The following is a 461,373-nucleotide window of genomic DNA, read 5'->3' as shown; positions in this document are numbered from 1 at the left end:
TCCAGAGCGCCGCGACCAGACCGGCGGAAACGACGAGCAACCACGCGACGCTCGACCGGACGCCCCCGCTCAGCGCCAGCGGTCGAATCGCGGCCGCGAGCCCCATGATGCCGAGGAAGTTGAAGATGTTCGAGCCGACGATGTTACCGATGCTGACGCCGAGTCGACCGCTCCGAATCGCCACCAGCGAGACGGCGAACTCGGGCGTCGAAGTGCCGGCCGCGACGATGGTGCCGCCGATGACCCACTCGGAGATGCCGGCGCCGCGAGCGAGCGACGAGGCGGCGCCCACCATCAGGTCGCCGCTGACGAGGACGACGGCCAACCCGCCGACGAGGGCGGCGACGTCCCGCGCGCGAAAGTGCGTCTCCTCCTCGGCGTGCGCGTCGACGGCGGCGGAATCGGGGTCGGGGTCGGGGTCGGTGCCGTCCTCGCTCTCGTTTTCGTTCTCGAATTCGGCACCCGCGCCGCTCCGGAGCAGAAACCCGGTGTACGCCGCGAAGAGTCCGAGGAGGACGACTCCTTCGAGTCGGGTCACCGTCAGGTCGAAGACGGCGTAGGCGCCGACGACGCTGCTGGCGAGGAGCGCGACCCCGTCGCGGCGGACCAGCGAGCGTTCGATGGGCACGACGCGGAGCATCGAGACCACGCCGAGGACGAACGCCAAGTTGTAGATGTTCGAGCCGACGATGTTGCCGACGGCGATGTCGCCGAGTCCTTTGAGCGCCGCGTCGGACGTGACCACCAGCTCCGGCGCGGACGTCCCCGCAGCGACGACGGTCAGCCCGATAGTCAGCTCCGAGAGGCCGATTCGGCGGGCCAACCGAACGACCGAGTCCACGAGCAGGCGGGCGCCAATCCACAGACCGACGACTGTCGCGACGACGATTCCGACCTGTACCGCCGATTCGCTTCCGATCATCTGTCTGAGGGTGAACCGCGTCTCGCCCCGCGGAACGCTCGGCCGCGCCGTGGCGCATCTCGTCTGGTTCGCTCGTCGGTTCTGCCCGGACGCCAATCAATCGGACGGTCGAATCACGTCCGTTCGTCGAGCGCGAGCGGCGCCGAACAACAGGACGAGGCGTACGTCTCGTGCCCGCGGACCAGTTTGCAGTCGCGGTAGCGGCGGGCGACCACCTGCCCGCAGTCGGTGCACGAGAGAACGTACGCCGCGTCGGCGAACCGCCGGACGCGGACCGGGGCGTCGACGGCCGACGCGCGGCGCTCGAACCGGTCGCCGTGGTCCGTCGTTCCGAACCGCTGGAACTGCTCGACGTGCACTAACTCGTGTCTGAGCGTCGCCGTCCACTCGGTCCGGGAGAACGACTCGAAGGCGGCCCACGTGAGCGAGACGGTGCACGTCGGTACCCTGCCGTTCCACGACCGGGGGGTGCCGACGGTCGCATCCTCCACCGCCGGTCGCTTGACCGCCGCGGCGCGGCGCTTCGCCCGCGTCGACACCTCCCACTCGACGCGCGAGAGGTCGACCTCGAAGCCGAACGCCTCGGCGGCGCGTCCGCAGTAGGCGGCCGACCACGCGACGAGTTCGCGGTGCGTCGTCACCGACTCGAACGAGTCCGGTCGGTCGGACGCGCCCCATCCGTCCCTCGCGGCCTCGCTCGCGTGACGCTCGGAGTTCGAATCCACCGTCCGCTCGTTCGAGCGAGGCGCCAAATCCGTTTGGGTCGGGCCGGCGTTCGCTCGGTCGTCGTCCGTTCCTCCTCCTGCCGGTCCCCGCACGCGTCGCCGGAGACCGTCCATTGATAACCACCGGCACTACATCGCACCCATGAACGTCTCACAGGAGCGACTGCGCGAGGACATCGAAGCGACCGCCGAGTTCGGACGCATCGAGAGCGAAGAAGGCCGCGGCCGGACCGTCCTGACGGGAACGGAGGCGAACCGAGAGGCGCGCGACCTGTTCGTATCGCGCCTCGAAGACGCTGATTTGGAGGTTCGAGTGGACCGCGTGGGCAACATCGTCGGGCGGTGGACGCCCGAATCGGCCGACGCCGACGCGGCGCCGGTCGCCGCGGGCAGCCACCTCGACTCGGTGCCCGAGGGCGGCATCTTCGACGGTCCGCTGGGAACGTACGCCGCACTCGAATCCGTGCGCGCGATGCAGGAGGCGGGCACCGAACTCGCTCGCCCCGTCGAGGTGGTCTGTTTCACCGAGGAGGAGGGCCAGCGCTTCGCGGGTGGGATGCTCGGGTCGTCCGTCTCGGCGGGCGCACTCCCTGTCGAGGACGCCCTCGCCCTCACCGACGACGAGGGCACCACACTCGAATCGGCGCTCGCGTCGATAGGCTACGACGGCGAGGGCGTCGTGGACGCGAGCGCGTGGGACTCGTGGCTCGAACTCCACATCGAGCAGGGTACTCGCCTCGAAGACGCCGGGATTCCGGTCGGCGTCGTCACGGACGTGACGGGCATCTTCCACTGCGACGTCGAGGTGATCGGCGAGGCGAACCACGCCGGCACGACGCCGATGCCGGAGCGAACGGACGCGATGGCGGCCGCGAGCGAACTCGTTCTCGACGTGGAGTCGGAGGCCCGAGAAATCGTCGAGACGGAGAGCGAGTCGGCGGTCGGGACGGTCGGAAAGCTGAACGTCTCCCCGAACGCGCCGAACGTCATCGCCGGGAAAGTGGACCTGACCGTCGACATCCGCGACGTGGAGGCGGCCTCGATAGACCGAATCACCGACCGGGTGAAGGAGACGCTGGAGCGACTCGAAGCCGAACGCGGCGTCGAGACGACGTTCGAGGTCGACCTCGACGTGGCGCCGACCCCCCTCGCCGAACGGTGCCAGGAAGCGATCCACGCGGGCGCCGGCGACTTCGACCTCGAATCGACCGACCTCATCTCCGGCGCGGCGCACGACACGATGCACGTCGCGGACGCCACCGACGCCGCGATGCTGTTCTCACCCTCCGAGGACGGCATCTCGCACAACCCCCGCGAGTGGACCGACTGGGACGACTGCGCCGACGCGACGCGGGCGCTCGCCGGCGGGATTCGTCGGTTGGCGAACGAGTGAGCGGGGCCGCGAATCGCGCGCTTCGAACCGCCGCCCGCTCACGGGCCGGGGTAGGCGCGAGCAGCGACGAGTGGAGGCGAGAGAGCGCGACGACCGGACGGCGGGGGCGGTAGCGGCGGCGGCGACGGAGGGTGAGCGGGGGGATGGGGGGTGCGGGGGGAAGGAGGGAGAGAGGGAGTTTTACCCTCGCGAGACCACGAGAACGTATGCACGCGCGAACCAAACTCCTCCTCGGCGGCGTCGGCGCGGCGCTCTCGGCGTGGGTCGGATGGGGCGTCTACAGCGCCCGGTCGGCCGAGCGCGTCCCGTACGAGACGCTCGGCTCCCTCAACGGTGGACGCGTCGAACTGCGGCGCTACCCGCGGACGCTCCTCGCGGAGACGACGGCGCGGGACGAGGAGACGGCGTTCCGCCGACTGTTCGACTACATCTCGGGCGCCAACGAGGGGTCAGAGAGCGTCGAGATGACCGCGCCGGTTCGCACCGACGAGGACCCCAAGCGCGGGGAGGGGAGGCGAAACGGCGAGTCGGCGTCGACGGCGGCCGCCCGCGTCGAGGGCAATGCGGACGAGTCGAACGGATCGAACGTGTCGATGACCGCCCCCGTCCGCACCGACGAGGCCGACGACGGCGTCAGGATGGCGTTCTTCCTCCCCGCAGAGTACACGCAGGAGACGGCGCCGACGCCGACGGACCCCGACGTCCGACTCGTCGTCGAAGGGCCGCGGACGGTAGCCGTGACGTCGTTCTCGTGGCGAGCGACGGACCGGCGTGTGGCGAGCGCCGAGGATTCGCTTCGCGCGACGCTCGAACGCGAGGGTATCGAACCGCGCGGCGAACCGACGCTCCTGCGGTACAACGACCCGTACACGCCGCCGTTCATGCGGCGCAACGAGGTGGCCGCCGCAGTAGACGTCGACGGAAACCCCGACGGGTCGTAGAACCCGAACAGTTATTTTAGGCCGTCCTAAATCAAGAGGCGACGCCCCCGGCGACCCCCGCGAATCGCCCTCCGCACGGCGAATCGGCCCCAGTGGCGACGCTCGGCGTCGAGTCGTACATCGCTCCGTCGTTCCACGAGGGACCGCACCGCCTTAGTTTTTAGGTCCACCTAAAACTCGGTGCTTTTACGTATGTTTAGGTCAGCCTAAAACTGCATGCAGTCACAGAGCACCCTCGTTTGGACGCGCCGTGCGACCGGTTCGAACGCCTCCGGAAGTGATGCGCCGTGACGTACGAGAACGCCGGCAACGGCGCCATCCTCTCCCAGCAGACGGACCGCGAGTCGAACGCCCGAACGTACCCCCGCCACCTCCCCTTCGCCATCCGCGAGGCGCGCGGATTCACCGTCGTCGACATGGACGGCGACGAGTACTACGACTGCCTCGCGGGCGCCGGAACGCTCGCCCTCGGGCACAACCACCCTCGCGTGGTCGACGCGATGGAACGCGTCCTGGATGCGGGCCGACCGCTCCACACGCTCGACATCTCCACTCCCGCGAAGGAGCGGTTCGTGGACTCGCTGTTCGAGAGTCTTCCCGACGAGTTCGCCTCGCGGGCGAAGGTGCAGTTCTGTAGCCCCGCCGGCACCGACGCCGTCGAGGCGGCGCTGAAACTCGTCCGGACGGCAACCGGAAACAGGAGCATCCTCGGTTTCGGCGGCGCCTACCACGGAATGACCAGCGGCGCGCTCTCGCTGATGGGCGACACGGAGGCCAAGGAGCCGATAGGCGGCCTGCCGGGGCACGTCCACCACCTTCCCTACCCGTACGACTACCGCCCCCCGTTCGGCGTCGGCGGCGAGGAGGGGCACCGACTCGCCGGCGAGTACGCGGAGAACCTCCTCGCCGACCCCGGGAGCGGCGTCACGGAACCCGCGGGGATGATTCTCGAACCCGTGCAGGGCGAGGGCGGGGCGATTCCGGCTCCGAACGAGTGGCTCCGCGAGATGCGGGAAATCACGCGCGAGCACGACGTGCCGCTGATTCTGGACGAGATACAGACCGGTCTGGGTCGGACGGGCGAGACGTACGCCTTCGAGCACGCGGGAATCACGCCCGACGTGGTGACGCTCTCGAAGGCGGTCGGCGGCGGCCTCCCCCTCGCCGTCGTCGTCTACGACGAGTCGCTGGACGCGTGGGAACCGGGCGCCCACGCGGGCACGTTCCGCGGCAACCAACTGGCGATGGCGGCCGGCGAGGCGACCATCGACTACGTGTTGGAGCACGACTTGGCCGACAGGGCCGCCGAGGCGGGCGAACGCCTGCGCGAGAGCCTCGACGCGACGGCCGAGAAGTTCGACGCCGTCGGCGACGTGCGCGGCCGCGGCCTGATGCTCGGCGTGGAGTTCGTGGACCCGGACGGCGACTGGCGCGGCCCCGGACCCCACCCCCCGGACGGCGACCTCGCGTCGGCCGTCCGCGCGGCGTGTTTCGACCGCGGACTCGTCGTCGAACTCGGCGGGCGCGAGAGTGCGACGGCGCGGTTCCTCCCGCCGCTGACCGTCTCGGACGACGAGTTGGACGACGTGGCGTCGATATTCGACGAGGCCGTCGCGGCCGCCGTCGAGGAGGAGGCGAAGACGGGGGTGACGGCATGAACGGAGAGGACCTCTTCCTCGGCTCCGAGTCGGGCGACGCGGCCTACCGGGAGTCGATGCGGCGGGCGACCGACGCCGTCCTCGACAGTCTCGCGGACGGCGAACAGCCCTACAGCGGCGAGTCTCCCGCTGCGCTCCGCGACCTGTTCGAGGAACCGGTACTTCCCGAGGAGGGCGCCGGCCTCGACGCGGCGATAGACGAAGCGGCCGAGCGAGTGCTCCCCCACTCGGTGGCCACCTCGGACCCGCGCTGTGCGGCGCACCTGCAGTGCCCGCCGATGGTTCCGGGGCTGGCCGCCGAGGCGATGCTGACGGCGGCGAACCAGTCGCTGGACTCGTTCGACCAGGCGCCCGCCGCGACGGTGCTCGAAGGGCGACTGGTCGACGCCCTCTGCGACCTGTTCGACCTGCCCGACGGCGCCGACGGCGTGTTCACCAGCGGCGGGACGCAGTCGAACTTCCAAGCCCTGCTGCTCGCGCGCGACCGATACTGCGGGCGCCGGTTCGACCGGGACGTGCAGGCCGAAGGCCTCCCGCCGGAGGCGGAGTCGCTGCGCATCCTCTGCTCGGCGGAGGCGCACTTCACCGCCGCGCAGGCCGCCCACCACCTCGGACTCGGCGAGGACGCCGTCGTCTCGGTGCCGACCGACGAGGCGTACCGGATGGACGTCGACGCCCTCGACGCGACGCTCGAACGACTCGACGCGCGCGAGGAGCGCCCGTTCGCGCTCGTCGGGACGGCGGGGACGACGGACTTCGGGAGCGTCGACCCGCTCTCCGAACTCGCCGAGAGGGCCGACGCCCGCGACCTGTGGTTCCACGTCGACGCCGCCTACGGCGGCGCGGTGGCGCTGAGCGACGAGCACGCCCACCTGCTCGACGGCGTCGGCCGGGCCGACTCCGTCGCCGTCGACTTCCACAAACTGTTCTACCAGCCCGTCAGCTGCGGCGCGCTGCTGCTCGGCGACGGCGACGACTTCGGGTGGATGGCGCGCAACGCCGCTTACCTCAACCCCGAGGACCACGACGAGGCGGGCGTCCCGAACCTCGTCGCCAAGTCGGTCCAGACCACCCGGCGGTTCGACGCGCTGAAGCCGTACGTCGCCTTCCGCGCCCTCGGGCGCGAAGGGATGGCGGCCCTCGTGGACGAGACGCTCGAACTCGCCGACGACGCCGCGTCACTCGTCGAGTCGGCCGACGACTTCGAACTCGTTCGCGAACCGACGCTGAACGCCGTCGTCTTCCGCTACCGTCCCCGAGCGGAGATGAGCGAGGAGGGAGTGAGCCGACTGAACGCCGCGGTTCGTCGGCGACTACTGGACGACGGCCGGGCCGTCGTCGCCCGGACCGAAGTGGACGACGTGACGAGCCTGAAGTTCACGCTGTTGAATCCGACGGCGACGCCGGACGACGTGGGCGCGATGCTCGACGTAATCCGCGACTGCGGCGACGAACTCGCCGCCGAACGCGGGGTGGTCGCGTGAGCCTCGGCGTCGAACGCGAGACGGGCGCCGTCGACGCCGCCGAACGCGCCGACGACGCGACGGTTCACGCGTTCCTGAACTGCTACCTGCGAGAGACGGGCGCGTACGAGGTGCTCGACGGAGAAGACGCCGCCGTCGCCGGGGTCGAACCCGGTCCCGGCGGCCTCCTCCGAGCGACGCTCCCCGCGCAGGGAATCGACCTGTTGGCGCCGCTCTCGTACCGCTCGCCGACCGAGCGGCACCTATTCGAGACGCCGGTTCGCTACCGTCTGCCGGGGGGAGACGCGCACCCCGCCGACGCCGCGACGCTCGCCTCGCTGGTGGTCAAAGACCTCTCGCTGTCGCGCGAGGGCGACGCCGTGCCGGACGAACTGCTGGCGCGGGTCCTCGGAAGCAAACGGGCGGTCGAGTCGTTCGTCGCGGCACGCGCGGGCGACGAGGAGCGACTCTACGGCGAGAGCGTGACGTTCCGGGACGCGGAGCAGGCCCTCGTCTTCGGTCACCACCGGCACCCGACGCCGAAGAGCCGCGAGGGAATCTCGGAGCGAAATCGGGGGACGTACGCGCCGGAACTGCGCGGGTCGTTCCCGCTGGAGTACGTCCGCGCCGACCCCGACCTCGTTACTTCGGACTCGGCGCTGGACCGGGACGCGGCGTCGTGGGTGAAGGAGGTGCTCCGGGCGGACCCCGAAGTTTCCGAGTCGTTCGTCGCGAAGCACGTCGAGAGCGACGACGTACTCCTGCCGGTCCACCCCTGGCAGGCCGACTATCTGCTCGACCGCCCGCACGTTCGAGCACACCTCGGCGACGGACTCGAACACCTCGGTGCGGTCGGCCGGACGTTTTACCCGAGCACCTCCGTGCGGACGCTGTACAGCCCCGACGCGCCGTTCATGGTCAAATCCTCCATGAACGTCGCCATCACGAACTCCGTGCGGACGAACAAGCGCGCCGAACTCGAACGCGGCGTCGCCGTCGCGGAACTCCTGGCGACCGAGTTCGGCGACGAACTGGCGTCCGAGTTCCCCGACTTCGACGTCGTCCGCGACCCGGCGTACCTCGCCTTAGACGTCGGGGAGGGACCCGAATCCGGGCTGGAGACCATCCTGCGCGCGAACCCCTTCCGCGGCGAGACGGGCGAGCGCTCGACGCCCGTCGTCTCGCTGTGTCAGGACGCCATCCGGGGGAAATCACGACTGGGTCGCCTCGTCTCGTCCATCGCGGAGCGAGAGGGTCGGCGCGAGGCGGCCGTGAGCGAGGAGTGGTTCCGGCGCTACCTCGAAGTCGGCATTCGGCCCATCCTGTGGCTCTACCTCGAAGGCGGCGTCGGCGTCGAGGCGCACCAGCAGAACTCGGTGCTCACCCTCGACGACGAGGGCTACCCGAGCGAGTTCCGCTACCGCGACAATCAGGGCTTTTACTTCCCCGAGTCGCGGTACGACGCCGTCGACGCCTACCTCCCCGGCGTCGGGGAGCGGGCGGACACGGTCTGCCCGGACGCCGTCGCCGACGAGCGACTCCGCTACTACGTCGTGCTGAACAACGCCTTCGACGTGGTGAACGCGTTCGGAACCGCCGGACTCGTCGACGAGCGCCGCCTCCTGGGACTCCTGTACGACGAACTCGAACGCGCCCGCGAGCGCTACGACCACCCCGACTCCGACTTTCTCGACCCCCTTCTGGAGTCGCCGACGGTGCCCTGCAAGGGGAACCTCCTCACCCGCTTCCGCGGGCTGGACGAACTGGAGAACGAACTCGAAGAACAGTCCGTCTACGCGGACGTGACCAACCCGCTCGTCACCGAACTCGACCGATGAACGGAACGAACGAGACGCCCGAGACCGAAGAGTACCGGCCCGGCTACGACAGCGACGACGGCTATCGGCGATACGACCCGGAGATAGACAGGACGATTTCGCTTCGTCCGGCGACGCTCGAACGCGACGCGGCGCGACTGCACGCGTGGCTCGGGTCCGACCACGTGAAGCCGTACTGGCAGTTGGACCTTCCTCCCACCGAGTTCCGCGAGCGACTGGCCGAGAAGCTCTCGGACGACCATCTGACGCCCTACGTCGGCTGTCTGGACCACGTCCCGATGAGCTACTGGGAGTGCTATCGGGCGGCCGACGACGACGTCGCAAACCACTACGACGCCGACCCCGCTGACAGGGGAGTGCACCTGCTCGTCGGCCCCGAGGAGTACCTCGGGCACGGCTACGCGCGCCCGTTGCTGCGCGCCGTCGTCGCCATGCAGTTCGAGCGCTCGAACGCCGAACGCGTGATAGCCGAACCGGACGCGCGGAACGACCGCGCGATTCGCGTCTTCGAGCGCTGCGGGTTCGAGTCGGAGGGGGAGTTCCGCTTCGAGGAGGCCGGGAAGGACGCCGTGCTGTTGGTCTGCGAGCGGGAGCGATTCGAGGCGGAGGTGCTCGAGGGCGATGGGGCCGACGGGCCGGCGCGCCCGACGGAGGTGCGTCGATGACGGCCGAAGACGACGGAGCGGGGAGCGAGCGAACGGAGACGCGCGACGTGGTCGGAGTCGGCGTCGGCCCGTTCAACCTCGGACTCGCGGCCCTCCTAGAGGGTTCCGACGCGGACGTCGACGCCGTCTTCCTCGAACGCGACGCCGAGTTCCACTGGCACGAGGGGATGCTCCTCGACGGCACGACGCTGGAGGTGCCCTTTCTCGCGGACCTCGTGACGCTGGCGGACCCGACGAACCCCTACAGCTACCTCAACTACCTGCGGGAGACCGGGCGAATTTACGAGTTCTACTTCTACGAGACGTTCCAGATTCCCCGCCGCGAGTACGACGACTACCTGCGCTGGGTCGTCGACGAATTCGACGCGTGCCGGTTCAGCCGGGAGGTGACGGACGTACGCTGGGACGGCGAGAGGGAGGAGTACGTCGTCGTCGCTCGACACGCCGAGACGGGCGAACGGTTCGAGTACCGCGGCGAGAACGTGGCGCTCGGCGTCGGGTCGCGGCCGCAGATTCCCGAGCAACTGCGGGGGCACTCGGGGGAGGACGTGTTCCACACGGCGAGGTACCGCCACAACCGCGAGCGCGCGCTGTCCGCCGAGTCGATAACCGTCGTCGGGTCGGGACAGAGCGCCGCGGAGGTGTTCTACGACCTGCTGAAGCGGCAATCCGAGCACGGCTACCGGCTCGACTGGCTCACCCGCTCGGACGGGTTCTTCCCGATGGAGTACTCGAAACTCGGCCTCCAGCACTTCACTCCGGAGTACGAGCGGTACGTCTACGACCTCCCCCAAGCGGTCAAAGACGACCTGATTCCGAACCAGGACCTGCTGTATAAGGGGGTCGACCCGGAGACGAGCGCCGACATCTACGACCTGCTGTACCGGCGGTCCATCGGCGACAGAGAGCCCGACGTCGGCCTGTTCGCGATGACCGAAGCTCGGGATATCGAGCCCGTCGGCGACGCCTACGCGTTGGACTGCCGGCAGTGGCAGACCGACGAGTCGTTCGTCCACGAGAGCGAGGTAGTCGTCTGCGGCACCGGCTACGAGCGGCCGACGCCGGGCTTTCTCGAACCGTTGGAGGAGGAGATATCGTGGGACGAGCGAGGGCGGTTCGAGGTGACCGAAGACCACCGGCTCGAAATCGACCTGCCGGGCGAGGTGTTCCTGCAGAACGCCGAACTCCACACGCACGGCGTCGGCGTCCCGGACCTCGGTCTGGGCTGCTACCGGAACACGAAGTTCGTCAACCGACTGGCGGGTCGAGAGGTGTACCCCGAAGACGTCGACACCGTGTATCAGGACTTCTCGCTCGACCGGTTCGTCGAGCACGCACCGGGCGCTTCCCGAACGGAGAGCGAACCGACCGCGGCGACGAGAGACGACTGACGACCGAAGACTATCATCATGAATCCGAACGACACTATCCGAGACGACGCACTGGACGCGGACGTGTGGGAGACGGTCGAGCGCCGACTCCTCGCGAAGATGCTCGAAGAGTTCGCCTACGAGGAAATCGTCGACCCCGAACGGGTCGAAACGGGTGCGGGAAGCGACCGAGAGGCCGGTTCCGCGTCCGACGGCGGCACCTACCGCTTCGAACTCGGCGACGCGGCCTACCGCTTCCGCGCCGAGGAGCGACTGATGGAGAGCCTGTCCGTCGACGGCGACAGCGTGGAGCGACGCGCGACCGACGGGACGACCGCCGGAAGCGGCGGGGACGAGGGGTGGAACGACCTCGGCGACCCGCTCACCCTGCTCCGCGACGTCGGCGAATCGACCGAACTCGAGGGCCTGACGGAGGGGAACCTCGTGCGGGAGTACAAGCGGACGCTCCTCGCGGACGCGCACGTCGAAGCGAGAGCGCGGCGACGGACGGACGACGGCGGGGAGTTTGACCCGCTCGACCTCGGCTACGCCGAACTGGAGGGAGAGATGGACGGCCATCCGTGGCTCACGTACAACAAGGGCCGCCTCGGGTGGGGATACGACGACTACCGCGAGTACGCCCCCGAGACCAAAAACCCGGTCACGCTGTCGTGGGTCGCCATCAGCAGGGAGAAGGCGACGTTCGTCTCGACGGACGAACTCGACCACGACTCGCTCGTGAAGGGGGAACTCGGCGACCGCTACGGGACGTTCCGCGAGCGGTTGGAATCGGAGGGTCTGGACCCCGACGACTACTACTTCCTCCCGGTGCACGACTGGCAGTGGGAGCACAGCGTCGTCCCCCTGTTTCCGGACGACATCGCCCGCGACGACATCGTTCCACTGGGCGAGGGACCGGACGAGTACCTCCCCCAGCAGTCGGTGCGGACGTTCGTCAACGTCGATTCGGAGGCGAAACACCACGTGAAAGTGCCGATGCGAATCCTGAACACGCTCGTCTGGCGCGGGTTGCCCGGCGAGCGAACGGAACTCGCGCCGACGGTGACGGAGTACGTCAAGGGAATCCGCGAGAACGACGAGTTCCTGCGGGAGGAAGGACTGATTCTCCCCGGCGAGGTTGCCGGTCTGAACTACGACCATGACGACTTCACCGACATCGACGGGTCGCCGTATCAGTACCACGAACTGCTCGGCACGGTGTGGCGGGAGCCGATATACGAGTTCTTAGAGGACGAAGAGCGGGCGGTGACGCTGTCGTCGCTGATGCACGTCGACGGCGAGGGCGTCCCCTACGTTTCGCGGCTGATCGAGGCGTCGGGGCTCACCGCCGACGAGTGGCTCTCTGAGTTCTTCGAGACCGTACTCCCGCCGCTCCTGCACTACCTCTACCGCTACGGGACGGTGTTCTCGCCGCACGGGCAGAACACCATCCTCGTCGTCGAGGACGGCGTTCCATCCAGACTCGCGGTCAAGGACTTCGTCGACGACGTGAACGTGAGCGACAGACCGCTCCCCGAGTTGGAGGCGCTCCCCGACGAGGTGCACGAGGTGCTCCGGAAGGAACCGCCGGAGGGGTTGTGTCAGTTCGTCTTCTCGGGGCTGTTCGTCTGCGTCCTCCGGTACGTCGCGGACGTACTCGAACGGCACGAAGACTACGCCGAAGAGCGGTTCTGGACCCACGCCAGGGAGGCGGTTTTGGCCTACCAAGCCGAGTTCCCGGAACTGGAGGACAGATTCGAACTGTTCGACCTGCTCCGACCGGAGTTCACGAAACTCGCGCTGAATCGAAACCGCATCTTCGAGTACGGCTACGACGACGCGCCGGGGCGCCCGCACGCCGCCGAGCACGGAACGGTGCGGAACCCGCTGCACGCCGTCGCCGAGGACGATGCCGATGACGCGGCACGACCGCACGCGGCCGACGATTAGGTCGAAAGTGGGGGCCGCACTGCGACGCGCGGTTCAGTCTCCATCCCGCCACTCGCCTTCGAGGAGGCCGTAGTCGACGCAGTCGCGCCACGTCCCCTCGACGTACGCCTCCTCGCGAGCGACGCCCTCCCGCTCGAAGCCGACTTTCTCCAAAACTCGCTGCGAAGCCTCGTTGTCGGCGAACGTGGCGGCTTTTACCCGGTGGAGACCCAGTTCGTCGAACCCGTACTCGACCATCGCCGCGACGGCGGCCGTCGCGTAGCCCTCGTTCCAGTGTTCGTGTGCGACCCAGTAGGCCACCTCGGCGAACTGGAATTCGACGGCGTTCGACTCCTCGCGGACGAGGTAGACGAACCCGACTCGCTCGCCTCCGGCGCGGACTAACAGACCGACGCTCTCCTCGTTCTGTCCCATCGTCCCGCCGAGGCGGGCCGTAACCTGGTCGGCGCTGGTCGGCGTGATGACCGCTCGCGACGACCGAACTCGCGGGTCGTTCTCGTGTTCGCAGAGAAATCCGAGGTCCGACTGGTCGGCGGGGCAGAGCGTAACGCCGTCGCCGTGGAGAAACGCCGGTCCGGACATACACGAACCCTCATCACCTCGCCAGTAAAGTGCGATGGCCGCCGGAACGACAGGTTCGGCGCAGCGAACGGCGAGAAACCGACGCGAGGACACCTGACCTCAGTTCGGGACGACGGTTGAGATCGGGGGTGAGAAGGGTAGATAAATCACTCAGTGGTTTATCGAACGCCGGCGGGGGAGGAGGGAAGCCCGTGTGGACGAGCCTTCGAGTCCGGGGCGGACCGTCGGGCGACCGAAACCGGAAGAAACGGGGGCGGTAACCCCCGATTCGAAGCGTAGAGGAACACGACGACGGCGGACCGTGCGACGGTCGATGATAGTTCGCGTTCCACTCGGGATGTCTCTATCGAACCCGACCCGGAGCCGGTATCTTCGATTTCGCCTCGTTCTTCGCGACGTCGTCGAATCGGTCCTAAACTGGTTTCGCCGGCCCCTCATTCGCCGTCGGTCACCTCACAGCGACAGATCGGTCGGAGAGATATCCATCCGGTTCGGCTCTCATCAGCCTGCTTTCCGAGCACCGTTTCTGGGTCGCGGTGAACCCGTCGGCCGTCGGAACGGCCGAAGGAGTCGACACCGAGGGTTGCATTTGTAAACTTCCCTAGAAAACATTTTAGAATTTGTGGAAATTGTGAGAATTGTAAAGTGTGTAAAGAGTGTAGAGTGCGGGCGGCGACGAACGGGAGGGCGAGGGAGCGACAGGAGGCAGACCAAGCAGCGGTCGGCACCCATCGAGGGGTGACAGGGCCGGGGGGTTCGTCGAGTCGAACGGAGGAGGGGGGGGGTCGTCGAATCGAGGACGGGATGTGGGACACCGACGAGGTCTCGGAGAGCGTAAAAATTGTAGACTGTGCGAAGCCGGTGGGAACCGTAGAATTTCGGCCAGTGAGGAGAAGATTGCGGGAGAGTTGCAGATTTTAGAATTTGTGCGAATTCCAAGAATCGTGAGGTTGGGAAACTTTTGCTGGTTGATTGCGACCAACGGAGAGCGCGAGAGCCGTCTAGAAATTCTACAAATTTTGAATATTCTCAAATGTGTAAAACTCCCACAGCGTCTGACGCAGAGTTATATACGATGCCGTGGAAACAGCCGACAGCGTGTAGACTGCTGAAACAGTCTACAAATTCCAAAAACTTCACAAAATCCACCATGCGCAGAACTCGAACGCGGTTCGGACGGGGGACAGAGTAGATGGCGCGCGCAGTGAGCGTGTCGTTGCAGAAGGGCGGGGTCGGGAAGACGACCATCGCGATCAACCTCGCGGACGCACTGGCCGCGCGGGGGAACGAGGTGCTCCTCGTCGACCTCGACCAGCAGGGCAACGCGACCGAGGGCGTCGGAAAGAAAGAACTGTACGAGACAGACGGTCCACACATCGGCGACGTGTTGACCGAGGACGACCCGGTCGACGTGCGCGAGATTATCCACGACCGCGAGGAGTTCGACCTCCTCCCCGCACACGTCGACTTGGACGATATCGAAGACCGGATTCGGAACTCGACGTTCGGTATCCTGTGGGTCCGGCGGCGCATCGTCGAACCCCTCCTCGGGGAGGAGTACGACTACATCGTCATCGACTCGCCGCCGAGTCTCGGACCGCTCTCGGACGCGTCGCTCATCGGGGCGGGCAATCTCATCGTTCCCCTACTCATGAGCGAACCCAGCGTCTCCGGGTTCGAGCGGATGGTCGAACAGCAAGTCCGGCCCATCCGCAACGAGGTAGACCTCGACATCCTCGCCATCGTTCCGAACGACCTCAGCGGTAACAACGAGGAGCGACGCATCATCGACGACCTCGAAGCGTCACCGTTCGCGCAGTATCTCCCCGCGTTCGCGCGTTCGGAAGGGTTCGGGGAGTCGCCGGGGCCCGGAATCAGACACCGCATCGCGTTCAGTCGCGCCTGGCGCGACGGGAAAACACTCCGCGAGTACGACGCCGGCAGCGACATGCTCGACAGACTCGACCAACTGGCGCAGGTCGTCGAGAACGGAGGCACCGATGCCTGACGAGAACCGCTTTTCGGGGCTCGGCGACGTGGTCGAAGAACCCGAGGCGGACGCCGTCGAAGGGGCGGAAACGAGCGCGAGCGACGCCGACACATCGGCGTCCGGACCGGAACCGGAGTCAGAACCCGAGACGGAGACGAAAGAGGCCGAATCCGAGTCGTCGTTCGGTCCGGCGTTCGAGTTCGAGGACACGACGGCCAAGAGCGTCTACGTCCGGTCGGAAACGCTGTCGGTGATGGACGACGCCGAGTTCGAGGTCGAGTCGCTGCTTCGGCGGGACCACGACGTCCGCGACGTGACGGGGCGCGAGTTCCACGACGCCCTCGTCCGCGTCGCCGCCGACCACCCCGAAGAGGTGGCCGAGGTCATCGTCGGAACGCGGGACGGTGAGTAGGAGGAAGAGAGAACCGGGAGACGTTCGGTCGGTCCGGGATGCCACTACGTTCACGGGCGCGACGTCGGCCGCCCCGTGAGATAGTCGGCGGCCGTCAGGACGGACTCGGCGGTCTCCCATCGCGGGCCGCGGCCGACCGTGTCGTTCTCCCTGTCCCACCAGATGAACCCGTTACGTTCGAGTTTCGGCAGGTGGGCGTGGTAGAGCGTGGTCCGCGTCGTCTCCGGACTGGCGTCGGGGTCGGTTCGTCGCGAGAGCGAGTCGACGCTTACGTCGGCGCTGTCGGTCAGTTCTGCGAGCACGCGACGGCGCGTCGCGTGCGCGAGCGAGTCGAACATCGCGTTCCAAGACGCGGTCGTCGTATCACCACGAATCATAGTAGAGGTTCGGAACTCGCGCGAACGTGTGCGGTGCGCCGCGCGTCCGGCGCGCGGTCACGCGAGTGCAGTGAGCGTTCACCACCCCCGCGCGGCGTACACACCGCGGAACTCCCGCGTCCCGTATTCATTCACACCGTCTGTAGATGTATAAATCCCTCAATCGCCGGAACGCGATTCGGCCGTGAATCTGTTCCGGAGACAGGAGATACCGCACCGTCACGAGCATAGGTGACGGATATCGGTAGACCGACGCGGCCGCGAAGCACGGTTCGAGCGCCGTAACCCCCGGGGTGCGACGCCGAAAGTGCCGTTCGCCGATGCTCGAAGCTGTTCGTTCGTTGTCACGGCTGCGAGTGAACCGGAGATTCGGTCGAGCAGCAGTTCTCACGGATGCAGCGCAAAAAATCGGAACCCGAATTCGGAGCGGGTCCGAGCGAATCGAGAGTACACCGGAGAACCGGCGTCGGCCGGTTCCGGCGGTCGTCGGTCGCTAGTCGCGGCGGGTCGCCAGCAGGGCCGCGGCCAGCAGTGCCGTCACGGCGACGACCACGCCGAACCCGGGCGTGCTACCCCCGGTCGTGGTGGGGGTGCTCGTCTCGGTTTCGGTCGGCGTATCCGTCGGCGTGTCCGTTGGCGTATCCGTCGGCGTATCCGTCGGCGTGTCCGTGGTCATCGGCGTGTCCATCGGCGTGTCGGAGGGCGTCGGCGTCGTCTGGTTGATGATGACGCCGTCCTCGTTCGCAAGGTCGCTTCCGCCGCTACGGACGGAGATATCGAACTCGGTTCCGGCTTCGATGTCGGAGGTGTCGAACGTCGTGGAGACGGAACCGTTGGCGGTCGTCTCGACCGTGTTCGAGAGCAGGAACGCGGAGTTCGACTCCGAACTGCGAAGGCGGACGGTGACTTCCGAACCGCCCGCGAGGTTCGTATCGAACTGGACGGTCGCCTCTTCGGAGCGAACGACCTCGTACTGGTCGTCGTCGTTCAGATCGAGGTTCGCGTCGGGTTCTTCGGCGGTGAACGTCGTCGAGACGCGTTCTTCCTCGTCTTCGTCGACGTAGTCGATCACGTCCTCACCCTCCTCGCCGACGCGGAAGTACGCCTGGTACTCCGCGTCCTCGTCGAGGTCGAGTTGGTCGGTCTCGAAGACGACGAAGAACTGATTCTCGGCGACGGACTCGTCGCGGTAGATAGCCGCGTTACCGCCGTCGAACGGAATGGACTCTTCGTCGGCGTTCGCGCCCGCGTCGGTCTCCTCGATGCCGAGGTAGACGCCGTTCTCTTGGAGCGAGTCGATGTCGTCCTCGTTGATGATGCCGCTGACACCGCTGGCGTCGACGCGCACGACGAGGCGGTCGCCGATGGCGACCGTATCGCTCTGATTGGCGCTCTCGATGAGTTCCTCGGTGTCGTCGAAGCCGTCGGCGCTCCCGCCAGGAGCGGTCAGCGTGCTGATGCCGTTCGTGCTGCGGCCGACGAGGTCGAGGACGGCGATGTCCTGTTCGTCCTCGACTTCGTCTTCGTCGGCGTTGTACTGCAGCGACGTGCTCGCCCGGAGGTCGTAGTCGCCGGGTTCGAGACGGCTGTCGACTTCACCGTCGAGGTTGTCGCCGATCTCACCCTCGGTCACGTCGATGTCGCCGGTGACCGTCTCGATCTCGTCGTCCTCGCTCACGAGCTCGAACGGGTCGGTGCCGTCCTCGCTCCCGGTGAAGGTGTTGAACGAGAACGTCACCTCGCCGTCGTCGTCGTCGTCGTTCAGCCTGACGGCTTCGAGGTAGTTGACGTCGTCGCCGCCGAGGAAGACGTACGCCTGGTCGGTGTCCTCCATCTGGACGGTGATCTCGGCGAGGTCACCGACTTCCTCGGTGTAGGTCGACTGCGAGAAGTCGATGTTGCGGTTCTCCTCGCCGATTTCGAGTTCGTCGGAGTCGGACGCGGTCGTGTCCGTCACCTGGAACTCGAAGTCGTACTCGCCGGCGTCGATGTCGTCCGTCACCTCGGCGGTGATGGTGGTATCAGTGTCGCCTTCGAGGTAGACGCTGTCATCTTCCTCGTTCGTGGCGACGTACTGGCTCGCGTCGCCGAACATGATCTCCAGTTCGTCGGCGTCCAGACCGTCGGCGCTGACCTCGACGAGGTAGTCACCGCGGCCGGAGTCGAACACGAGGTCGACCTCGTCGTTCTGCGTAACCGAATCCTCGTCCCACTCCGCGGAGAGGTCCTGTTCGGCTATCTCGAAGAAGACGCCGTTGTCGAATCCGTCCTCACCCATGACGACGTAGTCGCCCTCAAGGTCGTCGGTGTCGATTTCGACGTAGCCGTTCTCGGGGGTGAGCTGGGAGATGAAGCTGGTCTCCTCGTCGCCGCGGTCCTCGACCTCGCGGAGGACGAGGTCACCGCTCAGGGAACTGACGTCGACATGGACAGTCTCGCCCTGGAAGTTGACGTCGCCGTCTCCGACGGCGTTCGCCGTGAGGTTGAACGAGGCGGTTTCCCCGTCGGTCCCGTCGCCGTCGACGGTGAGGTCGTACTCGCCGAGGTCGTCGAGTTCGGCTTCGCTCGTGTCGTACACGAGCGTCGCCGTCACCTCGACCGTCTCCGTGTCGTCGCCGTCGTTCTGGACGGTGAACTCGGCGACGCCGTCGTCGACGGATTTATCCGAGACGGAGAAGTTTCCGCTCCCGTCGAACGTCACACCGACGGCCAAGAGGTCGGTGTTCGGGATGTCGTTCGTGTCGATGCTGATGTCTTCGCTCTCATCCTCGTCGAGGGTCGTCTCGAAGACGACTTCCTGTCTCGCCGTATCCTGTCCGACGGCGACGTTTTGAGCGCTGTCGTCGTCGACGGTGCTCGTATCGATGGCGCTGACCGTACCGACGCCAGCGAAGACGGACAGAACCACGAGCGCCGCCATCAGGAGGGCACGCATGTCGTTTGCTTTTGTCATAGTTTGCTGTTATCTTGTCAGTGTGATCGACTTACCACTGTGCTACGAAGCCAAAGAGCCGTATTCCCATCATCACACTATCAGATACCAACTCTAAATCGTGGATTCGTTGATAAATATTTTCTGTATCGTGGACCCCGTCGTTCGGTCAGCGGCGCCGAGAGACGTTAGAAAGAAGAGAATTCCCGAGTATTTTTTCTGGTAATCACCGGTAGGTGCTCGGATCTACTATTATCTATATTTCTCTCTATTTTTGATTCTATCTTCAGTGTATCGACATTTCGTCTGCTAAATTTTTGCATATTTTAGAATTTTTAGAAATTTCCGCATCCAGAATCGTATATGATACTGGAAGGCTATCGGGGGAGGACAAAGAGGGGACGACTGACTCGTGCACTCCTTTTCGATATCGGGAGGGGAGAGAACGCGGGAGTAGAAAAGAAGTAATTGGACAAGAGAAGACGGGTCGAAGGGCCGAAGGGAAAACTGAGAAAAGAAAAAAACGAGTGTCCGACTCGGAGATTCTCGCCGCAGAGTTCGCGTCGACGCCGCGGATTTCTATCGAAAGAGGCCGAGCCGAAAGAGAGAGTAGCTTCAGTCGGCTATGACAAGATTACATTCGTAACGTATCTACGGCGACGAGTTCGCACGAAGCGTTGACGGAAAGAGTAGCGCTGTGCAACGGAATATGTTTCCCGAGGGTGTGCTCGGTGCGGACGGCCGCTTTCCCCGACACGCCGGCGCGCGGAAGAGACGAAAAGAGGGACCGCTAGATCTCTTGGATGCGTTCGTAGTCGTCGTCCAACGCCGCCGCGTCCTCGGGGAGGAGTGCGGCGACGGTGTAGTCGGCGTACTCGCTGATGTAGTCGACGAGTTGGGCGATGCGCCCGGAGTCGATGGCTTCCAGGGAGTCGAGGAGGATGAACGGCACCGTCTCGTGCACGTCGTGGACCAGATACCCCGCGAGGGCGAAGACGAGTCCGGTGACCTCGCGTTCGCTCTCGGAGAGGTGGTCGATGGTGTCCTCGTAGGTGGTGCCGTTATCGGCGCTCCGGATGATGTGCATGTCGAACATCGACTTCTGCACCTTCCGGCGACCCTCGCGGACGGTCTGTTCGGTGCGCTCGATCCAGATGCGGTCGAGGTTGCCGTAGTCGAGGATGTCGAGGACGGTATCCATGTGACTGTTGAACTCCTCGATGGCCTCGGACTCGATGCGCTCGATCTTCGTCCGGAGGTCGGCGAGTTCGTCTGCGATCTCTTCGCGGCGCTGCTCTAATCCCTCGCGGTCGTCGAGTCGGGACTCGACCGACTCGACCTCCGACTCCGTCGAGTCGAGGTCGTTTTCGAGCCGACCGATCTCGAACTCGAGTTGGTTCGCCTCGCGGTGCAGTTCGAGGACGTCGCCGTAGTCGCGGGATTCGAGCGTCTCGACTTCCGACTCCAGCGTCTCCACGCGACTGGTGAGTTCTTCGCGCTCCTCCTTCAGCGACTCGCGTCGGTCGCGGCGGCGGTCGAGTTCCTGGTCGATGCTCTGAACCCGGTCGTCGAGTTGACCGCGGCGCCGGTGGAGCTGTTCGAGTTCGTTCCGCTCGTCTTCGAGGTCGTCAATCTCGTCGCGCAAGTCGTTGCGCTGGTCGAGCTTCTCGCGGCGGAGCGAACGGAGTCGGTCGACCGTCTCTTCGATCTGGCTCGTCTCGACCTCGGTTCCGCACGTCCAGCAGACGACGGTGTCGGAGTCGACGAGGGCGTCGGTGACCGAGCCGTCCTGGTCCTCGTCGCGGAGGGCGGCGGCGACGTCGGCGCTGGTCCCCTCCAGCATGTCCTCGTTGAACTGGATGACCGTCTGAAGCTGATTGACGCTGGAGTCGACCCGCTGCATCCGGTCGCGGAGGTCCGCGATCTGCGACTCTATCTCGTCGCCCCCGTCGAGTTCGTCGGGTATCTCCGCGCGCTCGGTCGTCAGTTCCTCGCGCTCGGATTCGAGCGCCTCGATGCTCTCGCCCTCGGCGTCGATATCGTACCGAACGTCCTCGAGATCCGACCGCGCCTCCTTGAGGTCGTCCAGTCGGGACTCCAACTCGTCGCGGTCGTCGCGGGACTGCTCGATGTTGGCGTCCGCCTCCTCTATCTCCTGTTCTTTCTCCTCCAACTCGGTGCGTTTCTCCTCGATCTGTTCTTTCAGCGACTGCCGCTCCTCCTCGAGTTCGGGGAGTCGCCCGTCCAGCGAGTCGAGGTCGGATATCTCGTTGTCGACCTCGCGTTTCTCCTCTTCGAGTTCGCGAATCTGCGTCTGGATGGCGTCGGTGTCGATGGGCCGCATGATGAGTTCGCGGAGGTCGTCGCCGCGAGCGACGGCCTGCCGGGACTCGTTCGACTCCAGAAGGAACGCGAATAGGTCGGCGAGCGTCGCGTCTTCGAGATACGGGTCGCCTTCGGTGACGATGGTGCTTCCGCGCCGCTTCAGCGTCCGAGTGTAGGTTCGGTCTCCGACGGTGAGGCTCACGGATCCCTCGTCGGCGTCGCCTTTCAGCGACGCGCTGTCGCTGCCGAGAGCCGCCATGATGGACTGCAAGAGGGACGTTCGGTTCGTCGCGTTCCGGCCCGCGAGCGCCGTGACGCCGGGACCGAACTCGACCGTCGTCTCCGCGATACCGCCGATATTCTCGACGTGGAGCGTGACGGCCTCTGCCGCAGACTGTGCCTGACTCATAGCTCATGACTCTGGGCGAGAGCATATAATACTTCAGTACACGGCAGAAGGGCGTTACAGAAATACCGCTGTAAGGTTACCGGACGCCGACGCCGCTGAGCGGGTGTCGCGGGCGCCTCGTGGCTCTGCAAAAGAGAGTTACTCCGTCGCGTTCGTCTCGCCCGCGGCGGCGGCGAGTTCGCCGCCACACTCACAGCGACCCTCTTCTAGGAGGTCTTGGACGTCGTACTGCGTTCCGCAGTCTCGGCAGAACACGCGGACGTCGACGAGCACCTCGAACTCGCCGATCTGAATCCGGTCGGTGTTCGCCAAATTTTCGACGATGTTCTCGGAGACGGCGGCCGTCCTGCTCCGGAGCCGCTGAATAGTGTCGAGACCCTTCTGTACGCGGTCTTCGTCCGTCTGCTCGTCACGCTTGACACCGCGGTACTTCGTCAGGTAGGTGTGTATCGCCTGGTGAGAGACGAAATCTTTCTGGAGACTCTCGGTATCGATTCCCTCGCGTTCGAGCGTCTGTTTCGCCTGCGTCTGCATCCCGCTCGAGACGTCGTCGGCGGTCAACAGGCGGTAGGTGTTTTCGACTTCGCCGTCGAGGGGGTTCATTCCCGCCTCGACCATCACCGCGCGAAGCAGCCGTCGGTTGAAGTCGTCGGCGAGTTCGCGGAGGCTTAGACGGTCGTCACGGGCCGCCGTCCACAGGTTTTCCAGTCGCTCGCCCTCCCCGTCGAGACCGTACTCGTCGATGAGCCGGCGGACTTTACTTCGGCGTCCGCGTTTCGCCGTCTCGTTCTCCTCGCTACTCATTGAACGGTAGAAGTGAGAGGGCGCGCCAGTAAATACGTTCCGCCTCGTTTCCCGGCTGGTCACGAGGCACATCATGAACTCGCGCGAACCCGCGTCGGTCCGGTCGAAATCGCCCGGACTCGTGTTCGGGGTCGTTCCGACTCGTGTTAGATCCAGTCGACCCGCCGAGCGTACCCTGCCGGACCCGGTCGCATCTGGTCGGACATGACGGGGGTCGGCGCCCGCCGAGGAGACGAAACGAATTAGAGATCGACGAGTCAGGACGTCCGCAGTTCTCGAAGCAGTCGGCGGACGTGTCCGACGGAGTAGGAGACCCCGAACGTCCGTTCGACGTGGTCCCTGACGAGTTCGGGAGTCCACTGGTCGCCCTCGTACCCGTGTTCGGTCGGGGCCGCGTCGAGGTGGTCCTGCAGTCGCCGTCGGTCCCCGTCGTCGAGCTTTCGCGGGCGACCCGGGCGGTCCTCGTCGGTTATGGCCTCGGCTACCGGTTCGGCCTCGAATCTGTCGAGCCAGTAGTAGAGGGTCGAGCGGGGGATACCGTAGCGCTCCGCGAGGACGGACACCGCGACACCGTCGAGGTAATCCAAGGCGACGACGAGACGTTTCGCCTCCTTCGCCGACCCCGCATCCGCGAGTGCGCGACGAAGTTCGTCCGGGTCCACGTCGTCGAGCTTGACCATGTTCGCCGCACTCGGGGACCGGACTTAACTCTAAGCACTTTCGTCGGCGCCGAAGAGAGACGGGCGGCAGAGAGCGTACACGGAACAGCGGACGGGGTGGTGTTCAGGAGGCGGTCGTTCTCGGTCTGTGGGGTGGGACGGCTCGCAGTTCGGCGTGATTCGGTTGCGCTCGTGCTCGTGTGAAACCGGCGGCCCCAGTCGGTCGGTCGCTCCGGCGGCGCTATCGAGGGACACACCACCGTGTCCGCCGTTCCGGTGGGCGGACCCGCTCGGGCCTCCCGACGGTCGGTCGCATCGCTCTCGGTTACACTGCACCGGTCCCACGACGACCCGTCGGTCGGACCGAGCAGTCGGGTCGGCTTCGGTCGTCGACACCACCTCGTCCGGAGTAACTCACGGACGGCGGCCGATAACACGGGATTCGGAACGGCCGTCACTCGCGCGTTGCGCATCTGCTCCGCGGTGGCCGGAACAGTTGGTCCCCGCCTCGGATAGGCTCTCAAACCGTCCGACCCACACCACCGTGTCCGCTGTTCTTCGGCGACGAGAGGAGATACGATACTGGGACGGACCCAAGAGGTTCCACGTCCGCCAGTCCGGAGGTCGTCGAACGGGAGTCCGAACACGGGACTTTCCGGCTGTGTTACTTTCTCGAGCGTATTCCTGCGTGTTCGGTGTCGAGATGGCCGCTGACAGATGAAGAGGCCGGTCACCGGTCCCACGTTCTGTGGCGTCGTCCGTCGTTCGGTCCACACACCCCCTCCACCGTGTCCGCTGTTCTGCCCGTCGAAGGGGGGTGGGGGGGTAGCCGGAGAACCGCTTCCGTCTGGGGCGACGCGGCGGCCACCGCGCGAGAGCATCCGGCGATATCCCGGTTCGAACCGCTTGAACGCGGGGAACTCGTTCGATATCTCTCTCGTTCTCCGCTCTAAGAGGACTACGGAGTAACTTGCGGTGTGATATAATAAATCTGTCGGCCCAAAAGGACCATCGTTCCGACCGCCACTCCCCCCCACCCCCGCTCGCGCCGGAACTGCGGACAAAGTGGAGGGGGTGTGTTCTCGCCGTTCTTTATATACGGACAGAACAGCGGACACTCCGGACGCGGTGGTTTTATCAATAGTGCCCGTGAGGACGTGTCCATGGCGCTGTTCGAGCGGGACAACGACATCTACCGGGACCGGGACGCCCTGCGGGAGGATTATCAGCCCGAGCAGTTGGTCGGCCGCGACGAGGAACTCCGAACGTACCAAGCGGCGCTCCAACCCGTCATCAACGGCGAGCAACCGAACAACATCTTCCTCTACGGAAAGACGGGCGTGGGGAAGACGGCGGCGACGAAGTATCTCCTCGCGCACCTCCGGGAGGACGCCGCGCAGTACGACGACATCGACCTCTCGGTCACCTTTCTCAACTGCGACGGCCTCACCAGCTCCTACCAGATAGCCACCCGCCTCGTCAACAGCCTCCGCTCGGAGTCGAATCAGATATCCACGACGGGCTACCCGCTCGCCTCGGTTTACGAGATGCTCTGGGACGAACTCGACGACCGGGCGGGCAGCGTCCTCGTCGTCCTCGACGAGATAGACCACGTCAACGACGACAGCATCCTCTATCAACTCCCCCGCGCCCGCGCGAACGGTAACCTCGAAGTCGCCAAAATCGGTCTCATCGGCATCTCGAACGACTTCTCTTTCCGCGACGACCTCTCGCCGAAAGTCAAGAGTTCGCTGTGCGAACAGGAGATTCACTTCCCCGCCTACAACGCCGAAAACCTCCGCGCCATCCTCCAACAGCGCGCCGAAGTTGCCTTCCACGAGGGCGTCCTCTCAGAGGAGGTCATCCCGCTGTGCGCCGCCTACGGGGCGAAAGACGCCGGCGACGCTCGCCAGTCCATCGACCTCCTGATGAAGGCGGGCGACCTGGCGCGCGACGAGGAGACCGACTCCATCGAGGAGAGTCACGTCCGACGCGGACGTCGAGCGCTCGAACGCGGCCGTATCAAAGAGGGAATCAACGGACTCACCGAGCACGGCCACCTCGTTCTCTACGCGCTCCTCACCCTGGATCTGGAGGGAGAGACGCCCATCCGCTCGCGTGACGTCCGCCCTCGCTACACCCGCTTCGCCGAACTCGCCAACCGCGACCCTCTCGTCCCCCGTCGGATGCGAGACCACCTGAGCGAACTCGCCATGCTGGGCATCGTCTCCGTCACCGAACGAAACGAGGGGCGACGCGGCGGAACCTACCGGGAGTACGCGCTCGACATGGACGTCGAACTCATCCTCTCGGCGATGGCCGACACCGTCGAACTCGTCGGCGTCCACGACAGCATCAACCCCTACGTCGATGGCGACGACGAACCGACGACGCTCGAAGACTTCCACGGAGCGTAGGCGCCCGCACCGGTGCGCTCGACGCGGTCCCGAACACCGCCGTGTCCGCTGTTTTGAGACCGGAGCCTTCCGACTCTGTGCCGACTGCCGTTCGCTTTCGACACCACCGCGTCCGCTGTTCGAGCGGCGTCCGTATCACGTACGATTTCAAAAGTCGAAGTCCGAAGCTCGACCGCGAGCGCGTCTACTCGCTCACGTTCGTCGCCGGCGCGCGAACGCGGCGGCACCGAGGAACACCGAGAGCAGCGCCACGACCGGACCGAATCCGGGCGTTCCTGAGTTCGTCTCGCCGGTGGCGGTCGGGTCGGCGCCGGTCTCGGTCGCGGTGACCGTCGCTTCGTCGGTCACCGCGGCCGTCTCCGCGTCTCCGTCGCCGCCCTCGCTGTCGGCGGTCCCGTTTTCGTCGCCGCCGGCCGTCTGCGCCGTCGAGACGGACGACGACCCGTCGCCCTCGTCGGACGCGTTCGCCCCCGTCGCGTCCGTGACGGTCACGTTCCCGACGGAGCGCCCGCCGAGCGACAGTTCGTACGTCCCGGACTCCTCGAAGGAGTGCGACAGCGTCACCGTCTCGCTGGCTCCCGCTTCGAGCGAGAGTTCGCGGGCGTCGACCGTCTCGTCGCCGACGGTGAGGTCCACGGTGGTCGCGCCGTCGGCGTCGCCGACGTTGGCGACGACGGCGGAGGCGTTCACCGCGTCACCGACCGAGACGTTCGTCGCGGAGAGCGTCGCGTTCGATAGCTCGAAGGAGGCCGTCTCGCCGGCGTCTCCGGAGTACCCGCCGCCGGACCCGCCGGACGACCCGCCGTCGTCGCTGTCGTCTTCGCCGTCAGCGTCGTCGGACCCGCCCTCGTCGTTCTCGTCGTCGAGGCTCCCGCCGCTCGGAGCCTCGTCTTCGTCGTCCGGTTCGACGTCCCCGTCGCCGCCGCTCGGGTCAGCGTCCTCCCCGTCCTCGGCGCCTCCGCCGCTCTCGGTCTCAGTTTCAGTTTCGGTTTCCGTCGTGGTGTCGCCGTCATCCCCGTCTTCGACGTCGATGGTCACGTCGACTGTCGCCGGAGCGGACTGCCCTCCTCGGGTGTCGTTGACGGTGACGGCGAACGAGTCGGTCCCCGACGTGGCCTCGGTGTCGTACGTGACGGTCCCGTCGCCGTTCGACGTCGCGGACCCCTCCTCGGCGCCCTCGACTATCGCGACGCTCGACGGGTCCACCTCGTCACCGTCGGGGTCGGTCGCGTACTCGGTCACGTCGACGGTCACCTCTTCGCCGGTGTACTCTATCGCGGGGATATCCCCGATTTCGGGCGGAGCGTTCTCCTCCGCGACGCCGCCGCACGTCCCCACTTCGGCGTACTGCGCGGTCAGGGTCGCGTCGGCGGTCGGGACGGTGTACGTCCGATCCGAGTCGGTCGCTCCGTCGCTCCAGCCGTCGAACTCGTAGCTCGTTCCCTCCCGGCAGACCGACTCGGGCGCCGACAGACTGTGCCGGTACCCGATCATCGTGTCGAACGTGTAGCCGCCGTCGGCGGTCGACTCCGGCACGCCGCCGACGCTGACGTTGACGCCCTCGGGTTGGCTCGCCAGCGTGACGTCGACCTCCTCGGGTTCGATGGTCACCGACTTCGTCGTCTGCAGTCCGTCGGAGTCGGTGGCCGTCACGTTGACTTCGTAGGCGACGACACCCGTCGTCGCGTGACCCGTCGCCGGCACCGTGTACGTTATCGACTCGCCCGTCTCGGACGTCTGCGGGTGTCGGTGCGTGTTGTGGGCGAGGCTGACCTCCCACTCGATATCCTCCCCTGAGAGCCGTCCGTCCTCGACGTCGGTCACGTCGGCCGACAGCGTGACGTCCTCGCCCCCGCGCGCGCTCACGTCGCCGGAGGGATTCAGCGTCATCTCGGGTGCGCCGCCGACGCTGACCGGGACGGGTTCGGAGTCCACCGCCGTCGTCCCGTCGCTCACCTCGACGTAGGGTTCGTAGGACCCCTGCTCGTCGTACGTGTGAGAAATGCTCGCACCGCTCGCCGTCTCGCCGTCGCCGAAGTGCCACGTGTAACTCAGGTCGTCGCCCTCGGGGTCCGACGCGCTCGCGTCGAACGTCACGTCGAGGGGTGCGGCGCCGCTCTCGGGCGTCGCGCTCGCGGAGTCGACCTGCGGCGCCTTGTTCCCGGATTCGTAGACGTAGCGAACGATCTGTCCCCGCCCCAATTGCGTCCCGTAGAGGGCGCCGTCGGGTCCGACCTTGGTCGAGACGAGGGCGCCCGTCCCTTTGTCGAAGTTGTAGGGACCGGCGACGACCTCCGTCCCGTCGTCGCTCAGCACGAGGTACTTGATGAGTCGGTCGTTGTAGTCGCTGTAGAACAGGACGTTGTCGTACTCCTCGGGGAACATGTCGGCGCCGTAGACGGGGCCGACGGTGACCGCGGCGCCGTAGCCGTCGCCGGACGGGTCGTCGTTCGCGCCGCCGGGCGTCTCGCCGTGTAAGTACGAGAAGATGGGGTCGTTGTAGTCGGGATTCTCGCAGACGCCCTCGCAGTCGGGCCAACCGTAGTTGGCGCCCTTCTCGCCGAGGTGGATGTCTTCGGCGGCGTCGTAGCGGTTGTTCCCGCCGACCTCGCCGATGTAGAGTTCGCCGTTCTGCGCGAAGTTGATTCGATACGGGTTTCGGAGGCCGTACGCCCATATCTCTCCGAGAGTGTCGGGGTCGCCGTCGCCGGCGAACGGGTTGTCTTCGGGAATGGAGCCGTCGGGGTTCAGGCGGATGATCTTTCCGTCGGGTCGGGAGAGGTCCTGCGCCCACTGGGCGTTGTCGTACTCGTCGCCGGTCCCGATGTACACCTTTCCGTCGGGGCCGACGTCGAGGCCGCCGCCGAGGTGACAGCAGGCGATGTCCGAACCGGTGTGTATCTCGTTTCGCCAGAGCACCTCCCGACTCGCGGGGTCGGCGCGACTGGTCGTTCCCCCGTCGTTCTCAACGTGGGTGAACCGCGCGAGGACGTTCTCCGGTTCGCTATTCGCGGGGTCGGCCGCGTCCGGGTCGTCGAGGCGCGAGTAGTAGACGTAGAACTCGCCGCTCTCATCGAAGTCGTTCGCCAGTGCGATACCGAGGAGCCCTCGCTCGCGATTGGACTCGACGCTGTCGATCTCTCGGAGGTCGAGGTACGTTTCGGACTCCTCGGTCCCCGGGTCGTAGATGACTATCTCCCCGCCCTTCTGGATGACGAGCATCCGTCCGTCGGGCAGGAACACCGTCTCCATCGGTTGGTTCAGCCCCGAGATGACCGTCTCCTTGCGGAAGGAGTCGGAGTCGGCCGCCCACTCGTCCGAACCGTCGCTACCGCCGCCGTCTGTGTGGTCGCCGTGCGCCGCCGCCGGTCCGGCGGCGAAGACGACGCCTGCGGTAATCGAGGACGTGAGCGTGACGAACGCCAACAGCACCGCCACCGCCCGTCGCCTCGCACCTGAACGAGTTGTAAATTGCACTGCTCTGCCTTTTGAGACGGAATATTCCCCCAAAGTTACTCACGACAATCTCGTTCGTCTCGTTTTTGTCTCATTTTTCAGAGATAATTTATTGGAGAAAGGACGAACTAACAGTGACAGGTGACGAATATGACAGAAGTGGGGTTTTTACTCGATTAATCACACTCAGATGAGCGTGCTAACACAGCGCTCGTGGTCGCGCCAACCGCGCCGGGAGAAGGGTTCCTGACTCGGCGCTTTCAGCGACTCACGAAACCGTTCCGTCGAGGAGGTGCGTCAACGCCATCACGTACGACCCCACCTCGTAGGTGCCCTTGTACTGCTGGTCGCGCCATCCGTTCGTGAACTGACGATTGTCCATCCGGTCGTCGGTCGTCACCTGCCGCATCGGAACGCCGATTTCGGAGATATCGACGAGGTCATGCCCGGTTCCGTTTGTCTCGAATATCCACGCCATCGCGCGGCGCACCTCGTGTGTGTACTCCTTCTCGCCGCCCGCGGCGTCGTAGTGGGCGACGGCGTTGACGAAGAACGTCTGGTGGCACTCGTAGAGGTAGTGCCAGTACGGCGTTCCGGTCGTGAGTTTGCCGCGCAGTTCCCCGTACAGGCGGGCGTGCAGGGGCCAGTCCTCCCAGACGAACGCGCCGTCCTCGCGCATTCGGTTCTCGACGGTGTAGTCGAGAACGTCCTCCAGGTCGCCGAGGTAGCCGGTCTTTCCGGTCACCTCGATCGCGCGCGCGACGGCCCAGCAGGTGTACATCTGGTTCTGGTGGCGGCGGGTCGTGTGGTTGTCGAAGCCGTACAACCCCTCCGGAGTCCGGCGATCGGATATCTCCCAGAGGCCGCGGTCGACGAACGCCTCCACGCGTTCGTCGTCGGGAACCGCCTCGTGGAGGTACGTCGCGCCGTAGAGGGCGAGACTGTCCTCGGCGTGGTCGAACTCGACCGCCTCGTCGGCGTGTTCGAAGAGGGTGCGCGCAGACGCGAGGTAGTCGTCCCGTTCCTCCTCGAACACCTCCGCGGCCATCGCGTACGCGGCGAGGAGGGGACCGACCCCGTAACTCGGCATCGCCTTGGGGAGTTCCCCCGATTCGATGCGTTCGTCGAAGAACTCGAACTCGCGCCGGAGTTTCGCGTCGTACTCGTCGGTGCCGAGCGGCGACGTTCGCCAGTTCATCGCGCCCATCAGCGCCATCGGAGCGTAGCGCCACTCCTGGCTCTCGTCGCGGGACCACACGAGCGAGCCGTCGTCGTCGAACTCGTACGTCAGCGCGCGGATGATGCAGTCGTCCACCTCGTCCCAGAAGCCGTTCTCGGCGGTCGGCCGGAACAGCGCCTCCAACCCCCGTTCGAGGTAGGAGTCGTACTTCATCGGGCGCACGGCGAGGACGATGTACGACGCCCGCCGCCACAGTTCGCGTTCGGTCAACTCCTCGGAGAGACGTTCGGCCGCGTCGACGAACCGCTCTTGGTACCGGTCGGGGAGGGCGTTGACGCCGAGATGGAGTAGACGGGGATACTGGAACAGCAGGTCGAAGTCGGCGAGGTGCCAGTTCGGCGAAACGACGTCGAGCGCCTCGTCGGGTTCGTAAAAGCGGTTGTCCCCGTTGGCGGCGTAGGGAGAGCGGGGGGTGGGAACGGAGAAGACGTAGAGGCCGTCGGACTTCGTGACCCGGTGAACCTCCGCCGTGAGACCCGGCACGTCGAGGAACTTCCAGTCGTACGGGCCGATAGAGACCGCCCCGTCGAAGTGGTCGTCGGGGAACGGCAGCGTCGGGGTTTCGGGTTCGGTCACTTCGTAGGCGTCCACCGCGTCCCCGAGTACGTCGCGCGCGGTGTCGCTTGCGGCGGCCGAGAAGTCGAGTCGGACGACGTCGTCCGCGTCGAGGGTCGCCGTCACCGTCGACTCGGAGGCGACGTCGAGCACTCGGTCGCGGTGACCGAGACGCTCGACGGCGGCCAGACGCTCCGCGTCCCGGAGGTACTGCATGTTGGGGCCGACGGGGGGCTGTTTCACCCACCGCTTGAGCCGGCGTTCTCGGGCGTCGTGCGACTTCGTCGTCTCGGAGGAGTGAGCAGGTCCTGACATGAATGTCCGACCGCGTGACGGCGGCGTATACTGGTGACACAGACGAGTCGAACTTAAGTATACGGCGACGAACGCCGACCGGTCCGCTCCGTCGGGGACGCTGCGCAACGTTTTATTCCTCGCCTCCCCAGACCCGAAGTAGCGATGCGCATCTGTATGCTCCTGAACGCGGTCTACCCGACAGACATCCGTCTCGACAAGGAGGTGAAGTCGCTGACCGCCGACGGACACACCGTGTTCATCCTGTCGGAGGCCGACAAGGGGCTTCCCGACCGGGAAGAGGTCGGGTCGGCGACCGTCATCCGTCGTCCCTTCCAGGCCGCCTACGCGGGTCTCGACGGCATCTTCGCCGGCGCGCGCACTCTCACCACCGGCGTCGTCGAGTCATGGATGCAGGCGCTGGCCGAAATCGTACCGGCGGAGGGAATCGAGGCGCTTCACGCACACGACCTCCCGATGGTCCACACCGCCCTCGCCGCGGGCGAGCGACACGACCTCCCCGTCGTCGCGGACCTCCACGAGAACTGGCCGGAGGCCGTCAAGCAGTACCGCCGGGGCAATTCGTTCCGGTCGCTCACCAACCTCCGATACCTGGCCGACCGGATGACTCGACCGGTGTTCCGCTGGAAGCGAATCGAACGCGACGCCGTCCGGAGGGCCGACAGGGTCGTCACGGTGACCGAGGAGGCGGCGGACCACTACGTCGAGAACTGCGGCGCCGACCGCTCGAAGGTTGACGTCGTCTCGAACTACGTCTCGATGGAGGCGTTCGGGAACCCGAACCTCCGGGACGTAGGGTTCGAAGACGAGTTCGTCGTCTCCTACGTCGGAACTCTCGGCGGTCCGCACCGCGGCCTCGACGCGGTGGTTCGTGCGATGCCGGCCGTCCTCGACCGCGTCCCGAACGCGCGTCTCCTCGTCGTAGGCAACGGCGAGGAGTACCGGCGTCGCCTCGAATCGCTCGTCTCCGAACTCGGCGTCGCCGACCACGTCACCTTCACGGGTCGCGTCCCGTTCGAAGACGTCCCGTCCTACATCGCCGCCAGCGACGTCTGTCTGGTCCCGCACCAGTCGACCGGGCACACCGAGACGACGGTCCCGCACAAACTCTTTCAGTACATGGCGATGTCTCGACCCGTCGTCGTCACCGACGTGGCTCCCCTCCGCCGCATCGTCCGCGAGACCGACGCCGGGATGGTCGTCCGGCCCGACGACCCCGCGGGGTTCGCGCTCGCGTTCGTGGAGTTGGCCGAGGACGAAGCGCGCGCGAGAACGCTCGGGAAGAACGGTCGCCGCGCCGTCGAAGAGACGTACAACTGGGAGCGGACGGGACGGACGCTCTGTGAGTGTTATCGAAAGCTACAGGACGGGGCCGATGCGTGCGAGCGGAACACCGAACTCTCGACGGTCTGACCTGCGTCCGAGCGCCGACGCTCCATAACTAAGTCGTACGAAAAAACGGCGAGACGGTGGACCGCCACGGTCCGTCGGCGTCTGGGCTGGCGAACCGAGACGGAGTGGCGTTTAGTGGCAGCGGACCGCGAGGTCCGACCGTCCGGCGCGTGGTAGGCTGTCAGCGGTGGCCCGACCCGGCCGAGTGGCAGTCGGCCGAGCGAGCGGAGCGGTGATGACGGTTGAGGCTTGTTCTGCTAGCGATGCGGTGGCGGCTCCCGTCGAGGTGGCGGACTCGACGGGCGCCGGCCGGACGGCGCGGCGACCCGCCGCACGGGGCAGACGTCCGCTCCCAGTTGGCGGGCCGACGATCCGAGTCCGCGCACGTGGACGAACTCGGACGGTCGACCCGCCGACTCCATCCCCCAAGCGTTCTCGGATTCGATTTGTTGCGCCATCCACCCGGTTAGTAGAGTGTTAATTACAAATAGTTTTTGGCGAAAAACTAGTAAAAATACGGGAATGTAAGGGGACAGATACAGTTAGCTCTTGTTCAGAATACAGGTGTCTTGAATCCCCAACGGTAGTTTATAACCGTATTAACTCCGAGTTTTGGTCTCCATAGGCGACCGCGTGGAGGCCGACCGCCGACGCCGATTTTCGACGAAGTAATCGAGCGCGTGCGACAGCGCTCGGTGCACGGGAAGATTCTCGCCGGAGCGGTCCCGCCGTTCGGCGGCGTCGTCGCTGTGGTCGAATAGGGTCTCCCGTCCGCTATCTAGTCTCCGAGACAGTTTCCACCGACCGTTGCAGACCATCGCGGCCGCAGGCGCGGTTCCCGCGGCGGCGAACACCTGTCGTTCGGTCACTCGTCGCCCGGCGAACGAACGGAGGTCCGAACCGCCGCGCTGTGCGGCGCGTTCGACGCCGGCGGCGGCGGCGAGCGTCGGTAGCACGTCGACCGACGACGCGGCGAACTCCACCTGCTCGGCGTCGAATCCGGGGCCGTGGACGAACAGCGGAACGCGAACGGACTCCTCGTAGAAGTCCCCGCTGGTGTCGTACCACCGGCCGTGTTCGCCCAGCGGGCATCCGCTCGTCCCCGCGAACGCGGTCACGGTGTCCGCGACGTTGAGGCGCGATTGAATCCCGTCGAATAGGCGGCCGACGTGGCGGTCGAGGTGTTCGAGTTCTCCCCGGTAGAGTGTTTCCAGCGTCGCGCGCTCCTCCTCGGTCAGCGCGTCGGGCGCGTTGGCGGTGGCGTAGCCGAGTTTGGTCGCGGTCCGGACGTCGATTCCGTCGCTCGCGGTCCCCTCCCGCGGGACGTGCGGCGCGCGCGCGGTATCGTAATGCACCCATAGGAACCGCGGACCGGACGTTTCGTCCAGCCACGAGAGCGCGCGTTCGGTCACGTCCGCGGCGGGATGGGACGGGGGTGCCGCGACCCGCGTCCCGAACGACGACCCGATCAGCCGGTCGGCGGACGCCAGCGGCCCACCGAGCACCGTGTTGTCGGCGATCCGCCGATGCGCACTCGCGCGGAGTCGCCCCGAGACCGTCTCGTCCGAGGACTCGTCGGGCGTCTCGAACCCCCAAGACGAACGCGTTTCGTCGGGACGCCCGTGGAAGAGACCCGCCTCCCAGCCGGCGTCGGCGAGAGCGTCGACGAGTGTCGGGTCCTTTCCGCTATCCTCGGTGGGATGGGTACTGGTCAGTATCGCTCGGAGCGTCGATTCGTGGTCGGGAGAGCTGGTGTACGCTCGCGAAAACACCGTCGAATCACCCGCGAGACGACCGAGAGCGGGGAGCGCGGCGTCGACCTGTCCGTCTTCGGTGCGGACGTGGTCGCGGCGCACTGCGGCAGCAGTGACGAGGACGACGTGCATGTCGACTTCTTATAGAATTCCATCAATATTATATCTAGCGGAAATTCAAATTTTTATGAATGGCTGAATTCCGTTCAGCTCGCCGGTCGGACGAGTCGGCGGCGTACGGCGTTCCAGGCGGCCGCCAGTCCGGGCGCGCCGTCGAGCAGCCACCAGACGACGACGAGGGCGGCGAAGAGCAACTCGAAGACCAGTTGACCGTCGATCTGCGCGCTCAGCAGATACTGAATGATTCCGACGGACGGCTCCGATCCTCGAACGGGAAAGAGGGGCCACAGGAGGAACGTCAGACCCTCGACTCGGCCGGAAAGGAGGCTTTGGTAGCTATCTCCCATCAGATGCGAGTAGTAACCGATGGCGAAGGCGGCCCCGCCCGGCAGGTCGTACCGTCGGAGGAGACCGGCGACGAGGAGGACGACGGCCGTCCCGAAGAACAGCGAGTGGGCGAGCGTCCGCCCACCCGGCAGTACGTGTAATGACCACCCGAGCGGTTTGTCGATCAGGTCGGGTGCCTGCGAACCGAGTACCGCGAGCAGGACGCCCGGCCACTCGGGGGCGAGTCGATAGCGGAGGCGCACGTACGAGGAGTAGAGGACGTACGCGAAGGCGAGGTGTCCCCAGGGCCACATCGTGCCACTCTGCGGGCCCGGCGGGTAACTACCTGTCGGTCCATTCGATTCCCGTACCGCTCTCCGACGGTGCGAACCGGTGCCGGCCGGACTGATTAATCCGATTCATACACGAGCTACGTGCTGTCGTTCGACGTTCCGGGGTTTTCACGGGCTGCGCCGCGTCCACGTTAGTAAGACACTTAATCAAAAAATCGAATAATAACACTTATCTGAACCCGACCGAACCGAAGAGCGTTCGCAGAGATGAGAGCGCAGATCGAACAGTGGTGGGAGCAGCGTATCGACCGCGAGGACGGAGCCAAGTCGTATCACATCGCGTACGAGCACTCCGAACTCGTCAGCACGAACGTCGTTTTGAGTATCGCGGCAATCGAGGGCGTTGAACCCACGGGACTCCCGCCGCTGGGGGCGGCGGTGGACCCCGACGCGCTGGACGACCTCATCGGCGAAGGCGAGATGTGCGGGTCCATCTCGTTTCGCTACGCCGGCTACGAGGTGACGATTCACAGCGACGGCCGCCTGGAAGTCGTCTCGGTCAGGGACCTGCCGAGCCGAGGGTGCGGAAGCTGACGCTGGGCCGTTTTCGGCGGCGTTTCGGCGGTCGCTCGTCCTCCGCTCTGCAGGCGCGTGCCACGCTAACAGCTCTCGCTTTAGGTGACACATACCAATGCGGTCACCCCGGCTGACTGTCTCGTATGTTTGGAACGAGCGGTATCCGCGGACCCGTCGGTGAGACGGTGACGGCGGACCTCGCACTCCGCATCGGACAGGCGCTCGCCGTCGACGCCGAGCGGGTCGTTCTGGGTCGGGACGCGCGCGTTACGGGGGACGTCCTCGCGGACGCCCTCAGCGCCGGACTCCGCGAGTGCGGGGCCGACGTGGTTCGCGTCGGCGTCGCCGCGACGCCGACCATCGCGCGGAGCGTCGAGTGGTTCGGCGCGGACGCAGGCGTCGCGGTCACCGCCTCGCACAACCCGGCGCCCGACAACGGTATCAAACTCTGGACGCAGTCCGGACAGGCGTTCTCCCCCGAGCGGAACAACCGCATCGAAGAGCGGGTGGAGTCGGGCGGTCTCGCGCCCGCGGATTGGGACGGGTTCGGCCGCGAGCACGCGGAGACGGACGCCGTCGAACGGCACACCGACGCGGTGGTCGACGCGTTCGAGACGATGGCGGGCGTCGATGCCGTCGTGGACCTCGGCAACGGGACCGGTCGCGTCACCGTCGACGCCCTCTACGAGTTGGACGCAACCGTGAACACGCTCAACGCGCAGCAAGACGGAACGTTTCCCGCGCGCAAGAGCGAACCCAACGCCGAGACGCTCACGACGCTCCGTCAGACCGTCCCCGCGACTGACGCGGACTTCGGTATCGCCCACGACGGCGACTCCGACCGCATGGTCGCCGTCTCCGACACCGGGGCGTACGTCCCCGGTGACGCCCTCCTCGCCCTCTTCGCGCGCGACGTGGTGTCGGAGGGCGACTCCGTGGCCGTCCCCGTCGACACCAGCCTCCTCGTCGCCGACGTGGTGGCCGAGGCGGGCGGCGAGGTGACGTACACCCCCGTCGGCGACGTGTTCGTCGCGGAGGCCGTCTCCCGACCCGGATTCGTCTTCGGGGGCGAGCCGAGCGGCGCGTGGATCTGGCCCGACCAGACGCTCGCTCCCGATGGAAACTACGCGGCGCTTCGCCTCGCGGATCTCGTCCGTCGGAAGGGACCGCTCTCCGAACAGGTCGCGGACCTCGACGTCTCCCGCTACACCACCCGTCGGCTGAACCTCTCCGTCGACGACAAGGCGGGGGCGATGCGGACGCTCGCCGAAGCGCTCACCGACGCGTACGAGAACGTCGATACGACCGACGGAGTGCGTGTCGAGACAGACTCGGGTTGGTTCCTCGTTCGCGCCAGCGGTACCGAACCGCTGATTCGCGTCACCGCCGAAGCGCGCGCCGAATCCGACGCCGACGAACTGGTCTCCGAAGTGAAAAGTATAATTCAGGCCGAAGGAATCGAGTCCTGAGCGGCCACAATTCTCCTCCTAACCCTTTCAGGAGTCACGTATTTCTCTCTTTGGCATAATACTATTTATAACGTTATAGCCCATCGGTCTCAGTGTTCAGGCTACGCAGTCGCATTTCGGATGCTCCCGACTCGCTGCCGCGACGCGTTGCCCGAACGACAAGCTATCTGCCTGTAACCCGTTGGCACGGGTTCGACACCGCACATTGGCGGGACGGCGCGGGGGGCCGCGCCGCTATCCGCCCTATAACAATTTACGTTCTAGTCCTGACTGTAATCGATGAAAGCAGTCGTGCTCGCCGCCGGTAAGGGGACGCGCCTCAGGCCGCTGACGGACGACAAACCGAAGGCACTGGTAGAAGTCGACGGCAGACCCATTCTCCAGCACTGCCTCGACTCGCTGTGTGAACTCGACGCCGAGGAGTTCGTCTTGGTCGTCGGCCATCAGAAAGAACAGATCATCGCCCGGTTCGGCGACGAATACCGCGGCATTCCGATCACGTACGCGCACCAGCGCGAAGCGCTGGGCCTCGCTCACGCGGTCCTCACCGCGGAGGAGCATATCGACGACGACTTCATGCTGATGCTCGGAGACAACGTCTTCGATGCGAACCTCGAAGAGGTCGTCGCCCGACAACACGACGACCACGCCGACGCGGCGTTCCTCGTCGAAGAAGTGCCGTGGGAGGAGGCCTCCCGCTACGGGGTCTGCGTGACGAACGACCGCGGCGACATCACCGAAGTCGTCGAGAAGCCCGACGAACCCGAGTCGAACCTTGTGATGACCGGCTTCTACACGTTCTCACCTGCCATCTTCCACGCCTGCCACCTCGTCCAACCGTCGGACCGAGGAGAGTACGAACTCCCCGATGCGATAGACCTACTCATCCGTTCGGGGCGAACTATCTCCGCCGTCCTCTCAGAGGGCTGGCGCGTCGACGTCGGCTACCCCGAAGACCGGGACCGAGCCGAGCAACTCGTCCGCGGCGAACGCGGCGAGACCGATACCGAACCAAACCGCGAGGAATCCGCGTCGGAACCCGGCGCCGAAGACAACTGAGTCGTCACTCTCCGCTCTCCCGCACCGGTCCGATATCGATGTCGTGACTCGGCCGGGACGCGTCCGCGCGCGCCGTCGAGCAGTCCGCGGGTGCGGACACACCACCGTGTCCGCGGTTATCGGCTCGGCGCGTCAGGCGACGCGCTCGCCGTCGAGGAACGCCGCCGCGGGTCCCTTGATTCGGACGTCCATCAGACTACCGACGATTCGGTACTCGCGGGAACCTTCCGACACCGCGTCCTCTACGCTCTTGCCGAGTCCCGGAAGGTCACCGTCGCCGGTCGGCTCGATGACGCCGTCGACCGTCGCCTCGAAGGTGGCGACCCTGTCGTCGGTCGGTCGAATCGTGAGGTACTGCTCTTTCTCCGCCTCCGAGACGCGTTCCGTCCCCACCGTCCCCGGCGATGGGGTCCCCACGGAACTCGTCTCGTAGAGGTTCTGCCGCATCAGTTCGTATTCGACCTCGGATCCGGCATCCGGGCCGTTCTCGTTGTCACATCCCATATCGGTTTCTCTGCTATTAACGAAATAAGTCTTGTGGTAATATGGGTATGGATGCCGCTGAAAGTGGCGTATTTGGGTCTTTCAGAGTTTCTTGAATAGCGGCAATCGTAGAATATCAGTTGCCGTATAGACTGTTTTTAAGCGGGCATTATTCGGGGTTTGGGCGGGAAACGCCGGCGGCGTCAGATCTCGATGTACTCGAAACCGGCATCGCGCCACGCGTCGCCGTCGAGTAGCGAGAATCCATCCAGCAGGACGCGGCCGTCCATCAACTCGGCCGCCTCCGCCGGGTCGATATCGCGGAAAACGTCGTGGCCGGCGGACACGATGGCGGCGTCGGCGCCCGTCAGCGCCGTCTTGAGGTCGACGAGGTTTATCGCGCCGTTCTCCACGTGGGGGTCGTGGACGCGGACGTCCACGTCGTCCTGCGTTGCGCGGCCGCCGTCTGCGGCGGTCGTGTACGTCTCCTCGGTGGTCGGAGCGGTGAGTCGCTCAACCAGTCGCAGACCGGGGCTGTGGCGCGCGTCGTCGACGTTTCCTTTGTAGGCGATGCCGAGGACGGCGACGCTGGCACCGTCGAGCGTCCCGAGTTCGTCTTCGAGCAGTTCGACCACGAAGTCGACCATTCCGTCGTTGACGCGACGAGCGCTGGCGATGAGGTCCAAGGAATCGGAGAACTGTCCGAGGAACCAGGGATCGATCGGGAGGCAGTGGCCGCCGACGCCGGGACCGGGATTGAGAATGTCGACCCGGGGATGAACGTTCGCCAGTTCGATCGCGTCGCGCGAGCGGATGCCGTAGTCACCGGCCACGCGCGCGAGTTCGTTCGCGAACGCGATGTTCACGTCGCGGTAGGCGTTCTGCGAAAGCTTCACGAACTCGGCCGTCGTCGCGTCGGGCGCGCGGTGGATTGTTCCCTCGACGAGAGGTTCGTACAGCGCGATAGTCTCGTCGGCCGACCGCTCGTCGATGCCGCCGATGATACGGTCGTTGTGGATCAGTTCGTAGGTGATGTTCCCGGGGAGCACCGTCTCCGGGCAGTGTGAGAGCGAGAAGTCCTCGCCGGGCGTCAGTTCGGACGCCCCGAGGATGGGCGCGAGCACCTCTTCGGTCGTCCCCGGCGGGACGGTGGATTCGAGGATGACCATGTCGCCCTCGCGGAGATGCTCCGCGACGGTCCGACCGGCCATCTCTACGTACGCGAGGTCGGCGCGCTTGGACTCCTCCTCGTAGGGTGTCGGTACACAGATGATGTGACAGTCGGCTTCGACTACCTCGTTCGACGGTTCGAAGCCGGCGTCGAGAGCGTCGAGGACGTACTCGCGGAGGTCCTCTTCCGTGGTCCGCGGTTCACCCGCGCGCAGGTCTTCGACGAGTTCCTCGTCGGGGTCGTAGCCGACCACGTCGTGGCCGTTGTTCGCGAACAGTGCTGCCGTCGCCAGTCCGATGTAGCCGATTCCGTGTACACAGATCTTCATGAGGGGACCTCCGCCGCGTCGGGTTCCGCTCCGGCGGCGAGCGTGTCGAGTATCCGTTCCGCCGCTCGGCCGTCCCCGAACGGGACGTCCCAGTCGGCGGGTTTGCCGAGCATCGTCGACCCCGCCTCGACGACGTCGTCGGGGTCGAGTCCGGCCAGGCAGTTCGCGCCCACGTAGGCCGTCTCGGGGCGTTCCGTGCTGTAGCGCAGCGTCACGCACGGCGTTCCGAGGATGCACGTCTCCTCTTGGACGCCGCCGGAGTCGGTGAACGCCAGTGCGGCGGCCGACTCCGCGCGCAGGAAGTCGAGGAAGTCGAGCGGTTCGACCGTCCGAATCTCTTCGGGGACCGAGAGGTCGAACTCGTCGAGCCGCGACTGCGCGCGCGGGTGGATGGGGTAGACGACCTCGCGGTCGGTCTCCCGGGCGAACCGGGAAACGCCCTCTAACAGTCGCGCGAAGTTCTCGCGGTCGTCGACGTTCTCCGCGCGGTGGGCGGTGAGGAGGTAGAACTCGCCCTCCTCGACGCCGAGTTCGGCGAGGATGTCGCTCTTCTCGGCGGCGAGTTCGCGGTACTCGTACAACGAGTCCACGATGGTGTTCCCGGTGACGACGATTTGGCCGCCGACCGACTCGCGTTCGAGGTACCCCCTCGTCTCCTCGGTCGGAGCGAAGAGGTACTCGGAGACGTGGTCGGTCACGACCCGGTTGATCTCTTCGGGCATGTCGCGGTCGAAACTCCGGAGGCCCGCCTCGACGTGACCGACGGGGATGTTCGACTTCGCGGCCGCGAGGGCACCCGCGAGAACGGAGTTCGTGTCTCCCTGCACGAGAACGACGTCCGGGGCGTGTTCGTCGAGAACGTCCTCGACGCCCTCGAGCATCCGGCCGGTCTGTTCGCCGTGCGAACGCGAGCCTATCTCGAGGTTGTAGTCCGGTGCGGGAAGCTCCAACTGATCGAAGAACACCTGGTCGAGGTCGTCCGAGTAGTGCTGTCCGGTGTGAACGAGCAGACAGTCCACGCCGCGGCGGTCGCACGCCTTGATGAGGGGCGCGCACTTGATGATCTCCGGCCGCGTTCCTAGGACGATAGCCACCTGCGACGGCCCGTCCTCGGCCGTCATCGACGACCCCGAGCCGGACGCTCGACGCGCGCGGCGCCGCCGTCGGTTCGTTCGACCGCGTTCCTGTGAGTGTTCATGTATCGTTCTCTACCCTATCGGGGGTCCCGTACACGCTTTGTTATAGGGAACCTGTACGCGCAGAGAACACTCGGAATCGAAAGACTGCGGCGCCGAGACGACGTTCTTCGGTCTCTCGCTTCTCGCGTCCGCCGTCGGCCGATATCGACCCGCGTCGGCTCCGACGACGAGGCGGAGACGACGGTTCGGCCCGAATCGAGTGGGGTGGTGTGTCTGAGCCTCCGCTCGCACCGTCCAGCGGGAAGGCGGCGAAAAAACCGCAGAAGGCGCTCGTCGTTCGAGCGTGAGGGCTACGAGCCTGCATTCGGTCACCGATACAAGAGGGTCGCCGCGCCGGTTCGTTCGCGCCGGCGCTATTCGTTCAACGAGACGTACTGGTTCTCCCATCGTCGCCGCTCTCTGATGGCTTCCTCGCCCGTCTCGGAAATCGTGTAGTAGTTGGTGCGTCTGTCCTGTTGACCTTTGTCGACGAGACCGTCCTCGACGAGCGCGTCGAGGTTCGGATACAACCGACCGTGGTTGACTTCGCCGACGTCCTTGCCGATTCGCTCTTTAATCTCCTGACCGGACGGACGGTCGGAGCCTGCGATTACGTACAGGAGGTCCCGCTGAAAGCCTGTTAACTCGAACATCTCGGATTCGAGCCATCATTTGTCCCCATGTGGTATTGTTAGCCACCGGTATACGTTCGGTGTCCGTGTATTAACATCGCTCCTAGGCTTCGCTTTCCCCCCTTCGTTTCCATCTGTCGTCATCTCTCCGACTAATGGCAGGATTTATTCCGAGCTATCAGAACAGAATATATGCGCCAGCCGGCGGGCGCGCGGCGTTGGTTCCCCGGGGCAACGTGACCGGTAGGCGCCGCCGTAACGGTATAAGCGAGTCGATAACAAAGATACTGAGTCGAATACGTTCATCCGACGATTCGCACCGACAGTCGCGGGCGCGCGGGATGCGATACGCCTGACACGAAATGAGATGATCAACCTATCCAAAGACGAACTGTTCCGTATACTCAGTAACTCTCGTCGTCGCTACATCATCTACTATCTCCACGAGGCCGGAGACGAGATGAGCCTAAAGCAGTTGGCCGCCCGGATCGCGGCCGTCGAGAACGGCACATCTGTAGAAGATGTAACGGACGAGGAGCGACAGCGAGTGTACATCTCGCTGTATCAGACACATCTCCCTAAGCTAGAGGAGGCGGGAATCGTCTCGTACGACGACGAGGAGCGCATCGTCGCACTCACCGACGAGATTGCGAACGAGGGGTTCTTTTGGATGCAGACCGATGAGGAGTCTCGGTCGTGGGCGACCTACTACGCCGCGCTGGGCGTCGTCGGGTGGCTCGCTATCCTCGCGCGCGCCGTCGCGCTTCCCGTATTCGCGACGCTTCCCTGGTTCGCCATCGCAGCGCTGATTTCGACTGCGTTGCTTGCGCTCGTCGGGGCCCAGTACCTCACGGAATCTGGCGACGACGATACCAGCAACTCCTTCGAGACGCTCATCGAGTGAGCGCCGGATCGGTCGGACACCGTCCGACGGCCATCCCTCTCCGATAATTTTCTCATTATGTGTCATTACTTTCGCACTGTGCAGCCGCTGCGACCCACCTTCGACCCGCCGACGCCACGTTCCCGGGTTAGAACGAATTCCGGCTCTCTAGTCCCGTTAGTCGCCCGATTCGGCTCGGTTAGTAGTTCGATTTCCTGGTTGTAGTTGATTAATCTCCGGAGAGTCAGTTTTAAAAAATACTCTCGTAGTGCGGGTGGAAGCAGATACTGCAACTGAAAGGCAGGTATATCAGGGACGCTGTAGAAAGGGTAGTTGACCTCTCGTGCGGGTCGAACCAGCGACGTTAGGATGCCACCCACCGCGGACCAATCGAGAAATATCAAATTAACCTGGTGGTTGGCGCCGAAGACCGCCGCAACGGTACTCTCAACGAGAGGGAGGTAGGCAGATGGCACTCGAAACACTCACCCAATCCGACGCGAAAGACGCCTCGACCCCCGAGGCGGACGCAGAAATCGAGCAGCAGAAACAACAGGAGGAAGAGGTTCAAGAACTCCTCTCGAAGGACACCATCTTCGAGCTTCTGAAGAACCAGCGTCGCCGCGACGCGATCCAGTACCTCAAGCAGAACGACGGCGAGGCCAAACTCGGCGACATGGCAGAGTTCATCGCCGCGAAGGAGAACGACATCGACATCGCGCAGCTGTCATCGAGTCAGCGCAAGCGCGTGTACATCGGGCTCTACCAGTGTCACCTTCCGAAGATGGCCACCTCGGGCGTCATCGACTTCGAGAAGAACCGCGGTGACATCACGCTGAAGCCGACGGCCGAGCAGCTCGAACCGTACCTCGGTGATTCGACGCCGGAAACCGAAGATTCGACGGCCCCCACGTCGAAGCGAAACGCCGCCGTCGCGGGCACGGTCGGTGTCGGCGTCGCGGCCGGTCTCCTCGGGGTTCCCGGCTTCGCTCTCGTCCCCGACGCGGCGTGGGCAGTCGTAAGCACCACGGCACTCGTGGTGCTCACCGCCATGGAGACGTACCGCCAGCACGAACTCGACGACTGAAACCGAACGGTCGGCGGTAGCTTTCTTCGATTTTTTCGGACCTTCCAGCCGAGGTGCTCGTCCGCACCGCGCGTTCGTCTTTTCGCATGCAGTAGACTCTCTCACAACACCCCCGTTCTCGGGGGCTCTCCCCTAGGGGTCACGACGGTGCTTCCGCCATCATCGGGACTGGATAGCACTCCTCATCGGCCCGCGTCGTCTCACCCGCTCGTTTCTTCTTTCGATCCTGTCGTTCTCTCTTCTGTTATTGTGTCTGACGACAGACAGGGCACGTTAGGTAAGATTAGTGACTAATTGTTCGCTACACCGGCGCCTCAGTCCCTTAAACACCCGAATCAGGGAGCGTATTCTCGGACAGGGGCGGCGACAGCGGTCCATTGCGGGTAAAAAACGCTGCCTATAACAATGCCCGTTCGGGGCATTACTGTGGGTATGCCACTACGATCCGCCCCGCCGAGCGGCACGACGCGGGTTCGCCCGTGCCGGGAGGTACACGGATGAGCGAGATCCGAGAGGCGGTCGTCCTCGCTGCGGGCGAGGGCAAGCGGCTCCGTCCGCTCACGAAGTACCTTCCGAAGCCGATGATGCCCGTCGCGAACCGGCCGGTCGTGGATTACGTCCTCGACGCGCTGGTGGAGAGTGGCATCGAACGCGTCGTCGTCGTCGTTGGCTATCGCGGGGACCGCATCCAAACGCACCTCACAGCGACGCACGACGATGCGGACATCGAGTTCGTCCAACAGCCGTCGCGTCTCGGAAGCGGCCACGCGCTCATGCAGGCGGCTGGCGTCGTCAACGGCGACTTCCTCGTCGTCAACGGCGACAGCATCATCGACGCCAACATCGTGTCGTCGACGCGGGAGCGGTACGAGTCGACGGACTGCGCCGCCACCGTGGCGGTCGCACACTCGGACACGCCCGAGGAGTACGGCGTGGTCATCACCGACCGCGGCCTCATCGCGGATATCGACGAACACCCCGTCGAACGCGAGGGATACCTCGTCAACGCGGGCGTGTACGCGTTCGATAGCTCGGTGTTCGACGCCCTCGACCAAACCGACCCGTGGCAGGGCGAGATTCGGCTGACGGACGCCATCGAACATCTAGATGGTCCGGTCACGTCCATCCTCGTCAACGGCGGCTGGCTCGACCCCTCGACGCCGTGGCAGTTGCTCTCGGTCTCCGAGACGCTGCTCGGGCGACAGTACGGATCCGACGTGTACGTCGCCGACTCGGCGCGCGTCCACGAATCCGCCGTCATCGAGGGGCCGGTCGTCATCGGCAAAGACTGCGATGTCGGTCCCGGTGCGGTTATCCGTCCGGGCACGTGTCTACAAGATAACGTCCACATCGGGGCTAACGCCGTCGTCGAGCGCTCCATCCTCTCGACGGACGCGCACGTGGGAGCGAACGTCCTCCTGCGCGACTCCGTCGTCGGATCGGGCGCCCGCATCGGCGACTGCGTCGCCTCCCCGGGCGGACGGGCGGACGTCGTCGTCGACGGCCGCATGTACACGAACCGCAGAATCGGAAGTATAGTCGCCGACCGCGCCACGGTCGGTGCGAACGCGACGTTAACGGCAGGTAGCAGCGTCGGCGCCGAAGCCACCGTCGGTGCCGGCGTAGTCGTGGACGGAACCGTCCGCGAGAAGTCTGAGGTGGCAGCTTAACAATGTGTGGAATTACCGCGTGCATCGGGCAAGACGATTCGGTCGAACCGCTGTTGAACGGTCTGCAGAAACTCGAATACCGGGGGTACGACTCCGCCGGTGTCGCAGTCAAAAACGGGAGCAAGATACAACTAGACAAGAAAGTCGGTGAGGTGTCCGAACTGGTCGCCTCCATCGAGTCCGATCCCATCTCGGGTAACCTCGGCATCGGCCACACCCGCTGGGCCACCCACGGCGGCGTGACCGACGACAACGCGCACCCGCACACCGACGAGGCGGGTCGCGTCGCCGTCGTTCACAACGGCATCATCGGGAACTACCAGTCGCTCCGGAAGGAACTGGAATCCCGGGGTCACGTCTTCGTCAGCGACACGGACACCGAAGTCGTCCCCCACCTCATCGAGGAGGAACTGAACAACGGCGCGACCGCGGAGGAGGCGTTCCGTTCGGCCGTGGCCCGCCTCTCCGGTACGTATGCCATCGCCGCCATCGTCGACAACGACGAGGCCATCTACGCGACCCGCTCGGGGTCGCCGCTCTGTCTCGGTATCGGACCGGGCCAGTACTTCCTCGCCAGCGACGTGCCGGCGTTCGTCCAGCACACCGACCAGGTCGTCTACCTCCACGACGGCGACTTCGTCGCCCTCGAACCCGACGGCTACGAGATCACCGACGGGGCGGGTCGCTCCGTTTCCCGAGAGGTCCAGCGCGTCGAGTGGAGCGCGGAGACGGCGAGTAAGGGCGGCTACGAGCACTTCATGCTCAAGGAGATTCACGAGCAACCCGGATCGCTCCGCAACACCATCCACGGTCGGCTCAACGCACTGACCGGGACCGTCGAACTCGACGAGTTCCCGCCGGAGACGTTCGCGGACGTCGACCAGGTACAGTTCGTCGGTATGGGCACCTCGTACCACGCCGCGATGTACGCCTCGTCGATGCTCTCCTCGCGGGGCGTCCCGGCGTACGCGTTCCAGGCCGGCGAGTACGGTCTGGTTCGACCCCCCGTTACCGACGGGACGCTCGTCATCGCCGTCACGCAGAGCGGCGAGACGGCAGACACGCTCGACGCCGTCCGCCGCGCGCAGAGCGCCGGCGCGGACACCGTCGCGGTCACCAACACCGTCGGTTCCTCCGTCACGCGCGAGTGCGACGACACGCTCCTCATCCGCGCTGGCCCCGAAATCGGCGTCGCCGCGACCAAGACGTTCTGTTCGCAGGTGACGGCGCTGTCGCTCCTCGGCGAACGGCTCGTCGAGGACATCACCGGCACCCGAACCTCCGACGGCCGCGACCTGGTCGAGGCGCTCTCGCGGCTTCCGGGTCACGTCCAAGAGATTCTCGACACCTCCGTCGCGCCGGCGCTGGCGAAGGAACTCGAGGACAGCGACTCGTACTTCTTCATTGGCCGGGGCATCGCGCACTCGGCCGCGTTGGAGGGGGCGCTGAAGTTCAAGGAGATCACCTACGAACACGCGGAGGGCTTCGCCGCCTCAGAGCTCAAACACGGACCGCTGGCGCTGGTCACGCCGGACACCCCGGTGTTCGCGCTGTTCACCGGTTTCGAGGACGAGGCGACGCTCAGCAGCATGAAGGAGGTGCAGGCCCGCGGCGCGCCCGTCATCGCGGTCACCAGCAAAACGGACAGCGAGATAGCGGAGTTCGCCGACTACGTCCTCTCCATCCCGGAGACTCACCCCGACGTCGCCGGCATCCCGGCCAGTGTCCAACTCCAACTGGTCGCCTACCACGCCGCCGACCTGCTCGACCGACCCATCGACAAGCCGCGCAACCTGGCGAAGTCGGTGACGGTCCACTGACCTGAGCGGAGAGACGCGCACGGCCGTCGCCGGTACCGTCTTCGGAGACGGTACGAACCGAAGAGCCGCGCGACGGCTCTAGTAAAACATCTGTCTATTCCGCGTCGGAACATCCGAATAACGTGACCTTTAACCGCGAGAACCGGTCTGTAGCGGACACTCGCAGTTTCTGCAGCTAGTTCTCAACTTCGCGTAAGGGGAGCTTACGCCCACCGGTACGATCGGACTACTCGCTCGGAGCACCCGGTATGCAGTGATTACATAAGGGGGGCTCTCCCGATAGGTGCTCCTATGGCAGCGAGCACACACTGGGTCGCATCATCATCCCTCCTTCTCGAGGAGGTCGACAGCGACGACCTTCTCGACGCACTCGGCGACGAGGTCGCACGCGAGATTCTCGTCGCGGGCAAGGAAGGGCCGGTCACGGCAGAGGAGTTGGCAGACTCCTGTGACGTCTCCGAGTCCACGATCTACCGTCGCCTCGACCGTCTGAACGAACTCGGTCTCGTCGAGCGCTGCAACCCGCTTCTCAGCGCCTCGAAGGGCTCCTACCAGACCCGCATCGACGGACTCTCGCTCTCGGTCGACGAGAACGGGATCGGCGTCCAGCAGGGCCCCAGCGACTCCAAACTCGACGCGATGGAGACGGTCCTCGACGTCGTCGACGTCCAACACGTGAACTACGACGCCGAGGAGGACCTCGTCGACGTGCAGTTCAAACTCGACCCCGAACTGTTCGAGACGTTCATGCGCGTCTACAACAGAAAGCGCGACCGCTAGCTTCGGTCGAATCTCCCTTCTCCCCCTGCCAAGGGGAACGCGCGGCGTGGCCCCCCGCGTCCGCGCACCGCTCGTTCGATAGCGAAGCCGAAAAGAAAGTCCGTCGCCCGCGCCTCAGCGGTCCCGGGTGACCGATTCGCCCGGCATCACGGTCGCTTCGGGCGATAGTACGACGCCGGCGTTGAGACTACTGTTGATACCCGTCTTCACGCCGTCGCCGACGATGACGCCGAGTTTCCGACGGCCCGTGTCCACGCGGCGTTCCTTCACTGTCAGCGTCACCGTCTCGCCGTCGTGGCGGAGGTTGGCGACTTTCGTCCCCGCGCCGAAGTTCACCTCGCGGCCGAGGACGCTGTCGCCCACGTACGAGAGATGTCCGACAGTCGCTCCATTCATCAGGATGCTGTTTTTTACTTCGACGGCGTGACCCACCTTCGCGTTCGGCCCGACGACCGTCGCGCCGCGGACGTAGGCGTTCGGTCCGACCGACGCGCCGGATTGAACGAGCGCCGGACCGTCGATGACGACGCCGGAGCGCACCACCGCGCCCTCCTCGACGACGACGGGACCGTTCAGTTCGGCGTCCTCGCTCACCTCGCCGTCGACTCGCTCTTCGATCTCTTCGAGTTTCCACTCGTTGGCCTCCAGAAGCTCCCACGGGCGACCGACGTCGAGCCACCGGTCGAACGCGACGGGTTGCACCTCGTAGGACTCACACGCCCGCGAGAGCACGTCGGTCAGTTCGAGTTCGCCGCGCTCGGACGCCTCCACGTCGAACAGCCACTCGTGAGCCTCCTCCGGGAAGACGTACGCCCCGGCGTTGATGAGGTTCGACGGCGGGTCGCTCGGCTTCTCGACGACGCCGGTGACGTTGCCCGACTCGTCGGTCTCCAAGACGCCGTAGGAGGTGGGGTCGTTCACCTCGAACGACCCTACCGCGGGACCGCCCTCGTAGAGATCCGAGAGCGACGGCACGTCGTAGAGCGCGTCGCCGTTCAGCACGGCGAACGGACCGCCTTCGAGTACTTCCAGCGCCGACCGAACGGCGTCGGCAGTGCCGAGTTGCTCTTCTTGTACCGCGTACTCGACGGAGACGCCCGCGTACTCGTCGCCGAAGAACGAGCGCACGTCATCGGCTTCGTACCCGACGACGAGAACCAACTCGGTCGCGCCGGCCTCTACGGCGGCATCGACGGTGTGCGCGACGAGCGGTTTCCCGGCCACGGGAAGCATCGGTTTCGGCCGCGCGTCGGTGAGCGGCCACATTCGGGTGCCAACGCCGGCGGCTAGAACTACAGTCTGCATACGGCCTCCTACGAGGGGGCACGGAAAATCTATTTGTTTGCTACGCGAGTCGCCGTGGCATTAGGTGGTATCTACCGCGTCCATGACGAGTTCGAGCGCCGCACGCGAGCGTCCCTCCGCGATGAGGGCCCACGCGCTGTCGGCTATCTGACCGCTGATCCGCCTCGACTGTTCGAGGCCGGTCACGATGCTAGGGACTTCGCTCTCGTACCACCCGCTGGATGCGCCGTCCGCCGCGTCGAGACTACCGGCATAAAAACGCCGGACGTTCGCACCGCGGTCATCGCCCCCACACTCGTCGTCCCGACCGACCGAACGGGAGCGGAGTCTCCTGGTTCGACCGCCGGTACGGGTGCGCCGCGGGATGAGGACTCGCGTCGGGCGGATCTGTCACCCGCTTCGGTCGCAGTCCGGGCACAGCGTCGTCACGGAGAGAGCCATCGTTCCGGTCACTTGCCGTGAGATCGGCGCGCCACACTGCGTACAGCGCGGTTGGCTCGTATCGCTTTGTGTCATCGTGTCCCATTCTACGCTCGCACGCCGTATGGTTATGGGGTCGCTGCAATATCCCCCTTTCCCGTCCCTTTCGGCCGTTTCTCCGGCCGAGAGCGCCTCTCGAACCCGTCGGACTCGCGTTCCGGTCGCTGCGCGCGACGGCCCCGGTTCGCGACCGCCCGGTGCGAACCGGGTTTCGGTCGTTCGATAGGGGGGTCTAAACGGGCCATTGAGCGCGGCTAAACCGAAGGTTGAACCGGCGTATCGTCCGGTTCGTCGCCGTCCCCGGCCGAACCGGGAAGGGCCACTCGGTCGCGGCCTTCAGCAGTCGACGGTCGCTTTCGCCCGCTGATTCGAGAGTCACCGTCCTGCCGCTCGTCGTTCGAACGAAAAACCAAACATTCACTCACAGCTGTATGTCTGTAACACCTTTTCGTTCTCGACTCGGTCGGCCCGCGGCGTCCGAACGGGGTCGGTGCCGCGTGCGTCGGCGTCGTTCGATCTCTCGGGAATTTCCTCAATATACGACCTCTGCGTCGACATAAACAGGTTACTCTATCAACCAGTAATGCCATGTAACGCATCGAAGAGTACCATATATGCGACATAAAATGTTCGCGAGGGGGACGATGGCGCGCCGAGGAGATGCTTCCTCCGAAGAGCCGAGTTCAGTCCGGTACGGCCGACTCCACACCCTTCACGGCGAGGACCGGAGGGGGACGAACAGCGTCCGGGGCCGGTTCGACTCGACTCGCACAGCGGCCCCGATGGGGTGGTTCGATGTCGAGTGACGACCGACAGACGACCTTCGCCCGCGTCGAGTGCGCGAAGTGCGGAACCATCGCCGGGGGCCGTCTGCTCTTCGACGTCGCCCTCCCCTCGGCGGACGGTCCGGACGGTCGGTTCCGCTGCCCGGCCTGCGGACACGTGAATTCCGTTCCGCGACCGTAGGAGTCCGTCCGAGAACGCGCGCAACCGACCTAAAGAGTTATTGTATCTCGTGCCACACGGTAACACGATGCTTCGACTCGCGTCTCGTCCGTTCGCTCGCTTCCTCGGCCGCACCGACTCCGGACCCGACCCGTGTCCGTCGTGCGGACTACTCCTCGGAAGGGGCGGAGATGCCTCGTACCACTGCGACGTGTACGGCGCCGCGCGCGTCGAACGCTGTCCCGAGTGCGAGGAGACGCTCTCGGTGCGTTCTATCGTTCCCACGGACATCTGACGCGAATAGACGCGAATACGGCCGGAGAGACGGACGGACCGCCGTCTCCGCTCCGCTACTCCTCGCCGACGCCGTGCTGCACGAACACAGTCTTTCTGTTCACGAACTCGTGGATACCTTCGACGCCGAGTTCGCGACCGTAGCCCGACTGCTTCACGCCGCCGAACGGCAGGCGGGGGTCGGACTTCGTGAGTTCGTTGACGAACACCGCGCCGGATTCGACGTCCGCGGCCACCTCCTTTCCGCGTTCGAGGTCCTCGGTCCAGACGCTCCCGCCGAGGCCGTACTGCGAGTCGTTCGCCAGCGCCACCGCCTCCTCCTCGCTCTCGACGCGGAAGACGGAGGCGACGGGGCCGAACATCTCCTCGCACCCGCCGGGGGAGTCGCGCGGCACGTCGGTCAGCACCGTCGGGGGATAGAAGTACCCCTCCCGGTCCATCGGTTCGCCGCCTGTCTCCACCGTCGCGCCCATCTCGACCGTCTCTTCGACCTGTTCTTGGAGGTCAGACATCAGGTCCTCGCGCGCCTGCGGACCGACGTTCGTCTCCTCGTTCTTCGGGTCGCCCACGTCGAGCGCTTCCATCTCGTCGACGAACTTCTCGACGAACTCGTCGTACACGTCGTCGTGGACGATGAACCGCTTGGCGGCGATGCAGGACTGCCCGGAGTTGATGGTCCGCGCCTGCGCTCCCGTCTCCGCCGCTTCGTCCAACGGTGCGTCGTCGAGGACGATGTACGGGTCGCTCCCGCCGAGTTCGAGGACGCTCTTCTTCAGGCTCTCGCCGGCCTGTTCTGCGACGGCGCGGCCGGCGGGTCCGCTGCCCGTCAGCGTGACGGCGCGCACCCGGTCGTCGGCGATGACGTCCTCTATCTGGTCGGAACCGACGAGCAGCGACTGGAAGACGTCCTCGGGATAACCGGCGTCGCGGAGCACCTCCTCGATGGCCAGCGCGCACCCCGGGACGTTCGAGGCGTGCTTCAAGAGGCCCACGTTCCCCGACGTGAGGTGCGGGGCCAAGAACCGGAACACCTGCCACAGGGGGAAGTTCCACGGCATGACCGCCAGAATCGGGCCCAGCGGGTCGTATCGGACGTACGTCTCCGCGTCCTCCGGCCCCTTCACGGTCTTCTCTTGGAGGTGTTCGCCCGCGTGTTCGGCGTAGTAGTCGCACACCCACGCGCACTTTTCGACCTCCGAGCGCGCCTGCGAGATGGGTTTGCCCATCTCTTCGGTCATCAACTCGGCGTACTTCTCCTCGTTCTCGCGGAGCACCTCACCCGCGTCCGCGAGCAGACGCCGGCGGTCGGTGAGCGACCACTCCCGCCACTCCTCGAAGGCGTCGTCCGCGCGAGACAGCGCCTCCTCGACGTCCGTCTCGTCGTGTTCGTCGTACTCCTCTCGAACCGACTCGGTGTATGGATTGACGCTCTGCACGGTGAAACCCTCTACCGAACGTCTCGGGCGGCGTGCGGATAACTCTCGGGGCCGCCGGAGCGACACCGCCGCAGTCCGCCGATTCGGCCTCCCGAACTCCGTTCGCTCGGCCGTCATGTTTACCACCGAACTCCGCGTTGCGTACTCCGTGTCGTATCAGACCACCGTCGGTTGGTCGCTCATCACATCCGGCATCGTGACGCTTCTGCTGGCATACCTCCCCTACCCATCGGTCTACTGGGGAATCGGGTTACTCGCACTCGGTGTCGTCGTCTTCGTCCTGCGACGCCTCTCCTGAGGAGTGAGCCTCGTCGTTCGGATACCACGTCCAGCGGAGCGCTGTCGGTTACTAACCGCATAACTCGGGGCGAAAGCCGGAGTAACGGAGACGATTGCCGGATGATATTCGAGATACAGGTCCCGATTCCAGCACGCGGATTCGTCTGCGCTTCTGAAAATCTGCGTGGAGGACCAATAGGCGGCAGAACGAGCGGGTTCGAAGTCGACGTTCGTCCGACGACCGCCCGAGGGGAGGCCGACTCCCGCCACTCCGGCGGCGTTCCGAACGACGTAACGGGATCGTATCGACAAAAACTAGGGCATAACAAAGTCTCTCTCGCCCCGATTTGTAACCGAAGGCCGAAGCGGCGGCGTCGACCCTCCACCCGTGCGGCGTTCGGAGTTCGGTCGGAGCGCCACCACGGGGACGGCCACCGAGAACTATGTACAAAGGAAAACAGATCGCAGTCGTCGTACCAGCCTACAACGAGGAGGGGTTCGTGGGGCGGACCATCGAGAGCGTTCCCTCCTACGTCGACCGAATCTACGCCGTCGACGACGGGTCCACCGACGGCACGTGGGACGAGATTCAGGCGACCGCGGGGCGCCTGAACGAGTCGTCGTGCGATCCCATCGCCGCCGACGGCGGCTACCGGGAGGGGTCGCGCGTCGTCCCCATCCGGCACGGGCGCAACAGCGGCGTCGGCGCGGGTATCAAGACCGGCTACTACCGCGCGATGGAGGACGACGCCGACATCGTCGCCGTCATGAACGGCGACGCGCAGATGGACCCCGCGGTGCTCCCGCACTTCCTCGACCCGTTGGCCGAGGGGCGCGCGGACTACGCCAAAGGGGACCGAATCAGCCGTCGGGAGAACGTCGGCGAGATGAGCACGTGGCGGTTGTTCGGCAACAAACTGCTCACGCACCTCACCAACCTCTCCAGCGGCTACTGGAAGACCATCGACTCGCAGAACGGCTACACCGCCGTCACCGCCGAGATGCTCGAACGCATCCCCTTAGAGGAGGTGTACGACCAGTACGGCTTCCTCAACGACATGCTCACGACGCTGAACCTCAACGACGCGCGCGTCGTGAACGTCCCGCACCGGGCGGTGTACGGCGACGAGCAGAGCGGCATCGTCTACCGACGGTTCGTCCCGAGTCTGTCGGGGCTGCTGTTCCAGAACTTCCTCCGCCGCCTCTATCACCGGTCGGACGAGCAGTCCTACCAACCCGCGGTGGTCGCGTACGTGGCGGGGATGCTTGGAATGTTCCTCGGCGTCGCGGCGACCCTCCGAGGTGTCTCCCGCGCGCTGCGCCGACGGGACGACGGGTCCGTTCTCCGGTCGCTGGGCGGGTTCCTCCTCAGCGCTCTCGCGTTCGCGGTGGGGATGTTCTTCGACCGGCGGGCCAACGCGCCGCTGGAGTTGGGTTTCGAGAGGGACGTCTCCGAGTACGACGACTGACCGACCTGAACCGTTCGATTCGAACCGTTTCGATCCCCTTTCGTTCGGCGAGACTCTTTTGCCCGTTCTGTCCCCGCTGTTTCTCCTTTCGACGTTCCGATGTCAGTCCAACAGCGCGAGTAAGAGCGTCGCCAGCGCCGTCGTGTTCTCGGCGGCGACCGTCGCGTCCGGCCGGGTTTCGGACCCGACGTACACCGTCTCGAACCCGTGCTCGCGGGCGGGAACGATATCCTCTTCGTAATCGTCGCCGACCAGGACGAACGTATCGGCGGGTAGCCGCTCTCTCGCCGTCACGAACATCTCCGCCTGCGGTTTCCGCGCTCCCACCTCGCTCGAGACAACGAGTTCGTCGACCCACTTGTCGAGACCGAGCACCTGTAGCTTGCGCCGCTGCACCGTCTCGTTCCCGTTCGTGAGCACGCCGATGTCGTGGCGCCGCGACAGGATGTCGAGGAGGTTCCGCACCTCCGGGGCGACGCGGGCGGAGGTCACCTCGGTGCGTACGAACGCCGCCGCCAGCACCTCCGGACGACCGATCAAGTCGTACTCTTCGCAGACGGCCTCGAAGGCGCGTTCGTACGGGTCGGAAGCGTACGCGTCGAGGGCGGCGTCGAGGGCGTCGGAGAACGCGTCCGTCATCTCCGTCGTCGTCTCCGTCGGGACGGACTGGTCGAACCACGCCGCGAAGGGGAGCGCGTAGCTCACGAGAGTGCCGTCCAGGTCGAAGTAGACGCTCGTCGTCATCGTTCCACCGATGGTCCGTACCGGAAAAACAGTTTCCGCCGCTGTCGTCGGTTCCTATCCATCGTCGGTTCAGAGGTACCCGAGGTCTTCGAGGTGGGCGGTCATCGACTCGTCGAACTCGGCGCGCTCTTCCCGTTCGGACCGCGGGCGACCGTAGGCGCTCGTCCACGCCTCGTACTGTTCGGCCAGTTCCGCCCGCGCATCGGGGCGTTCGGCGGCGACGTCGGTCACCTCGTCGGGAAGCGCGAACAGTTCCTCGCCGTCGTCGCTGCGCTGGTAGCGGTAGCGCTCGGTTCGGAGGCTGGTCAGGTCGCCGGCGTGGTAGCGCGAGGGGTCGAAGGAGTCGTCGCGCGCTCCGATGATGTCCATCTTGTGCGCGTGGCGCTCGCCGCCCCGTTGCGTGACGGCGAACTCGCGGCTCTCCTCCCGCAGGTCGATACCGACCGGCACCTCGGCGTCCACGCCCGCCTCGGCGAGCACTGTTTTCATCGCGTCGGCGTGCTGGACGAGTCCGTCGTGGCGCCCCGACAGACCGTCGACGCCGGCGACAACGAGGGGAACGTGCGAGACGGCGTCGTCGGCGACGACCATGTGCGCGAGCATCCCCTTCTCGCCGAACAGTTCGCCGTGATCGGAGGTGACGACGACGATGGGGTCGTCCAACTCCGCCTCGGCGCACTCGACGATACGCCGGAGCGTCTCGTCGACGTAGCGGATGCTCGCGTCGTACATCGCGTGCAGGGCGTCCCACTCGTCCTCGGAGAACGGCGCGCCGCGGGCGATGTAGCCGTGCAGGTCGTCGGACATCTCCATGGCGAACGCCAGCGCCTCCTCGACGGACATCTCGAACCCGTCGGCGTACAGGTCCTGGTACGGCTTCGGCGGATAGTAGGGGTGGTGGCTGTCCCCGAGGTGGACGTAGAGAAACAGATCCTCGTCGTCGCGGGCCGCCTCGCGGATGCGCCGCCGTGCGATGGCGTCGCTCAGGTAGCCGATGGAGTGTTTCGCGGTGTCGGTGGTGTACCCCGCCGAGTGGGCGTTCAGCTTCGTGAGATACCGCAGCACGGTCGGGACGCCCGCCTCCTCGATTAGCGTCGACTTGCCGAGGTACTGGAACCGGTCGAACCCGCGTGCGAGGCCCGTCGCCTCGCTCACCTGCGGGTTCGGCGAGACGCAGACCGTCCGGTAGCCCGCCCGCTGGAGCGCCTCGGGGATGGTGGGTACGTCGCGGGACAGGCGCGCCTCCTGCGACCAGGTCCGGTGCGCCGAGGAGGCCAATCCGGTGAGAATCGACGCGGTGGACGCCCGCGTCCAGACGTCGTGAGAGAAGCAGTTCGAGAACGCCGCGCCGTCGGCGCGGTCCGCGAGCGACCGCAGGAAGGGCGCCGTATCGCGGTGGTACCCGCCGAGAGGGGTGTGGTCCTGACGGACGCTCTCGAGGGTGACCCAGACGATGTCGCGTGACATTTGACGTGTACGTGCGACTCCAGCGTATTAATTCGTCAGCGGCTAACGCCGATTTCGGTCCGGAGGCTCGCCGTCGTCCGTTCTCGAAACGCCGCGTCTCAGCGGCGGGCGCTCGCGACGATGCCCCGGATGTTGCTGCTGATCCCCCAGTGGGACCACCGCTCGATGAGGGCGACCATCGCCACGTAGACCAACGCGCCGACGACGATGTTGATGACGAGTTCGGCTATCGAGGGGAGTTGCAGGGCCGCGTCGACGTACCAGACGACGCCGGCCATGACGGTGCTCGCGACGACCGGATAGCCCATCTCGCGCACCGTCTCGAACGGGCTGATGTCCAGCATCGACGAGGCGAGGTAGATGTCGATGGGCATCATCGGGAAGATGTAGATGACGGTGACGACGGCGGCGGTGCCGGCGATGCCGTAGCCCCACATCACCGTCACCGGGTAGATGGTGATAGCGATGAGGAGGACGCGGAGGCCGCCGAGTTTCGCTAAGATGTCCGGCCGACCCGTCGCCTTCCAGATGGGACCGAACGTCTGACCGAGCGCGCGCAGGAAGCCGTAGCCGGCGAGAATCTGCATCGGGAGGATCATCTCCGTCCACTCCTCGCCGAGGAACACCAACACGAAGTCGGGAGCGACGACGGCGATGCCGAAGGCCACGGGCGCGGAGATGAAGGCGTTCACCCGGAGCGTCTTCTTGAACGCGTCCCGCAGTTGCGCGGTGTCGTTCTGGAGCTTCGAGAACGCGGGGAACATGACGCTGGAGATGACGCTCGTCAGTTCGGTCGCCGGCGCGTTCGAGAAGCGGTACGCGTACTGGTAGAACGCCAGCGGCGCGGTGCCGAGAAAGGCGCTGACGAAGGCGTCGTCGCCCTCGCTGTAGAGGAAATACAGGATGGAGGAGCCGGTTATCCACTTACCGTAGTTGATGAGTTTGCCCGCGGACTCGCGGCTGAAGCTGAGGTTCGGCCGGTACTCGTGCAGGAGGTACGAGCCGCCGAGTCGGATCACGTCCGCGGCCACGTACCCGGCGGCGAGCGACATCGCCGTTGGTTCGACCAAGGCCCACCCGATGGCGACGACCACCGTCGCGATATCGCCGCCGACCCGGTAGACGAACTGTTTATGGAAATCGAGGTTCTTCTGGAAGTACACCATCCCGGGGTTGCGGAACCCGAGCAACAGCGGCGAGAGCCCGATGACGCGGATGAGCGTCGTCGTCTCCCCGATCAGGTCGTCGCTGAGGATATTGGCGATGAACGGCGCGGCCGCGTACAGCACCGAGAAGATGAGCAGACCGCGCGCCATCTCCAGTATCCACACTGTATTCAGGTGCTCGTCGACGTTCTCGTTTTCGTCCTGAACCAGCGCGGCGTTCAGCCCCACGTCAGTGAACTTCTGGACGCCGCTCAGCGCGAGGAGCGCGACACCGACCAGTCCGATCTGTTTCGGTCCGATGAGACGCGCCAGAACGACGAGCATCGCCAACTGCAGGGCCCGACCGAAGGCGTTCTGTCCCATCGCCCAGATGGCGCCCTTGACCACGCGTTCGGTGGTTCCGCCGGACGGGATAAGACGGCTGAGAAGTTCGCGGAGTCGGCTCACCGCCGACCCTCCGCGCGCATACGAGATTGCATTCTCTTTGTAGAAGCGAGGCATCCGGGCCTATCGTTATGGCGCTGGTAATGCTGGCCATTGTCTACCGTTCGCAAACCCGTTCGTCGGCGGTCGTCGCCCGATTTCGAGCGATTAGTGAGCGTCGAACAAAGACCGTCCCGGTCGAACTGCGGTTCGATGAGTCCCCGTTCGGACCAGCCGCTGGTCTCCGTGGTCCTCCCCGCCTACGGCCGCCCCGAGTACCTCGACGCCGCGGTCGAGAGCGTCGCCGACCAGACGTACGCTCCGGTCGAACTCCTCGTCGTCGACGACTGCTCGCCCGACCCCATCCGGCCCGTCGTCGACGCGGCCGAGACGGGTGCCCTCCACGACGTCCGCGTCCTCCGGCACGACGTCAATCGTGGCGCGTGCGCGGCCCGGAACACCGGTATCGAGGCCGCCAGCGGGGAGTTCGTCGCCTTCCTCGACGACGACGACTACTGGCGGGCCGAAGCGGTCGAACGGCGGGTCGACGCGTTCGAGTCGGCCGGCGACGACGTCGGGTTCGTCTACGCCGGACAGGAGTACGTCACGACCGACGGCGAGACGACGAACTACCGCGTTCCCGAGACGCGCGGGTGGGTCACCCGCGACCTCTTCCGCGGCGCTCCGCTCTGTCCGTTCTCCTCGGTGATGGTCCGTCGGTCGGCCGTCGAGGAGGCCGGTCCTCTCGACACTCGTTTCCCGAGTTGGCAGGACCGTGAGTGGTACCTCCGCCTCTCGGAGGTGTGCGCCTTCGAGGCCGTCGAAGAACCGCTCGTCGTCCGCCGCGTCGACTCCCACGGGAAGATCAGCGACGATTACGAGCGGAAGCGCGACGTGTCGTACCCGCTGTTCTTGGAGAAGCACCGCCCGCTCGCACGAAGATACGGGAAGCGACACGAGAACGCTCTCGTCGCGGCGCAGTCCCGGTCGCTCGCGCACTCGGCGCTGGAGAACGGCTACCACAACGACGCCGTCCGCCTCCTGCTTCGGAGCGTCCGATACGACCCGACGCAGACGTCGTCGTACCCGCTTCTCGCGGTCTCCCTCGGCGGCGAACGCACGGCTGAGGCGGCTCGGCGGCTGAAACGGCTCGGGGAACGGCTTCGCGGCCGACGCGAGTTCCGGTCGCTCGGCTCGGAGACGAACGTCTGAGTCGCCGCGCAAAACAGCGTCATCGGGCGGCGACGCGCCGGCCCCTCCGCTTATCGACCGAAGTTCACGACCGCGTCGCCGTTTATCTCCATCCGGGTGACGCTGCCGGAGAAGCGGTAGCCGTCCTTGCCGGACCCGACGACGCCGACGATGGCGCCGTCCATCACCTTATCTTCGAGCGAGTCGAACGAGTCCTCCCCGCTCGCGACGCTCAGGTCGGGGGCGGCCTCGATTGCTCCCGTGACGTAGACCTTGTACGTCCCGGGCGCGGCCGTGCGCTCCCCGTCGATGACGAGCGTGTTCGGGAGGTCGTCGTTGTCGCCAAGGTCGGCGGGGTCGGTTTCCGTGCCGTTGACCAGCACCGTCGCGTCGCCGGCCAACTGGAAGTCGGTTATCTCGCCGGCGTAGACGTACCGGTCTTCCTGGGCGGTGACGGCGCCCTCCGCGCTCTTCGTGGCGACGGAGAGGTCGTCGGTCTCCTCGGGGGAGACGGCTATCTCTTCCGAGACCGTGACCGCGTACGTCGCGCTGCTTCCGACGCCCTTCACGGTGAGCGTGTTCGGGAGGTCCGTCGCGGGGTCCGTCGGCGCCTCCTCGTCCGTACCGTACTCGTACTTCGCGGCGTCGATTTCCGTGCCGTTGACCTTCACCGTCGCGTACTCGCCGCCTTCTACCGAAAGGTTGGTGATACTGCCGGTGTAGTAGAACACGTCCATCCCGTCGGTCGGTCCGACGACGCCAGCGGCCGTCTGGGTCCCGGTGGTGTCTTCGAGGCCGGCGCCGCCGCGGACGATTTCGCCGTCGACGCCGACGACGTACCGCGTCTTGCCGCCGCCGGTGCTCTTGACGACGAGCGTGTTCGCCGAGAGCAGGTCCGGCGTCACCCGCGTTGAGCGCGAGCCGTCAGCCGTCTCGATGTAGTAGTTCGCGTACTCGGCACCAGACGCGGAAAAGTCCGTGACGTAGCCTTCGTAGAGATAGCTGTCGACGCCCGACTCGGGGCCGACGCTGTCGGCGACGGTGTTGTTCTCGACGACGCCCTCCGCGTCCGCGGCGGGCAGCATCCGACCGCTGGTCGTCAGCGTGAACTCCGTCTTGCCACCGCCGGTGCTCTCGACGCGGAAGCGGTACGGGAGGTCGAAATCCGAGGCTCCGTCCGAACCCTCTGCACCGTCGCCGTCGGACCCTTCGGACCCGCTCGGCGTCGAATCGGGGAGCGACGGCAGCGGGCAGCTTTCGCCCGAGGTGATGCCCGAGGTGGTGACGCTGCCGTTCTTGAACGTCGTCGAGCGGCCGCCGACGCTGACGTTCGTGTTCTCCACGACGGAACCGTCGCAGTCGTTGAGGAGGATGCCGTCGTTGTTGTTCGGCGAGGAGATACAGCAGTTGCGGATGACCGAGTTCGGTCGCCCCTCGAAGTACATCGCGGCTTTGTCCCACGACTCGCCGGTGACGCTCACGTTCTCCAGTTCCATCGCCAGCGGTTCGCCCGCCTCGTCGGTGGGGTTCTTCGCGTAGATGGGGATGGCCCGGCCGTCGTCCACGCGGACGCGCGTGTTCTTGATGACCGCGCCGCCCGTATCGGAGTTGATGTAGATGCCGGCGAGCGCCTGCTCGGTGTTCCGGATGATGACGTCGCAGTCCTCGATGACCGGCCCGGAGAAGCGCCGGTCGGCCGTCTGCGCCCAGATGGCGCGGTTGAGTTGGACGTTCTCTCCGTCGTTGTACGTCGATTCGACCTTCTCGTTCCGGGGGTCCCAGTCGTCGGTGTCCATCACGACGGTGCAGCGGCGGATGGCCGAGTCGCGCCCGGCGGTCCGAATCGCCGTGTGGACGACGTTCTTGAAGTAGCCGTCCTCGATGATGTAGTTCCCGTCACCCTTCCCGGTGTAGATGCCCGACTCCGACCCGTTGTGTATCTCGACGTTTCGGAGGTAGAGCGTCCCCTGATGGCCCCGACCCGACCAGATGTCGAGCGAACTCTTGGGGTAGCGCTGGAACTGCGTGGGGCCTTTTCTGTACAGGCCGTCGACGACGGCGACGCCCTCGGGGTCGGTGACGTTCGCGGCGAACATCTGTGGACCCGAGGGCGTCCAGCCGTCGTACTCGACGTTGCTGAGGTGGAAGTCGCGTTTGATGTTACCGCCCATCCCGACCGACGTGTCGTACTCCTCCAGTCGGTCGATGGTGAAGTCCTTCAGGACGACGCCTGCGGCGTTGTTGAAGTTGACCCACTGGAAGCTTTTTCCGCTCGACGGGACGAACCGAACCTTCGAGCGGTCGGCGGCGGTGCCGACGATGCCCGTTCGGTTCTCCAGACGGACCCGTTGGGTTATCTTGTACTCACCCGCGGGGAACTCGACGAGCGTCCCCGAGTCGCCGAGGGCGGCGCCGAGTTTCTCGTCGATTCGTTCGCCGCCGCTCGAGTCCATCCCGAGATCGTCGACGGCGTTCACCACGCGGTCGAACGTGACGCCCTCGCGTTCGATGCCCGCCGCGGCGGACGTTGACGCCGCACCGGCGCCGGCCACGACGGCGGCGGTGGCCGCGCCGAGTCGCAGTGCGTCGCGTCGCCCGAGTAGTCTCCCTCCATCCGTTCGGTCGGTCGCAGTACCTGTCTTGTTTCGAGATTCAGCCGGTCGTTCTGCCATGGACACTCTCTTAGAGTCAGATTAAGAAGATAAATGCATCGATTATTTCGGTCTCTACGCGGTGGAAAAATATTACTAGAGAAGTGACATTCAAGAAGTCTTCTATTTACTACAGTAGGCTGTTATACGTGGTCTGTCCCCGGCTAAAACGGATTCAAACCGCCTCTGGCGTCCACTTGCAGTGACCGCAGACTACGCGAAATGAGGAGTTAATAAGGTATTAACACCTCCAACCCCGGCGTTTCACGGCGACGTCCGTCTCCGGATTTGGACTCACTCGCCTTCGAGTACGTTTCCGTAGAGATGACCGTCCGCGGCCCGGACGACGCCGAACGCGTTCGCCGTTTCGCCGTCGATGCACGTCGCACCTGATAGGATGCTCGCGAGGCGTCGCGCGTCGACGTCGTCGAGCAACGACGACTCGAGGCGTTCGAGGTCCTCCAGCGTCGCGAGGCAGTTCCCCTTTCCGCCGGCGGCGCCCGAAACGCGGAGCGGGTAGCCGCCGGTGAGCACGTTCGCGCCGGTGATGAGCGTTCCCGCGCAGTCTTCGAGGACGATACCGTCGACGTTCTCGCCCGGAAGATCGATGCGCACGTTCGAGAGCCGCGACCCCGATCGACCGGCCATCACGAACGCGGCGGTGTTCCGCGCGCTGCCGGATATCTCGATGTTCTCGAACGTCATGTCCCAGGGCTTCGCCGGCCGCGTGTGGTTCGTCGCCGGTCTGTCGACCAGGATGGTTCGGTAGGGGGTGTCGTTGTAGAATCGGCAGTTTCGGACCGTCGCAGCGCCCTGACTGTGTTCCATCATCAACAGCGCCTCCGTTCCGGGTGAGGTGCGGGCGATGACGGTGCAGTCCTCGACCAACCCGCCCGTGTAGCCGTACTCGCCGGACTGGAAGTGGATGCCGCGCGCGCCGTACCACGTGCCGCGATTGCCCGGCGTGCGGTCGTTCTCGTCGATGACGACCGTCGCGCCCTTCACGTAGGAACCTTCGCCGGCGATTCGGACCCCGTCGCCGTAGTTGTTCTTGAACAGTCCCCCTTCGACGCGGACGTTTCCGGGACACTTCGAGGCGTACATCCCGTGTTCGCCGCCGTTCTCGATGTGGAGGTTGCGGTAGTACACCGTCCCGAGATGGGGCCGTCCCGTGAACACGGTTATCGCGTTCCCCGGGTAGTGCGCGAAGTCCTGCGGACCCTTTCGGACGAACGTGTCGACCACGGCGACGCCGTCGGGGTCCGTCACGTCGACGATGAGACCGTTCGCCGCGCCGGACTTCGAGTCCTGTCGCGGGTTCGACCCCGCCTTCTCCACGTTGTACACCTGGAGGTTGCGGTCGATGACGAACGCCATCCCGATGGAGCGGTCGAACTTCCGTCCCTGCTGCATCGTGAAGTTCTCGATGAGGATGTCGTGTCCGCCGTGGGCCATGAGCCACCGGAACGACCGCCCGGCCGGGAGCGTGAACTGTACACCTCTCCGACTCGCGCCGGTACCGACGATACCCCACCGGGAGAGCGACTCGACGTCGTGGCGCCGCCGAACGAGGTAGTTGCCGGGCGGCACCTCGATGAGCGTTCCGCTCTGCAGGTCTTCGTCCAACGACTCGTCTATCGCCGCCTCGCCGTTCGGGTCCCACCCGAGGTCGTCGACGGCGTTCACCACCCGGTCGAACGTGATTCCCCGTCGCGTCCGCCCCGACCCGCCCCCGGCGGGCGGCGTGCCGGTGGTCGGGTCGGGTTCGTCGACCGTCTCGGGCGTCGAAGACGATATCTCGGTCCCGCCGCATCCGGCGAGCGAGGCGACGCTGACGCTACCGAGGGCGCCGAGGAGGCGCCGGCGAGAGTACGATCGACGGCCGTCTCGTTCGTCGTGTGTCATTTTTGCGTCTCCGTTCGGTTCTCACTCCATGTAGCCGAGGCCGCGCAACCGGTCTTCGACGGTCTCGGTGTCCGTCTCGCTCGCCGCCGCCCCGTCGCGTTCTGCGTACCGCGCGGTTTCGACGGCGGTCGTCGCCGGGTCCGACCCCGGAGCGAAGACGTCCGAGAGGACGCTGCCGTCCGCGGCGGCGGGCACCTCTCGGCCCAGCGAGTGAAGCACCGTCGGCGCGACGTCGACGACGGCGGCGTCCTCGACGCGCGTTCCGGCGCGCACGTCGTCACCCCATGCGAAGAAGATACCCTCCGGCCGATGGTAGGCGGCGATTCCCTCTGCGGGTTCGACTGACTTTGCTCCCAGTTTGGGCTTGACGTGGTATCCGTCCTTCGCCTCCACGACGATGTCCGGTGCGTCCGGGTCGTTCGGGAACAGGTCGTCGCCGTCGTTGACTGTCAGGAGGGAATCGCCCGTCTCCGGGTCGGTCGCGGCCTCGAGGACGCGGACGACTTCCTCCTTCGTTCGCTCCACGGCGCCCGGCGGGACAGTCCCCTGTTCGAAGCGCCGCGTATCGTTGATGTAGACGCTGCCGAGACCGTGCAGGAACGCGTCTGTCTGCTCGAAGTCCACGTCGTACAGTCCGTGGCTCCCGGGGATGCGTTCGCCGAAGAAGTCGACGATAGACTTCGGGAGCGTCTGGACGAGTTTGTCGTCCGTGATACCCATCCGTTTGAGCGACCCCATCACGCGGTCTTTGTCCAGACCGATCTGCGAGAGGGCCCCGCGCGTCCCGTCGGCGTCCTTGGCGGTCAGCAGTCCGGCGTCCGCGAGGATTCGATTGACGCTGATGATCTTCTCGATGGGTGCGAACCCGTGGTCGGAGACGACGTAGAGGGTGGCGTCGCGTTCCTCGCAGTACGCCATCACGTCTCCGAGGATGTCGTCGAGTTTCTCGTAGTGCTCGCGGAGCGTGTCGTCGTCCCAGACGAGGTGTTGGAGTCGGTCGGGGGCGACGTAGACGAAGAAGAACAGCCGCCACGCTTCGTTTTCCATCAGCAGTTCCATCAGTTCCTGCCGCGTCCGCATCACCTCGTCGAGGTCCGCGAGGAACTCCTCCTCGCGACCCGCGTAGTCGGCCCACGTGATGTCTATCTCGTAGTCCGGCACGCGCGCCTCGAACCGGTCGCGGAGCGAGTCGGGACTGACGGCGTCATCGTCGAGTTCCGGGGTCATCATCCCGCTGACGATGCCGCCGTCCGGGCCGGGGTCGCTCGTCGGATACGTCATCGGAACGTTCCCGGCGATGGAGGGGGAGACCAGTTCCCACAGCGGCGGTTGGCGCACGTCCGCGCTCGAGTAGGGGACCTGTTTGTACGAGGAGTCGAGCTTCATGAACTCGTACAGCCCGTGCTTGTCGGGCCACGTGCCGGTCGCGATGGAGGGCCACGCGACGGGCGTGTTCGCGGGGGTCGTACTCCGGAGCGGACCGGACGCGCCTTCCGCTCGCAACCGCTCGAAGTTCGGCAACGCGCCGTCGTCCACCAACCCGTCGAGGAGTCCCCACGGGACGCCGTCGAGGCCGAGGACGAACGCCCGGCGCGATTCGTCGTGCGTATCGTTCACTGTGAGTATCTCGACACGAATCCCGCTTAGTTATGGGGGGTATTCCCCGCGAGGCGGCGACGTAGGGCACTTTCGGCGCTCGCCGCCCCCGAGTGCATCCCGCGGCGACGGCTCTCCGAGATGCGTTTTTCTCCTTCGGCTTCCCGGTAGGTCCTGAATATACAGCCACGGATAGCTTACGGGCTGCGCCGCTACCTCAGATTGCCCTGTCCGGCGTCGCCTCTGACGCGACAGGGCAGTTGGTCCCCGTCGTTTGCGTTTGCGTTTCTGCTTCCGTTCTCCCGCATCTCACGACGACGCTGAGCGGCGCCGCCGCCCCGACCGTCGAACTGTCAGACCGTCTCCTCGGTCGTCTCGGTGGGTTCGAGACTGTACCCGCGCTGATTGACGTAGTAGGTCGCGAACTCGCCGTTCGTCTGTACGAGGGAGAGCCGCGGGTTCGCCCCCTGCTCGATGCGCTCGAAGTCCTCGCTGGTGTACCGGAGTTCCTTGAACCCGAGCACCTCCCTGTCTCTCGCCACTTCCGACACGACGAGATAGTAGAACGGTCGTTCCGAACTCGACCCCCGATAGTGAGTAACGTTCTCGACGCTGCTGGCGACCGGTCCGCTCAGACTCCACTGCAGGTCGAGGTCGTAGGGGTCGTTCAGCGCGTCGGTGAACCGCCCCGGCCCGTGACGGATACCGGCTATCGCGGCCCCCTCGGCGCGGTGTTCGAGCGTCGCGTCGTAACCGACGAACTGCTGTTCTGTGCTGTGCGACGTCGGGTGGTACATGTACGGCGACGGGAAGAACGTCACCAGCGAGAGACACATCGTCACCACGACGACGACGACGAGAACGGGTTTCGCCTTCTCGCCGAGGGTGCCGTCGAGGCGCTCCGAGAGGTGATACAGCGCGATAGAGCCGACGACGGCGACGAGTATCATCGCGAAGCCGAGGTGACGGAAGAAGTACTCCGAGACGTCGCCGACGAACGTCGCGGCGAAGAGGGGGCCGAGTGTCAGCGCCGACGCGCCGATGTACGTCACGGCGGCGTTGCTGTCGGCGTAGCGCTCGCGTATCACCCCGTACGCTATCGCGGCCACGAGACCCCCCGCGAGGACGATGTAGGCGGTGTTGACGAGAAACAGCTTCGCGAACAGTTCGGTCAGACTGACGCCGATGGACTGGGCCGACCCGCCGCTGCGGCCGACGGCCTGTCCGGCGCCGCTCCCGGTCTGGAGGAACTCCATGGCCGACGCCAGGATGTTGCGCGCGTAGATGTAGGTGTGTCTGTACTGGGCGGCCCACGCGACGAGGAGGGCGAAGAGGAACAGCACCTGTCCCGCAAGAAGCCGATGGTGTTGGCCGCCGCCGTCCGTCGCCGCCGGGTGGGAGACGCGGACGTGACGGCGCCACATGAGGCCGACGGCGAGAACGGTTCCCATGAAGACGAGCACGTTCACCGCCACCTGCGGGTGGAAGAACACGTTCGCCGTCACCGCGACGGGCAGGACGAGGCTGGCCGCCGAGAGCCACTCCGGCAGCGACGCGTCCTCGGCCGACCGGGTGAGGTGTTTGAACAGCAAGTAGAGAACGAACGGGAAGTACAGCGTCGTCAGCGTGTAGGCGTGAAAGTGCGGGTGCGTGCTGATATTGTTGATGGGCATCATCAGCATCGCGGAGAACGCCGCGATGACGACGGCCCTCGGTTCCGGGAGGACGACCCAGACGGCGAGCGGGACGAACACCAGCGTCACCAGCGACACCGTCAGCATCGCGTACATCATCCCCCAGCGGACGGGGACGCCCATCGTCTGCGAGAGAAACAGCGCGAGGGAGTGTCCCCCGGGGTAGATGATATCGAAGAAGCCGAAGTCGGGACCGAGCATCTGCTTGGCCCACCCGAGGTGCGTCAACGCGTCGCCCGTTCCGTAGTAGTAGTAGCCGCGGAAGAAGGGGAGCGCCGCGAACGACATCGTGGCGAACCCGGCGAGGCCGACGCCGGTGATCCGACCCCAGCGCCCGGCGTAGAGGGCGACGACGACGCCGATGGTCGCCGCCGCGAGCACGCCGACCCAGAACGCGACCGGCGTCGCTCGGTATATCGACACCTCGTAGCCGGTGGCCGGGTTCGACCGCGCCGCGAGGACGGCGCCGGCGACAGCGAGAAATCCGACGAGAAGGAGGACTCTCGCCCACTTGGGGAAGGACGAGGTGGAGCGTTGACGCAGCGGGGGCGACACGACTGGTCAGCCCTCCGCCGTCGGCCGACGCGCCGCGCAGTCATCGAACCCTCCGAGGACCGTACTACGGCTGAGCATCACACTCGCCGGGATGGCCGACGCGACTTTGGTTATTAGCAGTGTAACGCGCCGGCACGGCCGAGACGGTCGAGATGGCTCCCGACGCCGCCTCGAACGTTCGGCTTCGACGCCCTCCGAGAGCGCCGGAGGCCCGACTCGCGCCGACGGTGTCCGTGGCTGACTCACTGTCCGCCGGTTGACCCGGTGCACGCAAGAACGTTGTGTCGTTTCGTTGTATATAATCATACTGCTCCCGCCCGTCGCGCACAGTATGTGCGAACGCGGGGACCCGGAGTACGACCACGCGGCGCGGGGTCTCGCGACGAGCGGACCCGGTCGCCGTCTTCCGGACGTTGAAATGTCGGACGGGCGAAGTGGCGTCCATGGACGGACGCGACCGCGGCCGACCGCCGCAGAAGGGAGAGGAGTACAGCCACCCCGACGGGACGACGGAAGTGGTGTTCATGACCGAAGAGGGCCGCGTGCTCACGTTTCGGGAGTACCCGGACGTGGAGTCGTTCGACCGCTCGGTCTCCGGTGCGGAGTACCGCGGCGTGAACACCGACGTGGCAACCCTCCCGGCGGCCTCGGAGTTCGCCGACTCGGGGGAGCCGACGGACGAGTAGCCAACGTGCGACCCGAGCGAGCCGAACCCCCCGTCGATACCGACGACGGAAGGGCCGACGGCGGACGCACGGCGGGCGGCACGCCGACGGCCGACCGCTTCGCCGACCTCGACGACCCGTATCGCACCGCCGTCCGGACGGGATTCGACGGATCCCGAGCCGTCGATCCGTCCGTCTCGCTGGTTGTCGTCACCTACCGAACCGACCGCGACGCGTTCGAGTCGGTGCTCTCGGCCCTCCGCTCGCAGACGGACGACGACTTCGAACTCGTCGTCGTCGACAACGGGGTCGAGTGGGACCTCGGCGCCCGACTTCGAGAGGTCCGCGGCGGCGCAGCGTACGCGAAACTCCGCCGCAACTACGGGGTGACGTTCGCCCGGAACCTCGGGGCCCGCCTCGGCGACGCCGACCTCCTCCTGTTTCTCGACGACGACGCCGTACCCGCCCCGGATTTCGTCGCGGCGCACCGGCGGGCGTATACCGACGCAGACGTCGTCGCCGTCCGCGGGCGCATCGTCCCCAAGTCGCGGACGTTCTACAACAGCCTCCAGCGCTGGTACGACCTCGGCGACCGCCCGCGCCCCTTCCTGTTGAACATCGAGGGTAACACCTCCGTCGACCGCGACGCCTACCGGTCGGTGTCGGGCTTCGACGAGGAACTCGGCGGACGGGCGGGCCACGAGGGTATCGACCTGACCTACCGTCTCGTCCGCGCCGGCTACGACCGCGAGCGCATCGTCTACCGGCCGGAGCCGGTCGTCTCCCACGACTACGCGACGAGTCTCCTCGGGTACCTCGAAAAGCGCGTCGTCAGTCGCCGTCATCGCAAGCGGCTCGCGGCGCGTCGGCCGGAGTTGTTCGAGTTCGCGGGCGCGTACTCGCCGCCCGACGACGGGGCGTTCGAGCAGTCGCCCGCGGAGCGATTCACCCATCTCGCGCTGGACGCCGTCACCCGCCTCGGCAGCGCGGCGCTCGGACTGAACAGGGCGCTCCGGACCCTCCGCTCTCGACTCTGAGTCGGGCCGCTCTCACCCGAGGTACTCGGTGAGCCGCCAGCGGAGTCCGGAGAGGTCCCATCGCACCCGCCGTTCATCCTCATGTGCGCGGACGCGCGGGAGGCGATACCGGTCCACCTCCGTCTCCGTTCTCGTTCTTCCCGTACCGCCGACGACGCCCGGACGGGAGGTGACGGCCATCGCGTGGGACCCACGAACGACCTCGACCGCCTCCTCGGTGTACCGCCCGAACGGGTAGCAGAAGCGGTCGACGTCGACGCCGAGTCGGGCTTCGAGTTCGTCGCGCGCGCCGACTATCTCCCGGTCCAGCGTCTCCGCGTCGCGGACCCGGCCGAGGTCCACGTGCGTTCGAGTGTGTGTCCCGACGGTGACAAGAGGGTCGGCAGCGACCTCGCGCAGGCGGTCCCACGACATCACGGCCGGGTCGGGGAACGACTCGTCGGCGAACGCCGCCGGGTCGTTGAACGACGCGCGTTCGGCGGGCGACTCGGAGAACCGATAGGCGTAGCCGTCGGGACCGCCGCCGACGAAGTCAACCGGGACGAACAGCGTCGCCGGAACGCGGTACTCGCGGAGGACAGGGAGGGCGTGCTCGTAGAAGTCGTCGAGGGCGTCGTCGAACGTGAACGCCACGCGCTTGCCGCCGCTCGATTCGAGCACGGCCGGCAGGTCGACGGCCTCGAAGTGCTTCGTCACGTGCGCCACGTCGCGGCGGAACCGCTCGACGGAGACGTTGCCGTAGCCCGCCGGTCGGCCGACGGCGTGGTAGGCGAGAATAGCGTTCGACTCGTCGGGGTAGAGCCGCGAGAACCCGGTCGCGGCGTCGAGGCGTTCGAGGGCGTCGAACCCCGCGCGGGCGGCGCGCCGCGCGAGCGTCCGCTCGACCACTTACGGCTCCCTGACGGCGGCGAGGAAGTGCCCGCCGTCCCACTCGACGAGTCGCTCGACGGTCAGACCCGCCGATTCGAGCACGTCGCGTATCTCCTCGCCCTCGTCGCCGCGGCTGAAGTGCTTTTCGTAGACGTTGACGTAGACGGTGCGGCAGCCGAGCAGCGCGTGTCGAAGGCCGCGGAGCACGTCGAGTTCGGCGCCCTGTACGTCGACTTTCAGCACCGTCGGCGCAGGAACGCCGTCGGCGACGAGCGAGTCCCCGCGGTCGGTCTGCACCGCCACGCTCCGCTGCGCGGAGGTCCGGTTGAGGACGCCGAACGCACCCGTTCCGTCGGGGCTGCTCACGCCGAGTTCGGCCCGGCCGCACTCGTCGTCGAGGGCGAGGCGGCGGACGGTCGCGTCCCGGCCGTTCCGTTCGAGGTTCTCCCGGAGTCGCTCGACGTTCTCAGGGTGCGGTTCGATGGCGACGACGCGCTCCGGTGGGAGGCGTTCCGCCGCGAGAACGCTGTAGACGCCGACGTGCGCGCCGACGTCCCAGAACACGTCCTCCTCGTTGTCCCCGCCGTTTCCTTCGAGCGTCCGCACGAACCGCTTTAGCACGGTCCGGTCGGGGTCCGTGCGGTACTTGGCGAACCCCTCGTACTCGAACCGCGTGGAGACTTTGAACCGCGTCTCCCTCTCGCCGACGCGAAACACGACTTCGTCCGGGAGGACGACGGCGGCCGCGCGGTTCGTCGCGTCGGTGAGCGCGTCGGTGAGACCGCTGCGCCGGGCGGCGTCAGCCAGCGACGTCCCCGCGACTCGGTCGACGGCGACGCGACGAGCAGCGTCGACGCCGCCGCGGACGCGCGCCCGGACCTCGTTTCTGAGCGACATCTCAGCTCACGTTGAACCAGGCGTCGACGTGCTCTTCGGTGTAGGACTTCCCGACGATGTCGAGGTTTCCGTCGCCGTCCAAGTCGACGAGTTTCGCCTCGTGCGTCGCGACGTCCTCGACGACGACTTCCTCCTCGAACGTGCCGTCGCCCTGATTCCAGAAGACGAACTGCCGGGGGGTGTGCCCCTCCTCCAAGCGCATCTCGGCCACGTAGATATCCTTGTGTCCGTCGCCGTTCAGGTCGGCGACCTGCAGGCTGTGGGGGTTCGAGAGGTCGTCGTGGACGACGGTGAGGTCCCAGTTCGGCGGGTCGAACACGCCGAGGCGGGCCGGTCTGTCCTCCTGATAGGGGAGGTCACCCTCCGTGATGATTATCTCGTCGTCGCCGTCGCCGTCGATGTCGTCGACGACGAGTCGGGTCCAGTCCCAGCCCTCGGCTATCTGCTCGCGGGTCCACGTCCCGTCGTCCTCCCGGTGGAACACGTTCGCGCCGGCGACGATTTCGGGCGCGCCGTCGCCGTCGACGTCGCCCACGTGCAGGCCCTCGACGTTGAGGCCCTCGTAGACGATGTGGCGGTTCTCCACCGGCCACGGTTCGCGCCGCGGGTCCTCGGGGACGTCGTAGTAGAATACGAGTTCGCTCCGCTGTGAGGTGCAGACGACCTCGTTTTCGCCGTCGCCGTCGACGTCCGCGACGACGATGTCGTGGAACTTCTCGAAGTCGTCGGTGATGAGTCGGCGCGTCCACTCGTCTCTTGGGTCGTCGGGCTGTTCGAACCAGTAGAGGTCGTGCTTCCGGATGTTCTGTCCGGAGACGAGGTCCATCGACCCGTTGCCGGTGATGTCGCCGAGTGCACCGCCGACGGAGAGGTCCGGGGCGCGGGCCACGTCGTGCCGCTCCCATCCGGGGTTCTCGTACCAGAAGACGTTCCACTCGCGGCGGTGGATGGCCTCGCGGGACCCCGGCAGGAGACGCATCTCTATCTCCTTGTCGAGTATCGGAATCGTGACGGGGTACTCGCCGCCGAACGCCCCGATGAGCACGTCCGGGCGACCGTTGCCCGTCAGGTCCGTCGTGAGACAGAAACTCATCTGTCCGGACGGAGGAGCGTCGTCGAGGCGGCGATGCTGAAGCTTCATACGTCCCGTGAGCCCCGAGAACCCGATTGTAATACCCCGATTAACCGCGCGAAGGGGGTGTCTTCCTCAGTCGGCCGACCCGACGGCCGCGGCGTCGTCGGTCGATTCGCCCTTCGAACTACCGCCGTCCGATCCGTCGCCGAGGAGGTCAGCGAGTAGCTCTGCGCCGTCGCGCATCGCTTCGTACGCGTCGGTCGGGTCGTCGTGCTCGTAGACGAGCCACTCGGTCCCGCTCTCGCGCGCCGCGCGGGCGACGGACGCGAAGTCGACGACGCCTCGGCCGGGGTCGGCGCTCTCGAAGGAGCCGAACCGACCCGTCGGCGCCACGTCGCGGACGTGGACGAGGGGCACCCGACCCGACGCGAGTTCGATGGCGGCGGCCGGGTCGAACCCGGCGGCGGCCACCTCTCCGACGTCCACCTCGAAGAACAGGTCGTCCGGCGTCGTCCGGGCGATGAGGTTCCAGTAGCCGGAGTCGCTCGGAATCTCGCTCGCGTCGAATCGCGGGTCCGCGCCGCGGAGGCGGGCGAGTCCCCGCGTACCCAGGTCGGCGACGGCGTGCGGGAGCGGCGTCTTCTCGAACAACGTACCGATCGCCCGCGGAACCATCGGGTGGAGGTCGTGCCGAATCGTGTGGTAGCCGAGGTCGACGTCGCGGGCGTCGAGTTCGTGGGCCACGTCGGCGATGCGGTACGAGAACGACCGGACCGCCCACCGCGTCCGGAAGTGACGCGCGGGGACGTGCGGAACGACGACCCGGTCGCAGCCCACGTCGTCTAAACGCTCGAACAGGTCGCCATTGCCGTCGAGCGCCGCCTCGACGGTCGAGAGGTCGACGTGCGCGGCGACGGGGACCACGCCCGTCTCCGAGAGCGCCTCGGCGACGGCCTCGACGTCCGCTTCGAGGAATCGGTCGGCGAACTCGACGCCCTCGAACCCGGCCTCGGCGACGCGGCGAATCACCTCGGGGAGGGAGCCCGAGGCGTCTCGGACGCTGTACAACTGTATCGCCGGACGTGGCGTACGCTCCATACGCCGCGGTGTCGCGTTCGCCGCATTGTAATGCAGCTACTAAGCCCCCGAACCGACACGAATCCCCGGAAGGTGGGCGGAGACTCCGCTTATCGAGAATACCGTTCACACGCCACACGTCCCGTTCGAGCGGCGGCGCGTTCGTCCCACGCCCGTCGACTGACCGCACCGGTTATGTCGCGTATACTCAACGGCCCCTGCCCCGTAGCCCCCGGCGTGACATTCCGAATCGGATTCGTCGGGACCGGCGACCCCGACGGCGACGGCTTCGCCATGGCGTATCGCCACGCCGCGGGTTACGAGCGACTGGACGACTGCGAACTCGTCGCCTGTGCCGACGTGGTCCCGGAGAACGCCGAGGCCTTCGCCGACGCGCACGACATCGACGCGTCACACACCTACGAGGACTACGAGGAGATGCTCGCCACGGCCGAACCCGACGTCGTGAGCGTCTGCGTTCCGCCCGCACTCCACGCGGACATCGTCGTCGGCATCGCCCAGAGCGGCGTCGTCGACGCCATCCACTGCGAGAAACCGACGGCCGATACGTGGGCGGACGCGACGCGGATGGTCGAGGAGTGCGAGGCGGAGGGCGTCGCCCTGACGGTCAATCACCAACAGCGCTTCGGGAAGCCCTACCGGAAGGCGAAGGACCTGCTCGATAGCGGGAAGATAGGGGACCTGCGCCGAATCGAGTTCCGCGAGGAGCACCTGTACGACACCGGCACGCACGCGTTCGACCTCGCGAACTTCTACACCGACATGGAACCGGTCGACTGGGTGCTCGCGCAGATAGACTACACCGACGAGAACGTGCTGTTCGGCGCGCACAACGAGAACCAAGCGATTGCGCAGTGGCGCTACGAGAACGGCGTCTACGGCCTCGCCTCCACCGGCCGCGGCGAGGAGTTCGCGGGCGACGCCCTGTTCCGCCTCCTCGGGACGAAGGGCGAAATCGAGGTGCGGGCGGACGGGACGCTCGCCTACCGGCGCGACGGCAAGTCTTGGAAGACGGTCGACACCGGCATCGACGGTCGGTACCGCCCGCAACCCGGCAAAGTCCGCGCCGGCACCCGACTCGTCGCCGGTCGCGTCTCCTCGCGCCTCGCGGAGCGACTCGGCTCCACTACGTACACCGAGCGCGCCATCGCGGAACTGATCGGAGCGCTCCGCGACGGCGAGGAGTCCGAACTGAACGGGCGGAACGCGCTGGCGGCCGACGAACTCATCTTCGCGTCGTGGGAGTCATCGCGCCGCCGCGGTCGGGTGGACCTCCCACTCGAAACCGAGGACAACGCCTTGGAGTCGATGGTCGAGGAGGGGAACGTCGGTCCCGACGCGACCGACCGCGGGTACGAGGGCGAGGGCGACGAGGCGGGCGGCGCCGAGAGTCGCGGCCGACTCGGTTCCCTCCGCGCCCGACTCGTCGGGTCGTTCGGACGGTAACGCAGCCAACCGGGGTCAAAACTCCGACTCATTCGTCCGCTCGATAGCCGTCGAAACCCACTCGGGACGGTCGACGGTCCGTTTTTCCCTCGGTTTCAGCCGGTACTCCTCGGTGACGGTCACCGATTCCCCGTTCAACGTCCCCTCGTAGCGGAACGAGTACGACCTGACGACGCCCTCGGGCGTCACGGCGGCGGAGAACGACTCGACGGCGACGTTTTGGACGCCTGTGGTGCGCATCTCTCCCGTCGGGTCGTCGGTACCGAGCAGGTGGACGAGCGGTTCTCCCTCCCGCGTCGTCCCCGTGGTCGTCGTCTCTACCCTCGCGAACAGGTCGAGGAGCCGCTCGCGAGACAACTGCTGTATCCTCCGTTCCTCGGCGAGCCTGAAGAACTCCCGCTCGCCCTCGTTCGGAACAGAGGCGACGGAAACCGTCTCGTTCGTCCATATCTCGAACGCCGCGTTCGACCGCAGTCTCGACGCGTTCCCGGTCGTCCGTTGTCGCATGTAGTACACGCCGTCTCCAACGCCGTGCCGTATCGTGCGGACCTGCCTGATTCGCGTTCCGTTCGGATACCGGACGGTCAGCGTCCGATTGGCGACGTAGGAGGCGTTTGCCGTCGCGCGCTGGTGCGCTCTGACGAGTACGACGGCGTCCGACACGCCGTCGTCGGTGACGCCGGGCGGGTACGGGACGGGTTCGGGCACCGCCGTCGGCGCCGCGGTTTCGGACGTCCGCGGGTCGAGGCCGCCGAACGTGCTACTACACCCGGCGGTGAGGACGACGAAGAGAACGGCGAGACGGAGGGCGGGTCGCGCCATGCGCCAGCATCTCAATAGAGCGACATAACTGGTCGGATTCGACGCGGGCGCTCGACCACTTCGCGTTCGTGCGCCGCGGTTCAGTCCACCATGTCGTTCACCAGGTCGGCGGTCAGCCCGGCGACTTCGCGGCGGACGCACTTGGCCCGGGAGAGGTCCGGTTTCGCGTCGCGGTCGCTGACGGACTCGACGTAGTCGAGGACGTCCCCGGCGTCCCGCGAGTGGAATATCTCCCCCTCGTCGATGAGAGCGCGGTCGACGGAGATGCGGGTGTTCGGGAAGAAGGAGACGGCGGGCGTCTCCATTCGGGCCGCCTCGCGGGCCATCGTTCCCGACCCCGTGAGGACGCAGCGTGCGTGCCACGCCAGTTCGAGTCCCGAGAGCGGTTCGTTCGGGACGAACACGCGGTTCTCGGGCAGGCCGGCGGCGAACTCGCGGTCGCCGGCTTCCCGGGGCAGGTAGACGACGTTGATTCCGCGTTCGACGGCGCCGGCGAGGATGGGCGGAACGAGCGACCCGTCGGCGTCGACGTACGTCGCGGAGAGCGCCTCCGGACGCACGACGATGAACTCCCTGTTGTCGAACGGGAGTTCGTCAACGAACGTCGGATCAGGGTCGAAGGAGGCGACGTAGACGTCCTCCTTGTAGCCGTCGTACGTGTGCACCCGCTCGGGGTTCGCGCCGCGTTCGGTGAGTACCTCGGTCCGGAACGCCGCGGGGACGACGTTGTGGGTCGCCTGCGCCTCCAGTCTGTGGTACAGTTCTTCGGCTTTCAGCCCGTCGACGTACGCGCAGATGTCGTTGTCCGTGAAGTGGACGGAGGGGATCCCGCGCGCCTTCGACGCGAGGATGCACATGGCGTTCCGGGAGGAAAGAGCCACATCGGCTTTCGGCGCCTCGAACGCTAGTTGGGCGGTCCGGATCGGGATTCCGAGCTTTCGGAGGTGCGGGTTCTCGTAATCCCGGCCGAGCGTCCGGAACGCGTACCCGACCTGCCGCGTCAGCGGGACCGTCTCCGTCTTCTCCCGGACGGTCACTGTGGCTCGGATGTTCGACAGCGAGTCCGTCAGCGACTTGAAAAAGAACGGGTGGGAGGGACTGGCCAGGTCAACCCAGACGTCGATTGCTTCTGCGGGATTCCTCGCGGCGGCCGCGGGGTCTTTACCAGGGTCGCTGGTGGTGAGCGTTGCCCGACTCACGGTCGTTCACCGTCTGCGTGAGCGCGAATGCGGTTCGACCCCGGGCCGCCGGTCGCTCGTTCGCCGCCTGGTGCTCCCGTCATCGACCGGAACAGGAGGGAGAACACACTTGGTTATGCATCGGTGAACGGGCGACAGCATCTATTCTGCTCGACATATCGCTCCGGTTCCCCCGTAGCGTCAAGATAGTTACGGGACACTCCTCGGGAGTCGACCCGTTGGTCACGACGCGGCTAGTTTGCCCGTTTCGGCCGCGCTGGGGTCGCTCACGTTCATCCAGAGGGTGACGTGACGGTACGAAGAGTCGACGTCGGGGTCTTCCGGCGCCGGACCGCGGTAGATGAGATAGGTGAGTCTGAGGTCGTCACCGGTCATCTCGGGAGCGACGCCGTGGGTTAACTCCCAGGCGCTCCCGGGGCCGACGGTCTGCGAGAAACGGTCCAGTTCGCTCGCCTCGACCACCGTCCCGTCGGGTCTCACGCGCTGTAGTTGAGCCACGACGGCGTAGTTCACCGTCTCGCGTTCGTAGTTCTCGATGCGGAGAACGAGTTCGCCGCTCTCGCCGACGGTGAGGTTCCGCGGGTAGTCGGCGGCGACGAGCGTCCCGTTGTCCGTCTCCGTGAGCAGCGACGCCTGGGTGTACCTCGCGCCGTCGGCGGGCGACACCAGCGCGAACGTGACGACGCCGGCCGAGAGGATGATGGCGGCCGCGAGGGCGACGTTGAGCACGCCGTCCAATTCGGACCGCCCGCGGACCGCCCGCCGGTACTCGGTGACCGCGCTGACGGGAACGACGTAGCGACTATCTGATGGCGTGGCGAGGCGTCGGGCGCCGCCGGCGAGGAGGCCGAGCACGGTCGCCCCGCCGCAGACGGCGGCGATGTTCGGCGCGAGGAACTCCGCGCCGACCACCTGCAACGCCCACGCAAACAGGGGAACGAGCGCGACGCTCAGACCGAACGACATGGCGAGACGCTCTAGGAACGGCAGTCCGGCGTGCTCGGTTCGACCCGCGAACGCCGACGGGAGGTCTCTCCCCTCGGGGCGCGTCTTTTTCGCGGCGGGGAACACGAGTGTCGTCAGCGCGTATCCGGGGAAGAAGAGGACGAGCCCCCCGGCCAGGGCGGCTCTGGCGGTTATCGGTTCGAGACTCAGGACGGCGACGACCGCCACCGCGACCACTGCGACACTGGCCGCGACGTCCGCGTAGACCGCGCGGTCGCTCACGGCGCGCCACCCCGCGCCCGTCGCGGCGCGTCACTCGGACGTACTGCGGTGTGCATGGAGGTGTTTCGTCCGTCGTCTCTGCGGTACGAGCTTTGTTATGGTCGGTTTAATCGCTCTACCGGACTGTCCGGTGCGCGAGACAGACACGCTCGCCTCGTCCGCTCGCGGCCGACTCGCCGCCGCTGGCGGCGGACTCGTACGACACGCCCGTTCGTTCTCCCGGAACGGTCGCTTCCGGCCGACCGGACTCGTGCCCGTCGTCGCGCCGCCGGCCCCCGTCGTCGTCGTCGGACGCTCGGACCGATTGTACGACGAGTAACCAATACCCTGCGCGAGGTAGGCATCCGCAGCACGAACATGACGCACGCCTCTCCACGCGAGACTGCCGACCGGGCGCTCCGGTGGGCGCGGGACCGCGAGTACGCCGGTTACGACCCGTACGACGGTCTCAACAGTCCCGTCCTCGCGCCGTTCGCGACGAACTGGTTCACTCGCCTCGCCGCCATGCACGGTGTTAACAAATCTCCGGTGAACCTTCGTCCGCTCCTCGGCGTCGAACCCGAACGGAACCCGAAGGGCATCGCGCTGTTCGCCTCGGCGTGTCTCCGCCTGTACGAGGCCACGGGGGAGGGGCGATACCTCACCGAAGCGGAGGACCTGCTCCGGTGGCTGGAAGAGTACACCTCGCCCGTCACCCGACACCACGCGTGGGGGTACAACTTCGACTGGCAGAACGCGCGGAAGTTCTTCCTCCCCGCCTACCACCCGTCCGTCGTAGTGACGGTGTTCTGTGCGCGCGCGTTCCTCGAACACCACGAACTGACCGGGGCGACGTGGTCGCTCGACGTGGCCACGGACGCGGCCACGTACATCCGCGAGGGCATCAACGTCGTCGAAGTCGACGGGTTCGAGGCGTACGCGTACACGCCGTACGACGAATTCGTCGTCATCAACGCCAACGCCCTCGCCGCCGCCTTTTTCCTGCGACTCTCGGAGCACACCAGCGGCGAGGGACTTGCCGACCGCGCCGAGGAACTGTTCGAGTTCGTCCTCCACGCGCAGGACGACGGCGGCGCGTGGTACTACTCGATGCCCGCCTCCGAGTCCCACCTCAGCCACGATAATTTCCACACCGGGTTCGTTTTGGAGAGTCTCTACGAGTACGCCGAATCCGACCGGGGGGACGAACGCGTCCGCGAGGCGTACGAGGACGGACTGGACTTCTTCGTCCGCGAACTGTTCGAGGCGGACGGCGCGCCGAAGTTCGAGTCCGACCAGTCGTACCCCTACGACGCACACGCCTCCGCGCAGGCGCTCGTCACCCTCGTCCGTTCGGATGACGACGACGCGCACGACGTCGCCGCCGACGTGTACGAGTGGACGATGGAGCACCTGTACGACGAGGAGGGCTACTTCTACCGCCGAATCGGCCGGGTCTTCGACGACGAGACGCCGTACATCCGCTGGAGTCAGGGCTGGATGACGCTGGCCCTCGCGACGTTGGCGCGCGAATCGGCCGACAGCGACGAGCGCGGCCCGGTGTCAGGTCGGGTCGGCATCCGTGAGACCGACTGACTCCGCCCTGTTTCGACCGCATATCCACGCTTCGGACGGCCTCCCGACGCTCCGTCCACGAGCGCCGGATGCCAACGCCGAGTGACGGTTCGCTGTTCCCCCGCACCTCGATGCTCTGTCCGTGGGAATATCGAGGACTAAGGGTGCTTTCGAGGGAGGAAACTCCGGACGAGGTGGTGTCGGTTCGGGGGTGCCGCCGGTGGCGTTCTCCCCGAGGCCGGCGCCGGAAGAGGAGTCCGCAACGGCGAGAAGATTGATTGCGCGGACCCGAGTACGAGCACTCGAGGTCTCGCTACTCGATTCCGATGAGCATCACGCAGACCCTCCTCGAACTTCTCGTTCGGTACGGCTACATCGGCATCTTCGTCTTCACGTTTCTCGAGACATCGATGGTGTTCCCGTTTCTCCCCAGCGAGGTCGCCGTCCCCGCGATAGCCGCCGTCGCCGTCGCGTCGACGCAGGGGGCCCTCGTGTTCGCTCTCGCCGGTGCGGCCGGCGGGACGATAGGGGGACTGTTCGCGTACCGCGCCTTCGGGACGAAAGGGGCGTCGGCCGCCGAGGCGTACGGCGGACGTATCAACGTCTCGCAGACGGAGATAGACCGCGGGCAACGTCTGTTCAACCGGTGGGGGCAACACTCCGTCCTCTGGGGACGATTCCTGCCGTTCGTCCGGTCGGTCGTCTCCATCCCCGCCGGCTTCGCGGGGATGAACGTCGTTCGCTTCACCGTCTACACCGCGGTCGGAACGTTCCTGTTCAACCTCGCGGTGGCCGCCCTGCTGTTGTACGGAAAGCGGCAGTTCGACCGACTCGGCTTCCGTCACGTCGCCGGCGAACTGCTCCGTATCGGAGGGGCGCACGCCGCCTCGAACCCCGTCGTCGCGGCTCTCGTCGCCGCGGTTCTCGTCGTCGCGGTCGGATGGGGCGTCCGCCGGATGGTTTCGGCGGACGGGTAGCGGGCGTCACGGCCGTCGCGGGCAAACGATGGACTACGACGGGCGCGGCGGGGCCGCGTCGCTCGCGGTATCGATTCCCGAGAGAAGAGTCGTCGGACCCGGTCCCCCCGAACCGGGTCCGTCCGCGTCGAGTCGGTAGGCAGCGACTCGTTCGTCGTCCGGCCGCCCGTTCAGTCGGCGGCGACGTTGGGTGACGGGGCGGCCGTGACGTCGACGTTCCACGCTTGGTCGACGACGACTTCGCACCCGGCGAGCGTGAACGTCACGTGTCCCTCGACTAACGCCGCGCGGTTCGGCATCCCCACGAACAGTTCCTTGACCGCGTCGAGGTCGACAACGTCGTACAGTCGCTCGTCGAGTTCCAGCGGTTCGACGCCTTTCTCCTCGGCCACCGCGCTCACGATCTTCCAGTCGAGTTCCTCGTCCACCATCGCACCGTCGTTCTTCCCCATCTGATTCATACTTCTGCCACTGTCCTATCGGCATAAGTCGATTGCAACTATGCTGTTAGTGGTGCGGCCAAACGAAGGCTATATAGATAGCTAGAGCCGAGTTACCAAACCTCTTTCCGTGGGACTCCCGGAATGTAGAAAAACGACATCGCTTTCGAGAGAGATTCACCGACGCCTTCGCTGTTCGTCCGACAGCAGGTTGTCGAGGAGTTTCCGTTCGGCGACACGGAGGTGCCGCGCAAATGTGGGTTGTGCGACACCCAGCGACTCCGCGAGGTCGCTCGCCGTCCGTTCGCGGGGCCAGTCGAAGTACCCCGAGAAGTAGGCGGTACGCAGCGCCTCGAACTGCCGGTCGGTCAACGCCTCCCTCAATCCGGCGCGGAAAGACTGTTGGGTCTCTATCGACCGCTCGCGGGTCCGCTTGGCGCTCAGTTCGGTTCCGGGGTACTGCTCCTGCAGAAGTTCGACGAACTCGCGCACGTCCGACCCCGGAGCGAGTTCGACGACGACGTCGAGGGCGTCGGGCGTCGAACTGAGCGTGCGGACGACGGCACCGAGGTCCGCGAGCCGAGACGGGAGCGCCTCGGCGGCCAACTGCACTTCCACCAGCGTCTCGTCGTCCCGTTCGACGACCTTCCGCACCCGTTCGACCACCGTCAGCGACGACAGGGATTCGATGTCGGCGTCGGACCCTTTCACCGTCAGGTACAGCAGCGACGACCCCGATGGCTGCGGCACCGTCCCCTCCAGTTCGATCTGCCCCCCGAAGGCCTGCGAGATGCGGAGCAGCGGGGCGTTAGGACTAGTGATTCGGATGTCGAGTTCGATGAGCGACTCGGTGTGCAGCGACTCCTTCGCCTCCGCGCCGTTGATGGCGTTCGCCGTCGTGACGCCGAGTTCCTCGAACATGAGCCTCGTCCGTTCGTCGAACGCGTTCGGTTCGGTCGCGTAGACGGTCAGGGCGCCGTAGCCGAACTCGCCGTACGTCAGCGGAAAGCTGGCGACGGAGACGAACCCCCTGTCCAAGGCGTCGCGCCGCCACCGGTACTCCTGAATTCGCTGGCCGGCGTTGTCGACGACGGTCGTCTCGCCGTTCTGGATGGTCCGCACGCTCGGTTCGACCTCGAACGACTCGGGGTCGTCCGTCAGGCAGTCGAGGTAGCCGCGTTCGGCGCCCGCCCACGCGCGCGGGACGATAGACTCGGAGACGCGGTCGTACGTGCCGACCCACGCGAACGCGATGGAGGGTCCGTCCACCAACTGCTCGCACACCGCCTTCTCGATGGCCTCGCGGGAGTCCGCCTCGACGAGAACGCGGTTCACCTCCCGAAGGAGTTCGTTGAAGCGGTTGAGGCTGGTCAGTTCCTCGTTCCGCTGAGAGAGCTCTCCCCTCCGACGTTCGAGTTCGACCGACCGAGCCACGCGGTCGAGCGCCGCTTCGGCGTTCGCGGCCAGGAGGTGCGTCAGGGTCGACTGCCCGCGCGGGGAGTCTTCCCCCGAGGATACCGTCGCCAACACGCCGTGTTCGCCGAGCGGAATCACGACGCTCTCGCCGTTCGATAACTCCGGGACGTCCGCGGGGGCGAGTTCGTCCCACTCGTCGAGCGTCGTCTCGACCGTTCCGAGCGCTATCGACTCGTGTTCCGCGAAACACGTCCACAGCGCGCCGTCGCCCGGTCCGATGCGCGTGGGCGTCCCTTCGCCCTCCCACGCTACCGGTCGGAGCGCCCCCGCTTCCTCGTCGTACAGGTAGACGACGACCGACTCCAGTTCGAGAATCTCCGTCGCCGTGTTCAGCACCGTCTCGCCCACGTCGGGTTTGGTCTGCGACTCGAACAGTTCGTGCGCCGACCGGTTCAGCGACGTCAGCGTCTTCTCGTACCGCTTTCTGTCCGTGATGTCGCGGATAACCCCCACCATTCCGTGGGAGCCGTCGTTGAACGAGAGCGCGGAGAAGCGCGTCTCGACGGGTAGCGTGCTCCCGTCCGCCGTCTGCAACTCGACGTCGAGACGGCCGTCCGACCGCTCGCCCATCAGTATCTCCTGGATGAGGGCGCTGGCCTCCACGATGACCGACTCGTCCGCGAGCATCGTCGAGTGCGAGCCGACCAGTTCCTCGCGGTCGTACCCCGTCATCTGCGTGACGGCGTCGTTGACTTCCGTGATGAGGAAGTTCTCGTCGAGGATGTAGATGCCGTCGTCGATGGTCTCCAGGATGCGTTCGTAGCGGTCCAGCGACTCCCGCGTCTCCGTCTCCTCGGTGACGTCGCGGAATCGGAGCGCGACGCCGTCGGGCAGAGGGACGGCCTGCCCCGACACGCGCCGCCCGTCGGGAAGCGTCTCCTCGAACACCGTCGTCTCCCCGGACAGCACCGCCTCCCAACACGACGCTCCCACCGCGCGCAGGGACGGATAGTCGGACCACAAGTGCGTCTCGGTGTCCGCGTTGGCGCCGGGGTCCTCGGACGGATGGTCGGACTCAGATTCCCCGTCGGCGCTCGCATCCGCCGGGTGCTCCCCCACGAGTTCGGCGAACGCGTCGGTCGCCGCTCCGACTCGCCAGCGCCGGTCGAGAACGCACGCGGCGTCGTCGAATGCGTTCGCGCTCTCGACGAGCGTCGCCGCCGACTTTCCGCCCTCGCCATCGAGTTCGTCGGCACCCGAGAGCCACGCGACCTGCGCCGGGAGCGACTCGGTGGGGGCGAGCACGTCTGTCGCGCCCGCGCGGTAGGCGGTGCTTACCGACTCGTCGTCCGGGTTCGGAAGGACGACGACGACCGGAGCGGGACCGAATCCCCTGGTCGGGATGGCGTCGACGGTCGTACAGACGAGACAGTCCGCGTCAGCGTCTTCGTTCGTACTCGCGCCTGCCCGTGTCTCGCCCTCTCCGGACGTGGGTAGCAGCGAGACGCGTTCGTCGTCGCGAAGGAGACTCCGGACGTCCGACGCGGAGGCGCCGTCGCCGAGGAGACGGACTCGCACCGCGGACTGGGTCGCAGTCGACTCGGCGGTCATGGGACGCAGGTAGCGCGCGGCCGACAATAAGTGGTCGTGTCGACGAGGGCAAAAAATTCACAAATATATGAATGTACGGGCAGTATGCGGCAATTTGTGCAGCTATAATGTTCATATTATCTTGAATGTATACAAAATAGTAAGATTAAGGAGGAAGATTAATACGTTAGTACTCTGTTAATCGGAGTATGTCGGGGAGAGCAGCATACCAGCACTCGGATGGGATCCTTGGGGGGACTCCCGCAGACTGTATCGAAGCCGTTAGACAGACCGAACTACCGCCGCGCGTCCGCGAACTCTCGGACGAGTACGACCGAACTGTGGGGGGCCGCGACGTATTCCTCTGGCAGTGGATCCACCGCCTGTTCGACGCGTTCACGCTTCCGTGCGTCCCGTCGGACGTGATGGAGGAGGTCAAGACGACGAAGACGATGCTGACGATGTACATCACCGTCCTCGACGACTTGGCGGACCACTTCGGCGACCGCGAGACGTTCGAACAGGCGCGCCGCCTTCCGTACGCGCCCGAGTCGGTTCGCTACGACGCCCCCGGTGTCGACACGGAGATTCTGGAGTTCGCCGAGACGCTCTGGAACGAGGTTAATAGCCGATTAACCCAGGCTCCGTGCTACGAGGAGCAGCTGGACGTCTTCCAGTTCGACCTGCGACAGGCGCTCAACGCCATGGAGTACGCGCGCGTCCTCAACGACAACCGCGAGATAGCCAACTTGGAGGAGTCCCAGCACTACGGCCCGTTCAACATGGTGATGTTCCCGTACGCGGGCATCGACATCATGTGGACGCCGTCGTTCGACCGCACGGAGTTGGGGGAACTCCGCGAACTGCTCCTCGAACTGCAGGGGATGGCTCGTATCGGCAACTGGGTGACGACCTGGGAGCGCGAACTGTACGAGGACGACTACACGGCCGGTGTCGTCGTCGACGCCCTCGACAAGGGCATCATCACGGCCGACGACGAACCCGACCGGGCCATCGCGGCAATCCAGGACAACGGCGTGGCCGAGCGGTTCGAAGACGAGTGGTACGAGCGGTACGAAGCCGTCTCCGAACGCGAGTTCGACATCGAGAGCTTCGACGTGGACTGTCTGATTCGGGGGATGAAGACGGTGATGGAGTTCCACGTTTCGAGCTACGGACAGAAGTAACGCGAACGCGCGGCGCGGTCTCTTTTCGGCGGTCGAACATCAAACATCTGACCGAGCAGTTATACCGCCGCCGGCGCATCTCCGAACTGATGCATCTGGGGGACGTTCGCGACGGAACACTGTACTGCACGTCCGGTCTGGAGTCCGTCGTGCTAAATCCCGCCGACGGGACGGCGGTTCGGAGTCGGTTTCCGGACCCGCCCGGCGTTCCGAAGCGCATCCGGTTCCGAGCGTTGCACTCCACCGTCGGAAAATCGTTTCTCGCTCCCGTCACGGGGCGTTACCAGTCGTCGAACGTCTGGGCGCTCTCCGCGGAGTCGCTCCTCGCCAACGTCGGTTCGCGCGTCTACCGCTCGGGAGACGGGGGTCGCTCGTGGATGCACGTTCTCGACCTTCCTCCATCGTCCCCGCCGAAAGGACTCCTGCCCAGTTCCGTCTGCCGCTACGAGGGCGACGTGTATCTCGCGGAGTACGCCCTCCGCGACGAACCGGGCCGTATCCGCGTCAGCGACGACGACGGGCGCACGTGGTCGGTGTTCCTCGAACGCGACGACGTGCGGCACTTTCACGGCGTCTACGCCGACCCCCATGGAGGGATGCTCTGGGCGAATACCGGCGACGGGGACGAGGAGAGTTCTATCGGCGTCGTCGCCGACGGGCGGTACGAACCCCTCGGCTCCGGGAGTCAGGCGTGGCGGGGCGTCCAACTCGGATTCACGCCCGAGGCCGTCTTCTGGGGTAAGGACGCGTCGTTCGCCGCGAACAAACCCATCTACAAGCTTCCGCGCGAACGCCTCTCGGACCCGAGTCCCGAACCGGACGTCGTCGGAGCCACGGACGGCGTCCTGTTCTACGTCGAGACGGTCGAACACGGCGGCGAACACTACGTCGTCGGGTCGGCGAGTTCGCAGACGGGCGTCGACAGCACGGCCCCCGCGGACCAGCAGCGAAACACCTGTCCGCGGGAGGTGCGCGTCCTCGCCGCGTCCAGCGCGGACGGCTACGAGTCGTGGCACGAACTCTGCTCCTTCGAACGCCGACGCACCCTCGGCGACGTGCTTCCGCGGGTCCCGACGACGGACGCACACGCCTTCGTTCGCGCCGACTCGAAACTCGGTCTCCTGGTAAATCCGTCCAACACCGCCGCGCGCGATGGTCAGGTGCTCCGGATACCGCTGTCGGACCTCGCCGACACCGTCGACGCGGGTTCGACGCGCGCGTCCTCCCGACGACCCCCGTCGATTCGGAGCGTTGCAAAGCGTTTCCTCCGTTGAACGCCTGCTCGCTGTACTCCCCGATTTCGAGCTTTAGGACGCCATTAATACCACGAACCGCTCAGAGAGTGACGAGATAGTAGGGGTCGTCGCGGAGTTCGGCACCCAGCACGCGTTCCACCTTGTCGAGTCGAGAGACGTAGACGTTGAGGCCGTTCAGGTCGTACGTGTTCAGCGCGCCGGCGCGTCGAAGGCGACGCATTATCTTCGGCTTGTTCCACGAGTACAGCGGCGACCGCAGCGTCTCGTACGTCTGCTCGATCCGTTCGTGCTCCGTGGGCGTCCGATAGATGACGCCCTCGTGAGTCCGCGTCTCCACGTACGGCACATCGTGCTTCGCTTCGAGGTAGTGGAGATGCGAGCAGGTGAACCACGGCGTTCCGACGTTCATTAGAAGCGCCTCGTCGCGTACCAGTCGGGCGAAACATCCCTCTTCGTGGTAGGTGTCGCGGTGGACGCAGTCGTCGAAGCGGTACGGTCCCTTCACCAGAAACGACTTTATCGCGTCGTCCGTCCGGTAGTCGGCGTCCTCGTGGAACTGCCGGACGAACGCGCCGTGCTTCGGCCGCGAGAACTGCTTGTGGTACACCCCCGAGACGGTGAAGTAGTCGGTGAACCCCGGCGCCACGACGCTCTCGAATCGCTCCGCCAGTCGACCGAGCAGAAAGCGGTAGGGGTCGACGTCGAACGCGTCTCTCACGTCGCCGAGGCCGGCGTGAACGAACACTTGGTCGTGTCCGACGGCGTGTCGGTCCAACAGGTCGTCGAACGCCGATTTCGACGCCCGTGAGGCGCCGCGTCGAAGCCGCACCTGTTTGAGCGCCTGGTGTTTCACCAGGTTGCCGACGCGACGCGCCTGCGTCGGTGCGTTCGCGTACGTCGTCACGCCGTCCGACCCTCCTCGGCGTCCACTCCGTTCGAACTCCCCGCGCCTGTTCGACTCACGAATACGAGAACTCCCCGCGCGCCCGTATACGTTCCTTCTCGTCTCGCCGTCGTCTCGGAATACCTCGGAGACTCGTTCGGTCGATTACCCGTAGAGTTACTTTGCACCCGGTACGGCTATCCCGTACGCAATGGACGACATCGACCTGCTGGTCGTGGGGCCGACGGGCGGGAAGGACGGCGGCATCGGTCGGTATATCTCCGAACAACTGCGCCACCTCGACGATAGGCTCTCGGTCCGACTGTTCAACTCCAAGACGCCGTCGGCTGACGGACCGCTGAGTCTCGCCCGCGGCGGCCTCCACGCCGTCGCCGACTGGGTTCGGTTCGCCCGCGAATCTCCACCCGACGTCGTCCACGTCCACACCTCCCACTATCTCTCCTTTTATCTCTCCTCGGCGTACGTTCTCTTCGCCTCGCGTCGCTGGGACGTGCCCGTCGTGCTTCACGTCCACGGCTCTTCGTTCGACGAGTTCGTCGCAGAGGCGTCCGGCCCCGTCGCCGCTCTCCAGTCGCTCGTCTTCGACGCTTGCGACGCCGTCGTCGTCCTCTCGGAGTACTGGCGCGAGACGCTCTCCGTTCGCGTCGACGACTCGAAACTGGTCGTTCTGCCGAACGCGGTGGTCCCCGACGAGTATGACCCCGGCACCGCCGCGGACCCACAGCACGTCGTCTTCGTTTCGAGTCACGTCGAGCGGAAGGGTATCGCCGAGTTCGCGGCGGCGGTCTCGGAGTTGTACGATCGTGGCTTCGACTTCCGCACCACGGTCGCCGGCTCCGGTCCGCTCTCGTCTCACGCCGAGACCCTCGCGGCCGAGTACGACGACGCCGAGTACGTCGGCTACGTGACCGAAGCCGAGAAGCGGGACCTCCTGAGCGACGCGTCGGTGTACGTCCTCCCGACCTACGCGGAGGGTCTTCCGATCGCTATCTTAGAGGCGATGGCGGGTGGTAACGCGGTCGTCTCGACGGACGTCGGCAGCATCGCCTCGGTCGTCGACGAAGCCAACGGTGCCGTCGTCCGACCGGGTGACGTGGAGGACCTCGTCTCCGCGATGGCGGATATCCTTCGGGACTCGGAGACGGCGGCCCGGATGGGCACCGAGAGCCGTCGCCGCGTCGAGGCGGATTACGCGTGGAGCGGCGTCGCCGACGAACTCGTCTCGCTGTACGCCCGACTGCTCGGCCGGCCGGCCGACCGAGCGAACGTCGCCCAACGCTGAACGCGGAACGGTACTACGAGTTCTAAAGAAGTGAGCCGTAGCCCCGTCCCGGTTCTCTCATCTCGGTAAACACCTCGCTCGAAGTTGTTCGGCCGCCACCAGGGCGCTTGACGAAGGAAGTGCTGTGACTGTGGTCGACAATCATGTTTCGTCACCGGCGGCCGAACCGTCGCATCCTCGATTATCTGTCCATCCGTTTCTCGGTACCGCTCGATTTCAAAGTTCGTTGGGTGACTGTGGTAAGAATCACATCTCGCTCGTCACGTCGAACGGTGTGAGGCTGCCTCCGGTACGAGGTCAGATGCGCTACTCGGAGCGACTACCGTCGCCGTCGCTCTCGGGTCGAAGCGTCGCGAAAAAGTGAAAGAAAGTCGAGAGCCGGCGTGAGCCGGTAGTTAGCGTAGGTCGTTAGTCGCGGCGGACTGCCAGCAGAGCCGCAGCCAGCAGTGCCGTCACGGCGACGACCACACCGAAGCCGGGCGTGCCACCGTCAGTGGAACCGGTCGTGGTTCCCTCACTGGGGGTCGCCGAGCCTTCGGACGTGGTCTCGCCGGGCGTTTCGGTGGGCGTCTCGGACATCTCGGTGCCGGTCATCTCGGTACCCGTACCGGGGGTTTCCGACATCGTACCTTCGCCCGTGCCCGTACCCGTCATGTTCTGGCCTTCGACGATGATGCCGTCCTCGCTAGCGATTTCGTCGCTACCGCTGCGGACCACCATGTCGAATTCCGTACCGACTTCGACGTCCGAGGTGTCGAACGTCGTCATGACGGTACCGTTGCCGTCAGTTTCGACCGTGTTCGAGAGCAGGAAGGCGGAGTTCGAGGCCGAACTGCGGAGGCGGACAACGACTTCGGAGCCGCCCGCGAGGTTCGTGTCGAACTCGACCTGTGCGTTCTGCGACTGCGCGACCTCGAACTGGTCGTCGTCGTTCAGGTCGAGGGTCGCGTCAGGTTCCTCGGCCGTGAACGTCGTGGAGACGCTCTCCTCTTCCTCGTCGTCGACGTAGTCGATCGGACTCGTGTCCGCGTCCTCGTCGCCGACGGTGAAGGTCGCGTCGTACTCCGTGTCGTCGTCGACGTCGACGTTACGCGTGTCGACGACCACGAAGAACTGATCGGAGCTCTCGTTCTGGTAGATTGCCGTGTTGCTGCTGTCGAGGTCGAGTTCACTCGAGTCGGCGTTCGCACCGGCGTCAGCCTCCTCGACGGTGAACTGCATACCCTCGTCGCCGTTCAGCAGCGAGTCAACGTTATCCTCGTCGATGACACCAGAGGTACCGCTGGCGTTCACCTGAACAACGAGACGGTCGCCGATGGCGACCACGTTGCTCTCGTTGACGTTCTCGAGGAGTTCCTGCGCGTCGTCGAACTCGTCTGCGTTACCGCTCGCTGCGGTCCACGTGGCGATGCCGCTCGTGTTACGCTCGCCGAGGTCGAGCGTCGCGACGTCCTGCTCGTCCTCGACTTCATCGTCCTCGACGTTGTAGTCGAGCGACGTGCTCGTGCGGAGGTCGTAGTCACCGGTCTCGAGGCGCTCGCTGAGAGTGCCGTCGACTGCTCCGGGGAGACCGTTGTCCTCCGTCTCGACGTCGCCCGTGGCGAGTTCGAGTTCGTCGTCAGAGTCTTCGACGAGCTCGAACGGGTTCACGTTGCTCTCGTTCGCGGTGTAGGTGTTGAACGTGAAGTTCACCATACCGTCGTCGTCGTCGTCCGTGAGCTTGACGACTTCGAGGTAGTTCACGTCGTCACCGCCGACGTAGACGTACGCTTCGTCGCGGTCTTCCATGTTGACCGACATCTCGACGACGTCACCGACCTGCTCGGTGTAGACCGAGTCAGCGAAGTTGACGTCAGCGTCCGACTCTTCGACCGCGATGGAAGCCGAGTCGGAGGCCGTCGTGTCCGTCACTTCGACGTCGAACTCGTAGTCACCGGCGTCGATATCGTCGCCGAAGTCAGCAGGAATCTCGTCCTGCTCGCCCGCGTCGAGGTAGACACTGTCGTCCTCGTCGTTCGTGCCGACGAAGGCGTCAGAGTCACCGAAGATCGTTTCGAGGTCGTCAGCGTCGAGACCGTCGGCGCTGACTTCCACGATGTAGTCGCTGCGACCCGATTCGAGCTCGAGGTCCTCGCTGTCACCCTGCGTGACGGAGTCCTCGCTCCAGTTGGCCGTGAGGCTCTGGACCGCGACCTCGAACTCGACCGCGTTCGCACCGTTGACACCGGTGCCGTCGGAGACAACGTAGTCTCCTTCGAGGTCGTCGGTGTCAATTTCGACGTAGCCGTTCTCAGCGCTGAGCTGCTCGACGAAGCTGCTCTGGCTGATTTCGCCGCCGTCGCGCTCGTCGACTTCGCGGAGCGTGAGGCTGTCGTTCAGACCACTGACGTCAACCTGGACGGTCTGGCCCTGGAAGATGACGTCGTTGTCGCCTGCGGCGTTAGCCTCAAGAGCGACGGGGACGGTGGTGTTCTCGCCTGCCTCGTTCGAGACCGTGAAGTTCACGCTGTCACCGATCAGGTCGAGACCGAGGTCAGACGTGTCGTGGACGAGCGCCAGCGTGACGTTGCCGGTCTCGGTCGCGTTACCCTCGTTGGTAATGTCGACCGTGACTTCGCCGTTGTCGATGTTGGTGTCCGTGACGGCGAAGCTGCCGTTCTCGTTCTCGAAGGAAGCACCGACACCGAGAACGTCAACAGCGCTCGGGATGCCGCTAATCGTAATCGTTTCTGTCTCGTCAGCATCCAGCGTGGTGCTGAATGTTACGTCTTGGGTAGCCGTGTCCTGGCCGACGGCAACCGGGTCAGCGCTGGCGGAGCCGGTATCGAGGGCGCTGACCGTTCCAACGCCTGCAAAGACCGACATGACCACCAGTGCCGCCATCAGCAGGGCACGGAGATTGTTTGTTTCGCTCATGTATGTTTAGTTGAGTCGACAACACCTGCTTTCGCCCCGAACGCCGGAAGCGCCCGAGGACTACTCGCCTGTGCCGTCATGGGTAGGGGTACGATTTTCTCGGCCCGCCGCCGGTAAATACTTTCTGTATTCTAATCCGTCTGAGACTTCCTCTCGCTTTATATCGTCCGCGCGACCCGAAAACCCGCTAATCGACCGCCCACGGGCGAATCGAGCACGCTCGTTCCGTTTGTACTCGTTTGCAACACTTTATATACGAGGCGGTGAAACGTGTGTTGTAGGTAATTACAACACGCCCAATGAACCGAAACCAACTCATCGCCATCGCGTTCGTCGGTCTGCTCGTCGCGCCCGGAACGGCGGCCGCGGTGGTGCGAGGGTCTCCCGACCTCGCCGTCTTTACACCCGACAACTCCGTCTCGCCCGGCGAACAGACCACGCTGAACGTCCAGATACAGAACACCGGCGACGTCGACGTCGGTTCGGCGAACACCGCCCTGGTGTCGCAGGTCACCACCGCACGCGGCGTGACCGCCAGCCTCGACGCCGACGGCACGCCCATCGAAGTCGAGACCGGTCAGACGGCCGTCGGAACCATCCAGGACGGCCAGATTCGGACGGCCGGCTTCACCATCACCGTTCCCGAGGGCGTCGAGGAGGGGACCTACGAGTTAGAGATGGAGGTCGACTACTCCTACACCTCCCAGGTCGCAGAGACCACCAGTTCCTACACGAACCGCGAGACGTCCGAGACGTACACGGTCGAAGTGCGCGTCGAGGACCAAGCGCGCTTCCGCGTCGTCGACACTTCCTCGAACGTCCTCGTGGGCGACGAGGGGACCGTCTCCCTCGACGTGCGTAATATCGGCTCCCAACCCGCCCGCGACGCCACGGTCAACCTTCGCTCCTCGACCGCGGACATCCGCTTCGGCGAGTCCGCGTCGGCCTCCCGCTTCGTCGGCAACTGGAGCGCCGGCGAGACCAAGACCGTCGAGTTCGAGGCCACCGCCACCAACAGCGCCGCCACGAGCAGTTACTCGCTGACGAGCGACGTCCAGTTCGAGGACACCGACGGCGTCCCCGCACGCTCGAACAACCTCTCCGTGGGCATCACCCCCCGCGGCGAACAGTCCTTCTCGCTGTCGAACGTCAGTAGCGACCTCCGCGTCGGCGAGGAGGGGACCGTTTCGGGCACCATCACGAATCAGGGGCCGCAGGTCGCACAGAACGCGGTCGTCACCGTCCAGACGAACTCCGGTACCCTATCGAGTCAGGAGTCAGAGTACGCCATCGGCACCCTGCGCCCGAACCAGTCCGCGCAGTTCGAGTTCACTGTCGACGTGAGCGAGAGCGCCGACCCCGGCGCGCGCCAACTCACGCACGCGGTGGAGTATCAGAACGGCGACGGCGACGACCGGACGAGCAAGTCGCTGAACAGTCGCGTGCAGATCAACGAGAGCCGCGACCGCTTTTCGGTCTCGGTCGACGAGAGCCTCGAAGTGCCCATCGGCAACAGCGAAGTCGTCGCGGTGAACGTCACCAACAACGGCGAGGAGCCGCTGACGGACGTGAGCGCGAAGGCGTACGTCAACGACCCGCTCTCCTTGGACGACGACGAGGCGTTCTTGGGTCGACTCGCCCCCGGTGAAACGAAGACCGTGCGCGTGAGCGCGAGCGTCGCAGGGTCGGCCATCAACAAGACGTACCCGATGTCGATGGACTTCCAGTACGCGCGACCGAACGGCGACACCGAAATCTCCGAGACGTACAAAGTTCCCGTCTCCGCGACCGAACCCGAGGAGAGCGGCCTCCCGCTCACGGGCATCGCGCTCGGCGTCGTCGCGCTTCTGGTCATCGGCGGCGTCGTCCTCTACCGCAGGCGGCAATAACAGCCCGAGTACAGCATGGACTATCAACCGTACATCGACGCGGTCGACGATTGGATCGTCAACCGCTCGCGGACGGTCCTTCTCGCGTTCTTAGTCGCGACGCTCGTCTTCTCGGCGGGGCTGCCCGCCATCTCGACGGAGTCGGGCACCTCGCAGTTCACGAACGACGTGCCCGCACAGACCGCCTTGGAGAACGTCAACGACGAGTTCCTCACCCAGTCGTTCGAGGAGGGGTCGGGGACGACACAGCTCATCCAACGGGCGACCAACGTTCTCTCGAAGGACGAACAGCTCAGGATGCTCCGAGCGCAACATCGGCTGCAGGAGCACGAAGACCTCAGGGTCGAGAGCACGACGAGCGTCGCCGGCGCCGTCGCGCAGACAGTCAACCCCGACGCGACCGACCTCGAAGCGCAGATTCGCACGCTCGAACGGGCGACGGACTCCGAAGTCGAGTCGGCGACGCGGACGACGCTCGAACGGAATCCGGGTCTCACCTCGACGGTGAGCGACGACTACAACTCGGAGACGGTGGAGGCGTCGGCGACCATCGGCGTCGTCACGCATCGACTGCCGGGCGGCGACACCGGGGGCGGCGCGGGCACCTCGGGGTCCAGTCCGCTCACGTCGATTCAGGAGCGGGCGCAGACCATCGTCGCCTCCGTCGGCGGCACCATCACCGTCTTCGGCAGCGGTATCATCTCCGCCGAGTTGACCAACGTCATCACCGACTCCCTGCTGTTGGTCGTCCCTGCGGCGGTGCTTCTCATCCTCGGGTTCCTCGTGTACTCCTATCGGGACCCCTTCGACCTCCTGTTGGGGGTCGTCTGCCTGGCGATGGCCATCCTGTGGACGTTCGGGTTCATGGGACTGGCGGGCATCGCGTTCACGCAGATGCTCATCGCGGTGCCGCCGCTACTCTTAGCCGTGGGCATCGACTTCGGTATCCACGCGGTCAACCGGTATCGCGAGGAACGCGTGCAGGGCTACTCGGTCGCGGATTCGATGCGGACGGCGACCGACCAACTGCTCGTCGCGTTCACCATCGTCACCGGGACGACGGTCATCGGCTTCCTGGCGAACGTCACGAGCAGCCTGCAGCCCATCCGCGACTTCGGACTGGTCGCGGGCATCGGTATCGTGTTCACCTTCCTCATCTTCGGTATCTTCCTCCCCGCCGCGAAAGTTCACTCCGACCAGTTTCGGGAGCGACACGACATCCCCTTCTGGGGACAGTCGCCCCTCGGCGACGAGAAGTCCGTCCTCGGACGGATACTGCCCGCGGGGATCAAGGTCGGCCAGACCGCACCGGCGATATTCGTCGTCGGGATGCTACTTCTCACCGCCGGGGTCGGAGCCTACGGGATGGGGGTGGAGTCGAAGTTCACGCAGGACGACTTCCTCCCGCCGGAGGACAACCCCGCGTTCATCGAGAGCCTCCCCGAACCCTTCGCGCCGGGCGATTACACGGTGACCGAGACGACGAACTACCTCGAGGACAACTTCCAGACGGGACAGGGCGATACGGTCACCCTCTACGTCGAGGGACCGATGTACCAGGACAGCGCCCTCGAACAGTTGGCGAAGGCCGACCACGACCCGCCGGACTCGTTCGTCTCGGAGGGCGGCGAGGCGTCCTCGACGAGCATCGTCACGGTCATCCGCGACTACGCCGACCAGTCCGAGGAGTTCCGGCAACTCGTCGCGCGCAACGACGAGGACGGCGACGGCATCCCGGACGAAAATCTGAAAGCGGTGTACGCGGCGCTTCTGGACTCGCCGTACGGGTCGCAGGCCAGCCAGTACATCTCCGAGGACTACCGGAGCGCCAGAATCGTCTACGACGTACAGGCCGACGCCGAACAGACCGAGATAACGACGGACGCGAAGGCGGTCGCCGACCGACTCCGCTTCGAGGCGACGGCCACGGGGCAGACGATCGTGCTGAAGGCGGTCTCCGACACTATCGCGAACTCCGCGCTGCAGAGCATGGCTATCGCCATGTTGCTGACGGCGCTGTTCTTGGTCTTCAGCTACTACGTGACCGAGGGCTACCCCTCGCTCGGCATCGTCAACCTCTTTCCCATCGCCATCGCCATCGCGTTCATCGCGGGGACGATGCGCTACGCGGGCATCCCGTTCAACGCCCTGACGGGGACCATCCTCTCCATCGCCATCGGACTGGGCGTCGACTACTCGGCGCACACGGTCCACCGGTTCGCCGAGGAGTACGAGGGACCCGGCACCGCGACCGAGTCGCTGTACGCGACGGTCCGCGGGACCGGCGGCGCGCTGACGGCGAGCATGCTGACGACGGTCACCGGAATCGGCGTCCTCGTCATCGCCGTGACGCCCATCCTGGGACAGTTCGGGCTGCTCATCGGAATCAGCATCCTGTACTCGTATCTCGCCTCGGTGTTCGTCCTCCCCTCGGCGCTCGTCCTCTGGGACCGCTACGTTAGCTACAGAACCAACACACACGGGAGCAACACAGATGCCAACTCAGTCTGAAACAGCAGAGCTGCTCGAGTGGTTCGGACTCTCGAGCTACGAGGCGAGCGTGTTCGTCGCGCTTCAGCGCCTCGGCCGCGGCACCGCAAAGGAGATAGCCAACCTCTCGGGCGTTCCGCGCTCGCAGATATACGGCGCCGCGGACTCCCTGCAGGAGCAGGGGCTGGTCGAGGTCCAGCAGTCGAACCCGCGGACGTACCGCCCAATCGCGGTCGATGAGGCCATCGACCAACTGAAACAGCGGTACGAACGGCGCACCGCCGACGCCGAACAGCAACTGAAGCAGATCCGAAACGAGCGACGGAGCCGCGAAGAAGAGCAGAAAGAGGACGTCTGGACCGTCAGCGGCGCCGCGGCGGTCACCTCGCGCATCGCCAAAATCGTCTCCGACACCGAGGAGCAACTCGTCGTCGGTATCGACGAGGACTCCCCGCTCTTCGAGCAGTTGGAGACGCAACTCGCGGAGAAGAGCGAGCAGGGCGTCGAAATCATCGTCGTCACCGAGAGCGAGACGGTGGCCGAGCGGTTCGAACCGTTCGCGAGCGTCGTCAGACACCGCAAGGGGGTGGGCGCCGACGTCCCGAGGCCCCAGCACGTCCTCATCGCGGACGACGAGACGATTCTGCTCGGCGTGCAGGCGAACGAGGAGGAGACGGCCATCTGGAGTTCGGGCACCAACTTCGCCAAGGTGCTCATCCAACTCGCCCGGAGCGGGATGGACCAACCCTCGTAGCCGGACTCGAATCGTTCCCGCCGCGGCTTTCGTCCCCGTTCGCCGTTCTGACAGGCGTTTGCCACCGATATGCACGATTTCGGCGCCTCTTCTGTGCATAATCTGCGACGTCCCCGGTTGGCCTCGACGGCCGGCGGACCTCCGGAGTTGGAACACGACTGTAATCCGCCGCGGGCGGGACGTAGACGGCTCCTGACGCGCTCTCACGGCAACAACTATCATATTTGAGCTGAATGTAGTGTACGTTTGAACAACACCTCCGGTTAAGACACGGTTATAATTCGATATTCCGTTAAAAACAATGCCGACGGGCGCATTGGTCCCAACTGAGATGTGGTGCTCGAATTCGTATCGTCCGTCGTGCGCGCGCCGGCGATTCGACTCGGTTTCGGCGGGTGCGTACAGATGAGCGATACGAACGACGATACAGGTTCGATTTCCCCGGACGCCGACGTGGGCCACGGAGAGGGTGCCGACCCCGTGTTGGGGGACGAAGCGGTCGTCCGCGCGGGTACGGTCATCTACCACGACGTGGTCGTCGGCGACCGGTTCCAGACGGGCCACGACGCCCTCATCCGCGAGGAGACCGAAATCGGCGACGACGTCCTCGTCGGAACGCACACCGTCATCGACGGCCGCTCGACTATCGGGTCCGGCGTCAGCCTCCAGACGCGCGTCTACGTTCCCTCCAACACGACCATCGGCGACGACGTGTTCATCGGCCCGGGCGCGGTGTTGACGAACGACCCGCACCCGATACGGCGCGACGACGAGTTGGTCGGACCGACCATCGAAGACCACGCGTCCATCGGCGCGAACGCGACTGTCCTGCCCGGCGTCACCGTCGGCCGAGGTGCGTTCGTCGCCGCCGGAGCCGTTGTTACCAAGGACGTGCCGCCCGAAACGTTGGCCGTGGGGTGTCCGGCGCAACACGAGGAACTCCCGGAGAAACTGCGCGGCGAGAACAAGATCCGGTAACGTTATGATACACATCGCAAACCCGACGCTCGGTACGGAAGAGAAAGATCGCGTAACGGAAGTCATCGACTCGGGAATGGTGGCGGAAGGCGACGTCGTCCACGAGTTCGAGTCCGAGTTCGCGTCGTACTGCGGCGCCGACACCGGCCTCGCGACGACGAACGGAACGACGGCGCTGCACGCGGCGCTCGTCGGTCTCGGAATCGGCGAGGGCGACACGGTGCTCACGACGCCGTTCTCGTTCATCGCGACGGCGAACACCCCCCGACTCGCGGGGGCCGACGTCGACTTCGTCGACATCGACCCCGAAACGTACAACATCGACCCCGACACCCTCGAATCCCGCCTCCGCGCGGGCGAGGACGTCGACGCCGTCATCGCCGTCCACCTCTACGGTCTGCCGGCGGACGTCGGCCGACTCCGCGAACTGGCCGACGAATACGACTTCAAACTCCTCGAGGACGCCGCGCAGGCGCACGGCGCAAAGTACGAGGGGACGCGCGTCGGCACGTTCGGCGACGCGGCGTGTTTCTCGTTTTACCCGACGAAGAACATGACCACCGGCGAGGGCGGTATGATCCTCACCGACGACGAGGACGTGGCCGAACGAACCCGACGGTTCATCGACCACGGCCGCACCGAGGGCTACGAACACGCCTCCGTCGGCCACAACTTCCGAATGACGAACATCGCGGCCGCCATCGGCCTCGCGCAGATGGAACGCCTCCCCGGATTCACCGAGGCCCGGCGGCGGAATGCGGCACGCCTGACCGACGAACTCGCGGACGTCCCCGGCGTGACCCCGCCGACCGAACCCGAGGGCTACGAACACGTCTACCACCAGTACACGGTTCGCGTCGACGACCGCGACGGCCTGCAGGAACATCTCTCCGACGCCGGCGTCGGAACGGGCGTCTACTACCCCGTCCCCATCCACAAGCAACCGGCGTACGACGACGTCGGCGGTTCCTACCCCGAGGCCGAAGCGGCCGCCGAGGAAGTACTGTCGCTGCCGGTGCATCCCGCCCTGGAGGACGACGACATCGACGACATCGTCGCGGCGATGACAAGGTCGGTGGTCCGATGACCGGCATCGACGTCGGCGTCATCGGCGTCGGGTCGATGGGACAGAACCACGCGCGCATCTACGCGCAGATGTGGGAGGCGAACCTCATCGGCGTCGCCGACGCGGACGTCGAACGGGCGAGCGAGATCGCTTCCGACCTCGGAACGGAGGCGTTCACGACCGAGGAACTGCTCGCGCAGGTCGACGCCGTCTCCATCGTCGTCCCCACGCAGTTCCACGCGTCCGTCGCCAAGCAGTGCATCGACGCCGGCGTCAACATCCTCGTCGAAAAGCCGTTCGTCACCGACCACGAGGAGGGCCGCGCGATCATCGAACGGGCGAACGAGGCCGGCGTCAAGGTGCAGGTCGGACACGTCGAGCAGTTCAACCCCGCCGTGACCGAGTTGGCTCGTATCACCGAGGACTTCGACCCCATCGCCATCCACGCGCGCCGCCTCGGTCCGCCGAGCGACGACGCGCGTTCGCTCGACGGCGTGGTCCACGACCTGATGATACACGACATCGACGTGGTCCGGTCGCTGGTTCCCGGGCGGGCGGTGCGCGTCAACGCGATGGGCACCCCCGACCGCCAGTACACCAACGCCCAGATGTCGTTCGACAACGGCACCATCGTGAACCTCACCGCCAGCCGCGTCACCCAGCAGAAGACGCGTGACCTGACTATCACGGCGGAAGACTGCTACATCAAACTGGACTACATCGACCAGTCGGTCGAGATTCACCGACAGTCCCGGCCGGAGTACATGAACGACGACGGCAACCTCCGCTACCGCCACGAGGGCATCATCGAGAAACCGTTCGTCAACACGGGCGAACCGCTTCGACTCGAACTGGAGTCGTTCGTCGACAGCATCATCGAGGACCGGACGCCGCGCGTCACGGCCGAGGACGGCCTCCGGGCGGTCGAACTCGCCGACCGCATCAAGGAGTGCGCCGAGAACTCGGAGTACGGCACCGACGTCAGCGACCGGCCGATGCCGCACGGGATGAACTGACCTCGCGGCGAAGCCGACGGAGCCGCTTTTTCTTCTTCTCCTCTTCAGACGCCGATACGTCGCCGAACGCGTCTGACGCGTTCGAGCGTCGATGGCCCGGCCAGCGCCAGTGCGAGAAACGCGTACGTCTTCCAGTCGAACGGGTAGTAGAACAGCGACCGCAGGAGGAACGGGTACGCCGACCGAAAGTGACCCGTCCGAATCGCCGCCGCGGCCACCGCGCGGGACCGCTCGGCGACGAATCTGCGCTCCATCCCGTACTCCGCGGCCGTCGAGCGGTGCTTGTGGACGAACAGCGGGAACGACACGTCGCGCTTGCGTTCGAAGTCGTCGCTGATCTGTCCGTGAGAGGCCATCCGGCGAACCGTCAACTGCTCGTCGACGTACTCGAACTCGCAGTGCGTCGACAGGCGGAGATACCACTCGCGGTCCTGCCAACTCGGAAAGCGCGTGTCGGTGCGGCCCGCAGCCTCGACGGCCGACCGGCGGACGACGGGGTTCGAGAACCCGCCGACGACGTTCTCCCCTCGGAGCAGCGCCCGGGTCACGTCGCCGCGGCGCGAGGGGCGGACCGAGCGCACCGTCTCGCCGTCGCCGTCCACCACGTCGACGCCGCCGTAGACGACGCCGACGTCCGGGCCGGCCCGTTCGAAGGCGTCGACGAACCGTTCGAGTTTCTCGGGGCGCCAGTAGTCGTCGTCATCGAGGAAGGCGACGAACTCGCCGCCGGACTCCTCGATTCCCGTGTTCCGGGCGGCGTTGGCCCCCCGGTTCACGGGGTGGCGGACGACCGTGAGGTCCACTGCGGGGTCCTCGACGAACTCGGTCAGCGTCGGTTCGATGGGGTCGGGCGAGCAGTCGTCGACGACCAGAATCTCGACGGCGTCGTACGTCTGTTCGACGACGCTCCGGACGGCCGCGGGCAGGTACTCCGGACGGCCGTACGCCGGAACCACGACGCTGACGAGGGGCGTATCGTCCCCGCTCATCGGTTGCTCTCCGCCCCCGCGTCGCCGGTGCCGTCCGCCACCTCGGGTGGGCGCCGACGCGTCGCTCCGTCTGCCGTCGTCTGACTCATCGTGACGCACGATGCGTTCCACTCTCTTTGTTACCGAACTGCTACGCGCCGGTAGTCACCTCCAAACCGACGACAGTCTGTGACGACCACACTCACGGCTACATCACGAAGTCGACCACGCGGCGGACGCCGCTCAGCGCGAGGAACTTCACCTTGTCCCGCGTGCAGAGTTCGGGGGAGGTGACCGGCGGGTCGTAGGAGGCGGCGAACTCGAATATCTCCGGGCGGTGCTCGAAGAGGTACTCCAAGTTCGGGTTGCGGCCGGTCCGCTTGCGGATGTACTCGACGAAGGAGTTCGCGTAGTCGTGATAGATGACGGCGTCCGGGTAGTAGATAATCTGGTCGCGCCGAATCCCGTCCTGTATCAGCCGGTGGGTCAGTTCGATTCCCTCGTGACCCGCGCGGTCGGCGAGGTTCTCGTCGTAGCCGCCGGCGTCGAGGTACGTCTCCCGGTCGAACGACGTGTTCCCCTCGACGTTGATGAAGTAGGGAAACGGGTCGTCGCCGAGGTCGTAGTGGCTCTGGATTCGCGTGTACACTGTGTCGTGCTTCGGGAGGACGCGGCCGCGCGCCGCGACGATGTCGCGTTCCCGGTGGGCGCGCCGGTGGGCCGCCACGAAGTCCCGTTCGGGGACGCCGTCGTCGTCGAGAAACACGAGGAGGTCGCCGCGAGCGAGTTTCGCGCCGAGGTTCCGGCCGACCGTCACGCCGTAGTTGCGGTCGAGTTCGACGAACAGATGGACGTGCTCGGACTCCCTGACGGCCGATTCGACGTTCGCGTCGGTGCCGTTGGAGACGACGACGATTTCGTACTCCGAGGTCGTCTGGTCGTCGAGCGCCTCCAACACCGGTTCGAACACCTCCGCGGCCGTCCGGTAGGTGACGACGACGACGGAGGTGTCGGCGGCGACGTCGTCGTTGACGACCACGCACCGGGAGACGCGCTCGCGCATCTCGGGTCCGAGCCGCGATGAGACGTCCATCGTGCTACGCGTCATCCGCCTCGGGGGGACCGCGTCGGTCGGAGCGCACGCGCACGGTACGGGTTCGGCGGCCTCGTGCGTGCGCGCGAATGAAAGAATCTGTGCCGCCTCTCACGGCGGCGTTCGGAAGGCAGAACATCTGCTTTCACTCGTGTTATCCGTCGGTCGGGTGGACCGTGCTGTGCTGCGGTCTCGTGGGGAGCGAGTCGTCGCCGAGACGGGAGGGAGACGGCGCAGACGCGCCTGAGACGGGTGTCGCACTGCCTTCGTCGCTCGCAGGTCGGCCCTCGACGGCCCGTCGCCTCGACCCGACCCGATGTGTCGCAGGCATGCTATCGTGTACGTACCGATTCCCCCCTCATTAGTAAGTTGTACCTATCTCGACTGACCGGGGGATACGCTTTTGCGTCCGGGTCGGATTGATACTTACTCGGCGAGTAGTGCGTTCCGCGGCCCGACGCGACGCCGCGCCGCACGGCTCGACGGAAGCAGACCCTATCATTAGACGATGAACACAGCAGATATCGAAGATAAGACGGTCGTCATCACCGGCGGCGCGGGATTCATCGGCAGCCACATCGCCGACGCGCTCGTCTCGGAGAACGACGTCCGCGTGTTGGACGACTGTTCGACCGGGTACCAAGAGAACGTTCCCGAGGGCGCGGAACTCGTCTCCGGGGACGTCCGCGACGAGGACGTCGTCTCGGCCGCTATCGAGGACGCCGACCTGGTGTTCCACGAGGCCGCGGAGGTCAGCGTCCAACGGAGCGTCGAACAGCCGAAGCGGAGCAACGAGGTCAACGTCGGCGGGACGCTGAACGTCCTCGAAGCCGCCAGAGACGCCGACGCGCGGGTCGTCCTCGCGTCGAGTTGCGCCATCTACGGCGTCCCGGACTCTGTGCCGCTCTCGGAGACCGAACGGCTCGGTCCGCGGTCGCCGTACGGCGTCGACAAGGCGGCCATCGATTCCTACGCGGAGGTCTATCACGAACAGTACGGGTTAGAGACGGTCGCCCTCCGCTACTTCAACGCCTACGGCCCGCGGCAGACGGCCGGCGAGTACAGCGGCGTCATCAGCATCTTCCTCGACCAGGCGCGCCGCGGCGAACCCATCACCGTCGAGGGCGAGGGCGACCAGACGCGCGACTTCATCCACGTCAGCGACGTGGTGCGCGCGAACCTCGCGGCGGCCACCACCGACGCCGTCGGCGAGTCGTACAACGTCGGCACCGGCGAGGAGACGAGCGTTCTCACGCTCGCGGAGACGGTCAAGCGCGCCGCAGACAGCGACAGCGACATCGTCCACGTCGAGGGGCGCGAGGGTGACATCCCGCGGAGCGTCGCCGACCTCTCGAAGTCCCGCGAGTCGCTCGGGTACGAACCCACCGTCTCGCTCGAAGAAGGGCTTCGGACGCTCGTCGACGAGTAGCCCCCGCGTTCGCCTCGCGAACGGATGTCGTATTCGGCTCGACTACTTGCTCGTCGCTCGCGTATCGGACGGCCGCGTCCGAACCGCGTCCGAAGGCCGACGTCGACAGTGTCACACGGCTGAACACGTTCTCCCCGTATACGAGGGCTATAACAATACCGCGCTTGTCCGAACGCGTGCACACATGCGGGTTCTCAATCTCGTGGTCAACGAGTCTGCACCTTTCTTCCAACAGCAAGAGGCCATCCTCGAGCGGCGCGGTATCGAGTGCGAGACGATCGAAGTGCCGGGTCGTCACGACACCGAGCACACCCGTAGCGCGGCCGACTACCTCCGGCTTCACGCGCCGGTTCTGAAGCACTCGCGGAAGTTCGACATCGTCCACGCGAACTACGGACTCACCGCCCCCGCGGCGCTGTTACAACCGACTCGACCCGTCGTGCTATCGCTGTGGGGGAGCGACCTCCTCGGCTGGACGGGGCCGCTGAGCAAGGCCTGCGCCCGCCGCTCCGACGCCGTCATCGTGATGAGCGACGAGATGGCCGAGGCGTACGGCGGTGACTGCGAGGTCATCCCCCACGGCATCGATATGCGGCTGTTCGAACCCCGGTCGATGCGCGAGGCGCGCGAGGAGGTGGGGTGGACCCACGACGCCCGGCACGTGCTCTTCCCGTACTCGCCCGACCGCGAACTGAAAGACCACCCGCGTGCGGAGCGGGTGGTCGACCGCGCGAACGACGCCTTCGACGAACCGGTCGAACTCCACGCGGTCCACGGCGTCGCACACGACGCGATTCCGACGTACATGAACGCCGCCGACGCGCTGTTGATGACCTCGAAGCGGGAAGGGTCGCCGAACACGGTCAAAGAGGCGCTCGCGTGCAACCTCCCGGTCGTCTCCACCGACGTGGGCGACGTGTGCGACCTCCTCTCGGGGGTCGACCCGTCGTTCGCCTGCGAGACCGACGAGGAACTCGTCGACGCCCTCGTCGAAACGCTCCGGCGCGGCGAGCGCTCCAACGGGCGCGAAACGGTTGAGCACCTGCGCTTGGAGACGATGGGCGAGCGAATCGAAGACGTGTACAGGAGCGCCTTGGCGTCGCGGTGACGCCGGCGCGGCGTCGGGAAATCGAGAAGTAGAGAACCGGAAAACCGGCTCGCCGTTCGCTCTCAGTCGCTCACTTTGTACATCTTGTAGTCGCCCGTCGTCTGGACGAGGCTCACCTCTGCGGTGGAGTTCAGACTCCGGAACCCGGACTCGTTATACATGAGCCCGCGGTACAGTTCGAGTTCGCGCCGCTCGTCGGAGCGCTTCACCACGACGTAGACGTCGCCCTCGCCGTTGTAGTGCGTCGTGAGATTGCGGTTGAACACCTCCGGCGGCACGCTTCCGCCCGTGGCGAGGTTCGACATCGACGACTTCGCCTCGCGGCCGTAGACGGCGTCGGAGTACCGGCCCGGGCCGAGGCGGACGCCGAGGAGTCTCGCGTCGCCGCCGACGCTCTCGAAACTCGCCCGGTAGCCGGCCATCTCCGTTTCGGGGACCTGCGAGGAGGGGAGATAGATGAGCGGCGACATGAAGAAGGTCATCGTACTCAAGACGATGAGCAGCGCGAACACCACCGCCAGCGCGCTATCGATGCTCACGTCGGTGAGCCGACCGGTCGCCAGTTCGCGACCGCGGACGAGCGCGACGCAGCCGAGGATGGTCAACAGGAGGACGACGGCGCCGACGTACCGCCCCCACACCGCCGTCGACGACGCGAGGTAGAACACCCCGAACATCGCCGTGAGCGCAGTGGTGGCGACGCCGAGGGCGACGACGATGGCCGACCGGCGGGAGGCGTCGCCGCGCGCCTCCGCGAGGAGCGCCCGGACCACCAGTCCGGCCGCGAGGAGGCCGAACACCACCGTCGGGAGGAACAGTTTCACCGCGACTTCGACGGTGCTCCCGCCGAGCGCGCTCAGCGACGTCGCCTGCGTCGCCACGTCGTTCGCGCCGGTCCCCGTCTGGAGGATGCTCTTGAAGAAGCTCTGCACGACGCCGATGGAGGACTGCTGGGCGCGTTCGAGCCGACTCGTCCACAGGAGGAACACGGCCATGAGGAAGGCGCCGTGTCCCAGCACCGACCGCTGGGCCGCTATCGGGTGGTCGTTCCACCGACGCACGATGACCGCCCGCGTCGCGCCGATGAGGAGAAAGACCATCGCGACGTTCAGCGCCTGCTGCGGGTGCAGGAGCACGAGTGCGACCGACGCGAACGCGAGGGCGCCGTCCGTCGCGGTGACGGGGAGCAACCCCTCCTCGCCGGGCGCGTCGAGGATGTGCCGAAGCGCGAGGTAGAGTAACACCGGGGTGAAGTACAGCGCCTGCGTGAACGGGTGCGCCATCATGAACACGCCGAGGTCGTTGCTCGGAAGGAGCAACAGCGCCGAGAAGGCGGCGATGACCGACACGCCGCGTCCGTCGACCAACACCCCGACGCAGAGGGGGACCGTGACGAAGTAGACGAGGACGAACAGCAGGACGACGAGCAGCAGTGTCCGGTTCAGCGTCATCCCCGTCAGCTCCCGAATCAGGAGCGTCGTCGTGTGGACCCCGGGGTAGAGGAACTGCGTCGGTTGCATCACGCCCGACGCGAGGTCCTTCGCCCACCCGAGGTGGGTGAGCGAGTCGCCCATCCCGTAGAAGAAGTAGCCGCGGATCAGCGGCAGGGCGGCCACCGAGAGTATCGAGAGCCCGCCGACGAGCATCGTCGCCCAGCGGAGCGGTCCGCCGGGGCGGAGCACGAGACCCACGACCAGCGCGCAGGCCACCGCGATGCCGATGCCGACCCAGTAGAGCGCCGGGGTCGACCCGTAAATCGAGAGTTCGTACCCCGTTGCGGGGGCGAAGTACGCCCGGACGAGTCCGCCGAAGAAGGCGAGTCCACCCACGAGGAGCAGGACCTTCGAGAGCCGAGCGGACGTCCCGCTCTCGGTTCCGGTTCCGCTCGCGCTCCGCCGTCTGCGCCGCGTGTTCGCTCGCTGCACGTTACGCCACCCTCGCCGGAGTCATGGTGTGGTTCACAGCTCTCATAGCTATCACGCCGGGTTCCGTTCGGTCGGTCGACGGACCGGGTCGGCGTCGCGGACGCGCCGAACGTCGGCGGGCGTCGCGTCGGGGCTTCCGGCGATTTCGACGGCGTCCGTGACGAACCGCGCGACGTCTATCGTCTCCGCCAGCAGCCGTCGTCGTCGCTGTTCGATATCGCGCTCGCTCTCCGGTCGTTCGAGCCACGACCGGGCCTTTTCGACCGCCTCCTCGCCGTCCGGCGTGGAGTACATTAGTCCGTATCGTTCCTGGAACTCGACGAAGTTACTCATGTCGCCCTCGCCGGCGAACGAGTTCGTCCGGATGACGGGCGTCCCGAGGATGGCGGACTCGGTGGCCATCGTGTGCGTGTCAGTGACGAACATGTCCGCGGCGTCGAGCAGCGAGTGGGAGAGATGGACCGGTATCTGTAAGGCGTACTGCGACAGCGAGTCGGGAAGCTTCTTGGCGACGCTCATGATGTACACCTCCCCGTGCTCGGACAGCAGTTCGACGAGTCGCTCTTTCACCGCGAGCGACATGCCCTTCTGGCCGATGTCGTGGTGGGCTTTCATCGTCCCGAACCGGAGCAGGAAGTACGGTTCGTCGGGGTCGACCCCGTGTTCGCGCAGGGCCTCGTAGTCCGGTTCGAAGTACCCCGGACGGAGGTAGGCGAGTTCGTGGAATCCGTCGTAGCGGACGTGCTTCTCTCCGAAGTCGTCGCGGAACTTCCGGGGCGTGCAGACGAAGTCGGCGAACGGGACGGTGATGCGGTTCGACCCGACGGGACTGTCGGTCCAGACGACGCTGCGGGCGCCGACGATAGCGGAGACGTGCGCCGCCGCGATGCCGCCGATAGCCGTTATGACGTCCGGCTTCCACTTCCGGGCGATATCGAGGATACGAGCCTCGTACTGGAGTTGGACTTTGACCATATCGAACGTCGTATCGACGCGCCCGGCGAGCACCTCGTGGTCGATGCCGTACTCCTCGAGAAGTTCGATGGCGACGTCGTACTCGCGCGCGACGACGCGAACCTCGTGACCGCGGGCTTCGAGTTCCCGAATCGAGTGTTTGAAGAAGTGAACGTGTGCGGGGTGTTGGATCGTGACGAGTGCCTTCATCGCTTGTGGGACGGGGAGAGACGGCGCTCGTCCGAAACAGACGCGTCCGCCGACGAACACTCTTGTCGGATTGTCAACAACGGGGCCGTCATTTGACGAGTACACTCGTCATATCCACTTAGTTAGTAAGCGTCAAAGCCAATCCCGTGACACGTAAAAACCGCCTACTCGGGTGCTGACGCGGTGTGTTAGCGAACGTCAGTGGCCGAGTACGTGTCGTCTGCCCTACCGGTTCTCGAAGTCGATGACCGCGAATCCGGTAATGTCGAACTGGGTGATAGTTCCCGAGAAGCGGTAGGCGTCCACGCCCTCCGCGACGGTGCCTTCGACGTGGCCGTCGAGTACCTCGTCCGCCTTCAGGTCGGCCGCCGATGCATCGGCGGGCACGGTGCTCAGTTCCGCGCTGCGTTCGACGTCGCCCGTGACCGTGAACGAGTAGTGGCTGGTGTTGCGGGTGGCGGAGCCGTCGACGTAGATGACGTGCTCCAGCGTCGACCCGTCGCCCGCGCCGTCGTCGGTCGAGCCATCGTCCGCAGAGCCGTCGCCGGAACCGTCTCCGACGTCGCCGCCCGCGTCTGCGGGGGCGTAGTCGGCGGGGTTGAGTTCCTCGCCGTTGACGAAGAACTTCGCGTCGCCGCTCAGTTCGACGGAGACGACCTCTCCGGCGAACCAGAACCAGTTCTCGTCGCCCGCCGCCAGCGACCCTTCGGCAACCGTGCTGACCTCGTTTTCGACGATGTGCGAGCCCTGGTTGATACCCTGCGTCGTCACGATGCGGTATTCGAGGGGTGCGCCGGTGCTTCGGACGGTCGTCGTGTCCGTGAGTTTCCGGGTTCCGTCGAACCGGATGACCTCCGGGACGTCGACGGCCCCGTCGTCCGAACCGTCGCTCGTCTCGCCGTCGGTGTCCGACTCGTCGACGCTATCGCCCGCGTCGCCGTCGCCCCCGTCCGGGGGAGCGTAGTCGGCGGGGTCGGCCGGTTCGCCCTCGATGAACAGTTTCGCCTCGTCGCTGAGGCTCACTTCGGTGACCTCCCCGGCGAACCAGAACCAGTCCTCCTGGTCGTCCTCGTCGAGTGACCCCTCGACGACGGTGGGCACGTCCTCGTCGACGATGTGCGAGCCCTGATTGATGCCGTCGGTCGTCACGACGCGGTAGTCGAGAGGAGCACCGGTGCCCCGGACGGTGAGGGTGTACGGCAGTTCCTTCGACCCGCCGTAGTTGGTCTCCGACCCCGAGAGGTTCGGGACGGGGCAGGCGTCGGCCGTGGAGACGTTCGAGGTGCTGATGGTGGAGTTCTGGAACAGCGTCGACCGGCCGTCGACGCCGACGTTCGTGTCGGCGACAACGCCGCTGGACGTGTCGATGAACTTGATACCGTTCTGGTCGGCTCCGTCGAGCGAGATGCAGCAGTCGCGGAACGAGGTGCCCGGCCGGTCGGTGACCTCGGCGGCTATCTTCCGACCGCCGCCGACGCCCGTGACGGAGACGTTCTCGAACGTGTACGCCGTGTCCGGCCAGTCGATAGAGGGTTCCGCGACGATGATGGGGTTGAGCACGTCGGTCGTGTTCACCTGGACGCGCGTGTTCCGAATCGTGCAGTTGCCCGTCGCGCCCTTGGCGATGATGGCCCCGGAGGAGATGCCGGTATCCATCCGGATGTCGCAGTCCTCGACGAGCAGGTTCGTCCGGCCGGCAAGCCAGATTCCCCGAGAGTTGACGACGGGTTCGGGTTCGGTGCCCGACCGCGGCATGATGTCGTACTCGCGGGAGTCCCAGGAGTCCGCGGAGATATTCTTCTCGTTGTGGATGACCGCGCCCTTCACCGAACTGTTCGTCGACCCGATGCGGACGTTCGAGATGTTGTTGTTCTTGAACACCCCGCCCTCGATGTGGACTTCACCGTCGCCGCGGTCGGAGTCGGTCGTTCCGCGGTAGCTTCCGATGTAGCCGGGGCTGGAGGCGTAGACGCCGTTGTCCGTCCAGTTCCACACCTCGCAGTCGCGGATGTAGAGCGTTCCGGCGTGCTTGAGACCGACGAACAGGCCGTGAGAGGCGCTGTCGTAGGTGCTGCCGTCGCGGGCGTAGAACCGCTCGATGACGCCCGTCCCGTTCGGGTCCTCGACGGCGGTCGAGAGGCCCTCGCAACTGTGCCCGACGACGCCCTTGACGTGCACGTCGCCGATGTAGTAGTCGCCGTGCTCGGCGATGACGATGAGCGTCCCGCCGTAGCCCTCGCGCGTGTAGTCGAACTCGAACCCGGCGAAGACGTGGTCGCCGCCGGTCTTCATCAGGATGGTCCACGATTCGCTCTCGCTTTGCGGCTTGGCGGGGACGAACACGGGGTCGGCGCCGTCGGCGGCGACGAGGCCGACGTTGCTGGACCGAATCCAACAGGAGTCGATGCGGTACCGACCCGTGGGGAACTCGACGAGGGTCCCGCTCGGAACGGCTCCGAGCGCGTCGTCGACTAGCGTTCCCTCGTTCGGGTCGAGACCGAGGTCTTCGACCGCGTTCACCTTGCGGTCGAACGAGATGCCTTCGTAAGTGTACCCTCCCGCGGCGCTGGCGGACCCGACGCCCGTCGCAGCGACGGCGGCGGTGGCCGCGCCGAGTTGCAGCACGCCCCGTCGGCCGATGAGTTTCGGTCCGGAGTGTGCGCTGGCGGGTTCGGTGGGTGATTCGGTCGGAGACTCGATGGGGTTCTCTGCCATGGACAATTGATTAAGAGATAATTAACGATATAAGTCTATCGGATAGCAAAAAATAAGTTTTTCAGAACAATCAATATTTTATGAATTTCAATTTTTATATTCTATTTATCCGTCCCGGAGGGCACGAAGAGGTAATTATCCCTCACTCAGAAGCGATTGTCGAAGCGGTTCAAGACGTCCGGTACAAGCGATTAATGAGGTATTAACGGGGCTCGAAAAGTCTTCTGACCGCGGATGCCGGTCAGTTATCGCCCCTTCGACAGGTGCCGTTCGCCCGAAGATTCGTCCGTCGGACTGCGGCGTTGCTCGTCGTGATCATCCGGCCGGGCACGTCGATGGTGCTGTTCGACACCGCGCAGTTGCGGGCGTTCTCGAAGGCGATGCCGTCCTGACTCCCTCCGTCCACGGAGATACAGCAGTTCTCGAGCGTGGTGCCGTCTCTGCCCTGCACGCGCACCGCCGCGTTGCGCGCGACCGCGGTCCCCGTTACCGTGACGCCTTCAATCGTGAATCCGTACCGTTGCCAGTCGATGGACGGACCCTTCAGATTGATCGGATAGAGCACCTCGTCGGTGTCGACGCGTATCCGCGTGTTTCGAATCGTATTCGTTCCCGTCGCGCCGTTGGCGACGATGGCACCGTCGGACCGACCGGCGTTCATCACGATGTCGCAGTCGGCGACGAGTTGGTGGTGGCGGTTCGTCAACCGGATGCCGCGGGCGTTGACGACGGGTTCGGCTTCGGTGCCCGACCGCGGCATGATCGGGTATCGTCGCGCGTCCCAGGTGTCACCCGAGGGGTTCCGCTCGTTGCGAATGAGCGCCCCCCGCACGGAACTGTACGTCGACCCGATGCGGATGTTGGCGATGTTGTTGTTCTTGTAGACGCCGCCGCGGACGTGGACGACGCCGTTGCCCCGGTCCGCCGTCGTCTGCCCCTTGAACCCGCCGACGTAGCCGGGGCTGGAAGCGTAGACGCCGTTATCGGCCCAGTTCCACACCTCACAGTCGCGTATCTCGAGCCTTCCGGCGTGTCCCTGCGCGACGAAGATTCCCGCCCCGGGACTGTCGTAGGTGCTGCCGTCGCGCGCGTAGAACCGCTCGACGACGCCCTCCCCGTCCGGGTTGACCACGCTCACGCCGACGCCGTACGTGTCGTAGGGATAGACGCCGAACGCGTGGACGTCGTGCAGGTAGAGGTTGCCCACCGTGGCGATGAGCGTGAGACTCGCGCCCACGTCCTCGCCGCGGAAGTCGAGATCGAAGCGTCCGAACTCGAAGTCGCCCCCGTTTTCGAACGTGAACAGCCACCCCTGCTCGCTGGCGGCGCTCGTCGGGACGAGCGTCGTTCGAGCGTTCGGAGCGCCGACGACGCCGACGTTTCGGTAGCCGTTGATCCGTATCGGGTCGACGAAGTGGCGTCCCGCCGGGACGACGAACAGCGTGTTGTCGGCCAGTTCCGAGGCGATGACCGACCCGACGCGTCCTTTGCTCCCGTTTTCGACGCCGCGGTTGCCGAGTCGCACGACGCGGTCGTACGACTGGTACTGCCTCTCCGGCCCCTGCGACGTCTCCACGCCGGTCCGCGGCAGCGTCCCCGTCGGCGTCGACGGTTCCGAGTCGTCGAACACCGAACAGCCCGCGAGCGGGAGGAGACCGGCCGCCGCGGCCGACGCCAAGAACGTTCGGCGCTTCATCAGACCCCGCTGACGGCCGTGCGCACACGCGTCGACGCGTCACCCGTTCGGTGGGTCCGGCTCACACCCCACACTCCCCGACGCCGGTCCCGCCGACGCTCGCACCGGTATCGCGACTCCCCTCGCGGCGCGCTCCCTCGGCGGCCGCGGTGTCGACGACTCTCGACTGGTCGGTCATTCCTGTCGGATAGTTCGGACACACTCTGATGAATATGTGTCGCATAAACAGACCGATTCCGACGGTTCGGTGGGCGACGGTCTCGATTGTCGGTCGCGCCGCCGACCAGTTGCGTCGCCGGTCGGTTCCCTACGACCCGCTGACGTTGATGTCCAGCGTCAGGTGGCGGTACGCCGAGTCGACGCTCGGGTCGTCCGGCGCCTCGCCGCGGTAGACGAGGTAGGTGTACCGGAGGTTCTCACCGGCGAAGGTCGGACGGAGTTCGTGCCGTAACCGCCACGTTACGTTCTCGCCGATGTTGCGCTGGTACCGGTCTATCTCGGCGGACCTGACGACGTTGCCGCCCTCACCCACTTCCTGCTGTTCGACGACGACGGTGTACGTCTCCGGTCCGTTCTCGTGGTTCGCGACCTCCAGTACGTACTCGGCTGACTCGCCCACCGTGAGGTCCGTCTGGTAGCCGTTGGCGACCAGGTTCCCCTGCTCGTTCTCGGTGAGCAGCGACACCCGCGTGTAACTCGTCTGGTCCTGCGGGAGCGCCACCGCCCCGAGGAACCCGGCGCTGGCGACGACGAGAACGAGAACCAGCAGCACGTTCAGTCCGGTGTCGAGGGCCGACCCCTGGAACCCGGCGCCGATGGTCCGGCGGAACGCGGCCAGCGGAAGCACGTACCGGCTCTCTTCGCGTTTCCGCACCCGACGTACGAGGCCGAGGGCGAACACGAGCACGGTGAACCCGACCACCGCCGCGAGCACCACCGGGACCGAGAGCGCGAGCGGACTGGCCACGATGACGACGCCGAACACCGGGAGCACGGCGACGCTGAGGCCGAGCGAGAGTCCGGCGCGCTGCGCGCCCGTCAGCGTCCCGCGGCGCGACCCGGTGTCGGTTCGTCCCAACCGACGGCTTCGCGCCGGTCGCTCGACGACGCGCTTCGGGAACACCAGCGTCGTGATAGCGTAGCCCGGAAGCCACAGCAGTCCGAGAAGGACGACGGCGATACGGGTCGGACCCGGCGGGAGCGTCAGCGCCGCCGCCCCGAACACTGCGAGGGCGACGACGACGAGGACCGCTTCGACGGTCAGTCCGACCGCGCCGGACGTGCGTTCAGCCGAGTTCCGCACGGCTGCGTTCACCTCCGCGGCGGCCGGCAGTGGACCGACGGGCGTCCGTCACCGTTCGCTCCCCCCGGAAGACCGGTCGACGTCCTCGGAACCGCCGTCCGCGGCACTTTCGTTCCCGCTCGCGTCCTCGCTCTCGGAGTCGGGACCGCGGTCGGTGTCGCTCGCTCGCTCCGGGGCGCCGCTCGTCGCTTCGCCGGCGTGCGCGTACGCCGCGTCCGGGATGTCGGCCTCCGCGCGTCGCTCGCCGTACTCGCCGGACGCCATCAGGTCGGCGTTCCGGTCGATGTCGAGGACGACGGCGACGACCAAGAAGAGCCATCCCAGAAGCGAGACGACGCCGGACAGCAGCAGGTCCGTGAAGCGGCTCTCGGAGTCGCGGTCCGCCAGCGCCTTCAGCGCCGCGACCGCACCGGCGCCGGTTCCGGCGGCGCCGAGTGCGTAACACAGCCCCGTCGGGTGGAAGTCGTAGACGAAGTACTTCATCTTCAGCCGCCAGAGGAAATCGCGCAGGAGGAGCTTCGACAGTCGCGGGACGAACGTCGAGTACTTGATACCGCTCTGCTCCTCGCCGTACACCGCCTCGTGCGGCACGTCGGCGATTCGGAGCCCCTGCACGTTGAGATGCACCAGCAGGTCGTTGAGGAAGCCGTACTCCTCGTAGAGGTCGTCGATCGGCAGTTCCTCGAGGGCCCGCAGCGAGATGGCCGCGTAGCCGTTCTGCGGGTCGACCATTCCCCAGTAGCCGCTGGCTATCTTCGTCAGGACGGTGAGCAGTCGGTTGCCGAACAGCCGCCACCGCGACATCTCACGCCAGGTGTCCTCGCGCCAGAGGCGGTTACCCTTCGTGTAGTCGGCCTCGCCGTCGACGATGGGGTCGAGAAACTGCGTCAGTTTGCTCGGGTCCATCTGCCCGTCGCCGGCGATGACGGCGGTCACGTCGATTTCGTCGCGCAGCGCCCGTTTGTAACCGGTCTTGATGGCGCCGCCGACGCCGCGGTTCCGCTCGTGGCGGATGGGGACGACGCGTTCGCCGTCGCCCTCGCCTTCGGCGTTCATCCGCTCCGCGCACTCCTGCAGTTCGTCCCACGTGCCGTCCGTCGACCGGTCGTCGACGACGTATATCTTGTCGACGTAGGCCGGGATACCGCGCACCACGCTGCCGACGAACCCCTCCTCGTTGTAGGCGGGGACGACGACGGCGACGCTACTGTCCCGATACACGCTCTCCCCCTCCGATGGTCAGGATGCGGTAGTCGCCGTCGCCGCACCACTCTTCGAGGACGCCGCGTCCGTCGACGAGGAGGGCGTCTTCGAGACGCCCCCAGTCGATATCGGCGAACTCCTCGTGAGCGGTGACGAGGACGACGGCGTCGACGTCTGCATCGGGAATATCTCGGGCCTCGATGGGCGTCGCACCGAACGACTCGATGTCGTCGATGAGGGGGTCGGCGGCGAGCACCTTCGCGCCGCGCGCGTTCAGGCCGTCGATGACGCCGGCGGCGGGCGTCTTCCGCGTCTCCTCGACGCCGGCCCGGTAGGTGATTCCGAGCACCGCGACGGTCGACCCGTCCACGTCGCGCCCCATCGCCTCCAGACCGTCGGCGAGCAGGTGCACGGTGTGTGCGGGCATCGAGTCGTTCACCTCGCGGGCCGTCCGCAGGAGCGGGGTGTCGGTCTCGGTGTACTTCATGATGAAGTACGGGTAGAAGGGGATGCAGTGGCCCCCGACACCCGGACCGGGCGTGTGGATGTCGCAGAACGGTTGGGTGTTCGCCGCGTCGATGGCCTCGTTGACGTCGATGCCGAGGTCGCGGTCGAGTTTTGCGAGTTCGTTTGCCAGGGCGATGTTCACGTCGCGGTAGACGCCCTCGAACAGTTTCACCGCCTCCGCCGACGTCGCGTCCTCCATCGGGACGATGTCGTTCGAGGTGAGTTCGCCGTAGACGAGTTCGGCCGCGCGGCCGCTCTCTTCGTCCGCGCCGCCGACGACCTTGGGATACGCGCCGCGGATGTCCTTCAGCGCCCGTCCGCTGGACGTCCGTTCGGGACAGAAGGCGACGCCGAACTCGTCCTCGTCGAGGCCGCTGACCGACGAGAGGAGCGGGCGAACGCGGCCCTCGCACGTTCCCGGCGGAACGGTGCACTCGACGACGACGAGGTCGCCCTTCGAGAGGCCCTCGCCGATACCCTCGACGGCGGCGGTCAGCGCCGAGAGGTCCGGTTCGTGGTCGTTCGTCAGCGGCGTCGGGACGATGACGACGTGCACCGCCGCGGCTTCGGCGGCTTCGGCGGCCGAGGTGGTGGCGCGGAGTCGCCCGGCCTCCACCTGTTCGGCGACGAGGTCCGAGAGGCCCGGTTCGCCCTTGATGTGCGAGCGGCCCTCGTTGATGCCGTCGACGACGTCCTGGTCGACGTCGACGCCGACCACGTCGCCGGCCGTCTCGGCGTACACCGCGGCGAGGGGGAGTCCCATCTTCCCGAGACCGACGACTGAGACGGGAACCTCGCCGGACGTGAACGCCCGCCGCTGTTCGTCCGGGTCCTGTCGGCTCTCGTACAGACCCGTCACCGCCACGTCGACCTCCGGCCGTGCGATGTCGCTGTCTGCGCGTCGACTGTCGTTCCCTCGATTCCGTGGAGAGCGCGGGTCGAAGGGGCCGCCTGTGTAACTTCGAGCATGTGTGTTCGACCGCCGAGTAGAGAGGCGGGTCTACCGACCGAACCGGGAGGTACGTACTTTGTTATACGGTACTTGGCCCTGTCAACCGGATACTAATTCGCCGTACACGGGGGGTTAGCGCCCGTTTCGACCGCGTGTGAATATCTAGCAGCACCGCATCGAAACGCGGTCGGTGTGCTGTACGGACACACAGCACACGGAAGGTCCGATTCGGCGGTACCGACGACCGGAGGTGACCGGCGGCCGGCGACCGGGCGGTCCGACCGCGCCTACGCGCTCCCAACTTCCTCGCGGACGTACTTTCCGGCGAGGCCGACCGTCGCGACGGCGACGACGACGGCGAACGCGAGGACGCCCCCCGAGAGCGGACCGACGCCGCCGGCGACCTCCCCGCGGACGAAGTTCGTCGCCAGCGCACCCGAGACGAGGAAGACTGCGACGCCGCCGACGTTGGCGAGCGCCGAGGTCGGTTCGGGCGCCGCCGGGGAGTTCAGGAGGTAGAGCACGAGGGCGAGGGCGAACGGCGTTCCCACGGTGCCGAGGGCGAGGACGAGGACGAGTTGGCCGAGCACCTCGCCGCCGATGAACGCGCCCGGCGCCGACAGCAGCGCGAATCCGGCCAGAAAGGCGCGGTAGCGTCCGTCCTCGACCGTCGTCCCCCAGCCGAGTTTGTCCGCGAGGAGGAACGGCGGCGCGACGGTGTTGCCCCCGAGCGTCGAGACGGCCGCGCCGCCGAGTCCGAGGAGGAACAGCCATTCCGCGCTCGGGCCGACGAGCGGACCCAGCGCCTCCGCGGCGCCCACCGTCGTGAGGTTCGGGTCCGACAGCACGCTCGCCGCGACGAGGAAGATGGCGACGCTGTAGACGCCGAAGGCGACGAACATCGAGGCGACCACGTCGAAGACGGCGAGACCCGCGTCCGACGCCGACCACCCGCGTGCCCGCATCGTGTACGAGTGCATCGTCACCAGCGTGACGTGCACTGCGCCGCCGAGGATGCCGGCGGCCAGCACCGCACTGCCCGCAGGGAGCGTCGGGACGAGTCCCCGCGCCGCGGCACCCGGGTCGACGGGCACGACGAGAAGCGAGGAGACGAACGCGACGACGACGCCGGCCACGAGTAGTTTCGCCGCCAGTTCGAGGAAGTCGTAGCCCCGTCCCGCCAGTCCGCCCGCGAGCACCAGCGCCCACGCGACGCCGCAGGCTCCCGCGCTCACGCCCGTCACCGTCGCCGTGACGGTCGCGAGCGTGTTCAGTATCACCAACTGTGCGGCGCCGGCGGCGACCACCACGTCGGCGACGAGCAGCCACGCCCACCGCTCGCCGAGGTGCGCCTCCACGACGGCGACGATTCCGCGCTCGGTCAGCAGCCCCAACCGCATCGCGAGATACTGCGCGAGCGTCCCCGCCGCGGCCGACAGCACGACGACCCACAGCAGCGCGTAGTCGAAGGCCGCTCCGGCGGTGACGAGACTCGCCATCGTCGCCGGTCCGGCCGCGACGGCGCCTGCGACCCACGCGGGGCCCATCCCGGACAGTCGCTCGCGCACCCCCGCCAGTCGATTCCCAGAGAGCGTCGGCGTCGCGTCGCTCATCGGTCGTCACCGCCGTCGAACGCTGTTCGACGTGCTGCCGACTCATCGTCGGCACCACCGGTGACGAGCGCGAGGTCGTCGCGCGCGGCGCGTGCGACGGAACTCATCGGTCCTCCGCCCCCTCGGAGGGTCGACCGCCCGGACCGTCAGGCCCGTTCGGACCGTCCAGGTCGCGCGGCGTTCCGCCGTCGGCGACGGGTCGGTCGAGGCGGCGAATCTCCCGCGAGAGGCGGTCGAGGTCGAACTCGCGGCTCGACAAGCGCGCCGCGACGGCCGCCGCGGCCGAAGAGACGAGAAACGCGCCGGCGAACGGCACGAGGTAGGTCGGGTCGGGCGCGGGGAGGAGGCCGCCGAGGAGCGAGTCGACCGCGCCGTGCAGTCCGAACGGGAAGGGGAAGAACGCGCTCCCGACGGCGAGGCCGAGGAGGGCGCTCGCCAGCGCGCCCCGTCCCGACAGCCGACCGCTGAACAGCCCGTAGACGAGGGGGACGCCGACGGCGGCGCCGAGGAGGTCCGCGACGAAGAACAGGCTGAGGACGCTGCGCGCGCGGAGGCTGACGGCGACGGCGGCGACGGCGACGACGACGGTGACGGCGCGCGCGCCGAGTCGGAGCGTCCGGTCGTCGGGGTCGTCCAGCACCCGCGGCAGGTCGGCGGTGACGAGACTCGAGAGGGCGTTGAACAGCGAGTCGGCCGTGCTCGTCACGAGCAGCAGGGCGAGAAGGAGGACGCCGACCACCAGTGGTTCGGAGAACGCGCCGTCCAGGAGAACGAAGAAGGCGACGCCGGCGTTGTACTCCGCGCCCGTCGTGACGACGCCGGAGTTTCCGACGGCGACGACGCCGAGCAGCGTGGCCACGAGGAGGATAAGCCCGTTCGCGACGGTCGCGACGCGAAAGCTCCGCTTGACGGTCTCGGAGCCGTCGGCGGCGTAGATTCGCTGCCACCACGTCTGGTTGAGTAGTTCCGCGCCGAGCACCGCGAACACGAGGGCGACGCCGAACCGCAGGCCGGGGACGTAGCCGGGGTCCAAGAGCGCCGGGTTCGCGTCCGCGACGCCGTCGACGACGGCGCCGGGTCCGCCGAGCGCGAACAGCAGGGCCGCGACGCTTCCGGCGAGGAGGGGGAGGACGACGACCAGCTGCACCGCGTCGGTGGCGATGCTCGCCCGGAGGCCGCCGTAGGCGGTATAGACGAGGACGAACCCGGTGACGAGCGTGGCCGTCTGCCACTGGGGGACGCCGGCGACGTAGTGGAACGCCAGCGAGATGCCCGTCAACTCGGCGGCGAGGAAGACGAACATGTAGAGGGCGCTGACCGCGAGGACGAACGCGTACATCGCGCCGCCGTACCGCGCGTAGGCGTACTCGGTCAGCGAGTGCCCCTCCGGAATCAGCTCTCGAATCTGCGGCCCTAATCGGGAGTACGCGAGCATCGGCGCCGCCTCGCCGAGTCCGTAGCCGACGGCCGCGGCGATACCGTACAGCGCGCCCGCCTCGGGGGCCGACAGCAGTATCCACACGCCCATCACCGAGGCGACGAGCGTGGCGCTCAACCGCCCCTCGTCCGCGGCGCCGCGGGCGGTGATGAAGTCCTCGACGGAGTCGACGCGCCCCCGCGAGACCCACAGTCCCAACCCCGCGAAGACGGAGAGGGTGACGACGGTGAGGCCGAGGGCGACGGTCGAACTCACCACTCCCGCTCACCCCCGCTCGACGCGTGGTCCCCGTAGGCGTCGTCGAAGAACGCGACTTCCAGCGAGACGGTCCGCGCGAAGAGCCGTTCGAGGCGGCGCCGACGCCGCGGGGAGGCCGCGGCGCCCTCGCGGTCGAGTTCCGCGCGGAGCCATCCCACGAACGCCCGAAACTCCTCGTTCGCGTGGAGGTGCACCCACTCGTCGAGGTAGAATCGGTCGGGGGATTGGGACCCCTCGTCGACGGCCGTCGCCCACTCCTCGTACACCCACTCGGCGGGCAGGAGCACGGCCAGTCGTTCGGCGTAGCCGCCCTCCCGCGCGGCGCGGCCGATGAGGTCCTCGAACGCCAGCGTCGTTGGCGTTCGCGTCGGGTTCTCGTACCGTTTCGGTGAGACGCCCAGCGCCTCGAAGGAGCGCTCGAAGTAGTCGTCCTCCTCGGATGTGAGCGTTCCGAGGAACGTCGACAGCCGACGCTTCGACGCCATCGTCGGCGCGTCGCCGACGGCGTGTCCCACGAGGCCGACGAGCGACCCGAGGAAGGCGTAGTCCTGCACCAGATACCGCCGGAACGCCGCGTCGTCCACCTCGCCGGCGCCCAGTTCGCGGGTGAACCGGTGGGTCGTCGCCGCCATCCACTCGGGTTCGGCGCGCTCCCGGAGCCAGTCGGTGACGCGGGCGTTGGCGACCGTCTCGGCGTACGCGTCGAACGACTCGGGGACGGACTCGCGCTCGGGTCCGCGTTCGTCCCCGTCTCTCTCGCTCATAGCTCCCACCCCTCCTGTCGCCACGCGGCGTCCCAGAAGCGGTACTCGTACCGCCCTGACTCGTAGAACAGGTCGCGGTAGCGCTCGCGTTCCGCGTCGCTCGCGCCGCGGGCCACGTCGTCCATCAGCTCCTTGCACCACGTCGTGAGTTCGGTGAACTCCGCGCCCGCGTAGGTGTCTATCCACTCGGCGTAGCGCTCGTCGTCGGGTTTGCCCGTCGCCCGCAGTCGCTCGGCCGTCTCGTTGAACCCCCACATGCACGGGAGGAGAACGGCCACCAGGTCGCCGAACGACCCCGTCGCGGCGGTGCGGACGAGAAAGTCCGTGTACGCTCGCGTCGTCGGCGACGCCTCCGTCGCTTCCAACTCCGCTTCGCCGATTCCGAACTCCATGGCGTACGCGCGGTGGAGGTCCATCTCGGTGTTGATGGTCGAGTCTAAGAGTTCGGCGAACGTGCCCATTCGTTCCAAATCCGGCGCCGTCGCCGCGCCGTAGGCGAACACCCGCGCGTAGTCGACGAGGTAGACGTAGTCCTGCCGCACCCAGTACTCGAAGGGGTCCGTCGACAGCGTGCCCGCGCCCAACCGCCGGACCATCGGGTGGTCCTCGATGGCGTCCCAGATGGGGTCCGCAACCGTCGATAGGTCGTCGGTGAAGCTCATGCTCGCCCGTACCGGCTCGGTGATGAAATACGTTGGTAATATCACTGGATAATCTTCACGGGGTGGGGGGCCGACTACTCCCGCGTCGCGAACGCGCGGTCGAGGAGCCGACGGGGCCCGCAGTTCTCGCCCGCCGGGAACCACGGTGGCCAGTCATGCGCCCGGTGGTCGTAGTTGCCGTGGAGAGCGAATTCGCTCCCGAGGTCACAACGATGGACGACAACGCCACGCACAACGCCGAGAACCGCCCGCCGAGAGAGACGGGGCCGACGGACCGACCGCCGCGACTGACGGCTGAGATAGTCCTCCCGCGAGGCGGGCCGGCCGAGTGTACGCTGTTCCCGCCCGACCTCGTCGGCTTCGAGCGCACGACGACGTGGATAACCGCCGAAGAAGGGTCGTTCGTGAGTCTCGCGAAGATGGCGTGAGCGACGAAGCCTTTCCATCGACGGGTCGGTCGAACTCGGAGCAGACGAAGTCCGAGGAGGGCCGAGACGCCGAGCACGACGCCCCAGAACCCGGCCGGACCGACCTCGAAGTCGGACGGCGACCCCCTCGCTAGCCTCGTCCCGCCACCGCGACCAGCAGGGCGCCGGCGACGGCCTGTACGGCGGACGGGACGTTCCACCCCCGCGTCGCTCCGGTCAGGAGCGCGTCTGTCCCGTCCGTCCAGCCCCAGAGCGCGAGGAAGCCGTAGTAAACGTACGCCCGTTCCATTCTGCCCACATCTGATCGCACCAGTGACAAAAAACGCCTCCCGAGCGGTTCGACCGCGCGCTCGCTCGTCGTTCGGCGTCAAAAAAGTCAGACGGCGTCGGGGTTCGTCAGTCCGACGAGGAACCGAAGACGTTCGGAACGTCCGCGTCGCGGCGTTCCGAGAGGTAGTACGCGGTGACGAACAGCGCCAGCACGCCCACGGGCAGGAGCAGGATTGGGCCGCTGAATCCGTATCCGGTGGCGAGGAACAGCAGCGTCGCCACCGCCCCGCAGAGCACCGCGTAGGGAATCTGCGTGTTCACGTGGTCGACGTGGTCGGCGCCGGCGAACATCGACGACAGCACCGTCGTGTCGCTGATGGGCGAGCAGTGGTCGCCGAACAGCGACCCGGTGAGGATGGCGCCGATAGCGCCCGGAAGCGGTGCGCCGAGTTGGAACGCCAACGGCACCGCGACGGGGAACATGATGCCCATCGTCCCCCACGAGGTGCCGATGGAGAAGGAGACGATGGCCGCGGCGACGAACACGATAGCCGGCAGGAGCGGCGCGGTGATGATGCCCTCCGCGATGCTGACGACGAACGGTCCGACGCCGAGCGTCTCGCTGACGCCGCCGATGGTCCACGCCAGCGTGAGGACGGCCACCGGGAACATCACCATCTTGAACCCCTCGAACATGGAGTCGCTCACCGCTTCGAGTTCGATGCGGGCGTGTCCGACGAGGATGGCGAGCAGCAGGGCGCAGGCCGAGAAGACGCCCCACAGGATGGCGTCGGCGGTGGCGGCGTCCTTCAGGGCCTCGACGGGCGCCGTCGACGGCCACCCGCCGGAGTACAGCAGACCGAACCCGGTGACGGCGACCAAGGCGACGATGGGTGCGGCGAAGTACCACCAGCGCGAGTCGACGTGGTCGGGCGTGACGATGTCCTCCTCGCGCGTCTCGATGAGGGGGTCGGCGTCGTCCCCGAGCACCTTCCCCTCCTCCTTCGCGCGCTTCTCGGCGCGCTTCATCGGGCCGAAGTTCCAACCCATGCCGACGAGGATGAACACGAGCGCGATTGCGAGGAGGCTGTAGAAGCGGTACGGGATGCTCTGGAGGAACACCACGAACGCGCTCTGGTCGATGCCGAGCGAGGAGAACTGGTCGCGGATGAGTCCCACCTCGAACCCGACCCACGTCGAGACGACGGCGATACTCACGACCGGTGAGGTGGTCGAGTCGAGCAGGTACGCGAGTTTCTCGCGGCTGATGTCGAACTGGTCGGTAATGGGTCGCATCACCGACCCAGTGATCATCGTGCTCGCGTAGGAGTCGACGAAGATGAGCATCCCGAGGATGCTCGTGCCGACCTCGGCCTGTCTTCGGGTCTTGATGCGGGCGATGATGCGCTCAGCCAGCGCCTTCATCCCGCCCGAGAGGAATATCATCCCGAGCATCGCCCCCGAGAGGAACGTGAACAACAGTAGTTTGCTGTTGAACGGCGTGATGAGGCTGTTGATGACCAACTGGAGGGAGTGGGCCATCCCCCCGATGGGGTTCCACCCGACCAGTATGGTCGCGCCGATCCAGATTCCGGTGAACAACGAGAGGAGCACCTGCCGGCTCACCAGCGTCAGCACGATGGCGAACAGCGCCGGGAGCAGGCTGATGGCTCCGTACGACTCTGCGGGCATGACAGCCAGTCTCTCTTCTCCCGTGTGTTAAGTTTTATCGCCGAGATTCGTGATATTGTAAAATTAGGTTCGCACCCTCGGACAGAAAAATATGTTCGGCCGCGAGACACTACATCGAGGTGTGCTGCGGTCTCACACCGTCGAGACGCCTGTTCGGAGGTTCGGCGGCGCCGCGGGAGTCAGATTCCCGACGGCGCCACGTCCCGAACGTCGCGGAAGGCACCCTGCACGACTTCCGACAGCGCCGGATGGACGTGGATGGTCTCGGCTATCGTCTCGGCGTCCGCGCCGGCGGCGACGGCGGTGCTCACCTCGTGGACGAGCATCGACGCGTGCGGGCCGACGACGTGGAACCCGAGCACCTCGCCGTCGTCGGCGACGAGGGCCTTCGCGAACCCGCCGTCGTCCGCCAGTACCGACCCGAGCGCGGTATCGTCGTACGCGTGCGTACCCACTTCGTAGCCGCCGTCTAGCTCTTCCTCGGTCTTTCCGAGGCTTCCGACCTGCGGCGACCCGAACACGGCGTGCGCCATTCCCGGATAGGACACCGCCGACCGCGACTCGCCGGTCAGCGTCTCGACGACGTGTTCGGCCTCTTTGTCGCCGGAGTGTTTGAACATGTAGTTGCCCGCGATGTCGCCGATGGCGTAGACGCCGTCGACGGAGGTTTCGAGGTACTCGTCCGTCTCGACGAATCCGTCGTCGGTGTCGAGTCCGGCCGCCGAGGCGTTCCAACGGTCGGAGTTGGGTCGCCGACCCGTCGCCAACAGCACCTCGTCGCCGGCGAGTTCGATGCGGTCGCCGCTTCCGTCGCCGTCATCCGCGGATTCGGCGACGACTACCGTCTCCTCGCCGTCCTCGCGGAGTGCGGTTACCTCGCGGCCGAGGTGGAGTTCGTGCTTTTCGCCGTACGCCTCGGTCAGTCGCTCGGCCACCTCGCGGTCCTCCCTGTCGAGGAGGACGTCCCCTCGGCCGACGACGGCCACGTCCGTCCCGAGGGCGCCGAACAGGTGCGCCATCTCGACGGCGATGTAGCCGCCGCCGGCGACGACGAGGCGGTCCGGCAACTCCCCCAACCGAAGCGCCTCGTCGCTGGTGAGGTAGTCCACCTCGTCGGTGCCGTCGATGGAGTCGGGAATCATCGGCCGCGACCCGCCCGCGAGCACGATACGCTCGGCGGTCAGTTCCTCCGTACCGTCCTCTGAATCCACTTCGACCGTCCGCTCGTCGACGAACCGCCCTTCCGCTTGGTAGAAATCGATGCGTTCGTGCTCGCGGGCGCGTTCGGCCTTCGCCTCGGCCGCCTCGGTCACTTCCTCGGTGACCTCGTCGACGATATCCCCGAACGCGACGCCGTCTAGCGACGCGTCGAGACCGAGCGAATCGGCGTTCGCGATCGACTCGGCGGCGTCGGCCCGGTGGATGAGCTTCTTCGAGGGGTTACAGCCGCGGTTGAGGCAGGTGCCGCCGAGCCTGTCGCGTTCGACGAGCGCGACGTCCAGTCCGTCATCCGCGGCCGCCGCCGCGACGATGTTTCCGGTTCCGCCGCCGAGAACGATGAGGTCGTACTCGCGCATCATCGGCGGTACGGACACGAGCGTGAAAAGGCGTCTTGCCGGGCCGCCCTCTGTCCGAGTCGCCGTCGCGTACCCGACGCCCGGCGTTTGAACCACCTGCATATACAGCCCCGCCGCCTTCCGGTGTGTGCGTTCGAGAGCTACCAATGAGCGGTCAGACCTCCTCTTCGACCCGTTCGCTGGAGGCGGCCGACGGCGTCACCCGTCGGTCGCTCCTCTCGGCGGGCGTGTTCGGCTTCGGCTTCAGCGGCCTCATCGACGTGCTGGTCTTACATCACGTCCTCCAGTGGCACCACCTCCTCTCGGGAATCTACCCGCAGACGACGATGACCGGCCTCCGGACGAACATCCTCGCGGACGGTCTGTTCTCCCTCGCGATGCTCGTCATCATGTGCGTCGGCGCCGGTCTCCTCTGGCAGTCCGAACGCCGGACCGACGTTCCCCTCGCGCTCCGACCGGTGGCCGGCGCGGCGGTCATCGGCCTTGGCGCCTTCGACCTGTACGACGTGCTCGTCGACCACGTCCTCCTCGGTCTGCACCAACCGCTCTCGCAGGGCGGACAGTACAACCCACACTGGGCCGCCGTGAGCCTCCTCATCCTCGGCGCCGGCTACTACGTCTACCGCACCGGCGTGAAGCGGCGGGCCGAGAGCGCGACGGAGGCGGCGTGACGCCGGTGCTCCCCCTCGCCGCGCTCTCGACGTCCGTCGCGCACGCCGCACTCGTCGCCCCCGTGCCGCTTCACGGCGGCGCAGGCGCCCCGGCGTCGACGCCGATTCCGCACTGGTCGGCGCTCCTCGTCGCCGTCCTCGGTCTCTGGGTCGTTATCGCGGCTGGCGTGCTGGTCTGCGACAGACTGCTCGCGCGGGTCGGGGCGACGGCGTAGGCGGCTACCGCTCGACGGTGACGGAGGAACCGAGCGGTCGGTAGGCGTTGTTCCCGTACCCCTTCTGGTTCCACGGGTAGCGGTCGCCCTCGATACCGCGCAGGCCCTCCTCGGGGTCCGACACCGTCGCCGGTTGCGTCCGCCCGCGGTCGTCCGTCGCGCGCGCGACGACGGTGTGTTCGCCGGGGTCGGCGTCCCAGACGTACCGGAACTTCCGCACAGCGTAGCGGCCGAGGTCCGGACCGACGAACTCGGCCTCACCCCACGTCTCGCCGCCGTCGGTGGACACCTCGACGCGTTCGACCGCGTCGTCGCCGGACCACGCCACGCCCGTCACCTCGACGCGCCCGTCGGCGCCCGGCGAGAGAACGGCGCCGTCCGCCGGCGACGTGACGAGCGATTTGACGAGTTGGTCGAACAAGTAGGCGTTCCGTATCTCCTCGGTCTCCCGCATCTGGTCGTGGGTGTCGACGCTGTCCACCGAGGCGTACCGTTCGGCTTCGTCGTCCTGCGCGGGGACGATTCGGTAGGAGGACTGCTGGTACTCGGTGTAGTCGCGGCCGTCCCGCGACTCCCACTCCTCGCCGGCGACCATCGAGTCCATCACGCGCACCTCCTCGACCCACTTCACGCTGTTGTTGCCGAACCACCCCGGCACGAGGAGTCTGACGGGGTAGCCGTGCTCGGCGGTCATCGGGTCGCCGTTCATCTCGTAGGCGAGGATGCAGTCGTCGAGCGCCTTCGCCATCGGAATCGACCGGCAGAACACGTCTTCGTCCGCCTTCGCCTCGCCGCCCATCACCGTCAGCCACTTCTCTTCATCTCTTTCGGCGCCGTGGTCCTCCAGCACCGCTCGCAGGGGCGTCCCGGTCCAGACGGCGTTGCCGACGGCGCCGAACGTCCACTGGTCGCCCTCGGCGTCCGGCGAGAAGTAGGCCCGACCGTTGCCCGAACACTCCATCATGTGGACGACCGATTCGGTGGGGTAGTCGTTCCGTATCGCCGCCATCGACAGGTCCGCCTCCGAATTCACGAGGCCCGTCAGCGAGACGGTCCACTCCTCGGCGTCTATCTCGGGCGTCCGGTGGTGGTTTCGGACGTAGTGTTCCTCCCGCGGCGTGAGGTAGCTCTCTAAGTTCTCCCGCGAGTCGGTCTGCGCGTTGTCGGGGTCGGTCGAGAGCGCCTCCAGTCCGGAGTACGTCTCGGCGACCGGTTCGTCACGCGGCCGGGACGCCTCGCTCTCGTCGGTATCTCTCGGAGACATCGGGGGACCGTCGGTTCAGGGGGGACGCACTCGGCTGTGCTGCCTGCGCGTGAAAGGGGCTGGTCGTCGGCGACCGTCGTCCTTCAGGCGCCCGCTCGAATCCCGCCCGCCGTCGTGTTCGTCTCCGCGGACCCCGCCGACGCCGTCGAGGCGTTTCCGGTCTCGGTCCCGTTCGCGGGCTGTCGGATGCGAACGGTCTCGTCGCCGTACACCTCCATCGTCTCCAGCACCGTGCCGTTCTCCGCGACGCGTTGGACGACGACGGTCGGCGCGCCGTTCCCCAACCCGGACCCGCCGCCCGCCCCGGCCGCGTCGCCCGCACCGCCGGTCGCGTTCGTCGGCGTCGCCCCGGCGAGGAACCGCCGAATCGCGTCGGTGTCCTCGAACTCCCGCACGTCGCCGCTCTGCGCGTCGACGAACGCGACGTAGGCGATACCGCTGTTGTCCTCGGGGACGATGCGCACCTGCCAGTACTCGCGGTCGTCTATCACCGTCAGTATCGGCTCGGCGGGCGAAAACCGGTTCCAGTCGGTCTGCCGGGCGGCCTGTCTGACCAGGTCCGCGGCCTTCTGCGGACCGAACAGCGACTGGGTCGGTCGGTACACCTCGAAGGCGCCCGTCTGGCCGTCTATCGTCCACACCTCGCGGAGGCCCTGCGCCTCCCCGTACGGTTCGACGGCGACGACGTACTGGGGGCCCTCCTCGGTGAGCACGAAGAACGGCTGGTCGTTGTCGTCTCCGGGGAGGGGGGCGACCTCTATCTCGTCCTCGTGGCTCGTGAACGTGTTCACGATGCCGTTGCGGTACTTCGTCGCGGCGACCCGCCGCCGCGCGAGGTCCTCGGGGTACAACTGCTGACCCGCGAGCACGGAACTCTCGGCGGCCTGCTCCGGCGAGAGCGTTCGGACGGTGCCGTCCGGGTCGACGACGGCGACGCCGCCCCACGACGGCGTCGAGTGGGGAATCGGCGTCAGGTGGAACGTCGGCTTCGAGTACGGGACAACGATGTGCTGGGTGCCGTTCTCGACGACCATCTTCGGGTCGCCGTAGTCGACGAGGTACTCTCCGCTCTTCAGAAGGTGCCAGCGGTAGCTCTCGAAGAAGACGGTGCCGATGCCCTTCTCCATCGTCCCCTCGACGACCCGGACGTTCGCCCCTTGGGTCGTCGTGTCGACGAGCACCGTCCCCGCCTGCTTTTTCGTCAGCACGTTGAACAGGCCGTCAGGCGACAGCGGCGCCGCCCAGTACGGCGTCCCGTTCGCGACGGTGATGGCCGTCTCGCCCACCCGGTACTGCGGCCGATTGAGCGTGTTCGAGGCGTACTGCTCGGCCACCGCGCGGGTGACGATGCGCGGGTTGTCGGCGTCGACGTCGTCGAGTCGCTCCACCGTCGTCGCGCCCGCCATCGTCCGGTCGCTCAGCGTGGCGCCGGCGACGACGTTGACGACGGGCGAGAGCACGAGGATACCGACGACGAACACGACGCCCGCCACCCGGAGCGGACTCACCTGCCGGTCGTCGCCGCCGATACCGTACTCCGAGGGCGTTTCGCGCCGCGCGTACCCGGCGGAGAACCACCCGGCGACGACGGCGGCGACCAGCGGAACGACCAACAGCGGCGTCGTGTACAGCGCGTACACCACCGCGTGCAGCGTCGGCCGGAAGAACCACGCGACGAGGAGGGGGAGGAGGGCGACTCCGAGTAGCGCGACCAACGGGGGACGGCCGCCGTCGCGGCCGCCGCCGGGGGACCACTCGCTCGTCTCCTCGTCGCTCGCTCGGTCGCCGGACTCCTCGGAGGTGTTCGGCGAGGACATCAGGCGCTCAGTCCGCGGGCGGACGAGCGTCGGTCGGGTCGTATCTCGGTCGTCCGGAGGGCGTTCGGGAGGGTCATACCGAAACGTGTCATCTGCCGATATTAAACCCGGCGTCTCTCCGGTCGGTCGCCCTCGACGCTCGCGCGTCGGCGGCGCCCGGTTCGGGTTCTCGGACGTGACGTTCGCCGAGTAGGTCGCGGTCAGTCGACGCCGGGTGGGTCCGGACGGGGCGGCCGGCCCGCCCGCCCCGCGTCCGGCCGTTCCCAGCCCAGTCGCGACAGACGGTCCTCGACGGGCGGGTGGGTGGCGAACAGCGCGAACCGGAGCGAGCGGTCGGCGGTCCACGGCACCGGCCCCGCCACGTCCTCGTCGTTGTCGCCGGCGGCGACGGCGGCGGCGCGGTACAGCGCCTCGGCCAGCACCGCGGGACCGACGACGTCGGCCGCGTAGGCGTCCGCGGCGTGTTCTTCGAGTCGGTTCGCGTACCGACTCACCACGAGGACGAGCGGTTCCGCGCCGAGTCCCAGCGCGTACCGTGGCCCGCTCAGCCGGCGGTCGCCGGAGAGCGTCAGCGCCGCGAACGCGAGCGTTCCGGCGGTGGCGACGGCCGGACCGCGCCCGGCGAGGAACGCGAGCCAGAAGGCACCGAACCCGACGACCGGTGGCGCGTGCGCGCGCAGGGCGTCGGTGTGGAGGTCGGTGCCGAGGTGGCCGAGTTCGTGCGCGAACAGCGCGCGGACGCCCTCGACGCCGACGACGTCGGGGAGACGCGGATCGAACGCGACGACCGGCCGGCCGTCGTCGTAGCCCACGACGGCACCCGGCGCGTCCATATCCATCACGAGCAGCCGCGGCGCGGCGCGGCCGGTTCGCTCGCGGAGGACGACGAGCGCCGCCCGCGCGTCCGGGAACTCACCGGCCTCGAGCGGTCGCGCGCGCCCGGCCTCGAACGTGAAGCGGCCGCCCGAGCGGTACGTCTCGAAGACGAGCACGCAGAGCGCGGAGACGGCGACGGCGGCGGCGAGCGGCGATCCGCCCGTCGAGAGCACCGCGGCGACGGAGAGGGCGGCGAGCGCCGACACGCCGAGCGTCAGCGCCCACGTTTGAACGAGGAGCGAATTTGGCACAGTCGTTCGTCTCCCGCGTCGGACGCCCGCGGCAAGAACCTCGCGGGTCCGACGCCCGCACTGTGAATAAACGTTCATTCATAATACCTTTCACTGCTCGCGCCGTCCCTCGGCCCGTGAGCGCAATCGACGCCCGGCACCTCGCCCTGACGTACGCCGACGGGACGGAGGCCGTCGAGGACGTCTCGCTCGATATCCCCGAAGGGGAGTTCTTCGGCTTCCTCGGGGCGAACGGCGCGGGGAAGACGACGACCATCAAGATGCTCGTGACGCTGTTGCGGCCGACGTCGGGGAGCGTTGCCGTCAACGGGTACGACGTGGAAGACAGCCCACGACGCGTCCGCGAATCCATCGGATACATGGCGCAGGAGACGAGCATCGACCCCGAACTCACCGCTCGCGAGAACGTTCGCTACGCCTGCGAGGCGTACGGCGTCTCCCGCGACCGACGGGGTGAGCGCATCGACGAACTGCTGGAGTTGGTGGACTTCGTCGACGTGGCGGACAAGCGGGCCAAGGAGTTCTCAGGCGGGATGAAAAAGCGACTCGACGTGGCCACTGCCCTCGCCCACGAACCGCCCGTCGTCTTCCTCGACGAACCGACGACGGGGCTGGACCCGAAGGCGCGCAACCGCCTGTGGGACTACTTCGAGCGCATCAACGACCGGGGGACGACCGTCTTCCTGACGACGCAGTACTTGGAGGAGGCCGACCACCTCTGCGAGCGAATCGGCGTCATCAGGGACGGCGAAATCGCCGTCAGCGGGTCGCCCGAGGAGCTGAAATCGCGGGTCGGCGGCGACGTGCTCGAACTCGACGACCCGACGCCGACGAACGTCGAACGCGCCCGCGAGGTGGCCGTCGACTCCCGCCTCGCCGCCGACGCAGACGACGTGGAGGCGACCGAGGAGGGACTCCTCGTTCGCTCGGCCGAGGCGCGTCGGTACGGCACCGACCTCCTCGTCTCGCTCCGGGACGCCGGCCTCTCGGTCGTCGGGTTCAACGTCCGGAGTCCGACGCTCGACGACGTGTTCCTCGCGGTGACCGGCGAGGAGTACGACGCGGAGGGGGGCGAGAGCGGCGGCGATACCGACGACCCCGGCGGTGACGGCGGGGGCGCGGACGCCGAAACGACCGCTCGGCAGGCGCCCCGATGAGCACCGAATGCGGGCGGAAGGCCGACGGCAACGGCTTTCTCACCGACACGTGGATAAACCTCAAGCGGTGGGCGCTGAAGACGCTGCGGAACCCGTTCGTGATGACGTTCTCGCTTCTGAACCCGGTGATGTTCCTCGTGCTGTTCACCGAGGTGTTCGGCGGGATAACTGGCGGGGCCATTCGCGGGAGCGTCGGCGGCGACGCCAACTACGTCACCTACCTCGTCCCCGCCATCGCGATACAGGTGTCGCTCATCGCGGCGACCACCTCGGGCATCGGCCTCGTCGAGGACATCGAGAACGGGATGTTCGAAAAGGCGCTCGTCTCGCCGATGCACCGCGGCGCCGTCTTCCTCGGGAAGTCGCTGTCGGAGGTGCTCCGCATCGTCGTTCAGGTCTGCATCATCCTCACGTTCGGCTACGTCCTGCTGTGGTTCGAGACAGGCGGGAACACCGGCGACTACGTCGCCACCGGCCTCCTCGGCGCCGTCGGCATCGTCCTCGTCGGCATCCTCTTTTCGATCTGGTTCACGGCGTTCTCGAACGTGATGGCGCTCGTCACCCGCGACCAAGAGTCGACGATGATCGGCGTGAACATCCTGCAGTTTCCCCTCCTCTTTCTCTCCAGCGCCTTCCTCCCGCTGGAGACCTTGCCGGGGTGGGTGCGGACCGTCGCCGCGGTGAACCCCATCACCTACGGCGTCGACGCCGCGCGCGCTGATGTTCGGCCGCGACGTGATGACCGTCGCCGAGGTGACGGCGTTCGGTGGCGTCTGGAATACGCTCGTCCCGGCGTTCGTCGTGCTCGGCGTCTTGGACCTCGCGCTCGGCGCCGTCGCCGTCTACTACATGGCACGAGCGACCAGCGCGGAGGCGCGCTGACGGCGGCGTGCGGTGCATCACAACCCTTTTTCGCCGCGGTGAACGCCTCTTCACCAATGGACGGCGAGCCCTCGTTCTTGGAGAACCCCGACGGCACGCGCGAAGAGATCATGCGGGCGACCTACCGTGCGCTGTGCGAGCACGGCTACGCCGACCTGACTATCCAGCGCATCGGCGACCACTTCGAGAAGAGCGTCTCCTTGCTCTACCAGCACCACGACGGCAAGGACGAACTGCTCGTGGCGTTCCTCTCCTTTATGCTCGAAGCGTTCGAGCGGTCCATCCCCGACGTCTCGGAGGGCGACCCGACCGACCACCTCGACGCCGTCCTGACCCGCGCACTCGACGCCGCGCCGTCCGCCGAGCACGCCGAGTTCGAGTCGGCGATGGTCGAACTCCGCGCGCAGGCCGCCCACGACGAGCGGTACCGCGAGCAGTTCACCCGCCACGACCGCTTCTTCCGCGACCGGCTCGAAGCGGTGATTCGCGCGGGCGTCGACGACGGCACGTTCCGCGACGTCGACCCCGAACGCGTCGTCGCGTTCGTGTTCGCACTCGTCGAGGGCGTTCGGACGCTCCGGGCCACCTCGGACGCGAGCGACCCCGAGGCCGTCCGCGCCGAGGTCGACGCCTACCTCGAAACTGCGCTGTACGACTAAGCGCCCGAACCCTCGCCCATCTCCTTCGGGTTCATCATCCCCTCCTTCACGCCGAAGGAGATGAGGCCCGCGTTGATGGGGTAGGCGGCGATGAACCCGACGGACAACGAGAACGCCATCGCCATCCAGAACAGGACGCTCCCGATGCCGGCGGTGCCGGCCAACAGCAGGTCCGTCCCGATGGCCGCTATCTCCATGACGGTGATGCTCGGCGTCTCGCTGAGGAGCGCGTCCTGCGTCGCCTCGCGGAAACTCGACCCTTCCTGCATCAACGGTCCGATGTTGAGTCCGTAGCCGAACAAGTACGCGAACCCGAACGTGACGAGCACGACCCAGAGGGTGTGGAGCCCGAGGATGCCCTGCGCGAGCGTGATGCCGACGATTTCGCCCAGTCCGCACCCCGAGTAGCAGTGGCTCGTCGAGCGCGCGCCGCGCCGCCAGAGCGAGTCGTGGGCTATCTGCGTCCGTCCGGCCCACCAGTAGACGGCGAGACCGATGGGACCCGAGTAGACGACGGTCAGCGTCCAGACGAACTTCATCATCGACGGGAGCGCCTCGTTTCGCTTCCGGATGTCCCACCAGAGGACGCCGACCGCGGAGACGACCAACAGCACCCAGATTCCGGCGGCGATGGGGCTGGATAGCACGGGTTCCAGAACCTGTCGTATCGGCGCGAATGCGTGTTCGAGCTGTTTTCCGAACTGTGCGAGCCACTGCGGAACCAACGACCCTTGAAGCGGCGTCGCGAGTTGTTCTCGAAGCATCGTTTGATCGAATCGTGTCGGAGCCGAGGGGCCGCGCCTCCTCGAAACGAGGCGAGCGCGCGGCCGCCGTCCTCCGACGACTCTGATAGGGATACACGTCAGAGCTTTTCAGTGATTTCGGCTAACGAACTAGAGATTCGTCCCGCTCACGGCTTCGAATACGAAGCGCCCCGGCTCTCGACGACGGCGCTCCGACGACGGACTCCCGCCCGCCCGCGGCGTCAAAAGAGAATGCTGTCGTCCGACGCGGACGCCACGGCGCCGACGACCCGGTCGCAGTGCGGACAGACGACCAGTCCGGACGACCCGTTCGAACGCTCGCTCGTCTACGGGAATCCCACGTCGTCGCTCGCGATTCGCTCCTCGCACTCGGGACACCGCGCCGCGTCGACCGGTTCCAGCGACATACCGAGTCGGGCGACCGAGACGCGGTTCGTCCTTTCTCTCATCCCCACTTCGACCCGCCCCTCCGAAACCTACTTGTGAGTTCGATGAACTGTTCCGATGTTCAGCCGGCGTCGCCGGCGGACGCCCTCTCATGGTCTCGATCACCTCTGACACGCTGTTCAACGCCGCCGCGGCCGTCGTCGGGACGGCCGCCGCGTTGCTGTTCGTCCTCGGCTTTCGGTACCCCTACTCGCCGGTCTCGAAGTACGCTCTCGCCCTCGTCTTCCTCGTCGGCGTCCTCGCCCTCTGTCAGCGGACGACGGACTCGCAGGTGACCCTGTTCGGCTACGGCGTCGTCCTCGCCGTCCTCGTGGCCGTCTTTTTCGACGTCGCCGAGACGTTCGACGCGGGCACGCCCGTCGTCATCGCGGGCCTGCTTCTCCTCTCTGCGCTTCTCTACGCCGTCCCGCGGTTCGACGCCGCGGACCGCCTCCTGGCCCCGTCGCACGCCAGAACGCTGTTCGCGGGCGTCGCCGCCCTCGCCGCCCTCCTCCTCGTCGTCGACGTGGCCACCGGCGGCCTCGTCTACGAACTTCGCCCGGCGAGTCAGGTCGAGTTCGACGGGGGCTACCACGGCGGGAACGACGTCGACGTCGCCACCCTGCGCGTCTCGAATCCGACGCCGTTCCCCGAACGCGTCGAGGCGCCGCGGTACGGCGTCTGCGCGGTCGGGAACTGGACGCCGTACCGACCGCCGGGCGAACCGAAGCGCTCCGACGGCGAGGTGTATCTCAACGCCTACGTCGACGACGGCTACAACGACCACGTCTTCGGGGGGAGCGAACGGACGTACCGGGTCGCGTTGAACACGAACGCGGCGAACCTCACCGGCGAGACGATTCCGGTCGAACGGACCGCGTCGTGCCCGAACACGGACGCGGGCCCGCCCTCCGTCGCCCTCTTTCCCGACCCGTCCGACCGGTGACGGACCGGCGGGTGCTCCGCGGGCGATTCAGCGCGCGGCCGTCCGGGCCGCTTCCAGTTCGGGGAACTCGTAGCAGTCGTGTTCCTCGTGCAGGCGGCGCCGAATCGCGTCCGCGTCGCCGGGGTCGATGCCGTCGAAGAACCGCCGCGTCTGCGCCAGTTTCCGCCGACACACCGGGGCGTCGGCGTCGACGTCCGTCTCCACGGTGTGCGTCGCTTCGACGGGGACGCTCGGTCCGAAGCAGTGCTCGAAGGCGTACACCGTTCGCTCGGCGTGGAAGTCGTCGGTCGTTATCCGTATCTCCTCGGCGTCGAGTCCCGCGTCGTCCGCGAGGACGCGGGTGAAGTAGGCGTTCCCGATGGTGTCGTAGGCGAAGGGGTCGAGCACGATTCGGTCGGGGTCGACTCCCTCCCGAACCGCGTAGTCGCCCATGACGCCGCACTCCGTCCGGTCGACGCTCGGATTCGCCTGCCCGCCCGAGAAGACGAGGTAGGAGGCGTCGAGGTCCTCGAACGCCCGCATCCCCGCGTCGACCCGCGCCCGTAGTTGGTCGTGTATCCGCGCGGATTCGAGGCGGTGGCCGGGGACGACGACTATCATATCGTCCTCTACATATCGAAGAATTATAGTTTTTGCGTACAGTATCTAAAAGATGAATGTAGGCGTAGGGCGTCAGTCCGTGTTGTCCGCCTGCACCCCTCTCTCGTCCGCGCCGACGACGGTGTTCTCCTGCAGGTCGGATTCGATTTCCTCGAGCGAGCGACCCATCGTTTCGGGGACGCGGAAGTAGATGAACACCACCGCGACGAACGAGAAGACGCCGAGCGTCCAGAACCCGAGCGCTTCGCCGAACCGCTGGATGAGCGAGAGGAACGTCAGGGAGACGAGGAGGTTCGCCGTCCAGTTGAAGAAACTGGAGACGCCCTCCCCGGACCCGCGCAGTCGGAGCGGGAATATCTCCGAGATGAGCAGCCAGAACACCGGGCCGAGGCCGATGGCGAAGAAGGCGACGTACAGTATCATGCTCGCCAGCGTCACGTAGCCGATGACGCCCGAGAGACCCGGCAGGTAGAAGCCGAGACCAAGGACGCCCAGCATGAGGGTCATCCCGCCGGTGCCGACGAGCAGCAGGGGCCGCCGGCCGACCCGGTCGACGAGGTAGATGGCGACGCAGGTCATCACGACGTTGACGACGCCGATGCCGACGGTGCCGAACAGCGAGGCGATGTCGCCGAGGCCGATGTTGGTGAGGATGGTCGGCGCGTAGTAGAGGATGGTGTTGATGCCGCTGACCTGCTGGAGGACGGCGAGGCCGATACCGACCGTCAGCGCCGGGCGAATCCACGGCTGGAGCAGGTCGGTGGCGCTACCCTCGGACTCCTTCTCGCTGACCTCCTCTATCTGTTCTATCTCCTGGTCGACGTCGTCGCGAGCGCGCATCCGGGAGAGCACGTCGCGGGCCTCGTCGATGCGGCCGTTCTCGACCAACCAGCGGGGGCTCTCGGGGAGGAAGTACATCCCGACGCCGAGCGCGACGGCCGGGATGGCGCCGAACCCGAGCATCCAGCGCCACCCGATGACGCCGAGGAAGTTCGGGGCGAAGACGTAGTTTATCCCGTACGCCAGAAGGATGCCCAGCGTGACCATCAACTGCTGGAGGAAGCCGAGCGATCCGCGGACGTCCGGCGGGGCCATCTCGGAGATGTACAGCGGTCCGATGATGGAGGCGACGCCGACGCCGAGGCCGGTGATGCCCCGCAGGGCGATGAGCGACCAGAGACTCGGCGCCAGGCCCATCCCCAGCGACCCGACGAAGAACAGCACCGACGACGCGAGCGTCAGGCGGCGGCGGCCGAAGCGGTCGGCCAGTCGCCCGCCGGTCATCGCGCCCACCATCGCGCCGACGAGCACGCTGCTCGCGACGACCTGTTCCATGAACGTCGAGAGGCCGAACGACTGCTCGATGTAGATGAGGGCGCCGGAGACGACGCCGGTGTCGAATCCGAACAGCAGGCCGTTGAACGCCGCGATGACGGCGGCGATGTAGACGAAGGTGTCGTGGCTCCGTTCCGCGTTCGCCAGTCGGTCGATGCGGCTCAAACTCATGGGCGTCTCTCGGTTTCCGCGGGTACACCGCCGGTCGGGTCCGAGACGACGCGGTCGACGGGTCGAACCGTGTCGACGCCACCACCTCCGCGTCGGAGGGCAGTCTGTTCGGATGCGTTCTTCGGGGCAGCCGAGTTTCCTCGAACCATCTCCCGTCAGGTGTCGCGGGCGACTTTGATAACAAATTTGGCAGAGATAATTTATTTTAAAACATATTAAATATAATATAAATTGTGCGAATACCGCTCCGGCGGCCTCGGCCGTCGCGGTGAGACTTTTCCGCGATGCGGCCGAACGTGATTCTATGTCCACAATCGACGTCGACAGCCTACTTCCGAACGACCGCGTGAAGCAGTCCGTGGCGGACGGCGACGTCACGCAACTCACCCGCGGCGCGAGCAACCGCTACGCGCAGGAGGGAGACACCTTCGACGTCGACGGGGAGACGTTCCGCGTCGCGTCCGTCGAGGAGCGAACGCTCGGCGAGTTCACCGACGAGGACGCCCGCCGCGAGGGTTCGGAGTCGCTGGCGGCGTACAAAGAGCGGATGAACCGGGTCCACGGCGGCAACTTCGAGTGGGACGACGAGGACGAAGTCGTGACGTACCGCTTCGAACGAGCGGACTGACTCCCCTCAGAACAGGAGGAGCACCGGCAGCACGACCAGTATCGCGAGACCCGTCGCGAGGAACGCCCACCCCGCGTCCCGCCACCACCGCTCGCCGCGGAGGGCGAGGACGACGCCGACCAACGCGAGTAGGACGGCGACGGTGATGGCGTCGAACGCGAACAGGAACCGTTCGAACAGTGCGGCGACGACGCCCAACACGCCTCCGAGTCGCAGCGAGTCGGAGTCGGGCGTCGGATCTGTCGTGGAGAACGCGGATCGGATGTCCGTCACGTCGCCGGCTTCGGACGGGGGGACGAACCCTCTATCGGTTCGTCGCTCCCGCGGTGCTCACTCTTCGGAGACCTTCACGACCTGCTTTCCGATGTTGTCGCCGGAGAACAGACCGAGGAAGGCGTCCGGCGCGTTCTCCAACCCCTCGACGACCGTTTCGCGGTGTTCGAGTTCGCCGGCGTCGACCCACGACCCGAGTCGCTCGGCCGCCTCCTCGAAGCGCGTCGCGTAGTCGCCGACGAGCAGTCCCTGCACCTTCGCGCGCGGCGCGATGAGCATCGGGAGCTTTCGCGGCCCGGTCGGGGCGCCCTCGTCGTTGTAGTGGGCAATCTGCCCGCAGACGGCGACGCGGGCGTCCAGGTTCAGTTTCGTGAACACCGCGTCGGTGATGGGGCCGCCGACGTTGTCGAAGTAAACGTCGACGCCGCCGGGCGCGGCGTCGTCGAGGGCGGCCGCGTAGTCGTCGGTCGATTTGTAGTTTATCGCCGCGTCGAATCCCAACTCGTCGGTGAGCCAGTCGGTCTTCTCGTCGGACCCGGCGAAGCCGACGACGCGACAGCCGTTCCGCTTCGCTATCTGGCCGACGACGGAGCCGACGGCGCCCGCCGCGCCCGAGACGACCACCGTGTCGCCGGGCTTCGGTTCGCCCACCTCCAGCAGCCCGAAGTACGCCGTCCGGCCGGGCATCCCGAGGACGCCGAGGTACGCCGGCAGTCCCGCGACGGACGTATCGACGGGCGCGGCCTCGTCGGCGTCGAGGACGGCGTAGTCGGCCCACGCACCGTTGCCGGTGACGTAGTCGCCCGCCTCGTATCGGTCGCTCTCGCTCTCGACGACTTCGCCGACGACGCCGCCCTTCAGGGTGTCGCCCACGTCCCACGGTTCGGCGTAGGACTCGGCGTCGCGCATTCGGCCGCGCATGTACGGGTCCACCGAGAGATATCGGACGCGGACGAGCAGTTCGCCGTGTCTGGGTTCTGGGACGTCGCTCTCGCGGAACTCGAAGCTGTCGAGCGTCGGTTCGCCTTCGGGCCGTTCGACGAAGTACCACTCGCGGTTGGTCTCTCTCACGGGCGTGATTCGGTCCCGCCTCGGAGGTGGCTTCCGCCCTCGGCACCATCCGCCGCGACCCGCTCCGTCCCCTCGCCGGATTGAAGTGTCCCGGGCGACTATGTCGAATGTGGACGTATCACACGTCAGTGCGGACGAATCGGTGTTCGACCGCATCCGAGACGCGATTCTCAACCGCGGGGACGGCGACGAGGACCGCGACCCGTCCGGTCCCGGCCAACCCGCGTAGCGGTCGCCGCGCTCGATTACTTTGGCCTCGCTGAGGCGCTCGCTCGACCGTTCCCAGCGGCTGCACCGAGAGAACCGCTGTTCCGGCGCTCGTCTCTCCGCCGTCTCACTGACGCATCGAACCCGACTGGAGCGACCGAATCGGCGCTAAGCGCGCCGACTCCGCGTTCGGAGTACGGCCTTCCGGGCGCTCCGGGACAGCTCTGGCCACTTGACGACGAGGAACCCGCAGAATATCACCGCGAACCCGGCCAGCGTGACCGCGGGCAGGCGCTCGCCGAGCCAGGCCCACCCGACGACGGTGGCGACGACGGGGACGACGTAGACCACGAGATTCGCCTGGTGAGGGCCGACCCGGTCGAGCAGCGAGAAGTACGCCACGAAGGCCATCGTGGTGGCGACCACCGCGAGGTAGAGGTAGGAGCCAACGAACGTCGGAGTGAGTCTGACGGCCTGGGGTTCGCCCGACAGGAGACTCCCGGCGTGGAGCACCACACCACCCAGGGCCAACGAGAGGCCCGTCGTCGTCGCTGCGGGCATGTGCGACCCGCTCTTTCGAATCGCGATAGACCCGAGCGTGACGCCCGTAATGGCCGCCAGCACCAGCAGTTTCCCCCGGAAGCCGTCGCTGAACAGCGCCTCGGGAGTGGGGCGAACGACGAGGGCGACGCCCGCCAGACCGACGAGAACGCCGACCAGCGCCCGTCGAGAGAGGCGCTCGGCGGGTAACAGCACCCACGCGAAGACGACCGTCAGGATGGGGCCGAGACTGTAGATGATCGCCGAGACGCCGGCAGTCGTGTACTGCTGACCGAGGTAGAGGAAACCCGAGGACCCGAAGAACAGCACGCCTCCGGCGAGGACGGCCAGCCAGTCGGCGCGCCGGCGGGGTCGCCAGTCTCCCAAAACGAACGCGGCGTAGGCGAGCAACAGCAGCGCCGCCAAGTCGTACCGCAGCGCTGCGAACAAAAGCGGCGGCGCGTCGGCTAGTCCGGCCTTGATCGCGGGGAAGGCGGCGCCGAACGCGACCCCCATGAACAGAAAGAGCCCCGCTGCTCTCCGGGTAGACACGGGTGTAGTACGCTCTCTGAGGTCATATACCCGCCGACGCGTCGACAGAACCACGGAGCGACCTCGTCGGAAGCGAACGCGCGCCCCCTCCGCACGCGGGCCGTCGGTCGGTCGGGGTTCTCGTGTCGGAGGGGGGCGGCGTCCGGGCGAGTGGTGCCGGGTATATCGTCGCTGGCGTCGTAGGATATGTCGAGTATCGCCATGGCCAACTCACACGCGAGAGGTAACGTCGAGACCGCAGCGAACCTGTACGAGTCGTTCGCCGAGGGTGACCTTGACGCCGCCACCGCCGGATGGGACGCCGACATCGAACTCCGCGAACCCGAGGGAATCGTCGGCGGCGGAACGTTTCGGGGACGGGACGAGATAATCGAGAACCTCTTCGCCGGCCTGGCGAACGACTGGACGGACGTCTCGGTTGTTCCGGAGCGGTTCGTCGACGGCGGCGACACGGTCGTCGCGCTCATCACGTGGAGCGGCACGTCCAGCGAAACCGGGAGGTCCGTCGAGTTCCGAGGCGCGCACGTCTTCGACTTCGAGGACGGGAAGATCGTTCGCTGGACGTCTTACGCCGACACGGCCCTGTTCAACGCGGCCGCGGGACAGTGACCGAGACCGATGCTCCGGCCGCCGTCCAGACGGGGCGTGCGTTTCCTCGACCGCGCTCGGTCATCCCGGGTCTCGATCCCCGACGAGTCCGGCCAGTAACGCGTCTACGTACTCGAACTCGTCGTCGGTTACCTCGTGGCCGACGCCGTCGTAGCGGCGTTCCGTCACGTCGGCGCCCAGCGACCGGAAGACGTCGGCCGTGTCTCGCACGCGCCCCGCGTCGACGCGCGCGTCGTCCGCACCGCACCCGACGAAGACGGGGGTACCGTCGAATCGCTCGTCGCCGGCGTACCGGTCGGCGTCGGCGTCGACGGTCGGTCCGAGAAGTGTCCCGCTGAGGACGACGACGGGCGACGGTCCGGGGTTTCGGGCGGCGTACTCCGCGGCGACGCAGGCGCCCTGCGAGAACCCGAGCAGGACGGTCCGCTCGCGCGGGACGCCGACCGTCGACGCGACCCGGTCGAGAACGGACTCTACGACGCCGAGCGCCGAGGAGAGATGTGGTTCGTTCCGTTTGAGGGGGTCGTCGGCCGCACCCGGATACCACCGACTCCGGTCGGCCCGCGGCGCGACGAACGCGACGCCGTGGCGGGCCACCGGGTCGAGGAGGTTCACGATTCCCTGCGCCGTCGCGCCGCGGCCGTGAAGGGCGACCACCGCCGCCCGCGCCGCCCCGCGCGGCGCGCCCGCGGCGACGAACGAGTCGGGGTCGTGCGGTCCCGTTTGACTCTCCGTTCCCCCGCCAGCGGGCGGGTTCACTCCGCCGCACCCGGCACGTCCACCGGCGGCAGTTGCCCCTCTATCATCTCGCGGTCCTCCTCGGCCCACGGCGGCAGGACCAGCGACGACCCGAACGCCTCCTCGCCCTCGTCGATGTCGAAGCCCGGCTCCTCGGTGGACAACTCGAAGAGGACGCCGCCGGGTTCGCGGACGTATATCGCCCGGTAGTAGTGCCGGTCGCGGATGCGCGACACCTCGATATCCCGCTCCCGGAACAGGTCGTGCCACTCGCGGAGTTCCTCCTCGTCGGGGACGCGGAGGGCGACGTGGTGGATGCTGCCGATGCCCTCGCGGGCGAACGGGGGCTCCCGATTCAGCAGGTCGACGACGGTGCCGCGGTCGCCGGGAGCCTCGTAGCGGATTCGGTCGCCCTCCTCGGCGACGTACTCGAACCCCAGCGTCTCCAGGACGCCGGCGGTCTGATAGGGGTTCACGGGGAGCGTCGTGACGCCGTGGATGCCTCGAATCGCGGTCTCGGCGGGGACGGACCCGTCCGTCCACGGGTCGACGGGCGACTCTGCGCCGACGAGTTCGAGACGGGTGCCGGAGGGGTCCTCGAACCGGAGCGCCGTCTCCCCGAACCGCTCGCGTCGCTCGGTGTCGACGCCGCGGTCGCTCAGCCGACGCTCCCAGCCGCCGAGCGACCCCGGCGGGACGGCGAACGCCGCGGCGGGTATCCCCGGCCGCCCCCGCCTGCTCGGCGGTTCGTTCGGGTACGGAAAGCAGGTGTAGACGGTCCCCACGTCGCCGGACCCGTTGCCGTAGTAGAAGTGGTATCGGAGGACGTCCTCGTGGTTAACCGTGCGCTTCACGAGGCGCAGGCCCAGCGTCTCGACGTAGAAGTCGAGGTTCTCCTGCGGGTCGCCGACCATCGACGTGACGTGGTGGATTCCCGGCGTGTCGGTGAGCATCGCGTAGTCGAAAATTCGCGGCGTCGACAGGTCAATCCGGCGGTACGGGGAGTCCCGCGCCGGTATCGGGAGAGAGTGCCGGCAGCGTGAGCGCGAATCTCCAAAATTCTGAAAATTCTACAATTTGTAGAAACTGCGAACGGCTCAAACCCCTCCCGAACTCCGGACTCCGTCGAAGTCCGAGAGTGCGAACGGAGGGTCGAAACCACCATCGCCGGGGTACGGCGAACGCGGCCGGGGGTACCGTACCCGGTCCGAATTCGGCCCGGCGTCCGACTCGTGTCGACCCCGTGCGACCGCCGAAGACGACTATCGTCGATACGCCGTGCAACGGCTGTCGATATTTTTCGAGGCGATAGAGCACGAGTTAAAGGGTCGAAGCACGACTGTCGAGGTAGGACCAACTATGGCTGGAACGTACGACCTCGTCATCGTCGGCGGCGGCATCAGCGGCGCCTCGCTGCTCTACACGACGGCGAAGTTCACCGACATCGAATCGATCGCGCTCGTCGAGAAAGAAGAAGAGATAGCCGCCATCAACTCGAAGCACACGAACAACTCCCAGACGCTGCACTTCGGCGACATCGAGACGAACTACAAACTCGAGAAGGCCGAGTCCGTCAAGCGGGGTGCAGAGACGCTCGCGGGCTATCTGGAGAACCACGACCCCGACCGCGAGATGCACGCGAAGCGGAGCAAAATGGTCCTCGCCGTGGGCGACGAGGAGGTCGAGAGCCTCGAAGAGCGCTACCACGAGGAGGGCTTCGGCGACCTGTACCCGAAGCTCCGACCCATCGACCGCGAGGAAATCGCCGAGATAGAACCGAAGGTCGTCGAGGGTCGTGACCCCGACGAGGAACTGCTCGCCCTCCAGACGCCCGACGGCTACGTCGTCGACTACGGCGCCACCTCGCAGTCGTTCGTCGAGGAGGCCCGCGAGGAGGCGAACGTCGACGTCTACACCTCCACGGAGGTCGAAGAGATAACCGAGGGATACGAGGGCTTCACGCTCGATACGACCGCCGGGAAGTTCGACGCCGACGTGACTGTCGTCGCCGCGGGATCGCACAGCCTCCAGATGGCGAAGTCGCTCGGCTACGGACAGGACTCGGTGTTGCTCCCCATCGCGGGCAGTTTCTTCCTCGCCGACGACTTCCTGAACGGGAAGGTGTACACCCTGCAGATGAAGAAGCTCCCGTTCGCCGCGATTCACGGCGACGCCGACGTCCACGACCCCTCCATCACGCGGTTCGGGCCGACGGCCAAACTCGTTCCAACGCTCGAACGCGGCCGCGTCTCGACGGTCAAGGACTTCCTCGACGTGTTCGGACTGAACGCCGCGGCGTTCCTCAGTTACGCCAACATCCTCGCCGACCGCATCCTCCTCCCCTACGTCCTCCGGAACCTCGTCTACGACCTCCCGAAGGTGGGTCCCGAGAAATTCCTGCCGCACGTCCAGAAGGTCGTCCCCAGCGCCACTATCGACGACATCGAACGCGCGAAGGGCTACGGCGGCGTCCGTCCGCAGATCGTCAACCTCGAGGAGAAGGCCCTCGACATGGGCGAGGCAAAGATCGTCGGCGACGAGATAATCTTCAATATCACGCCGTCGCCGGGCGCCTCGACCAGTCTGAAGAACGCGATGCGCGACACCCGGACACTGATGGACTTCTTCGACGGGGAGTACGAGTTCGACGAAGAGGCGTTCCGCGCCGACACCATCGACAACTTCCCACGTCCCGAGCAGACGGATACGGACGCGGAGACGGACGCGGAGGCGCCGCACGCGAACGACTGAAAGCGACTCGACCCGATTCGACTCTACCACTTCGCGGTCGTACGCGCACCGACTCGGCGACTATCCGCACCCGCTCGCCGGATGGTACCTACGCTTCTCATCCGACGCTCGTCTGCCGAACGCTCGGCTCGTAGTGGCGTATATAAACGTATGGTTCTATAATTTGTATTTGCGGTTCCAAAATCCTCAATTATACGTGCGAATTTGCGAAGTATCCACTCATCTGGAAGCGCCGCTCGGCTCGGGGTCGTCGAGAGCCGTCCGCTCGGCCGTCACCGGGTCGCGAGCAGTCCCGCCGAGGCGGCGACGGCGACGACCAGCGAGACGGCCAGGAGGGCGAACGCCGCCTCGAACGACGCCCGTTCGGAGACGACGCCAACGACGGCGGGGGCGACGGCGCCGGCCCCCATCAGCACCGTCCGGACCGCGCCGAGGCCGCCGCCGGCGAGCGAGTCGGGCACCAACTCGACTAGAAAGGAGCCCCTGACGGGGCGGAAGCCGTGCGACCCCAGTCCGAAGGCGACCACCGACGCGCCGAGGGCGAGCGTCGTCGACCCGACGAGGAGGCCGACGAGACCGACGAGCGCCAGCGTCAGCGTTCCGACGATGACGCGCAGCGAGCCGACGCGGTCGCTCAGGTCGCCCGTGAGCAGTTGGACGAAGCTCACGGCGAAGAGGACGCTGTAGAGCCCGTTCGCGACGGTCGAACTCACCGTCGCCGAAGCGGTCAGATACAGCGGGAGGAAGGCGACGACGCCGTTGTAGGTGAAGGAGAACGCGACGGTGACGAGCACGAACACGGTGAAGCGCCGGTCGGCGCACAGCGCGAGATAATCGTCGAGCGACGCGCCGCCGCGGTCATTCGTCTCGCTCCCGTCGCTACGCGTTCCGCCCTCTTCTCCCCCGCCGGACGCTTCCGCGGGCGACGTCCGAACGAGGAACGCGCCGGCGAGGAGGAGGCCGGCGACGCCGCTTCCGAAGAACAGCGTCCCCCACCCGTACCTGCCGGCGACGGCGACGACGGCCGCGGGCGCGACGACGCCCCCGAGCGCGCCGAACGTGTCGAGGACGCCCAGCGCGCGCCCTTTCCGCTCGGGGTACACCGACGAGAGAAAGCGGACGGCGACAGTCTTGTGGACGCCCGTACCGAGGCCGACGAGCACCATCCCCCCGACGAGAAGGGGGAACGAGACGGGACGCGAGAGCGCGAAGACGCCGAGGGCGGCGGTGACCACGCCGCCGGCGATGACCCGGGGCGACCCGACCCTGTCCGCGAGGACGCCCGACGGGAACTGCATGACGGCGTAGACGAGCATCATCGCGGTGTACGCCAGCCCGATGGTGCCGTTGGAGACGCCGTAGGTCGCCTGGAACTCGGGGAACAGCGGGGGGAACGCGTAGCGGACGAACTTCGCCAGAAACCAGATGGCCGCGGTCAGAAGCAGCGTGTCCAACGCGCCGAGGCGGCGTCTCATCGTCCTCCGGTCCGAGCGGGGCCTAGTAAAACTAATCGAAGGCGGTGAGGCGGGAGCGGTCGGCGCTCCCGGTTCGGAACAGTTCAGCTAGAGGGCGTCTCGGTCGAATCCCCGACCGCGGTCGCGCTCGCGCCCGAGCCCGCGGTCCCGGTTCCGCTTCCCTGCTGGGCCTGCGACTTCGCCTGCTGGAACGTCTCCTGCGGGAGCAGCGCGTTCACCGTCTCGAACGACAGCGAGTCGATGAGGGCGGCCGGTGCCCCGGCGATGAGGATGATTCCGAACTGCTCGACCGCGCCGACGACGCTGAGGTTCGAGGTCGAGTCGGCGCGCTGGCGGAAGGAGTCGACGGCCTGGGTGAGCAGTTCCTGCTGCGCCGTCTGGTACTGCTGTTGCGCCTCCGACCGGGAGACGTTCCCGGAGGAGAGTTCGGACTGGATCTCCTGGCGTCGCTGCTGGAGTTTCTGTTGGTCGGGTTGTACGGTGACGGCCACTCGTCGGGAGCCGTCGCCGCTTTCGCCCGCTCCGGTGGTCGTCGTCTGCTGGGCGGCGTCGTCTTGGAGCGCGCTACAACCGGCGAGCGAGAGGGCGGTTCCGGTCCCGGCGAGTTCCAGGAATTGGCGGCGGTCTGTCTCGAAGTCCATCGGGTACACCTTCGGGCAGCGTCGGAAAACGGCGTCGAAACGCGTCCATGGCAGATTTCCTCTCCGACCTATGTGTGTCTGAAATTCGCAAATATCAGTCCGAAATTCGATATACGAAACTATATTTCGGATATGAGAACCATACGACGCCGAGACGAAGTCAGGTCGCTCGAAAGACTCACGGGTGGTTCGCACGACGGGTCGTCGCCGTGTTCCGCGGCGACGCCGAACGAGCGTTCTCCCTCGTAGCGTTCGACCTCACCGAACCGCCGAGTGACCGTTTGGAATCTGAGGATGGATATTACAAAACTAGTTATGTAATAGAATGCCAAAAATCCGTCTCCCTACGGTCGTCGATCACCCGCCGAATCGCTCGACACCGTTCCGGCGTCTTCTCTCTACCCTGATTCCGGGAATCTCGGTTTCATTTCATCTCCGGCCCGCGGTCTCCGCTCCCTTTTGTTCGGTGTAATCGAACATTTCTTCTCCGCGACGCGGCGATTTCGGAACCGAGAGCCGGTACCACGCCTCTGGCGCCGTACGCTCGCCTCTCGGGTGCGTTCTTCCCTCCGATTCGCTCCTCGACCGTGCAGTTCGTTCGATGTCGGCGAACGCGTCGTCGCTCCGCCAGGAGAGGCGAGAGAAACACTCTTTTGAGTGCCGGGAAAAGGGACTTCCGTGACTCGAACGACAACCACCGGGTCGCCGTCGAGAGCGACCCGCGCGACGCGACCGGAGGTCCGAGCGTGACGTACGAACGCGTCTGGACCGTCCGGTTCTCGGACGCCGACTCCTTCGGTATCGCCCACTATCCGCGCATCGTCGACGCGATGCACGAGACGTCCGACATGTTCATGCAGGACATCGGATTCCCGTACTGGGAGATCGTTGAGGAGCACGGCTACGGACTGCCGCTCGTCGAGATGAACTTCGAGTTCGAGCGGCCGGTGGAGGCGGGCGACGAGGTGACCGTCGAACTGACACCGGACCTCGGGAACCGAAGCGTTCGGTTCGAGTACGTCGCGCGCTCGAACGGCGAGGTGGCGTTCACCGGCTACGAACAGCGCGTCTGCGCCCCCGCCGACGGGCAGGGTTCGATGGAACTCCCTGACGACCTCCGGGCGGCGCTGTCGGAGTACGCGGCCGAAGAGGGAGACGAGGACGGAGACGACTGACCGACCCGCGGCCGCGTATGATTACTCCTGGCCGCCCTTCTGGACGTTCGCGTCCTCGTAGCTGACGTCCCGGCCCGTCACGTCGACGGTCATACTGCCGACGTCCTCTATCTCGGCCTCGATGGTGTCGCCGTCGGAGAGTTCGCTGACGCCCTCCGGCGTCCCCGTCGTGATGATATCGCCCGCTTCGAGCGTCGCGCCGAGGGAGGCGTACTGGACGACGTCGGCGCAGGTGTACACCATATCGCCCGTGTTCTCGTACTGGCGTCGTTCGCCGTTGAGTTGCAGTTCCATCTGGAGGTCCTGGGGGTCGTCTATCTCGTCGGCGGTGACGACGCACGGTCCGACGACGGTGAAGGTGTCGTAGGATTTGCGGTTCGAGCGGTCTTGGTCGCCGCGCAGCGAGATGTCGAGCAGGATGGTGTAGCCGAAGATGTGGTCCCACGCGTCCTCGGCGTCGACGTCCTTGGCCTCCTCGCCCATCACGAACGCGAGTTCTATCTCGTGGTCCGTCCGGCGGTCCGAGAACGGCAGTTCGACGCCGTGGTCCGGGCCGACGACGCTGGAGGGCGCCTTCAGGAAGTAGCCTTTGTCCTTGATGGAGAACCACTCGTCGGTGGTGATGTCGCGGTCCGAAAGCGCCTCCTCGATGTGGTTCTCGTAGTTCAGCGGCGCGGCGATGACCTTGCCGGGCCGGCCGACGGGCGACAGCAGATCGACGTCCTCAACGTCGTGGTCGGGGTCCTCGTCGGCGTACTGTTCGGCGTCGTAGTCGCCCTCCACGTAGTCGAGGAGCGGTTCGCGGCCGTCGAGGTCGAGTCGGTCGCCGAGGTCGATGACGCCGGTGCCGTCGTCGGTGAGCAGACCTAACTGTCCGTCGTCGTATCTGACGAAGCGCATGGACAGACGTGCGGTCGAGACGCTAATAAAGGGTGGTGGTCTCCGTAGGCGGAGCGGTCCGTAGTCGTCGAGCGTTCGGCGCGCCGAAGGAGATTTTATTACGGTCGGCGCACTGCATCCGGTATGGCACTCGATACCGACCTAGAGTCGACGGTGGCGTCTGCCGACGACGTGCCCGAGGCGTCGGACGTCCACGACATCGGTTCGGAGATACCCATCGAAGACGTGTTCGACGAGGCGTTCATGGCCGAGTACACCGAGTTCGACGACTTCGAGGAGATGGTCGCGGCCAGTCCGTCGGACGTCTCCTCGGCCGCGGAACTCGAACAGGTGCCGACCGGCGCGTGGGATGAGTTCATCGCCGAGACGACGGCGTTCGCGGACGACGAGGAGATGGTGCTCGCCGCTCGCGACCACTGGGTGGCGAAGAAACTCGACTTGTAACCGACGCGGCGACTGCGGACGCGACGCTCTTCTTGCGCGACGGGCGAGAAAAACGAGCGAGTCGGAGCGACCGCCCGGTCGTCGGTTCTCAGTAGTTCCCGGTGGTGACGATGGGTGGTGCGCCGTGCGGGCCGTAGGGCGCGTCGTCGAGATACTCGCCGGCGGGTTCGAAGTAGTCGGCTATCGCCGCGGCGGCCTCCTTGCGGAGGACCGTCTCGGGGTCGTCGCCCTGAAGATATTCGAGCGCCTGCCCCGCGGCCTCCATGTTGTACTTCGCCGCCTTCTCTCGGCGGGCGGCGTACAGTTCGACCTCGTCGCGCGCGACGCCGTCGGTCCGCGACCGCAGGGCGACGGCGACGGCCGAAGCGGCCTCGTCGGCGTCCGCGATGCCCGAGTTCATCCCCCGCGCGCCGAACGGCGCGAGGAGGTGGGCGGCCTCGCCGGCCAAGAGGACCCGGCGGTGCTCGTCGACGAACGTGTCGGCCATCACCTGCAGGAACTTGTAGGTGGACACCCAGGTGATGTTGTCGACGTAGCGTTCGCCCATCACCGTGCGGACGAACTCGCGCATCTGTCCGTCGCCGCTCAGTTCCTCTGCGTCGTCGTCGCCGAGACACTGGATGTCGAGGCGCCACCCGCCCGTGAAGGGGACGAGGAGGACGTTCCGCCCGCCGACCGAGGGGTCGTCGTAGTGGAACAGTCGCTCCAAGGGGCGGGGGTCCTCTTCGACCTCCTCGACGTCGGCGACGATGAAGGAGTTCTCCGACTGGTCGCCCTCGAAGTTCGCACCGATCTCCGAACGGACGGTCGACCCGCCGCCGTCGGCGCCGACGAGGTAGGGCGCCTCCCACTCGCGGCCGTCGGCCGTCTCGACGCGGACGCCCTCGGGGGACGACTCGACCGTCTCGACCCCGGCGTCCCAGTGGATGTCGATACCGGCCTCGTCGAGGGCCTCGTGCATGTACTCCTCCGTGCGCACCTGCGGGACGCTGGTGAAGTGCGGGATGTCGCCGTGGCCGCCGGGCGTGTCGTACGTCCGCGAGAACACTTCTTTGCCCCGCCAGCAGGTGCGCCGCGTCGGCCACACCAGTCCCTCCTCGACGAGGTCCGTTCCGAGTCCGGGGCTCACCCGTTCGAGCGTCCGGAGCGTCGAGCCGTGGACGTAGATGGCGCGACTCCCCGACCGGTCGCGGTCCGCCGATTCGGCTTCGAGGATGGTGGCGTCGACTCCTCGCGCGTGCAGCGCGAGCGCGGTCGTCATCCCGACCGGTCCGGCACCGGCTATCAGTACGGAATCGTCTGTCGTTTCGCCGCTCATGACGGGAACTGAGGCACAAACTACCATAATCGTTGTGGTCACAATATCGTCCCGCTCTCGAACTCCCGTCGGAAAACCTTCGGCGGCGACGCCGCGATGTTACAGCCGTATGGGTGTGACGTTTAGATATCTGCTCGTTCGCCGGGTTTGACTGCCGCTCTGGAACGAACCACGGTATATATTACAAAGAACTCAAAATGGGTGGGTGAGAGGTACAATGTTCTGTATCACGCTCTTACTTCGATAGATGTAATCTCCGAAGGCGGCCGCTCCAAGCCGACGGATTTATTGTTAACGGTCGTTACTGGTGGACCATGTTCGGCAGCACTGCGTGGGAGAATGACGAGCACACGCCGGGCGAGAACGCCGAGCCCGCCCAGAAGTCCATCGACGACGTCGGGTTGATAACCGAAAAGCGGGGTCCGCTGTTGAAGTTCCTCCTCGCGTTCGTCACCGGCTCGTTCTTCTTTCTGTTTCCGGTCCAGTGGAACGGGCAGACGACGATTCCGCTCGACGTTCTCGTCGGGCTCATACAGGGGGCGTTCCCGACGCTCTTGGAGTACTTCACCTTCGCGCTCATCGCCGCGGGCGCCGTGTTGACGACGCTTTCGATGGCGACTCACCACGGCTATCTGGACCGAGAGGGCGGACTCGTCGCTCGCACCGACCTCGACTATTGGCGCACGTCGAACCTGTTTTGGTTCTTCCGCGTCGCGGGCGTCTGCTTCGCGGTTCCCATCCTGCTCGGCGTCGGCCCGGAGTGGCTGTTCAACGGCGACACCTCCGGTATCGTCTGGGGTGGCCTCCTCCTGACCGTCGCGCTCGTCATCCCCATCGGCGCCGTCTTCGTCAACCTCCTCGCGGAACTCGGCGGCCTCCAGTTCGTCGGGACGCTGGCCCAACCGGTGATGAACCCGCTGTTCGACCTTCCGGGCCGGTCGGCCCTCGACGGCGCCGCCTCGTGGCTCGGGTCGTTCAGTATCGGCTACTACCTCACGCGGAACGTGTTCGACCGCGGCGGCTACGACAAGCGCGAGGTGTTCGTCATCTGCACTTGCTTCGCCACCGGCAACCTCGGCACCGTCGGCGCCATCGCCGCCGTGCTCGAAATCCTGCACGTCTTCCCCGTCGTCGTCCTCCTGTATCTCATCGCCGTCGTCGCCGTCGCCGTCGTCCTCGTCCGGGTGCCCCCGCTGTCGTCGGTGCCGGCCGAGTACGTCGCCGAACCGGACCCGGAACCGGAGTTCAGCGGGACGCCCACGGAGTACGTCCGCTTCGCGTTCAACGAGGCCGTCCGGACCGCCGATGAAGGCGCCTCGATTCCGCGCGCCTCCTTCGAGGGGCTGGTCGACGGGCTGAAGCTGAACGGGATGATACTCGGTACGGTCCTCGCCATCGCGATGGTGGCGATGGTGCTCAACATCTACACGCCGGTGTTCGAGATTCTGGGGACGCCCTTGGTCCCCGTCCTCTCGGCGCTCGGCATCCCCGACGCGCAGATGGCGGCCACCTCGGTCATCCTCGGCGGCGCGGAGATGTTCATCGGCGCGACGTTCGCCGTCGGCGCCGACTTCATCACGCGCGTGTTCGTCGTCATCGTGGTGAGTTCGCAGGCCATCTTCTTCGCCGCCTCGGCGCCGATGATGGTCGACATGTTCGACGACATCCCTATCCGCTTTCGCGACCTGTTCGCGCTGTTCGTGATGCGGACGCTGCTTCTCATCCCCATCACGGCGGCGCTCATCCACGGTGCGGTGTTCCTCGGCCTGCTGTAGGCGGTTCGCGGCGCCGCGTCGACGACCGTCTCCGAACGGCTTCCCGCCCGTTCCCCCGTTCAGTCGGACGCGGCCGAACAGAACAGCACCGGGCGGTCCGACCGCAGCGCCACCCGCTGTGCGACGCTCCCGAACAGCGCCTTCCCCGTCGGGGACTTCCGCCGCCCGGCGAGGCTGAGCAGGTCCGCGCCGAACGCCTCGGCCGCGTCGAGAATCTCTTCGATTGCGTCGCCGCTCGACTGTTCGACCGCCACCTCGAACCCCGCCGCCTCCAGCGCCTCGGTCGCTCGGCCGACCGATTTGAGCTTCCTCGCGTCCGCCGCGTCCCCGTCCGCGCGGAAGACGTGGTAGACGACGACGCGGACGCGGTCGGGGTCGAGCGGCAGCGTCGTGAGCGATTCGACCTGGTCCGTGACCCGTTCGACGTCGGTGTCGGCGCAGAGCAGTATCGTCGTCATGGCTCGGAGTATCGGCGACGACGGCTCCGACGGGCATAGTCGTTCGCCCCGACTCTCACCTGCCGGCACCGCGTGAGGCAATACTTATGCCCGGCGCACCGGAAGCGGCACACGACATGGTCGTGGTTCGCACGCGCGGCGGTGGAGTCGAGCCCGAAACGACGGCGGCGGACGGTCGAGCCCGGAACGACGGCGGTGCCGGTCGAGAGGTGCGCCGCCGCCGATGACGACGAATCCGAACGCGGCGCCGGACGAGGCGCCCGACGCGAGGGCCGACACCGTCGACGGGCGGGAGGACCCGCGGGCGACGTACGAGTTCACGTCCGGGGAGGTGGCCCGGCCGGACCTCGTCGAGGACATCGAGGGACGCGTCGACGGCGACGTACGTTTCGACACGTACACGCGACAGATGTACGCGACGGACGCCAGCGCCTACGAGGTGACGCCCGTCGGCGTCGTCTTCCCAGCCTCGACCGACGACGTGGCCGCCGTAACGGCCTACTGCGCCGAGCGGGAGATTCCGCTCCTGCCGCGCGGCGGGGGTACCAGCCTCGCCGGTCAGGCGGTCAACGAGGCCGTCGTCCTCGACTTCACGCGCTACATGGACGGCGTCGTGTCGATAGACGCCGACGACCGCCGCGCCCGCGTCGAGGCCGGGGCGGTGCTCGGCGACCTGAACGCCGAACTGGCGCCGCACGGACTGAAGTTCGCGCCCGACCCGGCCGCCGGCGACCGAAGCGCCATCGGCGGCGCCATCGGCAACAACTCCACCGGCGCGCACTCGTTAAAGTACGGCAAGACCGACGCCTACGTCGAGGAGTGCGAGGTCGTCTTGGCCGACGGCTCCGTCGAGACGTTCGGCGAGGTGTCCGTCGAGGACCTCCGCGCGTCGGCCGACCCCGAAGGGTCGCTTCTCGACCGCGTTTATCACGAGGTCGTCCGGATTCTGGACGAGGAAGCCGAAGAAGTCTCCGAGCGATTCCCCGACCTGAAGCGGAACGTCTCGGGCTACAACCTCGACGTGTTGGTCGAGGAGGCCGAGTCGGGGACGGTCAACCTCGCCCGCCTGCTCGCGGGCAGCGAGGGAACGCTCGCGACGGTCACCGAGGCCGAGGTATCGCTCGAACCCGTCCCGGAGACGAAGGCCGTCTCGCTGCTGTTCTACGAGAGCGTGCTCGACGCCGTCACCGACGTCCAACACGTCCTCGAACACGACCCCGCGGCGGTCGAACTCGTCGACGACGTGCTCCTCGGACTCGCCCGCGACCGCGCGGAGTTCGCGGAGGCGGCGTCGCTCGTCCCCGACGGCGCGGAGGCCGGCCTGCTCGTGGAGTTCTACGCCGACGACGCCGAGGAGGGGAGAGAACTGACCGCGGGACTCCTCGCCGACCGGGCGCCAGGGGCCGAGACGGAGGTTCCGGCACCCACTGCGGGCGAGCGACCGTCGACGGACGAGACGCTCGCGTTCGCGGGGCTGGAGGCCCACGACGAGGAGAAGCGAGGGATGTTCTGGACGCTCCGGAAGGCGGGGCTTCCGATTCTGCTCTCGCGAACCTCCGACGAGAAGCACATCAGCTTCATCGAGGACTGCGCCATCCCGCCCGAACATCTCCCTGAGTTCGTCGAGCGCTTCCAGTCGCTGCTCTCCGAACTGGGCCGCGACGTGGACGCGGCGTTCTACGCGCACGCCGGGCCGGGCGTCCTCCACGTCCGCCCCCTCGTGAACACGAAGGGTTCGAAGGACAGAGAGGACATGGAGGTCATCGCCGACGCGGTGACTGACATGGTCGTCGAGTTCGGCGGGTCGGTGTCGGGCGAACACGGCGACGGGCGGGCGCGGACGCAGTGGAACCGGAAGCTGTACGGCGAAAATATCTGGAACACTTTCCGCGACCTCAAGACCGCGTTCGACCCCGACTGGCTCCTGAATCCGGGGAACGTCTGCGGCGACCACGACATGCTGGAGAACCTCCGGTACGACGACGAGTACGACTACGACCTCGGGTTCGACCCGTCGCTGAACTGGGAGAACGAGAACGGGATGCAAGGGATGGTCGAACTCTGTCACGGCTGCGGCGGCTGCCGTGGCTCCCAGGAGACGACGGGCGGCGTGATGTGCCCCACCTACCGCGCTGCCGACGAGGAGATAACGTCCACGCGCGGGCGCGCGAACCTGCTCCGACAGGCCGTCAGCGGCGACCTGCCCGACGACCCGACCGACGACGAGTTCGCCGAGGAGGTGCTCGACCTCTGTATCGGCTGTAAGGGCTGCAAGAACGACTGCCCCAGCGGCGTCGACGTGGCGAAACTGAAGACCGAGGTGATGCACGAGCGACATCAGAAACACGGTGCGAGCCTCCGAGACAGGCTGTTCGCCGAGTTCGACACGCTGGCGTCGGTCGGGAGCGCACTCGCTCCCGTCTCGAACCTCGCGCAGTCGCTGCCCGGCGCGGACCGCCTCGGGGAGGAACTGGTCGGCATCGCCCGCGAACGGGACCTCCCCGCGTTCCGACGGGAGACCCTCGCAGACTGGTTCGAGGCGCGGGGCGGTCCGTTCGACTCCCGGGAGCGCGCGGCCGACGCGCGGACGGCGCGCGGCGCGGGCGGCGTCGGCTCAGACGACGAGCGTAAGGCCGTCCTCTTCGCGGACACGTACACCAACTACGCGCACCCCGAGGTGGGGAAGGCGGCGGTCCGCGTCCTCGAAGCCGCGGGCGTCGCCGTCGACGTCGCCGACAGGACGGACAGCGGCCGGCCGGCGCTGTCGAAGGGGTTCGTCGACCGCGCCCGCGACCGGGTCGAGGCGAACGCGGCGGCGCTTTCGCCCTACGTCCGCGAGGGCTGGGACGTCGTCCTCGCCGAACCCTCCGACGCGGTGATGTTCCAGTCGGACGCGCTGGACCTCTCCTCGGAGCAAGCGGTCGAGACGGTGGCCGCGAACGCCTACGGTCTCTGTGAGTACCTCGATACGTTCCGTCTCGTCGACGACGTCAAGTGGGCGACGCCCGAGGAATCGGTCGCCTACCACGGCCACTGCCACCAGAAGGCCGAGAAGAAGGACCACCACGCCGTCGGCGCCCTCCGACGGGCAGGATACGAGGTGGACCCCCTCGACTCGGGTTGTTGCGGGATGGCGGGCACGTTCGGCTACGAGGCCGAGCACTACTCGCTGAGTCGCTCCATCGCGGACATCCTCGTCGAGCAAATCGAGGAGAGCGACGCTCGCGTCGTCACGGCGCCGGGGACGTCCTGTCGGACGCAGTTGGGCGACAGCCGAGTCGACCCCGTCCCCGCCGACAGTTCGCTCGCCGGTACCGACGCGGACCGCGAGGGACCGCCGACGCCGGTGGAACTGCTGGCGCAGGCGCTCCCCGACCGGTCCGACTGACGGCGGACAGACGCCGTCGTCGCCGCCACCGCTGCCGAGGCTTTTTGTGAGGACTCGGCGAAGGAGGGAGCATGACCGACGACGACTCGTTCGACGTCTCCCCGCGCGACATCGCGATTCTCAAGGCGCGGGTGGACTACCCGACGGCGTCGACGCGCGAACTCAGCCGGATACTCGAAATCGAGTACGGCATCTCGCTGTCGCACAACCGCGTCAACGAGATTCTCCGCGCGATGGCCGACGAGGAGGTGTTCCGCGAAATCGTCCTCCCGAACCGGGAACTGTTCCGCCACTACCTGTTCCGCATCGCGTTCAACTTCCCCAACTTCGAGGAGCACTGGCGCGACTGCTACGAAGCGTTGGTCGAGGACCCGCACGTCCTCATGTTCTTCACCGCCGACAGCAACTACCACTGGCACGTCGTCATCCAGTTCCGAAGCGACGACCGGATGGAGCGGTGGGTCCACGAGTTCTTCAAGTCTCACGGCGACCTGATAAGCGAGTTCCACAACACGATGCTCCACAGCGTCCACAAGTTCCGGACCGAAGCGGCCATCTTCGACGACATCCTCGCCGAAACCGAGGAGGGGCGGCGGTATCTCGAACACGGCGAGTAACGACCTAATCGGGAGCGCGACGAAAGACAAGAGCGTTTATTGTGAACGACCGGATACGTCTTCGCATGAGTCTATCCGACTTCTTCGAACCGGAGGGTATCGCCGTCGTCGGCGCGTCGTCGACGCCCGGCAAACTCGGGAACGACGCGATGTCGAACGTCGAAGCCGCCGACACCGACGTCTACCCCGTAAACCCGTCGGGGTCGGGGACCGTCTACGGCTACGAGTTCGTCGACTCCGTCGCCGAGGCGGACGCGGACGTCGCCCTCCTCTGCGTCCCTCGACACCTGCAACCGGACGTGCTCGAAGAGTGCGGCGAGGCGGGCATCGGCGCCGCCGTCATCTTCGCCGGCGGGTTCGCGGAGATGGGGGGCGAGGGGGCGGAACTGCAAGACGCCGTCGCGGACGTCGCCACCGAGTACGACATCTCCGTCCTCGGACCGAACACGGCGGGGTACGCGCTTCCCCATCAGAACCTGTACGGGTCGTTCGTCCCGCGCATCCGCGACGTGGACGCCGGCAACGTCGCCATCGCAGCGCAGAGCGCCGGCGTCGCCATCACGGCGTCGTTCCACCTCACCCGCGAGGAGTACGGCATCTCGGCGATGTTCGGTCTCGGCAACCGCGTGAACACCGAATTCGCGGACCTCATTCCGGAACTCGACGCCGACCCGAAGACCGACGCGATACTCCTGCACGTCGAGGGCACCGAAGACACCGAGAGATTGTTCGAGGCCTGCCAGGCGGCCGACACCCCCATCGCCGCGCTGAAAGTCGGCGAGAACGACGTCTCGGAGTTCGTGCGGGCGCACACGGCGGCCCCCGCACAGGAGAACGGCGTCTACGAGGAGGCGTTCGACCGCGCCGGCGTGGTGTCCGTCGACTCGACGACGGAACTCATCGACGCCGGTCGGGTGCTCGCGGACTCGCCGACGCCGGACGGTCCGAACGTCGGACTCGTGACGGCGCAGGCGGGACCGGGCATCATCGTCGCCGACCACCTCGACGGCGTCGGCGCGAACTTCCCCGAGTTGACCCCGGAGACGCGAGAGCAACTGGACGACGTGCTCCTCGGCATCACCTACGAGGAGAATCCTGTCGACACCGGCCGCCCGATGCCCGAGTTCGGCGAGGTGGTCGACATCGTCGCCCGCGACGACAACGTCGACATCGTCTCGGTCTACGAAATATACGAGGATTCCTTGGGCTACCCCGTCGAGGAACTGGCGACGCTCGCAGACGAGGTGGACAAGCCGGTTCTGTTCACCGTCGCCGGCCCCGCCCACGCCTTCGCGGAGGAACGGCGGCAGATGGAGGCGGCGGGTATCCCGACGTTCGATACGCCCGAACGCGGCGCGCAGGCCGTCGCCGCCCTCATCGAGTCGATTCCGAACGAGGAGTAGGCTTTAGTCCGCGGCGCGAGAGGCGTCACCATGCGACACGAGTTCGCGGGCGCCGCGCCCGTAGTCGAAGACGGCGCGTTCGTCTCGGAGATGGCGTACCTCGTCGGCGACGTGGCTATCGAAGAGGAGGCGAGCGTCTGGCCGTTCGTCTGCATGCGGGGCGACGAGGGGCCCGTCGACGTCGGCCGGGAGACGAACGTTCAGGAGTTCACGATGCTTCACGGCGCGACGCTGGGCGACGAGGTGACCGTCGGCCACGGCGCCGTCGTCGACTTCGCCGAGGTAGCCGACCACTCGCTCGTCGGGATGGGGAGTTCGGTGATGGGCGGCGCCGTCGTAGAGTCGAACTGCATCGTCGCCGCCAACGCCGTCGTCCGGCAGGACCAGCGGATTCCGGAGGGCCACATGGCCTACGGCGTCCCCGCCGAGACGCGCCCGCTGACCGACGACCAACTCAAACAGATCGGCGAGACGCACCGCCATTACGTCGAACTCGGTCAACGGTTCCGAGCGGACGACGTCGAGGGGACCGGTTCGACGGAGTAACGACCGTTCAAGAGCGAGTTCGAAACGAAAGTTCTACCCGCGAATGTTCTACGGTGAAACGTTCTTCGACTAATCAACTCCAGAGACCACGATACAGCCGTCGTTTGAACTGAGACCGAAACACGACTGATTACGTTCGTTTCGCTCCGCAATCACAATTCACACGCCGAAACAGACGATATTTGTATTCAAACTGCACCCTTCGACTTTTGTTTGTGATAGTCGGTTCAGAGCAGCCTGTATTGACTCCTCGAACCTATATCCGAAAACAGAGTGCGATGTCTACCGATTCAAGATTCGAAACTCCAGAAAAATCCAATCCCCGAAGAAGCGCGTTCGCTACGACGCCTCGACGTCTCGCGCATCCGGGCGTGTCACTCGTTTCCGGCGGCCGACGTCTGACTCGGTTGGGCGGGACCGGCGTCGTCGGCCGGTCCCGCCTCGTCGTCGTACACCCGGTCGTGGACGAAACTGGCCAACACGGGGGCGAGCAGCGCCGTCACGATAGTCGAGGCAGCGACCTGTGGCGTCGCCACGGCGGCCGCCTGCCGCAGCGCCGGGTCGGCGACGGCGACGGCTTCGGGCGTCGCCACCGCGTTCCCGGCCGTACTCGACGCGGAGGCGCCGGCCACGCCCGTCCCGCCCGAAACGCGGTCGGCGAGGATGTTGAACGCGCCGCCGACGAGGACCGTGACGACGCCCAGCAGGATGCCCGCCGCGCCGGCGGTGACGAGCATGGTGAAGTCGATGCCCGCCCCGAGCGGGAAGGCGAAGAAGGGGATGAGCACCGGGCCCGCGCTGGTGAGATACTCCTGCATGTCGTCGTCGAGGTTGCCCAGTATCATGCCGATGAGGATGGGAACGACGACCGCAAGCAGGTCGAGCAGCGGAATCGAGGCGATGCCGGCCGTCCCCAACGCGACCATCGTGAGGAACGGGCCGTCGTTGACCGAGATGATGGATATCGCGCCGACGTCCGTCTCGTCGCCCATCTCTCCCACGAGCGCGGCGTACAGACCGCCGTTCGTGTTGGTCATCGCCGCGATGATGGCCAGAGAGGAGAGTCCCAGCAGACTGTTTCCGAGGAAGGTAGCCACGAGGAGACCGATGCCCATCCCGACGACGAACTTCGAGGCCGTGATAGCCGCCCCCTGCTTCAGCGCCTGCGGCGCCTCGTCGACCGTGATGCCCGCGCCCATACACACGAGGAACGCGGCGATGAGGGGAAGCGCCCCGTCTTTCAGGAGCGCCGTGGTGAAGCCGCCTATCTCCAGCGCCTGCGGGAAGAACGTGTTCGTGAGCGCGCCCAGTATCAGAGGGACGACCATCATCCCGCCCGGAATCCGCTCTATCGTCTGCTTTATCTTCATGGCCGTCCACCGCCGTCGAGTCCGCCGATTCGCGTCTGTGCGGCCGTCGCGACGGAGTCACGGCAGCCTCTCCGACCGTGGGCTGTCTTGGCAAGCATTCTGATTGCTCGTACTGAATGTTGATTAAAGTATGTTACGGAAGGGAACGAAAGCGTATCGCCGGACGTCAGAGAGACGACGCTCCCGGAACCTCGTAAAGTGATCTCGGGTGATTTGGTATCATGGACGGGCGGAGAGCCTCCCAACCGGCGTTCGTCCGTCCGCCCTTCACTCGTCGGCGACCATCTCGACGGCGACTTCGACGGCGTCGATAAGGCTGCGTTCGGAAGCGATTCCGTCCCCGGCGATATCGAAGGCGGTGCCGTGGTCGACGCTCGTCCTCACGATGGGGAGTCCGATGGTGACGTTGACCCCGGAGACGGCGTCGCCGCCGGCGAATCCGAGCATCTTGATGGGGATATGTCCCTGGTCGTGATACATCGAAACGACGCAGTCGAACTCGCTGCGGGCGGCGCGGACGTAGACGGTGTCCGGTGACTCGGGGCCCGTCGCGTCGATACCTTCCTCGCGGGCGCGTTCGACCGCCGGCCTGATCTCCGCGTCGTCCTCGTCGCCGAGCAGTCCGCCGTCGCTGGCGTGCGGGTTCAACCCCGCGACGCCGACCGACGGCGAGTCGACGCCGAGGTCCCGAAGCGCCTCGTCCGTGAGTCGAATCGTCTCCAAGACGCGCTCCGTCGTCACCAGGTCGCAGGCCTCCTGGAGCGGAACGTGCGTACTCACGTGCGTCACCCGGAGGTCGTCCTCGACGAGCATCATCGAGTAGTTCTCCGTGTCGGTGTAGTCGGCGAGCATTCCCGTGTGGCCGGCGTACTCGCTGCCGGCGAGTTCCGTCGACTGCTTGTTGATTGGCGCGGTCGTGATGGCGTCTATCTCCCCCGCCACGGCGAGTTCGATGGCGCGCTCGACGTATCGGAGGCTCGCGGCCCCGTACGCCTCGCGGACCTCGCCGCGAACGAGTTCGTCGACCAAATCCAAGTCCAACACCGGTATTCGGTCGCGGTCGAAGCTCGCGTCCGCGACGGATTCGACGGCTTCGACCGCGAGGTCGGCGCCGCACACGTCGATTGCGGCCTCGACAACGTCCGCATCGCCGATGACGAGGGGTCGAGCGACCTCGCGTAGCTTCGGGTACGCTTTGACGATTACCTCGGGACCGATTCCGCCGGGGTCACCCATCGTGATACCGATTAAGGGCTCGTGACTACGCATCGTCCTCGGAGAACACGGCCAGACAATTAACGATTGTCTCTTCAGAGCCGAATCCGCCGGCCTTCGTGACCAACGGCACCTCGGCGGCCCTCCCGTCGGCGAACGTCCCGAGGGGAATGCCCGCTTCGACCTCCTCGCCGGTCAATCGGATGGTCGTCGCGCCGAGTTCCCGAATCACCGCCACCGCGATGTCGCCGCCGGTCAGGAGCAGTCCCGAGGGGGGTTCCTCGTCGAGGACGTCCGCCGCGGCCGACGCCAGTCCGCTCGCCACTCGCTCGCGGACCGCCGCGGACGCGAGACCGGCCTCCCGACCGGCGGCGTGCGTACGCTCGATGGTACTCTCGTCGGTCGCCGCGGTCAAGACCGCCGGACGGCCCTCGCGCAACCGCCGGACGGCTCGCTCGACGGCGGCGTCCGGTTCCTCCCCGACGACGAGGTCCGTACCGTCGACGGGGACGACCGCCTCCTCGGGCACCCGTTCGAGTTGTGCGAGCGTCGTCGCGCTGACGCTCCCGACCACGCCGAGCGCTCCTCCCTCCGAGAACCGCCGGGAGGACTCGAAATCCGGCTCCGAACCCCGCACCGGCACGTGCGCGGCCAAACCGCCGCTCCCGACGTACAGCGCGTCGAGACCGTCGGCCGCCGCCGCGATGTCGGCCAGGTGGTCGTCCTCGACGGCGTCGCAGACGACGACCGGGGGCCGGTCGTATCGCTCGACGGCGGCCGCGATTCCGTCGTCTCCCGACACGACCGCCGCGTGCGATACCGTCTCGACCGGCCGGTCGACCGACGCGAACAACTCGGGAATCGACGACGAGGCGGGCCCCTTTTCGTCGTCCCCGTACTCGGTCTCGGAGACCGGTGTCCCGTCGACGTAGTGGACGCCGTCCTCCGTCGTTCGGCCGATGGAGGGGAAGGCGGGCGCGACGAGTGCCAGTTCCGACCCCGCCGCGTCAAGCGCGGCGTCCACCTCCGCGGCGAAGTTCCCGCGCAGCGTCGAGTCGATCTTTTTGTAGACGGTCCGCGCCGGCGTCGCTTCGACCGCTTCGGAGACGCTCCTCGCGGCGTCGCCCTCGTCGTCGTAGCGGGTGTCGGTGTTGATTCCGAGTACGGCCCCCTCCTCCTCTACGGCCCCTTTGTCGGCTTCGGGGTCGGCGACGACGGCCGCCTCGTAACCGCGGGCCGCGAACCCCTGCGACGTGTCCATCGCGCCGGTGAGGTCGTCGGCGACGACTATGACGGAGTACATGGTCGTTCACTCGCCGCTCTCGGTGATAAACGTTGGTGAGGACCCCGACCGGGGCGGACGACTGCCGGGTCGCTCGATACGTTTAGCTATACTAAACAACCGCTGACGGATAGTCGGCTTGGAATTACATTGATAGACTTGTAATGCTAGTTCGCCCCTCGCTCGCTCTTTCGATTGTCGCGTTGGGCGGGAGAAGGAGTCGTTACCTACACCGGCGCAAAACTGCCGAATCGTCCGTGATATACCTGGCTCTCATTGTTGGTCCGCCCGTTTGCTGATGCTAAACGAGACGGCTCACTCGACGCCCGACCGGCCGATGCTCTCGGTCAGGTTGATGTTCGCCTCTATCACGCTGGTCGTGTTCGTCACCTTCTCCGGGAGCACCTCCCGGAACCGTTCTTCTCGCAGACGGCTGACCGGTCCGGAGACGCTCACAGCCCCGAGGACGCGCCCGGTTTGGTCCCGCACCGGCGCGCCGACGGCGCGGATGCCTTCGACTTCCTCTTGGTCGTTGAGCGAGTATCCGCGCCCGCGCGTCGCTTCGAGTTCGTCGAACAGAGCGTCGCGGTCGGTGATGGTGTTGCCGGTCAGTTCGGCGAGACCGTACTCGTCGACGATGCGCTCTACTCTGGATTGAGGGAGGAAGGCGAGAATGGCCTTGCCCGTGGCCGTGTAGTGGAGGTAATCGGGGCGCTGTAGCTTGACGGCGTGAAATCGCTCGCCGACGGCGTCCTCGCCGAGGAGTTTGCAGAGCTTCATGCTCAGACCGTGCTGTTCGGTCGAGAGGTGGACGATTTCGCCCGTCTCCTCGACCAGTTCTTTGATCTCGGGTTCGCCGATCTGATAGAGGATATCGTCGTTTCGCACGTACTCCCCGAAGATGAGAAACCGGAGACTCAGTTCGTACCGCCCGTCTTCCTTGACGACGAACCGGTGCTGTTCGAGCGTGCTCACGTGGTTGTGGACGGTACCCTTCGTCAGATCGAGGTGCGCGGCGAGTTCCGTTACCGTCGCGCCGTTCAGTTCTTTGAGCGCCTCTAACACTCGAACGGTCGTCTCCACCGCTTTGACCGGGTTGCTCGCTTTCTCCATCACGTTCGCACTATCGGTTCGGGAATATAAGCCTGTTTACCAGGGCTAAACGACGGTCCCGAACCGACCGTACACCTCGATGACGACGGTGCCTTATCGTCGAATCACCGCCGAAGGTGTGAGATTGGTTGCCAAACGTGGCTCGGCGGTTTCCGCTCTTACGGACTCAACTTGCTCGTCGGTCGCTCGGCGGAGCGCTCGGGAGCCGACCCTCGAAAACGGCGCGGAGGCGACGGCGTCCGCCGCCGGGACGGCTACGCCAGGGGGACGACCGACGAGAGGAGGAGAATCAGCAGGAGCCCCGCAATCGACATGATCGTCGCGCTCGCGGAGTAGGTTTTGAACGTCTCGGTCTGCGTCAGTCCGCCGACCTCGGAGACGATCCAGAAGCCGCTGTCGTTGAACCACGGGGCGATCATGCCGCCGGCGCCGATGGCCAACATCAGGTAGACGGCGCCGACGGAGAGGTCGCCGGTGAGCGGCGCCATGATTTCGGCTCCGGTCAGCAGCGCGACGGTAGCCGAGCCCTGCGCGACGCGCATCAGGGCGGCGATGAGCCACCCTGCCACGAGCAGCGAGAAGCCGAGGCCGGTGACGATGCCGGCGACGTACTCGCCGACGCCGGTCGTGTTGAGCATCGCACCGAACGCGCCGCCGGCGGCGGTGATGGCGATGATGTTCCCGCCGCTCTTGATCGCGCCCGTCAACTCCTCGTTGAGCACGTCGAGGTCGCGGACTTCCAGACGATAGTAGGTGTACGTCGAGAACATCGCAGCGGCCGTCAGCGCGAGCGTCGCGTCGCCCACGAACGCCGTGGCGGTACGAATCGTCGTCCCCTCCGCGTACAGCGCGGCGGCGATGGTGTTCGACCCGATGAGGATAAGCGGGAGGACGATGGGCGTCAGCGACTCGACGAGCCCCGGACCCGTCCCCGAGTCGGCCATCTCCTCGTCGATCTCCTCGGAGGAGACCCCCATCGACTCGCGGAGCGGGAACTCCTCGCGGTTGTGCAGCGCCTTTCCGTAGACGATTCCGCCGAGCAGCGACGTCGGGAGCGCGACCGCTCCGCCGACGAGGATGGCGAGCCCCAGGTTCACGTTCAGGGAGTTCGCAACGGCGAGCGGACCGGGGGTCGGCGGCACCAGCGTGTGCGTCGCGAGGGCGCCCGCACAGAGGGCCGTCATGTAGAGGGAGAACTTCACGCCGGTCCGTTTCTTCATCGCCCGACCGAGCGGGGCGAGCAGGTAGAACACGTTGTCGAAGAACACCGGGACCGACAGCAGATAGCTGCTGGTGAGAATGGCGTACTCGGAGCGCTCTTGCCCGGTGACCGACAACGCGGCGCGGACGATGCGAGCCGCCGCCCCGCTCTCCATGAGCGTTTTGCCGATGATGGCGGCCATCAGGATGGGGATGCCGACGCCGATGAGCGTCTCGCCGAACGCCTGCGCCACCTGGGCCGGAACCTCGTTTATCGGAACGCCGGACGAGATGACCGCGACGCCCAACGCGGCGATGATCAACCCCACGAACGGTGGGAGGTTCAGATACACGAGCAGGAACACGACCAGCAGTACCCCTATCGCCAGCGGGATGAGCGGATTCGCCAATACCATGTCTCCAGTCGGTCGATGAGCTAAAACATTATAATATTTGTTGTGTCTGTTCTCAGTCCTCGTCGGACCGCACCAACAGCACCTGCGTGCGCGCGTGCCGCGCGACCTTCCCGGCGACGTCGCCGAGCAGGAACTTCCCGACGGCGCTCCGCCCCTTCGCGCCGAGGACGATGAGGTCGACGTCCTCCTCGTCCGCGTAGTCGGTTATCACCTCCGCCGGGTCGCCGACGAGGACGACCTGTTCGACCGGTACCCCGCGTTCGTCGCCCTGCGCCGCGACGCGTTCCGTGAGTTCGCTGCCCGCCTCCTGTCGCCGTTCGTCTATCTCCCGCCGTTCGTCGGCGTCCCGAGCGAGTTCGTTCACCGACTTCGAGGCGTGACTCGCCCCCCGGTCGTCCACGACGTGCATCGCGCGCACCGTGCTGTCGAACCGCTCGGCGATCTCGAGGGCCTGTTCGACGACCCGCTCGGACAGTTCGCTTTCGTCCACCGGCACGAGTATGGTCTCGTACATACCTTCCCTAGGCACGGTACGGGGTATAAACACTCGGTACGCTTCGACCACTGTTCGACCCGACGGAGCGAGTAGTAACTATAATCCGGGGCGGCGTGGTACGCCCGGTATGCCGCGCAACACAACCGCCGCGCTGGACGAGTGCTACGAACGGGCCAGGAAGGGGAGCTACGGCTTCTTCGCGAGCAACGTGACCCACTTCGACGTCCTCGTCGGACTCCTGCGGGGGAGCGCGAGCGTCGACTCGGACCTGGTCGTGCAACTCGGCAGGGAGGAGGCGGCCTTCTTCGGCGACGGCGACCCCGCGGTCGGTCTCGACGTCTTCGGCGCCGCTCTCGATTCGCTCGCCCAACGCCACGGCGTCGAGGCGTTCTGCAATGTCGACCACGTCCACCTCCCCGAGGGCTTCGGTTTCTTGGAGGCCGCGGTCGACTCCGGCGTCCCCGACTCGGTGATGGTCGACGCGTCGGCGGAGCCGTTCGAGCGGAACGTCGAACTGACGGCCGAGGCCGTCGACCGCGTCGGCGACGACGTCCTCGTCGAGGCGGAACTCGGGCGCATCGCGGGCGTCGAGGGGACCACCGAGACCCCCGACGACGAGGCGTTCTACACCGACCCGGCGGACGCCGTCGAGTTCGTCGACCGGACCGGCTGCGACCTGCTCGCCGTCTCCATCGGCACGCAGCACGGGGTCGCGTCCGGCCGCGACCTCGACGTCCGCCCCGACCTCGCGGCCGACATCGACGACGCGCTCCGGGCGGCCGGTCATGAGACGCCGCTGGTCGTCCACGGCGCCTCGGGACTTCCGGACGAGCGAATCGCGGAACTGCTCGACGCCGGCGTCTGCAAGTTCAACAAGAACACCCGGTACCAGTACGAATTCGCCCGCACGACCGCGGACTTCTATCGCGACCACGCGGACGCGGTCCGTCCGCCCGCCGACGTCGAGGACGACCGGGCCGGGTTCTTCGCCGACAGCGACTGGGAACCGGACAAGACGTTCTTCCACCCGCACGTCGTGTCGGGGACGGTCCGCGACCGCATCGCCTCGGTGATGAGCGACCTCTGCGAACTGACCGGGAGCGCCGGCGAGACGATGCGCTCGGACCGATGACCGACCCCGACGACGTCCTCGTCGGCGTCGACGCCGGACTCACGAACGTCACGGTGACGGCGTTCGACGGCGCCGGCGACGAACTCGCCAGCGCGTCGCGGTCGACGCCGACCGTCGAGACGGCGTCCGGACGCGACGAACAGGACCACGACCGACTGTGGGAGGTCGTCTGCGAGGCGGTCGCCGCGGTCACGGAGCGCGTTCCGACCGACGCGGTCGCCGGGGTCGGCGTCGCCGGCCACGGCCACGGACTCTACGGGCTTGACGCCGAGGGCGCGCCGGTCTGCGGCATCAAGTCCACCGACAGTCGCGCGCTCGACACGCTCTCGACGTCCCGCTCGGACGTTCTGGAGACGGTCGTCGACCGCCTCGGCTGGGAGCCGTTCGGCGCCGACCCGCTGAGCCTCCTCGTGTGGCTCCGCGAGCACGACCCGGATACGTACGACCGATTGGAGACGCTGTTGTTCTCGAAGGACGTGCTCACCCACCGACTCACCGGCGAGCGCTCCACGGACCCCTCGGAGGCGAGCGTGTTCTACGGGCCGACGCCCGAGTACGACGAGGCGGTGTTCTCGGCACTCGATATCGAAGATGCGTTCGACGCGCTTCCGCCCGTCGTCCCGAGCACCGAACCCTGCGGAACGGTGACCGCCGCGGCCGCGGCGCGAACCGGACTCCCGGAGGGGACCCCGGTCGCCGCGGGACTGCACGACGTCGCCGCCTGCACCCTCGGCGCGGGCGTCGTCGAACCCGGCGACGGACTGCTCATCCTCGGCACCTGGGGGCAGAGCGTCGCCGTCCTCGACGCGCCCGAAGACGGGGAGTCGGGGCTGCCGCGGCGGTACCTGAACCGGTGGCTCCGGTACGAGGGTCTCCGGTCCGGCGCGGCCTGCGTCGAGTGGTTCGTTGAGAACTGCGGGGCCGACTGGCGGCGCGAGGCCGAGGAGCGCGGCGTCTCGCCCTACGTCGTCTACGAGGAGGCGGTGTCGAGCGTTTCCCCCGGCGCCGACGGACTGGTGTTCCACCCGTTCCTCAAGGGGTCGACGGACGACCCGAACAGTTCGGGCGGGTTCTACGGCCTCCGCCTCGAACACACGAACGCGCACATGCTCCGTGCGGTCTACGAGGGCATCGCCATCAGCCAGACGAGCGCGCTGGAGTCCATCGCGGCGGACGTGGACGCGATTCGGCTGACCGGCGGCGGGGCGCAGAGCGAGGCGTGGGCGCAGATGTTCGCCGACGTCTCGACGCTGCCGGTGACGGTGCCGACCGAGCGCGAGACGGGGGCGCTCGGCGCAGCACTCTGCGGCGGCGTGGCCGCCGGCGTCTATCCGACCGTCGAGGCGGCGGTGGACCGCGCGGTCGGCACCGCCGTTCGTTACCAACCGGACCCCGAGACCGAGGCACGCTACCGGACGGTCGCCGACGCGTTCGCGGAGGTGGCCGACGCGATGGAATCGCCGTGGGAAACGCTCAAGTCGCTGGCTCAGGAACGCTGATTCGATGAAGGTGTTACTCTGCGGGGACCCGCAGCAGCCGAGCGAGTACATGCACGAAGCCCTCGGGGGGTTGGAGAGTCGCGGGGTGCGCTTCGAGCGCATGGACTGGATGGGCGACTCCTCGCCGGCCGAGTTCCGCAACGTCACGATGGAGATGGAGTCGCGCGGCCCGGGAAGCTACGATACGGACGCCATCGCCGCGAACCTCGACGGCGCCGACGTACTCGTCGTCCACAAGGCCCCGGTGTCCCGCGAACTCATCGAGGGCGCCGACCTTTCGGTGGTCGCCGCGGCCCGCGGCGGCACGGAGAACGTCGACCTCGAGGCGGCCGCGGACAACGACGTGACCGTCCTCCACGCGCCGGGGCGGAACCGCGATGCGGTCGCGGACTACGCGGTTTCGATGCTGCTCTCGCGACTCCGGGAGATTCCGTTCAATCACGCCGAACTCTCGAACGGCGAGTGGAACCAGGTGTTCGACCCCGACCTGCTGCCGCCGGACGTGCGGACGACGACCGTCGGCATCGTCGGGTTCGGCCACATCGGCCGCGGGGTGGCCCGTCGCCTCGCCGGCTTCGACCCCGAACTCCTCGTCTACGACCCGTTCGTCGACGACGAGGAGATACGCGAGGTCGGTCCCGAACCGGCGGACCTCGAAACCCTGCTCGGCGAGTCCGACGCCGTCACCCTCCACGTCCGCCTTTCGGAGGACACCGAGGGGATGATCGGACGCGAGGAGTTCGAGCAGATGAACGAGGACGGCTACCTCGTCAACACCGCGCGCGGCGGCCTCGTCGACACCGACGCCCTCGTGGACGCCGTCTCCGAGGGGGAAATCGCCGGCGCGGCGCTGGACGTCTTCGAGGAGGAACCGATTCCGGAGGGCCACCCGCTGTTCGACCTCGACGGCGTCGTCCTGACCCCGCACGTCGCCGGGTCGACCCGCGACGCGGTCCTCGGCGGCCCCCGCATCATCGCCTCGCAACTCGACGCGTACCTCGACGACGAGACGCCGGCGCACGTCGTCCGATAGCGGACGCTCGCAGTTCCGAGCGGGAGCCGTCGGAGACGCGTTCCGGGCGACGAAGCTGACGTCCGCCCTCGGACGCGAGAGGAACTCGACGTTCGAAAAGACATATATGCCGCCGTTTCGATAGCCGACTCATGTCGCTCGAAATAACGCGGATAGAGTCGACAGAGTTCAGCTATCCGCTCGAAGACGTGGGCACGGACGGCCACGGGTTCAACCCGGTGTACGACCCCGGCAGCGTCCTCGACCGAAAGCTGTTCGCGATAAAAGTGCACACGAACGAAGGAGTGACGGGCACGTACGTCGGCGGGAGTTCGCCGGGTGCGGCGCAGATCAACCTATTCGGCGACTACCTCGTCGGCAAGAATCCGCTCGACCGCGAACGACACTGGAGCGAGATCAAACGCGCCCTCCGGAAGTACGACCGTATGGGCATCGGTCCCATCGACATCGCCCTCTGGGACCTCGCCGGGAAGTACTACGACGCCCCCATCCACGAACTGCTCGGCACCTATCGGACCGAGTTGCCGGCGTACGCGTCGACGTACTTCGGCGACACGAACGGCGGCCTCGATTCCCCGGAGGCGTTCGCCGACTTCGCCGAGACGTGTCGGGACATCGGCTACCCGGCGTACAAGATACACAGTTGGGGCGGCTCGGACGCCGACCGCGACATCGACCGAGAGATAGCGATGGTGCACGCCGTCGGCGAACGGGTCGGCGACGAGATGGACCTCATGCTCGACCCGGCCTGCGAGTACGAGACGTACCTCGACGCGCTGAAAGTCGGACGAGCCCTCGACAAGGAGGACTATCTCTGGTACGAAGACCCCTATCGAGACGGCGGCATCTCGATGCACGCCCACGAGCGTCTCTGCGAGGAACTCGACACGCCGGTGTTGCAGACCGAACACGTCCGCGGACTCGAACTCCACAGCGACTTCATCGCCAACGGCGCGACCGACCTCGTCCGCGCGGACCCCGAGTACGACGGCGGCATCACGGGCGCGATGAAAATCGCGAAGGTCGCCGAGGGGTTCGGCCTCGACGTCGAGTTCCACGCCCCCGGACCGGCGTCCAGACACTGCATGGCCGCGACGCGGAACACGAACTACTACGAGGTCTCCTTGGTCCATCCGGACTGCGGGAACACCGTCCCGCCGGTGTACCTCGGAGACTACTCGGACGAACTGGAGACCGTCTCCTCGGACGGAACCGTTCCCGTTCCGGACGGCCCCGGCCTCGGCGTCGAGTACGACTGGGACTACATCGAAGAGAACGCGACGGGGAGCGTCCACGTCTACGAGTAACGACTACCGACGGTTCGCGCGCGGCGGTGCCGTCTCGACGGCGGTCGAACGGGTGCCCGATGCGGCCGGCCGCGGCGACTGCGTGCACAACGCGTTCGCTGTGCGTGGTCGCCGAGGGGGGCGACCGGCGGACGCGTTCTCGACTGCGGCGTTCGCCGACCCGCGGGCGGGGCGGAGTCTTATGTAGCTCGAACAGAGCAGCAACGTATGGACATCCAAAGTGCGACGTGGACCGAAGTTCGCGACGCGGAGACGAATCTGGCGATGGTACCGATCGGAAGCACGGAGCAGCACGGACCGCACGCCGCGCTCGGCACCGACACGCTCAACGCCGAGACGGTCGCCGAAACCGCCGCCGACCGACTCGACGACCCGGTCGCCGTGTCCCCGGCCGTCTCCGTCGGCGTCGCCGAGGAACACCGACAGTTCTCGGGGACGCTCTGGACGTCCGAGTCGACGTTCCGGTCGTACGTCCGCGACATCGTCGAGAGTCTGGCGTTCCACGGCTTCGACCGCGTGGTGCTCGTGAACGGCCACGGCGGAAACGTGGCTGCCCTTCGGGAGGTCGCCGGAACGATCACCCGCCACGACGACGCGTACGCGGTCCCGTTCACGTGGTTCGAGGCGGTCGGCGAGGACGCTCCGCCCATGGGGCACGGCGGTGCGCTGGAGACGTCGCTGCTCCAACACGCGAACCCCGACGCGGTGCGCGAGGACCGCCTCGACGACGCGGCGGCGGAGGGGACCCGGCGCTGGGGGAACTGGAAGGGGAAAGTCAACCTCGCGTTCGACTCGGCCGAGTTCACCGAGAACGGCGTCGTCGGCGACCCGCGCGAGGCGAGCGCCGACCTGGGCGAGGACCTCCTCGACGCCGCGAGCGAGGCGTTGGTGGACCTGCTCGAAACGGTCGCCGAACACGACACCGAACGGCCGCCTCGGAAGTAGTCCGGAGTCGCTCGCTCCGGGCGCCCGTCGTCGTCCTCGCCGCGCGTCGCTCGCCGGCGGGGACGCGGCATCCCGTCACAATGCGCCGCCGATGTCCACTTTACGAGTTTCGTCGAAGCTTCGAACCTCGACGTAACAGCAAGCGGATACGTTGTGGATGGCGCCGCAGTGAGACAACTCGTGTCACGAATCACACCGTTCGAGCAGCGTCGCGTGCGGGGAGAAGTTCGCCGCCGCCGTCCGCGACCGGGTCGCATCGACGCTCGAACGTCTCTGCGGCGAGTTCCCCGTCTGCGAGTGACGACTGTCGGTGTCACAATATTCCCGCCCCACGAATTTCGGCGCGTCCCGTCGGCCACTCGTTCGGGACGCGAACCCGCGTCGGAGGCCCCGCGTCGCGGACGAACGAAACGACGACTCGACCGACGAACCTAAACAATAAAGAGCGAGACTACCGAACGACACTACTGTGAACACGAGTCACGATCGGTACGACGCTATCGTGGTCGGCGTGGGTGGAATGGGGAGCGCGACCACCTACCACCTCGCCGAGCGCGGTCTGGACGTCCTTGGATTAGAACGGTACGACATTCCTCACACGAAGGGGTCTTCGCACGGTGTCACGCGCATCATCCGGCGCGCGTACTACGAACACCCCTCGTACGTGCCGCTTATCGAGCGGGCCTACGACCTCTGGGACGACCTTGCAGAGAAGACGGGGCGCGACCTGATCCAGCGGACCGGGTCCATCGACGCGGGACCCGCGGACAATCCCGTGTTCGCCGGGTCGAAGCGCTCCTGTGAAGAGCACGACATCCCCTACGAGGAACTCACGGGCGCCGAGGTGAACGAGCGGTTCCCCGGCTACGAACTGCCCGAGGAGTACCGCGCCGTCTACCAGGAGGACGGCGGATTCGTCATCCCCGAACAGGCCATCATCGGCCACACGGTGCTCGCGCAGGCCAACGGCGCCGAAGTGCGCGCCCGCGAGCAGGTCCACGACTGGAACGAGACGAACGACGGCGGCGTCCGGGTCCGAACCGACCAGGGGGTGTACGTCGCCGACCGCCTCGTGCTCGCCGCGGGCGCATGGAACCACAAACTCGCCGACGCGTTGGAGGGGCTGGCGGTCCCCGAGCGACAGGCGCTGGCGTGGTTCCAGCCCGAGGCGCCGTCGAACTTCCAGCCCGGTAACCACCCGGTCTGGAACCTTAGCGTTCCCGAAGGGCGCTTCTACGGTTTCCCGGTCCACGACGTGCCCGGGTTCAAACTCGGGAAGTACCACCACCGCGACGAGCAGGTTGACCCGGACGACTTCCAGCGGGAACCGGACCGGGCCGACGAGGCGCTGCTCCGCGACGTCACCGAGAAGTACTTCCCGCAGGCCGCGGGCCCGACGATGCGGCTCTCGACCTGCCTGTTCACGAACTCGCCGGACGAACACTTCATCCTCGATACGCTCCCCGAGCACCCCCAAGTCGCCGTCGGAGCGGGGTTCTCGGGTCACGGGTTCAAGTTCGCGAGCGCCATCGGCGAAACCCTGGCCGACCTCGCGATGGACGGGGAGAGCGACCATCAGATCGATATGTTCGGTCTCGACCGCTTCGAGTGACGGCCGGACGGCCGGCTTACTCCCCTCCTACCTCACCCGCTGTTGCGCGATAGTCGACGCAGTCTTCCACAACGCGTCCGATTCGGCGACTTACCGTTTCGAGTACCGGATTTTTACTGTCCGCATCCGACTACCGGTACTCGGGGCATACCGAACGTCTCCAAATTACAGGTATATAGTTGTAAGGAGCGAGCAGCTATCGAGAGCGATTGCTGTTCTCCCGAATGGCGTCTTCGAAACCCGCCCTATAGAATCCAATCTCAACTGTACCGGTGGGATACGACCGCCTCCGCAAAGAAATTGAACCGGACGGGTGCCTTCGAGAAACGACGGCCTCCCCGCCGCCGTCTCCGGGCGTCCGTCCGGAACGTCGAACGATATGCACCCGTTTCGGCGTACTCGAGATCGACGACTACCATCGGATTTTTCACTTCAAATACGACGCGGACGTCAAGGACGAGATGCGCATCCGCGACGAGCACAGGGCGAAGTTCTACTACTTCCGACCGAATTCCACGTTCGACCTGCACGCTGTGAGAACCTGGCCTCGCACAACGCCCAGACGCGAATCGACGTTCGTCTCGGTACCTTCTGTTTCTGCTTTCCATCGTGAACCGCTCGAAGCAGCTCTTGAAGTCGAATCGGTGAGTCTTCTACGGAGAAATACTTCTGAAATATCTCCACACGGAGCTGCAGAGTCCCGCGATAGATTCAACGGCGTACGCGAGACAAACACCATCAATATGATGCTCCTACATCTCGAATCGCTGGCGTGTCTGCGAGTCTCGGGAATTCTCCGACGCGGACGCGCTACTCGTCCGAATCGATTTCGCCGGCTTCGGTCAGGGCTTCGACCGCCTCGCGGACCGCTTCGAGCGAGGTGTACCGCGGTTCGTATCCGAGTCGCTCGCGGGCCTTCTCGATGCTCGCGTTCGGGCTGTAGCGGATGTGTTCCTCGGTCGCCTCGACGTCCGTCTCGTCGTATTCGGGCCGGTCGGCCCACTCGCCGAACGGGAGGTACGTGAGGTTGGCGTCCCGCCCGAACCACCCGGCGACGGCCTCGGCGTAGCCGCGGAGGGTGAGCGCCCGCGGTGAGACGACGTGGAAGCTCTCGCCGACGGACGCCGACCAGCGTTCGAGCGCACGCTGGAAGCCCTGCGCCACGTCGTCAGCGTGGACGTGGTGGACGGTTTCGAGCCCGAAGTTGGGGAGTGCGACCTCCTCGCCCCGCGCGAGTCGCGAGAACACCTCGGTGTCGAAGTTGCCGGCCGGATTGAGGGGCTCCCAGCCGGGACCCACGATGTGGCCGGGATGGAGGACGGTCGCCGGGAAGCCGTTCCGTCGCGCCTCGTCGAGTAGGTACGCCTCGATTTCGGCCTTCTTCTGCCCGTACTCGCCGAGCGGCCGGCGCGTGCGAGGGGCGTCCTCGGTCGTGGGGACGACGTCGCTCGGACCGTGAACCCAGACAGTCCCGCAGTGCAGCAGGTGTTGGACCTCCCCGCGTAGCGACGCGACGAGCGATTCGGCGCTCTCCGGTTCGAAGCAGATCAGGTCGACGACGGCGTCCGGGTCGGTGGCCGCGATCGCCTTGCCGAACTCGCCGCGTTCCTCGGCGGCTTCGCGGTCGAGTTCGACCGACTCGACGTCGGTCCATGCACCATCGTCCTGATAGGGGTCCCGCTCTCCTCGACTGACCGCGACGACTTCGTGGCCGGCTCGCACCAGTCGCGGTACCAGGTAGGTGCCGATGTGTCCGGTCGCTCCGATGACGGTGACTCGCATAGGTAGTGCTATCACCGGTCTTCGCGAAAAGAATTCGGGTACCGGACGGATGGAGACGGAGTCCCACCCGTACTACTCCTCTCCCGCCAAGAGTGGGAACCCAATCCCGGAAGAGAGTTTCCAGATATACTGGAAACGGGGGCGCCTCTCCCTCTCAGCGTCACGTGTGTTTTCTCGGTGTACGGGTCGTTCTACGTCGATTCGCGGAACCCATTACAATAATAGTAGTGTGAGCAATGATGGCCGAGCACTGCTGGCGAGCACGATAGTATTAGTGGACTCGCCCGGCCGTTCGCCTCCCGAGACGCGTCGTCTCGTCGCCGTTCGATTCGGCCGAGGGTCGGCAGTCGCGTCCGCGCGTGCACTTCTCCCGAGATGGTAGCCGTATCCGCACAGAAACACCACGGCCGTCGGCGTCACCGGCGAGGAGGGGACGGGTCGACCCGTAGCAGCGTCCGCCCATCTCCTGCGGTGATGACGTGTCCGTCCTCAATCCGATCGTATTCGGGACCGGCGACGTCGGTAGCCACCGCGAGGTCGCGGTCGTTCGACGCCGACGCGGGAGGCGCGGCCCACTGGCGCGTGAGTGCGGCCGTGTCGTCGCCACTCTCCCTGCGCTGATTCGCGGTGAAGTCCGCGGGAGCGGACGGATTAGTAACGGAGTCAGGATACTCGGCAACGATTCCCATCGGGCCGCCGAGGACGCCCGTCGCGAGCCACGTCGTCCCGGGTTCGTGCTCGCCGCATAGGGTCGGCACCACTGTTCGAGGACAAAGCAGGTTCGTGTTCGGTGGCAGGGATTCGACTGCGCCCTCTCGGGTCCCGTCGAGCGTCCGAAGGAGGCTGTCGCCAGCGGCGGCCGCGGCGGCCGCAGTTCCATCGGTTGCGGCGCTCGCGTGCCCGTCCGCCGGAACCGGAAATCCCCCCTCGACGCTCGTCAGCGTGCGGTCCGTCTTGATACGGTGGAGACGGACGTGCCACGGCGGCGCCGGAGCGAGCCAGCTATCGACGGTGACGTCGTCCCACGGTTCCCAGCGGGAGTAGACGACGTTATCGCGGACGTCTCGGTCGACAATCTGCTGCCGCCGCCGGAATCGCTCGTCGTCGTCGCTCAGGAGGAGCGTCCCGTCGGGAGCGGCACCGGTCCGGCCGTTTCCGTCGGCTACGTTCATCCCGAAGCGGGTGGAGTAGGCGAACTTGTTGTACTTCTCCGCGTCGCCCGAGGCCGTCCCGGCGCAGAGCGCGCACACCTGCCCGTCGTCGGGTTGGAGTACCATCCCCGGTGGTTCTTGGCTGACGACGTCGCTCGGCCGGTCGGGCGTCCGTTCCTCGGCCTGCCAGAACGGGTGGTCGGCGGACAGCGCCAGCGGGAGGAAGAACTTCATCGCCCAGTAGGGCGAAGAGGGGGAGTTGTACGACTCGGTCATCTTCAGCGTCGGGTACGCGTAGCCGAGCGAGAGCACGCCGTCGGCGGTGAAGACGGGCCGCCCGGCCCACCAACGGAGGTGCCGGAGCCACCGTGCTTTCAGCTCTCCCCATGGAAACGCCTCCACGCCCGCGAAGGCCAGTGCACCCCAGAACGCGCCCTGTGCGAACCGGTAGGTGAGGCTTCGACCGTACGGGAGCGCGCCGCCGTCGGCGGCGAACCACCGGTCGAACTCGCCAGCGAACGCTCGGGCGCGGTCGCGGATTCGGTCGGCCCGTTCCGGGTCGCGGTCGTCGGCCAACGTCGCGTACAACAGCCCGTCGGTGTGCAGTTCCCACGCGGTGTAGTAGTCGCAGTGTCCGTCGGGACCGTCGCCGTACCAGCCGTCCGACAGGGCGAACGATTCGAGACGGTCGAGGTCCTGACGCACCCGCTCCTCGTCCGGCTCCGAACCGACCGCTCGGAGCCCCTCGTTCGCGAGCACGCGGAAGAACAGCCAGTTTGAGTCCGGCACGTCCACGTCGTTGATTCTCCGAAGCCAGTCGGCGACGGCCGCCTGCGTGTCGTCCGTGAGCGGTCGCCAGAGGTCGTCAGTCGCCAATGCGAGAGCGACGCCGATGGGTGCCATCTCCACGGCCGTCTGCGAGTAGTCGGTCACCGCGCCCCAGTACTCCTCGTGTTCGGGGTTGGTCCCGTTGGCCAGTCCCGTCCGGTAGCGTTCCCAGTAATCGAAGTCGCCGCCGCCCGCCGCGAGCGGGGCCGCGCCCCACAACGGCCTCGCGAACCCCTCTAGTTCCGCCGCGAGGGTCGGAAAATGCGCCCCCGTGACGCCCGGTCTGACTCTGGCGCCGCCCGGGCTAGCGTGTTGTTCCAGCGGTACGAGCAACGACCGGGCCGCGTTCTGCAGGTCTCTACGGGTTGCTAGCGGGTTACCATCGAGTGGGTTCATCGTCCCGTGGTTCGTCCGACGGGCTCAAAAAGCCGTGGGGGACTCCCCCGAACACCGATTTCCCGGAGACGACGCGGTCGTGGTGAGGAGGCGGGCGACCCGGCTTGAAGGCCGGTGCGACAGCACGATTCTCCCTTTGACGGATCGGAAACGCCGAAATTCACCGTCGCTCGCGGCGCGACGCCGGTGTCTTTTTGCGACTGCGTGACACGACACCCGATAGCATGACCGACCACCATCGGATAGCAATCGCCGGAATCGGTACCGTGGCCGAGGTGCACGCGCTGTCGATTCGTGACCTCAACCGGGCCACGCTCGTCGCGGGGTCGTGCCGAACCGAGTCTCGGGGCCGCGAGTTCGCCGCGGAGTTCGACTGCGAGTGGTACGGCGATACCGGCCGAATGCTCGACGAAGCCGACCCGGGCGTCCTGATCGTCTGTACGCCCAGCGGGGCACACTCGGAGCCGACACTCGCGGCCGCGGCGCGGAACGTGGATGTCCTCTGCGAGAAGCCCCTCGAAATCACGGCCGACCGAATCGACCGCATGGTCGCCGCCGCAGAGGACGCCGGAATCACGCTCGGCGGCGTGTTCCAGCAGCGATTCGACCCCCTCTTTCGGCGGGTCCGCGAGGCGGCCGACGCGGGCCGATTCGGACAGCTCTCGGCCGCTAACGCGTACGTACCCTGGTGGCGCGACGACGACTACTACGACGGCGGCTGGCAGGGTACCCGGGACCTCGACGGCGGCGAACTGCTGAACCAGGCGATCCACGGAATCGACCTCGTGCAGTGGCTCGCCGGCGCGACGATGGACCTCGACCGCGACGAGAACCCCATCGCGGAAGTGTTCGCCTACACCGACCGCTTGGCTCACGCCGAGGACAGCATCGCAATCGAGGACACCGCCGTCGCCTCCGTTCGCTATCGAGACGGCTCGGTCGGACAGATTCTGGGGGCGACGTCGATGTATCCCGGGTCCTCACAGCGCATCCAACTCGGCGGCCGCGAGGGGACCGCGGAGATGCTGGCGGACGAACTGGTCACCTGGGAGTTCCGCGAGGAACGCGAGGACGACGAGCGGATTCGCCGGGAGTTCGGCTCCGACCGCGACACCGGCGACGGGGAGGCGGACGTGGCCATGAACTACGCGAACCACCGCCGGAATATCAAGCGATTCATAGACGGACTCGACGACGAGGAGCCGTACCCGCTGGACGCCGTAGAGGCGCGCAAGGCCGTCGATATCATCGAAGCAATCTACGAGTCCGCGGAGAGAAGCGAGCCCGTGCGCCTGCTCTGACGGCGGTCCGTTCGGCGCGGCGGGCAGAACCGCTGTTGGCTCATCCCCAGCCGATTCGACGCGTCGAACCGGTCGAACCTCCGTCAGTACGCCCCGGCGCGCCGTCCTCTCGTTCGCGGTGCTACCAATACCGCCGCCATCCCTCCGCCGCGCGGACCAGTCCCTCGACGTAGAAGTAATCGCCCCAGAGACAGCACTCATCGTAGTCGCCTTCGCCGCGGTTGTACGCGGCGTCGGTGAGCAGACCGTTCGACCGCTCGGGGTCGGACGCGTAGTGCTCGCCTAGCGAGTCCAGCGTCGTCAGGGCGGCGTTTCGGTACCGGTCCGCTCTGTCGTCCGCGACCGGGAGCACGGCGGCGAGTTGAACGAGACCACAGGCCGCGATAGCGGCGGCCGACGTGTCGCGCACCTCGTCGTCGGCCGGCGCATCGAAATCCCACCGGGGGACGTGGTCGGGTTCCACGCGGTGCAGGTAGTAGTTCGCGAGTTTCGCAGCGAGGTCGGCGTACGCCATCTCGTCCGCGTACTCGGCCGCGAGCGCGTAGCCGTAGATGGCCCAGGCCTGACCGCGCGCCCAGCACGAGTCGTCGTCGTACCCCTGGGCGGTCTCCCCACCCAGCGGTTCCCCCGAGGTTGCATCGCACTTGAACGTGTGGAACGTCGAGCCGTCCGGTCTGACGATATGCTCCGCGTTCGTCCGGGCGTGCGTCTCGGCGATGGCGGCGTAGGCGTCCTCGCCCGTCGCCTCGCTGGCCCAAAACAGCAGCGGGAGGTTCATCATCGTGTCGACGATCATCCGACCGTGAACCCACTCGTCCGCCTCAGGGCTGTCGGGGTCGCCCCACGCTTGGAGCAGTCCGGGAGCGTCCCAGAACCGGTCGGTCAGATGGTCCGCGGCGGTGACGGCCATCTCCCGGTACCGCTCTGTCCCCGTGACCTCGTATCCGGCGACGGCCGAGAGGGTGTAGAGGAATCCGAGGTCGTGCGTCAGCACGTCGCCCTCCGCGAGGCGTCGGTCGAACGTCCGGAGTTGGGTCTCGGCCGCGTCGCGGAACCGCTCTCGACCCGTGACTTCGTGGGCGAGCCAACACTGGCCGGTCCAGAACGAGGTGGTCCACCCACCCATGTTGTCCGTGGGTTGGTAGACGAGGTCCTCGCTGGACGGCCCCGGAAACCGGTCGTAGAACTGGGCGACGTTGTCGTCGATTCGGTCGACAGCGTCGGATAGTCTCGTCTGCAGGTCGTATCGACCGACCCCCGAGGGCGTCGCGTACCGCTCGGGGACGCCCTCGTCGGTCACTGTCGCTGCGAGTCTCGATGGCGCTCGTGGCATTGTCTCACTGATGTATCCCCCCAATCATAAACCCGTCGAGAGGCCGGACTGGCCGCCTATGCGACCCGAGACGACGGTCGACGTGCTTCACGACGGACGCGCTTCCGCGTCGAAGTGCCCCTCTCTGGCGGTGTGCACCGCCCTGTCTGTGGCCCATGTCCCCAACACTTATGCGTTACTACTTCCCACGCATTCACTATGTCGAAGCAGACTGACGGCCAGACTCGCGTAACCAGGCGTAGCCTCCTCGCAGCGACCGCTGCGGGTGCGGCACTCACCGCCGGATGTTCCAGTGACAGTGGCGGGGGCGGCGGGAGTAACAGTAGCGGCGGCAGCAGCGGCGGGGGCGACGGCGTCGTCGACAAGACCTGGAAGGACGTGACGAACATCGAACCCGAACAGTGGAACCTGAACTACTGGAATCCCACGAATAACGCCGCGACCGACTGGGGTGGGAATCCGATGTACGACCGGTTCATGCGGAAGGCGATTCACGAGACCGACGAACCGTACTACGAGTGGCGAATCGTCTCCAGCATGGAATGGCAGGACGACAACGGGTCGCTCGTGCTGAAGGTCGACAACGGTCACGTGTGGCACGACGGCGACCCGGTGACCGCACAGGACGTCGCGACGCAGTTGCGCATCGAGAAGTACAACCGCCACGTGATCTGGGACTTCATCAACGGGCTCACGGTCGAGGACGACGCGACGCTTGTGCTCGACGTCGGTGAGGTCTCGCCGCCGATCCTGGAGGACGTCATCGCCGAGCAACGCCTGTACGCCAAACACTCCGTATTCAAGTCGTGGCTCGAAGACCTCCAGAACGCCGGAGGCACCGAGGAGGAAGACGAGATCGTCGCGGAGCTACTCGACTACAGCATCTCACCCACCAGCGACGAGGCCGTCGGGAACGGTCCGTTCATGATCGGTGACGTGACCCCCGAGCGGGTCCGGTACGACCGCTGGGACCAGTACCCGTGGGCCGAGAACGTCAACTTCGCCCACCAGACGTACCGGACGATCCTCGAAAAGAGTGGGGTCGTCCAGTCGCTCAACTCGGGCGACCTGTCCGGTCATCACTTCACGTACTTCACGGACGAGACCCGGCAGACGCTCCCCGATGAGGTCAAGTACGTGAAGGTGCCGGACAACGGCGGATACGCGATGGACTACAACCAAGAGTCGGAGCACCTCGGTGATGCACGGGTGCGCCGAGCGATCGCCCACCTGATCGACCGGCAAGCCATCGTCGATAACATCACGGCCAATTTCGTGACGCCGTATCCCTCCGGCCTCGCCAGCGACCTGGGGATGGTCGAGGAGGTCGCCGGCGACTACAAGGACTCGTTCAACCAGTACGGTCCGAAGTCCAAGAACGAGGAGGCCGCCGCGGAGGAGCTCCGGGCCGCGGGCTACGAGAAGGACGGCGACAAGTGGGTCGACGAGGACGGCAACCAGCTCCGCGCCGATGTCCTCTCCGCGTCCTGGGGGACCATATCGACGATAGCGGAGACGGTCAATACACAACTCACGCGGGCGGGCATCGCCTCGGAGCTGCAGATCATCGAGCCAGGGACGTTCTTCGAGCGGTTCGAGAACCAGGAGTACGACATGCGTATCGCCTGGTGGGGCGGCGGCGCCGAGCAGACCTCCCCCTGGTTCTCCCTGCGCATCCCGTTTACCCAGACCCACCAGCGCGAAGAGTTGGCGTTCCCCAAGACGACCGAGATCGCGTGGCCACCGGACTCCCAGGACGAGACCGTGGAGTACAACGTGGAGGACGCGGTCGCCGAACTCGGATCGACTACCGACGCCGATCGGTCGGACGAACTGGCGCTGCAACTGGCGTGGACCTGGAACCAGCAGCTCCCGAAGCTTCCGCTGACCGAGCGCTGGACGACACCCTACGTGAACACGGGTGAATGGGAAACGCCGGAGGATCAGGACCCCGAGACCCGTCCCCTCGAGTCCGACAACCCCCTCGCGTACATCATGACCATCGGCGAATGGTGGCCCCGCGCCGGCCTGCTCCAGGCCCCCGAGTAACGAATCGACCCGACCCGCTACTTGGACCGACCACAAGATATCCTTTTCTGCCGATAGTTAGAGACGACGACGTTGAATCGCGCTCCGTCCGCTGAACCGGTGCCAACGGCCAGCGGTGGCTCCGCTACCGCAAACTCGCAGGCGAGACGGCGGGCACGGTCCCGTGGACGACGAGGAGTGAGTCGGGGCCGGAGCGAATCGGCGGCGAGTCGTATTCAGTCCCGGCACCGGTACAGAACGTACCCCGTCGAGAGTAGCAAAACCGTCGCCAGAACGAGGTTGACCTGCGTGATGATAGTGGCCGCCGGCGAGAGTCGGTTGAGGTTCGCCAGCGTGAGCAGCGTCAGCAGAAGAATCAGGAGCGCAACGGCGAACAGCGCCATCACCGCGTTCTCGAACGCACACAGGAGGTCCCAGAAGCGCTGGCGGTTCGTACGAGCCATGCGCTCCGTAACAACCGCGGGTGAAAAAAGAATTGGGTAACGGTGCGTGGTGACCGCTCGACGGGCGAGCGGGAGACCGCGGCGCTACTGGCCGACCGTCACGTTGCGACTGCTGGAGTCGTCGCCCTCATCGACGGCGGCTTCGCTAGCGCTCTCGGCGTGCTTCGCCCGAATCTGCGGGTTGAAAATCCGGTCGAAGCCCTGCGAGAGGAGGATCAGGCCGAACGAGATGAGCACGATCGCGACGAGGGGGGCGATGATGTAGTACACCAGGTCCAGCCGGTACAGAGCCGCGGAGTTGTACGCGCTGTTGAGGGTGACGCCCCAGTTGAGGTTCGTGTACGGGAGCACGCCCAGGAAGTACAGCCCCACGGAACTGAAGATCACGTTCCGCGCAGAGTTGACGAAGTTGATCAGGATGTACGGCATCAGGTTCGGAATGATCTCCTTGGCGAGGATGGCGGGCGTCGAGATGCCCATGATCCGCGATGCCTCTACGTAGGAGTCGTCTCGGAGCGTCAACACCTGTGAGCGCAGCGACCGCGCCAGGCCGGCCCAGACGTGGCTCGAGAGGATGATCCCGACGACAGCCGGATTACGCGGCTCGATAACCGCCGCGATCACGATGATCAGCGCGAGGCCCGGAATGGCGATCATGGTGTCGGCCGCAATCATGAGGGTCCTGTCGAGGGTCCCGCCCTTGTAACCGGCGGCGGTCCCGACAATCGTGGCGATGACCGTCGAGAAGACGGAGCCGGCACCGATCATGATCAACATTGCGGGCGTAGAGTGGACGATGAGGCCGAGCAGGTCCTGCCCGGTGTCGGTCGTTCCCAGTGGGTACTGCATGTTCTGGAACGGCAGGATCCACCGCTCCGCCTGGTTCGTGTACGGGACCTCGATAAGCAGTACTCCGACAGTGCCCATCAGGAGATACAGAAGCAGGATGAGCATCCCGACCCGTGAACGCCAGTCGTTCCACAGGATCAGAAACGGCGCTCGAACGAACTCGTCGTAGTGTCGACGGTACCGGTCCCAGCGCGTCTCGTTGCTCTCAGCCGCCTCGGTTAGGTCGAGGTCCTCGAGCCGTGCGTTCCCATCGGCTTGTAGTTGCTCAGTAGGTCTCACGTGAATCACCCGTTTCTGCGCGCGGATCGATGTAGCTGTACGTCACGTCAGCGACGAAGATAGTCGTAACGACCGCGACCGTGATCAGAATGAACCCGCCCATCATGAGCGGGTAGTCCCGCGCGTTGATCGACTCGTAGATGTAGTAGCCCAGTCCGGGGTAGTTGAAGATCTGTTCGAGAATGATCGACCCGCCGAAGATGCCCCCGATGGCGATCATCAGGTTCGTGTACAGCGGGAGGATGGCGTTGGGCGTCACGTACTTGACGACGATATCGCGCTCGGGGATCCCTGCCAGCCGCGCGACCCGCAGGTAATCCTTCCCGAGGACGCTGATACTATTACCGCGCATCCCGAGCGCCCAGCCGCCGAACGCGGTCAGCGTGATCGACATGATCGGTAACGCGCCGTGACGGAGCACGCTCAAGAGGAACTCGGCGTTCCATCCCACGGAGAGGTTAGACTGGAACCGCCCGCCGGTGGGGAACCACCCGAGCTGGTACGCGAAGGCCATCAACAGCACGATGGCCACGAGGTAGTACGGGATTGAGGTCAGGAACGTCGAGACGAGCGTCCCGCCGCTGTCGAGTCGAGTGCTCTCGCGATACGCCATGACTGCACCTGTGAGGATCCCCATGGTAAACGACAGGATCAGCGAGACACTCATGACAAACAGGGTCCAGGGGAGCGCGGCGATGAGGATGTCGGCGACCGGCTTGTCGTACCACATCGAGGTCCCCAAGCTACCGGTGAGGATCTCACCCAGGTATTCGACGTACGCGATATGGACCGGTTGGTCGGGGTTGACCTGGGTGTACGTCGCCGCAAGTTCCCTAGCACGGGCGGTCGAGAGGCCCTGTTGTTGAAGGTTGGCTATCATGTAATCCATCGGCCCACCCGGCATGTACCGGATGAGGAAAAACGAGAACGTGATCACGGCGAACACCGTGAACACGGACATCCCGAGTCGTCTGGCGTAGTAGTTCTGAATCATGCGCTGAGGTTGTGTGTGGTGTGGTTTGACATCGTCTACGCTGGTTTCGATTCGTTGCTGGGACCGACGCTCGCGGCCAGTTCCCGGAGTTCGTCAGACGGATCGTTCTCGCGGGCGGTACGAAGCCCCTCTCTGGCCTCGGGGTGATCGAGGGCCGCCAGGGTCCAGATCACGTTGCCGCGGACGACCGGTTTCTCGTCGTCGAGCAACTCGATCAGTCGCGGGATCGCGGGCTCGAACGCCGTGGGGTCCCGCTCGGCGACGTGGGAGGCAACGCCAGTGGCGGCGGCCCGGACACGCGGGTGCTGGTCCTCGAAGAGTGCGATCAGCAGCTCGCTGGCGCCCGAATCGAGGACGACGTCGGTAACGGCCTCGGGGTGAGATTCGGTGGCCGCCGCGACCGTCCGGCCGACGATCAGTCGGCTGCTCTCGTGTTCGATCCGGCTGTGGCGTTCGAGTGTCATCAGGTCCCCGCCCTGTACCTCGAGCGGCTTGTTGGTGGCCGACTCGAAGTCCTCGGTCAGCGCCGCGAGCAGGTCCGGAACCGCGTCCACGAGCCGTTCGGGGGCCTCCGTCCCGACCGCGAGGAGTATCCCCGCGGCGTGCCGCGCGACCCCGTCTCTGGAGTGGTCGAGCCGTTCCATCGCGACCGCGTCGTGCTCGGCGACGGCATCGGGTGCGACGGTCGAGAGGTACTCGATGGTCTCCATCGTCCGCCGTTCCGTGACCGTCTCCTCGAGCATCGGCAGCAGCCGAGCCAGGAGCCGGTCTATGGTCTCGGGGCCGGCGTCCGCCAGGACGACCCCCGAAATAGCGGCGATCCGGTGGACCGACATCCGCTCGTGACGGAGCAACTCCGGGATCGCGTCGAGGGTTGCCTCGACTGTCTCCTGGTCGAACTTCCCCTGCTTGGCCTGGGTCGCGAGGTCTCGGACTGTCGAGAGGGACGGGACTGAGTCGGCGACCGACGGGTCGAGGTCGTCGATCGCCTCTCGGAGCGTCGACACGTCGATCGGGTCCTTGTCGGCGATGGCGATCATTGGTCTTCCTGCACGCCGGGGAGCGGGTCGCTCTCCCAGTAGGGGTGGTCGTCGTCACAGACGCGGAAACACGCCGTGCTGTGTCCCTCCGCGGAGTCGAACTGCTCCGGCTCCCGCTCCGTGCAGACCTCTCGGGCCTCGGGACACCGCGTGTGGAACCGGCAGCCAGAGGGCGGGTTCTTGGCGTCGGGGATGTCGATACCCCGGATCGGCGGCTCCTCGTTCTCGCCGCCGGAATCGAGGTCCGCAGTCGCCCACATGAGCACCTTCGTATACGGGTGCTGGGGGTTCCGGAGGATCTCCTCGACGGTCCCGATCTCGATGATCTGCCCGAGGTACATGACGCCGATCCGCCCGCCAGCGTTACCGGCGAGGTACCGGGCGTTCGCGAGGTCGTGGCTGATGAACAGGTACGAGGTGTCGAACAGATTCTGGAGTTCGAGCATCAAATCCATCATCTCGACCCTGAGCGAGACGTCCAGCGCGGAGACGGCCTCGTCGGCGAGAATCAGGTCCGGGTTCATCAACAGCGCGCGGATGAGCGCGACCCGCTGTTTCTCCCCGCCCGAGAGCTGGTGAGGATACCGCTGGGCGTAGTCCTCGGGCGGGGTCATCCCGACGATATCGAGCAGCGCGTGGATTCGCTGGTGGCGTTCGTCCGTCCCCATCTTCTGATTCCACCGTTTGAGTGGGGATTCGAGGGTGGTGAGGACCTTCCGATTGGGGTTGAGCGAACTCCCGGGGTCTTGGTGGACGATCTGGAGTGACCGCCGAATCTCCTCGAATGGGATCTCGACCTGTCCGGTCCCGTCCCGGGCGTCCCACACGTTCTGGTCGCGGTACTCGACGGATCCGCCCGTGGGACGCTGGACGCCGATGGAGGTCTTTCCCAGCGTCGTCTTGCCACACCCGGACTCCCCAACCAGCGCCACGACGTCGTTCTCGTAGATATCGAGGTCGATTCCGTCGACCGCGTAGACGGTATCGGACTCGCTGAAGATGTTGAGGATGCCGCCGCCGTCCTCGAAGTGAACCTCGACGTCGTTCATGGAGACGACCGGCTCTTCGGATTGGGACCCCTCGGTTAACTCCTGTCGGCCGTACTCGTCCGCGTTCGCGAACGGAATCGCCTCCTCCGCCTCCTCCCAGTGGAAACAGGCGGTCCCGTGTTCGTCGCCGACCTCGTGGAAGTCCGGATCCTCTCGGACGCACTGTTCGTCGGCCAGCGGACACCGGGGGTGGTACGTGCAGCCGTCGGGAATGTTCACCGGGTCCGGTGCGCTCCCCTCGATCGGCGACATCTCACCCAGCGGCGCATCGAGATTGGGCACCGACCGCAACAGCGCCCGTGTATACGGGTGGGTGGGGTTTTCGAGGACCTCATCGGCGGGCCCGAACTCGATGAACTCGAAGGCGTACATCACCGCCAGGCGGTCGGCCAGTCCCGCGACCAGCGGTAGGTCGTGGGTGATGAAGATAACCGTCAGGTCGTAGGTCTCCTGTAGGTCCTCGAGGAGGCTGAGGATCGACTGCTGCATCAGCAGGTCCAGTGCCGCCGTCGGCTCGTCCATTACGAGTACGTTCGGCTTGAGAATGAGGCTGTACGCGATCAGCGCGCGCTGTTGCATCCCGCCCGAGAGTTCATGCGGATACGAATCGAGTACTCGGTCGGGGTCCATGTACAGGTCGGAGATGAGGTCCCGGGCGTGGCTGATCCCCTCGTCGACGGGCTTATCGTGTGCCTCAAGCACGAGTTCGAAGTGCTCTCGGATCCGCATCGTCGGGTTGAACGAGCTCTGGGCGCCCTGGAACACCATCGAAATCTCCTCCCAGCGAAGCCGGCGCAGTTCCTCCTTGCTCAGGTTGAGTAAGTTGACTTGGTCGCCGGTGTCGCTTCGGTAGCGAACCTCGCCGCTGAGCGTTCCGGGCTCGACGACGGCGTCGAGCAGCGAGGAGGCGAACATCGACTTCCCGGAGCCGCTCTCGCCGACGACGCCCAGGATCTCCTCGCGCCGAACGTCGAACGTGACATCGTTGAGCACCCGCGAGGTGCCCCGGTTCATCGAGAACGTCACGTTCGTGTCGCGTAACTCGAAAATCGGGTCGTTGACCGAGGCCGGGCGCTCAGACATCGACGATCACCTTCCAGTGGCGCGTACACGCGCTCGGTGTGTGTCTCTTAATAGCACACCCGAGGGTCGCGCAGCGACCGAATAAACTACTCTGAACGGGCATCACAGCCGTGTTGAAGATACTCATACTTATAGATTGCTGGGGTACACCGGCTGTCCGTCGGCTCTACCCGGGTCGCGTCGCTGATGGCCGCCTTTGAACCGGCCGGAGACTGCGGGCGTTCCCGCGGCGAGAACAGCGCCCGGAACCGCGAATAACCGGCGAACGAATCACTCGAAAGAGCGAACGAACGTCGGAGTGATACGGGATTACGTCCCCGTCACATGTACGTAATGTTCAGTTCGATGACGTTGGCAGCGCTCTTCAGTTCCTCGGGGAGTTCCCGAGTGAAGTATTCGTTTTGGAGCCGGCTCGTAGGGCCGGAGACGCTGATTGCGCCCTCGACTCTGTCGTTGTTATTGATGATCGGAACCGCGACGCATCGGAGCCCTTGGACACGGGCTTCGTCATCGAACGAGACGCCCGCTTCGCGAACCGTCTCGAGTTCTTCGAGCAACGCATCGCGCGTCGTTATGGTGTTCGGCGTCGTGCGCGGAAGCCCGTGGTGCTCGATGATTTCATCGACACGTTCTTCGGGTAAATGCGCGAGAATTGTCTTCCCCAGCGCCGTGTTATGGAGGTGGACCCGCTGTCCGACGTACGAGTCGGTCCGCACGGCCTTGTTACCGTGGGCGCGGTGAAGATACACTCCCTTTCCCTTCTCCTCGACGACGAGATTCGCCATCTCGCCGGTGGACTCCGCCAGCGCCGTCACTTCCGATTTCGCGATGTCGTAGATGTGCCGGTTCCGACGAGCGAACCCACCGAGGTCGAGAAGTCGAAGCCCGACCTTGTACTCCGTGCCGTTCTTGATGACGTATCCGTCCTCTTCGAGCGTGCTCAGGTAGTTGTGGATACTGCTGTTCGAGAGGTCGAACTCCTCGGTGAGTTCCGTCACTGTCGCCCCGTTCTTCCGCTTCAGTTCTTCGAGTATTTGGAACGTTGTTCGGGCCGTTTTCACGGTGCCGTTGTTTCGTGTGGTGCTCATACGTACGGTACATATCTTCACACATGATAAATTATTCTCCACAATAGCGATAACTCGGCAGTATCCCTCCTCACGCGGCGGCAGCGGTAACCCTCTGTTGCGTCTCTCCTAAAGCATCACATCGCGTATGACGCCGACGTCCGAAAATCTAATACACCCCGTCGTCGTCCTATGGGATGATGCAGCCACCAGAAAGCAATTTTCCGGCGATAGGCCTCGGTACGTGGCAGAACACCGACCCGGACGAGTGCGCGAACAGCGTCCAGACGGCACTCGAACTGGGGTATCGGCACATCGACACCGCCCACTACTACGGAAACGAAGAAAGCGTGGGTCGCGGTCTCCACCGGGCGGACGTCGAACGCGACGATGTCGTCGTCGCTTCGAAAGTCCACGCGGAGAAGTTCGGGTTGGACTACGACGGCGTGATCGAGGGGGCGAAAAAGAGCTGTGAACGAATGGATGTCGAGCGTCTCGACTTACTCTACGTCCACTGGCCGGTTCTCCACTACGACGCGGAAGAGACGCTTTCTGCCTTCGAGCAACTCAAACAGGACGGGGTTATCGACCACGTCGGACTCAGCAACTACTCGATAAATCTGCTCGACGAAGCCTTAGAGGTGCTCGACGAGACGCCGCTGGCGCTTCAGATGGAGATGCACCCCTTCCTCCATCAGGACGACATCCTCGAGTACGCGCAGGAACACGATATCTGGCTGATCGCGTACTCACCTCTGGCACGCGGCAACGTGTTCGAGAACGACGTGCTCGAATCGATTGCGGAGAAACACGAGGTGAGCGAAGCACAGGTCTCGATCGCTTGGCTGCTCTCGAAGGACAACGTCCGCGTAATTCCGAAAGCCAGCAGCGAAGCGCACCTCCGTGACAACCTGCACGCGGTCGACCTCGCCCTTGACGAGGAGGACATCGAGCGCATCGACGACATCGACCGTCAGGAGCGCTACGTGGAGCGCGACGATTCGCCGTGGCTCGAAGCGAAGTAGGTCCGCCGCATCACGCTCCATTACTGCTCGACGGTCCTCTCTTTTTCTCCGAGTGACGAACTGATTGCGGCCCGAGACACGTTGTCGTTTTCGGGGACTCGACACCTCTCGAGGGTCCTGACTTCCGCGATCCGTCCCGCTGACAGCCTCCACCTCGGTCAACGCGGCTCGTAGGGGCGTCCTGTCTCTCCCGAAGAGAGCTGACCGACGCGCTTGAGAACTCATAGGATCAACCTGATGCGGCTCCTTCGCGCGGCCGACCAGTCACCACGAACTAATCGTGATTTCGCGCAACGGCCGTTCGAGCGGGATGTCCACCCGCGACCCAGTGTAGTGCGAGAGGTAGAACCCGACGATGATTTCCAGCGACCGGGCGGCCTCCGCACCCGGCGAGTAGTTCTCGCACTCCCCGTTCAGGAGGTCCTGGATGTGGTGTGCCGCGTTCATGAACGACCCCTTGTAGTCGTCCTCCCACGTCCAGGCGCCGTCGATTCCCGGAAGTTCCTGCCTGACGTGCTCCCCGTCTTCGAGCGACCAGTAGCGCCACTCTCCGTCGTCGTTGTTGAGGTAGAGTTTCCCTTCGCTTCCGATAAAGTTCAGCGTCATCGAGGACATCTCTCTCGGTATCGTACAGTCTACCGATACGAACGTGTCGTCGTCCATCACGATGTGGCCGCCTCCACCTGCGTCGTCGACCGGTTCGCTGGCGTCCAACGTGTCCACCGCCTCATTGTCGCCCGTGATGTACCCACTCACCGTCTCCGCGCGCGCGTCGAGGAGGTACACGAGCGTGTCCAACACGTGCGTCGAGTTTCGCATCAGCTCCATCCGATACTGCGTGCTGACGGATTTGATCTCGCCCAGCAGGTTCTCGTTCTGTATCAGATACTGCAACCGCTGTAGTTTGTTCGTGAACCGGAACGAGTGGTTGACTACGAGTTCCGTGTCGGTCTCCTCGCAGACGTCCACCATCTCCTCGGCCGCCGATACCCGCGAAGCGATCGGTTTTTCGCACCAGATCACATCCGGGTCGGCCGCAGAACGGGCCACATCGATTGTGTGTCGGTCGTGGAGAAACGAGGGAGAACAGATAGAGACGACGTCGAGGTCCTCGCTGGCGAGCAACGCTTCGTGGCCGACGTACTGTCTGCTGGGGGGAATTTCCCACGCTTCACCGAACGTGGCGAGACTTTCTTCGTCGACATCCGCCACCGCGACCAACTCGATACCGGACGTGCTGTCGTACCCCCCCGCGTGACTCGCGTCGATTTTCTCTGTCCCGATGGCCTCCTCGTCGTGCATCCCGAGGATTCCCATTCCGGCGATTCCGCCTGTTCCGATTATACCTGCTTTGTATGACATGGTTATCAGAGTCTTGTGTCGACTAAACTGGGGTATTCCCTTCAGGAGCGGAGCTCTCGTATCCCAAGAGAATCTTCTGGAATCTCATCCGAAGTCGAACCCATCAACGAGGCTGACCACATCTGCCAACATAAGTCTATGGGTGTCGGTGGCAAGGGCTGGTTGGTATAATCGCTCTGATGCGTAGTCGCTATCTTCACAGGTCGTTCATCCATCCACGGCTCGTTTCCAGTGATACTGGAACTGCTCCTTTTTGAGTGGAAGTAGTTCCTGGAATAGATTTGGTTTTATACTTATACTGGGAATCCTGCTCTCCAACTTCTCGTTGCGACGCGGAGAACTTCGCCGAACCATCCCTCAGTGGCCCCGTCCACTTTCCATTACAAAAATATAGTTGTAAGGGAAATTGGTCCACTATTACTGGAGCATCTTACACTATCGATGACGGACGATGACGTCCACCTGAATTGATTAGCGTACACCACCACCCAGTCCCTTTAGAAGCGTATAGACTCTGCGTCACGTGGTTTGATTAGAATGTCTTGGGCCTGTTCGTCTTCCATCTATATCTAAGATATCTCTTTCCAACTCCTTCCTGAACTGGGCAACACGCTGAGGCGGGTAGTTGCAACTGTAACCCTCAGCGTAGATGGTCTGCGCCGTTGCGGTACTGGTCGAGATGAATCTCCCCGGGTCGGAGAACGAGGGCGCGGCTTCCCACGTAGAAATGTGAATCGGGTTAGAGTACTGGATAGCATAGCGGACTGTTCCGCAAATCGGGGTTTCGGCTGCCTAATTCGATTGAAACCGCGTATCACAGCCGTTCTATAGCCTCCGTAGTCTCAATTCTCCCGACGAACAATAGCTAAGACTGGGTATCTCGATGCATACGGTCGCCCTGTAGCAACGGCGCGTTCAACAAAGCAGTGCAGGAGTTCTCACCTCCAAATTGCACATCGTCGAACCATCGGGAAAACTGCTTGTTCGACGAACTGGAGCACCCACGACTTCGGGAGAGCCTGCATTCGATCACACGACGGCCGAACCTGTAACTCTCAAAGGGTTTCAACAGAGTCGATTCTCCGGCACACAGGCTATCCCTCACCGAAAGATGGGGTCATCAACCCGAACCAGTCGAGTGGCACGGTATGCCCAAACTCCGTCTACAACCGCTCATTGGCCCAACACTGATCGTTTGAACGAGCTATAACTGACGGTTACGCTCATAGACGACTGGATACTCATACTCTAGAGTAGACAAAGTAGATTAGATAGAATGTGTTCGTCATCGACTGATGGCTGGTGCGATGCTCCTGCGTGGATAGGTGATTTCTCGATTAACCCCTTGAAGGCCGTCACGACGTGCCCCTACCCTCTAAAGCGGTTACCAGTCGATGAAAGAAGGGACCGAGCCGATATTGACAATGACAGATTGTCGCAGACTCAGATTCGGAAAGACAAGAGACCAGATGAGTAAAGACGTGAGATATGAGACGTTTCTCTCATCACGTATTCAAAAGTCGTGGTTGGTCTACACATAGTGCCACAAATATATTCGTCGAATACGCGAAACACTTCGTTTTCCTCGCTCAACGAAAATTTCCAAGAGGATCTGAGTGTTGTACTGGACAGCGCACCGGGATTTTACCATCGACCAGTATGAAATTGTGCTCTCTGGCAATCTTGTATCCATTCGGGTTCCCATCAATACTTCAGAGTATATTCTTCGGATAGTGTCAACTCCAGCTGGCGGTGCTGTCGGTGACCGCTCTCGGTCCCAGCGATGAGCATCCGTTTATATCGATCACCCAGAGACAGGTGTTGTCTAATCTAATATGTTTGATAAAGTCTGGATTGAGAGCTGACGCGCCGTGAGTTGGTCGTTGACCGGCAAGAGACAGATAATACAGATCAGTACAGTCGTTGAAGTCGCCCCAGAGACTTGACCGTCCGTAAGTGGATTGAAACTTACAATACTAAAATCGTAACACCAGCAAAGACGGATGTATAACTCGGACGCGATACTCATTACAATATTAGTGTTGTAATGATAGTATTAGATGCGTAATGTCGATATCAGGACATCGAGTTCTCGAGTTCGAACTCGTTGGCGACGCCGAGGAGGATCTTCGGAATCTCCTCTTCAAACCGATCTTCGGTCATTCGATTCGCGGGACTGGCGACGCTGAAGGCCCCGGCGACACGACCATCAGAGCCATCCACGGGGACGCCAACAGCCTTCACGCCCTCTAGTTGTTCCTCGTTATTGAATGAGACTCCCCGGTCTTTGACGACTTCCAGTTCCTCGAGCAGGTCCGACCGGTCGGTAACGGTGTTCTCCGTGCTCGCCGGGAGTCCCCACTCCTCGATGATGGCGACGACTCGTTCCTCGGGGAGACGGGAGAGGATGGCCTTTCCGGCGGCGGTCTGATGAAGATAAAACCGCTTGCCAACGGTGGAGTACTTCCAGACGGCGTGTTTTCCGGAGTAGGTGTACATATAGACACCCCGTCCGTTCTCTTCGACGGCGAAGACAGCCCGACACTCCGTTTTCTGTGCGAGCTGGTCGGTGTACGATTCGGCGGTCCTGTAGGCGTTTCTCCTGTTGCGAACGTAGTCTGCCAGTCCGAGGAACTGGAGGCTGAGGTGGTAGATGTCCCCCGACTTGACGACGTAATCTGCGCCGACGAGGGTCGAGAGGTGTGCGTGAACAGTGCTCGGTGAGAGATCGAGTACCTCCGCGAGCTCCGTCACTCGAGCGCCGTCCAACTCGCGTAACTTCTCTATGACCTCGAGTGAGGTCGTCGTGGTCTGCAACCGCCGACCGCCATTATCGGTGTTCATACGTTACACATACCGTAGCTACTATATAAAATTCGTGTGTCGCGAATTGCCAGATAATCCCCAAGTACAGTCCGTGAAATGAAGACCGTGCGGGTGTGATACATACTCACAGAGTATATAAAATTCGCCTCTGCACAAACGATTTCGGGCGACGAGCGAGTGTTAGAGTTCCGACGGTTGCCAGAAACCACCGAACTGGACCGCCTGAGGTTGGGATTCCTCTCAATTTAGAGGATAAGTCAGCTGAACTGGGCAGAGAACAGAGAGGGTTCGGTACGAGTTGGCGGTTGAGATACGATTCGTGCCTCCCGAATATCGTGGAAAATCGACCGCTTCTCCGGGGTTTCGCGGAGCTCCCAGGATTCAGAGCCCGAGCATCTCTCGGGTCTCCGCAGGGGACGCGACAGGCCGTTCGAGTTCGTCCGCGATGCGAGCGGTTCGGCGGACGAGTTGTGCGTTGCTCTCGGCGAGTTCACCTTTCCGGTAGTAGACGTTGTCTTCCATCCCGACGCGGACGTGACCCCCCATCGTGATGGCCGCGGTCGTCATCGGGAGTTGGTGTTTGCCGACCGCGAGGCACTGCCACTCGACGGGGTCGGGCAAGTTGTCGACGAACGCCTCCAAGTTCCGGGGGCCGGGCGGCATCCCGTTTTGCATCCCGAAGATGACCGTCGCCCAGTAGGGTTCCTCCAGTAGGCCCTCGTCGATGAGGTGTTCCGCTTCCGGGATGTGGCCCGGGTTGAACAGTTCGAGTTCGGGTTTGACGCCGGCCTCACGCATCCGCTCGGCGTACTCCTCGTTCTGTTCGCGCGTGTTCTCGGCTGTCCGCGTCTGGCCGAAGTTGATGGGACCCAAGTCGACGGTTGCCACCTCCGGGCGTGGATCCGTCTCGAGCACCGGAGCGATGCGCTCTTCCCGCGGGTAGATACCACCACCGCCTGTGGTGAAGTTGACGATGATGTCATCGCAGTACTCGTCGATCGCGTCCGTGAGCTCTTGGTACCTAGCAACCGACTTCGTCTTCTCACCGTGTTCGTCACGGGCGTGGAGGTGGACGATAGACGCCCCTGCCTCCTCGCAGGCGGCAACGTCCTGTGCCACTTCGACGGGTTGGGTCGGGAGGTTCGGGTTTGCCTCCTTTCCGTGGTGTCCACCGGTCGTCGCGACGGAGATGATGAGCTTTCGGTCGAAGTAATCTTCGTAGCCACTGTACGGCATACCCCAAACCACCCATTTCATCGTGTTAATTCTTCCGGGAGCGCGTCTGGGACGGCCGTTCCGTGGTGCGACTCGATTCTACTCTGCTTCTGATCAGTAGTACGTTGATGCGTGTGTGAGGGGCTGAGCCCCGGTATGGAACCCTAATGTTTATCAATCATCGTTCGGGATGTGAGGGTATGCAGAAAGACAGCACAGCCCTAGTCACCGGTGGCGGCCGTGGTATCGGCCAAGCCATCTGCGTCGAACTGGCACGACGGGGGGCCGACATCGTCGTCGCCGACCTTGACCCCGACGAGATGCAGGAGACCGTCGACCTCGTTGACGCCCAGAATCAGCGTGCTTGCGCGATAGAGACCAACGTTACCGACCTCGAATCCGTCGAATCGGCTGTCGACACCGCACTCGAAGAGTTCGGCAGCGTGGAGTGCCTCGTCAACAACGCCGGCATCGCGGGACCGACCGCGCCGTGCGAGTCCATCGACTCGAAAGAGTGGGACGATACCCTCGACGTGAACCTTCGGGGGGCGTTCTACACCTGCCGGACGCTGCTTCCATCGATGAAAACCCAGTCATACGGTCGCATTGTCAACATCGCCTCGGTGACAGGGAAGCGGCCGCTCACACAGCGGACACCGTACGCGGCCTCGAAGATGGGGCTCATCGGATTCACGAGGACGCTCGCGGCCGAGGTCGGCGACCACGACATCAACGTCAATGCGATCTGTCCGGGGTCGGTCGACGGTCCCCGCATCCAGCGAGTCTTCGAGGAGAAGGCACAGGCGGCGGGCCGGTCCTACGAGGCGGTCCGATCGGACGCCGAGAGTCAGAGCCCTCGGAACGAACTAGTCAACAGAGAGAACGTCGCGAACACGGTCGCGTTCCTCTGCTCCTCCGACGCCGACCAGATGACTGGGCAAGACCTCAACGTCTCGGCGGGCAAAGTGATGTACTGACAAAACCCGACGTGCGAGCCGCCTGAATGAAACCGCTCGGCGAGAGTGACGACTGAGGAAGTGTATCGCATTATCAATCATAAACTATATATCGGAGGACTCACGAAATCACAGTGACGCAAACATGCCACGAGATAGCAGTAACCAGTCAAGGCGCCGGTTCATCGAGAAAACCGCCGTTGGTGGGGCCACGATCGCACTGGGTGGTCTAGCGGGATGTGTAGGTGGCTCGGGCGACGGTGGCTCGAGTGGTGATGGGTCATCGACGTCCTCGGGCAGTTCAGGCGGGTCTGGCGGCTCGTTGACTTCGATGGGATCCATCGCCAACCGACAGAACTCCTACTGGCTCAGTTGGGAGAAGGGGTACCTCGAGGCTTGCGAGGCCTTCGGCTACGAGACGAACGTCCAGACCAACAACGGCGAAGTCCAGACACAGCAACAGCAGTTCGACACGGCGGTGTCGAACAACGCGGACTTCATCGCCGGGCAGACCTACACTAACGCCGCCGCAATCACGCTCGCGGAGACGCTGGTGGAATCGGGCACTCCGGGCGTGCTTGCGGTCACCATCGCCGACTGGTACGTCCCGCAGGACGCCGGCAAGGAGTACGTGACGTTCTTTACACCCCACTTCGTCAACCACGCGTACAGCGCCGCGAAGATGCTGTTCGAGTCGATGGGCGGCAGCGGGACGTTCGTCCACATCGAGGGAAACCGAGGGACGGCCCCGAACATCGGCCGGAACAAGGGTGTCGACTTGGCGATGGAGGAGTATCCCGATATCGAGATGGCGGGGCCACGCCAACCGGGCAACTGGATCCGCTCGGACGCCCGCTCGGTCATGAACGACAAGGTCTCCCAGTTCGGCGACGAGATCGGCGGCTACTTCGGCCAGAACGACGCCGTCGCGCTGGGTGGACTCACTATCCTTGAGGAGAACGACATCGACGTGCCCGTCGTCGGCATCGACGCCAGCGAGCCCGGACTTGCGGCCATCGCCGAGGACCGGATGACCGGCACCGTCTCGGGCATGGGGCCGTGGCAGGCCGGCTGGTCGGTCGCGAAGTGCCACGACTACATCAACGGGCACACGCTCAGCCCCACAGAGAAGATGATGTCGTTCAACGCGCCGGTCTGTGTCAAAAATCCCGACGAGTGGATCGACACGATCGACCGACTCCCGGTCGTCGACGCGGCCGACTACAACGACGCGATCTTCTCGGGTGAGACACCCTACGACTGGACGAAGATGTCCGTCGTCGAGGCCGGTGAGGACGCCTGGGACCCCCAGATCGATATGCAGCCGATGAATCTCGCGGACATGAAGGAGGTCCTCGACTGGAAGGAGGCGGACAAGCCAAACGATTACAGCCTGCCGGGCGTCTACACCGACGAGGCCACCCAAGAGGAAACGACCCAACTGTACAGCGATCAATTCCAATCGAACCCGCTCAAGTAACTTTCATCACACACCCCCATGGCATCAGAGACATACACAGAGGAGATAAACGCGGACCGAGCCAGCCCGACTGGCGGGAACGACCACAGCTTCCGTGTCGAGGGTATCTCGAAGTCGTTTCGCCACGTGCAGGCTCTCAAAGACGTGTCGCTGGCAGTCGACCACGGCGAGGTCATCGGTCTAGTCGGAGAGAACGGTGCGGGCAAGAGCACGCTGCTGAACATCCTAACCGGCGTGTTGGAGGCCGACGAGGGCCAGCTGTACGTCGACGGGGAAGCGGTCACGTTCACGAATCCGCGTGAAGCGGCGAACTACGGCGTCTCGCTCGTCCACCAAGAACAGGACGTTATCACGACCATGCGGGGGTACGAGAACCTCTACCTCGGGCGGGAGATGGAGCAGTTTGGGGTCCTCAAGAAAGAACAGATGCGCGAGGAGGCCCAGGCCTTCGTCGACGACCTGGGCATCAACATCGACGTGGACGAGCGCGTGCGCAACTACACGTTCAACGAGCGCCAGATGCTCGAGATCGCGAAGGCGTTCCACGTCTCCCAGAAGTCCGAGAATCCCGTCATCCTACTGGACGAGCCGACAGCCGGGCTGGAGGAAAGCGGCCGGAAGATCCTCTTCGACCTCGTGAACGACCTGCGAGACCGGGCAACGTTCGTCTTCGTCTCCCACGAACTCGACGAGGTGTTGCAGATATCCGACCGCATCTACGTCCTCAAGGACGGGGAGCGCGTCGACGACACCACCGCGGCCGACGCAACCACGGATTCGCTGCAGCAGGCGATGGTCGGCCGGGAGACCGCCGACGAGTACTACCGAGTCCCCGACCAACAGCGCGAGGCCGACCTCGGCGAGACGACGATGACCGTCAAGGAAGTGGTCCACGAAGACACAGTCGGTCCGGTATCCTTCTCAGTCCGCGAGGGGGAGATATTCGGCATCGTCGGTGTCGAGGGCTCGGGCAAGCAGCGGTTGGGCCGCCTACTTGCCGGAGACCTCGACACGGTCCACGGTTCGATATCCGTCGACGGCACCACATTGCAGAGTCCGACGGTCTCCGACATGGTCGACGCGGGCGTCGGCTACATTCCGAAAGACCGGAAGTCCGAGGGCTTGCTGCTCTACCAGTCGGTGTTGGTCAACACCTCCCTGGCGATGGTTCGGGACATGAACGGCAACATGCCGCTGCTCGATCTAGACGCCGAGGAGGAGGCGACCCGCAACGCCATCGAGGAGTTGTCGATCAAGACGCCGGGACCCAACGCGCTGGTGCACGGCCTGAGCGGCGGGAACCAGCAGAAGGTCGTCATCGCCCGCTGGCTGGCTCAAGAGACCCCGGTGCTCGTGATGGACAACGTGACTCGGGGCATCGACGTCGGTGCCAAAGAGGAGGTGTACCGTCTCTGCCGTGAACTGACCGACCAAGGCGTCTCGATCGTCTTCATCGGCGACGAACTGCCCGAGGTCATCGGTATGTCCAACCGTATCGCTGTGATGGCGAAAGGCGAGTTCGTCGGCGAGCCCTTTGACGCCTCGCCGGGCAACAAACCGACCGAAGAAGACCTGATACAGGAGATGATCTGACAATGAGTACAAGTAATTTGAGCGAATGGATAACCGCCCAACGAGAGCAACGCACCCTCCACGACTGGATACAGGATCTCGGCCCGTTCGTCATGCTGTTCGGGCTGATGATCACATTCACGTTTACGACGGAGCGCTTCTTCACCGAGGGTAACCTGCTCGACAACGTGGCGAAGAACGCGGTTACGCTGCTGCTAGTGGCGCTGGCGGGGACCTTTCCCATCCTCCAACAGAGTATCGACCTCTCGGTCGAATCGGTCGTGCTGCTGACGGGCGTCGTAACCGTCGTCCTGATCTCACAGTTCGGTCTGGGCCTGCTGGCCATCCCGCTCGCCATCGGCGTCGGGATGCTCGCCGGCCTGTTCAACGGCATCGTCTTCACGAAGCTCAAAGTGCCCTCGTTCCTGGTCACACTCGGAACGCTCTCGGTGATGGCCGGAGTCGGGAAAATCATCACCGGTGGTTCGACCATCACCTTCCGGAACCCCGCCATTCGCACCATCTCGACCGGGGACGTCTTGGGCATCCCCAACCTCGTGCTCTGGGGGCTGCTCATCTACCTGGTCACCATCGTCTTGGCCTTCCGAACGAAGTTCGGCCGGTACTGCTTCGCGCTGGGTGAGAACGAGCGCGTCGTCGAGTTGGCTGGCGCGAAGGTCGACCGCTACAAGATCTACCCCTTCGTGCTGTCGGGACTGCTCTGTGGTACTGCTGGCGTCCTGCTGACACTGCGCATCTCGTCGGCCTCTCCGAACATCGGGAGCGGGCTCTTGCTGCCCAGCATCGCCGCCATCGTCATGGGCGGGACGGCGCTGACCGGCGGCGTCGGTGGGCCTCACCGAACGATTTTGGGCGTGCTCGTCATCGCAGTCCTCAACAACGGCATGAACCTGCTCGGCATCGACTCGTTCGTCCAAGAGATAATCCTGGGGCTCGTGGTCGTCGCGGCGGTCGCCCTGTCGATCGACCGCGAGAAGATCGACGTGGTGAAGTAGAGCGACTCTTTCCGGGTTTCTTTTCTTCTGCTTCTACACCCACCTGTTGGATTTGCGACGTCATGCTCCCCGGTAGCGTACCGTTCGGTATGAGACGCACGCTAGTCGCGCTAAACGATTCACTACAGGGACTGCGCGCGTTCGAGTACGCCCTTTCGACCTACAACGACGACGCGTTCGTGCTCGTCCACGTCATCGATTACAGCGAATCCATCACCGACCCCAACCGTGGCGGCCGAGGGCGACTGGAAGGCTGGTACCAGAAGGCAACCGAGGACGCTGAGGAACTATTGTCAGAGGGCACGGGAGCGCTGGACGAACACGGCGTCTCGTGACGACAGTCGCCGCGGGCACGGAGTACTAAGAGGTGCTCACCCCGCCCGGTTCAGGCAGTGAAGCCGCCGTCCATGACGAGATTGTGCCCCGTGACGAAAGACGACTCGTCGCTCGCGAGAAACAGCGCCGCGTCCGCAACCTCCTCGGGTTGGCCTGCGCGCCCCAGCGGCGTCTGATCGAGGATGCCGCCGGCCGTGTCGCCGTCCTCCATCGTCATCGCCGTCTCGATGAACCCCGGGTTGAGGGCGTTGACGCGGACGTCGTACTCGCCGTGTTCGACGGCCAACTCTCGGGTCAGGTTCGTCACCCCGCCTTTCGAGGTACAGTAGAGGGAGGAGTTCTCCAAGCCGCGGATGCCGCCAATCGAGGACATGTTGATGATGCTGCCACCGTCGTCTTGGTCGCGCATCACTCCGATGGCCGCCTGACTCCCGAAGAACACGCCCTTGAGGTTGATATCCATGAGCCACTCGTAGTCCTCCTCCGTGACGTCTCCCAGCGGCTTTTGACGCTCGACCCCGGCGTTGTTGACCATTACGTCCAGCGAACCGAACGCCTCGACGGTGGCGTCGACCGCCGCGTGGAGGTCCTCGACCGAACTGACGTCGCAGTGAACGAACTGTGCCTCTCCACCCTCGCTCTCGATGAGTTCGTGTGTCGGTTCACCGCCCATCCGCGGGTCTTCGCGGACGTCGGCGACGGTGATGCGCGCACCCTCCTCGGCGAACCGCCGAGCGATGGCCCGTCCGTTGCCGGAGGAACCACCGGTGACCAGTGCTGTCTTCCCTTGCAGTCGCTCGGACATGACAGGCTAGGGTGCTACTGCCGCTCAATTAAGTGTTTCTCGCGCTCAGGCCCAGGTTTCCACTCTCCGGCTCAACTCCGCGCGCTGGCGCAGGTGTCGTGTACTGACTGACTCCGGGTGATGACTCTGTGCGGGTCAAACGATCACTGTCGACACACGAACTGCCGCCGCTTACCCAAATGTTTAATAATGGCTCACTTGACGTACACCACGAGATGTTAGACAGTGGCTCACTCGTAGTGGACTCCGTGTCACACTGCTTCAACCACACGCCAGAGAATCACAAACACCCACACGCACAGATCTGGGACGACGAGACGTACGAGCTCGGTGCGAAGCTCCTCCCCGACGGCTACGTACCGTCCGAAGAGGTGTTCTACCGCGACCACCAGCCCGAAGAGCTCGCTCGGCTCCTCTTCTTAGAGAGTCAGATCGACTACTCGGTCTACCACTCCCTGCCGCTCGACGACTACTTCCACGACGGCTACGTCTCCCGCGAGAAGGGTTTCGAGTTCATGGAGCAGAACCCCGAGCGCGTGTCGATGTACGTCGACATCAACCCGCTCGAAGACGACGCGGGCGACCAGATAGAGGAGTTCGCCGCGAAAGACGGAGTCGAGGGCATCAAGTTCTATCCCGCGCGCTACCAGAACGGCAACGACCTCTCGCTCCAGTTGACCGAAGAGGCCGTCTGGCCCCTTCTCCAGCGAGTCGCCGACTCCGAGGTCGACACGCTGGCTATCCACAAGTTCATCCCGTTCGCGACGGCGCCCGTTCGCTACTTCAAGCCCGACGACGTCGAGGACGCGGCCAACTCGTTCCCCGACGTCAACTTCGAGATCATCCACGCGGGCTTCTCGTTCGTAGAGGAGACGGTGCTCGCGATGGCGAGCCACGACAACGTCTACGCCAACCTCGAGAACACCGCCTGTCTCGTCAACACCCGACCGCGGAAGTTCGCGAAAGCGCTCGGTGAACTGCTCTACTGGGCCGGCCCGGACCGCATCGTCTACGCCGGGGGTGCGACGGCGCTGCACCCTCAGCCACCCATCGACGGCATCCGGAACTTCGAGATGCCCGAAGACCTGATCGAAGACTACGACTACCCCGAAGTCACACAGGAGATGAAAGAAAAGATCCTCGGCAAGAACGCGCTTCGGCTCCTCGACAAGGACCCCGAGCAGATCAAGAAGGACATCCAGGGGGACAAGTGGGACCAGCTCCGCACGGAACGCGAAGAGAGCGGCGACTTCCCCGCCGAGCCGTGGTCGACGTACGAAGCCGACTCGGCTCTCGCGTCCGACGACTAACCATGTCCGCACACACCGACCCCTACGCGCGGACGGAAGAGGCCACGCACGTCACGCCGAGCACGGAGTTCGACGACGAGCGCAAGACGAAGGTCAAGGCGCAACTGGACGAGGTGCTCGACCCCTGTAGCTGTATGAGCGATCACCCGATCAGCATCCTCGACCTCGGTCTCGTCGAGTCCATCGCGGTCGACGGCCGCGACGTGGAGGTGACGCTCCTCCTGACCTCACAGCGATGTACGTACTTCCTCGACATCAACGACGAGGTGCGCGAGCGCGTCGAGTCGCTCGACGAGGTCGACGGCTGCGAGGTCCACCAGGACACCAGCGGTCAGATCTGGACCAACGACCGGATGTCGACCGAGGAACGGGAGGCTCGACGGCAGCGGTTCCACGACCAGATGGACGCCGCTGGCGTTACCCCCTACGCCGAACGCTCGGACTGACCGCCGGAACGAAGTCGACTGATTCGATTCGTTCGACTCGTCGACATTGCGTTCTTTACGATTTCACACCCAGTTGGATAGGGTCGAACCGCCCCGCGAAAACACAAAAACACCAACGCACGCGGTTCACACTGCCCGCTACGACGCCGCTTCGATCTCGTCGAGTGACTCGGGGTTCTCGATGCTCGACATATCGCCCAGCTCCTCGCCTTGATAGATCGACGAGATGGCCCGTCGAATCACCTTGCCGGACTGGGTCTTCGGGAACTCGGGGACGAAAAGGATCTCACGCGGGCGGAACGGTTTGCCGTACTCCTCGCCGACGAGCGTCGACAGTTCGGCCCGGAGCTCATCGCTTCCTTCGAAGCCGTCTTCGAGCACGACGTACGTCACGACTGCCGTGCCGGTCGTCTCGTCGGGGACGCCGACGGCCGCAGCCTGATTTACCCTCTCGTGTTCGGTGAGGACGCCCTCTATCTCCGCGGGGCCGACCTTCCGCCCGGCGACGTTGAGCGCGTCGTCCGCGCGGCCGTGGAGGAACCAGAAGCCGTCCTCGTCCTTCTGCGCCCAGTCGCCGTGGTTCCACAACGGCGGGTCGGTGAACGTCGACCAGTACTCCTCCAGGTAGCGCTCGTCGCCGCTCCAGAGGCTCTTGGTCATCGACGGGCAGGAGTCGCGCGCGACGAGGAAGCCGCGTTCGTGTGTGTCGGCGATGGAGTTCCCGGAGTCGTCGACGATGTCGATGTCCATCCCGAGCCCCGGCCCGCCGAGCGAACACGGCTTCAGTGGCTGGGTCGGCATCGGCATGAGGAAACAGCCGCATATCTCGGTGCCGCCGGAGATGTTGATGATCGGTGCCTCGCTCCCCCCGACGTGCTCGTAAAACCACTGCCACGATTCGGGGTCCCACGGTTCGCCGGTCGACCCGAGCAGGCGTAGCGAGGAGAGGTCGTGTTCCTCGACCCACTCGTCGCCGTGTTTGCGCAGTGCTCTGATGGCCGTGGGGGAGATACCGAACGTCGAGAGCGAGTGCCGGTCGATCATCTCCCAGAACCGATCCGGCTGGGGATGGTCGGGCGCCCCCTCGTACATGAACACGGTCCCACCGAAGGTGTGATTGCCGATAATCGTCCACGGACCCATCATCCAGCCGATGTCCGAGACCCAGAAGAAGCGGTCCGAGGGTTTGTGGTCGAATCCGAAGTAGATCTCCTTGGCGCACTGTAGCTGTACGCCGGCGTGGGTGTGGACGATGCCTTTCGGTTTGCCGGTGGTCCCCGAGGAGTACAGCAGCATCGACTCCTGTGAGGAGGGCAGCGATTTGGTGTCGTACTCGTCGTCGTGGCCCTTGATCGCGTCGTCCCACCACTCGTCGCGTTCTCCCATCGGAACCTCGGCGTCGTCGCCGAGGCGGTCGTAGACGACCGTGTGCTCGACGTGGCCCGCTTCGTCGATGGCGTCGTCGGCCGCTTCTTTGAGCGTGAGTGACTTGCCGCGCCGGTAGAAACCGTCACCCGTGAAGAGCACCGAGCACTCCGAGTCTTCGATCCGCGTGGCCGTCGCCTCGACACCGAATCCGGAGAATATCGGAACCGCGATGGCGCCGACTTTGAAACAGCCGTACAGAATCGCGATGACCTCGGGGACCATCGGCATGTACATCCCCACGGTGTCACCGGTCTCGACGCCGACCGATTCGAGATAGTTCGCAACCTTGTTCGACTGTCGAGAGAGTTCGTGATACGTCACCTCTCTGATGTCGCCGGGTTCGCCCTCGAAGAGACACGCGACGGAGTTTCTCGTCTCAGCGTCGGCGGCAGCGTGGCGGTCCACCACGTTGTGTGCGAGGTTGAGTTCACCACCCGGATACCACTCGGTGAACTGGGGGCCGTCGGTGTCGTCACGGATCGTCTCGTACGGCTCGTAGAAATCGATGCCGAGGTACTCCGGCATGGTGTCCCAGAACCACTCGACGCCCGACGCCTCGACGCCGTCGACCTCCTCGGTGGTTCGGCGGATGAGTTCGTCGTAGTCGTCGATGTCGTACGTCTGCATGAACTCGTAGACGTTCGTCGACTCGACGAACTCCCGGGTCGGTTCGTGGACGATGGATGGCTCTTCGTGGGTGCCGTCTGTCATGGTTGCGCGTCTCTAGGTTGCCACAGCAATAGATATAAAATATCGGGGTTAACGTGGCGGATTCGTCGAGACGTCCCGGTCGAACGCCGCAGTCGATCAACCGGACTCTCCAGTCACTCGAACTGACCGGCCGCTCCGTACTGACGTCCGAGGTCGACGTAGTGCTGGTGGACGCGGTCAATCTCCTCACGCTGGTCGTCCGTGATCGGTTTCGTCTCGGCCGGCGCGCCGTAGGCGAGGTGCCCTTCGGGAATCGTCTGACCCTGTAGAACCACCGCACCGGCGGCGACGATGCAGTCGGATTCGACCGTCGCATCCCGGAGAATACGGCTCCCCATACCGACGAGGGAGTGGTCCTCGACGGTCGCGTAATCGACGACGGCGTTGTGACCGACGGTGACCTCGTCGCCGAGGATCGCGCCGTGGAGCATGGTGAACTCCTGGACGTTCGTCTCCCTGCCGACGACCGTGGAGCCACCGTCTCCCCGAAGACACGTGAACGGCCAGAGGCTCGCACGGTCACCCACTACGACGTCGCCGATCAGGTACGACTGCTCCGAGACGAAGGCCGACTCCGCGACGGTCGGTGTCGCCTCGTCGAAAGTGCGCTGCATACCCGCAATGCGAGGATAGGACACTATAGTGCTACCGGGACCGTTCAAGAACTGAGACGGGACGGCACGGAGCGTAACGGGACAGTGAACGACGCCGAGGTCAGCCTTCGGACGCGAGCCGAAAGCCGACGTGACGGTTACCGCCCGACGACGACACGACGGTCGGTATTACTTCACTCCCTACTTCGAGTACGTCCGAGCAGTCCTGGAGTTCTCCGGTGAGTCGGACGGGTCCGAAGTCGGCGATGAGTACGACGGGTGTCTGGCCAGCGAACGCCGGGGCCGGTACAGCTACCTCGGTGAACGTGACGACCGTTCCCCTTGCAGGCAGTGTCTCTTCCGATAGCTCGTCGTCGCCACAGCGCGGACACACCCGTCGAGGGGGAAGCGACCCGTGGCCCGCCGGACAGGAGAGGTAGTAGCCGGTGTCGGATTCAAGCGCGTCGAGCAGGTCGTCGTAGCCTTCTTCTCTCGGTTCTCGCATCAGGAACGCACCTCGAGGACGTGGACAGTCGCACTCGCGACGGTTCCACCGGCGTTGTGGGCGACGGCGACGGAGGCGTCGGGGACCGCGCTACTGTTGACGTGGTCGCCGCGGAGGAGCTTCGTCAGCTCGACGACCTGGCTCACGCCGGTCGCCCCGACCGGGTGACCTTTCGCCTTCAGCCCACCCGAGAGATTGACCGGGAGGTCGCCGTCTCGTGTCGTCTCACCGCACGTCGCGGCGTCGATAGCACCACCGGGGTCGTACAGCCCCAACCCTTCGAGCGCCAATACCTCGGCGATAGTGAAGCAGTCGTGGACTTCGAGCAGGTCGACGTCCGCTGGGGCAACCCCGGCGTCGTCGTAGGCGACCATCGCCGCTCGCTCCGTCGCAGGGGTCCGCGTGAGCGACTCTCGGTTCTGCAAGGCGAGCGAGTCGGTGCCCTGTCCGGACCCCGTAATCGAGACTGAAGCGTTCAGGTCGTGATTCTCCGCGTACTCCTCGCTGACCAGGACGCACGCACTTGCCCCGTCGGTGATCGGACAGGCGTCGTACAGTCCGAGCGGGTCGGCGACGGTGGGCGCTTCGAGAACGTCGGTCGTGGATATCTCCCGCTGGAACTGGGCGTTCTCGTTTCCGAGTGCGTTGCGGTGGTTCTTCACCGCGACCGCGGCGAGGTCCGCTCGCGTCCCGCCGAACTCCTCGAAGTACGCGCGTGCCATGAGCGCGTACGCACCGGGGAACGTCACGCCGGCGCGACTCTCGTAGAGGTCGTCCGCCGCCATCGCCAGTCCCTCGGTCGCTCGCTCCGTCGTAACGTTGTGCATCCGCTCCATCCCGCCGACAAGGACGACGTCGACCGCTCCCGACCGGACCGCCTCGACCCCACTCCTGAGTGCGACGCCGCCCGACGCACACGCACTCTCGTACCGTGTCGCTGGTGCGGTCACGCCCGCGGCCTCTGCCATCAGCGGTCCTTGGTGTCCCTGCCGTTCGGTGACCGTTCCGGCGAAGTTCCCGTAACAGAGGCGGTCGATATCCGCCCTCGGGACGCCCGAGTCTTCGATGGCGATACGGGCCGCCTCTCCGAAGAGGTCGCGCCCGGTCCGTTCGGGAGACGCACCGAACGCTGTTGAGCCAGCACCGGCTATGCGAACTGCATGCATACGTTACGATTATTCCCGTCCCGATTGTAGGTGTTGCGGTCTCTGGACACCGAATTATGGGTTCTTTCGGTGTCGTTTCCGGTGCTCCTTCGGTATCCACTCACTACGACCGGCTACCCCACACGACGTGGAGAACCTCCCGCTGGCTGCGGTGGGTCGACATTTCTGACCGCAGTCCGGGGGAACGTATTTATCGACACGAGGTATCGTATTCCATGCTATGTATCAGATACTCCTCCCGGTAGACGACGAAATCGATCGGGCGGCTGCTCAAGCTCAGTACGTCTTAGGGCTCCCCGGTGAGACAGATGAGGTCACCGTGACAGTTGCTCACGCCTATCGCGATGAGCCAAGCGATGCCGGTGGTGACAGCTTCGACGAGGAAAGTCCGGGCGTCATTGAAGCAGTGGATGTCCTCTCTGCTGCTGGCATCACGATCGAACAGACCGAACTGTATGTTCCAGTCGCGGAGTCGATCGTGAATCTGGCGAACGAGATAGGCGCGGACGAGATCGTGGTGTGCGGACGAAACCGCTCACCCACCGGCAAAGCGCTCTTCGGGAGCGTCACCCAGTCGGTGGCGCTTGATTCACCAGTTCCGGTGACTATCGTCGGAGCGAAGTGAACCCACCGATAAATCGGTGACTTGGCACACCCGGCGTCGGTTCTCTCTGTAGCGAGCGATCTCAACAGTCTGCCGTCGGAGCTCATCGTGACGGTTACGAGCTGACAACAGGGGCCGAACGAACACTTTGAGTCGACTCGGTGCTTGCCACAGGGCAGGTCAGTTCGTCGACGATCCGGGCCGTGCGTTCGACGAACTGCGCGTTGCCCCCAACGAGTTCGTCTCCCGGTAGTGGATGTTGTCCTCCATTCCGATATTGACAAGAACTATTATGAGCGTCTGCGTGCATTGTTGATGTACGATGCAGACAGATCTACCAGCAATTGCTGATGAGTACGGGGTGTTGATCGACGGCACCGAGCGTGCGGCGTCGTCCGGCGAGGTGCTCACCGTCCACGACCCGGCGACAGGTAAACCGTTGACGACGGTCGCCTCTGGGACCGAGGCCGACGTTAACGAGGCCGTCGACGTCGCCCAAGACGGCTTCGAGACCTGGCACGGGTACACTCCCGCCCGCCGGTGTGAGATACTGAACGACGTTGCCCGAGCCATCCGGGACGAGAAGGACCGACTCGCCCGCATCGAAACCCTCGAGAACGGAAAACCGCTCTCCGAGGCCGTCGGGCAGGTGGAGCGCTGCGCGCGCCACTTCGAGTACTACGGTGGCCTGGCCGACAAAATCGAGGGTGAGAGCATCCCGCTGGACGACGGTCACGTCGACTACACGGTTCGGGAACCCCTCGGTGTCACCGGCCACATCGTCCCGTGGAACGTCCCGGCCTACCTCTTCGCAAGGAGCGTCGCTCCGGCGCTCGCAGCCGGGAACGCGGCGGTGGTCAAGCCGGCCGAGGAGACGCCGATCGGAGCGCTCGAACTCACGAAACTTCTCCACGAGAACGGCGTTCCACCGGCCGCGGTCAACGTCGTTCCCGGCGAGGGCGTTTCCGCGGGGGCGGCGCTCTCGGGGCACCCCGACATTGGGAGTGTGACGTTCACCGGGTCGAGCGCGACCGGCCGCGAGGTTGGGAAGGCCGCCATCGAGAACCTCACCGAACCCCACCTCGAACTCGGTGGCAAGAGTCCGCTGGTCGTCTACGACGACGCCGACCTCGACGTCGCCGTCGACGAGACGATCAAAGGCATCTTCGCGACGAATTCCGGCCAAGTCTGCTCGGCGTCCTCCCGCGTCATCGTTCAAAACGAGATACGTGACGCCTATCTCGACAAACTCGTCAGCGCTGTCGAGGGTCTCTCCATCGGTCCGGGCATCGACGACCACGATGTCGGCCCGCTCGTCTCGGCGACCCACCTCGATACGGTTGCGGAATACCTCGAGGTCGGTCGTGAGGAGGTGGGCGAACCGCTCACCGGTGGGGCAGTGCTCGACCGCGAGGGGTATTACGTCGAACCGACGGTGTTTGCGGACGTCCCGCAGGACGCACGGCTCCTCCAGGAAGAGGTCTTCGGGCCGGTGCTGACCGTGAGCACCTTCGATGACGAAGCCGAGGCCATCCGGCGGTCCAACGACGTGGACTACGGGCTCGTCGCCGGCGTCATCACAACCGACATGGGCAGAGCCCACCGCTTCGCGCGCGACGTCGACGCCGGCCAGATCTACGTCAACGAGTGGTTCGCTGGTGGCAACGAGACTCCCTTCGGCGGCTTCAAAGACAGCGGCATCGGTCGAGAGAACGGAACGCAAGCCGTCCACAACTACACCCAACTAAAGAACGTCTGTCTCAACATCTCGAAGTGAGCCTACTCGGGGGACGTCTACTACCGCTTGCCTGCTCGGGGCCTCGGGCCAGCGGGAGCGATTCGAGAGTACAACTATCGGTGGAAAATCGAGAGTGGGTACAAGTTCATCAAGCGGTTCATGACGGCCACCACGTCGAAGAATTTCGTGCTGCGGTTCTTCCACTTCGCGTTCGCATCTCTGCTGTATTCGATTGGAGAGTGGTCGACCTCCTTGTACAAGCCGATCTAACGGGTGAGTACGAGCGGTCACCGGTCGTGACCGCGAATACGGTTCTCACGCTGTTGAAGAAGCTGACTGGAGTCGAGTAGGTTGACTTCGAGATGAGTGTCCGTCGGTTCACGAACGACGGTGCAGTCTAGCTGGCGGCTTTTCGCCATGACTAGTTGGGATTGTTATATTATCCCTGACTGGAACGAGAACGAAGTCGCTCTCCATCTCAGATTCAGCCAAATCTACGCATTACCACCGTTCTATAGCCTCCGTAGTCTCACCCCACCGACGAGATTTGATATAGCGATATAAGATACATAAGTGCGTCTAACGACTGTGTACAGGCTGCTACCCACCGAAAACGAACGTTTCGCAGGTCCGCCAATTTACTTTGTTTTAGGTCACTAAAGACAAGTGAATCTACCGGGGTCGGCGCTGTCCCCTCGTCGGTATCCGTACTTGGCCGGAGACCGAGGTTGTGAGGCTGAAATCGGCGGAATGACGGAGAGAACACGCTAGCCGCGGCACAAGAGCCAGTAGCGCGCGGAGCGAACGCGCGGGCATGGACGAGACCGGCGATTCACTCATCGGTGGCGTCGTACTCGCGGCCGGTCGGAGCACGCGGTTCGGCGAGTCGAACAAGCTTCTCGAAGCGATAGACGGGACGCCGCTCGTCACCCGTGCGGCGCGGACCGCAGTCCAGTCCTCGCTGGACGAGGTCGCGGTCGTTCTCGGGTACGACTCGGACGCAGTCGCCGACGCGCTCTCGGCGTTCGACCTCCCGGCGCGGTACAACGACGACTACGCCGACGGACAGAGCACCTCCGTGCGCGCGGGTGTGGAGTTCGCCCGCGAGGCGGACTGGGACGCCGCCGTCTTCCTTCTCGGCGACATGCCGTTCGTCGAAACGAGGACGCTCGACCGCCTCCTCGACGCCTATCGCGCCGGCGAGGGAGATATCGTCGCACCGCGGTACGAGGGTAAACGGGGGAATCCGGTACTGTTCGACGCGCGGCACTTCGATGCGCTGGGCAACGTAGACGGCGACAGAGGAGGGCGCGAACTCGTGATGGAACACGACGGAACGCGGTTTGTGGACGTCGACGACGCGGGCGTGCTCCGGGATATCGATTCGGAGGCGGACCTCCGAACGTACGTTGCTGAGGAGTGAACGGGTACGCGCTTCGCCGCGCGAGACGCCTCGGCTCTCAGGACTCGGTTTCCGAGTCTCGGTTTCAGACTACCACTCGCTCCGGTTTCGACCCGCGGAACCGTCGGAGTCCGCGAGAACCGCAGGGGTCGGCGCGCCACGCTGCGGTGAGAAAAGTGCGAGACCATCCGGCCCAGTAGGTCGCGAGAACACCGACGCCGCGAACGGGACCGCTCAGAAGGTGGCGTCGGTTGTACGGCAATTGCGACTCGTCGGGGTGGACGTTCTACAGAAGTGACAAGACGAGTGCCTCGGAGCTTGACCCCGAGGCGGTTCACTTTGTTTTAGATTTAAGAACGTCGACGCCGAAACACCGAGCAACCCGATGTCCGAGCCGGAACCCCAGGGGTCGAACCCCGACGAAGCGGTGTCCACGGAGGGTGACGAGCGCGCCGCCGACACGTCCGAGATCGACGCCGCGATCGGCCGCTACCTCCGCGCCAGCGGCGAGAGTGCGCAGTACTCTTCGACCGCCGAGTCCGTGCTCTCGCAGTTCGAGACGTGGCTCCGTCGGCGCGGCAAAGACTCCTTCGCGGCGTTCGAGGACGAGGGCGAGCAACTGCTCCGACGGTACGCGGACCGACTCGCCCAGCGAGTCGAGGCTGGCGGTATCTCCGCCTCCTCGGCGGGGACGTACTTCAACGTCATCTCGGGATTTCTCAGCTTCTGCGTTCGCGACGGCGACCTCCTGCGGAATCCCGCGCTCTCGAATCGCGCCCGCGAACCGCTTCCCCGCGACGACCGAGAGCCCGACCGACAGTTCTGGTCGCCCGACGTCCGCCGACGGCTCGTTCAGTACACGAACGACCGCGCGTACAAGGCCATCGAGGCCGACGGGATGGACGCGCACGGGGAAGTCCGAGATCGCGCCCTCGTTCACGTCATCGCGTACACGGGCGTGCGCGGCGCGGAGGTGTTTCGCGTGAGCGGCGACGACCGCGAGGGAAGGCAGGGGCTCACGTGGGACCGCGTCGATACCGACGCGTGGACGTTCCGCGTCTGGGGCAAGGCCCAAGAGTGGGAGGACGTCTCCGTACCGAAGCAGGCCCGCGAGGCACTACAGCGGTGGCGAACGGTCCAGAACCCTCCCTCTGGGACGTGGCCCGTCTTCCCGACGAGTCACGCGCCGTCGAAGTACGCCGCCGCGCGTGAGACGTTGGGTGAGGAGCGAGCGAACGCTCTCCTCGAAGACGCCGACGTCGACGACGTTCTCCGAGACCGCGGTATCGCCCCGCCCGCCGTCACCACCGAGGGCGTGCGCCGCATCCTCGAACGCGTCGCGCAGGCGACCGGCGTGGATGTGGACGGAAAACCGCCGCTTCCGCACGGCGCCCGTCGCGGACTCGGCGACGAACTCTATCGGACGGACCGCGGGTTGGCGCAGGACGTACTTCGGCACAAGTCGCTGAGCACTACTCGGGAAGCGTACTCGTACATCGAGGCCGAGGAGTTAGGTGAGCGAGTGGGAGACGTACTGAGCGAGGATCCATAGACCGGCCGGTATCTCGGTCCATCGTCTGTTGTTCTTCCTCTCCGTCACGGGTCGCGTCGACGTTACGGGAACCTTCGTCGTCTGCGGCGACGATACTCCCACGTAACCGATATCCTCGATATGATCTGTGTACCGAACCCCCGCTGAGCGAACCAAAGTTCGACGGTTGTTGTTCACTCGACCCGCTCAGTTCGCGGACGTACGACGCGGTCGATTCAACCTGGAATGTTATTGACTACTTTGGCAGCAGAATCTGTTCGATAAAATCTTGCTAACCCGTTAAACATCCAGTCTGCCATCACCGAACGGTAAGTGTGGCACAACTACCCGAGTGGGCTCCATGCATACGCGCACCTCGGCGAAGACAACTCTTGAATTGGCGTATTCGCCGAAGAATCGATGGAGTACCGATTGCCGAGGAAGCGCGGGTTGCGTTTTCGCCTCGGGCCTCTCTGCAGGATGCAGGGGATATCGATACACGCCCCATATCTGATACTTCCAAATCGATCATCGATTCAATCGAATCGGCACTCCGTTTCCCCCGCCGTGTTTCCGCTGTGAGGCCCTGATTTCGCACGGAAACCTCACCGGCTGAGAGTATCGACACGTCTGTGAGAACCGTAACAGCAATCTTTACTCGATGGTACCGAAATTACGTGTCGAGAAACGCGTGACACGGGGGCATTCCGACCGAGCCGACCGAATCCCAGCGCCTCCCTCTCAGAATACCAAATGAGCTCACCATACCTCCAGCGAGACAACGAAACATGAGAAGGCAACTCGCCAAATGATCGGAATTCAGCATCGTCAATCCGCGACCAGCGGTGGTTCGGATACCGACCGACGAGACCGAAGCGAGGACGAGACGACATCTCGCAGGACGACGAGCCGACCCGCGGACGGTCGGGCCGGAGAACGCTCGAATCCGAAGGACGGGACGTGGACGGGGTCGAAGCGGCGATTCCTCTCGGGTCTGGCCGGTCTCGCGGCGACCGGCTTACTCGCCGGGTGCGCAGGTACCGGCGACGGCGAGGACGAGAGTCCGGGTGGAAGCGACACCACCAGTGAGAGCGGCGACGGCGGTGAAACCGCCCAGTTCGACGGATTCTTCGAGAACGTCAGCAACTACGACGGAGTCGTCGACGAAACCGGACAGGATTCGGTAACGGTCACGGTCGGTTCCGAGATCAACAGCGGACCGTACGGATTCAGTCCGGCGGCGGTGCGAGTTTCGCCCGGGACGACCGTGACCTTCGAGTGGGTCTCAGACACCCACAACGTCGTTCCGACGGCGCAACCCGAGGGTGCGAACTGGGAGGGCCATCCCGAAATCGTCAACGAGGGAGCGACGTACACCTACACGTTCGACACCAGCGGAACGTACACCTACGTCTGCGAACCCCATCGGTCGATGGGTATGAAAGGCGCTATCGTCGTCGCGGACGGGTAGACGTGAGCGACTTCTCGCGTCAGACCAGACGACTGTCCCGGTTCGAATTGCGTGTCAAACGGACGGTACCTTCTAATGACGTCACGCCGTGTGACCTATCATGGCCGTCGAGCGTCGATGTTCTTCGAACCACCGCGTCGCCCGCCGGCTTTCAGCGGCTATCTTCGGCCGGAAGCGTTTCGAATCGCGGTGTGCCGACGGGAGTTCCGCCGCGTCGGACTTGCCGAACGGTTACTCCCTGGTACCTCCCGCGTCTCGGGCGGTGTGGCGCACAGAAACGGCTCCGCTCGACTCCGGAGCGTGGCGAGTGCGGACGGTCCCGCGTGCACGAGGTGGCTGAATGGTTCGAATTCCAGACGTAGACCTCCCGCGTCTGCTGCTCGTCGGACTGGCGCTGTCGATGCTGGTCTCGGTCGGTGCGGTCGCGAGCACGTCTTCGAGCGCGTTCAGCGTCTCTAACTCCGCGTGGGAGGGAACGTCGTCGCTTCAACAGCAGGCGTCGGCGGTGGATGCCGACTCGACAATCGTCACGAACACGACCGAATACGCGCGGGTGGACCCGACGTCGAGCGTGGCCGTCATCCTCTCTCCCACCCGCCCGTACACGCCGGCCGAGACCGAACGCGTGCGCGAGTTCGTGCGGTCGGGCGGAACGCTCGTCGTCGCGGAGGACTTCGGTCCGCACACGAACCCGCTCCTTGACGCGGTGGGCGCTCGAACCCGAATCGACGGGCGCCCGCTCCGCGACGAGCGTCAGTACTACCGGTCTCCCGACATCGTCGTCGCGACGGAGGTTTCGGAACACCCGTTGACCGGCGAGGTGTCGCAACTCACGTTGAACCACGGGACTGCACTCCGGCCGAACGGCTCGCGGGTTCTGGTGAACAGTTCCCCGTTCGCCTACCTCGACACGAACCGGAACGGCTCCCTCGACAGTGCGGAGTCGATCGACACGTACCCGGTCGTCACGCTGGAGGCAGTTGGTGACGGGCGCGTCGTCGTCGTCTCGGATCCGAGCGTCTTCATCAACGCGATGCTCGACCGACCGGGGAACGAGCAGTTCGCCCGCCTCATCTTCTCGGGGCACGAAACGGTCCTCCTCGATTACTCACACCGAAGCGGGCTCCCGCCGCTCACCGCCGCCGCGGCCGCCGTCCGTCAGTCGAACGCGCTCCGCGCCGTCGTCGGGTTCGCGAGTATCGGTCTCGTCGCGTTCGTTTACAATCGGAGCCGCGATGAATAGCCGACAGCTACCCGATCCGCGCCGGCACTGGTTTGCGGCGTGCGCCTCGATAGACCAGAAGTGGTAAATAAGAACAATGTTTGATATAGAACAACGAAACTCCCCGGAACAATGACCGATCCACAGTCGCTGTACACGACGGTTCGAACCGAAGCCGCGACGGTCCTCGTGGGGAACGAACAGGTGCTCGAAGAACTTACCGTCTCGCTTCTCACCGGCGGTCACATTCTGCTCGAAGGCGTCCCCGGCGTCGCGAAGACGACAATCGCCGACGTGTTCGCTAACACGCTCGGACTCGACTTCCAGCGGATCCAGATGACTCCCGACCTCATGCCCGTGGACATCACGGGAACGAAGATATACCGGGAGACGACCGGCGAGTTCGAGACGAAGCGCGGACCCGTCTTCGCGAATCTGGTCCTGGTGGACGAAATCAACCGTGCGACCCCGAAGACGCAGAGCGCGCTCTTGGAGGCCATGCAGGAAGAGCAGGTGACTATCGAGGGCGAAACGTATCCGCTCCCGGACCCGTTCATGGTCGTCGCCACCATGAACCCCATCGACATGGAAGGGACGTTCGCGCTACCGGAAGCCCAACGCGACAGGTTCCAACTCAAACTCACCGTAGACCTTCCGGAGCGCGACTTAGAGGAGACGCTGTTGGAGCGGTTCGACGAGACGCCCGGTCTGCGGCCCGACCAGGTTCAACAGGCCGTGTCCCTCGACGATATCGCAGAGGCGAGAACTGTCGTCGAAAACGTTTACGTCGACGAGTCGATTCGGAACTACATCCTCGATATCGTTCAAGCGACCAGGGACAGCGCCGACACCGCCCACGGTGCCTCTCCCCGTGCCTCGATTCATCTCCTCTTCGCCTCGAAGGCGCGGGCCGCCATCAAGGGACGGGAGTACGTCATTCCGGACGACCCGAAGGCGCTGGCCGAGTCGGTCCTCGCCCACCGCCTCGTACTCAGCACGGACGCCGAACTCGGAAGCGTAGACCCCGAGTCGGTCGTGGAGGGCGCCGTTCGAGCCGTGACGCCGCCGACCTACGATACGGTGCGGTCGTCCGCGACGGTCAGCGACGGTGGGGAGCTTTCGAACGACGCCGACGATGTCGAACGAACGGACGAGTGAGTGCCGCCACGAACGCAGTTGTCACATTCTCCTTCGCGGGAGTGATCGACGCTACCACCGGCAGGTGACGACGAGGTCCGAATCGCCGTTCGCAACCGACTCCGTCTCCACCGTGACCGCTGTGTCCAGTCCGTGCGCTAGTCCGCTGCCGAGAAAGGAGGCCACCGGATGGTCGAATCCGGTTTCGTCCTGGTAGGCGACTCCGGAGACGCCGACCGCGATCTGCTGTGCCCCTTCGTCGTACTCCGCCTCCGCGACGCGAACCACCTCGAACTGCTCGACGAGTGCGTCGTAGAGTTGGGCCGTCAGTTCCTCGGGCCGCGAACTCAGTTCGTCCGAAGCCATTCGTTCGAACTCGGCGACCATCCGTCCGGCCGTCGGCACGAGAGCGACGCCGCGTCGACGGTCGCTGTCCGGGGCGACGAACGTCGAGCGGAGCGCTTCGTCCGACGGAAGCTCGTAGTCGGGCGACTGCGGGACGAACAGGCGAACGGGTGCTCTCGTCTCCTCGGTGGGAAATTCCACGGGAGCGTACACCGCGACGTTCGCGAGACCCAGTTCGTCCCGAATCGCGGTCCCGGTCTCGTTGACGGCGTCGTACGCCGACCGACCGACGGTCGCCGGCATCACTCGCTCCGGTGAGAGGAAGTACGTCAGGACGCCGCCGAAGACGCCCGTCGCGCCCAGCGCCAGGAGGACGGACCGTGCGGAGGAGAACACGATTCCCGCTGCGATGCCGGCCAATCCGATGCCGAGGAGCGCGAGCGCGGTCTGCCGGTTCTTCGCGTGCTTCCCGCGGGCGTAGTCGTTACGGAGGCGTCGGTTTTCGGCGCGTAGCTCCTCGATTCGGCGCTCGCGTTCGTCGCCGTCGTTCGGGTCTTCCCCGCTCGCCGTGGCCTCACCCGAGCGAGGTCGTCCGTTGGTGCGCGGTTCGGTCGTTCGTTCGTCCGTGTTGCTCATCTGTGGTGGTCTCCTTCTGTCAGCCCCAAGCTAACGAGTTCGTATCTGTGAAGTGCGTATCCGCCGACCGCGACGACGGCCCAGAGGAGGACGGCGACGTGCCAGACCTGCCACGGTCCGCCGACAACGTACCAGATGCCGCCGGCGACGCCGACGTAGGCGAGTAGCCACGCGGCGCTCGCTGTCAGCGATGCGGCGGCGGTCACCAACGCGCCGGCGAGAAGCAACGTAAGTCCCGCCTCGACGCCGACCAGTACCGTCAGCGGAAGCGGTGCGGCGGCGACGGAAACGATACCGACCTGCCCCGCCGCGATGGCGTACTCGACGGGGAAGACGACCCAAATGATGACCAGAGTCGCCGCGGCGAGCAGTCCGACTAGTTCGCCGAACAGGACGAACACCGCCGCTGCGATTCCGACGCCGGCGAGTTCCAACGCGACCGAGGCCCACGTCGGAGAACCCCGGCCGCTCCCGGACCCGAGCAGCGAGCGAACGCTGCTGGTATCGGACATCTATCGGACACCTCCCGGATGCGGTCTCTCGTCGGACGTCCGTTCCCGCGCGTCTCGACCGGCACTGAGAATCGCCTCCAACTTATCACCCGGCCCGACCTCGAACGCGGAGACCCCGTCCATGTTCGCGAGTTGTCGACGGAACTCCTCGAAATCGCGGTATCGGCGATACCGTGACGCCGGGTCGAAACGCTCGGTTTCCTCGAACAGAGCCGTCGGCGTCAGCAACACGACGACGTGCCCCTCTCCCCGTCGCGCCAACTTCACCGCGTCGCGCAGTTCCGCCCGGGCCGAGTCGTCGGTGACGAGTACCGTCAGCGTCGACCGTCGAAGCACCGCGCGGTTCGCGCGGACCGCCGAGAACAACGGTCGCGCGTCGAGTCGCCGGACGTAAGCGCGCCGCTCGGCGACGAACGGCCGCAACGTGCGCTCGAACGGCGTCGCCTCGTCGGCGAGGCGGTCGGCGAGACGCCGCGCTCGCGCGGTGTCCGTCTCGAATGTCCGGCCCGACGAGTCGGTTGCACCGGGGTCAACTGTTGGAGTCAGATCGAGCAGCCGTTGCTTCAACGCGGCGTACTGACCGGCACCGACGCCGAACTCGCGCTCGACGGTCACCCCGTCGTCACCAACCGCGTACAGGCTCACGGGGTCCTCGTACGTCCTGGCGTTCTCCAAGAACAGGAGCGCGGCGTCACGGGCGTAATCCAGTTTCCGCTCGCCCGGCGGCCCTTCGTTCATCGACGCGCCGTGGTCCAACACGAGCACCGTTCGCCGCGTCGTCTTCCGTTCGTAGTTTCGGACGTGCGGCTGGTTGAGTCGGGCCGTGGCCTTCCAATCGATATGCCGCATCTCGTCTCCGGGCGCGTACTCGCGGATCTCGACGGGTTCCTGGCTGTCCCCCAGCTGTCGGGTGTCTCGGTCGCCGTAGCCGACAGCTAACGCCTCGCCACCCGCGCCGACGTGCAACCGTCGCGGAGCGCGGGCCTCGACGGAGATTTCGGTCGAGTCGCCGACGTCGAGCGACTCGGAGAAGAGACCGAACGGGTCGGTCAGCCGGAGTTCGGGCGGTCCGAACCGCACGCGACCGGCGACGACCCCCGACCCCGTCATCGTCGTCGTCGCCCGTCGCTCGCCGCGCGACAGCCGACAGCGCCGTTCGTCGTCGCCGACGTCGGAGACTCTCACGGACGGGTCGCCCACGAGTTCGACATCGAGGGGGGAGGGCGCAGCGACCGTCGCCTCTATCGTCACCGAGAACGGTTCGCCCTTCACGACGCGGTCGCGAGGGCACGCTTGGACGACCGAGAGGCCATCTACGACGTGCTGCGACTGTCCGACGAACCGTGCCTGATGCGCGAGCAGCAACACTCCGAGCGCGGCGGTACCCACCAACGGCGCCGGTCGGTCCAAGAGACCCGCGAAGGCGGTTAGCACTCCCGCGAGGGCGACGATGGCCCAGTACCGATTCGTGACGCGCATCCTGTCCGTAGTACTTTACAACGTACCGTAAATATGGGTGCTATTACAGCGCAATCGACCGACCGACGCAGCGACTATCTATCGAGAATGTACCGATAGTTGAAAGAATGAGTTAAATTTGTCAGTGGGCATAATGAAGTTGTGTTCCGAAAGCGAGTGATAAGACGAGGGATCTTGATGCTCGTCTGTCTCTCGATAGTGCTCTCGCTCGGCTACGCTGCGGTACCCGTAGCGGGGGCGGCCGTGCCCGACGGAGAGTCCGTCGTCTTCCCCCAGCAGACGCCCACCGAGAACAACTCGACCGTCGTCCACGAGAACCCGGAGAACGCGAGTAGTTCGGAGGACCTCGAAGACGTCAGAGAGTGGCTCTCGAACCGGATGGCGAACGCGGTCATCGACTGTACCCGGCAGGTGCAGGCCGGCAGTTCCTACGCGTGCCGACAACTCGACCGAGACTACCCCGACTGGGCGGGTCGATACGTCGAGGTCAGGCGGAACGACGCTGGCACCGCCGAATCGACCGACCGAACGCTCAACCGGACGCGAACGGACGCGCAGACGTTCGCCGAAGACGTGGAGACGTTCCGGGAACTGCGCACCGAGTACGAGGCGGCGAGAGCGGCAGGAAACGAGGAGCGGTCCAGGGAACTCGCCCACCGACTCGTCCGTCAGAGCCGCGAGATAAACCGAACGGCCAGCCGAGTCACGAGCAACTACGACGCGTTCTCGAACACTACCTCGGAGAACCTGAGCGTCGCCAGCGACGCCGTCGTCGAGATAGAGCAGAACACGACGACGGCGGCCGAGGAGATACGCGAGGCGGAACTCGTCTCGACGACGCTCTCCGCGGAAGCGACCCGAGCGAGGGGTTCGTTCGCGTCACCCATCGTCGTCGCGGGACGACTAGTAAGTGAGAACGGGACGGCCGTCTCCGACCGCCAAATTCGGCTGCAAATCGGGAACGGCACCGCGACGACCGCGACGGACGCCGAGGGAGCGTTCTCGGTCCGATACCGTCCCACCACCGAGCGTCGCGGCGCGTCGGACCTGACGGTCAGATATCTACCGACCAACACGTCGCTGTACGGGCCGTCGGACGACGAGGTTCGCGTCACGGTGATTCAAGAGCAGGCCACCGTGACGGTGAATCCCCGGCCGTCGACCGTCGCGTTCGGCGACGCCCTGACGGTCGCGGGACGCGTCGAAGCGGCGGGCCGAGGCGTCGGCGACGTTCCGGTCGTCGTCAGTCTCGGCGGGGGCCGCCTCGGAACCGCCCGAACGGACGAAACCGGAGACTACTCGCTCAACGTTTCCGTCCCCGCGGCCGTGTCGGAGGGGACCGCCCAGGTCGTCGCGGGACTGCCGTTCGAGGGACGCGCTCTGGCGGCGGCCGACGCGTCTACGACGGTCAGCATCGAATCGACGGCGACGACGCTGTCCCTCCGCGGCAATCGGACCGGTGCCGGCGCCGTCCGTCTCGACGGCCGTCTGGAGACCGATTCGGGACCGCTCGCCGGCCGGGAGGTGGAACTCGCGGTCAACGGGTCGACGATCGGAGTCGCGCGCACGGGGCCGGACGGGCGTTTCTCGACCGAGACCGACCTTCCCTCCGCCGTCGCCGCGTCCGACTCCGTCGTCGTCACCGCGACGTACTCACCGGCGGGGGAGAGCCTCGACCCCGCCAGCGCCCGAGTGACGCTCGGTTCGACCGCGTCGGACTCGTCCACGAGCCTCGGGGCGTTCATCTCCAACGAGATTCGCGACATAATCGCTCGGCTGACCGGCTCACCGAGCGACGCCTCGGGCGGTATCTCCCGTCAGTTCACCGGCGCCTTCCAACTCGGGGCCGCCGCGTTCGCCGTGGCTAGCCTCTCGGTGCTCGGACTCCTGTTCGTGCGGCGACGCGAACCGCTGGCGTTGGCCCGAGGGTTACTGGGTGGCGGCGAAAAACCGGAGCAGGAGCACGAGGGCCCGCGCGACGTGGCCGTCGAAGAGTTGAACGAAGCGACCGTACTCGCTCGCTCGCCCCCGAGCGAGACGTCGCTCCTGACGACAGCCCGCGAGCGGTTGTCGCGCGGCGATACCGACGCGGCCGTCCTCGCGGGCTACGAGGCCGTACGGCGTCGGCTCGCCGACCGTCTGGAGCGGGATTCGCCGATGACGCACTGGGAACTGCTCAGGTCGTACGAGTCGAACTCGACCCGCGAGGACGCCGGGAGCCTTCGACAACTGACCGAAGCGTATCAACGCGCCGCGTTCTCGCTGCAGGCGAGTTCCGAGGAGACGGCGCGGATGGCGCTCGACAACGCCGAGAGATTACTCGACACGTTCGACGGAGACGGCGAATCGGCCGATTCCGGTCGGAACTGACTCGATCTTCGGGTACCGGACGACCGGAGGCTCACAGCGAGACGACGAGTTCGAACGCGAGGTTCCCCGTTCCCGCCGGCGGCGGCGAAGCGTACGTCACCTCGACGCTCTCCTCGGTTTTTCGACTCACCCAGAACTCGCCGGCGGCATCCTCGGACGCCGGGGTCACCGTCGCGACATTCGGAGCGGTATCGAGCGGGTTCGTCAGCAGGAACGTCTTCTTCGTTCCGTCGCCGCTCGCTCTCGTGGACGCGGCGGGGAGGTTCGGCGCGTGTTTCGCCTCACCGTCCCAGATTGCCGTCGAGCGGCCGTCCGTCGCGGTCACGTCGCCGGCTATCCGGGTCATTCCGTTGTCGAATAGCATTGCCGGCTCGCCCGCTGTCGTAACGCCGAGGACGCCGGGAGCCTCGCGCCAGAGACCGGTGTTGTTCTGCTTCGAGAACGTGTAGGACGGGTCGGAGGCGGACCCGTCGGAGACTTCGGCCTCGTTTTTCACGATGATAGTGTCGTCGATGTACACGTCGCCCTTGTCGCCGTTCTCGTCCGCCTCGATTCGGATGTTCTTCCGCGAGTTCGCACCGAGCGGGTTGTATACGAGTTCGAACTCGTTCGTGGTCCCGTTGTAGCGCATTCCCCAGTCGTCCGCTGCGCCGAACGTGACCCATTCGTCCCCGTTGCGTCTGAACGCGTCGCCGTCGCCCTCTGCGTTCGGCCTCCTCTCGCTCGTGGCCTGTTCCGCTTCGGCGTTGCACCCCGCGAGTAACCCCACTAACCCGACCGTCCCGGAAGCGCTAAGGAACGTTCGCCTGCTCGTCACGGACTCTGATCCCTCGTCGAGAGCCATTACGATTCCATATAATATTACGGGTAAGTAAAATTTTCGTGAGGTCCCATTTCGGTCGACTTCCGTCTCAGCGAGAGAGAACGAGGGACCGTGTTCGTCACCGCTTCTCCCGCACGCTTCGTACGACGTCGCGCGCCAGCGCCCACCCCGGACGCCCGTCGTAGACCCAGACACCGGCGGCCAGCAGCGTCACGCCCACCTCGAACGAGCGGACCCACAGTCCAAGCTCCGGGTACGACGGGATGTTGGCCGCCGTCCACGCGGCTTTGTGGGTTATCGTGTGCCCGATGCCGGGCGCTTGCGCCAGGGCGTCCGCGATTCTCTCGGCGGGGAACTCGAACGGCCAGACCCAAAACGACACCTCGCGGAGGTCCGTCTCGAACGTCCCCTGGAGGAACTGCGGCGCTCCGTCGCCGAGGGGCGCCGACGCGTAGCCCATGCCGAACGCGACGGTCGGGCCGAATTCACCGCGCATCCGGTAGACTGCGCCGCCGACTAGGAGGATGACCGGAAGCACAACGAGGTACGAGTGACCCAGCGACCGTCCGCTCTCCAAGACGCCGAGGAGCGCGAGCGGTTTGTCGATGAAGTCCGCTAACTGCGTCCCGAAGACGACGAGGACGGCCGCGGTCTGGTCCGGCGGCCGTCGAAACCGTGCGTGCGAGTACGCCGAATACAGGAGGTATCCGACAGCCAAGTGTGCGAATGGCCACATGCGGGGTACGGAAGGGTCGTCGCGGCGTTTGATAAGTCCAGCGTCGGCGGACCCGTTCCTCTACGACAACTCTTCGTGGATGTGGCCCGCCGCCTTCAGTGCGAGCGCTGCGATGGTGAGTGTCGGGTTCATCGCGCCGGCGGTGACGAAGGCGCTACCCGAGGCGATGTAGAGGTTCCGCAGGTCGTGCGTCCGGAGCGTGGGGTCGACGACGCTCTCGGATGGGTCTGTTCCCATACGGGTCGTTCCCGTCTTGTGGGAGGCGATCTTCGGACTCGCGAGGTCGCTCTCGGCGACGACCGTCGCGTCCATCTCCTCGAGGATGCGGTATTGGATCTCCCGCGCCCGCTCCATCGTCTCTATCGCGTGCGGTCCGAGGTTGAAGGAGACGTCCGGAACCGGATTGCCGTGGTCGTCGGTCGTGGACGTATCGAGGGTGACGGCGTTCTCCTCTCGGGGGAGCAGTTCGGGGTTGGCGAACATGCTGACCCGACGGTTCGGCGTGCGGTCCCGCATCTTCTCGAGCGTTTCGTCCCCCCACGAGTCCCCGGTCAACACGTCCGTGAGATCCCCACGGGTCCCGTTGTCTCCGCCGCGCAGTGCGGTCTTCGAGAGGTGAACCGGATTCTCGTTGTCGAAGACGAATTTGATACTTCCCGGTCGGGAGTCCTCGTGGTCGTAGAACTGGTGAGTCTCGCTCGTATGGTACCCGATCGGTTCCTGCGCCGTCGGCCGTTCGAGTTCGCCGACGATGGAGACGATGGGCTGGTCCATGAAGTACTTCCCGACGACGCCGCTGGAGTTCGCCAGTCCGTCGGGGTACTGGTCGGACTTCGAGAGTAACAGGAGTCGGGGTATCTCGACGGCGCCGCAGGCGAGTACGAACCGACTCGCCGTCTGACGGTGGCGCTCCCCGTCCGGGGTCGCGTAGACGGCCGCTTCGACGCGTTCGCCCTTCGAGTCGTGTTCGAGCCGTTGCACGGGCGCGCGGTCGATGACGCGGGCGCCCTCCCCTTCCGCCTTCACGACGTGGACGTCGGCGCTGTACTTCGCCCCGGACGGACAGACCGGGATACAGGTGCTGAATCCGACGCAGGGACTGCGTCCGTCGTACAGCTCCGAGTTCCGCGCCTGCGGGACCGAGTGCATCGTGATGTCGAGAGCGTCGCACGCCTCGGCGAACAGCGTATCGGAGTAACTCGGGGGGAACGCGGGCATCGGATAGTCCGCTTCCCGCGGCGGCGCGAACGGGTTATCGTCCCCGCCGGCGACCCCCAGTTCCCGTTCGGCCCGCGCGTAGAAGGGTCGGAGGTCATCGTACGATATCGGCCAATCGGAGGCGAGTCCGTACCGCGACTGCATCTCGAAGTCCTTCTCGTGGAGGCGCGGGGTGATCCCGAGCCAGTGGAGTGTCGTCCCCCCGACGGCCTTCACCCGCGTGTTGTTCAGCCCGTAGTACACGTCGCCGGAGGAGGTGTATCGGTCGCGCTCGCCGCCCATCTCCCAGACGTCCCGGAACGACCCCTCGGGGCGGATCGCCTCCTCCATCTGTGCCGTTCGATTCGACGGGTCGAACCGGCGACCCGCTTCGAGTATGACTACCTCGTGGCCGCGCTTCGCGAGCGAGTGTGCCGTCAGCGCACCGGCGACGCCGGATCCGACGACGCAGACGTCCGGGTCCGGAGACGGGGCGCGGCCACCCTGACCCTTCGATTTCCCGCTCATCAGTCGGTCACCTCGGAGCTTCGCGCTGTAGTCGGCGGCTTCTGGTACGATTCGTAGCCGCCGGGGTATCCGACGGGGTTCTCCATACCGATCAACTGCCCCCCTTTTGGCGAGGTGTACAGCCCGTACAGCACCTGGTCGACCAGGTAGTACCGAACCCGCTCCGGAAGGCTCCCGTCCGGCGAGGCGCCCGTTCGGTCGACGCCCATCCCTCGAAGTACCGAGTCGCGTTGGTCGACCGAGAGGTCGGCGAACGCCGAACCGCGCGTTCGCCGCGCGTACGAGTCGAGTTCGTCGGCGGCCGCCGCGACGGAGGCGCTCCGTCGGTCCGTCAGCCCGGACGCGTACTGGGTTACGAACTCGTCGGTCCCCGAGACCTCCGACGGATACACTACCTCGGCGACGGCGACCAGCGTGCGGGCCGCGGCGTCTCCGTCGGCGTCCGAATCGCTCGTCCGGTCGGTGCGGGACGCCCCCGACCCGTACGCACCGACCGCTCCGGCGCTTCCGCCCGCGACGAGGGACAGCATGGCGTCTCGCCGAGTCAATCGCATGCTCGTGGGATGCAGTTCGATACCATTAGTTGTTCTGTTGACGTTGGTGACGATCGACGTCTCGGTCTCGGTCCTGATCGCGACCGTACGGGAGGAGGCCCCATCGGAGCGACGAGAGGATCCACAACGTGGCGAGGGTCGTACCGACCGCGATCTGCAAAATCACACCTCCTCGCCCGAAGGGTCCCGCCTCGGTGAAAACCAGCAGCGGGTCGAGGCCGCGAAGGCGGAGGTGGAACGGCGGCACCAGCTCTACGACCTGAAACCAGCCGGAGATGGCGCTACCGAGCAGGAACCAGGCGAACAGTATCGCGGCCGTTACGACGACCCACGTCCGACTCTCACCCGTACGACCGTCCTCCGTCGGCCGAATCGCATCGACCATCGCTCGCCAGCGTTCCTCGCTGACGAAGCGGGGGACCGCCACGAGGACGAGACCGCCCCAGACGACCGCGGAGGCGGCGTACTCGGTCGCGACGAATAGGGCCGTCGGGAAGAACGGGAGCGTCCCCGCGATTTCGTACCCCCACGAGGAGACGACTGCGGCGCCGAGCGAGGCGATACCGACCGCGACGGCGAACTCGCGTGCCTGAACGAGCGGCGGTGCGCGGAGGGGGTGCTGGTGACGAACCGAGCCGAACCGATTCCAGAGAAGGTACGTCAGTAGTCCGAGCACGAGAAGCCCGACGCTCTCCCAGACGGCCGGAACCCCCGTTACGATTCGGTAAGCGAGGTACCCGAGTGTGCTTCCGACGACGGCCGCAGGGCCGCCCACCAGTCCGGCTACCGCGACGAGTCCCGGCACCGGTCGGAACACCAGCGGCCCGATGTTCACCGCGGTCACCGCCTGGACGCTCGATACCGCCACGCAGAGGACCGCTCCGACCACCCCGAGGAGCGCGCGTTCGAGTCGCGAAGCCCACACTGAACGCTGAGTTGGCGTGCTATCCCCGACTTCTGTCATCTAAAGAACTTTTTCCTAGCGCAGTTATATAATGGTTTCGGCGAAACCGCTGAGACGATTCGTTTGATAAGTGTCTGTTCGTCGAACCTTCGATGGATCTCTCTCCGTTCGTTCTCCGTCGCTTTCGGCAGCGGTCCCGGCGGCGCCGACCCGCGACGATTGGTCCGTCACCGAATCACGAAACACTTCTCGTCGGCCGCCCGAAAGCTGTACTCCCGTGAACATCGACGGATCCGAACTCTCGGTAGTCGGCTGAACACTCACTAACACGCCTCCGGGAAACAGACATACTCCAATGACACGTTCGGTCGTCGCGCCCATTACTAGTATCTGATACTTATCTGGAAGATGCCGAGGATTAGTGTCATCTTCACCGACATACTATGAATCTAGCTAGAATCGATATTTGTCTTCTCGGCGGCCCTGATGTATGGATCCGAAAGCGAACGACGGACGGAGTATCGTCTCCGATGCGCGCCGCCGAGAGTCGTCGGTCAGCGCGGTGCGAGGAGTAGTCGACGTTTCGGATACCCATCTAGCGTGGTCACATCGTTCGGAACGAGTGTCCTCGCGCGACTCGGGGAGAACTATCGACTCGGGGATAACGATCGGTTCGGGACCGCTGAACCGATTCGAAGGAGCACACCTATGACTTCAAATCACGGTTACAACACTCCGGCAGAGGGTACCGTCGACTGGCACGTCCCGCTCAACGAAAACTTCCACAAGATAGACACGGGCGTGGAAATTCGGGACACGGAGGAGAGTCTCGATCAATACACACCAAAAGGGGGGGCGAAGTTCCTCGCGACGGACACCGGTGTTCGTTATCTCGGCGATGGGTCGGAGTGGAAGGAGGCTCCAGTTCATCTACCGGCACTTCTCGAAGCTCCTACATACTCAAGCACTAACCCGTCTGAGACGTCGGTCGGAGAACTGTGGTACCGGTCCGATCTCGACGCTTTAGTGGTGCAGTCGAAGTTGGGGGTCGTGAACGTTCTGACGGGCGCGATAATCGAGGATGCGAATACCGAGAGCGAATCTAACAGTTCGACCGATGAAACCCACACTCTAAGCGTCGAAGCAGTAGACGGAGCAAGTTGGGATCGATACCGCGCTGTTATTGACGGAGAAATCATCGACACTCAGAATATAAACACTGGAGATTCAATTACCCCGCAGCCAGACGGTACCGTTCTTATTGAAGGCGGAATTAGGGGGGGAGCGACTCCCGAAGTGTTCACGTTCCGGGGAACGCTTACCAGTCTCTCACTTACCGTTGAGGGGACTGCGTATCTAGACGGACAGCCGATCGACCCAACGGATTACTGAGTGAGAGCATGACTACGAACCACGGCTACAACACGCCTTCGGAAGGTACGGTTGACTGGCACCATCCACTGAACGAAAACTTCTGGAAGATCGACTTGGGTGTCGAGAACCGAGGCCTTGAGGAAAATCTGGGCGAATACACCCCGACAAAGGGAGCGAAGTTCCTTGCAGCCGACACAGGCAAGCGATATCTGGGTGATGGATCCCAGTGGGTCGAAGCGCCCGTTCATCAGGGGCGACTCGTCGCTCCCCGGAGAACGAGCGATCCGAGCGACGCGACCGAGGGCCAGATCTGGTTCCGTACCGACACGGACGAACTGCGCGCGTTCATCGGTGGTACGTCCGAGACGCTAACGGCCAGTCACAGCGACGGCGACGAGACAGGCACCATTGACCTATCGATGGACACGATGGACGAGGTTCTGTCTCGGTGGTCGCTACCCATCAATCGCCGGAAGCTCAGCATCAACACGAGCCGCCAACGAGAGGGTACGGGCTGTCTCGAAATTAATCAGCCGGAAGGGTCCTACTATGGGACAGCCATGCAACTTCGGTTTGAGGACCAACCCGAGTTCGGCTCCGGGCTGGACGAATGTCACATGCGCTGTTGGGTCATGCTGGACGAGGACTACGCCTTCGAGAACGGCTTCGACGGCCGAGTGGCCGGCAAGGGCTTCCCCGGATTCTCCGGTAAATGGGACTCGGGTGCGGGTTCCGGTGGCACTCGGTCCGACGGCACGAATGGGTGGTCGGCGCGAGGTCAACTCTATCGCGGTGACTTCCACGGCGGGACTAAGGATCAGTTCTCGCTGGCCTACTACGTCTATTCGGCCGACGAGTACCAGACCTCCATCCACCCGGACAAACTGATGAACAAAGGGCAATGGTACCAACTCGACCGCTACTGTAAGATGAACTCCGGGAAGAACACCAACGATGGGGTGCTCAAGCAGTGGCACGATGGCGAGTTAGTGATCGACGAGCGAGGGTTCAACTTCGCGTGGACGTCGCCGTACGACTCCATCGAGGGCATCTGGAACAACTTCTACTATGGCGGTGGGTGGGGTGCCCAGCCCGGCACTGGGAACAATTACGCCTACATTGACCACATGAAGGTGTGGGACCGAGAGAATCCTCCCTGAATTAGGCACCTCCACGCCGCGTCGGCCCTCACGAGATACCCAACTTCGGAAGAAACGATAGCTGACGATCTGTCCGAATCGTGCTATTATTTTCGATAGCTCACGTATTCTTGCACTTTCCCTTAGTGTGATAATAGTAAGATAAATGAGTACAACACGTGAGTAGTAGCGTATGGTGGAACTTTCCGTCGTCATTCCTACGATCATTGAGAACGAGGAGGACATCGAAGCCGTTCAGTACCTCTGCCGAGGGAGCTACGACGACTACGAAGTCATTGTTCGCCGCGACACGGGCGCCTCCAAAGCGCGCAACGAAGGAATCAAACGAGCTAATGCGGACAAGATAGTTTTCCTCGATGACGATTCGATGCCTCGGGAGGGGTATCTCGAGGCGGCCAGTAAAGCCCTTGACGAACACGATGCCGTCGCCGGACGGGTTTTTCAGCCGGACGATTCCCCCTTCAAGTACAAAGACCTTCCGTGGCCGGACGAGTTTCCGTTCAAGTACAAGGATATGCCCTGGTACGACCAGGGAGACGAACCGAAGGAGACAGAGTGGTTACCGGGGTGTAACATGGCGATGACCAAGGAACTGCTAGAGGACGTGGGCGGCTTCGACGAGCGGATTCACCACGGTCACGAAGAGACAGAACTCGCAGAGCGCATCTGCCGCGATCACTCGATTCATTATCATCCGGAGATGGTCGTTGACCACTCCTTCGCCGACTCGGTCTTCGAGTACTGGAAGAAGAGCCACCGACACGGGAAAGCGGACGTACGGCGGTGGGAGATTAAGGACACGCCACGGAGCAAGCGGGTGGTGCAGGCGCTCCTTCTCGACACGGTCAACCGAAGCGTCCCCAAGCTGGCGTTCTGGATCGCCGTCGAAGCCATCCACCACGTCGTGAGGTTCATCGGCCAAATCGATGGGCTACTCGATAACCGGAGTGACTCGTAGTTAGTAGCGCAGACATCGCGCGAGTCCTCGCGTCGTGCCGCACCGGACGTTGAATAGACGAACCGTGTCGTACGCCGGACGGGCAGTTCGACGGGCCGCCGGTACCACTAGGCGCTGTCGCCGACGAAAGGGGAATTCGGCGGTCAAAATGCAGCGAAACGCCGATTCGGAGACTGGAACATAACGACAGCGAAAGTCCTTCGTAATCTACTGGTACTGAATCACGACGGGACCGTTGGTGTACACGACGCTCGTGTTCGTCCGATTCCAGCGGTAGTTGCTCGCGTAGACCGGCGCGTCGATTTCGTACCCGCCGTACCGTGACGAGTTCAGATCGACGAGCACCGTCCGGATGCCGTTATTCCGGAATGCAGCCACGGAAACGACGGTAAGGCCCGGTTTTGTGATCAACTGACGGTCGGCTTGACTCGCCCTCATCTTCACGAACTGATCCGGCGCGGCTGGACTCTGTTGCTCCCAAGCGTACTGACGCTGGTAGACCATCAGGTCAGAGCGACTGTACACCGATTGCTGGTCGTTCGCGTGCGCGAATACGAAATCGGTCGCCGCCAGTTCCTCGTTCGTGATGTGCTCCTGTGGGCCTTTCTGGATTCCAAGGAGATCAGTGAGACCAGGATGGGTGAGGCCGCTAGTTATGGTCGTTAAGACGAGGGCCGCGGTGAACAAGACGACGATACCGCGTCGAAGCGTTGACCCGTCGGTGGGGCGCGCACCGTATCTGAACCCCGCGGCCGGAACGAGCACCAGAAACGGGAGTACCATGAGCCGGAGCCTGTTGTACGGGATCAGTCCCTCTAGCGGGATCCAGACAGGACTCGGGAAATACAGGGCAGCTGCGGGGAGAAACGCCAATAGGATGAGACGCCACCTCAACGTCTTGAACAGGTCCGTAGTGAGAATCACCAAGACGCCGATGCCGGCGAGCGCTAACAAGAACGAGTAGTGGACACTGTCGACGAAAAATGGAATCGACTCGGCGATGAGTTGTTCGACCGAGCTGACCGTGTCGATGAGGTAGATACGAGACGGGATTCCTTCGGCGGTTGCGCTACTGAAAAACACCCAGATCAGAATCTCTCGGAATTTCGTGGTGATCAGGGCCCAGTAGGAACCGAACATCAGACAGAAGACCAAGAACATGAACACCGTGTGGTTGGCGGTGGTATCCTTCGTGCGCCGCCGCAACGCGTTGATCGCAAGGTATCCAGTTGGAACTGCAGTTATGAAGATCGCTATTAGGATACTCACGTGGTGGGTGGCAATCCACGCCGCTAAGATCGGCACTGTGACCGCGATATCTCGGCCGGTCCAACTGCCCCTGTATAGGAGATAGAGAAAGACGCAGAACAGAACGAAGCTCATCGATTGGTAGTGGGCGATTGAGCCGTAGTGGAGGAACGCGATGTTGATGCTCACGAACCCCGTGGCGATCAACGCCAGAGAGCGAGAGTGGCTCCACTCATTGAAGAAGAGGTATCCGGCGAGGAGCGCAATCTGGAAGAGAAGCGCCATGAGAACGCCCATGAACGGTCGCGGACTGATTTTGGTGAACTGCATTCCCGTACTGGCGAGAACGTGAAACGCGGCGAAGAAGTAGTATCGAGTCGACGAGATGGCAGAGAGCCATTGAGAGTCGCGGAGCACCATCGCGGTGGTGGTGTGGTTGATGGTGTCCGCCACGTTCGTGTAATACGCGACGGTGAACACCTGTGAGGAGATGAGCAAAATCGACGTTCCACAGAGTAGCGTCAGGTCGATACAGGCCGACGTATCGGCATTTTCGAGGGCGAACGCTCGGAGAAAGATGGCGACCAGTACCGTCGTCACGCAGGCGTAGAATACGAGGCCGGGACCAATCAGCGCCAGCACGGCGGCGCTCGCCACCAAGACGATAGCCACCGCCCGGGCATCCAGAATATCGGCCGCGACCGTCTCGGAGGACGGTCTGCCCACCAGCAGGAGGACGTCAACGAACAGCGTCGCCGCGATGAGATAGAATGCCAGCCCGACGAACCGGGCGCGGCCGATCCGCACGGCTAACCAGAGTCCGACTGGTAGTGCGAGATGACCGAGAAGAAGCCCGATACGGAGATGAGAAACTCCGCTGAGGCGGCGTAGAGACATGTGTCATCCATCCGAATACGAAATAGATATAGCTTTCGTCGTCTCCGCCGGGTGTCCGACCAAGACCGGTGATTTCAGTGATAGTGTGTTGGCAGACCTTATCAGACGTGTAGTTCCCGACGATTCGGCGTTTTCTGCGTCAGTCTCTCCGTGATGGACCCACTGCGCCCCCTTCGATGAAATGATACAACCAGACGTAGCCGTCGTTTCCGGATGAGTCTGTCAGATCTTTCCTAATGCCGCGGTCATGCCGTTAACCTTCCCGACAGTAGCGAGAGTGAGTGTCTACGGTAGCAAAATAGATTTATGATGCCTCTTTAACAACACACCACACATGACGAGAAACGTCGCGCTCATCATCCTTGATTCGGTCAGGAAGGACCACTTCGATGAGTATGCGCCACGAATTCAGTCGATAGCCGATGTGAGCTTCGAACAGTGTCGGGCGGCGAGTTCTTGTAGCGTCCCGAGTCACGGAAGTATACTCACGGGAGACCTTCCGCACGAGAGCGGAGTCACGTATACCAAGGTGAGATACGACGGAATCTCTCGTTCGGACACGTTTCTTGACTCTCTTCCCGACCACAGGACGTTCGGCGTCAGTGCGAACGTCTGGGCGAGTACTGAGTTCGGATTCGGCGACTACTTCGACGATTTCGTAAATATATCGCCGTACCGTCGGTTCCAAGACGGAATGGATGTTAAACGGTTTGCACTGTCGGAGTGCGACGCCACCGGGGTTGATCTCTATCTCGAGTACCTCAAAACGGCACTGCGTCGAGACAACTCGCTACAGAGCTTCGCTAACGGTCTGTTCGCGCAGGTCGATCAGTGGCTGTCGAAGTCTTCACTCCCGAAACCGTTGGACGACGGCGCATCGACTATCTGCCGGGAGATCAGCAAGCGAACGGACGACTCCTCTCAACCGTTCTTCTTCTTCACGAACTTCATGGACGCGCACGGACCGATGCACCACGTGATCGGCTACGATAAATCGATTCACGACGTCCCCAACTCTTGGTCTTCTCTTTCGTTCGACCACCTTGACGAGGTGACGTACAATATCGATGGCGCGGTAGATACGTACGACGAATTCGTCTCCAACTATCGGCAACTCTACGCGGCGTCTATCGACTACCTTGACCGGAAGGTGGCAAATCTCATTGCCGACGTTCAAGCGGCGACCGAACACGAGACAACGTTCATAATCACCGCGGATCACGGCGAGAACCTCGGATACGCCCCTGAGGATCATCTCTTCGGTCACACCAGTAGCCTCTCCGAAGCGCTTCTTCACGTCCCACTCTACATCGTTAACGCGCCAGAGGGGAGTTACGACGAGGAGGAACACGAACTCTTTAGCCATCTCGAACTAGGGGAGCTAATCGCCTCGCTCGCAGACGGTGAAGCGGCCGATGTCTTCCGTGAAACTGTACCTGCAGAGTTGATCGGGCGCGACAGAGACGAAGTGAAGGAACTCGCATCGGAGGACCTTTTTGAGTTCCACTCTCGTTCTCAACGCTGTGCGATCGCGGACGAGGAGAAGTTGGTGTGGGACTCCCTCGGCGAGACCGCCAAGTACCGATTGGACAGGACACGGCCGAACTGGCAGGAACACGTGGCTGACGACATTCAAATCCCCGAGTGGGCGACTGAACACTTCTCCGTCGACTTAAACGAGTATCGCGCGGCTATCGAACTAGAAGAGCGGAAAGCTGAGAGAGACGACGTCGACGAACACACGAAAGATAGGTTAGAAGAACTCGGATACCTCTAACTGTTACGAAACCCGTTGTCGAGGCGGTCCGGAGACGCTCCTGCGTTATAGGCGACTGCGGCGAACGACTCACACCGATTCTTGTTTCGAGGACGTGTTCGCAGAGCCGAGTCACCGTCTCTGACCTCGGTTACCCACGCACCGTTGACGCGGTACGGAACGAATCGAGAGTAGCCACTCTCGCTCATGCTGTTGCTTGTCCGGCGATACGACTACGGTTCGAGGCGGTCAGATGTAGCCGAGGTCCGTCAGCCGTTCTTCCGTCTTCGAGTCCAACCCGGCCGCTGTCCCGACGTGTTTCTCGTCGGCGAGGTCTGCTTTTAGTTTCGACGCGAGTTCTGGGTCGTCTACCAGTTTGTCGGTGGCGATGTCGAGCACCACGGTCTCGTTTTCGTGGGGCGAGTGGATCAGGAGATGGCCGTCTCGAACGACCGCCTGTTGGTCGTATCCGTAAGCGATCTCCTCGGCGAGCACCCCTCGGTCGGGTACGGGGTCTTGTAGGGGCACGCCGTCGAGCGACGATAGCAGTTTGTTCGACGCGGACAGTTCGGCCAGAGTCGTCGGTACGATGTCCGTGGTGGATGTCCACTCGGTTGTCTGACGGTCGCTCCCGCCGACGATGATCAGGGGGACGAAGAGTACTTCGGGAATGAGGGCGTGTCCGTGTCCGGTCCCATAGATGCCCCGCGGGTCTTTGAAGTGATTCCGCTCTAGTTCGACCCGTTCCCAGAACTCCTCACCGTGGTCACCCACGACGACGATCAGTGTGTCGTCCAGTTCGTCACGAACGGAGAGTGCCCCGAACAGCCGTCGAATCTGGTCGTCGACGTAGCGGAGGTTGCTGTCATAGAGTTTCAGTTTCGCCTGCCGATAAGCCTTGAACTTGTCTTCGGGTTCCGTTGTGTGAGTGAAGTCCCAGTGTTCAACATCTGGGATGTTGGGGATCTCTCCGAATGGTTTCATCTCGGGGCGCCGAAGGTGCGTGTGAAGGTCGCCGAGGTGGACGTATCCGAACCGGGGACCATCGGCCGAGTCCCACCACTCGAGTAGGTGATCCACCATATCCTCCGCTGGTTCGTTATAGTGGCTGTCGTGATAGATGTTGGCATTCTTGAACCGACCACGGACGGGGAGTTCCGCGGTAGCGATAGCAGTCGAGAGGTAGGTATCATATCCCTCCTTCGCGAGTACCTCAGGGAGCGTGTACACGTCCTCACGCACGCGTGTAGGCGGTGTATCCATCCCTTCGTTTCGAAATTTCGATTCGAAGACTGCGCCGTGATTATGTGGGTACATCCCCGTCAGGATGGATGGAACCGAAGAGTACGTCCACGAGGCGGCCGAAGCGCAGTTTGGGTAGTAGTTCCCGACCGAGTCGAGGAACGGCGTCGTCTCTCGATCATACCCCGCGCGCGAGAGGTGGTCATTACGGAGACAATCGACGGCAACGAACAGTACGTTGCGATCGTCAAGATCGTACTGGGGTACATCAGATAGTCGTCGCCGAAACCGAACCCTGTTCTGGACCGGTTGCACGAGATTGTATAGTGTGGCCCGATAGATCGGACCGATGGCGCCCCTCGCTCTGCGGATCCGCTCGTTTCCGACCACCGATCTCGCGAGTTCAGAAATGTGGTTCGTTCTCATAGACGTAAGGCGTTTGAACTCTTCGCCGTCCAAGCTAAGAAAGTTACCGGAGAAACGGGTGTTAACCGCTTCCAAGTTAATTCCTCAGTCCCTGAGAGGACCCCTTGAATCGACTCGAGTTGCATTTTGTTCATAATTATTTTATATTCTTTCAATAGACATGGAATCTATCGGGCACAAGAGTGGTTAATCCACCGACCCGGTCGAAACTTTCTGTCTACAGCTGGTATCCACCTCTATTTCGCCGCCCCAGTCGGATGACCAATCTGACCGGTGGTCGACATTCCGCGGAAACGCAGGTTGGCGTCAGTTCGCGCGGTTATTTTCCGACGTAACAGGAAGAACGCAAGCGTCGGTCCCAGCGACAAGAGTGTAGTCAGCCAAGGCCAGCGATGTCGCCGAGGCGACCAAGGGAATGAGTACTTGATTTTGCCGAGACCAGGGGCAACTATTTTGTCAGTATGCGTTAACGAAGCAACTGTATGAGTCAAAACCAGTATGTCCTAGCTATCAATCCGTGCGTGGCCAACGCCGGATCACACGATCCGAGCGCGGTGCTGTTCAAGGACGGCGAGATAGTCTTCGGCGTGGAGGAAGAGCGGTTCACTCGCCAGAAGCACGCGATGAACACGTTTCCGAAGCAGGCCATCGACGCGTGTCTCGACGCCGAGGGGCTTTCGCTGCGCGAAGTGGACAAGATCGCCGTCTCATGGGATCCGTCTCTCTTCCGTCGGGCCCTCCCGCCGGTCAGGCGTCAGGCGACCGAGACCGATTCCGTGCTCGAACGGGCGAAGTTCCTCGGATGGCGGGTGCGGACCGAGACCGCCTCGTGGCTGTCCGGGCGGCGCGCGGTCAAACAGCACCTCCGGGAGATGGAGACGTCGCTCCCGCCGGTCGAGTTTCACGAGCACCACGCCTGCCACGCCGCCAGCGCGTTCTACCCGACGCCGTTCGAGGAGGCGTTGGTCGTGTCGCTGGACGGTCGCGGCGAGCACGACGCGACGAGCGTCTGGTGGGGGACCGAGGACGGTCTGCGCCGCCTTCGAACGTACGAGTACGCGAACAGCCTCGGGTTCTTCTACGGGGCGGTGACGCAGTTCCTCGGCTTCCGCGCCAACAACGGCGAGGGGAAGGTGATGGGACTCGCCCCCTACGGCTCACCGAACGAGGACATCGAATCGGCCCTCCGAAGCGTGATTACGACGGGCGCGGACTACGACGTCACCGCGCTCTCTCAGGGCTTCGGATACGCGACGAACCGACTCGAAGACCTCTTCGACCGCCCGCGCAAGGAGTCTCCGACGGACTTCACGCAGTGGGAGAAAGACCTCGCGTTCGCCACGCAGTCGCTCGTTGAGGAGATCGTCACCGACATCGTGCGCACCTACTGCGAACGGCTCGGAACGGGCAACGTCGGACTCGCGGGCGGGGTCGCGCTCAACTGTAAGATGAACAAGCGAGTCATGGAACTGGACTGCGTCGACGACCTCTTCATCCAACCGGTCTCGAACGACGCCGGGAGCGCGCTCGGTGCCGGTATGCGGGAGTACCGCCCGGACCAGGTGCCCCCGATGACCACGGCGTACTGGGGCCCGGAGTACTCCGTCGATCAGATCGAAGACCAACTGCAGACGAACAAGATATCGTACTCGCGACCCGACGACGTCGAACGCGTCGTCGCGGAGCGCATCGCCGACGGAGCGCTCGTCGGGTGGTTCCAGGGGCGGTTGGAGATGGGCCCGCGGGCCCTCGGCAACCGGAGCATCCTCGCCGACCCCCGGACGCGGGACTCGCTCGACCGGGTCAACAAGTTCGTCAAGCACCGCGAGGAGTGGCGGCCGTTCGCGCCGTCGATGCTCGAAGAGGCCATCGACGAGTATCTGCACCACGCGGAGCCGTCCCCGTACATGATAAAGACGTTCGACCCGAAAGCGGAGAAGAAAGACGACATCAGAGCGGTCCTCCACCCCGCCGACGACACGACGAGACCCCAGACCGTTCGGGAGGACCAGAACCCGCGCTACCACAGGCTCTTGACGGAGTTCGAGGACGTCACGGGCGTGCCGGTGCTCCTGAACACGTCGTTCAACGACCACGGCGAACCGATCGTCAACACGCCCTCCGAGGCCATCAAGGACTTCTTCGGGATGGGTCTCGACCTGCTCGTCCTCGGGGACGTCCTCGTCGAGAAGCGCGACGCCTCGCAAGCGGACCGCGAGCGACTCGAAGCGGACGTCACACAACAGGCGACCGACTGAACGCGACCGCCAGTCTGCGTTCGGTCGCTCCTGTTCGGAGCGCGTCATTCGAACGATTCGTACGGTCTGAACGGTTTCTCCGCGAAGTGGTCCGTTACGCCGACGTACGTCGATCGGAGGAGGTCGGTTTGCCCGCGGACTATCCAAAACAACGAAAATTGAACGATAGTCAACACGAACATCGAATAGAATATCGTTCGTTGAGAGACTGACAGTCGTTGCGACGCAAACTGTAGTCGATTTCGCATCCAGTGGTATACCATGAACGGACTCCGCTCCTGGGTCAGCCCCTCTTTGTGTTTTATCATTGAATCGGGATTAATCACGACCCGCTTTCCACGCTGCCGAGCCTGCACCGCCAAGTCGACGTCCTCCATCCCTAAGAAGTAGCCGTCGTGAAGGATATCATTTTCCTCAATAAAGGTACGATCGAGCAGAATGAGGGACGTCGGTGAGTAACTGACTTCATACGGGTCCTCGTTCCGGACGGTCCGGTATGTTGTGACTCGCCCGCCGAGATAGGGGAAGAAGCGCGCACCCGCGTTGAGAATCTCGTCGGTGTCGTACCGGTACTGGACGCCGCCGACGGCGGCGACGTCGTCGGACTCTTCGGCGGTTTCGACGAGCGGTGCGAGGAAGTCGGGACGCACCACGGTGTCGTTGTTCAGCAGGAGGACGTAGTCGGCGCCCGTCGAGAGCGCTCGTTCGATACCCGGATTGTTCCCCCCGGCGAAGCCACGGTTCTCGTCGTTGAACACGAACGTGCACCAGTCGAACTCCGCCGCGAGTCGCTCCCCGGAGCCGTCGGTAGAGCCGTTGTCTACGACGATGACGTCGTAGTTCGGATACTCGACGGAGCGGAGCGACCGCAGACACTCGGCCGTGTCCTCGTAGTTCTCCCAGGTGAGCACCACGATTCCGACCGCCGGTCGGTCGGTGTGGGTGTCGGTGTCGTCGTCAGATTCCGCTGCGGGAGTCGCGTCTGTCGCGGTCATCGGTCGAGAGGAGAAGACGCAGCCGCGGAGTTAACGTTTTCCCGCCGATCAGTCGTCCCCTCGCACCGGTTCGCCGGCGGCGCCGTCCGATTTTACCATCCGGATGCTCTGTGCGATCTTCAGGCGGAGCGAGGGCGACAAGAGCACGAACCCAGCGTAGACGACCGCGCCGAAGCCGATGACCCCGAAAAGACTGAAGATCGAGTCGACCGGAGCGACCGACTCGGTACCGAGCAGTACGAGCGTCATGCCGACCGACGAGACGACGACCCAGGCGAGCTCTCTCCACGGAATGCGGACCGTGAGATACCGCGACAGGTAGTTGACGCACATCGCCGTGTTGATGCCGAACGAGACGACCGTCGCGATGGCCGCCCCGATGAGCCCGTACTGCTGGATCAACACGACGTTGAGGATCAGGTTGGTCGTGATCGCGACGACGGCCGCGCGCGCCGCGAGTTCCGGGTGGTTCGTGGCTTTCAGCGACCGTCCCGTGATGACGTGGACGGCTTGGAGTATCTTCTCGGCCATCAGCACGACGAGGACGAGCGAAGCCGTCGCGTACTCCGCGTCGAAGACGAACGTGAGTATCTCCCGCGAAAACAGCAGCGTACCGAAGAACGCGGGAATCGCGATGATGAGCGACGGCGTGACCGCCTGGGGGATAATCCGTTCGATGCGCTCGATCGCTTCCTCGGCGTCCCACCGGCTGACCTGGGGGAATATCGTCTGCGCGATCGCGCTGCTTCCGATGATGACGACGCCGGTGACCCGCCAGGCTACCTCGTACGCGCCGACGTGCGCGGAGGTCAGGAACCAGCCGATGATGAGGACGTCCATCCAACTGTAGAAGTAGCCGCTGACCGCCGAGACGAAGTTGTAGCGGGAGTAGGCGGTGAGCGAGTGGACGTGCTCCATGGAGGGTCGACCGAACGCCGTTGAGCGTTTGATCATCGCCCAGACGAACGGAATCGCGTATCCGACGAGCAGTCCGTATATCAGCCCGGTGACGCCGAAGCCGGACGCGAGAAAGAAGTAGCCGACGACGAACCAGATGAGCTTGTGCGCCAGCCTGAGAATCGCCGTTTCGCCGACGCGGAGTTCCGCGCTTACGATCTGCAGGCCGAACTGGTAGAGTTCCTGACCGACAATTGCGACGGCGAGCAACACGGCGACGCTCTCGCCCGCGTAGTCGTTGATGTAGCTCCCGAACAGCAGCACGCCGCTCACGATGACGAACAGCGGAAGCGCCTTCAGGAGAACCGCGGTCGTCAGCATCTCGCTCGGACTGTCGCCTTCGCTGATCCGCTTTTCCGCGGCGCCGCGGAGACCGAGGTCCGCCGGGATCATGAGGACTCCAACGAGCGCCTCGAACAGGAAGAAGACGCCGAGTTCGCCCGGTGAGAGTTGGTTCGCGAAGAAAGCGATGCCGCCGAAGGTGATAATCGCCTTTCCGCCGTGTGCGACAGAGAGCTTGACGCTGGAACGAGCGATGTTCATTTGTGACCACCTCCAGTTCCCCCCTCCGTTCTGGCCGGCGGCTGTCTCATCTCTCTGAGCGACACGTGCACCAAACAACGATCCAAATTAGACTTAACTCTGTTGATGCATTTTGACAAATTTTCTCGTGAAACAGTTATGCCTTGACCGTCGGATGAAGTGGAGCGTACTACACGCTTCCGAAACACTCCATCGTATCTTTAGGCGCTACCCGGCGCTTTCGAGTTGGAACTCGGGCTCTCTACGGCTCCGTTAGTAGCTACGGACTTCCGTTGAGCAAGTACGGTCGTCGTTCCGAACGGTCGCTACAGCACAAGCTACGAGACACCGCCTATCGAACGCAGGCGGCTGATTTCTACTCATTTAGCGAACGGAAGTCGGCAACCAGCGGGTGAATTTGACCAAAGCAAGGTTTCTCTCACGATGCACAGTATCTATGACAAGGTCAGATCCGCAATAGACCACTGCTCCCGTCAGAAAGGAGGTCGGTAGCCGTTTCGCTGGCGAAGTCGCTATAGGTGGAGGCCCTACTCCGATTATTGTGTTACCGTCGCCGTTATCTCGTCGACCGTTTCGTACGCCTGTTGGACGATGTCCTTGATCCAGATGTATTCGTACGTGCTCACCCGACCGAGGTTGAACATGTTTTCGTACTCGCTGAGCCGACCGTTGATGAGCTCGAACTTCTGTATCTCCTCTTCGACGGGGAGCGGATACGCGCGCGGGGCGCGACGCGTCTGCGAGTCGAGAATCTCCGCTTCGACCCCCTGCTCGTCAAGGAAGGAGCGCACGTAGTCGTCGAACCACTCGTCCGACCGCGTCCACAGGTCCTCGTCGATGAAGCAGGGGAACTCGACGGTCAGGATGTACTCGCCCTCGGGAATCGACTGCGGCGTGAAGTCGTAGTCGGTCACGCGGGTGAACTCGTAGTCGTTCGGGAAGTACCCCCAGTTCACGTGTGAAGGGAACAGGCGCTCGGACGCTTCGATGTGCGCCCCGTAGATGACCATACTGCGGTAGTCGAACGTCGCGTCCACGTCGTCGACGAGGATGCTCGGGTCGATGGTGCTGACGAAGCGGTCGTCTTCGAGTCGTTGGCCGTTCTCGGTCACGAGCGATTGGATCCGGTCGCCGTCGGTGTCGAGGCCAGTCACCCCGTCGAAGACGACGTCGCAGTCTGAGATCATCTCCTTCAGAATCGTCGTGTACTTCTTCTGTGGGTAGTACGCGCCGCCGCTGAAGAACGAATCCTCCTCCTCGGGGAAGCTGATCTTGAAGTCGAACCAATCGCCCGTGATCCGCTCGGGTTCGACCCCCCAGTGCTTCCGCGTGTAGCCCTCGTTGTACCGCTCGTAGAGCGTCGGTCCGACCTGTTTGAGCATGTACTGGTCGAAGTAGTCGGCGTCGGTCTTCCCTTCGGCGTTCGCCAATTCGTCCCAGATCTGCTCGCTGTCGTCCCACAGGTCGATGTTCGCCTTCGTCACCGGGTAGTCGTGCGGTTCGTCGAGCGTTCCCGTCGGATAGGTCTTCGCGTAGAAGTCGTGCGCGTCCAACTCGGAGAACTCGGAGAACAACTCTCCGACGATCGCCTCCTCCGTTTCGTCGTAGAAGAGGAGATGCGGGGCGGAGTCGCAGTGGTACCCGGTGTCGAATTCGATCTCTCGAAGCAATCCGCCGATGCCACCCTTCTCGACGATGGTGACATCGTATCCGCGTTGACTCAACAGGTAGCCGGTGGTACAGCCGGCGACTCCGGCGCCGATGATTGTGACACCCATAGAACAAGACTCACAGAAGAGGGCTTTAAGTTTTTGTACGGACGATATTCGACGTAGAGAACGGTCGGCGGGAGCGACCCATCGCATCCCCTCAGCCGCGGCGACGACAGATTTATTATCGAATCTTGTCATCGATCGGACGTGAGCGAGGATAGACGAGGCCACGAGAGACGGTCGTTTCTGAAGCTGTCAGCGCTGGCCGCGACCGCCGGGTTGGCGGGGTGCGGTTCGCAATCGCGTTCGGGAACCGACACTGAGGCCGGAACCACCGAAACGGAGGGGCGTCAGACCACCGAGCAGACCTCTGACACAGCCACCGCCACCGAAACCTCGACCGAGGAGGCCGGCGAGTATCCGGGCTACGGCTCCCTCCCGGATCCGCTCGCCGTCGACTCCTCGAACCCGTTCGTCCAATTGAACGACCAGAGCACGGACAACTACATGGGCGAGTTGGCTCTGGCGATGGCGGACTCGAACACCGTCGATTTACGGGGCTTTCTTCTGGGTTATCCCCGTGAGGTCTGGAAGAACAAGAAGAAGTACGGACGACACCGCGAAGAGTGCGTCACGAACCACGAGCGAATGCATCAGAAGGCGGTCGAGAGCGGGATGGAACACCTTCCGCCGCCGCAGTTCGGCGTCTTCGACCATCACCAGAAGCCGTCCTCGGGCCGCATCGAGGACACGGAGCCGATCGGTTCCGAGGGAACCGACCTGATCGTCGCGGAGGCGAAGCGGGCCTCGCGCGAGAACCCCCTCGTTGTGGCAGTCGGTGGGGACATCTGCACCGTAGCCGACGCCTATCTCACGGATCCCTCGATCGCGGACTCGCTCGTCGTCTACTGGCACGAGCAGGTCGACGACATCAACGAGCAGAGCGGCTACAACATCCGGAATTCGGGCTGGAGCGCATACGTGGTGCTCCGACGACTCGCGACGGTTCTCGACCACAATCGGGGCGGATACACGATCACCGAGGCGGAGGTCAAAAACAGGGTTCCCAGCCCGCTCAACGAGTACATGATGACGAAAGAACACTGGGGCTGGGGAAATCCGCTCCAGTCGACCGACTGGTCCAACAAGGGAGAGTTTGGAATCGACGACGAGCGGGCCCTTCTTCTGGCCGCCTACCCCTTCACCAGACTCGGTTCCAACCCGATGTCCGTCTCCGGACTCCAGCGCGCGGACTGGGAGTACGAACCGAGGGAGGTGCTTCCGACGCTCTCCTCGGGCGGCGAGGACTCCCGCCTGATTGAGATACCCGATATCGAACGCTCCAAGACCGCCTTCTGGCGGTCGTGGGACTAAATCAATCGAATCCAGTCCATTTTCCAACAGGAATAATCGAATCGATTGCTACAGCGTCGAAGGCGAGCGGGTTTCGCATCCGTACGTTTAATCCGAAGCGTCGAGAGCTACCCGGCGAGGATTGCTGACCGTGACGGACACTCACATCACGCTTGCAGGCAAGGCGCCCGCGGAGCCTCTCGAACTCGAACGGGCGAACGACCGCGGGTTCGAGACGGTCGAACTCTACCTCGAACGCTCCCACCTCGCGAACGTGGCCCGGACGCTCGAGGTTGTCGACGGAGCCCCCGTCGACGTCGCATCCGTCCACACGCCGCACGTTCCGATCGACGACCTCGAGTGGATGAGGCGCGCCGACCGCGTAGCGGACGCTCTCGACGCGTACCTCGTTGTCCACTCGAATCGGGTCGTGCTCGCGCACGTCTCCAAACTCGAAGAACTGGCATTCGAGTCGAGATACGGCTACGAGAACAACCCTGGAGCCAGCGTACGACACGTCGAGAGCGTCATCCTCGAACGAGGGCACGAGTTCGTTCTCGACACGGCGCACCTCTACATGGCGGAGGGTGACTACGTCTCGGCGCTCGATCACCTTCTCACGGAGTACGCGGACCGGATCGAAGTCGTCCACCTCTGCGATTCGACCCTCCAGCAGGACGGACTCGCGTTCGGGGAGGGATCGATGGACATGGCGCGCGTCATCCGACTCCTCAAACGAGAGTTCGACGGAATCGTCGTCTTAGAGGTCATGCCGGAATACCAGCGGGACGCGAACGAGTACTACGAGAGCATCTGACCGAGTTCGGTCGGGTACGAGGCGGCGGTGTCGATACCTCGGTCGCCACGCGTTTACTCCGGATCGGGTATCCGACGTTTTAAGCCTCGGAACGGAAATGAACCGATATGGCGACGACACGCCGACAGCGATTCGTCAACGGACAGATCGCGGTGATGCTGGCTTCGATTGTCGGCCTCTCGCTGATTGGCGCGTTCTCACTGGGGCTCTTCGTGCTCGTATCGCTGATCGGGTTCCTGCTCCTGACGGTCGCCACGGCACCGGTGAACGTGACCCCCCGATGGCGCTCGCGCCTCAAGTGGCCGATTGTGCTCGGGCTCGCCATCTTCGCATATCTTCTCGTGAGACAGGTCGCATCGATTCTCTCGACCGTCTTCTGAGACTCGAAGACGACCGGCGGGGCGCCGGTTCACCGAGCTATTTTTATCGGTGGCGTAGAAGTGATGGAGTATGTCGTTTCGGGAACGGGTTCGGCCGTATCTTCCGTCGCCGGTTCGGAACCTCGCGTTCGACCTCGCCGCGCTCCTCGCCCTCCTCCTCGTCACCGCAATCGCCGTCTCGATTCCCGGAATCCGTGAGACGCCTCTCCGAGCGGTCGTCTCGGTTCCGTTTCTCCTGTTCGCTCCGGGTTACGCGTTCGTCGCTGCGCTGTTTCCCGAGGCGCCCGACGCGGGAGGCGTCTCCTCGGGACGGAGTCTTTCTCACCTCGAGCGCCTCGTCCTCTCGTTCGGGAGCAGCGTGGCTCTCGTCCCGCTGATCGGGTTCGCGGCGAACTTCACCCCCTGGGGGCTCGGACTCGGTCCGATGCTGGCGGCGCTCGGGTCGTTCGTGTTCGTCTGCGTCGTCGTCGCGTCGAGGCGGCGAGCTCGGCTTTCGCCCGAGCGACGGTTCCGACCCCCGATAGAGAGCTGGTATCGGTCGCTCAGAGCGGACGTGTTCCCGCACGAGACGCGAACCGACGTCGTGTTGAACGTCGCGCTCGCCGTCGCGCTCGTCTTCGCAATGACCGGCGTGGGGTACGCGCTCGTCGACCAGCGGAACGGCGAGCAGTACACCGAACTGTACCTCCTGACGCAGGGAGAGGACAAACTCGTCGCCGACGACTACCCGACCGAGTTCACGGCGACAGAGAGCCGGTCTCTCGTCGTCGGCGTCCGGAACCACGAACACGAGCGGACGAGTTACACCGTCGTCACGAAACTACAGCGGGTCCGGTCGGGAGACCAAGCGCAGGGAGTGACCGTCGTCGAGGAAGAAGAGATAGACCGGTTCGGAGTCACGCTGGCGTCGAACGAATCGGTGCGTCAACGGCGGGTGCTGACCCCGACGCTCACCGGCGACCGACTGCGACTCCACTTTCTCCTGTATCGAGGAGACGCCCCGGCCGACCCGCAGGCGAACAACGCGTACCGGAGCGCTCACCTCTGGGTGAACGTCTCGGCGCCCGAGTGACGGTAAGCGAAGGCCGCGGAGACGAGCCTCAGTCCGACTCGGACCGAGTCTCCGTCTCCCACGTGACGATGTTGCGGTTGCGGACGACGTTCCAGAGCGCGACGACGAGACTGTAGTTCAGCACGAGGAAGTAGAACGGCACGTAGGCTATCTGCGGCGTCCAGCGGTCGAGTCGCCTCGAGACGGCTCCGACGGCCGCGAGCAGATAGAAACCCACCTGTCCGACGAGGAGGAGCGCGTAGAGCAGATTGTCCGTGAAGAGGACGAGCGCGAGATTCGTGACGGAGACGACCGCGAGCAGCACCGGCGACAGCCATCGAATCACGTGGTGGGAGGCGAGTTGGAAGCTGAACAGCGGATGTCGGAACGGGTTCAAAAGCGAGACGTAGTTCAAGAGCGTGTTCCACGACCGCGTCGAGATTCGGACCCGGCGGGACATCTCCGACTCGACGGTCTCGCCCGTGTTCTCCCACGCTCTCGCCTCGGTCGTGTACTCCGCGCGCTCGCCCCCCTGCACGATCGCCAACGGTTCGGCAAAGTCGCTTATCTCGTCGGGCGGGAGCGGGACGTACGAACGTCGGCGAACGGCGTAGATGGCGCCGTTCCCGCCGGCGATGGAGCTCACTTTCGGTTCCAAGCGCTTGATCAACTTCTCGAACGTTCGGTAGGCGGACTCGGCTTCGACGCCGTACTTCTGATATCGAAGCTCGCCGACGACGCAGCCGACGTCCGAGTCGAACTTCTCTACGAGCCGTCGGATGGCGTCGGTCTCGTACATGCTGTCGGCGTCCGAGAAGACGATGATGTCGCCGCTGACCCGTTCGGCGACGCGGTTTTGACACTCCGTCTTTCCGACTCGCCCCTCGATTCGCTCCAGTCGCACCCCCGAATCCTCGTACGAGCGGACGATCCGGTCCGTGGCGTCGGACGACGCGTCCGAGAAGACGACGATATCGAGTTTGTCGTCGGGGTAGTCTAGCTCCAGTGAGTTCCGTATCTTCTCTTCGATGACCTCCTCCTCGTTGTAGGCCGCGACGACGAGCGACACCGACGGCAGTTCGTCGAACGAGCGCTCGGCCGTCGATCGATTGATAATCGACCCGAGGACGAACAGGGTAATCGGGTACAGACAGTACACGTGAAGCAGAAGCAAGAGCGCCGACCAGAACGCGACCGCGAGCAGCGTGCGTATCATTCTATCAGTTGAGGGGACCGCTCGGCGCGTCGAGAGACTGTCCAGCGAACGACGGTGCCGTGCGGAGAATACAGTGGAGCATCTGACACATCTCACCCCGTACTGAGTCTGATTCCGTCTTATAGATGTCGGACAACGCGCCGAGATTTCCGGTTTCGCCTGTCGAGCTTTACCCAAATCTGTTAATACGATAACCACACTGGATGGGGTATGGAGAGGACCGTCGTCATCGGACTCGATGGCGGAAACTGGCCGTTGATCCGAGAGTGGATGTCCGAAGGACGCCTTCCGAACCTTCGGCGGCTCCACGAAGAAGGTGCCGCCGGCGTGTCTCGAAGCCACCTGCCGCCCGTCACGTGCCCGAACTGGAAGTGTTACGCCTCCGGGAAGAATCCCGGGCAACTGGGCGTCTACTGGTGGGAGCGCATCGATACGGAGAACCGCTCGATGCATCTTCCGGACGCGACCGACTTTCGCACGCCCGAGATCTGGGACTACGTCAACGACGCCGGCGAGCAAGCGGGTGTGGTCAACCTCCCGATGTCGTACCCGCCCCGGGAGATAGACGGCGCGATGGTCGCCGGGGGTCCGCGGTCGCGAGAGCGGGACTACACGAAACCGGACGAACTCCAAGGCGAACTCGAAGAGCGCTTCGGGTACCGCGTCCACCCCGAGAACGTACTCACGAGCAACGAGGGCTCCGACCGGGAGGTCGAGATGGTCCACGACCTCCTCCGGACGCGGCTTCGGACCGCCCACGCACTGCTCGAAGAGCGCGACCTCTCGTTTCTCCACGTCACGCTGTTTCACCTGAACGTCCTCCAGCACTACTTCTGGAACGGTCCCGAGACGCGACGGGCCTGGGAGATCATCGACGAGGAGCTAGAACCGTTCGTCGAAGGGGACTACAACCTCGTCCTCATGTCGGATCACGGCTGTACCGAGATTCACACGGTCTTTTACGTGAACCGGTGGTTGGAGCAGCAGGGCTACCTGCAGACGAAGTCGAGTCTCTCCTCGCGCCTGTTCGATGTCGGCATCACGCAGGAACGAGTCGCCTCTCTCGTGCGTTCCGTGGGCCTCGAATCCTACATTCGACCGCTCATCCCGAGGGCGATTATCGAGCGATTCCCCAACGACGAGGGGGTCGTTCGGGAGGAGAAACTGGAGATGGTGGACTGGGAAGGGACTACCGCGATCGGAAGCGGGCAGGGACTCGTCTACATCGTCGCCGACGACGAAGACGAGCACGCGCGAATATTCGAGTCGCTGAAACGGGACCTGGAAGCTGAGACGGCGCTCGATGGCGGCCCCCTCGTTCGATCCGTCAATCACCCCGAAGACGTCTACAGCGGCGAATATCTCGATCAGGCGCCCGATCTGATATTCGATCAGCAACCCGGGGTCCACACCGGCGAAGCGATGGGAGACGGAGCGGTCATGACGGAGCCGTCGAACTGGCGCGGTGAGAACATCGTGGACGGCATGGTGCTCTTCCACGGCCCGGACGTGAACGCGACCGACATCGACCCGATTCGAATCACGGATATCGCACCCACCGTTCTCCACTGGATGGGGTTGGACGTCCCGTCGGACATGGACGGGTCCGTCGTCTCCGAGATATTCGAGGCCGGAAGCGACCCCGCGACGCGTGAGGTTCGAACGCGACGTCCGCTCGACGCCGCCGAGGAGGGGCGAGATTCGTCCGAACAGTTGAGCGAGGAGGCGCAGAACCGGCTCGAAGATATCGGCTATCTTGAATAGCTCGACCCGATAAAAAATCTCCCCGTTCGAGCGTTATACGCCGCCGAATCCGCGTTCGCCGTATCCCTGCTGACCGTAGTCGTCTTCCACCGGCGTTGGGGTGGGGGTGGGAGTCGGTGTCGGCGTTGCCGTCGGGGTGGGGGTGGGCGTGGGCGTTGCCGTCGGGGTGGGCGTAGGAGTCGGCGTTGCCGTCGGGGTGGGCGTAGGAGTCGGCGTCGACGTCGGGGTGGGCGTAGGAGTCGGCGTCGACGTCGGCACCTCGCCGTTCGTGACCGTGACCGTGTACGAACCGCTCCCGTCGTTGATATCGACGATTTCGGCGTAGTGGGTGCCCGACCCGTTCGCGGTTTCGGTGACGACGCTGCGCGTGCTTCCCGAGTACACCATATCGAGAAAGCTCCCTTCGGTGTCGTAGAGGACCGCCGCGGCGACTCCGTCCCCCGTCTCCCGCGCGAGCGTGAGGTGTAGTTCGTCACCGGCGTCGGCGTCGAAGGCGAACCAGTCGACGTCACCGGCCGTCAGTTCGGCCGTCGTTTCCGCGCCGACGGAGATGCGCGTCGCGTTAGCCCGGGAATCGTTGGGTTCGGCCTCACTCTGCGTGTCGAGTGCACTCACCGTGACCGCGTCGCGGGCGATAATCGCGGCGCCTCCGTACCCGAACACCTCCAGCGGTTCCATCGTCGCCGAATCCGAAGATGACTGCTGTCCGGTACAGCCCGCGAGTCCCCCCACAGAGGCCCCCACGAGTGCCAGATAGGATCGGCGACCGAGCGCGATCCCGTTCTGCGCGTCGTCCGTGTCGTCTTGTTCGTTCACGACGCGATAACTCCTCTCTCCTCCTGTGCTCCTTTCCGCTATCGGTATAGTATGTCAGACATACAGTCACGATATACATAATTTATTTATGGCAAGTATCTCGTCATCCGTTTGGGTGCGGGACGGGAACTCGACTAGCAGCGTACGAAGTTTGTCCAGTCGCTCTCCGAGCGGATCGATCGGATTCGCAGACTGTGCTGTCATTTAAATAGTATTTTAGAACCAACATAATCTTGCTTGTTCGGAGCGAAATGCCGAGGCGGAACCCCGTGATTTGACTCCGCTCCGTCACTCCCAGTTGGCACGTGTTCACGTCTTGTTCTCGGGAAAGCGCCGTCGAGTCGCCGCGGAAGTGCTCGGCCCTCCCAAGTGGTCGATCGCAGTAGTACGAGGGGTACGAACTCCCGACGGACGACTGCTCGCTTTGGCACCTCCGATGATGTTACAGTCTTACTTTTGTAATGCATTTCTCACGTCGATTCACGCGGTACGTTAGCTATCCATAATGTTAATACAAATTTATAATTGTCGTCCAGACTGGTAGCAGGTCAATAAGAACTAAGTGTCAACATATTAGGTTATTTCACGGACTCGAATACACTGCTTCTTCTCAGATTCGACATCTTTCTCCCGTTCTGCCAGGTCGTCTCCGTCGAATTCTTGGCCGACGGTGGTCCGATGCGTGCTCGCGAAACCTACTAGATTTGGAGACAGTATCTATAAGAATAATCAGTGCAATGATTTAATAGCCGTCACATTGCTGATAGCCTCATGGAAGAGCGAGTGTTCATTACGGGGATCGCGGGATTCCTGGGGAGCCATCTAGCCGACGCGTTCATCGAAGAGGGATACGAAGTAGCCGGTAACGACAATCTGATCGGCGGGTACGAGAGCAACGTGCCCTCCGAAGCCGAGTTCCACCGGATCGAGTGCCAAGACGTGGACGCCATGAAGGAGGCGATGGGCGACGCAGACATCGTCTATCACACCGCCGCCCTCGCGCACGAGGGACTGAGCGTCTTCTCACCGGCGCTGATCAACGACCACCTCTACCAAGCGACGTCGGGCACGCTCGCCGCGGCAGCCGACTGCGGCATCAACCGGTTCGTCTACTGCTCGAGCATGTCCCGGTACGGAGAGAACGAAACGCCGTTCACCGAAGACATGGAACCCCGGCCGCAGGACCCCTACGCCGTGAGCAAAGTCGCGGCTGAGGACCTGACCGAACTGCTGGCCGATGTCCACGGCTTCGATTACGTCGTCGCGGTTCCGCACAACATCATCGGGCCGAGACAGAAGTACGACGACCCGTTCCGAAACGTGGCGGCTATCTTCATCAACCGGATGCTCCGGGGGCAACAGCCGATCATCTACGGTGACGGCGAGCAGAAGCGTTGTTTCACGTTCATCCAGGACGACGTCCGTCCGCTGAAGCGACTCGCTCACGAGGACAACGTCGTCGGCGAGACTATCAACATCGGCCCGGACGACGAGTTCATCACGATAAACACGCTGGCCGAGGTTATCGCCGACATCATCGACTTCGACTTGGATCCGATCTACGTGCCGGAACGCCCCCAAGAGGTCGAGTTGGCGAACTGCTCGGCGGACAAGGCTCGCGACCTGCTCGGATACGAATCGCGCTATACGCTTCGCGACGGCCTCGAAGAGATGATCGAGTGGATTCGAGCGGAGGGTCCGAAAGAGTTCGAGTACCACCTCGACTTGGAAATCGTCACCGAAGACACGCCGGACACGTGGAAGGAGCAGATGATCTGAGATGCCGTCCGAACCCGCGATAACTCGGTACGGGCGTCCCGTCCCGACCCGAGCCGCGACGGATCAATGGGAGAACCTAACGAGAGAGACACCGGGGGAGGCGGAACATGGAATCGAATGCGCGCGTAGAAGCTGAAGTTGAGGTCCTGAACCGGGAGAACCCCGCTATCGGCGTGGTCGCGACAGCAGACAACGAGGACGCCATCGCGCGCATCCTGCTCCGCGCGAATCGGCGGGGCTACTCGGTGCTCGTCAGCTACCGGAAGGGAACCGAATCCCGGGCGGTCGAGCTCGCCAGAGAGGCGTCTGCGGTCGTCGTGCCCGCTCCCAACACCGAGTTCACGGAGGGTCTCGACGAGTATCACCTCACCGAGGCGGCCCGCGAACTCGGCTTTCCCGGGATCGTGCTGCACGAGGACTGCGAGGAGTACGTCGATTACGACGCCATTCAGCAGTCCGAGCGAACGAACGGAGAGGAGTTCTACGCGATCGAGTCGCAGAGCCACTCGCTCGAACGCCAGCAGTGTGAGGTCCTCGCGAGCATCCCGGCGTACAACGAAGGAAGTCGGATAGGTGACGTCGTCACGGAAGCGGGACGATACGCCGATATGACGCTCGTCGTCGACGACGGGAGCACGGACGATACGGCGGCGATCGCTCGGCGTGCGGGGGCAGTCGTCGTCGAACACGAGCAAAACCGAGGGTACGGCGGGGCGCTGCAGACGATTTTCAAGGAAGCCGAGCGGCGGGGTGCAGACCATCTCATCATCTTGGACGGCGACGGCCAGCACGACGCGGCCGATATCCCGAAACTCGTCGAACGCCAACGGCAGACCGGGGCTGAACTCGTGGTCGGAGATCGGTTCGGCGAGGGGGCGGAAAGCGAGGTACCGCTGTATCGGCGGTTCGGTCTCACTATCGTCAACGTCCTCACCAACCTCAGCATGGGGGTCGTTCGTTCGCGCGCTTGGGTCCGCGATACGCAAAACGGGTTTCGAGCGTACGACGAGACGGCGATCAAGTCGCTCGCGAACGACGACGGTCTGGGCGAGCACATGAGCGCCAGCACGGATATCCTTCACCACGCCCACCACCGCGATTACGATATCGAGGAGGTCGGAACGACGGTTCGATACGATATCGAAAACGCGAGCACGCACAACCCGATAAAACACGGCGCCGTCCTCGTGAGCAACATCATCCGTACCGTCGAACGGGAGCGACCCCTCTCGGTGCTCGGCATCCCCGGCTTCGGCATCGCGTTCTTGGGAATCAGTCTCGGATACTGGACGGTCTCGAAGTACTTACAGACGAGCGATTTCCCCCTCGAGTTAGCCACCGTCGCGTCGTTCAGCACGCTCGCCGGGTTGTTCATATGTTTCACCGCGATCATCCTCCACTCGCTGAAGACACACTACCCATGACTGCTACGAGCATCCTCCGACAGCGAACGGCGAATCACTTCACCGACTCCGAGTCGCGAGCGCACGATGAGTGATCGGAGACGGCGCGCCGCGGAGGCCACACGCGGCCCTCGTGTTGACCGACCGATCGAGTGGCCGCACGCAGAGCAGGTGTATCTCACGCTCGACTTCGAGTGTGATTTCGGGACCGCACTCGAGACGAACAGCTACCAAGCGGTCTCCAAGATCGACCGACTCGTCTCGTTGCTTGAGTCGACGTCGACGCCGCTCACCTGCTTCGTCCAAACCGAACTGACCGAGGTCCGCCCGGAAGCGGTCGAGGCCCTGCGCGAGTCCGATGTGCCCGTCACGTTTCATCCGCACTCACATACGCATCGCCCGCGCGACCAGACGTCGATCCGCGAGGAGATCGAGACGAGTACGGACCGCTACACCGAGTTCTTCGGCCGACGGCCGACGGGATACCGCTTCCCGAACGGAAACGTTCGGGACGAGGACTACGAACTACTGGCATCGGCCGGCTACCAGTTCGACTCCAGCGTCTTCCCGACCTGGCGACCCGGCCACTTCAACAACACCGACGCGTCGACGTCGCCGACGTACCTCGAACGGTTCGACCTCTTCGAACTCCCGTTCTCGGTTCTCTCTCCCTACGCGCCTCTTCCGATCGGTCTCTCCTATGCGCGTATCTTCGGCCGGCCGTACGTCAACCGATTACTCGAGTCGCCCCCCCGGTCGGTCGTCTTCAACATCCACATGCACGACCTGTACACGCCGCCGTCGTCCGCTCGCCTCCCGAGTGTGTACCGACTGCTCTACAGTCGGAACGACCACGGATTCAGTCTCCTTCGGCGGTTCATCGAGAAATTCGATCAGGCGGGCTACTCGTTCGGTACGCTCGACGGCGTACACGAGCAGTTGCGAGACGGACACGTATCCACGCCCGAGAACCAGACGCCCGCGCGCGACTGAGAGCGGACTGTGGCTTTCAGGCCGACAGGCGTCTCTCTCGCCGACGATTCGGGTTGACTGCAGGCCATTCGGAGTGCGCGAGTTACGGGTGTTCCCCTCGCTGTCGGTCAGAACTGCTTCGTGGTGGCTTACGGTGAGGTAAGTGTAAAGAGAGGACTCGATAGAGTCGTACACGGTACCCGACGGACATCGATAATCAGGATAGGAACGGAAGCGAGAGATAGTACGAACACGGCTATTCTCTGTCAGTAACTAACGCTGTGAGGTTTCTGCGTACCGAGACTGACATTACAGTTTTATGTTCGTAATCATTTTCGTGATTTTGTCGGGTGGGCGTTCTGCCGAAATTGCGGTGCTGGTCCACGCGGACCCGCATGGAAGTCGGGGAGGAAAACCACCCCGAGAGGAAGGCCCGAACTATTCGATGAGACCGCCGTACTGGCTTGGGCTACGTTGACTGTCGCTCTTCACGCCGCACCGTAGCCTCTCTACGAGATCTTCCGTAGATTTAACTATCTATTTTGATATTCGGGGTGTCCTTAGCAGCAGCACTCTCTCGCACGCTGCGATGATATGCCAATCAAAAATCCAGGAGAGTCCACAAGTTATTTTCTTACAGCGATTTTACTTTCCTTCTAATTGGATATGGGCTATAAGAGATTAAAATGTTTACAAATTTTAGGATGCTTGAGAAGTGTACAGCGGCACAGATTGCATCTTTTCATGGGGAACTGTGGTTATCAGATAGAATATTCGGAAGGCTAGTTCAACTGTCGAAGCCGTCCCCGAAAGCTACGTATAGCCGGCCGCGTAGGTACAGGTAGATGGTCTCGACTCGGCGAGAACGGTTTGTGCACGCCCACCTCGCGTGGATGTTGGCGGCGTTCCTCCTGTTGACGGTGCTCGGCGCCTTCTCTCTCGAACTGCTGTTCGTCGTCTCGCTCATCGGCTTTCTGGTCGTCGTCGAACTCACCGCACCCTTCGGCGTGAGTCCGCGGTGGCGTCGTCGGCTCAAGTGGCTGATCCTCATCGGCTTGATCGGGTTCGCGTACATCGTCGTACAGCGCATCCTCGAAATTCTGCCGCCGGGGGTGTTCTGACGTGCGACTCGACGACCTCCTCTCGCCGCGAGCGCTGTTGGTCGCCCTCGTCGCCGTCTGCATGCTGACGCTGGTCGTCGCCGGCGCGACGTCCTCCGCGGCGTTCGGAGCGTTCAACGCACAGTGGGACGGCTCCTCGTCGATCCGGTCGGCGGCCGAGACGACCGATGCGGAACCCACGATTATCCTCGAGACGACGGCGTACTCCGAGTACGACCCGAACGGGACGGTGGCGTTCGTCATCGCGCCGAGCGAATCCTATACGAGCGCCGAACTCGCTCGCATGCGGCAGTTCGTCCAGGCGGGTGGGACGCTCGTCGTCGCGGAAGACTTCGAACCGCAGGGCGACGAACTGCTCTCCGCCCTCGGCGCCGACGCGCGCTTCGACGGGCGGCTAGTGCGTGATATGCGCTATCACGGTCCGACGACGGCGATGCCGACGGCGACGAACGTCTCCGAGCGCTTCTCGACGACGGGCGTCGGGTCGGTGATGCTCAATCACGGCACCGTCGTCGAGGTACCGAACGAGTCGAACGCGACGACGCTCGTCGCCACCTCGGAGTACTCCTATCTCGACGTCAACGACAACGGCCAACCGGACGACGACGAACCCTTCCGGTCCTATCCCGTCGTCGTTTCGGAGGATATCGGTGAGGGACGTGTGCTCGCCGTCAGCGACCCGAGTATCTTCATCAACGCGATGCAGGAGCGCGCGGACAACCGCGCGTTCACCGAGCAGGTGGTGAGCGGGTACGACACCGTCGTCTTGGACTACTCGCACGCGGACTCCCAGCCGCCGATTCGGTCGGCGCTCATCCTCCTGCGCGGGTCGCCGCTCGTGCAGGTCGGCGTCGGACTGGTCGGATTCCTCCTCGCCGGCGTGTTGGCGCGGGAGGGCAGACCGAGCTGGTTCCGCCGGTCGGACGAGTAAGAGAGAGGTCCTCAGACGGTACTGTTGAACTCCTCGTTTGGCGGCCGGTATCGACGGACGCTCAACGAGCACATATTCCGGCACTGTCAATCCGATACGTTACAAAAATTCGAGGAGAAAGCCCACGGCTTTAGCCGTGGGATGAATCCAACAACAGATCAACAGTCCCTCCGTCCCACCACGGCTTAGGGTTGATGAAAGCGTAACATCAATAGTTGGGTGGATTCTATCTAAGACCATGCCACGGGGGTACAGCCGAGAAAGAACGTCGGTACACAATCTCCACTACCACTTCATTTGGTGCCCGAAGTACCGGAAGTCGGTGCTGGAAGGCGAGGTTGCCGACCGTCTCGAAGAACTCGTCTCCGAGAAGGCGGACGAACTCGGCCTTGAAATCCTCCGGCTGGCAATCCAGCCTGACCACGTACATTTGTTCATCACGGGCGACCCGACGCTCGCCCCGAACAAGATAATGCAACAGGTTAAGGGCTACTCCTCTCGCCACCTGCGCGACGAGTTCGACTTTGGACTCCCATCGATGTGGACGCGCTCGTACTTCGTCTCCTCCGCGGGAGAGGTGTCGAGCAAGACCATCAAAGAATACATCGAAGCGCAGGCGGGTGAGTAGCGTGCAGCGCGAAGTCGCCACCACGGTACGGGTCAAACTCCACTCTCTGACCGAGAGAAAAGCGGGACTTCTCGCTCGGGAGTACGACGCTTTTCAGACCGCCGTACAAGGCGACGTTCACGAGAACGATAGTTCTCGTGCAGCCGATCAGAACGCGAAGCGTTCTGAGGACGACGTCGACCTCTACTCCGCGACGAAACAACAGGCGTCGAAGGTGCGGAAACAGAAGAACTCGCGCCGAGACACCGAACAGCCCGTCGTCCTTCGCAACGACGTACTCGGCGTCGAGTATGACGAGGACACGGTACTGTCGTCGTGGTGGGTCAAGATACCCGTCTACGACCCCGAACGCGGTCGTGGGAACTCGATTTGGTGTCCTGCGACCGTCCCTGAGAAAGACGAACCGCTCGTCCGAGGGGGAAAGATTCGGGACTCCGAACTCGTCCGACGTGACGGCGAGTGGTACGTCCACCTCGTCGTGAAGAAGCGATACGAAGTGCGAGAGACGTACGACGATGTTCTCGCCATCGACCTTGGAGCGAGGTGGATAGCAACGTCTGTGGCGTTGTCCACCCGCGAGACGACCTTTTACGGCGAGAACGTGCGCCGAATCCGCGAACACTACAAGCAACTCCGAAAGTCCATCGGCAAGGCGAAGGTACGACAGGGGAAACAGGTACTCCACCGGCTCGGAAACGCCGAGTCTCGAAAGGTGGACGACCGTCTCCACAAGATTTCTCGGTCCATCGTGGACGACGCCGTGGCCCGGAACGCGGTCATCGCCGTGGGCGACCTCGGGGGTATCCGAGAAGGTAACGACAAGGGACGGCACTTCAACGACAAACTCCACAAGATGCCGTTCGCCAAACTCCTGTCGTACACCGAATACAAGGCCCACTGCGAAGGTATCGAGGTGGTGCTGGTGGACGAAGCGTACACGTCTCAGGCGTGCAATCGGTGCGCCGAGATGGGTGTGCGGAACACGCAGGGTAGGTTCCGGTGTCCGCACTGTGGCTTGGACGACAACGCGGACAAAAACGGCGCGACGAACATCGGCAAGCGAGTGTTGGGCAAGTTCTCGAAACCGCTGTCCGACACGGGGGCCGTACTGGCTCGGCCCGAAACTCAGGTCGTCGTTGAACCTGAGAACTCCCAAGATTCCGTGGGCCTAACCCTCAGTGAGGGAACCCCACGACTTTAGTCGTGGGAGAAGTCAGCACGGATTTATGACCGTGATCGTGGTGACCACAGCTATGAGTAACGAGAGGACACCGTCCCGCGATCCGATCACCGTCTCCGAAGAGAATCCATGGTATTTCGAGTACCGAGGAGAGCCGATACTCCTCGTTGGGGGGTTCGAGGAAGATAACCCGTTTCAATGGACCGAGGCTGAACTGACCGATGCACTCGATCGACTGGAAGCGTCCGGTGGCAACTTTCTCCGGAACGTCCTCTCCTACCGTGACGAAGGAAACGTGCCTCCTTTTGCAACGGTCGAGGATGGAACGTACGACCTCGAGGAACTCAACGAGGAGTTCGAGGATCGACTTTTCACCTTCCTGGAAGAATCTCGGAAACGCGATTTGATCGTCCAGATTACGTTCTGGGACCAGTTCGACCACTACGGTCGATGGTCAGACGTACCGTGGAATCCCGAGAACAACGTGAACTATTCACCGGAGGAATCCGGTCTCCCCGAGGAGTACGATGCCGAAGAAGGAGAGGTCTCTGTCTTCTACGATTCCGTCGCGGAAGGCAACGACCTCCTGTTGAGCTATCAAGAGCAATTCATCGAAGCGATCCTCGATCTCACGCGTCCGTACGGCCACGTAATATATAACATCAACAACGAGTCTCGGACTGCCTCATCGTGGGAACGTCACTGGCTGGAGTTCGTCCGGTCATACGCCGGCGAGCAGGAATCCACCGGCGACCACGCGACCGGAGTGCGCGATGCGCCCGTCACCGTCACCGCGATGCGAATAAATCCCGGTGAGTCGGTGTCACGGGCGCTCGGGAATCCCGACCGCTATTCACACGTCGAGATATCACAGAACAATCAGAACGCCGAAGGAGCGGTTGGGCAACAGCACTGGGACAATATCCAATCTTGGCGGGCTGAACTCTACTCGCACGACGCGGTTCGCCCACTGAGTAACGAGAAGATTTACGGCGGGCTCGAAGCGGAACAAGGAGATCATCAGAAGTGGGCCGCAGGGACGACAGACGAAGCGATTGCTCGGTTTTGGCGGAATATAATCGGCGGGTGTGCTACCGCCAGATTCCACCGGAGTGAGGACGGATGGGGGCTCGGACTCCGAGCAATCGTCCAGCGACAGCTCGAGGCTGTACGAATGCTACTCAGCGAGACCGATCTGATGGAAGCGACCCCGTCCAACAGCCTCCTTCGAGAGCGAGAGACGGAGCACCTTGAATGTGCCCGAGAGGACGATGAAGCGTACTGTGCCGCCAACAGAAACGCTGGGGAGTACATCGTGTACTTCCTGTCCGGCGGTCGCGTGCCGTTTGATGCGGCCGACACGTCCGGGTCGGTTACGATACGGTGGCTCGACATCGAGCACTCCGAATGGGCCAAAGCGTCGAACCCAACTGTCGAACACGATCAGATCGAACTGGAAACTCCGTCCGAAGACGGGTGGATCGCCGTAATCCGCGAGGAGTAGTGACTATCGTCCGCAACGGTCCGTTCGAGACACAGCAACCCATTCGATACGGAGGGCGCTGTCTATCGTTTTCGACTTCCCGCACGGGATTCCTCAACAGACCACCTGTCCGTGGCGAGCCTCACAACCGTTCATACTGATCCACGCTCTGAGCGACTCGCGCGGTGTATTCAACACGCCTATCGAAAGCAATCGCCGTTTGAGGGTTCAGCAAGGTTAGCAAGAAATGTCCAGCCGCCAGTGACGACTGCAGCTACCGCTCAGTCTCGCGACTCGGAGCGGGGTACTGCTCCCGACTGTAGGAGGCGTGTTTTAAGTGTCACGGGAGACACTCAAACACACAATGAGCGATCCAGCCGCCCTCTACGACGCCATCCAGTCCGAAATCGGGGACGTCCTGATCGGCAACCGCGACGTCGTAGAAGGTCTCACCATCTCGCTTCTCACGAAGGGGCACCTCCTCATCGAAGGGGTGCCGGGGACGGCGAAGACGACGACGGCGAACCTGTTCGCGCGCGTGTCGGGTCTGGACTTTCGCCGCATCCAGATGACGCCCGACATCCTCCCCGCCGACATCACCGGGACGGAGGTGTACCGCGAGCAACGCGGCGAGTTCGAGATCCACCGCGGTCCCGTGTTCGCCAACCTCGTGGTCGCGGACGAGATCAACCGCGGGACGCCGAAAGCACAGAGTGCACTCCTCGAGGCGATGCAGGAACGACACGTCACCATCGGAGGACAGACGCTCACGCTCTCGGACCCGTTCATGGTCGTCGCAACGCAGAACCCCATCGAGATGGAGGGGACCTACGAACTCCCGGAGGCCCAGCGCGACCGCTTCCAACTGAAGTACCGGATGGACCTCCTCGACCGCGAGGACGAACGCGAGTTCCTGAACCGCTTCCACGATAACCCCGAGCTCGGCCCCGAGACGACCGAACAGGTCGTCGATCCCGACGACCTCGTCGAGGCCCGCGAGGTCGTCACGGAGGTGTTCGTCTCCGACGCCGTCCGCGAGTTCCTCCTCGATATCGTCGCGGCGACGCGGGACTCGCCGGACATCGAACACGGCGCGTCGACGCGTGCGTCGCTGTCACTGCTCACCGCATCGAAGGCGCGCGCCGCCATCCACGGGCGCAACTACGTCCTCCCCGACGACGTCCTGACGCTCGTCAAGCCGGCGTTGACGCACCGGCTCGTTCTGAGCTCCGACGCGCAACTGAGCGACCGGAGCGTCGACGAAATCATCGAGGAGATTCTCGATGCGGTCGAAACTCCCGAAGCGAAGTCGCCCACCTCGTCCCTAGAATAACACAAGCTCAGGGTCACGCTGCCGATTCGCTCCTCGAAAACCCCGGTCTTCGAAACTGTGTAGATGAACGATCCGCACACTACCAGCGGTAGGTGACCGACCACAGTCCCGACTCCAGTTCCGACACCTCGGCGCGCACCGGTTCGTCCAGGTAGGCGGCCAGCGCGACGCCGAACGTGGAGACGACCGGATGGTCGAACGCGTCGAGGCCGCCGTACGAGGGGGTTCCGACGTCGATGGTGACGCGGCCGTCTTCCGCGTCCACCTCGGCGTCGACCGACCGGAGCAACTCGAAGTTCTCCCGGAGGGACTCGCCCACCTGCGCGACCACGTCCGTGACCGACTCGGGTACCCCCGACCGCGTCGCGTCGTGCTCGCGGTACAGAACGGCGCCGCTGGGTTCGAACGCGACGCCCGACTCCGCGACGTCCTCCGAGACGACCAGCGGGTGCTCGAACGTCGACTCCCGGGGCGGTCGGCTCCCCGGGGTCTGCGGGACGAACAGGCGGAACGACCCGTCCTCGGTTTCGAGGTAGAGTCGCTCCTCGGAGAGACCGAGTTGGTCGACCAGCGCCGCCTCGTTCCGCGAGAGGGGCTCGAACGTCGACTGTCCGACGTCCGCGGGGATGAACTGCTCTGGTGTGAGATACCAGGTTACGATGCCCGCGAACACCCCGATGGCCGCGATGCCGATGAGCGGTTCCCGAACCGCGGGCGCGACGACGGCGAACCCGCCCGCGAACAGGCCGACGACCGCCAACCCGAGCGCGGTTCGTTCCTGCCCGCTGCGGCGCGAGTCGTCGTAACGCGCGCGGAGCCGTTCGTTCTCCTCGCGCAGGCGTTCCCGCTCGGCTCGGGCCGTTCGGTCGGCCTCCGTCGAGGGTGCAGTCCCGCCGTCGGCCGCCCCGTCGCTGCGTTCGCGTTCAGCGTCGTCCGACTCGGGAACCTGGCCGTTTCCGGCCTCGTTTCGACTCACGCCGGGTCCTCCGAGAGCACGCCCAGTTTCCACAGTCCGTAGCGGTAGAGCGCGTATCCGACGAGCGCCGTCGCGAGGACGAGCGCGGCCGCCGCGGTGACGGCGTCGTACACCGTCGCGAGCGCCGTCACGGCCGCGACAGCGAGTCCCGAGAGCGCCGCGAGCGCCACCGCATCGCGGAGTCTCGACTCCGGCGCCAGCTCCGCCGAGAGGTAGGTGATAGCACCCAGTTCGAGCAGGACGACGCCCGCGAGGCCGGGCGAGGACGTCGTGAGGAGGGCGGCGAGGTGCGCGAGGCCGACGCCGTAGTAACTCTCGCTGGCGGCGGCGGCGAAGCCGACGGCGGCGCCGACGACGAGACCGGTGAGGCCGCCGCCGAACAGCCACAGCGATGCGGCGACGAGAACCGTCCCTGCGGCGAGGGTAACGGATTCGTACCGGGAGTCTGAAGGCGCCGGTGTGGAGCGCTGGGCGGTTGCCATTCGTCTGTCGTGTGTCGTCGTGGATGAAGCCATTAGTTGTTGTTGTTGTTCGGGTCCTGTCTGTCTCAGCGTCGCGTCCGTCCCGCATCCAGCACCGATTGCAGCCGGTCGTTCGGCGCCACCTCGTAGGCTCGGACGTTCGGGATCACGTCGATCGACTTCCGGAACGACTCGAAGTCCACTAAGCGGTCGTACGCGCGGTTCGACCCGTCGGCCGAGTCGGACTCGAACAGCGCGCTCGGCGCGAGAAACACCGTCACGCGCCCGCCGTTGTCGACCAACTGCTTCACCGCTTCGCGCGTCTCCTGGGGGTGCGTATCGTCCGTGCAGAGCACCGACCACCCGCGGAGCTTCTCGACGACCGCCTTCCGACGGAGCGCCTCGAACACCGGCTTGGAGTCGAGCCGCAGCACGTAGCTCTCCGGCGACTCGAAGTACGGCCGCAGCGTCCGGGCGAACGTATCCTCGCGGGCGGCGAGCAGCCCCGCGGTCCGCTGTGCCATCTCGGGACCGGCGGTGGTCAACGACTCGGCGGCGACGCCGCTCATAGGTTTCGAGAGCTGCGTAAGCGTGCGCCGGCAGTCGCGGTAGTGGACCGTCGAGTCGCCGTAGTCGAGGTCCGTCCGCAGGCCGTCGTCGTCGAGTACGGTGAGGCCGACGGGGTCGTTCGCCTCTTCGACCTGCGTCAGCACGCCGAGGAGGACTTCGCGGAGGTAATCCGCTTTCGTCCGTCCCTGCGGACCCTCCCACATGCAGGCGCGGTTGTCGACGAACAGCCGAGTCTGCTGGACCGTCTCGTTCTCGAACTCGCGGACGTAGGCTTCGCTGAACCGCGCCGTCGCGTTCCAGTCGATGCGGCTCACCGAGTCGCCGGGCACGTAGCGTCGGATGTCGATGAAGTTCGTCCCCGTCCCCCGCTGACCGCTCGTATGATCACCGTACGTCCCGACGAGGGGGTCTCCACCCGCGCCGACGTGGATGTCGTCGGGCGAGGGGGCGGTCACGTCGATTTCGAGCGACTCCTCGCGCGAGACGTCCTGGGAGAACAGCCCGTCTGCGCTGCGGTACGTGCAGGACAGCCGCGGAAGCTCGTACGTTCCGGCGACGGGGATCGAACAGGTCGCCGTTTCCTCGGTCACCGATCGCCGGGGGTCGACGAAGACGGTCCGCGCGTCGCCGTCGACGCCGACGGGCCACTCGATGCCGACTGTGATCGGGTGGGTCGCCTCCGAGCTATCGATCGAGAGGCGGAACTCCGTCTCGCTGTTCGGACGGATGCGCCGTCGGTCGGCGGTGAGGGCGAGCGCGATCGAGCCGTCGGTCGCAGCGAACCGTTGGCCCGCGCGGAAGAGGGCGACGAGCAGCCACGCGCACACCGCCCCCGCGCCGACGAGCGCGAGCGGTCGTTCCGCGGCCGCGCCGACGACGAGGAGCGTCGCGGCGACGCCGACGACGCCGTAGCCCCGTCGCGTCAGTCTCATTAGGCGATAATCGTCGGACCGATGTTTGAATATTCTGGTCGCGTGGACGGAAGGACATATGCGTCTCCGGCGGGAGGTACTGCACGTGAACGTCCCCGTGGCGCGGTCCGTTCGGACCACTCTCATCGTTCTCGCCCTCGTGCTTGCGGTCGCGGCCGCCCCGCCGGTCGTCGCTGCGAGCGACGCCGGGAGCGCCGGCATCGAACGCGGCGGCACCGACATCCGAGCACAGCAGACGACGCCGACCACGGCGACAAACAACACGAGCGTCCGGCACGCCAATCCCGACGAGGCGGACGCCGAGAACACCGAAGACGCGCTCAGAGCGCAACTCACCGCCCGGCTGGCCGACCGACTGGAGGGCAGCAGCGTGCAGCTCAGCGAGGAACAGTACGACCGCGCCAAGCAGCTGCTCGGCGACGAGTACGTCGACACCCTCGGGAAGTACGCCGACGTCGCCGACGAGAGCGGCGAGGAGGAGACCGCCCAGAACTTCGAGCAGGCCGGCGAGACCCAGCGCAACCTCTCGGATTCGCTCGCCGAGTACCGCGAGACCGAAGAGGCCTACCAAGCGGCCAAATCGAACGGGAACGAAGAGGAAGCGCGGCGACTCGCCAGAGAACTCGTCCGAATCGGCGAGGACGTCGACCGCCAGTCGACCGAACTCGACGAGACGTACGCGGAGTTAGGTAACCAGACCGACGTCGACTTTAGCGACGCCCAAGAGCGGATCCGAACCGTCCAGCAGGACATGGCGAACTCGACCGCGCAGGTCCGCGCGGCCGAACTGCGCGCGACGACGCTCACGGTCGAGGCCGACGACGAGACGGCCTCGTTCGTCGACCCGCTACAGATCGAGGGTCGTCTCGTTACGGCGGACGAATCGCCGGTCGCCGACCGCACGATCACGCTTCGCGTCGGCGAGCGATCGTACGCCGTCGAAACCGACGACGAGGGTGCGTTCGAACTCGACTATCGCCCGGCCGGAATTCCCGTCAACACCTCGCAGGTGACCGTTCGGTACCTCCCGCAGACGACCTCAGTCTATATCGGGTCGAACGCGAGCGTCCCCATCGCAGTCGAGCAGGTGAACGGAACGGTCGAGTTCCAGTCGGTGCCTGAGGAAGTCAGCTTCGGGGATTCGGTCGCGGTCGCCGGACGGGTCGCCGTCGACGGTCGGCCCGTCTCGAACCTCTCGGTCGACGCGACGCTCGGAGAGCGCTCGGTCGGCGGTAATGTGACCGGCGCCGACGGCCGATTCGCGACGAACGGAACGGTCTCGGCCGGCGTTCCCAGCGGCGACCAACGCGTCCGCGTCACCTCCGGAACCGACAGCGCCGTCGTCGTCGACGCGGCACAACCGGTCACCGTCACCGCAACGCCGACGAATCTGACGCTCACGCTGACGCCCGACGACGGGACCGTCGTGGCGAGCGGACGACTCACCGCCGACGGTACGGGCGTCGCCGACCGACAGGTCGCCCTCTCCGTCGACGGGGACGTGGTGACCGGAACCAGGACCGGCGACGACGGCCGGTATCAGATACGATTCGACCGCAGGCTGTTGAACGAGGACACGACGGTCAGCGTCCAGTTCGACGGGTCGGGAACGAATCTCGAATCGGCCACGGCAGTCGCAACCCGCGGTAGCGACGCCGCGGGCGGCGCCGGTAACCCCGTGTTCGGGGTCGGCGGAGTCGAAGGTAGTCTTCCCGGAATCGTCGGAGTCGGTGGTTCGGGCTCCGGTGACGGTTCGGGCGGGTCTCTCGTCGCCCCGGTGGCCGGTCAAGACGGTCCGTCGCCGGAGGGCATCGCGTTCGGCGCCGCCGCGACCGTGCTCATCCTCGCCGCCGGGTGGTACGCCGTCCGGCGGTGGCTGGTGTCCGACGGCTCGGGGTCGGTCGACGAAATCGAGACGGGCGATACCGGCGAGGACGAGAGTGTCGAACCTATCCCGTCGCCCGTTCAGCTGCTCGCCCAAGGGAAGATGCAGGGAGCGCTGCTCGCCGCCTATCAAACCGTTCAGCGGGCTCTCGCACCGTCGCTTGATGAGTCTCCCAAGACCCACCGGCAGTTCTACCAGGCGTGTCAACGGACCGGTGCCGTCCCGATGGACGCGCTGCGCCAACTCAACGATGCGTACGAACGCGCCGTGTACAGCGACCGGGAGCTCTCGCTCGACGAGGCTCGCGACGCGATTATGGCCGCCGAGCGAATCGTCTCGAATCGGGGGCGGGGCGGCGACCAAAACGACTGACTGTCGACCGTCTCGAGGAAAGTACTAACCCGCCACTGCCCGAAGCCCTTCAGTATGTCGACTCCCACTTCGATCGAGGGTCGTCTGCTGCGCAACGCGACACTCCTCCTCACGGTGGACGAGACGACGTTCCTCGTCGACCCGATGCTCGCGTCTCCCGGCGAGAACCCGCCCGTTCCGAACTCGCCGAACGACCGCAGAAATCCTCTTGTTCCGCTCCCCGAGGACGAACTGTCCTACGATGCCGTTCTCGTCACTCACCGCCACCAAGACCACTTCGACGAGGCGGCGAAAGAGGAACTGGACGCGGACGTTCCCCTCTTCTGCCAGCCCGAAGACGCCGACGCCTTCCGCGAGGAGGGCTTCACCGACGTGCGTCCGGTCGACGACGAAGTATCCTTCCGCGGGATCACCATCCATCGCACGCCCGGCCGCCACGGTCACGGACAGTTGGCCGAGGAGATGGGACCCGTCTCCGGGTTCGTCTTCGAGGGCGAGGAGACGCTGTATCTCGCCGGCGATACGGTCTGGTACGACGCCGTCGAACGAACGCTGGCGCAGTTCGACCCGGACGTCGTCGTGCTCAACGGCGGCGAAGCGCAGTTCACGGAGGGCCGGCCCATCACGATGGGCGTCGAAGACGTCGCGGCCGTCCGCGAGGCCACCGACGCTGCCGTCGCCGTCGCCGTCGTCCACATGGAAGCGATCAACCACTGTCTCCTCTCGCGCGAGGACCTGCGGTCGAACACGGAGAACGTTCACGTCCCTGAGGATGGGGAACGGCTCGCGTTCTAGTAGCTCAACGAGCCGGTACTGCGACTGTCGGTAGATACGACGCACGGCGGACCGAAAACAGCACGCTTGCTCTCGGGTGACGAGAGAACCCGAAACGAGAGAGAAAGAAACCCGAAGCGACAGACCGCTCAGCGGTGGTTAGACTGCTTCACGGCGTCAACGAGGAACAGTCCGAACACCATCTGCACGCCGACGACCATCAACGCGAAGGCGACGACGTTCTCGGGAGTCAACGGGAGGTTGCTGAAGCCGCCTGCGGCCCACTGGAACGTCTGCACGCCCATGTAGGCGCCGCCGAGGACGAACAGGCTGGCGCCGGCGAAGGCGCCGCGTTCGAGACTGACCGTGTGGCTGAGGAACGTCGTCACCGGGTCGTCCGGCTTCTGAATCGGGTTGCTCGCCACGGAGGCGAACACGCCGAGATAGGTGAGATAGACGCCGAGGACCAACAGGAGCGTGCCGGCGAGAAGCGAGTGCGACCCGAACGCCATCGGTCCGACCGAGGAGTTCGTGAACGCGAGCGTCATCACGAGGCCGCCGAACCCGCCCATGGCGAGTCCCGGCGCCGAGAACAGATACCCCGGCGCGTTCTGGAGCATGAACTTCACGTGCCGCCAGCCGTCCTGGAAGCTCTCCAAGGTCGCCTCACCCTCCCGCGGGTGGTACGTGATGGGCACTTCGGCGATGGTGAGGTCCCGCGCACCGGCCTCCATGATCATCTCCGAGGCGAACTCCATCCCGGTGGTCTTGAGATCGAGCGACTCCAAGGCATCGCGGGACATCACGCGCATCCCGCTGTGCGCGTCGGAGACGCCGGCGCCGTAGAAGACGTTGAGGAACTTCGTCAGAAGAGGGTTCCCGACGTACTGGTGCAGCGGCGGCATCGATCCGGGCAGGATCTCGCCTTCAAGACGCGAGCCCATGGCCATGTCCGCATCGCCGTCACGGACGAGGTCGAAGAGCTTCGGGAGCTCCTCGAAGTCGTACGTGCAGTCGGCGTCACCGATCGCGATGTACTCACCGCGCGTGCGCTCGAAGGCGTACTGATACGCGTAGCCGTACCCGCCTTTGTCGGGAACGACGACGCGTGCGCCCATCGCTTCTGCAATCTCGGGCGTCCGATCGGTCGAACTGTCGCTGACGACGATCTCGCCCGTGATATCCATCGTCTCAAGCGCATTGAGAATCATCTCGATACACTTTGCGATGCCCTCTTCCTCGTTGAGTGTCGGCATGACGACCGACAGCGTCGGCGTCTGTTCGCTGTCTGCCGGGACGAGGAGGCTGTCTCGCGGCACCGATCTCTCTTCATCGAGGACCTGGATGTCGAGATCACCCCCCACTCTTTCTTCCGCGTGTGCTAAATTTTCCGTTGACATGCTGCCTACCCGTACAGCGGTCTTACCCCACTCAGGAAATCCGCTGTCAGTAATCAGAACATATACTGAGGACCACAAATAGGTTTTGGTGAGAATACGTGCTCAATAATTGTTGCATATATTTGCCGGCTTCTACTTAATACCAAAGTTAGGTACAGTAGCTGACTATTCAAACGCGTACTCAGTAACTCGATTCGTGCCGAATTAATCATCACTACGACACTTAGCCGCTGTGTTTCGTCAGTGAACCCATCGAACGGGCTGGCTCTCGAACGCGAGAGGTCTCGAACCTAGTTCTGATACCGTACACATTGCTGAGGGGGTACCAAAGGCGGCGGAGTCGAGAACGACATAGCCGGTACCGCCCGCACCCGGGCAGTGTCACGCACTGACATTGCAATCCAGCGGGTATGAACATCCGGAACGAATATCTGTGAGAATATAGACGATACTCCAATGAGCGGAAGATCACGATTCGCCGTCCTGCTGCTCGCGTTCATGCTCGTCGTTGGGACGGGCGCCACGTTCGTGAGCGCGCAGACTGACGGCGAGTACTCGGTTGAAGCACAGAACACGATCGACATCCCCGACCGGACGGTCACCGTCGAGGGAACGGACTACACCGTAAGCTCCGTCGGCAAGGTGACCGCCGGCGAGACGTTGGAGGCGAGCGTAAGTGGTTCTGAGAGCGCGGACGTCAGTGTCGATCTCTACTCGGGTGACCGAACGATCGTCAACAGCGACGTGGTAACCGACGGCTCAGTATCCTTCTCGACCGAGAACCTCCGGCCCGGCACCTACATTCTCGCCGTCTACACCGACGGCTCTATCGTCTCGATCCAACCGGTCGTCGTGGCCGGCTACGAGACGACGCTGAACGGACCGGGCGAGATACCGGCCGGCGAATCGGGTGACGTGACCGTCCAACTGGACGACGTCGCGGACTTGGGAAGCCCCGAGAACGTCGAACTCGTCGTCACGCAGGACGACGAAGTCGTCGAGACGGTGCAGATGGACAGTGAGTCGACGTACGAGTACAGCGCCGAGGTCGGCTCCTCGCTCGAGTCGGGCGAGTACCGCATGTACGCGGTGGTTCACAACGAGACGACCGTCAGCAGTGACGATGTCTTCAGCGGCGACAACGACGTCGTCGGCGTGACAGACGCGCAGACGCTGACCGTCTCCGGCGGTGAATCCCAATCGCAGGACGACGGCGAGAGCAACAGTGGTGACTCCGGAAGCTCCGGGTCCGCGGGCGACGGCAGCGACGAGACCGAGACGCCGAGCGAGACGGAGATGGAGGTGACGCCCACCGCGACCGAGCTGTCCGAGACGAGCGAGGAACCCGCGACCACGACGACCGAGATGGCGGCGACGGAGACGGCGAGCGAATCCGAGACCGAAGCGCCGAGCGGAACGAGTACCGACTCGACGATGCCGAACTTCGCGCTGTACATCGTCGCGCTGGCACTCGTCGCGGCCGCGCTCATCGCCCGACGCTGAACAGCCGAGAGCTGCGTTCTACTCTCTTTTTTGCGGCAGCCGAGTCCGAACCTGAATCCACGCGCACACTACTCAAACGTGTGTCGTCAGTCTTGTCCAGCGACTTCGAAGACGGACGGTCGAACCACGCTGTCCCGTGCATCACTGCGTTCCCGGGTGGACATCTTCAACAGTACTCGCTGACCGATACCTTTTTTATGTAGAGTTGGGTAGATATAATCAGTATTCTCAATAGACTACCATTACATTTGTAGGGATATAATGTGTATGTATAGTGTCGAGTAGGCGAGACTAAGCGGACCGGCTGAATCAGTTCTTGGCGTGTGCGAGGTTGTAGTCAATCCGGCGGAACGATTCGGGACGTCGAACGGGACCCCGACGTATTTTTACCTCTCGCCACATCTGCTTGCGCATGACCTCCACGGAGGACTGGCGCGTACTCCTCCCCCGTCCGCTTCGGGTTCTGCCAGCCGACCTCGTCGCGATACTCACGCTCACACTCCTGACGCTCATCGCAGTGTCGCTCCCGGTTATCCGTGAAACCCCGCTGCGGGTCGTCGTCGGACTGCCGTTTTTGCTCTTCGTCCCCGGCTACGCTATCATCGCTGCGCTCTTTCCGGAGCGAGCGACGATCCTCGATGAGGACACCGAGAGTACCGAAACGAGGGCGGATCACGTTGAGGGCATCGACGGTATCGAGCGCGTCGCGCTGTCGTTCGGGACGAGCATCGCCGTCGTTCCGTTAGTCGGGTTGGTGCTCAATTTCACGCCGTTCGGGATTCGACTCGCCCCCATCATGGTGTCGCTCACGGTTCTCGTCGTCGCCATGTGCGCTATCGCGGCGAGTCGGCGCTGGGACCTTCCCGAAGACGAGCGGTTTCGCGTTCCGTATCGAACGTGGTACGCGAACACGAAATCCGAACTGTTCTCGCCGGCGACGCGCACCGACGCCGCGCTGAACGTCGTTTTGATTGCTAGTCTGCTTCTTGCCGTCGGCGCCGTCGGCTACGCCGTCGCCGTTCCCTCCCAGGGCGAGCAGTTCAGCGAATTCTATCTGCTGACCGAAAACGAATCCGGCGAGTACGTCGCCGACGACTACCCGACGAACTTCACCGCGGGCGAACCGCAGTCGCTGGTCGTGGGCATCGGAAACCAGGAGAACGAACCCGTCCAGTACACCGTGGTCTCGGAGATTCAGCGCGTCGAGATATCGAACAACAGCACGACCGTCCTCGAACGAGCGCGGTTGCAGACGTTCTCTCCCCGGCTCCAGCATAACGAGACGTGGCAGCAACAACATCAGGTGGCGCCCTCGATGACTGGCGAGAACCTACGGTTGATCTACTACCTGTACAAGGGTGACGCACCCGCGACGCCAAGCGAAGAGAGCGCCTATCGCGAGGTGCATCTGTGGGTGAATGTGAGCTCGAACTAACCCCGAGTGCTGGGTCGGTTGTCACCGTAATTCGTCGTGCGTCCCAAACTAATTTGTCCTCCAATTTGCCGTGCGTCCGGGCGTTCCACGTGTCGATACTGCGACCGGAGCGATTGAGACCGCTGCCGCTCAGGAGGCACGCTGCAGAAACAGCTCGGTATTGCCCCAGGCGACGAGAGGTCCGTTCGACGAGTATCCGACGAACGGATTATCGCTCCGACTCCGTCGTCGTAGCCGACGTCTCGTCACCGGTGCCTCGAAGGACGAGGAACGCCCCGAACGCCAGCGGCGAGAGCGCCGCGCCGAGCACGCCGACTCCTGTGAGCGCGGCGGTCATCGGCACGTCGACGACGCCCCGCATCGGGTCGCCGACGACGACGGCCCCGCGCATCGCCTGTGAGGCGTGCGACGGGCAGGTGTACTTGCTGACGCCGACGCCGTCGAACCGGAGCGCGTAGGTCGCTCCCGCGGTCTCCACTAACTCGGCGTCGAAGCTTCCATCCACCGCCGCGAGACTGTGGGCGTCTCCCTCACCGGTCCACTCCCAAACGACCGTCGTTCCGGGGTCGACGCGCACCGCCGCGGGCTCGAACGCGAAATTCCCGCCGTTCCCCGGCGCACCGACCGCGATGCGGACGAGCGATTCGCCCCGCCTGTCGACCGTCCCGGAGAAGTTCTCGACGCCGTCGAACCAGTTCCCGTAGTCGACGTCTCGGAGCGTCTCGCCCGTCGGAACGCCGCCGACGACTACCGCCCCTTTCATCCCCATCGCCTCGTGCGGCACACACGAGTAGAGACTGATTCCTCCCTCGAACGTCCGTTCGAACGTGACCCCCGCCTCGGAGAGCAGTTCGCTCGCGTACGACTCGTCGGCGGCAGCGACGTTGTGGACGCCCCCGCCGCCGGTCCATTCCCAGACGACCGTCGCTCCGGGGTCGACGCGCACCGCCGCGGGCTCGAACGCGAAGTCACCGCCGTTCCCCGGCGCGCCGACGGCGACCCTGACGGTCGACGCGCCGCGTCTGTCGACGACCTCGTCGTAGTTCGAGACGTTCTCGAACCACGCCGTGAACTCGCTCGCCTCGTCGGCCGCGGCGACCGGACGGGCGACCGCACCCGCGGCCGCGGCGCCCACCACTGCCCCGGTACCGGCTCGGAGAACGTCTCGTCGGCTGCACGCGAAGGGTGAGTTCGCGGTTCTGGCAGTCATAGTTAAATAAACTTACTAGTATTAGTTAGTTTAGTGATGTGATTCTCCCCAGCCGGGAATCGTCTCGCCCTACTATCGTCTCCATCGTCCAAGGTCGAACCATCGAAGGAAGATGACCTACACTACTACTCGCCGTCGCGTGTTAGAGGGGATGGCCGTCGGAACCGCCGGGACGCTCGCGGGCTGTACCGTCGGAGCGCCGTTGAACGAGGTCCAAGTCGCCGGACCACTCGACGTCGGTCTCGACCGACCGTCACTCGCCGCCGCCGAACTGACCGACGTTGACCGCGTCGCCGCCGACCCACGCGCCGTTCCGGGACCCATCACCCGCTCGGAACCCGCGACCGTCCCCGTCGAACTGGAGACGCGGGAGGTCGTCGCCGAGATCGAACCCGGCGTCACCTTCCAGTATATGACCTTCAACGGGCAGGTACCAGGACCGTTCATTCGGACGCGCGTCGGTGATACGGTCGACGTGACGATTCGAAACCACGAGAGCAGCGCGATGGCCCACAACGTCGACTTCCACGCCTGCCGCGGGCCGGGCGGCGGTGCGGAGGCAACGACGGTGAACCCCGGTGAGGAGAGACACCTCCGGTTCAAGGTGACCTACCCCGGCGCCTTCGTCTACCACTGTGCCGTCGCGAACGTCGACTATCACATCTCCTCGGGGATGTTCGGTCTCATCCTCGTCGAACCCGAGGCGGGACTTCCGGCCGTCGACCGGGAGTTCTACCTCGGACAGATGGAGGTGTACACGAACGGCGCCGCCGGCGACGAGGGGCACCACGAGTTCGACTTCGGGCGGATGGCTGCCGAGGACCCAACTTACGTCCTCATCAACGGCGAGAAGTACGCCATCGGGCCGCAGGGCTACGACGAACTGCGCGTACGAACTGACGAGACGGTGCGCATCTACTATGCGGTGGGCGGCCCGAACCAGTTCAGCAGCTTCCACGCCATCGGTGGCGTCTGGGACGAGGTGTACCCGCAGGGGTCGCTCGCCTCTGATCCGCAGCGCTACGTGCAGACGACGCCCGTCCTCCCCGGCAGCGCGACGGTCGTGACGGCGCAGTTCCCGGTTCCAGGCGACTACAAACTGGTCGACCACGCGCTCTCGCGGGTCGCACGGAAGGGCGCGCTGGCGGTGCTCAGTGCGGAGGGGCCGGCGAACGACGAGCTGTTCGACCCGGAGGACTGAGATGGGAGACCACACGCTCGACGGCGTCGAACCCGTTACCGACCGAATCCACCACAACTCGTGGTCGGCAAACTTAGAGAAGCCGATTCACGGCGACCGACGAGACGCGGTCGTCGCCGGCGCTCTCGAGGCGGTCGAACACACCGCACCGGGCTATCACGTGAACCTCGTCACTCACGGCGCGCACGGCCGACCGGAGGAGTATCTCGGACCTGCTCTTCGGGAGGCGTTCGGCGGCGGGGTCGAGTGGTCCTATGTCGAACAGTGCGGCTGCGGCGGGCACGTGCTTCGCGTTCGTGTCTTCGAGCGGGAGCCAGTTACCCACGACTGAAGTCGGGGATTTCTGCCTCGACTCTGTGTGAGCGCTCCTCCCACACCATCCGGTCGAGATACTGCTGGACGTACGGATGGAGGCCCTCGAACAGCGGTTCGAATACCCGGAGTTCACTGTGTTGGTCGTCGGCGAGATCGACGGGTTGTCGCGGTTCGACGACGAAGCCGTTCGCGACGTAGTGTTTGCTGTCGACGCCCTCGACGGATTCTAGCTACATCTGATACCACAGGAGGTTCCAGTACGAGAGTACGAGCGCGAAGACGACGCCGGCGGCGCCGACGGCGATGTACTGTGCATCTCTCCAACGGCGCCGGTGACCCCGGTACCAGGTCATCCCGGCGAGGATGAGGGTCGCGACACTCGCAAGTACACCGACAAGCGGAAACAGGAGGACGATCTGTACGGGCAGCGGGTCCCCAAGCAGGACCGCTCGCGGGTCACGCACGACGACGGCGATCATGCCGACCACGAACACCAAATAACTCGTCGCCGTGAGGCCAGCGGCGTGACGAGCGTACCGCAGTGGTGAATCCGAGTTGTCTCCTCTCCCGCCCCGAGACCAGCGCCAGAGTCCCGTCGCCGTCCACCCGAAAACCGCTCCGAGAAAGACGAGGATGCTCAGTCCGGCGATCACGGCGTGCGTTGAGGGTTGCTCGACGGCCGTGAGCCGTTCGTAGGCTGACGGTGGCCTGCTATCGAAGAACAGGTGGGTTATCTCGCCGTCGGTCTCCCCGAAGACGAGCGCGTCCGACCCATCGACCGCCTCGAAGTAGCGCTCTTCGACCTCGACCCACTGTGTTTCTCCCCCGGGTCCGCTCGTGACGAGTCGGTCCTGGTCATCGAGGGAGACGGCGACGTTCGACTGCACGCTCAGCAGCTTCTCGGAGGTCGTGTAGGGCGAGCGAAGCGCGCGATACGTGCCGGTCACCTCGCTCGCTCGGGCCGGCTCGTCATCAGGCGTGGGTGTCGTCTCCTCGCTCGGGTAGTACTCCTCCAGTAGTGCGTCGAGCAGTTCGTCTCTGGCCTCGATACCGCCCGGGCTGTTGTAGGAGACGAAGAGACCGACACCGTGGTCCGGAAGCAGGGCCACCAGGGTGTGAAACTGGTCGGTATCGCCGCCGTGTCCCACGATACGCACGTCGTTCCGACTCAACTCGTAGAACCCGAAACACATCCCGTTCAGCCGGTCAGCGTTGCCGAATCGCCGCCGGTGCATCGCCGCTGTCGAGTCGGATTCGAGAATGCGTCCGTCACTGGTTGCACCACCCTGTAGATGCGCATGGAGGAACTGAGCCATGTCGGTCGCCGTCGTGGTCATCGACCCAGCCGGCGGCATCCCAACGTATTCGAACTCACCCTCGCGGTATCGGCCGTTCGGGGTCGTATATCCCTTCGAGAGCGTGCCGTCTATCGAATCGGGAACCGGCTGGTCGAAGGTACTCTGCTCCATCTCCAGTGGTCCGAAGATGCGTTCTTCGACGTACTCACCGAACGACGACCCCGCAGTCGTGGCGGCGATGTGACCCGCGAGGGCGGCCCCGTAGTTCGAGTAGGCCGTGAACTTCCCCGGCGGCCGAACTCTCGCCGGTTGTTCGTTCCGGAGCATCGTCGGGAGCGGGCGCAGATCGGACTCGTTCAGGACGAACGTTCCGCGAGCGCGGTCCTCGAATCCCGCAGTGTGCGTCGCGAGGTGATCGAGCGTAATGGGCTGATCGTATGTGTTGGGTATCACCACCTCGCCGAGATACTCGTTGACGTCAGTCTGTAGATCGAGTCGGCCTGCCTCGACGCCCTGCATGACCGCCGTCCACGTGAGGAGTTTCGACGTTGAGCCGATTCGAAAGAGCGTGTTGTCAGCTTCGACCGGGGCGTCAGTCCGAACGTCCCGGACGCCGTAGCCCTTCGTAAACGTCGAGTCGCCGTCGACGACTGCGACCGTCGCACCGGAGATGTCGTGGGCTTCGAGTTGGGCGTTCACGACGCCATCGAGGAACGTCTCGAAGGACTCCGGATCGGAGAGCGGTCCGGTGGCTTGGTCCTGCTGGCTGGATATTGTGGCGCTCACGTTGCTGGATTCATTTCCGAAAACGAGCGCCGCAGATCCGGTCGCTGCGAGGCCGCGAAGCACGGTACGTCGAGAATGCGTGTTGTGCCGGTCGTCATCAGCGACGGTCTCGGTTGCGGTTTGGGAGTCAGACATCGGTCGGTTTCGTTTCAGCCGCGTATGGTTTGTACCGCGCACAACTCAGTCAACCGATTGACGGGAATGGGGATAAAGATTCAGCACGAGGCCTCGTCAATTCGTGGTTCGGTGGTCTCGACGTCCCGAAGCATCGTGTATACGCGTATATACTACGTGCCGCTGCGCGTCGGTAGATCCCAATCTCAGTAGCTCCCCCTCCCGGCTTGAAGTTCGCCGGATGCGCTCACCCAGCCATCGTGAGCACCGTTGAATTCCACCTGTTCGACGCGCTGTGTGTATTCGTTGAAGCTGTTGGCGAAGAACCAACCCCACTCGTTGATGCCCCAGAGTTCGACGGCACCGACGCGGACGATTGCCGAGGACTTCGTGTCGTAGCTCGCGTACATATCGGCTCGGAACGCCGTGCAGGTCTGCTCCTCGCCGCCCCAGACCGGGTCGCACTCGCCCGGGCTGTAGTCGTAGGTAGCCGAGAGGAGACTTGCGTTCCCCTGTGGATACCGCGTCTCGATGGTACCGTTCTTGATGCCATTCCCGAACGATTCGACGGTGACCTGTGCCATCACCTCGTATCGGGTCAACGCGGGTTCGAGTCGGAGGCCGGTCATATCGTCCGGCGCGTCCTCGCGTCTGATCGGCTCGGGGTCGGCCAATGAGCCGTTCTCGTTCACGAGATAGTAGCGTTCCTCGCCGACGATCTCCTCGGCTTCGATCGCCAGCATCGGTCCGCGCTCCGTCTTGACGACGCTGGTCGTCCAGTTCGCGTCGGGGCCGCCGTAACTCGTCACCTGAACGTCTTCGACGATCGGCGTTCCAGCGGGATCGACTGGGAGGGGGAGATAGAGCGTCGCGTCGGTGAGCGTCGCGTTTGTGCTCACTTCGGCGCTGTAGTAGTAGGTCGCCGTCGTGTTGTTGTTCTTCTGTCCCTCGAAGAGGATCGGGACACCGACGGCCGCGGTGGCAACCATGAGGACGAAAACGAGTGCACCTCCAACGACGAGACGACGGTTCATACGCGACTGTTCGTGTTCTTCAGCTAAGAAATTAGGGCGGAGGTGGGCTGGGTTTAGAGTTAGAGCCTATGAGTGCTCTCTGGTGTGTGCCTAACCAAATGAGAGAGTACGTTTCGTCTGTCTTCCTGCCCCTATTGCGCACCCTGTAGGAGTATCGAATGTCTAGGATATCCCGAGGTAGCCGCGGGGATCCCTTATGTTCGCATAATTTATCTGAATAGAACAGCGGAAGTACCGGTCCGATGAGACTGAAAGGGCGGTTCATGCTTTGCTATCAAGTCGGTTTGAGCAGGAAAGAGTACATTTCGTCTGTCTTTGAATAGGGTACATCCAGCTCAGTAACACTGAGAGAGTACATTTCGTCTGTCTTTGAATAGGGTACATCCAGCTCAGTAACACTGAGAGAGTACATTTCGTCTGTCTCAGACGAACCAATTTCGATTCGGCACATTCTGAATCAACCGTTATTCAGCGTGTCTCCATGTTCGATCCGCTCTCTGACATCCAGAATCAACTCAGGATCCAATTCAGATTGATACTCGAAGTATCGACCACCACTTTCGCCTTTGTTCTGCTCACTCCGGCGGAGGAAGCCAAGCATGTGAAGGTCAGAGAGATGGTCCTGAACGCTCTTCAGCGTCGTAAGGGGATCCGTTCCCCACGAATCTGCGACTGTTTGATATCGGTGCTGGATATCACGAGTCCGTGCAGGAGTGCGGCCGGCTGCTTCCAGTCGAGCGACACTCTCTAGAATATACTGCGCATGTTGTGTTTGATCCCGTATCCGAGTCGTAAGCTGCCCACGCTTAACGATGTCTCGGGCCTCCTTGATGTGTTGCTCTTGAACGCAATCATCACCCGATTTGAGTGCAGCCTCGGCACCCGTTCTAAGCAAATCGATCGCCTGTCTGGCGTTTCCCATATCTCTCGCAGCGATTGCTGCTGCGAGATTGATTGCTGACTCATCGCATGCACCTTCGACGAATGCACGTGCTGCTCTTGTCGAAAGGATGGTTTGGAGTTCGGTTGCATCGTAAGGACTGAACGAAATTTCAGTCTCCATCAACGTGTCTTTGACTTTCGGAGAGAGGCTTCGTCTGAACGTGTAGTTGTTGCTGATGCCGATCACACCGATTTTGGATCGAGCGATGTGCCCGTTCGATTTTGCTCGAGGAATTTCATAGAGGAGAGTGTTTGCGTCGTCCAGATGGTCGATCTCGTCGAATACCATGAGATGTGTCCCACCGACACGATCTAATCGCTTGTACAGTTCTTCAAAAGCGTCTCCAGTTCCGAGGCCACGTTTCGGGAACGGACTCGCGTGATCAGGAAGGAGATCGTTTACCAGCGTGCGAACGACCATGAACAGCGTCTTGCCGTTACAGTTCAGTTCGTGGACGGTCAGTTCATCGGCACTATCTCGGTTGGTTACTTCGTCTCTGAGCGCGGTCATCATGTACTTCGTGACGGCTGTTTTGCCGAGTCCCGCCTTCCCGTAGAGCATGATGTTCTCCGGGTCGCGACCGAACAGTACATCCTGCAGTGCAAACCGGTACTCTTCGATTTCCTCGTCGCGCTCCAGTATCTCCTCCGGTTGGTAATTCTCCGTGAGCACCTGCTTCTCATCGAAAATCGTGTCTGTGACGTTGCTGAACGGCCCCGACATCTCTTGAGCGATGCTTCGATCCGGGACTATATAATAGCACGGTTCGTTTGTTTCGTATGTCCGGTCTGAGTCTGTAGAGACGGTTCTCGCTACTCACATAGCCCTTCTGAGTCAGAAGACAGACGAACTGTACTCTCTCACTCTGGCCCTAGTGAGACGAACCCTCCCAGTTGATAGAGTTACGAGCGCATACCCCCGTCTTTAGGCAGGAGTCAAGCGGACAATAAAACTACCAACGATTTACTCACACATATTGATATAATCGGCCCCGAAACACACTGTCATGAATATCTCGTATCAACACGCCAATCCACAGGCCGGCAACGAGTCCGTTCTCATCCGCATCGAGGAGGACCACACCGACCAAACCGCGTGCATCCTCGTCGATGCGGGTGACGGTATCGACTTGGACGCCACGCTGCGTGACGACGACTATCTCGCAGCGGTGCTTCTCACGCATGCCCACCTCGATCACTATCAGGCGCTTGACCAGGCACACCGTGATGGAGCGCCGATTTACACCAGTCCGGATACGGCGGCCATTTTGGGAGACGTGTTCACCGAAGGCGCGCGGCGATACAACCTCTCGAACACGGACGAACTCTTAGACCGTGTCGAGCCGATTTCGGAGTGGCACGAGGTCCTCGGTGAGACCGTCGCCGTTCGGCCCGTCCCCGCAGGCCACACGCCTGGCGCCTGTGGATTCCTCATCGACGTCAGCGATGGCGACGACCGCGTTCGGATACTCGCGACAGGAGACTTCACGGAGCGCGATGCGGCCGCCTATCCCGGGCTCGATCCAGAGGCGTACTCCAGCGTGGACGTCCTGTTTCTCACTGCAGCGACGAACGATAGCTTCGAGACGGAGCTCACGGACGCGCTCGGAACCATCGTCGAACGCGCGAACGCCGGGTCGAAAACCCTCTGTACGGCGAGTGGGCTCACGGGGGTTCAGCTTGCAACGCTGCTTGACGCCGTCGCCGACGAACTCGAGATTCATCTCCCTATCGTCCTCGCCGGACAGGTGGCCAAACTCTACGATGCACTCGAGTATCAGTACGAGGCTATTACGACAGTACCCACGTTCGAGTCGACGGCCGAGTGTCTCGACCACGGGGCCGTCACCATCGCCGGGCCCGAAGTCCCGATTGATGGGAGCAGCGGTCGTCTCTTCGAGGCTATCAGTGACGACGCAAGCGCGTCGCTCGTTCAAATTCAGGGCGGTAATACGGAGGCGAAGACGAACGGCGATTTCGCGGGGACCGCTTGTTCGTATCCGTTCTCGAACCATCCGAGCGAGGCAGTGCTCGACGAACTGGTTGAGGCCGTCTCGCCGACGCATGTCGTTGTCGGCCATCAGCGCGGGCGTGCGCTCGAGCAGTACAAAGACAAGTGGGACTCCTTTTCCTGGGCGACCGGGTCGTCGATGACAGAGATGCTCTACGAGGACGGTTACTACCCCGCACCGCCCTGGGTCGGAGAGTACACCGAACGGCGTGTGCGGAACCGGGCAGGGCAAGTGGATACGGACCGCGCCGACGATGGGGTCTTAGCCGCTATCGAATCCATTCCGGAGATCGGCCGACGTGAGACGTGTACGCTCGTGCGGGAAGGCGTTGACGTCGCCGCGATCAAACGGCGACTCCATATCGGCGTTGCGTCCAGTGGGACGGCACAGACCGCAGACACCTCCAACCAACAGGCGGTCAACGGAGCATCGAACGGGACGCTGTACCGGACGACCGGTCCTGAGCTATCGGACCCACCGACGGCTGCGAAGCTGTCCGAGGAGACACCCGACAGCGAATCACAGCTCGTCGAAACGGTCGGTCTGTCTGGTGAGCGCCCGGCCCCCAGTACTGATTCGACTGATTCGACCGCCGAGAGCGAACCAGCAGCGTCGAACGAGACTGTAGAACCCGACCCGGAGTCGGAACCGGATGTCTCCGACTCCGATGACCAGGCAGACGAGACTGCCGAGGACTCGTCTGCAGATCCCGACCCAGAACCCGATACGGATGCGACTCCAGAGCCGCCGGACGAGGATGCGACGAGCAGTGACACCGATGAGACGGACGTCGCACTGACTGTCGAGGTCGACCCCGCGGTTCGAACGCTCGCCGTCCAGCGAGCCGAGCGGGAGGGGGTGTCGCTGCCGACGTTTGCTCGGGAGACACTTGATTCGTATCTCATAGGGGTGCTTCGTGGTGACTCCCCGTGGGAGGATGTTGAGCCTGTCGAGCGGTCGTTCACGTATGAGGCCGACCCGGCGTTTACGGCGTTGCTCTCCACGGCCGCCACCGAGAACGGCTACGAGAGTACCGGCGCGTACGCGCTAGCTCAACTTCGGGAGAGTGTCGGCTTGGAGGATGAGCAAACGGTCGCGGTTGCAGGAGCAGCGGTGTTCGTTGAGCAAGTCGGGGCCGTCGTCGAGAATCCGCGTTCGCCGCACGAGAGCGCTGCCGATGTCGTTCAGGCTGCGCTTGGACGAATTGTTCTTCCGTAGACGAGACGTGACGGGGTCAGGAAACCGGGTGTCGGGACACTCAGTATTCTTCGACATCGACGCCGAGTTCTTCGAAGTCGCTCACATTATCGGTAAGCACCGGTTCGCCGAGGTCGGTAGCGATGCCGGCGATGTGCGCGTCGTTCACGTCGACCGGGCTAGCCTTCCGGCGGTGGTTTCCCTTCTCGTCGATTCGCGCCATCATCTCCCCTGCGAGACGCGCCGCCGTCTCGTCTTCGGTCCTCGAACGCCTCTCGCGCTCTATCGAGGCCCTTGCTCCGCCCCGCTGAGGTCTTCGATAGCTGTCTCCATTCGGTCCGCGCTCTCCTCAGAGAGTACGCCGGCGATTTCATTCGGGTCCGGCCCCCGAGTGAGGCGGCGAAGCGTCTCTCCCATCGTTTCGCCGTCCCGGTTGTGAGACTCCACGTAGGCGTGGAATTCCTCGTCGACGCGGATGTTCTTCGCCATATCGTGAAATCGGATTCACAGGAATATATGCCTAACGTCGTTCGAGCGCGATTCCTGGGGATCGGACGTGCGTATCAACTGATGGGTGTAGCGGACTATTCGTTGGTCATCTACCCACGAGTGAACGTCGTCCGTCCCACGCTACGTGTCCCACGGTGGGCGGCCTTCGCTTCCGATTTCGTCCTCGTCGAGACCGAGTTCTGCGGCCACTTCGCCGTCATCAACAGACTCGCCCTTCCCGTGGTGAGCATCGAGTGCGTCGGCGAGCATCCGCAGTGCCTCTGCACGGTCGTCGCCGAAGGAGGCGACACCCGTTTCGATATCCGTGGCAGTAACTCGTCCATCATCCTCGTCAGCGAACTCGACACCGCCATTGCCGTTGTCACGAGTCGTGCTGGCCATGCCTGTCAGAACTGAATCAGTGACTCCGAATAAGCGTTCGGACGGTCTGTTGTCAATCGATGTCAAACGTTGCTGAGCGACACCAAGATAGCGGACGTCGCACTGACCGTCGAGGTCGGCCTAGCGGTTCGACAGCTCGCCGTTCAGCACGCTGAAAGAGAGAACGTTTCGTTGGCGACGTTCGCGCGGCAGGCAGTCGATGCGTACCTCATCGAGGTTCTTCGTGGTGAGGCCCCGTGGGAAGACGTTGCGTCCGTTGAGCGGTCGTTCTCCTACGAGGCTGATCCAGCGTTCGCGAAGCGACTCTCGACGGCGGCGACCGAGAGCGGTCACGAGAGCACGGAGTCGTACGTGTTTGACCGGCTTCGGGCGAGTATCGGGTTGGGGAGACGAGACAGAGGTTGCGATTGCTGGCTCGGATGTGCTCCTTGAGCAGGTGAACGCGGTCGTCGAGAACTCGCGGTCCCCCCACGAGTGCGCTGCCGACGTCGTGCAGACCGCGCTTGGCCGCGTCGTTCTCCCGTAGCCGTAACATGCGCTGAGGCGAGTCTGTCATTGTGTGTTCCGGGGGGTTGCACGTAGTGGTTCTGGTTCGTTCGAAATCGTGGCTCAGGTAAAATTCGTCGCGGTGACCGTCCCATTCTGACTACACGCTGTCGTGAGCCGACGTCCGTCCAAGCGTTCCACACGTCGTGAAGTCACGCGTTTGTTGCGATGCAAATCGTCTTTTACAGTTATGTCGTTTAAATATACAGCTGCATCGTGTGGTAGATAGTCCGGTGCGGGCGTACGGTGCGCTGCTCGTCGTCGCAGCGGCAATCAGCGGCGTCCTTTCGGGGTTGTCTCATGCCCCATTGACGACCGCTACGAAGAGATCACCTCATCGAATTTGTTGTTTTTAATGGTGGCCGCGGCTCCATCTGCGATTGTCGCAGAGAGGTTGTTTTGCGAAGTGATTCGACGACCGCCGAATGTGCTATGGGGAGCGACAACGACAGCAGAGAGAACAAGTGCGAGAAGCATACTGATGGTGGTAGACACACCGCCCTCATACAGTTCTGTATCGTAATTCTCATGTTACTCCTCCAACAGCACACGACGGTGGACGGGCATGTGTAAAGAAGCCCGATTCACCGTTCGCATAAACTTGGTTCTGCTGCTGCTCGAACGTTTGCAAACAGCGCAGGAGCCGGTCACTTGACTCTCTCGCCACGATTTCGGCGTGGGCTGTTTCGGGGCCGTCGACAGCAACGAGACCCTCAACTGTCGACCGGTAGGACTCAACCCCTCGCGCACGGGTTGCCCACATTCCGTTCCCATCTATTCGAGACCTCGCAGAGCTCGCTTCGCGTCCGTAGAGACCGACAATCACCCAGTGGGTCATTCGTGAGCCAACGATGGTCTGGTCGCTTGTATGGCCCACGGCCCACTCAATACTCTCAACTTGTGACTCTGTCGCGGAGTACTCCACGCCCCCCGTCATGGGTGAATCGAACGCGGTCGCACCGCCCGCGCCGACGATAAGAAATGCGGCACCCACTGAAGCGATCTGCCGCCACGTGGGACGCCCGACGTGCGAGAGTGCATACGGGATGATTGGAACGAAAAACACCGGCGCGAGGGAAAATATGCGGGTGATTCCGATTCCTTTCGGGATGAATGCAATCACCAGAAACCCGACGAAAACAGCACTTCCAGAGACGACAGCGACTGCGACATCGGAGGTGATATTTCGGTTGCTGTACTGTCGATAAATCGCGACACCGGAGGTAAGTGCCAACGCGAGTAAGAACGATGACCGAAGAAGGAACTCACCAATCCGCTCAAACAGCGCGGCTTGGATGAGTCCGGCGCCTGCCGGGCCACCGTCTGCAGAAGGTGCCTGTACGTTCGCTCCGGCAGCTTGTGCCGCAGCGAGTATCAACCCATTTGCAAATGATGACTGAACGAGTAATACAAATCCGATTGCGACACCAACGGCAAGAAACCCTGGACGGACGGTACGAGCGTATTTGCTTGACTGTCGGAAGGGTCGCACGTAAGAGACAACCCCCGCAGTGAGAACGATACCGGTTGCGATAGCGGCGAGGAATGGGTGGAAGACGGTCATTACCAGACCAAACCCGAGAGTTAGGATCCGGGCTCGTCTACTATGAAGCCATAACGCCCAAATGATGACGAACAAAAACGGATACGTAAGCGAAAACGGACGCGGAGTGAATCCTAAAAACACGGCAGGTGTGACAGCAATAGCGGCGATCTGCGACGCTCGCCGATCCGCGCCGGACCGTCTCGCGATAATAACAATGCCCAAGCACCCGAGAAACGCAACAAGCAGCGGGACACCTGAGACAAACTCACGAGCAGAGACTCCAGTCACAGCGGTGAGCCCTCGCCCTAACGCATGAAAGGCGGGATACACGTTCTGCGCCGTCGAGAGCGATCCTCTCATAATCTCATCCACGTGTCGCCACGAGTCGTGGTACCCCCACGGTCGAGCCCAGAGTAGTGAATGGGTGACGACAGCCGCAGTCAGCGAGACCATGTACAGTGCAACGGTGCCCCATGAGTGCTCCGATCGATGGACGGAGGCTAAAATTAGTGCTACCGAGAGTACAAGACCTCCCCAAAACATTGGGAAGGAAGTGTAGATTCCCTCCCATGGCTTTGCAGCACCCATTAACAGTTGCTGTGAGACGACGGCTATTCCAAGGAGAAGGAAGGCGGCAGAAAGCGCAATTCGCTGATCACCGAGACCCATAGATAGACATAGAGGCCATCCATGAAGAATGTATCCTCATCAACTACAACTGGTGCAGCTAGAGGCCACGGTCGCTTTGAAATTGCCACACCTTGTCGGTAGCTGCGAGCGTCTCAAGTGACTACCGGTACATTGACTCAGCAATCCTTGCGTTGGCTGTAATTGTGGTCTTGTTTGCTCCGTCGATCTTGGTAAGCGCTACGAGAGCAACTGAAACGCTGCATTTCTGCCAATTAGAAATCAATTTCGAGTTCTTCGATGGAGGCATTTTCAGATGACAACAATAATCACGAATAAATCGAAAGAGTGGTGGAAGGTACGTACTGTGTGTATAGCATGAACACAGTGACTCCACCGGACGATTTCAGCGAATGTATCCGACTAAAGAGGATATATCTATCAGACCTCGCTCTTTGATTTACGCTGACCGGTCGAACAAATCGATTAGAGGATTGTTACTACTTGTAGCCCAAGTCAGCGAGTTGTTGCATCGTGTCGGTATGAATCGCGTCTTCGGATTGATATAGAGAGCCCGGCTCAACGAGAGACGCCTCCGCCACATCAATGAGCTCTTCCGGCCGAGTCTCTGTGGCTGTCCGGTCACCTGCGTCAGACCGCGAGAGATAGTGCCAATTGTCTGTTGCTACTTCGTTGGGAGACGTCGCGTCGGTGATGATTTTAGTGTCGGCATTGAGTACGGCGATGGTATGCCCGTCTTCGAGCAATGAGTCCGAGAGTGCAACGCTTTCTGTGTCAAAAATACGCTCAGCGTAGTCGGCATGCTGGGGGAATTCACCATCCGTGACGCCCATTATCTCGGCGAGAAGTTGGTGCAGCCACAACAGCGAGAACGGAGCGTCGATACGGTCTCCGTCTTCACCTGGGATGTCAACAAGCAACGGCACGTCGAGCAACTCACGGTATAGATAATCTCGGTCGGATTCAAATAGCCGTTGCTCGTTCCCCGATGCATGTCCGTATATCCCGCGGTCGTATAGCGCTTCACCGTGGTCTGCGGTGATGATAATAGCCGTTTCCTCACGAAGGCCCACCTTCTCCAGATGGTCTAAAATCCGGCCAACCTGTTTATCGACGTAACGAATCGCTCCGTCATACAGTGCTTCGTACCCTGGGCTGTATTCATGCCGAGCGCGCTTGGCGTCGGCGAGGAACTGATAGGTGTCTGTTAGCGAATGCAGTCCGCCTTCACGGACACGGCCGGGATGGATTGGTGCGTGGATGTCGTTGAGGTGCGTCCACGCAAAGAACGGCCCTTCGTCGGGAAGCGAGCTAAGGAATCGGTCAACGACACGTTGGCCTGAAACTGATGCCCAATCGCCTTTCAATTGTTTGTGTCGATATGCGACGAATGCGAGACTCGCTGGGTTGAGTGGGAGCTTTTCTCCGTGCTCAAGGAGTTGCCGTCCGAGTCGGTTGACGAGTGGTGTGCCAATTTCATCCTCGTCGTCGTCGGCCTCATTTTTTGTGTCGAATTTATCGCTTCCTGCTTCGATACGCAGATTCTCGAACGAGTCGAATCCGTTAGCGAACCCACGAATGGGTGAGAGTTGAGGGTTGGCGATAGCTGCGAGTGTCTGGTAGCCATGACTGGATGCGAAACTCGCGAGCGTCTCCGCGTCGTCTGGAATCGTTTTGAACGCTAACTCTTCGATAAACTCACATTCCGCCGAGAGCCGCCCAGACAAAATCCCAGGGAACGACTCGGAAGTACGCGGTCCGGGAGAAATCGCAGATGTGAACTGATAGGCGTTGGGCACTACTGAGTCAATATTCGGAGTCGTGTTCTTCGAATATCCCGCAAATCCACAGTGGTCTCGCCGCAGGCAATCTATTGTTATAAGAACGACGTTTGGCATGCCAATTCATCTCTTGCAGGGAATTATAAATATATGGTCTGTTCGGGAATTTCAGTACAAAGGACAGTATAACTGAGAATCCCCGCTATAGCCCGCACGAAGATACTGCTGGGATTATACAGATTGCGCTCAATTGAGCCGTACTTCCGTATACTGGTGTGATTGGCGCCCTTTCGGTCTGTGGTGTCGAACTCAGATTTTTGACGGTGTTAGCGCTTTTCTGTGGGCCTCGTACGAGATTTCTCCCATAGTCTGCCCTCGAGGACGTCTTTCACGCCGGGCATCCCGTCGTAAATCCACAACCCGAGTGTGAACAGCGCCAAGACGAACCCGAAGAGAATCGTCGGAGAGAACTGCAGGTTCAAGAAGAACTCGAGGAAGCTTCGCTTCCCCTCACTCGGGACGTCCGTCAGCGGCCACAACAGATAGCCGGGAATGCTGAATTCTCCGTTGAGGAATCCCCCAATATTGTCGCCGACGAGGTGTGAGGCGTACCCGATGCCGAACGCCGTGGTGAGCGTGCGCTGTTTCGGCGTGTCGAAGGCCATCCAGAGGATAGCGAGAAGCGGGACGAGTGTGAACAACGAGTGAGCGAAGCTTCGCCCATAGGGGAGAACGGCGAACGTCCACGTGAGTGGTTTGTCGATGAGATCCGGGAACTGCGTGCCGACCGCGAGTGCGAGTACAGCGAGCCCTTGTGGTGGGTGATTGAGGCGGAGGCGGGCGTACAGCGAGTAGAGTACGTAGCCGAACGCGGCGTGACCCCAGGGGAGCATCTATCGGTGGCATTGACTCGAACCCGAATAGATGCTTCGCTAACGAAAAGTAAGAGAGTGAAGCTACGATTGTCACTTAGACACAGTTAGCAGACTCAGATTGAAGCACAAGCGAGGATAGTGGTGAATATAAAATAATGGAGTTTTTGAAGCGGTGGATATAATATCTCTAGACACGACCGTATCCTCAACCAGCATGAGCCGTCCAAACATACTCTTCGTTGTCATGGATACGGCACGAGCACGTAATGCCCTCCCATCCACGAATGCCGAGACTGTGCCTCGAATCACCGAATTCATGAGTGATGGAGTTGAATTTTCCTCTGCAATCTCTACGGCACCTTGGACCTTACCGTCGCATGCCTCTCTGTTCACTGGTCAGTATACTTCAGACCACAACACCGATGCGGGGAACAAACAGTTCGACCCCGACTATGACTCTCTTCCAGCGATCTTGAATAAATCCGGGTACGATACAGTCGCATTCTCAAACAATAGCTGGGTAAGTCCAGACTTTGGGTTCGACCAAGGGTTTGACCAGTTCTATCCCGGTTGGACACTACTTGAGAAGGGTGCCGACTTGGCACCAGCTATGCGTGAGCATGACCACCCGCTTGAGCAAATTCGCGAACTAATCAAGACGGCCAGTGCTTCTGAGATTCCGTCGATGATGGCGAATGCAGCATATGCCAAGTTCTTCAGAAAGCGCTACGACTACGGTGCAGCGGTCACAAATTGGAAAGTTAAGAGCTGGTTCGACAGGCAATACTCTGGCGAAGACCCGTTTTTTATATTTATTAACTATCTTGAGCCCCACCTGGAATACGATCCACCAAAAAAACATTGCAATCACCTTCCGGATGGGGTGTCAATCGCAGAAGCGAAAGAGATTGAGCAAGATGCTTGGGGATACGTCGCTGGCGAGATAGGAATGACCCAGCGCGACTTTGAGATTCTGGAGGGACTCTACGACTCCGAGCTTAGCTACCTTGATCACCGAATTGGGAATCTACTCGACAGTATGTCCGAGAATGGTATTTTGGACGATACGATGGTCGTTATTGTCGGAGACCACGGTGAGAACATTGGGGACCACGGATTAATGGATCACCAATACTGCCTCTATGATACTCTGGTCCACGTCCCACTACTAATCCGTGGTACGAACAAGTTCAGAGGCGGCCACGAGGTCGAACAAGTGGTTGAGACCCGTTCTCTCTTCCCGACAATACTTGAGGCGGCAGACGCGAATGTGCCAGAAAATCCGACTATTGCATCAAGCAGCCTGTCAGAGATAGTCGAAGATTCGTCAAGTGCAGAGGAGGTTGCTATCTCAGAGTATCTTGTTCCCCAGCCCGATATTGAAACACTCAAGGAGAGGTCAAAGGCGAACAGTGAGAGCGGATATGAACAGTATGATCGCGCGCTGAGGTCACTACGAACTGCGGAATGGAAGTTGATTGAATCAAGTGATGGGGCGCGAGAACTGTATGATATCACCAGTGACCCCAAGGAGTTGACTGACGTGAGTTCAGAGCACTCGGACATCGCTGATGAACTTCAGCAGCGTCTCCAAGAGGACCGCGGTCCTCTAAAAAAACAGGACCAAGACGCCAGTTCGCTTGACTCAGGTGCCCAGCAGCGTCTGGAAGACTTGGGATATATCTGATTCAGAGGCACACTCCTTCTATGAAGATATTGATTCGGTCCCATACGTCAATGCGAAGATCAGAAGTGTCCGGTGGGGCCAGCCGCTTAATGCGAAATATCGGGACAGCACTCTTAGAGTCCGGCTGGGAAGTGGATGTCCTTTCACCAAGGTCACATGAGAACGACCGGTCTGGCACTCAGGGTATACTTTATCATGAGTTTCCATATGATGACCCATCTTCATCGATAGAAACCATTCTTAACACTGTACGTGGTGTCAAAGCCTATCAAAACATAATGGAATATGGGGATTTTGACGTATTTCTGGACGATATTTCTCACTATCCCTATTATCCAGGTCACTTCTTCTGCCCTGAAGAGGTCACCAACGCGATATTTATGCATACTGCATTTTTCGGTACGGCCAGAAAACAACTGGGACCACTTCGCGGGACAGTTATTGATGGAATTGACAGGACCCTTCCGCTACTAAAGCGCCCAGAAATTGTTTGCGCAGGAGAAAGTACCGAAAAGCGGATTCAACAGAAGACGGGATATCAGAAAACACATATACTCCACCCGACGGTTCGAGCCAGCGAATATGAGTTCAAGTTTAATCCAAATTCTAAGACTATAACCTACCTCGGCCGTCTTGGTACCCGGAAGAATGTCTCTTGTCTACTTCGAGCGTGGCAAAAGGTAGAGTACCACTCCAGTCGCAATCTAGAACTCGTCATTGCTGGATCCGGGCCCCAAGAGGCCAACCTTCAGGAACTCGCTGAGAGTCTTCGTCTAGAGGATATCACTTTTGCTGGGTATGTAGATGAATCGGAGAAACGGCAGCTGCTCTCTGAGTCGCTGTTATATGTACTACCGTCAACCATGGAAGGATATGCGACAAGTGGACTTGAAGCTCTAGCAAGTGGAACGCCAGTTGTTGGATCGGATACATTCGGAATTAATGACTATATAGAACACGGGAGAAATGGCTATTTGTTCCCTGTCGATGATGATACTCAACTCGCAGAGCTACTAATTGACCTAACTTCAAATACTGAACAGCTACAGCAAGTTGCAAGAGATGGGCGTAAGCTAGCTGAAAAGCATGATTATAAGGAGTTCAGACAGGTGGCAGATACTATTTTTTCCAAATTAGGTCAGAGCCACTGAATATGAACAACAATAACGGATCTGTTGAAATCCTTCAGTGTTGACATTGTGAAGAGCTACTCTTTCCACTGGATTTCGCCGATCCGGTCAGAAACTAGCCTCTCGGCAAATCGCCAGACATAAAGAGGGTTGCAACAGAGACACAATAACGTACTTGTCGAGAACAGCTCAGGCTGTTATACTTGTAATTCGCCTTGCGACATCCACTGTTTCTTCTGCAGTTTCCCCCCACGAACAGTTTTGAGCTGCGGTTACACAGTCGTCAGAACTTAGCCGTTGAGCATCTCTAACCCCGGATGCAATGTCAGAAGTCACAACACAGGCAGTTTCTGGGAGTACTTCGACCGCTCCGCAATTCGGGGTGGCAACAACCGGAGTCCCACAGGCAACAGATTCCAAGATGACATTCCCGAATGCTTCCCAACCGGCTGGATGAATTGTTACCTCTGCATCGGAGTATACCCGTCGCAGCTTACTTTGTGATAGTTTCCCGAGTGCCGTGACATTACTTGACGAAATCTCCTCAGGACCTGCAATAGCAACTGATTCTCCTGTATTCTCAGCAAACTCAATAACTTTCGAGAGACCCTTGCGCTCGGAACCTCCGACAAAAAGGATATACCCCCCACCGCCAGTAGAGGGGTCCGGATAGAATGTGTCCAGATCAATACCATTGTGCGAGATTGTAGAAGGGGTGTTGATATCATATGCCGTCTCCCATCCAGCGCGACAAACAGCACTGTTATAGATTATACAATCGGCTGCTGTGATGGATCGCCGATCAATAACCCTTCGGAATGGGTCGATAATCCGGTCACCGATTGCTTTCATTCCTGATAGCCCATCGCGAATCCATTCTTTTGTTGCCCTGTAACAGTCATGCCGCTTGGAGATAGTCGGTATCGGTAGCTCGAATGGTACTTCGGTATGCGTGATGCAGATATCATACGGCGCGAAGTCAAAACTCCGCTTGAAATGTCCGAATGCCACCGGGAACAACAGATAATATCCTTGCCGAAAGCCAAACTGCACAGGATGGATTGACTTTACTTCCGGAGCCTCATGTCTCAACTTGTCAGCTGCTTGCGGACATGTTCCCGTGATAACAGTTATCTCATGACCTCTTCTTGAGAGGTTACTATATAGGTTACTTAGGTGGTACGAGATACCTCCTAGAACATGACCTGGCCATTCACGAGAAATCACTAAGATGTTCACTTTCGTTCTGGTATCCTATGTTATTTCACATTCAATTGCGTAGCGGAACTGGCTTTACCTCGGATTGTGTATATATTATCATCGGTGCGGAGGTACTCAAACGGTGTATGGCCTACTATCCATTCGAACCTCTATTAAATCTCTTGCTTGGCCTGTTTTATCCACAATGGTGCACAATCTGAGATAAACTACCCGTACCTGAATAATTTTATTTGTAAATGATTTGTCAATTAAATGACTAGACTGATTGTTAAACACTATAGATTTACAAATACCCCAAATCTTTTAATCGTTCCTGAGTCCCAGCATCTACCTCCGAGTTTAAGTCCTGAGTAGACTGGGAAGTGATGTCCGACTTGTATTGGGATATCTCTGTTGTAAACGCAGTTTTCGCTGTATCCGGGATAGTGACGCCGTTTTCACGGCGCTGGATTTTACAGGGTTTCGACAAGTCAAGTTCGTAGAGAGTAGAGGATCCAAGTGAATCCCACTCGTATTTTTGTGAGTCAACGTATGAACAGCGGATCATTCTATTCCAGTATTCGTCTTCACTAACTATTTTCGCACCTCCTCCAATAAGCTCGGCACTGACAGGGTGATGCTTAGCCTCAAATGTCTGCTCTTTTGCTAATGACTCAACTATTTTGGGCAGCTCAAGATGGGATATAAATTCATGAACTGACTCAGTTGAGTACCAATCGGATGGAGGGTTTACAACACAGAGAGGAACATGCAACAACGCCTCCGAAAGAGAACTTCTGTGTGCTACAAGATTATCCTCATCATCATATCCAAGATTCTCACCGTGATCTGAAGTGATTACAAATGTCGTCTCCAAAGCGGTTTGTGAATCAATATCGTCAATCATCTCTACCACTTGCCTATCTAAATAATCAATATTACTAGTATATAGATCTCTGAAATTGTTAATATCTTCAGAATGGTCCTTAAGATATTCTTCTCCTTGACGGTTTGCTTCGAAATGATCGAATTTGGTCGAAGTCCAAGACCAGGGAACAGAATGGAGGTCCGAGTTTAGTTGCAGTTGAGGTTGGTGTGGTAAATGTCCCTCCATAAAGTTCGTGAATAAAAAAGCTGGTTCAGACGAACTTGACAACCTTTTCAAACTGTGTTTTCGGATTAGCTTTGCACCTTGGTCGAAAGGACTGGGAATCGGAAGAAGATCAACCAACCAATACAATTTACTGTACGCGCCATTCAATAGCGAAACCAAAGGATGATCTGCAGAGGGTATATCACGTAGAATCTCTCTAACGGATTTACCGCCTGCGTCTTCTCCATTTGTGAAGCGCCGTCCTGGATGGACCGAAACCAGTTCGTCAAATAACGAGTCAAATCCGAATTCCTTGGTCGTGAATCCGTTGGCAGACACACAAATGCTATTATGCTCCGAAAGTGCTTTAGTAAAAGACTCCTCAGAAATACCTTCAAACCTCATGTTATGTGTGTGTACGCCGTGGTCAGAAGGCAGAGCCCCGGTAAACATGCTGGCATGAGACGGGACTGACCAACTACTTGCGGCACGGCACTGAGAAAAGTTAATGTCTGCACGCTGAGCAAGGCGCGGAGCGTACTTATCAAAATAATCTTTTCTTATAGAGTCTAAGCAAATTAAGACTACGTTACGCATTTGTGTTCTATCAGCTTATCTAGGTCTGCCATTACATGAATCTTTGTAAACACTCATTTACCCCGGCCCACCATTGGATAGTGTGAGTGGAATTCAGGATTCGCTGTCCAAGCTATTCAGAAGTGCAGGAATAGTCTTCTTGAGTACCATATCCACACAGATACTAGCACTTTCCGCAGAGATTTTCATAGTTCGGTCGCTCAGCCCGGAAGAGTATGGTACAATTGCGGTAGCCTATACGACTGCATTAATTGCCGGACGTCTCTCACTGTTTGGCATTCCAGAAGGGATAACCCGATTTATATCTGATACCTCTGCGTATAGAGAAAAAACCAGTATTACGAAGCAAGGGTTTGTGATGATTACTCCAATCGCAATCATTACTAGCTCTCTCTTCCTTATTTTTCCATCTCAAATAGGAAATCTACTAAACAATAACGAAGTGAACGATTATCTGGTATTTTTCAGCGTATATGCCTTTCTATTCCCGATTAGTAGGATTATTATTTCAGTTTTGCGTGCAAGGGGCGAAACATTTCATGCAGTTCTCTCAAAAGACCTATTTCCGAGAGTCGGTGGCCTAATTTTCTTTTTTACAATCCTGTTTCTTGGAGTAGCAGAGATCGGTGCGGTAGCATACTGGGTATCTCTTCCGCTAATTTCCTTTGTAATCGGATTGTACTTCCTCAGTGCCGCACTGAACTTAGGAGAGGTTGCTAAAGCCTCAGTTGAATGGTCTACTATTCGGAGCATTTGGTCCTTCTCCTGGCCATTGGCCCTCAGCTCGTCATTGATTGTTGTTTTCTCAAATATCGATGTAATGATGATTGAGTACTTCTTGACATCAGAATCAACAGGGCACTATCGGTCTGTTCAGCCTCTTCGCCAAGTCACAGAGTTTGTACTGAGCTCCTTTATATTCCTCTATCTGCCACTGGCCACCGAATACTTTTCTCAGGGAGAAAATGAAAAACTGATACAACTTTACAAATCGACGACGAAATGGGCCACAGAACTAACACTACCACTGATTCTAGTCTTCTCAGTTTTTTCTGCAGATCTCGTTAGAATATTTTTTGGTCCGGAATATTTGCCCGCGTCGGATGCGTTGAGCGTATTGGTAGCGGGACTATTCTTCAATGTGTTGGTTGGTCCAAACGGTGCAACTGCGAAAGCAATAAATAGACCACGTGTTGACATGGTTTCGGCTGCTGTGGGGTTTGTAGTCAATATCTTGTTGAATCTATTATTGATTCCCCGAAGTGGTATTTTAGGTGCTGCTATTGCCACAGTCATTGGATATGTAACGTACAACATGATGGAGGTCTTCCTCATATACGTACAAATAGGGAAGCTGCCATTCTCGATTAACCAAATAAAACCAATTCCCCTAACAGTTGGATGTGCAGTCTTAGTCGAAAGGTCAGTAGGAGAGATTGGGATAATTTCGATATTTCTGATAGGGGTCCTGATTTCGGCTATTCACGTGGTCTCTATTATTTTGACGAAGAGCGTGGATAAAAACGACACTATCGTAATAAATAGCGTTGAGGAGAGAATTGGTCGAGAGTTACCGATAGTCCACGACCTGATCAACGACTAATGTAGAAATACCCAGAAGTCGCGGCCAAGAGCCCTCCGTCCGAGAGTGTCAAACTCGCCTCTCGACAACAGAGCGATAATTGTTAAATAGATTTCCTTTTCCCAATTATCGGCCGTCCAAACAAAGTATGAGCAACACCTCATTCAAGCGCTTAAATATTGTTTAGTCGCTTAGAGCTCAATATCTCTAACAGCAGGCCATGCAAATGCAGTCCCAAGCCTAACAAGAGTAACATGGTTCCGAGTCCGATAGAAATCATTGGCTCCCTCAAGCCGGAGGCACTGTCTAGTTAACCTCCTCACCGGTGTTCGTCGGTTAAGCGCTTGATGCCCACGAATTATGGAAGCGGTCAACTCGCATTGTGAGAGTGTGAAACCACTTTGCGATGAGATTTCGATCCGCAGAGTCAACCCGGCCGCTCAGTCCTAATTGAGAGGTGGTAGTCCGATAGCCGAACTGATCGACCAAAAACACGGTATCTTCACAATCGTGTTTCTCGATGACTCCGTGAAGGAACGTAGCCGCCGGATCGGTACCATGTCTTTTGAATAGTCGTACGCCAAAGAGTAACTTGGTGTCGATGTCTATTGCAGCGTACAACCAAGACCATCCACTGTTGATTTTGATAGCGGTTTCGTCGACAGCGACCCGTGACGGCTGCGCCGTCGGCGGGTCCGAAACGCTGTCAGCCAGCCGACACACCCACTAGAAAATCGCCTGGTAAGAGCGTTTAACGCCTAAATCAGCGAGAATTGAGGCTGTTTCTCTGAGTGAACAACCAGTCGCGTGAAGGTGGACGGCGAACGCTCCCAACATTCCTCTAAATCCACTGCAAAACATTCACCGAGCAGGTCTGCGAGCATTCTAACCAAACCACTCAACGACCTATTCACTTCTCAAACTGGCTTAACTAGACAGTGCCCTTCGAAAAATCACATCGAATGTCTAATATTTGGGTGCCAGTTGAGGAGGCGATCTACACGGTGCTATCAGGTCAATGGCGTCTTTTCTCTATAGCGACTGATGCAGATCTGTCGGGTTTTAGATGAATAAGATTGTATTTCCCGCCCTCGTACAATATCTGATAGTCGTGGCTTAGCTCCGACTGTGTTTGTGGACCAACAATTATGTATGTCTCTTGAGAGAGAGAGACGATCTCTTCACTTGTGACGCTGCTAATGGGTCTCTGGGCATAAAATGAAAAAGCAAATTCTTTTTTCGGAGCATTCGGCCCTAGTATTATAGGCTCTCCATTTGGAACATGCTGGTCTGTTGCCTTCCCAAGACGCTCGAAACCATCAAATGAATTGCCGGATCCAACTGGAATACCACCTACAAGTGCTACAACAAGTGCAAAAGCAAAGAGGACAGGTACGACATGAGAGAGAACATTCGTGGCTTTTGTTGAATAGCTGTGTTGTATCTTTTGACTAATACCATTTCTTTCTGAGCATATAATGAGCCCAATCCCGAGGAGAACCGCCCAAAGAGTAGAATTTGTTCGGAGAACTAATATTGCAACTGCGAACCCAGAGATGACCATTAGCTTCGGATGTTCCTCAGTGATTGCATCTGCGCCAATTCCAATGAGTAGAGCACAGGGGACCGCAATGGGCATTATGTACCATCCGTGGTTCCCAGTGACTACGTAGAATCCGAACGTTGAGAGCGCCCACCAAGCCAGAAATATTGGAGCTTTCAGTCTCCTTTTTCGCCAGCCTGTATAAACTGCAATCGCGGCAGCGGGGAAAAGTAAAACGAACCAAGGGTCCATCATACTCGGGATCTCTCTGAAGTAAGGATATCGCATGAACTCAAAGATAGCACCAGACTTGGAGTACAACCCAGACCCAGTTGCCCGTGTAAGGACTTGCTGGAAGAATATCTGGTACAAGAACTCTTGCCTATAGTGAAACCATGCGTAGATGGGCCAAGGAAGAACGAGCACTAGAGTTACGCCAATTGACAGGAACATTTCCTTAGACAAGAACGTTCGATAGTAGAGGAGCACAAGTGGCGCAACTGCAATTACAAATGTGCCAGCACTGAAACCCTTCGTGAGAACCGCGAGAGCCGCTGCGATACCGACATATGGGAGCAGCTCGCGCCTGTCTTGTGTGAAAACAACCCATGTCAAGAACACAAAGATCGTACCGAAGAACACTAATGGGAGATCCGTATTCGCGGTACGTGCCCCATGCCCATTGGCGAATATAATCGGCGTTGTGACGAAGACAACTGAGGCGACGAACCCAGCAAAGCGGGATATCATCTGCCGTCCCATATAGTAGACGAGAATTGCCGATAGAATGGCCAGAATCGCTATTGGAAGCCGAGCTGCAAATCGAGAGACACCAAATATGGACATCGAGACCGCTTCCAACCACATCACAAGAGGTGGTTTCTCGAGAAATGCTTGGAACGCAATTACATCCTTCTGCGGGTGCAGATAGAGATGTGGTATAAGCCATTCGCCACGCTGAACCATGTGCCGGGCGGTGTTTGCGTAAATTGCCTCGTCCCACTGCCGTAGTGGGTTCTGTCCCAGCGATTGAAGAAACACATAGACGCCGATAGCAACTATCGCCAGTAGCCGCGTATAGTCTATTCGCGAATGTGACCGTGCCTCTTGGTTTCGTTCAGGAGTCGGAAAGTGTCGAAATATCGACTTAAAACGCAGTGACAAGTGACTCCGAGAAGATCGTTCCAGGCTTCTATTTCGATCGTCAGACATTCGTATCTCCCACGACTTCCCAAGTGAACAGACTCTCCGCAACGTAGTTGATACTCATTCCGATGCCAATGCCGATGCAGTTCGCTATGGTCGGCCATAACTCAAAACCAGCGAGCTGAACGGAGTATGACACGACACTCGTCAGCACGTAGAGCACTGAGAACGCGACCGACAATCCAACGATACGGACAGCATGCGATTTCAGCCAGCGACGAACGCACGCGATAAGTCCGGCAGCACCTTCATCGGCGAACGTCCAACGATCGTTCACGACGAACATCGTCGAAATTGATGCCTCAGCGCCGACAGCCTTCGCAGCGAGCGGTCCAACACCCATCAATCCCGTGAGAACCGCAACGAGCACCGTTTCGATACCGGCGCCGACGACTCCCACAGAGACGAATTGCCCGATACGGGCCCGTTCAAGCAGTACCTCCGAGGTGGGCTTAGTCGCCATCCTCTCCACCTAACTTCATCAGTTTTGAATGCGCCGTCGGCGTTGCGTTTCGATGTCGCGGACTCGTCGCGATTGCATCGGTTCGACGTTTTACGTCAACAAGTGCAGTTGCTAACTCCAACGATGTACTGAGTGGATTCACGGTCGAGTCAGGGTGGTCCTCCCATACCACAGGGACCTCTGCGATTTCGTATCCCAAGGAACCGGCGACAGAGACGAACTCCAAGTCCCATGCGAATCCCGGCTCGTAGCAGTGATGACCGATCGCTTCCCACGCGTCGGCTCGAACCGCCTTCGCCCCACACTGGTAGTCTCGACACTGCGTCGGGAGCATCTTACGCGCCGCGAACGCGAAGCCATCTCCAAGCAATCGTCGGATGACAGTCTGGTGAGCAACGATATGCGAAGAGGGGTGTCGGCGCGAGGCAAGGCTTACATCTGCAGTCCCCTCGCTGATCTGCCGAACTACGTCATGCAGTGAGTCTGCTGGGACCGATCCATCAGCGTCGGCAAACGCAAGGATATCGGTTTTGAGAGCGTCAAAGCCAGCCATGATCGCTCCACCCTTCCCACGCCGCGTGGTCGCAACGTTCACAACATCAGCAGTTTCCTCAAGTCGCTCAACATGTGCCTGGCGCGGCGTATCAAGCTCAACGCGGAGGATTTCTGGTGCGAATTCCGATCGAACGTCTCGGATGTATTGTTCAAGCGTAAGAATATCGGGGTCGTACGCTGGGATGATGATTCCAAGTGAGTTATCTCCCATCATTCATTGCCCCCATATTTCTAACCCACATAATACTGTCAGCTCATCGGTCACTCATAAAAAGCCATCTATAGCAGCATATTCAGAATAATATTTTTTGAGCTGCATATTACCAAGTAGTTGTGCTGAATTCGTTCAACTCGTATGCTACTCCATCCGACACTCATGCATTCAAATCCGCTCTAGAGTCCAACAACCCCACGGAGAGGACACGCAACCAGAGACATCGGTGCCTGTGCGTCCGCGTCCGTTAGTCCGTGTGAGCGCCTGTCAAGATACATTCGCCATTCTCCTCATCAAGTAGACTCTGTGCGCTCTGCACTGATTCTGAGACTGAGAGCAGCAAGTGGGCTAGGGGAGAAGCCTATTTAGATCAACGAACTCGTATCATCCCTATAGCGAGCAATAGGCGAGCGACTGGTAGTGATTAGTTTGCGACCGTTGTAGATAGTGATGACGTCAGATGGTCGATAGTAATTACTATAGCCATCTACGTACGCTGCAGATAGACAGACGGGCTACTGCGTCGGCGAGATAGCCTGTAAATGAGCTGGTTCATTCTTGTGAAGTTACTCTCGCAGTCAGCATAGAAGTAGCACAAGACCCGACTAAGACCCAATCCACAGAGCAACACACCGTCATGGATACATATTAATGTGAGCTAATCTGAAGACAAAACAATAGTATGACAATGCCAGGGAGTCCGGCTGGAAAAATCTTATTCTACATCGTACAGTCAGCCGGAGGATCTGACAATGCAGACAAGCACATTCACAAGATAGCATGCGAAGATCCAGATTGGGAGCGGATACTCCCACTGGCAGCTAGTCACGGACTGACTTCACATCTCCGTGAATCAATCAAGCCCGTTCAATCAAAAATCCCGGAGAAAGTCTACCAGAGCCTTGAATCCCAATATCGAATGAATGGGGTGAAAAATCTACAGCATACCGAAGAACTACACAGCGTCTTAGAGGCTTTCAAAGAGAGCGGTATTCAAGCTATTCCGTACAAAGGACCAGTCCTCTCCGAGTTCGCCTACGGGGATCTGAACGCTCGATGGTTCAAGGACCTCGATGTCCTCGTCAGACAACAAGATCTCGCACGCGCCCGAGAAATTCTACGAGAAGCAGGCTATGAACAAACGAATGCTCGCGAGATTCCCTTACAGAAACTAGTTGACGAGTCATTTTTCAGATGGGAACGGGAGCTTAGGTTTGAGAATGAGAACGAGAATATTCAAATCGAGCTCCGACCACAGTTCACGGGCGGCAATGCCTCAAATGCACGGGTCGTGACGGATCTCTGGAAACGACGAACACCACTCACAGTTGGTGGACGAACATTACAAGCGTTGTCACCAGAGGACAGAGCGCTGTTACTCCTCACCCATGGCTCGAAACACGGTTGGGCGCGGCTCTCATGGGTCTGTGATATCGCAGCGCTCTTTCACCGCGACATTGAATGGGAAACGGTCCTCACGCGGGCAGAGGGATACGGTTGGAAAACTGCGGTCCTATTCGGACTCAGTGTAACCGCTGAGCTCGCTAAGGTGGAAATTCCAGAGAAGGTCAAGGAAGAGGTACAGAACTGCAGACGAGCGACAATTGGTACAAGCATTGCGTCAAGACTGTTCCAATACGATCCAACTGGAGAGAGCTTAGATCTTGAACCATGGACTGTTGTCTTCTTCCTCAATGATACGCTCAGGGGGTCGTTCAAAGAGCTCATCGATGTTCTTTTCGCCCCCCGGAAAGTGGATGTCAAGTTCTTCCCGCTTCCTCCCAAACTGTATCCTCTGTACTATCTGATTCGGCCGTTCAAGCTCATCCCGAAACTACTTAAGAAGCTCAAGAGATAGTCGTTCCAATCTTAGAGTTTATATTGTACAACCGTAATATCAGTATTGCCAGTGGGGTCACGAATGCAAGACGAACTGAAATCCGGGACGGTGGTGGCTACAGACGACAGTCTCTCTACGGAAATCGACGGAGAGACTGTGATACTACAGGCGGAAGAGGGCAAATACTTCGGTCTGAACGATGTGGGGACATTCATCTGGGAGGCAGTTCAGCAGCCTCGAACGGTAGAAGAAGTATACGAGGCGGTGACGGCAGAGTACGACGTCGAATACGAACGCTGTCAGAGTGACGTTGACGCGCTCCTCTCGGACTTACTGGAGAAAGACCTCGTTCAGATTAAACCCGACAGCTCAACCTAGTACGCGGATGTCGAAGTTATCGACCTTTCTTTCATACCGTACCGGAGATCAGATCCGACTACTGAGCGCAGTAGGTCTACTTCTCTCTTTACCGACCGTAGTGTCTACCGCCCAGTTTGCTCGAACACGAACGCGATTGCTGTGGATGTCCGAGAGGGTGGGACGACTCGTCCCTGGAAATCCTACGCCAGAGCGGATCGTACAGACTATCGAAGTCGTCGACCGGGCACTCCCGGGAGAGCGAACCTGTCTCGTCCGCTCTCTTACGGCTGAAACGCTACTTCGACTATACGACTACCGACCAATACATCGGATTGGTGTGGAGAAAGAGAGCGATCAAGTGAAAGCCCACAGTTGGCTCGAACATCAAGGAGAGATACTCATTGGAGACTTAGACGATCTTTCTCGCTATGAAGCACTACCACCGCTTAATGATGGAGGAACCTTGTGAGCGGACTCGTCGTGTTATTTGATCGTGAGGACAGGATATCGAACGATCGGATAGAGGCGATGCTAGATAGTATCGACCATCGCGGACCCGACGGTCGAATCTCGTGGCGCGACGAACAGGTCGCCCTCGGACACCAACAACTACAGTCAACACCCGAATCTCGGTACGATCAGCAACCCTATCGCGATGGCGAACATCTCATCGTAGCTGATGCCCGAGTCGATAATCGAGACGAACTTGCTGATCGATTATCGATCGAAGCGCCGCTCACACGGATGCCTGATAGTCATCTCCTCCTTTCAGCGTATCGAAAATGGGGGGCGCAGTGCGTCAACCACATTGTTGGGTCGTTCGCGTTCGTGATCTGGGACACGGATGCCAAAACGTTGTTCTGTGCCAGAGATCGGTTTGGCGTCAAACCCATCTACTACTACGAAGAAGACGGTCTCCTTGCAGTCGCATCCGAGATAAAAGCGCTTCTCACACTCCCGTTCGTCTCAATCGAAGTCAATGACATAGCGATCGGGGACTTTCTCGTCGGCTTGTTTGAGGATAAGGAGCGGACGTTCTATCAAGAGATCAGACGACTGCCGCCAGCGCACGTGAAAGTGATCAACGACGAACGGGCAACAGAACGGCAGTATTGGGATCTCAACCCCCACAGAACTCTTACGCTAGAATCCGACGCAGCATACGAACGTCGGTTTCGTGACCTGTTCGAGCAGGCAGTGAGCTGTCGACTCCGAACCGAGGGAAGGCCAGGCACATCACTCAGCGGTGGCCTCGATTCGTCGTCGATTACGGTCACCGCGCGGAACGATCTTCCGGACGATCAACTCCTACACACCTTCTCAAACGTGTATGACCAAGCACCGACGAGTGACGAACGGGAGTTTATCGAAGCGGTCTCTTGTCGCGATGGAGTTGAATCGCACTACGTGTTTCTCGACGATGTCGGATCGTTTGGAGATAGAGAGTGCATGGAACAGCAATATGACAGACCACCACACGACCCCATGCACCATGCCATCTGGGAGCGGTCGAAACGCGCCAACGAAGTTGATGTGGACGTCTTGCTTGAGGGGGCCTTGGGCGACAGTGCAGCAGGATACGGATTAGGGTTGCTTCCGGAGTTACTCCGGACAGGCCGGTGGCGTCGCCTACTTCGGGAGACGAGAGCGATGGGAGAAGTCACTGGTGCACCAGCCAAGCATCTATTGATTCGACACGCCGCAAAACCGCTAATTCCAAGCTGGACAAAGCGAATGAACGCACGACTACGAGGAAATCCAGTGCTTGAAGCGGCCGAGAATCCCGCACTCAACACAAGATATGCCCGACGGATAGGGGTTCGAAAGCGATTGAAACAGCGGGATTCAGTCTCGGTACTCCGAGAAACAGCCCGGCGGCGACAGTATCGATCGCTCCTTGACGGACGGATGACCGCGAGCCTAGAGACAGCAGACTTAGCAGCCGCTCAGTTTGGTATCGAACCTCGCTACCCGTTCACAGACGTACGTTTAGTAGAGTTTTCGCTGGCGATTCCGGCGACTCAACAGCTCTCAGATGGATGGACCCGCTCGATACTTCGTCGAGCGCTTGCGGACCTGCTGCCAGAGAAAATCCGAGCCCGACCTTGGAAGACGGATATGAGCGAAGCATTCTGGAATTCGCTTGCATTAGAGGACGATCTGATTCAGCGGCTGCTCCTTGAGACTGAGCAATCGACGGACTACTTTGATGATGCCGAGCTACGAGCAGCTTACGAGCGGTTTAGCACAGATCCAAATACGCAAGATGCGCAAGTGCTATGGCGAGCGCTTTCGCTGTTCACCTGGTTTAGATCACACAAAAACCGGACGGGTGAAGAGAGCGCAGCGTCTGAAAGCCTGTGAATGAACAAACTGTGAAAGTCCCGTAATGATAGGTAACAAATGACGCTTCAGATGGGCAACATTTTTATATAGCTATGACAATGTTCGTGTGAGCTAATGGCAGGGAACTCATCGAAGAAGTCGTACACTGCGCCTGAAGTGACTGAATACGGGAATATCGAGACGATTACGAAACAAAAAAACAAGACAGGAATGGGTAACGATCAGTACAGCAAAAATACCCCGCTCGTCGGCTCTGTCGTTTCGGTCGAGAACTAAGTCAGAGCATCCTCCAATTTTGTAGGCGGGTCATCCCGTAAACTAGAACGCTACACGAGGAGGAGGGTCTTACTGACATTTATCCCGTGTCGCCCTCAAGACGATTATTCGATTCTACGTCGTCGACGACCTGTTCAACGAGCGAAGGGAGAAGCTCATGGTTCTGTGGACGTTTCAACACACGGAAAGGAACCTGCTCGGCAATCTGTGAACACTGTTCAAGATGAGTAGAGGATTGTTCAGTGTCGACCAACAATCCACGAAGATAGGTATGTGGAATCAGTTCTAGCAATCGTTCAGTGCCAGACAACTCCTCAAGACTAATCTCGTCGCCTGACTGTAGGATGTAGCAGCCCGCCAGGGGAATGGGATCGGGAGTCACATCGGTCGGATAGTACCGCTTTTCATACCACGATTCGACCGTTTCCGCGGTCAGCCCGAGCGCGATTGCCGCATCGGGTTTCAATCGGAGTTGGGGAACGCCCGGGACAACCATTGGAGTCTCATCCTCTAGTCTGATACCGACCACGTCGTCTTCGAGCAACGAGTGACCAGCCACCTCAAACGCTGCTGCCGTCGTTGATTTTCCGGCGCCTCTGGGTCCGAGAAAGATTACCGCTTTTCCATTTACTGCGACAGCACTCGCGTGGAGGACTAGATGTCTCCGCTGGTGCAAGATCAACCCGAGCATCTCGTTTTCGAGTAAACCACGGAAGAAGTCCTGCTCTGGGACCGCATCTGATTCGAGATCACAGACGATCTCTTGGCCGTTTTCGATTCGAAACGAACCAATATTTTCGTAGGTCAGTCGGCAGACATCTGCCGTGGCAACGATGCGGTGCTCTCCGAACTCATCTAATGACTCCGGAACAGACTCAACATCGCCACGTTTGATTTCGACGTCGGGTTTCTCAGAATCTGCCGTGGCAGGCAGTTCCGGGAGTTCAAATTCCGAACGAATCACTAAATCGTACGCTGCGTAAGAGTACATGAGATTCCTGAGTGACCGGAGATTCGTCTAATGCATATTAGTTATAGTTTCCGATAATAACACTAATGAGACACTAAGTAGAGTAACCCAAGAATACTGCGTCTCACTGTGGCGTAATGACTGATTTAGGATTGTATCGCGTACAGTTCGGCATAGGTCGAATCGTTTGCTAACAGCTGTTCGTGTGTCCCAACCTCGGCGACAGAGCCGTCAACGAGCGTATAGATGCGGTCAGCGTCGTTAATAGTCGAGAGTCGGTGAGCGATACTAATTGTCGCGTAGTCTGCTTCGACCGAGGCGATGCCGTCGTATACATCCCGTTCAATATTCGAATCGAGTTCGCTGGTCGCTTCGTCTAAAACCAATACATCCGCATCCTTTAGGAGTGCACGAGCGATCGCAACGCGTTGTTGCTGCCCACCCGAGAGTCGTACGCCATCTTCGCCGAGGTTCGTTTGGTAGCCATTCGGAAGGTCCGGCAGAAACTCAGTTACTCGAGCGATAGCACAGGCACGTTCAACCTCGTCTTGGGTGGCATCACGGTTTCCGACAGTCACGTTCTCCCAGAGTGTATCGCTGAAAAGGAAGGGATCCTGGCGTACGACTGCAAGGCGTTCGCGCCACTGCTCGGGAGCAAGTTCACTGATTGGAGTGCTGTCGGCAAGAATACGACCACTATCCGGCAAGTGAAGTTGACCGAGGAGCGAGACGATGGTCGATTTTCCTGCGCCAGAGGGTCCAACAAGCGCAATAGATTGTCCCCGCTCAACAGAAAACGAAACATCATCGATCGCCCGCTCACCCTCCTCGTACGAGAACGACACAGTGTCGAATGTAAGAGAGTCGACCGATTCAATAGCTTGAGATGCGCCGTCTGATTCAGGCGTCCGTTCGGAGAGTTCCTGAATTCGTGAGCGGACCCGGAGGAAGTGAGGTAGCTGTCCGTCCAAGTGGTAGAGCGTATTGTTGACTTGATTTACGACCGGAGACAGTCTAAAGACGGCGAAGAGAAAAACACCCAGTTCAGCCACTGAGAGACCGGTGAAACTGAATCCAACGTAGACGAGGCCGAAGACGACGAATGCGTTCAGCAGTTGATTGAGACTGTTGAGTGCCGCCTGATTCCGTTGGAGTCTGACACCAGCGGAGACGTATCCGTCAAGTAAGTCAGTCATCCGGTCGACCACTTCGGTTCGCATGTTGAACAGACGAACATCGCGCATTCCCTGTAGCGTAGACTGCGAGACAGACTGAATGCGGCTGTTCACGTCCGCGGCTTCGTCGCCAACGGCATATGCGGGTTCAAGCACATACCGTACGGAAAGCGTGGTCACTCCGAGGCCGATAACTGCTGCGAGTGTCAACGCTGGCGAGAGAACGGCGGCGATGACGAGATAGATCAACCCACGGAGAACGACTTCAGTGAGGTTGAACACAGCCATGACGATTCCCGCGGACCGATTCGTTTCAGTAATAAGACTGTTGAGAAGCTCGTCTGACCCGGCTTCATCAATATACTCGATTGGACCGTAGACGAACGAATTGAACAGTTTCTGTCGGAGCTCACGCTGGTAGCTCAAACTGAGGACAGAACGAAGCCACGCGGTGAGGAAACTGAGTGTGAACCGGACAGCCATAACGCCCGCAACGCCGAGAACAAGGTATTCTAAGGTGAACGGAATCCCGACGAAATCGTATAGCTGTACGAAGACACCTAAGACACCATTAGCGTCACTAGTGGGAGCGGTAGATTGCGCAAGCTCAAGAATCGGAAGAAGAAATCCGAGTCCAACACCCTCCAGCAGTGCAGTACCAAAACTCAGTGCAACGATAGCGAGGCCGAGTTTAGGACGAAACAGCGCTGCCTCATAGAACGCTGTGATTTTCTCTCGGAGTTCTGGGTTCATATCGACGGTAATGTACGAGGTTTTGGCAACAGACAAAATACTGTCTGTAACCATGGTCGATGAATCGGTTGAATCGGATCGACGCTAGACTATCGATTTGCCGGCTATGTAGAGGGTTCAAACCATCAAATTGAATACATCTAGTCGAATTTCCTCAAGATATTTTCCCTATGCAGGTCAAAAGGCAGATGTACTGAAATTTCTATGGCTTGTTTACTTCTAAGGTGAACGGGATCAAGAAACAGGTCTACCGAAACAATGTTGCTGTTGCTCATTCACGAACGAGGTAATGCGAATCGGGTTCATTTCGAATGTTGTCCATCCCTTCGTCACTGGAGGCGCACAAAAGCGTATCCACGAAATCGGAACGCGCCTCGCAGACAACGGACACGACGTGACAATTTACGGTCGACACTATTGGGACGGCCCTAAGCAAGCCAAGTACGGGAACCTACGCCTACAAGCAGTCGCCCCCAGCGCTGACCTTTATACTGATGACAGGCGTTCAATTACTGAGGCGCTTGACTTCTCGGCACGATCCCTAAGGCCACTCTCGGAACGACTTCGAGCCAACGAACACGATCTCGTTGTCACCTCCGTCTTCCCCTTCTTCCCCGTCCTCTCCTCAAAGCTTGCCGCACTCGGAACGAACACACCAGTCGTGACGACGTGGCACGAAGTGTGGCGCGACTACTGGGAGGGGTACCTTGGTCCTCTCGCCCCGTTCGGAAAGACGATAGAACAGCTCACGGCCCGCGTTCCACAGTATCCGATTGCTGTTTCGGGAATCACGGCTGACCGACTCGCTGAAATCGGCCCGAGTAGAGACCGTATCGAGGTCGTGCCAAACGGCATTGATGTCGAAAAAATCCGAAATGCACCACTTCCGGAGAAGAGCTACGATGTCTTGTTTGCTGGCCGCCTCATCGAAGACAAGAACGTCGCTCTTCTCTTAGAGGCCTTCGACACTATCGCCGAACGTCACGATGCTACGCTCGGTATCATCGGTGACGGACCGGAGATGGACCGTCTTCAGAAGCAGGCTGCCACCCTCGCCGATCAGATCGAGTTCCTCGGGTTCCTCGACGACTACGAGGACGTCCTCGGACACATGCGCGCCGCTCGAGTGTTCGCCTCACCGTCGACGCGCGAGGGATTCGGAATCACGTTCGCCGAGGCGATGGCGGCCGACTGTACTGTAATCGCTGCACAGCATCCCGAGTCCGCAGCGAGCGAGGTAATCGGTGATGCGGGCTATCTCGTCGAGCCGACAGTGGACGCAATCGCAGACCAACTAGACGCCGCGCTAGACGGCGATCGACCGCCACAGGACCCACTCGAACGTGCCGGGAAATACGACTGGGATGCTGTCGCCGAGCAGGCAGAAACGGTGTATCAGCGTGCAATCGACGGTCGGTGGTGAGAACAGAGACCCTCTGGTTGTCGTAAGAATGGTGACTAATTCGAAACGCGACTGCGAGCGAGAGAGTACATTTCCGCTGTTCTTACTGAGAAGCGGGGCAGCCAAACCGCGCTATAGAACGCCCAATACCCAGTAAAAACAGTATTACTCATCACCTGTCCGGACTACATCGAAGACGAGCTGTGGCTTCATCGATAACTCGTACGTGTGGTACTTCCCACCACCGCGTCCGTTGTTGTGCTCGATCTGCGTGAGAAAGCCGCGCATCTCAAGTTTCTTGAGATGCTCGCGGACGCTTCGGATAGTCGACAGAGGCTCGTCACCACGTCGTTCACAGACCGCAGAATACAGAGAGTAAATTTCCTTTGTTCGTACCGGTGAACGCTCTTGTACCTCTGCATTTGCGATGGCGACGATGATGTTCCGCTGGTGATCGGTGAGATCATCAACCCGCTCTGCGACTTTGCCGCGTTCGACACGTCGCTTGGCTTCGTCCACGTGCTCGACAGCCACCTGTTCTCGGTTGTGTTCATTCGCGACGATGCCGCTCATCTTCAACAGATCGAGCGCCTGGCGTGCATCGCCTTTGTCTCTCGCTGCCAGTGCTGCACACTTTGGGATAACCGCTTCATCGAGTGTTCCATCTCTAAATGCATCCACGGCGCGTTCTTCGAGGATATGACGCAGATCTTCAGCGTCGTACGGTCCGAAATTCAACTCGTGTTCTGCGAATGACCCACTCGTTTTTGCAGAGAGCGTACGGCGAAAGCTGTAGTCGTTTGAGATTCCGACGATACCGAGTTTCACTTCGTCGAGGTCACCCGTCGATTCCGCACGAGACATCTCATAGAGGAAGCTGTCGACACCATCCATGTGGTCGATCTCGTCTGCAACCAGAATGACTGTACCTTCGAGCTTGTTTAGCTCCTCGTAGAGTGCATCCATCGCATCGGCGGTAGACAGCCCGCGTTTGGGGAAGTCCTTCTCGTCATCATCACGGAGGCGATTCACGATTTCCCGCGTGTAGGAGAACGCACTGTCGTTGTTGCAGTCCTCAATGATTACAGAGAGTACGTTTCCGTTGTTCTCCGCTTCATCGACCGTCAGCTCCATAATATGTTTCGTGACGACAGTTTTTCCCAAGCCGGTATCACCGTAGACCATGATATTGTCCGGCGTGTTCCCGTTCGTGGCAGGACGGAGGAAATGAGCGTACTGTCTGATTTCCTCAGCTCGTCGTGGGACTATCTCTGGTTGGTGTGACTCGGTGAGTACGTCTCGGTCATCAAATACCGATGCCACCATCGTCTCATACGGATTCTCTTCAACCATTGGTACCAATTGAGTACCATCTTACCTAATTGTACTTCCTTTGTTTCTTCTGTTACGCTCATTTAATGCATACGAGAGAGTGGCTTTCCGCTGTTAGTGCGCTGTAGAGATGGACCTAGGCGCGATAACTTGTATATCCGATATCAAAATACACCCATCTCAACCCTCTATTCTCTTGGAGGGTGTTGCTGACGAGCGAGAACAGCGGAAATGTACTCTCTGTCTGGCTACTCTCTCCGACACTCGTGTACTCGAATCCGCTCTGGAAGTCCAACCACCCCACAGAGAGAACACGTAACCAAGCTCACCTGGGGCAACTCGTCCACCACTTCGATGGCCGCCTGCAGATGCGCCTGCACGTCCGCATCTGTCGTCCGTGTAAGCGCCTGTGCGAGATGCATCCGGAGTTCCGCCCGCACACTCATCGAATCGACTCTATGTGCTCTGCGTTCATCCTCAGGCCGAGCGCAGCAAGCGGTCCCATTGAAACCCACCCGCGCTTCAGCTCGACGAACTCGCGCCATTCATCTAACGAGCGACCAGCAAGCGGCTGGTAGTGGTCGAGCTCGCGACCGTCGTAGACGACGACCGCGTCGGCGGGTCGGTAGTAGTGGTGACTATAGCCGTCTGCGTCCATTCCGAGCGTGAACGAACGAGCCATCGCGTCGGCAAGGTAGCCAGCAATCGAGACAGTAGGTTCTTGTGCGTCTGCTTTCGTAGTTGCCATTGGTCTTCTGGTCCTGTAAGGAGACCTGACCCGCGTGCTGCAACACGCGGGCACGCTAATGCCCTGAGGGTCCGATCTACCTTACCATAAGACACGTGTCTTATGGACATAAAGCTACTGTTTTCGAGTGAATTTCAAAAGTCATACGACAGGTGTCGCAAGGGCTACGTACACTGATTGCCTGGTGCAAATATGAGCCGAGACCGCGACAATGAGGGAAAGTTCACTGAACTCACGACTTCAGAAGCGGTGCTAAAGATACTGGACGAGTCAAGCGACCCAGTGATGACAGCGAAGGAGATAGCTGACGAACTAGAGGTTTCTCGTGATACGGTCGGACGGAAGTTAGCCCAGCTTGCAGAAAAGGGGGAAGTTGAGCAAAAGAAAGTCGGAGCAAGAGCCGTCGTGTGGTGGACGAAAACCTAAGAGAACTCCTCAACGTCGAGTTCGGTCGCATCGATTGTGCCGGACAGGTAGGCTTTCCCGTGCTCCGAAATCTCGTACAACCCTCGCTCTTCGTCATGGTACTCCACTAGACCGGCCGTTTTGAGCTTCTTGAGCCGCTGATTCACAGTTGAGAGGGTGTACCCGATGTTCGCTTCAATCACACCTGGAGTTGCGACTAACCGTCGGTTGCCTTCATTCTGCAAAAACTCCAGAATCGCATCGTCCGCACGAGTCATCCAGTCAACGTGCGGCCGTCTCATACGTTTGGCGTCTGCTTTGACCCAATAAACGGGAGTGATTTGCTCAAAGATTATATTGTAGAATATCTCAGAGTGCATTGTATGATGCACTACATCTAAGTGGCTATAAGCCAGATGTGGTGTTGAGACTATTCACTGGGTCATCTGGTCCTCTGAGAAGGACCCGTGCTGGAACACGGATCCAAACCGGTCTCGTCCAACCGCATGTCACAGAACACCCCATACACGCAAAAAGGTCTCGTCGCACAGCCACCCCGCACCACGGAGGCCACTGCATGACCGAGCAGCCCTCTCTCAAGGCACTCCAAGAACGCCTAAACGAACTCGAAGCGCGCGTCACAACCCTCGAAGAAGAAAACGAGGAACTCAGAGAGACAGTCGAATCCCAACGAGAAGAACTCACCGAGTACCGCGAGAAGCTCGACACCCAGACCAACGAACGCGACGCGGCAGCCGACCACAGAAAGCATCTCCAGCAGCGACTGCACGCACTCGAGAGCGAAAACAAAGACACCGACACCACCGACCAAACTACAGAAACCCGCTCACCGCTTCAACAGCTCGTCGGACTCCCCGCCAAATTCACGAAGAAACTCACGGCCAACCAAGAGCGCGCGCGCTTCATCGCCCAGGACATCCAAGAGTACGCCACCAAAGTCCCCGCAGGCTTCGCCGTCGACTCGGCTCGCATCCGCCGTATCCTCAACGCAAAGGAGGGTCGCACGCCGCACACCCAAACCGTTACGAGAGTGATGGAGTTTCTCGACCGACTCGGCAAGGATGAGGTCCGGGTGATCAAACGCCGGGGGACGAAACGCGTCATCTTCACCGAGGGTGCGGTCTCGGCTCTCGCTGGAATCGAGCCAGCTGATTCTGCGCGTGGCATCACGGATGTTGTGATGAGGTGGACATAGAGCGGGTGTGATAGAGCGCCTCTGAACGCAATGAACAACAGCGGACACGGTGCTGTCCGTCCTTCGTCTAGCAGCAGCACTCGGGAAGCACTCCTTCGGACGGTGAGAAATAGACCCAAGAGACACGAGTTTCGGCTGCGTTCGCTTCGCAACCGTATCACAACGAGTGTGATTTCGCCCGCCGGTCGAATGGGGCCACCTCAGTTGCCGCTTCGTCGACGTACGTCCAGTGGTCGTCCACGAAAAAGATGGTCACGGTTGTCAAAATCTCCCGTGTTTCGAGGCTCGTCGTGAAGATTCGCGTGGACGTCCCCGTGAGACGCGAGCCGACCACCGAGTCTCGTGCGGTCGAGCCAGTTTCGCGCATGGCCATACGTCCGGGCGACGAACCGCACGTAATCGCCCGCCTCGTACTCAACGCGAACGTCGAAGTCAGGGTGCTCACCAGTGCCCAGTAGCGGCTCAACAGTAGCCCTATCGAACTCAACGTGCCCATCTTTTGAGCTCCAGTTCCAGAACCCGTCTTGTCGGAGGGGTATTGTCAGGCGTTCGAGCTTCTCCGAGGAGAAGAATTTGTAGCCCCGTCGGAACAGTTGTGGCCCGAAGAAAACGGCAACAACGAGTGCGTTGGCCTATATGAGGCGAGCCACCGGAAAGTCAGACAACACAAGCCTCCGAAAGCGGATGTATTCTAAGCAGTTCAGTATTTTTCGACTTCAACGCCGTACCGTTCGAAGTCGTCCACGTTTCGAGTAACAACGGGTTCGCCCTTAACGGCGGCCGTCGCCGCGATGACTGCGTCCCCCTTCTTACGCTTGTACGTCGACGGGTCCAGTGCTCCGATCATGCGGCCGGTTCTCTCGGCGATTCGAGAATTCATGTCGACGCGGGGGACTCCACTCAGAATCCGACGAATCTTTTTCTCCTCCTTCGGACCAGTGTGGGCCTCGATTCCGATATACAACTCCAGTAGGACCATCGTCGGGAGTTTCAAAACGGCCCCGTCGCTCTCCAACTCGTCCAGTTTTTCGTGTGCTTCGGGAAGGTTATCAATTAGGTCCAGAATGAACGCTGTATCGAGAATCATTTGAACCGCTCCGCAAGCTCTTCAACCTCCGCTGCGTCCTCCTCGTCGGCGTCTTCGATTGTCTTCCGCATCTCGTCGACCCGATCGTCGTCAAGAATCCCACCGAGTTCGTGAAGCGACGGCGTGCCGATGAGCCGGTCGATAGCCTCTGAAATCGTTTCGTCCTCTCGCTTGTGTGCTTTCACCCGCTCGTAGACGTCGTCGTCAAGTCGAACCGATTTCGTCCCCATGTGTATACGGACGTATACTCCAAGTATCAGTCTTATCCATCTCGGAAAGATCGAGAGTGGCTCAAACAGGCTCAACTCACGAGGTTGTCAGTAACCCACGACTGAAGTCGTGGGCTTGTCAGTGGACTCCCCTTCTGACTCCGTAACGGAGTAGGCGTGGAAATCGCCGTTCAGGTTCAGCGTCCCTGACGTTAGCGCACACTGACGGGGTGCGCCTCCACTCGGAGACATCTGCCCCGAGTGGAGTTTCTTGAGCAGTTTACGAGCGATGTTCTTGCTCGCGTTGTAGTCTGCGTTCAGTTCGTACTCGCACTTCTGACACACGAACTGGTGTTTCGACCGTCTGTTGTTCTCGTGTGTAAACCCGCACGATGAACACCGCTGAGACGTGTACGCAGGACTCACCTGCTCAACCTCGACGCCGAACATCTCGGCTTCGTATTCGACGTACTGGTAGAGGCGTCGGAACGCCCACGCATGGAATCGCTTTGCACCGGCCATCTGCTTACGAATGTCGGTCAGATTCTCGAAGGCGATGTGCGTACAGTCATGGACGCGGGCGTCTTCGAGAATCTGGTTCGAGGCACGGTGGAGTTCGTCCTGCATCCAGCGGTGTTCGCGGTCGTTCATCGACTGAATCGACAGGTGTGCCGACCGCGTTCCTGCCTGTTGCATCGACCCACGAGTCTTCTCGAACTCTCGGCGTCGATGGTTCATCTCGTCTGCGTTCCCGATGAACGCGCCAGTGGAAGTCACGGCGAGCGAGCCGTCCACGTTCAGGTCAACGCCAAGGACTGTTCTGTGCTTGGCGTCCTCAGAACGATTCGCGTTCTGATGGGCTGCATCAGACTCCGTCTGATGAACGTCGGAAGAATCAGTTGTGGACTGCTCTTGCTCGTCCGTGGTTCGGCGCATCCGTGCGTGGAGGTAGAACGACTCTGCGGGTCGGTCGTACTGCAACGTAGACATACGAAACTCGTAGTCCTCGTTCAGTAGATACTCACCAATCGGTGTTCCCTCTGAGTTGTCGGGAAGCACGTAGTCACACTCGACGCGACCGTTTACCGTTGAGAGGGAAACGTGGTCGCGGTGGAACGTTGCGGAACGCTTGTCGTAGACGACGCTCCACGCATCGAAATGTGGTTGGCTGGTGTTGTCGCCTTTCTTGAGTCGGGCGACACCACTTTTGGTGGCCTCGATAGCACGCCGAATCCCCTTCTGGACGAGATTTGCAGTCAACTCCGTCTCGTTGCGAAGTCGCTCGTAGAGGGCTTTCTCGGCTTTCTGTTTCGAGGTCACACAGTAGTCGTTCGGGTATCTCCACGCCCACTCTGCGGTGGTGTTCGCACAGTGGAGAAACTGATTCTTGGTCTGATGGAGGTCGTCGCACCGCTCTGTGGGTACGTCGAGTTTGACTTTGACGGTGCGAATCACCTCCATCGTTACTTCACACATCGAAGTATTTCTTTATAATAATTCGGATTAGGGTGGGGGAGTCGGACTGCTATCGCTCGTGGCTGGTGGAGGGGGTTATCGGATTCTTCCCACGGCTAAAGCCGTGGGCTTCCTCCTCGTAATCATGTGATATATCCAACTGATACATTTCGACAGCACCACGCGATCCTATTCTTCAGTGGGCTCTAACGGAGTTCGGTCAAGACCGACCAGATCGTAGTCCTGTTCGCTGGAGAGCACGCCGTCATCAGTCGTGGCAATCACGCCAGCGTGGAGTGCGTCGAAGGGGTCAAGCGGTATTCTTCGAGAAATGCCGCTGCCGCAAGAACCGCATCCTCGTGTTCTGTTGGTGACTCGGCAGTTCGACGATTCGATAGCGCTCGCCGAACCGCGAGCGGACATCTTTCGGAAGGTAGATCCGTCCGCGCTCGTCCGTTGATTCCGACCTGGTAAACCGTCGTACGGGAAGAATCAAAAATCTGCCCGCATAACGTCCGTCTCCGTCATTATCCGTCTATATGGACAGGAAGATATCGCTCCGCTACGTTTCCTCTTGAAAGATCGCGGATAGTTGACACCCTCCGCCCTGAAGAGAGAATTCTCGACCGCGTCAAGATAGTACCACCCGTACGTCAATCGGCCGTAACCAGATCCGATAGATCGAACAGTCGGACGTCACTGCGCGTCTCGGCGACGCGTTCGAGATCGTCAGTATACCCAGAGCGGCTGAACAAGACGTACAGCGTCTCTCCGTCCGCCGGCGCCGCTGACCAACGGACGTCCGTCGTCGTTCGCTCGAGATCGGCGAGGACGCCTTCGCTGACGGGGTGAGACGTGAATTTACATTCACCGGCGACGAGGCCGTCATCGGTGAGGCCGAGAACGTCCATCTCTTGTTCTTTGAACCACCACTGCCCGACGTTACGGAATTGCCGGTCGATGAGATGTGGGAGTGCTCGCTGGCAGAGTCGTTCGAACAGCGGACTCACGTAATCCGCCAGTTCCGGTTCGACGAGTTCGTCGTACGCGTCCCCGCCGAGTATGCGAAGCTGGTCTTGATTGCCGTAGACGAACCGGAACCAGAACCGGAACAACGGCGCGGCGATTCGATACCGGCCGCGCTTCGAGGCCGTCGGTGATTCCGTCACGGGAATGTGGCGCTCGACGAGACGGAGTCGGCGAAGCTTCTGCAGGTACGTGCTCAGCGATCCTGACTCGACGCCAGCCATGCCCGCGATTTCGTTCGGCGTCCGCCGTCCGTGGGCGAGTGCGCGGAGGATGCTGAAGTACGTATTCGGCTGTCTGAGTTCGGTGCGGAGCAGGAACTCAGGTTCGGAATACAGGAGACCGCGCTCCGAGAGGATCGTCTGCTGGACGTTCGGTCCTAACTGTTGATCGGAGTCGATCGTCTGGAGATAGTATGGAGTACCGCCGTAGATGGACCATGCGGAGATGGCGGTCGCGGGGTCATAGTCTGGAAAAAACTGGTGTGCGTCGGTTACAGTGAGCGGCCCGAGGTCGATCGTCGCCGTCCGTCGACCGTACAGTGGTGCGCTTCCGGAGAGTACGTTGTCCTCCATGACGCTGATCGAGGAGCCAACGAGCACGAGCGTCATGCCGGTCTCTTGGAGTTTCAGGTCCCAGACGCGTTGAATCCGGGACGGAAGCGATCCGTCCTCTTCGATGAGAAAGGGAAACTCGTCGATAACGACGACCGCATCTTCTTCGCCGAGTGTTTCGAGGAATACCTCCCAGTCACGCCGAACGTTCCGCAATGAGGGGAACTGTGCGGAGGCAGTGTCGACAAAGTGCTCAAGTTGGTTCGGCGCAGTCGATTCGACCGCCTGGTAGTACACCGCATCGTCCCGATGAGCGATGGATTGGCGCACGAGTTCACTTTTGCCGAGACGACGTCGACCGTAGATCACGACGAAGTCTGCCGTGTCGGACTCATAGCAGTCCGTGAGTTGATCAAGCTCAGTCTCCCGATTCACGAATTTCGTCATAGTATTGGTACCGGCCACCGGCAGTTGGAACTTCCGATTTCGGAAATCGTGATTTCTGAAACCGTGATTTCTTATCTGTACTGAAGATGGATGGATAGTGAATCAGATACGGGCTCCCGTCCTCGAGAACGCGCTACATGTTCGGGCCCGTGGAAATTTCTGCTCTCCGTAGCCGTCGGACGAGTCGAATCGTGCTCCCTCGCGGGCCGACGCACACGCCGTCGTTGGCAGGGGGAAGGCCCCAGTGATAGGGCGATACGCGCTGAAACACACACCGGTGGTCAGACGGTTCTGTAAACACCAACCAACTCTGTTTCCTCGACACGCAACGTCACCTCGTCGCCCTCTTCGTAGGGGTCTTCAGTGACGATAGTCACGGCCTCAAGAGGCTGGCGACGGATGAACGCCCAGAGAAGTTGCAGCAGCGAGGGATGACCGCCTTTGCGGAGCACGACGACGTAGCGCGACTCGGCCAACTGCTGCAGACTGGGCGTCAGATCGTGCTCGTCCAACTCGGTTGGCGGGACGACGTGCAGGACCTCGCCCTGGATTGCCTCGGTCACACTATGACAAGGAGTGCGAACAGGAAGAAGGGGTGGTCTGTACGAACGCAATTCCTTTCCGCCATGAACGGCGGGGTTTCCTCGCTACCGCAAGAACAAACTGGTGCTTCGACCGCCGATTGTACTTCCTCACACTCGTGGAGGAAATCAAGTAAGAGACATTGGGAGACATTGCTGCGATAGCGAACTCACCGCACAGAGGAACCGATGACTGACATTTCGAGGTACATTCTCACTCACGTCCGAACAAGTCTGCAACGAATCCGTCTCGACCGACTCGAAGCAGTGGGTGCACTCAGTCTAGAGCGAGATGCGAGTAGTCAACGACCATTCGATGACAAGAACCCAGAAACTGTACTCTCTGTCCGGAATCAGCTCTGCAAAGAAAACGAGGCGAGTACCTTGGGACTTAGTTCGACCACGAGACGCTAGTGTGCGTGCACACTACGTTTATCCGGGGCGGTCTCATCAGTTTGGAATATGAGCAGTGACCGCGTTGACTCCGAAAGTAAGGTCTCTGGGAATCAAGCGAATATCCCTGCTCGAATTCGTCGAGAGCTGGATATCGACGATGGTGATACGCTCCGCTGGCACATCGAGAGCGACGGCACACTCCGCGTCGAAGTCGTTCCGCAGCGAAGCGGGACGTTCGGCGACTTTACCGGCTACGACGGCAGTCAAGAAACCGACGTGACGACCGATCACGACGCGTGGGGCGTCGACGCCAACTGAATGCCGCGAGCACTCGTCGATACATCTGTTCTCTTCGCCGCAGCATATCGCCGCGACGGCGCACACGAAGACGCACTTCCCATCCTCCAAGGCATTGATGCTGCCGAACTTCCAGAAGCGGTCGTTCTTGACTACGTTCTCGCCGAGACATTGAACGGACTGACGACACACGCTGGTCATGAAGCCGCTATCGACTTTCTGGATCGTGTCGAGGAGAACACTCACTTTCACATCGATTCGTTGACTGGTGACGCCTTCGCTACTGGGAAGGCGCTCTTCCGGCAGTACGAGCGGTTTTCATTTGTCGACGCCTGTATCGTCGCGTACATGCAGACTGAAGGCCTCGGCTACCTCTACGCATTCGACGACGACTTCGACGCTGCTACGGAGGTCTACCGTCTCGATACGGCGACGGATCCCTACCAGCCGAAGTAAGACAGGAGCGACTACGTAGTCCGTTCAATACGAATCAAGTCAAGTATACAGAACATTTTTATCAGATAGACATACATATAGATATATCAGTATGAGTTCTGAAGAGGAAATTTCACTCGATAGTCAGACAGCACAGGACCAACTTGAGATTCTGCGGTTGGTGAGCAAAGGAGACGACGTTCTGGTCCGACTCGAAGACGGACGGAGGAGTTCGGGTTCGGTCATCGACATCGTAGAGAACGGTTCCCCCGATGGCCCTACTGAAATCCACGTCCAGTATCTCGACTACGGAAGCGGGCCGACCACGAATGAGAGGCCAAGTCACACCGTTTCGATTGCTCGCGGAGAAAACGGGGAGTATTCCGAGGCTCAGCTTTCGTGTTTCTGGACGGATACGGGCCGAGTTCGAAGAGAAGACCTCGGGAGCGTCGAATCGGTGTGGCCGGACTACACGATGCTCTCAAAGCGGTTGCATCTCTCCGAGCGTGAAGCGGCATTTGTCGTACTGAGTGAGATGGGGATGAGCGAATCCCGAATTGCAGATCAGTGGAACTGCGATGAGAAGGACGTAGATTTCCTCAAGATAACGCTCAGACGCAAATACGAGACGGCGAAAGAAACCGCCGACCGGCTCGAAGCACTCGTCGCGGGAGTCGATCCGATTAGTTTCGGCCCGTCTCGTCGGCTTCCGACACGGACGTCGACCAGTCGCAGCGACTGATTCGGCTGTCAACACCTCGAACGGATCCTCGGCCGCGAGTCGGCGTCTGTGTCACAGTGAGCAGGATTTGTGCATCCTTCGAGGTTTTGGAGTGACGATAGAAACGCTGACGTGGAGTACAGTTGCCCGGACCAACGGAGCAGGTGGGATCGCACTCGGCGATTCGTACGCTGCGGCGCTGGCAATCGAAGCGGAGGTTTTGTCGTTGGAGCGGACTCGGAGTTCGGTGACCCCTCGGAGGCATCGACGGACAGCAAATCCGTGACGAACCCGCACGGACTCGACACGCACGTCCAGGACCGTATCGTCTCGGAGTTCGACGAAACTGTCGACTCAGAGTGGCGAGAGCCCGACGACTCCGTTGAATCGCTAATGGGCGGCCCGTTCTCGAAACTCCGCACCGGTAGTGTCGTCTCCTTTGCATCGTCGCCGACGACGAGTCAGTACTCGAAGTTCATCGAATCGAATACCGAAGTGGCGCAGACACCGCTGACGACTGAGACTCGCACATATGACGGAGTAGGGCAGGTGTGACAAAGACCCCACCAACGCGGCCGTAAACTGCGGACACGGTGCTGTCCGTATGCCGTTTCGTAGAGCCTCATCGTAGAGAGCAAGAGAGACAAGAGACACGCGTTTCGGCTGCATACGAGTCCGAATCAAACTAGTTGCTCAACCACCGGTACCGAGTCCCCCGATAAGTAGTCACAGTCCACACCACATGCCGCGCAGTATTTGACATCCGCCCACGACTGAAGTCGTGGGATTCCTCTCGTGGGAGTCTCAGTCGTTCTGAGCTTCCCCGAGAGCGACATTCCCACTCGCTGTGGTACTCTGGTTTGTGCATTCCTCGTTGGCCGTTGTCTCCACCGCGATGGAGGGCGGGCTATGATGTTCCCGCCATTCGTGTTTGTTCCACTTGAGGTACACAGGGCGTGCCATCGCCCTGACCGCGCTGTTCTGCTGTCTCAGGAACGATTCGGACGCCACCAAGTCAGCGTGTCCTTCAAACCCGCACGGGCACGTCAACGAATCCTCGTGGCGAATCGTGTTCTCTCGCTCGCCACATTCAGGGCACTCCTGACTCGTCCACGCCTCGGATTCTTCCTCGACCGTGATACCGTATTCTTCGCACACGTCTTCGAGGCGGTTGATAAACCGTCGAAACGCCCAGAAGTTGTGTGTCTTCTCATTCACACGCGGCGACCAGTGCGTGTCGAGGACGCCGGTGATGTCGCCAACGTACAGCGTTGAAACGCCTTCGTCGTGCAAGCATTCAACGAGGTCTCGCACAAGACTGTCTTGGGCGTGGTTGCGCTGGTTCGTGCGTTTGCGGTACAAGCGGTCGATGCGCTTGCTGGACTTGCGCTGGTCTTCGAGACGTGACTGGTAGTGCGCGATTTGTTCCGTGGTTTCACGGAACTGCTCGAACAGGTTACGTCCTTCGTACAGAAGTTGATGACCGGTTGAAACAGTGCAGGCGACGAGGGTGTTCGCGCCAACATCCAGAGCGGCTTCTTCTGAAGCCAGTGGTGAGTCCAGTCGAGAATCGTTGATGGTGACTGGTTGGAAAGCCCTGAACGATTCAGCGGTTTCGTCGTACACGATTTCAAGTCGGTTCTGCTCGCCGCTCCATTTCGGGTCGCCAGCAATCTCAATGCGAAGACGCTGGTTCCGATTCAATCCAAGTTCATCTTTGAGTTCGGAACCAATCGGAACTTCGAGCCGAGACCGTTTCCCGTATTCGATGGTGTACTGGTCGTTGCGAACGTAGGTTCGGAGAACTCGTCCATCTTCCTCGTTGCCCCAGTACCCCGGTGGCGACGGTCGCTTATCGAGTTTTTCGGCGTGGTACTTCTCGTTGAGGTCGAAGAACGACCGCCACGCCTCCGAGTTCTTACGGATGATTTGCTGGGCGACACTGCTGCTGAGGACGCCTTTGTATTTGCCTTCGAGACTGCCGGTGTCGGCATCCCAGACGCTTTCATCGTCTTCGAGGAATGCTTGACGGCGAGCGTAGTTTGTCTCATTCCAGAGACTCGCAGAAGCATCCAACCAACGAACGAATACCTCACGCTCTTTCACAGAGCGAGGGAGAACATCGAACTGGTTGGCTCGCTTCATCACCCCATATTACGAAATGTTCGTTTGTAATGGTATGGATTAACGTGGGAGACTCGGACTGGCTATCGCTCGTGGTTCGTGTCGTGTGTTGTCGGATTCATCCCACGACTAAAGTCGTGGGTTTTCTCCTCGAATCTCTGTAATGTCCACCACCAATAAGACACGACCATGGTCACGATTCCGGCCGCTATCCGCCGGCGTCTCGCCGTCGAACCCGGAGACACGGTGCGGTGGGAAGTCGCCGAGGACGGTGCACTGAGCGTCAATGTCGTCGTTCAGTCTGTGGTCCCTGTTCTCACGCTGATTGAGAGAACACTTATTATATCTTGTTGCATGGAATCGGATAGTGTCCCACGAGACGAAACGAGATATAAATGTTTGCTTCAAAATAGCTCCTGGCGACGATACGAGAGTATTTAGACTCCGTGCAGCCGACACCGTGTTGCGACACCTCATCGACGCCCACAAGTCCGAGTTCACGCTGAAAGAGCTCACCGACGTCACCGGCCACAGCCGGTCGACGGTCTGGCGGGCAGTCGAATTCCTCGAAGACCTCGGCGTGCTACAGGTACGCGAGACCACACAACGGAAGTACGTCGCTATCGACCCCGCGCAGTTGCAGAAAGACGACCCGATACTCGGCATCGAACAAACCGAGTATCACGCTCCGATGCGATCTTTCATCGAGAGGGTAGAAGACGCAATCGAGGACGCCGATGATGTCGACCAGCTGCTCGGCGTCCTCGTATTCGGAAGCGTCGCTCGTGGTGAGGCCGACAGAAAGAGCGACATCGACGTGTTTGTCCTCGTCGACGGTGACCGAACCGTCGCGCGCCGTACCATCACCGACGTAGCGAACGAACTAGGCGAAGAACGATTCGACGGCGATCGATACACGTTCGAACCGTTCGTAGAGTCCGACGAGAGTGCTCACCGTGCGGGGGAAAAACTACGCGACATATTTAGAGACGGAATCACCGTATATGGGGGCGACGAGTTCCAGCGAGTCCGGACGGAGGTGTTGAACAGTGAGTAGCAACCGAATCGAGACACTAGTAAACGAAGCACAGGCCACCTTCGACCGACGACCCGACGAGATAGAAGACGGGTTAGAGACGAACGAAGCAGACGTACTGCAACTCCGAAAATCGTGTCACCTACTCGCTGGTGCAGCGACACTGCTGGAGCAAGGGTTCCACACGTTGGTCATCAAGGCGTCGTTCGTCGCCGTAGAGCGCGTCATCGAGTTCAAACTGCTCGAAGGGGTGTCGAACCCCGAGACCTTCCCGGAACGCATCCGGGTGTGTACACCGAGGCCGCAAGACGTGGTATCCTCTCGGAACACGTCGCGGAGAACCTGCAGGATCTGTGGAGAAACCACCGAGCCAAGACGTACTACCAAGATGGACTTGCCTCCGGAGAACGCGCAGCGAAGCTGTACGAACTCGCGTCGGAGGCCCACGAGTTCGTCGTGAACCAATCCGCGAAGAAGCACGAGTGCATCTGTGAATGATCCGTTGAAATCCTCGCTGAGAGACTCAGCAACTCACCGACAGTCGGTGTATCGGCGTCGGCGACATGCCGGCGTCCACGACAGTCTGAATCGCGGCACCCGGAGAATCCATTACCGAGCAACAACACTGTGCGATGGACAGATGGAGAACGACCCTCTATTTCAGGAAGTACAGCAGTTCCGCCAGCCGTGGGCCTGGGCGCTTCTCGGCGGTGTCGCGCTATTCATGCTCGTGCTGGGCCCCCTCGCGTGGGGTGGGCTCGTCGTCCTCGGCGCCGTCGCTGTCCTGCTCTACAGTCTGCGGCTCCAAACGGAAGTGAGAGCCGACGGCATCTACGTCAAAATGTGGCCGCTGCACCGGTCGTTCCGTCGAATCGCGTGGGCGGACATCGAGCGATACGAATCCACGGAGTACAGTCCACTTCGGGAGTTCGGAGGGTGGGGAATTCGCTGGGCGCCCGGAAAGCTGGCGTACAACGTCAGTGGCAAGCAGGGAGTGTGGATCGAACGGACGAACGGACGTGCAGTACTCGTCGGGTCCCAACGTCCAGATGAGTTCCTCGGAGCCATCGAAGACGCGACTCGGTAACCGAACGCTGCCCGTCTGCGTTGTCAGCGCCACTCACGACTCTGGCGGACTCACCCGCCGGCACGCCGCGAGTGCATCCACACGAGCCGGCCCAGTGCGAGCCAGCCGATCCCGAGCGGAAGCAGCGCCGCGTTCGTGTTGACGACGAGGCGGCCGACCGGGAGCGGCAACACCGTCAGGAAACGAAGCACGACGAGGACGAGCGGCACCGCCGGGGCCGAAAGTAAGAGCAGCGCTCCCGTCATGGTGGCGTTCCCAGCCCGTCGCAACGCGACACCGATCACGCCAGCCCCGACGACGGTACAGCCGAGCCCCAGAACGAACCCGAGAGTCACCACCAGCCCTGCCGGGTCGTCGCCGGTAGCTGGCACGGCCCGGAACCCAGCACCGACGAACGCGGCCACCGACCGGAGTTCGAGGAGCGCGACGAGCACCATCCCGATCCCGGTTAGCCCGACTCCGATTCGGCCCACCCGTCCGTGCTCGTCTCGGAACGCGCTGTGGTATCCGACCAGCCCGACGAGCATCAGTGCCCAGCCTCCGAACGAAGTGACGTCGAAGACGCTCGCCACGTACGGTCGGTCGCCGAGCACGGCCGTCTGGACCCACGGCGTCGCCATCCAGACGAGACTTCCGACTATCGCTACAACGCCGGCGAGCGAACGCCAGCGGTCGCCGCCGCCGCGCTCCGCACGGGTTCGTTCCATCTTAGTTCAAGCAGGGAATCCCGCCCTTTAGGGCGGGAGGGAATGCGACACGGTGCTGACCGACCGCTACCCGGTGGCCGAGCCGGAATCCAACTCCCGTTGCGCGTGGAGTAGCATCCCTTTCCACGTCAGTCCGTGACGCTTCTTCGTCGCTTTTAGCGACTCGTACCGTTCTTCGTCTACCTCGAAGTTGATGCGTGGCATATCTCATTCTTGCGCTCCGTTTAGGTCGCCGACGCGGTCGCGGCGGAACCCGGGGCGGTCGACCCGCTTCGTGACGACCTGCTCGCGGGCACGGTCGAGGTGTTCTGGGAACCGGTGGTTTACTACCGGATGGTCGCGACAGGACAGTATGTCAATCGAGGCTGCGCTCGACCGCATTAGAGAGGCCGAAGCCACGGCGAAGGTCCCCGACGACGACCGCGCTCAGCAGCATGAGGTGTACGAGAAGACGTTCGATGCCTTGGAGGACGTCACCCCGGACGACGACGACGAAGGGGTTGCCGTCGTAACCGAGTGGATTATCGAGCAGATTCAGACGAATCAAAAGCGACCGGGGTCGCGAGCGGTCCGGCAGCGGGCGCGGAAGTATTGCCAGGAAAACGACTACGAGATCAGCGACAACAACTGGCTCGGCGCCTGAGGGACTACAGACCGGTTCGTTCTCGGCGACTCGCTGCGTGGTGTGGTACTGACGGGCGAGCAGCGCCTGCCACAGCGAGCCGAGACGGAGGCTCGAATTCGATGGTCACGGCCGGGCGACGAGCACTGCACCGAGGACGATCATCAGCGCCGCACCGGCCGGCCGGCGGGTGACGCCCTCGAGGAACCCTTCGACTGCGAGAGCCTTTGGGCCCCTCAGAGTCTCCACGACCAACCGAACGTCAACAAGAGAAACGCACCGATCTCTCAGCGACCTCTCTGTGCGGCGTCCATTGGTTGCGTAGCGTCGTGGAGACGTTAGTGACGGGTCAGTCTCCACCCTCGCTGTCGCCGTCGCCGTGGGACTGCCAGCGTAACCGCACTTCGTGCGTTCTCGCTTCCGCGTCTTCTCGAACGGCTTCGGTAACGGAGACCGTCTCGCGAGGGGGGTCGCGTTTCGGAGCGGAGTCGGTTCTCGTGGACCGCAACCCTTCGAACCGACCGGTGAGGTCCTCTCGGAGCTGGCGGAGATACGCCGCGGTCTCGTCGCGGTCCATCTCGGTATCCATCGTCGAGGACCCGCTCTCGGTCCCGATAATCTCGTCGGCGCGGCCGATAGCGACCGCGTTGACGACCGCACCCAACAACAGGACGACGCCGCTGAAGTACAGCCACGTGACCAACAGCAGAATGCTCGCGATGAGGTTTCCACCGCCGCCGCTCACGGAGACGTACAACTGAAACAGCACCTGCAGAACGGCCCATCCCACCGCTCCGACGATCGTTCCCGGAAGGACCGCTCGCGGTTCGACGTCGATATCGGGGAACAAGTAGTACATCGGAAAGAACGCCGCGATGAGACCGACGACGAGCAGCAGCGGTACCGCGAGTTCGATGAACGGGACGAACGAGAAGAACGCGACGACGCTGGTGGCGCCGACCATCGCGACGACGCCCAGCGTCAGGGTGAGAAGCACGAGGACGCTCTTTTTGATCTGGCCCACGAACGATTCCCGAGTCGTCGTCTCGTAGATCTCCGAGAAGGCGGTGTCGAGTCCGCGGAACACCTTGATCGCCCCCCAAACGAGCGTGAGCACTCCGATGATCGACGCACCGACCGCCGACCCGGTCCCGGCGCTGCTCTGTTGGCTGATCATCACCTCGATGACGCCGCCGACCGACGGAGAGACGTTGTCCGTGGCGAGCGTGATAATTCGCTCCTGTAGGTCGGGAACCCCGAAGAGAGAAACCGCCAGCAGGAAGAACATCACCAGCGGAACAAGCGAGACGAACGCGCTGTAGGCGATGCTCCCCGCGAGGAAGGTGACGTTCTTCTCGCTGAAGATCTCCTTCGTCGCTTTCGCACCGGAACCCAGCGATTGAAGCTGCATGTTTGCAATTCTCCACCGAGGAACGTAACTCAGGGGGCCGATAGTGCCACGACCGAGTAGGAGTCGATAGAACCGTCTCGCGGGGCAGAAGAGGCCGCGACTCAACTCACGGCCAGAGCCCGCGCGCCTCGTGCGCCTCGGCGATGCGGGACAGCGCCACGATGTAGGCCGCGTCACGCCAGGTGACGTCGCGCCGCTCGAACTCCGATCGAACCGCGTCCCAGGCGGCCTGCATCTCCGCTTCGAGTTCGTCGTTCACCCGGTCGAGCGACCACGCCCGTCGATTGATGTCCTGCAGCCACTCGAAGTAACTCACCGTGACGCCGCCGGCGTTCGCGAGGATATCGGGAATCACGGCGATATCCCTCTCCGCGAGAATCGAATCGGCGGTCGAGGTCGTCGGGCCGTTCGCGCCTTCGACGACGAAATCCGCGGCGATCGCCGCCGCGTTCTCGGCGGTGATCACGTTCCCGAGTGCCGCGGGGATGAGGACGTCGACGTCGAGTGTGAGCAGTTCGTCGTTCGAGATGACCTCGTCCGCGTACGTCGTGACCGCCTCCGGTTCTTCGTCGTGCGACGGGACCGCAGCCGTGTCGATGCCCGCCGGGTCGTACATGGCGCCGTTCACGTCGCTGACGGCGACGACGGTCGCGCCCCACTCGTCGAGGAGACGGGCCGCGTTCGCGCCGACGCTTCCGTAGCCTTGGATTGCGACCGTCGTGTCCGCGAGCGGGCGGTCGTAGTGTTCACACACCAACTGCGTGATAATCGCGACGCTCCGCCCGGGCGCTTCTTCGCGGCCTTCGCTGCCGCCGATCACCGGGGGCTTGCCGGTGACGACGCCCGGTATCGTCTCGCCCTCCTGCATCGAGTAGGCGTCCATCAACCACGCCATCGTCTGGGGATCCGTCCCCATGTCGGGCGCCGGAATGTCCTGATTGGGGCCGATGACGTCGCGAATCTCCTGTGCGAACCGCCGGGTGAGCCGCTCTTTTTCCGCCGGGCTCAGATCCTTCGGGTCGATGGCGATGCCACCCTTCGCACCCCCGAACGGGATGTTCATGACGGCGCACTTCCACGTCATCCACATGCCGAGTCCGACGCACTCGTCTCTGGTCACGTCGGGGTGGTACCGAAGCCCGCCCTTGAACGGACCTCTGACGCTGTCGTGTTGGGCCCGGTAACCGCTGAACACCTCGACCGTTCCGTCGTCTCGTTTGATCGGGACCGTCACCTCGTGGACCTTCTTCGGATGCTTGAGCCGTTCGACGATGCTCGGGTCGATATCGAGGTGGTCGGCGGCGTGATACAGCTGTCGACGAGCCGTCTCGAGCGCCGACTCCGGTTCGGCCGACACCGTCGCCGTCTCGTCCGACTCACCGCGGGTGGTATCTGGTTGGGAGGCCATGATTACTCGAGCGGTATTCGGCGATTCCGCATCTGCCCCCCGCAGTCGGGGCACTGGCCGGGGCTGTGCTCTTCGATAACGATGTTACCGCACTCGAAGCACTCGTACGGGGTTTCCGCACCGGGTTCGGATTCGACATCTTTCATAGTGAGTTCACGAGCGCCAGCGGAACGACCCGGGCACTCGAAAAGAACGTAATAGGTGTATTAGGGAATATTCGGCGGTTGACTATCAAACCACTTCCAAGAGTAGGGGTTAACTATCAAACCATCCGGCCGATTCTCAGCCGGAGAGCTTGTGCTCCTCGAAGAGCGTCTCGAACAGTTTTCGCTGCACGGTCCGGACGTGTTTGTAGAAGGCGGGCGGGGAGATTCCGAGCGTCGTCGCGATGTCCTCGCCGGTGTTCTCGCGCGGCGACTCGAAGAACCCGCTGTAGTAGGCCGTCTGGATCACTTCGAGCTGCCGGTCGGTCAGCTTCTCGAGGAACGTCGAGTACAGGTCGTGTTCGACCGATTGATCGAGCGTCCGCTTCGATCGGAGCTCGACGCCGGAGAACGTCTCGCGGACGAGTTGGGTGATCGTTCTGACGTCGCTGCTGTTCGGAATATCGATGACGAGCGTCGTGGTGGTGGGATCGGCGGTCGCCTCGCGGAACACGGCGCCGTGGTCGGCCAACTCCAAGGCGAGAAACGGCTGCGTGAGGCGCACTCGGAGGACCCCGCCGTCGCGGTCGGTGCTGATCCGCTGGACGTCGTCGATCGCGACCAGTTGCGATGCGGCGTCGGCGACGTCTTCCAACGACGCGTCTTCGACCGTGACGAACACGTAGCTGCCCTCGGTGGACTGCTGCACGCCGCCTTGATACGAGAGCGTGCACGCCGCGTCCTTCGCGAGTCGCGAGAGGACGAACGCCGAGTCGTCGACCGCGAACTCGACGCGAGTCATCGACGTGGTGAGCAGTGCGTTCTTCCGTTCGATCGCGCTGAGCGCCGACGCGATGGTCTCGCCGAGTTCGGCTAAGACGGCCTTCGCCGTGTCGTCGAAGGCGTCCCGGGTCGGCGCGTAGACCGTGAGCAGTCCGTGCGTGAGGTCGTTGTACACGAGGGGGATGCTCAGCACGGAGAGGTAATCGCGGGCCAGCGCGTCCTTTCGCCACGCTTCCTCGCGAAGGCCCGCGGCGACGTTCGAGACCATCGTCACCTCGCCGGTCGCCGCGGTCCGTCCGGCCGGGTCGGTCCCCGAGGCGGCGATGGTGAACGAACGGCTGTCCAGATATCCCTGATCGGCGCCCGCCCAGGCCCGCGGCTCGACGGTCCCCGTCGTCGAGTCGATCGTTCCGATCCAGGCGAATCGGAACCGGTCGTCGGCCGTCAACAGTTCACAGACCGTGTGGTCGATCTCCTCGCGCGTCTCCGCTTGGACGATGGCTTGGTCGATCTCCCGAATCGTCTCGTTGGTTCGGTTCAGGGCGGTCAGTTGCTCGTTTTGAGCGTGCAGCGTGCGGTCTTGCTCTCGGAGTCGCGATTCGCGAGAGACGCGGTCGAGCGCCGCCTCGGCGGTCGCCGCGAGCAGGTCGGCTAACTCTCGGGTCACGTCGTCGAAGACGCCGACTTCGCTCGATCCCGCGACGAACACGCCGTGGTTGCCGAGCGGAATGTACGTCACGCTCCGGAGGTCGGTCGCCGGGTTCTCGAGTCGCTCCGCGTCGTGAACGTCGTCGAAAAAGAGGGCTTCGTCCTCGACGAAGCTGTAGCTCGGAAGGGTCGCGCCGTCGGCGTGGACGGTCGGAAGCGGACCGTTCAGCTCCCGCATCGTCTCGGAGTACGCGACCGGTTCGAGGTCGTTGGCGTCGGCGTCGAAGAGATACACCGCGCTGGCATCGAGGTTGAGAACGCCGGAGGCGTCGTCGACGATGTGGTGAGCGATCTCGCGGTGGGTTTCGGCGTACAGGAAATCCCGAGCGGTCTCTTGGAGCGTCGCCAGCGCCTCCTCGCGCTGCTTGCGTTTCGTGATCTCCCGACAGCTGAAGAGGAGCGTTCCGTCCTGAATCGAGACTTCGCGGACGTTGACCAACAGCGTGTGCTCGCGCCCGGCTTTGTCGGTCGCGGTCGTCTCGATGTTCTTGAGGACGCCCTCCGCTGCGAGGTCTTCCCGGTCGAAGAGGTCCTCACCGAGGAGTTCGTCGATCGTTCCCAGTTCGCGGATCTCCGCGGCCGTGTAGCCGAAGATGAAGTGGACGTTGGGGCAGACGTACGTGTACTCCCCGGTCTCGTCCGTGATGAGGACGGTGTCCGTCATGTTGTTGAGCGTCACGCGGTGGAGTTCCTCGGATCGACGGAGATCCTGTTCGAGAGTGACGCGTTCGGTGATATCCACACCCTCGACGACGATAGAAACGAGGTCGCCGCGTTCGTTCTCGACCGGACGCACGGAGAGATCGATGACGCGCGGGTCGTCGAGACGCGACGACTGCGAGACGACGACGTTACCGAACGCCCCGTCGAATGCGTCGTCGATAATCCGGTGGACCTCCGCCTCGGTCGTGTCGGTCTGCGACCACCAGGGGAGCGTCCAGAACGGTTCGCCGACGACGGCTTCGACGTCCTCGTCGATCATCTCTCGCGCCGTCTGGTTCACCCGGGCGAGCGAGCCGTCCGGGTCGAGGACCCAGGTCGCCGTCTGCGAGTCGTTGAAAATCGCGTCGAACTGCCTGGCGCGGTCGCTTCGCGTGATCGAGCGCTGTGTGGTGCGGATCGCGCGCTCCGTCCGGTCAAGAAGCTCCGCCGCCATCCGCTCGGACGAGTCCGTCAGCGCGACGTAGTCGGTCACCCCGGCACCGATCGCCTCGCTGGCGATGGCTTCGCTCCCGGACGCGGCGCCGACGATCACCGGGAACACGGTGGTCTCGGTGCGAATCTCTCTGAGCAGTTCGAGCCCGGTCGTTTCGCCGAGCGCGTACTCGGTGACGAGACAGTCCGTCGTTCGATTCCGGAAGGCAGCCAGCGCGTCGGCCTTGGTTTCGACTCGCTGAACGGTCGCCGTCGTCCGCGTTTCGAGCAGCGTCGCGAACTGGCCGAGCCAGTCGCTCGTTCCGACAAGCACCACGGACGACGTATCGAGGATGGAAGCCGAAGACGACGTCATTCGAGTCTCGAGAACCGGCGGGGACTCGCCGTCGTGTGCGTTCGGATCCCACTCGAGTGCGGCGCCGAATCGAGAGCCACGCGTATCACTGGTATCAACACGACCCCCGCATCTCAAAGCTGTTTGCAACCTGACCTTCGCCAGCAGCGGTCAGATATCCACGAATGAAGTTGCTCGCTTCTCTATTCCAGTTCGAACGCGGGCATCTCCAAGAACGCCGTTTCGTATCCCTCGTGGCGGGCGACTTGCGGCGGAACGTCGACGGTGACCTCCACCGAGCTCTCGGCCGAGAGGCCGTCGACGGGTGCGCCGTAGTGGAAGTCGAGTTCGGGGTCGAGCGCTGGGGCGAGTTCGACGGGGTCGGAGCCGTCGACGGACGCCGACAGCGCCATGCCGGGGATGACGAGTTCGTTGTGCGGCGTCCGGGCACTGAGAGCGAGATACGAACTGGAACCGAACCGCTCGGCTTCGACGAGGCTGCCGAGGAACACGGCGTCCCCGCTGGTTCCTCGCCCGAGCGACGTGCCCGGCAGCGAGTCGGGGGCGCCTCCCGTCGGCAGCATCTCCATCGCCATCGGTCTCACCGCGCCGCGCCGTCCCTGTCTGTCGCGCAGCAGTCGGTACGAGATATCGTTCAAGTCGCGCTCGGAGAACTCGAACCCGATGTCGGCCTCGGCGGCCGACCCGAACTTTCCCTCGAACGAACCGTATCGCGAAATCCCGACCCCGCCGACGCCGACCCCGACGTCGTACGTTCCGTCGCCGTCGAGCGAAAAGTTCGCGCCGTAGTGGAACCCCATCCGCTGGGAGAGCATCGGATAGATGACCTCTTCGCTCACCAACTCGCCGTCGCGCGTGATCTCGACGGAGAGTCCGGCGTTCGGAAGCACCGTTCCGGTCTCCTCGTCCCACGGAACCGCCATCAGATGCACCGAATCCTCCGGTCGAATCTCGACCTGCGTTGCGACGTATCCGCCCTCTCCCCGTTCGACCGTCCAGAACCGGTGCGGGTACGAGTACATCACTCCGACCTTCACGCCGCCGAGCGTTCCCACTCCGACCATGTTCATCCCCTCGGCGTGGGTCGGAACGTACACCGCGTTCGGGCGGTCCTCGACGAGCGGTGGCGTATTGCCCGGCGACGTCTCGAACAGGTTTGAGACACCCCCCACGCATCCGGCCACCGACCCGAGCGCGACCGTGCCACCCCCGAGAAGCAACTGCCGTCGTCTCATGCCCGCGTTCGGTTCCGCGTCCTCAAACCGGTTCTGGTGCGCTCGCCGGAACGACGGCGGAGTCGAACCTCGCTCACGAGCCGCCTTCGTACTCCCATCTCACGACGCGCCCGTCGGCGTAGATGACGAACGCCTCCTGTGCGCCGTCGTCGTCGACGTCCGCGAGCGTCGCGTGCGTGAATATCGGAACGTCGCGGCCGTCCGTCGACAGCACGTCGCCGTTCGCGGGGTCCAGTACGGTCACGCTGCCGTCATTCCCGGTCGCGAGGAGTTCCGGGGCGCCGTCGCCGTCGAGGTCACCGAGCGTCGGCGGGGGCATCATCTGGACCTGGTCGACGACGATTTCGGTCGACCACTCCTCGGCGCCGGTCGCGGCGTCGAGCGCGCGGACCGTCCCGTCCTTTGTGGTGACGTACGTTTCGATGTCGCCGTCTCCGTCGCCGTCGCCGAGTTCGTGCACGGCGGCGAACTCGCCGACGTTCGTTCGCCACTCGACCTCGCCGGACGCGCCGTCGACGGCGACCGCGTCGCCCCCGACGGTCGTGAACACCGCTTCGAGGGCCGGGTCGTCGTCGGCCTGTCCGTGCGCGCCCCACGTCACCGACCCGTTCGTCGTCACCGTCTCGTTCCACTCGACGGAGCCGTCGCCGGCGAAGAGAACCGCCTCGCCCGTCCGCTCGCCGACGAGTAGTTCGGGGTCGCCGTCGCCGTCGAAGTCGGCCACCGCCGGCTGCGCCCAGACGTAGCCGTCGAGGTCCGCGCGCCACAGTTCCGTGCCGTCCGCCGCGAAGACGAACGCGGTGCCGCTCACGTCGACGGCGACGATTTCGCGACCGGGCGAGGGGGCGAGGTCGGCGACGAGCGGCTTCGTGTAGCCGTAGTTCGAGAGCCCCAGTCGCGTCCGGAGGTCGCCCGACTCCGCGTCGAAGACGGCCACCTCCCGCTCGGTCGTGACCGCCAGCACTTCGAGGCGACCGTCGCCGTCGAGGTCCGCGACCGTCGGGTCGGCGACGGAGTGGATGGTGCAGTTCGCCGCGGGGAGCGTGTACGCCCACGCGGTCGACCCGTCTGTCGCGTTCATCGCGACGAGCGCGCAGTTCCCGGTCCGGTCCGCGCCGCTGACGGGTGCGTACACCCGCTCCCCGCCGACCGCGACGGCGTGGTGGTTCGAGGAGATGTCCCGACCGGTGTCGCTCGTCCACGTCGCCTCCAGACCGCCGCTCCCGAGTCCGCCGGCGAATCCGAGGGCGACGACGGTCCCGAGAACGAGGACGATAGCGGACACCGCCAGGAGCGTCGGCGCTCTCATTCGAACGAGAGTCGTATCCCGGCGGACGTGAGTGCTCTGGTGTCGCGCTCGGAAGCGGGCGGGTCAGCCCGCGACGGGGAGCGAGACGACCCACAGCGAGAGGACGGTGTAGCCGACCATCAGGGCGACCAGCGGCGCGTGCGCGAGTAGCGCCCACCGCTCCGTCGGCGCGAGGCGTCGGGTGACGGCATCGGCGGCGACGACGGCGACGACGTGACCGCCGACGATGAGACACACCTGCAGCCCCCAAAACAGCGGCAGCGAGAGCCACCACAGCGGGTCGACCGCTTCGAGACCGACGACGCGCGGAAGCCGCCCCGCGTACGTCAGGACGTAGCTGACGTTGTGCGCGAACTCGTACCCCGCCGCGATGGGGAGAAGCGTCGGGGCGAGCACGAGCGACGTCGCGCGGACGGTCCCGCCGTCGGACCCGGTCCGGGACGACCGCGTTTCCGCGCGCGTAACGCCGGCTCGGAGCAGTCGACCGACGACCGCCGCGACGCCCGCGAAACAGCCCACGAACCCGAGCAGTCCGAAACCGTACAGGAGGATGCTCACCGTCCCGCCGACGCCCAGCGCCTCCTGCGCGCCGAAGTAGAGGTCGCGGTACGTCGGCGACTCGGCGAACCCGTCGAAGGTCACCGTGTAGACCATCGCGACGACGAACGCCGCGGCCGTCCGCGATTCGAGCGGGTCGGTACAGCCCCGCCACGGATACCGGACGACGAGTTCGGCCGCTCCGGCGTCTGTCTCGCGAAGCCGGAGGGGAGCGACCCGCCCCAAGAGCCGATAGAACACGTCCAGCGGGTCGGCGCGCTCGAACCACTCGGCGCCGAACACGAGGGCACCGAGGAGCATCACGAGCCCGTAGGATGCGACGACGACGGCGGTCACGTCGGGGAGTTGCGGGACCCGGGTGAGGTTCTCGATGACGCCGACGAGGAGCACGAACCCGAGCAGCGCGGGCCAGTCTCCGAGTCGAGCGGGGTACCGCCGGACGCGTATCGCCTCGCCCTCCAGTCGGCAGAGGGCGTCGTACGCCGTCCGCCACGGCGAGAGGGTCCGCCACGGACTGCCGACGAGTATCGCCACGAGGGCGACGCCCTTCAGCCAGACCGCCCACGTGAGAAGCGTCGCGACGTTCTCGCCGGGAGCGCGCGGCCCGAACACGCCGTGTCCCAGCACGGCGAGGAAGACGAGGAGGAAGCCGACGCGGCCGAGCGTCCGGAGCGCATAGCGGGCACGGGCGGGGAGGACGCCGAGGGTCGCGGTCCGGTCCGGCGTCAAGTCGAGTCGCGCGACGAGAACGGCGGTCGCGGCGACGGTGACTCCCGCACCCGCGTAGAGGAGCGTCAGCGGAACGGGAGCGTCGAACCGCGTCGCGAACTGGTGGGCCGCAACCGGGCGGGCGGCGACCGCGAGTGCGGCGGCGGCGACGAGGAGGCGTGCCGCGTCCCGACGGAACGTTCGGTCGCGCATCGTTCGTGCTATCGGTTCGGCGCACAAAACAGACGCGGAACGAACGCGTCGTTCGACGGCTCTATCCGCCGTACACGGTCGCACGCGCGAACTCCGCCGGGTACCCGTTCCCGTCGTTCGCTCCGAGAACGGGAGTTTGTCTCCGCTTGCTGCCCCTGTTGGCAGTCAGTTCACTCGCTTCGGAGTCGCTCCCGCACGCTCTGCAGCGCCGACGTGACGAGCAACCACAGCGTGTAGCCGACCGAGACGACGACCCCGCGCACCGAAATCGTTCCACCGTACTGCTCGGCGTTCGCTTTCGTGACCATGTACAATCATTATACTCCACGCATAACACTATGTGCTCCTTGACACCGCTTAACGCCGGATTTAGGACTTTTAACCACCGAACAGCGCACGCCTCGAATGGGGATACGGTCGGCGTGTCGCCAGTTCCATCGCTTCGACGGACGGTGCAGACGCCGTCCGCCGTCGTGTCGAGCGGTTCTCTATGGGGCCTCGGACCCTTCTTCGTGGGCGGCCGTCGTCGCCAAGAGGAGGAACGCGATAACGCCTAGCAGCCACACGATGACCCCGACGACGGCCGAATCCCGCAACCCGACGGACTCGCCGAGCGCGAGGGGGCTCACACTCAACCCGAACAGTCCGACCGCGTAGCCGGCCTTGTCCGAGCGGTCGGTGAACTCGATCTGCGCGCCGAGCAACGACACGTCGAAGGCGAGATAGAAGTACGCCGCGCCGGCGTAAATTGCCGCGATGCCGAGCGCCGGATACCAGTCCGGGAGGAAGAACCGATACACGAGGCCGCCGACGAGGAGTCCGAACACGACGGCGAGGGGGAGGGACCTGCCACTGGACATGCGTTCGCGCCTCGCTCGGCCCGCTCAGAAATCTTTCCGTTCGGTCCGGTTCCCGGTACACTCATCTCTCCGTGAGTCGAACACGGGGATATGTCCGGGAAAATCCTCGTCGCGACCGACGGGTCACCGCTCGCCGAGCGCGCCGTACGGTACGCCGTCGAAACCTTTCCGGACGCGTCGGTCACGACGATTCACGTGATCGACCCGGTCGATGCGGTCATCGCTGCGGAGGCCGGCGGCCTCCCCGAAGCGGAAGTGTGGTTCGACGACGCACGGGAACGGGCGGCCGCGATACACGAGGCCGCCGAAGCCATCGCGGCGGAGTACGGTGTCGAACTCGACAGCGCCACGGTCGTCGGACGACCCGGACGGGAGATTCTCGACTACGCGGAGGAACACGACATCGACCAGATCGTCGTCGGGAGTCACGGACGGCGCGGACTCGACCGCGCGATATTTGGGAGCGTCGCGGAGACGGTGATGCGACGCGGTCGACGACCGGTGACGGTCATCCGATGATGCTGTCGTCGACGGTACGGACGCCGTCGCGGATGATACTCCGCGGATAAGACGTACCGACAGGTACTCTTAGAGCGATTCCGTTGGAGGTGTACGTTCTCCATCGCACGGATACAGCGTTCCCCACTCCATGCCACAATCCACAGCCCCTCCGAAATCGACGTGCACGTTCTCGGTCGAACGACGAGGCGGGCGAAGCGAAGCGGGAGCGCTGTCGCTCGAACGGGCGCTGAAAGAGACGCCGGGCGTTCACGAGGCGGACGTCTCGTTCCGGACGGGCGATGTCCGAATCACGTACGACTCCCGCAGCGTCACGAGTGACGAACTCGAAGCACTGATTCGCGGGCACCGCGTCTCGATTCGAGACGAGTCCGAAGCGGAGGACGGCGTCAGTACGCGTGCGGAACTGCGGAGGGAATCTGCGTTCGTCGGACTAGCGCTTCTCGGGATGGTGACCGGCGTCGCGACGGGATGGCTGGACGGACCCCAACTTCTCGCGTGGGGCGGGTACGCCGTCGCGTACGTCTTCGGCGGATGGTACGGACTCAAGGGCGCGATGGAGACCCTGCGTCACCGGCGGGTCGACATCGACCTCCTGATGATTGTCGCCGCGCTCGGCGCACTCTCCATCGGCGCACCGTTCGAGGGGGCGATGCTTCTCTTCTTATTCTCGCTCTCGAACGCGCTACAGCACTACGCGATCGGTCGCTCCCGCCGCGCCATCAAGTCGCTCGTCGAGATGCGCCCCGACGAGGCGCAGGTCCTTCGCGACGGAGAAGAAGTGACGACGCCCATCGACGAGGTGGCCGTCGGAGACGTGTTCGTCGTCCGGCCGGGCGACAGAATCCCGCTCGACGGTGTCGTGGAAGCCGGAGAGAGCACGGTCGACCAGTCCTCTCTGACGGGCGAATCGGCCCCCGTCTCGAAAGCGCCCGGAGACGAGGTGTTCGGGGGCACCATCAACGAGAGCGGCAGTCTGGAAATCGAAGTCACCCGGCAGGCCCACGAATCGGCGATCACCCGCCTCATCACCATGGTCGAAGAGGCCCAGAGCGAGAAGGCGCCGACGCAGCGTCTCATCGACCGTCTCGAACAGCCGTACGTCCTCGGCGTGTTCGGGCTCACGGTCGCGGCGATTGCGATTCCGCTCGCACTCGGCGGCGAGTTCTCGAGCACGTTCTACCGGGCGATGACGCTCATGGTCGCCGCCTCTCCGTGCGCGGTCATTATCTCGACACCGGCGGCCGTGTTATCCGCGATCGCGTCCGGCGGGCGCCAAGGCGTCCTGTTCAAGGGCGGCGAGCACGTCGAAGCGGCGGCGAACATCGACGCCGTCGCCTTCGACAAGACGGGAACGCTCACGCAGGGAGATACGCAACTGACCGACGTGGAAGTCCGCGACCCCGAGACGGCGTCACTAAGCGAGAACGACCTGCTCGCACTCGCCGCTGCCGTCCAAGCCCGTTCGGAGCACCACTTGGCCCGCGCGACGGTCTCCGCGGCAGCGGAGCGAACGCTCGACGTCGCAGACGCCCGCGGATTCCAGGCGGTCGCCGGGAAAGGCGTTCGAGCGACGGTCGGCGACGCGACGGTCCACATCGGTAATCGGAGCTACTTCGGGACCGTCCTCGAGAACGCGTCGATAGAGGGGTACGAACGCGGACGAAAGCGGTTGGAGTCGCTGGAGGCGGAGGGGAAGACGAGCGTTCTCGTCGCACGGGAGGCCGCCGACGGGGTTCGCGTTCTGGGCTGGCTCGGGTTCACCGACACGCTTCGCCCCGGCGCGGCCGAGATGGTGGCCGATCTGCGCGCACTCGGTGTGGAACAGATCGTCATGCTGACCGGCGACAACGAACGCGTGGCAAAGCGAATCGCCGACGAAGTCGGTATCGACGACTACCGCGCCGAACTGCTGCCGGAGGAGAAAGTCGCGACCATCGAAGACCTGGTTGAGCAGCACGAGACCGTGACGATGGTCGGTGACGGCGTGAACGACGCGCCGGCGCTCGCCACAGCGACTCTCGGTATCGCCATGGGCGGCGCTGGAACCGACGTGGCGCTCGAAACCGCCGACGTCGTCCTCATGGGCGACGACCTGAGTAAGATTCCGTACGTGCTCCGTCTCGGCCGACGGACTCGCCGGACGCTCTCTGTCAACCTCGCCATCGCATTCGGTGCGATTGCGCTCATGGTCGGCGCGATTCTCCTCAGAGGCATCCCGCTGCCGCTCGCGGTGGTCGGACACGAAGGGTCAACTGTCGTCGTGTCTCTGAACGGCCTTCGACTGCTCGGCTTCCGGGAGTAAGGACTCGCGCGGCGAAGCGTTCGTTGCTGCACGAGAGACTCCGCTGAAATTTTCAGAGATTGAGAGAAGCCGCGTGCTGAATAGAGAGGGTGTGTGCAGCCGGAGGCTAGTTGTTTTGAGAACTATTCGATACGTTGAGCGAGGAAGAAGGGTTTCGTTTCATCGGTTGTCGTCGGGTCCGGAACATCCCATTCCCCCAGCAGTTCGAACCCGCAGCTCTGCAGTTGCTCACGAGTTCGGTCCGAACCCGCCATCGGCCACCGGATTTCCGTCCCGCTGTCGAGCCAATCTGGATTCGATCCGGTCCACTCTATACCCTCCTCGGAGGCCACTGCAGAAACCTCACCGAACACTGCCAAGAGCGGCGTGCAACACTCAGAGGATGAGTTCAGCACGCCACTGCGATTCGTTTCACGCCATTGATTTCGAAATAGCCGTTCAATAGCGCGTGCAAACTGAGCGATGTACTGTAAAAGAGTCACGTCTGACACACGGACGATATTCACCCCTTAGATTGTCGTTAGTAACTGAGGGGCACGTTATTATCAGCCATCGACGACAATCGTGTTCCGAATTAAGTTGCCGGTTCCTCTTTTCAAACGGGAGCCGAACGCTTGTTGGCTGATGTTTAATCCGTTACTCAATTTCCCTAATTGTACCGGCTTGTTCACGTCATAGTACCCGGATTTGTACGCGTGCAGGAGTGCTTCTCGCTGTTTGGCGGTCACTCCGTATATGGGATTGTTGTCGGCGGCGCTGTTCGAGAGCCGATTTACGGTCAGACGAATACCTTTCTCTTGACAGGCGGACTGGAACTCGCTGAACGTCGCCCTATTCTCGGCAACAAGTCTGAACTTCCAGCATCCCTCGGAACCCACCCCTCGAAGCACTGCGAGGTCGTGGGCTTGGAGCGTATCGAACAACTCGTCGACGTGCGTCTTCCATCGCACGTGGAAGAGACTCCGTCCGGTCGCCCCGTCCAGTTTGCTCACTGTCTCGACGTGCGGTGACGCGAGGACCTCCGAGGCGACCGCATCGTCGTCGTCCGTATCGGCCCAGAAATACGGAGCGAGGGATTCCCCGACAGGGACGAGCTGCGTTAGTTCGACCTGTGTTGCCGCCTCTACGTCCAAGATTTCCCCGAGGGTGAATTCGTTACTTTGGATGGTAAAGTCCAGAAACGCCGTCATTCGCTCTCACCCTCGGTATCTATTGAGCGGGCGTTCGCTTGAGGAGTGAGGGAGACGAGCGGTCGTCGACGGCGAAGGCAGTCGTGGAGCCGCGGTTGAGCGAGAATCATGGGTACTAGCCTCGTGGGCGCGTACAAGCCGATTATGCGTCCACTCGTCTACGCGACGAACGGACTGCCAGCAACCCACATCTGGGTCCCGTGAGAGGCGCACACAAAGGGGCGTTCAGCCGACCAACTTCTACTTCTCCGCCGACGCATTTAGTCTATGTTGCACCTGATATGGAGTCTCGAAGAACGCAAACAGTCGGCTTATTTTGCCGTTATTGACTTGAAGGGTGCTTAGGAACAACCCGGAGCCTCAGTGTGATACACCTTCAGGTTGAACTGTCCATCGGCGGAACGCCGGGTCAACTGTCCACCTGTCCACCAAGAATCACTCACCTTGGAGACACCCGCCGATGGACGCGACATCCGTCTATGCCTCCAATTCCCCCCTTGGTCTGACATTGGCCACCCAAAGTCGCCTCCCCGCTGCGACTTTCACATGTCCGTAGTTCAGTTGGTTTGCTGATTGCCGGGTTCGAGGGAATGAAATCGGGCTGGAAACGTCTACTCGTCCTCAAGACACTTATGCTGACTGACGAACACCGAGACCGAGCGACTCGTAGCTCGCCTGTTCTGAGCGATGCAATTCTCTCACAGCAGGTGCCGAGTCCGTGACCGATTCGCGCCCTCTATTCAGCACGCTCGCAGCAACCTCGCCGAACGCTGTCAGGAGCGGCGTGCTGAGTACAGAGGATGTATTTACTACCGAAGGCTCGTTATTTTCGTCCCGACCGCTGAACTAACCACTGAGTAGCGCCTGTGAATGTATCATCTCGATATGCGAGACAGGTGCGGGCCGGTTCAGTGACGAACTTATTTGTACGATACTTCCGTTCACTGCGATAGTTCTCATGAGCGCCGCGCTGTAGCTGGGTCCGACACACGCGGGCCCATCGCCGGTCGCCTCACTCGGGAGCGACGCCGTTCCAGTGAGTAATCCTCGTGCCGCTTTCTCAGCGGCGCTCGGCTTACGGCCCGTACTCTTCTCGTACAGTAGTGCCTCGCTCGACAGCCACGAATCTCGATAAGATACGAATATCGCCAAATGACTGAATCGCCACACGTGCCATCTACCGGATCGCCACTCCTCGACCGAGTGCGAACATCATCCAATCGAGCTGCTCGATGTGCCCCAGTCGTCGAGGGCAGCGAATGACCGACCCGTCGACCACCCAATCGGGGCGGTTCACCGAAGGGTCGGTTGTCTGGCCACTGCTTGTACTCGCAGGCCCCCTTACTGCAACCCAGTTGCTTCAGGTAGCGTACAACCTCACCGATGCGTTCTGGGTCGGTCGGCTGGGTGCTGACGCAGTGAGTGCACTCTCTTTCTCGTGGCCGCTGCTCTTCCTGCTGATAAGCGTCGGTGGGGGGATGACGAACGCTGGAACGATTCTCGTCTCTCAGCACGTCGGTGCAGGGAACGATGGTCGGCTCAACCATATCGCCGGTCAGACAATTGCGTTCGTTGGGTTGCTCTCCGTCGGCGTGGCGACACTCGGCGTGCTGTTCGCACCACAACTCCTCCGGCTGATAGGCGTTCCTCCGGGAACGGCAGTATACGGTCTCGCCGTCACGTACACCCGGATTATCGTTTCCGGAATGCCGTTCACCTTCGGATTTTTCGTCTTCATGGCGCTCCTACGCGGGTGGGGAGACACGAAGACGCCGATGTACTTGATGGCGCTCAGCGTCGGCCTCAATATCGTCCTCGACCCGTTCTTCGTCCTCGGATTCGCCGACAACCCCCTCTTCGGCTGGGTGGGACTCAACGACCTTCAGGCGTCGCTGCTCGCCGCTACCGGGTTCACCGGACTCGGTGTCAAAGGTGCTGCACTGGCGACCGTCCTCTCGCGTGCTGTTGCTGCTATCGTTGGTCTGTGGTTGCTGTTCAGTGCGCGAGTCGGCCTGCAACTCAGCCGTGATGACCTCCTGTTAGAGGCGGACACGGTTGCACAAATCGTCCGAATCGGGGGCCCCGGAGCCATCGACCAGAGCACCCAGTCCATTGCAGCTATCGTCATGACGGCACTGATTGCCACGGTGGGTACTGACGCTGTGGCTGCGTACGGTATCGGCAACCGATTCATCTCGCTGGTCTGGCTGCCGACGGTAGCGATGGGGATGTCCGTCGAGACGGTCGTCGGTCAGAACCTCGGCGGTGGTCAGCCCGACCGGGCCCGTCGAACGGTGTATAGCGCTATCACAATCCTCGCCACAGCCTTCCTGATTGTCGGTTTCATCACCGTCTGGTTCGCTCAACCAATCATCGGGGTGTTCATCAGCGGTCCAGACGCACCCTCGATAATCAGCCACGGCGCAACCTTCCTCCGAATCGTCGCACCCACGTGGGCCATCATGGTGTCGTATCACATGATGAACGGAGCGTTCTACGGAGCCGGGTCGACTCGGCTGGCGATGAGCATCGGCGTCACGACGCTCTGGGGTGTTCGTGCGGTGACGGCACTCGTACTGGTGTTCGTCCTCAGGTTCGGCGCCACTGGTGCGTGGTACGCCATCGCGCTCTCCAACGCCACTGCGGCCATCACAGGAGCGGTTGTCTTCTTCCGTGGTCGGTGGATGGGAAACGTCCTTGCAGACAATTCCACAGAGTGCTCAGCCACTGATACGGACGAAGAGGTCTCGACGTGAGCACATTTGTCTCAAACACGCCGAGGCGTTGACGCCATAGAACCGTTCCCGACAGTAGAAATGAGACACTCGCACGTCTGTTCTGAGCGATTCGATTCTCTCATACTGAGACTGAGGCCGTGACCGATTCGGCTCTGTATTCAGCACGACCGCAGAAATCTACCACCTTGCTAGTAGAAAGTAGAGGTGCTGAAGAACGAGAGTCGAGTCTCTGGGGTGAGATACAGAACTCGGACCGAATCAGACGGACGCGGCAAAGAAACCCATCCGTTCAGGAGTGGTACACATTCGACACGTGCTTCACTCGGTTTCGAGGGCCGCATAGATATCCGCATGACGGCGTCTGTCGAGTAGCGCCATCTCAAGTGCAGCCTCGCGGCGTTCGTCGTCGGTCTCTGCCGCGTGATACCGCTCGTAGAGTTTGCGGACTTCGCCGTTGGCAGAACGTGAGGAATCAGTGCTCGAACCTCATCGCCATAATCGAACATGTACCCGGTAGAACGTCGCGACTGTGTCGAGTGCAGTTCGTTTGTTGCCGTCGACGAATGGGTGGTCGGCGACCAAGAGGCGCATGAGGTGCACAGCTTTGTGATGAAGCGTTTCTGAAGACTCAGTTCAGTCTCATAACGAGAAGGATGAAGATATATTAGACCCATTCGAAAACGTACCTATCGTATCTGTTCTCACTATCGAGAGTCTATACTCAGGAACGCAATATCCCATCATATCTAAACGGGATCTGGTCACATCCTGGCGGAAGTTCGCTCACCTGTGTCTCTGGGTCGTTCGTCCGATAAGACTAACACGCCAATCTTCTGAGTAGGAGGTATGAACGAGAACGCGCGGTACCCCGATTGGGATCTCAAAGACCGGGATCGATACATCCTCGGCGAACTGGCGGACGACCCGACGCTCTCGGCACAGGAACTCCGCGACCTCTTGGAGGAGAAGTACGGCATCGACGTCTCGCGAGTCACCGTGAGCGAGTCGATCCGGCAGATGCGCGAGGAGGGCGTCTTCCGCGAGACGGTCATCCCGAACGAGGAGTATCTCTTTTTCAGCCTCTTCGAGTACCAGTTCTTCCCGCCGAACTTCGCGGCCGAGTGGCGCGCCGCCATGGAGTTCATCCGGTCGGATGAGCACACCCTGTTTTTCTTCCTCGCCGACGGGCAGTACCAGTGGAAGTCGGTGATGATCTTCCGCGACATCGAACAGCAGTCGCGGTGGATTCACGAGTTCTACAAGGCGTACGGCGACCTCATCTTGGACCTCAAGAACACCGTCGTCACGAACGTCCTCAAGTTCAGCGCGGACCCGGAGGTGTTCCGGACGCTCCTGAAGGACTGAGCGGGCGACTACAGCTTTATGGGGGTGCGCCGGGAATTTCGATCCGAGAGATGATCACGTTCGATGATTCGGATGCCGCCGAGGAGCTTGCCGACCGCGCCCGCGACCTGATGGAGGGAGTCGTCATCCCCGCCGAACGCGAACTCGGCGGCGGGGAGAGCGTCTCCGCGGAGACGGTGCGCGAACTCAGGCGCGCGGCGCGGGACGCCGGCATCTACGCGCCGCAGATCAGCGAGAAGTACGGCGGGATGGGCTACGACTTCCGGGACGTGTTGCCGACGTTCGAGCAGGCGGGCCGGAGTCTGCTCGGACCGATGGCAATGCGCATGGCCGCGCCCGACCAGGGGAACATGCACCTCCTCGAGATGCAGGGCACCGAGTCCCAGAAAGAGGAGTACCTCCGTCCGCTGGTCGCGGGAGAGATTAGCTCGGGCTTTTCGATGACCGAACCGATGCAGGGCGCCGGGTCGGACCCGAAGATGATTCGGACGACCGCCGAGAAGGACGGCGACGAGTGGGTCATCGACGGTCACAAGTGGTGGACGACGCAGGGGTCGGCGGCGGACGTGCTGCTCGTCTTCGCCCGTACAGACATGGACGCCCACCCCTACGCCGGGTGTTCCGTGTTCATCGTTCCGAAGGAGATGGACGGGGTGAACGTCGTCCGCGACATCCCGCACGTCGAGAGCGACATCGAGGGGAAGGGTCACGCCGAAATCAAATACGACGGCGTTCGCGTTCCCGAGGAGAACCTGCTCGGCGAGGAGGGGAAGGGATTTCAGCACGTCCAAGAGCGACTCGGACCCGCACGCCTGACGCACTGTCTCCGCTTTTCGGGCATGGCGCAGCGCTCGCTGTCGGTCGCGAAAGCGTATCTCTCGGAGCGAGAGGCGTTCGGAGAGACACTAAGCGAGAAACAGCACGCGCGGTTCGACATCGCAGAGCAGGAGATGCGGTTGCAGGCCGCGCGGTCGCTGAACCGAACGGCGGCGAGGCGCATCGCGGCCGGCGAGGAGGCCCGCATCGAGGTGGCGATGTGTAAGGTGTTCACCGCGAACGTCGTGCAGGAGACCATCGACACGGCGCTGCAGTACTGCGGAGCGAACGGCATCGGTCGGGACCTGCCGCTGGCGGACTTCTACGAGAGCGTCCGGCAGTTCCGCATCGTCGACGGCGCCGACGAGGTGCACAAACGCTCCATCGCACGCGCCGCGTTCGAGGACGTCGACGAGTCGGAGTTAGAAAACGTCGTCCGTTACGGTGTGTGAAGGCTCGGCGAGACGAGTCGAACCGGGTCGAGTCAGGTCGAATCGGACCGCGCTCTCGACGGCACGTGGCCGGAAAGAGCGACTCGCAACGGAGTTTCGAGGCTACAGCGGTTCGTTACCGTCGATTATTCGACGTGCTCGGTCGGCGAGTTCGGGGACGCCGTCTTCCATCTTCGGGTACAGCGGGTCGTTCGCGTTCTCCTCGAGGTAGCGCCGGTAGAACATCTCGCCGAGGCCCGCAAGCTTGTAGACCGCGAGGACGCGGTAAAATCGCTGGTGCTCGAACTCGATGCCGGCGGCGCGTTCGTATCTATCGACCAGTTCTCGCCGCGTCGGGTAGTCGGGGTGGCGCATGAACGTCGGGTAGAGGTCGCCCGTCGACCCCGGCGGGTCGGGGTCCGTCTCGTCCCACCAAAACGAGAGCATCCAACCGACGTCCGTCCGCGGGTCACCGAGCGTGCTCAGTTCCCAGTCGAAGACGCTGACGATTTCGGGCGGCGTTCCGGGGCCGAACATCACGTTGTCGAGTTTGTAATCGCCGTGGACGAGCGTGTGCGGGTGCGTCTCCGGGACGTTCTCCGCCAACCACTCGCCCACGTCTTCGATTCCGGGGACGCGTCTGTCCTCGAACGTGACCTCCGCGGCCCACTCGAACTGCTTCCGCCACCGCTCGACCTGTCGCTCGGTGAACCCCGCCGGGCGGCCGAACTCGCCGAGGCCGACCGACTCGTAGTCGACATCGTGAATCTCGACGAGCGTGTCGACGAGTTCGGTGCCGAGTCGCCGCCTGTGCTCCGACGTTTCGAACCTGTCGGGGACGGCGGTTCTGATCACGTCGCCGTCGACGGCCTCCATTACGTAGAAGTCGCTCCCGAGAATCGAGTGGTCCTCGCAGGCGGCGACAGTCGGCGGGACACAGACGTCCGTGTCCTGAAGCGCGTCGACGACGGAGTACTCGCGAAGGACGTCGTGGGCGCTGGAGGCGACTTCGCCCGGCGGCGGCCGCCGAATCACGAGTTCGGTGTCACCCCACGTGACGAACAGCGTCTCGTTGGAGTGGCCCTCCCCGTGGTGGGAGATATCGTACGGTTCGGCCGGTCCGAGCTGTGCTTTCAGGTAGTCAGCGAGCGCACCGCTGTCGACGATTCGTTCGAAGTAGGTGTCGGGCTGTGGATCCTCTGACATGGTTTGATGGTGTCTCCGTCGCTCCGCCGTCTCGGTCGCGCGTTACTGTGCCGCCATGCCGCCGTCCGCGAGGTGGACCTCCCCCGTGACGTAGGAGGCGGCGTCGCTCGCGAGGTAGACGGCGCTCGCGGCGACCTCCTCGGGGTCGGCAAAGCGGTCCTGCGGGATGTTCGCCAGGATGTCCTCCCGGATGCTCTCGTTCTCCCGGACGCCCGCGGTGAACTCGGTCTTCACGTACCCCGGCGCCAGCGCGTTGACCCGGATGTCGGGCGCCCACTCGACGGCTAACGATTTCGTCAGCCCGACGATGGCGTGTTTCGAGGCCGTGTACGGCGTCTGGTACGGAAGCGCGACGACGCCGCCGACGCTGGAGACGTTGACGAGCGACCCGGTCCCCTCCCGTTCCGCGATGCGCCGCCCGAACTGCTGGGCGCAGGTGAACGCCCCCTGCACGTTGACGGCGAAGATGTGCTCCCACGTCTCGGGGTCGAGTTCGTTCGTACTGCCGAAGTAGGGGTTCACGCCGGCGTTGTTCACGAGGACGTCGACGGGACCGATTCGCTCTTCGACCTCCTCGAACAGCCGCTCGATGCCCTCGCGGTCGGTCACGTCCTGTGGGAACAACAGCGTCTCGCTCCCGGTCGCTTCGATTCGTTCCGTCGTCTCTCGGAGGGCGTCCTCCGAGCGGGCGACGGGGACGACGTCCGCGCCGGCCTCCGCCATGGCCACGGCCGTCTCCTCGCCGATACCTCGACTGCCGCCGGTGACGACCGCGACGCTCCCCTCCAAGGAGAACCGATCCAGTGCCATAGGGGCGTTACACGGCCGCCCGAGATAAGGTTTTACCCGCCCCCAGATTGCCTCGCGCACCATCCCCGCTTTTGACTTCCTCCCCGCCGTGAACGGCGAGGATTCCTCGGTCGCGATGCAGCCAGCTATCGCGCCGAGTGAACTCTCGGGTTCGACGATTCCTCGTTGGTCAAGCGACCATCGCGTTCCCGTCCGCTCTCGCGTCGGCTCGGTATCCACGAATGGTCGGCTTACCCCGCCGTAAACGGCGAGGCTTGCGCCTTGAATCTCTCCGTCAGACCGAGGAGACGAGATGCTTGCTCCGCACGTCGTTATCTTCCGTGTCAGCGGAACCGCGGGGAATCCGACCGCTTGAGCCGAGCGTAGGGCCAAACTGAGCCCGAGAGACTCTATCGGCGGCCTCATACGGATACAAACTAACTGTCGGATATATCCCTCTGCGCCGGTATCTAGTTTGTATATCACGTTCTGTATTTACGACCCGTAAATTTATGCCATCTCCACGTGAGTTGGTAACAATGAGCTGCGAGCATACCTTACATAGTTAGTACTGTAACGTTCCCGTGATGCGATTCGCCGAAACGAACGGGCATCGGAAACCGTAGGTTCGCAGACGTACGACCGGCGACTATGAGAAATCGAACCGTTACTGGGCGGTCACACGGCGTCCAGCACCACTCCGGGGTGCTCGACGTACTCGGCGAGTTGGTCGAGGAACGCGCCCGAGTCCGCGCCGTCGAGAGCGCGGTGGTCGATAGTCAGACTAAACGTGATGACCTTCTCGAAGTCCACCTCGCCGTTTCGTTCGACCGGCGCGTGCTTCCGGCGCCCGATGGCGAGGATGGCAACCTCGGGCGGATTGATGATGGAGTACGAGACGTCCATCTCGAAGACGCCCACGTTCGTGACGGTGAACGTTCCGCCCTGGAGGTCCGCCGGTTCGAACTCGTCGTCGATGACCCGCTGAACTAACGACCGCCGCATCTCCGACAACTCGGACAGCGACCGTTCGAGCACGTCGGGAATCACCGGCACGACCAGTCCGCGGGACCCGTCGACCGCGTATCCGACGTTTATCTCGTCGATGAACTTGTGGGTCCCGTCCTCGAAGTGGGCGTTGAACTCGGGCAGGTCGTCGAGAACCCTCCCGACGAGGTGTAACAGGAGGTCGTTCAGGGAGACGTCGACGTCGTGGTTCGTTCGGAGACGGTCGCGGACGCGTTCGAGTTGCTCGATGCTCACCTCTCTGGTGCCCATCACGTGCGGCTTCTCGCGCGCGCTCTGACTCAGGCGGTCGGCGATGGTCTTCCGGATGCCCGAAAGTTCGTGCGACTCGGTGACCGTCAGATCGCCGGAAGATGCCGATGCCGGTTCCGCTTCCGACTCCCCTTCCGCGGCCGATTCGAGATACGCTTCGACGTCGTCTTCCGTCACGGCTCCTTCCGGTCCGCTCCCCTTGACGTTCGCGAGTTCCACGCCGTCCTCGGTCGCCCGACGCTTCGCACGGGGCGTGGCCTTGACCTCCTCGTCGCTTCTCTCGGTCGTCGACCCGCTATCCTGACCGTTCTCGGAGCGGTGCCGTTCGATATCGTCTTCGGTGATGGCGCCCTGTGGCCCGGTTCCGTCGACGGCGGCGAGGTCAACCTCCACCTCGCGCGCGCGCCGCTTCGCTCGCGGGGTCGCTTTGACGTCCGACGCCGACGCGCCGCTTTGCCCGTCGTCGGACTGCGTCGCGGCCGTTTCCGTCTCCGATTCCGGTTTCGACTGCGCGTCGTCCTCCTCCGCCGTCTCGTCGAGTTCGTCCAGCGACGGGACGGATTCCCCTTCTTCGCCGACGACGGCGAGCGGTTTTCCCACCTCGATCGCGACCTCCTCGCCCGTCTCGACGTACGTCTCGAGCAGCACGCCGTCCGACGTCGATTCGATGTCGGCGCTGGCCTTCTCTGATTCGAGGACGGCGACGACCTGTTCTTTCGACACTGTGTCGCCGATGTCGACCTCCCACGAGACGAGTTCGCCGTAGTCGCTCAGCCCCAGCTTAGGAATCCTGATAACGTCTACCATCGTCTACTAAGGGAAGTGCGGCCTATTTAAAACTACGTCCGCTCGGATTCGCTACCGATTCGCCGTGTGAATCGCCCGTCCCAGCGCGTGTTCGGCAGCTTCCATCGTCGCCTCCGAGAGGGTGGGATGCGTGTGTATCGTCTCGGCTACCGCTTCGAGGGTGACGCCCTCCTGTACCGCAAGTCCGATCTCCGCGATAAGTTCGGACGCCTCCGGGCCGACGATCTGTCCGCCCACGACCCGCCCGTCCCCGGCGGCGACGAGACGGACGAACCCGGTCGCCTCCCGCGTCGTCATCGCTCGTCCGCTCGCCGAAAACGGGAACTCGCCGACGAGCGGGTCGATACCCTCCGCCCTCGCCTCGTCTGGATTCAGCCCGACGGTCGCGATTTCGGGGGCGGTGAAGACCACGGCGGGGACCGCACGCGCCTCCGGGGGGTCTTCGCCGGCGACGGTCTCCGCGGCGACGATTCCCTCGTGCATCCCGGCGTGAGCGAGCATCGGTTCGCCGGCGACGTCGCCGACGGCGAAGACGTTCTCCGCGGTCGTGCGTCCGTGCTCGTCGGTTTCGACGAAGCCCCGGTCGTCCGTCTCCACGGCGGCCGCCCCGAGATTCAATCCCGCCGTCACCGGCTCTCGTCCGACGGCGACGAGAACCTCGTCGACGGAGTACGTCGACTCTTCTCCGTCCTCCGTCTCCGTCGTCACAACGACGTCGCGACCGTCCTCGTGCCAGTTCGTGGCCGCCTCCCCGAAGTTGATGTCTACCCCGAGTTCGGCCACCGATTCGAGCACCGGGTCGGTGAGGTCCGACTCATACTGGGGAAGCGGTTCCTCGAGCATCTCGACGACCGTCACGTCCGAACCCAGTCTCGCGAATATCGTCGAGAGCTCCATGCCGATGTAGCCCGCACCCACGACGAGCAGTCGCGGCGGCGCCCGTTCGGCGGCGAGCGCTCGCCGGGAGTCCCAAATGGGGTCGGCGTCGAATCCGAACCCCGGAAGCGTGATCGGTCGGCTCCCGGTCGCGAGAACCGCGTTCTCGAACTCGATCTCCCGCCCGTCGTCGACGGCGACCGTGCGCTCGTCGACGAAGCGAGCGAACCCGTCGACGAGTTCGACGCCGTTCTGCCGGCACAGCGCGGCGACGCCGTCCGTGAGTCGGTCGACGACCCCGTCCTTCCACGCCACCATCTCGCCGAGGTCGACGTAGGGCTCGACGTAGATGCCCATCTCCGAGGCCGTCTCCATCTCGTGGACGGTCCCGGTCCCCGAGAGAAGCGCCTTCGACGGGATGCAGCCGTGATTGAGGCAGGTCCCGCCGATCAGTCCGTCCTCGACGAGGGCGACGTCGAGCCCGCGCTGTGCCCCGCGTATGGCGGCGGTGTACCCCGCGGGACCGCCACCGACGACTAACAGCTCTGTCTCCATGCGACTGTGAGTCACTCGCACTTCAGAAAAGCCTTGCGTGCGTGGGGCCGCGTTCCGACCTCACTCCTCGAAGAGACCCATCTCTTCCAGCGTATCCCAGTAGCTGTGAAGCCCCCGGATGTGCTGGCCGCCGTCGACGCAGATCGTCTCGCCGGTGACCCACTGCGCCTGGTCCGACGCGAGGAACGTGACCACCTTCGCCACGTCCTCGGGTTCGCCGATGCGACCCAGCGGGGTCCGTTCCACGAACTCCTCGCCCATCCGCCCCTCCAGCAGTCCGTTCCCCTCGGTCATCGGCGTCCGCGTGGATCCGGGGGCGACGGCGTTGACGCGGATTCCGTGCCGGCCGGCCTCGGCGGCGACCACCTTGGTGAACTGGCTGAGGCCCGCCTTCGCCGCGGAGTAGTGAGGGAGTCCGTCGGTCGCGGCGAGGTAGTTGAGGGAACTGACGTTGACGATTGCGCCCCTGCCGTCTCCGTGGTCATCTCCTTCCAGCATGTGGCCGAGCGCCGCCTTCGTACAGAGGAACGGGCCGTTGAGACAGACGTCTATCGTCCGCCGCCACTCGGATTCGGACATCTCCCAGGTGCGCGCGAGTTCCGCCGCACCCGCGTTGTTCACCAAGATTCCGACGTCCCCGAATCGTTCGACGGTCGCGTCGACCGTCGCCTCGACGCTGTCGGCGTCCGTCACGTCGCACTGGACGGCGACCGCTTCGCCCTCGAACGACTCGGTTATCTCCGCCGCGGTCTCTTCGGCCGCCTCCTCGTCGATATCGGCGAGGACGACCGACGCGCCGTGCTCCGCGAACGCCTCGGCGACGCCGCGGCCGATACCTCGCGCACCCCCCGTCACGATGGCACTATTGCTAACGAGATCCATACCACCATGTGACAATCTATCGTGATAAACGTTCTCCTCTTTTCGGTGTCAAGCGCAGACGCTTGCTTCACCGAAGGGTACAACCCGGTTATGGAGTCGTTCGCTGGGATAGTTTTATAGTTAGTCACGGTGGAGATTCGTGCGTGGTAGATAATGACAGTTGACGAAGATACCTCGAAGGAACTCCTCTGGGAGATGCTCCGGATTCAGGAGTTCGAAGACGAGATCAAATCGCGCTTCCAAGCGGGCGACCTTCCGGGATTCGTCCACTTGGACCGCGGACACGAGGGGAACCACGCCGGCATGGGGTTGGCGATGGGGGACGACGACTGGTTGGCCGTCGGCGGCGCCAGACTCGTCGGTCAGTACGTCGCGAAGGGCGTCCCCCTCGGTGAAATCATGGCCGAACTGTACGGGAAATCGACCGGGTCGAACAAGGGATACGGCGGGCAGATGCACGTCTCCAACGTCGAACGGAAGCTGTACGGCCACGCGGCCACCATCGGTTCCGGCCAGAACCCGGCGGTCGGACTCGCCCTTGCCGAGGACGTGAAAGGAACGGACAACGTCGCCGTGACGACCATCGGCGACGGCGGGACGAGTCGGGGTTCGTTCCACACGGCGTTGGTGTTCGCAGCGTACTGGAACCTACCGGTCGTGTTCGTCATCGAGAACAACCAGTGGGCCATCTCCACGCCCTCTTCGGACCTCGCACCGGATCACCTCTCCGACTACGGCATCCCGCACAAGATGCACAACGAGAGCATCGACGGCAGCGACGTGGAGGCGGTCTACGAGTCGGTCTCCGGGGCGATAGAGCGGGCGCGAAACGGGGACGGACCGTCGGTCATCGAGTGCAACGTGGTGCGACTCGGCCCGCACTTCGAGGGTGACAAAGAGTCGTACAGGGACCCGGAGGAACTCGAAGTCGCGAAAGAGGAGAAGGACCCGGTGAAGAACCACCGAGAACGGCTGCTCGAGAGCGGCGTCGTCACCGAACAGGAGATCGAAGACAGACTCGAAACGATCCGCGAAGAGGTCGAAGAATCCGTCGACTTCGCCAAGAACAGCGACGACCCGAAACCCGAGGACGCCTACAAGAACGTGTACCGGCTGCCGCTGTACGGACAGGAGGAGTAACCGATGACGAGAGAGATAACATACATCGAGGCGATCGCGGAGGCGATCAGCGAGGAGATGGAACGGGACGAAGACGTCATCCTCTTCGGCGAGGACGTCCAGGAGTTCGGCGGCAACTTCGGCGAGACGGCCGGTCTGTGGGAGACCCACGGGCGGGACCGCGTCAGGAACACCCCGCTGTCGGAGATCGGAATCGCCGGGATGGCGCTCGGAGCCGCCGTCGGCGGGATTCGACCGGTCGCAGAACTGCAGTTCGCCGACTTCGCCGCCACGGCCGGCGACGAGATGTTCAATCAAATCCCGAAACAGCCGTACGTGAGCGGCGGGGACCTCAAAGCGCCGCTGACGATATTCGCCCCCTCGGGGGCCGGCGTCGGCGCCGGCGCGCAACACTCCCAATCGGTCCACTCGTGGATCGGCAACGTCCCCGGGTGGGTCGTCGTCACCGCGACGACGCCGTACGACGCGAAAGGGCTGTTCAAGAGCGCCATCCGCGACGACAACCCCGTGTTCTTCCTCCCCCACAAGATGCTCACCGAGGCGAAGGGCGAAGTTCCCGAAGAGGAGTACACGCTACCGCTCGGTGAGGCGGCGGTCGAACAGGAGGGAGACGACGTCACCGTCGTGGCGACGCAGTTGATGTTCCACCGGGCCAGGGAGGCGGCGGCCGACCTCGACGTGAGCGTGGAACTCGTCAGTCCGCGGACGTTCGCACCGCTCGACACCGACACCATCGCCGAGAGCGTCGAGAAGACGGGACGACTCGTCGTCGTCGACGAGACGGTCGAACGCTACGGAACGCAGGGGCACATCGCCAACGAAATCGTCGAGAACAACTTCTTCAGCCTCGACGCGCCGCCGAAGACCATCGGCGTGAAGGACGTTCCGATCCCGGTGAGTCCGGTGTTAGAGCAGGAGGTGCTCCCGAGCGCCGACCGTATCAAAGCCGGCATCGAGTCGGTGTTCTGATCCGGACTCACCTCTCCCGAGCGCGGTTCCCGCGCGGTGGACGAGGGCTCGTGTGGCCCGTTGTGCCTCCGTTCTCCGTCCGTGCTCCGAACGCCCACGCCGCGAGCGTCGACCCCGTTACGGTTCCACGAGTATCTTGACGTGTTCGCTGTCGGGATCGACGAGTTGCCGGAAGGCGCTGTCGACGTCCTCGAGTTCGACCGTCCCGGTGACGAACGCCTCCGGGTTCAGTCGTCCGTCAGCCATCATCCGGAGCGTGATCGGGAACTCGTCGGTGTAGCCGAACGATCCGACGACGGTTCGCTCCGCCTGCATGATGTCGTTCGGGTGGAACTGCGCGTCGTCCTCGAAGACGCTCACGACGACCGCGGTACCGTCGTACTTCGTCGAGCGAAGCGTCTGCGTGAGCGTCTCGCTGATACCCGCCGCCTCGAATCCGACGTCGACGCCGCCCTCCGTCTCAGCCTTGAACCGCGCCGTCGGGTCTTCCTCCCGGGGGTCGACGACGACGTCCGCACCGAGTTCGCTCGCGATATCCCGGCGCGCGTCGCGCGGTTCGCTCACGAGTATCCGGTCGGCGCCCGCGCTCTGTGCCGCGTCGACGATACCGAGTCCGATGGGTCCCGCTCCGAAGACGGCGACGGTGTCGCCGACCCGCATTCGAGAGCGTCTCACAGCGTGCACCGACACGCTCAGCGGTTCGGCAAGCGCGGCGTGACGAATCGAGACGCCGTCCGGAACCGGAACCGTCGCCGCCGCGGGGACGACCATGTTGTCGGCGAACCCCGGACTTCCGACGGCGGTTCCGTCGAACGCCGTACAGAGTTGCGGTTTCCCGACTTCGCAGTATCGGCACTCCCCGCAGGAGAGGAGGACGTTCAGTGCCACTTCGTCTCCGACGGAGACGCCGTCCACCCCCTCGCCAACTTCCGAGACGACCCCGGCTATCTCGTGGCCCATCGGTTTCGGGAGATACTCGTCCCACTCGGACTCGGGAATCTCGTGGTTCGAATCCTCCGCGCGAATCGGCACCGGTCCGATCTTGTACTCGTGGACGTCCGAGCCACAGACGCCCGTGTACGAGATATCCACTCGAACGGTCCCGGGTTCGAGCCTCGGTTCGTCCTCTCGGATCACCCTGATGTCTTCCGTGCCGTATAGCTTCGCTACTTGCATTGGTACACACGCGGTTCGGACGGGATCCTATATAATTTTTACCTACAGATAGGGACGCAAACCGTTACAATACTAGTAGTGAAGTGTCTAACCGGCCGCTTCACGGCTCGTGTTTGGTAGCAAGCCACATAGATATCACGGTACGTAAATAAAAATCTATTGTATGAACGAAAAGGTAGTTATAGAAATTATTGGTTACTACCTGTAACGAGCAGTAGATGTCGAAAGCACCCAGACAGACCTGAGCGTGATCCATCATATTCTATAGCATAGGTTTTTATCCCAGTCTAACGACACGAACACTGTATGCGCGGATTGGACGGCAAGTCAGCGGTCGTAACCGGAGGAGCATCGGGTATCGGTCGAGCGTCGTCGCACCGACTCGCCGAGGAAGGGACGGACGTGTACGTCACCGACGTCGACGTCGACGGCGGCGAGGAGACGGTTCGACAGATCAACGAGGAAAACGAGGACGCGAGCGGAAACGCGTACTTCCGAGAACTCGACGTGCGGGACGTAGACGAGTTCGACGCCGCGTTGGCGGAAGCCGACGACGAACTGGGAAGCGTCGACGTGTTGTTCAACAACGCGGGCATCGGAGAGATGCAGGGATTCACCGAGACGGAACCGGATCACGTCGACCAACTGATCGACGTGAACGTCAAAGGCGTCTGGAACGGCTGTCACGCCGTGTTTCCCATCATGGAACAACAGGGGAGCGGGTCCATCGTCAACACCTCTTCGATGGCGGGATGGCTTCCCTCGAACATCACGACGTACGGGATGACGAAGGCGGCCGTTCTTCACTTCACCGAGTCGGTCGCTCCGGAACTCGGCGAGTACGGGATCCGGATCAACGCGATCTGTCCGGGACTCATCGACACGCAGATGACCCGGACGTGGTTCAGCGACGAGATGCGAGAGCAAGCCCCGATGCGGACGGCGTTCAACCGATGGGGCGAACCCGAAGAGGTCGCCGCGTGCGTCGCGTTCCTCGCCAGCGACGACGCGTCGTACGTGACCGGGCGTCCGATAAAAGTCGACGCCGGCTACGTCTGAGGTGGCTACCGAGTGCTGCGGCGACGGTCAGCAGGCGACGACCAGGTTCGCCCGTCAGGCGACACTGCGTAACTTCTGCGCGGAGCGCCGAGAAAGCCTGTGCGAGTACCCTCCCACCCGAACGCAGTCGACCGCGAATCCTGTCTGAGGAGGAATCCGACGTGGTATCGAAGCCGTGAGGAGCGGCGTCGCCGGCTCCTACCCATCGGTTCGTCTCCCGACAGCCGAATTTTTCGCGATGATTCTTGATAGTTGATTGTGTGTTTATACTCCTCTCTGAACTGCCTCTCCGTCCCAATTCGCTTGTATATACGCCACTAACACACCTACTTGATTCCACCGGGCGATACGTGGCACGAATACAAGTACACCTACGGGACAGGGTTACTGTATGTAGCTGCATCGAGGTGCTAAGCCCCCTTTCTCAGAAGACGGAAGAGAACGGCCCAACGGCTCGTTCGAGAGACCTCGCGCCGACGTCTCCGAGCATCGACGCTCAGTGAAGTCGGCCTCCCGACTCGTCGAATATCCAGAACTTGTCCTGTTCGATCGTCAGGGAGAGCGCTTCTTGCTCCGGCGTAACCGTGTTCTGCGGCACGACCGCTCGAATCTCGCGCCCCTCCACGTCGAGATAGATCGTATCCCGGTCGCCCTGCGGCTCGACGAGTTTGACGGTTCCGGAGAACAGTTCTTCGCCGGGCTGTGCGACGTGGATATACTGCGGTCGAATGGCGAACGTCACCGGCTCGCCGTCGGTGAGAGCGGCGGGGAGTTCGGCGTCGAGCGGGAGCGAGAACAGGTCGTTTTCGAGGACGAACCCGTCGGGCGACCGCGAGAGGCGACTCTCGATGGCGTTGACCGAGGGAGAGCCGATGAACTCCGCGACGAACTGGTTCACCGGTTCGTTGAACACCTCGTACGGGGAGCCGATCTGTTGGATGATTCCGCCGTCCATGATGACGATCCTGTCGCCGATCGCCATCGCCTCCTCCTGGTCGTGCGTGACGAACACCATCGGCGTTTCGAGACGCCCTTGGAGCTCTTTGATCTCCGTCTGCATCCGCTTTCGGAGCTTCGCGTCGAGCGCCGAGAACGGTTCGTCGAGCAGGAACGCCGCCGGCTCCATGACCATCGCCCGTCCAAGGCTCACGCGCTGCTGTTGGCCGCCCGAGAGCGAACTCGGCTTCTGGTCGAGTTTGTCCTCGATGCCCAGCATCTTCGCGATATCCTCGACGCGCTCTTTCTTCTCGGCTTTCGAGAGCTTCGTGGACATGTCGAGACCGAACTGGAGGTTCCCCCGGACGCTCTTGTGGGGAAACAGCGCGACGCTCTGGAAGACGAACGCGAGGTTCCGGTCTTTCGGCTTGACGCCGGTCATGTCGATCCCGTCGATGATGACTTCGCCGCTGTCGGGGAGTTCGAGCCCGGAGATACACCGCAGCGTCGTCGTCTTCCCACAGCCCGAGGGGCCGAGGAGCACGACGAAGTCCTCGTTATTGATCGAGAGGTTCACGTCTTCGCACGCGACGATCGAACCGTTGTCGAACGTCTTGCGGAGGTCGGTGATTCGGATAACCGGCTCGCTGGCTCGACCGGTGTCGTCCCGTACCTTCCGCTCGGATTCGTCGCTGACGACCTCGTTCATACGTATCTCTCCATGCTAATCGGTCTCGAAGCACACGAATAAGCGTTTCGTCCGTGGCGTTCGCTCCGATCGGCCGTGCGTTCGGAATCGCTCGCCTCGTGATGCCTCGGGAGACGGCCGAACAAGGTGGCGTTCACGGGCCGAACGCCCCCCTGAGTCCCTTCTGCGCGACGAAGTAGAGGATCGCGGGCGGCGTCCCGATGATGAGCGCCTGCGCCATCAGCATCGACCACGGAATGCTCTCGCCCTGCCCGGAATGCAGGGTCGCATACAGTTGTACGATCGCGGGTTGGACCCCGCTGCTCGTGGTGAGCAGGTTGGCGAACAGGAACTCGTTCCAGCCGTTGAGGAACGCGAGGAACCCGACGGCGATGAGCGCAGGTTTCGCGATGGGGAGGATGACTCGGACGAACGCACCGAACTCGGTACAGCCGTACACCTGCGCCGCCTCCTCTAAGTTCTCGGGGAGCTTGCTGAAGTAATCGCGAAGAATCCATATCGCGAAGGGGGTGATGAAGATCTGGAACGCGATCCAGAGACCGATATAGGAGTCGTAGAGACCCCACTGGAGCCACCGCGCCGTAATCGGAACGACGAGCACGATAGAGGGGAACAGCAGCGAGAGAATGATCGCGTAGAACACGAACTGCTTGCCGACGAACTCCTTGCGACCGAACACGTACGCGCCCGGAATCGTGATGACCAGCGCGATGAGCGCGGTTCCGACGGAGATGACGAGGCTGTGGAGGAGTCCCTCCTGCAGTTCGGCGAATCCGATCGACCACCACTCCAGCGTGGGGTTCTCCGGGAACCACGCGGACGGATTCGAGAACAGTTCGCTGGTCGGCGTGAACGCGACCGACACGACGACCAACAGCGGTATCACGATCAGCAGCACCAGCGCGAGGATGACGCCGTACACCGCGGCCTTGAAGACGACGTCTTCGAGTTGCAGCCCCGACCGCGAGCCGCTGATGGCGTCGATGCTCAGTCTCATGTCATACCTCCGGTATCGGCGTTGCGCTCGAACGATCTAATGTAGGGGACGACGAAGAGCATCGTCAGGAGCACCAGAACCACGCCGACGCTCATCGCGAGTCCGAAGCGCTGTGAGCCCTCGGTGAATCGGTAGACGAGAATCCCGAGCACGGACGTATCGAAGCCGGGTCCGCCGCCCGTGATCTGGAGCGGTTGGCTGACTTTGGTGAGGTTGTAGATAGTTCGCAGGCTGACGGCGACGAGAATCGCACCCTTCAGTTGCGGGAGCGTGATGTGGAAGAACGCCTGGACCTTGCTCGCGCCGTAGACGCGTGCGGTCTCGTACTGCTCTTCGGGAATTCCGTCCAGCGACGCCGTGAGGATGATGAACACGAGCGGCCAGTACGCCCAGGTCGCCGCGAACATGATTACGGCCATCGCGGTGTTGCCTTGCGTGCCCCAGTAAATCGTCTGGTCGAGGATCCCGAGATCCACGAGCAGCGGCAGGATCGGACCGAGGTCAGGGTGCAGGATGAACACCCAGAGCGTCCCGGACACCAAGCCCGGAATCGTGTACGGGATGACGAACAGCGCGCTGATGTAGTCGCGGAAGCGAGCGTGTTTCACCGCGACGGCGGCGACCAGCGCAATCGCCAACTGGAAGAACGTGACCAGTCCGAAGATGAGCGTCGCTCTGACCGAGGTCCAGAACGTGTCCCAGCCGAGGATGTACTGATAGTTCTCGAGGCCGACCCACTCCCGCCGACCGAGGAAGTCGAACGAGTGAAAGCTCATCCAGATGCCGTCGAGCAGCGAACCCCAGACGAGCACTCCCATGATGAGGAGGACGGGCGCCAGCATACTGTACGTCAACCAATCGCGACTGAAGGCCGCTCGCGTGTGATCGAGACGCTCTCTGGCGACGTCCAGTTTCACTCTTACAGTCGACATGAGGTTGGGTGTGTCATGGGTTGTGTATCGCTGATTCCGCGCGGGCCGCGGCGATCAGATCAGAAGAACTGATCGCGCGCCTCCTGTGCGGCTCGGTCGAGCGCCTCGCTCGCGGTGATCTGCCCCTGGAGCGCCTGCTGGATGTACCCCGGCATGATCTCTCCTTGGATCTGTCCGAAGAAGGGAGCCGCCTCCTGGATGTAGTAGCCCTCCTGGTCGGTGATGCAGGTGTTCGTCGCCTCGATGATCTGCGTTTGGTCGTAGCCCGCCGGGTCGTCGACGGCCGCCCTGATGTCCTCGGGGGTGACGTCGTCGCGGATGTTTGCGCCGCCGATGGTGCTGAACATCGTTCGCTGGAACTCCATCGAATGATAGAGGTAGTTCTCGAGCAGGTCGGCGGCCGCTTCGTGCGCTCGGTCCCACTGGGCTTCGTCCGCGCCGTCCGGCGGATTGATGAAGACGACGCCGTCGCCGCCCGTGATCCCTCGCGACCCGGATTCACCCTTCCACGCCGGCCCGAAGACGAAGTCGCCGTTCATGACCTGGTCTTCGGCGTTGGCGAGCAGGTCCGCGTAGGTCGCGGCGGGCACCTGCGTCATGCTCGCTTCGCCCCTGATGAGGAGTTGGGTCCCGTCCTCGTCGGACATCGAGACCGTCCCCGGACTAGAGAGTTCGTGCTCGACGTGAAGCGAGACGAAGTTCTCGTAGGTCGTCTTGATCGGCTCGCCGTCGATCTGCGTGTCCGTCCAGTCCTGATTCAGGATTTTCCCCTCCTGTCCCGCCTGTGCGACCGGCCAGTCTTCGGTACAGGTGTCTGTGACGTCGCCCGAGGAGCCGTATATCTGCCAGCCGTACTTCCCCGGCCCGTCCGCTTGAAGCGCCTCGGCGATGCGAACGCTGTCCTCGAAGTCGGTGGGCGGGAAGTCGCTTTCCGGGTCGAGCCCCGCCGCTTCCAAGTGGTCTCTCCGGGCGAGGAAGAGTCGCGGCGGCTCGCTGCTGAACTTGAACTCGTGAGCGATGCCGTCGTAGCCACCGTACGCCTGCTCGCCGAGGGGGTCCATCAGCCACGACGTGCGGTCGAGGAGTTCGTCGCTGAAGAGGTCTCGATACTCCGGGAACGGCTTGGCGATACCCAGTTCGACGAACGGTCCGACGAATCCGGACACCTGGTCCATGATGTGGGGGCGCTCTCCCTCCCGCGCGAGGGTGAGCCAACGTTGCCCCGGATCGCCCGCCGAGTAGTTCACTTCGACCGTCGCGCCGGTTTCGTCCTCGAACCTGCTGATCGCGTTCTTGATCGATTCGGACGCCCTGCCCGAGTTGTTGTGGAACCGGTTCCAGTACCGAATCGTGAGACCCTCGTACTTCGGTCCGGTCGAACCGGTGGTCGTCCCGCCGCTTCCGCCGCCGTCAGTTTCGGTGTCGCCGCCGTCGGTGTTCCCGTTACCGGTGTCTCCGCCGTCACCGCTGCCCGCACAGCCGGCGATTAGAGCGACGCTCGACGCGCCCGCTCCCTGTAGGAATCGTCGCCGACGCACGTTTCCGCCGCTCCCGTTTGAGGTGCTATCTTGTGTCATGACTCACGTTCATAACGGTTGCTCCTGGTGCATATATACCTATCTATTAATCATTGGGTACGGACAGTCATGTCGCTTCTCAGCACAGAGAGCCGCGCCGACTCCGACCGGATGTGGACGCAGAGCCGTCCTAGTGGGTCTCTTCGTCCACCAGCACGACGCGAGCGACTCGTCGTGGACCCGTACGATACCAACACTTAATATGAGGATACTGCTTAGGAGAGCTGAATGTAATGACACGAGCAGACACGCTTCGATTCGAACCGGAAGTACTCGAACAGTTCGCCGAAAACCTCCTCGGGGCAGCGGGTCTCACCGCGCCGCACTGTGAGACCGTCGCGAAGGCGCTCGTCCGTGCGGACCTCCGCGGGGTCGACTCGCACGGCGTCGCCCGACTCGAACCGTACGTCGAGCACCTCGAGGCGGGCGGATACAATCCGGATCCGGAGATCACCCTCGATCAACGCGGTCCGAGCGCGTTAGTCGTCGATGCGGACCACGGCCCGGGACAGAGCGCGGGAACGGAGACGATGCGACGGCTCATCGAGATGGCGGCGGAGACGGGCGTCGCGGTCGGCGTCGTCAGACACAGCAACCACTTCGGGACCGCGGCCTACTACACCGAGATGGCGGCCGAACACGGCTGTATCGGCTTCGCGATGACGAACGTCCCCGCCCAAGTGATTCCGTTCGGGGGGAAACAGCCGTACCTCGGAACGAACCCGATATCGGTCTCCGTTCCGTCTCCGCTCGAGTACCCCATCACCCTCGACATGGCCACGAGCGTCGTCGCGATGGGAAAGATCGACCACGTCGCGGCCGAGAAAGGAGAATCGGTGCCGGAGGAGTGGGGCGTCGACGCCGAGGGGAACCCGACCACCGACCCGAACCAGATTACGGCGCTCAGACCCCTGGGCGGACCGAAGGGGTACTGTCTCGGAGTTATCGTCGACCTCCTGAGCGGCGTGCTGTCGGGTGCGAACATCAGCGCCGACGTGGGGTCGCTGTACGACGAGTACGACCAGTCGATGGATCTCGGTCACTTCTACCTCGCGATTGACGTCGCTCGCTTCAGGGAACTCGACGCGTTCCTCAAGCACGTCGGCCGGTTCATCGAGGGGCTGAAAGCCGTCGAAACGGAGGACGGGGTCGAAGAGGTGATGTTACCCGGCGAAATCGAATCGAAAGCGCTCATCGCCAACCGCGAGCGCGGCGTGCCGGTCAACGGGAGCGTCTTCGAGAAACTGACGGCGATCGGAGCGGAGTACGGAATCGAGGCGCCGTCGACGCTCGGGTGATCAGAGGGCGTTTCTGGTGAACCCGCCGTCGACGAACAACACTTCTCCCGTGGTGTAACTCGCCGCGTCGCTGGCGAGATACACCGCGGACCCGACGATCTCTTCGCGGCGGGCGACGCGGCCGGTCAACGCGCGCTCGTCGATGCCGGCGCGGAGTGCCGTTCCCTCGCCGTACGCTTCTTCGGTGAGCGGCGTCATCACGAACCCCGGTGCGATGGCGTTCACCCGCACGTCCGGTGCGAGCTCTCGGGCCGCACACCGCGTCAGCGCGTTGATCCCGGATTTGGCCGTACAGTACGGCATCAACCGGGCGCGTGCGAGGTCCGCGGACATCGACGAGATGTTGATGATGCTGCCTTCGGTCATCTCTCTCGCGAACACCTGACACGAGCGGAAGACGCCCGTGAGAAGCACGTCGAGGACGTGGTCCCACTCCGCGTCTTCGAGGTCGAGAAACGGCTTGCGCGCGGCGGCCGCACCGGAGTTGACCAGCACGTCGACGTCCCCGAACTCCGCGAGGACCGCCTCGCAGAGCGCCTCGATGGAGTCGCGGTCGGTGAGGTCACACGACTGTTCGAGCGTTCGAGCCCCGTAGGATTCGATCTTCCTCGCCGTCTCCGCGACGGCCGAGTCGGTTCGGCTGGTCGCAACGACGTTCGCTCCGTCCTCGGCGAACGCGAGTGCGATGGCCTCTCCGATGCCGCTAGTGCCGCCGATGACGACTGCGGTCTTTCCGCGTACGGTAACAGGTGGATAATCAGGCATAGTGTGGGTCGGTTTCGAGTACCTCGGCATAGACGGTCGAGACGGGCGTTCGTCTCCGGCGGCTACCGCCGCTGGAGCGTGCTCACGTTCTTTTCGTTCGGTTTTCGGGTCAGTTCGAGCCCGTCGATCTTCCGGATGACGAGTTCGCTCAGGATGTGCACCTCACAGCCGTCCTCAATGTGACCGGCCACGGTCTCCTCGCCGTTGTAGGCGACGAGGTGAAGATGCGGCTTCCCGTCCGCGATGGCGCCGTCGATGGTCCCGATCTCCCACGCGCCGTCCAAGTTCAAGAACGTATTTCGCTTTGCCTTCTCCGCCGGGAAGTCGGTCGTGGGGACGTAGTGGAAGTTGAGGTTCCGGAACGTCCCGATACCCGAGACCACGACGCCGGAGTCGACGTCGTGTTTCTCACACGCCTCGGTGATCGATTCGAGGGCTAAATCGCCCGGCTGGAGTAGTACGAACACGTGTCCGTCGTCTGATTCAAAAGTTTCCATTGGTAGTCTCCTACGGCCTCACTGTTGCCGGGAGAGTATATAATGATTGTGGGGTCCGTTAACAGTCCTACGTACAGACGCCCGGTAGATGGACTCTACTAGCCACTGACGGAGGGCGAGAGTCTTGCGAACGGTCCTCCCCTCTCGCGAACTCCGCGAAACAGGTCACCGACCCGATAAGAGTCAGCAAAATTACCAGTAACGTTTTATGTAAATCCAGCGATGAGGTGGTATGCGGTACTATCAGCTAGCGGAGCAGGGACACGTCCAGCGATTCGTGGTCGAGACCGACGAGGGAGTGTTCGATTTGACGTCCGCACACCCCGGTATCACGGAGTTCAGTGAACTCGCGCAGGCCGCGTCCGTATCCGGTGCGTCGATGGCCGAACTCACTCGTCGCCAGATCGACTCGGCCGACACTGTCCCGAGCAGAGCGCTCGTGGAGGACCGACTGCTCCCCCTCGTCCCGGACGAGATCTGGGCTGCGGGGGTGACGTACGAGATCAGCGAAGAGGCGCGGAAATCGGAGAGTTCGATGGCGGAGGTCTACATCGACGTCTACGACGCCGACCGCCCCGAGATCTTCTTCAAGGCGACCCCCAGTCGGACCGTCGGTCCCGACGAGGCCGTCGGAATCAGGGGCGACTCGGATTGGAACGTCCCCGAACCGGAACTCGCCGTGGTTCTGTATCGAGGAGAAATCGTCGGCTACACCGTCGGCAACGACGTTTCGAGCAGGTCGATCGAGGGACGCAATCCCTTGTATCTTCCACAGGCGAAAATCTACGATCGCTGTTGCTCGATCGGCCCGTGCGTGGTGGCCGCCGAATCGATCGAGAACCCGCACGACCTTCGGATGTCGATGGAGATCGCGCGAAGCGGCGAGACGGTCTTCTCGGAGTCGACCTCGACGGCCGAGATGGTCCGGACGGACGAAGAACTCGTCCACTACTTCACCGCCCACAACGCGGTACCGGAACTCGCGGTACTGATGACCGGTACGTCGCTGGTTCCCCCGCAGGAGTTCACGCTGGCCGAAGGCGACGTCGTCTCTATCGACATCGAGGACATCGGCACGCTCGTGAACCCGGTCGTGGATGTTTAGTCGAAGTCCCCCTCTCCTCCGGGTTTTTGCGCCGATCCGCCAGTACACTCGCCGAGAACCGGACTGTGCGGCGGCAGCCGAGAGATAGTTTTCGGAGGATTGCGCGTCTTCCGACGCGAAATCGAACCACTGCGGCCGTCTCCCCCTTGTACTGGATGCCAACGGCCATAGCCGCTTCGAGACGATCGTGTCGTTCCCGCAACAAACCCGTCCCACAATGCTGAACAGGCGCACGACAATGTGAAATCCGCCACCGGCCGGTTGTTTCGATACACGGTACGCCCGTCACGAAGTGGGCATTACAAACATAATACTGTAATTCGCTTGCGGCTCGAATCCTGAACAGCGTGCTACAATGCCGAACATCGCAGAGAACGACGGCGCACGCGCCGATACTGAACCGATATCCGGCAATAGTGGACGGACGGCGTGATGAGCGCACGATTCTCCCGATTAGCGTAGACCGTTCAGCAGTATAGCACAGAGCTATATCTATCGCAATCGTTAGTGATTGTATGACACAGAAAGCCAAGAACGGGGTGAAGTCGGTGGAGATCGCGTTCAGTATCCTCGATGCGCTGATGGAACTGGACGGAGCCGGAAGCACCGAGCTCGCGGCGCACTTCGGCATGCCGAAGAGCACGATTCACAACTACCTCAGCACGCTGCTGCAAGAAGAACTCGTCGTGAAAGAGGAGTCGAAGTACCACGTCGGGATTCGGTTTTTAGAGTACGGAGCCTACGCTCGCCAGCGGTCGAACATCTTCGAGATCGCGACCCCCGAGGTGGACAAGCTGGCCGATTCGACCGGTGAACTCGCGAACCTCATGGTCGAAGAGTACGGCCGCGGGTCGTATCTCCACCGGGCCCGGGGGGCGAACGCGGTCCGCGTCGAGTCGCACGTCGGAACGCGCGTGCCGCTTCACAGCACCGCCCTCGGAAAGACGATTTTGGCGAACTTAGACGAGTCGAGAGTCGAAGAGATTCTCGATACTCACGGGCTCGAACCCGTGACCGCGAACACCATCACCGACCGGGAGACGCTGTACGAAGAACTCGAAACGATCAGGGAACGGGGGCTGGCGTTCGACGACGGCGAGCGCATCCGCGGACTCCGATGCGTCGCAGCGCCGATTCTCAGCAACAACGACCGCATCCTCGGTGCGGTGAGCGTCTCCGGTCCGTCGAACCGCGTTCAGGGCGAGTACCTGGAGGAAGAACTCGCCCAGAAGCTTCTCGAGACGGTCAACGTCATCGAATTGAACGTCACCTACGCGTGAGAACGTCGGCCGGCGGACGCGTATTTCGAGGAACGCACTCGCCCCACTAGGTGTCAGCGTGGGCGCGGTGCATGGCGAGTAGTCCCTGCAGGTAGCCGACGGCGTGCGCGCGACCCCGGTGGTCCCAGTTGGAGTCGCCTTCCACGTGCGGGACGTGGTCGGGGATGACCATGCCGCGGAACCCGACGTCGTCGAGCAGTTCGAGAATCCGAGCGGAGTCGTAGTTCCCCTGATCCACGAACGTCTCGTTGAATCGGGGAACGGTCCCCTCAACGTCTCGGAAGTGGACGTAGTACAACTTCCCTCGGGACCCGAAGTAACGAATCGCGGATTCGAGGTCCTCGCCCATCTCCGACCAACAGCCGAGACAGAACTCCAGTCCGTGGGTGTCGCTCGGCACGAGGTCCATCGCGCGCCGGAAGTTTTCGAAGTTTCGGAAGAGTTGCGGGACGCCGCCGAGCGAGTCCACGGGCGGGTCGTTCGGGTGCAGACACAGTTTCACTCCGACTTCCTCGGCGACCGGCAGGACCGCACGCAGGAACCGCTCGTAGTTCTCCCAGAGTTCCGCTTCGGCGTACTCCCGTCCGTGAGTGAGGTCGTCGTCGACCGCGTCGAGGTCGAACCCCGACGCCCGGGCGCCGCCTCTGACCGCCACCTCGGCGTTTCGCCACACCCCGCTCGGCATCCAGTGGTAGCCGAACATCGGAATCCCCGCCTCGCCGATGTTCCGCACGATCCGTCGGAGGTCGTCGAGTTGTTCGTCGCGCCGGTCGCCGCCCAGCATGACGTGGTCGTAGAACGCGATAGGGACGTTCTCGATGGCGTTCAGTCGGAGCCCCGCTCGCTCGATCCGCTCTCGGAGTTCGACGAGCGCCTCCACGGTCCACTCCTCGGGGGTGGCGAGGAGCGGCCGGTCCTCGTTGGGAAGGTGCGGGTAGTCGGGCGAGTACCGATACATGTTGAGTAATACGTCGTCGACGCCGAGTTGTTTGATGAACCGGAGGCGGTCGTCGGTCGGCTCTCTGAACTGCCCGAGTCCGATCCGAAGGGGTAGTTCGTCGAACGGCGAATCGGCTGTCTGACTCATGACGGTCCACTCGCGCAGCGACGGAATAAGCGTATCTTCGACGAGAGGATCAGCGCTCGCCGTCGCGCGCGGCTTCGAGCAGCCCCCGCATGTAGCCGATGGCGAACAGTCGTCCCTTCGTGTGATACCCCGGATTCGAGTTGTCTTCGCCGACCATCGTCGGGACGTGGTCCGGTCGCATCGGAACGTCCTCGTCGACGTGCTCGACGTAGGCGCGCATCGCAGCGAGCATGTCCGTCGGTCCGGCGTCGTGCCACGTCTCGACGAACTGGTCCGCGTCCCCCTCGACGTCGCGGAAGTGCACGAAGTGGATGCGGTCGGCGAACCGTTCGATCGCCGCCGGGATGTCCGCGCCCATCGCCGCAAAGTTGCCCTGACAGAACGTGATTCCGTTCAACGGGCTGTCGTAGCTTTCGAGGACGCGGTCGTAGGCGTCGACGGAGGTGACGATGCGCGGAATCCCTCTGAGTTCCGAACGCGGCGGGTCGTCCGGATGGAGCCCGAGTTTGACGCCGGCCTCCTCGGCGACCGGAACGACTTCCGCGAGGAAGTGTTCGAGCGCCTCCCAGAGTTGCGCTCGGTCGACCCCCTCGTACCCTGATGTCGGGGGGTGCTCCGCCGTGTCGTCGGCGTCGTACGCCGTCACGTACGACCCGCCTCTCGCCGGCACGTGCGCGCGCGTTCGCGCCCATCGGACGCCGACCATCCAGTCGTAACACACCACGGGGATACCGACGGACCCACACGCCCGCAGGAACCGTTTGAACGTCTCGATGTCTTCGTCGCGTCCCGGTTGACCGAGGCGCACGCGGTCCGAGATGGGGACGGACCCTTCGAGAACTGCGAACTCCAATCCGACCTCCGCGAGCCAGTTGTCCAAGCCCAAGAGGTCGTCGTACGTCCACTGAGTCCGTCCGTCGCCGATTTCGAGCGGGTGGATGACGGCTTTCTCGACGCCCAGTTGAGTCGCGAGATGCCATCGGTCGTCCGGGGTCGGCGGCAGGATAAGTGCTGGTTCGACCATAGGTGGCTTCTGCGGGCAGCTATCAAATAACCCACCGTCGAATGGGGCCGGCTACGTGCGGTGATGGGTCAAAAATATCCCTCCGCTGAGCGTACACGACCGACTGTGGATGCTCAGCACTACACTCTACACGCGGTCTCGCCCCCGTCGCGATCACGCGGTAGGTCACTAATCGCTGTCTCTCCGCTAGCACAACTATCGTGCCGGTTCTATTTTTATCTGTGGGGGTTGTCTGCCCATATTAGTAGATATATTCCTGTGTTTCCTTATTTGACTGTGAGATAGGCATGCACTACGGTAAGAAGAGGCAGTACATGGGTCGAGTTCCGAATACAGGAATGGATTCGGGTACGTCTGGGTTAGCTCACCGCACCGATAGCGACGCGGTAGTCACAGCGACTTTGTCGATACGGGCTGAGGAAGGGTGCATGGGCGTGACGAAACACGATATCCGAAACGGAATCCGGGGGGGCGTCGGGCGGTTCAAACGAGACGTCACCGCGCCGTTTACGAAAGAGGAACTCGGGGCGCTGTGTGCGCATCTGGACATCGCCGCGACAGACACGCCGGTCGAGTCGACGCAGACGATGCGTCGACAGATCCGCGTCGCCGCGGGCGTCGCCGACAACGTCGAAACGGCGGACGAGGGCAACTTCTCGAAGGCGGAACTCGAAGCGATCGCCGAGGCGATCGGCGTCGAACCCGTGGCCGGTGACGAGCCCGACCCGTTGTACTGAGCGAGCGGAGACGACGGGCGTCCGCGCCGGCCACGACGCGTTCGTTCCCGTCGAGGAGTCCCAAATCGGGCGGAACAGCCGCGTGAGTGAACGTAGGAACAGCTATTATTGACGGCCGCTGAGACTGATTCGCACTAACTCCCACCGCACAGAGGCACCCCAACTGCGAGACCGTGTGGGAGTTAGTTCCGTTTCCGTCGAGGTAGACGCGCCGTTCGTCGCACGTCTTCACGGACAGCCACCGCGTACGGCGGGAGACCGACCCGTTCCTTCGAGGACCGGAAGTCGTTCTGCCACGAGACCTATCTGAACCCCGATGCCAAGTCACGTCCGTGACCGAGAACCTCCTGCTCTACGGTGCGTACGGCTACGCCGGGTCGCTGATCGTGGAGACCGCCGTCGAACGGGGCTTCGAGCCGATACTGGCCGGTCGCCGAGCGGAACCGCTCGAAACGCAGGCGACCGAGTTGGGACTCGACCACCGAACGTTCAGTCTCACGCATCCGAACGTCGTCGAGAACCAGGTCGCCGACGCCGACGCAGTCCTGAACTGCGCCGGTCCGTTCTCCTCGACCGCCCGACCGCTCCTCAACGCCTGCTTGGAAACGGGGACGGACTACCTCGATATCGCTGGTCGGTACGACGTTCTCGAGGAGACCGCTCAGCGTGACGAGGAGGCGGCCGACGCCGGCATCACGCTTCTGCCGGCCGTCGGCTTCGACGTCGTGCCGACGAACTGTCTGACGAGCTATCTCGCCGAACGGGTCGAGGACCCGACCCACCTCCGCGTGGCGATCGACGGCCTCGGCACCTTCTCGCCCGGAACGGTGAAAGCCATCCTCGAACAGGCCGGTGAACCCGGAACGGTCCGCGAGGACGGGCGGCTTCGGAGCGTCCCGCTCGCGTGGAAAAGCCGCGAGTTCACGTTCGAGGGCGAAACCAAGTCGGCCGTGACCGTCCCCTGGGGGGAAGTCTCGACGGCCTACCACGCGACGGGTATCCCGAACGTCGAGACGTACGCGACGGTCCCCGAGTACGCGCAGACGGCGATGAAGCGGGCTCGCGGATTCGCGCCGGTTTTCGGCTGGGACCCGCTCCAGTCGGCCCTGCAAGCGGCGGTCGACGCCGTGGTCGAGGGCCCGACCGCGGCCGAACGCGCACAGAGCATCAATCGCATCGCCGCCGAAGTCGAGGGGGCGGACGGCGACACCGCGTCGGCCGGCCTCCGGACGCCCGACACGTACGACCTCACCGCACAGACCGCCGTCGACGCCGCGGGACGCGTGCTCGACGGTGACGTCGACGCCGGATTCCACACGCCGAGTGCGGCGTTCGGCGCGGACTACGTGCTCGAGTTCTCCGGCGTCGAGCGAGACGACACCGAAGAACTCGCGTAAGCGGGGGGCGTTCACGTCACACCGCAGAGTCCGAGGAGGACCTCAGGCGCTCTTTACCAGCACGCGGTGGACGGAGACGTGCAGGTACTCGAGTTCCGAGAGCGTCGAATCGTCCGTCAGCGTGTTGTCGAGGCCGCGGTCGTAGTGGACTGCGCCGTTCTGTCCGGCGGTCAGGTTCCCCGTCATGACGAGGCCGTAGACGTCGCCCTGCTTGACGTAGAGGTACCCCGACCCGGTCTCGCCGGCCGGCGCGAAGATGACGCCGTCGAACGACGCCGGATTTCCGTTCGACCCCGCGACGGTCGCGCTGAAGTGACTCGGGCCGAAGACGACGAGTCGGTCCGCTTTCTCGCCGGGGACGTGGACGCTCGAGGACTTTCCGACGTGGAAGTGCACGTCTTTCGACCCCTCGCCCGTCACTTGCGCTCTCGTCGTGGCCTCGCTCGCGACGACGATGTGGGCGGTACCGTCGCCCACGACGTGCACGTTCCCCGCGTCGAGATTCACCCAGTCGCGGACCGCGACTCTGACGTTTCCGTCGGTCGTGTTCAGGACGAGCGTTTCGCCGCCTTCGAGGTTGAGATTCTCGAGGTAGTAGTCTCCCGGTCCGAGTTCGCCGGTCGCTCCCGGGATCGAGAGTTCATTGTCGGTGATGTACGGGGTCTCGTCGTTGTCGGCGTCGGCTCGGATGCGGTCCGTGTACGCCTGCACGAAGCTGTCGACCGGAGCGACGCTCTCGATGCCGTCTATCCTCGTCACCGTCCCGCTGATCTTCGACCGCGCCGCCGCGTCGGGTTCGGGTTCGTCGGTCCACTGGACGTCGCCGCGTATCTCCGAACTCCCGTCGACGTCGACGATGCCGCCAGAGGTGACGTCTCCCTCGATACGGGAGTCACCGGTGGTATACACGTCACCGGAGATTCGCATCGACCCGTTGGCGGACTGCGTGGCGGCGTAGTCTCCTTGCGTCGAGTCGTAACTGTCGACGTAAGCTCCGTTCCCCTCGACTCGGAGTTCACCCGTCCCGGAGGTGGCGACGATCCCCACGTCGTACTTCCGAACGTCGGGTAGCGCGAAGAAGACCACCGTCACCGTGTCGGCGTCGTGGTCGTACGTCACCACGCCGTCCGTGCTGTCCTCGAAGTACCGCCCCCAGGCCTCGTAGTAGTCGCTCTGGACGGTGACCACGACCCGTCCGCTCTCGAGTTTGTTGTGCAGGTCGCGGCTCCGGTCCGGGAACGCCCGCGTCGGCGCGCCGTTCTTCTGTACGTACGCGCGGTCGGTCAACCCCGCGTCGCCGTCGACGGAGACGACGGGTATCGTCAGCGTCCCCTCGGTGTAGTGGAACTCCGGACGCGAGAGCATGGCCGTCCCCTCGCCGTCGGCGCGCCAGATACCCCCGCCCTGGTACGCGACGGTCGTCTCGCCGCGCCGGTAGAAGACGCTCCCGAGCGATTCGTTCACGACCTCCGTCGGCGCGCCAGACTCGGGACGGAGAGTGACGCTGAGCCAGCCGTCGTCGGCGGCGTGGGCGTGCCCGAGGCTGTCGAGGTTCGCGAAGTCGACCTCTTGGACCGACGACCCGCCGAGGGCGACCTGACTCGCGCGCGCGTCGAACTGGTCGAGGCCGCGTTCAGCGTGGGAGACGGCGGCGACGTCTTCCTGTCCGCTGATGGCCATGCTCCCGTAGACGACGAGCGTGCTCGACGCGAAGACGACGACGGCCGTCAGAAGGATGAATCCGAGAACCTCGGACTGCCCCCGGTCGTCGCGCGTTCGTCGGCGCTCGGTCCCGCTCACGGACGGTCGGACGCGACGAGTGAATCGGCGTCGGATCCCGCCCCTGTCTGTATCAAACTGTCGCTGCGTGGGTACGTTGGGTAGCATCGTAATATGAGTGGGACCGAATGTCGTTCGCGTCACGCGAACAGGCGGTCGGAAGGCTGTGCGTCGAAGGGTCGTTCGGGGTTTACTCCACCACGTACTCGGCGAGGAGCACTTCGCGGTCGCTATCGGGGTCCTGCCAGACGATGGTGATGACGTCGTTCGGACTCGTGTTATCGAATTTCTTCGTGTCACCGGTGGTTAGAACACCGACGTCGCCGCCGTCAGCGCCCGTCGTTTTAGCAACTACTTCACCGGCCACAAGCTTGTCTCCGCCCTTGTGGACCACGGTAACAGTAACGTTGTCGGCTCCAGTACCGCTCTGCTTGAAGGCGAGCTTTGTCTGCGGCGCGTCCGCGCTGTCGGCGTCGACGCCGAGGGCGACGTAGCCGACGACACCCGCGAGGATGACGGTCATGGCGATCAGCAGTGCGACACCGAGGACAGGGGAGACTGCCCGGTCGTCCGCGCTGAACCGCTCAGGGATTTTGAAGAACTTCATTTTTATTCCACCACGTACTCGGCGAGGAGCACTTCACGGTCGCTGTTGGGATCTTGCCAAACGATACTGACAACATCGCCAGGGTCGACAGCGGTCGCGACTTCTGTTTTGGAGCCGGTTGCAACGTCCCCTGAAATAGTCATGGGAGTACCCGTACCTTCCACTTTCGCCACGACGTTAGCGCCATCAAGGACAGGACCGCCCTTGTGGTGCATGTAGACCTTATCGACACTGGACACAGTTTCCTCTGTGAACTTGAGACTCGCGCTGGGCGCGTTCGCGCTGTCGGCGTCGACGCCGAGGGCGACGTAGCCGACGACACCCGCGAGGATGACGGTCATGGCGATCAGCAGCGCGACACCGAGGACAGGGGAGACTGCCCGGTTGTCCGTTCGGAAGGCTTCGAATAGCTTCATGGTTGGTTTTTTACACACCGCACACGGCCGGACGGAGACGACAGCGGAACGCACCCAGACGAGCGGGTGTGACCCCGCCCCCCAGTTACCACCCGGGCGTGGACGCCGTGCGCCCCACCCCAGTTCGCGTTCGAGTGTTGTCGTCCTGTTCGGCTCATCGGTGTGGTTCCCTCGATGGCAGATACCACCATTGTAATTGAACTTATAATTTTGTTAGAACTACACGTTTAGCTCACCGCGGCGGCTGTACGTGATTGATTAACATCCCTCAATCACGGCTTTCGCCGCTCAATGGGTCGTTACATCCCGTTCAACCCCGATACACGGGATTTTCGCTGTCGGCCTGATTCGACCGCACGATCCGTCCAGTGGCTTCGTACGTGCGCGAACAATTCACACGATTCTAACCGGTGCACTACCCGACGGAATCGGATGTGTAACAATACGGACGTTCTTCGTAGGTCCTCTCACGCATGCGAGACAACACGACGATGCGACGGGACCGGGACGACTCACGCACCCCGGCGGAGGTCGGCGCATGACCGATCGATTCGAGACGGGCATCGAACTGCTCGACAGAAAACTGCGCGGTGGCGTCCCCCGCGGGAGTCTCACCGCCGTGCTGGCACCTCCCGCCAGCCAGTCCGAACTTCTGCTGTACGAGATCGCAACGGCTCGGCCGACGCTGTACGTCAGTCCGGTGCGCGCCGCCGACGACGTCGACGCCGCGATGGTCGGGTTGCGGCGGGCCCGCGACGACATCGTCGTCACGTCCGTCGACCCGACCGAACCGGAGATGGTCCTCCGATTGCTCGAGGCGCTGCCCGACGCGTCGACGCTCGTCGTCGACCCGATGGAGGTGTTCGAGGCGCTTCCGTCCGCACGGTACTGGTCGTTCTTGAACGACCTGCGCGACGGTCTCGACGCGGCGAACGCGGTCGGATTCCTCCACTGCCTGAACGGCCGGCGGGTCCCGTCACAGCGCGACACGACTGAGTACGTCGCTGACTTGGTGTTCGAGCTCTCGACGGAGCGGCGCGGCGACGTCGTCGAGAACTTCCTCACGGTTCCGAAGTTCCGGGGCGGGCAGGCGCTCGAAGACGTCATCAAGCTCACGCTGACGACCGACGTCGACGTCGACGTCAGTCGAAACATCGTCTGATTCGATTCCTCTCTCGCCGTCCTTGTGACCGTTTAACAACCCGTTTCGTTCAGTTATTCTTACTATTACAATCTACCTACATGTCGCCTCCGTAGTAGGGACGCTGAGACGACTGCGGTCGGACCGGCGTCCGAAGAGAGCTATGGACACGAACATTCGAAAGCAGCTCCGTGCGGGGGATTCAGCGTTTCTGAGTCGTATCGCGCGAAGCGAACGAGAGGGAGGGGCGTATCGACCCGGTACCGGGGTGGTGCCGACATGACTACGGACTCTCGGTGGACGGACGTCCGCGAAGACGAGGAAGTACCCGTCACCGTCGGCGCGTACACCTGGGCCCAGTTCATGCGGGAACACGGGTACGGCGAAGACGTCGCCGCGGCCTACCGCGACGTGAAGACGGACTCGAAGTCAAAATCGAAGTCGAAGTCGAGCGGCGGGTGGTTCGGGCTTCGGTCCGGTGATCGGACGTCGCCGTCCGCGCCCGACTGGAGCGCCGTGGCGTTCGACCCGGCCGAGTGGCTCGGGTTCGACCCCGAGGAACTCCCCGGCCGTATCGAACTGGCGGCGACCCGAGCGAAGGCGTTCCGCGGGTGGTTCGTCCGGTTGATCGAGAACACGCCCGTCACCAAAGGCGAGTACACGTGGGAGCACTTCAAGTGGGAGTACTACTACGAGGACGGCAGCCTCCCCCGCGAGGAGGGCGAGGTGGTGCCGTTCCGTCCCGAAGCGCACCTCGGATTCGACCCGGACGCGTTCGGCGACAGACTCGACCACGGCGCGGACGCCGCCCGCGACGTTCGCACGCTCATCGACAGACGGACGGTCAACGTCCACCCCGAACTCGACGAGGACGTGTTCTTCTCGACGCTCGAGGGACACACGACGCTGGTCAACCGCTACGACCTGGAGAAGGCGGTGTCGATGGAGAAGAAGGGTCACTTCTTCGAGGTCGAGCGGTACTGGGTGGACAAGCCCTACTCCTTCGTCGTTATCTTCCACTCGCTGCGGGAGAACGAGAAGAAGTACTACCTCGTTTCGCCGTACCGCAACGAGATTGAACAGTCGCTGATGCGGTTCCTCTCGGGGAAGCTTCGTACCGCCATCAAGTACTCCGACGACGACGTCATCGTCCGCGGGCCGGACGCCGACAGAGAGCGGGTTCTCGAACGCGAGACGCACCGACTCCTGAACCGCTACGACCTGTACGGTGACGGCAGTTCGCTGCTCTCGAATCCCCGCCGACGCATCGAGGAACTGCTGCGCCTCCTCGACGACGACAGCACCTTCGAGACCGAGACGCAGGGGGAACTGGACGGCATCGCGGCGCGCCCCGAACCCGCCGTGCTGGCGGAGGACGCGGACACGCTGACCGAGTACCAGGTGCACAAACTGCTCTACTTGCTGAAGCGGAACTTCCTCGGCTACGAGCGCATCGACGGCGTCAAACACGACATCAACGTCGAGGACATCTCCTGCGACGGCTACAACTCGCCGGTGTTCGTCTACCACACCGACTACGAGCAGATCATCACGAACGTCGAACACGGGGAGGGCGAACTCGACGACTTCGTGATCAAACTCGCCCAGCGCTCCGGGAAGGGTATCAGCCAGCGCCGCCCGCAGGTCGACGCGACCCTCCCCGACGGCTCCCGCGCGCAACTCACGCTCGGAAAGACCGTCTCCGGGCACGGGACGAACTACACCATCCGGCAATTCAAGGACGTACCGTTCACGCCGGTCGACCTCATCAATTGGCACACGTTCTCGCTCGAGCAGATGGCGTTCCTGTGGCTCTGCATCGAGAACAACCGGTCACTCATCTTCGCCGGCGGGACCGCCTCCGGGAAGACCACCTCGCTGAACGCGGTGTCGCTGTTCATTCCGAACAACACGAAAATCGTCTCCATCGAGGACACCCGAGAGGTCGAACTCCCGCAGCGAAACTGGATCGCCTCCGTCACCCGCCCCGCGTTCGGGACGAGCGACAAGGGCGACATCGACGAGTTCGACCTGCTGGAGGCCGCCCTCAGACAGCGCCCCGACTACATCGTCATGGGCGAGGTCCGCGGCGAGGAGGGACGAACGCTGTTCCAGGTGATGAGCACCGGCCACACGACGTACACCACCTTCCACGCCGACAGCGTCGGTGAGGTACTCAAGCGCTTCACGACCGAACCCATCAACGTCTCGAAGTCGCTGTTCACGTCGCTCGATCTCGTCTCGGTCCAGACCCAGACGCGGATACAGGGCCGGAAGGTGCGTCGGAACAAGTCGCTCACCGAGATCAACCACTACGACGCCGAGAACGACGAGATCAACGTTCAGGACGTCTACCAGTGGAGCGCCGACTCCGACGAGTACGAGACGATGGGGAAGTCCAACACCCTTCAGAAGATCAGATTCGACCGCGGGTGGGACACGGAGACGCTCGAACGCGAACTCTACAAGCGACAGGCGGTCCTCGCGTACCTCGTCGTGAACGGCCTCAACGAGTACACGCAGGTCGCGGCGACGCTGCAGGGTTTCCTCAACGACCCCGACGCCATCCTGACCATGATGTCGAACGGGACCCTCGAGGACCACCTCGGCGAACTCCGAAAGATGGAGAGCGTCGTCATCGACGTGGACCCCGAGAAGGAGGCGCTCGTCCCCCGTCCCGACCCGGACGTGAAGACGTACGAACGGGCGCGGGCGTTCCTCGACGGCGCCGAGACGGACCTGTTCGCCGACTACCGGAACAGAGAGCCGAGGTCGCTCGCGACGATTCTCGCGGACATCTCGGACTCGGAGAACGTCATCGCGGAACCCGGTCAGCGAGAGCGACTCGCGGACATGTTCCACGGCGCGACGCTGCTGGGGTCGGACGACGGACCGACGGCTACGCCCGCCAGCCCCGCGGACGCGGAGGGCGACCCCGTGCAAGCCGTCAGCGACGGCGGCACGGACGCGGACGCACGCGACGGTGCGGAGACGGACGACGAACGGCGCGGAGACGAATCACGGACTCGATAACTCATGAAGTACACCTACGCAACCTTGCTGCTGAACGAAACCGGCGCTGAGATCAACGAACAGAACCTGTCGGCCGTCCTCGAGGCGTCACAGACGGAGTTCTCCGTCTCGCGGGTGAAAGCGGTCATCGCGGCCCTCGAAGACGTGGACATCGACGAACACGTCGCCGCGGCACCGACGGGCGACGACGGCGGCCACGACGACCACGTCGAGGAGGAGACGGCGGACGAACCCGTCGCCGACGAGCCGACCGACGCGTTCGATCTGGTCGCGGTCGACGACGGGGACGCCGAACCGCCGGCGACCGACGGCGGTCTCCCGACTGCGCACGCAGAACAGACCGACAGCGACGACCCGACCAAAGGTAGGTAAGGGGTTCAGATGAGCACTGGCTTCGTCGAACGCGGGGTCTCCGAGCGAACGATGGAGGCGTTCGGAGATACGTTCTACCCGCTCTACCGACGGCTGTTCGGGTCGGACAGCGACTTCGCCGCCGGCGTCGAGCGGAAGCTGGCGGAGTCGCGGATGCCGTACAACGTGGAGATGTATCTCTCCGTCGCGCTGGCGGTCGGGACGGCGTCGGGGCTCGCGCTCTGGTTCGCCGGACTGGTCGTCGGCTACGTGCTGTTCGTCAGCAACCTCGTCCTCCTCGGGCCGGTGCTCGACGTCTCCGTCTCGAACCCGACCGTCCTCGCGACGATAGAGACCGTTCGGGTTCCCGCCCTGGTCGTCGTGACCGGCCTCGTGTTCGGGTCTCTCGGGTTCGGGACCGGGTTCGGCACCACCGTGCTCGTGCCCTACCTCCGATCGAGCGCCCGACGCCGCGAGATCAACCTCCTGCTTCCCGACGCCGTCTCGTTCATGTACGCGCTCTCGATCGGCGGGATGAGTCAACTCGAGATATTCGAGGCCATCGCGGACGCCGACGACACGTACGGCGAGGTGTCCCGCGAGTTCCGGACGATCATGCTGGAGACGGAGTACTTCGATACCGACTACCGGTCGGCGATACGCAAGCAGGCGTTCGAGACGCCCAGCGCGGAACTGAGTCAGTTCCTGACCGACATGTTGTCGGTCATCGACAGCGGCGGCGACATCACCCGCTTTTTCGACGACAAGAAGGCGCTGCACTTCCGCACCGCGAAGCAGGAACAGGAGGACATCCTCGAAACGCTCGAACTGTTCGCGGAGGTATTCGTTACCCTCTCGCTGTTCCCGCTCCTGCTCATCATCGTCCTCATCGTGCTCAGCATGCTCGGCGAGGGACAGGAGATCGTGCTGTACATCACGGTCTACCTCCTCATCCCCATGTTCGGCGGCGTGTTCATCGTCATTCTCTCGACGATCACGCAGGACGAACTCGGAGACGGCGTCCTCCGGACGAAAGAGCGGGCGTACCTCGCCGAGGACGAGTTGAGCCACGGGCTGTTCGGCGGCGGCTTCGTCGACCAGTTCACCGGCCGATTCAGCGTCTTCGACCGCATCGCGCGCCGAGAGGGGAGCTTCCAGACGCTGCAAATCGTCAGGCGCCCCCACCTGTTCCTGCGGGACAACCCGACCTACACGCTCGCGCTGACGGTTCCCGCCGCCGTGATGCTCGTCGGCGTGGCCGTCCTGACCGGGTCGGCCCCGACGACGTGGGACGGCCTCGTCGCCGAACCCATCCGGGGGACGTTCGTCTACATGTACCTCCCGGCGTTCGTCGTCGGCATCCCCGTCGTCGTGTTCTACGAGTGGAACGTCCGCTCGCGGTACGGCATCCTCGACACCCTCTCGGAGACGCTCCGGAAACTGGCGAGCGCGAACGACACGGGTCTCACGCTACTGGACTCGGTTCGGACCGTCGTCGACACGTCTTCGGGTCGGCTCTCCGAGGAGCTGGAGATCATCTACACGAAGAGCAGCTACGGGATGAACATCTCCGAGTCGTTCATCGTGTTCAACAACAAGTACCGGCTCCCGGCCCTCGCGCGCACCGTCAAGCTCATCACCAGAGCGCAGGAGGCCTCGGGGCAGATTTCGTCGGTGCTCACGACGGCCGCACAGGCCGCGGAGAACCGCGACGACATCGAACGCGACCGACGGTCACGGACGCGCATGCAGGTCGTCATCGTCGTGATGACCTACCTGACGCTCCTCGGCGTGATGGCCATCCTGAAGGTGCGCTTCATCGACGTGCTCGCGCAGTTGGCGTCCCAACAGGGGGCCTCGGGCGCGAGCCGGTCGTTCATGGCGAGCATGGACGCGTCGCTCCTCTCGCTGCTGTTCTTCCACGCCGTGACGCTGCAGGCGGTCGTCACCGGCCTCGTCAGTGGCTACGTCCGCGACGCGCGACTGCTCTCGGGGGCGAAGTACGTCGTAGGACTGCTCGTCGTCTCCCTCCTCGTCTGGGGCGTGGTCGGATGACCCGACCCGACGATGTGGCCGTCGCGACGACGCGAGACCGGGGACAGACGAACCTCGACTTCCTGCTCGGAATCGTGGTCTTTTTCCTCGCACTGTCGTTCGTCGTCGCGAGCGCGCCGCAACTGATCGCGCAGTACGACGCACAGGAGACGCCGCTGGTCGCAGAGCGCGCGTCGACGGCGCTCGCGGACTCGCTGCTGGTCGAGTCGGGTGCGGGCGCCCCTGGAACGCTCGACGTCGAATGTACCGGCGCGTTCTTCGCCGGGTCCGGCGGTACCGGATGCCCCTTCTCGACGGGCGGCGAACTCACCGACATCGTCGGCGTCCACGAGACCTACAGCGTGAACGTCACCCTGCAGTGGGACGTGACCGGTGACGCCGAACTGGACCCGCTGTGCTACAACGACGGCGACGTCGGCGCGTGCGGGACGGATCGTCTCGCCGTCGGTCCGGACGTTCCACAGGCCCACCGGTCGGCGGCGACCGAACGCCGAACCGTCCTCGTCGGAGACCACCCCGCGGTTCTCGAAGTGAGGGTGTGGTGAGATGACCGACCGCGCACAGACGTTCACGCTGGAGTCGGTGACGGCGGCGGTGCTCCTCGTGGGGACCGTCATCTTCGTCACGCAGGTGGGCGGCGTCACCGCGCTCACGGCGAGTACGTCGAGCCAACAGGTAACGGAAGCACAGTACGGCGTCGCCGTGGGCGTTCTCGACGCCGCGGCGGCGGACGGCGCCGTTCGGGCCACCCTGCTCTCTTGGGACCCCGACGACAGTTCGTTCCACGGCACGGGCGACTACCGTTACTCCGTCAACGGCGAGATGCCGACGGCGTTCGGCACGTTGCTGAACGAGTCGTTCGCGGGGTCGGGATACACGTATAACGTGAATGTAGTCCACGTCGACCCGACGACGAACGAACAGCGACGCGTTCCCGTGATCAGACAGGGAACGCCGACCGACGACGCGGTGCGAGCGGGACGGACGGTCACGCTGTACGACGACGACGTGTTGCTCGACGCATCGGGCGCCGAGACGGAGACGACGCTGACCGAGGCGTCGTCGTTCCACGTCCCCGACGCCGTCGACGGTGACGGTCCGATATACAACGTCGTCCGCGTGGAGGTGGTCGTATGGCCGGTCTGAGCACGCGGCTTCGAACCGAACGCCACGACCACGACCGCGGCCAACTCCTCCTCGTGGGGGCGTTCTCCCTGGCCCTCCTCGTCGTGGCGCTGGCGATGATCCTGAACGGCGTCGCGAGCGGGGAAGCGCTGGCGACCGACCGGACCGACGTCCACGACGCTCGCGACGTCGTCCGGTTCGAACACAGCGTCCACCGCGGCATCGGCGGCGCCGTCGAAGTACTCAACCGGCGGAGCGACGGGTCGTACGCCGACCTCGACGCCGCGCTCACGGACTCGGTAGGCGACTGGGACGAGACGGCCGCCCGCGGTGGCGCCGCGGAAAGTGTCGACCTCTCCGTCAAACTGATCGATTGGGAACGCGGGACCAGCATCGAACAGCGCGGCGCTCGCACCTTCACCGACGCGAACGCGACCGACACCTGGACGCTCGCCTCGGGGGTCGAGCGGACCCGCGCCTTCGAGATGAACGTCTCCCGGGCGAACCTCTCCTCGTCGTGCACGCCCGAGTGCTTCGCCGTCGTCGCCGACGACGGAAGCGACGCGTGGCGCGCATCGTTCACGCAGACGGGGTCGGACATCGACGTGACCGTCGAGGGCCCGACCGGGACGAAAACCTGCAGCGTCTCGGGCGCGTCGGCGGTCGTCGACCTCTCCTCGGGGACGGTGGCCGACGGGACCTGCTCGTTTCCGCCGTTCGCCGACGGACTCGCCGGACCGTACGACGTCGTCTACGAGAGCGGGACGCGGGCAGACGGAACGTACCGGCTGGTCGTCGACGCGAACGAGTCGGCCGTGACGGGTCCGAGTCCGGACCGGTACGACGACGTCGGACCGACGACCTCGCCCGCAGTCTACGCCGTCACCGTTTCGGTGGCGTACCAGACGCCGCAGTTGGCGTACGCGACCGAACTACGGGTCGTCCCGGGTGAGACCGATGCGTGACCGCGCCTCGACGACCGCGCTGAACTACGTGCTGCTCCTCGGCATCGTGGCGATTCTCGTCTCGACGCTCGTGGTCGGCGTCGGCGACCTCGTGGTCGACCAACAGGAGCGCGGCGTCCGGTCGCAACTCGACGTGGTCGGGAACCGACTCGCGGCCGACGTCGCCACAGTGGACGGCGTCGCGCGGCAGACCGACGGAACGGTCCGTCTGCGAAGCGACCTTCCCGACCGCGTCGTCGGAACTCCCTACACCGTTACCGTCGAATCGACCGGCGACGACAGCTACCGACTCACGCTGCGGAGTTCCACCCCCGACGTCGTCGTTTACGTTCCGTTCCGGTCTGAGACGACGGTGGCGGAGGGGACGGTCCGCGGCGGGCCGATCGACGTCGGGTACGATCCCACGACGTCCTCGGAGGTGACGCTCCGTGACCGATAGAGCGCAGGCGGAGACGCTCGGGTTCTCCACCGTCTTCGGACTGGTCATGCTGATGATCGTCGTCGTCTCGCTCGTCGTCTACCCGGCCATCGAAGACGTCCAGAACTCCCAGCGCGTCTCGAACGTCGAGCGCGGGATGGCGGCGTTCGCGGGCAACGTCAACGACGTGGTCGGGAACGACGCTCCGCGTCGGTCGACGGGGTTCCGACTCGACGGCGGCCAGTTGGCTCTCGGCGACCCGGTGACGGTGACGGTGACAGGCGACGCGTTCGACGAGACGTACGAGGTCCGTCCGCTCGTCTATCGAAGTGACGACGGGACGGAACTCGTCTACGTCAACGGGGCGGTCGTCCGCGACGACGGGCACGGGGTCGTGATGCTCACCGAACCACGACTCCAATTCTCGGACCAGGGCGTCGTCCTCCCCGTCGTCCGTCTTGACGAGGCGACGGGACCGGCCGCCGTCGGCGGGTCGACCAGGGTGGCGACGGTTCGGGAGGCGACGCGCGTCGCCGTCGCCGACCGGACGCCGCAACGTGTCTCTATCACGATAACGTCGCCCCGCGCGGACGCGTGGCAACGGACGCTCGAATCCGACGCGGGCGCGACGTGTGGGTCCGTCTCCGGCGAGACGCTCACCTGTACGGTGGACACACAACGGGTGTCCGTCGTCGTCGTCGACGTCGACGTCTCGTTCGAGTGAACGGCCGGTCCCCGGACACCCGGTGTGGACGCTCTCACCGTACTGTTCGCCGTCGACGCCGATGTCGACTTGTCGACGGCGAGTGCGGCGTTCGCCACTCGGTCGGAGGCCACGACCGCCGGATGTCTTAGCACATAAGAACCCGGGTCCTGAGTTGTTCCTGTGGCCCTAGGACTCATCCCGGACTCGCCGAGTGTCGCTGTCGTCGTCATCCTCGTCACGACCGGTATCATCTGGGTCGGAAGCGGCTGGCTGGAATCCGCCGCGGAAGGTCTCGCCGCCTACTACGGACTGCCAGCGGTCGTTCAAGGCTCGGTCATCATCGCGGTCGGGTCGAGCTTTCCCGAACTCGCCAGCGTCGTCATCACCGCGCTGTCCGGTTCGTTCTCGATGGGCGTCGGTGCGATCGTCGGATCCGCCGTCTTCAACGTCCTCGTGATTCCCGCACTCTCCGGTATCGCGTCGAAAACCTCGGTCGGAGCGGACCGGACGATCGTGTACAAGGAGGCGCAGTTCTACATGATCGCCGTCTCCGCGCTGATCATCACGTTCGCCCTCGCGGTCATCTACTTCCCGACCGACGGGGCGGGACTGAACGGCCGGATCACGAGACCGCTCGCGGCCATCCCGCTCGCCATGTACGGGCTCTACTTGTTCATCCAGTGGCAGGACGTGAGCGACTACGAGAGCGAGACGCCGGCGGGCGATATCGACGTCGTCCGCAGTTGGGGAACGCTGGCGCTCGGACTCGGAACGATTCTCGTCGGCGTGGAGTTCCTCGTCGGGGGGGTCGAGACGCTCAACGCCGCGTTCGGCATCCCCGAGTTCCTCGCCGGCGTGACCATCATCGCCGCCGCGACCAGCCTCCCCGACGCTCTGGTGAGCGTTCGGGCGGCCAAGGACGGCAGGGGGATAACGAGTCTCGGCAACGTGCTCGGTTCGAACACGTTCGACCTCCTCGTCGCGATTCCGGTCGGGGTGCTCATCGTCGGGAGCGCGACCGTTTCGTTCGCCGTCGCCGCCCCCATGTTCGGCGTTCTGACGGTCGCAACCGTCCTGCTGTTCACGCTTCTCCGAACCGACTTGGCGCTCACCGGTCCGGAAGCGTACCTGCTGTTGTTCGTGTACGGCGTGTTCGTCGTCTGGGTGGTCGGCGAGACGGCCGGCGTGTTCGACCTCCTCGTCGGCATCTGAACTCGACGGTCCGCGGCCCCTCTCCAGCACCGACTTGCCAGTGGAAACGGAGCCTGACGAACCTGACATATCAGCTATCGGGCAGTGGAATCTGAGGTGAGAAACGGTCTACACCCCCACGAACACCGGAGTAGGGCTTGCTCCGTGGACTGTAGCTGCTTTCATCGGCGTCGCACGCTGGCCTGATCGCTCGACTCGAAAGAGGGGATTCGCGGATTCGAATACGGACGTCTCACGCGCTCTCGACGAGAAATAGCGCACCTCGTCACACGACGGCGTCGTGCGCCGCCCGATAGTACCGACGCCCGAAATCCGGATTTCGAGGATACACCCCCACTTTGACGGGGTGTACCGGGGTTTCAGTATTCGACGAGGTGCCGGCCCGATGGCTCCCGTCGAAACCTCGTTTCCGAGACCGAATCGAATACGACCGCCTCACGTCGTCTCTGTCCCGATTACGGATCCCGTGGGTATCGCACCGTCGACGAAGCGGGTGGCCCGACGACGTCGACGGCCGGGGTATTCTACACCCTACTTGGACCCACACTCTCCGGGGACGACCGTGAGTGTACTCTCGCACGGACCGTATTCGCTAGTCTGGTACCGGTGAAACGCGCTCTCATCAGGGTGTACGCTCGTCGACCCGCCAAAACGTACCAGTTTTCGGACTCGACGCGGTCGTGTCTCGATACGGGAGCGACTTTTCGCGGTCGGTGTTTGTCGAGACCGGTACGTACACAGTCGCACGCCTCGGTTCGGGACCCCAGACGTTCCGAGGTGGAGTATGGGCGACCGTCGTCCGAGAGCAGAGAGTTCGCAGAGGACGCCTTCGAGTCCCACTCCCCACCGCTCCCGTCGGCACGAATCGGCCGATATCCGAACCCATTTCGGTACCCCCCGCCAACCCGTGAGCGACCGATGCGCCTCATCGCCCACCGCGGGTTCGACGGTCAGTACTCGGCGAACACCGTCGCGGCCGTCGAACGGGCGGTCCCGCACGCCGATATGGTCGAAATCGACGTGCGAGGCTGCGCGTCGGGCGAACTGGTGGTCGTCCACGACCCCCTCGTCGACATCGCCATCGACGGCGTGACGAGCGTCGACGACCTGACCGCGACGGAACTCGCCGGTCTCGACGTGCACGACGGCGAGGGCGTCCAGACGCTCCGAACCGTCCTCGACGCGATTCCGCCCGACACCGGGGTGAACCTCGAACTCAAGGACCCCGAGATCGTCGAACAGGCTCTCGACGTCGCTCGGTCGGTCGAGCACGAGGTCATCGTCTCCTCGTTCGACGCCGACGCGATTCGGCGGGTGCACGCGAACGGCAGCGCCGGCGTCGAGTTGGCGTACGTGCTCGGTCTGCGCCCCGGCGACGACCTCGGCGTCGCGACGGCGCTCGACTGTACGTACGTCCACCCGAACGCGTGGCTGTGTCTGCTGACGAACGTCGCCGAAAAGGCACACGAGGCGGGGATGACGGTGAACGCGTGGACCGTGGACTCCCGACTCGGCGCGTGGGCGCTCGAACGACGAGGCGTCGACGGCGTCATCGCCAGTTCGCCGCGCGTGACCGACTGGATGGACTAGAGTTTCCGACGGTAAACACGAATCGACTCTCAGAGCGTCGACCGGAGGCGACCTCGGTGTAAATCGGCGTCCCCACACCGTGTCGAACCCACCCAGTAGTCATGGTACCTCGACTCTCGGAAGGGTTATCCCTCCCACCACTCAATGTTTGTCTGTAATGGCACACGGTAAGGTTGACTTCTTCAACGACACGGGCGGTTACGGTTTCATTTCGACTGACGACGGCGACCTCGACGACGACGAAGACGTCTTCTTCCACATGGAAGATGTCGGCGGCGAAGACCTCACGGAAGGTACCGAGGTCGAGTTCGACATCGAGTCCTCGCCCAAGGGGCCTCGCGCGTCGAACGTCGTCCGACAGTAACTCGGAAACGCACTCGCCGCTCACAGCGGCGAGCGACTCTCGAAATTTTTAGACGGCTATCACTCCGAGCTAGCGGCTTCTGTACCGGTTTCACGGAATAGACCCATGAGAGTCACGAGACTGGGTTCGTACTCCGCGAGCGGATGCAGTGACGGGAGTTCGATGGCAAGCGATTTCGGTTAGATGTGTCCCGAAGAGCCCGACGTCTTATGAATCTCTGACTCGTGTTTGCGGGTGAGTGATGAGTCTCGAACTGTCCGTTCCACGACCGACTTCTCCGCGCGGAGCATAATGGATCGTGATCGATCACTCAGAGACTGGTTCCTGTTCGGTGCGAACCGCCTGACCGTCACGGCTATCCTGACGCTCGGCTGTTTCTGTTCGCTGACGATCTTCAGCACGCTCGACGTTCCGTACCTGTCAATACTGTCCGAGGGGGACACGATCGAGACGCTGTTCCAGACGCTCATCGGCGTCCTGATCACCGGCATGACGCTCGTCGTCTCAATCAACCAACTCGTGCTCTCCGAGGAGTTCGGATCGCTGGGGCGACAACGCGAGCGGATGGACAAATCGATGGCGTTCAGGAAGGACGCCGAGCGGGAGTTCCAGTGGACCGGCCCCCCGGAGCCGGACCGATTCCTCAGCACGCTCATCAACACGAGCGTCGATCGGGCCGAGGCGGTTCAGGAGGCCGTGGACGGTAGCTCCGACCGACTCCTTCGAGACCGGGTCGACCAGCTGGTCGACCGGATTACCACGAGCGCCGACGAGATCACCGACGACCTAGCGGACGCCCCGTTCGGGGAGTTCACGATCATGCGAGCCGCCCTGTCGTACAACTACTCGTGGAAGATCTACCTGGTTCGCCGACTGTACTGGGAACACCAAGAGAGTCTGAGCGACGAGGCGGAAGAGGCGATCGGCGATCTCGTCGATATCTTGGAGCTGTTCGGTCCGGCGGAGGAGTTCTTCAAGGCGCACTATCTCCAGTGGGAGTTAGTCAACCTGTCGCGCCGGATTCTCTTCACCGGAATTCCGGCGCTCATCCTCTCAGTTTTCGCGTCGCTCTATCTGAAACCAGCGACCGTGTCGGGAGCGGTGCTCGACGTGCCCGTCCTCGCCTGGGTGATCAACGCCGGCGTGACGCTCGCGCTGGTCCCGTTCTTTATTTTCACCGCCTACGTGCTCCGGACGGCTTCGATCGCGAAGGAGTCGGGCGCCATCGGTCCGTTCGTTCTCCACAGTTCGGAGCGAGCGCCGCTCTTCGACTGGGAGGAAGAGTCGGCTCACAACGACTGAAGTCGCGTACCTGACCGTCTAACAGCGGTTCTCGGCGAACCAGTCTCCGGCCTCGACGATTCTCCTCGCTATCTTTCGCACGCCAATCGGTAGACCGTCGCCTCGTAGGGTCTGAACGTCTTTCCGTCCGGGTTCGCCGGGGTGTCGTCGTAGTTGCTTATGACCACGTCCGCGCCTGCCACGTCGAGGTCTCCCGTGTCGACCGTCGCGGGTTCGTCCGACCAGTTGAGGACGACCAGTATCGTCTCGTCGACGAGCGTTCGGGTGTAGACGTACAGTTGCTCGTCGTTCGGGAGGAGGAGTTCGTAGTCGCCGTAGACGAGGACGTCGCGGTCGTGGCGAAGGTCGATGAGGTCGCGGTAGTGGTGGAGAATGGAGTCCTCGTCGGCGCGGGCGGCTTCGACGTTGACCGTCTCGTAGTTCGCGTTGCACTTGAGCCACGGGTCGGCGTCCTCGTCGGTAAAGCCCGCGTTGGGTGCGTCCGACCACTGCATCGGCGTCCGGGCGTGGTCTCGACTCCGCTGGTTCACCGTCTCACGCACCTCGTCGTAGGACTCAACCGTCCCCTCGGCGATGAGTTCCTCGACGATGCCGAGGGTCGCGGGGTCGTCTATCTCGTCGAGGCTCTCGAAGTCAACGTTCGTCATGCCGATCTCCTCGCCCTGATAGACGTACGGCGTCCCGCGCATCGTCAAGAGGAACGTCGCGATGAGCTTCGCCGATTTACGTCGGTAGGCGCCGTCACCCGACCCCGTTCCGTCGTCGCCGAACCGCGAAACGATTCGGGGGACGTCGTGGTTTCCGAGGAACAGCGCGTTCCACCCCTCGTCGGCCAGCCCACGCTGTTTGCGGTCGATTATCTCTTTGAACTCCGAGAGGTCCCAGTCGCTCCGCTCGTCGGGGTCCCACGGACCGTTCGGGCCGACGTCGACGCCGAGGTGTTCGAACTCGAAGATCATGTCCAATCCGGCGCCGTCCTCGCCGAGATACGTCGCCGCTCGCTCGGCGCTCATCTCCCCCATCTCGGCGACGGTCATCACGTCGTAGTTCGAGAGGGTGTCGTCGTACACCTCCCGGATGTACTCGTGGAGGTTCGGGCCGTACGTGTAGTAGTCCGACCCCGGAAGCGACTCCTCGGGGTCGCCGTCGGGGAGGCCCTCGGCCTTCGAGAGGTGGTGGAGGGCGTCCATCCGGAAGCCGTCGATGCCGCGCTCCAACCACGAAGTGATCATCTCTTTGACCGCCTCGCGGACGTCGGAGTTGCGCCAGTTCAGGTCCGGTTGGTTCTCGTCGAACAGGTGGAGGTACCACTGGCCGCGCTCTTCGTCGTACGTCCACGCCGGGCCGCCGAAGAACGACTTCCAGTTGTTCGGCGGCGTCGGGTCGCCGTCCTCGTCGGTGTCGCCGTCGCGCCAGATGTAGTAGTCCTCGTACGTTCCCTCCCGGCGCCGCGACCGCTGGAACCACTCGTGCTCGTTGGAGGTGTGGTTGACGACGAGGTCCATGATGAGTCGCATATCGCGGTCGTGGAGGGCGTCGAGGAGTTCCTCCCAGTCGTCCATCGTCCCGAACTCGTCCATGATCGAGCGGTAATCGCTGATGTCGTAGCCGTTGTCCGCGTTCGGAGAGCCGTACACCGGACAGAGCCAGACGACGTCGACTCCCAACTCGTCGAGGTAGGATACCTTCTCGGTGATGCCGGGAATGTCACCCACCCCGTCGCCGTCCGAGTCGTTGAAGCTCCGGGGATAGATCTGGTAGACGACCGCCTCCTTCCACCACGCGCGGTCGATTTCGGCGCTCGCATCGTCGTTCGTTCTCGCGGTCCCGCTCCGTCCTCGGGCTGGCTTCGAGTCGTGTTGAGACATCGTATTGTGTTGTGTTGTCGCGTCGGGTGCTGTTCGTTCGAAGGGCGTTACGACGTGAGGTAGACGCGGGCCTCGTACGGCCCGAGTTCGAGCGTTTCCGGCGGCGCCGTCGGAGCCTCGGCGTTCGAAATCGCGAGTTCGAGACCGCCGACGGAGAGGCGCTCGGGCGTCGCGAACTCGACGGGGGTCGCCGCGAAGTTGAGCACGACCAGCCCGCGTTCGTCGCCGAGCGTTCGCGTGTACGCGAAGACGTCGGGGTCCTCGGGGCGGAGGAGGTCGAACTCGCCGTAGACGAGGACGTCGCGGTCGTGTCGGAGGTCGATGAGGTCGCGGTAGTAGTTGAAGACGGAGTCCTCGTCGGCGCGGGCGGCTTCGACGTTGACCGTCTCGTAGTTCGCGTTACATTTGAGCCACGGGTCGGCGTCCTCGTCGGTAAAGCCCGCGTTGGGTACGTCCGACCACTGCATCGGCGTCCGGGCGTTGTCGCGTGCGACGTACTCCACCGCGTCGCGGACGTCGTCGTAGGAGTCGGCGCGTCCCGCTTCGATGGCCTCCTCCACGAAGTTCAGCGCCTCGACGTCGCGGAGTTCGTCGGGCGAGGCGAACGAGGCGTTCGTCATGCCGATCTCCTCGCCCTGGTAGACGAAGGGCGTCCCGTGGAGCGTGTGCGTGAGCGTCCCGAGGAGTTTCGCCGACTTCCGGCGGTACCCCTCGTCGTCATCGGACCGCGTCCGGTGGGCCGACGAATCTCGGTCGCCGGCGTCGCCGAACCGAGAGACCATTCGGGGTTGGTCGTGGTTGTTCAGATAGACGCTGTTCCATCCGTCGTCGGCGAGGCCGGTCTGCCACTTCGCGAGCGTCCGCTTGAACTCGACGAGCGACCAGTCGCCGGCGTCCCACTTGTGTTCGTCGTGGTCGAAGGTGACGTGCTCGAACTGGAACACCATCGAGAGACCGTCGCCGTCGGGGGCGACGTACTGCCGAGCGTCTTCGACGTCCGCGCCGGGCGTCTCGCCGATGGTGAGCAGGTCGTCGTCCGAGAGCACTTCGTCGCACATCTCGCCGAGGTACTCGTGGACGTTCGGACCGTTGAAGAAGTGCTCTGCCCCCGTCAGCCCGGCGTCGGGGTCGCCGTCGGGGAGTCCCTCCGCCTTCGAGACGAGGTTGATGACGTCCATCCGGAAGCCGTCGATACCCTTCTCCAGCCACCACTCCATCATCTCGTACACCGCCTCGCGAACGTCGGGGTTGCGCCAGTCGAGGTCCGGTTGCTTCTCGTCGAACAGGTGGAGGTACCACTGCCCGCGCTCTTCGTCGTACGTCCACGCCGGGCCGCCGAACACCGACTCCCAGTTGTTCGGCGGCGTCGGGTCCCCCTCTTCGTCCGTGTCGCCGTCGCGCCAGATGTAGTAGTCCTCGTACGCACCCTCGCGGCGCCGGGACTTCCGGAACCACTCGTGCTCGTCGGAGGTGTGATTGACGACGAGGTCCATCACGAGACGGATGTCGCGGGCGTGCAGGGCGTCGAGGAGTGCTTCCCAGTCATCCAAGTCGCCGTAGATGTCGGCTATCGACCGGTAGTCGCTGATGTCGTAGCCGTTGTCCGCTTGCGGCGACTCGTACACCGGGCAGAGCCAGACGGCGTCGACGCCCAACTCGTCGAGGTAGTCGACGCGGTCGATGATGCCCGGGATATCGCCGACGCCGTCACCGGAAATCCGTCGGGTTCCCGGCTGGCTCGCCGAACCATCGGTTCGGCGAACGTCGCCGTCGGAGTCGTTGAAGCTCTTGGGGTAGATCTGGTAGACGACCGCCTCCTTCCACCACGCGCGGTCGAGCGCCGGCTCCGTCTCGGGGCTGCTCATCGGTCCTCGCGGCGGCGTTCGTCCCGGCGGCGTTGCGGTCGGCGGACGGGACGGTCGGTCTGTGCGCGACGTGCGGTCGCGCGGGTCTCTATCGTCGGTCGGGCGGGTGTGAGTGTCGTCTTCATGTGTCGGGAACGTCCTTCCGCGCTCTCTACTGGATGGAAGAGCCACCCGCTTAAAAAAGACTAATATCGCGAAGAATAGATTCTACCCGAAATTTTATTGAGACGTATGTAACAAACGTAGGTGAAGCATGTGGAAAAATAACACGACAGATTCGAATCGGTCGCCGCTCTCGCGGCGGCGATTCGTACGCGCGGTCGGCGCAACGGGCATCACGGCGGGAATCGCGGGCTGTGGCGGACAACAGGCGACACAGACGGCGACGCAGACCCAGGGCGGGGGCGACGCGTCGGCGACCGAGACCGAATCGACGGCGACGGCGGTCGAGGTCAACAGCGAGTCCCTTTCGCTGATACAGGAGCTCGCGTACGTGACGAACCAGACGCTCCCGGTGCTGCCGCTCCAGGAGAAGCTCGCACAGTCGTTCCAGACCACGGATAGCTGGGACGTCCCGCCGAAGGACAGCCCCAAGATTCAGACGTACTGGCCGACCGACTGGCTGCCGCGCTACGGCGAGTGGACCGCGACCGATGGAAGCTCCGACGAGCGGCTGACGCTCGCACAGTGGGCCGTTCCGAAGGATTCCCAGTACAACACGTGGAACGCGAAGAACTTCGCCGAGCCCCGTCGGACGCTGTTCGACCGGTTCATGAACTACAATCTGAAGACCCAGGAGTACTCCGGATACCTCGTCTCCGAGTGGGAACTGAACGGGGACACTCTCTCGATGACCGTCCGCGAGGGGCAGACGTGGCACGACGGAACGCCGGTCACCGCGACGGACGTGGTGAACCAGATCAAACTCGACATCTACAACGGCGGCAGTCTCGGTCGGTTCGTCGCGCCCGACGACGAGGGGGCGGTCGCGGACCGCGTCACCGCGGTGGACGAACGAACCGCCGAACTGACGCTCGCCACGCAGGTGAACGAGGACATCCTGTTGGCGTACCTCCAGCCGAAGTACCTCGTCGCCCACGAGGAGACGTACGGCGAGTTCGTGACGCGACTCGACGAGGCGGGGTCGGCCGACGAGCGCTCGACGGTCCTGGGCGAACTCACGAGTCTGGCGGTTTCCGAACCGGTCGGGAGCGGGCCGTTCGAATTCGAGAACGCGGACACCCAGCGAACGCTCGTCTCGAAGTTCGAGGACCACCCGGACGCCGGGAACATCAACTTCCCCGAGGTCGAGTACCTCTACAAACCGTCGAACCAGAGCCGGTGGAACTCGCTCATCAACGAGGAGACGGACGGGTCGGCGACGCTGTTCGTCCCGAGCAACAAGCTGAACCAACTCCCCGACTCCGTGCAGACGAGCCTCATCCCCCGACACTGGGGGATGGGTCTCGTGTTCAACCACGAGGAAGAACCGGTGAGCGACCCGCGCGTTCGCAAGGCGCTGGCGCACGTCATCAACCGCGAAGCCGTCGCGATGAACTCCGGGGCCGGAACCAACTCGAAGATCGCCGTCACCTATCCGACGGGACTGACGAGCGAGTTCAGCGGGCAGGTCGAGGGAACGTGGCTGGACGGCGTCACCGACCAGTTCCAGACGTACGGCCGCGGCGCATCACAGACCGAGAAAGCGGCGTCCCTCCTCGAAGAGGCGGGGTATCGGAAGCAGGGCGGCACGTGGGGCAAAGACGGGCAGGCGCTCAGAATCCCGATCAAGGGACCCTCCGGGTTCTCCGATTGGGTCGCCGGCGCGCAGACGGCCGTCTCCCAACTTGACCAGTTCGGCATCGAAGCCGAACCCGTGATGAAGGACAACTCCGCCTACTGGGGACAGGACTACGTGAACGGCAACTTCGTCGTCGGTCTGCAGGGGTGGGCCTCCTACGACAACTCCCATCCGTACTTCCACTACAAGTTCATGTACGACAGCTCCGATTCGGGCTACTGGAACGTGCCGAGCGAACTGGACGCGCCCGTCCTGCACGACCAGGTTCGCGACGGTGAGACGGTCGCGCCCGGGTCGCTCGTCTCGAAGCTATCCACGGCCAGTGAGTGAGAAATCCGAGCAATGAGCTACGTACTCAAGCGAATCGGGCGGTCGGTGCTCACCATCTTCGTGGTGGTCTCGGCCAGTTTCGGTCTCATCAGACTGCTCCCGGGGGGACCGCTGGATTACCTGCGGGCGCAGATGATTCAGCGCGGCGGGAGCGACCTCTCGTCGGCCGAGTTGAACCGCCGAATCGCCGCCCAGACGAACATCGCGGTGGACGAACCGCTGTACGTCCAGTACTTCGACTACATGGCTGCCATCTTCCAGGGGGACTTTGGGCAGTCTCTCTGGTACGACCAGTCGGTGGCGAGCGTCATCGGGCCGGCCATCCCGTGGACGGTGTTCCTGACGGCCACCGCGCTGTTTCTGGCGTTCGCCGTCGGGGTGTCGCTCGGCGCGTTCATGGCCTACGAAGAGGGATCGCGGTTCGACGTCGTCTCGACCGGCGTCGGACTCGTCCTCAACTCCACGCCGGGATACGTGGTCGCACTGCTGTTCGTCGCCTTCCTCGGCTACCGGTTCCAACTGTTCCCGACCGGCGGTCGGTACGCCTCGGAGTTGACGCCGGGACTCAACGTCCCCTTCTTCGTCAGCGTGCTGTACCACGGCACCCTACCCATCCTCTCGATGGCCATCGTCGGGTTCGGCGGGTGGGCGCTGAGCATGCGGGGGAACAGCATCCGCGTCCTCGGCGAGGACTACCTCCGGGTCGCCAGACTCCGGGGGCTTCCGACTCGGCGCATCGCCATGCGGTACGTCGCTCGGAACGCGATTCTCCCGATGTACACGGGGCTGATGATCGCCATCGGGACGGTGTTCGGCGGCGCGGTCATCATCGAGAACATCTTCGCGTATCCCGGAATCGGGTTCTACCTGATTCAGGCCATCAACGCGCGCGACTCGCCGCTGATGATGGGCGCGTTCATCCTCATCACCGTCGCGATGGTCATCGGCATCACCATCGCGGACCTGACGTACGGCTGGATCGACCCGCGGGCCAAAGGAGGTGCCTCGCGTGAGTCCTACTGACCGGCCGGACGACGGCGCCGACGCGCCGCGCGAGGAGAACGCGTCCGACCCGTTAGTGGACGCCGTCGGCGGTGCGTACGCCGATTCGACCGAAGCCGAACGCGACGCTCGCTCGGCGATCACCGGACACGACGGAACGGGGAGACGCATCGCCGACGGCGGACGGACCGTCTCGGAGTTCGAACAGATGGCCGAGGTGTCGATGACCGACGCGGAGCGTCGTCGCCAGTGGTTCGACGAGCGACTCCTCGCACCCGCTCGAATCGTCTGGAACGATTGGCGCGCCAGAGTCGGCCTGCTCGTCGTCGCGGCGTACCTCTTCATGGGTATCGTCGCACCCTACATCGTCACCGAACCGCGGCCGAACCAGGGGCCGCTTCTCGTCGGCGCGTTCCGAACGCTGACGTACCCGCTGGGGACGACGGCGTCGGGAACGAGCATCCTCTCGCAGGTGGTCCACGCCACGCCGTCGATGCTCGTGATGATAACCGCGGGCGCGGTGTTCACCGTCGTCCTCGGAACGGCGGTCGGCACCGTCGCCGGCTACAAAGGCGGACGAACAGACAGCGTGCTGATGACGCTCTCGGACATCATGCTGAGTATCCCGGGTCTGCCGCTGACCATCGTGCTCGCGACGGCGCTGCAGATTCAGGGGAACCCGGTCGTCATCGGCGTGTTACTCACCATCAACGCGTGGGCCGGGTTGGCTCGCGCGATTCGCTCGCAGGTGCTCACCATCCGCGACGATGAGTACGTCGAAGCGTCGCGCATCATGGGTATGGGCACGCCCACCATCGTCACCGGCGACATCATCCCGAACCTGATGCCGTACATCACGATGAACTTCGTCCAGCAGGCGCGGGCGGTCATCTTCGGCTCCGTCGGGCTGTACTTCCTCGGCGTCCTCCCCTACAACAGCACCAACTGGGGAGTGATGATGAACGCCGCGGTCAATCGCGCCGGTGCGACGTCGTCGCCCACGGCCTTCCACTGGTTGCTCGTGCCGATGGTGACGGTGATCATCCTCGCTCTCGGCTTGACGCTCCTCGCGCAGGGTGCCGACCGCGTGTTCAACCCGCGGGTTCGTGCACGCCACGCCAAGTCCGTCGCGGGGGACGGAGACGGTGACAGAACCGAGACGACGAAGACGGGAGAGATTTGAGATGCCACGAAGCAGAACAGAAGCCGGACGCCGCGCCGACGACCCGATCGTCGAGGTTCGAGACGCGAGCGTCACCTACGACCTGGAGCACCGAGCGGCGATGGTACTGGACGACGTGAGTCTCGACCTCAGACGGGGCGAGATACTCGGTGTCGTCGGCGAGTCGGGGTCGGGCAAATCGATGCTCGCCAACGCGATGATGGACGCCGTCGAGGAGCCGGGAATCACGACCGGCACGGTTCAGTACGTCCCCGAACCGACCGCCGAACCGGTCGACGTGCTCGGCCTGTCAGACGAGGAGTTGCGGGCGTTCCGCTGGGAGGAGATCGCCATGGTGTTCCAGGGGGCGCTGTCGTCGTTCAACCCCACGATGACCATCGAGGGGCACTTCGAGGAGACGCTCGAAGCCCACGGCTACGACGTGGACGAGGGGATGGAGCGCGCGCGGGAACTGCTCTCCGACCTGTATCTGAATCCCGAGCGAGTGCTGAACTCGTACTCGCACGAACTCTCCGGCGGGATGAGTCAACGAGCGCTCATCGCCCTGTCGCTGGTCTTAGAGCCGAACGTGCTGTTGATGGACGAACCCACGGCGGCGCTCGACCTCCTCATGCAGCGGTCCATCCTGAGTCTGCTCGACGATATCAAGGAGAAGTACGACCTCTCCATCCTGTTCATCACGCACGACTTACCGCTCGTCGCCGGCCTGGCCGACCGGTTGGCCATCCTGTACGCGTTCGAACTCGTGGAGGTCGGTCCGAGTACGCGAATCGTCCGCGACTCACAACACCCCTACACGCGAGCGTTGCTCCGGGCTGTTCCGAGCATCGACGCGCCGCTTGAGACGATGCAGCCGATTCCCGGAAGCGCGCCGAACCCCGCCCACACGCCGGACGGCTGTCACTACACGCCGCGATGTCCGCTGGCGACCGACGAGTGTCGGCGGGAGACCCCGCCGTGGTTCGACGCGGGAGACGACCAGCGAACGGCGTGCTTCCACCACGACGAGGCCGAATCGGCCGTTCCGCTCGAACCGGAGGTGATTCAGTCGTGAGCGAACGGACCGACTCCAGCCGAGCAACCGGCGGCGACGACGTGGTCGTCTCGCTCGACGACGTCTCCGTCCACTTCGAGAAAGAGCAGGGGTTCGTCGACTCGATACGCAACGAACCGAAGCGGGTGAGAGCCGTCGACGGCGTCTCTCTCGACATCGAGGAGAACGACGTGCTCGCCTTGGTCGGCGAGTCCGGGTGCGGGAAGACCACGCTCGGAAAGACCATCATCGGCGTGCAACGCCCCACCGACGGAACCGTGGCGTACCGCGGACAGGACGTGTGGGATGCCAAGGACGGAACCGGCGAGGTGACGGTCCCGCACGGCGATATCCGACGGGCGCTCCAGATAATCCACCAGGACCCGGGCGCCGCCCTCAATCCCAACCGAAAGGTGCTGGCGTCGCTCGAAGCGCCGTTGAAGCGGTGGAACTCCGAGATGTCCACCGAAGACCGCCGAGCGCGTATCTTCGCGCTGTTGGACCGCGTCGGGATGGACCCGCCGCAGGATTACGCGCACCGGTACCCGCACCAACTGAGCGGCGGCGAACAACAACGCGTCGCGCTCGTCCGCGCACTGCTCATGAACCCTGACGTGATTCTCGCGGACGAAGCCGTGAGCGCCCTCGACGTCTCGCTCCGCGTGGAGACGATGGACCTGCTCCTCGAACTACAGAGGCAGTTCGACACGTCGTTCGTCTTCATCTCGCACACGCTGTCGAACGCCCGCTATCTCGCGGAGAAGGCCGGCGGTCGCGTCGGCATCATGTACCTCGGCGAAATCGTCGAAATCGGACCGCCCCAAGAGGTGCTTCGCGACCCGAAGCACCCGTACTCGAAGGTGCTCCGGTGGGCGACCGCCGACCTCGACCCGAGCGAACGGCAGATGACGGACCCCCCGGTCCGCTCGATCGACATTCCGGACCCGGTCGATCCCCCGTCCGGCTGTCGGTTCCACACCCGCTGTCCCGAGGCGCGCGAAGTGTGCCGGAGCGAAGCACCCGAACTCGGCGAGGACGCCGCGCAACCGGGGGCTCGCTGTGCGGCCTGCCACCGGACCGACCCCGACCACGAGTACTGGCGCAGCGAACCGCTCGACGGCGTCGAAGCCGACTCCGCACCCCAGGAGAGCGATGACTGACGCGCCAGTCCGAGGAGGAGGACGTCGATGACGGCCGTCTGGCGGGCGTTCTTCGTCTCCAGCGCGTTCCTCCTCGCCTTCCTCGGACTCTCCGTGCCGTTCATCGACGCCGGAACCGGGACGTTCGCCGTCGCCGTCGCGAGTTTCGCGATGCTCGGCGTGATGCTCGTCGGGTCCTCCGTCTTCATCTATCTCGACTGGGACCCCTTCGAGGAGTTGTACGCATGAGACCGAGTCGGCGCGACCAAAAGGGAGGACAATGACACGCGTACTCGTCACCGTCGAACGGGCGGACCGAGACAGAGCGCTCCTGGAGCGAGCGAAAGCGCTCGCCGTCGGAGCGGAGACGGACGAAGACCTCCTCGTCGTCGCACTGGCGACACCCGAAGCGTACGAGGAAATCGAGGAGACGCTGGCGGTGATCGGTCGGGCAGAGCACACGACCTACGCCGAAGACGACGTCCTCGACGGCGTCTCCGCGGACGTCGAGGACACGGCGAACGACGTCCTCGAACCGGACGTGGGGTACGAACTCAGGACGATCGTCGCGGGGGTGGACGAGCAGGCCGAGGCGCTTCTCGGCGTCGCGAACCGAACGGGCTGTGACCACATCTTCCTCCCGGGGTACCGACGGTCGCCGACGAAGAAGGCCATCTTCGGCGACCGCGCCCAACGCGTCATCCTCGATTTCGACGGCTCCGTGACCGTCGGGATGAACTGAGCGGACGCCGGAGCCGTTCGAGTCGCGAGTGCGAGCAGCTATATATATGACCCAGCAAGGACGACCCACCGACAGTATGAGTCGATCGAACGGGCGAGACGACGCGTCGCTCAGAGCGGATTTGAGCGTGTTCGGACTGTCCGACACGGAGATCGATACGTACCTCACCCTCCTCTCGCGAGGGGAGGCGACGACGCGAACAGTCGCGGAGAACGCCGACGTGACACAGCGGGCGGTGTACGGCATCGCCGAGCGACTCGAAGAGCGCGGACTCGTCCGGGTGAAAGACCACGCGTCGCCGACGACGATCAGCGCACTCCCCCCGGAGGAGGCGATGGAGTCGCTGAAAGAACGCCTCGAATCTATCACCCCGTCGCTCGAAGAGCGGTTCGACCAGTCGACGTCGCAGACCCCCGAGATTCGGATGGTGAAGTCCCGCAACACCGCGCTCAAGCGGTTACGGTCCGGTCTCTCGGAGGCCGAACACGAGGCGCTCGTCGCCATCCCCGACCACGTCTATCCCGAGATCGAAGACGAACTCAGAGCGGCCGTCGACCGAGGGGTGTTCACCTTCCTGCTCCTCGGCGAACGAGACGAGGCCGACGACGTCGAACGCGAGTTCGCCGGCGTCGCGGACGTCGTTCGGTACTGGCACCAGAGCCTCCCGTTCCTCTACGCCGTCGACGACGAGTCCGCGATGATCGGCAACTCCGACGTGCTCTCGCTCACGCACAACGACAAGGATGCCGTCACCGTCTCGCAGGGGCACCTCTCGGGGTCGGTACTCGGCATGTACCTCAGCGCCTACTGGCCCGCCTCGACGATACAGTACGTGGCCGAACCCGAACCGCTTCCCGCGACGTTCGACTGGTTCCGGCAGGCGGTCTTCCACGCGTTCCTCCACCGTCAGCAGGGCACCAACCTCTGGGCCGACGTCGTGACCGACGACGGCACGCAACTCTCCGGGCGAGTCGTAGACGTGCGACAGGCGTTCGTCGAACCGTCGACGAACGACTACACGCTGGAGACGAGTATCCACCTCGAAACCGACACCGGGACGGTGAGTTGCGGCGGTCCCGGCGCGTTCATCGAAGATCACCGCGCGGAGATGGTCGCGCTCCGGTCGGAACCCTGAGTCGCTCCCGAACCCGACTCGCCAGCGACCAAAATACATTTATAAAATCACAGACAACATACAGTTACCTCGTTTGGGGTGGTAACCGACGGGGTAGCTGCCTGCCGAGGGGAGTCGTCCCCTTCCACACATTCTCCGTCGTCCTCGAAGTCCTTCTCCGCGGAGCGACGGGTGACGTCCGCGAGCGGCGCAACCGCTTTTCGGTGCGGCGCCGTACGAGACCGTATGGACCGTTCCCCCTCCTATCGACGAGAGGTCACCGCGAAGGTCGAATCCGGCTGGAAGATCGAAGAGGAAACGCAGGACCGCGTGACGCTCGTACAGCGCGAGTTCGGCAATCCGGGCGTCCACCTCGTCATCGCCATCCTGACGATTTGGTGGGCGATGGGCGTCCCGAACCTGCTGTACGCCGCATACCGGTACTTCACAAACAGCCAGCGTACTATCGTCTGGAAGGACCGGGCCGACGCCGAGGTGAACGAATCGACGACGAACCTCGGGTGAGGACTCGAAGACGGACTCCGAGATGCTCTCGCTCGTGTTCTGCGGCCCACAGGCGCGCGCGGTGAACACCCGACGCGTCGGCATCGACGGTCGTCAAACGATTGTTAACGTTTATCTACGCGGTAGGTAACACCGCGGGCGTGAATCATACGCACGCCGTGTGGGACCCGAACGTCGACGAGGACCGATACCGAAACCCGATTATCCACGCGGACTACTCCGACCCGGACGTGGTCCGCGTGGGAGACGAGTTCTTCATGACCGCGTCGAGTTTCAACGCCGTGCCGGGGCTGCCGATTCTTCACTCGCGCGACCTCGTGAACTGGCGGCTCATCAACCACGCCATCCAGGAGTTGCCACCCGCGTTCGACCGCCCGCAGCACGGTAACGGCGTCTGGGCGCCGTCGATCAACTACCACGACGGGACCTTCTACATCTACTACGGCGACCCCGACCGCGGCGTCTACATGACGTCGACCGAGGACCCTCGCGGTCGGTGGACGGACCTGACGCTCGTCCACGAAGCCGAGGGATGGATCGACACGGCACCGCTCTGGGACGACGACGGAAACGCCTACCTCGTCCACGCGTTCGCGAAGAGTCGCGCCGGGGTCAACAGCGTCCTCCACGTCGCGCCGATGGCACCGGACGGAACACGTCTCGTCGGGGAGAGCCGCGAGGTGTTCGACGGGCACGGCGACCACCCCACCATCGAGGGACCGAAGCTCTACGAGCGAGACGGACGGTACTACGTCTTCGCGCCCGCCGGCGGGGTGAGCGACGGCTGGCAGACTGTCCTGCGCTCGGAGGACGTCTACGGGCCGTACGACGACCGGATCGTCCTCGCACAGGGGGAGACGGACGTCAACGGCCCGCATCAGGGAGCGTGGGTCGACACGGAGAGCGGCGGGGACTGGTTCCTGCACTTCCAAGAACTCGACCCGTACGGTCGCATCGTCCATCTCCAGCCCCTTCGGTGGGACGACGGCTGGCCCGTCATCGGCCGCGACGAGGACGGCGACGGGACCGGCGAACCGGTCGGAATCCACGAGAAACCCGACGTCTCCGCGGGCGAACTCCCGACGATGACGCCGCAGACCAGCGACGACTTCGAGTCGGCTCGGTTGGGACTCCAGTGGCAGTGGCACGGAAACCCCCAGTTCGGGTGGCACTCGCTTACTCATCGCCCCGACGCGCTCCGTCTGTTCCCCCGGGCCGCCGACGATGCGGAGAACCTGTGGTCCGTGCCGAACCTGCTCCTCCAGAAGTTCCCCGCCCCCTCGTTCACGGTGACGACGGCCGTCGACTGCGAACTCGGAGACGAAGGTGGATACGGGGGACTGCTCGTCATGGGGACCGAGTACGCGTCCCTCGACGTTCGTCGGACGTCCGACGGCATCGAGGTGACGCAGCGTCGGAACACCGCGCCGGCGGACGGAGATACCGACACGGTGCTCGAACGAGTGTCTATCCAACAGTCGTCGGTGCGGCTACGGGCGTCGGTCGAAGCGGGCGGACGAGTCGAGTTCGCGTACGCGACGGACGAGTCCGAATCCGAGTTCGAGTCCATCGGAGCGCCGTTTCAGGCGCAACAGGGACGCTGGATCGGAGCGAAAATCGGCTTGTTCGCCGTGCAATCGGTAGATATAGACGCGCCGGCAGAACGTGGATATCTCGACGTCGAGTACTTCCGGGTCGAGGGACCGGACGGAGCTTAGATGATGCGATTGGCCAGCGATTCGCCGGCCCGCCACCGCCGGTAGTTATCCAAGAACAGCCGCGTGAACCGCGTCGCGAAGTCGTCCGACCGACCGCCGACGTGCGGCGTTACGACGGTGTCGTCGCGCCCCCAAAGCGGCGAATCCTCCGGCAGAGGTTCCGCCTCGAACACGTCCAGTCCGGCGCCGCGTATCTCTCCCGTTTCGAGAGCGTCGACGAGGGCGTCCTGGTCGACAACCGGACCTCGGGCGACGTTGATGAGGGCGGCCGAGTCGGGAAGCGCGTCGAAGACGCTCGTGTCGACGGCGTGGTGCGTTTCGTCGGTGAGCGGCACCGTCAACACGAGCAGTTCCGTCTCGGGCAACAGGTCGTGGAACCGCTCGGTGGCGACGACGCGGTCCGGCGGGAGTACGCCGGAGTATATCGCCGGCGTTCGCTTGACGCCGTACACCTCGAAGCCGAAGGCGCGCGCTCGCCGAGCGACGGACTCGCCGATGTTTCCGAGTCCGAAGACGGTCATCCGTCTCCCCTCCCAGAGCCACATCTCGTCGCCGACGCGTCGGTCCCAGTCGCCTCGGCGCTGGTTGTCGAAGAGCGGACCGAGTCGCCGCGAGAGCGCGAACGCGAGGGCGAAAGCGTGTTCGCTCACGGTCGTGTCGTGGAGCGTCTCGGCGTTGGTGAACGCCACGTCGCGGTCGGCGAACGCCTCCAGCGGAAAGGCGTCGTAGCCGATGCTCGTCGACTGAATCCACGTGCCCGTCGACAGGAACGCCAGAAAGTCGTCCGTCCAGTTCTGCGGGTTCGTCACGAAGACGTCGGCGTCGGCGAGGTGGTCGCGGACGTCCGCGTCCGACTCCGCTGCGACGACCGTCAGGTCGTCGGTCGCCTCCGCGACGGCGCTCGCAATCGGCGTGTCGTGGTAGATAACCGCGTTCGGCATCTGATAGGCGAGCCTTCGGCAGCGTACGTGGTGAACGTATCCCTCTCGCGCCCGACCATGACGCGCGCGCGAGGATGTCGTCGGAATCCGGGGGTGCTGAGCGCTGTCGGTCGAAGCACCCCGCTTCCGACCGCTCAAGTGCTACTAGCTCCGCCCACAGGCGTCGTCAAAACACACGCGTAGCTGAATTTCTTTATATTAGTATATTTATAACCGTGTTAATTTGTGAAACTGCTGCGACAGTTCCAAATACTATGATACTACTCTATAAGAATATACTATGGATGACCTTTCAGTTCGGAGGGGGTTTCGGACGGCGATCACGATCACAGTAGTCGCGATGCTGTGCGTGTCGCCGGGCGCGGCGATAACGTCGACGGGGCTGTCTCCGGTGACGTTCGGCGACGTCTCGGACTCGCAGTTCGTCGACGCATCGGATTCGGTGTCGGTCTGGCAGAAGGCGGCGTTTCCGTTGCGCGTGAACGCGGCGTCGAGTAGCGGGACGGTCGTCGAGAACCAGCGAATGACGGTTCTCGCCGAAGAACAGAGCGCGGAGATACGGCTCAACAAACAGCAGTTGGCCGTGTTCAACCCCGACGACGAGATCGAGATGAGCTTCAAGTCTCGCTCGCCGGTCTCGACGCAGGCGTTCGAGGACGCCGAGGTGCAACTGCTCGTCGCCAAGGCCGGGCCGAACTCGTCGGCCCTGCTGTCGGGGTCGAACCTCTCGACGAACGGCCTCCTCGACACGCTGACGAACGCCGAGCAGTCCGGGAACGTCGCCTTCGAACTGCAAGACCTCGGCCGGCTTCAGGACGGAACGACCTCGGCCTCGTACGACGTCTCCGAATCGGGAGCCGCTCGCGGACCCGGGCAGTACGCGTTCTTCATCGTTCAGACGACGGAGGGTGACGGCTTCACCGTCAACGACGGCTCGCTCGCCGTCGACGGGAAGGCGCGCGTCCTCGGAGCGGATATCGCCGTCGTGCAGGCCGCCGAGGCCTCCGCGTCCGTGATGACGGAGGACCCGGCGCCCGGCGACGAGGTGACGTTCGACGTCGACTCGACGTTCACGCACTCGAACGTGAGTCACGCGATCATGCTGTACAACGAGTCGCAGTACGCCAATAGCTGGACCCGCTTCACCGTGAGCGGTCCGATGAACGAGAAGCTCTCGGCCGATCAAGTCTCCGTCACGAGCACGATCATCGGCGTCAACGGAACGCGGAACGTGACGGGAACGACGAGAATCGGCGGCGTGACCATCGGCGACGGCGTGGTGCAGGGCGAGACGCGCGTCGGCAGCGTCGCCGACTGGCTCGCAGACCAGCCGAGCGGAGCGTCGACGGACGCCGAGACGCCCGGACAGACGACCGGGTCGTGGCTCGATGCCTCGGTGACCGCGGTCTCCTCTACGGACGGGACGGCCACCATCAGCGTCCAGTCGGAGGAGAGTTGGGCCGACGGGACGTACCGGTACGTCTACCTCGCGCAGGCGAACGGACAGAACAACCTCTCGACGACGACCGGAACCATCGAACTCGGGGCGGACGAGAACCGAGAGGACGAGTCGGACGGAGGAAGCGGTGACGGCGGCGACGACAACGGTAACGACGGCAGCAACGGTCGCAGCGGCGGTGGCGGTGGCGGCGGAGGCGCAGGCGCACCCCCCGCCAACCCGGGACCCGCAGAACCCAACAGGGGAGACATCAGCGACGGGCGGGCCGACGTCAAGGTCGGCACCGGAATCACGGAACTCCGCGTCGGCTTCCGCGCCGGCGGCACCGGCGGCTCCGTCGTAGCGCAGGAACTGAACGCTCGCCCCGACACGGTCCCGGCGATTCCGAACGCGAGAGAGCTCAGGTTCGTCGACATAACGGTCCCCGAGGACCGGACCGAAGACGAGGCGACCCTCCAGTTCGACGTCGACACCGCGATGTTGGACGGCGTCTCGCCGGACCAACTCGTCGTCTACCACTACCACGACGGCGAGTGGTCGGCCTTGGAGACGACCGTCGTCTCCTCGGAGGAGACGGTCGTCACGCTCGAAGCGACGACGCCCGGCTTCTCGCTGTTCGCGGTCGGCGTCGCGGACGAGTCGTCCGATTCGGTCGAAGACGGCAGCGGAGACGGAGCGGACTCGGGCGATGCGGACTCCGGCGACGACGGGGAATCCGCACCCGACACCGAAAACGAACCGGCGGACGCCGAGACGCCGGAAGGCGGAGTCGAGGGCGAGGGTCCGGCACAGGAGGAGGGTGGATTCGACATCATCCTCATCGGCGCCATCGCCCTGTTCGCGGTCTTGGCGGGCTTCTACGTCTACCGGGGCGCCGAGTAACCCCCGAGAAACCAATTCGGACGAGCGGTCGGCCGCCGAGAACGTTCGGCCCGCCGACCGCGTCGGCTTCGGGAACGGTTCTCCGTGACCGAGCACGGACGATTCGACTTTTGCGTGACGTCTTTTCCGAGGTTTAGATACGGAGCGTGAGCTGTTTGTGTGGTTGTGTGGCGGCGTTGCCGTTCTCTACGTCTCAAATACCATAGTAGAGATTCGAGCTGTCTTCGGCAGCGGTGCCCTAATTCCTCTTAGAATCCATTTTCAGCTCGATTAAAGACAAGAAGAGGTTCTACTCCACGTATAGATATCAATTATGATATCTGAGGCGAGGAATACAAGAGAGCTCGATTCGAGGTGCGACCGTGAAAGTATTGATACGTCGCCAGACGGGGAGCGTCCGAGGGGTGAACCGCGCGACCGGCGTGGCGACGAACTCCGATTCTCATCGGACAGAATTCGTTCGGCTGAGGGACGTCGCGTTCGTCCTCGCCGTGCCGTGCCTTCTCGTCGCGGCCTTTCTGCTTCCGGAGTCGATTCGAGGGGGACTCGTACTCTCGTACGAACGCCCGACGGCGCTCGCGATGTACGCGTCGCACTTCGTCCACGTGCGGGCGTCGTCCCTGCTGTCGAACCTGCTGGTTTTCTTCCTCGTCGTCCCGCCGGCGTTGTTGGCGAGCGTCCGAAGCGGTCGGCGACGGCGGTTCTACGTCGTCGCGTTCACCGTGCTCGTGGTGTTCCCGTTCGTGCTATCGGTGTTGAACATGCTGTTTCCCCGACCTCGGGTCGGAATGGGCTTTTCCGGTATCAACTTCGCCTTCGTCGGCTACCTCCCGCACGCCCTCGCCGACCGCTTCGAGGCGGACCGACCGGCGCCGACGCGGACCGCGAGGGCGTTTCTACCCGCCGTGTTCTTCGTCGGTGCGGCGGTCGTCGTGCTTCGGATGTCGACTCCGCTGGGAGTGACACCCCGCGCAGGCGGATGGCTCGCGGCGGTCGGCGCGGGCAGCGTTCTGGCGGTCGGGACCTGCGTTCAGCCGGTCGTTCGGCGTCCGAGGGTGCGAACGCGTTCGCTCGTCGAGACGATGCCGCCGCTGGTTCCGTTCGGGAGCGTGCTGTTCGTGCTCGTGATCGCCGCCGGCTTTCCGTCCGGCGGCTACGGGGGGCGCGTGATCACGAACGTCTTTCTTCACTTCCTCGGCTACTCGTTCGGGTACATCGTTCCGTACGTCGTGTTCCGCGTGCTCGAAGCCGAGTTCGACTGAGCAGGGTAGCGCAGTGCTCCCGGACTCGCTGCTGCGCGACGGTCGGCACCCGGCGCCGGGAGCGGCCCGAACGAATTCGGTCACGACCGACGCATCGATACCGGTTCCGCGTCGGCGAGCACGCGAGCGCGGGGGAATCGAATCCGAATCAGGTTCCCGTCCGCGGTCGAATCGAGCGAGATGTCCCCGTCGGAGAGTTCGACGACCCAGTAGACGAGCCAGAGCCCGAGTCCGGTGCTGTGGAACACGTTCGTCATCGCGTGCGGGTCTCTGAGCACGTGCGCTTCGATGTCGGGAATCGGCGGCGCGTCATCCTCGACGCGGAGTTCCACGGCGTCGCGGCGCAGTCGGACCGACACGGAGACCGACGGTCGGTCGCGGTCGCTGTGTACGATCGCGTTTTCGAGGAGTTCCGCGACCGCGAGTCGGACGTTACTCAGCGCGTAGACCGTCGCGCTGTCGGGGAGCGACGAATCGATGTCGGCGTCGGGGAACCGTCGCCTCGCCCGTTCGACTTCATCGCTCGTGACGGCCGTCAGGTCGACCAAGTCAGTGGTAGTCTTGTGGTTCAGGATGTCGACGACCTCGCGTTCTTTCTCCGCGCTCTCGAGCAGTTGCTCGCCGGCGGTTCGGATTTTGTCGGTCAACTGCGTGGTATCGCACGTCGTCTCGTCGATGAGGTCGGCGTTACCCAGAATAACGTTGAGCGCGTTCCGGAGGTTGTGTCGGAGCAGGTTGTCCATCACCGAGAGCTGTCGATCCCGGCGGTGTCGGTCGGTGATTTCTCGGGTGAAGCCGCTGATACGGACGACCTCCCCGTCTTCGAGTATCGGCTGCGCTTGCGCCCACACCCAGACGTTGTAGTTCTTCCGCGGGTTCACGCGGTACTCCATGTCGGTGGACTCGCCGCCGACGAGGCGGTCCATCGCACACCGAACCGCCGGAGCGTCGTCGGGGTGGATCGCCTCCAGAAACGCGCTCGCGTCCGCTTCGAGTTCGGCGACCGGTCGCCCGTACACCGTCTCGTAGGCCGGGTTGACGAACAGGAGTTCGGAGAACTCCCCGTCGAACATCCACAGCACCTCGTCGGTCACCGACGAGATCTCCTGCAACCGGGCGGTGAGTTCCTCGTGTTGGCGTTCGGCCTCCACCCGGTCGCTGACGTCGCGCGAACTCACGACGTAGCCGTCGAGTTGCTCGCTGGTCGCGTTCGACATCCGGCTCTCGAACCAGACCCACGAGTCGTCCGCGGTTCGGTACCGATACTCCACCGTCGCCTCGGAGAACGACTCGCTAGCGATCGTTCGCCGAAAGACGTCCCGAACGGTGTCGAGATCGGCCGGGTGGATGTACGTGAGCGCGTTCGTCCCGAGTAACTCGTTCGTCTCCCAGCCCAAGATGCGAGTGACGGCATCGTTCGCGTAGAGGATGGTCGCCTCGTCGTCGACGACCATGATTTTGTCTTGGGTGTAATCCAGGAGGACGTCGAGATCCATTGTCGGGGAGTTCGCCGACCATACGTATTAATCTTCTTACCAGTCCATATATGAGATAGTCTGTTCGGGAGTCCGTTCTTCGTCTTCCGGATTTCAGGGAGTATGAAGGCGAGAACGGGCAGAGATGTGCGTCACCGGCCGGTCGGTCGCGACGGGAGAAGCGGCTGATTGTCGGAATACATAGAATACTAGATATGCTACAGATACGGCTCGCACACCCGCTCGACGCCCTCCTCGAACGACACCTCGGGTTCCCACCCGGTCGCCTCGTGCATCTTCGTGTAGTCGGCCATCGTGTCGTGGACGTACACCTCGAAGGGGTTCTCGACGTACGCGGGTTCGACGTCCGTCCCCAGTGCGTCGTTGATCATCGAGACCATCTCGTTGAACGAGTAGCTCTCGCTCGTTCCCAGGTTGTAGATGCCCTGCAACCGGTGTTCGGCGGCTAAGACGAGGCCGCGAACGATGTCGTCGACGTGCGTGAAGTCGCGGGTCTGCGACCCATCGCCGAACAGTTCGGGCCGCTCGCCGTTGGCGATTTTGTGGGCGAACTGCGCGACGGTGTTGGCGTACTCGCCTTTGTGCTCTTCGGCGCCGCCGAAGCCCTGGTACACCGAGAAAAAGCGCATGCCGGCGAGGTGCATGTCGTAGTGGTGGTGGAAGTACTCGGCGTAGCGCTCGCGGGCGAGTTTCGACGCCTCGTAGCCCGTCCGGGCCATCACGTCCATGCTCTCGGAGGAGGGTTCGGTGCGGGAGCCGTAGATTGAGGACGTCGTCGCGTAGACCACGGTGTCACAGCCGTCGTTTCGCGCCTGTTCGACGGCGTTGACGAAGCCCTCGATGTTCACGCGGGCGCCCGTCGTCGGGTCCTCCTCGTGCATCTTGTACGAGGAGAGCGCGGCGAGGTGATAGAGCACGTCCACGTCTTCGGTCGGCAGGTCGTCGTCGAGAACGCTCGCGTCGACGAACTCCACGTCCGAGGAGAGATTCTCGGGCGTGCCGAGATAGAGATCGTCGACGGCGACCACGTCGTTGTCTTCGGCGAGGTAGTTGGCGAGATTAGAGCCGATGAACCCCGCACCACCCGTCACGAGAATTCGCTTGTTCTGCATTCGGCTATGAAATAATGAGTCGGTGACAAAGGTGTACCGGTGCGATGAGCTGGTATGTCCGAATTAAATAGAAGAAACAGATGCGGATAGCGAGCGGTGCGGCGGCGGGTCGGGTGGTCGAGTCGCCGACGTTCGCCTCGTTTCGTCTCGCTTCCCCGCGGCCCCGACCGACGACGGTCGCCTATCCACTGAGGTGTTCTGCTTACCCCACCAAGGTCCTTGGTCTGTTACACGATGACGACCACGAACGCGGACGAGGCCCTCACCGTGACCTGCCCCGACTGCGACGGCGAGTTCTCCGTGGAGATGACCTCGCGCGTCGAACGGGCCGACTACAACCCGGACGGCGTCGTCGACGCCGACTGCGGCCGGTGCGGCCGGAACTTCGCCGTCGGGTTCCACCGACGCCGCAGCCCGGAGGTCTAGACGGCGTTCGATACCGTTCGAACGGAGCGACAGTCACCGTCTCCGTCGAACGTCGATAGTCCGTAGTCGATAATCGGAGGCGGAGAGAACATCACCAGAGGGCGGCGGCCGGCGCCGGTCGAGCGTACCGCCACGGAGTCCGGTGCTGAGAGGTTTTCGAGGCCGATTCGCCGGATCAGTATCTATTAAAGAGTGTAATTATTTTACTGGTTTCTTAGATTGAAGTACTCTGAAAATAAACATTCTAACACGATTTGGGTATTTTCCGTGGCAAAACGTGTAACTGTGACGAAAATACTATCACAGTCGCCCGAGAGTCCCGAGTATGGTTAGGCTGTTCGCAGGCGGAGCGGCGAGAGCGCTCGGAGCGTTGCTCTTCGTCGTCGTCCTCTGTGTTTCACCGGTCGCCGGAGTAACGGACGTTTCAGCGCAGGACACGGGTACCGCCGAACGGGTCCCGGACACGCAGTTCGTGGAGGCGACGGACTCGGTGTCGGTGTGGAAGAACGCGCCGTTTCCGCTCCGGGTGAACGCCTCCGCGAGTAACGGAACGGTCGTCGAAAATCAGATGCTCACGGTCAGAGGACAGGGCGCGGAAGTGCGTCTCAACAAACAGCAGTTGGCCGCGTTCAACCCCGACGAGGAGATTCAGATGAGCTTCCAGTCGCGGTACCCCATCACGACGCGCGCCTTCCAAAACGAGGAGGTCCAACTGCTCGTCGCGAAGGCCGGACCGAACGCGTCGACGACGCTGCAGAACACGCCGCGGACGTCCGTAGGCGACGCGCTGGACTCGCTGATGGAGAAGAACGCCTCCGACGACGTCTCGTACGAACTCGTCGACCTCGGCGAACTGGAGAAGGGCGCCATCGAGGCGTCGTACGACCTCTCGGCGGACGGGGAGGCCCGCGGTCCGGGGCAGTACACGTTCTTCGTGGTTCAGGACACCGAGGGTGAGGGCTTCACCGTCGAGAACGGATCGCTCGCCGTCGACGGGAAGGCGCGCGTCCTCGGGATGGACGTCGCCTTCGTGCAGGCCGCCGAGGCCTCCGCGTCCGTGACGACGGAGGACGCAGCGCCCGGCGACGAGGTGACGTTCGACGTCAACTCGACGTTCACGCACTCGAACGTGAGCCACGCCGTCGTGCTGTACAACGAATCACAGTACACGAGCGCTCGCACGCGACTGGCCGTCGACGGTCCGCTGACCGCTAACGTCTCTTCGGACCAGATAACGGTGCAGAGCACACTGGCCGGCGTGAGCGGCACGAGGAGAGTCGTCGACAACGCCTCCGTTGCCGGTGTGAGCGCCGACAACGAGACGGTCCGCGGTCACACGACGTTCCGCGGCCTCGCCGACTGGATCGTCGAAGGCGCGAACGCGAGCGATCGGATGAACGGCAACGCCGCCGCGCCGGGCAAATCGGGTAATCCCGGCAACTCGGGCGATGCTGGACGTCCCGATAACCCCGGCAACTCCGGTGACGCCGGTCGTCCCGACAACCCCGGTAACTCGGGCGGCGCGCCGATGATGGGCGAGCAGACGTACCTCGACGCCTCCGCCACCCTCGTCGCCTCCACGAACGGGACGGGCACCGTCGACGTCCAGACGGGCGAGGACTGGGAAGAGGGCACCTACCGCTACATCTACATCGGGCAGGCGAAGGGAGGGAACAACGTCTCGACGACGACCGGAACCGTCGAACTCGGTAACGCGACCGTCGAGAACGACAGCGAAAACTAGCGGGAGCGAATCGGTCGGTCCGAGCGCCGGACCGCCGGATTGCGGGATTTTTTTGCGAAGGTCGGAGGACGCGAGGGGCTGTCTGTGCTGATGCGTTTATTTGGTCGAGAAATCGAACCGTCTGGACAAGCGCTACTCGGTGTCCACCTCCCAGTACTCCGCCAGCGCCCGTTCGACGACTTCCGACTGGTCGCTCTCCGATTCGAGTCGCTCAACGAGTTCCAAGTCGATGCTGAGCGTCTTCCGAACTTTTCGCCCCATAGCGGAGAGTATCTACGGAGACGGACATATGGTTTATTATGGACTATCACACCTGTCTCGAACGACTCGACCGGGCCGAATCGATAATGTTCGGATTGTGGTACGTTCTCCCGAATCCGGGACGCGGCGGTGCCGGGATGACCGAATCCGCCGACGCGAGTCGGATGCGGAACCGCTCTTTGGAGAGAGGACTAAACGCGACGGCGGGGATACTTTTTTTGAGGTCGACGATAGATGTTTCAGTCGCTCACTGTCTCGATATCGTCGGAATCGGGTTCTGACGCGGATAGTACTGTAACGGTTCTACATAGCTCGATTCGAGCGGCGGACGTGCCGTTCTGACGAGGGTTAAGCGAGTACTCCGCCGACTACTGCGGACACGGTGGTGTGGCACGTGTCAGCACAGTTACATCTCCGCGCGGAGGAGTCGGTCCGGGTCGGCGACGAGGAAGACGTAGCCGACGCCGAGTGCGCTCCCCACCGCGAGGAGCATGGCTCCGAGTCCCGACCCGACGAAGAGCCACGCCGACAGGGGAACGTCGAGTCGAATCCCGAAGACGACGAGCACGTCGGCCCACGAGAGCGCCCGGAGGCAGGCGAACGCCGCCGCGAAGGCGATAACCGTCGCCGGAAGCGCGAGCGTGACCGCGTCGCGCACCAAGGCGGCGAGCAGTTGCCGCCGACTCGCGCCCGTCGCGCGGTAGATGCCGATGCGGCGGCGGTTGGCGTGGACGGCGTGTGCGAACGTGGCGGCCGTCCCGCCGACCGTGCTGGCGCCGGCGAGGACGAGCATGACGAGAAACAGCACGCGCACGTTGCCGAACACGCCCTCGACGGCGCGTCCGATGCCGCTTCCCTGCGAGTACTCGCCCTCGAAGTCGACGGTCGAACTCACCCGCTCGTCCCCCGTCACCTCGTACGTCGTCGTGGCGAGGACGGCGCCGTCGGAGACGACGCGCAGGTCGTACGTCCCCGGCGCGAGCGTCCCGTTCAGTCCCGCGTCCGACGCCGGGACGGTTATCTGTTGGACCTCTCCGCCCCCCAGCCTGACCGTTCGTCGCTCGGTTCCGCCGGGTGTCACGAGCGAGACGTTCCGGACGAGAAGCCGCCCCCACGGGTTGCCCACCTGCACGGTGACGGTCGGTCTGGTGAGTTGCGTCCCCGACTCCGGGGAGACGTCGACGCGACCGCTCAGTCGCTGCGGCGCCCCTTCCTCGACGACGAGCGCGTGCCGTTCGCTCGCGTACCCCTCCTTCTCGACGGTCAGCGTGTACTCGCCGGGTTCGTCGGGGACGGGCACGATGGCGCCGCCGCTCGCTCGGGTCTGTCGCGTTCGGTCGCCGAGCGTCACCGTCGCTCCCGACACCAGCGTCCCGTTCGGCGTCGTCGCCGGCACGACCAGCGTCGATCCCGGCGGGGCGCGGGTCGGGTAGCCGTCGGGGAGTTGCAGCGTCCGCGGGTCGTACACCTCGACGCGCTTCGTCGTCCCGTCGGCTCGAATCGTGTACGTCCCCGACTCGGAGAAGGTGAACGTCACGTCGGCGCTCGCCGCCTCGTCCGGGGCGAGCGAGAACGACTCCCTCCGACTCCGGTCGCCGGCGCTGACCGTCACGTTCCGCGTCGTCGCTTCCTCGCCGTAGTTCCGGACCGCGACGGTGACCGCGTACGGGTCGCCGACCTGCACGGAGTCGTTCCCGGCGAGACTGGTCACGGCGAGGCCGCCAGGTCGCTGCGAGAGTCGCTCGAACTCCTCGGCGGTGCCGTTCGTCCGGATGAGGTGGACCTGCCCGTCCCCCGTCGCCAGCGTCTGCGCGGTATCCAAGGGGAGCACCAGTTGGTCGTCGGTGATGCCGGACCCCGAGAATCGGCCGACGACGGTCACTCGACGGACGCCCGGCGTGACGCTCCCGCCGAGTGTGAGCGTCTCACCCACCTCGACGTCGAGCGTCTTCGCGAGACTCGCGCCGACGACCGCCTGGTCGTACGCTCGTGGGGCGTGCCCGGCGACGAGTCGAGCGTCGGTCACCTGCCCGAAGGCGGTGAAGTTCGCCCCCCGGACGAGGTAGGGGTCGCCGTCGGTGGTTTGGGCGTACAGCACCTCCGGGCTGGCCGCGATACCTTCGTCGCGGAGGACGGTCGCGTACTCCTCGCTGATTCGACTGTTCAGCGGGTGGACCGACCCCGCCTCGGTGACGGTTCCGCTCTCCGTCGTCGCTAGCGGCGCGATGGCGCCGCCGATGGCCGTAACGAGGAGAAGAACGAGCATGAACACCGTCAGCGTCGTCGTCGTCGGCACCGCCGCGCGCCAGTCGACGAACGTCGGACCCGCGTCCGCGACGAACGCTCGGAGGCGTCCGACGAGCGAGTTCGGTTCGTCGCCCACACCACCGTGTCCGCTGTACCGACCGCCGCGCGCGTCGCGGCCGATAGCCATCGGGTCGCCGCGGACGACCGGGAGCGTAGCCAGAACGCCCGCGAGCAACCCCATTCCGACGAGGAAGCCGCCGACGAGCAGAATCGCCTGCAGGATGGACGCCGTGACGACGGCCTGAATGGAGACGACGAAGCCGGCGTACGTCGCGGCGTTGATGACCGCCTTCACCGCGATGAGACCGAGCGCGAACCCGAGGAGGACGCCCGTCCCCGTCAACCCGAGCACGCGGAGGAGAAGCACGGCGAACAGGCGGGTCGGCGAGATGCCCGTCGCGCGGGCCACGCGGAGTTCTGGGTGGCGGTCCCGGATGGACATTCGCGTGACGCTGTAGACGACGACGACGACGAGCAGACCGCCGCCGACGGCCGCGACGGAGAGCGTCCGGACTACCTGTCCGAGGCCGCCGACGAGGAACGGCAGCGCCGCGATGAGCGGCGCGCCCTCGTACCGCCAGGCCGCCTGCCGGTCCGCCGTCGACGCCGATGCCGACGCCGACTCGCCCGTATCGATGACGAGTGCCCCCGCGTCGTCGAGCGACGTCACCGCCTCGGCCGACCCGACGTACCACTCGGCCGGGAAGATGGTGCGCTCGTCGGGATGGGGCGTCAGTTGGACGGCGGTGTCGCCGAGACGCCGCTCGGTCGGACCTTCGACGGGGCCGGTGAACCCGCTCTCGGGCGCCGCGGGTACGCTCGCCGGGTTCCACGCCACGGAGGCGCTCTCGATTCGCGGCGGCGCGTCCGGGGGTACGCCGACGACCACCTGACTCTCCCCGTCACCGCCGTCGCCCGTCCGAACCGTCGTGACCGGGAAGACTATCTCCTCGGCGTCGCTCGCGTCGGCGGCCGCGACTGCGTCGTCGTACGAGTCGTCGTAGCTCACCGTCGCCGAACTCCCCAAGTCGCCTTCCAGCGTGGAGACGTAGGAGCCGACGGTGAGCAGCAGAACGACCGAACCGATGAGGAAGGCCGTCGTGACGGCGACGACGGCGACGCTCAGCCACTCCCGGCGCGACCACGACGAGACGAGCGTCGACTCAAACCGCATCGGCGTCGCGGGCGCGGTGCGGGTATCGGTGTCGGTCGTCGCTCATCGCGGGAGTGAGTAGTCTATCTCGTCGTCGGCGTCGGCGTCGACGGTCAGTCGGCCGTCCCGGAGGAGAACGGTCTCCGCGAACCGGGGTTCCAACCCCCGGTCGTGGCTGATGAGCACCAAGGCGGTGTCGGTCCGTTCCTTGACGCCGAACAGCAGGTCGAGCACCTTCTCGGCCGTCCGCGGGTCGAGTTGTCCCGTCGGTTCGTCGGCGAGGACGACGTCTGGTCGGTTCGCAAGCGACCGGGCGATGGCGACGCGCTGTTTCTCCCCGCCGCTCAGCGTCGCGGGGTACTGGGATTTCAGATCCGTAATGTCGAGCGCGTCGAACAGTTCGCCCAGCCACTCCTCGTCGCGGCTCCCGGTGTGGTCCTGCGGGAGGGCGGCGTTGTCCCACGCCGAGAGGTCGGGGATGAGCTGGAAGTCCTGAAAGACGAAGCCGATGGTGTCGCGGCGGATGGCGGCGCGCTTGCGCTCGGGGAGGGAACTCGCGTCCTCGCCGTTGACGTAGAGCGTCCCGCTGGTCGGCGTGCTCAGGAGACCGAGAACGTTGAACAGGGTGGATTTCCCGGCGCCGCTCGCTCCGCGGACGAGGAGGGAGGCGTCGGGGGCGACCGAGAGGGAGACGTCTTCGAGTATCGCGCTCCCCCCGCGCTCGACGGTGAGTCGGTCGCCGCGAAGGACGGGACCAGTCATATGCCGCAGCGTTCACACTTCTCCTATGTAGGTTATTTGTTCCGGAGGGTGTCAGGACGGCCCCCGGGTCGGCGACCATCCGGTCGGACGCGACCCGTCACGTTCCCACGCCCGCGCGGTCCGCTATCGTGGGCGCCAGAATCGTGACGCTCGCCGCGACGGCGGTGCCGACGACGGTCACGACGAGAGGCGGACTCGTGAGGTAGATGGCGACCCACAGGACCGCGGCGGGGATGCCGGCGGCCAGCGTCCCGCCGAGACCGAGGCGTCGGGACGGACGCACGGCGTACCACGCGACCGCGGCGCCGACCGACCCGCCGAGCCACTGCCCGGCGTTCCAGACCTCGCCGGCCGGGGCGAGGGCGCTCAGAACGACCGCGAAGACGCCGATGACGATGCCGAGCAGGAGGACGCGGAGCGGTTCGCCGTCCTCGATGGTCGCCGCGACGGCGAACAGGAAGACGCCCGCCAGGAACCCGCCGACGACGTCGACACCGTAGTGAACGCCGAGTATCACCCGCGAGGACGCCACGAGGAGGAATCCCGCGGCGGCCACCGCCCACCGAGTCGTCGCCGACCCGATGCTGAGTCGGGAGGCCAACGCAGCGAAGACGGCCGCCGTCCCGAGTGCGTGTCCGCTCGGGAACGCGAATCCGGTCGCGGTGGTTATCGACTGGAACGCCCCTCCGAGACCTGCGGGAAGCCAGCCCGGAGCCGTCACCACGTCGGCGGCCGGCGGTCGCGGCGCGCGAAAGAGATTCTTGAGCAGGTCGGTGAAGGAGAACGCCGCCAGCGTCACCGCGAGGACGAATACCCCGTCGCGCGGCTGCTCGACGAACTCGCGGTCGGTTCCGAGCATGTACACAAGGCTGGCCACGAGCAGCAGGAACCACGGGTCGCCGAACTGCGTGACGACCCCGGCGACGGTCAGCACGAGTCCGAGGTTCGCCGAGGCGACCTCGAAGAGGCCGAAACTCCGGCCGGGGACGGTGCTCAGGACGAACGCGAGCACGACGAAACAGGCGGCGGCCACGGCGGCGATTCCCACTCCGATCTTCTGATAGCGTCCGTCGGACTGTCTGAGTTGGCTTCCTTCGAGCATGGCTGTTACCCTCCGAAGCTCTCGGCCGGCCTCGGACCGACCATCTCGCCGCGGCGCGCGAACGTCGACCGGTTCGGAAAGTCCCGCCCATCGCGTACAGCCGCGGGTTTCGCGTTCATGAGTGCAGTGTTGGCGCTAGGGCCCGGACGTGTAAGAATGATACGGCACCCGACGAGGAATCCGACGACGAGGTACTCTCGGATGCGTCGTCAAACCGGACGCGAGGTGGATTGTAGGCGTCGCACTGACTTCGTCTTTCGACGGATACCGTCGGGTCGAACCTTCGCTCTCGGCGGTTCTCCACGGGTCGTATTAACAGCCCTCGCCGCCGGCCTCGGTCGGCGTCGAAACCACGACCGGGTCCAACCCGTTCGCGGTGTACACGACGTTCCGCGAGTCCAACCACCCCTCGTACGTCGATTGCGTGACCGTCTGGGGTGCGGAGGGGAACAGGTGCGCGCCCGTCGTCGTCCACGACCGCTGAGAGACGACCGGGCAGGTCGGACTCGGCCCGCCGGTGAGCCAACTCGCCGCGGGCCCCACGGAGGCGTCGCTGCCGAAGATGAAGGTGCCGACGCGGGTGAGCGTGTGGCCGCCGGTCCACGCGCGGTCGGTGTGCGCGCCGAGGAACGCGACGCCCCGATACTCCGAGTCGAGCGTCGTACTCGGCGCCGAGGCGGTGTCCATGTTGAGATACGCCAGCGGCGCGGAGGCGACGACGGTGAGGACGACGAGTACCGCGAGAACGACTGAGAGCGCCCGCTTTCCCCCGCCCGCGGAGAGACGGTCGGAGTCGAGCACGCGCACCAGCGTCACCGCCGCGACGGCGAGCACCGGGAAGTGCAGGAACGTCTGCGCGCGCATCGCCGTCGCGAAGTACTCCGGCGTGAGCGAGGCGGTGAGGCTGAAGCCGATGATGACCGCGGGCGCGGCGAAGAGGGCGACGAGCAGCGTCGCGCCGCGGTATTCGTCAAGGACGTCCAGCGAGGGCGCCGCGGCGACGGCGACGACGACGAGAAGACCGACGAGGGCGAGGATGAGACGGGGCGTGCTCACCGTCCCCGGGAAGACGGGGGCGAAGGCGTTCAGCAGCACGACGGCGAAGAACGTCCCGACGACGGCGAGGTAGACCGCCTGTCGGATACGGAGGCCGGTGTGCTGGAACCAGACGACGCCGATGGCGAGGACGATGACCCACGCGACGAACAGGCCGGGGTAGGCGGTGACGCGGTCGACGTACGGGACGGTGAGCGACAGGCGCGTCGCAACGGCGCCGTAGTAGAGGGCGATGTACGCCCAGAAGCCGCCCGCAACGGCGACGCCGCCGACGAGCGAGCGCACGGAGAGCGTCTCCGAGACGTGCCGGGCGGTCAACGCGGTGACGACCAGTCCCACGACGAACGACGTGAACGTGTGCAAGAGCGGGAAGATGCCGAGAACGAGGGCGACGAGGCCGTACCAGCGGGTCTCGCCGGTTCGGTAGGCGTAGTGAAGTGCGAAGGCTACGGTGAGGGTCAACAGGATGCCGACGATTTCCTCGTCGGGTACCAGCGTCCGGCGGAGGAACAGTCCCTCGACGGCGAGGAGGCCGGCGGTGACGACGGCCACCGACGACGGGGAGACCGACAGGCGCGCCGAGTCGCGGACGACGCGGCGAGCGAGGACGGCGCCGACGAAGACGACGAGCGTTCCGACGACCGTCGCGAGCGGTTGGGCGACGTAGAGAGGGTCGGCGTCGAAGACGAGACCGGCGGTCGCAAAGAGCGTCGTGAACAGGAGGCTGTCGGCCCGGTCGGTGAAGGGGAACGCCCCGGTGTCGACGACCGTACGGGCGAGGGCGGCGTAGTTGAAGCCGTCCAGCGTCGAGGGGAAGGGACTCCAGTAGAGGGGGGCGGCGCGAAAGGCGAGCGCCACGGACACGACGGCGGCGAGGAGGAGGCCGACCCGGCGGCGACTCATTTACTCATCACTTCCCGACGGCGTCGGTATATGTCTATCTACTAAGAGCGCCGCCGGGTCGCGCCGGAGGACGGCGACGGCGGCCAGCGTCGCGCTGACGAGCGAGAGCGCGACGCCGCAGGCCAGCGCTCCGAGGACGATTGTCGGCGAGAGGGCAGGTTCCAACACGAGACCGAACACCCGAAGTTCGCCGACGGCGAGCAGCGCCCGGACCGCCAGATACGCCAGCACCATCGAGAGCACGGCCGCGGTGGTCCCGATTTTGAGCGCGTCGACGAAGACGTCGAGGAAGACCGAGCAAGGGTCCGCGCCCGTCGCCCGCCGGATGCCGATTTCGCGCGTGGCGGTATGGACCGCGCGGGTGAACGCCGCGGTGGTGCTGCCGACGGTCATCACGCCGAGCAGCGAGACGACGGCGAGGACGAGCACCTCGATGTTGCCGAACGCCACCTGTATCGCCTGCGTGATGCCGCCGCCGCCGGAAAACTGCCCGCTCTGTGCGAGCGCCGCCCCGAGGCGGGCGTCGCCGCTGACCGTATAGGTCGTGCTCGCCTCCGTTTCCGTCCCGGCCGACGCCGTCACGTCGTACGCTCCGGCCGGTCGCTGGGGAATCTCGACGGCGAACCGCGCCGTCTCGCCGGGGTCGAGCGCCAGCGTCTCCGTCCGCTCAACGCCCGGCCCGGTCACGCTCAGGTTCGCTTCGACGGATTCCTCCCACGGATTCCGCGCCGTCACGGTCGCTTCCGGTCGCGTGAAGATGCTCGGCGCGTCCGGCGAGACGCTCACGTCCAGCATCGGCGCCCGCGTCGCGTCCGGCGCGACGGTGACGGTCGTCCGCGCACGGCGGCCCTCGGACTCGGCGACGACGGAGACGTTGCCGGCCGTTTCGAGCGAAATCCGCGCGTCTCCGTTTTCGTTCGTCGTCGCCGTCCGTCCGTCGACGCTGACCGTCGCTCCGCCGACCGGTCGGCCGTTCCGGAGCACTCGGACGGTCGGCGTCCCGCCGACGGGGGCGCGGGCGGGCGCCTCGACGACGAAACCGGCGCCGTCCGCATCGAGTGCGACCAGCGAGTCGCCGTCGACGGTGACGTTCTTCCGGACGTCGCCGACGACGAGGGGGTACGTCCCGTCCGAGAGGTCCTCGAAGGCGACGAACGCCCGCGCGGAGCGTCCGCTGTCGACCGTCACCTCGGCCGTGCGCGTCCGCTCGCCGAGACGCACCTCGACCTCCCGGGTCGCCTCGCGCAGTCCGAGGTTCGTCACGTCGACGGCGACGCCGGGCGTCCCGTTCTCGGTGACGACGCGAGCGCTCGTGACGACGACGGTGGAGGTGCCGGCGGCGTCGACGTCGAGTCCGTCGGTCCGGACGAACTGGACGGCGTCGTCGCCGGTGGTGGACATCTCGCGGGCGGCCGACAGCGAGACGAGCAGTTGGTCGTCCTGGATGCCCTCGCCGGAGAACGTACCCGTGAGTTCGAGGCGCATCACGCTGGCGTCGGTGCTGCCGCCGAGGACGATGGTGTCGCCGGGCGACAGTCCGGTCGACCGCGCGAGGTCGGCGCCCACAAGCGCCTCGTTCTCCGCGTCGGGCGCCTCGCCGCGCGCCACGTCGACGCCGGAGAGCGCCCGGTAGGCGGTGAAGTTCACCCCCCTAGCCACGATGGGGTTTCCGTCGTACACCTCGAACAGGAGTATCTCGGGGCTCGCCGTCGCCCCCTGCGCTCTGAGCGCGTCCGCGTACGCGGCGGGGACGCTGCTGGCGATGGGGTGTGGCGCGTCCGGTTGCGTGATGGTCTCGCCGGTGTCCGCCAGCGGACCGACCGCGCCCGCCACCGCGGTGAGGAGGAGCAGCGCGGCCATGAACACCGACAGCGTCGCCGCCGTCGGGACGAGGGCGTCCCAGTCGACGAGTCGCGTCCCGACGAGGCGACCGAGTCGCTCGCGGAGACGCCCGCGGTCGGGTCGTCCCTGCCCGGTGAGCGACGCCGGGTCCTCGGTCGCGCCGCGGTAGGCGGCGAGGAGGCCCGCCAGTCCGCCGACGAGGAGGAAGAAGACGACGGCCGGCAGGAGGACGGCGAGAACCGGTTCGGTCACCCGCGCGCTCAGCGTCGTCGGGAGGCCGCGGTAGACGGCGGCGTTGACGACGGCGCGGACGAGGATGAGACCGAACCCGTACCCCGCCGCAGTGCCGACGGCGGTGAGCGCGAGCGCTCGAACGGTGAACAGCCGGAAGATCTGGAACGGCGTCGCCCCGGTCGAGCGGAGGACGGCGATATCCGGCCGGCGCTCTCGAACCGTAATCTGAACGACGCTGTAGATGGTCACAGCGACGAGCACGCCCGCCGCGACGGTGGCCAGTTGCAGGAGGCGGACGAGTTCGGCAGCCCCGCGGACGAAAAACTCCAGCGCGGACAGAAGCGGCGTCGCCGGGCGCGTCTCCGTCTCGCGGATGGTCACCGCGGAGGCGCCCTCGAACGCGGCGGCCGTCTCGGGGTCGGTCACGTACCACGAGTCGGGGAGAACCGACCGCGACTCCCGCGGTTGGACGCGGACGGTTCGCTCACCGACAGAGACCTGTCTCGCTGCGCCCTCATAGTCGGCGCTCGCGAGGACGCCGGGGTCGGGCGGCGGGAACTCGACCGTCCGCCCCCTGACGGTGATGCTCGGCGCTCCGTCGGGGACGCCGACGACGGTCACCTGTTCGCCGTCGAGCGTCGTCTCGGCGACGGTGAGTTCGACGACCGCCGCGCCGTCTCCCCGTCCGGTGTCGTCGATGCCGTACGGCGTCTCGAACTGCGCCGCGATGGCCGTGGTCTGGGACCCGAGCGCGACGCCCAATACGGCCGCGCCGACGAGAAAGGAGACGGTGAGCGCGATGACGACGACCGCCAGCGTGTCGCGCCGCGCCCATCCGAAGGAGAGTACTCGTCGATATCCCATCTAGTCTGTCGGAATCTTCGCGTCGGCGACCAAATATGTGTGTGGTGTCCGAATCGAGGGGTCGCGGTCGGACGGGTCGGTCTCTCTCGGAGGCAGACACCACCGTTTCCGTCGTTCTTCGTGCCCGTTCGGCACCGGATTCCCACCCGCGGAGTCATCGTGCAGGGCGGAGTCCGAATCGCCGGCCGGAACGTGCGGGGACCACTAGACGGTTTTTAGTGCGTCACGGGCGTACGTCGAACACACAATGGTTCGGGAGAGCGGGTGCGAGTGACCGCCGCGAGTTCGATGACGCGTCGGGGCGGACCGGGGCACTCCCGCGGCGGCACGGTCGTCGCATGATCGGCCGCGTCGAGTGGCGGGTGGCCCTCGCGCTCGTGGGGATGATTCTCAAGTGGCTCTGGCTGCCGATGCTGCTCCCACTCGGCATCGCCGTCTACGACGGCACCCCCCTCGCCCCGTTTGTACTGTCGATGCTCGCGACCGTCGGCATCGGAATCGGGCTCGAACGGCTGACCGACGAGCGCGACCTGGGCGTGCGCGAGGCGTTTCTGATGGTCTCGTTGACCTGGCTGAGCATCGCTCTCGTCGGCGCGGCTCCCTTCGTCCTCGCCGGCAACGGGGCGCTCGCCTCCCCCGTCAACGCGCTCTTCGAGAGCATGAGCGGGTTCACGACGACGGGCGCGACGGTCATCGTCGACTTCGAGCGTCACTCACGGGCGATTCACATGTGGCGGTCGATCATCCAGTGGCTCGGCGGACTCGGCATCCTCGTGCTCGCGACGGCGGTGCTGTCGCAACTCTCCGTCGGGGGCGCCCAACTGATGGAGACCGAGACGCAGACGCGGGATGTGAACAGACTCACGCCCCGCATCTCTCAGACCGCGGCCCTCCTCTGGAAGATATACATCGGGCTGACCGGACTGCAGATAGCCGTCCTCTACGGGTTGCACCTCGCCGGTCTCGCACCCGAGATGACGCTGTACGACGCCGTGGCCCACGCGTTCACCACGGTGTCGACGAGCGGGTTCTCCCCGCGACCCGAAAGCATCGCCGCCTTCTCGCCCGCCGTCCAGTGGGCGGTCGTCCCCTTCATGGCGACGGGGGCGACGAGTTTCGTCCTGCTGTACTTCCTGCTTCGGGGCGACGTCGAGCGGCTTCGCAACAGCGACGAGTTCCGCTTTTACGTCGGCGTCCTCGCGTTCTTCTCGGCCGGGGTCGCCACCGTCCTCTTCGTCGACACGGCGCTGTACGAGAGCCCCGAGGCGGTCGTCCGTCACTCGGTGTTCCAGGTGGTCTCCATCGTGACGACGACCGGCTACGCGAGCACGGACTTCAACCTCTGGTCGTCCGGGGCCAAGCACCTCCTGTTCGCCTGCATGTTCGTCGGCGGGATGGCCGGGAGCACGACGTGTTCGATCAAGACGCTGCGCTGGCTGGTCGTCCTGAAGGCGTTCCGTCGGGACCTGTTCGTCGCGACCACCCCGAGCGCGGTTCGGCCGGTCCGGCTGAGCGGCAGCGTCGTCGAGGAGAAGACGATTCGAGACATCTACGCCTACACCCTCGTGAGCCTCGTCATATTCATGCTCGCGACGATATTCGTGGTCGTCGACGCCTCGCGGGTGCAGTTGGGCGTGGGCGAGTTCGAGGCGATGAGCGCGGCCGCGGCGACGTTCTTCAACGTCGGGCCGGCGTTCGGTATCGCCGGCCCCCTCGAAAGCTACGAGCCGTTTTCCCAGTCGACGAAACTCGTCTTGACCTTCCTCATGTGGATCGGGCGAATCGAGATTATCCCGGTGCTCGTGCTGTTGACGCCGTCGTACTGGCGGTCGTAGTCGCTGCGTTCGGTCCGACCCACTTCGACCCGTCCGACCGTGGGCGAACGTCAGGCGTCGACGACGGCGAGTTTGACCCGCTTGACGCCCTTGAGCGGCCGAATCTCCGACAGCAACGCCTCGATTCGCTCGCCGGTGCCGTCGACCGCGATGGACTCGAGACAGAGGTGGTCGCTGAGGTGGACGTGGTGGACGGCGATGATGGTATCCGAGAAGTCGTGTTGCAGGTCGGTCAGCCGTTCGGTCACCCCGCTGTGGTCGTGTTCGTAGAGGACGACCACCGTTCCGCTGAGCGACCCGGAGAGCCCGGTCTGTCGGTTGAACTCCGTGACGAACGCGCGGAGCGCGTCCCTCGTCGCCTCCGAACGACTGCCGTACTCGCCCGTCTCGACCACCGCGTCCAGTTCCGCGAGCAACTCCGGCGGAAGGGTGACGCTCATCCGGTCGCTGGCTCCGCTCATGATTCCCCATTCCGGCAGCGAACGGTTAACAGTTGATAGCGAGCGCCGCGGGCGACCCGTGCGGACGGCGCACGCCGGCGTCGCGGCGGCGCCGCGCGTTCCGCGAACGAGTATTACGATTCGGAGCAAAAGTATTATTCCGGTGCTGCGCGACGGGCGTGACGAATGCACATTCCGGACGGATTTCTCGACCCGTGGGTCGCGGGGCTGTTCTGGCTCGGGGCGGGTATCGCCATCGGCGTCGCGGTGCGGCGGGCGCGGGACGAACTCGGCGACGAGCGGACGCCGCTGCTCGGCGTCGTCGCCGCCGGCATCTTCGCCGCGCAGATGCTCAACTGGCCGATACCGGGGGGAACGAGCGCTCACTTCGTCGGCGGTGCGTTCGCCGGTATCCTTCTGGGTCCGTCGCTCGGCGTCCTCGCGATGACCGCCGTGGTCTCGATTCAGGCGCTCGTGTTCGGCGACGGCGGCATCGTCGCGCTCGGCGCGAACCTGTTCGCGATGGCCGTCGTCGACGTGCTCGTCGGCTACGCGCTGTTCCGCGCCTGCAGGAGCGTTCACGAGACCGGCGCCGCCTTCGCGGCCGGGTGGGGGGCGATCACGCTCTCGGCTCTCGCCGTCGGCGTCGGCGTCGGGGCGTCCTCGGCGTTCGCGTACGAACTCGGGACGACGGTCACCATCATGGTCGTCGGCCACGCGCTGTTGGGCGTCGTCGAGGGGGCCATCACGGCGGCCGTCTACGGCTACGTCGCCGACGCCCGACCGGACCTCGTGCTCGGTCACGGAGACGACGGATGCGCCTCGGGGGTCGGCCTGTGAACGCCGTCCTCGGGAAGCCGTGGGTCCGCCGGGCGGTGGTCGCGCTCCTCGTCCTCGTCGCCCTCGCGCCGGTGTTCGGGTGGGCCTCGGGCGCGGTCGGCTACGCCGAACCGCTCGAAAACGCCGCCGAGGAGACGGGTGCGGCCGACGCCGCCGCTTCGACCGTTCCCGCACTCTTCCCGGATTACTCGGTGCCCGGCCTCGGGTCGTCGCTCGGAACGCTCGTCTCCGCCGTCGTCGGGACGGCGCTCACGCTCGCCGTCGGCGTCGGCGCGGGCCGGCTTCTCGAACGGTGACCGGCGTCCTCGCCCGCACGGTCGAGTCCGTCTCGGGTGCGCTCCGCGCCGTCTTCGCGGCCGAACGGGTCGCCGCCGAGGACGGGTTCCTGCAGGGCCGGGACCCCCGCGTGACGCTCCTGTCGCTGGGCGGGTTCGCGCTGGCCGTGATGCTCGCGCGGACGCCGGCAGTGACGCTCTGTCTCGGCGCCGCGACCGTCGGACTGGCGCTGCTGTCGGCGGTCCCCCTCCGGGAGCTACTGGGGCGGTCGGCGGTCGTTCCGGCGGCGGCCGCCACAGTCGTCCTCCCGCAGGCCGTCCTGCTACCCGGCGACGCGCTGGTGGGCGCGAGTCTGCTCGGCGTCGCCGTCGAACTCACCGACGCCGGCGTCGCCTACGTCGTTCGGTTCACCGCGCGCGTCTGGGTCGGCGTGGCGCTCCTCTCACTGCTCACGATGACGACGCCGTTCTCGGCGCTCGTCGCCGCGATGCGCGAACTCCGGGTTCCGGTGGCGCTCGTGTGGGTGCTGGCGGTGACGTACCGGTATCTCTTCTTGTTCTTCGACGAACTGCAGCGGCTGGTGCTGGCGCGGAACAGCCGAACGACGGGGTCGGCGGGCGCTCGGAGCGAGTGGCGCGACGCGAAGCGACTGGCGGGGACGTTCCTGCTGCGGACGCTGGACCGCGGGGAGCGCGTCGGTCGCGGGATGCGAGCGCGGGGCGGCGCTCGGCCGCCGTCGCCGTACGGTCGCTCCCGCGCCGTCGACGGGTACGACTACGCCCTGAGCGCGTGCGCCGTCGCCGCCGTCGTCGGGGCGGGGGTGGTCCGATGGCTCCCGTAATCGAAGCCCGCGGGCTGACCTACGAGTACGCCGACGGCACGGCCGCGGTTCGAGGCGTCGACCTCACCGTCGAACCGGGAGAACGCGTCGCCGTCGTCGGGGCGAACGGGTCGGGCAAGAGCACGCTCCAACTCGCCCTCGGGGGCCTCGTCGAACCGACCGCGGGGACGGTGACGTACTTCGGGGAAACGGACGACGCGGAGGCGGTCCGGGACCGCCTCGGCGTGCTGCTGCAGGACCCGGACGACTACCTGTTCAACACGACCGTCCGCGAGGACGTCGAGTACGGTCCCGCCCAACTCGGACACTCGCGGGAGGCGGCGCGGCGGCGCGTGGGCGAACTCGCCGCAGAACTCGGGTTGGAGGCGCTGCTCGACCGCCCGCCGTTCCGCCTCTCCGGCGGCGAGAAACAGCGGGCCGCGGTGGCGAGCGTTCTCGCGTTCGACCCCGAGGTGCTCCTCTTGGACGAACCGTTCGGCGCCGTCGACGCCCGGTACCGGGAGCGAATCCGCGAACTGGTGACCGACCGCGAGGGGACCCTCCTATGGTTCACCCCCTCGGTCGACGTCGTCCCTAAGGTGGCAGAACGGGTCGTACTCGTGAGTCGGGACGGCTCGGTCGCCGCCGACGGCCCCGTTCGGGAGATACTCACCGACCGGTCGCTGCTGGAAAACCACGGTCTGCGGCCGCCCGCCGCGGTTCGACTGTTCGAGGGAATCGTCGAGCGGGACGACCTTCCGCTGACCGTCGAGTCGGCGCGGCGGCGCCTGCGGCGCGGCGAGTGACCCCCGCTACCCGCCGGAACGCGGCAGTACACTTATGTGACAAATCGTGTACGTGCGAGTATGAATCCCAGAGGGTCGAACCCGGTGGACGTCGCTCCCCGGACGCGCGGGGAGTTCCAGCGCGCCGCCGCGCAACTGGTCGAGCCGCTGTTCGCACACGTCAGTCCGGGCAACGCGCGGATTCGACCCACGGCGACGGGCGCACACTTCTCCGACACCGCGGCCGAACTCGAAGGATTCTCGCGCCTGCTGTGGGGGCTGGTTCCGCTCGGCGTTCACGCCGAGGTCGGGCGCTGGCCGCAGATTCGCGAGGGACTCGTCAACGGCACGAACCCCGAACACGAGGAGTACTGGGGCGCCGCGGGAGACTACTCGCAGAAGCACGTCGAGATGGCGGCCATCGGCGTCGGACTCGCGCTCGTTCCCGAACACCTGTGGGAGCCGCTCTCGGACACTGAGCGCGAGCGGCTGGCGACGTGGCTCGACCAGATAAACGACGCCGAACTGCACGACTGCAACTGGCTGTTCTTCCGGGTGATGGTGAACCGGGGCCTCCGAGCGGTCGGGGCGCCGCACGACGCCGACCGGACAGAATCGTCGCTCGACCGACTCGAGTCGTTCTCCCGCGGCGGCGGCTGGTACACCGACGGGCCGGCCGAGCGGGCGAGCGGGAGTCCCGTCGACTACTACCTCCCGTGGGCGATGCAGTTCTACGGCCTCCTCGACGCCGCGATGGCCGAGGACGGCGACGAGCGGGCCGAGCGGTTCCGCGCCCGCGCGAAGGCGTTCGCGACGGAGTACGTCCACTGGTTCGACGAGGCGGGTCGCGCGATACCCTACGGTCGGAGTCTGACCTACCGGTTCGCGCAGGCCGCGTTCTGGGGCGGCCTCGCGTTCGCGGACGCGAAACCCGACGCGCTCTCGTGGGGGGCCATCAGAGGGTTGTGGGCGCGCAACGTCCGCTGGTGGCTCGACCAGCCGATATTCACCGACGGCGGACTCCTGTCAGTGGGCTACCGCTATCCCACCCTGAAGATATCCGAGAGTTACAACTCGCCAAACTCCCCCTACTGGGCGCTCAAGGCGTTCTTCCCGCTCGCGCTTGCCGCCGACCACCCGTTCTGGCGGGCCGAAGCGGAACCACTGCCCGATTTGCCGGCGCTTACCACCCAACCCGAGGCCGGGAAGCTGGTCTGCCGGAGCGAAGGGGGAGACCACCTGTTCGCGCTGTCGCTCCCCCAGACGAGCCCGCACGGTCACGAGAAGTACGCCAAGTTCGCCTACTCCGCACGGTTCGGCTTCTCGGTCGCGAGCCGGCGTCCGGGCGCGGGGCGGGCGGGTCACGACAGCGCGCTCGCGCTCAGCCTCGACGGCTCGAGGTACGTCACGCTTCGGGAGGCGACGGCGACCGAGATGGACGGGACGACCCTCTCCGTCCGGTGGGAGCCGTGGGATGGGGTCGGAGTCCGAACGTGGCTCGCCCCCGCGCTCCCGTGGCACGTGCGGGTCCACCGAATCGAGACCGACCGGACCGTCCACGCCGAGGAGGGCGGATTCGCGCTCGACAAGACGGGTGACGACGGGGACGGAAACGGGGTCGTCCACCGCACGCGAGGCGGGACCGCCGTCGCGCGGTACCCGAACGGCGTGAGCGGTATTGCCGACGGGTTCGGCGGCCGGACGGCCGCGGTGGTCGACGAAGAACCCAACACCAACCTCTATCACCCGCGAACGGTGGTCCCGACGCTCCGGTCGACGCACGAGTCGGGCACGCACTGGCTCGGGTCCACGGTCGCCGCCAGCCCCCGCGCGGACGGCGCGTGGGACGCCGACCCGAATGTGTCATTCGAGGCGACCGACCGCGGCGTCGTCGTCGAGACGGCCGACGGCGAAACGCTGCTCCGCTGTTCGTCGGAGGAACGGTGATTCGCGTGCGGGAGGTTCGCCGAGCGGAGGACGTGCGGCGTGCCTACCGACGTCGGTCGCAGTCGGGTATCAGTACGGCGTTCGGATGCCGACGCCGTTGGAGAGACGCCAGGTGAACCGGCGCTCCGACGGGTCGGCGACCGACAGTTCGCACGCGCCGAGAAGCGGGACGACGCCGGTGTGGAACCCCTCCCAGCGCGACCGGTACGTCTCGCCTCCGATACCCGACTCGTAGGAGCCGTCGGGCACCGTCACCGCGCCGCCCGCGACGCCGACTCGACCGCCGTCGGTCGAGAGAGAACGGGCCGCGGAGAGGCGGTCGCCGGAATCAGCTTCGATCTCCTGTTCGAGCCACGTGAACGCCGGTTCCTCGGTGTAGTAGCCCCACGGGTCGACCTCGTAGCGCTTCCCGAGGAGTCGACCGGCGGACCACAGGCGCAGGCGGTACCGGTCGTCCGCGAGACGGTGGACGAGCAAGGCCGCGTCCTGAAGCGCGAACCGTCGGCTCCGAACGATCTCCATCCGGCGCGCGTGGGCGCCGAAAAATCGACCGGGGGACGAATGGGGGTCCGACCACGGAATCGCCGCCGCACCGTACTCCGCTCGCATCCGGTTGCGGTACGCGTCGAACTGGTCCGGATGGATGAAGACGTCGTCGTCGGGCGAGGAGAGGTCGACCGTATCGGTCGAACCGCCGCCGAGTTTCGTGCGGACGACCCCGCCGTTCAGGCAACCGGCCGTCGCCGCCACCACTCCGACCGCGGCCGTCGCGCCGGCCCGTCGGATGAAGTTCCGTCTGGAGGACACGTGTCGCAGTAGTGACAGGCAGCCGTATAGCTTTTCTCCGCGAAGGGGGTCGTTTCGCGACGAGGAGAACGCTCGATTCGGAAGTACTCGCAGAGATTGGGGAAACTGGGTCGTGTTAGCGCCGCACGCAAAGCTTGAGTTGTGTATTCGGTCTCAAATCTTCCCTGTACACTAACGTACTCGTGGATAACGAGACCGAGAGCACCCGGTAGCCGAATAAAAGCGGTAATCGAGTCTCTTTCCGACCGAACCCAGGGATAAATAGAAGTAGAACACAATCCGTTCGCGACCGACGCCCGAAGAGACGCCGAACGGGGTTCGGTCGAGTGCGGGCCGTCGGAGTCGCGGGCGGGCGTAGCCGTATCCGAGCGTCCGCGCACCCGCTCGACCCACCCTCCGAGCAGGGATAGCTTTTCATCCGCGGTGCCGAACGGACGACTCGACGACCGTAGACATCTCCCATGAAGGATTTTCCGACGACACCGACCGCCGCGGACGCGCCCGCCGAGATGTTCGAGCGCGGGCATCTCTGGTTGCTCGAACTCGTCGACGGCGCTGGACTTCGGTTCCGACTCGGCGACGGCGGAGTCCTCCGCTTCGGTGACGAGACGCGCGTCTACGACGGCCCCGACGACGTCCCCGCGCCGTACCAGCACGCCGTCCGGCACGTTCGCGAGAACCTCGACCGCGAGTCGCTCCGGAACGCCGTCGCCGACCCGAAGAGCGTGGTCTTCTTCGGATGGTCGACCCAGCGACGGTCGACCGAGTACGACTGGGAGCGCATCCCCTCGTTTCTCGGCGTCGACGTCTGGTCGGCGTCGGCCGACGGGTTCCGGCCGCCCGACACCGCCGAGAAGATATTCGAGCGCCTCGGCCTCCGGCCGGTGAACGCCGTCGAACGAGAGCGGAACACCCGCGACTTCGACCCCGAGTCGTACGTCGTCCCGCGGTCGGCGTGGTACGACGGACCGGCCAAGGGCGTGCTGATTCGGAACAAACGCGGCGGGCGCGCTCGACTGCTGCACGCCGAGTTCCGCGAGCGAGACCCGAACCCGGTCAACGTCTCGGCCGAAGAGTTCGCACAGGAGTGTGCGACGCAACAGCGGTTCGAACGCGTCGCGGACCGAATCGAGGCGATGGGGTGGACCGTGACGGCGGACGTGCTGTACGACCGCGTGTACGAGGACGTGATGCGGGAGGAGCACCGGCGACTCGCGCACCGCGAGAGCGACGTGGACGTGGCGGCGTTCCGGTCGGAAATCGCCGCGCTGACGCGAGCGTTCGTCTCGTCGAGAGAGCGGTAGAACCGGAGAGGCGACGCCGGAGAACATAACCGGCGGTCGTGCACGCGGGCGTTACGGCGGTGACCCACGCGTCGGTCAGCACCGACCCTCCCGCCGAAACACCCCGAATCGAGACTTCTCTTCGGACGTATGTGTGATTAATTATTGGTTTATGCGCTCAATTATCAATAACATTTAAACGTGTATGATACGAGCTTCTCGCCCGGTATGGATCGAAAAGGCAGGACCGAGGGCGGGACCGAACGAGTATCACGGCGGCGATTTCTGACTACCGCCGGCGCGACCGGCGTCGCGATGGGGATGGCGGGCTGTTCGGGCGGAAGCGGCGGCAGCGGTGCGACGACGGGCGGCGGGGGAACGGCGAACTCGGAACCGGTGAAGTTCGTCTCGAACAACAACTCCCCCAAGTTCAAGGAGATGCTGAACGGGTTCGCCGACCAGTTCGAAGAGGAGCGGGGCATCCCGGTCGACATCGAGTTCACCGAAATCGGCGGCGACTACGGCCGCCGCGTCGCGCAGTTGATTCAGGGCGGGAATCCGCCGGATATCATCAACGCCGAGCAGTTCCGCATCGGCGCGTACGCGGTGCAAGGTATCCTCCGTCCGGTCGGAGACGTGATCAGCGCGGTCGAAGAGCAAGAGGAGGAGATACCGGACAACTTCAAGTTCAGCTACGAGGGCGAACCGCGACTCGTCCCGGCGGTGGCGTCGGTGACGAACAACTGGTACCGTTCGGACGTCTACGACGAACTCGGCGCGCCGGCGCCGACCACGTGGGAAAAAGAGCGCGAGGCCGCGCGGATGATCACCGAGGCCGACAACGACCTCCTCGGACTCGGCTACACGACGTCGGCGACGGTGTACGGGTCGTATCACGCCTGGTGTCGCCTCTGGGGCAACGACGCCCAGGTGGCGCGGCGGTCGGACGGCACCGTGCAGGTCGCACTCGACTCGGGGAGCAACCGCGAGCGAGTGCGGGAGGTCTTGGAGTACACGAAGGAGATGACCGAGTACTCCCCCACCGCCACGAACTGGGACTGGGGTGAGATATACGAGTCCTACACCGGCGGGACGACGGCGACGGCAGTCTACTCGGGCGGCCGCCCGAAGACGCAGTCCATCGCGCAGGACCGGCCGTGGGCGGAGTCGACCAAGCGGGTCTCGAACCCCTACAACGCCTCGAACCGGGACGCGCCGATGGGCAACTCCGCGGCGACCGGTTACGCCTTGGTTCAGGGCTCCGCCAATCCCGAGGGGGCGAAGGAGTTCGTCCAGTACATGGTGACCGGCGAACGACTCGTCGAGTACGCGCGCGCGCTTCGGTTCCACAACATCCCGATCTACGAAAGTTGGTACGAACCGGGGTCGCGGTACCGAGAAGGGTGGGACTACCTCAACGAGAACTTCTCCGAGGAGACGATTCAGGGCGAACGTGACGCCCTCTTCGGAGGCAACTCACAGCCGTTCACGGCCGAGACGGACCCGCCGAACCCGTACGCCGCGCCCGCGTTCACGTCGTTCCAACTCGGACAGATGTTCTACGACGTCACGCAGGGGAACACATCCGTCGAACAGGCGATAGACAACGCGGCCGAAGAACTCCGCAGCAGCACCGGGATGGAGTGAGACGAGGGATGTCTTCGGCAACTGACTACGTCAGCTCGCTCGTTCCGCGCAGGTGGACGCGTACGACGAACAGCTACCTCGGCGACCTCTTCGAGAACGAGTACGCCCTGCTCGTCGTCTGTCTGGGGCCGGCGCTCGCGCTGTTCTTCCTGGTCGCCATCCTCCCGATGGCGTGGGCGTTCAACCTCAGCCTCTACGAGGTGTCGACGCTGAACCCCGTCTGGACCTGGGTCGGTCCCGGCCGGTTCGTCGATATCCTGACCTCCAGCGGGTTCCAGAACGCGTTCGTCAGGAGCCTCGTCTTCGGCTTCGGCTCCGTCGCCATCCAACTCGTCCTCGGCGTCGGGTTGGCGCTCCTCGTCAACAAGGACTTCCGAGGGGACGTGCTCGCGCGAGCGCTCGCGCTCTTACCGTACATGGTGCCCGCCGTCGTCATCGGGATGGTCGGACAGTTCATGCTCAACGCGCAGTACGGCATCGTCAACCTCGCGCTCCTCCGGGTCGGCCTCCTCGACCAACCGGTCGCGTTCCTCGGCCTCCCGGAGACGGCGATGGCGACCATCATGGTCGTCGCCTCCTGGAAGTTCGCTGTGTTCGTCACGCTGCTGACGCTCGCGCGCCTGCAGTCCATCCCGGACCACTTCTACGAGGGCGCGACCATGTGCGGGGCGAACGCGTGGCAGAAGTTCCGCGACGTGACGCTGCCGCGCATCCAGAACGTCATCCTCATCGCTGCGCTGCTCCGGACGCTGTGGATGTTCAACAAGTTCGACATCATCTACATCATGACCCGCGGCGGGCCCGGACAGACCACCACGACGATACCGCTGCTCGCGTACGAGATCGCGTTCAACCAGTACGAACTCGGTCAGGCGGCGGCCATCGCGGCGCTGATGTTCGTGTTCCTCGCCCTCTGGTCGGTGCTGTACTTCCGAGTGGCGCGGCCGGAAGAGGAGGTGCGCGTCGCATGACGCAGATCGTCGGCACCTACCTCAGTTACCGGCAGGCGGCTCGAATCAAATCGATATCCTATCAGATCGTCGTCTGGGCGACGCTGCTCACGCTGATGGTGCCCATCATCTGGCTGGTCATCGGCGCCTTCAGCGGTCTGGAGGCGCTGCTGTCCGGGAACATCTCGCGTATCTTCTCCAGTATCACCTTAGAGCCGATCCGGCAGGTGTTCTTCGCGTCGAACTTCTTCACCTACTACCGGAACAGCCTGGTCGTCGCCGCCGGCGTCGTCGTCTTCACCGTCGTCGCGTCGACGCTCGCCGGGTACGGACTGACTCGCGTGCAGTTCCGGGGGAAGAAGTGGCTCGCGCGGCTCATCCTCTTCGGGTACATGTTCCCGCCGCTGCTGCTGTCGCTCCCCATGTACCAGATCTGGCGGGAACTGGGGCTGCTCAACTCCCTGTTCGGCCTCGTCATCGCCGAGGCGTCCGTGCCGCTCCCCTTCGGCATCTGGACGATGTGGCTGTTCTTCCAGACCGTCCCCCTCGACTACGAGGAGTCGGTCTGGATGGCCGGCGGGTCGCGCTGGCACTCGTTCAAGGACGTCGCGCTTCCGCAGGCGGCGCCGGGGATGATTGCGGTCGGTATCTTCGCGTTCCAGTCCGCCTGGAACAACTACACCTACCCGAAGGTGCTCATCTCCGAGGATGCGCTCCGACCGCTCACCACCGGTATCACGCAGTACGCCGTGCAGAACTACGTGTTCTGGAATCAGGTGATGGCTATCGCGTTCACGATCGTCATCCCGGCGTTCCTCATGGTGTACTTCCTTCAGAAGTACCTGCTCGAAGGGTACAAAGCGACCGCGTAACGCGACGAGACAGACTGATCCAAAATGACAAACATACAAGTAGAAGAACTCCGGAAGGAGTTCAGCGGCGAATCGGGCACAATCACAGCGGTCGACGACGTGTCGTTCACGGTCGAGGACGGCGAGTTCGTCTGCATCGTCGGTCCGTCCGGGTGCGGGAAGACGACGCTGCTCCGCTGTATCGCGGGGTTGGAGACGCCGACCAGCGGGAGTATCCAACTGGGCGGCGAAGAGGTCGCCGACGTCCCGCCGCAGCACCGGAACCTCGCGTTCGTGTTTCAGGATATCACCCTCTACCCGCACATGAAGGTGTGGCAGAACATCTCGTACCCGCTCAAACTGAGCGGCCACTCGAAGGAAGAACGGTACGAGGAGGCACAGGAGGTAGCCGAGACGATTCAGATCGGTGAGCTTCTGGACAAGTATCCGGGAGACCTCTCCGGGGGCCAACAGCAGCGAGTCGCAATCGGGCGGTCCATCATCCGCTCTCCGAGGGCGTACCTCTTGGACGAACCGATGAGCGACCTCGACGCGAAGCTAAAAAAGGAGATGCGCGTCGAACTGCAGCAGATTCAGCGAGAGGTCGGCGGGACGATGACGTACGTCACCCACGACCAAGAGGAGGCGATGACGCTCTCGGACCGAATGCTCGTCATGGACGAGGGCGAGATACAGCAGTACGGCTCCCCCCACGCGGTGTATCACGAACCAAACAACACGTTCGTCGCGCAGTTCATCGGGTCGCCCGAGATCAATCTCCTGCCGGCGACCTGTCCGAACGGGGACGGCCGGACCGTGGAAGTAGAGGAGAGCGGATGGAGAATCGGAACCGGTATCGACGAAGAAGTCCCCGAGAAGGTGATGGTCGGGTTCCGCCCGCGTCACACGACCGTCCACCGGGACGGTTCCGGAGAACTCGACGGGGAGATATCCCTCGTCGAGTCGGTCGGCGACGAGGGAATCGTCTACGTCGACAGCGAAGTCGGAGAGCTCCGCAGCGTGGTCGAAATCGAGGAAAAGCCGGTCAGAGAGGGCGATGCGGTCAGTATCGACGTCAATCGAACGTACCTCTTCGACCGAGAGGACGGGACGCTGCTGACGCACGACGCCGACCTCAAATCGCGGAACGAGACCCGGGTCACATCGTAGCGTCGGGTCTCGGAGAAGCGAAGGAGACGAACGCGGGGTGAGACAGGGTCGGCCGCAGTGGGTCCGCCGCATCGGAGCGAGTCGCGAACCGAAATCCGCCGTCCCGGCCGGTCTTTCTCCTAACGATTCCGCTCTCGCTCGAAGAGAAAGCGACATCGGTGCGGACGGGGTGACCCGGCGTTGCGTCGCTGATGCGAGTGCTCGTCGAATCGACGGACAATTAGAAGTCAACAGAGCAGATGTTACCGTAATAATACTTGTCGTCGAATCCTCCGTTATTATCCGCCTATCGAGGCCGTCACCGGGGTTTCCGACGGCGGATGTGACCGAGGCAGATACCGCACCGATAACCACGAATCGGCGTCGCGAGACGGTCAAGGGCGCGAACAGCGGAGATGTTAGCGACCGATTTCGTCCCCATCAGTCGAATCCTATCGAACCGCTGCAGGGTCAGGGAATCGCTTCCGGCGACTCAATCGTCCGTTAGACGCCGCGAGAAGCCACCTAACTGACGTATAACTATCCTTCAAAAGTAATGAATATGCTGAGTAAGAACTAATCTATGAGACGATTACGAGCGACCGACGTCGAGGGGGACCCCGCGGGACCGACTGCCACCCGACGTACCGTGCTGAAGGCCCTCGGAGTCAGCGCGGGACTGGCGGGATTCGGCACATCGACCGGGGTGGCCCAGAGCGAGGAGTCGTGGTCGATCGTCGCCCTGCCCGACACGCAGTTTTACGCCGAGGACACGTCGGAATATCCTGCCGAGATGACGCAGTGGATCGCCGACAATCGCGAGAGCGAGAACATCGCCTTCGTGAGCCACGTCGGCGACGTGGTCGAGAACGCAAGCGAAATCGAAGAGTGGGAGCACATGGACGGAGCCATGTCGACGCTCGACGGCGTCGTCCCCTACTCGACCGTCCCCGGCAACCACGACTGGGAGACCGTCGGAAAGCGGAGTTCATCGGTCGACAACTACGTCCGGTACTTCGGACCCTCGCGTCACGAGGGACGGGACTACTTCGGCGGCGCGGGCCCTGGGGACAACGAACTCAACAGCTACCAACTGTTCTCCGCGGGCGGCTACGACTTCCTCCATCTCGCCTTGGAGTGGGAACCGCGGGGGGACGTGGACGACCCCTCCACGCCCCTCGGATGGGCGCAGGAAGTGCTGGAAGAGTACTCCGACCGGCCGACCATCGTCACCACGCACTCGTACCTCCGGACCGACCCCGTCGTCCGACTCCGATCCGTCCAGGAGGAAGAGGAGGACGGAAACACGGGTCGGACCGTCTGGAAAGAGCTCATCAAACCGAACGCGCAGGTGTTCATGGTCCTCTGCGGCCACTGGTACAGAGGCGGCGGCGAGGCCCGAAAGGTGTCGATGAACGACGCCAGCGAGGAGGTCTACCAGATGCTCGCGAACTATCAGCAGAGAGACGAGGGGGGACACGGACTCTTCCGTCAGATCCAGTTCCGACCCGACGAGGGCGGCAGCGACGACGCCCCCGACCGAATCCACGTTCGGACGTACTCGCCGGTCACCGGAGCCGAAACGGACGCTAACAGCGAGTTCGATTTCGACCTCGACTTCGACGCTCGCTTCGCCGAACCCAAGGAGCCGACGAGCACCGCGTTCCAACAGGGCGTCGACGGCTACGGCGGTACGGTCGACACCACCCTCTACGAGTCCGACCCGACGACGACGTACGGAGACGAGGAGACGATGGCGGTGGATAGCGACGAACCGTCCGACTCCGGAGAGGCCGCGCAGGCACTCCTCCGGTTCGACGGTATCGTCGGCGACGGCGAGCGACAGATACCGCCGGGATCGACCGTCGACACCGCCACGCTGGCTCTCGAATGCGTGAACGACGGCGACGGAGCGACGCTTCACCAGATGCGCACCGGTTGGGACGGCGGCGACACGTGGACCTCGGTCGGCGGCGGTATCCAAACGAACGACTCCGACGCGGCGTCCGACCCCGTCGTCGGGACCAGCGCTGTCGCAGTGGGGACGTTCACCGTCGACGTGACCGCGAGCGTGCAGGCGTGGGTCGACGGCGAACGGAACCTCGGGTGGGTGTTCTCTCCCACCGGAAAGGACGGCTTCGACCTCGCAACGGCGGAGAGCGACACTCCACCCCGTCTCACCGTCCGGTACACCCCGTCCAACGGGGGCGACGACGGTGGCACCGTAACGGGCGACGCCGACGGCGACGGCGACGTGGACGGTGACGACGTCGATGCAATCCAGCGCTCGGTGGCCGGGAAGGACGTCGACATCGACGCCGACGCGGCGGACGTGGACGGCGACGGCGACGTGGATATCGCCGATGCGATCGGTGCGAGAAACATCAGCGAGGGCCAGCAGTGAGCGACCGAACCAACGTGTTGGCCGTCTGCGCCCTGCTGATGGCGATCGCAACCGTCTCCGTCGGGGCGGTCATGGTGACAGAATCGACAGCCTCGGCGACGACGACAGCGATCAGCGTCGGAGAGGAAACGGCGACGTCGCCGGACGACGCTCTCACCGCGGAACCCGGCGAGACCATTACGGTGACCGTATGGGCGAACGCGTCGGCGGTGACCGGCTACCAGACGAGGCTCGGCTTCGACCCCGACGTCGTGCGGGTCGACGAGGTAGCGGGGAGCGACGACTTCGCCGCCCCGGTCTCGAATGTGGACAACGAGAGCGGTAGCGTCGTGTTCAATCAGGCCCGCCCTTCGGAGATGGACGATCCCGTCTTAGTCGAAATCACGCTGACGGTGGTCGGAGAAGCAGGCGAGAGCACCGCGCTCTCGTTCGACCGGTCGGAGACGAAGTTCGTCACCGACGGCGGGCAAGCGTTCACTCCGGAGACGTACGGCAACGTAACCCTGAGCGTCGAGTAGCCGTAGACGGAAACGCTCACCGAGGACGGCGCCACCGCGACTGGCGGGACCAAGCCCGAATTCGGGTTCCTCGTCACGTTCGCGGCTGTGACCCTTCTGGTCGGCTGACGCGCCGTCAGTCGCGACGGCGATAGAGCGCTTTCCCTCTCCGGCCTCCCTTCTCCCTTTCTTTTCGACGGCCGCGCTCGATACCGACCTCTGCGCCGATAGTATCTCGGCTCGCCTACATCGAAGTAGTTATACTAATTTAGGCAGGCCTAAATAATATGCACGAAGAGCGGACTGGTCAAGACGGCCCGACGAGGCGGCGGTACCTCCGCCTCGGCGGTGCGGTCGTCGCCGGGTCACTATTGGCAGGATGTACGGGCGGGAGCGACGCGGGGTCGACAGCGGAGTCGGCGACGGACACCGCGACGACGGCCCCGGGAACCGAAACCGATTCGAACGCGAGCGAGAGCGAATCCGAATCGACCGCGGTGGGCGACTCGTACTCGGTGACGATGGCGCCGATGGGCGAAGTCGCGTTCGACGCCGTCCCCGAGACCGTCTTCACGCGCCTGACGCACTTAGCCGGGATGGCGTTCGCGCTCGGCCGCGGGAACGACGTGAACGCGATGCACGCACCCGATTACTACGACGGCGTGTGGAACCAGTTCACGCCGCGGCTCGACAGCGTCGAACTCGACTGGAGCGGGCTGTACTCCTCGTGGACGCCGAGCAAGGAGAAACTCTACGAACTCGATTCGGACGTCCACCTCGCGGACCCGGCGAGCGTCTTCGCCGAGGACAACTGGGGGATGGACGACATCGAGGAGATAGCCGGGAACGTCGCCCCGTGGTTCGGTAACGCCTACAGCGCGAGACGTCAGGAACCGCCGAAGGAGTGGGCCGACCGCTACGAGTACTACGGCCTCTGGGAGATGTTCGAGAAGGTGGCGCAGGTGTTCGACGCGAAGGCACAGTACGACGCGCTGGCGGACGTACACTCGGGTCTTCTGGATACCATCGAGTCGGACCTCCCCCCCGAGGGCGAGCGGCCGTCGGTCGTGATGGCCATGCCGAACGACTTCGAACAGATATACGTGTACAAGGTGACGAATCCGGGAACCCTCACGGCGCACACGCGGCCGCTGAAGCCCGTGGAGGCGCTCAGCGACGACGTCTCCTCCGGCGACGCCATCGACATCGAGGGGCTGTTGGAGGCCGACCCGGACGTCATCCTCGGCAACGGCGGGATGGCCCCCGGTACCGACATGGCGCAAGTACGGCGGACCCTCGAAGACGACCCCGTCGCGAGTCAGCTCTCGGCGGTGCGGAACGGTCGCGTGTACGCGCAGGCCGCGCGCTACCAGGGACCGATTCTCAACCTCTTCCAACTGGAGATGACGGCCAAACAGCTATACCCCGACCGATTCGGCGAGTGGCCGACGTACGCCGAGGGACCGTATCCCGAACTCCCCGAGGACGAGCGACTGTTCGACCGCCGGCGGGTCGCGGACGCCATCAACGGCGACGTCTGAGACGCGGGACGCGGGCGACAGCGGTGACGCGGGCGAACGTGAGCGATGACACCCGCGAACCGAGACGCGACGCCGCCACCATCACTCCGACCGCGGACCGGGCGTCGAACGGTGCTCGCTCGGGGTCGAAACGTCCCGTCCGTCGACCTCCCGGACGCGGTAGCCGCGCCTCGCGGCGTGAGAGAGGATTGCGAGACCGACGTCGGACGCCTCGTCGACGGACTCGTCCGCCGCCAGGGTCTCCAACGCCCGACGGTCGTAGACGTGAAGACCGCTCCGAAACCGCCCGACGAGCGGGTGGAGTCGAACGGCGCCGAGGCGGGCGAGCGTGCGGCGGTTCGCTATCCACTTTCGGGTCGAACCGAGCGGGTTGACGCCGGATCGGGCGTCTCCGTCGGACTGGCGTCCGACCGTAATCTCGGCGTCGGCCCGTCTGTGGTCTTCGAGGAGTCGCGGGAGGTCGCCGACGTCGTACCGCTCGCCCACCTCGACGACGGCGAGGGCGTCGGCGCCGCGTTCGACGGCCGTCCGGAACAGCGAGCGGAACGTCGCGCCGGGCCCCCGGTCGCCGTCGTCCCACCGAACCGTCGCCCCGGTCGCGGCGGCTTTGTTAGCCGTTCCGTCGATGTTTCCTGTAGCGACGACGATGACCTCGTCGGCGAACAGTCGCGCGGCGGCGACGGCGTCGCCGATGCGGTCGCCCTCGCCGCGAGTCAGGAGAGCGACGGCCAGCGACGTCGGGTCGTCTCGCGCGTCGGCGTCGTCCTCGTAGCGCGCCTCGACCGAGCACTCGCCCGCTCGTCGGAAGTCCGCGAGCGAGCGGTCGAAGTCGATCCGACGGTCGGGCGACCCCTGAAAGACGAGACCGGGGAGCGACCGCGCTTGCGCCGCCGCCGAGAGGGCGCGCCGGAGGTCGCCGTCGTCCTCCGTACTCGGCAGCGAAACGCGCGTCGCGCCGAACCGCTCACAGAGGCGGAGCGCTTCCACGTCGGCGTCGCCTCGGTCACCGAGGAGGACGACGAAGCCGCGCGTCAGCGCCCGAAGCGCGGTACGGACGAGCGCGTCGCCGTTCGACGCCGTTGCGACGATGCCGACGGCCGGCCGGTCGTCGCCGACCTCCTCATCGACCGTCGAGCGGTCGTCACCGTCCCCGTGAACGGCCGATAGCGTCCGTATCAGATTCACGTCCGGGGTCGAGTCGAACCGGTCGACGTCAGCCACCGGAGCGTGAAACGAGAGCGAGATTCGGGTCACCGGGTCGTGCCCGACTTCGGCGTACAGCTCTAAACCCCGCTCGGAGAATTCGTAGTAGTGTACGTCGCCGCGGAACCGAGCGACGCGCTCGTCCGCCGGAATCGCGTCGACCACGCGCACGGCGACGGGTGTCTCCCGTTCGACCGCGAGTTCGTACTCGACGACCACCTCTTCGTCCGTCCGCGAGACCGATTTCTGTACCGAAACGGAGTCGCCGTCGGTCTTACGTTCTTCGTTCCCACCGAACTCTACCACCGTCTGTCGCGTGAACACGTGCATCGAGTTTCACTCCCAATAGCGGGCTTCCCACAACCCGCTGATTGTCCCTTTCGACGCGGACCCCGGCACCCCGTCCCGGCGTCGCGCCGCATCTTCGTGGTCCTGTTGCTCGTCCATCAGTATAGTTTTGATCAGCGTATCCCGACGCGACGGCTCTTAACGGGACCTTCAGAGGTGAGAGGACGCCAAACCAGTTCGGATAGCGTACCACCGAATCAGGCGGCGTTCGCGCGCATCGACCGGTTACTCACCGGTATGGAGTCGATACCGCGTCGGCGCTGAACCGTCTCCCCCGGTCAATTTCTAGTTAACCGTGAACAATTAGCGTGATTGGTCGACTAGACGGTAAGCGCCGCACGCGCATCGGGTTCGCCGCCGAGACGGGCGACCACCGTGGTGAAATGAAATCAGGCGGGAGACGCGTGAGTACGGTAACGGTCGAAAGCTACAGGGTGTTCGACGTCGAACGCCGACTCGCGTGACCGGCCGCCGGTGCGACGACGTCCGCGACTACCATGTACGAAGACATACTTATCCCATACGACGGAAGTGCAGAGGCCGAGATGGCCGCGAGACACGGTATCGAACTCGCGGCGGAACTAGGGGCGACGGTCCACGGTCTCTACGTCATCGACCTCCCCGGTGTCCCCCGAGCGCTCTCGCTGCGGGACGACGAGGAGGAACTTCGATCCGAGTACAAAGAGTACGGCGAGAAAGTGCTCGACGAACTGTGCGGCATCGCCGCCGAGTACGGCGTGGACTGCGAGACAGCGATGCGGAGCGGATCGGTCAGCGAGCGCATCGTCGACTTCGCCGACGAGGAGAGGATGGACGCCATCGTGATGGGGTCGGCCTACCGCGGGAGAATCGGTACGCTCCTCGGCGGAACGACGGACAAGGTGGTGCGAACCGCGACCGTTCCGGTCATCACCGAGCGGATGAAAGCCGACAACCTCTAACCGGAGCGCCGCCGGGCGGGGCGTCCGAACGGGGCGACTCAGTCGTCGAGGAGGTACGTCTCCCGGAAGTAGATTATCAGACTCGCGCCGAGAAAGCAGAACGCCGCCGCTCGCAGGTCGCCGCTCGCCATCAACGCCAGTGCGGCGGCGAACAGGAGGACGACGAGCGCGGCCGCGGCCGTCGGCAGGAGTTCCGGCATCGTCTCGAACTCGTCGCCCCGTCACTTGTAGACGGGGGACTCCTCGCGGCGGTGTTCGGCCGTGTCGAGTCGGTCGCGGTCGACCCATGCGTAGACGTGAGGAGCGTCCAGTAGGTAGCTTCCAGTACGTAGCTAGCTCACGAGCGACGCATCCGTCGAGACCGAGGCGTCGGTGGATAGGACGGCCGCGCGCCGAACGAGGGTGAGAACGGAGGGAGGACGAGGACCGACGGGAGAGACCGGAACGGGGACTGACAGCGTCGGGGTCGAACTCAGTCCGACCCTTCGGCGTCCTTGGTCCCCTTGACGTCGGTGACGACGTCCCGCCGCGAGGTTTCCACGTCGAACTCGTCGCCGTCGGTCATGTCCTCGATGCGCTCGGCGAACTGCTCGGACTGGAGGAGTTCGTACTCGTTGTCCAACCCGAGATACACCGTGTAGCACATCAACACGAGGATGACGGCGAACGGGAAGCCCGTGGCGATGGCGGCGGTCTGGAGAGCGTTGAGGCCGCCGCCCCACAGGAGGACCGCGGCGACGCCGCCCTCGGTGACGGCCCAGAAGATGCGCTGGGCCTTCGGCACGTCGTGCTTCCCGCCCGAGGTCAGGTGGTCGATGACCAGCGACCCCGAGTCCGAGGAGGTGACGAAGAACGTGATGACGAGCAGCGTCGCCAGCAGTCCGGAGATGGCACCCAGCGGGAACTGGTTGAGCATGCCGAACATGGCGAACGTCTGTCCCGACTCGTTGTATATCGCCATCGCGGCGCCGTTCCCCTGCAGGGAGTTGAACAGCGCGCTCCCGCCGAACGCCGAGAGCCAGATGGTCGAGAACAGCGACGGCAGCACCAGCACGCCGACGACGAACTCTCTGACCGTCCGCCCCTTCGAGATGCGCGCGATGAACATGCCGACGAACGGCGACCACGCGATCCACCACGCCCAGTAGAACACCGTCCAGGCGGACACCGTCTCGCTCCCCGGCCCCATCGTTCCCGTGAAGAACGACAGGGCGGGGAGGTTGCTGAAGTAGGTGCCGAGCCCCTGCATCCAGGCGCTGAAGATGAACACGCTGGGCCCGACGACGATCATGAACAGGAGTAGGGTGAACATCAGATAGAGGTTCACCGTGCTCAGTTTCTTCACGCCGGCGTCGAGGCCAGCCGCGACGGACAGCGTCGCGATGGCGGTGATGCCGGCGATGAGGAGTATCTGCGGGACGGTTCCCACCGGCACGCTAACGAGCCCCAAGATGTCGCCGAAGACGTACGAGAGGCCGCTGTTGACCTGGCTGACGCCGAGACCGAGCGACGTCGAGAGACCGAACAGCGTGGCGAAGACGGTCACGAGGTCGATAGCGTGCCCGATGGGACCGTAGATGCGGTCGCCGAGCAGCGGCCAGAAGATAGAGCGGAAGGTGAGGGGGAGCCCCCGGTTGAACGAGAAGAACGCCAATCCGAGGCCGACGAGGCCGTAGATGGCCCACGGATGGAAGCCCCAGTGGAAGAACGTCTGCGCGAGGGCGGCCGCCCCCGCGCCGCCACTACCCGACTGCGCCTCGAAGAAGCCCGGGACGTTAGAGAAGTAGTACAGCGGTTCGGAGACGCTGTAGAACATGAGCCCGATGCCCATGCCGGCGCTGAACAGCATCGCCATCCACGAGAAGTCGCTGAACTCCTTTTCGGCCTCGACGCCGCCGAGGCGAATCGTCCCGTACTTGCTGAACGCGAAGTACGCGAGCGTCACGATGAAGATGTTCACCGCGAGGAGGAAGAACCACCCGAAGGTGCCCTCGAAGAAGCCTCGGATGGCGCCGTACGCCCCGGCCGCCGTCATCAGCGTTCCGTCGGCGGTCCGCAACCCGACGAGCGACGCGAAGTCCTGGAAGAACACCGTCAGTACGACGAACGTCGCGATGATAACCAACGCGACCGGGAAGACGACTGGGTGAACGTCGAACCCGAATTTTTGGATGTTCGTGTCACCCGGTTCGCGATCCGACTCCGGGTGGAACAGTTCGACCTGAAGACCGTCGGACATCTCGCCAGTTGAATCGTCACTACTCGCCATGCGGTACTCTCTCCGTTCGGTATCGTCCGTATTCGCGTGCGTTCATGTTCTAGTTTCCGTCGTTTCGAGGCGGTTATCGCTCGATGGTCGACGTCGATGGGCCAGCGGTCGAGTCGTGTGGACGAACCGCGGCCGGGCCGACCCGGAAAACGGCGCCGAGGCGGCGACGAACGAGGCGGATTCCCCTCGACTCGAACCGGTTCGGTTACCGTGTCTGCCGTTGGTACCCTGTGAATTCATGCATCGTGTCCCAGCGTTATATCAGATTGGGCCACCCCAACCGGTCGCGTGCGTAAACGACCGGTGACACACATCCAATCGTGCTACCATTGGTCACGATTGTTCGACCCACGGTCCGTGATACCGTCCTGGCAGATAAAGATACACGTTGAGTCGCGGCGGTCTTTTTACCAAAACGTTCATCCCACGATTTCGAACGTTCGATTCGCGGACGGACGACGGTCAAACCCGTCGCCTCCGGGGCTGCCGCCACTCGCGCGATTGTGAGAAAAAGTGCAAGCGGAGGGCGACGCCCGAGACGTTCGAGGGCGACGGCGACAGCGAGAAGCGAGTCGACTGGGTGAGCGTCCGCCCATCGCGCGCTGTCCGAGTGCTGGCGTCGTATCGATAGTGTTCGCTCATCCGAACTCTTTTGACTGACTAGTCAGTAAGTCAGATACCACCGAGATGAACGACGAACTACCGACGGGAACTTCGAGGCCGACGCGCGACCGACGCCGGGGTCGCGCGGTCCTCGACCGCCGCGACGTCGCAGTCGAATCGGGCCGGAACGGGTCGGACGCGGGCGGAGAGGTGACGCGCTGATGGGACTCGCGGACCGCCTCGGCTCGCTGTTCAAGGGGCGCGAGGAGTTCGACCTCACCGAGGGCGGAATCGCCCGCCCGCTGTTCTACCTCTCGTTACCCATCGTCGTCACCAACCTGTTCCAGACGGCGTACAACCTCGCGGACACGTTCTGGCTCGGTCAGTACAGTACGGACGCGCTGGCGGCTATCAGTTTCGCGTTTCCGATGGTGTTCCTGCTCATCTCCTTGGGCATGGGACTCTCCGTCGCCGGCAGCGTCCTCGTCGCCCAGCACACGGGGTCCGGCGAACCGGAGCAGGCGGAGTACGCCGCCTCGCAGACGCTCGTGTTCGCGCTCATCACATCGGCCGTCCTCGGAGTGATCGGGTATCTCTCCGTCGAGCGAGTGCTCGGACTGCTCGGCGCCTCGCCCGACGTTCTCCCCGGGGCGACGGCGTACATGGAGGTCGTCTCGCTCGGCATACCCTTCATGTTCGGATTCTTCGTCTTCGTCTCGCTGATGCGAGGGTACGGCGATACCATCACGCCGATGCTCGTCATGTTCGGGTCTGTCGTCGTCAACATCGTCATCGACCCCTTCCTCATCAACGGGTGGTGGCGGTTCCCCGAGATGGGAATCGAAGGGGCCGCTGTGGCGACCATCTTCTCCCGCGGACTGGCGGCGGCCGTCGGCATCGCGATCATGCTCCGGGGCGACCGCGGCGTCACCGTCCACCTCGACCAGATGGTCCCGGACTTCACCTACGCCCGTCGGCTGGTCGAAATCGGCGCGCCGGCCTCCGTCGGCGGGATGGGGCGGGCGCTGTCGATAAACGCCCTTCTCGTCATCGTGGGGACGTTCTCTTCGACCGTGGTCGCCGGCTACGGTATCGGGACGCGGATGTTCTCCGTCGTCTTCCTGCCCGCCATCGCGTTCGCGCGCGGCGTCGAGACGATGACGGGACAGAACATCGGCGCGGGCAAGGAGGACCGCGCCGCGCGGACGAACGACTTGGCGGCGAAGGTGCTGTTCGGACTCCTGACGCTCGCGGGCGTCGTCGTCTTCCTCGCCGCCGAACCGATCACGGCCGTGTTCACGAACGACCCCGCGGTCGTCGACGTGGGGGCGACGTTCCTCCGCTACGTCGCGCCGACGTTCGGCTTCATCGGTATCATGCGCGCGTACGCGGGCGGGTTCCGCGGCGCTGGTAAGACGATAATCGCCGCCACCATCGCCATCCTCACGCAGGGCGTCGTCCGCATCCCCATCGCGTGGTTCGCGTCCCGAAGCCTCGGTTCGTCCGGCATCTGGCTCGCGTTCGCCGTCTCGAACGCGGTCGGCGCGACCATCGCCTACCTCTGGTTCCGGCGCGGGACGTGGCGGCAGGCGGACCTCACCGGGTCGGCCGTCGACGGCGGGGAGCGTCCGCGGGGGGACGCCCCCACGGACGACTGACGGCGCCGCAGACGGCTACGGAACGTCCATCCCCGACCCCGTCGACGAGGGAATGAAGTAGACCTCGAAGTCCGCTTTCGAGCGCGTCGCACCGACCGAAGTATGATGGGAGAGACATTCGCGTTCGGAGGACGGCGAAGCGCACGGGGTTGCGACGAGCGGTCGTCGTTTCCTCGCCACTCGGCCGTCCGCGGCGGAGACGAAGGTATCACGACCGGACCACCGCGGACCGGGAGCTATAGTAGCGTCTGCAAGTCATCACACACTCGACCGCACGACTGCGTGCGGTCGGATGAGTACACAGTTGCAGACGCTACTATAGTAGTCGCAAAACACGGCAGGTAGAACTACGTCGAGACGTCCGACCGCCGTCCGGGTTCCGAGAAACAGAGCGTGGACGCGCGAGTTCGTGCTGCCGAAACCGGACGGTTCGGAAAGTCGAACGGACGGGCATCCGGCCCGACGGTCGTTCGGACGGGTTCGTTCCCGGAAACGCCTTCGGAGCGGAGCAAGACAAAGCTACGGCTGTAACGTGTCGTGAGCGACGCTCGGTGGCGCCGTCTACGTGGCTCAGACACCGTATACGTCTTTTCGCCGGGTGGTAGAGAAATCCGTCCCTATGCTACTCGTCTCGAGGGAACGCGTGATGTCGGTCGCGGGCTTTCGCGACACCGGTTACTCGGTCGTCGAAGGCGGCGAGTGGACACAAAATCCGCTGGAGCGGCCGGCGACCGAGGACAGAGCCGAAACGGTCGCCTCGCGAGACACACTGATAAGTACTCTCACGACGACGACTACGGCATGAAGCCGCGCAGAACCGGAGATACGCTCCAGACGACCGATATTTCGCTCCGGGTCGTCGAACACGTCACCGAACTCGACGGCGCGACGCTCGCCGAACTGACCGCGGAGACGGGGTTGGCGAAGAGCACCGTCCACAACCACCTGAAGACTCTCTCACAGTACGGCTATCTGAACCGCGAGGGCGACACCTACCACGTCGGCGTGAAACTCTACCACCTTGGGAACTACGCGCGAAAGCGGCACGAAGCCTACGAGGTGGCCAGAGCGGTCGTGCCGGAACTGGCCGACGAGACGCAACTGGAGGCGGACTTCACCGTCGAGGAGAACGGTCGCATCGTCTCGCTGTACGACGTGTCGACGTTCTCGGACACCGCTTCCTCGCTCGTGGACAGCCGACTGTTCCACGTCCACAGCACCGCCTCGGGCAAGTCCATCCTCTCGGAGTACTCAGAGGAGCGAGTCCGAGCGATACTCGACCGGTGGGGGCTTCCCGCACAGACGGAACGCACCATCACCGACGCCGACGAACTCGTGGAGGAACTCGAAGCCGTCAGGGAACGGGGGCACGCCACGAGTTTCGGGGAGGCCATCGAGGGGATGTGGGCGATAGGCGTCCCCGTTACGGGACCGGACGGGACGGTGTGCGGTTCGATCAACGTCTGCGCGCCGACCTACGCCCACGACGAGTCGAGAGAGCGCGCCGTGGTGGACGCACTCGACGAGAAGGCCGCCGTCTTCGAACGGCGACTCGCCGAGCAGGGGACGTGAAGCACCGGTACGGACACCACCGTGTCCGCTGTTCGAACGGGAACGCGCGTCCGACTGCGGCGCTCTGAGCCGTACAAATTTTGGAAATTGTAGAGGTTGTGAGCCGTCTCGAAACTATTCGACGGGGGAGGCCGACGGTGATTCGGAGCCTCGGCCACGCGTATGTCGTTGTTCTCGCTCGCGGCGGACGGACGACGAAGCGGTTCCGCCGGTGCTTCGGGTCGCCGTCGGGCGACGGGACGGAGCGACCGTCGGGTGCGGGGGAGCCCACAGTTTATTCGTGTTGTGCTCGTTAGCGGTACGCATGCAAACGCGCACATTCGGGCGGACGGGCCACGACAGCACCGTCGCGACGTTCGGTGCGATAGCGCTCAACTGGCTCGAACAGGAGGGGGCCGACCAGATGGTGGAACTCGTCCTCGACCGCGGGGTGAACCACTTCGACGTGGCGCCGACGTACGGCGACGCGGAACTGAAACTCGGACCGAAACTCCGGCAGCACCGCGAGGAGATATTCCTGGGCTGCAAGACCCAAGAGCGGGACTACGACGGCGCGCGGCGGAAACTCGAACGCTCGCTGGACCGCCTGGGCGTCGAGAAGATAGACCTCTACCAGGTCCACGGACTGGAGTACGAGGAGGAACTGGACGAGATAACGAGCGACGGGGGGGCGCTCGGAGCGTTCCGCGACGCGAAAGACGAGGGGTTGATAGACCACATCGGACTGACGAGCCACGGGTCGCCGGGGCTGATTCTGGACGCCGTCGACCGCATCGACGACCTCGAATCGCTGATGTTCCCGCTCAACCCGGTCGTCGCCGGGAAGGACGGCGAGGAGCACGACTACGAGGCCGTGTTGGAACGCGCCGACGAGGAGGGAATCGGCACGCTCGGCATCAAGGCGTTCGCGAAGGGGTCGTGGCCGTCGACGGAGGAGTTACCCGAGGAGGACCGACCGTACGCGAACTGGTACGAACCGGTCGGCGCACCCGACGAGATTCGAGAGCGGTTCGACTTCGCCGCCGCGCAGGGTTTGACGAGCGTCGTCTCGCCCGGCGACCCGAAACTCGTCGCGATGGTGCTCGACGCCGCTGCCCGCTACGACGGGATGGACGAGGCCGCCCAGCGGTCGCTCATCGAGCGACTCCGCGGCGAGGACAGCCCCGTCCCCGAGCAGCTCCACCACTAAAAATTTCACACGGTTCAGAATTTTCGAGCCGCGGGAGTTGCCACGCGGTGGAAACTACCGCGACGATTTATGACCGACGGCGACCCACGTCGACGTGAAAGACATGTACGACGCCATCCTCGTTCCGACCGACGGAAGCGAACACGCGGGTCGTGCCGCCCGGCAGGCCGGCTACCTCGCGGAACTGTTCGACGCGACGGTGCACCTCCTCAGCGTCGTCGACGTTCAGGCGGCCGCCGGGGCGTTCAACGCGGGCGGCGTGGATAAAGCGTTCACCGACCGGTTGGAGGCCGAGGGCGAACGCGCCGTCGAGGCGGCGGAGGCCGAGATGGCGGGTGTCGACGCGGTCCGGACCGCGGTGGTCCGCGGCCGACCCGACAAGGTGATCCTGAACTACGCCGACGAGAACGACGTCGACCTCGTGGTGATGGGAACGCACGGGCGGACGGGACTGACGCGCTACGTCGCCGGGAGCGTGACGGAACGCGTGCTCAGACTGTCCGACGTTCCCGTGCTGACGGTGCGAGCGACCGATGAGGGCGAAGCGGGCGGCTACGAGGAGGTACTCGTCCCGACGGACGGGAGCGAGTACGCCGAGGCGGCCGTCGACCACGGCCTCGCCGTCGCCGAGGCGGCCGGGGCGCGCGTCCACGCGGTGAACGTCGTCGACCTCGGCGGGATGACGGCGAGCGCTACCTACGGACTCCCCGAGGACATCATCGCTCGCATCGAGGCCGACGGCGAGGAAGCGACCGACGAGGTGGCTTCGCGGGCGCGCGAGCGAGGTCTCGAAGCCGTCACCGACGTTCGGCGCGGGTCGGCCGCGCGGACGCTGTTGGACTACGTCGACCGGGAGGACATCGACCTCGTGGTGATGGGGACGGCGGGTCGGACCGGACTGGACCGGTACCTGCTCGGGAGCACGACCGAAGGACTCGTCCGCCGCTCCGAGGCGCCCGTGCTGGCGGTCAACGCGCGGAACCGGACGTCGGAGTCGTCGAAATCGAAGTCGGAGTAGAATCCCCTACTCGCCGACTCTGTCGGAGTCCTCGACGCTGTCGAGGAGTTCCGCCGCGCACTCCAACACCGTCTCGGGGTCGGCGTTCGCCGCCGCCGCGACCGCTCGGACGTGGACGGCGAGCGGCGAGAACAGGTCGTACACCTTCCGGTCGAGGTTGCCGTCCGCGCCGTCGGCGTGGGCGTGGACGTAGTCGGTGCCGTTGCGATACTGCACCGCGACGAAGAGCGACTCCGGCGGTTCAGAATCGTCGAGGAGGGCGGCCGCGTCCCGGAGCGACTGTCGGAACTCCTCGGGGGAGGCGCCGGGTCGCGGTCCGTTCGCGGGGTGACTGGTAGTCCCTTGCATAGTTCGTTACCTCCCACCACCACATACACTCTGATAAGTCTATCGTGCTGCGGAGAATGTACGAGGAAGAGACGTCTGTCGGACCGGCGTGCGACCCGTTACTGCTCCTCCCAGTTGTTGAGGGCGTCGAGGAAGACGTCGCGAACGTCGTCCTCGGTGACGGGCCGGGGGTTGGTTCGCAGGAGGCGCTTCTGCGTCTCGACGGTCTGTTCGGCCAGCCAATCGACGTCCTCCTCGGTGATGCCGGCGAGTTCTTCGAGGCCGCTCGGCAGAACGTTCAGATCGCGTTGGAGTTGGACGTACTCCGCTTTCAGCGCGTCTGTCGCCTCGCGGTCGGTCATCCCGTCGGTGTCGACGCCGAACATCTCGGCGATGTCGGCGAACCGCGAGGGGTCGCTCGCGGAGTTGTAGTCGATGGTGCTGGCCGGCGTGAGGACGGCGATGGTCTCGCCGTGCGTCGTGTGGTACTTGTTGCCGACGGGGTACGCCATCGCGTGACAGAGGGTCGCGCCCGCGGTCAGTCCGGCGATGGCGCCGAAGAGCGCCCCTTGAAGCATGTTCTCGCGGGCCGCCAGGTCGTCGCCGTTGTGGACGGCGGTGCGGACGTTGTTCGACAGCAGGTCGATGGCCTTCTCCGAGAACATCTCCGTCAGCGGCGTCCGCCCGGCGTACACCGGTCGCTCGGCCGGGTCGCTCGGCCGCAGCAGCGAGTCGTACTCGTGGGTCGTGTAGCCCTCGATGGCGTGTCCGAGCGCGTCCATCGCCGTCTTCGCCGTCAGGTCCGGCGGGAGCGTCGTCGTGAGCGTCGGGTCGAGGACGGCGGCGTCGGCGCGGACGTGGTTCGAGGAGATGCCCTCCTTTATCTCCTTTTCCGGGACCGAGAGGATGGCGACGGGCGAGATTTCGGCGCCCGTTCCGGCCGTCGTCGGCATCAACACGAGCGGTTCGCCCGACTCGGTCAGGGGTTCGCCCTCGCCGGTCGGTTCGGCCACGTAGTCCAGCGGTTCGCCGCCGTTGGCGATGACCGCCCGGGTCACCTTCGCGGTGTCCATGCAACTGCCGCCGCCGAGGCCGACGTAGAAATCGTAGCCCGCCTCCCCCGCCTCCTCGCGGACGAACTCGATGCAGTCCGTGACGGCCTCGACGGACGGTTCGCGCTCGGAGCCGTCGTAGACGTCGACCGAGAGGCCGTCGTCTTCGATTTCGCCGGCGACGCGGTCGGCGTGACCGACGTCGACGAGGGTCTCGTCGGTGACGACGAGGCCGCGCGCGTCCTCGTCGACGCCTAAATCGCGGAGTTGGAACGCGAGTTCCTCGGTCGAGTCGCGCCCGAAGCGTATCTCCGGGATGTCGATGTGCCACACTGTCTCCGGGTCGAGGCCGTGGTTCGGCGCCGAGACGGAGCGCTCGTAGCTCATCAGGACCACCCCGACTCGATTTCGGCGAACTGCTCGGGGTCGTGGCCGTAGACGACTTCGGCGTCGTGTCGCCGTTCGAGGTCCTTCAGCGTCTGGAGGCTGTCGAACCAGTGGCGACCGCTCCAGAGCAGTTGCGCGCCCAACGGTACCTCCTCCTCGTAGTTGTCGCTCTGATAGATTTCGTCGCCCGCGAACACGACGGTGCCGTGGTCGTCGAGGTGTATCATCGTCCCCGTGAGACCGGGCGTATGTCCGGGGAGGCGGACGAACTCCATATCCTCGAAATGCGTCTCGCGGTCCTGGTGGAGCACCTGCCAGTTCAGGTCGTGGTCGAAGTCCCCCAAGATATACGCGCCGCTTCCCTCGTCGGTCTTCGCGGAGTAGTAGGCGAACTTCACCTCCTCCTCGTGGACGTAGACGGGCACGTCCGTTCCGTCGAAGTGGTGGAGACCGCCCGCGTGGTCGAGGTGGAGGTGGGTCTGGAACACGGCGTCGATGTCGTCGAGCGAGTAGCCCGCGTCGCCGAGGTCGCCCTCCAGGGTGTGCTCGCGCACGTCGTGCGGGTAGAACGCCTGCTTCAGCCCCTCGGGCCAGTGGCCGTCGAGGGCATCCTCGTGATTGCCGGTGTCCCAGAGGATGGTCGCCTCGGGGTGGTCGATGACGAGGTTCCACACCGGAATCTCGACGTAGTCCGTCGGCGGGTTCGGTTCGTCGTGCGTCCCGAGCGTGTTACCCTCGACGAGGTAGTTGAGGTCGCACTCCAGTCCCCCGCGGTCGATGACTTCTATCGTCGCATCTACCATGCGAACTAGTGCGATTAACAATGTCAAAAGTCTGGTGGGTACTCGACAACGCTCGTTCCTTCAGCACCGATAGGTCGGAAGCCGGTAAGGGGAGTTCGAGTCGGCCGCTTCGCGCCGCGGACGATCGCGGACTGTATAGATATCTGCAATCGTATGGCACGATACGAACTCATATTTCGGCTAGGAAAATCTTTGTGAGAGAATTAAGATGCACTACTGTACGTCTAATTGTGAAATCGGAGATAAAAACACCTGAGTCCACATTTATGGATTTCTATTTTGATATCGAGGTGGAACCACTCGTTCCGCACAGACCACGGCCGACGTCGGAGCCGACGCGTCGACGAACGCCCGTGCGCGGACGATTCGGCCGGCTCGAACGACCGACGGCGGCGGAAACGGGCTCTCTGACCGTCGAAGACAATTTATTTCCAGACGCTGTACTCGAAAAATAATTAGTTTTAATGGACGGCATACACACTCTCCGTGTATGGACAGGCACACCGCGGAGCCGACAGCCGAGGGTCTACCGGGTCCGAACGCCGCGGAGTGGATCGAGTTCCACTCGGAACACGCCGCGCCGAGCGAGTACTCCCACGAGTTCGTCTGGGACGTGACCGCCGAGGCGGACGGGCCGTTCGTCACCGACGTGGACGGGAACGTGCTGCTCGATTTCACCTGCCACATCGGCGCTGCCCCGCTGGGTTACAACAACGAGAAGGTGCTCGGGAAACTCCGCGAGTTCGACCTCGTGGAGCCGATGAAGATAGCGGGACAGGACATGTACTACGGCGCCGGACCGGACCCGGAGGAGTCGCCGTTCCCGGGCGCTAGTCACCTGATGAAGAAGCTCTGCGACGTGTCCGACCAGTACGGGATGGACACGGTGTTCCTCTCGAACTCCGGCGCCGAGGCGGTGGAGAACGCGCTGAAGATAACGTACGACGACGCGCCGGCGGCGAAGTACGGCTTCGCCTTCGAGGGAAGCTTCCACGGCCGGACGATGGCGACGCTCTCCGTCACGCGCTCAAACGAGGTGTACACCCGCCACTACCCCGAGATTTCGGGTGTCAAGACCGTCCCGTTCTGCACCGACCGACACTGCACCGAAGGGGAGTGCGACTGCGGGTTCTCGCCCCGCGATGGGTCGCAGTTGCGGCGGGCGCTATCTCCCGAGGGCGGCCACGTCAACCCCGAAGAGGTGGCGTTCGTCGTGATGGAACCGATTCAGGGCGTCGGCGGCTACCGCTTCCCGAGCGAGGCGTTCATGCGGGAGGTGGGGGACGTGACCGACGAGTACGACATCCCCCTGGTCGTCGACGAGATACAGTCGGGCGTCGGACGAACCGGCGAGATGTGGGCGGCGGACCACTACCCCATCGAACCCGACGTCATCGCCAGCGCGAAGGGTCTCCGGGTCGGCGCGACCATCTCGAACTCCGAGCTCTTCCCAAGCGAATCGAACCGCCTCGGGTCGACGTTCGGCGGCGGCGACATCCTCTCATCGATGCAGGGCGTGTTCACGCTCGAAGCCATCGAGGAGCACGACCTGCTGGCCAACGCCACCGAACGCGGCCGGCAGGCGAAGGAACTGCTCCGCGACGACGCGCCGGAGTACGTGGCCGACGTCCGCGGGAAGGGGCTGATGCTCGCCGTCGAGTTCGACACCACCGACCGTCGCAACGCGGTCGTCGAGGAGTCGCTGAAGCGCGGCCTCCTCACGCTCGGGTGCGGGAAGAAGACGATTCGGCTCCTCCCACCGCTCGATTCGACCGAGCGCGAAATCGAACTGGGAATCGGCATCTTCACCGACGCCGTCGACGCCGCGGGGAACGAAGTCGCCTCCGCCCCGTCGTCGTAGCGAACTCCGTGTTTTCTTCTCTCGGCCGCCCTCACCGGCCCCGAGCGACGGCTACCGCGTCCACGTCTGCTCGAAGACGGGTTCACCGTCGTGAGTTACTTCGGTCCGCACCCGGCAGAGCGGCCGGGAGATACGGCTCGTCGCGCGCACCTCGAACGTTCCGAGGTCGTTCTCGATGGTCAGCGTCAGTTCGTTCCGCGCTGACGCCGACCCCGGGTCGTCCCGCCGCACGGAGGCCTCGAAGGCCCCTTCGCGCGTCAGCGTCCCGTGCGGGAGGTCGACGCGCAGTTCGTCCGTCTTCTCGACGCGGGCCTCCCCGGCGGCGTGTTCGCGGGCGGTCACCCACGACGACGACCCCGAAACGCGCTCGGGGGTCGTCGGCAGACGGTCGTCCGGCGGGGCCATCGGCACGGCGTCGTCGAACGCGACGCGGTCCAGCCGCCGCCCCGGGAACCGGAGGAGCGCCGGGTCGTCGGGGGAAGACCGGAGCGTGAACGACCCGCGCTCGGGCGTCGGCAGCACCGCCGGGAACAGCGACGACCCGACGGCGACCCGGATTCGGTGACCCGCCTCGAAGACGTGCGACTTCGGCGCGAGGGGAACCGAGAGGTCGGTCGGGTCGCCGGGCGTCATCGGGGTCCGTTCGTCGATGCCGTCGCGGTACGCTCCCCTGACGACGCCGTGGGTGACGAGCCTCCCGCGTCCGTCGGGGGCCACGTCGACGACGCGGACCGCCACCGTCGGGTCGGCGACGGTCGATTCCAGCGAGAGGGAGACGGCGCCCGTCCCGGTGAGTTCGACGGCCGTCTCCAGCGTCGGCGTGTCGAACGTCAGACTGCGCGCGTCGTCGTCGTTCGTGACCGGCGGGGCGACCGTCGCACCGTAGGGGTCGACGGAGGCGGGGCCGACCGTCGGGTCGAACTCGTACGTCTCCTCGACCGCACTCCCGTCGTATTCGGCGGGCGAGAGGAGTCCCTCGGGCGTGAACGCGAACCCGAGGGCGTCGTCGCCGGCCGTCGCGAGCGTCGGCCAGCGGTCGAGGCCGCGCCACTCGCCCGCCGTCGTCCCGCCGCCGTCGCGTTCCGTCCAGACGCGGAATCGGGGGACGTCCGGCGCGTCCGTTGTTCCTTCTTTCAAGAACCGGTCGAACCACGCGCGCACCTGCCGGCGGAAGTCGACGGCCGACTCGCGCCCCCGATGCGGCATCCGGTGGCGCCACGGGCCGAAGAGCGCGCGGGTGGGCGCGTCGATGCGGTCGACGTACCGCACCGTGTCCTCGATGTACGGGTCGCGCCAGCCGTCGACGGCGAGAACGGGCACGTCGATTCGCTCGACCGGGATGACCTTGTCGTCCCAGTACGCCTCGTGCGGGTCGTTGTCGAGGAACTGGAACAGCCACGGGTCGCGGTCGGGCAGTCGGCCGAGGCGGTCCCGCCACGCCCTCATCGCCGCCGGGTCGGCCTCCGGGTTCGACGGCGGCTTGGCGTCCAGCGCCTGCATCAGGGTGAGCCAGTCCATCCCGATGGTGAGGAACTCGAACAGGCCGCCGTAGGTGTAGGCGTTGCGCACCCCCTCGAACGGCGTGTGAATGGGGACGATGGCCTCCAAGCCGTCGGGTCGCTGCGCGGCGGCGTCGAGGGCCGTGATGCCGCCGTAGGACTTCCCGAACATCCCCACCTTCCCCGTGGTCCACGGTCGGGCGGCCAACCACTCGACGAGCGCCGCCGGTTCGGTTCCCTCGCGGCGTGTAAACGGTTCCTCGACGAATCCGGTCGAGGCCCCCGACCCGACCATGTCGGCGACGACCACCTCGTACCCGCTCGCGGCGAGATAGCGGTTCAACGGGTCGTAGGCGCCGTACGTGATGCTGTCCTGCTGGGGATAGGGGACGTACGTCAGGAGCGCCGGCGACGGTCCCTCTCCCTCCGGTTCGTACCGCGTCGCGGCGACGGTGTCGTCTCCGACGGGAACGCGCACGTTCTCGTGTCTTCGGATCCCGCTCAGTTCGTCCTCAGACATCGCCGAATCCACCGCCGCGGGTCGTGTGTGCTGCTATCATACGTCGTGGAAAGAAGCCGCCGCGAAATAAAGGTGCAGTACCGACCGGCGGCGGGCGCTCACCCGAGCGTGTGCGACGAGACGGCGATTCCGTCGGCGTCGTCCAGCGACGCGAACACCTCACCGAGGTGGTCCCGGCCGGTGCCTTCGACGCCGACGGTGACGGGCGTCCGGTTCGGCGGGTCGTCCGGCGTTCGGTCGGCGCGTTCGACGGCGTCGAGTCCGGCCCCGCGGCCGGAGACGATATCGCCGACCCGGCCGAGGGCCGCCGGCCACTCCCTGACGTGCAGTCGCGCCTCGGCGTAGCGGTCGAGTTCGAACAGGCCGGTCCGCGTCAGGTCGGCGTGCTCCGTCAGGTCGACGTTCCCGCCGGAGACGACGCAGGCGACGTGTTCGTCCGCCGCGTCCACTTTTTTCGAAAGGAGGGCGGCGACGGGCGCCGCGCCCGCCGCCTCGGCGACGGTCTTCGCCCGTTCCGCGAGGAGAGTAACGGCGACGGCCATCTCGCGGTCGGAGACCGACACCACGTCGTCGACGCGTTCGCGGAGGACGGCGAACGTCTTCCCGAGCAGACGCGCGTCGGCGATTCCCTCGGCGGCGGTGTCGATGTCCGAGAGCCGGTGTATCTCGTCGCGCTCCAAGGAGGGTTTGGCGTGCGCCGCCCCCTCCGGTTGGACGCCGATTACACGAATATCGGGGTCGTGCGCCTTCAGCGCCGTGGCGACGCCCGAGATGAGACCGCCGCCGCCGATGGAGACGAGGACGGTGTCTACCTCGGGGTACTGCTCGCGTATCTCCGCGCCGACGGTGCCCTGCCCGGCGATGACGCCCGCGTCGTCGAACGGGTGGACGAACTCGTAGCCCTCCTCGTCTGCGAGTTCGAGGGCGCGTTCGTAGGAGCGCTCGTAGATATCTCCCTCGACGAGCACCTCCGCGCCGTACCCGCGGGTAGCCGTTATCTTCGCCGCGGGCGTCACCTCGGGGACGACGACGGTGGTGTCGATGTCGAGGAGTCGCCCCGCGAGGGCGACGCCCTGCGCGTGGTTGCCCGCGCTTGCGGCGACGACGCCGCGCGCCTTCGCCTCCGCGGGGAGCGTCGCCATCGTGTTGTACGCGCCGCGTATCTTGAACGACCCCGTGCGCTGCATGTTCTCCAGTTTGAGGCCGACAGACGCCGCGCCCGACATCTCGGCGAACGTCGTCGAGACGTCCAGCGGCGTCTCGTGGACCACGTCCGCGATGCGCTCGCGGGCCGCCGCCACGTCCGCGGCGGTGACGACGGCGTCGGCGCTCTCCGGAATCGAGCCGTCGCTCTCCTCGTCACCGGGCACCGGTCTCACCCTCGCTCGCGCCCCCGCCCTCGCCGGCCGAGAGCACCGCCTTCGTCAGCACTTCGGCGCCCATCGGGAGACTGCGCTCGTCCACGTCGAACGTGCCGGTGTGGTGGCTCGTCGGGTGGTCCGTCCCGACGATGAGGAACGTCGCGCGCCCGCCCTCCCGGTGGGCGCGGTCCATGAGGAACGTCGCGTCCTCGCTGGCGCCGAACGCCGCGCGCTCGGTCACCGTCTCGACGCCGTCGACGCCCGCGGCAACGTCGGCGACGAGTCCCGCCAGTTCGGGGTCGCTGTCGACCCGCGGGGACTCGCTGACCACCTCCACGTCGGCCGTACAGCCGTGCATCTCGGCCGCGGATTCGAGCGTCCGCGAGAGCTTCTCTTTCATGTACTCCATCAGTTCGGTCGTCTCGCCGCGGGCCTCGCCGTGGATGGTCGCCTCCTCGGCGATGATGTTGCTCGCGGTGCCCGCCTCCGCGACGCCGACGTTGACGCGGGTCATCCCGTCGGCGTGCCGCGGGATGCCGTAGGCGTTCTGGATGGCCGTCCCGAGCGCCTGCATCGCGTTGTCGCCCTCGTTCGGGGCCTTGCCCGCGTGCGCGGACGTGCCGTGGAACGTCGCGTCGACGTGGCACATCGCCAGAATCTCCTCGACGCCCGCGACGACTTCGCCCGTCGGGTGGTCGAGGCCGACGTGGACCGCGAAGAGGGCGTCCAGCCCGGCCGCGTACTCGCTCTCGGCCATCGGGCGGCCGCCGCCGGACACCTCCTCGGCGGGTTGGAAGAAGACGGTGAACCGCCCCGCGAAGTCGCTGCGCTTCACCGCGTCGAGGACCGCCAACCCCCACGTCATATGCGCGTCGTGACCGCAGGCGTGCATCGTCTCGCCCGTCTCCGAGCGGAACCCCTCGCGGGCCGGAACGTGCTCCTCGTCGGCCGACTCCTCGATGAACAGACCGTCGATGTCGACGCGGAGGCCGACGTGCGGGCCGTCGGCGGCGTCGGCAGCGTCGGCGCCGTCCGCGCCGGATTCCTCACCCCGCCGGTCGAGTACGGCGACGAGGCCGGTGTTGCCGCCCGCCATCTTCTCGACCAACTCCTCGTCGGCCCCCTGCTCGACGGCGCGGTCCATCCAGCGCCGCACCTCCTCGGAGTCGGGGTCCGGGGCGGCCATCCTGTCGTCGGGGTCGTACGCCTCGGGACCGACCGCGAGTTCGTCGACGCCGATGGCCTCGACTTCCTCGCGGAGTCGCGCCGTCGTGTGGAACTCCCGCCAGGCGGGTTCCGGATAGCGGTGGAACGCTCGACGCAACCGGCTGAGATCTAGCTCGGTCGTCGCTACCATACGACGCCCTGACACGCGCCACCCACTTAACTGTGAACGGATTCCGTGGACGGCGAATACACAAAAGGACTAAGTCGGGCAGCGACGACACGAGGACCACTCACTATGACGGAGACACCGGACGTCGTCGTCCTCCGCGAGGGGACCGAGGGACTGTCGATGGAGTCGTACGCGGAGACGCTCCGCGAGCGTCTGCCCGACCGAACCGTCGCGCTGGCGCGCACGCCGCGGCAGGAGCGCGAACTCGTCGCCGGGGCGCGCGTGGTCACCGGCATCGACCTCGACCCCGAACTGGTCGAGTCGGCCGAGAACCTCGAACTGTTCGCCTGTACGTTCGCCGGGACGGACCACGTTCCGACGGACGAACTCGCCGCGCGCGGCGTCGGCGTGACGAACGCCGGCGGCATCCACGCGCCCGGCATCGCCGAACAGGCCATCGGGAACATGCTGACGTTCGCCCGCCGCCTACACGAGGGGTGGCGGCGGAAGGAGAACAACGAGTGGCGACACTTCCAGTCGGGCGAGTTCACCGACAGCACCGTCACCGTCGTCGGTCTCGGCTCCATCGGGCAGGCCGTCGTCCAGCGGCTACAGGGGTTCGAGGTGGAGACGATAGGCGTGCGATACACCCCCGAGAAGGGCGGCCCCACCGACGAGGTGGTCGGATTCGACGAGGACGCGGTGCACGACGCCCTCTCGCGGTCGGAGTACGTCGTCGTCGCCTGCCCGCTGAACGACCTCACGCGCGGCCTCATCGGCGAGGCGGAGTTCGCCACGATGCCGCCGGAGGCCGTCCTCGTCAACACGGCCCGCGGCGGCATCGTCGACACCGACGCCCTCGTCTCGGCGCTCCAGTCGAACAAGATACGCGGCGCGGCCCTCGACGTGACCGAACCCGAACCGCTGCCGAACGACCACGAACTCTGGGACCTGGAGAACTGCCTGCTCACGCCGCACACCGGCGGCCACACGCCGAAGCACTGGGACCGCCTCGCCGACATCGTCGCGGAGAACCTCGACCACCTCGAATCGGGCGAGGAACTGGTGAACGAGGTGCTCGCGCCGGGTCGGGAGTAATCGAGGGCGACGGGAGGGAGAGCGAAGAGAAGAACGGAGGGAAGCGCGCGGGCGAGTCAGCTCAGGGCCACAGGCCCCGCGTCGACTTCGCCTCGGCGACCCGTTCGAGGGCGACCACGTACGCGGCGTTGCGCCACGTCACGTCCTTGTCCTCGTACTGCGCTCGCACGTCGTCCCACGCCGAGAGCATCTGCGACTCCAGTTCCTCGTGGACGCGGTCCAGCGTCCACTGCCGCCGGTTGATGTCCTGCAACCACTCGAAGTACGAGACGGTGACGCCGCCGGCGTTCGCGAGGATGTCCGGAATCACGGGCACCTCGCGGTCGGCGAGAATCTCGTCGCCGGCGAACGTCGTCGGGCCGTTCGCCCCTTCGACGACCACCTCGGCGTCGATATCGTGGGCGTTCCCGGCGGTGATGACGTTACCGACCGCGGCCGGAATCAGCACGTCCACGTCAAGTTCGAGTATCTCCTCGTTCGAGAGCGTCTCCGGCGCGTCGTAGCCCATCACGGCGCCGGGTTCCTCCTCGTGGGTGGCGACCGCTTCGGTGTCGAGGCCGTCGGGGTCGTAGATGGCCCCGTTGACGTCGGAGACGGAGACGACGTTCGCCCCCCACTCGTCGAGGGCGCGGGCGGCGTTCGCGCCGACGCTCCCGAACCCCTGTACCGCGACGGTCGTCTCCGAGAGGTCCCAGTCGTAGTAGTCGGCGACCTCTCGCGTGACGATGGCGACGGAGCGACCCGGCGCCTCCTCACGCCCGTAGCTGCCGCCGATGACCGGCGGTTTGCCGGTGACGACGCCCGGCGTCGTCTCGCCCTGCTGCATCGAGTAGGCGTCCATGAACCACGCCATCGTCTGGGCGTCCGTCCCCATGTCCGGCGCGGGGACGTCCTGCTTCGGCCCGACGACGTCGCGGAGTTCCTCGGCGAACCGCCGAGTCAGCCGCTCTCGCTCCTCGTGGGAGAGCTCTTTCGGGTTGACGGCGACGCCGCCCTTTCCCCCGCCGAACGGGAGGTCCATCACCGCGCACTTCCACGTCATCCACATCGAGAGCCCCATGCACTCCTCGGCGCTCACTTCGGGGTGATAGCGGAGGCCGCCCTTGTACGGGCCGCGGACGTCGTCGTGCTGTGCGCGGTAGCCCGTGTAGACGTCGAGCGAGCCGTCGTCCCGCTTCAGGGGCACCGAGACGCGTTCGACGCGCGTCGGGTGCCGGAGCCGTTTGATGACGTTCGAGTCCACGTCGACGTGCGCCGCCGCCCGTTCGAGTTGCCGTCGGGCGGTGACGAGCGCCGAGTCCGCGTCCGCCTCGTTCGCGTCGTCTCCGTCTGGTGCCATATACGGAGACGATGACGAACCATCGTGTTAAATTAATCGATAGCTCAATCCGTGCTGTTCGGACTGTGTTCGTCTCGAAGAGAGACGATGAGATACAATTCGGAGTTGAAGAAGTATTGCGCCGAACGAAAGCCCCCGACGGACCGAGGCGTCGGACGACGTGTCAGTCCGTCGCGGCGCTCAGACCGAGAACAGCTTTCGCGGGAAGTCGGCGAGCACCTCCGCGCCGTTCGACGTGACGCGGAACGTCTCGGAGAGTTCGGCGCCGAAGTCGTCGAACCATAGACCGGGAATCATGTGGAACGTCATGTCCTCCTCTAACACCGTCTCGTCGCCGGGGCGAAGGCTGGCGGTGTGCTCCCCCCAGTCCGGCGGATAGCCCAGCCCCATCGAGTAGCCGATGCGCTCCTCCTTCTCGATGTCGTACTTCGCGATGGTGTCGCGCCACGCCTTCTCGACGCGTTCGCAGGTGACGCCCGGTTCGGCGACGTCGAGGGCGGCTTCGACGCCCTCGACGACGA

General features: G+C 63.9%; 381 protein-coding genes and 11 pseudogenes (1 of these 392 only partly in view). 195 read left to right on the top strand and 197 right to left on the bottom strand.

Going from position 1 to position 461,373, the window contains the following annotated elements; all coding sequences use genetic code 11:
• Positions 1 to 922: the 5' portion of a calcium/sodium antiporter gene (locus NDI76_RS17180; protein ID WP_310925372.1), read on the bottom strand. Its footprint begins 92 nt before the window's first position; only the first 922 of its 1,014 coding nucleotides appear in the window; the start codon lies at positions 920 to 922; the stop codon falls past the left edge of the window.
• Between the two features lie 113 nt (positions 923 to 1,035).
• Complete coding sequence (locus tag NDI76_RS17175) at positions 1,036 to 1,563, bottom strand: SprT-like domain-containing protein (protein WP_310925415.1); 528 nt, start codon at positions 1,561 to 1,563, stop codon at positions 1,036 to 1,038.
• A 226-nt stretch (positions 1,564 to 1,789) separates the two neighbouring features.
• On the opposite strand from NDI76_RS17175, the gene NDI76_RS17170 reads away from it, so the two are divergent.
• The 8 genes from NDI76_RS17170 to NDI76_RS17135 all read left to right on the top strand — a co-directional run bounded on the left by NDI76_RS17170 (position 1,790) and on the right by NDI76_RS17135 (position 12,925).
• On the top strand, positions 1,790 to 3,040 hold the full coding sequence (locus tag NDI76_RS17170) for a Zn-dependent hydrolase (protein ID WP_310925371.1): 1,251 nt from the start codon (positions 1,790 to 1,792) through the stop codon (positions 3,038 to 3,040).
• Positions 3,041 to 3,246: 206 nt separating this feature from the next.
• A complete protein-coding gene (locus NDI76_RS17165; RefSeq protein ID WP_310925370.1) occupies positions 3,247 to 3,981 on the top strand; it encodes an SOUL family heme-binding protein in 735 nt (244 codons plus the stop codon).
• 287 nt (positions 3,982 to 4,268) lie between these two features.
• A complete protein-coding gene (locus NDI76_RS17160) occupies positions 4,269 to 5,639 on the top strand; it encodes a diaminobutyrate--2-oxoglutarate transaminase (protein WP_310925369.1) in 1,371 nt (456 codons plus the stop codon).
• Entirely contained in the window at positions 5,636 to 7,123 is a 1,488-nt protein-coding gene (locus NDI76_RS17155) for a pyridoxal phosphate-dependent decarboxylase family protein (RefSeq protein ID WP_310925368.1), read from the top strand. The genes NDI76_RS17160 and NDI76_RS17155 overlap by 4 nt, the downstream gene beginning before the upstream one ends.
• Positions 7,120 to 8,940 (top strand): IucA/IucC family protein, encoded by a 1,821-nt coding sequence (locus NDI76_RS17150; protein WP_310925367.1) that lies wholly within the window; start codon positions 7,120 to 7,122, stop codon positions 8,938 to 8,940. Before NDI76_RS17155 ends, NDI76_RS17150 begins: the two co-directional genes overlap by 4 nt.
• Positions 8,937 to 9,605 carry a GNAT family N-acetyltransferase gene (locus NDI76_RS17145; RefSeq protein WP_310925366.1) on the top strand — a complete coding sequence of 223 codons (669 nt, stop codon included), beginning with the start codon at positions 8,937 to 8,939 and terminating at the stop codon, positions 9,603 to 9,605. Before NDI76_RS17150 ends, NDI76_RS17145 begins: the two co-directional genes overlap by 4 nt.
• Positions 9,602 to 10,996: a lysine N(6)-hydroxylase/L-ornithine N(5)-oxygenase family protein gene (locus NDI76_RS17140; RefSeq protein ID WP_310925365.1), complete on the top strand. Its 1,395-nt coding sequence runs from the start codon at positions 9,602 to 9,604 to the stop codon at positions 10,994 to 10,996. Before NDI76_RS17145 ends, NDI76_RS17140 begins: the two co-directional genes overlap by 4 nt.
• An 18-nt stretch (positions 10,997 to 11,014) precedes the next feature.
• On the top strand, positions 11,015 to 12,925 hold the full coding sequence (locus tag NDI76_RS17135; protein ID WP_310925364.1) for an IucA/IucC family protein: 1,911 nt from the start codon (positions 11,015 to 11,017) through the stop codon (positions 12,923 to 12,925).
• Positions 12,926 to 12,958: 33 nt separating this feature from the next.
• Here NDI76_RS17135 and NDI76_RS17130 read toward each other — a convergent pair whose 3' ends face one another.
• Complete coding sequence (locus NDI76_RS17130) at positions 12,959 to 13,507, bottom strand: GNAT family N-acetyltransferase (protein ID WP_310925363.1); 549 nt, start codon at positions 13,505 to 13,507, stop codon at positions 12,959 to 12,961.
• A gap of 1,192 nt (positions 13,508 to 14,699) precedes the next feature.
• Here NDI76_RS17130 and NDI76_RS17125 point away from each other — a divergent pair.
• The gene (locus tag NDI76_RS17125; RefSeq protein WP_310925362.1) at positions 14,700 to 15,515 is read left to right on the top strand and encodes a ParA family protein; all 816 of its coding nucleotides are present in this window, start codon (positions 14,700 to 14,702) and stop codon (positions 15,513 to 15,515) included.
• A complete protein-coding gene (locus tag NDI76_RS17120) occupies positions 15,508 to 15,909 on the top strand; it encodes a DUF7970 domain-containing protein (protein ID WP_310925361.1) in 402 nt (133 codons plus the stop codon). The genes NDI76_RS17125 and NDI76_RS17120 overlap by 8 nt, the downstream gene beginning before the upstream one ends.
• Positions 15,910 to 15,959: 50 nt before the next feature.
• On the opposite strand, the gene NDI76_RS17115 is transcribed toward NDI76_RS17120, so the two are convergent.
• From NDI76_RS17115 to NDI76_RS17095, 5 genes are all read right to left on the bottom strand, one after another.
• The gene (locus NDI76_RS17115) at positions 15,960 to 16,286 is read right to left on the bottom strand and encodes a winged helix-turn-helix domain-containing protein (protein WP_310925360.1); all 327 of its coding nucleotides are present in this window, start codon (positions 16,284 to 16,286) and stop codon (positions 15,960 to 15,962) included.
• Positions 16,287 to 16,779: 493 nt separating this feature from the next.
• Complete coding sequence (locus tag NDI76_RS17110) at positions 16,780 to 19,239, bottom strand: BGTF surface domain-containing protein (RefSeq protein WP_310925359.1); 2,460 nt, start codon at positions 19,237 to 19,239, stop codon at positions 16,780 to 16,782.
• Positions 19,240 to 20,008: 769 nt separating this feature from the next.
• Positions 20,009 to 21,952, bottom strand: coding sequence for an archaea-specific SMC-related protein (locus NDI76_RS17105; protein ID WP_310925358.1), 1,944 nt, complete (start codon positions 21,950 to 21,952; stop codon positions 20,009 to 20,011).
• 138 nt (positions 21,953 to 22,090) lie between these two features.
• Positions 22,091 to 22,756, bottom strand: a complete 666-nt coding sequence (gene rdfA, locus NDI76_RS17100) for a rod-determining factor RdfA (RefSeq protein WP_310925357.1) — start codon at positions 22,754 to 22,756, stop codon at positions 22,091 to 22,093.
• Between the two features lie 257 nt (positions 22,757 to 23,013).
• Complete coding sequence (locus NDI76_RS17095; protein WP_310925356.1) at positions 23,014 to 23,436, bottom strand: helix-turn-helix domain-containing protein; 423 nt, start codon at positions 23,434 to 23,436, stop codon at positions 23,014 to 23,016.
• A gap of 1,142 nt (positions 23,437 to 24,578) precedes the next feature.
• On the opposite strand from NDI76_RS17095, the gene NDI76_RS17090 reads away from it, so the two are divergent.
• Positions 24,579 to 25,832 (top strand): orc1/cdc6 family replication initiation protein, encoded by a 1,254-nt coding sequence (locus NDI76_RS17090; protein WP_310925355.1) that lies wholly within the window; start codon positions 24,579 to 24,581, stop codon positions 25,830 to 25,832.
• 192 nt (positions 25,833 to 26,024) lie between these two features.
• Here the strand turns inward: NDI76_RS17090 and NDI76_RS17085 are convergent, their stop codons facing one another.
• Positions 26,025 to 29,270, bottom strand: coding sequence for a PQQ-dependent sugar dehydrogenase (locus NDI76_RS17085; RefSeq protein WP_310925354.1), 3,246 nt, complete (start codon positions 29,268 to 29,270; stop codon positions 26,025 to 26,027).
• Between the two features lie 286 nt (positions 29,271 to 29,556).
• Entirely contained in the window at positions 29,557 to 31,398 is a 1,842-nt protein-coding gene (locus NDI76_RS17080; RefSeq protein WP_310925353.1) for a class I SAM-dependent methyltransferase, read from the bottom strand.
• 144 nt (positions 31,399 to 31,542) lie between these two features.
• Here NDI76_RS17080 and NDI76_RS17075 point away from each other — a divergent pair, with 144 nt between their 5' ends.
• A complete protein-coding gene (locus tag NDI76_RS17075; RefSeq protein ID WP_310925352.1) occupies positions 31,543 to 32,811 on the top strand; it encodes a glycosyltransferase family 4 protein in 1,269 nt (422 codons plus the stop codon).
• A gap of 578 nt (positions 32,812 to 33,389) precedes the next feature.
• On the opposite strand, the gene NDI76_RS17070 is transcribed toward NDI76_RS17075, so the two are convergent.
• Both NDI76_RS17070 and NDI76_RS17065 read right to left on the bottom strand, forming a co-directional pair.
• Positions 33,390 to 34,676 (bottom strand): sulfatase-like hydrolase/transferase, encoded by a 1,287-nt coding sequence (locus tag NDI76_RS17070; RefSeq protein ID WP_310925351.1) that lies wholly within the window; start codon positions 34,674 to 34,676, stop codon positions 33,390 to 33,392.
• Positions 34,677 to 34,750: 74 nt separating this feature from the next.
• Entirely contained in the window at positions 34,751 to 35,305 is a 555-nt protein-coding gene (locus NDI76_RS17065) for a metal-dependent hydrolase (protein WP_310925350.1), read from the bottom strand.
• A 246-nt stretch (positions 35,306 to 35,551) separates the two neighbouring features.
• Here NDI76_RS17065 and NDI76_RS17060 point away from each other — a divergent pair, with 246 nt between their 5' ends.
• The 3 genes from NDI76_RS17060 (at position 35,552) to aglF (ending at position 38,388) form a co-directional block, all read left to right on the top strand.
• Positions 35,552 to 35,878: a HalOD1 output domain-containing protein gene (locus NDI76_RS17060; protein WP_310925349.1), complete on the top strand. Its 327-nt coding sequence runs from the start codon at positions 35,552 to 35,554 to the stop codon at positions 35,876 to 35,878.
• Between the two features lie 125 nt (positions 35,879 to 36,003).
• Positions 36,004 to 37,329 (top strand): phosphoglucosamine mutase, encoded by a 1,326-nt coding sequence (gene glmM, locus NDI76_RS17055; protein ID WP_310925348.1) that lies wholly within the window; start codon positions 36,004 to 36,006, stop codon positions 37,327 to 37,329.
• Between the two features lie 279 nt (positions 37,330 to 37,608).
• Positions 37,609 to 38,388, top strand: a complete 780-nt coding sequence (gene aglF / locus NDI76_RS17050; protein WP_310925347.1) for a UTP--glucose-1-phosphate uridylyltransferase AglF — start codon at positions 37,609 to 37,611, stop codon at positions 38,386 to 38,388.
• A 132-nt stretch (positions 38,389 to 38,520) separates the two neighbouring features.
• On the opposite strand, the gene NDI76_RS17045 is transcribed toward aglF, so the two are convergent.
• The 4 genes from NDI76_RS17045 to NDI76_RS17030 form a co-directional block, all read right to left on the bottom strand.
• Positions 38,521 to 38,892, bottom strand: a complete 372-nt coding sequence (locus NDI76_RS17045; RefSeq protein ID WP_310925346.1) for a hypothetical protein — start codon at positions 38,890 to 38,892, stop codon at positions 38,521 to 38,523.
• 182 nt (positions 38,893 to 39,074) lie between these two features.
• Entirely contained in the window at positions 39,075 to 40,370 is a 1,296-nt protein-coding gene (locus tag NDI76_RS17040; protein WP_310925345.1) for a nucleotide sugar dehydrogenase, read from the bottom strand.
• A complete protein-coding gene (gene wecB, locus NDI76_RS17035; protein ID WP_310925344.1) occupies positions 40,367 to 41,491 on the bottom strand; it encodes a non-hydrolyzing UDP-N-acetylglucosamine 2-epimerase in 1,125 nt (374 codons plus the stop codon). The genes NDI76_RS17040 and wecB overlap by 4 nt, the downstream gene beginning before the upstream one ends.
• Positions 41,492 to 41,922: 431 nt before the next feature.
• Positions 41,923 to 42,201 (bottom strand): PadR family transcriptional regulator, encoded by a 279-nt coding sequence (locus NDI76_RS17030; protein WP_310925343.1) that lies wholly within the window; start codon positions 42,199 to 42,201, stop codon positions 41,923 to 41,925.
• A gap of 346 nt (positions 42,202 to 42,547) precedes the next feature.
• Here NDI76_RS17030 and NDI76_RS17025 point away from each other — a divergent pair, with 346 nt between their 5' ends.
• The 5 genes from NDI76_RS17025 (at position 42,548) to NDI76_RS17005 (ending at position 48,420) form a co-directional block, all read left to right on the top strand.
• Positions 42,548 to 43,084, top strand: coding sequence for a DUF7344 domain-containing protein (locus tag NDI76_RS17025; protein ID WP_310925342.1), 537 nt, complete (start codon positions 42,548 to 42,550; stop codon positions 43,082 to 43,084).
• 448 nt (positions 43,085 to 43,532) lie between these two features.
• Positions 43,533 to 44,150 carry a DUF7344 domain-containing protein gene (locus tag NDI76_RS17020; protein ID WP_310925341.1) on the top strand — a complete coding sequence of 206 codons (618 nt, stop codon included), beginning with the start codon at positions 43,533 to 43,535 and terminating at the stop codon, positions 44,148 to 44,150.
• 497 nt (positions 44,151 to 44,647) lie between these two features.
• Positions 44,648 to 45,820, top strand: a complete 1,173-nt coding sequence (locus NDI76_RS17015; RefSeq protein WP_310925340.1) for a sugar phosphate nucleotidyltransferase — start codon at positions 44,648 to 44,650, stop codon at positions 45,818 to 45,820.
• 2 nt (positions 45,821 to 45,822) lie between these two features.
• The gene (gene glmS, locus NDI76_RS17010; RefSeq protein WP_310925339.1) at positions 45,823 to 47,640 is read left to right on the top strand and encodes a glutamine--fructose-6-phosphate transaminase (isomerizing); all 1,818 of its coding nucleotides are present in this window, start codon (positions 45,823 to 45,825) and stop codon (positions 47,638 to 47,640) included.
• 291 nt (positions 47,641 to 47,931) lie between these two features.
• Entirely contained in the window at positions 47,932 to 48,420 is a 489-nt protein-coding gene (locus NDI76_RS17005) for an ArsR/SmtB family transcription factor (protein WP_310925338.1), read from the top strand.
• 114 nt (positions 48,421 to 48,534) lie between these two features.
• Here the strand turns inward: NDI76_RS17005 and glmU are convergent, their stop codons facing one another.
• Both glmU and NDI76_RS16995 read right to left on the bottom strand, forming a co-directional pair.
• Positions 48,535 to 49,725, bottom strand: coding sequence for a bifunctional sugar-1-phosphate nucleotidylyltransferase/acetyltransferase (gene glmU / locus NDI76_RS17000; protein ID WP_310925337.1), 1,191 nt, complete (start codon positions 49,723 to 49,725; stop codon positions 48,535 to 48,537).
• Positions 49,726 to 49,785: 60 nt separating this feature from the next.
• Positions 49,786 to 49,911 (bottom strand): hypothetical protein, encoded by a 126-nt coding sequence (locus NDI76_RS16995; RefSeq protein ID WP_310925336.1) that lies wholly within the window; start codon positions 49,909 to 49,911, stop codon positions 49,786 to 49,788.
• Between the two features lie 1,089 nt (positions 49,912 to 51,000).
• On the opposite strand from NDI76_RS16995, the gene NDI76_RS16990 reads away from it, so the two are divergent.
• Both NDI76_RS16990 and NDI76_RS16985 read left to right on the top strand, forming a co-directional pair.
• Positions 51,001 to 51,171, top strand: coding sequence for a hypothetical protein (locus NDI76_RS16990; RefSeq protein ID WP_310925335.1), 171 nt, complete (start codon positions 51,001 to 51,003; stop codon positions 51,169 to 51,171).
• A 67-nt stretch (positions 51,172 to 51,238) separates the two neighbouring features.
• A complete protein-coding gene (locus NDI76_RS16985; protein ID WP_310925334.1) occupies positions 51,239 to 51,445 on the top strand; it encodes a hypothetical protein in 207 nt (68 codons plus the stop codon).
• Positions 51,446 to 51,500: 55 nt separating this feature from the next.
• Here the strand turns inward: NDI76_RS16985 and NDI76_RS16980 are convergent, their stop codons facing one another.
• Positions 51,501 to 52,880 (bottom strand): NAD-dependent succinate-semialdehyde dehydrogenase, encoded by a 1,380-nt coding sequence (locus NDI76_RS16980; RefSeq protein WP_310925333.1) that lies wholly within the window; start codon positions 52,878 to 52,880, stop codon positions 51,501 to 51,503.
• A gap of 148 nt (positions 52,881 to 53,028) precedes the next feature.
• Here NDI76_RS16980 and NDI76_RS16975 point away from each other — a divergent pair, with 148 nt between their 5' ends.
• Together NDI76_RS16975 and NDI76_RS16970 are read left to right on the top strand one after the other, a co-directional pair.
• Positions 53,029 to 53,178: a hypothetical protein gene (locus NDI76_RS16975; protein ID WP_310925332.1), complete on the top strand. Its 150-nt coding sequence runs from the start codon at positions 53,029 to 53,031 to the stop codon at positions 53,176 to 53,178.
• Positions 53,179 to 53,602: 424 nt separating this feature from the next.
• Positions 53,603 to 54,628, top strand: a complete 1,026-nt coding sequence (locus NDI76_RS16970; RefSeq protein ID WP_310925331.1) for a glycosyltransferase family 2 protein — start codon at positions 53,603 to 53,605, stop codon at positions 54,626 to 54,628.
• 102 nt (positions 54,629 to 54,730) lie between these two features.
• Here NDI76_RS16970 and NDI76_RS16965 read toward each other — a convergent pair whose 3' ends face one another.
• The 3 genes from NDI76_RS16965 to NDI76_RS16955 form a co-directional block, all read right to left on the bottom strand.
• Positions 54,731 to 55,372: an HAD family hydrolase gene (locus NDI76_RS16965; RefSeq protein WP_310925330.1), complete on the bottom strand. Its 642-nt coding sequence runs from the start codon at positions 55,370 to 55,372 to the stop codon at positions 54,731 to 54,733.
• A 69-nt stretch (positions 55,373 to 55,441) separates the two neighbouring features.
• Positions 55,442 to 56,839: a sulfatase gene (locus tag NDI76_RS16960; RefSeq protein WP_310925329.1), complete on the bottom strand. Its 1,398-nt coding sequence runs from the start codon at positions 56,837 to 56,839 to the stop codon at positions 55,442 to 55,444.
• Between the two features lie 98 nt (positions 56,840 to 56,937).
• Positions 56,938 to 58,452, bottom strand: a complete 1,515-nt coding sequence (locus NDI76_RS16955) for a lipopolysaccharide biosynthesis protein (RefSeq protein ID WP_310925328.1) — start codon at positions 58,450 to 58,452, stop codon at positions 56,938 to 56,940.
• A gap of 189 nt (positions 58,453 to 58,641) precedes the next feature.
• Here NDI76_RS16955 and NDI76_RS16950 point away from each other — a divergent pair, with 189 nt between their 5' ends.
• Entirely contained in the window at positions 58,642 to 59,640 is a 999-nt protein-coding gene (locus NDI76_RS16950) for a glycosyltransferase family 2 protein (RefSeq protein ID WP_310925327.1), read from the top strand.
• 50 nt (positions 59,641 to 59,690) lie between these two features.
• Here NDI76_RS16950 and NDI76_RS16945 read toward each other — a convergent pair whose 3' ends face one another.
• The 4 genes from NDI76_RS16945 to NDI76_RS16930 form a co-directional block, all read right to left on the bottom strand.
• Positions 59,691 to 62,291: a hypothetical protein gene (locus tag NDI76_RS16945; RefSeq protein ID WP_310925326.1), complete on the bottom strand. Its 2,601-nt coding sequence runs from the start codon at positions 62,289 to 62,291 to the stop codon at positions 59,691 to 59,693.
• A gap of 273 nt (positions 62,292 to 62,564) precedes the next feature.
• Entirely contained in the window at positions 62,565 to 64,175 is a 1,611-nt protein-coding gene (locus NDI76_RS16940; protein ID WP_310925325.1) for a hypothetical protein, read from the bottom strand.
• A 21-nt stretch (positions 64,176 to 64,196) separates the two neighbouring features.
• Entirely contained in the window at positions 64,197 to 65,792 is a 1,596-nt protein-coding gene (locus tag NDI76_RS16935) for an alkaline phosphatase family protein (protein ID WP_310925324.1), read from the bottom strand.
• A gap of 332 nt (positions 65,793 to 66,124) precedes the next feature.
• Positions 66,125 to 68,020: a hypothetical protein gene (locus NDI76_RS16930; protein ID WP_310925323.1), complete on the bottom strand. Its 1,896-nt coding sequence runs from the start codon at positions 68,018 to 68,020 to the stop codon at positions 66,125 to 66,127.
• Between the two features lie 443 nt (positions 68,021 to 68,463).
• On the opposite strand from NDI76_RS16930, the gene NDI76_RS16925 reads away from it, so the two are divergent.
• Positions 68,464 to 68,706 carry a hypothetical protein gene (locus tag NDI76_RS16925; protein ID WP_310925322.1) on the top strand — a complete coding sequence of 81 codons (243 nt, stop codon included), beginning with the start codon at positions 68,464 to 68,466 and terminating at the stop codon, positions 68,704 to 68,706.
• Positions 68,707 to 68,711: 5 nt separating this feature from the next.
• Positions 68,712 to 69,722: a glycosyltransferase family 2 protein gene (locus NDI76_RS16920; protein ID WP_310925321.1), complete on the top strand. Its 1,011-nt coding sequence runs from the start codon at positions 68,712 to 68,714 to the stop codon at positions 69,720 to 69,722.
• Positions 69,723 to 69,734: 12 nt separating this feature from the next.
• On the opposite strand, the gene NDI76_RS16915 is transcribed toward NDI76_RS16920, so the two are convergent.
• The 4 genes from NDI76_RS16915 to NDI76_RS16900 all read right to left on the bottom strand — a co-directional run bounded on the left by NDI76_RS16915 (position 69,735) and on the right by NDI76_RS16900 (position 73,662).
• On the bottom strand, positions 69,735 to 70,610 hold the full coding sequence (locus tag NDI76_RS16915) for a polysaccharide deacetylase family protein (protein WP_310925320.1): 876 nt from the start codon (positions 70,608 to 70,610) through the stop codon (positions 69,735 to 69,737).
• Positions 70,611 to 71,489: an FkbM family methyltransferase gene (locus NDI76_RS16910; protein ID WP_310925319.1), complete on the bottom strand. Its 879-nt coding sequence runs from the start codon at positions 71,487 to 71,489 to the stop codon at positions 70,611 to 70,613. It abuts the gene before it with no gap.
• A 1-nt stretch (position 71,490) separates the two neighbouring features.
• Positions 71,491 to 72,630: an FG-GAP repeat domain-containing protein gene (locus NDI76_RS16905; RefSeq protein WP_310925318.1), complete on the bottom strand. Its 1,140-nt coding sequence runs from the start codon at positions 72,628 to 72,630 to the stop codon at positions 71,491 to 71,493.
• A gap of 66 nt (positions 72,631 to 72,696) precedes the next feature.
• Positions 72,697 to 73,662 (bottom strand): sugar phosphate isomerase/epimerase family protein, encoded by a 966-nt coding sequence (locus NDI76_RS16900; RefSeq protein ID WP_310925317.1) that lies wholly within the window; start codon positions 73,660 to 73,662, stop codon positions 72,697 to 72,699.
• A gap of 216 nt (positions 73,663 to 73,878) precedes the next feature.
• Between NDI76_RS16900 and NDI76_RS16895 the strand changes: the two genes are divergently transcribed.
• A complete protein-coding gene (locus NDI76_RS16895; protein WP_310925316.1) occupies positions 73,879 to 75,108 on the top strand; it encodes a Gfo/Idh/MocA family protein in 1,230 nt (409 codons plus the stop codon).
• A gap of 15 nt (positions 75,109 to 75,123) precedes the next feature.
• Here the strand turns inward: NDI76_RS16895 and NDI76_RS16890 are convergent, their stop codons facing one another.
• The 3 genes from NDI76_RS16890 to NDI76_RS16880 all read right to left on the bottom strand — a co-directional run bounded on the left by NDI76_RS16890 (position 75,124) and on the right by NDI76_RS16880 (position 78,356).
• Positions 75,124 to 75,930 carry a hypothetical protein gene (locus NDI76_RS16890; RefSeq protein ID WP_310925315.1) on the bottom strand — a complete coding sequence of 269 codons (807 nt, stop codon included), beginning with the start codon at positions 75,928 to 75,930 and terminating at the stop codon, positions 75,124 to 75,126.
• An 80-nt stretch (positions 75,931 to 76,010) separates the two neighbouring features.
• Positions 76,011 to 77,129, bottom strand: coding sequence for a DUF354 domain-containing protein (locus NDI76_RS16885; RefSeq protein WP_310925314.1), 1,119 nt, complete (start codon positions 77,127 to 77,129; stop codon positions 76,011 to 76,013).
• Positions 77,130 to 77,351: 222 nt separating this feature from the next.
• Positions 77,352 to 78,356, bottom strand: a complete 1,005-nt coding sequence (locus NDI76_RS16880; RefSeq protein ID WP_310925313.1) for a DUF1616 domain-containing protein — start codon at positions 78,354 to 78,356, stop codon at positions 77,352 to 77,354.
• Between the two features lie 130 nt (positions 78,357 to 78,486).
• Between NDI76_RS16880 and NDI76_RS16875 the strand changes: the two genes are divergently transcribed.
• From NDI76_RS16875 to NDI76_RS16865, 3 genes are all read left to right on the top strand, one after another.
• Positions 78,487 to 78,675 carry a hypothetical protein gene (locus NDI76_RS16875; RefSeq protein ID WP_310925312.1) on the top strand — a complete coding sequence of 63 codons (189 nt, stop codon included), beginning with the start codon at positions 78,487 to 78,489 and terminating at the stop codon, positions 78,673 to 78,675.
• Positions 78,676 to 78,713: 38 nt separating this feature from the next.
• Positions 78,714 to 79,931, top strand: coding sequence for a hypothetical protein (locus NDI76_RS16870; RefSeq protein WP_310925311.1), 1,218 nt, complete (start codon positions 78,714 to 78,716; stop codon positions 79,929 to 79,931).
• A 305-nt stretch (positions 79,932 to 80,236) separates the two neighbouring features.
• On the top strand, positions 80,237 to 80,887 hold the full coding sequence (locus NDI76_RS16865; protein ID WP_310925310.1) for a DedA family protein: 651 nt from the start codon (positions 80,237 to 80,239) through the stop codon (positions 80,885 to 80,887).
• Positions 80,888 to 81,057: 170 nt separating this feature from the next.
• On the opposite strand, the gene NDI76_RS16860 is transcribed toward NDI76_RS16865, so the two are convergent.
• Together NDI76_RS16860 and NDI76_RS16855 are read right to left on the bottom strand one after the other, a co-directional pair.
• The gene (locus tag NDI76_RS16860; protein ID WP_310925309.1) at positions 81,058 to 81,348 is read right to left on the bottom strand and encodes a HalOD1 output domain-containing protein; all 291 of its coding nucleotides are present in this window, start codon (positions 81,346 to 81,348) and stop codon (positions 81,058 to 81,060) included.
• 156 nt (positions 81,349 to 81,504) lie between these two features.
• Positions 81,505 to 84,354 (bottom strand): bacterio-opsin activator domain-containing protein, encoded by a 2,850-nt coding sequence (locus NDI76_RS16855; RefSeq protein WP_310925308.1) that lies wholly within the window; start codon positions 84,352 to 84,354, stop codon positions 81,505 to 81,507.
• A gap of 320 nt (positions 84,355 to 84,674) precedes the next feature.
• Here NDI76_RS16855 and NDI76_RS16850 point away from each other — a divergent pair, with 320 nt between their 5' ends.
• Together NDI76_RS16850 and NDI76_RS16845 are read left to right on the top strand one after the other, a co-directional pair.
• A complete protein-coding gene (locus NDI76_RS16850) occupies positions 84,675 to 85,520 on the top strand; it encodes a hypothetical protein (RefSeq protein WP_310925307.1) in 846 nt (281 codons plus the stop codon).
• Between the two features lie 89 nt (positions 85,521 to 85,609).
• On the top strand, positions 85,610 to 86,794 hold the full coding sequence (locus tag NDI76_RS16845; RefSeq protein ID WP_310925306.1) for a beta propeller repeat protein: 1,185 nt from the start codon (positions 85,610 to 85,612) through the stop codon (positions 86,792 to 86,794).
• Between the two features lie 61 nt (positions 86,795 to 86,855).
• Here NDI76_RS16845 and NDI76_RS16840 read toward each other — a convergent pair whose 3' ends face one another.
• Positions 86,856 to 87,680, bottom strand: coding sequence for an AAC(3) family N-acetyltransferase (locus NDI76_RS16840; RefSeq protein ID WP_310925305.1), 825 nt, complete (start codon positions 87,678 to 87,680; stop codon positions 86,856 to 86,858).
• A 190-nt stretch (positions 87,681 to 87,870) separates the two neighbouring features.
• Here NDI76_RS16840 and NDI76_RS16835 point away from each other — a divergent pair, with 190 nt between their 5' ends.
• Entirely contained in the window at positions 87,871 to 88,962 is a 1,092-nt protein-coding gene (locus tag NDI76_RS16835) for a glycosyltransferase family 4 protein (protein ID WP_310925304.1), read from the top strand.
• Between the two features lie 408 nt (positions 88,963 to 89,370).
• Here NDI76_RS16835 and NDI76_RS16830 read toward each other — a convergent pair whose 3' ends face one another.
• Positions 89,371 to 91,878 (bottom strand): DUF7827 domain-containing protein, encoded by a 2,508-nt coding sequence (locus NDI76_RS16830; protein WP_310925303.1) that lies wholly within the window; start codon positions 91,876 to 91,878, stop codon positions 89,371 to 89,373.
• Positions 91,879 to 92,177: 299 nt separating this feature from the next.
• Between NDI76_RS16830 and NDI76_RS16825 the strand changes: the two genes are divergently transcribed.
• From NDI76_RS16825 to NDI76_RS16800, 6 genes are all read left to right on the top strand, one after another.
• Positions 92,178 to 93,767: a COG1361 S-layer family protein gene (locus NDI76_RS16825; RefSeq protein ID WP_310925302.1), complete on the top strand. Its 1,590-nt coding sequence runs from the start codon at positions 92,178 to 92,180 to the stop codon at positions 93,765 to 93,767.
• Between the two features lie 15 nt (positions 93,768 to 93,782).
• Positions 93,783 to 96,278 (top strand): efflux RND transporter permease subunit, encoded by a 2,496-nt coding sequence (locus tag NDI76_RS16820; protein ID WP_310925301.1) that lies wholly within the window; start codon positions 93,783 to 93,785, stop codon positions 96,276 to 96,278.
• Entirely contained in the window at positions 96,262 to 97,011 is a 750-nt protein-coding gene (locus NDI76_RS16815; RefSeq protein ID WP_310925300.1) for a TrmB family transcriptional regulator, read from the top strand. Before NDI76_RS16820 ends, NDI76_RS16815 begins: the two co-directional genes overlap by 17 nt.
• Before the next feature lie 405 nt (positions 97,012 to 97,416).
• Positions 97,417 to 97,989, top strand: a complete 573-nt coding sequence (locus NDI76_RS16810) for an acyltransferase (protein WP_310925299.1) — start codon at positions 97,417 to 97,419, stop codon at positions 97,987 to 97,989.
• Positions 97,990 to 97,993: 4 nt separating this feature from the next.
• Positions 97,994 to 99,076 (top strand): DegT/DnrJ/EryC1/StrS family aminotransferase, encoded by a 1,083-nt coding sequence (locus tag NDI76_RS16805; protein WP_310925298.1) that lies wholly within the window; start codon positions 97,994 to 97,996, stop codon positions 99,074 to 99,076.
• On the top strand, positions 99,073 to 100,071 hold the full coding sequence (locus NDI76_RS16800; RefSeq protein WP_310925297.1) for a Gfo/Idh/MocA family oxidoreductase: 999 nt from the start codon (positions 99,073 to 99,075) through the stop codon (positions 100,069 to 100,071). Before NDI76_RS16805 ends, NDI76_RS16800 begins: the two co-directional genes overlap by 4 nt.
• 44 nt (positions 100,072 to 100,115) lie before the next feature.
• On the opposite strand, the gene NDI76_RS16795 is transcribed toward NDI76_RS16800, so the two are convergent.
• Together NDI76_RS16795 and NDI76_RS16790 are read right to left on the bottom strand one after the other, a co-directional pair.
• Entirely contained in the window at positions 100,116 to 101,060 is a 945-nt protein-coding gene (locus NDI76_RS16795; protein ID WP_310925296.1) for a glycosyltransferase family 2 protein, read from the bottom strand.
• Positions 101,061 to 101,247: 187 nt separating this feature from the next.
• Positions 101,248 to 102,132 carry a glycosyltransferase family 2 protein gene (locus tag NDI76_RS16790; protein WP_310925295.1) on the bottom strand — a complete coding sequence of 295 codons (885 nt, stop codon included), beginning with the start codon at positions 102,130 to 102,132 and terminating at the stop codon, positions 101,248 to 101,250.
• Between the two features lie 508 nt (positions 102,133 to 102,640).
• Between NDI76_RS16790 and NDI76_RS16785 the strand changes: the two genes are divergently transcribed.
• Positions 102,641 to 103,561, top strand: a complete 921-nt coding sequence (locus tag NDI76_RS16785; RefSeq protein ID WP_310925294.1) for an NAD-dependent epimerase/dehydratase family protein — start codon at positions 102,641 to 102,643, stop codon at positions 103,559 to 103,561.
• A gap of 184 nt (positions 103,562 to 103,745) precedes the next feature.
• The gene (locus tag NDI76_RS16780) at positions 103,746 to 104,669 is read left to right on the top strand and encodes a glycosyltransferase (protein ID WP_310925293.1); all 924 of its coding nucleotides are present in this window, start codon (positions 103,746 to 103,748) and stop codon (positions 104,667 to 104,669) included.
• A 62-nt stretch (positions 104,670 to 104,731) separates the two neighbouring features.
• Here the strand turns inward: NDI76_RS16780 and NDI76_RS16775 are convergent, their stop codons facing one another.
• The 11 genes from NDI76_RS16775 to tenA form a co-directional block, all read right to left on the bottom strand.
• Positions 104,732 to 106,594: a hypothetical protein gene (locus NDI76_RS16775; protein ID WP_310925292.1), complete on the bottom strand. Its 1,863-nt coding sequence runs from the start codon at positions 106,592 to 106,594 to the stop codon at positions 104,732 to 104,734.
• 51 nt (positions 106,595 to 106,645) lie between these two features.
• Entirely contained in the window at positions 106,646 to 107,758 is a 1,113-nt protein-coding gene (locus NDI76_RS16770) for a DUF354 domain-containing protein (RefSeq protein WP_310925290.1), read from the bottom strand.
• Between the two features lie 225 nt (positions 107,759 to 107,983).
• Positions 107,984 to 110,473: a hypothetical protein gene (locus tag NDI76_RS16765; RefSeq protein WP_310925289.1), complete on the bottom strand. Its 2,490-nt coding sequence runs from the start codon at positions 110,471 to 110,473 to the stop codon at positions 107,984 to 107,986.
• A 241-nt stretch (positions 110,474 to 110,714) separates the two neighbouring features.
• The gene (locus NDI76_RS16760; RefSeq protein ID WP_310925288.1) at positions 110,715 to 112,169 is read right to left on the bottom strand and encodes a hypothetical protein; all 1,455 of its coding nucleotides are present in this window, start codon (positions 112,167 to 112,169) and stop codon (positions 110,715 to 110,717) included.
• A gap of 307 nt (positions 112,170 to 112,476) precedes the next feature.
• Positions 112,477 to 113,472: a DUF1616 domain-containing protein gene (locus tag NDI76_RS16755; RefSeq protein WP_310925287.1), complete on the bottom strand. Its 996-nt coding sequence runs from the start codon at positions 113,470 to 113,472 to the stop codon at positions 112,477 to 112,479.
• Positions 113,473 to 113,520: 48 nt separating this feature from the next.
• Positions 113,521 to 114,693, bottom strand: coding sequence for a glycosyltransferase family 2 protein (locus NDI76_RS16750; protein ID WP_310925286.1), 1,173 nt, complete (start codon positions 114,691 to 114,693; stop codon positions 113,521 to 113,523).
• Positions 114,677 to 116,047: a nucleotide sugar dehydrogenase gene (locus NDI76_RS16745; protein WP_310925285.1), complete on the bottom strand. Its 1,371-nt coding sequence runs from the start codon at positions 116,045 to 116,047 to the stop codon at positions 114,677 to 114,679. Before NDI76_RS16745 ends, NDI76_RS16750 begins: the two co-directional genes overlap by 17 nt.
• A 374-nt stretch (positions 116,048 to 116,421) precedes the next feature.
• Positions 116,422 to 117,747: a divalent metal cation transporter gene (locus tag NDI76_RS16740; RefSeq protein ID WP_310925284.1), complete on the bottom strand. Its 1,326-nt coding sequence runs from the start codon at positions 117,745 to 117,747 to the stop codon at positions 116,422 to 116,424.
• A 103-nt stretch (positions 117,748 to 117,850) separates the two neighbouring features.
• Positions 117,851 to 119,443, bottom strand: a complete 1,593-nt coding sequence (locus tag NDI76_RS16735) for a sodium:solute symporter family transporter (protein ID WP_310925283.1) — start codon at positions 119,441 to 119,443, stop codon at positions 117,851 to 117,853.
• Entirely contained in the window at positions 119,437 to 120,207 is a 771-nt protein-coding gene (locus NDI76_RS16730; protein ID WP_310925282.1) for a TenA family protein, read from the bottom strand. The genes NDI76_RS16735 and NDI76_RS16730 overlap by 7 nt, the downstream gene beginning before the upstream one ends.
• Positions 120,204 to 120,869, bottom strand: coding sequence for a thiaminase II (gene tenA, locus NDI76_RS16725; RefSeq protein ID WP_310925281.1), 666 nt, complete (start codon positions 120,867 to 120,869; stop codon positions 120,204 to 120,206). Before tenA ends, NDI76_RS16730 begins: the two co-directional genes overlap by 4 nt.
• Positions 120,870 to 121,081: 212 nt before the next feature.
• Here tenA and NDI76_RS16720 point away from each other — a divergent pair, with 212 nt between their 5' ends.
• Positions 121,082 to 121,297: a DUF7511 domain-containing protein gene (locus NDI76_RS16720; RefSeq protein ID WP_310925280.1), complete on the top strand. Its 216-nt coding sequence runs from the start codon at positions 121,082 to 121,084 to the stop codon at positions 121,295 to 121,297.
• 130 nt (positions 121,298 to 121,427) lie between these two features.
• On the opposite strand, the gene NDI76_RS16715 is transcribed toward NDI76_RS16720, so the two are convergent.
• The 3 genes from NDI76_RS16715 to NDI76_RS16705 form a co-directional block, all read right to left on the bottom strand.
• Positions 121,428 to 121,586, bottom strand: a complete 159-nt coding sequence (locus tag NDI76_RS16715) for a hypothetical protein (RefSeq protein WP_310925279.1) — start codon at positions 121,584 to 121,586, stop codon at positions 121,428 to 121,430.
• A gap of 107 nt (positions 121,587 to 121,693) precedes the next feature.
• Positions 121,694 to 123,259: a Na+/H+ antiporter NhaC family protein gene (locus NDI76_RS16710; RefSeq protein ID WP_310925278.1), complete on the bottom strand. Its 1,566-nt coding sequence runs from the start codon at positions 123,257 to 123,259 to the stop codon at positions 121,694 to 121,696.
• A gap of 179 nt (positions 123,260 to 123,438) precedes the next feature.
• A complete protein-coding gene (locus tag NDI76_RS16705; RefSeq protein ID WP_310925277.1) occupies positions 123,439 to 124,836 on the bottom strand; it encodes a dihydrolipoyl dehydrogenase family protein in 1,398 nt (465 codons plus the stop codon).
• 146 nt (positions 124,837 to 124,982) lie between these two features.
• Here NDI76_RS16705 and NDI76_RS16700 point away from each other — a divergent pair, with 146 nt between their 5' ends.
• A complete protein-coding gene (locus NDI76_RS16700) occupies positions 124,983 to 125,507 on the top strand; it encodes a DUF2243 domain-containing protein (RefSeq protein WP_310925276.1) in 525 nt (174 codons plus the stop codon).
• Positions 125,504 to 125,722, top strand: coding sequence for a hypothetical protein (locus tag NDI76_RS16695; protein ID WP_310925275.1), 219 nt, complete (start codon positions 125,504 to 125,506; stop codon positions 125,720 to 125,722). Before NDI76_RS16700 ends, NDI76_RS16695 begins: the two co-directional genes overlap by 4 nt.
• Before the next feature lie 4 nt (positions 125,723 to 125,726).
• Here the strand turns inward: NDI76_RS16695 and NDI76_RS16690 are convergent, their stop codons facing one another.
• From NDI76_RS16690 to NDI76_RS16680, 3 genes are all read right to left on the bottom strand, one after another.
• On the bottom strand, positions 125,727 to 126,986 hold the full coding sequence (locus NDI76_RS16690) for a sulfite oxidase (RefSeq protein WP_310925274.1): 1,260 nt from the start codon (positions 126,984 to 126,986) through the stop codon (positions 125,727 to 125,729).
• Between the two features lie 83 nt (positions 126,987 to 127,069).
• Entirely contained in the window at positions 127,070 to 128,803 is a 1,734-nt protein-coding gene (locus NDI76_RS16685) for a hypothetical protein (RefSeq protein WP_310925273.1), read from the bottom strand.
• Between the two features lie 200 nt (positions 128,804 to 129,003).
• On the bottom strand, positions 129,004 to 129,930 hold the full coding sequence (locus NDI76_RS16680) for a M48 family metalloprotease (protein WP_310925272.1): 927 nt from the start codon (positions 129,928 to 129,930) through the stop codon (positions 129,004 to 129,006).
• Positions 129,931 to 130,046: 116 nt separating this feature from the next.
• Here NDI76_RS16680 and NDI76_RS16675 point away from each other — a divergent pair, with 116 nt between their 5' ends.
• The 3 genes and pseudogenes from NDI76_RS16675 (at position 130,047) to NDI76_RS22655 (ending at position 132,628) form a co-directional block, all read left to right on the top strand.
• Positions 130,047 to 131,087: an ABC transporter ATP-binding protein gene (locus NDI76_RS16675; protein ID WP_310925271.1), complete on the top strand. Its 1,041-nt coding sequence runs from the start codon at positions 130,047 to 130,049 to the stop codon at positions 131,085 to 131,087.
• Positions 131,084 to 131,969, top strand: a pseudogene (locus tag NDI76_RS22660) (ABC transporter permease). The gene NDI76_RS16675 and the pseudogene NDI76_RS22660 overlap by 4 nt, the downstream one beginning before the upstream one ends.
• A gap of 56 nt (positions 131,970 to 132,025) precedes the next feature.
• Positions 132,026 to 132,628, top strand: coding sequence for a TetR/AcrR family transcriptional regulator (locus tag NDI76_RS22655; RefSeq protein WP_425498376.1), 603 nt, complete (start codon positions 132,026 to 132,028; stop codon positions 132,626 to 132,628).
• On the opposite strand, the gene NDI76_RS16665 is transcribed toward NDI76_RS22655, so the two are convergent.
• Together NDI76_RS16665 and NDI76_RS16660 are read right to left on the bottom strand one after the other, a co-directional pair.
• Complete coding sequence (locus tag NDI76_RS16665; RefSeq protein WP_310925269.1) at positions 132,625 to 133,392, bottom strand: DUF4396 domain-containing protein; 768 nt, start codon at positions 133,390 to 133,392, stop codon at positions 132,625 to 132,627. The two genes, NDI76_RS22655 and NDI76_RS16665, sit on opposite strands and share 4 nt — an antisense overlap.
• A gap of 326 nt (positions 133,393 to 133,718) precedes the next feature.
• Positions 133,719 to 133,841, bottom strand: coding sequence for a hypothetical protein (locus NDI76_RS16660; RefSeq protein ID WP_310925268.1), 123 nt, complete (start codon positions 133,839 to 133,841; stop codon positions 133,719 to 133,721).
• A gap of 89 nt (positions 133,842 to 133,930) precedes the next feature.
• On the opposite strand from NDI76_RS16660, the gene NDI76_RS16655 reads away from it, so the two are divergent.
• Positions 133,931 to 134,764 carry a hypothetical protein gene (locus tag NDI76_RS16655; protein WP_310925267.1) on the top strand — a complete coding sequence of 278 codons (834 nt, stop codon included), beginning with the start codon at positions 133,931 to 133,933 and terminating at the stop codon, positions 134,762 to 134,764.
• Between the two features lie 27 nt (positions 134,765 to 134,791).
• Here the strand turns inward: NDI76_RS16655 and NDI76_RS16650 are convergent, their stop codons facing one another.
• Both NDI76_RS16650 and NDI76_RS16645 read right to left on the bottom strand, forming a co-directional pair.
• On the bottom strand, positions 134,792 to 135,364 hold the full coding sequence (locus NDI76_RS16650) for a YdcF family protein (RefSeq protein ID WP_310925266.1): 573 nt from the start codon (positions 135,362 to 135,364) through the stop codon (positions 134,792 to 134,794).
• Between the two features lie 72 nt (positions 135,365 to 135,436).
• A complete protein-coding gene (locus tag NDI76_RS16645; RefSeq protein ID WP_310925265.1) occupies positions 135,437 to 136,870 on the bottom strand; it encodes a sugar porter family MFS transporter in 1,434 nt (477 codons plus the stop codon).
• A gap of 304 nt (positions 136,871 to 137,174) precedes the next feature.
• Between NDI76_RS16645 and NDI76_RS16640 the strand changes: the two genes are divergently transcribed.
• Entirely contained in the window at positions 137,175 to 137,498 is a 324-nt protein-coding gene (locus tag NDI76_RS16640; RefSeq protein ID WP_310925264.1) for an ASCH domain-containing protein, read from the top strand.
• 6 nt (positions 137,499 to 137,504) lie between these two features.
• On the opposite strand, the gene NDI76_RS16635 is transcribed toward NDI76_RS16640, so the two are convergent.
• From NDI76_RS16635 to NDI76_RS16625, 3 genes are all read right to left on the bottom strand, one after another.
• Positions 137,505 to 137,771 (bottom strand): hypothetical protein, encoded by a 267-nt coding sequence (locus tag NDI76_RS16635; RefSeq protein WP_310925263.1) that lies wholly within the window; start codon positions 137,769 to 137,771, stop codon positions 137,505 to 137,507.
• 57 nt (positions 137,772 to 137,828) lie between these two features.
• Positions 137,829 to 138,842 (bottom strand): NADP-dependent oxidoreductase, encoded by a 1,014-nt coding sequence (locus NDI76_RS16630; protein ID WP_310925262.1) that lies wholly within the window; start codon positions 138,840 to 138,842, stop codon positions 137,829 to 137,831.
• A 375-nt stretch (positions 138,843 to 139,217) separates the two neighbouring features.
• On the bottom strand, positions 139,218 to 140,141 hold the full coding sequence (locus tag NDI76_RS16625; protein ID WP_310925261.1) for a DMT family transporter: 924 nt from the start codon (positions 140,139 to 140,141) through the stop codon (positions 139,218 to 139,220).
• Between the two features lie 201 nt (positions 140,142 to 140,342).
• On the opposite strand from NDI76_RS16625, the gene NDI76_RS16620 reads away from it, so the two are divergent.
• Positions 140,343 to 140,750 (top strand): nuclear transport factor 2 family protein, encoded by a 408-nt coding sequence (locus NDI76_RS16620; protein WP_310925260.1) that lies wholly within the window; start codon positions 140,343 to 140,345, stop codon positions 140,748 to 140,750.
• A 60-nt stretch (positions 140,751 to 140,810) separates the two neighbouring features.
• On the opposite strand, the gene NDI76_RS16615 is transcribed toward NDI76_RS16620, so the two are convergent.
• Together NDI76_RS16615 and NDI76_RS16610 are read right to left on the bottom strand one after the other, a co-directional pair.
• Complete coding sequence (locus NDI76_RS16615; protein ID WP_310925259.1) at positions 140,811 to 141,509, bottom strand: alpha/beta hydrolase; 699 nt, start codon at positions 141,507 to 141,509, stop codon at positions 140,811 to 140,813.
• A complete protein-coding gene (locus tag NDI76_RS16610; protein ID WP_310925258.1) occupies positions 141,506 to 142,441 on the bottom strand; it encodes a VOC family protein in 936 nt (311 codons plus the stop codon). Before NDI76_RS16610 ends, NDI76_RS16615 begins: the two co-directional genes overlap by 4 nt.
• A gap of 406 nt (positions 142,442 to 142,847) precedes the next feature.
• On the opposite strand from NDI76_RS16610, the gene NDI76_RS16605 reads away from it, so the two are divergent.
• Positions 142,848 to 144,239, top strand: coding sequence for an FAD-dependent oxidoreductase (locus tag NDI76_RS16605; protein ID WP_310925256.1), 1,392 nt, complete (start codon positions 142,848 to 142,850; stop codon positions 144,237 to 144,239).
• A gap of 272 nt (positions 144,240 to 144,511) precedes the next feature.
• On the opposite strand, the gene NDI76_RS16600 is transcribed toward NDI76_RS16605, so the two are convergent.
• Both NDI76_RS16600 and NDI76_RS16595 read right to left on the bottom strand, forming a co-directional pair.
• The gene (locus NDI76_RS16600; protein WP_310925255.1) at positions 144,512 to 145,714 is read right to left on the bottom strand and encodes an MFS transporter; all 1,203 of its coding nucleotides are present in this window, start codon (positions 145,712 to 145,714) and stop codon (positions 144,512 to 144,514) included.
• A gap of 83 nt (positions 145,715 to 145,797) precedes the next feature.
• Complete coding sequence (locus tag NDI76_RS16595; RefSeq protein WP_310925254.1) at positions 145,798 to 146,355, bottom strand: hypothetical protein; 558 nt, start codon at positions 146,353 to 146,355, stop codon at positions 145,798 to 145,800.
• Positions 146,356 to 147,101: 746 nt separating this feature from the next.
• Between NDI76_RS16595 and NDI76_RS16590 the strand changes: the two genes are divergently transcribed.
• Positions 147,102 to 147,530, top strand: coding sequence for an acyl-CoA thioesterase (locus NDI76_RS16590; RefSeq protein ID WP_310925253.1), 429 nt, complete (start codon positions 147,102 to 147,104; stop codon positions 147,528 to 147,530).
• A 21-nt stretch (positions 147,531 to 147,551) separates the two neighbouring features.
• Here the strand turns inward: NDI76_RS16590 and NDI76_RS16585 are convergent, their stop codons facing one another.
• Entirely contained in the window at positions 147,552 to 148,430 is an 879-nt protein-coding gene (locus NDI76_RS16585) for a fumarylacetoacetate hydrolase family protein (RefSeq protein WP_310925252.1), read from the bottom strand.
• 123 nt (positions 148,431 to 148,553) lie between these two features.
• On the opposite strand from NDI76_RS16585, the gene NDI76_RS16580 reads away from it, so the two are divergent.
• Positions 148,554 to 148,874, top strand: a complete 321-nt coding sequence (locus tag NDI76_RS16580) for a hypothetical protein (RefSeq protein WP_310925251.1) — start codon at positions 148,554 to 148,556, stop codon at positions 148,872 to 148,874.
• 88 nt (positions 148,875 to 148,962) lie between these two features.
• Here the strand turns inward: NDI76_RS16580 and NDI76_RS16575 are convergent, their stop codons facing one another.
• Positions 148,963 to 150,192, bottom strand: coding sequence for an FAD-dependent monooxygenase (locus tag NDI76_RS16575; RefSeq protein WP_310925250.1), 1,230 nt, complete (start codon positions 150,190 to 150,192; stop codon positions 148,963 to 148,965).
• A 314-nt stretch (positions 150,193 to 150,506) separates the two neighbouring features.
• Between NDI76_RS16575 and NDI76_RS16570 the strand changes: the two genes are divergently transcribed.
• Positions 150,507 to 151,967, top strand: coding sequence for a YjiH family protein (locus NDI76_RS16570; protein WP_310925249.1), 1,461 nt, complete (start codon positions 150,507 to 150,509; stop codon positions 151,965 to 151,967).
• A 59-nt stretch (positions 151,968 to 152,026) separates the two neighbouring features.
• Here NDI76_RS16570 and NDI76_RS16565 read toward each other — a convergent pair whose 3' ends face one another.
• Complete coding sequence (locus NDI76_RS16565; RefSeq protein ID WP_310925248.1) at positions 152,027 to 152,425, bottom strand: universal stress protein; 399 nt, start codon at positions 152,423 to 152,425, stop codon at positions 152,027 to 152,029.
• 223 nt (positions 152,426 to 152,648) lie between these two features.
• Here NDI76_RS16565 and NDI76_RS16560 point away from each other — a divergent pair, with 223 nt between their 5' ends.
• The 4 genes from NDI76_RS16560 (at position 152,649) to NDI76_RS16545 (ending at position 158,379) form a co-directional block, all read left to right on the top strand.
• The gene (locus NDI76_RS16560; RefSeq protein ID WP_310925247.1) at positions 152,649 to 155,813 is read left to right on the top strand and encodes an FAD-linked oxidase C-terminal domain-containing protein; all 3,165 of its coding nucleotides are present in this window, start codon (positions 152,649 to 152,651) and stop codon (positions 155,811 to 155,813) included.
• Between the two features lie 71 nt (positions 155,814 to 155,884).
• Positions 155,885 to 156,430: a helix-turn-helix domain-containing protein gene (locus NDI76_RS16555; RefSeq protein ID WP_310925246.1), complete on the top strand. Its 546-nt coding sequence runs from the start codon at positions 155,885 to 155,887 to the stop codon at positions 156,428 to 156,430.
• Between the two features lie 65 nt (positions 156,431 to 156,495).
• Positions 156,496 to 157,833: a CoA-binding protein gene (locus NDI76_RS16550; RefSeq protein WP_310925245.1), complete on the top strand. Its 1,338-nt coding sequence runs from the start codon at positions 156,496 to 156,498 to the stop codon at positions 157,831 to 157,833.
• 30 nt (positions 157,834 to 157,863) lie between these two features.
• Positions 157,864 to 158,379, top strand: a complete 516-nt coding sequence (locus tag NDI76_RS16545) for a gamma carbonic anhydrase family protein (RefSeq protein WP_310925244.1) — start codon at positions 157,864 to 157,866, stop codon at positions 158,377 to 158,379.
• 374 nt (positions 158,380 to 158,753) lie between these two features.
• On the opposite strand, the gene NDI76_RS16540 is transcribed toward NDI76_RS16545, so the two are convergent.
• From NDI76_RS16540 to NDI76_RS16515, 6 genes are all read right to left on the bottom strand, one after another.
• On the bottom strand, positions 158,754 to 159,749 hold the full coding sequence (locus NDI76_RS16540; protein WP_310925243.1) for a 2-keto-3-deoxygluconate permease: 996 nt from the start codon (positions 159,747 to 159,749) through the stop codon (positions 158,754 to 158,756).
• Between the two features lie 267 nt (positions 159,750 to 160,016).
• Complete coding sequence (pdxA, locus tag NDI76_RS16535; protein WP_310925241.1) at positions 160,017 to 161,018, bottom strand: 4-hydroxythreonine-4-phosphate dehydrogenase PdxA; 1,002 nt, start codon at positions 161,016 to 161,018, stop codon at positions 160,017 to 160,019.
• Positions 161,011 to 162,267 carry a four-carbon acid sugar kinase family protein gene (locus NDI76_RS16530; protein WP_310925240.1) on the bottom strand — a complete coding sequence of 419 codons (1,257 nt, stop codon included), beginning with the start codon at positions 162,265 to 162,267 and terminating at the stop codon, positions 161,011 to 161,013. Before NDI76_RS16530 ends, pdxA begins: the two co-directional genes overlap by 8 nt.
• 294 nt (positions 162,268 to 162,561) lie before the next feature.
• On the bottom strand, positions 162,562 to 163,359 hold the full coding sequence (locus tag NDI76_RS16525) for an IclR family transcriptional regulator (protein WP_310925239.1): 798 nt from the start codon (positions 163,357 to 163,359) through the stop codon (positions 162,562 to 162,564).
• Between the two features lie 254 nt (positions 163,360 to 163,613).
• Entirely contained in the window at positions 163,614 to 164,975 is a 1,362-nt protein-coding gene (locus NDI76_RS16520; protein ID WP_310925238.1) for a GntP family permease, read from the bottom strand.
• 52 nt (positions 164,976 to 165,027) lie between these two features.
• Positions 165,028 to 165,489 (bottom strand): universal stress protein, encoded by a 462-nt coding sequence (locus NDI76_RS16515; protein ID WP_310925237.1) that lies wholly within the window; start codon positions 165,487 to 165,489, stop codon positions 165,028 to 165,030.
• Between the two features lie 109 nt (positions 165,490 to 165,598).
• Between NDI76_RS16515 and fba the strand changes: the two genes are divergently transcribed.
• From fba to solA, 6 genes are all read left to right on the top strand, one after another.
• Positions 165,599 to 166,603 (top strand): class II fructose-bisphosphate aldolase, encoded by a 1,005-nt coding sequence (gene fba / locus NDI76_RS16510; protein ID WP_310925236.1) that lies wholly within the window; start codon positions 165,599 to 165,601, stop codon positions 166,601 to 166,603.
• Positions 166,600 to 168,102 (top strand): FGGY-family carbohydrate kinase, encoded by a 1,503-nt coding sequence (locus tag NDI76_RS16505; protein ID WP_310925235.1) that lies wholly within the window; start codon positions 166,600 to 166,602, stop codon positions 168,100 to 168,102. The genes fba and NDI76_RS16505 overlap by 4 nt, the downstream gene beginning before the upstream one ends.
• Positions 168,103 to 168,106: 4 nt before the next feature.
• Entirely contained in the window at positions 168,107 to 169,135 is a 1,029-nt protein-coding gene (locus NDI76_RS16500; RefSeq protein ID WP_310925233.1) for a 2-hydroxyacid dehydrogenase, read from the top strand.
• A 131-nt stretch (positions 169,136 to 169,266) separates the two neighbouring features.
• Positions 169,267 to 170,442 (top strand): enolase C-terminal domain-like protein, encoded by a 1,176-nt coding sequence (locus NDI76_RS16495; protein ID WP_310925232.1) that lies wholly within the window; start codon positions 169,267 to 169,269, stop codon positions 170,440 to 170,442.
• A 207-nt stretch (positions 170,443 to 170,649) separates the two neighbouring features.
• A complete protein-coding gene (locus NDI76_RS16490; protein ID WP_310925231.1) occupies positions 170,650 to 171,387 on the top strand; it encodes a creatininase family protein in 738 nt (245 codons plus the stop codon).
• Between the two features lie 469 nt (positions 171,388 to 171,856).
• A complete protein-coding gene (solA, locus tag NDI76_RS16485; protein ID WP_310925230.1) occupies positions 171,857 to 172,999 on the top strand; it encodes an N-methyl-L-tryptophan oxidase in 1,143 nt (380 codons plus the stop codon).
• A gap of 810 nt (positions 173,000 to 173,809) precedes the next feature.
• On the opposite strand, the gene NDI76_RS16480 is transcribed toward solA, so the two are convergent.
• Complete coding sequence (locus tag NDI76_RS16480; protein WP_310925229.1) at positions 173,810 to 174,781, bottom strand: NAD-dependent epimerase/dehydratase family protein; 972 nt, start codon at positions 174,779 to 174,781, stop codon at positions 173,810 to 173,812.
• 416 nt (positions 174,782 to 175,197) lie between these two features.
• Positions 175,198 to 177,156 (bottom strand): DUF2264 domain-containing protein, encoded by a 1,959-nt coding sequence (locus NDI76_RS16475; protein ID WP_310925228.1) that lies wholly within the window; start codon positions 177,154 to 177,156, stop codon positions 175,198 to 175,200.
• A gap of 224 nt (positions 177,157 to 177,380) precedes the next feature.
• On the opposite strand from NDI76_RS16475, the gene NDI76_RS16470 reads away from it, so the two are divergent.
• A complete protein-coding gene (locus tag NDI76_RS16470; protein WP_310925227.1) occupies positions 177,381 to 178,457 on the top strand; it encodes a Gfo/Idh/MocA family protein in 1,077 nt (358 codons plus the stop codon).
• A 121-nt stretch (positions 178,458 to 178,578) separates the two neighbouring features.
• Here NDI76_RS16470 and NDI76_RS16465 read toward each other — a convergent pair whose 3' ends face one another.
• The gene (locus NDI76_RS16465) at positions 178,579 to 179,790 is read right to left on the bottom strand and encodes a glycoside hydrolase family 88 protein (protein ID WP_310925226.1); all 1,212 of its coding nucleotides are present in this window, start codon (positions 179,788 to 179,790) and stop codon (positions 178,579 to 178,581) included.
• 198 nt (positions 179,791 to 179,988) lie between these two features.
• On the opposite strand from NDI76_RS16465, the gene NDI76_RS16460 reads away from it, so the two are divergent.
• Complete coding sequence (locus NDI76_RS16460) at positions 179,989 to 181,839, top strand: ABC transporter substrate-binding protein (protein ID WP_310925225.1); 1,851 nt, start codon at positions 179,989 to 179,991, stop codon at positions 181,837 to 181,839.
• A 215-nt stretch (positions 181,840 to 182,054) separates the two neighbouring features.
• Here the strand turns inward: NDI76_RS16460 and NDI76_RS16455 are convergent, their stop codons facing one another.
• From NDI76_RS16455 to NDI76_RS16425, 6 genes are all read right to left on the bottom strand, one after another.
• Positions 182,055 to 182,282: a hypothetical protein gene (locus NDI76_RS16455; RefSeq protein WP_310925224.1), complete on the bottom strand. Its 228-nt coding sequence runs from the start codon at positions 182,280 to 182,282 to the stop codon at positions 182,055 to 182,057.
• Positions 182,283 to 182,366: 84 nt separating this feature from the next.
• Entirely contained in the window at positions 182,367 to 183,410 is a 1,044-nt protein-coding gene (locus tag NDI76_RS16450) for an ABC transporter permease (RefSeq protein WP_310925223.1), read from the bottom strand.
• Complete coding sequence (locus NDI76_RS16445; protein ID WP_310925222.1) at positions 183,397 to 184,404, bottom strand: ABC transporter permease; 1,008 nt, start codon at positions 184,402 to 184,404, stop codon at positions 183,397 to 183,399. The genes NDI76_RS16450 and NDI76_RS16445 overlap by 14 nt, the downstream gene beginning before the upstream one ends.
• A gap of 35 nt (positions 184,405 to 184,439) precedes the next feature.
• Positions 184,440 to 185,444 (bottom strand): HEAT repeat domain-containing protein, encoded by a 1,005-nt coding sequence (locus tag NDI76_RS16440; protein ID WP_310925221.1) that lies wholly within the window; start codon positions 185,442 to 185,444, stop codon positions 184,440 to 184,442.
• Complete coding sequence (locus NDI76_RS22650; RefSeq protein WP_425498375.1) at positions 185,441 to 187,576, bottom strand: dipeptide ABC transporter ATP-binding protein; 2,136 nt, start codon at positions 187,574 to 187,576, stop codon at positions 185,441 to 185,443. The genes NDI76_RS16440 and NDI76_RS22650 overlap by 4 nt, the downstream gene beginning before the upstream one ends.
• Before the next feature lie 320 nt (positions 187,577 to 187,896).
• The gene (locus NDI76_RS16425; protein WP_310925220.1) at positions 187,897 to 188,664 is read right to left on the bottom strand and encodes an IclR family transcriptional regulator; all 768 of its coding nucleotides are present in this window, start codon (positions 188,662 to 188,664) and stop codon (positions 187,897 to 187,899) included.
• A gap of 179 nt (positions 188,665 to 188,843) precedes the next feature.
• Between NDI76_RS16425 and NDI76_RS16420 the strand changes: the two genes are divergently transcribed.
• Positions 188,844 to 189,668, top strand: coding sequence for an aldo/keto reductase (locus NDI76_RS16420; protein WP_310925219.1), 825 nt, complete (start codon positions 188,844 to 188,846; stop codon positions 189,666 to 189,668).
• Positions 189,669 to 189,932: 264 nt separating this feature from the next.
• On the opposite strand, the gene NDI76_RS16415 is transcribed toward NDI76_RS16420, so the two are convergent.
• From NDI76_RS16415 to NDI76_RS16405, 3 genes are all read right to left on the bottom strand, one after another.
• Positions 189,933 to 191,030: a Gfo/Idh/MocA family protein gene (locus NDI76_RS16415; RefSeq protein WP_310925218.1), complete on the bottom strand. Its 1,098-nt coding sequence runs from the start codon at positions 191,028 to 191,030 to the stop codon at positions 189,933 to 189,935.
• A gap of 2,076 nt (positions 191,031 to 193,106) precedes the next feature.
• Positions 193,107 to 193,874 (bottom strand): IclR family transcriptional regulator, encoded by a 768-nt coding sequence (locus NDI76_RS16410; RefSeq protein ID WP_310925217.1) that lies wholly within the window; start codon positions 193,872 to 193,874, stop codon positions 193,107 to 193,109.
• 363 nt (positions 193,875 to 194,237) lie between these two features.
• Positions 194,238 to 195,092, bottom strand: a complete 855-nt coding sequence (locus NDI76_RS16405; protein ID WP_310925216.1) for a beta-keto acid cleavage family enzyme — start codon at positions 195,090 to 195,092, stop codon at positions 194,238 to 194,240.
• 179 nt (positions 195,093 to 195,271) lie between these two features.
• On the opposite strand from NDI76_RS16405, the gene NDI76_RS16400 reads away from it, so the two are divergent.
• The 5 genes from NDI76_RS16400 to NDI76_RS16380 all read left to right on the top strand — a co-directional run bounded on the left by NDI76_RS16400 (position 195,272) and on the right by NDI76_RS16380 (position 200,430).
• The gene (locus NDI76_RS16400) at positions 195,272 to 196,048 is read left to right on the top strand and encodes an SDR family NAD(P)-dependent oxidoreductase (protein WP_310925215.1); all 777 of its coding nucleotides are present in this window, start codon (positions 195,272 to 195,274) and stop codon (positions 196,046 to 196,048) included.
• A 310-nt stretch (positions 196,049 to 196,358) separates the two neighbouring features.
• Entirely contained in the window at positions 196,359 to 197,507 is a 1,149-nt protein-coding gene (locus NDI76_RS16395; RefSeq protein ID WP_310925214.1) for a sugar ABC transporter substrate-binding protein, read from the top strand.
• An 18-nt stretch (positions 197,508 to 197,525) separates the two neighbouring features.
• Positions 197,526 to 199,100 (top strand): sugar ABC transporter ATP-binding protein, encoded by a 1,575-nt coding sequence (locus NDI76_RS16390; protein ID WP_310925213.1) that lies wholly within the window; start codon positions 197,526 to 197,528, stop codon positions 199,098 to 199,100.
• 92 nt (positions 199,101 to 199,192) lie between these two features.
• Positions 199,193 to 200,095 carry an ABC transporter permease gene (locus NDI76_RS16385; protein ID WP_425498379.1) on the top strand — a complete coding sequence of 301 codons (903 nt, stop codon included), beginning with the start codon at positions 199,193 to 199,195 and terminating at the stop codon, positions 200,093 to 200,095.
• Between the two features lie 89 nt (positions 200,096 to 200,184).
• A complete protein-coding gene (locus NDI76_RS16380) occupies positions 200,185 to 200,430 on the top strand; it encodes an adenine nucleotide alpha hydrolase family protein (protein WP_310925211.1) in 246 nt (81 codons plus the stop codon).
• A 50-nt stretch (positions 200,431 to 200,480) separates the two neighbouring features.
• Here NDI76_RS16380 and NDI76_RS16375 read toward each other — a convergent pair whose 3' ends face one another.
• Positions 200,481 to 201,236 (bottom strand): SDR family NAD(P)-dependent oxidoreductase, encoded by a 756-nt coding sequence (locus NDI76_RS16375; RefSeq protein ID WP_310925210.1) that lies wholly within the window; start codon positions 201,234 to 201,236, stop codon positions 200,481 to 200,483.
• A 239-nt stretch (positions 201,237 to 201,475) separates the two neighbouring features.
• Here NDI76_RS16375 and NDI76_RS16370 point away from each other — a divergent pair, with 239 nt between their 5' ends.
• Both NDI76_RS16370 and NDI76_RS16365 read left to right on the top strand, forming a co-directional pair.
• Positions 201,476 to 202,546, top strand: a complete 1,071-nt coding sequence (locus NDI76_RS16370; protein ID WP_310925209.1) for an amidohydrolase family protein — start codon at positions 201,476 to 201,478, stop codon at positions 202,544 to 202,546.
• A 2-nt stretch (positions 202,547 to 202,548) separates the two neighbouring features.
• The gene (locus tag NDI76_RS16365) at positions 202,549 to 202,992 is read left to right on the top strand and encodes a metal-sulfur cluster assembly factor (protein ID WP_310925208.1); all 444 of its coding nucleotides are present in this window, start codon (positions 202,549 to 202,551) and stop codon (positions 202,990 to 202,992) included.
• 138 nt (positions 202,993 to 203,130) lie between these two features.
• On the opposite strand, the gene NDI76_RS16360 is transcribed toward NDI76_RS16365, so the two are convergent.
• From NDI76_RS16360 to NDI76_RS16345, 4 genes are all read right to left on the bottom strand, one after another.
• Positions 203,131 to 205,131 (bottom strand): AMP-binding protein, encoded by a 2,001-nt coding sequence (locus NDI76_RS16360; RefSeq protein WP_310925207.1) that lies wholly within the window; start codon positions 205,129 to 205,131, stop codon positions 203,131 to 203,133.
• Positions 205,132 to 205,244: 113 nt separating this feature from the next.
• On the bottom strand, positions 205,245 to 205,745 hold the full coding sequence (locus NDI76_RS16355; RefSeq protein ID WP_310925206.1) for a gamma carbonic anhydrase family protein: 501 nt from the start codon (positions 205,743 to 205,745) through the stop codon (positions 205,245 to 205,247).
• 100 nt (positions 205,746 to 205,845) lie between these two features.
• Positions 205,846 to 206,229 carry a Zn-ribbon domain-containing OB-fold protein gene (locus NDI76_RS16350; protein ID WP_310925205.1) on the bottom strand — a complete coding sequence of 128 codons (384 nt, stop codon included), beginning with the start codon at positions 206,227 to 206,229 and terminating at the stop codon, positions 205,846 to 205,848.
• Positions 206,229 to 207,395 (bottom strand): thiolase domain-containing protein, encoded by a 1,167-nt coding sequence (locus NDI76_RS16345; RefSeq protein WP_310925204.1) that lies wholly within the window; start codon positions 207,393 to 207,395, stop codon positions 206,229 to 206,231. Before NDI76_RS16345 ends, NDI76_RS16350 begins: the two co-directional genes overlap by 1 nt.
• 220 nt (positions 207,396 to 207,615) lie before the next feature.
• On the opposite strand from NDI76_RS16345, the gene NDI76_RS16340 reads away from it, so the two are divergent.
• From NDI76_RS16340 to NDI76_RS16305, 8 genes and pseudogenes are all read left to right on the top strand, one after another.
• Entirely contained in the window at positions 207,616 to 208,020 is a 405-nt protein-coding gene (locus NDI76_RS16340; protein ID WP_310925203.1) for a universal stress protein, read from the top strand.
• Positions 208,021 to 208,321: 301 nt separating this feature from the next.
• Positions 208,322 to 209,776 (top strand): aldehyde dehydrogenase family protein, encoded by a 1,455-nt coding sequence (locus NDI76_RS16335; protein WP_310925202.1) that lies wholly within the window; start codon positions 208,322 to 208,324, stop codon positions 209,774 to 209,776.
• Positions 209,777 to 209,830: 54 nt separating this feature from the next.
• A pseudogene (locus NDI76_RS16330) lies at positions 209,831 to 210,087 on the top strand (transposase); the annotation flags it as partial.
• 464 nt (positions 210,088 to 210,551) lie between these two features.
• Positions 210,552 to 211,160 carry a nucleotidyltransferase family protein gene (locus NDI76_RS16325; RefSeq protein ID WP_310925201.1) on the top strand — a complete coding sequence of 203 codons (609 nt, stop codon included), beginning with the start codon at positions 210,552 to 210,554 and terminating at the stop codon, positions 211,158 to 211,160.
• A 364-nt stretch (positions 211,161 to 211,524) separates the two neighbouring features.
• A complete protein-coding gene (locus NDI76_RS16320) occupies positions 211,525 to 212,691 on the top strand; it encodes a tyrosine-type recombinase/integrase (protein ID WP_310925200.1) in 1,167 nt (388 codons plus the stop codon).
• A gap of 787 nt (positions 212,692 to 213,478) precedes the next feature.
• A complete protein-coding gene (locus tag NDI76_RS16315; protein ID WP_310925199.1) occupies positions 213,479 to 214,141 on the top strand; it encodes a halocyanin domain-containing protein in 663 nt (220 codons plus the stop codon).
• 340 nt (positions 214,142 to 214,481) lie between these two features.
• Positions 214,482 to 215,384 carry a DUF4350 domain-containing protein gene (locus NDI76_RS16310; protein WP_310925198.1) on the top strand — a complete coding sequence of 301 codons (903 nt, stop codon included), beginning with the start codon at positions 214,482 to 214,484 and terminating at the stop codon, positions 215,382 to 215,384.
• A gap of 111 nt (positions 215,385 to 215,495) precedes the next feature.
• Positions 215,496 to 216,521: an AAA family ATPase gene (locus tag NDI76_RS16305; protein ID WP_310925197.1), complete on the top strand. Its 1,026-nt coding sequence runs from the start codon at positions 215,496 to 215,498 to the stop codon at positions 216,519 to 216,521.
• Between the two features lie 51 nt (positions 216,522 to 216,572).
• On the opposite strand, the gene NDI76_RS16300 is transcribed toward NDI76_RS16305, so the two are convergent.
• The 3 genes from NDI76_RS16300 to NDI76_RS16290 are packed head-to-tail and all read right to left on the bottom strand — an operon-like array spanning position 216,573 to position 219,472.
• Complete coding sequence (locus tag NDI76_RS16300) at positions 216,573 to 217,481, bottom strand: DUF7982 domain-containing protein (protein WP_310925196.1); 909 nt, start codon at positions 217,479 to 217,481, stop codon at positions 216,573 to 216,575.
• The gene (locus NDI76_RS16295) at positions 217,478 to 217,993 is read right to left on the bottom strand and encodes a DUF8163 family membrane protein (RefSeq protein WP_310925195.1); all 516 of its coding nucleotides are present in this window, start codon (positions 217,991 to 217,993) and stop codon (positions 217,478 to 217,480) included. The genes NDI76_RS16300 and NDI76_RS16295 overlap by 4 nt, the downstream gene beginning before the upstream one ends.
• A complete protein-coding gene (locus tag NDI76_RS16290) occupies positions 217,994 to 219,472 on the bottom strand; it encodes a DUF58 domain-containing protein (RefSeq protein ID WP_310925194.1) in 1,479 nt (492 codons plus the stop codon).
• Positions 219,473 to 219,649: 177 nt separating this feature from the next.
• Here NDI76_RS16290 and NDI76_RS16285 point away from each other — a divergent pair, with 177 nt between their 5' ends.
• The gene (locus NDI76_RS16285) at positions 219,650 to 221,842 is read left to right on the top strand and encodes a hypothetical protein (RefSeq protein WP_310925193.1); all 2,193 of its coding nucleotides are present in this window, start codon (positions 219,650 to 219,652) and stop codon (positions 221,840 to 221,842) included.
• A 31-nt stretch (positions 221,843 to 221,873) separates the two neighbouring features.
• Here the strand turns inward: NDI76_RS16285 and NDI76_RS16280 are convergent, their stop codons facing one another.
• From NDI76_RS16280 to NDI76_RS16260, 5 genes are all read right to left on the bottom strand, one after another.
• Entirely contained in the window at positions 221,874 to 222,686 is an 813-nt protein-coding gene (locus NDI76_RS16280) for a hypothetical protein (RefSeq protein ID WP_310925192.1), read from the bottom strand.
• Between the two features lie 97 nt (positions 222,687 to 222,783).
• Positions 222,784 to 223,401 carry a metal-dependent hydrolase gene (locus NDI76_RS16275; RefSeq protein WP_310925191.1) on the bottom strand — a complete coding sequence of 206 codons (618 nt, stop codon included), beginning with the start codon at positions 223,399 to 223,401 and terminating at the stop codon, positions 222,784 to 222,786.
• Between the two features lie 60 nt (positions 223,402 to 223,461).
• Positions 223,462 to 225,126: a GMC family oxidoreductase gene (locus tag NDI76_RS16270; protein WP_310925190.1), complete on the bottom strand. Its 1,665-nt coding sequence runs from the start codon at positions 225,124 to 225,126 to the stop codon at positions 223,462 to 223,464.
• Positions 225,126 to 225,680 carry a gluconate 2-dehydrogenase subunit 3 family protein gene (locus NDI76_RS16265; RefSeq protein WP_310925189.1) on the bottom strand — a complete coding sequence of 185 codons (555 nt, stop codon included), beginning with the start codon at positions 225,678 to 225,680 and terminating at the stop codon, positions 225,126 to 225,128. Before NDI76_RS16265 ends, NDI76_RS16270 begins: the two co-directional genes overlap by 1 nt.
• Before the next feature lie 25 nt (positions 225,681 to 225,705).
• Complete coding sequence (locus tag NDI76_RS16260) at positions 225,706 to 226,644, bottom strand: hypothetical protein (protein WP_310925188.1); 939 nt, start codon at positions 226,642 to 226,644, stop codon at positions 225,706 to 225,708.
• Positions 226,645 to 227,292: 648 nt separating this feature from the next.
• On the opposite strand from NDI76_RS16260, the pseudogene NDI76_RS22645 reads away from it, so the two are divergent.
• The 3 genes and pseudogenes from NDI76_RS22645 to NDI76_RS16245 all read left to right on the top strand — a co-directional run.
• Positions 227,293 to 227,496, top strand: a pseudogene (locus tag NDI76_RS22645) (hypothetical protein); the annotation flags it as partial.
• A 488-nt stretch (positions 227,497 to 227,984) separates the two neighbouring features.
• Positions 227,985 to 229,118, top strand: a complete 1,134-nt coding sequence (locus tag NDI76_RS16250; RefSeq protein WP_310925186.1) for a LamG domain-containing protein — start codon at positions 227,985 to 227,987, stop codon at positions 229,116 to 229,118.
• 172 nt (positions 229,119 to 229,290) lie between these two features.
• A complete protein-coding gene (locus NDI76_RS16245) occupies positions 229,291 to 230,076 on the top strand; it encodes a glycosyltransferase family 2 protein (protein WP_310925185.1) in 786 nt (261 codons plus the stop codon).
• Between the two features lie 207 nt (positions 230,077 to 230,283).
• On the opposite strand, the gene NDI76_RS16240 is transcribed toward NDI76_RS16245, so the two are convergent.
• A complete protein-coding gene (locus tag NDI76_RS16240; protein WP_310925184.1) occupies positions 230,284 to 232,221 on the bottom strand; it encodes a hypothetical protein in 1,938 nt (645 codons plus the stop codon).
• Between the two features lie 334 nt (positions 232,222 to 232,555).
• Here NDI76_RS16240 and NDI76_RS16235 point away from each other — a divergent pair, with 334 nt between their 5' ends.
• On the top strand, positions 232,556 to 233,998 hold the full coding sequence (locus NDI76_RS16235) for a sulfatase-like hydrolase/transferase (protein ID WP_310925183.1): 1,443 nt from the start codon (positions 232,556 to 232,558) through the stop codon (positions 233,996 to 233,998).
• Between the two features lie 228 nt (positions 233,999 to 234,226).
• Here the strand turns inward: NDI76_RS16235 and NDI76_RS16230 are convergent, their stop codons facing one another.
• Complete coding sequence (locus tag NDI76_RS16230; RefSeq protein ID WP_310925182.1) at positions 234,227 to 235,678, bottom strand: sulfatase-like hydrolase/transferase; 1,452 nt, start codon at positions 235,676 to 235,678, stop codon at positions 234,227 to 234,229.
• 449 nt (positions 235,679 to 236,127) lie between these two features.
• Between NDI76_RS16230 and NDI76_RS16225 the strand changes: the two genes are divergently transcribed.
• Entirely contained in the window at positions 236,128 to 237,903 is a 1,776-nt protein-coding gene (locus NDI76_RS16225; RefSeq protein ID WP_310925181.1) for a carbamoyltransferase family protein, read from the top strand.
• 44 nt (positions 237,904 to 237,947) lie between these two features.
• Here NDI76_RS16225 and NDI76_RS16220 read toward each other — a convergent pair whose 3' ends face one another.
• From NDI76_RS16220 to NDI76_RS16210, 3 genes are all read right to left on the bottom strand, one after another.
• Positions 237,948 to 238,898 (bottom strand): glycosyltransferase family 2 protein, encoded by a 951-nt coding sequence (locus tag NDI76_RS16220; protein ID WP_310925180.1) that lies wholly within the window; start codon positions 238,896 to 238,898, stop codon positions 237,948 to 237,950.
• Between the two features lie 48 nt (positions 238,899 to 238,946).
• Positions 238,947 to 240,398 (bottom strand): flippase, encoded by a 1,452-nt coding sequence (locus tag NDI76_RS16215; RefSeq protein ID WP_310925179.1) that lies wholly within the window; start codon positions 240,396 to 240,398, stop codon positions 238,947 to 238,949.
• Positions 240,399 to 240,934: 536 nt separating this feature from the next.
• On the bottom strand, positions 240,935 to 242,176 hold the full coding sequence (locus tag NDI76_RS16210; protein WP_310925178.1) for a protoporphyrinogen/coproporphyrinogen oxidase: 1,242 nt from the start codon (positions 242,174 to 242,176) through the stop codon (positions 240,935 to 240,937).
• 141 nt (positions 242,177 to 242,317) lie between these two features.
• Here NDI76_RS16210 and NDI76_RS16205 point away from each other — a divergent pair, with 141 nt between their 5' ends.
• From NDI76_RS16205 to NDI76_RS16190, 4 genes are all read left to right on the top strand, one after another.
• Positions 242,318 to 243,484: a twin-arginine translocation signal domain-containing protein gene (locus NDI76_RS16205; protein ID WP_310925177.1), complete on the top strand. Its 1,167-nt coding sequence runs from the start codon at positions 242,318 to 242,320 to the stop codon at positions 243,482 to 243,484.
• Positions 243,485 to 243,614: 130 nt separating this feature from the next.
• On the top strand, positions 243,615 to 244,280 hold the full coding sequence (locus NDI76_RS16200) for a sugar phosphate isomerase/epimerase family protein (RefSeq protein WP_310925176.1): 666 nt from the start codon (positions 243,615 to 243,617) through the stop codon (positions 244,278 to 244,280).
• A 107-nt stretch (positions 244,281 to 244,387) separates the two neighbouring features.
• Positions 244,388 to 244,660: a DUF8044 family membrane protein gene (locus NDI76_RS16195; protein WP_310925175.1), complete on the top strand. Its 273-nt coding sequence runs from the start codon at positions 244,388 to 244,390 to the stop codon at positions 244,658 to 244,660.
• A gap of 70 nt (positions 244,661 to 244,730) precedes the next feature.
• A complete protein-coding gene (locus tag NDI76_RS16190; protein WP_310925174.1) occupies positions 244,731 to 245,732 on the top strand; it encodes a DUF1616 domain-containing protein in 1,002 nt (333 codons plus the stop codon).
• 28 nt (positions 245,733 to 245,760) lie between these two features.
• Here NDI76_RS16190 and NDI76_RS16185 read toward each other — a convergent pair whose 3' ends face one another.
• Entirely contained in the window at positions 245,761 to 246,927 is a 1,167-nt protein-coding gene (locus NDI76_RS16185) for a glycosyltransferase family 2 protein (RefSeq protein WP_310925173.1), read from the bottom strand.
• Positions 246,928 to 247,137: 210 nt separating this feature from the next.
• Here NDI76_RS16185 and NDI76_RS16180 point away from each other — a divergent pair, with 210 nt between their 5' ends.
• Positions 247,138 to 248,691: an alkaline phosphatase family protein gene (locus NDI76_RS16180; protein ID WP_310925171.1), complete on the top strand. Its 1,554-nt coding sequence runs from the start codon at positions 247,138 to 247,140 to the stop codon at positions 248,689 to 248,691.
• Positions 248,692 to 248,724: 33 nt separating this feature from the next.
• On the opposite strand, the gene NDI76_RS16175 is transcribed toward NDI76_RS16180, so the two are convergent.
• Positions 248,725 to 249,507 (bottom strand): hypothetical protein, encoded by a 783-nt coding sequence (locus NDI76_RS16175; protein WP_310925170.1) that lies wholly within the window; start codon positions 249,505 to 249,507, stop codon positions 248,725 to 248,727.
• Positions 249,508 to 250,278: 771 nt separating this feature from the next.
• On the opposite strand from NDI76_RS16175, the gene NDI76_RS16170 reads away from it, so the two are divergent.
• From NDI76_RS16170 to NDI76_RS16130, 9 genes are all read left to right on the top strand, one after another.
• Positions 250,279 to 251,286, top strand: coding sequence for an NAD-dependent epimerase/dehydratase family protein (locus NDI76_RS16170; RefSeq protein ID WP_310925169.1), 1,008 nt, complete (start codon positions 250,279 to 250,281; stop codon positions 251,284 to 251,286).
• A gap of 107 nt (positions 251,287 to 251,393) precedes the next feature.
• Complete coding sequence (locus tag NDI76_RS16165) at positions 251,394 to 252,710, top strand: glycosyltransferase family 2 protein (RefSeq protein ID WP_310925168.1); 1,317 nt, start codon at positions 251,394 to 251,396, stop codon at positions 252,708 to 252,710.
• Between the two features lie 66 nt (positions 252,711 to 252,776).
• Positions 252,777 to 253,682: a polysaccharide deacetylase family protein gene (locus NDI76_RS16160; RefSeq protein ID WP_310925167.1), complete on the top strand. Its 906-nt coding sequence runs from the start codon at positions 252,777 to 252,779 to the stop codon at positions 253,680 to 253,682.
• A gap of 824 nt (positions 253,683 to 254,506) precedes the next feature.
• Positions 254,507 to 254,782 (top strand): DUF8044 family membrane protein, encoded by a 276-nt coding sequence (locus NDI76_RS16155; protein ID WP_310925166.1) that lies wholly within the window; start codon positions 254,507 to 254,509, stop codon positions 254,780 to 254,782.
• Position 254,783: 1 nt separating this feature from the next.
• Positions 254,784 to 255,713: a DUF4350 domain-containing protein gene (locus tag NDI76_RS16150; protein ID WP_310925165.1), complete on the top strand. Its 930-nt coding sequence runs from the start codon at positions 254,784 to 254,786 to the stop codon at positions 255,711 to 255,713.
• 238 nt (positions 255,714 to 255,951) lie between these two features.
• Entirely contained in the window at positions 255,952 to 256,341 is a 390-nt protein-coding gene (gene tnpA / locus NDI76_RS16145) for an IS200/IS605 family transposase (protein ID WP_310925164.1), read from the top strand.
• A 1-nt stretch (position 256,342) separates the two neighbouring features.
• Positions 256,343 to 257,542: an RNA-guided endonuclease InsQ/TnpB family protein gene (locus NDI76_RS16140; protein ID WP_425498378.1), complete on the top strand. Its 1,200-nt coding sequence runs from the start codon at positions 256,343 to 256,345 to the stop codon at positions 257,540 to 257,542.
• A gap of 25 nt (positions 257,543 to 257,567) precedes the next feature.
• Positions 257,568 to 259,025, top strand: a complete 1,458-nt coding sequence (locus NDI76_RS16135) for a hypothetical protein (RefSeq protein ID WP_310925162.1) — start codon at positions 257,568 to 257,570, stop codon at positions 259,023 to 259,025.
• A gap of 343 nt (positions 259,026 to 259,368) precedes the next feature.
• On the top strand, positions 259,369 to 260,337 hold the full coding sequence (locus tag NDI76_RS16130) for an AAA family ATPase (RefSeq protein ID WP_310925161.1): 969 nt from the start codon (positions 259,369 to 259,371) through the stop codon (positions 260,335 to 260,337).
• 79 nt (positions 260,338 to 260,416) lie between these two features.
• On the opposite strand, the gene NDI76_RS16125 is transcribed toward NDI76_RS16130, so the two are convergent.
• The 3 genes from NDI76_RS16125 to NDI76_RS16115 form a co-directional block, all read right to left on the bottom strand.
• Complete coding sequence (locus NDI76_RS16125; RefSeq protein ID WP_310925160.1) at positions 260,417 to 261,313, bottom strand: DUF7982 domain-containing protein; 897 nt, start codon at positions 261,311 to 261,313, stop codon at positions 260,417 to 260,419.
• Complete coding sequence (locus NDI76_RS16120) at positions 261,310 to 261,795, bottom strand: DUF8163 family membrane protein (protein WP_310925159.1); 486 nt, start codon at positions 261,793 to 261,795, stop codon at positions 261,310 to 261,312. Before NDI76_RS16120 ends, NDI76_RS16125 begins: the two co-directional genes overlap by 4 nt.
• Before the next feature lie 65 nt (positions 261,796 to 261,860).
• Positions 261,861 to 263,276, bottom strand: a complete 1,416-nt coding sequence (locus tag NDI76_RS16115) for a DUF58 domain-containing protein (protein WP_310925158.1) — start codon at positions 263,274 to 263,276, stop codon at positions 261,861 to 261,863.
• Between the two features lie 85 nt (positions 263,277 to 263,361).
• Here NDI76_RS16115 and NDI76_RS16110 point away from each other — a divergent pair, with 85 nt between their 5' ends.
• Positions 263,362 to 265,533 (top strand): hypothetical protein, encoded by a 2,172-nt coding sequence (locus tag NDI76_RS16110; protein ID WP_310925157.1) that lies wholly within the window; start codon positions 263,362 to 263,364, stop codon positions 265,531 to 265,533.
• 54 nt (positions 265,534 to 265,587) lie between these two features.
• Positions 265,588 to 266,328 (top strand): MBL fold metallo-hydrolase, encoded by a 741-nt coding sequence (locus tag NDI76_RS16105; protein ID WP_310925156.1) that lies wholly within the window; start codon positions 265,588 to 265,590, stop codon positions 266,326 to 266,328.
• Positions 266,329 to 266,456: 128 nt separating this feature from the next.
• On the opposite strand, the gene NDI76_RS16100 is transcribed toward NDI76_RS16105, so the two are convergent.
• The gene (locus NDI76_RS16100; RefSeq protein ID WP_310925413.1) at positions 266,457 to 267,563 is read right to left on the bottom strand and encodes a glycosyltransferase family 2 protein; all 1,107 of its coding nucleotides are present in this window, start codon (positions 267,561 to 267,563) and stop codon (positions 266,457 to 266,459) included.
• A 600-nt stretch (positions 267,564 to 268,163) separates the two neighbouring features.
• Between NDI76_RS16100 and NDI76_RS16095 the strand changes: the two genes are divergently transcribed.
• On the top strand, positions 268,164 to 269,210 hold the full coding sequence (locus tag NDI76_RS16095; protein ID WP_310925155.1) for a hypothetical protein: 1,047 nt from the start codon (positions 268,164 to 268,166) through the stop codon (positions 269,208 to 269,210).
• A gap of 412 nt (positions 269,211 to 269,622) precedes the next feature.
• Entirely contained in the window at positions 269,623 to 270,645 is a 1,023-nt protein-coding gene (locus NDI76_RS16090) for a DUF1616 domain-containing protein (RefSeq protein WP_310925154.1), read from the top strand.
• Between the two features lie 208 nt (positions 270,646 to 270,853).
• Here NDI76_RS16090 and NDI76_RS16085 read toward each other — a convergent pair whose 3' ends face one another.
• Complete coding sequence (locus NDI76_RS16085) at positions 270,854 to 271,783, bottom strand: halocyanin domain-containing protein (protein ID WP_310925153.1); 930 nt, start codon at positions 271,781 to 271,783, stop codon at positions 270,854 to 270,856.
• Between the two features lie 184 nt (positions 271,784 to 271,967).
• Between NDI76_RS16085 and nirK the strand changes: the two genes are divergently transcribed.
• The 3 genes from nirK (at position 271,968) to NDI76_RS16070 (ending at position 273,601) form a co-directional block, all read left to right on the top strand.
• Positions 271,968 to 273,056 carry a copper-containing nitrite reductase gene (nirK, locus tag NDI76_RS16080; RefSeq protein ID WP_310925152.1) on the top strand — a complete coding sequence of 363 codons (1,089 nt, stop codon included), beginning with the start codon at positions 271,968 to 271,970 and terminating at the stop codon, positions 273,054 to 273,056.
• Between the two features lies 1 nt (position 273,057).
• Positions 273,058 to 273,387, top strand: a complete 330-nt coding sequence (locus NDI76_RS16075) for a CGCGG family putative rSAM-modified RiPP protein (RefSeq protein WP_310925151.1) — start codon at positions 273,058 to 273,060, stop codon at positions 273,385 to 273,387.
• 76 nt (positions 273,388 to 273,463) lie between these two features.
• Complete coding sequence (locus NDI76_RS16070; RefSeq protein ID WP_310925150.1) at positions 273,464 to 273,601, top strand: hypothetical protein; 138 nt, start codon at positions 273,464 to 273,466, stop codon at positions 273,599 to 273,601.
• Here the strand turns inward: NDI76_RS16070 and NDI76_RS16065 are convergent, their stop codons facing one another.
• The 3 genes from NDI76_RS16065 to NDI76_RS16055 form a co-directional block, all read right to left on the bottom strand.
• On the bottom strand, positions 273,602 to 275,455 hold the full coding sequence (locus NDI76_RS16065) for a serine hydrolase domain-containing protein (RefSeq protein ID WP_310925149.1): 1,854 nt from the start codon (positions 275,453 to 275,455) through the stop codon (positions 273,602 to 273,604).
• A 320-nt stretch (positions 275,456 to 275,775) separates the two neighbouring features.
• Positions 275,776 to 276,603: a hypothetical protein gene (locus tag NDI76_RS16060; RefSeq protein WP_310925148.1), complete on the bottom strand. Its 828-nt coding sequence runs from the start codon at positions 276,601 to 276,603 to the stop codon at positions 275,776 to 275,778.
• 457 nt (positions 276,604 to 277,060) lie between these two features.
• Positions 277,061 to 278,269, bottom strand: coding sequence for an orc1/cdc6 family replication initiation protein (locus NDI76_RS16055; RefSeq protein WP_310925147.1), 1,209 nt, complete (start codon positions 278,267 to 278,269; stop codon positions 277,061 to 277,063).
• Positions 278,270 to 278,552: 283 nt separating this feature from the next.
• Between NDI76_RS16055 and NDI76_RS16050 the strand changes: the two genes are divergently transcribed.
• Positions 278,553 to 280,775 carry an MBL fold metallo-hydrolase gene (locus tag NDI76_RS16050; protein ID WP_310925146.1) on the top strand — a complete coding sequence of 741 codons (2,223 nt, stop codon included), beginning with the start codon at positions 278,553 to 278,555 and terminating at the stop codon, positions 280,773 to 280,775.
• A 40-nt stretch (positions 280,776 to 280,815) separates the two neighbouring features.
• Here the strand turns inward: NDI76_RS16050 and NDI76_RS16045 are convergent, their stop codons facing one another.
• From NDI76_RS16045 to NDI76_RS16035, 3 genes are all read right to left on the bottom strand, one after another.
• The gene (locus NDI76_RS16045) at positions 280,816 to 280,977 is read right to left on the bottom strand and encodes a PIN domain-containing protein (protein WP_310925145.1); all 162 of its coding nucleotides are present in this window, start codon (positions 280,975 to 280,977) and stop codon (positions 280,816 to 280,818) included.
• A gap of 59 nt (positions 280,978 to 281,036) precedes the next feature.
• Entirely contained in the window at positions 281,037 to 281,243 is a 207-nt protein-coding gene (locus NDI76_RS16040; RefSeq protein WP_310925144.1) for a hypothetical protein, read from the bottom strand.
• A gap of 141 nt (positions 281,244 to 281,384) precedes the next feature.
• On the bottom strand, positions 281,385 to 281,645 hold the full coding sequence (locus NDI76_RS16035; RefSeq protein WP_310925143.1) for a type II toxin-antitoxin system HicB family antitoxin: 261 nt from the start codon (positions 281,643 to 281,645) through the stop codon (positions 281,385 to 281,387).
• 69 nt (positions 281,646 to 281,714) lie between these two features.
• Here NDI76_RS16035 and NDI76_RS16030 point away from each other — a divergent pair, with 69 nt between their 5' ends.
• The gene (locus NDI76_RS16030) at positions 281,715 to 282,077 is read left to right on the top strand and encodes a hypothetical protein (protein WP_310925142.1); all 363 of its coding nucleotides are present in this window, start codon (positions 281,715 to 281,717) and stop codon (positions 282,075 to 282,077) included.
• Positions 282,078 to 282,717: 640 nt separating this feature from the next.
• Here NDI76_RS16030 and NDI76_RS16025 read toward each other — a convergent pair.
• From NDI76_RS16025 to NDI76_RS16015, 3 genes are all read right to left on the bottom strand, one after another.
• On the bottom strand, positions 282,718 to 283,755 hold the full coding sequence (locus NDI76_RS16025) for a hypothetical protein (protein WP_310925141.1): 1,038 nt from the start codon (positions 283,753 to 283,755) through the stop codon (positions 282,718 to 282,720).
• A 1,109-nt stretch (positions 283,756 to 284,864) separates the two neighbouring features.
• A complete protein-coding gene (locus NDI76_RS16020; RefSeq protein ID WP_310925140.1) occupies positions 284,865 to 286,283 on the bottom strand; it encodes a sulfatase in 1,419 nt (472 codons plus the stop codon).
• A 209-nt stretch (positions 286,284 to 286,492) separates the two neighbouring features.
• Positions 286,493 to 287,059 carry a metal-dependent hydrolase gene (locus NDI76_RS16015; RefSeq protein ID WP_310925139.1) on the bottom strand — a complete coding sequence of 189 codons (567 nt, stop codon included), beginning with the start codon at positions 287,057 to 287,059 and terminating at the stop codon, positions 286,493 to 286,495.
• Positions 287,060 to 287,213: 154 nt separating this feature from the next.
• Between NDI76_RS16015 and NDI76_RS16010 the strand changes: the two genes are divergently transcribed.
• Positions 287,214 to 288,728 (top strand): sulfatase family protein, encoded by a 1,515-nt coding sequence (locus NDI76_RS16010; RefSeq protein WP_310925138.1) that lies wholly within the window; start codon positions 287,214 to 287,216, stop codon positions 288,726 to 288,728.
• Between the two features lie 89 nt (positions 288,729 to 288,817).
• Complete coding sequence (locus NDI76_RS16005; RefSeq protein WP_310925137.1) at positions 288,818 to 289,879, top strand: glycosyltransferase family 4 protein; 1,062 nt, start codon at positions 288,818 to 288,820, stop codon at positions 289,877 to 289,879.
• A 168-nt stretch (positions 289,880 to 290,047) separates the two neighbouring features.
• On the opposite strand, the gene NDI76_RS22640 is transcribed toward NDI76_RS16005, so the two are convergent.
• Both NDI76_RS22640 and NDI76_RS16000 read right to left on the bottom strand, forming a co-directional pair.
• Positions 290,048 to 291,085 carry a glycosyltransferase family 4 protein gene (locus NDI76_RS22640; RefSeq protein ID WP_425498377.1) on the bottom strand — a complete coding sequence of 346 codons (1,038 nt, stop codon included), beginning with the start codon at positions 291,083 to 291,085 and terminating at the stop codon, positions 290,048 to 290,050.
• Between the two features lie 277 nt (positions 291,086 to 291,362).
• A complete protein-coding gene (locus NDI76_RS16000) occupies positions 291,363 to 292,748 on the bottom strand; it encodes a sulfatase-like hydrolase/transferase (protein WP_310925136.1) in 1,386 nt (461 codons plus the stop codon).
• Between the two features lie 82 nt (positions 292,749 to 292,830).
• Between NDI76_RS16000 and NDI76_RS15995 the strand changes: the two genes are divergently transcribed.
• Positions 292,831 to 294,351: a flippase gene (locus NDI76_RS15995; RefSeq protein WP_310925135.1), complete on the top strand. Its 1,521-nt coding sequence runs from the start codon at positions 292,831 to 292,833 to the stop codon at positions 294,349 to 294,351.
• A gap of 321 nt (positions 294,352 to 294,672) precedes the next feature.
• Here NDI76_RS15995 and NDI76_RS15990 read toward each other — a convergent pair.
• The 4 genes and pseudogenes from NDI76_RS15990 to NDI76_RS15975 all read right to left on the bottom strand — a co-directional run.
• Positions 294,673 to 295,214, bottom strand: a pseudogene (locus NDI76_RS15990) (IS6 family transposase); the annotation flags it as partial.
• Between the two features lie 131 nt (positions 295,215 to 295,345).
• A complete protein-coding gene (locus NDI76_RS15985) occupies positions 295,346 to 296,839 on the bottom strand; it encodes an ArnT family glycosyltransferase (protein WP_310925134.1) in 1,494 nt (497 codons plus the stop codon).
• 238 nt (positions 296,840 to 297,077) lie between these two features.
• Positions 297,078 to 297,542 (bottom strand): GtrA family protein, encoded by a 465-nt coding sequence (locus NDI76_RS15980; protein WP_310925133.1) that lies wholly within the window; start codon positions 297,540 to 297,542, stop codon positions 297,078 to 297,080.
• Positions 297,532 to 298,311 carry a glycosyltransferase gene (locus tag NDI76_RS15975; RefSeq protein ID WP_310925132.1) on the bottom strand — a complete coding sequence of 260 codons (780 nt, stop codon included), beginning with the start codon at positions 298,309 to 298,311 and terminating at the stop codon, positions 297,532 to 297,534. Before NDI76_RS15975 ends, NDI76_RS15980 begins: the two co-directional genes overlap by 11 nt.
• Positions 298,312 to 298,993: 682 nt before the next feature.
• On the opposite strand from NDI76_RS15975, the gene NDI76_RS15970 reads away from it, so the two are divergent.
• From NDI76_RS15970 to NDI76_RS15950, 5 genes are all read left to right on the top strand, one after another.
• Positions 298,994 to 300,169, top strand: coding sequence for a nucleotidyltransferase domain-containing protein (locus NDI76_RS15970; protein ID WP_310925131.1), 1,176 nt, complete (start codon positions 298,994 to 298,996; stop codon positions 300,167 to 300,169).
• Between the two features lie 63 nt (positions 300,170 to 300,232).
• On the top strand, positions 300,233 to 300,529 hold the full coding sequence (locus tag NDI76_RS15965; RefSeq protein ID WP_310925130.1) for a PqqD family protein: 297 nt from the start codon (positions 300,233 to 300,235) through the stop codon (positions 300,527 to 300,529).
• A gap of 7 nt (positions 300,530 to 300,536) precedes the next feature.
• On the top strand, positions 300,537 to 300,980 hold the full coding sequence (locus NDI76_RS15960; protein WP_310925129.1) for a lasso peptide biosynthesis B2 protein: 444 nt from the start codon (positions 300,537 to 300,539) through the stop codon (positions 300,978 to 300,980).
• Positions 300,977 to 302,875, top strand: coding sequence for an asparagine synthase (glutamine-hydrolyzing) (asnB, locus tag NDI76_RS15955; RefSeq protein ID WP_310925128.1), 1,899 nt, complete (start codon positions 300,977 to 300,979; stop codon positions 302,873 to 302,875). Before NDI76_RS15960 ends, asnB begins: the two co-directional genes overlap by 4 nt.
• A gap of 96 nt (positions 302,876 to 302,971) precedes the next feature.
• The gene (locus NDI76_RS15950) at positions 302,972 to 303,133 is read left to right on the top strand and encodes a hypothetical protein (RefSeq protein WP_310925127.1); all 162 of its coding nucleotides are present in this window, start codon (positions 302,972 to 302,974) and stop codon (positions 303,131 to 303,133) included.
• Between the two features lie 79 nt (positions 303,134 to 303,212).
• Here NDI76_RS15950 and NDI76_RS15945 read toward each other — a convergent pair whose 3' ends face one another.
• Together NDI76_RS15945 and NDI76_RS15940 are read right to left on the bottom strand one after the other, a co-directional pair.
• Positions 303,213 to 304,124: a hypothetical protein gene (locus NDI76_RS15945; RefSeq protein WP_310925126.1), complete on the bottom strand. Its 912-nt coding sequence runs from the start codon at positions 304,122 to 304,124 to the stop codon at positions 303,213 to 303,215.
• Between the two features lie 125 nt (positions 304,125 to 304,249).
• The gene (locus NDI76_RS15940; protein ID WP_310925125.1) at positions 304,250 to 306,085 is read right to left on the bottom strand and encodes an ABC transporter ATP-binding protein; all 1,836 of its coding nucleotides are present in this window, start codon (positions 306,083 to 306,085) and stop codon (positions 304,250 to 304,252) included.
• 235 nt (positions 306,086 to 306,320) lie between these two features.
• Between NDI76_RS15940 and NDI76_RS15935 the strand changes: the two genes are divergently transcribed.
• Positions 306,321 to 307,454, top strand: a complete 1,134-nt coding sequence (locus tag NDI76_RS15935) for a glycosyltransferase family 4 protein (RefSeq protein ID WP_310925124.1) — start codon at positions 306,321 to 306,323, stop codon at positions 307,452 to 307,454.
• 144 nt (positions 307,455 to 307,598) lie between these two features.
• On the opposite strand, the gene NDI76_RS15930 is transcribed toward NDI76_RS15935, so the two are convergent.
• The gene (locus NDI76_RS15930) at positions 307,599 to 308,786 is read right to left on the bottom strand and encodes a Cdc6/Cdc18 family protein (protein ID WP_310925123.1); all 1,188 of its coding nucleotides are present in this window, start codon (positions 308,784 to 308,786) and stop codon (positions 307,599 to 307,601) included.
• A gap of 421 nt (positions 308,787 to 309,207) precedes the next feature.
• On the bottom strand, positions 309,208 to 309,513 hold the full coding sequence (locus NDI76_RS15925) for a hypothetical protein (protein ID WP_310925122.1): 306 nt from the start codon (positions 309,511 to 309,513) through the stop codon (positions 309,208 to 309,210).
• 192 nt (positions 309,514 to 309,705) lie between these two features.
• Between NDI76_RS15925 and NDI76_RS15920 the strand changes: the two genes are divergently transcribed.
• A complete protein-coding gene (locus NDI76_RS15920; protein WP_310925121.1) occupies positions 309,706 to 309,939 on the top strand; it encodes an HTH domain-containing protein in 234 nt (77 codons plus the stop codon).
• Here the strand turns inward: NDI76_RS15920 and NDI76_RS15915 are convergent.
• The gene (locus NDI76_RS15915; RefSeq protein ID WP_310925120.1) at positions 309,936 to 310,220 is read right to left on the bottom strand and encodes a MarR family transcriptional regulator; all 285 of its coding nucleotides are present in this window, start codon (positions 310,218 to 310,220) and stop codon (positions 309,936 to 309,938) included. The two genes, NDI76_RS15920 and NDI76_RS15915, sit on opposite strands and share 4 nt — an antisense overlap.
• Before the next feature lie 275 nt (positions 310,221 to 310,495).
• Between NDI76_RS15915 and NDI76_RS15910 the strand changes: the two genes are divergently transcribed.
• Positions 310,496 to 311,134: a hypothetical protein gene (locus NDI76_RS15910; protein WP_310925118.1), complete on the top strand. Its 639-nt coding sequence runs from the start codon at positions 310,496 to 310,498 to the stop codon at positions 311,132 to 311,134.
• A gap of 157 nt (positions 311,135 to 311,291) precedes the next feature.
• Here NDI76_RS15910 and NDI76_RS15905 read toward each other — a convergent pair whose 3' ends face one another.
• From NDI76_RS15905 to NDI76_RS15875, 8 genes and pseudogenes are all read right to left on the bottom strand, one after another.
• On the bottom strand, positions 311,292 to 311,501 hold the full coding sequence (locus NDI76_RS15905; RefSeq protein ID WP_310925117.1) for a hypothetical protein: 210 nt from the start codon (positions 311,499 to 311,501) through the stop codon (positions 311,292 to 311,294).
• 333 nt (positions 311,502 to 311,834) lie between these two features.
• On the bottom strand, positions 311,835 to 312,221 hold the full coding sequence (locus tag NDI76_RS15900; RefSeq protein ID WP_310925115.1) for a PIN domain-containing protein: 387 nt from the start codon (positions 312,219 to 312,221) through the stop codon (positions 311,835 to 311,837).
• Entirely contained in the window at positions 312,218 to 312,526 is a 309-nt protein-coding gene (locus NDI76_RS15895) for an antitoxin VapB family protein (RefSeq protein WP_310925114.1), read from the bottom strand. Before NDI76_RS15895 ends, NDI76_RS15900 begins: the two co-directional genes overlap by 4 nt.
• 12 nt (positions 312,527 to 312,538) lie before the next feature.
• Positions 312,539 to 313,891, bottom strand: coding sequence for an RNA-guided endonuclease InsQ/TnpB family protein (locus NDI76_RS15890; protein ID WP_310925113.1), 1,353 nt, complete (start codon positions 313,889 to 313,891; stop codon positions 312,539 to 312,541).
• A gap of 183 nt (positions 313,892 to 314,074) precedes the next feature.
• Positions 314,075 to 314,256 (bottom strand): annotated as a pseudogene (locus NDI76_RS22635) (PIN domain nuclease); the annotation flags it as partial.
• Positions 314,256 to 314,378: pseudogene (locus NDI76_RS15885) on the bottom strand (AbrB/MazE/SpoVT family DNA-binding domain-containing protein); the annotation flags it as partial. The pseudogenes NDI76_RS22635 and NDI76_RS15885, both read right to left, overlap by 1 nt.
• A gap of 160 nt (positions 314,379 to 314,538) precedes the next feature.
• The gene (locus tag NDI76_RS15880; protein ID WP_310925112.1) at positions 314,539 to 315,912 is read right to left on the bottom strand and encodes an ATP-binding protein; all 1,374 of its coding nucleotides are present in this window, start codon (positions 315,910 to 315,912) and stop codon (positions 314,539 to 314,541) included.
• Positions 315,913 to 316,193: 281 nt separating this feature from the next.
• Positions 316,194 to 316,475, bottom strand: coding sequence for a DUF7526 family protein (locus NDI76_RS15875; protein ID WP_310925111.1), 282 nt, complete (start codon positions 316,473 to 316,475; stop codon positions 316,194 to 316,196).
• Between the two features lie 480 nt (positions 316,476 to 316,955).
• Between NDI76_RS15875 and NDI76_RS15870 the strand changes: the two genes are divergently transcribed.
• The 4 genes and pseudogenes from NDI76_RS15870 (at position 316,956) to NDI76_RS22630 (ending at position 318,863) form a co-directional block, all read left to right on the top strand.
• Positions 316,956 to 317,207, top strand: coding sequence for an AbrB/MazE/SpoVT family DNA-binding domain-containing protein (locus tag NDI76_RS15870; RefSeq protein WP_310925110.1), 252 nt, complete (start codon positions 316,956 to 316,958; stop codon positions 317,205 to 317,207).
• Positions 317,208 to 317,642: a PIN domain-containing protein gene (locus NDI76_RS15865; protein WP_310925109.1), complete on the top strand. Its 435-nt coding sequence runs from the start codon at positions 317,208 to 317,210 to the stop codon at positions 317,640 to 317,642.
• A 91-nt stretch (positions 317,643 to 317,733) separates the two neighbouring features.
• The gene (locus tag NDI76_RS15860; RefSeq protein WP_310925108.1) at positions 317,734 to 318,363 is read left to right on the top strand and encodes a hypothetical protein; all 630 of its coding nucleotides are present in this window, start codon (positions 317,734 to 317,736) and stop codon (positions 318,361 to 318,363) included.
• Positions 318,364 to 318,624: 261 nt separating this feature from the next.
• Positions 318,625 to 318,863, top strand: a pseudogene (locus tag NDI76_RS22630) (type II toxin-antitoxin system RelE family toxin).
• Between the two features lie 283 nt (positions 318,864 to 319,146).
• Here the strand turns inward: NDI76_RS22630 and NDI76_RS15855 are convergent.
• Positions 319,147 to 320,487 carry an RNA-guided endonuclease InsQ/TnpB family protein gene (locus tag NDI76_RS15855; protein WP_310925107.1) on the bottom strand — a complete coding sequence of 447 codons (1,341 nt, stop codon included), beginning with the start codon at positions 320,485 to 320,487 and terminating at the stop codon, positions 319,147 to 319,149.
• 168 nt (positions 320,488 to 320,655) lie between these two features.
• Between NDI76_RS15855 and NDI76_RS15850 the strand changes: the two genes are divergently transcribed.
• The 4 genes and pseudogenes from NDI76_RS15850 to NDI76_RS15835 all read left to right on the top strand — a co-directional run bounded on the left by NDI76_RS15850 (position 320,656) and on the right by NDI76_RS15835 (position 322,589).
• A complete protein-coding gene (locus tag NDI76_RS15850) occupies positions 320,656 to 320,907 on the top strand; it encodes an AbrB/MazE/SpoVT family DNA-binding domain-containing protein (RefSeq protein WP_310925106.1) in 252 nt (83 codons plus the stop codon).
• Positions 320,834 to 321,523 (top strand): nucleotidyltransferase domain-containing protein, encoded by a 690-nt coding sequence (locus tag NDI76_RS15845; protein WP_310925105.1) that lies wholly within the window; start codon positions 320,834 to 320,836, stop codon positions 321,521 to 321,523. The genes NDI76_RS15850 and NDI76_RS15845 overlap by 74 nt, the downstream gene beginning before the upstream one ends.
• Positions 321,516 to 322,000, top strand: a pseudogene (locus tag NDI76_RS22625) (DUF8154 family protein). Before NDI76_RS15845 ends, NDI76_RS22625 begins: the two are co-directional and overlap by 8 nt.
• Positions 322,001 to 322,142: 142 nt before the next feature.
• The gene (locus NDI76_RS15835; protein WP_310925103.1) at positions 322,143 to 322,589 is read left to right on the top strand and encodes a DUF6141 family protein; all 447 of its coding nucleotides are present in this window, start codon (positions 322,143 to 322,145) and stop codon (positions 322,587 to 322,589) included.
• A 50-nt stretch (positions 322,590 to 322,639) separates the two neighbouring features.
• Here NDI76_RS15835 and NDI76_RS15830 read toward each other — a convergent pair whose 3' ends face one another.
• Positions 322,640 to 323,296, bottom strand: coding sequence for a hypothetical protein (locus tag NDI76_RS15830; protein ID WP_310925102.1), 657 nt, complete (start codon positions 323,294 to 323,296; stop codon positions 322,640 to 322,642).
• A 66-nt stretch (positions 323,297 to 323,362) separates the two neighbouring features.
• Positions 323,363 to 323,500 carry a hypothetical protein gene (locus NDI76_RS15825; protein WP_310925101.1) on the bottom strand — a complete coding sequence of 46 codons (138 nt, stop codon included), beginning with the start codon at positions 323,498 to 323,500 and terminating at the stop codon, positions 323,363 to 323,365.
• Between the two features lie 148 nt (positions 323,501 to 323,648).
• Here NDI76_RS15825 and NDI76_RS15820 point away from each other — a divergent pair, with 148 nt between their 5' ends.
• A complete protein-coding gene (locus tag NDI76_RS15820) occupies positions 323,649 to 323,939 on the top strand; it encodes a hypothetical protein (RefSeq protein ID WP_310925100.1) in 291 nt (96 codons plus the stop codon).
• A 328-nt stretch (positions 323,940 to 324,267) separates the two neighbouring features.
• Here the strand turns inward: NDI76_RS15820 and NDI76_RS15815 are convergent, their stop codons facing one another.
• From NDI76_RS15815 to NDI76_RS15775, 9 genes are all read right to left on the bottom strand, one after another.
• Positions 324,268 to 325,329 (bottom strand): YihY/virulence factor BrkB family protein, encoded by a 1,062-nt coding sequence (locus NDI76_RS15815; RefSeq protein ID WP_310925099.1) that lies wholly within the window; start codon positions 325,327 to 325,329, stop codon positions 324,268 to 324,270.
• A gap of 106 nt (positions 325,330 to 325,435) precedes the next feature.
• Positions 325,436 to 326,737 (bottom strand): glutamate dehydrogenase GdhB, encoded by a 1,302-nt coding sequence (gene gdhB / locus NDI76_RS15810; RefSeq protein WP_310925098.1) that lies wholly within the window; start codon positions 326,735 to 326,737, stop codon positions 325,436 to 325,438.
• Between the two features lie 2 nt (positions 326,738 to 326,739).
• Positions 326,740 to 326,883: a rubrerythrin-like domain-containing protein gene (locus tag NDI76_RS15805; RefSeq protein WP_310925097.1), complete on the bottom strand. Its 144-nt coding sequence runs from the start codon at positions 326,881 to 326,883 to the stop codon at positions 326,740 to 326,742.
• A gap of 136 nt (positions 326,884 to 327,019) precedes the next feature.
• Positions 327,020 to 329,881 carry a bacterio-opsin activator domain-containing protein gene (locus NDI76_RS15800; protein ID WP_310925096.1) on the bottom strand — a complete coding sequence of 954 codons (2,862 nt, stop codon included), beginning with the start codon at positions 329,879 to 329,881 and terminating at the stop codon, positions 327,020 to 327,022.
• A 182-nt stretch (positions 329,882 to 330,063) separates the two neighbouring features.
• A complete protein-coding gene (locus tag NDI76_RS15795) occupies positions 330,064 to 331,116 on the bottom strand; it encodes a DUF7350 domain-containing protein (RefSeq protein ID WP_310925095.1) in 1,053 nt (350 codons plus the stop codon).
• A 73-nt stretch (positions 331,117 to 331,189) separates the two neighbouring features.
• Positions 331,190 to 332,425: an outer membrane protein assembly factor BamB family protein gene (locus NDI76_RS15790; RefSeq protein ID WP_310925094.1), complete on the bottom strand. Its 1,236-nt coding sequence runs from the start codon at positions 332,423 to 332,425 to the stop codon at positions 331,190 to 331,192.
• A 63-nt stretch (positions 332,426 to 332,488) separates the two neighbouring features.
• Entirely contained in the window at positions 332,489 to 333,904 is a 1,416-nt protein-coding gene (locus NDI76_RS15785) for a hypothetical protein (protein ID WP_310925092.1), read from the bottom strand.
• Positions 333,905 to 334,074: 170 nt separating this feature from the next.
• A complete protein-coding gene (locus NDI76_RS15780) occupies positions 334,075 to 334,212 on the bottom strand; it encodes a hypothetical protein (protein ID WP_310925091.1) in 138 nt (45 codons plus the stop codon).
• Between the two features lie 180 nt (positions 334,213 to 334,392).
• The gene (locus NDI76_RS15775; RefSeq protein WP_310925090.1) at positions 334,393 to 334,764 is read right to left on the bottom strand and encodes a hypothetical protein; all 372 of its coding nucleotides are present in this window, start codon (positions 334,762 to 334,764) and stop codon (positions 334,393 to 334,395) included.
• Between the two features lie 90 nt (positions 334,765 to 334,854).
• On the opposite strand from NDI76_RS15775, the gene NDI76_RS15770 reads away from it, so the two are divergent.
• A complete protein-coding gene (locus tag NDI76_RS15770; RefSeq protein WP_310925089.1) occupies positions 334,855 to 335,283 on the top strand; it encodes a universal stress protein in 429 nt (142 codons plus the stop codon).
• Positions 335,284 to 335,413: 130 nt separating this feature from the next.
• Entirely contained in the window at positions 335,414 to 337,588 is a 2,175-nt protein-coding gene (locus NDI76_RS15765) for a heavy metal translocating P-type ATPase (protein WP_310925088.1), read from the top strand.
• Between the two features lie 545 nt (positions 337,589 to 338,133).
• Here the strand turns inward: NDI76_RS15765 and NDI76_RS15760 are convergent.
• Positions 338,134 to 338,778, bottom strand: coding sequence for a helix-turn-helix domain-containing protein (locus tag NDI76_RS15760; protein WP_310925087.1), 645 nt, complete (start codon positions 338,776 to 338,778; stop codon positions 338,134 to 338,136).
• Positions 338,779 to 340,037: 1,259 nt separating this feature from the next.
• Between NDI76_RS15760 and NDI76_RS15755 the strand changes: the two genes are divergently transcribed.
• Positions 340,038 to 341,534, top strand: coding sequence for an MATE family efflux transporter (locus NDI76_RS15755; protein WP_310925086.1), 1,497 nt, complete (start codon positions 340,038 to 340,040; stop codon positions 341,532 to 341,534).
• 300 nt (positions 341,535 to 341,834) lie between these two features.
• Here NDI76_RS15755 and NDI76_RS22830 read toward each other — a convergent pair.
• Both NDI76_RS22830 and NDI76_RS15750 read right to left on the bottom strand, forming a co-directional pair.
• Positions 341,835 to 341,999, bottom strand: a pseudogene (locus NDI76_RS22830) (hypothetical protein); the annotation flags it as partial.
• A pseudogene (locus tag NDI76_RS15750) lies at positions 341,987 to 342,146 on the bottom strand (Fic family protein); the annotation flags it as partial. The pseudogenes NDI76_RS15750 and NDI76_RS22830, both read right to left, overlap by 13 nt.
• A gap of 216 nt (positions 342,147 to 342,362) precedes the next feature.
• On the opposite strand from NDI76_RS15750, the gene NDI76_RS15745 reads away from it, so the two are divergent.
• Positions 342,363 to 342,881 (top strand): winged helix-turn-helix domain-containing protein, encoded by a 519-nt coding sequence (locus NDI76_RS15745; protein WP_310925085.1) that lies wholly within the window; start codon positions 342,363 to 342,365, stop codon positions 342,879 to 342,881.
• Between the two features lie 50 nt (positions 342,882 to 342,931).
• Positions 342,932 to 344,149 (top strand): acyl-CoA dehydrogenase family protein, encoded by a 1,218-nt coding sequence (locus NDI76_RS15740; protein WP_310925084.1) that lies wholly within the window; start codon positions 342,932 to 342,934, stop codon positions 344,147 to 344,149.
• A gap of 102 nt (positions 344,150 to 344,251) precedes the next feature.
• On the opposite strand, the gene NDI76_RS15735 is transcribed toward NDI76_RS15740, so the two are convergent.
• The 5 genes from NDI76_RS15735 to NDI76_RS15715 form a co-directional block, all read right to left on the bottom strand.
• On the bottom strand, positions 344,252 to 345,334 hold the full coding sequence (locus tag NDI76_RS15735; RefSeq protein WP_310925083.1) for a phosphotransferase family protein: 1,083 nt from the start codon (positions 345,332 to 345,334) through the stop codon (positions 344,252 to 344,254).
• Between the two features lie 42 nt (positions 345,335 to 345,376).
• A complete protein-coding gene (locus NDI76_RS15730) occupies positions 345,377 to 346,144 on the bottom strand; it encodes an SDR family NAD(P)-dependent oxidoreductase (RefSeq protein WP_310925082.1) in 768 nt (255 codons plus the stop codon).
• A gap of 657 nt (positions 346,145 to 346,801) precedes the next feature.
• On the bottom strand, positions 346,802 to 348,208 hold the full coding sequence (locus NDI76_RS15725; RefSeq protein WP_310925081.1) for a 2-oxo acid dehydrogenase subunit E2: 1,407 nt from the start codon (positions 348,206 to 348,208) through the stop codon (positions 346,802 to 346,804).
• Between the two features lie 51 nt (positions 348,209 to 348,259).
• Entirely contained in the window at positions 348,260 to 349,639 is a 1,380-nt protein-coding gene (gene lpdA / locus NDI76_RS15720; RefSeq protein ID WP_310925080.1) for a dihydrolipoyl dehydrogenase, read from the bottom strand.
• Positions 349,640 to 349,699: 60 nt separating this feature from the next.
• Entirely contained in the window at positions 349,700 to 350,521 is an 822-nt protein-coding gene (locus tag NDI76_RS15715; protein WP_310925079.1) for an SDR family NAD(P)-dependent oxidoreductase, read from the bottom strand.
• Positions 350,522 to 350,674: 153 nt separating this feature from the next.
• Between NDI76_RS15715 and NDI76_RS15710 the strand changes: the two genes are divergently transcribed.
• Together NDI76_RS15710 and NDI76_RS15705 are read left to right on the top strand one after the other, a co-directional pair.
• Positions 350,675 to 351,661: a thiamine pyrophosphate-dependent dehydrogenase E1 component subunit alpha gene (locus NDI76_RS15710; protein ID WP_310925078.1), complete on the top strand. Its 987-nt coding sequence runs from the start codon at positions 350,675 to 350,677 to the stop codon at positions 351,659 to 351,661.
• Positions 351,662 to 351,664: 3 nt separating this feature from the next.
• Positions 351,665 to 352,630: an alpha-ketoacid dehydrogenase subunit beta gene (locus NDI76_RS15705; protein WP_310925077.1), complete on the top strand. Its 966-nt coding sequence runs from the start codon at positions 351,665 to 351,667 to the stop codon at positions 352,628 to 352,630.
• A 117-nt stretch (positions 352,631 to 352,747) separates the two neighbouring features.
• Here the strand turns inward: NDI76_RS15705 and NDI76_RS15700 are convergent, their stop codons facing one another.
• On the bottom strand, positions 352,748 to 353,806 hold the full coding sequence (locus tag NDI76_RS15700) for a 2,3-butanediol dehydrogenase (RefSeq protein WP_310925076.1): 1,059 nt from the start codon (positions 353,804 to 353,806) through the stop codon (positions 352,748 to 352,750).
• Positions 353,807 to 354,112: 306 nt separating this feature from the next.
• On the opposite strand from NDI76_RS15700, the gene NDI76_RS15695 reads away from it, so the two are divergent.
• A complete protein-coding gene (locus NDI76_RS15695) occupies positions 354,113 to 354,865 on the top strand; it encodes an SDR family NAD(P)-dependent oxidoreductase (protein ID WP_310925075.1) in 753 nt (250 codons plus the stop codon).
• A gap of 496 nt (positions 354,866 to 355,361) precedes the next feature.
• Here the strand turns inward: NDI76_RS15695 and NDI76_RS15690 are convergent, their stop codons facing one another.
• The 4 genes from NDI76_RS15690 to NDI76_RS15675 all read right to left on the bottom strand — a co-directional run bounded on the left by NDI76_RS15690 (position 355,362) and on the right by NDI76_RS15675 (position 360,016).
• The gene (locus NDI76_RS15690) at positions 355,362 to 356,510 is read right to left on the bottom strand and encodes an ABC transporter ATP-binding protein (protein ID WP_310925074.1); all 1,149 of its coding nucleotides are present in this window, start codon (positions 356,508 to 356,510) and stop codon (positions 355,362 to 355,364) included.
• 133 nt (positions 356,511 to 356,643) lie between these two features.
• Complete coding sequence (locus tag NDI76_RS15685) at positions 356,644 to 357,507, bottom strand: carbohydrate ABC transporter permease (RefSeq protein WP_310925073.1); 864 nt, start codon at positions 357,505 to 357,507, stop codon at positions 356,644 to 356,646.
• A complete protein-coding gene (locus NDI76_RS15680) occupies positions 357,504 to 358,439 on the bottom strand; it encodes a carbohydrate ABC transporter permease (protein WP_310925072.1) in 936 nt (311 codons plus the stop codon). The genes NDI76_RS15685 and NDI76_RS15680 overlap by 4 nt, the downstream gene beginning before the upstream one ends.
• Before the next feature lie 59 nt (positions 358,440 to 358,498).
• A complete protein-coding gene (locus NDI76_RS15675; RefSeq protein ID WP_310925071.1) occupies positions 358,499 to 360,016 on the bottom strand; it encodes an ABC transporter substrate-binding protein in 1,518 nt (505 codons plus the stop codon).
• Between the two features lie 233 nt (positions 360,017 to 360,249).
• Here NDI76_RS15675 and NDI76_RS15670 point away from each other — a divergent pair, with 233 nt between their 5' ends.
• Complete coding sequence (locus NDI76_RS15670) at positions 360,250 to 361,314, top strand: Ldh family oxidoreductase (RefSeq protein ID WP_310925070.1); 1,065 nt, start codon at positions 360,250 to 360,252, stop codon at positions 361,312 to 361,314.
• On the opposite strand, the gene NDI76_RS15665 is transcribed toward NDI76_RS15670, so the two are convergent.
• Both NDI76_RS15665 and NDI76_RS15660 read right to left on the bottom strand, forming a co-directional pair.
• Positions 361,315 to 362,079, bottom strand: coding sequence for an SDR family NAD(P)-dependent oxidoreductase (locus NDI76_RS15665; RefSeq protein WP_310925069.1), 765 nt, complete (start codon positions 362,077 to 362,079; stop codon positions 361,315 to 361,317).
• Between the two features lie 62 nt (positions 362,080 to 362,141).
• Positions 362,142 to 362,546, bottom strand: coding sequence for a PPC domain-containing DNA-binding protein (locus tag NDI76_RS15660; RefSeq protein WP_310925068.1), 405 nt, complete (start codon positions 362,544 to 362,546; stop codon positions 362,142 to 362,144).
• Between the two features lie 262 nt (positions 362,547 to 362,808).
• On the opposite strand from NDI76_RS15660, the gene NDI76_RS15655 reads away from it, so the two are divergent.
• Both NDI76_RS15655 and NDI76_RS15650 read left to right on the top strand, forming a co-directional pair.
• Positions 362,809 to 363,681, top strand: coding sequence for a fumarylacetoacetate hydrolase family protein (locus tag NDI76_RS15655; protein WP_310925067.1), 873 nt, complete (start codon positions 362,809 to 362,811; stop codon positions 363,679 to 363,681).
• A 515-nt stretch (positions 363,682 to 364,196) separates the two neighbouring features.
• Positions 364,197 to 364,961 (top strand): IclR family transcriptional regulator, encoded by a 765-nt coding sequence (locus tag NDI76_RS15650; protein ID WP_310925066.1) that lies wholly within the window; start codon positions 364,197 to 364,199, stop codon positions 364,959 to 364,961.
• A gap of 46 nt (positions 364,962 to 365,007) precedes the next feature.
• On the opposite strand, the gene NDI76_RS15645 is transcribed toward NDI76_RS15650, so the two are convergent.
• Both NDI76_RS15645 and NDI76_RS15640 read right to left on the bottom strand, forming a co-directional pair.
• Positions 365,008 to 366,048, bottom strand: coding sequence for a mannonate dehydratase (locus NDI76_RS15645; RefSeq protein WP_310925065.1), 1,041 nt, complete (start codon positions 366,046 to 366,048; stop codon positions 365,008 to 365,010).
• 49 nt (positions 366,049 to 366,097) lie between these two features.
• Entirely contained in the window at positions 366,098 to 367,072 is a 975-nt protein-coding gene (locus tag NDI76_RS15640; RefSeq protein ID WP_310925064.1) for a mannonate dehydratase, read from the bottom strand.
• Between the two features lie 428 nt (positions 367,073 to 367,500).
• Here NDI76_RS15640 and NDI76_RS15635 point away from each other — a divergent pair, with 428 nt between their 5' ends.
• Positions 367,501 to 367,809: a hypothetical protein gene (locus NDI76_RS15635; protein WP_310925063.1), complete on the top strand. Its 309-nt coding sequence runs from the start codon at positions 367,501 to 367,503 to the stop codon at positions 367,807 to 367,809.
• Between the two features lie 332 nt (positions 367,810 to 368,141).
• Positions 368,142 to 369,206, top strand: coding sequence for a saccharopine dehydrogenase family protein (locus NDI76_RS15630; RefSeq protein ID WP_310925062.1), 1,065 nt, complete (start codon positions 368,142 to 368,144; stop codon positions 369,204 to 369,206).
• Positions 369,207 to 369,248: 42 nt separating this feature from the next.
• On the opposite strand, the gene NDI76_RS15625 is transcribed toward NDI76_RS15630, so the two are convergent.
• The 3 genes from NDI76_RS15625 to NDI76_RS15615 form a co-directional block, all read right to left on the bottom strand.
• Positions 369,249 to 371,006, bottom strand: a complete 1,758-nt coding sequence (locus NDI76_RS15625; protein ID WP_310925061.1) for a DUF7289 family protein — start codon at positions 371,004 to 371,006, stop codon at positions 369,249 to 369,251.
• 169 nt (positions 371,007 to 371,175) lie between these two features.
• The gene (locus NDI76_RS15620) at positions 371,176 to 371,592 is read right to left on the bottom strand and encodes a type IV pilin domain-containing protein (protein WP_310925060.1); all 417 of its coding nucleotides are present in this window, start codon (positions 371,590 to 371,592) and stop codon (positions 371,176 to 371,178) included.
• Positions 371,593 to 371,594: 2 nt separating this feature from the next.
• Positions 371,595 to 372,008 carry a type IV pilin domain-containing protein gene (locus NDI76_RS15615; RefSeq protein ID WP_310925059.1) on the bottom strand — a complete coding sequence of 138 codons (414 nt, stop codon included), beginning with the start codon at positions 372,006 to 372,008 and terminating at the stop codon, positions 371,595 to 371,597.
• A gap of 538 nt (positions 372,009 to 372,546) precedes the next feature.
• Between NDI76_RS15615 and NDI76_RS15610 the strand changes: the two genes are divergently transcribed.
• The 13 genes and pseudogenes from NDI76_RS15610 (at position 372,547) to NDI76_RS15550 (ending at position 386,270) form a co-directional block, all read left to right on the top strand.
• Positions 372,547 to 373,170, top strand: a complete 624-nt coding sequence (locus NDI76_RS15610; RefSeq protein ID WP_310925058.1) for an RAD55 family ATPase — start codon at positions 372,547 to 372,549, stop codon at positions 373,168 to 373,170.
• A 258-nt stretch (positions 373,171 to 373,428) separates the two neighbouring features.
• A pseudogene (locus NDI76_RS15605) lies at positions 373,429 to 376,170 on the top strand (type II/IV secretion system ATPase subunit); the annotation flags it as partial.
• Positions 376,171 to 376,185: 15 nt separating this feature from the next.
• Positions 376,186 to 376,554, top strand: coding sequence for a P1/P2 acidic ribosomal protein (locus tag NDI76_RS15600; protein ID WP_310925056.1), 369 nt, complete (start codon positions 376,186 to 376,188; stop codon positions 376,552 to 376,554).
• Positions 376,555 to 376,563: 9 nt separating this feature from the next.
• Entirely contained in the window at positions 376,564 to 378,588 is a 2,025-nt protein-coding gene (locus NDI76_RS15595; protein ID WP_310925055.1) for a type II secretion system F family protein, read from the top strand.
• A complete protein-coding gene (locus NDI76_RS15590; RefSeq protein WP_310925054.1) occupies positions 378,585 to 379,133 on the top strand; it encodes a DUF7287 family protein in 549 nt (182 codons plus the stop codon). Before NDI76_RS15595 ends, NDI76_RS15590 begins: the two co-directional genes overlap by 4 nt.
• Position 379,134: 1 nt before the next feature.
• A complete protein-coding gene (locus NDI76_RS15585; protein WP_310925053.1) occupies positions 379,135 to 379,734 on the top strand; it encodes a DUF7288 family protein in 600 nt (199 codons plus the stop codon).
• On the top strand, positions 379,722 to 380,678 hold the full coding sequence (locus NDI76_RS15580; RefSeq protein WP_310925052.1) for a hypothetical protein: 957 nt from the start codon (positions 379,722 to 379,724) through the stop codon (positions 380,676 to 380,678). The genes NDI76_RS15585 and NDI76_RS15580 overlap by 13 nt, the downstream gene beginning before the upstream one ends.
• Positions 380,671 to 381,117, top strand: a complete 447-nt coding sequence (locus tag NDI76_RS15575) for a DUF7266 family protein (RefSeq protein ID WP_310925051.1) — start codon at positions 380,671 to 380,673, stop codon at positions 381,115 to 381,117. Before NDI76_RS15580 ends, NDI76_RS15575 begins: the two co-directional genes overlap by 8 nt.
• Positions 381,107 to 381,820, top strand: coding sequence for a DUF7289 family protein (locus NDI76_RS15570; RefSeq protein WP_310925050.1), 714 nt, complete (start codon positions 381,107 to 381,109; stop codon positions 381,818 to 381,820). The genes NDI76_RS15575 and NDI76_RS15570 overlap by 11 nt, the downstream gene beginning before the upstream one ends.
• Positions 381,821 to 381,982: 162 nt before the next feature.
• Positions 381,983 to 383,014: a sodium:calcium antiporter gene (locus NDI76_RS15565; protein WP_310925049.1), complete on the top strand. Its 1,032-nt coding sequence runs from the start codon at positions 381,983 to 381,985 to the stop codon at positions 383,012 to 383,014.
• A gap of 918 nt (positions 383,015 to 383,932) precedes the next feature.
• Positions 383,933 to 384,604 (top strand): glycerophosphodiester phosphodiesterase, encoded by a 672-nt coding sequence (locus NDI76_RS15560; protein ID WP_310925048.1) that lies wholly within the window; start codon positions 383,933 to 383,935, stop codon positions 384,602 to 384,604.
• Between the two features lie 157 nt (positions 384,605 to 384,761).
• Positions 384,762 to 384,968: a cold-shock protein gene (locus NDI76_RS15555; RefSeq protein WP_188879173.1), complete on the top strand. Its 207-nt coding sequence runs from the start codon at positions 384,762 to 384,764 to the stop codon at positions 384,966 to 384,968.
• 291 nt (positions 384,969 to 385,259) lie between these two features.
• On the top strand, positions 385,260 to 386,270 hold the full coding sequence (locus NDI76_RS15550) for a DUF7972 family membrane protein (protein ID WP_310925047.1): 1,011 nt from the start codon (positions 385,260 to 385,262) through the stop codon (positions 386,268 to 386,270).
• A 68-nt stretch (positions 386,271 to 386,338) separates the two neighbouring features.
• On the opposite strand, the gene NDI76_RS15545 is transcribed toward NDI76_RS15550, so the two are convergent.
• Positions 386,339 to 388,138, bottom strand: a complete 1,800-nt coding sequence (locus NDI76_RS15545) for a glycoside hydrolase family 13 protein (RefSeq protein WP_310925046.1) — start codon at positions 388,136 to 388,138, stop codon at positions 386,339 to 386,341.
• Between the two features lie 47 nt (positions 388,139 to 388,185).
• Positions 388,186 to 390,003 carry a glycoside hydrolase family 13 protein gene (locus NDI76_RS15540; protein WP_310925045.1) on the bottom strand — a complete coding sequence of 606 codons (1,818 nt, stop codon included), beginning with the start codon at positions 390,001 to 390,003 and terminating at the stop codon, positions 388,186 to 388,188.
• Positions 390,004 to 390,256: 253 nt separating this feature from the next.
• Here NDI76_RS15540 and NDI76_RS15535 point away from each other — a divergent pair, with 253 nt between their 5' ends.
• From NDI76_RS15535 to NDI76_RS15490, 10 genes are all read left to right on the top strand, one after another.
• Positions 390,257 to 392,134, top strand: a complete 1,878-nt coding sequence (locus tag NDI76_RS15535; protein WP_310925044.1) for an ABC transporter substrate-binding protein — start codon at positions 390,257 to 390,259, stop codon at positions 392,132 to 392,134.
• Positions 392,135 to 392,146: 12 nt separating this feature from the next.
• Positions 392,147 to 393,157, top strand: coding sequence for an ABC transporter permease (locus NDI76_RS15530; RefSeq protein ID WP_310925043.1), 1,011 nt, complete (start codon positions 392,147 to 392,149; stop codon positions 393,155 to 393,157).
• Positions 393,144 to 394,319 carry an ABC transporter permease gene (locus tag NDI76_RS15525; protein WP_310925042.1) on the top strand — a complete coding sequence of 392 codons (1,176 nt, stop codon included), beginning with the start codon at positions 393,144 to 393,146 and terminating at the stop codon, positions 394,317 to 394,319. The genes NDI76_RS15530 and NDI76_RS15525 overlap by 14 nt, the downstream gene beginning before the upstream one ends.
• Before the next feature lies 1 nt (position 394,320).
• On the top strand, positions 394,321 to 395,373 hold the full coding sequence (locus NDI76_RS15520) for an ABC transporter ATP-binding protein (protein ID WP_310925041.1): 1,053 nt from the start codon (positions 394,321 to 394,323) through the stop codon (positions 395,371 to 395,373).
• Positions 395,370 to 396,512: an ABC transporter ATP-binding protein gene (locus tag NDI76_RS15515; protein WP_310925040.1), complete on the top strand. Its 1,143-nt coding sequence runs from the start codon at positions 395,370 to 395,372 to the stop codon at positions 396,510 to 396,512. Before NDI76_RS15520 ends, NDI76_RS15515 begins: the two co-directional genes overlap by 4 nt.
• Before the next feature lie 27 nt (positions 396,513 to 396,539).
• Positions 396,540 to 396,740, top strand: a complete 201-nt coding sequence (locus NDI76_RS15510) for a hypothetical protein (RefSeq protein WP_310925039.1) — start codon at positions 396,540 to 396,542, stop codon at positions 396,738 to 396,740.
• A 31-nt stretch (positions 396,741 to 396,771) separates the two neighbouring features.
• The gene (locus tag NDI76_RS15505; RefSeq protein WP_310925038.1) at positions 396,772 to 397,233 is read left to right on the top strand and encodes a universal stress protein; all 462 of its coding nucleotides are present in this window, start codon (positions 396,772 to 396,774) and stop codon (positions 397,231 to 397,233) included.
• Between the two features lie 76 nt (positions 397,234 to 397,309).
• Entirely contained in the window at positions 397,310 to 398,368 is a 1,059-nt protein-coding gene (locus tag NDI76_RS15500; RefSeq protein WP_310925037.1) for a TrmB family transcriptional regulator, read from the top strand.
• A gap of 225 nt (positions 398,369 to 398,593) precedes the next feature.
• The gene (locus NDI76_RS15495) at positions 398,594 to 398,872 is read left to right on the top strand and encodes a DUF8108 domain-containing protein (protein ID WP_310925036.1); all 279 of its coding nucleotides are present in this window, start codon (positions 398,594 to 398,596) and stop codon (positions 398,870 to 398,872) included.
• Between the two features lie 140 nt (positions 398,873 to 399,012).
• Positions 399,013 to 400,590, top strand: coding sequence for a glycoside hydrolase family 43 protein (locus tag NDI76_RS15490; protein WP_310925035.1), 1,578 nt, complete (start codon positions 399,013 to 399,015; stop codon positions 400,588 to 400,590).
• Here the strand turns inward: NDI76_RS15490 and NDI76_RS15485 are convergent.
• A complete protein-coding gene (locus tag NDI76_RS15485; RefSeq protein WP_310925034.1) occupies positions 400,587 to 401,531 on the bottom strand; it encodes a D-2-hydroxyacid dehydrogenase in 945 nt (314 codons plus the stop codon). The two genes, NDI76_RS15490 and NDI76_RS15485, sit on opposite strands and share 4 nt — an antisense overlap.
• A gap of 280 nt (positions 401,532 to 401,811) precedes the next feature.
• On the opposite strand from NDI76_RS15485, the gene NDI76_RS15480 reads away from it, so the two are divergent.
• Entirely contained in the window at positions 401,812 to 403,872 is a 2,061-nt protein-coding gene (locus tag NDI76_RS15480) for a PGF-pre-PGF domain-containing protein (protein WP_310925033.1), read from the top strand.
• 362 nt (positions 403,873 to 404,234) lie between these two features.
• Positions 404,235 to 405,134, top strand: coding sequence for a hypothetical protein (locus NDI76_RS15475; RefSeq protein WP_310925032.1), 900 nt, complete (start codon positions 404,235 to 404,237; stop codon positions 405,132 to 405,134).
• Between the two features lie 80 nt (positions 405,135 to 405,214).
• Here NDI76_RS15475 and NDI76_RS15470 read toward each other — a convergent pair whose 3' ends face one another.
• Both NDI76_RS15470 and NDI76_RS15465 read right to left on the bottom strand, forming a co-directional pair.
• The gene (locus tag NDI76_RS15470; protein WP_310925031.1) at positions 405,215 to 406,630 is read right to left on the bottom strand and encodes a PAS domain-containing protein; all 1,416 of its coding nucleotides are present in this window, start codon (positions 406,628 to 406,630) and stop codon (positions 405,215 to 405,217) included.
• A 197-nt stretch (positions 406,631 to 406,827) separates the two neighbouring features.
• Positions 406,828 to 407,742: an NAD-dependent epimerase/dehydratase family protein gene (locus NDI76_RS15465; RefSeq protein ID WP_310925030.1), complete on the bottom strand. Its 915-nt coding sequence runs from the start codon at positions 407,740 to 407,742 to the stop codon at positions 406,828 to 406,830.
• 234 nt (positions 407,743 to 407,976) lie between these two features.
• On the opposite strand from NDI76_RS15465, the gene NDI76_RS15460 reads away from it, so the two are divergent.
• Both NDI76_RS15460 and NDI76_RS15455 read left to right on the top strand, forming a co-directional pair.
• Positions 407,977 to 408,168 carry a hypothetical protein gene (locus NDI76_RS15460; protein ID WP_310925029.1) on the top strand — a complete coding sequence of 64 codons (192 nt, stop codon included), beginning with the start codon at positions 407,977 to 407,979 and terminating at the stop codon, positions 408,166 to 408,168.
• 325 nt (positions 408,169 to 408,493) lie between these two features.
• A complete protein-coding gene (locus tag NDI76_RS15455; RefSeq protein ID WP_310925028.1) occupies positions 408,494 to 409,912 on the top strand; it encodes a collagen-like triple helix repeat-containing protein in 1,419 nt (472 codons plus the stop codon).
• Between the two features lie 132 nt (positions 409,913 to 410,044).
• Here the strand turns inward: NDI76_RS15455 and NDI76_RS15450 are convergent, their stop codons facing one another.
• From NDI76_RS15450 to NDI76_RS15425, 6 genes are all read right to left on the bottom strand, one after another.
• On the bottom strand, positions 410,045 to 410,173 hold the full coding sequence (locus NDI76_RS15450; RefSeq protein ID WP_310925027.1) for a hypothetical protein: 129 nt from the start codon (positions 410,171 to 410,173) through the stop codon (positions 410,045 to 410,047).
• 406 nt (positions 410,174 to 410,579) lie between these two features.
• Positions 410,580 to 413,654: an FtsX-like permease family protein gene (locus NDI76_RS15445; RefSeq protein ID WP_310925026.1), complete on the bottom strand. Its 3,075-nt coding sequence runs from the start codon at positions 413,652 to 413,654 to the stop codon at positions 410,580 to 410,582.
• A 42-nt stretch (positions 413,655 to 413,696) separates the two neighbouring features.
• Positions 413,697 to 414,395: an ABC transporter ATP-binding protein gene (locus NDI76_RS15440; protein ID WP_310925025.1), complete on the bottom strand. Its 699-nt coding sequence runs from the start codon at positions 414,393 to 414,395 to the stop codon at positions 413,697 to 413,699.
• A gap of 97 nt (positions 414,396 to 414,492) precedes the next feature.
• Positions 414,493 to 415,497 carry a phosphatase PAP2 family protein gene (locus NDI76_RS15435; protein ID WP_310925024.1) on the bottom strand — a complete coding sequence of 335 codons (1,005 nt, stop codon included), beginning with the start codon at positions 415,495 to 415,497 and terminating at the stop codon, positions 414,493 to 414,495.
• A 312-nt stretch (positions 415,498 to 415,809) separates the two neighbouring features.
• The gene (locus NDI76_RS15430) at positions 415,810 to 417,456 is read right to left on the bottom strand and encodes a hypothetical protein (RefSeq protein ID WP_310925023.1); all 1,647 of its coding nucleotides are present in this window, start codon (positions 417,454 to 417,456) and stop codon (positions 415,810 to 415,812) included.
• Positions 417,457 to 420,396, bottom strand: coding sequence for an FtsX-like permease family protein (locus tag NDI76_RS15425; RefSeq protein ID WP_310925022.1), 2,940 nt, complete (start codon positions 420,394 to 420,396; stop codon positions 417,457 to 417,459).
• Between the two features lie 338 nt (positions 420,397 to 420,734).
• On the opposite strand from NDI76_RS15425, the gene NDI76_RS15420 reads away from it, so the two are divergent.
• Positions 420,735 to 422,231, top strand: a complete 1,497-nt coding sequence (locus NDI76_RS15420; RefSeq protein WP_310925021.1) for a TrkH family potassium uptake protein — start codon at positions 420,735 to 420,737, stop codon at positions 422,229 to 422,231.
• Positions 422,232 to 422,281: 50 nt separating this feature from the next.
• Here NDI76_RS15420 and NDI76_RS15415 read toward each other — a convergent pair whose 3' ends face one another.
• A complete protein-coding gene (locus tag NDI76_RS15415; protein WP_310925020.1) occupies positions 422,282 to 422,692 on the bottom strand; it encodes a CopG family ribbon-helix-helix protein in 411 nt (136 codons plus the stop codon).
• Between the two features lie 165 nt (positions 422,693 to 422,857).
• On the opposite strand from NDI76_RS15415, the gene NDI76_RS15410 reads away from it, so the two are divergent.
• From NDI76_RS15410 to NDI76_RS15390, 5 genes are read left to right on the top strand one after another with little or no spacing between them, the layout of a single operon-like run.
• Positions 422,858 to 423,511 carry an energy-coupling factor ABC transporter permease gene (locus tag NDI76_RS15410; RefSeq protein ID WP_310925019.1) on the top strand — a complete coding sequence of 218 codons (654 nt, stop codon included), beginning with the start codon at positions 422,858 to 422,860 and terminating at the stop codon, positions 423,509 to 423,511.
• Complete coding sequence (locus tag NDI76_RS15405) at positions 423,508 to 423,807, top strand: PDGLE domain-containing protein (protein WP_310925018.1); 300 nt, start codon at positions 423,508 to 423,510, stop codon at positions 423,805 to 423,807. Before NDI76_RS15410 ends, NDI76_RS15405 begins: the two co-directional genes overlap by 4 nt.
• The gene (cbiQ, locus tag NDI76_RS15400) at positions 423,804 to 424,628 is read left to right on the top strand and encodes a cobalt ECF transporter T component CbiQ (protein ID WP_310925017.1); all 825 of its coding nucleotides are present in this window, start codon (positions 423,804 to 423,806) and stop codon (positions 424,626 to 424,628) included. Before NDI76_RS15405 ends, cbiQ begins: the two co-directional genes overlap by 4 nt.
• Complete coding sequence (locus tag NDI76_RS15395) at positions 424,616 to 425,413, top strand: energy-coupling factor ABC transporter ATP-binding protein (RefSeq protein WP_310925016.1); 798 nt, start codon at positions 424,616 to 424,618, stop codon at positions 425,411 to 425,413. The genes cbiQ and NDI76_RS15395 overlap by 13 nt, the downstream gene beginning before the upstream one ends.
• A 60-nt stretch (positions 425,414 to 425,473) precedes the next feature.
• Positions 425,474 to 427,339, top strand: a complete 1,866-nt coding sequence (locus NDI76_RS15390; RefSeq protein ID WP_310925015.1) for a DUF2264 domain-containing protein — start codon at positions 425,474 to 425,476, stop codon at positions 427,337 to 427,339.
• A gap of 69 nt (positions 427,340 to 427,408) precedes the next feature.
• Here NDI76_RS15390 and NDI76_RS15385 read toward each other — a convergent pair whose 3' ends face one another.
• Positions 427,409 to 428,146, bottom strand: coding sequence for a hypothetical protein (locus NDI76_RS15385; protein WP_310925014.1), 738 nt, complete (start codon positions 428,144 to 428,146; stop codon positions 427,409 to 427,411).
• A gap of 461 nt (positions 428,147 to 428,607) precedes the next feature.
• On the opposite strand from NDI76_RS15385, the gene NDI76_RS15380 reads away from it, so the two are divergent.
• From NDI76_RS15380 to NDI76_RS15345, 8 genes are all read left to right on the top strand, one after another.
• Positions 428,608 to 429,450, top strand: a complete 843-nt coding sequence (locus NDI76_RS15380; RefSeq protein ID WP_310925013.1) for a hypothetical protein — start codon at positions 428,608 to 428,610, stop codon at positions 429,448 to 429,450.
• A 207-nt stretch (positions 429,451 to 429,657) separates the two neighbouring features.
• Positions 429,658 to 431,076, top strand: a complete 1,419-nt coding sequence (locus NDI76_RS15375) for an ABC transporter substrate-binding protein (protein WP_310925012.1) — start codon at positions 429,658 to 429,660, stop codon at positions 431,074 to 431,076.
• An 8-nt stretch (positions 431,077 to 431,084) separates the two neighbouring features.
• Entirely contained in the window at positions 431,085 to 432,047 is a 963-nt protein-coding gene (locus tag NDI76_RS15370) for a carbohydrate ABC transporter permease (protein ID WP_310925011.1), read from the top strand.
• Positions 432,044 to 432,898, top strand: coding sequence for a carbohydrate ABC transporter permease (locus NDI76_RS15365; protein WP_310925010.1), 855 nt, complete (start codon positions 432,044 to 432,046; stop codon positions 432,896 to 432,898). Before NDI76_RS15370 ends, NDI76_RS15365 begins: the two co-directional genes overlap by 4 nt.
• A 24-nt stretch (positions 432,899 to 432,922) precedes the next feature.
• Entirely contained in the window at positions 432,923 to 434,047 is a 1,125-nt protein-coding gene (locus NDI76_RS15360; RefSeq protein ID WP_310925009.1) for an ABC transporter ATP-binding protein, read from the top strand.
• 562 nt (positions 434,048 to 434,609) lie between these two features.
• On the top strand, positions 434,610 to 436,430 hold the full coding sequence (locus tag NDI76_RS15355) for a DNRLRE domain-containing protein (RefSeq protein WP_310925008.1): 1,821 nt from the start codon (positions 434,610 to 434,612) through the stop codon (positions 436,428 to 436,430).
• Positions 436,427 to 436,948 carry a cohesin domain-containing protein gene (locus tag NDI76_RS15350; RefSeq protein ID WP_310925007.1) on the top strand — a complete coding sequence of 174 codons (522 nt, stop codon included), beginning with the start codon at positions 436,427 to 436,429 and terminating at the stop codon, positions 436,946 to 436,948. Before NDI76_RS15355 ends, NDI76_RS15350 begins: the two co-directional genes overlap by 4 nt.
• A gap of 266 nt (positions 436,949 to 437,214) precedes the next feature.
• Positions 437,215 to 438,468 (top strand): ABC transporter substrate-binding protein, encoded by a 1,254-nt coding sequence (locus tag NDI76_RS15345; RefSeq protein ID WP_310925006.1) that lies wholly within the window; start codon positions 437,215 to 437,217, stop codon positions 438,466 to 438,468.
• A gap of 81 nt (positions 438,469 to 438,549) precedes the next feature.
• Here the strand turns inward: NDI76_RS15345 and NDI76_RS15340 are convergent, their stop codons facing one another.
• Positions 438,550 to 440,001 carry a hypothetical protein gene (locus NDI76_RS15340; protein WP_310925005.1) on the bottom strand — a complete coding sequence of 484 codons (1,452 nt, stop codon included), beginning with the start codon at positions 439,999 to 440,001 and terminating at the stop codon, positions 438,550 to 438,552.
• Positions 440,002 to 440,516: 515 nt separating this feature from the next.
• Here NDI76_RS15340 and NDI76_RS15335 point away from each other — a divergent pair.
• Complete coding sequence (locus tag NDI76_RS15335) at positions 440,517 to 440,960, top strand: universal stress protein (protein WP_310925004.1); 444 nt, start codon at positions 440,517 to 440,519, stop codon at positions 440,958 to 440,960.
• Positions 440,961 to 440,998: 38 nt separating this feature from the next.
• Here NDI76_RS15335 and NDI76_RS15330 read toward each other — a convergent pair whose 3' ends face one another.
• Positions 440,999 to 441,160, bottom strand: a complete 162-nt coding sequence (locus tag NDI76_RS15330; protein WP_310925003.1) for a hypothetical protein — start codon at positions 441,158 to 441,160, stop codon at positions 440,999 to 441,001.
• A gap of 272 nt (positions 441,161 to 441,432) precedes the next feature.
• Positions 441,433 to 443,229, bottom strand: coding sequence for a BCCT family transporter (locus NDI76_RS15325; protein WP_310925002.1), 1,797 nt, complete (start codon positions 443,227 to 443,229; stop codon positions 441,433 to 441,435).
• Positions 443,230 to 443,916: 687 nt separating this feature from the next.
• Here NDI76_RS15325 and NDI76_RS15320 point away from each other — a divergent pair.
• The 6 genes from NDI76_RS15320 (at position 443,917) to NDI76_RS15295 (ending at position 449,269) form a co-directional block, all read left to right on the top strand.
• Positions 443,917 to 444,054, top strand: a complete 138-nt coding sequence (locus tag NDI76_RS15320) for a hypothetical protein (RefSeq protein ID WP_310925001.1) — start codon at positions 443,917 to 443,919, stop codon at positions 444,052 to 444,054.
• The gene (locus tag NDI76_RS15315) at positions 444,054 to 445,490 is read left to right on the top strand and encodes an MATE family efflux transporter (protein WP_310925000.1); all 1,437 of its coding nucleotides are present in this window, start codon (positions 444,054 to 444,056) and stop codon (positions 445,488 to 445,490) included. Before NDI76_RS15320 ends, NDI76_RS15315 begins: the two co-directional genes overlap by 1 nt.
• A gap of 619 nt (positions 445,491 to 446,109) precedes the next feature.
• Entirely contained in the window at positions 446,110 to 446,295 is a 186-nt protein-coding gene (locus NDI76_RS15310) for a hypothetical protein (protein ID WP_310924999.1), read from the top strand.
• On the top strand, positions 446,292 to 447,062 hold the full coding sequence (locus NDI76_RS15305; protein WP_310924998.1) for an IclR family transcriptional regulator: 771 nt from the start codon (positions 446,292 to 446,294) through the stop codon (positions 447,060 to 447,062). The genes NDI76_RS15310 and NDI76_RS15305 overlap by 4 nt, the downstream gene beginning before the upstream one ends.
• Before the next feature lie 304 nt (positions 447,063 to 447,366).
• Positions 447,367 to 448,251, top strand: a complete 885-nt coding sequence (locus NDI76_RS15300) for an aldo/keto reductase (protein ID WP_310924997.1) — start codon at positions 447,367 to 447,369, stop codon at positions 448,249 to 448,251.
• A 103-nt stretch (positions 448,252 to 448,354) separates the two neighbouring features.
• The gene (locus NDI76_RS15295) at positions 448,355 to 449,269 is read left to right on the top strand and encodes a universal stress protein (protein WP_310924996.1); all 915 of its coding nucleotides are present in this window, start codon (positions 448,355 to 448,357) and stop codon (positions 449,267 to 449,269) included.
• 6 nt (positions 449,270 to 449,275) lie between these two features.
• Here NDI76_RS15295 and NDI76_RS15290 read toward each other — a convergent pair whose 3' ends face one another.
• From NDI76_RS15290 to NDI76_RS15280, 3 genes are all read right to left on the bottom strand, one after another.
• Positions 449,276 to 449,617 carry a DUF8113 family protein gene (locus tag NDI76_RS15290; RefSeq protein WP_310924995.1) on the bottom strand — a complete coding sequence of 114 codons (342 nt, stop codon included), beginning with the start codon at positions 449,615 to 449,617 and terminating at the stop codon, positions 449,276 to 449,278.
• Positions 449,618 to 449,715: 98 nt separating this feature from the next.
• Complete coding sequence (locus tag NDI76_RS15285) at positions 449,716 to 451,035, bottom strand: hydroxyacid-oxoacid transhydrogenase (protein ID WP_310924994.1); 1,320 nt, start codon at positions 451,033 to 451,035, stop codon at positions 449,716 to 449,718.
• Positions 451,035 to 451,838, bottom strand: coding sequence for an N-acyl homoserine lactonase family protein (locus NDI76_RS15280; protein WP_310924993.1), 804 nt, complete (start codon positions 451,836 to 451,838; stop codon positions 451,035 to 451,037). Before NDI76_RS15280 ends, NDI76_RS15285 begins: the two co-directional genes overlap by 1 nt.
• Before the next feature lie 490 nt (positions 451,839 to 452,328).
• Here NDI76_RS15280 and NDI76_RS15275 point away from each other — a divergent pair, with 490 nt between their 5' ends.
• The gene (locus NDI76_RS15275; protein ID WP_310924992.1) at positions 452,329 to 453,699 is read left to right on the top strand and encodes an aminotransferase class III-fold pyridoxal phosphate-dependent enzyme; all 1,371 of its coding nucleotides are present in this window, start codon (positions 452,329 to 452,331) and stop codon (positions 453,697 to 453,699) included.
• A gap of 51 nt (positions 453,700 to 453,750) precedes the next feature.
• On the opposite strand, the gene NDI76_RS15270 is transcribed toward NDI76_RS15275, so the two are convergent.
• The 3 genes from NDI76_RS15270 to NDI76_RS15260 form a co-directional block, all read right to left on the bottom strand.
• Complete coding sequence (locus tag NDI76_RS15270) at positions 453,751 to 455,718, bottom strand: CocE/NonD family hydrolase (RefSeq protein ID WP_310924991.1); 1,968 nt, start codon at positions 455,716 to 455,718, stop codon at positions 453,751 to 453,753.
• A 98-nt stretch (positions 455,719 to 455,816) separates the two neighbouring features.
• Complete coding sequence (ilvA, locus tag NDI76_RS15265) at positions 455,817 to 457,088, bottom strand: threonine ammonia-lyase (RefSeq protein WP_310924990.1); 1,272 nt, start codon at positions 457,086 to 457,088, stop codon at positions 455,817 to 455,819.
• Positions 457,078 to 458,436, bottom strand: a complete 1,359-nt coding sequence (locus NDI76_RS15260) for an amidohydrolase (protein WP_310924989.1) — start codon at positions 458,434 to 458,436, stop codon at positions 457,078 to 457,080. Before NDI76_RS15260 ends, ilvA begins: the two co-directional genes overlap by 11 nt.
• Before the next feature lie 105 nt (positions 458,437 to 458,541).
• On the opposite strand from NDI76_RS15260, the gene NDI76_RS15255 reads away from it, so the two are divergent.
• Positions 458,542 to 459,513, top strand: a complete 972-nt coding sequence (locus tag NDI76_RS15255) for a D-2-hydroxyacid dehydrogenase (RefSeq protein ID WP_310924988.1) — start codon at positions 458,542 to 458,544, stop codon at positions 459,511 to 459,513.
• A 61-nt stretch (positions 459,514 to 459,574) separates the two neighbouring features.
• On the opposite strand, the gene gdhB (NDI76_RS15250) is transcribed toward NDI76_RS15255, so the two are convergent.
• Both gdhB (NDI76_RS15250) and NDI76_RS15245 read right to left on the bottom strand, forming a co-directional pair.
• On the bottom strand, positions 459,575 to 460,852 hold the full coding sequence (gdhB, locus tag NDI76_RS15250) for a glutamate dehydrogenase GdhB (protein WP_310924987.1): 1,278 nt from the start codon (positions 460,850 to 460,852) through the stop codon (positions 459,575 to 459,577).
• 180 nt (positions 460,853 to 461,032) lie between these two features.
• The coding region (locus tag NDI76_RS15245) for a M24 family metallopeptidase (RefSeq protein WP_310924986.1) at positions 461,033 to 461,373 on the bottom strand (341 nt) is incomplete at its 5' end.

The sequence above is a fragment of the Halogeometricum sp. S1BR25-6 genome (assembly GCF_031624495.1).
GTDB lineage: Archaea > Halobacteriota > Halobacteria > Halobacteriales > Haloferacaceae > Halogeometricum > Halogeometricum salsisoli.
This window is presented reverse-complemented; position numbering and strand designations above follow the sequence as displayed.

Coding starts and splice junctions, on each gene's coding strand:
- NDI76_RS16940 (WP_310925325.1), bottom strand. CDS start 64,175: ATGACACACGACGAACGAGACGGCCGTCGATCGTACTCTCGCCGGCGC.
- NDI76_RS16580 (WP_310925251.1), top strand. CDS start 148,554: ATGGCACTCGATACCGACCTAGAGTCGACGGTGGCGTCTGCCGACGAC.
- NDI76_RS15950 (WP_310925127.1), top strand. CDS start 302,972: ATGGCAGGGAACTCATCGAAGAAGTCGTACACTGCGCCTGAAGTGACT.
- NDI76_RS16715 (WP_310925279.1), bottom strand. CDS start 121,586: ATGGAACGGGCGTACGTTTACTACGGCTTCCTCGCGCTCTGGGGCTGG.
- NDI76_RS17080 (WP_310925353.1), bottom strand. CDS start 31,398: ATGTCAGGACCTGCTCACTCCTCCGAGACGACGAAGTCGCACGACGCC.
- NDI76_RS16525 (WP_310925239.1), bottom strand. CDS start 163,359: ATGGAGAAAGCGAGCAACCCGGTCAAAGCGGTGGAGACGACCGTTCGA.
- glmM (WP_310925348.1), top strand. CDS start 36,004: ATGTTTGGAACGAGCGGTATCCGCGGACCCGTCGGTGAGACGGTGACG.
- NDI76_RS16900 (WP_310925317.1), bottom strand. CDS start 73,662: ATGGAGCGTACGCCACGTCCGGCGATACAGTTGTACAGCGTCCGAGAC.
- NDI76_RS16550 (WP_310925245.1), top strand. CDS start 156,496: ATGAGTCTATCCGACTTCTTCGAACCGGAGGGTATCGCCGTCGTCGGC.
- NDI76_RS15715 (WP_310925079.1), bottom strand. CDS start 350,521: ATGGATCTCGTTAGCAATAGTGCCATCGTGACGGGGGGTGCGCGAGGT.
- NDI76_RS15530 (WP_310925043.1), top strand. CDS start 392,147: ATGAGCTACGTACTCAAGCGAATCGGGCGGTCGGTGCTCACCATCTTC.
- NDI76_RS17105 (WP_310925358.1), bottom strand. CDS start 21,952: ATGAGTCAGGCACAGTCTGCGGCAGAGGCCGTCACGCTCCACGTCGAG.
- NDI76_RS16595 (WP_310925254.1), bottom strand. CDS start 146,355: ATGGACTTCGAGACAGACCGCCGCCAATTCCTGGAACTCGCCGGGACC.
- NDI76_RS16905 (WP_310925318.1), bottom strand. CDS start 72,630: ATGAAGCTTCAGCATCGCCGCCTCGACGACGCTCCTCCGTCCGGACAG.
- NDI76_RS15575 (WP_310925051.1), top strand. CDS start 380,671: ATGCGTGACCGCGCCTCGACGACCGCGCTGAACTACGTGCTGCTCCTC.
- NDI76_RS16035 (WP_310925143.1), bottom strand. CDS start 281,645: ATGGCCAGCACGACTCGTGACAACGGCAATGGCGGTGTCGAGTTCGCT.
- NDI76_RS16130 (WP_310925161.1), top strand. CDS start 259,369: ATGAGCGATCCAGCCGCCCTCTACGACGCCATCCAGTCCGAAATCGGG.
- NDI76_RS16315 (WP_310925199.1), top strand. CDS start 213,479: ATGATCGGAATTCAGCATCGTCAATCCGCGACCAGCGGTGGTTCGGAT.
- NDI76_RS17140 (WP_310925365.1), top strand. CDS start 9,602: ATGACGGCCGAAGACGACGGAGCGGGGAGCGAGCGAACGGAGACGCGC.
- NDI76_RS15670 (WP_310925070.1), top strand. CDS start 360,250: ATGACACGAGCAGACACGCTTCGATTCGAACCGGAAGTACTCGAACAG.
- NDI76_RS16090 (WP_310925154.1), top strand. CDS start 269,623: ATGACCTCCACGGAGGACTGGCGCGTACTCCTCCCCCGTCCGCTTCGG.
- NDI76_RS15345 (WP_310925006.1), top strand. CDS start 437,215: ATGCACGAAGAGCGGACTGGTCAAGACGGCCCGACGAGGCGGCGGTAC.
- NDI76_RS16845 (WP_310925306.1), top strand. CDS start 85,610: ATGCATCTGGGGGACGTTCGCGACGGAACACTGTACTGCACGTCCGGT.
- NDI76_RS16455 (WP_310925224.1), bottom strand. CDS start 182,282: ATGGCTCGTACGAACCGCCAGCGCTTCTGGGACCTCCTGTGTGCGTTC.
- NDI76_RS15500 (WP_310925037.1), top strand. CDS start 397,310: ATGAGTCGATCGAACGGGCGAGACGACGCGTCGCTCAGAGCGGATTTG.
- NDI76_RS16400 (WP_310925215.1), top strand. CDS start 195,272: ATGCAGAAAGACAGCACAGCCCTAGTCACCGGTGGCGGCCGTGGTATC.
- NDI76_RS16655 (WP_310925267.1), top strand. CDS start 133,931: ATGGTCTCGATCACCTCTGACACGCTGTTCAACGCCGCCGCGGCCGTC.
- NDI76_RS15915 (WP_310925120.1), bottom strand. CDS start 310,220: ATGAGACGGCCGCACGTTGACTGGATGACTCGTGCGGACGATGCGATT.
- NDI76_RS15450 (WP_310925027.1), bottom strand. CDS start 410,173: ATGGGGCGAAAAGTTCGGAAGACGCTCAGCATCGACTTGGAACTCGTT.
- NDI76_RS16770 (WP_310925290.1), bottom strand. CDS start 107,758: ATGAAGGCACTCGTCACGATCCAACACCCCGCACACGTTCACTTCTTC.
- NDI76_RS15615 (WP_310925059.1), bottom strand. CDS start 372,008: ATGAAGCTATTCGAAGCCTTCCGAACGGACAACCGGGCAGTCTCCCCT.
- NDI76_RS16170 (WP_310925169.1), top strand. CDS start 250,279: ATGGAAGAGCGAGTGTTCATTACGGGGATCGCGGGATTCCTGGGGAGC.
- NDI76_RS15420 (WP_310925021.1), top strand. CDS start 420,735: ATGATCGGCCGCGTCGAGTGGCGGGTGGCCCTCGCGCTCGTGGGGATG.
- NDI76_RS16800 (WP_310925297.1), top strand. CDS start 99,073: ATGACCGGCATCGACGTCGGCGTCATCGGCGTCGGGTCGATGGGACAG.
- NDI76_RS15550 (WP_310925047.1), top strand. CDS start 385,260: ATGGATCGTGATCGATCACTCAGAGACTGGTTCCTGTTCGGTGCGAAC.
- NDI76_RS15375 (WP_310925012.1), top strand. CDS start 429,658: ATGGATCGAAAAGGCAGGACCGAGGGCGGGACCGAACGAGTATCACGG.
- NDI76_RS15380 (WP_310925013.1), top strand. CDS start 428,608: ATGAAGGATTTTCCGACGACACCGACCGCCGCGGACGCGCCCGCCGAG.
- NDI76_RS16570 (WP_310925249.1), top strand. CDS start 150,507: ATGTTCGGCAGCACTGCGTGGGAGAATGACGAGCACACGCCGGGCGAG.
- NDI76_RS15705 (WP_310925077.1), top strand. CDS start 351,665: ATGACGAGAGAGATAACATACATCGAGGCGATCGCGGAGGCGATCAGC.
- NDI76_RS16355 (WP_310925206.1), bottom strand. CDS start 205,745: ATGCAGCGCACTTTCGACGAGGCGACACCGACCGTCGCGGAGTCGGCC.
- NDI76_RS15930 (WP_310925123.1), bottom strand. CDS start 308,786: ATGGTTGAAGAGAATCCGTATGAGACGATGGTGGCATCGGTATTTGAT.
- NDI76_RS16530 (WP_310925240.1), bottom strand. CDS start 162,267: ATGTACTCCGTCATAGTCGTCGCCGACGACCTCACCGGCGCGATGGAC.
- NDI76_RS15620 (WP_310925060.1), bottom strand. CDS start 371,592: ATGAAGTTCTTCAAAATCCCTGAGCGGTTCAGCGCGGACGACCGGGCA.
- NDI76_RS16070 (WP_310925150.1), top strand. CDS start 273,464: ATGGAGGCCCTCGAACAGCGGTTCGAATACCCGGAGTTCACTGTGTTG.
- NDI76_RS16500 (WP_310925233.1), top strand. CDS start 168,107: ATGAAGGTGTTACTCTGCGGGGACCCGCAGCAGCCGAGCGAGTACATG.
- NDI76_RS16220 (WP_310925180.1), bottom strand. CDS start 238,898: ATGACCGCGACAGACGCGACTCCCGCAGCGGAATCTGACGACGACACC.
- NDI76_RS15910 (WP_310925118.1), top strand. CDS start 310,496: ATGACCGAGCAGCCCTCTCTCAAGGCACTCCAAGAACGCCTAAACGAA.
- NDI76_RS15325 (WP_310925002.1), bottom strand. CDS start 443,229: ATGGCGAGTAGTGACGATTCAACTGGCGAGATGTCCGACGGTCTTCAG.
- NDI76_RS16135 (WP_310925162.1), top strand. CDS start 257,568: ATGACCGTGATCGTGGTGACCACAGCTATGAGTAACGAGAGGACACCG.
- NDI76_RS17135 (WP_310925364.1), top strand. CDS start 11,015: ATGAATCCGAACGACACTATCCGAGACGACGCACTGGACGCGGACGTG.
- NDI76_RS16870 (WP_310925311.1), top strand. CDS start 78,714: ATGACGCACGCCTCTCCACGCGAGACTGCCGACCGGGCGCTCCGGTGG.
- NDI76_RS16025 (WP_310925141.1), bottom strand. CDS start 283,755: ATGACCGTCTTCCACCCATTCCTCGCCGCTATCGCAACCGGTATCGTT.
- NDI76_RS15975 (WP_310925132.1), bottom strand. CDS start 298,311: ATGATGGGAGATAACTCACTTGGAATCATCATCCCAGCGTACGACCCC.
- NDI76_RS17095 (WP_310925356.1), bottom strand. CDS start 23,436: ATGGTCAAGCTCGACGACGTGGACCCGGACGAACTTCGTCGCGCACTC.
- NDI76_RS15445 (WP_310925026.1), bottom strand. CDS start 413,654: ATGCGGTTTGAGTCGACGCTCGTCTCGTCGTGGTCGCGCCGGGAGTGG.
- NDI76_RS15610 (WP_310925058.1), top strand. CDS start 372,547: ATGACCGATCGATTCGAGACGGGCATCGAACTGCTCGACAGAAAACTG.
- NDI76_RS15275 (WP_310924992.1), top strand. CDS start 452,329: ATGGACAGGCACACCGCGGAGCCGACAGCCGAGGGTCTACCGGGTCCG.
- NDI76_RS15355 (WP_310925008.1), top strand. CDS start 434,610: ATGAGACGATTACGAGCGACCGACGTCGAGGGGGACCCCGCGGGACCG.
- NDI76_RS16045 (WP_310925145.1), bottom strand. CDS start 280,977: ATGGCGCGAATCGACGAGAAGGGAAACCACCGCCGGAAGGCTAGCCCG.
- NDI76_RS16660 (WP_310925268.1), bottom strand. CDS start 133,841: ATGAGAGAAAGGACGAACCGCGTCTCGGTCGCCCGACTCGGTATGTCG.
- NDI76_RS15865 (WP_310925109.1), top strand. CDS start 317,208: ATGCCGCGAGCACTCGTCGATACATCTGTTCTCTTCGCCGCAGCATAT.
- NDI76_RS16555 (WP_310925246.1), top strand. CDS start 155,885: ATGACCGACGACGACTCGTTCGACGTCTCCCCGCGCGACATCGCGATT.
- NDI76_RS15330 (WP_310925003.1), bottom strand. CDS start 441,160: ATGCCGGAACTCCTGCCGACGGCCGCGGCCGCGCTCGTCGTCCTCCTG.
- NDI76_RS15655 (WP_310925067.1), top strand. CDS start 362,809: ATGCGGTACTATCAGCTAGCGGAGCAGGGACACGTCCAGCGATTCGTG.
- NDI76_RS15590 (WP_310925054.1), top strand. CDS start 378,585: ATGACCCGACCCGACGATGTGGCCGTCGCGACGACGCGAGACCGGGGA.
- NDI76_RS17170 (WP_310925371.1), top strand. CDS start 1,790: ATGAACGTCTCACAGGAGCGACTGCGCGAGGACATCGAAGCGACCGCC.
- NDI76_RS15650 (WP_310925066.1), top strand. CDS start 364,197: ATGACACAGAAAGCCAAGAACGGGGTGAAGTCGGTGGAGATCGCGTTC.
- NDI76_RS15960 (WP_310925129.1), top strand. CDS start 300,537: ATGTCGAAGTTATCGACCTTTCTTTCATACCGTACCGGAGATCAGATC.
- NDI76_RS15465 (WP_310925030.1), bottom strand. CDS start 407,742: ATGCAGAACAAGCGAATTCTCGTGACGGGTGGTGCGGGGTTCATCGGC.
- NDI76_RS16360 (WP_310925207.1), bottom strand. CDS start 205,131: ATGACAGACGGCACCCACGAAGAGCCATCCATCGTCCACGAACCGACC.
- fba (WP_310925236.1), top strand. CDS start 165,599: ATGCCGCGCAACACAACCGCCGCGCTGGACGAGTGCTACGAACGGGCC.
- NDI76_RS15315 (WP_310925000.1), top strand. CDS start 444,054: ATGGGACTCGCGGACCGCCTCGGCTCGCTGTTCAAGGGGCGCGAGGAG.
- NDI76_RS16780 (WP_310925293.1), top strand. CDS start 103,746: ATGCGGGTTCTCAATCTCGTGGTCAACGAGTCTGCACCTTTCTTCCAA.
- NDI76_RS15555 (WP_188879173.1), top strand. CDS start 384,762: ATGGCACACGGTAAGGTTGACTTCTTCAACGACACGGGCGGTTACGGT.
- NDI76_RS16265 (WP_310925189.1), bottom strand. CDS start 225,680: ATGCGATTGACTCGGCGAGACGCCATGCTGTCCCTCGTCGCGGGCGGA.
- NDI76_RS16600 (WP_310925255.1), bottom strand. CDS start 145,714: ATGAGACGCCGCCTCGGCGCGTTGGACACGCTGCTTCTGACCGCGGCC.
- NDI76_RS16640 (WP_310925264.1), top strand. CDS start 137,175: ATGTCCACAATCGACGTCGACAGCCTACTTCCGAACGACCGCGTGAAG.
- NDI76_RS15680 (WP_310925072.1), bottom strand. CDS start 358,439: ATGTCGACTGTAAGAGTGAAACTGGACGTCGCCAGAGAGCGTCTCGAT.
- NDI76_RS17120 (WP_310925361.1), top strand. CDS start 15,508: ATGCCTGACGAGAACCGCTTTTCGGGGCTCGGCGACGTGGTCGAAGAA.
- NDI76_RS15580 (WP_310925052.1), top strand. CDS start 379,722: ATGGCCGGTCTGAGCACGCGGCTTCGAACCGAACGCCACGACCACGAC.
- NDI76_RS15430 (WP_310925023.1), bottom strand. CDS start 417,456: ATGAGTCGCCGCCGGGTCGGCCTCCTCCTCGCCGCCGTCGTGTCCGTG.
- NDI76_RS15645 (WP_310925065.1), bottom strand. CDS start 366,048: ATGAGTCAGACAGCCGATTCGCCGTTCGACGAACTACCCCTTCGGATC.
- NDI76_RS15855 (WP_310925107.1), bottom strand. CDS start 320,487: ATGAAGCGAGCCAACCAGTTCGATGTTCTCCCTCGCTCTGTGAAAGAG.
- NDI76_RS15510 (WP_310925039.1), top strand. CDS start 396,540: ATGACGGCCGTCTGGCGGGCGTTCTTCGTCTCCAGCGCGTTCCTCCTC.
- NDI76_RS16545 (WP_310925244.1), top strand. CDS start 157,864: ATGCGACACGAGTTCGCGGGCGCCGCGCCCGTAGTCGAAGACGGCGCG.
- NDI76_RS16000 (WP_310925136.1), bottom strand. CDS start 292,748: ATGCGTAACGTAGTCTTAATTTGCTTAGACTCTATAAGAAAAGATTAT.
- NDI76_RS15860 (WP_310925108.1), top strand. CDS start 317,734: ATGAGTTCTGAAGAGGAAATTTCACTCGATAGTCAGACAGCACAGGAC.
- NDI76_RS15435 (WP_310925024.1), bottom strand. CDS start 415,497: ATGCTCGAAGGAAGCCAACTCAGACAGTCCGACGGACGCTATCAGAAG.
- NDI76_RS16290 (WP_310925194.1), bottom strand. CDS start 219,472: ATGCGCGTCACGAATCGGTACTGGGCCATCGTCGCCCTCGCGGGAGTG.
- NDI76_RS15300 (WP_310924997.1), top strand. CDS start 447,367: ATGCAAACGCGCACATTCGGGCGGACGGGCCACGACAGCACCGTCGCG.
- NDI76_RS16115 (WP_310925158.1), bottom strand. CDS start 263,276: ATGAGACTGACGCGACGGGGCTACGGCGTCGTCGGCGTCGCCGCGACG.
- NDI76_RS16720 (WP_310925280.1), top strand. CDS start 121,082: ATGGACGACAACGCCACGCACAACGCCGAGAACCGCCCGCCGAGAGAG.
- NDI76_RS16785 (WP_310925294.1), top strand. CDS start 102,641: ATGAACACAGCAGATATCGAAGATAAGACGGTCGTCATCACCGGCGGC.
- NDI76_RS15940 (WP_310925125.1), bottom strand. CDS start 306,085: ATGGTTACAGACAGTATTTTGTCTGTTGCCAAAACCTCGTACATTACC.
- NDI76_RS16405 (WP_310925216.1), bottom strand. CDS start 195,092: ATGCCGTACAGTGGCTACGAAGATTACTTCGACCGAAAGCTCATCATC.
- NDI76_RS16410 (WP_310925217.1), bottom strand. CDS start 193,874: ATGAACACCGATAATGGCGGTCGGCGGTTGCAGACCACGACGACCTCA.
- NDI76_RS16180 (WP_310925171.1), top strand. CDS start 247,138: ATGGAGAGGACCGTCGTCATCGGACTCGATGGCGGAAACTGGCCGTTG.
- NDI76_RS15770 (WP_310925089.1), top strand. CDS start 334,855: ATGTCCGGGAAAATCCTCGTCGCGACCGACGGGTCACCGCTCGCCGAG.
- NDI76_RS15765 (WP_310925088.1), top strand. CDS start 335,414: ATGCCACAATCCACAGCCCCTCCGAAATCGACGTGCACGTTCTCGGTC.
- NDI76_RS16340 (WP_310925203.1), top strand. CDS start 207,616: ATGTATCAGATACTCCTCCCGGTAGACGACGAAATCGATCGGGCGGCT.
- NDI76_RS16365 (WP_310925208.1), top strand. CDS start 202,549: ATGTCCGCACACACCGACCCCTACGCGCGGACGGAAGAGGCCACGCAC.
- NDI76_RS16190 (WP_310925174.1), top strand. CDS start 244,731: ATGTCGTTTCGGGAACGGGTTCGGCCGTATCTTCCGTCGCCGGTTCGG.
- NDI76_RS15480 (WP_310925033.1), top strand. CDS start 401,812: ATGGATGACCTTTCAGTTCGGAGGGGGTTTCGGACGGCGATCACGATC.
- NDI76_RS17155 (WP_310925368.1), top strand. CDS start 5,636: ATGAACGGAGAGGACCTCTTCCTCGGCTCCGAGTCGGGCGACGCGGCC.
- NDI76_RS15560 (WP_310925048.1), top strand. CDS start 383,933: ATGCGCCTCATCGCCCACCGCGGGTTCGACGGTCAGTACTCGGCGAAC.
- NDI76_RS16790 (WP_310925295.1), bottom strand. CDS start 102,132: ATGGACGTCTCATCGCGGCTCGGACCCGAGATGCGCGAGCGCGTCTCC.
- NDI76_RS22655 (WP_425498376.1), top strand. CDS start 132,026: ATGGACGGCGAGCCCTCGTTCTTGGAGAACCCCGACGGCACGCGCGAA.
- NDI76_RS16155 (WP_310925166.1), top strand. CDS start 254,507: ATGGTCTCGACTCGGCGAGAACGGTTTGTGCACGCCCACCTCGCGTGG.
- NDI76_RS17130 (WP_310925363.1), bottom strand. CDS start 13,507: ATGTCCGGACCGGCGTTTCTCCACGGCGACGGCGTTACGCTCTGCCCC.
- NDI76_RS15725 (WP_310925081.1), bottom strand. CDS start 348,208: ATGGTAGACGTTATCAGGATTCCTAAGCTGGGGCTGAGCGACTACGGC.
- NDI76_RS16335 (WP_310925202.1), top strand. CDS start 208,322: ATGCAGACAGATCTACCAGCAATTGCTGATGAGTACGGGGTGTTGATC.
- NDI76_RS17005 (WP_310925338.1), top strand. CDS start 47,932: ATGGCAGCGAGCACACACTGGGTCGCATCATCATCCCTCCTTCTCGAG.
- NDI76_RS15820 (WP_310925100.1), top strand. CDS start 323,649: ATGTCAATCGAGGCTGCGCTCGACCGCATTAGAGAGGCCGAAGCCACG.
- NDI76_RS16830 (WP_310925303.1), bottom strand. CDS start 91,878: ATGAGCGAAACAAACAATCTCCGTGCCCTGCTGATGGCGGCACTGGTG.
- NDI76_RS15675 (WP_310925071.1), bottom strand. CDS start 360,016: ATGACACAAGATAGCACCTCAAACGGGAGCGGCGGAAACGTGCGTCGG.
- NDI76_RS15685 (WP_310925073.1), bottom strand. CDS start 357,507: ATGAGACTGAGCATCGACGCCATCAGCGGCTCGCGGTCGGGGCTGCAA.
- NDI76_RS17110 (WP_310925359.1), bottom strand. CDS start 19,239: ATGACAAAAGCAAACGACATGCGTGCCCTCCTGATGGCGGCGCTCGTG.
- glmU (WP_310925337.1), bottom strand. CDS start 49,725: ATGCAGACTGTAGTTCTAGCCGCCGGCGTTGGCACCCGAATGTGGCCG.
- NDI76_RS15825 (WP_310925101.1), bottom strand. CDS start 323,500: ATGCCACGCATCAACTTCGAGGTAGACGAAGAACGGTACGAGTCGCTA.
- NDI76_RS15395 (WP_310925016.1), top strand. CDS start 424,616: ATGGCTCCCGTAATCGAAGCCCGCGGGCTGACCTACGAGTACGCCGAC.
- NDI76_RS16610 (WP_310925258.1), bottom strand. CDS start 142,441: ATGCTCACCGACACGCCGGGAATCCACCACGTCACGTCGATGGTCGGC.
- NDI76_RS16970 (WP_310925331.1), top strand. CDS start 53,603: ATGTACAAAGGAAAACAGATCGCAGTCGTCGTACCAGCCTACAACGAG.
- NDI76_RS15945 (WP_310925126.1), bottom strand. CDS start 304,124: ATGTACTCTTACGCAGCGTACGATTTAGTGATTCGTTCGGAATTTGAA.
- nirK (WP_310925152.1), top strand. CDS start 271,968: ATGACCTACACTACTACTCGCCGTCGCGTGTTAGAGGGGATGGCCGTC.
- NDI76_RS15740 (WP_310925084.1), top strand. CDS start 342,932: ATGATCACGTTCGATGATTCGGATGCCGCCGAGGAGCTTGCCGACCGC.
- NDI76_RS16235 (WP_310925183.1), top strand. CDS start 232,556: ATGACGAGAAACGTCGCGCTCATCATCCTTGATTCGGTCAGGAAGGAC.
- NDI76_RS15985 (WP_310925134.1), bottom strand. CDS start 296,839: ATGGTTCAGCGTGGCGAATGGCTTATACCACATCTCTATCTGCACCCG.
- NDI76_RS15425 (WP_310925022.1), bottom strand. CDS start 420,396: ATGGGATATCGACGAGTACTCTCCTTCGGATGGGCGCGGCGCGACACG.
- NDI76_RS15290 (WP_310924995.1), bottom strand. CDS start 449,617: ATGCAAGGGACTACCAGTCACCCCGCGAACGGACCGCGACCCGGCGCC.
- NDI76_RS16440 (WP_310925221.1), bottom strand. CDS start 185,444: ATGATCGCCATCGCCGACAAGGACCCGATCGACGTGTCGACGCTCCGA.
- NDI76_RS16210 (WP_310925178.1), bottom strand. CDS start 242,176: ATGGGTGTCACAATCATCGGCGCCGGAGTCGCCGGCTGTACCACCGGC.
- rdfA (WP_310925357.1), bottom strand. CDS start 22,756: ATGAGTAGCGAGGAGAACGAGACGGCGAAACGCGGACGCCGAAGTAAA.
- NDI76_RS15600 (WP_310925056.1), top strand. CDS start 376,186: ATGAAGTACACCTACGCAACCTTGCTGCTGAACGAAACCGGCGCTGAG.
- NDI76_RS16105 (WP_310925156.1), top strand. CDS start 265,588: ATGTCGACTCCCACTTCGATCGAGGGTCGTCTGCTGCGCAACGCGACA.
- NDI76_RS16490 (WP_310925231.1), top strand. CDS start 170,650: ATGGACATCCAAAGTGCGACGTGGACCGAAGTTCGCGACGCGGAGACG.
- wecB (WP_310925344.1), bottom strand. CDS start 41,491: ATGACGGCCGAGGACGGGCCGTCGCAGGTGGCTATCGTCCTAGGAACG.
- NDI76_RS16495 (WP_310925232.1), top strand. CDS start 169,267: ATGTCGCTCGAAATAACGCGGATAGAGTCGACAGAGTTCAGCTATCCG.
- NDI76_RS17070 (WP_310925351.1), bottom strand. CDS start 34,676: ATGCACGTCGTCCTCGTCACTGCTGCCGCAGTGCGCCGCGACCACGTC.
- NDI76_RS16005 (WP_310925137.1), top strand. CDS start 288,818: ATGCGAAATATCGGGACAGCACTCTTAGAGTCCGGCTGGGAAGTGGAT.
- NDI76_RS17015 (WP_310925340.1), top strand. CDS start 44,648: ATGAGCGAGATCCGAGAGGCGGTCGTCCTCGCTGCGGGCGAGGGCAAG.
- NDI76_RS17115 (WP_310925360.1), bottom strand. CDS start 16,286: ATGATTCGTGGTGATACGACGACCGCGTCTTGGAACGCGATGTTCGAC.
- NDI76_RS15790 (WP_310925094.1), bottom strand. CDS start 332,425: ATGAGAGCGCCGACGCTCCTGGCGGTGTCCGCTATCGTCCTCGTTCTC.
- NDI76_RS15335 (WP_310925004.1), top strand. CDS start 440,517: ATGTACGAAGACATACTTATCCCATACGACGGAAGTGCAGAGGCCGAG.
- NDI76_RS16040 (WP_310925144.1), bottom strand. CDS start 281,243: ATGGCGAAGAACATCCGCGTCGACGAGGAATTCCACGCCTACGTGGAG.
- NDI76_RS15980 (WP_310925133.1), bottom strand. CDS start 297,542: ATGGCGACTAAGCCCACCTCGGAGGTACTGCTTGAACGGGCCCGTATC.
- gdhB (WP_310925098.1), bottom strand. CDS start 326,737: ATGGCCTCCCAACCAGATACCACCCGCGGTGAGTCGGACGAGACGGCG.
- NDI76_RS16050 (WP_310925146.1), top strand. CDS start 278,553: ATGAATATCTCGTATCAACACGCCAATCCACAGGCCGGCAACGAGTCC.
- NDI76_RS16470 (WP_310925227.1), top strand. CDS start 177,381: ATGACCGACCACCATCGGATAGCAATCGCCGGAATCGGTACCGTGGCC.
- NDI76_RS16520 (WP_310925238.1), bottom strand. CDS start 164,975: ATGGTATTGGCGAATCCGCTCATCCCGCTGGCGATAGGGGTACTGCTG.
- aglF (WP_310925347.1), top strand. CDS start 37,609: ATGAAAGCAGTCGTGCTCGCCGCCGGTAAGGGGACGCGCCTCAGGCCG.
- NDI76_RS17045 (WP_310925346.1), bottom strand. CDS start 38,892: ATGGGATGTGACAACGAGAACGGCCCGGATGCCGGATCCGAGGTCGAA.
- NDI76_RS17090 (WP_310925355.1), top strand. CDS start 24,579: ATGGCGCTGTTCGAGCGGGACAACGACATCTACCGGGACCGGGACGCC.
- NDI76_RS16565 (WP_310925248.1), bottom strand. CDS start 152,425: ATGACGACGATACTGCTCTGCGCCGACACCGACGTCGAACGGGTCACG.
- NDI76_RS17020 (WP_310925341.1), top strand. CDS start 43,533: ATGGCACTCGAAACACTCACCCAATCCGACGCGAAAGACGCCTCGACC.
- NDI76_RS16865 (WP_310925310.1), top strand. CDS start 80,237: ATGAGCATCACGCAGACCCTCCTCGAACTTCTCGTTCGGTACGGCTAC.
- NDI76_RS16285 (WP_310925193.1), top strand. CDS start 219,650: ATGCTCGTCTGTCTCTCGATAGTGCTCTCGCTCGGCTACGCTGCGGTA.
- NDI76_RS15455 (WP_310925028.1), top strand. CDS start 408,494: ATGGTTAGGCTGTTCGCAGGCGGAGCGGCGAGAGCGCTCGGAGCGTTG.
- NDI76_RS15340 (WP_310925005.1), bottom strand. CDS start 440,001: ATGCACGTGTTCACGCGACAGACGGTGGTAGAGTTCGGTGGGAACGAA.
- NDI76_RS16945 (WP_310925326.1), bottom strand. CDS start 62,291: ATGGCAGAACGACCGGCTGAATCTCGAAACAAGACAGGTACTGCGACC.
- NDI76_RS15365 (WP_310925010.1), top strand. CDS start 432,044: ATGACGCAGATCGTCGGCACCTACCTCAGTTACCGGCAGGCGGCTCGA.
- NDI76_RS16015 (WP_310925139.1), bottom strand. CDS start 287,059: ATGCTCCCCTGGGGTCACGCCGCGTTCGGCTACGTACTCTACTCGCTG.
- NDI76_RS16445 (WP_310925222.1), bottom strand. CDS start 184,404: ATGATTCAGAACTACTACGCCAGACGACTCGGGATGTCCGTGTTCACG.
- NDI76_RS15835 (WP_310925103.1), top strand. CDS start 322,143: ATGGAGAACGACCCTCTATTTCAGGAAGTACAGCAGTTCCGCCAGCCG.
- NDI76_RS15700 (WP_310925076.1), bottom strand. CDS start 353,806: ATGCAAGTAGCGAAGCTATACGGCACGGAAGACATCAGGGTGATCCGA.
- NDI76_RS15495 (WP_310925036.1), top strand. CDS start 398,594: ATGGACCGTTCCCCCTCCTATCGACGAGAGGTCACCGCGAAGGTCGAA.
- NDI76_RS15890 (WP_310925113.1), bottom strand. CDS start 313,891: ATGGAGGTGATTCGCACCGTCAAAGTCAAACTCGACGTACCCACAGAG.
- NDI76_RS16685 (WP_310925273.1), bottom strand. CDS start 128,803: ATGTCCTCGCCGAACACCTCCGAGGAGTCCGGCGACCGAGCGAGCGAC.
- NDI76_RS15795 (WP_310925095.1), bottom strand. CDS start 331,116: ATGAGACGACGGCAGTTGCTTCTCGGGGGTGGCACGGTCGCGCTCGGG.
- NDI76_RS15260 (WP_310924989.1), bottom strand. CDS start 458,436: ATGGTAGCGACGACCGAGCTAGATCTCAGCCGGTTGCGTCGAGCGTTC.
- NDI76_RS16260 (WP_310925188.1), bottom strand. CDS start 226,644: ATGACAGAAGTCGGGGATAGCACGCCAACTCAGCGTTCAGTGTGGGCT.
- NDI76_RS16515 (WP_310925237.1), bottom strand. CDS start 165,489: ATGTACGAGACCATACTCGTGCCGGTGGACGAAAGCGAACTGTCCGAG.
- glmS (WP_310925339.1), top strand. CDS start 45,823: ATGTGTGGAATTACCGCGTGCATCGGGCAAGACGATTCGGTCGAACCG.
- NDI76_RS16560 (WP_310925247.1), top strand. CDS start 152,649: ATGACGACGAATCCGAACGCGGCGCCGGACGAGGCGCCCGACGCGAGG.
- NDI76_RS16765 (WP_310925289.1), bottom strand. CDS start 110,473: ATGGCAGAGAACCCCATCGAGTCTCCGACCGAATCACCCACCGAACCC.
- NDI76_RS15745 (WP_310925085.1), top strand. CDS start 342,363: ATGAACGAGAACGCGCGGTACCCCGATTGGGATCTCAAAGACCGGGAT.
- NDI76_RS16475 (WP_310925228.1), bottom strand. CDS start 177,156: ATGAACCCACTCGATGGTAACCCGCTAGCAACCCGTAGAGACCTGCAG.
- NDI76_RS16795 (WP_310925296.1), bottom strand. CDS start 101,060: ATGAGCGGGGACGATACGCCCCTCGTCAGCGTCGTGGTTCCGGCGTAC.
- NDI76_RS16060 (WP_310925148.1), bottom strand. CDS start 276,603: ATGAACCGTCGTCTCGTCGTTGGAGGTGCACTCGTTTTCGTCCTCATG.
- NDI76_RS16965 (WP_310925330.1), bottom strand. CDS start 55,372: ATGACGACGAGCGTCTACTTCGACCTGGACGGCACTCTCGTGAGCTAC.
- NDI76_RS16505 (WP_310925235.1), top strand. CDS start 166,600: ATGACCGACCCCGACGACGTCCTCGTCGGCGTCGACGCCGGACTCACG.
- NDI76_RS17060 (WP_310925349.1), top strand. CDS start 35,552: ATGAGAGCGCAGATCGAACAGTGGTGGGAGCAGCGTATCGACCGCGAG.
- NDI76_RS15285 (WP_310924994.1), bottom strand. CDS start 451,035: ATGAGCTACGAGCGCTCCGTCTCGGCGCCGAACCACGGCCTCGACCCG.
- NDI76_RS17125 (WP_310925362.1), top strand. CDS start 14,700: ATGGCGCGCGCAGTGAGCGTGTCGTTGCAGAAGGGCGGGGTCGGGAAG.
- NDI76_RS15785 (WP_310925092.1), bottom strand. CDS start 333,904: ATGCGCGACCGAACGTTCCGTCGGGACGCGGCACGCCTCCTCGTCGCC.
- NDI76_RS16825 (WP_310925302.1), top strand. CDS start 92,178: ATGAACCGAAACCAACTCATCGCCATCGCGTTCGTCGGTCTGCTCGTC.
- NDI76_RS15305 (WP_310924998.1), top strand. CDS start 446,292: ATGAAGCCGCGCAGAACCGGAGATACGCTCCAGACGACCGATATTTCG.
- NDI76_RS15695 (WP_310925075.1), top strand. CDS start 354,113: ATGCGCGGATTGGACGGCAAGTCAGCGGTCGTAACCGGAGGAGCATCG.
- NDI76_RS15440 (WP_310925025.1), bottom strand. CDS start 414,395: ATGACTGGTCCCGTCCTTCGCGGCGACCGACTCACCGTCGAGCGCGGG.
- NDI76_RS16325 (WP_310925201.1), top strand. CDS start 210,552: ATGGACGAGACCGGCGATTCACTCATCGGTGGCGTCGTACTCGCGGCC.
- NDI76_RS17075 (WP_310925352.1), top strand. CDS start 31,543: ATGCGCATCTGTATGCTCCTGAACGCGGTCTACCCGACAGACATCCGT.
- NDI76_RS16195 (WP_310925175.1), top strand. CDS start 244,388: ATGGCGACGACACGCCGACAGCGATTCGTCAACGGACAGATCGCGGTG.
- NDI76_RS16460 (WP_310925225.1), top strand. CDS start 179,989: ATGTCGAAGCAGACTGACGGCCAGACTCGCGTAACCAGGCGTAGCCTC.
- NDI76_RS16280 (WP_310925192.1), bottom strand. CDS start 222,686: ATGGCTCTCGACGAGGGATCAGAGTCCGTGACGAGCAGGCGAACGTTC.
- NDI76_RS16890 (WP_310925315.1), bottom strand. CDS start 75,930: ATGGCGCGACCCGCCCTCCGTCTCGCCGTTCTCTTCGTCGTCCTCACC.
- NDI76_RS16275 (WP_310925191.1), bottom strand. CDS start 223,401: ATGTGGCCATTCGCACACTTGGCTGTCGGATACCTCCTGTATTCGGCG.
- NDI76_RS22650 (WP_425498375.1), bottom strand. CDS start 187,576: ATGTCTGAGCGCCCGGCCTCGGTCAACGACCCGATTTTCGAGTTACGC.
- NDI76_RS16835 (WP_310925304.1), top strand. CDS start 87,871: ATGGACGACATCGACCTGCTGGTCGTGGGGCCGACGGGCGGGAAGGAC.
- NDI76_RS15545 (WP_310925046.1), bottom strand. CDS start 388,138: ATGTCTCAACACGACTCGAAGCCAGCCCGAGGACGGAGCGGGACCGCG.
- NDI76_RS15665 (WP_310925069.1), bottom strand. CDS start 362,079: ATGCCTGATTATCCACCTGTTACCGTACGCGGAAAGACCGCAGTCGTC.
- NDI76_RS16605 (WP_310925256.1), top strand. CDS start 142,848: ATGGCTGGAACGTACGACCTCGTCATCGTCGGCGGCGGCATCAGCGGC.
- NDI76_RS15360 (WP_310925009.1), top strand. CDS start 432,923: ATGACAAACATACAAGTAGAAGAACTCCGGAAGGAGTTCAGCGGCGAA.
- NDI76_RS16375 (WP_310925210.1), bottom strand. CDS start 201,236: ATGTCCGAGCGACTGCAAGGGAAGACAGCACTGGTCACCGGTGGTTCC.
- NDI76_RS16095 (WP_310925155.1), top strand. CDS start 268,164: ATGAGCGGAAGATCACGATTCGCCGTCCTGCTGCTCGCGTTCATGCTC.
- NDI76_RS15585 (WP_310925053.1), top strand. CDS start 379,135: ATGACCGACCGCGCACAGACGTTCACGCTGGAGTCGGTGACGGCGGCG.
- lpdA (WP_310925080.1), bottom strand. CDS start 349,639: ATGGAGACAGAGCTGTTAGTCGTCGGTGGCGGTCCCGCGGGGTACACC.
- NDI76_RS16820 (WP_310925301.1), top strand. CDS start 93,783: ATGGACTATCAACCGTACATCGACGCGGTCGACGATTGGATCGTCAAC.
- NDI76_RS16395 (WP_310925214.1), top strand. CDS start 196,359: ATGGGATCCATCGCCAACCGACAGAACTCCTACTGGCTCAGTTGGGAG.
- NDI76_RS15470 (WP_310925031.1), bottom strand. CDS start 406,630: ATGGATCTCGACGTCCTCCTGGATTACACCCAAGACAAAATCATGGTC.
- NDI76_RS15280 (WP_310924993.1), bottom strand. CDS start 451,838: ATGGTAGATGCGACGATAGAAGTCATCGACCGCGGGGGACTGGAGTGC.
- NDI76_RS17165 (WP_310925370.1), top strand. CDS start 3,247: ATGCACGCGCGAACCAAACTCCTCCTCGGCGGCGTCGGCGCGGCGCTC.
- NDI76_RS15310 (WP_310924999.1), top strand. CDS start 446,110: ATGCTACTCGTCTCGAGGGAACGCGTGATGTCGGTCGCGGGCTTTCGC.
- NDI76_RS15880 (WP_310925112.1), bottom strand. CDS start 315,912: ATGACGAAATTCGTGAATCGGGAGACTGAGCTTGATCAACTCACGGAC.
- NDI76_RS16310 (WP_310925198.1), top strand. CDS start 214,482: ATGGTTCGAATTCCAGACGTAGACCTCCCGCGTCTGCTGCTCGTCGGA.
- NDI76_RS17025 (WP_310925342.1), top strand. CDS start 42,548: ATGATCAACCTATCCAAAGACGAACTGTTCCGTATACTCAGTAACTCT.
- NDI76_RS16295 (WP_310925195.1), bottom strand. CDS start 217,993: ATGTCCGATACCAGCAGCGTTCGCTCGCTGCTCGGGTCCGGGAGCGGC.
- NDI76_RS16650 (WP_310925266.1), bottom strand. CDS start 135,364: ATGATAGTCGTCGTCCCCGGCCACCGCCTCGAATCCGCGCGGATACAC.
- NDI76_RS16910 (WP_310925319.1), bottom strand. CDS start 71,489: ATGTCGCTCAGAAACGAGGTCCGGGCGCGCGTCCGCGGCGGCGTCGAC.
- NDI76_RS16320 (WP_310925200.1), top strand. CDS start 211,525: ATGTCCGAGCCGGAACCCCAGGGGTCGAACCCCGACGAAGCGGTGTCC.
- NDI76_RS16985 (WP_310925334.1), top strand. CDS start 51,239: ATGCTTCGACTCGCGTCTCGTCCGTTCGCTCGCTTCCTCGGCCGCACC.
- NDI76_RS16380 (WP_310925211.1), top strand. CDS start 200,185: ATGAGACGCACGCTAGTCGCGCTAAACGATTCACTACAGGGACTGCGC.
- NDI76_RS16960 (WP_310925329.1), bottom strand. CDS start 56,839: ATGTCACGCGACATCGTCTGGGTCACCCTCGAGAGCGTCCGTCAGGAC.
- NDI76_RS15775 (WP_310925090.1), bottom strand. CDS start 334,764: ATGTCCAGTGGCAGGTCCCTCCCCCTCGCCGTCGTGTTCGGACTCCTC.
- NDI76_RS15640 (WP_310925064.1), bottom strand. CDS start 367,072: ATGGTCGAACCAGCACTTATCCTGCCGCCGACCCCGGACGACCGATGG.
- NDI76_RS15320 (WP_310925001.1), top strand. CDS start 443,917: ATGAACGACGAACTACCGACGGGAACTTCGAGGCCGACGCGCGACCGA.
- NDI76_RS16415 (WP_310925218.1), bottom strand. CDS start 191,030: ATGTCATACAAAGCAGGTATAATCGGAACAGGCGGAATCGCCGGAATG.
- NDI76_RS16860 (WP_310925309.1), bottom strand. CDS start 81,348: ATGAATCAGATGGGGAAGAACGACGGTGCGATGGTGGACGAGGAACTC.
- NDI76_RS16990 (WP_310925335.1), top strand. CDS start 51,001: ATGTCGAGTGACGACCGACAGACGACCTTCGCCCGCGTCGAGTGCGCG.
- NDI76_RS15925 (WP_310925122.1), bottom strand. CDS start 309,513: ATGGCAACTACGAAAGCAGACGCACAAGAACCTACTGTCTCGATTGCT.
- NDI76_RS16075 (WP_310925151.1), top strand. CDS start 273,058: ATGGGAGACCACACGCTCGACGGCGTCGAACCCGTTACCGACCGAATC.
- NDI76_RS15900 (WP_310925115.1), bottom strand. CDS start 312,221: ATGATTCTCGATACAGCGTTCATTCTGGACCTAATTGATAACCTTCCC.
- NDI76_RS16620 (WP_310925260.1), top strand. CDS start 140,343: ATGGCCAACTCACACGCGAGAGGTAACGTCGAGACCGCAGCGAACCTG.
- NDI76_RS15595 (WP_310925055.1), top strand. CDS start 376,564: ATGAGCACTGGCTTCGTCGAACGCGGGGTCTCCGAGCGAACGATGGAG.
- NDI76_RS16705 (WP_310925277.1), bottom strand. CDS start 124,836: ATGCGCGAGTACGACCTCATCGTTCTCGGCGGCGGAACCGGAAACATC.
- NDI76_RS16950 (WP_310925327.1), top strand. CDS start 58,642: ATGAGTCCCCGTTCGGACCAGCCGCTGGTCTCCGTGGTCCTCCCCGCC.
- NDI76_RS16760 (WP_310925288.1), bottom strand. CDS start 112,169: ATGAAGCGCCGAACGTTCTTGGCGTCGGCCGCGGCGGCCGGTCTCCTC.
- NDI76_RS16665 (WP_310925269.1), bottom strand. CDS start 133,392: ATGCTTCGAGAACAACTCGCGACGCCGCTTCAAGGGTCGTTGGTTCCG.
- NDI76_RS15410 (WP_310925019.1), top strand. CDS start 422,858: ATGCACATTCCGGACGGATTTCTCGACCCGTGGGTCGCGGGGCTGTTC.
- NDI76_RS16815 (WP_310925300.1), top strand. CDS start 96,262: ATGCCAACTCAGTCTGAAACAGCAGAGCTGCTCGAGTGGTTCGGACTC.
- NDI76_RS17040 (WP_310925345.1), bottom strand. CDS start 40,370: ATGAAGATCTGTGTACACGGAATCGGCTACATCGGACTGGCGACGGCA.
- NDI76_RS15755 (WP_310925086.1), top strand. CDS start 340,038: ATGACCGACCCGTCGACCACCCAATCGGGGCGGTTCACCGAAGGGTCG.
- NDI76_RS15730 (WP_310925082.1), bottom strand. CDS start 346,144: ATGGCACTGGATCGGTTCTCCTTGGAGGGGAGCGTCGCGGTCGTCACC.
- NDI76_RS16300 (WP_310925196.1), bottom strand. CDS start 217,481: ATGAGCAACACGGACGAACGAACGACCGAACCGCGCACCAACGGACGA.
- NDI76_RS16185 (WP_310925173.1), bottom strand. CDS start 246,927: ATGATACGCACGCTGCTCGCGGTCGCGTTCTGGTCGGCGCTCTTGCTT.
- tenA (WP_310925281.1), bottom strand. CDS start 120,869: ATGAGCTTCACCGACGACCTATCGACGGTTGCGGACCCCATCTGGGAC.
- NDI76_RS15505 (WP_310925038.1), top strand. CDS start 396,772: ATGACACGCGTACTCGTCACCGTCGAACGGGCGGACCGAGACAGAGCG.
- NDI76_RS16020 (WP_310925140.1), bottom strand. CDS start 286,283: ATGCCAAACGTCGTTCTTATAACAATAGATTGCCTGCGGCGAGACCAC.
- NDI76_RS15870 (WP_310925110.1), top strand. CDS start 316,956: ATGAGCAGTGACCGCGTTGACTCCGAAAGTAAGGTCTCTGGGAATCAA.
- NDI76_RS16240 (WP_310925184.1), bottom strand. CDS start 232,221: ATGTCTCTACGCCGCCTCAGCGGAGTTTCTCATCTCCGTATCGGGCTT.
- NDI76_RS16855 (WP_310925308.1), bottom strand. CDS start 84,354: ATGACCGCCGAGTCGACTGCGACCCAGTCCGCGGTGCGAGTCCGTCTC.
- NDI76_RS15805 (WP_310925097.1), bottom strand. CDS start 326,883: ATGAAAGATGTCGAATCCGAACCCGGTGCGGAAACCCCGTACGAGTGC.
- NDI76_RS15690 (WP_310925074.1), bottom strand. CDS start 356,510: ATGAACGAGGTCGTCAGCGACGAATCCGAGCGGAAGGTACGGGACGAC.
- NDI76_RS15760 (WP_310925087.1), bottom strand. CDS start 338,778: ATGACGGCGTTTCTGGACTTTACCATCCAAAGTAACGAATTCACCCTC.
- NDI76_RS16420 (WP_310925219.1), top strand. CDS start 188,844: ATGCAGCCACCAGAAAGCAATTTTCCGGCGATAGGCCTCGGTACGTGG.
- NDI76_RS16270 (WP_310925190.1), bottom strand. CDS start 225,126: ATGAGCGGGAAATCGAAGGGTCAGGGTGGCCGCGCCCCGTCTCCGGAC.
- NDI76_RS16345 (WP_310925204.1), bottom strand. CDS start 207,395: ATGCATGCAGTTCGCATAGCCGGTGCTGGCTCAACAGCGTTCGGTGCG.
- NDI76_RS15390 (WP_310925015.1), top strand. CDS start 425,474: ATGAATCCCAGAGGGTCGAACCCGGTGGACGTCGCTCCCCGGACGCGC.
- NDI76_RS16575 (WP_310925250.1), bottom strand. CDS start 150,192: ATGAGCGGCGAAACGACAGACGATTCCGTACTGATAGCCGGTGCCGGA.
- NDI76_RS15520 (WP_310925041.1), top strand. CDS start 394,321: ATGCCACGAAGCAGAACAGAAGCCGGACGCCGCGCCGACGACCCGATC.
- NDI76_RS15800 (WP_310925096.1), bottom strand. CDS start 329,881: ATGACGTCGTCTTCGGCTTCCATCCTCGATACGTCGTCCGTGGTGCTT.
- NDI76_RS16120 (WP_310925159.1), bottom strand. CDS start 261,795: ATGGCAACCGCCCAGCGCTCCACACCGGCGCCTTCAGACTCCCGGTAC.
- NDI76_RS15460 (WP_310925029.1), top strand. CDS start 407,977: ATGACGACCACGAACGCGGACGAGGCCCTCACCGTGACCTGCCCCGAC.
- NDI76_RS15295 (WP_310924996.1), top strand. CDS start 448,355: ATGTACGACGCCATCCTCGTTCCGACCGACGGAAGCGAACACGCGGGT.
- NDI76_RS15635 (WP_310925063.1), top strand. CDS start 367,501: ATGGGCGTGACGAAACACGATATCCGAAACGGAATCCGGGGGGGCGTC.
- NDI76_RS16465 (WP_310925226.1), bottom strand. CDS start 179,790: ATGCCACGAGCGCCATCGAGACTCGCAGCGACAGTGACCGACGAGGGC.
- NDI76_RS15415 (WP_310925020.1), bottom strand. CDS start 422,692: ATGAGCGGAGCCAGCGACCGGATGAGCGTCACCCTTCCGCCGGAGTTG.
- NDI76_RS16160 (WP_310925167.1), top strand. CDS start 252,777: ATGAGTGATCGGAGACGGCGCGCCGCGGAGGCCACACGCGGCCCTCGT.
- NDI76_RS15370 (WP_310925011.1), top strand. CDS start 431,085: ATGTCTTCGGCAACTGACTACGTCAGCTCGCTCGTTCCGCGCAGGTGG.
- NDI76_RS17065 (WP_310925350.1), bottom strand. CDS start 35,305: ATGTGGCCCTGGGGACACCTCGCCTTCGCGTACGTCCTCTACTCCTCG.
- gdhB (WP_310924987.1), bottom strand. CDS start 460,852: ATGGCACCAGACGGAGACGACGCGAACGAGGCGGACGCGGACTCGGCG.
- NDI76_RS15710 (WP_310925078.1), top strand. CDS start 350,675: ATGACAGTTGACGAAGATACCTCGAAGGAACTCCTCTGGGAGATGCTC.
- NDI76_RS15485 (WP_310925034.1), bottom strand. CDS start 401,531: ATGCCGAACGCGGTTATCTACCACGACACGCCGATTGCGAGCGCCGTC.
- NDI76_RS16250 (WP_310925186.1), top strand. CDS start 227,985: ATGACTACGAACCACGGCTACAACACGCCTTCGGAAGGTACGGTTGAC.
- NDI76_RS15780 (WP_310925091.1), bottom strand. CDS start 334,212: ATGGTCACGAAAGCGAACGCCGAGCAGTACGGTGGAACGATTTCGGTG.
- pdxA (WP_310925241.1), bottom strand. CDS start 161,018: ATGCGTAGTCACGAGCCCTTAATCGGTATCACGATGGGTGACCCCGGC.
- NDI76_RS15255 (WP_310924988.1), top strand. CDS start 458,542: ATGACGGAGACACCGGACGTCGTCGTCCTCCGCGAGGGGACCGAGGGA.
- NDI76_RS16165 (WP_310925168.1), top strand. CDS start 251,394: ATGGAATCGAATGCGCGCGTAGAAGCTGAAGTTGAGGTCCTGAACCGG.
- NDI76_RS16925 (WP_310925322.1), top strand. CDS start 68,464: ATGGACGGACGCGACCGCGGCCGACCGCCGCAGAAGGGAGAGGAGTAC.
- NDI76_RS16350 (WP_310925205.1), bottom strand. CDS start 206,229: ATGCGAGAACCGAGAGAAGAAGGCTACGACGACCTGCTCGACGCGCTT.
- NDI76_RS15850 (WP_310925106.1), top strand. CDS start 320,656: ATGGTCACGATTCCGGCCGCTATCCGCCGGCGTCTCGCCGTCGAACCC.
- NDI76_RS16245 (WP_310925185.1), top strand. CDS start 229,291: ATGGTGGAACTTTCCGTCGTCATTCCTACGATCATTGAGAACGAGGAG.
- NDI76_RS17145 (WP_310925366.1), top strand. CDS start 8,937: ATGAACGGAACGAACGAGACGCCCGAGACCGAAGAGTACCGGCCCGGC.
- NDI76_RS16585 (WP_310925252.1), bottom strand. CDS start 148,430: ATGCGCTTCGTCAGATACGACGACGGACAGTTAGGTCTGCTCACCGAC.
- NDI76_RS15535 (WP_310925044.1), top strand. CDS start 390,257: ATGTGGAAAAATAACACGACAGATTCGAATCGGTCGCCGCTCTCGCGG.
- NDI76_RS16805 (WP_310925298.1), top strand. CDS start 97,994: ATGATACACATCGCAAACCCGACGCTCGGTACGGAAGAGAAAGATCGC.
- NDI76_RS16480 (WP_310925229.1), bottom strand. CDS start 174,781: ATGCGAGTCACCGTCATCGGAGCGACCGGACACATCGGCACCTACCTG.
- NDI76_RS15970 (WP_310925131.1), top strand. CDS start 298,994: ATGACAATGCCAGGGAGTCCGGCTGGAAAAATCTTATTCTACATCGTA.
- NDI76_RS15735 (WP_310925083.1), bottom strand. CDS start 345,334: ATGTCAGAGGATCCACAGCCCGACACCTACTTCGAACGAATCGTCGAC.
- NDI76_RS15905 (WP_310925117.1), bottom strand. CDS start 311,501: ATGCGCGAAACTGGCTCGACCGCACGAGACTCGGTGGTCGGCTCGCGT.
- NDI76_RS16225 (WP_310925181.1), top strand. CDS start 236,128: ATGAGTCAAAACCAGTATGTCCTAGCTATCAATCCGTGCGTGGCCAAC.
- NDI76_RS16425 (WP_310925220.1), bottom strand. CDS start 188,664: ATGAGCACCACACGAAACAACGGCACCGTGAAAACGGCCCGAACAACG.
- NDI76_RS15815 (WP_310925099.1), bottom strand. CDS start 325,329: ATGCAGCTTCAATCGCTGGGTTCCGGTGCGAAAGCGACGAAGGAGATC.
- NDI76_RS16730 (WP_310925282.1), bottom strand. CDS start 120,207: ATGAGCGAGAGAGACGGGGACGAACGCGGACCCGAGCGCGAGTCCGTC.
- NDI76_RS16700 (WP_310925276.1), top strand. CDS start 124,983: ATGAGCGGTCAGACCTCCTCTTCGACCCGTTCGCTGGAGGCGGCCGAC.
- NDI76_RS17030 (WP_310925343.1), bottom strand. CDS start 42,201: ATGTTCGAGTTAACAGGCTTTCAGCGGGACCTCCTGTACGTAATCGCA.
- NDI76_RS15920 (WP_310925121.1), top strand. CDS start 309,706: ATGAGCCGAGACCGCGACAATGAGGGAAAGTTCACTGAACTCACGACT.
- NDI76_RS15270 (WP_310924991.1), bottom strand. CDS start 455,718: ATGTCTGAGGACGAACTGAGCGGGATCCGAAGACACGAGAACGTGCGC.
- NDI76_RS16055 (WP_310925147.1), bottom strand. CDS start 278,269: ATGTCGGGGCCGTTCAGCAACGTCACAGACACGATTTTCGATGAGAAG.
- NDI76_RS16645 (WP_310925265.1), bottom strand. CDS start 136,870: ATGAGTTTGAGCCGCATCGACCGACTGGCGAACGCGGAACGGAGCCAC.
- NDI76_RS15830 (WP_310925102.1), bottom strand. CDS start 323,296: ATGGAACGAACCCGTGCGGAGCGCGGCGGCGGCGACCGCTGGCGTTCG.
- NDI76_RS15965 (WP_310925130.1), top strand. CDS start 300,233: ATGCAAGACGAACTGAAATCCGGGACGGTGGTGGCTACAGACGACAGT.
- NDI76_RS16540 (WP_310925243.1), bottom strand. CDS start 159,749: ATGAAGATAAAGCAGACGATAGAGCGGATTCCGGGCGGGATGATGGTC.
- NDI76_RS16385 (WP_425498379.1), top strand. CDS start 199,193: ATGCTGTTCGGGCTGATGATCACATTCACGTTTACGACGGAGCGCTTC.
- tnpA (WP_310925164.1), top strand. CDS start 255,952: ATGCCACGGGGGTACAGCCGAGAAAGAACGTCGGTACACAATCTCCAC.
- NDI76_RS16710 (WP_310925278.1), bottom strand. CDS start 123,259: ATGCCCGCAGAGTCGTACGGAGCCATCAGCCTGCTCCCGGCGCTGTTC.
- NDI76_RS16215 (WP_310925179.1), bottom strand. CDS start 240,398: ATGAACATCGCTCGTTCCAGCGTCAAGCTCTCTGTCGCACACGGCGGA.
- NDI76_RS15935 (WP_310925124.1), top strand. CDS start 306,321: ATGCGAATCGGGTTCATTTCGAATGTTGTCCATCCCTTCGTCACTGGA.
- NDI76_RS16390 (WP_310925213.1), top strand. CDS start 197,526: ATGGCATCAGAGACATACACAGAGGAGATAAACGCGGACCGAGCCAGC.
- NDI76_RS16740 (WP_310925284.1), bottom strand. CDS start 117,747: ATGAGCGACGCGACGCCGACGCTCTCTGGGAATCGACTGGCGGGGGTG.
- NDI76_RS16690 (WP_310925274.1), bottom strand. CDS start 126,986: ATGTCTCCGAGAGATACCGACGAGAGCGAGGCGTCCCGGCCGCGTGAC.
- NDI76_RS15540 (WP_310925045.1), bottom strand. CDS start 390,003: ATGAGCAGCCCCGAGACGGAGCCGGCGCTCGACCGCGCGTGGTGGAAG.
- NDI76_RS16100 (WP_310925413.1), bottom strand. CDS start 267,563: ATGCCGACACTCAACGAGGAAGAGGGCATCGCAAAGTGTATCGAGATG.
- NDI76_RS16305 (WP_310925197.1), top strand. CDS start 215,496: ATGACCGATCCACAGTCGCTGTACACGACGGTTCGAACCGAAGCCGCG.
- NDI76_RS16810 (WP_310925299.1), top strand. CDS start 97,417: ATGAGCGATACGAACGACGATACAGGTTCGATTTCCCCGGACGCCGAC.